Annotated in this window: 382 protein-coding genes, 4 tRNA genes, 4 pseudogenes, 1 CRISPR repeat array and 1 riboswitch (2 of these 392 cut by a window edge); of the genes and pseudogenes, 151 read left to right on the top strand and 239 right to left on the bottom strand. The window is 74.8% G+C overall.

All coding sequences use genetic code 11. The annotated features are described in order from the left end of the window. From KSE_RS33185 to KSE_RS33160, 6 genes are all read left to right on the top strand, one after another. On the top strand, positions 1–38 hold the final stretch of the coding sequence (locus KSE_RS33185; protein ID WP_014139767.1) for a winged helix-turn-helix domain-containing protein. The gene continues 571 nt to the left of window position 1, outside the view; 38 of the gene's 609 nt are visible here — the last part of the coding sequence; the start codon falls outside the window, past its left edge; it ends in the stop codon at positions 36–38. Beyond that, positions 35–1363, top strand: coding sequence for an MFS transporter (locus KSE_RS33180; RefSeq protein WP_014139766.1), 1329 nt, complete (start codon positions 35–37; stop codon positions 1361–1363). Before KSE_RS33185 ends, KSE_RS33180 begins: the two co-directional genes overlap by 4 nt. Positions 1364–1568: 205 nt before the next feature. Further along, positions 1569–1952, top strand: coding sequence for a hypothetical protein (locus tag KSE_RS33175; RefSeq protein WP_014139765.1), 384 nt, complete (start codon positions 1569–1571; stop codon positions 1950–1952). Then, positions 1952–3037, top strand: coding sequence for a hypothetical protein (locus tag KSE_RS33170; protein WP_014139764.1), 1086 nt, complete (start codon positions 1952–1954; stop codon positions 3035–3037). Before KSE_RS33175 ends, KSE_RS33170 begins: the two co-directional genes overlap by 1 nt. A gap of 79 nt (positions 3038–3116) precedes the next feature. Further along, positions 3117–3506 (top strand): roadblock/LC7 domain-containing protein, encoded by a 390-nt coding sequence (locus KSE_RS33165; protein ID WP_014139763.1) that lies wholly within the window; start codon positions 3117–3119, stop codon positions 3504–3506. Positions 3507–3640: 134 nt separating this feature from the next. Further along, a complete protein-coding gene (locus tag KSE_RS33160) occupies positions 3641–4015 on the top strand; it encodes a hypothetical protein (protein ID WP_014139762.1) in 375 nt (124 codons plus the stop codon). 35 nt (positions 4016–4050) lie between these two features. Here the strand turns inward: KSE_RS33160 and KSE_RS33155 are convergent, their stop codons facing one another. The 7 genes from KSE_RS33155 to KSE_RS33125 form a co-directional block, all read right to left on the bottom strand. Continuing rightward, positions 4051–5850: a glycoside hydrolase family 36 protein gene (locus KSE_RS33155; protein ID WP_014139761.1), complete on the bottom strand. Its 1800-nt coding sequence runs from the start codon at positions 5848–5850 to the stop codon at positions 4051–4053. Between the two features lie 100 nt (positions 5851–5950). Further along, positions 5951–8311 (bottom strand): collagenase, encoded by a 2361-nt coding sequence (locus KSE_RS33150; RefSeq protein WP_014139760.1) that lies wholly within the window; start codon positions 8309–8311, stop codon positions 5951–5953. 309 nt (positions 8312–8620) lie between these two features. After that, positions 8621–9646, bottom strand: coding sequence for an ABC transporter ATP-binding protein (locus tag KSE_RS33145; protein ID WP_014139759.1), 1026 nt, complete (start codon positions 9644–9646; stop codon positions 8621–8623). After that, on the bottom strand, positions 9643–10629 hold the full coding sequence (locus KSE_RS33140; RefSeq protein ID WP_014139758.1) for an ABC transporter ATP-binding protein: 987 nt from the start codon (positions 10627–10629) through the stop codon (positions 9643–9645). The genes KSE_RS33145 and KSE_RS33140 overlap by 4 nt, the downstream gene beginning before the upstream one ends. Continuing rightward, entirely contained in the window at positions 10626–11615 is a 990-nt protein-coding gene (locus KSE_RS33135; protein ID WP_014139757.1) for an ABC transporter permease, read from the bottom strand. Before KSE_RS33135 ends, KSE_RS33140 begins: the two co-directional genes overlap by 4 nt. Next, positions 11612–12580 carry an ABC transporter permease gene (locus tag KSE_RS33130; RefSeq protein WP_014139756.1) on the bottom strand — a complete coding sequence of 323 codons (969 nt, stop codon included), beginning with the start codon at positions 12578–12580 and terminating at the stop codon, positions 11612–11614. The genes KSE_RS33135 and KSE_RS33130 overlap by 4 nt, the downstream gene beginning before the upstream one ends. Positions 12581–12596: 16 nt before the next feature. Then, a complete protein-coding gene (locus tag KSE_RS33125) occupies positions 12597–14336 on the bottom strand; it encodes an ABC transporter substrate-binding protein (RefSeq protein ID WP_014139755.1) in 1740 nt (579 codons plus the stop codon). 235 nt (positions 14337–14571) lie between these two features. Here KSE_RS33125 and KSE_RS33120 point away from each other — a divergent pair, with 235 nt between their 5' ends. Beyond that, entirely contained in the window at positions 14572–16017 is a 1446-nt protein-coding gene (locus KSE_RS33120; protein ID WP_014139754.1) for an aminopeptidase P family protein, read from the top strand. An 80-nt stretch (positions 16018–16097) separates the two neighbouring features. Here KSE_RS33120 and KSE_RS33115 read toward each other — a convergent pair whose 3' ends face one another. Beyond that, positions 16098–17114 carry a nitronate monooxygenase gene (locus tag KSE_RS33115; protein ID WP_014139753.1) on the bottom strand — a complete coding sequence of 339 codons (1017 nt, stop codon included), beginning with the start codon at positions 17112–17114 and terminating at the stop codon, positions 16098–16100. A gap of 101 nt (positions 17115–17215) precedes the next feature. Between KSE_RS33115 and KSE_RS33110 the strand changes: the two genes are divergently transcribed. Then, on the top strand, positions 17216–17506 hold the full coding sequence (locus KSE_RS33110) for a hypothetical protein (RefSeq protein ID WP_014139752.1): 291 nt from the start codon (positions 17216–17218) through the stop codon (positions 17504–17506). A gap of 139 nt (positions 17507–17645) precedes the next feature. Continuing rightward, positions 17646–18119 carry a carboxymuconolactone decarboxylase family protein gene (locus KSE_RS33105; protein WP_014139751.1) on the top strand — a complete coding sequence of 158 codons (474 nt, stop codon included), beginning with the start codon at positions 17646–17648 and terminating at the stop codon, positions 18117–18119. Between the two features lie 156 nt (positions 18120–18275). Here the strand turns inward: KSE_RS33105 and KSE_RS33100 are convergent, their stop codons facing one another. Beyond that, the gene (locus tag KSE_RS33100; protein ID WP_014139750.1) at positions 18276–18983 is read right to left on the bottom strand and encodes a TetR/AcrR family transcriptional regulator; all 708 of its coding nucleotides are present in this window, start codon (positions 18981–18983) and stop codon (positions 18276–18278) included. Positions 18984–19064: 81 nt separating this feature from the next. Here KSE_RS33100 and KSE_RS33095 point away from each other — a divergent pair, with 81 nt between their 5' ends. After that, positions 19065–19505 carry a hypothetical protein gene (locus tag KSE_RS33095; protein ID WP_033259139.1) on the top strand — a complete coding sequence of 147 codons (441 nt, stop codon included), beginning with the start codon at positions 19065–19067 and terminating at the stop codon, positions 19503–19505. Here the strand turns inward: KSE_RS33095 and KSE_RS33090 are convergent. The 8 genes from KSE_RS33090 to KSE_RS46040 form a co-directional block, all read right to left on the bottom strand. After that, on the bottom strand, positions 19484–19981 hold the full coding sequence (locus tag KSE_RS33090) for a hypothetical protein (protein WP_014139748.1): 498 nt from the start codon (positions 19979–19981) through the stop codon (positions 19484–19486). The genes KSE_RS33095 and KSE_RS33090 overlap by 22 nt on opposite strands. After that, positions 19978–21072 carry a hypothetical protein gene (locus KSE_RS33085; protein WP_014139747.1) on the bottom strand — a complete coding sequence of 365 codons (1095 nt, stop codon included), beginning with the start codon at positions 21070–21072 and terminating at the stop codon, positions 19978–19980. Before KSE_RS33085 ends, KSE_RS33090 begins: the two co-directional genes overlap by 4 nt. A gap of 284 nt (positions 21073–21356) precedes the next feature. Continuing rightward, positions 21357–22265: an AraC family transcriptional regulator gene (locus KSE_RS33080; RefSeq protein ID WP_014139746.1), complete on the bottom strand. Its 909-nt coding sequence runs from the start codon at positions 22263–22265 to the stop codon at positions 21357–21359. A 101-nt stretch (positions 22266–22366) separates the two neighbouring features. Continuing rightward, positions 22367–23509, bottom strand: a complete 1143-nt coding sequence (locus KSE_RS33075) for a hypothetical protein (RefSeq protein ID WP_148283198.1) — start codon at positions 23507–23509, stop codon at positions 22367–22369. Next, positions 23509–25668 carry a DUF6571 family protein gene (locus tag KSE_RS33070; RefSeq protein WP_014139744.1) on the bottom strand — a complete coding sequence of 720 codons (2160 nt, stop codon included), beginning with the start codon at positions 25666–25668 and terminating at the stop codon, positions 23509–23511. The genes KSE_RS33075 and KSE_RS33070 overlap by 1 nt, the downstream gene beginning before the upstream one ends. Before the next feature lie 3 nt (positions 25669–25671). After that, positions 25672–26016, bottom strand: a complete 345-nt coding sequence (locus KSE_RS33065; RefSeq protein WP_255519025.1) for a WXG100 family type VII secretion target — start codon at positions 26014–26016, stop codon at positions 25672–25674. A 180-nt stretch (positions 26017–26196) separates the two neighbouring features. Then, complete coding sequence (locus tag KSE_RS33060) at positions 26197–26841, bottom strand: response regulator (RefSeq protein ID WP_014139742.1); 645 nt, start codon at positions 26839–26841, stop codon at positions 26197–26199. Next, entirely contained in the window at positions 26838–28196 is a 1359-nt protein-coding gene (locus tag KSE_RS46040; RefSeq protein WP_014139741.1) for a sensor histidine kinase, read from the bottom strand. Before KSE_RS46040 ends, KSE_RS33060 begins: the two co-directional genes overlap by 4 nt. Before the next feature lie 178 nt (positions 28197–28374). Between KSE_RS46040 and KSE_RS33050 the strand changes: the two genes are divergently transcribed. Beyond that, a complete protein-coding gene (locus KSE_RS33050; RefSeq protein ID WP_014139740.1) occupies positions 28375–29427 on the top strand; it encodes an FtsX-like permease family protein in 1053 nt (350 codons plus the stop codon). Positions 29428–29511: 84 nt separating this feature from the next. Further along, on the top strand, positions 29512–30222 hold the full coding sequence (locus KSE_RS33045) for an ABC transporter ATP-binding protein (RefSeq protein WP_014139739.1): 711 nt from the start codon (positions 29512–29514) through the stop codon (positions 30220–30222). A 186-nt stretch (positions 30223–30408) separates the two neighbouring features. Here the strand turns inward: KSE_RS33045 and KSE_RS33040 are convergent, their stop codons facing one another. The 25 genes from KSE_RS33040 to arc form a co-directional block, all read right to left on the bottom strand. Continuing rightward, a complete protein-coding gene (locus tag KSE_RS33040) occupies positions 30409–31134 on the bottom strand; it encodes a GntR family transcriptional regulator (protein ID WP_014139738.1) in 726 nt (241 codons plus the stop codon). Between the two features lie 119 nt (positions 31135–31253). Next, the gene (locus KSE_RS33035; RefSeq protein WP_014139737.1) at positions 31254–32183 is read right to left on the bottom strand and encodes an ornithine cyclodeaminase family protein; all 930 of its coding nucleotides are present in this window, start codon (positions 32181–32183) and stop codon (positions 31254–31256) included. After that, positions 32180–33193, bottom strand: coding sequence for a proline racemase family protein (locus KSE_RS33030; RefSeq protein ID WP_014139736.1), 1014 nt, complete (start codon positions 33191–33193; stop codon positions 32180–32182). Before KSE_RS33030 ends, KSE_RS33035 begins: the two co-directional genes overlap by 4 nt. Beyond that, positions 33193–34572 carry an aldehyde dehydrogenase family protein gene (locus tag KSE_RS33025; protein ID WP_014139735.1) on the bottom strand — a complete coding sequence of 460 codons (1380 nt, stop codon included), beginning with the start codon at positions 34570–34572 and terminating at the stop codon, positions 33193–33195. The genes KSE_RS33030 and KSE_RS33025 overlap by 1 nt, the downstream gene beginning before the upstream one ends. Positions 34573–34739: 167 nt before the next feature. After that, positions 34740–35744, bottom strand: coding sequence for a proline racemase family protein (locus tag KSE_RS33020; protein ID WP_014139734.1), 1005 nt, complete (start codon positions 35742–35744; stop codon positions 34740–34742). Positions 35745–35846: 102 nt separating this feature from the next. Continuing rightward, the gene (locus KSE_RS33015; RefSeq protein ID WP_014139733.1) at positions 35847–36755 is read right to left on the bottom strand and encodes a dihydrodipicolinate synthase family protein; all 909 of its coding nucleotides are present in this window, start codon (positions 36753–36755) and stop codon (positions 35847–35849) included. Positions 36756–36955: 200 nt separating this feature from the next. After that, positions 36956–38377, bottom strand: a complete 1422-nt coding sequence (locus KSE_RS33010) for an FAD/NAD(P)-dependent oxidoreductase (protein WP_014139732.1) — start codon at positions 38375–38377, stop codon at positions 36956–36958. Further along, on the bottom strand, positions 38358–38666 hold the full coding sequence (locus KSE_RS33005) for a (2Fe-2S)-binding protein (RefSeq protein ID WP_014139731.1): 309 nt from the start codon (positions 38664–38666) through the stop codon (positions 38358–38360). Before KSE_RS33005 ends, KSE_RS33010 begins: the two co-directional genes overlap by 20 nt. 4 nt (positions 38667–38670) lie before the next feature. After that, the gene (locus tag KSE_RS43125; RefSeq protein ID WP_157850061.1) at positions 38671–38817 is read right to left on the bottom strand and encodes a hypothetical protein; all 147 of its coding nucleotides are present in this window, start codon (positions 38815–38817) and stop codon (positions 38671–38673) included. After that, positions 38814–39980, bottom strand: coding sequence for an NAD(P)/FAD-dependent oxidoreductase (locus KSE_RS33000; RefSeq protein ID WP_014139730.1), 1167 nt, complete (start codon positions 39978–39980; stop codon positions 38814–38816). The genes KSE_RS43125 and KSE_RS33000 overlap by 4 nt, the downstream gene beginning before the upstream one ends. Positions 39981–40125: 145 nt before the next feature. Next, the gene (gene tatC / locus KSE_RS32995) at positions 40126–41061 is read right to left on the bottom strand and encodes a twin-arginine translocase subunit TatC (RefSeq protein WP_014139729.1); all 936 of its coding nucleotides are present in this window, start codon (positions 41059–41061) and stop codon (positions 40126–40128) included. Positions 41062–41133: 72 nt separating this feature from the next. Further along, positions 41134–41403 (bottom strand): twin-arginine translocase TatA/TatE family subunit, encoded by a 270-nt coding sequence (locus tag KSE_RS32990; RefSeq protein ID WP_014139728.1) that lies wholly within the window; start codon positions 41401–41403, stop codon positions 41134–41136. A 144-nt stretch (positions 41404–41547) separates the two neighbouring features. Next, positions 41548–41703 carry a hypothetical protein gene (locus KSE_RS43120; protein WP_014139727.1) on the bottom strand — a complete coding sequence of 52 codons (156 nt, stop codon included), beginning with the start codon at positions 41701–41703 and terminating at the stop codon, positions 41548–41550. A gap of 12 nt (positions 41704–41715) precedes the next feature. Beyond that, complete coding sequence (locus KSE_RS32985) at positions 41716–41946, bottom strand: hypothetical protein (protein ID WP_014139726.1); 231 nt, start codon at positions 41944–41946, stop codon at positions 41716–41718. Continuing rightward, positions 41943–42878 (bottom strand): helix-turn-helix transcriptional regulator, encoded by a 936-nt coding sequence (locus tag KSE_RS32980; protein WP_063747431.1) that lies wholly within the window; start codon positions 42876–42878, stop codon positions 41943–41945. The genes KSE_RS32985 and KSE_RS32980 overlap by 4 nt, the downstream gene beginning before the upstream one ends. Before the next feature lie 26 nt (positions 42879–42904). Then, a complete protein-coding gene (locus KSE_RS32975; protein WP_014139724.1) occupies positions 42905–43879 on the bottom strand; it encodes a helix-turn-helix transcriptional regulator in 975 nt (324 codons plus the stop codon). Between the two features lie 119 nt (positions 43880–43998). Next, a complete protein-coding gene (locus tag KSE_RS32970) occupies positions 43999–44370 on the bottom strand; it encodes an FKBP-type peptidyl-prolyl cis-trans isomerase (protein ID WP_014139723.1) in 372 nt (123 codons plus the stop codon). A 58-nt stretch (positions 44371–44428) separates the two neighbouring features. Beyond that, positions 44429–45721 carry an FKBP-type peptidyl-prolyl cis-trans isomerase gene (locus KSE_RS32965; protein ID WP_014139722.1) on the bottom strand — a complete coding sequence of 431 codons (1293 nt, stop codon included), beginning with the start codon at positions 45719–45721 and terminating at the stop codon, positions 44429–44431. Positions 45722–45834: 113 nt separating this feature from the next. Continuing rightward, a complete protein-coding gene (locus KSE_RS32960) occupies positions 45835–46830 on the bottom strand; it encodes an FKBP-type peptidyl-prolyl cis-trans isomerase (RefSeq protein ID WP_014139721.1) in 996 nt (331 codons plus the stop codon). A 79-nt stretch (positions 46831–46909) separates the two neighbouring features. After that, a complete protein-coding gene (pafA, locus tag KSE_RS32955) occupies positions 46910–48271 on the bottom strand; it encodes a Pup--protein ligase (RefSeq protein ID WP_014139720.1) in 1362 nt (453 codons plus the stop codon). Positions 48272–48368: 97 nt separating this feature from the next. Further along, positions 48369–49121: a proteasome subunit alpha gene (gene prcA / locus KSE_RS32950; RefSeq protein ID WP_014139719.1), complete on the bottom strand. Its 753-nt coding sequence runs from the start codon at positions 49119–49121 to the stop codon at positions 48369–48371. A gap of 31 nt (positions 49122–49152) precedes the next feature. Then, on the bottom strand, positions 49153–49998 hold the full coding sequence (gene prcB, locus KSE_RS32945) for a proteasome subunit beta (protein ID WP_014139718.1): 846 nt from the start codon (positions 49996–49998) through the stop codon (positions 49153–49155). A gap of 179 nt (positions 49999–50177) precedes the next feature. Further along, positions 50178–50396 carry a ubiquitin-like protein Pup gene (locus KSE_RS32940; RefSeq protein WP_014139717.1) on the bottom strand — a complete coding sequence of 73 codons (219 nt, stop codon included), beginning with the start codon at positions 50394–50396 and terminating at the stop codon, positions 50178–50180. Positions 50397–50493: 97 nt separating this feature from the next. Continuing rightward, complete coding sequence (dop, locus tag KSE_RS32935; protein ID WP_014139716.1) at positions 50494–52005, bottom strand: depupylase/deamidase Dop; 1512 nt, start codon at positions 52003–52005, stop codon at positions 50494–50496. A 103-nt stretch (positions 52006–52108) separates the two neighbouring features. Beyond that, positions 52109–53875 (bottom strand): proteasome ATPase, encoded by a 1767-nt coding sequence (arc, locus tag KSE_RS32930; RefSeq protein ID WP_014139715.1) that lies wholly within the window; start codon positions 53873–53875, stop codon positions 52109–52111. 232 nt (positions 53876–54107) lie between these two features. Here arc and KSE_RS32925 point away from each other — a divergent pair, with 232 nt between their 5' ends. Then, the gene (locus tag KSE_RS32925; protein ID WP_014139714.1) at positions 54108–54395 is read left to right on the top strand and encodes a ferredoxin; all 288 of its coding nucleotides are present in this window, start codon (positions 54108–54110) and stop codon (positions 54393–54395) included. Between the two features lie 38 nt (positions 54396–54433). On the opposite strand, the gene KSE_RS32920 is transcribed toward KSE_RS32925, so the two are convergent. The 3 genes from KSE_RS32920 to KSE_RS32910 all read right to left on the bottom strand — a co-directional run bounded on the left by KSE_RS32920 (position 54434) and on the right by KSE_RS32910 (position 57383). Further along, the gene (locus KSE_RS32920; RefSeq protein WP_051738426.1) at positions 54434–55012 is read right to left on the bottom strand and encodes a hypothetical protein; all 579 of its coding nucleotides are present in this window, start codon (positions 55010–55012) and stop codon (positions 54434–54436) included. A gap of 160 nt (positions 55013–55172) precedes the next feature. Then, on the bottom strand, positions 55173–56141 hold the full coding sequence (locus KSE_RS32915; RefSeq protein WP_014139712.1) for a tRNA (adenine-N1)-methyltransferase: 969 nt from the start codon (positions 56139–56141) through the stop codon (positions 55173–55175). 45 nt (positions 56142–56186) lie between these two features. Then, positions 56187–57383: a site-2 protease family protein gene (locus KSE_RS32910; RefSeq protein ID WP_014139711.1), complete on the bottom strand. Its 1197-nt coding sequence runs from the start codon at positions 57381–57383 to the stop codon at positions 56187–56189. Between the two features lie 161 nt (positions 57384–57544). On the opposite strand from KSE_RS32910, the gene KSE_RS32905 reads away from it, so the two are divergent. Further along, positions 57545–58411: a RecB family exonuclease gene (locus KSE_RS32905; protein ID WP_014139710.1), complete on the top strand. Its 867-nt coding sequence runs from the start codon at positions 57545–57547 to the stop codon at positions 58409–58411. Beyond that, positions 58412–59083 carry a response regulator gene (locus KSE_RS32900; RefSeq protein WP_014139709.1) on the top strand — a complete coding sequence of 224 codons (672 nt, stop codon included), beginning with the start codon at positions 58412–58414 and terminating at the stop codon, positions 59081–59083. 84 nt (positions 59084–59167) lie between these two features. On the opposite strand, the gene KSE_RS32895 is transcribed toward KSE_RS32900, so the two are convergent. From KSE_RS32895 to metH, 3 genes are all read right to left on the bottom strand, one after another. Next, on the bottom strand, positions 59168–60760 hold the full coding sequence (locus tag KSE_RS32895) for an ABC transporter substrate-binding protein (protein WP_014139708.1): 1593 nt from the start codon (positions 60758–60760) through the stop codon (positions 59168–59170). A gap of 345 nt (positions 60761–61105) precedes the next feature. Then, positions 61106–61810, bottom strand: coding sequence for an HAD family hydrolase (locus KSE_RS32890; RefSeq protein ID WP_014139707.1), 705 nt, complete (start codon positions 61808–61810; stop codon positions 61106–61108). A gap of 171 nt (positions 61811–61981) precedes the next feature. Continuing rightward, positions 61982–65485: a methionine synthase gene (metH, locus tag KSE_RS32885; protein ID WP_014139706.1), complete on the bottom strand. Its 3504-nt coding sequence runs from the start codon at positions 65483–65485 to the stop codon at positions 61982–61984. A 145-nt stretch (positions 65486–65630) separates the two neighbouring features. Here metH and KSE_RS32880 point away from each other — a divergent pair, with 145 nt between their 5' ends. Beyond that, the gene (locus tag KSE_RS32880; protein WP_014139705.1) at positions 65631–66761 is read left to right on the top strand and encodes a glycoside hydrolase family 18 protein; all 1131 of its coding nucleotides are present in this window, start codon (positions 65631–65633) and stop codon (positions 66759–66761) included. 45 nt (positions 66762–66806) lie between these two features. On the opposite strand, the gene KSE_RS32875 is transcribed toward KSE_RS32880, so the two are convergent. From KSE_RS32875 to KSE_RS32860, 4 genes are all read right to left on the bottom strand, one after another. Next, positions 66807–68381, bottom strand: coding sequence for a glycoside hydrolase family 13 protein (locus KSE_RS32875; protein ID WP_014139704.1), 1575 nt, complete (start codon positions 68379–68381; stop codon positions 66807–66809). Between the two features lie 35 nt (positions 68382–68416). Then, a complete protein-coding gene (locus KSE_RS32870) occupies positions 68417–69304 on the bottom strand; it encodes a carbohydrate ABC transporter permease (RefSeq protein ID WP_033258609.1) in 888 nt (295 codons plus the stop codon). Between the two features lie 2 nt (positions 69305–69306). Beyond that, positions 69307–70251 (bottom strand): carbohydrate ABC transporter permease, encoded by a 945-nt coding sequence (locus KSE_RS32865; protein WP_014139702.1) that lies wholly within the window; start codon positions 70249–70251, stop codon positions 69307–69309. Positions 70252–70326: 75 nt separating this feature from the next. Further along, on the bottom strand, positions 70327–71754 hold the full coding sequence (locus KSE_RS32860) for an ABC transporter substrate-binding protein (protein ID WP_014139701.1): 1428 nt from the start codon (positions 71752–71754) through the stop codon (positions 70327–70329). A gap of 234 nt (positions 71755–71988) precedes the next feature. On the opposite strand from KSE_RS32860, the gene KSE_RS32855 reads away from it, so the two are divergent. Continuing rightward, on the top strand, positions 71989–72996 hold the full coding sequence (locus KSE_RS32855) for a LacI family DNA-binding transcriptional regulator (RefSeq protein ID WP_014139700.1): 1008 nt from the start codon (positions 71989–71991) through the stop codon (positions 72994–72996). Positions 72997–73087: 91 nt separating this feature from the next. Here KSE_RS32855 and KSE_RS32850 read toward each other — a convergent pair whose 3' ends face one another. The 3 genes from KSE_RS32850 to adhP form a co-directional block, all read right to left on the bottom strand. After that, on the bottom strand, positions 73088–77389 hold the full coding sequence (locus tag KSE_RS32850) for a discoidin domain-containing protein (RefSeq protein ID WP_014139699.1): 4302 nt from the start codon (positions 77387–77389) through the stop codon (positions 73088–73090). 199 nt (positions 77390–77588) lie between these two features. Next, a complete protein-coding gene (locus tag KSE_RS32845) occupies positions 77589–78614 on the bottom strand; it encodes a LacI family DNA-binding transcriptional regulator (RefSeq protein WP_014139698.1) in 1026 nt (341 codons plus the stop codon). A 102-nt stretch (positions 78615–78716) separates the two neighbouring features. Beyond that, positions 78717–79730: an alcohol dehydrogenase AdhP gene (gene adhP / locus KSE_RS32840; protein ID WP_014139697.1), complete on the bottom strand. Its 1014-nt coding sequence runs from the start codon at positions 79728–79730 to the stop codon at positions 78717–78719. 223 nt (positions 79731–79953) lie between these two features. Here adhP and KSE_RS43115 point away from each other — a divergent pair, with 223 nt between their 5' ends. Further along, positions 79954–80829: a hypothetical protein gene (locus KSE_RS43115; protein WP_014139696.1), complete on the top strand. Its 876-nt coding sequence runs from the start codon at positions 79954–79956 to the stop codon at positions 80827–80829. A 116-nt stretch (positions 80830–80945) separates the two neighbouring features. Next, positions 80946–81857 carry a PAC2 family protein gene (locus KSE_RS32830; protein WP_014139695.1) on the top strand — a complete coding sequence of 304 codons (912 nt, stop codon included), beginning with the start codon at positions 80946–80948 and terminating at the stop codon, positions 81855–81857. Between the two features lie 91 nt (positions 81858–81948). Here KSE_RS32830 and mshC read toward each other — a convergent pair whose 3' ends face one another. The 4 genes from mshC to KSE_RS32810 all read right to left on the bottom strand — a co-directional run bounded on the left by mshC (position 81949) and on the right by KSE_RS32810 (position 85565). Further along, positions 81949–83178 (bottom strand): cysteine--1-D-myo-inosityl 2-amino-2-deoxy-alpha-D-glucopyranoside ligase, encoded by a 1230-nt coding sequence (mshC, locus tag KSE_RS32825; RefSeq protein ID WP_014139694.1) that lies wholly within the window; start codon positions 83176–83178, stop codon positions 81949–81951. Between the two features lie 89 nt (positions 83179–83267). After that, positions 83268–84179, bottom strand: a complete 912-nt coding sequence (locus KSE_RS32820) for an SCO1664 family protein (protein ID WP_014139693.1) — start codon at positions 84177–84179, stop codon at positions 83268–83270. Next, positions 84149–84712: a DUF3090 domain-containing protein gene (locus tag KSE_RS32815; protein ID WP_014139692.1), complete on the bottom strand. Its 564-nt coding sequence runs from the start codon at positions 84710–84712 to the stop codon at positions 84149–84151. Before KSE_RS32815 ends, KSE_RS32820 begins: the two co-directional genes overlap by 31 nt. A 139-nt stretch (positions 84713–84851) precedes the next feature. Next, complete coding sequence (locus tag KSE_RS32810) at positions 84852–85565, bottom strand: histidine phosphatase family protein (RefSeq protein ID WP_014139691.1); 714 nt, start codon at positions 85563–85565, stop codon at positions 84852–84854. A gap of 63 nt (positions 85566–85628) precedes the next feature. Between KSE_RS32810 and corA the strand changes: the two genes are divergently transcribed. Then, entirely contained in the window at positions 85629–86618 is a 990-nt protein-coding gene (gene corA, locus KSE_RS32805) for a magnesium/cobalt transporter CorA (RefSeq protein WP_033258628.1), read from the top strand. A 75-nt stretch (positions 86619–86693) separates the two neighbouring features. Here the strand turns inward: corA and KSE_RS32800 are convergent, their stop codons facing one another. From KSE_RS32800 to KSE_RS32760, 9 genes are all read right to left on the bottom strand, one after another. Then, positions 86694–87965: an ALF repeat-containing protein gene (locus KSE_RS32800; protein ID WP_148283197.1), complete on the bottom strand. Its 1272-nt coding sequence runs from the start codon at positions 87963–87965 to the stop codon at positions 86694–86696. A 270-nt stretch (positions 87966–88235) separates the two neighbouring features. Beyond that, a complete protein-coding gene (locus tag KSE_RS46035; RefSeq protein ID WP_014139688.1) occupies positions 88236–89507 on the bottom strand; it encodes an ALF repeat-containing protein in 1272 nt (423 codons plus the stop codon). A 210-nt stretch (positions 89508–89717) separates the two neighbouring features. Beyond that, on the bottom strand, positions 89718–91316 hold the full coding sequence (mdlC, locus tag KSE_RS32790; protein ID WP_014139687.1) for a benzoylformate decarboxylase: 1599 nt from the start codon (positions 91314–91316) through the stop codon (positions 89718–89720). A 62-nt stretch (positions 91317–91378) separates the two neighbouring features. Beyond that, a complete protein-coding gene (locus KSE_RS32785; RefSeq protein ID WP_014139686.1) occupies positions 91379–92419 on the bottom strand; it encodes a zinc-binding dehydrogenase in 1041 nt (346 codons plus the stop codon). Positions 92420–92588: 169 nt separating this feature from the next. Further along, positions 92589–93527: a hotdog family protein gene (locus KSE_RS32780; RefSeq protein WP_014139685.1), complete on the bottom strand. Its 939-nt coding sequence runs from the start codon at positions 93525–93527 to the stop codon at positions 92589–92591. Positions 93528–93802: 275 nt separating this feature from the next. Next, positions 93803–94819 (bottom strand): glutamate ABC transporter substrate-binding protein, encoded by a 1017-nt coding sequence (locus tag KSE_RS32775; RefSeq protein ID WP_014139684.1) that lies wholly within the window; start codon positions 94817–94819, stop codon positions 93803–93805. Between the two features lie 14 nt (positions 94820–94833). Continuing rightward, positions 94834–95256: a hypothetical protein gene (locus KSE_RS43110; RefSeq protein WP_014139683.1), complete on the bottom strand. Its 423-nt coding sequence runs from the start codon at positions 95254–95256 to the stop codon at positions 94834–94836. 53 nt (positions 95257–95309) lie between these two features. Next, complete coding sequence (locus KSE_RS32765; protein WP_014139682.1) at positions 95310–95705, bottom strand: hypothetical protein; 396 nt, start codon at positions 95703–95705, stop codon at positions 95310–95312. 190 nt (positions 95706–95895) lie between these two features. Beyond that, a complete protein-coding gene (locus KSE_RS32760; RefSeq protein WP_014139681.1) occupies positions 95896–96942 on the bottom strand; it encodes an LLM class F420-dependent oxidoreductase in 1047 nt (348 codons plus the stop codon). A gap of 230 nt (positions 96943–97172) precedes the next feature. Here KSE_RS32760 and KSE_RS32755 point away from each other — a divergent pair, with 230 nt between their 5' ends. Beyond that, the gene (locus KSE_RS32755; protein WP_014139680.1) at positions 97173–98150 is read left to right on the top strand and encodes an aldo/keto reductase; all 978 of its coding nucleotides are present in this window, start codon (positions 97173–97175) and stop codon (positions 98148–98150) included. 30 nt (positions 98151–98180) lie between these two features. Then, the gene (locus KSE_RS32750) at positions 98181–100448 is read left to right on the top strand and encodes a helix-hairpin-helix domain-containing protein (protein WP_014139679.1); all 2268 of its coding nucleotides are present in this window, start codon (positions 98181–98183) and stop codon (positions 100446–100448) included. A 613-nt stretch (positions 100449–101061) separates the two neighbouring features. Here KSE_RS32750 and KSE_RS46030 read toward each other — a convergent pair. After that, positions 101062–104061, bottom strand: coding sequence for an AfsR/SARP family transcriptional regulator (locus tag KSE_RS46030; RefSeq protein WP_014139678.1), 3000 nt, complete (start codon positions 104059–104061; stop codon positions 101062–101064). A gap of 171 nt (positions 104062–104232) precedes the next feature. Next, a complete protein-coding gene (locus tag KSE_RS32740; protein ID WP_014139677.1) occupies positions 104233–104838 on the bottom strand; it encodes a hypothetical protein in 606 nt (201 codons plus the stop codon). Between the two features lie 453 nt (positions 104839–105291). Between KSE_RS32740 and KSE_RS32735 the strand changes: the two genes are divergently transcribed. After that, positions 105292–105501 carry a DUF5703 family protein gene (locus KSE_RS32735; protein WP_033258625.1) on the top strand — a complete coding sequence of 70 codons (210 nt, stop codon included), beginning with the start codon at positions 105292–105294 and terminating at the stop codon, positions 105499–105501. Positions 105502–105594: 93 nt separating this feature from the next. Here the strand turns inward: KSE_RS32735 and KSE_RS32730 are convergent, their stop codons facing one another. From KSE_RS32730 to KSE_RS32720, 3 genes are all read right to left on the bottom strand, one after another. After that, positions 105595–106455 carry a chaplin gene (locus tag KSE_RS32730; protein WP_051055487.1) on the bottom strand — a complete coding sequence of 287 codons (861 nt, stop codon included), beginning with the start codon at positions 106453–106455 and terminating at the stop codon, positions 105595–105597. Positions 106456–106813: 358 nt separating this feature from the next. Beyond that, positions 106814–107056: a chaplin gene (locus KSE_RS32725; RefSeq protein WP_014139674.1), complete on the bottom strand. Its 243-nt coding sequence runs from the start codon at positions 107054–107056 to the stop codon at positions 106814–106816. Between the two features lie 221 nt (positions 107057–107277). Continuing rightward, positions 107278–108594, bottom strand: coding sequence for a M20/M25/M40 family metallo-hydrolase (locus KSE_RS32720; RefSeq protein ID WP_014139673.1), 1317 nt, complete (start codon positions 108592–108594; stop codon positions 107278–107280). A gap of 279 nt (positions 108595–108873) precedes the next feature. On the opposite strand from KSE_RS32720, the gene KSE_RS32715 reads away from it, so the two are divergent. After that, positions 108874–108961 (top strand) — tRNA-Leu (locus KSE_RS32715). Positions 108962–109055: 94 nt separating this feature from the next. Here KSE_RS32715 and KSE_RS32710 read toward each other — a convergent pair. Both KSE_RS32710 and KSE_RS32705 read right to left on the bottom strand, forming a co-directional pair. Beyond that, positions 109056–110351, bottom strand: a complete 1296-nt coding sequence (locus tag KSE_RS32710) for a tyrosine-type recombinase/integrase (RefSeq protein WP_157850060.1) — start codon at positions 110349–110351, stop codon at positions 109056–109058. A 5-nt stretch (positions 110352–110356) separates the two neighbouring features. Further along, positions 110357–110950 carry a bacteriophage CI repressor gene (locus KSE_RS32705; protein ID WP_148283196.1) on the bottom strand — a complete coding sequence of 198 codons (594 nt, stop codon included), beginning with the start codon at positions 110948–110950 and terminating at the stop codon, positions 110357–110359. Between the two features lie 68 nt (positions 110951–111018). Here KSE_RS32705 and KSE_RS39475 point away from each other — a divergent pair, with 68 nt between their 5' ends. From KSE_RS39475 to KSE_RS32680, 7 genes are all read left to right on the top strand, one after another. Beyond that, positions 111019–111258 carry a helix-turn-helix domain-containing protein gene (locus KSE_RS39475; protein ID WP_014139670.1) on the top strand — a complete coding sequence of 80 codons (240 nt, stop codon included), beginning with the start codon at positions 111019–111021 and terminating at the stop codon, positions 111256–111258. A 71-nt stretch (positions 111259–111329) separates the two neighbouring features. Then, positions 111330–111902, top strand: a complete 573-nt coding sequence (locus tag KSE_RS39020) for a hypothetical protein (protein ID WP_051055486.1) — start codon at positions 111330–111332, stop codon at positions 111900–111902. 320 nt (positions 111903–112222) lie between these two features. Beyond that, positions 112223–112591: a hypothetical protein gene (locus KSE_RS32695; RefSeq protein ID WP_051055483.1), complete on the top strand. Its 369-nt coding sequence runs from the start codon at positions 112223–112225 to the stop codon at positions 112589–112591. Positions 112592–112604: 13 nt separating this feature from the next. Further along, positions 112605–112934: a hypothetical protein gene (locus tag KSE_RS42445; RefSeq protein WP_148283195.1), complete on the top strand. Its 330-nt coding sequence runs from the start codon at positions 112605–112607 to the stop codon at positions 112932–112934. A gap of 23 nt (positions 112935–112957) precedes the next feature. Beyond that, positions 112958–113872, top strand: coding sequence for a phage major capsid protein (locus KSE_RS32690; RefSeq protein WP_014139667.1), 915 nt, complete (start codon positions 112958–112960; stop codon positions 113870–113872). Positions 113873–114268: 396 nt separating this feature from the next. Next, positions 114269–115006, top strand: a complete 738-nt coding sequence (locus KSE_RS32685; protein WP_014139666.1) for an Lsr2 family DNA-binding protein — start codon at positions 114269–114271, stop codon at positions 115004–115006. 83 nt (positions 115007–115089) lie between these two features. Further along, positions 115090–116430 (top strand): DUF3987 domain-containing protein, encoded by a 1341-nt coding sequence (locus KSE_RS32680; RefSeq protein ID WP_014139665.1) that lies wholly within the window; start codon positions 115090–115092, stop codon positions 116428–116430. Positions 116431–116507: 77 nt separating this feature from the next. Here KSE_RS32680 and KSE_RS32675 read toward each other — a convergent pair whose 3' ends face one another. The 25 genes from KSE_RS32675 to KSE_RS32555 all read right to left on the bottom strand — a co-directional run bounded on the left by KSE_RS32675 (position 116508) and on the right by KSE_RS32555 (position 139999). Then, positions 116508–116879, bottom strand: a complete 372-nt coding sequence (locus KSE_RS32675; protein WP_014139664.1) for a hypothetical protein — start codon at positions 116877–116879, stop codon at positions 116508–116510. Next, positions 116876–117091 carry a hypothetical protein gene (locus KSE_RS45215; protein WP_041293914.1) on the bottom strand — a complete coding sequence of 72 codons (216 nt, stop codon included), beginning with the start codon at positions 117089–117091 and terminating at the stop codon, positions 116876–116878. Before KSE_RS45215 ends, KSE_RS32675 begins: the two co-directional genes overlap by 4 nt. Positions 117092–117176: 85 nt before the next feature. Beyond that, a complete protein-coding gene (locus tag KSE_RS32665) occupies positions 117177–117503 on the bottom strand; it encodes a hypothetical protein (RefSeq protein ID WP_014139662.1) in 327 nt (108 codons plus the stop codon). An 89-nt stretch (positions 117504–117592) separates the two neighbouring features. Continuing rightward, positions 117593–118432: a helix-turn-helix domain-containing protein gene (locus tag KSE_RS32660; protein WP_014139661.1), complete on the bottom strand. Its 840-nt coding sequence runs from the start codon at positions 118430–118432 to the stop codon at positions 117593–117595. Continuing rightward, positions 118429–118947, bottom strand: coding sequence for a DUF6879 family protein (locus KSE_RS32655; protein ID WP_033258603.1), 519 nt, complete (start codon positions 118945–118947; stop codon positions 118429–118431). Before KSE_RS32655 ends, KSE_RS32660 begins: the two co-directional genes overlap by 4 nt. Continuing rightward, positions 118928–119152: a hypothetical protein gene (locus KSE_RS32650; RefSeq protein ID WP_014139659.1), complete on the bottom strand. Its 225-nt coding sequence runs from the start codon at positions 119150–119152 to the stop codon at positions 118928–118930. The genes KSE_RS32655 and KSE_RS32650 overlap by 20 nt, the downstream gene beginning before the upstream one ends. A gap of 452 nt (positions 119153–119604) precedes the next feature. Next, on the bottom strand, positions 119605–120960 hold the full coding sequence (locus KSE_RS32645) for a condensation domain-containing protein (protein WP_014139658.1): 1356 nt from the start codon (positions 120958–120960) through the stop codon (positions 119605–119607). A 39-nt stretch (positions 120961–120999) separates the two neighbouring features. Continuing rightward, a complete protein-coding gene (locus KSE_RS39015) occupies positions 121000–122643 on the bottom strand; it encodes a hypothetical protein (RefSeq protein ID WP_014139657.1) in 1644 nt (547 codons plus the stop codon). A gap of 14 nt (positions 122644–122657) precedes the next feature. After that, the gene (locus KSE_RS32635) at positions 122658–124436 is read right to left on the bottom strand and encodes a phytoene desaturase family protein (RefSeq protein ID WP_014139656.1); all 1779 of its coding nucleotides are present in this window, start codon (positions 124434–124436) and stop codon (positions 122658–122660) included. 3 nt (positions 124437–124439) lie between these two features. Further along, the gene (locus tag KSE_RS32630; protein WP_014139655.1) at positions 124440–126026 is read right to left on the bottom strand and encodes an AMP-binding protein; all 1587 of its coding nucleotides are present in this window, start codon (positions 126024–126026) and stop codon (positions 124440–124442) included. After that, the gene (locus KSE_RS39010) at positions 126023–127063 is read right to left on the bottom strand and encodes a beta-ketoacyl synthase N-terminal-like domain-containing protein (RefSeq protein WP_014139654.1); all 1041 of its coding nucleotides are present in this window, start codon (positions 127061–127063) and stop codon (positions 126023–126025) included. Before KSE_RS39010 ends, KSE_RS32630 begins: the two co-directional genes overlap by 4 nt. Further along, positions 127060–128262, bottom strand: a complete 1203-nt coding sequence (locus KSE_RS32620) for a beta-ketoacyl-[acyl-carrier-protein] synthase family protein (protein ID WP_014139653.1) — start codon at positions 128260–128262, stop codon at positions 127060–127062. Before KSE_RS32620 ends, KSE_RS39010 begins: the two co-directional genes overlap by 4 nt. Positions 128263–128266: 4 nt before the next feature. Further along, positions 128267–128536: an acyl carrier protein gene (locus KSE_RS32615; RefSeq protein ID WP_014139652.1), complete on the bottom strand. Its 270-nt coding sequence runs from the start codon at positions 128534–128536 to the stop codon at positions 128267–128269. A gap of 125 nt (positions 128537–128661) precedes the next feature. Next, positions 128662–129432, bottom strand: coding sequence for a 3-oxoacyl-ACP reductase FabG (gene fabG, locus KSE_RS32610; protein ID WP_231873256.1), 771 nt, complete (start codon positions 129430–129432; stop codon positions 128662–128664). Beyond that, on the bottom strand, positions 129429–129818 hold the full coding sequence (gene acpS, locus KSE_RS32605) for a holo-ACP synthase (RefSeq protein ID WP_014139650.1): 390 nt from the start codon (positions 129816–129818) through the stop codon (positions 129429–129431). Before acpS ends, fabG (KSE_RS32610) begins: the two co-directional genes overlap by 4 nt. Further along, positions 129815–131194 (bottom strand): MATE family efflux transporter, encoded by a 1380-nt coding sequence (locus tag KSE_RS32600; RefSeq protein WP_014139649.1) that lies wholly within the window; start codon positions 131192–131194, stop codon positions 129815–129817. Before KSE_RS32600 ends, acpS begins: the two co-directional genes overlap by 4 nt. After that, positions 131191–131958, bottom strand: coding sequence for a hypothetical protein (locus tag KSE_RS32595; RefSeq protein ID WP_014139648.1), 768 nt, complete (start codon positions 131956–131958; stop codon positions 131191–131193). Before KSE_RS32595 ends, KSE_RS32600 begins: the two co-directional genes overlap by 4 nt. Next, a complete protein-coding gene (locus tag KSE_RS32590) occupies positions 131951–133180 on the bottom strand; it encodes an acyl-CoA dehydrogenase family protein (protein ID WP_014139647.1) in 1230 nt (409 codons plus the stop codon). The genes KSE_RS32595 and KSE_RS32590 overlap by 8 nt, the downstream gene beginning before the upstream one ends. Continuing rightward, complete coding sequence (locus KSE_RS32585) at positions 133177–133863, bottom strand: acyl-CoA dehydrogenase family protein (RefSeq protein ID WP_051738424.1); 687 nt, start codon at positions 133861–133863, stop codon at positions 133177–133179. The genes KSE_RS32590 and KSE_RS32585 overlap by 4 nt, the downstream gene beginning before the upstream one ends. Positions 133864–133871: 8 nt before the next feature. Then, positions 133872–134825, bottom strand: a complete 954-nt coding sequence (locus tag KSE_RS32580; RefSeq protein WP_014139645.1) for a 3-oxoacyl-[acyl-carrier-protein] synthase III C-terminal domain-containing protein — start codon at positions 134823–134825, stop codon at positions 133872–133874. Further along, positions 134822–135598: a beta-ketoacyl-[acyl-carrier-protein] synthase family protein gene (locus KSE_RS39005; RefSeq protein WP_014139644.1), complete on the bottom strand. Its 777-nt coding sequence runs from the start codon at positions 135596–135598 to the stop codon at positions 134822–134824. Before KSE_RS39005 ends, KSE_RS32580 begins: the two co-directional genes overlap by 4 nt. Before the next feature lie 5 nt (positions 135599–135603). Further along, on the bottom strand, positions 135604–135876 hold the full coding sequence (locus tag KSE_RS32570; RefSeq protein ID WP_014139643.1) for an acyl carrier protein: 273 nt from the start codon (positions 135874–135876) through the stop codon (positions 135604–135606). A gap of 99 nt (positions 135877–135975) precedes the next feature. After that, positions 135976–137238, bottom strand: a complete 1263-nt coding sequence (locus KSE_RS32565; protein WP_014139642.1) for a type III PLP-dependent enzyme — start codon at positions 137236–137238, stop codon at positions 135976–135978. 73 nt (positions 137239–137311) lie between these two features. Further along, positions 137312–138709, bottom strand: coding sequence for a preATP grasp domain-containing protein (locus KSE_RS32560; protein ID WP_014139641.1), 1398 nt, complete (start codon positions 138707–138709; stop codon positions 137312–137314). A gap of 348 nt (positions 138710–139057) precedes the next feature. Further along, entirely contained in the window at positions 139058–139999 is a 942-nt protein-coding gene (locus KSE_RS32555; RefSeq protein WP_014139640.1) for a 3-oxoacyl-[acyl-carrier-protein] synthase III C-terminal domain-containing protein, read from the bottom strand. Positions 140000–140333: 334 nt separating this feature from the next. Here KSE_RS32555 and KSE_RS32550 point away from each other — a divergent pair, with 334 nt between their 5' ends. After that, complete coding sequence (locus tag KSE_RS32550; RefSeq protein WP_197540723.1) at positions 140334–140696, top strand: hypothetical protein; 363 nt, start codon at positions 140334–140336, stop codon at positions 140694–140696. A 196-nt stretch (positions 140697–140892) separates the two neighbouring features. Here the strand turns inward: KSE_RS32550 and KSE_RS32545 are convergent, their stop codons facing one another. After that, on the bottom strand, positions 140893–141426 hold the full coding sequence (locus tag KSE_RS32545; RefSeq protein ID WP_014139638.1) for a patatin-like phospholipase family protein: 534 nt from the start codon (positions 141424–141426) through the stop codon (positions 140893–140895). Positions 141427–141461: 35 nt separating this feature from the next. On the opposite strand from KSE_RS32545, the gene KSE_RS43105 reads away from it, so the two are divergent. The 5 genes from KSE_RS43105 to KSE_RS43715 all read left to right on the top strand — a co-directional run bounded on the left by KSE_RS43105 (position 141462) and on the right by KSE_RS43715 (position 148575). Further along, on the top strand, positions 141462–141701 hold the full coding sequence (locus tag KSE_RS43105) for a hypothetical protein (RefSeq protein WP_014139637.1): 240 nt from the start codon (positions 141462–141464) through the stop codon (positions 141699–141701). Between the two features lie 335 nt (positions 141702–142036). Continuing rightward, on the top strand, positions 142037–142399 hold the full coding sequence (locus tag KSE_RS32535) for an SseB family protein (RefSeq protein WP_033258612.1): 363 nt from the start codon (positions 142037–142039) through the stop codon (positions 142397–142399). Continuing rightward, positions 142399–143148: a hypothetical protein gene (locus KSE_RS32530; protein WP_014139635.1), complete on the top strand. Its 750-nt coding sequence runs from the start codon at positions 142399–142401 to the stop codon at positions 143146–143148. The genes KSE_RS32535 and KSE_RS32530 overlap by 1 nt, the downstream gene beginning before the upstream one ends. A 46-nt stretch (positions 143149–143194) precedes the next feature. Further along, a complete protein-coding gene (locus KSE_RS32525) occupies positions 143195–145678 on the top strand; it encodes a putative T7SS-secreted protein (protein ID WP_014139634.1) in 2484 nt (827 codons plus the stop codon). Then, positions 145675–148575, top strand: coding sequence for a hypothetical protein (locus KSE_RS43715; RefSeq protein ID WP_033258601.1), 2901 nt, complete (start codon positions 145675–145677; stop codon positions 148573–148575). The genes KSE_RS32525 and KSE_RS43715 overlap by 4 nt, the downstream gene beginning before the upstream one ends. Before the next feature lie 327 nt (positions 148576–148902). On the opposite strand, the gene KSE_RS32515 is transcribed toward KSE_RS43715, so the two are convergent. Further along, a complete protein-coding gene (locus KSE_RS32515; protein WP_014139632.1) occupies positions 148903–149982 on the bottom strand; it encodes an ADP-ribosylglycohydrolase family protein in 1080 nt (359 codons plus the stop codon). A gap of 191 nt (positions 149983–150173) precedes the next feature. On the opposite strand from KSE_RS32515, the gene KSE_RS32510 reads away from it, so the two are divergent. Both KSE_RS32510 and KSE_RS46025 read left to right on the top strand, forming a co-directional pair. Further along, entirely contained in the window at positions 150174–151820 is a 1647-nt protein-coding gene (locus KSE_RS32510; RefSeq protein WP_014139631.1) for a hypothetical protein, read from the top strand. A gap of 186 nt (positions 151821–152006) precedes the next feature. Then, entirely contained in the window at positions 152007–155819 is a 3813-nt protein-coding gene (locus KSE_RS46025; protein ID WP_014139630.1) for a DUF4132 domain-containing protein, read from the top strand. On the opposite strand, the gene KSE_RS32500 is transcribed toward KSE_RS46025, so the two are convergent. Beyond that, positions 155806–157107, bottom strand: a complete 1302-nt coding sequence (locus KSE_RS32500; protein ID WP_014139629.1) for an MFS transporter — start codon at positions 157105–157107, stop codon at positions 155806–155808. The genes KSE_RS46025 and KSE_RS32500 overlap by 14 nt on opposite strands. Before the next feature lie 572 nt (positions 157108–157679). Here KSE_RS32500 and KSE_RS32495 point away from each other — a divergent pair. Then, positions 157680–159554, top strand: coding sequence for a flavin monoamine oxidase family protein (locus KSE_RS32495; protein ID WP_148283192.1), 1875 nt, complete (start codon positions 157680–157682; stop codon positions 159552–159554). Positions 159555–159617: 63 nt separating this feature from the next. Here the strand turns inward: KSE_RS32495 and KSE_RS32490 are convergent, their stop codons facing one another. Continuing rightward, positions 159618–160349 carry a response regulator gene (locus KSE_RS32490; RefSeq protein WP_014139627.1) on the bottom strand — a complete coding sequence of 244 codons (732 nt, stop codon included), beginning with the start codon at positions 160347–160349 and terminating at the stop codon, positions 159618–159620. Continuing rightward, entirely contained in the window at positions 160346–161506 is a 1161-nt protein-coding gene (locus tag KSE_RS32485) for a sensor histidine kinase (protein WP_106437771.1), read from the bottom strand. Before KSE_RS32485 ends, KSE_RS32490 begins: the two co-directional genes overlap by 4 nt. A gap of 220 nt (positions 161507–161726) precedes the next feature. Here KSE_RS32485 and KSE_RS32480 point away from each other — a divergent pair, with 220 nt between their 5' ends. Next, positions 161727–162941 (top strand): alpha/beta hydrolase family protein, encoded by a 1215-nt coding sequence (locus tag KSE_RS32480; RefSeq protein ID WP_014139625.1) that lies wholly within the window; start codon positions 161727–161729, stop codon positions 162939–162941. Between the two features lie 64 nt (positions 162942–163005). Here KSE_RS32480 and KSE_RS32475 read toward each other — a convergent pair whose 3' ends face one another. After that, positions 163006–164127 (bottom strand): hypothetical protein, encoded by a 1122-nt coding sequence (locus KSE_RS32475; protein WP_014139624.1) that lies wholly within the window; start codon positions 164125–164127, stop codon positions 163006–163008. 86 nt (positions 164128–164213) lie between these two features. Further along, positions 164214–164732, bottom strand: coding sequence for a SigE family RNA polymerase sigma factor (locus tag KSE_RS32470; protein WP_014139623.1), 519 nt, complete (start codon positions 164730–164732; stop codon positions 164214–164216). 237 nt (positions 164733–164969) lie between these two features. Here KSE_RS32470 and KSE_RS43100 point away from each other — a divergent pair, with 237 nt between their 5' ends. Together KSE_RS43100 and KSE_RS32465 are read left to right on the top strand one after the other, a co-directional pair. Beyond that, positions 164970–165116 (top strand): hypothetical protein, encoded by a 147-nt coding sequence (locus KSE_RS43100; protein WP_157850078.1) that lies wholly within the window; start codon positions 164970–164972, stop codon positions 165114–165116. 153 nt (positions 165117–165269) lie between these two features. Beyond that, entirely contained in the window at positions 165270–166511 is a 1242-nt protein-coding gene (locus KSE_RS32465; protein WP_014139622.1) for an acyl-CoA dehydrogenase family protein, read from the top strand. Between the two features lie 35 nt (positions 166512–166546). Here the strand turns inward: KSE_RS32465 and KSE_RS32460 are convergent, their stop codons facing one another. Further along, positions 166547–167404 carry a LysR family transcriptional regulator gene (locus KSE_RS32460; RefSeq protein ID WP_014139621.1) on the bottom strand — a complete coding sequence of 286 codons (858 nt, stop codon included), beginning with the start codon at positions 167402–167404 and terminating at the stop codon, positions 166547–166549. 303 nt (positions 167405–167707) lie between these two features. On the opposite strand from KSE_RS32460, the gene KSE_RS32455 reads away from it, so the two are divergent. From KSE_RS32455 to KSE_RS32430, 6 genes are all read left to right on the top strand, one after another. Then, positions 167708–169363: an ABC transporter substrate-binding protein gene (locus tag KSE_RS32455; RefSeq protein WP_014139620.1), complete on the top strand. Its 1656-nt coding sequence runs from the start codon at positions 167708–167710 to the stop codon at positions 169361–169363. Then, complete coding sequence (locus KSE_RS32450; RefSeq protein ID WP_231873255.1) at positions 169360–170373, top strand: ABC transporter permease; 1014 nt, start codon at positions 169360–169362, stop codon at positions 170371–170373. Before KSE_RS32455 ends, KSE_RS32450 begins: the two co-directional genes overlap by 4 nt. Before the next feature lie 106 nt (positions 170374–170479). Then, complete coding sequence (locus KSE_RS32445; protein WP_014139618.1) at positions 170480–171346, top strand: ABC transporter permease; 867 nt, start codon at positions 170480–170482, stop codon at positions 171344–171346. Then, positions 171343–173193: a dipeptide ABC transporter ATP-binding protein gene (locus tag KSE_RS32440; RefSeq protein ID WP_051055480.1), complete on the top strand. Its 1851-nt coding sequence runs from the start codon at positions 171343–171345 to the stop codon at positions 173191–173193. The genes KSE_RS32445 and KSE_RS32440 overlap by 4 nt, the downstream gene beginning before the upstream one ends. Positions 173194–173253: 60 nt before the next feature. Continuing rightward, positions 173254–174012, top strand: coding sequence for a thioesterase II family protein (locus KSE_RS32435; protein WP_014139616.1), 759 nt, complete (start codon positions 173254–173256; stop codon positions 174010–174012). Positions 174013–174182: 170 nt separating this feature from the next. Beyond that, complete coding sequence (locus KSE_RS32430; protein ID WP_014139615.1) at positions 174183–177275, top strand: helix-turn-helix transcriptional regulator; 3093 nt, start codon at positions 174183–174185, stop codon at positions 177273–177275. Here the strand turns inward: KSE_RS32430 and KSE_RS32425 are convergent. Next, on the bottom strand, positions 177227–178372 hold the full coding sequence (locus tag KSE_RS32425) for an LLM class flavin-dependent oxidoreductase (RefSeq protein ID WP_014139614.1): 1146 nt from the start codon (positions 178370–178372) through the stop codon (positions 177227–177229). The two genes, KSE_RS32430 and KSE_RS32425, sit on opposite strands and share 49 nt — an antisense overlap. Positions 178373–178442: 70 nt before the next feature. Further along, positions 178443–179915 carry an MFS transporter gene (locus KSE_RS32420; protein ID WP_014139613.1) on the bottom strand — a complete coding sequence of 491 codons (1473 nt, stop codon included), beginning with the start codon at positions 179913–179915 and terminating at the stop codon, positions 178443–178445. Between the two features lie 168 nt (positions 179916–180083). Between KSE_RS32420 and KSE_RS39000 the strand changes: the two genes are divergently transcribed. Then, positions 180084–180929 (top strand): TetR/AcrR family transcriptional regulator, encoded by an 846-nt coding sequence (locus KSE_RS39000; protein WP_158413065.1) that lies wholly within the window; start codon positions 180084–180086, stop codon positions 180927–180929. Between the two features lie 71 nt (positions 180930–181000). Here the strand turns inward: KSE_RS39000 and KSE_RS32410 are convergent. The 3 genes and pseudogenes from KSE_RS32410 to KSE_RS46020 form a co-directional block, all read right to left on the bottom strand. After that, positions 181001–185038 (bottom strand): annotated as a pseudogene (locus KSE_RS32410) (type I polyketide synthase); the annotation flags it as partial. Positions 185039–185045: 7 nt separating this feature from the next. Next, entirely contained in the window at positions 185046–194366 is a 9321-nt protein-coding gene (locus tag KSE_RS43095; protein WP_014139610.1) for a type I polyketide synthase, read from the bottom strand. 157 nt (positions 194367–194523) lie between these two features. Continuing rightward, a complete protein-coding gene (locus KSE_RS46020; protein ID WP_014139609.1) occupies positions 194524–202722 on the bottom strand; it encodes a type I polyketide synthase in 8199 nt (2732 codons plus the stop codon). A gap of 484 nt (positions 202723–203206) precedes the next feature. Between KSE_RS46020 and ccrA the strand changes: the two genes are divergently transcribed. From ccrA to KSE_RS32385, 3 genes are all read left to right on the top strand, one after another. After that, positions 203207–204556: a crotonyl-CoA carboxylase/reductase gene (gene ccrA, locus KSE_RS32395; protein WP_033259305.1), complete on the top strand. Its 1350-nt coding sequence runs from the start codon at positions 203207–203209 to the stop codon at positions 204554–204556. Between the two features lie 283 nt (positions 204557–204839). Further along, positions 204840–206807, top strand: a complete 1968-nt coding sequence (locus KSE_RS32390; protein ID WP_106437770.1) for a fatty acyl-AMP ligase — start codon at positions 204840–204842, stop codon at positions 206805–206807. Further along, positions 206804–207937: a beta-ketoacyl-ACP synthase III gene (locus KSE_RS32385; RefSeq protein ID WP_081539720.1), complete on the top strand. Its 1134-nt coding sequence runs from the start codon at positions 206804–206806 to the stop codon at positions 207935–207937. The genes KSE_RS32390 and KSE_RS32385 overlap by 4 nt, the downstream gene beginning before the upstream one ends. A 139-nt stretch (positions 207938–208076) precedes the next feature. Here the strand turns inward: KSE_RS32385 and KSE_RS40490 are convergent, their stop codons facing one another. Then, entirely contained in the window at positions 208077–209492 is a 1416-nt protein-coding gene (locus tag KSE_RS40490; RefSeq protein ID WP_014139605.1) for a glycoside hydrolase family 16 protein, read from the bottom strand. Between the two features lie 101 nt (positions 209493–209593). Then, on the bottom strand, positions 209594–210124 hold the full coding sequence (locus KSE_RS32375) for a hypothetical protein (protein WP_014139604.1): 531 nt from the start codon (positions 210122–210124) through the stop codon (positions 209594–209596). Positions 210125–210347: 223 nt separating this feature from the next. On the opposite strand from KSE_RS32375, the gene KSE_RS43090 reads away from it, so the two are divergent. Further along, entirely contained in the window at positions 210348–210521 is a 174-nt protein-coding gene (locus KSE_RS43090; RefSeq protein ID WP_014139603.1) for a hypothetical protein, read from the top strand. Between the two features lie 60 nt (positions 210522–210581). Here the strand turns inward: KSE_RS43090 and KSE_RS32370 are convergent, their stop codons facing one another. Next, positions 210582–211178, bottom strand: coding sequence for a TetR/AcrR family transcriptional regulator (locus KSE_RS32370; RefSeq protein ID WP_014139602.1), 597 nt, complete (start codon positions 211176–211178; stop codon positions 210582–210584). A gap of 190 nt (positions 211179–211368) precedes the next feature. On the opposite strand from KSE_RS32370, the gene KSE_RS32365 reads away from it, so the two are divergent. Together KSE_RS32365 and KSE_RS32360 are read left to right on the top strand one after the other, a co-directional pair. Next, entirely contained in the window at positions 211369–212511 is a 1143-nt protein-coding gene (locus KSE_RS32365) for an acyl-CoA dehydrogenase family protein (RefSeq protein ID WP_014139601.1), read from the top strand. A 77-nt stretch (positions 212512–212588) separates the two neighbouring features. Further along, entirely contained in the window at positions 212589–213350 is a 762-nt protein-coding gene (locus tag KSE_RS32360; RefSeq protein ID WP_014139600.1) for an SDR family NAD(P)-dependent oxidoreductase, read from the top strand. 1 nt (position 213351) lies between these two features. Here KSE_RS32360 and KSE_RS32355 read toward each other — a convergent pair whose 3' ends face one another. The 5 genes from KSE_RS32355 to KSE_RS42430 all read right to left on the bottom strand — a co-directional run bounded on the left by KSE_RS32355 (position 213352) and on the right by KSE_RS42430 (position 216421). Beyond that, the gene (locus KSE_RS32355; RefSeq protein ID WP_014139599.1) at positions 213352–214560 is read right to left on the bottom strand and encodes a leucine-rich repeat domain-containing protein; all 1209 of its coding nucleotides are present in this window, start codon (positions 214558–214560) and stop codon (positions 213352–213354) included. Positions 214561–214592: 32 nt separating this feature from the next. Then, positions 214593–214665 (bottom strand) — tRNA-Gly (locus KSE_RS32350). A gap of 22 nt (positions 214666–214687) precedes the next feature. Next, positions 214688–214760, bottom strand: a tRNA-Cys gene (locus tag KSE_RS32345). 25 nt (positions 214761–214785) lie between these two features. After that, positions 214786–216198 carry an SDR family NAD(P)-dependent oxidoreductase gene (locus KSE_RS32340; protein ID WP_014139598.1) on the bottom strand — a complete coding sequence of 471 codons (1413 nt, stop codon included), beginning with the start codon at positions 216196–216198 and terminating at the stop codon, positions 214786–214788. A gap of 147 nt (positions 216199–216345) precedes the next feature. Further along, positions 216346–216421: transfer RNA gene (locus KSE_RS42430), tRNA-Ala, on the bottom strand. A gap of 251 nt (positions 216422–216672) precedes the next feature. Here KSE_RS42430 and KSE_RS32335 point away from each other — a divergent pair. Then, the gene (locus tag KSE_RS32335; protein ID WP_014139597.1) at positions 216673–218448 is read left to right on the top strand and encodes an AMP-binding protein; all 1776 of its coding nucleotides are present in this window, start codon (positions 216673–216675) and stop codon (positions 218446–218448) included. A 66-nt stretch (positions 218449–218514) separates the two neighbouring features. Here KSE_RS32335 and KSE_RS32330 read toward each other — a convergent pair whose 3' ends face one another. The 4 genes from KSE_RS32330 to KSE_RS40485 all read right to left on the bottom strand — a co-directional run bounded on the left by KSE_RS32330 (position 218515) and on the right by KSE_RS40485 (position 224779). Next, on the bottom strand, positions 218515–220410 hold the full coding sequence (locus KSE_RS32330) for a hypothetical protein (RefSeq protein ID WP_148283191.1): 1896 nt from the start codon (positions 220408–220410) through the stop codon (positions 218515–218517). Between the two features lie 162 nt (positions 220411–220572). Beyond that, a complete protein-coding gene (locus KSE_RS32325) occupies positions 220573–221217 on the bottom strand; it encodes an NAD(P)-dependent oxidoreductase (RefSeq protein ID WP_014139595.1) in 645 nt (214 codons plus the stop codon). 148 nt (positions 221218–221365) lie between these two features. Next, the gene (locus tag KSE_RS32320) at positions 221366–221731 is read right to left on the bottom strand and encodes a winged helix-turn-helix transcriptional regulator (protein ID WP_014139594.1); all 366 of its coding nucleotides are present in this window, start codon (positions 221729–221731) and stop codon (positions 221366–221368) included. Positions 221732–221794: 63 nt separating this feature from the next. Next, a complete protein-coding gene (locus KSE_RS40485; RefSeq protein ID WP_014139593.1) occupies positions 221795–224779 on the bottom strand; it encodes an ABC transporter substrate-binding protein in 2985 nt (994 codons plus the stop codon). A gap of 244 nt (positions 224780–225023) precedes the next feature. Between KSE_RS40485 and KSE_RS32310 the strand changes: the two genes are divergently transcribed. Continuing rightward, the gene (locus KSE_RS32310) at positions 225024–227171 is read left to right on the top strand and encodes a SpoIIE family protein phosphatase (RefSeq protein WP_033259884.1); all 2148 of its coding nucleotides are present in this window, start codon (positions 225024–225026) and stop codon (positions 227169–227171) included. Positions 227172–227175: 4 nt separating this feature from the next. Here KSE_RS32310 and murQ read toward each other — a convergent pair whose 3' ends face one another. Together murQ and KSE_RS32300 are read right to left on the bottom strand one after the other, a co-directional pair. Then, positions 227176–228147: an N-acetylmuramic acid 6-phosphate etherase gene (gene murQ / locus KSE_RS32305; RefSeq protein ID WP_014139591.1), complete on the bottom strand. Its 972-nt coding sequence runs from the start codon at positions 228145–228147 to the stop codon at positions 227176–227178. Between the two features lie 35 nt (positions 228148–228182). Then, on the bottom strand, positions 228183–228989 hold the full coding sequence (locus KSE_RS32300; RefSeq protein WP_014139590.1) for a GNAT family N-acetyltransferase: 807 nt from the start codon (positions 228987–228989) through the stop codon (positions 228183–228185). A gap of 279 nt (positions 228990–229268) precedes the next feature. Between KSE_RS32300 and KSE_RS32295 the strand changes: the two genes are divergently transcribed. Beyond that, positions 229269–230264 carry a hypothetical protein gene (locus KSE_RS32295; protein WP_231873254.1) on the top strand — a complete coding sequence of 332 codons (996 nt, stop codon included), beginning with the start codon at positions 229269–229271 and terminating at the stop codon, positions 230262–230264. 164 nt (positions 230265–230428) lie between these two features. Beyond that, entirely contained in the window at positions 230429–231982 is a 1554-nt protein-coding gene (locus KSE_RS32290; RefSeq protein WP_014139588.1) for an ArnT family glycosyltransferase, read from the top strand. A gap of 94 nt (positions 231983–232076) precedes the next feature. On the opposite strand, the gene KSE_RS32285 is transcribed toward KSE_RS32290, so the two are convergent. From KSE_RS32285 to KSE_RS32245, 9 genes are all read right to left on the bottom strand, one after another. Next, a complete protein-coding gene (locus KSE_RS32285) occupies positions 232077–233018 on the bottom strand; it encodes a DUF5996 family protein (protein WP_014139587.1) in 942 nt (313 codons plus the stop codon). 182 nt (positions 233019–233200) lie between these two features. Next, positions 233201–233839, bottom strand: coding sequence for a DUF6193 family natural product biosynthesis protein (locus KSE_RS32280; RefSeq protein ID WP_014139586.1), 639 nt, complete (start codon positions 233837–233839; stop codon positions 233201–233203). Between the two features lie 204 nt (positions 233840–234043). Continuing rightward, positions 234044–235705 carry a condensation domain-containing protein gene (locus KSE_RS32275; RefSeq protein WP_014139585.1) on the bottom strand — a complete coding sequence of 554 codons (1662 nt, stop codon included), beginning with the start codon at positions 235703–235705 and terminating at the stop codon, positions 234044–234046. Positions 235706–235862: 157 nt separating this feature from the next. Further along, positions 235863–237527, bottom strand: a complete 1665-nt coding sequence (locus tag KSE_RS32270) for a condensation domain-containing protein (RefSeq protein WP_081539716.1) — start codon at positions 237525–237527, stop codon at positions 235863–235865. 4 nt (positions 237528–237531) lie between these two features. Then, positions 237532–238410, bottom strand: coding sequence for a class-II aminoacyl-tRNA synthetase family protein (locus tag KSE_RS32265; RefSeq protein WP_014139583.1), 879 nt, complete (start codon positions 238408–238410; stop codon positions 237532–237534). A gap of 148 nt (positions 238411–238558) precedes the next feature. After that, on the bottom strand, positions 238559–239266 hold the full coding sequence (locus KSE_RS46015) for a 4'-phosphopantetheinyl transferase family protein (protein ID WP_014139582.1): 708 nt from the start codon (positions 239264–239266) through the stop codon (positions 238559–238561). Beyond that, the gene (locus tag KSE_RS32255; protein ID WP_014139581.1) at positions 239263–240192 is read right to left on the bottom strand and encodes a hypothetical protein; all 930 of its coding nucleotides are present in this window, start codon (positions 240190–240192) and stop codon (positions 239263–239265) included. Before KSE_RS32255 ends, KSE_RS46015 begins: the two co-directional genes overlap by 4 nt. Positions 240193–240197: 5 nt before the next feature. Continuing rightward, entirely contained in the window at positions 240198–240530 is a 333-nt protein-coding gene (locus KSE_RS32250; RefSeq protein WP_014139580.1) for an acyl carrier protein, read from the bottom strand. A gap of 119 nt (positions 240531–240649) precedes the next feature. After that, positions 240650–241582, bottom strand: coding sequence for a 3-oxoacyl-[acyl-carrier-protein] synthase III C-terminal domain-containing protein (locus KSE_RS32245; protein ID WP_014139579.1), 933 nt, complete (start codon positions 241580–241582; stop codon positions 240650–240652). A 230-nt stretch (positions 241583–241812) separates the two neighbouring features. Here KSE_RS32245 and KSE_RS32240 point away from each other — a divergent pair, with 230 nt between their 5' ends. The 3 genes from KSE_RS32240 to KSE_RS32230 all read left to right on the top strand — a co-directional run bounded on the left by KSE_RS32240 (position 241813) and on the right by KSE_RS32230 (position 244942). After that, complete coding sequence (locus KSE_RS32240) at positions 241813–243015, top strand: glycosyltransferase (RefSeq protein ID WP_014139578.1); 1203 nt, start codon at positions 241813–241815, stop codon at positions 243013–243015. Positions 243016–243178: 163 nt separating this feature from the next. After that, positions 243179–244135 carry an ATP-binding cassette domain-containing protein gene (locus tag KSE_RS32235; RefSeq protein WP_014139577.1) on the top strand — a complete coding sequence of 319 codons (957 nt, stop codon included), beginning with the start codon at positions 243179–243181 and terminating at the stop codon, positions 244133–244135. A 42-nt stretch (positions 244136–244177) separates the two neighbouring features. Then, a complete protein-coding gene (locus tag KSE_RS32230) occupies positions 244178–244942 on the top strand; it encodes an ABC transporter permease (protein ID WP_014139576.1) in 765 nt (254 codons plus the stop codon). Positions 244943–245037: 95 nt separating this feature from the next. Here the strand turns inward: KSE_RS32230 and KSE_RS32225 are convergent, their stop codons facing one another. The 4 genes from KSE_RS32225 to KSE_RS32210 form a co-directional block, all read right to left on the bottom strand. Further along, positions 245038–246345 (bottom strand): aminotransferase-like domain-containing protein, encoded by a 1308-nt coding sequence (locus tag KSE_RS32225; protein WP_014139575.1) that lies wholly within the window; start codon positions 246343–246345, stop codon positions 245038–245040. Next, entirely contained in the window at positions 246342–247313 is a 972-nt protein-coding gene (locus tag KSE_RS32220; protein ID WP_014139574.1) for an alpha/beta hydrolase, read from the bottom strand. The genes KSE_RS32225 and KSE_RS32220 overlap by 4 nt, the downstream gene beginning before the upstream one ends. Beyond that, positions 247313–248212: a class I SAM-dependent methyltransferase gene (locus KSE_RS32215; RefSeq protein WP_014139573.1), complete on the bottom strand. Its 900-nt coding sequence runs from the start codon at positions 248210–248212 to the stop codon at positions 247313–247315. The genes KSE_RS32220 and KSE_RS32215 overlap by 1 nt, the downstream gene beginning before the upstream one ends. Positions 248213–248291: 79 nt before the next feature. Then, positions 248292–249398: an alpha-hydroxy acid oxidase gene (locus KSE_RS32210; RefSeq protein WP_014139572.1), complete on the bottom strand. Its 1107-nt coding sequence runs from the start codon at positions 249396–249398 to the stop codon at positions 248292–248294. Between the two features lie 188 nt (positions 249399–249586). On the opposite strand from KSE_RS32210, the gene KSE_RS32205 reads away from it, so the two are divergent. The 11 genes from KSE_RS32205 to KSE_RS32155 all read left to right on the top strand — a co-directional run bounded on the left by KSE_RS32205 (position 249587) and on the right by KSE_RS32155 (position 261220). Then, positions 249587–250996, top strand: coding sequence for a class I adenylate-forming enzyme family protein (locus KSE_RS32205; protein ID WP_014139571.1), 1410 nt, complete (start codon positions 249587–249589; stop codon positions 250994–250996). A 738-nt stretch (positions 250997–251734) separates the two neighbouring features. After that, positions 251735–252001, top strand: coding sequence for an acyl carrier protein (locus KSE_RS32200; protein WP_014139570.1), 267 nt, complete (start codon positions 251735–251737; stop codon positions 251999–252001). Next, positions 252001–252267 carry a hypothetical protein gene (locus KSE_RS32195; RefSeq protein WP_014139569.1) on the top strand — a complete coding sequence of 89 codons (267 nt, stop codon included), beginning with the start codon at positions 252001–252003 and terminating at the stop codon, positions 252265–252267. The genes KSE_RS32200 and KSE_RS32195 overlap by 1 nt, the downstream gene beginning before the upstream one ends. Then, positions 252264–253382 (top strand): beta-ketoacyl synthase N-terminal-like domain-containing protein, encoded by a 1119-nt coding sequence (locus KSE_RS32190; RefSeq protein WP_014139568.1) that lies wholly within the window; start codon positions 252264–252266, stop codon positions 253380–253382. The genes KSE_RS32195 and KSE_RS32190 overlap by 4 nt, the downstream gene beginning before the upstream one ends. A gap of 358 nt (positions 253383–253740) precedes the next feature. Continuing rightward, positions 253741–254193 carry a hypothetical protein gene (locus KSE_RS32185; protein ID WP_014139567.1) on the top strand — a complete coding sequence of 151 codons (453 nt, stop codon included), beginning with the start codon at positions 253741–253743 and terminating at the stop codon, positions 254191–254193. Positions 254194–254299: 106 nt separating this feature from the next. Continuing rightward, positions 254300–255982: a class I adenylate-forming enzyme family protein gene (locus tag KSE_RS32180; RefSeq protein ID WP_014139566.1), complete on the top strand. Its 1683-nt coding sequence runs from the start codon at positions 254300–254302 to the stop codon at positions 255980–255982. Continuing rightward, positions 255979–257292 carry a beta-ketoacyl-[acyl-carrier-protein] synthase family protein gene (locus KSE_RS32175; RefSeq protein ID WP_014139565.1) on the top strand — a complete coding sequence of 438 codons (1314 nt, stop codon included), beginning with the start codon at positions 255979–255981 and terminating at the stop codon, positions 257290–257292. The genes KSE_RS32180 and KSE_RS32175 overlap by 4 nt, the downstream gene beginning before the upstream one ends. Beyond that, positions 257289–258290: a VOC family protein gene (locus KSE_RS32170; protein WP_014139564.1), complete on the top strand. Its 1002-nt coding sequence runs from the start codon at positions 257289–257291 to the stop codon at positions 258288–258290. The genes KSE_RS32175 and KSE_RS32170 overlap by 4 nt, the downstream gene beginning before the upstream one ends. Before the next feature lie 37 nt (positions 258291–258327). Further along, positions 258328–259290: a phytanoyl-CoA dioxygenase family protein gene (locus KSE_RS32165; protein WP_014139563.1), complete on the top strand. Its 963-nt coding sequence runs from the start codon at positions 258328–258330 to the stop codon at positions 259288–259290. Continuing rightward, the gene (locus KSE_RS32160) at positions 259287–260261 is read left to right on the top strand and encodes a thiamine pyrophosphate-dependent dehydrogenase E1 component subunit alpha (protein ID WP_014139562.1); all 975 of its coding nucleotides are present in this window, start codon (positions 259287–259289) and stop codon (positions 260259–260261) included. The genes KSE_RS32165 and KSE_RS32160 overlap by 4 nt, the downstream gene beginning before the upstream one ends. Beyond that, positions 260258–261220 (top strand): alpha-ketoacid dehydrogenase subunit beta, encoded by a 963-nt coding sequence (locus KSE_RS32155; RefSeq protein WP_014139561.1) that lies wholly within the window; start codon positions 260258–260260, stop codon positions 261218–261220. Before KSE_RS32160 ends, KSE_RS32155 begins: the two co-directional genes overlap by 4 nt. A gap of 145 nt (positions 261221–261365) precedes the next feature. On the opposite strand, the gene KSE_RS32150 is transcribed toward KSE_RS32155, so the two are convergent. Further along, positions 261366–262547: a globin domain-containing protein gene (locus KSE_RS32150; protein WP_014139560.1), complete on the bottom strand. Its 1182-nt coding sequence runs from the start codon at positions 262545–262547 to the stop codon at positions 261366–261368. Between the two features lie 163 nt (positions 262548–262710). Next, complete coding sequence (locus KSE_RS32145; protein ID WP_014139559.1) at positions 262711–263214, bottom strand: RrF2 family transcriptional regulator; 504 nt, start codon at positions 263212–263214, stop codon at positions 262711–262713. Positions 263215–263469: 255 nt separating this feature from the next. Here KSE_RS32145 and KSE_RS32140 point away from each other — a divergent pair, with 255 nt between their 5' ends. Further along, on the top strand, positions 263470–264975 hold the full coding sequence (locus KSE_RS32140) for a carboxyl transferase domain-containing protein (RefSeq protein WP_014139558.1): 1506 nt from the start codon (positions 263470–263472) through the stop codon (positions 264973–264975). Positions 264976–265439: 464 nt separating this feature from the next. Then, positions 265440–266654: a DUF6183 family protein gene (locus KSE_RS38990; protein WP_014139557.1), complete on the top strand. Its 1215-nt coding sequence runs from the start codon at positions 265440–265442 to the stop codon at positions 266652–266654. A gap of 66 nt (positions 266655–266720) precedes the next feature. Here KSE_RS38990 and KSE_RS32130 read toward each other — a convergent pair whose 3' ends face one another. After that, entirely contained in the window at positions 266721–267257 is a 537-nt protein-coding gene (locus KSE_RS32130) for an HAD domain-containing protein (RefSeq protein WP_014139556.1), read from the bottom strand. Positions 267258–267355: 98 nt separating this feature from the next. Continuing rightward, positions 267356–267940 (bottom strand): hypothetical protein, encoded by a 585-nt coding sequence (locus KSE_RS32125; protein WP_148283189.1) that lies wholly within the window; start codon positions 267938–267940, stop codon positions 267356–267358. Between the two features lie 247 nt (positions 267941–268187). Here KSE_RS32125 and KSE_RS32120 point away from each other — a divergent pair, with 247 nt between their 5' ends. Then, a complete protein-coding gene (locus tag KSE_RS32120; RefSeq protein WP_014139554.1) occupies positions 268188–268655 on the top strand; it encodes a hypothetical protein in 468 nt (155 codons plus the stop codon). A gap of 107 nt (positions 268656–268762) precedes the next feature. Here KSE_RS32120 and KSE_RS41625 read toward each other — a convergent pair whose 3' ends face one another. Next, positions 268763–269944, bottom strand: a complete 1182-nt coding sequence (locus KSE_RS41625) for an alpha/beta hydrolase family protein (RefSeq protein WP_014139553.1) — start codon at positions 269942–269944, stop codon at positions 268763–268765. Positions 269945–270131: 187 nt separating this feature from the next. Between KSE_RS41625 and KSE_RS32110 the strand changes: the two genes are divergently transcribed. The 5 genes from KSE_RS32110 to KSE_RS32090 all read left to right on the top strand — a co-directional run bounded on the left by KSE_RS32110 (position 270132) and on the right by KSE_RS32090 (position 275406). Continuing rightward, a complete protein-coding gene (locus tag KSE_RS32110) occupies positions 270132–270578 on the top strand; it encodes a MarR family winged helix-turn-helix transcriptional regulator (protein WP_231873253.1) in 447 nt (148 codons plus the stop codon). A gap of 191 nt (positions 270579–270769) precedes the next feature. Continuing rightward, complete coding sequence (locus KSE_RS32105) at positions 270770–272131, top strand: bifunctional cobalt-precorrin-7 (C(5))-methyltransferase/cobalt-precorrin-6B (C(15))-methyltransferase (protein ID WP_014139551.1); 1362 nt, start codon at positions 270770–270772, stop codon at positions 272129–272131. Beyond that, positions 272128–272868: a precorrin-4 C(11)-methyltransferase gene (cobM, locus tag KSE_RS32100; protein WP_014139550.1), complete on the top strand. Its 741-nt coding sequence runs from the start codon at positions 272128–272130 to the stop codon at positions 272866–272868. Before KSE_RS32105 ends, cobM begins: the two co-directional genes overlap by 4 nt. Before the next feature lie 495 nt (positions 272869–273363). After that, entirely contained in the window at positions 273364–274593 is a 1230-nt protein-coding gene (locus KSE_RS38985; protein WP_158413064.1) for a DUF7927 domain-containing protein, read from the top strand. Positions 274594–274770: 177 nt separating this feature from the next. Then, positions 274771–275406: a hypothetical protein gene (locus tag KSE_RS32090; RefSeq protein WP_014139548.1), complete on the top strand. Its 636-nt coding sequence runs from the start codon at positions 274771–274773 to the stop codon at positions 275404–275406. A gap of 64 nt (positions 275407–275470) precedes the next feature. On the opposite strand, the gene KSE_RS32085 is transcribed toward KSE_RS32090, so the two are convergent. The 3 genes from KSE_RS32085 to KSE_RS32075 form a co-directional block, all read right to left on the bottom strand. Beyond that, positions 275471–276100, bottom strand: coding sequence for a bifunctional 4-hydroxy-2-oxoglutarate aldolase/2-dehydro-3-deoxy-phosphogluconate aldolase (locus tag KSE_RS32085; protein WP_014139547.1), 630 nt, complete (start codon positions 276098–276100; stop codon positions 275471–275473). 75 nt (positions 276101–276175) lie between these two features. Continuing rightward, a complete protein-coding gene (locus KSE_RS32080) occupies positions 276176–277801 on the bottom strand; it encodes an N-acyl-D-amino-acid deacylase family protein (protein ID WP_014139546.1) in 1626 nt (541 codons plus the stop codon). Beyond that, positions 277801–279246, bottom strand: a complete 1446-nt coding sequence (locus KSE_RS32075) for an alanine racemase (protein ID WP_014139545.1) — start codon at positions 279244–279246, stop codon at positions 277801–277803. Before KSE_RS32075 ends, KSE_RS32080 begins: the two co-directional genes overlap by 1 nt. A gap of 265 nt (positions 279247–279511) precedes the next feature. Between KSE_RS32075 and KSE_RS32070 the strand changes: the two genes are divergently transcribed. Genes KSE_RS32070 through KSE_RS32060 form a run of 3 tightly spaced genes read left to right on the top strand, consistent with a single transcriptional unit; the run spans position 279512 to position 281855 of the window. Next, on the top strand, positions 279512–280594 hold the full coding sequence (locus KSE_RS32070; protein ID WP_014139544.1) for a sugar kinase: 1083 nt from the start codon (positions 279512–279514) through the stop codon (positions 280592–280594). A gap of 50 nt (positions 280595–280644) precedes the next feature. Continuing rightward, complete coding sequence (locus KSE_RS32065) at positions 280645–281403, top strand: IclR family transcriptional regulator (RefSeq protein ID WP_014139543.1); 759 nt, start codon at positions 280645–280647, stop codon at positions 281401–281403. 41 nt (positions 281404–281444) lie between these two features. Next, complete coding sequence (locus KSE_RS32060) at positions 281445–281855, top strand: RidA family protein (protein WP_014139542.1); 411 nt, start codon at positions 281445–281447, stop codon at positions 281853–281855. A gap of 73 nt (positions 281856–281928) precedes the next feature. Here KSE_RS32060 and KSE_RS32055 read toward each other — a convergent pair whose 3' ends face one another. After that, positions 281929–283017 carry a cobalt-precorrin-5B (C(1))-methyltransferase gene (locus KSE_RS32055; protein WP_051055475.1) on the bottom strand — a complete coding sequence of 363 codons (1089 nt, stop codon included), beginning with the start codon at positions 283015–283017 and terminating at the stop codon, positions 281929–281931. A 268-nt stretch (positions 283018–283285) separates the two neighbouring features. On the opposite strand from KSE_RS32055, the gene KSE_RS32050 reads away from it, so the two are divergent. Further along, entirely contained in the window at positions 283286–284026 is a 741-nt protein-coding gene (locus KSE_RS32050) for a cobalt-precorrin-6A reductase (RefSeq protein WP_014139540.1), read from the top strand. Between the two features lie 19 nt (positions 284027–284045). Here KSE_RS32050 and KSE_RS32045 read toward each other — a convergent pair whose 3' ends face one another. The 3 genes from KSE_RS32045 to KSE_RS32035 are packed head-to-tail and all read right to left on the bottom strand — an operon-like array spanning position 284046 to position 287550. Continuing rightward, entirely contained in the window at positions 284046–285617 is a 1572-nt protein-coding gene (locus KSE_RS32045) for a precorrin-2 C(20)-methyltransferase (protein ID WP_014139539.1), read from the bottom strand. Beyond that, a complete protein-coding gene (locus KSE_RS32040) occupies positions 285614–286240 on the bottom strand; it encodes a precorrin-8X methylmutase (RefSeq protein WP_014139538.1) in 627 nt (208 codons plus the stop codon). Before KSE_RS32040 ends, KSE_RS32045 begins: the two co-directional genes overlap by 4 nt. Next, positions 286237–287550 (bottom strand): putative precorrin-3B synthase, encoded by a 1314-nt coding sequence (locus tag KSE_RS32035; protein WP_014139537.1) that lies wholly within the window; start codon positions 287548–287550, stop codon positions 286237–286239. The genes KSE_RS32040 and KSE_RS32035 overlap by 4 nt, the downstream gene beginning before the upstream one ends. 295 nt (positions 287551–287845) lie before the next feature. After that, a riboswitch (cobalamin riboswitch) is annotated at positions 287846–287972 on the top strand. A gap of 242 nt (positions 287973–288214) precedes the next feature. On the opposite strand from KSE_RS32035, the gene cobN reads away from it, so the two are divergent. Further along, positions 288215–291823, top strand: a complete 3609-nt coding sequence (cobN, locus tag KSE_RS32030; protein WP_014139536.1) for a cobaltochelatase subunit CobN — start codon at positions 288215–288217, stop codon at positions 291821–291823. A gap of 174 nt (positions 291824–291997) precedes the next feature. Continuing rightward, positions 291998–293563, top strand: coding sequence for an apolipoprotein N-acyltransferase (gene lnt, locus KSE_RS32025; protein ID WP_014139535.1), 1566 nt, complete (start codon positions 291998–292000; stop codon positions 293561–293563). A gap of 31 nt (positions 293564–293594) precedes the next feature. Here lnt and KSE_RS32020 read toward each other — a convergent pair whose 3' ends face one another. Both KSE_RS32020 and KSE_RS32015 read right to left on the bottom strand, forming a co-directional pair. Next, positions 293595–294371 carry a VOC family protein gene (locus KSE_RS32020; protein WP_014139534.1) on the bottom strand — a complete coding sequence of 259 codons (777 nt, stop codon included), beginning with the start codon at positions 294369–294371 and terminating at the stop codon, positions 293595–293597. Beyond that, positions 294368–295291 carry an NADP-dependent oxidoreductase gene (locus tag KSE_RS32015; RefSeq protein ID WP_014139533.1) on the bottom strand — a complete coding sequence of 308 codons (924 nt, stop codon included), beginning with the start codon at positions 295289–295291 and terminating at the stop codon, positions 294368–294370. The genes KSE_RS32020 and KSE_RS32015 overlap by 4 nt, the downstream gene beginning before the upstream one ends. 291 nt (positions 295292–295582) lie before the next feature. Between KSE_RS32015 and KSE_RS41620 the strand changes: the two are divergent. Next, positions 295583–295702 (top strand): annotated as a pseudogene (locus KSE_RS41620) (GTP cyclohydrolase); the annotation flags it as partial. Positions 295703–296047: 345 nt separating this feature from the next. After that, a CRISPR array of direct repeats spans positions 296048–297062; the repeat unit is 29 nt; unit sequence CGGTAGACCCCCGCTCGCGCGGGGAGGAC. A gap of 21 nt (positions 297063–297083) precedes the next feature. Here the strand turns inward: KSE_RS41620 and cas2e are convergent. The 6 genes from cas2e to casB form a co-directional block, all read right to left on the bottom strand. Further along, positions 297084–297404, bottom strand: coding sequence for a type I-E CRISPR-associated endoribonuclease Cas2e (gene cas2e, locus KSE_RS32010; protein WP_014139532.1), 321 nt, complete (start codon positions 297402–297404; stop codon positions 297084–297086). Positions 297405–297441: 37 nt separating this feature from the next. Then, a complete protein-coding gene (cas1e, locus tag KSE_RS32005) occupies positions 297442–298443 on the bottom strand; it encodes a type I-E CRISPR-associated endonuclease Cas1e (RefSeq protein WP_014139531.1) in 1002 nt (333 codons plus the stop codon). Beyond that, positions 298440–299096 carry a type I-E CRISPR-associated protein Cas6/Cse3/CasE gene (gene cas6e / locus KSE_RS32000; protein ID WP_014139530.1) on the bottom strand — a complete coding sequence of 219 codons (657 nt, stop codon included), beginning with the start codon at positions 299094–299096 and terminating at the stop codon, positions 298440–298442. Before cas6e ends, cas1e begins: the two co-directional genes overlap by 4 nt. After that, positions 299093–299905, bottom strand: a complete 813-nt coding sequence (gene cas5e / locus KSE_RS31995) for a type I-E CRISPR-associated protein Cas5/CasD (protein ID WP_014139529.1) — start codon at positions 299903–299905, stop codon at positions 299093–299095. Before cas5e ends, cas6e begins: the two co-directional genes overlap by 4 nt. After that, the gene (gene cas7e, locus KSE_RS31990; RefSeq protein WP_014139528.1) at positions 299902–301068 is read right to left on the bottom strand and encodes a type I-E CRISPR-associated protein Cas7/Cse4/CasC; all 1167 of its coding nucleotides are present in this window, start codon (positions 301066–301068) and stop codon (positions 299902–299904) included. Before cas7e ends, cas5e begins: the two co-directional genes overlap by 4 nt. A 74-nt stretch (positions 301069–301142) precedes the next feature. Further along, positions 301143–301424 carry a type I-E CRISPR-associated protein Cse2/CasB gene (gene casB / locus KSE_RS31985; RefSeq protein ID WP_014139527.1) on the bottom strand — a complete coding sequence of 94 codons (282 nt, stop codon included), beginning with the start codon at positions 301422–301424 and terminating at the stop codon, positions 301143–301145. Between casB and KSE_RS31980 the strand changes: the two genes are divergently transcribed. The 4 genes from KSE_RS31980 to KSE_RS31960 all read left to right on the top strand — a co-directional run bounded on the left by KSE_RS31980 (position 301313) and on the right by KSE_RS31960 (position 308727). Beyond that, entirely contained in the window at positions 301313–303265 is a 1953-nt protein-coding gene (locus tag KSE_RS31980) for a CHAT domain-containing protein (protein WP_014139526.1), read from the top strand. The genes casB and KSE_RS31980 overlap by 112 nt on opposite strands. A gap of 523 nt (positions 303266–303788) precedes the next feature. Beyond that, positions 303789–304433 carry a GTP cyclohydrolase II gene (locus KSE_RS31970; RefSeq protein WP_014139524.1) on the top strand — a complete coding sequence of 215 codons (645 nt, stop codon included), beginning with the start codon at positions 303789–303791 and terminating at the stop codon, positions 304431–304433. A 410-nt stretch (positions 304434–304843) separates the two neighbouring features. Further along, positions 304844–307663, top strand: a complete 2820-nt coding sequence (locus KSE_RS38980; RefSeq protein ID WP_051055470.1) for an HAD family hydrolase — start codon at positions 304844–304846, stop codon at positions 307661–307663. After that, entirely contained in the window at positions 307660–308727 is a 1068-nt protein-coding gene (locus KSE_RS31960) for a phosphotransferase (protein WP_014139522.1), read from the top strand. Before KSE_RS38980 ends, KSE_RS31960 begins: the two co-directional genes overlap by 4 nt. A 427-nt stretch (positions 308728–309154) precedes the next feature. Here the strand turns inward: KSE_RS31960 and KSE_RS31955 are convergent, their stop codons facing one another. The 3 genes from KSE_RS31955 to KSE_RS31945 form a co-directional block, all read right to left on the bottom strand. Further along, entirely contained in the window at positions 309155–311335 is a 2181-nt protein-coding gene (locus tag KSE_RS31955; protein WP_014139521.1) for a putative bifunctional diguanylate cyclase/phosphodiesterase, read from the bottom strand. Between the two features lie 47 nt (positions 311336–311382). Continuing rightward, positions 311383–312189 carry an SAM-dependent methyltransferase gene (locus tag KSE_RS31950; protein ID WP_014139520.1) on the bottom strand — a complete coding sequence of 269 codons (807 nt, stop codon included), beginning with the start codon at positions 312187–312189 and terminating at the stop codon, positions 311383–311385. A gap of 277 nt (positions 312190–312466) precedes the next feature. Then, positions 312467–314626, bottom strand: a complete 2160-nt coding sequence (locus tag KSE_RS31945) for a glycoside hydrolase family 6 protein (protein ID WP_231873251.1) — start codon at positions 314624–314626, stop codon at positions 312467–312469. 684 nt (positions 314627–315310) lie between these two features. Between KSE_RS31945 and KSE_RS31940 the strand changes: the two genes are divergently transcribed. Together KSE_RS31940 and KSE_RS31935 are read left to right on the top strand one after the other, a co-directional pair. Beyond that, on the top strand, positions 315311–316519 hold the full coding sequence (locus KSE_RS31940) for a DNA glycosylase AlkZ-like family protein (protein WP_014139518.1): 1209 nt from the start codon (positions 315311–315313) through the stop codon (positions 316517–316519). Between the two features lie 74 nt (positions 316520–316593). Next, positions 316594–317157 (top strand): SMI1/KNR4 family protein, encoded by a 564-nt coding sequence (locus KSE_RS31935; protein ID WP_014139517.1) that lies wholly within the window; start codon positions 316594–316596, stop codon positions 317155–317157. Positions 317158–317213: 56 nt separating this feature from the next. On the opposite strand, the gene KSE_RS31930 is transcribed toward KSE_RS31935, so the two are convergent. Then, positions 317214–318125 carry a hypothetical protein gene (locus tag KSE_RS31930; RefSeq protein WP_231873250.1) on the bottom strand — a complete coding sequence of 304 codons (912 nt, stop codon included), beginning with the start codon at positions 318123–318125 and terminating at the stop codon, positions 317214–317216. A gap of 394 nt (positions 318126–318519) precedes the next feature. Continuing rightward, complete coding sequence (locus KSE_RS31925; RefSeq protein WP_014139515.1) at positions 318520–318993, bottom strand: DIP1984 family protein; 474 nt, start codon at positions 318991–318993, stop codon at positions 318520–318522. A 457-nt stretch (positions 318994–319450) separates the two neighbouring features. Here KSE_RS31925 and KSE_RS46010 point away from each other — a divergent pair, with 457 nt between their 5' ends. The 6 genes from KSE_RS46010 to egtD all read left to right on the top strand — a co-directional run bounded on the left by KSE_RS46010 (position 319451) and on the right by egtD (position 327096). Beyond that, positions 319451–321214, top strand: coding sequence for a methyltransferase (locus KSE_RS46010; RefSeq protein ID WP_014139514.1), 1764 nt, complete (start codon positions 319451–319453; stop codon positions 321212–321214). Between the two features lie 115 nt (positions 321215–321329). Continuing rightward, positions 321330–322436, top strand: a complete 1107-nt coding sequence (locus KSE_RS31915; protein ID WP_014139513.1) for an aminotransferase class I/II-fold pyridoxal phosphate-dependent enzyme — start codon at positions 321330–321332, stop codon at positions 322434–322436. A 143-nt stretch (positions 322437–322579) separates the two neighbouring features. Next, a complete protein-coding gene (gene egtA / locus KSE_RS31910; RefSeq protein WP_051055467.1) occupies positions 322580–323881 on the top strand; it encodes an ergothioneine biosynthesis glutamate--cysteine ligase EgtA in 1302 nt (433 codons plus the stop codon). Between the two features lie 61 nt (positions 323882–323942). Then, positions 323943–325280, top strand: a complete 1338-nt coding sequence (gene egtB, locus KSE_RS31905) for an ergothioneine biosynthesis protein EgtB (RefSeq protein WP_014139511.1) — start codon at positions 323943–323945, stop codon at positions 325278–325280. Further along, positions 325280–326113, top strand: coding sequence for an ergothioneine biosynthesis protein EgtC (gene egtC / locus KSE_RS31900; RefSeq protein WP_014139510.1), 834 nt, complete (start codon positions 325280–325282; stop codon positions 326111–326113). Before egtB ends, egtC begins: the two co-directional genes overlap by 1 nt. Continuing rightward, on the top strand, positions 326110–327096 hold the full coding sequence (egtD, locus tag KSE_RS31895; RefSeq protein ID WP_014139509.1) for an L-histidine N(alpha)-methyltransferase: 987 nt from the start codon (positions 326110–326112) through the stop codon (positions 327094–327096). The genes egtC and egtD overlap by 4 nt, the downstream gene beginning before the upstream one ends. A 46-nt stretch (positions 327097–327142) precedes the next feature. On the opposite strand, the gene KSE_RS31890 is transcribed toward egtD, so the two are convergent. Further along, positions 327143–328807, bottom strand: a complete 1665-nt coding sequence (locus KSE_RS31890; RefSeq protein WP_158413063.1) for a phytoene desaturase family protein — start codon at positions 328805–328807, stop codon at positions 327143–327145. 223 nt (positions 328808–329030) lie between these two features. Here KSE_RS31890 and KSE_RS39420 point away from each other — a divergent pair, with 223 nt between their 5' ends. Then, positions 329031–331124 carry an aminoglycoside phosphotransferase family protein gene (locus KSE_RS39420; protein WP_014139507.1) on the top strand — a complete coding sequence of 698 codons (2094 nt, stop codon included), beginning with the start codon at positions 329031–329033 and terminating at the stop codon, positions 331122–331124. Between the two features lie 7 nt (positions 331125–331131). Here KSE_RS39420 and KSE_RS31880 read toward each other — a convergent pair whose 3' ends face one another. Beyond that, positions 331132–331767 carry a TetR/AcrR family transcriptional regulator gene (locus tag KSE_RS31880; RefSeq protein ID WP_033259217.1) on the bottom strand — a complete coding sequence of 212 codons (636 nt, stop codon included), beginning with the start codon at positions 331765–331767 and terminating at the stop codon, positions 331132–331134. A gap of 209 nt (positions 331768–331976) precedes the next feature. On the opposite strand from KSE_RS31880, the gene KSE_RS31875 reads away from it, so the two are divergent. The 4 genes from KSE_RS31875 (at position 331977) to KSE_RS31860 (ending at position 336001) form a co-directional block, all read left to right on the top strand. After that, positions 331977–333125: an acyl-CoA dehydrogenase family protein gene (locus tag KSE_RS31875; protein ID WP_014139505.1), complete on the top strand. Its 1149-nt coding sequence runs from the start codon at positions 331977–331979 to the stop codon at positions 333123–333125. Between the two features lie 60 nt (positions 333126–333185). Then, entirely contained in the window at positions 333186–334373 is a 1188-nt protein-coding gene (locus KSE_RS31870) for a thiolase family protein (protein WP_014139504.1), read from the top strand. Between the two features lie 52 nt (positions 334374–334425). Beyond that, positions 334426–335184, top strand: coding sequence for a 3-oxoacyl-ACP reductase FabG (fabG, locus tag KSE_RS31865; protein ID WP_014139503.1), 759 nt, complete (start codon positions 334426–334428; stop codon positions 335182–335184). A gap of 157 nt (positions 335185–335341) precedes the next feature. Then, positions 335342–336001: a Type 1 glutamine amidotransferase-like domain-containing protein gene (locus KSE_RS31860; protein WP_014139502.1), complete on the top strand. Its 660-nt coding sequence runs from the start codon at positions 335342–335344 to the stop codon at positions 335999–336001. Between the two features lie 135 nt (positions 336002–336136). Here the strand turns inward: KSE_RS31860 and KSE_RS38975 are convergent, their stop codons facing one another. Beyond that, positions 336137–338380: a hypothetical protein gene (locus KSE_RS38975; RefSeq protein ID WP_148283187.1), complete on the bottom strand. Its 2244-nt coding sequence runs from the start codon at positions 338378–338380 to the stop codon at positions 336137–336139. Between the two features lie 565 nt (positions 338381–338945). On the opposite strand from KSE_RS38975, the gene KSE_RS31850 reads away from it, so the two are divergent. Next, positions 338946–339413, top strand: a complete 468-nt coding sequence (locus KSE_RS31850) for a DUF3592 domain-containing protein (protein ID WP_014139500.1) — start codon at positions 338946–338948, stop codon at positions 339411–339413. A gap of 6 nt (positions 339414–339419) precedes the next feature. Here the strand turns inward: KSE_RS31850 and KSE_RS43085 are convergent, their stop codons facing one another. Together KSE_RS43085 and KSE_RS31845 are read right to left on the bottom strand one after the other, a co-directional pair. After that, positions 339420–339578, bottom strand: a complete 159-nt coding sequence (locus KSE_RS43085; protein WP_014139499.1) for a hypothetical protein — start codon at positions 339576–339578, stop codon at positions 339420–339422. Between the two features lie 22 nt (positions 339579–339600). Next, entirely contained in the window at positions 339601–340614 is a 1014-nt protein-coding gene (locus tag KSE_RS31845) for an ArsR/SmtB family transcription factor (protein ID WP_014139498.1), read from the bottom strand. Between the two features lie 56 nt (positions 340615–340670). Between KSE_RS31845 and KSE_RS31840 the strand changes: the two genes are divergently transcribed. Further along, positions 340671–341948 carry an MFS transporter gene (locus KSE_RS31840; protein WP_014139497.1) on the top strand — a complete coding sequence of 426 codons (1278 nt, stop codon included), beginning with the start codon at positions 340671–340673 and terminating at the stop codon, positions 341946–341948. On the opposite strand, the gene KSE_RS31835 is transcribed toward KSE_RS31840, so the two are convergent. Continuing rightward, positions 341942–343045 carry a S66 family peptidase gene (locus KSE_RS31835; RefSeq protein WP_014139496.1) on the bottom strand — a complete coding sequence of 368 codons (1104 nt, stop codon included), beginning with the start codon at positions 343043–343045 and terminating at the stop codon, positions 341942–341944. The genes KSE_RS31840 and KSE_RS31835 overlap by 7 nt on opposite strands. Positions 343046–343136: 91 nt before the next feature. Beyond that, a complete protein-coding gene (locus tag KSE_RS31830; protein WP_014139495.1) occupies positions 343137–344084 on the bottom strand; it encodes a zinc-binding dehydrogenase in 948 nt (315 codons plus the stop codon). Positions 344085–344711: 627 nt separating this feature from the next. Between KSE_RS31830 and KSE_RS31825 the strand changes: the two genes are divergently transcribed. Beyond that, positions 344712–345275, top strand: a complete 564-nt coding sequence (locus tag KSE_RS31825) for a DUF4240 domain-containing protein (protein ID WP_014139494.1) — start codon at positions 344712–344714, stop codon at positions 345273–345275. A gap of 70 nt (positions 345276–345345) precedes the next feature. Here the strand turns inward: KSE_RS31825 and KSE_RS31820 are convergent, their stop codons facing one another. Further along, positions 345346–346146, bottom strand: a complete 801-nt coding sequence (locus KSE_RS31820; protein ID WP_081539700.1) for a nucleotidyltransferase domain-containing protein — start codon at positions 346144–346146, stop codon at positions 345346–345348. A 167-nt stretch (positions 346147–346313) separates the two neighbouring features. On the opposite strand from KSE_RS31820, the gene KSE_RS31815 reads away from it, so the two are divergent. The 4 genes from KSE_RS31815 (at position 346314) to KSE_RS31800 (ending at position 348995) form a co-directional block, all read left to right on the top strand. Then, positions 346314–346808, top strand: coding sequence for a VOC family protein (locus KSE_RS31815; protein WP_014139492.1), 495 nt, complete (start codon positions 346314–346316; stop codon positions 346806–346808). Between the two features lie 369 nt (positions 346809–347177). Beyond that, positions 347178–347954, top strand: a complete 777-nt coding sequence (locus tag KSE_RS31810; protein ID WP_331457854.1) for a hypothetical protein — start codon at positions 347178–347180, stop codon at positions 347952–347954. Between the two features lie 74 nt (positions 347955–348028). Continuing rightward, on the top strand, positions 348029–348460 hold the full coding sequence (locus KSE_RS31805) for a hypothetical protein (RefSeq protein ID WP_014139490.1): 432 nt from the start codon (positions 348029–348031) through the stop codon (positions 348458–348460). A 127-nt stretch (positions 348461–348587) separates the two neighbouring features. Further along, entirely contained in the window at positions 348588–348995 is a 408-nt protein-coding gene (locus tag KSE_RS31800; protein ID WP_014139489.1) for a hypothetical protein, read from the top strand. Between the two features lie 42 nt (positions 348996–349037). Here KSE_RS31800 and KSE_RS31795 read toward each other — a convergent pair whose 3' ends face one another. Then, the gene (locus KSE_RS31795; protein WP_148283185.1) at positions 349038–350069 is read right to left on the bottom strand and encodes a hypothetical protein; all 1032 of its coding nucleotides are present in this window, start codon (positions 350067–350069) and stop codon (positions 349038–349040) included. Positions 350070–350347: 278 nt separating this feature from the next. On the opposite strand from KSE_RS31795, the gene KSE_RS41605 reads away from it, so the two are divergent. Further along, the gene (locus tag KSE_RS41605) at positions 350348–350659 is read left to right on the top strand and encodes a hypothetical protein (protein WP_033260137.1); all 312 of its coding nucleotides are present in this window, start codon (positions 350348–350350) and stop codon (positions 350657–350659) included. Between the two features lie 116 nt (positions 350660–350775). On the opposite strand, the gene KSE_RS38970 is transcribed toward KSE_RS41605, so the two are convergent. The 13 genes from KSE_RS38970 to KSE_RS46005 form a co-directional block, all read right to left on the bottom strand. Continuing rightward, positions 350776–355125, bottom strand: a complete 4350-nt coding sequence (locus KSE_RS38970; protein WP_014139486.1) for a LysM peptidoglycan-binding domain-containing protein — start codon at positions 355123–355125, stop codon at positions 350776–350778. Then, complete coding sequence (locus tag KSE_RS31780; RefSeq protein ID WP_033260136.1) at positions 355125–355553, bottom strand: TadE/TadG family type IV pilus assembly protein; 429 nt, start codon at positions 355551–355553, stop codon at positions 355125–355127. The genes KSE_RS38970 and KSE_RS31780 overlap by 1 nt, the downstream gene beginning before the upstream one ends. Before the next feature lie 68 nt (positions 355554–355621). Continuing rightward, on the bottom strand, positions 355622–356068 hold the full coding sequence (locus KSE_RS31775) for a TadE/TadG family type IV pilus assembly protein (RefSeq protein WP_014139484.1): 447 nt from the start codon (positions 356066–356068) through the stop codon (positions 355622–355624). A 41-nt stretch (positions 356069–356109) separates the two neighbouring features. Beyond that, a complete protein-coding gene (locus KSE_RS31770; protein WP_014139483.1) occupies positions 356110–356472 on the bottom strand; it encodes a TadE/TadG family type IV pilus assembly protein in 363 nt (120 codons plus the stop codon). Between the two features lie 140 nt (positions 356473–356612). Beyond that, a complete protein-coding gene (locus KSE_RS31765) occupies positions 356613–356867 on the bottom strand; it encodes a hypothetical protein (protein ID WP_014139482.1) in 255 nt (84 codons plus the stop codon). Between the two features lie 171 nt (positions 356868–357038). After that, positions 357039–357926, bottom strand: coding sequence for a hypothetical protein (locus KSE_RS31760; protein ID WP_014139481.1), 888 nt, complete (start codon positions 357924–357926; stop codon positions 357039–357041). After that, on the bottom strand, positions 357923–358894 hold the full coding sequence (locus tag KSE_RS31755; RefSeq protein ID WP_014139480.1) for a type II secretion system F family protein: 972 nt from the start codon (positions 358892–358894) through the stop codon (positions 357923–357925). Before KSE_RS31755 ends, KSE_RS31760 begins: the two co-directional genes overlap by 4 nt. Continuing rightward, positions 358894–360507 carry a CpaF family protein gene (locus tag KSE_RS31750; RefSeq protein ID WP_106437766.1) on the bottom strand — a complete coding sequence of 538 codons (1614 nt, stop codon included), beginning with the start codon at positions 360505–360507 and terminating at the stop codon, positions 358894–358896. Before KSE_RS31750 ends, KSE_RS31755 begins: the two co-directional genes overlap by 1 nt. Beyond that, positions 360497–361909, bottom strand: coding sequence for a hypothetical protein (locus KSE_RS43710; RefSeq protein WP_014139478.1), 1413 nt, complete (start codon positions 361907–361909; stop codon positions 360497–360499). The genes KSE_RS31750 and KSE_RS43710 overlap by 11 nt, the downstream gene beginning before the upstream one ends. Next, a complete protein-coding gene (locus KSE_RS31740; protein ID WP_051055461.1) occupies positions 361909–362547 on the bottom strand; it encodes an SAF domain-containing protein in 639 nt (212 codons plus the stop codon). Before KSE_RS31740 ends, KSE_RS43710 begins: the two co-directional genes overlap by 1 nt. A gap of 94 nt (positions 362548–362641) precedes the next feature. Further along, on the bottom strand, positions 362642–363595 hold the full coding sequence (locus KSE_RS31735; RefSeq protein ID WP_014139476.1) for a hypothetical protein: 954 nt from the start codon (positions 363593–363595) through the stop codon (positions 362642–362644). Continuing rightward, complete coding sequence (locus KSE_RS38965; RefSeq protein ID WP_051055460.1) at positions 363589–364209, bottom strand: hypothetical protein; 621 nt, start codon at positions 364207–364209, stop codon at positions 363589–363591. The genes KSE_RS31735 and KSE_RS38965 overlap by 7 nt, the downstream gene beginning before the upstream one ends. A 141-nt stretch (positions 364210–364350) precedes the next feature. Beyond that, positions 364351–365187: a hypothetical protein gene (locus KSE_RS46005; protein WP_014139474.1), complete on the bottom strand. Its 837-nt coding sequence runs from the start codon at positions 365185–365187 to the stop codon at positions 364351–364353. Between the two features lie 204 nt (positions 365188–365391). Between KSE_RS46005 and KSE_RS31720 the strand changes: the two genes are divergently transcribed. From KSE_RS31720 to KSE_RS31710, 3 genes are all read left to right on the top strand, one after another. Continuing rightward, the gene (locus tag KSE_RS31720) at positions 365392–365850 is read left to right on the top strand and encodes a pyridoxamine 5'-phosphate oxidase family protein (protein ID WP_014139473.1); all 459 of its coding nucleotides are present in this window, start codon (positions 365392–365394) and stop codon (positions 365848–365850) included. Positions 365851–366031: 181 nt separating this feature from the next. After that, positions 366032–366493, top strand: coding sequence for a MaoC family dehydratase (locus KSE_RS31715; RefSeq protein WP_106437765.1), 462 nt, complete (start codon positions 366032–366034; stop codon positions 366491–366493). A gap of 464 nt (positions 366494–366957) precedes the next feature. Then, positions 366958–368238 carry an MBL fold metallo-hydrolase gene (locus KSE_RS31710; protein WP_081539931.1) on the top strand — a complete coding sequence of 427 codons (1281 nt, stop codon included), beginning with the start codon at positions 366958–366960 and terminating at the stop codon, positions 368236–368238. Between the two features lie 38 nt (positions 368239–368276). Here the strand turns inward: KSE_RS31710 and KSE_RS31705 are convergent, their stop codons facing one another. Genes KSE_RS31705 through KSE_RS31695 form a run of 3 tightly spaced genes read right to left on the bottom strand, consistent with a single transcriptional unit; the run spans position 368277 to position 375044 of the window. Continuing rightward, the gene (locus tag KSE_RS31705; protein WP_014139470.1) at positions 368277–370850 is read right to left on the bottom strand and encodes a DUF7824 domain-containing protein; all 2574 of its coding nucleotides are present in this window, start codon (positions 370848–370850) and stop codon (positions 368277–368279) included. Between the two features lie 46 nt (positions 370851–370896). After that, positions 370897–373632, bottom strand: coding sequence for a DUF6493 family protein (locus KSE_RS31700; protein WP_014139469.1), 2736 nt, complete (start codon positions 373630–373632; stop codon positions 370897–370899). After that, on the bottom strand, positions 373629–375044 hold the full coding sequence (locus tag KSE_RS31695; RefSeq protein WP_014139468.1) for an SWIM zinc finger family protein: 1416 nt from the start codon (positions 375042–375044) through the stop codon (positions 373629–373631). Before KSE_RS31695 ends, KSE_RS31700 begins: the two co-directional genes overlap by 4 nt. A 144-nt stretch (positions 375045–375188) precedes the next feature. Here KSE_RS31695 and KSE_RS31690 point away from each other — a divergent pair, with 144 nt between their 5' ends. The 5 genes from KSE_RS31690 (at position 375189) to KSE_RS31670 (ending at position 379414) form a co-directional block, all read left to right on the top strand. Further along, positions 375189–376118 (top strand): acyl-CoA thioesterase, encoded by a 930-nt coding sequence (locus KSE_RS31690; RefSeq protein ID WP_014139467.1) that lies wholly within the window; start codon positions 375189–375191, stop codon positions 376116–376118. Positions 376119–376220: 102 nt separating this feature from the next. Beyond that, a complete protein-coding gene (locus KSE_RS31685; RefSeq protein WP_033259179.1) occupies positions 376221–376850 on the top strand; it encodes a TetR/AcrR family transcriptional regulator in 630 nt (209 codons plus the stop codon). A gap of 57 nt (positions 376851–376907) precedes the next feature. Further along, positions 376908–378551 (top strand): BCCT family transporter, encoded by a 1644-nt coding sequence (locus KSE_RS31680; RefSeq protein WP_014139465.1) that lies wholly within the window; start codon positions 376908–376910, stop codon positions 378549–378551. Between the two features lie 324 nt (positions 378552–378875). Continuing rightward, positions 378876–379067 (top strand): hypothetical protein, encoded by a 192-nt coding sequence (locus tag KSE_RS31675; RefSeq protein WP_014139464.1) that lies wholly within the window; start codon positions 378876–378878, stop codon positions 379065–379067. 131 nt (positions 379068–379198) lie between these two features. Further along, entirely contained in the window at positions 379199–379414 is a 216-nt protein-coding gene (locus tag KSE_RS31670; RefSeq protein WP_014139463.1) for a cold-shock protein, read from the top strand. Here KSE_RS31670 and KSE_RS38960 read toward each other — a convergent pair. Beyond that, positions 379404–380705 carry a DUF2398 family protein gene (locus tag KSE_RS38960; RefSeq protein WP_051055458.1) on the bottom strand — a complete coding sequence of 434 codons (1302 nt, stop codon included), beginning with the start codon at positions 380703–380705 and terminating at the stop codon, positions 379404–379406. The genes KSE_RS31670 and KSE_RS38960 overlap by 11 nt on opposite strands. A gap of 227 nt (positions 380706–380932) precedes the next feature. Here KSE_RS38960 and KSE_RS31660 point away from each other — a divergent pair. Both KSE_RS31660 and KSE_RS41600 read left to right on the top strand, forming a co-directional pair. Then, positions 380933–381817: pseudogene (locus tag KSE_RS31660) on the top strand (sterol desaturase family protein). Beyond that, a complete protein-coding gene (locus tag KSE_RS41600; RefSeq protein ID WP_014139459.1) occupies positions 381814–382560 on the top strand; it encodes a lysoplasmalogenase in 747 nt (248 codons plus the stop codon). The pseudogene KSE_RS31660 and the gene KSE_RS41600 overlap by 4 nt, the downstream one beginning before the upstream one ends. Positions 382561–382670: 110 nt before the next feature. Here the strand turns inward: KSE_RS41600 and KSE_RS41595 are convergent, their stop codons facing one another. The 6 genes from KSE_RS41595 to ggt all read right to left on the bottom strand — a co-directional run bounded on the left by KSE_RS41595 (position 382671) and on the right by ggt (position 389877). Further along, complete coding sequence (locus KSE_RS41595) at positions 382671–383258, bottom strand: hypothetical protein (protein WP_014139458.1); 588 nt, start codon at positions 383256–383258, stop codon at positions 382671–382673. A gap of 223 nt (positions 383259–383481) precedes the next feature. Next, entirely contained in the window at positions 383482–385785 is a 2304-nt protein-coding gene (locus KSE_RS31645; RefSeq protein ID WP_014139457.1) for an FtsX-like permease family protein, read from the bottom strand. Then, entirely contained in the window at positions 385782–386468 is a 687-nt protein-coding gene (locus tag KSE_RS31640; protein ID WP_014139456.1) for an ABC transporter ATP-binding protein, read from the bottom strand. Before KSE_RS31640 ends, KSE_RS31645 begins: the two co-directional genes overlap by 4 nt. Then, positions 386465–386992: a PadR family transcriptional regulator gene (locus KSE_RS31635; protein WP_014139455.1), complete on the bottom strand. Its 528-nt coding sequence runs from the start codon at positions 386990–386992 to the stop codon at positions 386465–386467. Before KSE_RS31635 ends, KSE_RS31640 begins: the two co-directional genes overlap by 4 nt. Before the next feature lie 167 nt (positions 386993–387159). Next, positions 387160–387972 carry an exodeoxyribonuclease III gene (locus KSE_RS31630; RefSeq protein ID WP_014139454.1) on the bottom strand — a complete coding sequence of 271 codons (813 nt, stop codon included), beginning with the start codon at positions 387970–387972 and terminating at the stop codon, positions 387160–387162. Positions 387973–388080: 108 nt separating this feature from the next. Then, a complete protein-coding gene (gene ggt, locus KSE_RS31625; protein ID WP_014139453.1) occupies positions 388081–389877 on the bottom strand; it encodes a gamma-glutamyltransferase in 1797 nt (598 codons plus the stop codon). A gap of 356 nt (positions 389878–390233) precedes the next feature. On the opposite strand from ggt, the gene KSE_RS31620 reads away from it, so the two are divergent. After that, positions 390234–391469, top strand: a complete 1236-nt coding sequence (locus KSE_RS31620) for an MFS transporter (RefSeq protein WP_014139452.1) — start codon at positions 390234–390236, stop codon at positions 391467–391469. Positions 391470–391498: 29 nt separating this feature from the next. On the opposite strand, the gene KSE_RS31615 is transcribed toward KSE_RS31620, so the two are convergent. Beyond that, complete coding sequence (locus tag KSE_RS31615) at positions 391499–392557, bottom strand: ROK family glucokinase (RefSeq protein ID WP_051056012.1); 1059 nt, start codon at positions 392555–392557, stop codon at positions 391499–391501. Between the two features lie 288 nt (positions 392558–392845). Here KSE_RS31615 and KSE_RS31610 point away from each other — a divergent pair, with 288 nt between their 5' ends. Then, entirely contained in the window at positions 392846–394000 is a 1155-nt protein-coding gene (locus KSE_RS31610) for an alpha/beta hydrolase (protein WP_014139450.1), read from the top strand. Positions 394001–394060: 60 nt separating this feature from the next. On the opposite strand, the gene KSE_RS31605 is transcribed toward KSE_RS31610, so the two are convergent. Beyond that, positions 394061–395671 carry a PucR family transcriptional regulator gene (locus KSE_RS31605; RefSeq protein ID WP_014139449.1) on the bottom strand — a complete coding sequence of 537 codons (1611 nt, stop codon included), beginning with the start codon at positions 395669–395671 and terminating at the stop codon, positions 394061–394063. Positions 395672–395954: 283 nt separating this feature from the next. On the opposite strand from KSE_RS31605, the gene KSE_RS31600 reads away from it, so the two are divergent. The 5 genes from KSE_RS31600 (at position 395955) to KSE_RS31580 (ending at position 402536) form a co-directional block, all read left to right on the top strand. After that, positions 395955–396842 carry an FAD binding domain-containing protein gene (locus KSE_RS31600; RefSeq protein ID WP_014139448.1) on the top strand — a complete coding sequence of 296 codons (888 nt, stop codon included), beginning with the start codon at positions 395955–395957 and terminating at the stop codon, positions 396840–396842. Beyond that, positions 396839–397324 (top strand): (2Fe-2S)-binding protein, encoded by a 486-nt coding sequence (locus KSE_RS31595; protein ID WP_014139447.1) that lies wholly within the window; start codon positions 396839–396841, stop codon positions 397322–397324. Before KSE_RS31600 ends, KSE_RS31595 begins: the two co-directional genes overlap by 4 nt. An 11-nt stretch (positions 397325–397335) precedes the next feature. Further along, a complete protein-coding gene (gene pucD / locus KSE_RS31590; RefSeq protein WP_051056010.1) occupies positions 397336–399681 on the top strand; it encodes a xanthine dehydrogenase subunit D in 2346 nt (781 codons plus the stop codon). Between the two features lie 191 nt (positions 399682–399872). Then, complete coding sequence (locus KSE_RS31585) at positions 399873–401336, top strand: NCS2 family permease (protein WP_033259170.1); 1464 nt, start codon at positions 399873–399875, stop codon at positions 401334–401336. A gap of 63 nt (positions 401337–401399) precedes the next feature. Continuing rightward, complete coding sequence (locus tag KSE_RS31580) at positions 401400–402536, top strand: XdhC family protein (protein WP_014139444.1); 1137 nt, start codon at positions 401400–401402, stop codon at positions 402534–402536. Between the two features lie 13 nt (positions 402537–402549). Here the strand turns inward: KSE_RS31580 and KSE_RS31575 are convergent, their stop codons facing one another. Genes KSE_RS31575 through KSE_RS31565 form a run of 4 tightly spaced genes read right to left on the bottom strand, consistent with a single transcriptional unit; the run spans position 402550 to position 404536 of the window. Beyond that, a complete protein-coding gene (locus tag KSE_RS31575) occupies positions 402550–402825 on the bottom strand; it encodes a hypothetical protein (protein ID WP_014139443.1) in 276 nt (91 codons plus the stop codon). A gap of 44 nt (positions 402826–402869) precedes the next feature. Beyond that, positions 402870–403169, bottom strand: coding sequence for a hypothetical protein (locus tag KSE_RS31570; RefSeq protein ID WP_148283184.1), 300 nt, complete (start codon positions 403167–403169; stop codon positions 402870–402872). 60 nt (positions 403170–403229) lie between these two features. Further along, the gene (locus KSE_RS43075; protein ID WP_157850076.1) at positions 403230–403385 is read right to left on the bottom strand and encodes a hypothetical protein; all 156 of its coding nucleotides are present in this window, start codon (positions 403383–403385) and stop codon (positions 403230–403232) included. Then, a complete protein-coding gene (locus tag KSE_RS31565) occupies positions 403382–404536 on the bottom strand; it encodes a Dyp-type peroxidase (RefSeq protein ID WP_063747460.1) in 1155 nt (384 codons plus the stop codon). The genes KSE_RS43075 and KSE_RS31565 overlap by 4 nt, the downstream gene beginning before the upstream one ends. A 61-nt stretch (positions 404537–404597) precedes the next feature. On the opposite strand from KSE_RS31565, the gene KSE_RS31560 reads away from it, so the two are divergent. Beyond that, positions 404598–405905 (top strand): right-handed parallel beta-helix repeat-containing protein, encoded by a 1308-nt coding sequence (locus KSE_RS31560; protein ID WP_051055456.1) that lies wholly within the window; start codon positions 404598–404600, stop codon positions 405903–405905. A 7-nt stretch (positions 405906–405912) separates the two neighbouring features. Here KSE_RS31560 and KSE_RS31555 read toward each other — a convergent pair whose 3' ends face one another. The 5 genes from KSE_RS31555 to KSE_RS31535 all read right to left on the bottom strand — a co-directional run bounded on the left by KSE_RS31555 (position 405913) and on the right by KSE_RS31535 (position 412119). Next, on the bottom strand, positions 405913–406761 hold the full coding sequence (locus tag KSE_RS31555) for a hypothetical protein (RefSeq protein WP_014139438.1): 849 nt from the start codon (positions 406759–406761) through the stop codon (positions 405913–405915). 96 nt (positions 406762–406857) lie between these two features. Beyond that, positions 406858–409572, bottom strand: coding sequence for an SdrD B-like domain-containing protein (locus KSE_RS31550; RefSeq protein WP_014139437.1), 2715 nt, complete (start codon positions 409570–409572; stop codon positions 406858–406860). Positions 409573–409818: 246 nt separating this feature from the next. Beyond that, positions 409819–410907 (bottom strand): radical SAM protein, encoded by a 1089-nt coding sequence (locus KSE_RS31545; RefSeq protein ID WP_014139436.1) that lies wholly within the window; start codon positions 410905–410907, stop codon positions 409819–409821. 44 nt (positions 410908–410951) lie between these two features. Further along, positions 410952–411491 (bottom strand): class IV adenylate cyclase, encoded by a 540-nt coding sequence (locus tag KSE_RS31540; protein WP_014139435.1) that lies wholly within the window; start codon positions 411489–411491, stop codon positions 410952–410954. Further along, positions 411478–412119 (bottom strand): AAA family ATPase, encoded by a 642-nt coding sequence (locus tag KSE_RS31535; protein WP_014139434.1) that lies wholly within the window; start codon positions 412117–412119, stop codon positions 411478–411480. The genes KSE_RS31540 and KSE_RS31535 overlap by 14 nt, the downstream gene beginning before the upstream one ends. 116 nt (positions 412120–412235) lie before the next feature. On the opposite strand from KSE_RS31535, the gene KSE_RS31530 reads away from it, so the two are divergent. From KSE_RS31530 to KSE_RS31520, 3 genes are all read left to right on the top strand, one after another. Next, positions 412236–413084 (top strand): helix-turn-helix domain-containing protein, encoded by an 849-nt coding sequence (locus KSE_RS31530; protein ID WP_014139433.1) that lies wholly within the window; start codon positions 412236–412238, stop codon positions 413082–413084. Continuing rightward, positions 413062–413268: a DUF397 domain-containing protein gene (locus KSE_RS31525; RefSeq protein ID WP_014139432.1), complete on the top strand. Its 207-nt coding sequence runs from the start codon at positions 413062–413064 to the stop codon at positions 413266–413268. Before KSE_RS31530 ends, KSE_RS31525 begins: the two co-directional genes overlap by 23 nt. A gap of 121 nt (positions 413269–413389) precedes the next feature. Further along, positions 413390–413683, top strand: a complete 294-nt coding sequence (locus KSE_RS31520) for a hypothetical protein (protein WP_014139431.1) — start codon at positions 413390–413392, stop codon at positions 413681–413683. Between the two features lie 61 nt (positions 413684–413744). Here KSE_RS31520 and KSE_RS43070 read toward each other — a convergent pair whose 3' ends face one another. The 7 genes from KSE_RS43070 to KSE_RS31485 all read right to left on the bottom strand — a co-directional run bounded on the left by KSE_RS43070 (position 413745) and on the right by KSE_RS31485 (position 420774). Further along, the gene (locus KSE_RS43070) at positions 413745–414125 is read right to left on the bottom strand and encodes a hypothetical protein (protein WP_014139430.1); all 381 of its coding nucleotides are present in this window, start codon (positions 414123–414125) and stop codon (positions 413745–413747) included. Between the two features lie 185 nt (positions 414126–414310). Continuing rightward, positions 414311–414940, bottom strand: a complete 630-nt coding sequence (locus KSE_RS31510) for a LysE family translocator (protein ID WP_014139429.1) — start codon at positions 414938–414940, stop codon at positions 414311–414313. A gap of 149 nt (positions 414941–415089) precedes the next feature. Continuing rightward, a complete protein-coding gene (locus KSE_RS31505) occupies positions 415090–416841 on the bottom strand; it encodes an SDR family oxidoreductase (RefSeq protein WP_014139428.1) in 1752 nt (583 codons plus the stop codon). After that, on the bottom strand, positions 416838–417710 hold the full coding sequence (locus KSE_RS31500; protein ID WP_014139427.1) for a M24 family metallopeptidase: 873 nt from the start codon (positions 417708–417710) through the stop codon (positions 416838–416840). Before KSE_RS31500 ends, KSE_RS31505 begins: the two co-directional genes overlap by 4 nt. 1 nt (position 417711) lies before the next feature. Then, positions 417712–418791 carry a PDR/VanB family oxidoreductase gene (locus KSE_RS31495; RefSeq protein ID WP_014139426.1) on the bottom strand — a complete coding sequence of 360 codons (1080 nt, stop codon included), beginning with the start codon at positions 418789–418791 and terminating at the stop codon, positions 417712–417714. Positions 418792–418889: 98 nt separating this feature from the next. Continuing rightward, positions 418890–419783: a metal-dependent hydrolase gene (locus KSE_RS31490; protein WP_014139425.1), complete on the bottom strand. Its 894-nt coding sequence runs from the start codon at positions 419781–419783 to the stop codon at positions 418890–418892. Between the two features lie 244 nt (positions 419784–420027). After that, positions 420028–420774 (bottom strand): HAD family hydrolase, encoded by a 747-nt coding sequence (locus KSE_RS31485; RefSeq protein ID WP_014139424.1) that lies wholly within the window; start codon positions 420772–420774, stop codon positions 420028–420030. A gap of 75 nt (positions 420775–420849) precedes the next feature. On the opposite strand from KSE_RS31485, the gene KSE_RS42420 reads away from it, so the two are divergent. Further along, positions 420850–421167, top strand: coding sequence for a hypothetical protein (locus tag KSE_RS42420; RefSeq protein ID WP_014139423.1), 318 nt, complete (start codon positions 420850–420852; stop codon positions 421165–421167). After that, positions 421164–421706 (top strand): pyridoxamine 5'-phosphate oxidase family protein, encoded by a 543-nt coding sequence (locus tag KSE_RS31475; protein WP_014139422.1) that lies wholly within the window; start codon positions 421164–421166, stop codon positions 421704–421706. The genes KSE_RS42420 and KSE_RS31475 overlap by 4 nt, the downstream gene beginning before the upstream one ends. Positions 421707–421713: 7 nt before the next feature. On the opposite strand, the gene KSE_RS31470 is transcribed toward KSE_RS31475, so the two are convergent. Beyond that, positions 421714–422283, bottom strand: coding sequence for a Uma2 family endonuclease (locus KSE_RS31470; protein WP_014139421.1), 570 nt, complete (start codon positions 422281–422283; stop codon positions 421714–421716). Positions 422284–422287: 4 nt separating this feature from the next. Beyond that, on the bottom strand, positions 422288–423286 hold the full coding sequence (locus tag KSE_RS31465; RefSeq protein ID WP_014139420.1) for an alpha/beta hydrolase: 999 nt from the start codon (positions 423284–423286) through the stop codon (positions 422288–422290). Between the two features lie 110 nt (positions 423287–423396). Between KSE_RS31465 and KSE_RS31460 the strand changes: the two genes are divergently transcribed. Continuing rightward, positions 423397–424233 carry an SHOCT domain-containing protein gene (locus tag KSE_RS31460; protein ID WP_014139419.1) on the top strand — a complete coding sequence of 279 codons (837 nt, stop codon included), beginning with the start codon at positions 423397–423399 and terminating at the stop codon, positions 424231–424233. A gap of 174 nt (positions 424234–424407) precedes the next feature. Beyond that, complete coding sequence (locus tag KSE_RS31455) at positions 424408–425994, top strand: Na+/H+ antiporter (RefSeq protein ID WP_014139418.1); 1587 nt, start codon at positions 424408–424410, stop codon at positions 425992–425994. An 18-nt stretch (positions 425995–426012) separates the two neighbouring features. Here the strand turns inward: KSE_RS31455 and helR are convergent, their stop codons facing one another. Next, a complete protein-coding gene (helR, locus tag KSE_RS31450; protein ID WP_014139417.1) occupies positions 426013–428172 on the bottom strand; it encodes an RNA polymerase recycling motor ATPase HelR in 2160 nt (719 codons plus the stop codon). A gap of 331 nt (positions 428173–428503) precedes the next feature. Between helR and KSE_RS31445 the strand changes: the two genes are divergently transcribed. After that, complete coding sequence (locus KSE_RS31445) at positions 428504–428776, top strand: hypothetical protein (RefSeq protein ID WP_014139416.1); 273 nt, start codon at positions 428504–428506, stop codon at positions 428774–428776. A gap of 33 nt (positions 428777–428809) precedes the next feature. Here KSE_RS31445 and KSE_RS31440 read toward each other — a convergent pair whose 3' ends face one another. Genes KSE_RS31440 through KSE_RS31400 form a run of 9 tightly spaced genes read right to left on the bottom strand, consistent with a single transcriptional unit; the run spans position 428810 to position 436845 of the window. Next, entirely contained in the window at positions 428810–430162 is a 1353-nt protein-coding gene (locus KSE_RS31440) for an ammonium transporter (RefSeq protein WP_033259001.1), read from the bottom strand. A gap of 30 nt (positions 430163–430192) precedes the next feature. After that, positions 430193–431158, bottom strand: a complete 966-nt coding sequence (locus KSE_RS31435) for an urease accessory protein UreD (RefSeq protein WP_014139414.1) — start codon at positions 431156–431158, stop codon at positions 430193–430195. 1 nt (position 431159) lies between these two features. Beyond that, positions 431160–431780 (bottom strand): urease accessory protein UreG, encoded by a 621-nt coding sequence (gene ureG / locus KSE_RS31430; RefSeq protein ID WP_014139413.1) that lies wholly within the window; start codon positions 431778–431780, stop codon positions 431160–431162. 26 nt (positions 431781–431806) lie between these two features. Next, positions 431807–432547, bottom strand: coding sequence for an urease accessory protein UreF (locus KSE_RS31425; protein WP_014139412.1), 741 nt, complete (start codon positions 432545–432547; stop codon positions 431807–431809). A gap of 3 nt (positions 432548–432550) precedes the next feature. Then, the gene (ureC, locus tag KSE_RS31420; RefSeq protein ID WP_014139411.1) at positions 432551–434275 is read right to left on the bottom strand and encodes an urease subunit alpha; all 1725 of its coding nucleotides are present in this window, start codon (positions 434273–434275) and stop codon (positions 432551–432553) included. Position 434276: 1 nt separating this feature from the next. Next, positions 434277–434720 carry an urease subunit beta gene (locus tag KSE_RS31415; protein WP_014139410.1) on the bottom strand — a complete coding sequence of 148 codons (444 nt, stop codon included), beginning with the start codon at positions 434718–434720 and terminating at the stop codon, positions 434277–434279. After that, a complete protein-coding gene (locus KSE_RS46000; RefSeq protein WP_014139409.1) occupies positions 434717–435541 on the bottom strand; it encodes a hypothetical protein in 825 nt (274 codons plus the stop codon). The genes KSE_RS31415 and KSE_RS46000 overlap by 4 nt, the downstream gene beginning before the upstream one ends. 2 nt (positions 435542–435543) lie before the next feature. Continuing rightward, entirely contained in the window at positions 435544–435849 is a 306-nt protein-coding gene (locus KSE_RS31405) for an urease subunit gamma (RefSeq protein ID WP_014139408.1), read from the bottom strand. A gap of 24 nt (positions 435850–435873) precedes the next feature. Next, positions 435874–436845: an urea transporter gene (locus KSE_RS31400; protein ID WP_033259000.1), complete on the bottom strand. Its 972-nt coding sequence runs from the start codon at positions 436843–436845 to the stop codon at positions 435874–435876. 170 nt (positions 436846–437015) lie between these two features. Here KSE_RS31400 and KSE_RS31395 point away from each other — a divergent pair, with 170 nt between their 5' ends. Next, complete coding sequence (locus KSE_RS31395; protein ID WP_014139406.1) at positions 437016–437513, top strand: fluoride efflux transporter FluC; 498 nt, start codon at positions 437016–437018, stop codon at positions 437511–437513. Next, positions 437503–437880 carry a fluoride efflux transporter FluC gene (locus tag KSE_RS31390; protein ID WP_014139405.1) on the top strand — a complete coding sequence of 126 codons (378 nt, stop codon included), beginning with the start codon at positions 437503–437505 and terminating at the stop codon, positions 437878–437880. The genes KSE_RS31395 and KSE_RS31390 overlap by 11 nt, the downstream gene beginning before the upstream one ends. A 28-nt stretch (positions 437881–437908) precedes the next feature. Here the strand turns inward: KSE_RS31390 and KSE_RS31385 are convergent, their stop codons facing one another. From KSE_RS31385 to KSE_RS31345, 8 genes are all read right to left on the bottom strand, one after another. Further along, positions 437909–439186 (bottom strand): DUF3533 domain-containing protein, encoded by a 1278-nt coding sequence (locus KSE_RS31385; protein ID WP_014139404.1) that lies wholly within the window; start codon positions 439184–439186, stop codon positions 437909–437911. A 1500-nt stretch (positions 439187–440686) separates the two neighbouring features. Then, positions 440687–441478 (bottom strand): IclR family transcriptional regulator, encoded by a 792-nt coding sequence (locus KSE_RS31375; protein WP_014139402.1) that lies wholly within the window; start codon positions 441476–441478, stop codon positions 440687–440689. Positions 441479–441681: 203 nt separating this feature from the next. Continuing rightward, positions 441682–443142 carry a catalase gene (locus KSE_RS31370; RefSeq protein ID WP_014139401.1) on the bottom strand — a complete coding sequence of 487 codons (1461 nt, stop codon included), beginning with the start codon at positions 443140–443142 and terminating at the stop codon, positions 441682–441684. Between the two features lie 63 nt (positions 443143–443205). Continuing rightward, on the bottom strand, positions 443206–444354 hold the full coding sequence (gene alc / locus KSE_RS31365) for an allantoicase (RefSeq protein WP_014139400.1): 1149 nt from the start codon (positions 444352–444354) through the stop codon (positions 443206–443208). Between the two features lie 170 nt (positions 444355–444524). Then, entirely contained in the window at positions 444525–445892 is a 1368-nt protein-coding gene (allB, locus tag KSE_RS31360; protein WP_014139399.1) for an allantoinase AllB, read from the bottom strand. Between the two features lie 157 nt (positions 445893–446049). Further along, entirely contained in the window at positions 446050–447174 is a 1125-nt protein-coding gene (locus tag KSE_RS31355) for a glycerate kinase (RefSeq protein ID WP_014139398.1), read from the bottom strand. Between the two features lie 244 nt (positions 447175–447418). Further along, on the bottom strand, positions 447419–448315 hold the full coding sequence (locus tag KSE_RS31350) for a 2-hydroxy-3-oxopropionate reductase (protein ID WP_014139397.1): 897 nt from the start codon (positions 448313–448315) through the stop codon (positions 447419–447421). Positions 448316–448405: 90 nt separating this feature from the next. Further along, a complete protein-coding gene (locus KSE_RS31345) occupies positions 448406–449278 on the bottom strand; it encodes a TIM barrel protein (protein ID WP_051055453.1) in 873 nt (290 codons plus the stop codon). Positions 449279–449456: 178 nt separating this feature from the next. Between KSE_RS31345 and KSE_RS31340 the strand changes: the two genes are divergently transcribed. The 8 genes from KSE_RS31340 to KSE_RS31305 all read left to right on the top strand — a co-directional run bounded on the left by KSE_RS31340 (position 449457) and on the right by KSE_RS31305 (position 455763). After that, entirely contained in the window at positions 449457–449744 is a 288-nt protein-coding gene (locus tag KSE_RS31340; RefSeq protein ID WP_014139395.1) for a thiamine-binding protein, read from the top strand. After that, complete coding sequence (locus KSE_RS31335) at positions 449741–450112, top strand: helix-turn-helix domain-containing protein (RefSeq protein WP_014139394.1); 372 nt, start codon at positions 449741–449743, stop codon at positions 450110–450112. The genes KSE_RS31340 and KSE_RS31335 overlap by 4 nt, the downstream gene beginning before the upstream one ends. Positions 450113–450266: 154 nt before the next feature. Further along, a complete protein-coding gene (uraD, locus tag KSE_RS31330) occupies positions 450267–450836 on the top strand; it encodes a 2-oxo-4-hydroxy-4-carboxy-5-ureidoimidazoline decarboxylase (RefSeq protein WP_014139393.1) in 570 nt (189 codons plus the stop codon). A gap of 29 nt (positions 450837–450865) precedes the next feature. Beyond that, complete coding sequence (gene uraH, locus KSE_RS31325) at positions 450866–451213, top strand: hydroxyisourate hydrolase (protein ID WP_014139392.1); 348 nt, start codon at positions 450866–450868, stop codon at positions 451211–451213. A 29-nt stretch (positions 451214–451242) separates the two neighbouring features. Next, positions 451243–452163: a factor-independent urate hydroxylase gene (pucL, locus tag KSE_RS31320; protein WP_014139391.1), complete on the top strand. Its 921-nt coding sequence runs from the start codon at positions 451243–451245 to the stop codon at positions 452161–452163. A 230-nt stretch (positions 452164–452393) separates the two neighbouring features. After that, on the top strand, positions 452394–453800 hold the full coding sequence (locus tag KSE_RS31315; protein WP_014139390.1) for a nucleobase:cation symporter-2 family protein: 1407 nt from the start codon (positions 452394–452396) through the stop codon (positions 453798–453800). Beyond that, entirely contained in the window at positions 453761–455143 is a 1383-nt protein-coding gene (locus KSE_RS31310; protein ID WP_014139389.1) for an 8-oxoguanine deaminase, read from the top strand. The genes KSE_RS31315 and KSE_RS31310 overlap by 40 nt, the downstream gene beginning before the upstream one ends. A gap of 194 nt (positions 455144–455337) precedes the next feature. Beyond that, entirely contained in the window at positions 455338–455763 is a 426-nt protein-coding gene (locus tag KSE_RS31305; protein ID WP_014139388.1) for a hypothetical protein, read from the top strand. Here the strand turns inward: KSE_RS31305 and KSE_RS31300 are convergent. Next, positions 455709–456983 (bottom strand): MFS transporter, encoded by a 1275-nt coding sequence (locus KSE_RS31300; RefSeq protein WP_014139387.1) that lies wholly within the window; start codon positions 456981–456983, stop codon positions 455709–455711. The two genes, KSE_RS31305 and KSE_RS31300, sit on opposite strands and share 55 nt — an antisense overlap. 56 nt (positions 456984–457039) lie before the next feature. On the opposite strand from KSE_RS31300, the gene KSE_RS45995 reads away from it, so the two are divergent. Next, positions 457040–458038 (top strand): ArsR/SmtB family transcription factor, encoded by a 999-nt coding sequence (locus KSE_RS45995; RefSeq protein WP_014139386.1) that lies wholly within the window; start codon positions 457040–457042, stop codon positions 458036–458038. Positions 458039–458079: 41 nt separating this feature from the next. Here KSE_RS45995 and KSE_RS40455 read toward each other — a convergent pair. The 3 genes and pseudogenes from KSE_RS40455 to aceB all read right to left on the bottom strand — a co-directional run. Then, positions 458080–459319: pseudogene (locus KSE_RS40455) on the bottom strand (TROVE domain-containing protein); the annotation flags it as partial. 186 nt (positions 459320–459505) lie between these two features. After that, positions 459506–459892: an allophanate hydrolase-related protein gene (locus tag KSE_RS31285; RefSeq protein WP_014139384.1), complete on the bottom strand. Its 387-nt coding sequence runs from the start codon at positions 459890–459892 to the stop codon at positions 459506–459508. A 102-nt stretch (positions 459893–459994) separates the two neighbouring features. Continuing rightward, positions 459995–461373 carry the 3' portion of a malate synthase A gene (gene aceB, locus KSE_RS31280; protein WP_014139383.1) on the bottom strand. Its footprint extends 268 nt past the window's final position, so the window shows 1379 of its 1647 coding nt (coding positions 269–1647); the start codon falls outside the window, past its right edge; it ends in the stop codon at positions 459995–459997.

Genomic DNA, 461373 nt, shown 5'->3' with positions numbered 1-461373 from the left:
GTCCGGCGACCGACCGCCCGGCCGGGGAAGCGCCGTGACCGCCACCGCGACCGCCCCGGACGCCGACGCCGACGTCCGCCCGGCCGGCGCCCGCCCGGCCGGCGCCCTCCGCCGCCGGATACCCGAGCTGCTGCGCGACCCGGCGTTCCGCCGCTACTGGACCGGGCAGACCGTCTCCTCGCTCGGCGACCAGATCACCCTGCTGGTGATCCCGCTGATCGCGGTCTCGGTGCTGCACGCCGACGCCGCCCGGATGGGCTACCTCTCCGCCGCCGGCTACCTCCCCTACCTGCTGCTCTCGCTGCACGCGGGCGGCTGGGCCGACCGCTACGGGCGCCGCCGCCGGGTGATGATCGCCACCGACCTGGGCCGCGCCGCCGCCCTGCTGACCGTCCCGCTGGCGTACGCCGCCGGGGTGCTGACGCTGGTCCAGCTGTACGCGGTGGTGCTGGCCGTCGGCGTGCTGTCGGTGTTCTTCAACGTCTGCAACCCGCCGCTGTTCGTCGCCCTGGTGCCCGCCGAGCACTACCTGCGCGGCAACGCGCTGATCAACGGCAGCCGGGCCGCGACCTACGTGGCCGGGCCCGGGCTCGGCGGCCTGCTGGTCCAACTGCTGGCCGCGCCGCTGGCGCTGGTCGTCGACGCGTTCTCGTTCCTGGTCTCCGCCGTCTTCCTGCGGCGGATCGACCCGGTCGAGCCGCCGCCCGCCGAGCGGGGGCACGGCGGCGCCGCCGAGGGCCTGCGCTGGATCCGGCGGTCCCCGGTGATCCGGGCCACGCTGCTCGGCACCGCCACCGTCAACCTGTTCACCTTCGTCATCGGCGCGTTGTTCGTCCTCTACGCCACCACCGAACTGCGCTTCGGCGCGGGCCTGCTGGGCGCCGTGATGGCCGCCGCCGCGGTCGGCACGCTGCTCGGCGCCGCCGTCACCGGTCGGCTCTCCGACCGGATCGGCGTCGGCCCGGCGCTGCTCTTCGGCCTGGTGCTGTTCCCCGCCCCGCTGCTGCTGTTCCCGCTGGCCGGCGGCTCGGTCGCGGCCTCCGCCGCGCTGCTGTTCGGCGCCGAGTTCCTCTCCGGCGTCGGCGTGATGATCCTCGACATCACGGCCGGCGCGGTCTTCGCCGCCTGCATCCCGGACGCCCTGCGCTCCCGCGTCTCCGGCGCCTACCAGGCCGTCAACTACGGCGTCCGCCCGCTCGGTTCGCTGCTCGGCGGCCTGCTCGGCAGCACCCTGGGCCTGCGCCCCGCCCTCTGGATCGCCGCCGTCGGCGCCACCGCCTCCGGCCTGTGGGTGCTCTTCTCCCCGATCCCCCGGATGCGCGAACTCCCCGTCCAGGACACGGCGGAGAGCCCGGCGGACTGAGCCGCCCGCGCCGCGCCGCCTTCACCACGACACCTCAAAAGCTGCGCACCATAGCGCATTCGTGCATATGCCCGAGGGATATGGCGGAAAGTCTCGCCCTCCCGTGGCAGCGCCGGTAGCGTAGCGTCCTGGTCAGACTACCGCAGGTGAAGGCGGTGAAGGCGGCGCACCGTGCCCTCCGCACGGTGGGGAGGGAACGCGGTACGTGCCCGGGATCGAGGAGTGCCTTGCGGAAGCCATGGGGATCGGCGGTGCCCTGGGGGTCAGCCTGGTCGACTGGACCAACGGCCTGGCCATAGGCACCGCCGGCCTCGGCCCCGACGGCGACCACGAGACCGGGGCCGCCGACGCCACCGAGCTCGCCCGGGCGGTCACCCAGACCCCCTCGTTCGCCGACCCGGACAGCGGGGCGCCGCCCGCCGAGGACGTCATCGTCACCTCCGGCGGCACCTACCACCTGCTGCGCTTCGTCCCCGCGTCCTTCGACGCCAACGTCTTCCTCTACCTGCGGCTGGACCGGAACACCGCCAACCTGGCGATGGCCCGGCTGCGCCTGGCCGCCATCGCCGACCGGCTGGTGCTCTCCTGATGTGGCCCACCGACACCCTCGCCCCGACGGCACCGGCCCCGCCGCTCCCCCCGGCACCGCCCGTCCCGCCGTCGCTGCCGCCGCTGCTGGTCGCCTCCCCGGTCGCCGTCCAACGGCTGGCCCCGGCCGGGCAGTTCGGCAGCCCCGTCCCCGGCCCGTACCTGACCTCGGACGAACCGGCCCCGACGCCACTCCCCCCCGGAACCCCCGCGCCCGCCGCGCCGCCCCGGGCCCGGACGCACGCCGCCCCGCTGCCGCGCCGCCGGCGCTCCAGCTGCGCGCCCGCGACCACCTTCGAGGCGGCGCTGACCGACCTCGCCGCCGACGGCTCGACCGGCGCGCTGCACGGCCCGGACGGTGCGGTGCACCTGGCCGGCGGCCTGGTCGTGCACGCCGAGGCGCCGGACGCCGCGACCGTCGGCCGACTGCTGACCGGCGCCGGGCGGATCACCGCCCGCGCCTGGGAGGACAGCCTGCTGCCGGGCGCCGGCCGGCTCGCCGAGTACCTGCTGGACAGCGGCCTGCTCGGCGCGGGCGAGCTCGAACTCGCCCGGCTGGCGGCCACCCTGGACGGCGCCCAGCCGGCGCTGGCCCAGCACGACGGGGAACTGCGCTTCGACCCGGACGTCCGCCCGGTGTTCCGGCTGGCCCGCCCGCTCTCGGTGCTGGAGCTGCGCGGCGCGATCGGCCGCCGCCGCTCGCTGCTGGACGGCTGCTGGCCGTCCGCCGAGCTGGACCGGGCGCCGCTGCTGGCCACCGGCGCCGAGCCGCGCGGCCGCACCGCGGTGCCGCGCCGCCGCCGGCAGGCGCTGCTGGCCGCGGCCGACGGCACCCGCACCGCGCCCGAGCTGGCCCGGCTGCTGGGGCGCTCCACCTACGGCACGCTGCTGGACGTCCGGCAGTTGGCCGCCGCGGGGCTGCTCGCCGCCCCCCGGCCGGCCGCCGTCCCCGACCCGCCGCCGGCCGCCGTGCCGCAAGCCGCGCCGCCGGACGTGCTGTTGCCGCCCGGTCCGCGCTCCTACGACTCCTCGGACCCGGAGGTGGGCCTGCTGCTCCGACTACGCGCTGCCCTGGAGGCCCTGTGACCGCCCCGCTCGCCCGCCCCGTCCCGCCGACCGAGTCATGAAGCGGACCTTTCGACAACTGACCACGAGGAGGGTCCCCGTGCTGCCGGAGGCGGAGGTGCAGGCCGAACTGCAAGGTCTGCGGGCGCGGATCCCGCACCTGACCGGCTCGCTGGTGGCGACCATCGACGGCCTGGTGGTGGCGCACGACGCGTCCGCGCTGGAGGCGGAGAGCGTCGCGGCGCTGACCGCGGCCGCGCTGGGCGTCGGGTCGCGGCTGACCGAGGCGACCGGACAGGGCGCCTTCCGGGAGCTGATCACCCGCGGCGAGCGCGGCTACACCGCGACGTACGCGGCGGGCGCGTACACCGTGCTGACCCTGCTGGCCGGTTCGCAGGCCAACGTGGGCCGGCTGCACCTGGAGGCCCGCCGGGCCGGGGCCCGGATAGCGGCCCTGGCCGACGCCGACCTCGACCGGGCGCCCCTCTGACCGCCGGCCCGACCCCCGGCCCGGCCCCGGCCCCCGCCGCACCCCCCGACGCTCGTCTCATCCCGCACCAAACCCGTCGCGCAAAAGACCTGACGGGTCGTCAATTCCTTTCACGGAAGAGGTACTTGGAAAAAATGGCTGCTGTGGAAACCGCCCTCAAGGACATCATGAGCGCGATCGAGGGCACCATCGGCGTCGCCCTGGTCGACTACAACAGCGGGATGGCGCTGGGCACCATCGGCGGCGGGTCCGACCTGGACCTGAACGTGGCCGCCGCGGGCAACACCGACGTGGTGCGGGCCAAACTGCGCGCGATGGAGCTGCTGAACCTGAACGAGGCGATCGAGGACATCCTGATCAGCCTCTCCACCCAGTACCACCTGATCCGGCCGCTGACCTCGCGCACCGGCAAGGGCCTGTTCCTGTACCTGGCGCTGGACCGGAACCGGGCCAACCTGGCGATGGCCCGGCACCAGCTGAAGAAGGTCGAGGCCGACCTGGAGGTGTGATCCTCCGGGGCCGGCCCCGACCGGTGGCGCGCCCGTCAGGCGCGCAGGGTGAGCAGACCCCCGGTGGGGACGCGGACGGAGAGCTCCGTCCCGCCGACCGGGGTCTGCGCCCGGGCGACGGTGCCGCCGAGGCTGTCCTGCACCAGCAGGTCGACGGTGCCGGGGGCGCGGTCGAACTCGATCCGGACCAGGGTGTCCTGGTCGGCGTTGGCGACCAGCAACAGCTCCCACTCGCCGTGGGCCCGCAGCGGCAGCGGCGCGTAGCGGCCGAAGGCCAGTCGGGCGCCGTCCCGGGCCTCGATCACGGGGTAGGCCAACTCGGGCCGGTGCGGGCGCAGTTCGGAGCGCTGGAGCAGGTCGCGGTGCTCCTTCATGACGCTCAGCCAGAACGCCAGCGCGGTCAGCTGGTCGGCGTTCTGGGCGGCCAGGTCGACGGAGACCTGGGCGGTGGCGAAGAGCACCGACTGGAGCAGGACGGCGATCTGCTCCGGGCTCTCCTCGGGGTGCCAGGTCAGCGGGTCGGCGTGCACGGCGAGCGGGCCGGCGGTGAGCCGCAGGTCGGCGGTGCGGACGCGGTTCTCGACCGCGTTGTGCGGGCAGTCGGTGGCCCGGACCATGGTGGCGTAGGGCCACAGGCCGGGGCCCATGTAGTCCTGGCGGTGCTCGACCAGGACGTCGGGCCGGGTGGCCCGCAGCCGGGTGTCGAGTTCGGCGAGCAGCTTCTGCACGCCCTCGGCGACGGTCTCGCAGTCCGCTTCCGGGGAGGCGGTGTTGGGCGCGGCGCCGGGCGCGGGCTTGCGGGCGAAGGTGTCGACGAAGTCGACCTTGAGGCCGTCGACGCCGTGCTGTTCGACGGCGGCGGCGAGCCGCTCGACCTGGTGGGCGCGGACGCCGGGGCTGCGCGGGTCGAGCAGGAAGGTCTCCAGCAGCGGCAGGTGGGTGAGGGTGTGGCCCTCCAGCCGCTTGGCGGCGCCGCTGCGGTCGCCGACGAACGGGATCGCGTGCCAGAGCAGGTAGTTGAGGCCGAGGGCCTGGATCCGGCGGACGTGCCCGGCGAAGTCGGGGAAGTCGTGCGGGGCGGGCTGCCAGTCGCCGGTGGTGGCGTAGGAGCGGGTGCGCTCGTCGGTCTGCCAGCCGTCGTCGACGATCAGCGAGCGGAAGCCGAGCGGGGCGGCGAGTTCGGCGAGCCGCTCGACGTCGGCGGAGGTCATCGCCAGGTGCAGGGCGTACCAGGTGCAGAAGATCGGGTCGAACGCGGCGTCGGGGACGTCGCGGACCGGGGCGAGGGTGCCCCACCAGGCGGCCGACTCCCGTACGGTGTCGGCGAAGTGGCGTCCGCTCAGGTCGAGGCGGAGGGCGATCCGCGGGCCGTCCTGCTCGACCCACCAGCTGTAGCGGCCGGTCTCCTCGACGGCGCCCTCGCCGATGGTGACGGGGCGGACGAGTTCGCCGACCGCGAAGGTGCACAGGGCGGCGTCGCCGGCGCCGACCAGGCTGCCGACGGGGGCGCCCTTGGGCAGCGAGGCTTCCCGGGGCAGGGCCCAGCTCGGGGGCAGCCAGCGGGAGTTGGTGTGGGGCGTCCAGTAGCCGGTGGCGCCGGTGCAGGGCAGCTGCCACTCGATCCGCAGCCGGGCGTCCGGGGTGGCGGTGGCGGCCTCGATCACCAGCACGCCGGGGGTGCCGTCGGACTCGGTGACGGTGACGGCCGGTTCGGCGTCGCTGCCGATGGCGGTGACCCGCAGGGCGAGCGGCCCGGCGTCGACGGTGCGGGAGGTCTCGGTGCGGCCGGACGGCGGTGCGGAGCCGTCCCAGGACAGCGCGGCGTTGACTACCACGGAGCGGTGGTTCCTTTCAGGGGGTGGTCCCGCCCCGACCGGCCGCGGAAGCGGTCGTAAGGCCGGTCGGGGCGGGGGTTCTGGGTGCGGCGGCCCCCGCTCAGCGGCGGAGCGGGCCCTCGCAGGTGTAGTCGGCGGTGCCGGCCTGGCCGCCGGGCCAGACGTCGACCTTGCCGAAGTAGCAGTTCATGTCGTCGAGGTTGTTGGCGACGCCCTTGGTGCGCTGCAGCAGGAAGTAGTCGACGGTGCCGGACATGTCCTTGATGACCTGGTCCGGGTTGGTGGAGTTCACCAGGTTGGCGGTGATCCGGCCGGTGCAGACGAAGCGCATCGGCTTGTTGTCCCAGTCGCCGTTGTCCTTGCACTCGGGGGTGTTGGAGGTGGCCTTGGCGAAGGCGTCCCGGACCTCGGAGGGGTAGGCGTACTTCAGGTAGCCGTTGGCGGTGAACGCGGTCTTGGGGACGTAGAGGGCCTTGGCGGCGCCCTGCTTGATCTGCTCGTCGAGGAACGCCCAGTACTCGCGGTTCAGGTTCTGGTCGGCGCTCAGCCGGGTGCGCCAGGCGTCGTAGCCGGCCGGGTCGTCGGCCCGCTGGTAGGCGTACATCTCGCGGAGCAGCGCGGGGTGGGCGTTCCAGAGGAACTCGAAGAAGGTGCCGGCGTAGTTGTAGAAGTGGAACGCCGGGGTGTCGTCGTAGCTGGCGTGCAGCACCTCGCCGACGCTGAGCCGGGGGATGCCGTTGGCCTCGTCGCGGGTGAGCGCGGCGACCAGCGACTGGCGGACCTTGACGCCCTGGTCGCGGGTGGCGCCGTCGAAGAACTCGGCGGTGCCCTCGTCCATCGCGGTGGTCTTGGAACCGGCGTACCAGCGCGGGTCGTTGAAGTAGCCGGGGGTCGCCCAGCGGCCGTTGAGGTAGTGCACGTACTCGTGCCGGAACAGTTCCTCCAGCGTGAGGTACGACTCGGCGGTGGTGCGCTGGTAGGTGTAGAAGGTGGCGCCGCGCTCGATGTAGACGCCGCCGTTCTCGGTGCCCATGCCGGTGAGCAGCGGGTGGTAGATCTCGTAGGCGGCGCGGGTCGGGTAGAGCTGGATGCGCAGCGTGTCGTTGGGGTCGCCGGCCAGCGGGGTGTCGGTGCCCAGGACGCGGAAGAACTGGCTCTTGACCTGCTTGCTGGCGTAGTACATCTGGTCGACGGTGGCCTTGTCGAGGGCGGTGTGCACCTCGATCGCGCCGTTGTCGTACTTGTAGGTGTACGGGAAGAGGATCGCCTCGTACTTCGAGGTGCAGACGTCGAACTGCTGGCAGACCTTGAGGGTGTTGGCCCAGCCGACCACCTTGATCCACTGCGGGGAGGTCTCGCCGAAGGTCTTCCCGGTGTCGGCGAGCAGGCTGCCGATCTCGGCGGTGATCGGCGCGGTGAGGGTGCTGATCTCGCTGAAGCGGCCGTACTCGTTCATCGCGTCGCGGGCGACCCAGCTGTTCTGGGTGCCCTTGAGCTGGGCGGCGGTGGCGAAGGCGCGGAAGGCGGCGCGGTAGTCGGCGTCGGCGGCGACGTTGGCGCGGAACGCCTGGTCGCGGTTGTAGATGCCGAGGTAGCTGATGTTCAGGGCGGAGAACGCGGCGCCGCCCCACTCCCAGGAGTCGGCGACCTTGGTGCCGGGCCCGAACTGGCCGAGGATCCGCTTGACCAGCGGCAGGTTGTGCTCGCGGATGCCGGGGGCGGTGGCGGTGTTGGCGAGTTCGCGCATCACCAGGCCGGCGGCGGCGGTCGGTTCGAAGGCGCGGCCGGCGGCGAGGTAGGCGTCGATGGCGCGCTGGACCGGTGCGGTGGTGGCGGGGGTGGTGAGGTCGATCTCGTCGCGGGTGAAGTCGTGGTAGACGGCGGCGTGCAGGAAGTACCAGAGCTGGTACAGGTTCGGGTCGTTGCCGGCGGCCAGCTGCTCGGCCTTGGCGGCGACGGCCTGCACGTGCGCGGCGTCCATGGTGGTGGCGAACCGGGCGTCCCAGCGCCACAGCAGGGTCTGCAGACAGGACTCGGTGACGGCCGGGTCGGCCAGGAAGTCGGCGAGGGCCCGCGGGCCGAGGCCGGTCAGGCCGTTCAGGTCGCAGCGGACGCCGGCCGCGGTGGTCCCGGTGCCGGCGACCGTCGCGCCCGCCGTCTCCCCGGCGGTGGGCGCGGGGCGGCCGGCGGTGTCCGGGAGTCCGGGCACGTGGGCGTCCTGGGTGAAGGCGCCGCCCGCGGGTGCGGGGGCGGACGTCGCGGGCGCGGCGGCCAGGTGGTCGACCTCGTCGTAGGCGGTCCGCCCGGTGGGCGCGGCGGTGGCCGCGGCTGCGGTGGCGGTGGCCGCGGGGGTGCTCGCGGTCGCCGGGTCGGCGGCGACGGCGTGCGCGTTCTGCAGCAGCGGCAGGGCCAGGGACGCGGCGATGGCCGCGGCCAGCAGCGTCTTGCGGGGTGAACGCATCGTGGGGGGCTCCATGTCTCATGGACGCGTCGCGTCGTGTGGGGGTCGTGCGTTCCGCGCCCCGCCGGGGGCGCGGCTCCGTGCCCCGCGCTCCGCGGGGGGCGCGGTCCGTACGGCGCCGCGCGCTGTGGGAGGGCGCGGCGTCCGTGTCCGCGTCCCCTGGCGGGGGGCGGTGTCCGTGGCCCCGCGCCCCGTCAGGGGGGCGCGGGGAGAGCCGTTCGGGCGGCCGGGGCCTGAGGCGGCGGGGGCGCGGACGACCCACCGGTCGCGCGGGCGGGCGGCGGTGGCGGGCCGCCGCCCCGCGCGGGGTTACGCCTCGGGGAAGTGGCAGGCGACCTGCCGGTCCGCGGTGGCCGAGCGGCCGATGGTGAGCAGCGGCGCCTCGGTCTTGCAGATGTCCTGCGCCTTGGGGCAGCGCGGGTGGAAGGTGCAGCCGCTGGGCGGGTTGGCCGGGCTGGGCGGGTCGCCGAGCAGGACGATGCGCTCGCGGGTGCGTTCCGCGATCGGGTCGGGCAGCGGGACGGCGGACAGCAGCGCCTTGGTGTAGGGGTGCGCCGGGTTGTCGTAGACCTGCTGCTTCTCGCCGATCTCGACGATCCGGCCGAGGTACATCACGGCGACCCGGTGGCTGATGTGCTTGACCACGGCGAGGTCGTGCGCGATGAACACGTAGGCGACGCCGAGTTCGCGCTGGAGGCGTTCCATCAGGCCGACGATCTGGGCCTGGATGGAGACGTCGAGCGCGGAGACGGGTTCGTCGGCGATGACGAGTTCGGGGCGGGTGGCGAGGGCGCGGGCGATGCCGATGCGCTGGGCCTGGCCGCCGGAGAACTGGTGCGGGTAGCGCTCCAGGTGTTCGGGGGCGAGGCCGACCAGCTGGACCAGGTCGCGGACCTCGGACTGGATCTTCGCCTTGGACTCGCCCTGGGCGCGCAGCGGCGCGGAGATGATCTGCTGGACGGTCTGCCGCGGGTTCAGCGAGGCGAACGGGTCCTGGAAGATCATCTGGAACCGGCTGCGGAGCGGCCGCAGTTCGTGCTGCGAGCTCCTGGTGATGTCCTTGCCGCGGAAGCTGACCTGGCCGGCGGTCGGGTCGAGCAGCCGGACCAGCATCCGTCCGGTGGTGGACTTGCCGCAGCCGGACTCGCCGACCAGGCCGAGGGTCTCGCCGGGGCGGACGTCGAAGGTGACGCCGTCGACGGCCCGGACGCCGGCCTTGCGGCGCAGGGTGCCGCGCGGTCCGGGGAAGGTCATCCCGAGGTCGCGGACGCTGAGCAGGGCTTCGGGGGTGCCGGAGCCGGCGGGGTCCGCGGTGGTCAGGGTCTCGGTGGTCATGCGGTCACCTCGTCGAGGACGCACGCGCTGCGGTGGCCGTCGGCGACGAGGCGCAGCAGCGGGCGGTCGCCGGTGCAGCGGGCGTCGGGCTTGGCCGCGTAGACGGCGCAGCGCGGGTGGAAGGCGCAGCCGGCGGGCGGGGCGAGCAGGGAGGGCGGGCTGCCGGGGATGGAGACGAGTTCGGCGCCCTCTTCGGCGTCGAGGCGGGGCAGCGAGTCGAGCAGGCCGCGGGTGTACGGGTGCCGGGGGGTGGTGAAGAGGGTGTCGGCGTGGGCCTGTTCGGCGGCGGATCCGCCGTACATGACGAGGACGTCGTCGGCGACCCGGGCGATGACGCCGAGGTCGTGGGTGATCATGACGATGCCGAGTCCGCGTTCCTGCTGGAGGCGCATCAGGAGTTCCAGCACCTGGGCCTGGACGGTGACGTCGAGGGCGGTGGTGGGTTCGTCGGCGATGATCAGGTCGGGTTCGCAGGACAGCGCGAGGGCGATCATGGCGCGCTGGCGCATGCCGCCGGAGAACTGGTGGGGGTACTCGTCGGCCCGGCGGGCGGGCTCGGGGATGCCGACGTCGCCGAGGACGTCGACGGCGCGGGCCAGGGCGGCCTTGCGGGTGCCGCCGAAGTGCGCGCGGTAGGCCTCGGCGATCTGGTCGCCGACGGTGAAGTAGGGGTGGAGGGCGGTGAGGGCGTCCTGGAACACCATCGCCATCTTGCGGCCGCGGAGCTTGCGCAGTTCGTCGTCGGGGGCGCCGATCAGCTCGGTGCCGTCGAGCTTGGCGGAGCCGGTGACCTTGGCGCCGCGGTGCAGGCCCATGACGGCGAGCGAGGTGACGGACTTGCCGGAGCCGGATTCGCCGACGATGCCGAGCGTCTTGCCGCGTTCGACGGTGAAGTCGACGCCCTTGACGGCCCGTACGGTGCCTTCCTCGGTCTTGAACTCGACCGCGAGGTCGCGCACTTCGAGCAGCGGGTGGGAGGTCATGACAGCCTCGCCCTCGGGTCGATCCAGGCGTAGACGAGGTCCACGACCAGGTTGGAGCTGATGATGAAGAAGGAGGCGAGCAGCGTGATGCCCATGATCACCGGCTGGTCGGCCTTGTTGAGCGAGTCGGCGAAGAGCTTGCCGATGCCGGGGAGGCTGAACAGCGATTCGGTGATGAGCGCGCCGGCCAGCAGTCCGCCGAGGTCCATGCCGAGCATGGTGGCGACGGGGGTGAGGGCGGGGCGCAGGCCGTGCCGGCCGACGACGCGGGTCTCGCGCAGGCCCTTGGCGCGGGCGGTGCGGACGTACGGCTCGGCCATCGTCTCGATGACGGAGTTGCGGGTCATCCGGGCGTAGATGGCGGCGTTGAGCAGGGCCAGGGTGATCCAGGGGAGGATCAGGTTGGTGATCCAGCCGGCCGGGTCCTCGCCGAAGGCGATGTACCGGGGGTAGGGCAGCAGGCCGGCGACCGAGACGACGAGGTAGAGCAGGATCATCGCGGTGAAGTAGACCGGCAGGGCGGCGATGCCGATGGTGCCGATCATCAGGGTGCGGTCGAGCCAGGTGTTGCGGCGCAGCGCGGAGACGACGCCGGCGCCGACGCCGAGCACCAGCCAGAGGACGGCCGCGCCGAGGGCCAGCGAGACGCTGGTGGGCAGGCGGTCCATCATCAGGTCCCAGACGGGCTGGGCGGACTGGAAGGAGTAGCCGAAGCAGGGGAAGCCGCACTGGACCGCGTACTGGCCGGTGCCGTAGGAGCGGCCGGCGAAGATCGCGGTGATGTAGTGCCAGAACTGGACGATCAGGGGGTCGGCCAGTCCGAGCTGCTGCCGGACGAGTTCGATCCGGTCGGCGGAGCAGTCCTTGCCGCAGAACTGGGCGGCGGGGTCGCTCGGCAGGAGGTAGAAGACGGCGAAGGTGAGCGCGCAGACGGCGAGCAGGGTGGCGGCCATCGCGAGGACGCGCCGCAGCAGGAATCCGATCACGTCCGGCTGCCCTTCGGGTCGAGGGCGTCCCGCAGGGCGTCGCCGACCAGGGTGAAGGCCAGGACCACCAGGAACAGGCAGGCGCTGGGCAGGATGAAGAACATCGGGTCGACCTTGTAGTAGAGCACCGCGTCGGAGATCATCTGGCCCCACGAGGGCGTGGGCGGCCGGATGCCGACGCCGAGGAAGGAGAGGGCCGCCTCGGTGCCGATCAGGCCGGGGATGGCGAGGGTGATGTAGACGATGATGGTGCCGGTGAGGTTGGGCAGGATCTCGCCGAACAGGATGCGGCGGTTGGTGGTGCCGCTGGCGCGGGCGGCCTCGACGTACTCGCGGTGCTTGAGCGAGAGGGTCTGGCCGCGGACGACGCGGGCGATGTAGGGCCAGGAGAACAGCGACATCACGCCGATGAGCAGGACCACGCGGTTGACGTCCCGGGCCACCGAGAGCAGCGCGATCATGAAGATCAGGCTGGGGAAGGACATCATGATGTCCATGAACCTGCTGATCACGGCGTCGACGCGGCCGCCGAAGTAGCCGGCGGTGATGCCGAGGACGGTGCCGATCAGGGTGATCAGCAGGGCCGAGACGAAGGCGACCAGGAGGCTGATCTGGGCTCCGTAGAGGAGCCGGGCGAAGATGTCGCGGCCGAGCATCGGTTCGACGCCGAGCCAGTGTTCGGGGCTGATGCCGCCGAGGGTGCCGCGGGGCAGGCCGCCCAGGTAGGGGTCGACGGCCTTCTTGTCGATGGCGTCCGGCGAGGTGCCGCTGATCGCGGTGAGCACCGGCGCCAGGACGGCCGCCAGGATGAAGAAGGCGATGATGCCGGCGCCGACCAGGGCGGTCTTCTGCCGGCGGACGCGGTGCAGGGCGAGGGCCCAGGGGGAGGCGGGGGCGACGGAGGTCTTGGGGGTCTCCGGGGCCCCCGCTCCCCCGGCCGGAGCCGGGGCGAGCGGGGTGGTCATGTGGGGAACTCCCGCTTTACTTGACGGACTTGAGGCCGATGTTGGCGTAGTCGATCTGGGCGGACCAGATCGGCGAGCCGAAGGCGCCGGCCACGTTGGAGCCGACCAGCAGCGGCTTCTTCTGCCACACCAGCGGGACGGCGGGCGAGGCGTCCATGATCTTGGCGTCCAGGTCGAGCCAGGCGGCGTTGGCCTTCTGCAGGTCGTCCATGGCGGCGATCCGGTCGAGCTCGGCGTTGACGGCCGGGTCGTTGAACCGGGTCATGTTGCCGTTGTTGCCCTTGTCGCGGATCTGGCGGCCGTCGTAGATCATCGGCAGGAAGGTGGCCGCCGACGGGTAGTCAGGACACCAGCCGAGCTGGGCCAGGCCGGGCTGCTTGTCCTTGTCGCCGACGATGGAGTTGACGGCGGTCGGGTCGACGGTGGTGATGGTGACGTTGACGCCGACCCGCTTGAGGGCGGCCTGGATCGACTCGGCCTGCTGCTTGCCACCGGTGGAGGTGACCATCTCGGTGTCGAAGCCGTTCGGGAAGCCGGCCTCGGCGAGGAGCTTCTTCGCCTTGTCCGGGTCGCCGGCCGGCTTGGTCAGGAAGTGGTCGACGGCCGCGCCGTTGGTGAGGGCCGGCGGCAGGTAGGTGGTGGCGATGTCGTTGAACGCCGGACCGCCCATGGCGGCGGCGAAGGACTCCTTGTCCACCGCGAACTGCATGGCCTGGCGGACCTTGGGGTTGTCGAACGGCGCCTTGGTGGTGTTCATGTCGAGCATGGTGGTGCAGCCACCGTTCTCGCTGACCAGGCGGTTCTTGACGTCCGGGTTGGTGAGGACCTCGGACATCTTGGCCGGCGTCAGGTCGACGTACGAGATGGCGTTCTTGTCGTCGCCCTGGTCGGCGATCAGGCGGTCGGCGATGCCGGTGCCCTTGAGGGTCTGGTCGACGACGATCTTGTCCGGGTACGCCTTGCGGACGCCGTCGGAGGCCGCGTCCCAGTTGGTGTTGCGGACCAGCACCATGCGCTTGCCGCGGTCGTAGGACTCGATCTTGTACGGGCCGGAGGAGACCGGGTGGTTGGAGTAGTTGGCACCGGCCTCCTTCGCGACCGGGACCGGCGAGAAGGTCGGCAGGGTGACGGTCTGGCTGAACTCGGCGACCGGGCGCTTGAGGTGGAAGACGATGGTCTTCGCGTCCGGGACCTCGATGGAGTCCTTGCCGAGGTGCTCGCCGGCCAGCGGGCCCTTGTAGCCGTCGACGCCGGCCAGGTAGCGGGCCGCGTAGTCCGGGCCGCCGGCCAGCTCGGCGGAGAACGAGCGCTCGACGTTGTACTTGATGTCCTCGGCGACGATCGGGGTGCCGTCCTCGTACTTGAGGCCGTCCTTCAGGTGGAAGGTCCAGGTCTTGGCGCCGTCGCTGGGGGTGCCGAGGTCGGTGGCCAGGTCGGGCTCGACCTTGAGGCCCTCGGCGCCGGGGGCCGCCTTGAAGGTGGTGAGGGTGCGGTAGAGCATGCGGACGCCGACGTCCATGACCGGCATGGTCCAGTTGCGGGCCGGGTCGAGCTGGTCGAAGTCCTGGTTGGACAGGATGGTGAGGGTGCCGCCCTTGACCGGGGTGCCGCCGACGATGCCGTTGCCGGCGGTGGTCACGCCCTTGCTGTCGCCGTTGTCGCCGCTGCCGCCGCCGGTGCTGCTGCACGCGCCGAGGCCGAGGGTGAGGGATGCCGTGATGGCTGCCGCGAGAGCGACGTGGGAACGCCTGTTCATGTGCAACTCCGGAAATGGGGGCCGGTCTGCCGTTCAACGGGAGGGAACTGTGCCGCCCGGGGTATGGCCCGCGCTGAGGTGTGACCCGTAACATAGTAATGTGAAATTGCACTGCGCAATGAGGGAGCGGGACTGTTATCGACCCGTGTCATTGCAGGACCCGCCCGCATGGTGCAAGTTGATTTCCCGCCAAGCACGTTGCCCCAGCTCAACCAGGTCAGAGGAGCCCCCGACGATGGCCGACCAGCCCACCCTGAACACCGGCAGCCACGACCTCCCGGTCACCCCCGCACTGGAGGCCTTCATGGCCGGCCAGTGGGCCGCCACCCCGCTGCCCGCCGACGAGCGCGTCCCCGGCTACGCGTACTTCCCGGCCCGCCGCACCAAGCTCGCCGCCGCTTTCCCCGGCGAGCGCCTGCTCGTCCCGGCCGGCCAGCTGAAGGTCCGCAGCAACGACTGCGACTACCGCTTCCGCCCCAACAGCGCCTACGCCCACCTCACCGGCCTGACCGGCGAGGAGCAGGTCGGCCACGTCCTGGTGATCGAGCCGGACGGCGAGCCGGTCCTCTACCTGCGCCCCCGCTCGGACCGCTCCGGCGGCTCCGCCGAGTTCTACCGCGACCGCCGCTACGGCGAGTTCTGGGTCGGCCGGCGCGCCGACCTGGCCGAGGCCGCCCAGCTCACCGGCCTGCGCACCGCCCACCTCGACGACCTGCCGAAGCTCTTCACCGGCTCCGTCCGCACCCGCGTGCTGGCCGGCGTCGACCCGGTGCTGGACGCGCTGGCCGGCCGCCCGGCCGAACAGCACACCCTGCTCGACGGCCAGTTCGCCGCCGCCGTCTCCGAACTGCGCCTGATCAAGGACGCCTGGGAGGTCGAGCAGCTCCAGCTCTCCGTCGACCACACCACCGCCGGCTTCGAGGACGTCGTCCGCGCGCTGCCCGCCGCGCTGCGCCACCACCGCGGCGAGCGCTGGCTGGAGGGCGCCTTCAACCACCGCGCCCGCGCCGAGGGCAACGGCACCGGCTACGAGACCATCGTCGCCTCCGGCGCGCACGCCTGCGTGCTGCACTGGATCCGCAACGACGGGCCGCTCGACCCCAGCAAGCTGCTGCTGCTCGACGCCGGCGTGGAGACCGACACCCTCTACACCGCCGACATCACCCGCACCCTGCCGCTCTCCGGCACCTTCACCTCCGCCCAGCGCGACGTCTACGAGCTGGTGCTGGCCGCCCAGAGCGCCGGCATCGACACCCTCCGCCCCGGCGCCTCCTTCCGCGAGTTCCACCGGGCCGGCATGCGCGTCATCGCCGAGGGCCTCGCCGAGTGGGGTCTGCTCCCGGTCTCCGCCGAGGAGGCGCTGCGCGACGACTCCGGCCTCTACCGCCGCTACACCCTGTGCGGCAGCGGCCACATGCTCGGCCTCGACGTCCACGACTGCGCCAAGGCCCGCGCCGAGACGTACCTGGACGGCGTCCTGGAGGAGGGCATGGTCCTCACCGTCGAGCCCGGCCTCTACCTCCAGCCCGACGACCTCACCCTCCCGCCGGAGCTGCGCGGCATCGGCGTCCGGATCGAGGACGACCTGGTCATCACCGCCGACGGCGCCCGCCTGATGTCCAGCGCCCTCCCCCGCGAGGTCGACGCCATCGAGTCCTGGATGGGCGACCTGCTGGGCTGAGCCCCCGCGACCGGCTCCCTCCGCGACCCCGTCCGCCCGTACCCCGGCGGGCGGGGTCGCGCCGCTCGGACCGGCCCCGCTCAGGCCCGGCCGGTCTCCCGCCACAGCGCGCGCGTCACGTCCGCCGCCCCGCCCGCCCGGGCCAGCCGGTGCGCCGTGCCCGCCCACAGGTGCATCGCGTCCAGGTCCTCCCGGCACCCCGCCGCGGCCCGCAGCGGCTGGGTCAGGTGGTGCACCTCCGGGTAGGCGGCCGGCGCGTGCCCCTCGTGGCGCTCGACGAACGCGTTGCGCAACCCGCGCGCCGGGCGCCCGGTGAAGGCCCGGGTGACGGCGGTGGCGTCGAACGCGAGCAGCGCCCGGCGGTGCGCGGCCGACGCCCCGGACTCGTCGGTGCGCAGGTACGCGGTGCCGAGCTGCGCGCCCGCCGCGCCCGCGTCGAGGGCGGCGGCGATCGCCGCGCCGTCCCCGAGCCCGCCCGCGGCGATCAGCGGCAGATCGGTCACCGCCCGTACGGCGGCCAGCAGTTCGGGCAGCGGCAGGGTGCCGGGGACGTCCTCGGCGCGGTGGGTGGCCCGGTGCCCGCCGGCGTCCGGGCCCTGCACGACGAGCGCGTCGAGACCCAGCGCGCTCGCCGCGCGGGCCTCCTCCGGGCTGGTGACGGTGCCGAGTTGGCGGATCCCGGCGGCCCGGACGGCGGCCGCCTCGGCGGCCTCCGGCAGGCCGAAGGTGTACGAGAGCCACTCGACCGGCTCGCGCAGCAGCGCCTCCAGCTTGGCGTCCCAGCCGTCCCGGTCGGGCGGGATCACGGCGGGCAGCTCGACCCCCCACCGCCGGGCCTCCGGCAGCAGCCGCTCCCGGTAGCCGTCGACCGCTCCGGGCGCGGCGGGCGGCCCGGGCACGAACAGGTTCATCCCGATCGGACGGCTGGTCGACTCCCGTGCCGCGCGCAGCTGCCGGAGCATCCCGTCGACGTCCCGGTAGCCCGCCGCGAGGAACCCGAGGGCGCCCGCGCCGTTGACCGCGGCGACCAGCTCGGGGGTGCTCGCCCCGCCCGCCATCGGCGCGGCGACCAGCGGCACCGTCCAGTCGAAGTCCATCGTGTCCTCCCTCTCCCACCCTGCTCTCCGGCCCGTCCACCCTATGCCGCGCGCGCCCTGCCACAATGACGCGACCAGCAGGACCGACCAGGGGGCGCACGGTGCGGATCGACACGGCGGGACCCGCCCCGCGGGCGGCCCTGGCGGGAGCCGCCCTGGGCGTGCTCGCCACCCTGGAGGCCGGAACCGCGGTCGTCGCCGAGCACGGCTGCGCCACCCCGTACTGCCTGCCCGACGTCGAGCTGCTGATCATCCTGACCGCACTGCCGGTGTTCGTACTGCTCGGCTGGGCACTGCTGCACCGCGCCGGAGTGGAGCGGGGCCTGCGCACCGCCTTCGGCGCGGGCGCGCTGGCCACACCCCTGCTGCTCTCCGTCGCCCTCTCGAAGTGACCGCCCCCGCCTACCGCCACGCCGGCCCGCCGACACTGTGACTGGCGTCACTTCCGCGCCCTGTCACACCGGTGGCGGCAGCGGGGTCAACCCTTCAGAAGCCCGGAACACACCGCACACAGCAAGAGGAGCCACCACCGTGGACGCGCGTCTCAACTTCTTCGGCAACCCGCTCGGCGCCAAGTTCCTGAAGCACATCAACTCCGCCGGTCACGCCCTGGGCCTGTCCGCCCTGCCGATGACCACCCAGGAACTGGTGAAGATCCGCGCCAGCCAGATCAACGGCTGCGGGTTCTGCACCGACATGCACACCAAGGACGCCGCGCACGCCGGGGAGACCCAGCTGCGGCTGAACCTGATCGCCGCCTGGCGGGAGGCCAACGTCTTCACCGAGGCCGAGCGGGCCGCCCTGGAGCTCACCGAGGAGGCCACCCGGATCGCGGACGCGGCCGGCGGGGTCAGCGACGAGGTCTGGGCCCGGGCCGCCAAGCACTACGACGAGGAGCAGATCACCGCCCTGATCGGCCTGATCGCGGTGATCAACGCCTACAACCGGATCAACGTGATCGTCCGGCAGCCCGCCGGCGACTACGTCCCCGGCCAGTTCGCCTGACCCACCCCCGCGGCCTGGAGGGCCGCCGGCTCCCACCCGGCACCCTCCGGCCGGCCGCCGCACGGTCGACACCGGCACCGGCCCCGGGAAGTTCCGCACCTGCGCGCGCCGCGCGCCACCCACCGCTCGCCGGGACGGCGCGTCAGCGCCCGCCCGTCAGAGCAGCTCGCGGGCGGCCCGGGCGGCGGCCTCCCGCCGGGCCCGGTCGCAGCCGGCCAGCCGCAGTGCGGCGTCGGCGACCGCCGGTCCGACCCGCTCGGTCTCGAACTCGCCGTCCCCGCCGCCGTCCGCACCGCCGCGTTCGCGTTCGCGGTCGCGGACCACCGCGACGCCGCCCTCGACCAGGCCCAGCAGCAGGTCGCAGCGCAGCTCGCGGCCGGGCTCGCCGGGGGCGATCAGCTCCAGCAATGCGCCGTAGGCGGAACGGAGTTCGGCGCGGGCGCCGCGGAAGCGGGCGAACCGCTCGCCGCGCACCTCGGGCAGTTGGTAGAGCGCGCCGAGGTTGTACAGGCCGCGGTGCAGCAGCGCGGCGTCGGCGGCGGCCAGGGTCCACAGCCGGGCGGCCGGGTCGAGTCCGGGCCGGGCGAGCAGCGTGCCGGCGAGCAGCAGCGAGGGCTCGACGGTGGACTCCAGCAGGGTGGCGAGGATGTCCTCCTTGCGCGCGAAGTAGTGGTACATCGACGCCTGCCGCAGTCCGGCCTTCTCGGCGACCGCCCGGGTGGTGGTGGCGGCGTACCCGTTCTCCGTGAACAGCTCCGCGGCGGCCGCCAACACCTCTTCCCGGGGCGAGAGTTCACTCTCCGATGGCCCCGCCGCACGGGGCCGCCCGACCCGCGCGGGCGGGCGGGAACGCTGGATGGCCATGCCCCGAATCCTTCCACACCCTCCCCCGCCCGCCCGTGCCCGCCCCGCCGCCTGTCGGTGCCCGCTGCCAGGATCTCCGGCATGCCCCTGTGCGACTACTTCTCCGCCGCGGACGACTCCGCCGCCCTCGCCGTCCTCGACGCCCCGGGCGGTCCGGCCGAAGGCGGGCTCGACACGCTGCCGCTCAAGGACGTCGACCCGGTGGTGGTGCTCGCCCGACTGGAGGCGGTGCTCACCGGCTGCCGGTACGAGGAGGCGCGGGCCCGGCCGCGGGCCGGCCTGCTGCTCTCCGAGCCGGAGGCCGAGGAGGCGTTCGTGGTCGCGGTGTCCGACACGCTGGCCGCGGCCCTCGCCGCCCTCCCGGCCGCCGAGCTGCCGGGGCGCGCCGCGGCCTGGTCCGGGTCCGGGGACCTCCAGGACGTCACGCCCGCCGAGGCCGCGGCCGCGCTGGACGCCCTGTCGGGGCTCGCCCGCCGGGCCCGCGCCGCCCACCACCGCCTCTACTGCTGGTGGGCGCTCTGACGTTCCGCCGGTCGGCCGGCCGCGACCAGGTCGGCGGCGGCGTCCCGCACTCTCGCCTCCCAGTCGCGCTGCGCGGCCGGTTCGGTCTGCGCCGCGCAGGAGGAGCAGCAGCACTCGACCGCCACCTCCAGGAACCGCAGCTCCGGTCCGGTCGCCTCGTCCACCCTCTCGTGCCACACCCCAGCCCGCGCCTCGACCGGGTCGATCAGCCCGCCGTGCAGCCGCCCGGCGAGGTCGGACAGCAGCCTGTTCTCCGCCTCGCCCGCCCCCAGGGCCGGTTCGCCGAGTTCGGCCAGCGCCCGCGCGAACAGCTCCGCCAACTCGACGGCCCGCTCCCGCCCCGAGCATCCGGCCAACTCGCCGAGCGCGGGCGCGTCGTGGCCCGCGACGAGCAGCCAGGCCGCCGCCAACGGCAGTTCCTCGGGCGGCAGTTGCCCCGAAGCGAGGCGCAGCGCAACCAGTCGTACGACGTTCATCCGGCCATCCTCCCAGCCGCTTCCCCGCCGCCACCAGCCGTTTTCCCACTGCCACCAGCCGTTTCCCGGCCGCCACCAGCCGTTTCCCGCTCCGTCCCGGCGCAGACCGGCCGGGTGCGGGCGGCGTAGGAGCGGGCGGCGAGCAGCAGGCCGCGGCCGAGGCCGGTGAAGGCGAGGCCGCCGAACTCGGTCATCCAGAGCAGGCCGGCGGTGCTGGTGAACGGCGGGGTGACGGACGGCGCGGGGAGGGCTCCGGTGGCGAGCAGCGGGGCGAGCGCGGTCAGGACGAGGCCGTACATGGCCAGGGGCGCGCCGGTCAGCCAGGCCGGGACGAGCGGGAGCAGCCGGGGGACGCGGCGGCCGCCGAGCAGCGGGAGCGGGCGCGGGAAGGTCTGGCCCCAGCGTTGGAGCAGTCCGAGCAGCAGCAGGACGCCGACGGCCGCCGCGAACACCGTGACGTCGACACCGAGTTCGGCGAGCGCCCGGGTGACGCCCGACGTTCCGTCGGCGGCGCTGGCGGCCCAGGCTTCGGCGGTGATGCCGAGCGCGTCGCCGCCGAGCGTCCAGACGGTCTTGACGCCGGCCCAGGGCAGCAGTCCGAGCAGCAGCAGGTAGGCGGCGGTGCGGGTGCGCCGGCCGGGCGGGGTGGGCGCGGGGTGGCGCAGTTCGCCGCCGGCGGGGCCGGGGTGGGGTTGTCCGCAGCGCGGGCAGCGGCCGGTGTGGCGGCGCCGGCGGGTGAGCGCGGTGAGGATCAGCAGGGTGGCGCCGGCCGTGTCGAGCAGGACCTGGGCCAGGCCGGTGGCGCTCTCCAGGCCGCTGAGGGTGGCGAGTTGGACGAAGTGGACCGGCAGTCCGCTGCTGCCCGCCGCGTACAGCGGGACGGTCACCAGCAGGACGGCCGTCACCGCGTGGCGCCGGTACCGGCCGCCGCGCTCCTCCCAGCCGGTGCCGGCGGCGACGGCCGCCGCCCCGGCGAGCAGGGCCGCCAGGGCCAGCGGGAGGAGCGCGGCGCGCGGGTACGCGGTGTGCGCGGTCCAGGGCACGGTGGTGCCGGCGGCGGCCCAGCCGAGTTGGGTGGCGGCGTCCGCCACGGCCCACAATCCGCTTGCAGCGGGCAGCAGTTGGAGCCACCCGCCGCCTCGCAGCACCCACCGCGTCCACCGCGTCCACCGCACCTGCCGCACCATGACTCTCCCCGACGTCCGTCCGCTGTCTGTCGGTTCGAGCCTCCCGCCCGCCGCCGCCGGGCGCCTCCTCCGTCCGGCCCGTCCGCCCTCCCCCGCCCGGACGAGGCCGCCGGGGCGGGGGCGGGCCCGCCGTATGAGTCCGGTTCCGCCTCAGGCAGGACCCGAACCCCCCTCCCCCGTAACGGACTTCAGCCGATCCGGGCGACCGGGACCCACAGCTGGGCGTGCGACTGCCCGGGGTCGTCCGGCAGCGGGCGGACCCGCAGGATCTCGGGGCCCGGCCGGTACTCGTACGGGTTGGACGGGATCCACTGCGCGGCCACGTCCGCCCACATCCGCTGCAGCGCCTGCGGGAACGGGCCGGTGTTCTCGAACACCGCCCAGGTGCCCGCCGGGCACTCCAACACGTCCAGGTCGGCGGGGAGTTCGGGGGATCCGCTGACCGTCGCGTGGTAGTAGTCGAGCAGACTGCCCTCGGCGAACCCGTCCGGCCCGTCCGGCCCGTCCGGCCCGTCGGGGCTCTCTCCGGGGAGCCGGAGGGTGACCGAGAGCAGGCCCTCGGGCTCCTGGTCGGAGAGCGCGGCGATCCGCCGGCTGGTCTCCGGCGGGATGCCCCGGACGTGTTCGAGGATGTGCGGGTTGACGCCCTCGTGGATCAGCGGGACGCGGGCCCGCCGGCCGACCACCCGGAACGCGTCCTTCTCGACGATGCGGTACTTCATGGTGCCACTCCCTTCGACGACGAGCCGGAAGGACAGCCGGGGCTGCGCGTTCAGCACCGCGCCACCGCGCCGCGCCTCCCCGGGGCCGACGCCGTGCAGCGCCCGGAACGCCCGGGCGAACGCCTCCCCGGAGCCGTACCCGTAGCGCACCGCGACGTCCAGCAGCGACGGTTCGCCGGCCAGCACCTCGGCCGCGGCGACGGTCAGCCGCCGGCGCCGGACGTACTCCGACAGCGGCATCCCCGCCAACGACGAGAACAGCCGCCGGAAGTGGTACTCCGACGTCCCGGTGATCCGTGCCAGTTCGGCCACGTCCACCCGCCCGTCGAGCTCCGCCTCCACCCGGTCCATCGCCTGGTTCAGCCGCTCCAGCACCCCGGCTCCCTTCCGTGCTCTTTCCTGTCACCGACCCTAGGGACCAGCCCCTCCCCCGCACCCGACATTCCCTGCCCGCTCCGATCGGGCCCCGGCCCCGCTCACGGCAGCACCGGCGCCGCACACCCGTGCCGCGCGGCCGAGGCCCGGGCGAACCCGGCGAGCGCGTCGCGCGCCGTGACGGCCGTCTGCTCGTCCTGGTACGACAGGAACACCGCCTCGCCGCCGGGGCAGGACGCGAAGGCCCAGCTCTTGGCCCCCTCCCGGCCTGCCCTTCCTCTCAGACCGGTGCTGGAAACACCGGCAGTGGACAGGCCGGCCCCGGCGAAGGGCGGGTAGTAGGCGAGCAGGCGGAGCGCCCTGCTCTTCCCGTCGGGCAGCAGGACGGTGCAGTCCTCGATCGGCGCGGTCGGGTCGGTCGGGGCCTCGCGCACCGGTCCGGGAATCCCGACGCAGGTGCCCTCGGTGCTGCCTCGTGGTACGACCTTGACGTCCGCCCGACCCGGCAGGTGCTCGATCCGGCCGCCGAGCGGGGCCCCGCACTTCCAGATCCGGTCGGCTCGGGCCGCGATGCGGCCGGCGATCCGGCCGAGCCGGGCCCGCTGCTCGGCGGAGGCGAAGTCGTCCTGCGGACCGTCGTGCGCCGCAGTCGGGTTGGCGGTCAGTTCGACGACCAGCCGATCGGGGTACTGCGTCCCGGTGCAGGCCAGCGCGAGCACGATCAGGCCCTCGTCCTCGCTGGTGGGCCCAGCCGACAGCACGCCGGCCCAGCCGGCTCCGACCGGTACGACCGGGGTCCCCTCCCGCTCCCCCAGGTAGTCGCGGCGGAGCGCCTGCAGGGATTCGACCGCCGACAGCGGAGCCCGCCCGATGCGGATCATCAGGGTGCCGTGCCGGTCCGGTGCCCGCACCAGGCACACGCTGCGATCCGACCGCCGCTCGAAGTCCTCCCCGTTCAACCGCCCGGCCCCGTCGAGCAGTTCCCGCACCTCGGCGGTGTCCACCGCCCCTCGGCACAGTCCCCGCAGCGCACGGCCGTCCTGCCACCGCTCGTACCCGCCGCCGAAGTACCACCCGGTCGGCGCGCCCACCAGCAGCAGGAACACCCCGAACCACGCCCAGCCCCGCCGACGCCGCCCCGCCCCGGGGGCCGCCGACGGAACCGGCGGCACGGGCGACGCGGTCGGCATCGGTGGCACGGACGGCCTGGGCGGGGGCGTCGGCTCGAACCGTCCCGTCGTCATCAGGGCCTCCTCAGTGCGCCCAGCGCGTTGTCGTAGGAGGTCCGGCCGGTGTTGTCGACCTGGAACAGCAGCACGCTGACCGCCGAACTGCTCGAACTGCCCTTCTCCCGCTGTTCCGCCCACTGCCTGATCTGCTCCTTGAGCTGGCCGCGCGATTCCAGGTCCTCCCGGCTGATCGCGTCCAGCGTCCTGTTCTCGTTGGCCTCCTTGGTGTCGTTCACCACCGAGGTGAGCCAGACGTCCATCAGCGGGTCGATGATGTCCTTGGCCGGACCGGTCGGGATGTCGGCCACGGACGCGATGCTCTGAATGACCTTGGTGTCCCACTCGACCTTGTCGTTGGCGTCATCGCGCATGTCGAGCCGGACGTCGTCCCGGATCGCGTCGTACACCATCAGGGCGGCGGCGCTCTGCTGGATCTGGGCGCTGCGCTGGTTCTCGCTCGCGCCGGGCGGGATGTCGGCCAGCGTCTCGGAGACCTTCCGGGTCTCGGCCAGGTGCATCACCGCGTACGCGTCGGGGTCGTCGGCCGCGCCGCGCATCACCCTGATCAGGGTGTTCTGGTTGACCGCGATGTGCGCCGAGCCGTCCGGCGTGGTGTACGGGGTGCCGTCGGCCGCGCCGGACGGCTGGCGGGCGTCGACGCCGCCGAACGCCGCGTGGGTGTCGTCCACGTAGTCGGCGAGCAGGTTGGCCACCGACACCTCCATGCCCTTCGGCACCCGCTCCTCCCCCGCCTCCGGCTTGAGCCCGACCAGGATCGCCTGCGCCGTCCGGGCCTGCGCCTCGGTGTGCCGCCGGTCGCCGTCGGCCTGCCCGGCCGGGTCGCCGGTGGCGGCCGCTTCGAGGGCGGGGCCGAGCGGGCCGGGGTCGCCCGGGAAGCTCGGGGACCTCCCGTCGTAGTACCAGACGCGTTCCTTGAGCAGGTAGTCGAGGTGTTTGTTGGATCCGTCCGGTCCGGGGTCGAGGAAGGCGGTGGCGGCCTGCGGGTTGTTGCCGAGGGCGACGGAGAAGGCCCCCATCGGGTCGCCGGTGGCCCCCTTCGCCGCCAGGTGGTCCCAGCTCGCCCCGGCGTCTTCCAGGCGCCACGTGTACGACAGGGTGGCGCCCTTGCCGCCGGCCTGTTCGGCGTCGACCAGCGCGCTGCCGTACTCGTTCAGGAACGCGCTGTCGTACCTGCCGGTGCGCATCAGGCTGCTCATCAGCTGGAAGCCGTTGGGCGAGTAGCCGGGGCCTTCGAAGCGCTCGGTGCCGAGGGCGGTCATGTCCTTCTTCCAGCCGGCCATCGCCTCGCCGTGGCCGTGGGAGGCGGTGGCGAGCGTCCCGCCGAGGGAGGTCTGGAGCCTGGTGAGCGCCTCGGCCCGTTCCGGCGGGAGGACGCCCGTCGGGTTGTGCAGCGGGTCCGGGTTGTTGACGCGGCGCCAGAACTCCATGGTGCCGCGCGCGCCGAGGCCGGTGGCGAAGGACTCGGCGAACGCCGGGTCGCCCTGGTGGGCCTCCAGCAGGGCGTTGAGCCGGTCGAGTTCGGCGGGGCCGAGCTGTTCCCGGCGGGCCAGGTCGAGTGCTTCGCCGAGGTCGCGGCGGGCGGCGTCGGCCTGGTCGAGGTCGGTGAAGGAGCCGGGGTTGAAGCCGCGGTCGTCCTCGCCGTTCGGGTCCTGGGCGAGGGCCCAGCTGAGGGCCTGGTCGGCCTGGGTGGCCCGGTTCAGGACTTCCTGGATCCGGGCGGCCATCGCGGTGGTGCGCAGTTGCCGGGTGAGGGCTTCGCCGAGGTCGAGGCCCTGCGGGCCGGCGTCCTCCTGGACGAGGTCGACGACGTCGCCCTGCGGGGTGATCCGCATCCGTTGGGCGGGGGCGTCGACCTCGGCGAGGCGGCGCAGCTCGCTCTGTGCCTGCCGGAACTCGCCGACCGCGTCGCCCAGCAGGGTGGCGATGTCGTGGGCTTCCTCGGCGGCGGCGTCGAGCTGTTCGGCGGCCCGGCGGACCTGTTCGCGGGCCCGGAGGGCGGCGCTGCCCTCCCAGCCGGCCGTCATCGGTTGTTCGACCCGCTGGGCGAGTTGGTCGCGCAGGCCGAGGAAGCGGCCGCGCAGGCCGCCCCAGTCCTCGGCGGCGGTGGTGACCCGGTCGAGCCGGGCCTGGGTCACGCCTTCGTAGGTGACCATCCGTCACCACACCTGTCGGGCGCCGGTGACCTGCCGGTGGGCGCTCTCGTCGGCGGCGCGGTAGTTGTCGGCGGTGCGGCGGAACCGTTCGGCGACGTCGGTGAGCCGGTTGCCGAGCGTGCTGATCTGGTCGCCCCAGCGGATCCAGCGCTCGCGCAGGGCCGGTCCGCTGTCCCACTGGCCGAGGGCGACGTAGCCGTCGGTGACCTCGCCCTCGACGGAGCGGCCGGTGGCGGTGAACGTTCGCGCGATGTCCAGGGTGTCGGCGGACCAGGCGCGCATGCGGTCCGGATCGACCCGGAGCGTTCCCGGTGGCAGGTCGGGATTGTTCCCGGTGATTTCCCCCATGATATCCCCCCAATAGGACGTCATATCGAGCCGTCGCCCCATCCTCCCCCGTGACGACTCGTTCACGACCCTACCAATGGGTGGTCAACCATCGGCAAAGAATGCACCGAAAAGCCCGCCACCAGCCATTTTCCCGCCCCCGCCGACCGGACGTTTCCGGGCGAACGAGCTGAAACCGGCTCAGCGCTCGACCGCCCGGATCAGCCCGGCCGCCAGGCCCGCCGCGATCGCCGACGTACGGGAATCGACGCCGAGTTTGTCGTAGATGTGCACGAGGTGCGTTTTGACGGTCGCCTCGCTGATGAACAGGCGCTTGGAGATCTGCCGGTTGGGCAGCCCCTCGGCGAGCAGTTGCAGGATCTCCGCCTCGCGCGGCGAGAGCGAGGGCCGGCCGGCCCGGACGCGGCCGAGCAGGCGGGCGGCGACCGGCGGGGCGAGGACGGTCTCGCCGCGGGCGGTGGCGTGGATGGCGGCGGCGAGGTCCTCGGGCGGGGCGTCCTTGAGCAGGTAGCCGGTGGCGCCGGCCTCGACGGCGGCGAGGATGTCGGCGTCGGTGGAGTAGGTGGTGAGGACGAGGACGGCGGGCGGGTCGGGCAGCGCGGTGATCCGGCGGGTCGCTTCGACGCCGTGCATGCCGGTGCCCATCTGGAGGTCCATCAGGACGACGTCGGGACGCCGGTCGGCGGGCAGTTCGGCGAGCAGGGCGAGCGCGGCGGCGCCGTCGGCGGCCTCGCCGACGGCGGTGACGTCGGGCAGGTCCTCGACCAGGGCGCGCAGGCCGCGCCGGACCACGGGGTGGTCGTCCACCACCAGCACCCGGATCACCGCCGCACCCCCGCACCCGCACCCGCACCCGCGAACGCGCCCACGAACGCGCCCGCGGCCCGCAGCGCCCCGCCCGCCGGCCGCCGCCCCGGCGCGGGCGGCTCGTCGATCCCGACAACGCCGCCCGACGGCTCACCGCCGCCCGACGGCTCGGCGGCGCCGACGACCGCCCGCAGCGGCAGCACCGCGGCGACGGCGGTGCCCTCGCCGGGCGCGGACTCGACGGTGAGGGTGCCGCCGAGCGCGGCGATCCGCTCGTGCATGCCGTGCAGGCCGAAGGAGTCGGGGGCGGGCGCGGTGGCGGGGTCGAAGCCGGTGCCGTCGTCGTAGACGTCGAGGGTGACGGCGTCGTCGAGGTAGCCGAGGGTGACGGCGATGTGCGCGGCGGCGGCGTGCCGGACGGCGTTGGCGAGGGCTTCCTGGGTGAGGCGCAGCAGCGCGACCTCGGCTTCGACGGGCAGCGGGTAGGGCTCGCCGTCGCGGTGGAAGGCGGCGTCGGCGCCGTCGGCGAGGCGGCGCAGCGCGTCGGCGAGGGTGGTGCCGTCGAGCGCGGGCGGGGTGAGGGCGTGGACGAAGCGGCGGGCTTCGGCGAGGTTCGCGGAGGCGGTCCGCTCGATCTCGTCCAGGAGCGGCGCGGCGGTGGCGGTGCTGTCGGTGCCGGCGGCCTCGCGGGCGAGCAGCACGATGCCGGCCAGGCCCTGGGCGAGGGTGTCGTGGATCTCGCGGGCGAGGCGTTGGCGTTCGGCGAGGCGGCCGGCTTCGCGCTGGCTGGCGGCGAGTTCGTCGCGGGTGCGGACGAGGTCGTCGATGAGCCGCTGGCGGGCCCGGTTCTCCCGGTAGAGGGCGGCGTAGCCGTACGCGGTGAGCAGGGCGACGGCGGCGCCGGCCAGCGGGCCGATGACCTTGGCGGTGGTGAGGCCGCCGGGGGTGGTGGTCTGGGCGGCGATGACGGCGGCGGTGAGCGCGACGACGGCGGGCAGGCCGAGGCGGGGCGGGAGGGCGTGCAGGCAGACGAAGTACAGCGGGAACGCGAGGTAGCTGAACTCGGGGTGTTCCAGGGTGAGTCCGATCCACAGCGCGGCGACGGCGAGCAGCCAGCAGGCGCCGAGCGTCCGCGACTCGCGGATCCGCCGCAGCGCGCCGCCGGCGGCGTACACGGCGGCGAGCGCTCCGGCGGTGGCCCAGCCGCCGGGCCCGAGCGCCCCGTCGGCGGCGGCGCGGGCCAGCAGCACGGCGAGCAGGGTGAAGAACAGGCCGTGCACGGCGAGGTTGGCCAGCCGCAGCGCGGGCGTCGGCCCGGCCGGGGAGGCGTGGGTGTCGTTCGAAGCGGCGGGCGGTGGTTCGGTACGGGGCACGCTGTCCGAGGGTACGGGGCGCGCGCACGCGCGGACGCCGCCGCGGCATCAACCGTTCGATGGATTTCCGGGTGCACCGCTCGACGGGTGCGCGTTCCCTCCCTCTCCCCGATGTCGCCGGCGCCCGCGCGGGCCAGGGTGGAAGCGTCCCGTCCCCGGTCCGTTCGAGAGGTCTCCCGTGTTCGTCGCTTTGCGTGACATCCGTTTCGCCCGTGGGCGGTTCGCCCTGATGGGCGCGGTGGTCACCCTGATCACGACCCTGGTGGTGTTCCTGTACGGCCTGACCGGCGGGCTGGCCTCGGCGGCGTCCTCGACGATCGCCGAACTCCCGGCGGACGGTGTGGTGTTCGGCGCCCCGGCGGGCGCGGAGGCGGAGGTGTCGTTCGCCTCCAGCACGGTCTCGCCGGAGCAGCGGGACGCGGTCGCGGCGGCGGGCGCGGCCGAGACGCACCCGCTGGGGGTGGCGATGTCGCGACTGACGACCGGGAGCGGCGCGGCCTCGGTGAGCGTGCTGGGCACCGACGCGGCGCTGCTGCCGCCGCTGTCCCGGGGCGCGGCCCCGCAGGACGGCCAGCTCGCGGTCGGCGCGGACACCGCGGCCGCGTACCACCTCTCCGTTGGCAGCCAAGTGACGCTGGGATCAAGGGAGTTGACCGTCTCGGCGGTGACCGCGGAGCGCTCGCTCTCGCACGCGCCGAGCGTCTGGACCACCCCGGGGACCTGGCAGCAGGTCTCCGGCCAGCACCAGCCCACCGCGCTGGCGGTGCGCGGCACGCCGCACGGCCTGCCCGCCGACCTGAAGGCGGTGCCGCTGGACGACGCGCTGGCGGGCATCAACGGGTACGCGGCCGAGCAGGGCAGCCTGCAGCTGATCCAGGGCTTCCTGTTCGCGGTGAGCGCCCTGGTGGTGGGGGCGTTCTTCACGGTGTGGACGGTGCAGCGCCGGCCGGACATCGCGGTGCTGAAGGCGGTGGGCGCGTCCAGCGGCTACCTGGTGCGCGACGCGCTGGCCCAGGCGGCGGCGGTCCTGCTGGGCGGGGCGCTGCTGGGCGGGGCGCTGGGCGCGGCCGGCGGGGCGTTCGCCTCCGCGGCGGTGCCGTTCGACGTGGGTCCGGCGACGGTCGCCGTGCCGGTGGCCGCGATGGTGCTGCTGGGCCTGCTGGGTGCGGCCCTCGCGGTGCGCCGGATCACCGCCGTCGACCCGCTGGCCGCCCTGGGCGCCAACCGCTGACCACCCGGACCGCCCGGACCGCCCGGACCACCTCGCCCGACCACCCACCCCGCCCGACCACCCACCCGCCCGGAAGGCCCCGCCATGACCACCTCCGCCCCCACCACCGCCGTCCGCACCGGCCTCGCGCTGCGCGGCGTGACCCTCACCTACCCGGACGGCGAGCACCGGCTGACCGCCCTGGAGGACGTCGAACTGGCCGTCGCGCCGGGCGAGTTCGCGGCCGTCGCGGGCCCGTCCGGCTCCGGCAAGTCCAGCCTGCTGGCGGTCGCGGCGACGCTGCTGCGCCCGGACCGCGGCGAGGTGCTGGTCGACGGCGTGGACGCGGGCGCGCTGGGCGAGCGCGACCGCACCGCGCTGCGCCGCGAGCGTCTGGGCATCGTCTTCCAGCAGTCGAACCTGCTGGCGTCGCTGACCGCCGTCGAGCAGCTGCTGGTCCTGGAGTCGGTGCGCGGCCGCCGCCCGGCCCGGGCCCGGGCCCGCGCCGAGGAGCTGCTGGAGTCGGTCGGCCTGGCCGGCGCCAAGCAGCGCCGCCGCCCGCACCAGCTGTCGGGCGGCGAGCGCCAGCGGGTGAACATCGCCCGCGCCCTGTTCGGCAGCCCGTCCGTCCTGCTGGTGGACGAGCCGACCTCGGCCCTGGACCACGAGCGCGGCGCCCAGGTGGTCGAGCTGCTCGCCGAGGTGACCCGCGCGCACCGCACCGCGACCGTGATGGTCACCCACGACCGCGACCTGCTGGGCCGCGCCGACCGGGTCCTCACCATGCAGGACGGCCGCCTCACCACCGCCGCCTGAAACCCGGAAGCCCCCTCCCGCCCGCAAACGCCCCCCGCCACGGAAAAGCCGCACCCGTCCCGGAAAAACCTTCGGCCCCGGCATCCCGCGTCAGCGGAACACCGGGGCCGAAAAACCCGGAACACCCGGGAACGCCCAACCGGTCAACCGGTCACCCGGTCACCCGACCGGCGCGCCCCGGAACCCTCAGCGGGCCGGCAGCCGCAGCGCGGTCTCCGGCTCGGCGGCCTGCTGCCCGGCGGCGGCCTTGTCGCCGACCGCCCACAGGTGGCGGATGTGGCCGAGGTGCCGGGTCATGCACTCCTGCGCGGCGTCGGCGTCGCCGGTGAGCAGCACGTCGAGCAGTTCGAGGTGCTCCTCGGCGGAGGCGACGAGTTCGCCCTGCTGGTCGAGCCGGTTGAGGCCGTAGAGCCGGGAGCGCTTGCGCAGGTCGTTGACGGTCTCGACGAGCCGGGCGTTGCCGGCCAGCGCGAGCAGGTCGAGGTGGAACTGCCGGTCGGCTTCCAGGTAGCCGATCAGGTCGCGCTTGCGGGCGGCCTCGACGATCGCCTGGGCCTGGGGGCGCAGGGCCTCCAGTTGTTCGGCGGTGGCGATCCGGGCGACCTGGCCGACGGTGGGGATCTCGATCAGGGCGCGGATCTCGGTGAACTCGTCGAGGTCGCGGTCGGAGAGTTCGGTGACCCGGAACCCCTTGTTGCGGACGGCCTCGACCAGGCCCTCGCGGGCCAGGTCGAGCATCGCCTCGCGGACGGGGGTGGCGGAGACCCCGAAGTCGGCGGCCAGCGTCGGGGCGGAGTAGACCACCCCGGGACGCAGTTCACCGGAGATGAGTGCCGCACGCAGGGCGTGGGCGACCTGGTCGCGCAGCCGCTCCTGCACGGAGATGAGGTTGCGGGGCTTGAGGTCGGCCATGGTGTTCCTCCGGAGGTCCAATCAGGGCCTCATTGTACAATGTCACGTTGCGGAGAGTGAATGCCCTACGTGCGGTTATCGCTGTACGTGTCCCGCCGGTCCCCCCGAACCGTACCGCCCTACTGCCCTTCGGCCGCCGCCCGGTCCACGTTCTGGCGCTCGGCCAGGTACTGCGCCGCCGCCACCGCCAGATCCTGCCAGGCCATGCCGACGCTCTTGAAGAACCTGGGTCGATCATGGCGGACTTCGGCCTTCCCGGTGACCAGTTCGGCCAGATTGGCGAGCCGGTCGGCCCCCACTCCGGCCATCAGCAGGTCCCCGGCCTCGCGCAGCGCGACCTGCCGGGCCTCGACGAACAGGTCGGCGCGGCCGACCAGTTCGGCGTCCACCTCGCGGGCCTCCGGCTCGTGCGAGCCGACCGCGGCGACGACCGCCCGGTCGGGCACCAGCCGGCCGTCGAACAGCGGGGTGCGGGCGGTGGTGCAGCACACCACCAGGTCCGCGTCGGCGACCGCCTCGGGGCCGCCGGCCCGGGCCGCCAGGCCCAGCGCGGCGGCGCGTTCGACGAGTTCCGCGGCGGGTCCGGGGCGGCGGGCCACCACGGTGACCTCGGCCAGCCCGGGCAGCACGGCCTTGAGCGCCTCGACGTGGCCGAGCGCCTGCGGCCCGGCGCCGAACACCACCAGGTGGCGGGCGTCCGGCCCGGCCAGCGCCCGCAGCGCGAGCGCGGTGACGGCGGGGGTGCGCAGCGAGGTGAGCGCCACTCCGTCGAGCAGCGCGGCGGGCTGCAGGGTGGGGCCGTCGAGCAGCAGGTACGAGCCGGTGATCCGGGGCAGTCCGACCGCCGGGTTGGCGGGTGCCACTCCGGCGATCTTCACGCCGGTGAACTCGGCGGTCGCGGCGGGCATCAGCAGCAGCTCGCCGGCCGGCACCCGGATGTTGGCGCGGGCCGGGCAGCCCTCCACGTCCAGCCCGTCGAGCAGGGTGCGCTCCAGGGCGTCCACCGCGTCGGCGTACCCCAGGGTCAGGGCGATCTCGGGCAGGGTCACAGCAGGAACCCCGCGCCCAGGCTGTCCTCGTGGTCGAGGACGAAGCGGTGCTCGCCGGTGCGGTGCGCGGTGCCGGTGACCTCGGTGATCACGCCGCCGTCCTGCGGCTCGCGGACCCGGCCGGTGAAGACGGTGCCGATGATCGAGTCGTGGCGCAGCACCCGGTCGCCGGTGAGGGCGCCCTCGTCGGCGAGCAGGGCGAGCCGGGCGGAGGTGCCGGAGCCGCACGGGGAGCGGTCGATCTGGCCGTCGGCGAAGACGGTGACGTTGCGCTGGTGCGGGCCGGTCGGCGTGTCGGGCAGCTCGTCGTACAGGATGACGCCGTAGACGCCGTCGCGGTACGCGGCGAGCGCCTCGTGGCCCTCCAGCGCGGCCCGGATCTCCCGTCCGGCGGCGGTCAGTTCGGACAGCCGGTCGGGGACGACGGACAGGCCGAGCGCGGCGGCGGGCAGCGAGGCGTAGACCGCGCCGGAGTGCGCCAGGTCGACCTGGACCGTCCCGAGCGAGGTGGTCAGCTCGACCTTGCGGGCCAGCACCCGGGTCGGGATGTTGCGGAAGGTCACCGCGGTGGTGCGGCCGCCGCTGCGGTGCACGGTGGCGCTGACCCGGCCGGACGGGACGTCGATCCGGACCAGCGCGGTGCCGTCCTCGGGGGCGGGCACCAGGCCGGTGTCGACGGCCCAGGCGCCGAGCGCCATGGTGCCGTGGCCGCAGGCGGTCGAGTAACCGTCCTTGTGCCAGAACAGGACGCCGAAGTGCGCCTCGCTGTCGTCCGCGGGCACGATGAACCCGCCGTACATGCCGGCGTGTCCGCGCGGTTCGCGGGTCAGCAGGCGGCGCACGTCGTCCAGCGCGCTGGGGCGCGGCGAGGTGGCGCTGCCGCCGGAGCCGATCGCGATCGAGCGGCGCTCGGCGACGGTGTCGCCGGGGATCGGCGGCAGGCCCGCGATGACGATCCGGAACGGCTCGCCGGCGGTGTGGTAGTCGGTGGTCGAGACCTGCTGGTTCATCAGTACTCCCCGGCGGGCAGCACGCTGACGGTGCGCGACGCGGTGTAGAAGTCGAGCACGGCCTGGCCCTGCTCGCGCGAGCCGTACGAGGCGCCCTTGGCGCCGCCGAACGGCAGGTGGAAGTCGACGCCGCTGGAGGGGGCGTTGATCCGGATCATGCCGGCGTCCAGGCGGTCCGCGGCGGCCAGCGCCACGTCCAGGCTGCGCGAGTGGACGGAGGTGGAGAGGCTGTGCCGGGTGTTGTTGGCGATGGCGATCGCCTCGTCCAGGTCGGCGGCGGGCACCAGCACGGCGACCGGGCCGAAGAACTCCTCCTCCAGCAGCGGGTGTCCGGCCGGGACGGCCTCGACCAGGGTGGGCTCCAGGAACCAGCCGGCCCGGTCGGCCTTGGCGCCGCCGGCCAGCACGGTCGCGCCGCCCTCGCGGGCGGTGTCGATGGCGTCGGTCAGCCGCTCCAGCGACTCCCGGTTGATCACCGGGCCGCACGAGGTGGTGGGCGCGGACGGGTCGGCGGCCGGGGTCTGGGCGAGCGCCTTGGCGAGCGCCTCGGCCAGCGGCTCGTACGCGTCGCCGACGGCGATCACCCGGCTGGTGGCGGTGCACTTCTGGCCCGCGTAGCCGGCGATGGCGTTGGCCAGGTGCGCGGCGGCCTGCGCGATGTCGGCGTCCGGCAGCACCAGCGCGGCGTTCAGGCCGCCCATCTCGGACTGCACCGGGATGCCGCGCTCGGTCGCCCCCGCGATCACCGAGCGGCCCACCCAGGTCGAGCCGGTGAAGGAGATGACGTCGGCGCCGCCGATCAGTGCCGTCCCCGCCGCGGCACCGCCCGGGACGATCGTCAGCACGCCCTCGGGCAGGCCCGCGAGCTCGGCCAGCCGCAGCGCCACCGCGACCGCCTCGGAGGACGGCTTGAGCACCACGGCGTTGCCGACGGCCAGCGCCGGGGCGGCCTTCCAGGTCGGGATCGCCAGCGGGAAGTTCCACGGCGTGATCAGGCCGGCCACGCCGTACGGGCGGCGGCGGGTCAGCAGCAGGCCCTGCCCGGCGGCGGGCTCGTGCACCTCGCCGGAGGCGGCGAACGGCGCCTGCGCGTAGTAGCGCCAGATCGCCACGGTGCGGGCGACCTCGCCGCGGGCCTCGGCGATCGGCTTGCCGACCTCGCGGACGACCAGCTCGGCCAGCTCGTCGGCGGCCCCCTCGATCGCGGCGGCGGCCCGGGTCAGCGCCAGCGAGCGCCCGGCCGCGCCCAGCGCCCACCAGCCGCGCTGCGCCTCGCGCGCGCCCGCGATCGCCTCGGCGACGCCGGCGGCGTCCGTCGCCGGCACCGAGATGACCAGGTCGTCGGGGTCGGCGGGGTTGTACGAGTCGATCGTGGTCATGTTCTCAGGAACCTTTCGCGAAGGGGGAGTTGGCGGTTGCCTGCGCAACGGGAAAACACGGGCGGGCGTGGTCCGGGCACGGGCGGCGGGCGGTGCGCCCGGTTCCGCCGAACCGGGCGGGCCCCCCTGCTCCACCCGTACCCCGAACACGCCCACCCGCTCCCCCGCTACAGCAGGAAGCCCGCCGGGAACGGGTCGGTCGGGTCGAGGAAGTACTGCGCGGTGCCGGTCACCCAGGCCCGGCCGGTGACGGTCGGGACGACGGCGGGCAGGCCGGCCACGGTGGTCTCCTCGACCAGGCGGCCGGTGAAGGTCGTCCCGATGAAGGAGTCGTTGCGGAACTCGTCGCCGATCGCCAGCTCGCCGCGGGCGTGCAGCTGCGCCATCCGCGCGGAGGTGCCCGTCCCGCAGGGCGAGCGGTCGAACCAGCCGGGGTGGATCGCCATCGCGTGCCGGGAGTGCTTCGCGTCCGACCCGGGCGCGAGCAGCTGGACGTGGTGGCAGCTGTGGATGGACGGGTTCTCGGGGTGGACCGGCCGGTCGTCCGAGGCGTTGATCGCGTCCATCATGGCGAGGCCGGCGGCCAGGATGTCGTCCTTGCGCTCCCGCTCGAACGGCAGCCCGAACTGCTCCAGCGGCAGGATCGCGTAGTAGTTGCCGCCGTACGCCAGGTCGTAGGTGACCGTGCCGTAGCCGGGCACCTCGATCCGGCGGTCCAGCGCGACCGAGTACGAGGGCACGTTGCGGAGGGTGACGCCGACCGCGGCGCCGTTCTCCACCTTGACGTCGACGACGACCAGCCCGGCCGGGGTGTCCAGCCGGATGGTGGTGACCGGCTCGACGACCGGGACCATGCCGGTCTCGACCAGCACGGTGGCGACGCCGATGGTGCCGTGCCCGCACATCGGCAGCAGCCCGGAGACCTCGATGTAGAGCACGCCGAAGTCGGCGTCCGGCCGGGTCGGCGGCTGCAGGATCGCGCCGCTCATCGCCGCGTGGCCGCGGGGTTCGTACATCAGCAGCGTGCGGAACTCGTCGAGGTGCTGCTGGAAGTGGACGCGCCGTTCGGCCATGGTGGCGCCGGGGATGGTGCCGAAGCCACCGGTGATCACCCGGGTGGGCATTCCCTCGGTGTGCGAGTCGACGGCGTGGAAGACGTGACGGGTCCGCATCGCGGTGCTCTCTTCGATCAACTGCTGACGGGGCGGGAGCGGGAGCGGCGGCGGTCCGGACCGGTTCCCCCCGGGACCGGTCCGGACCCCGCCGCGGTGTGCCTACTTGTGGCCGTCGGCCAGCGCCTTCTCGGTCGCGGCGCGCACCGCGGCCTCGATCTCCGGGACGAGCGGCAGGCGCGGGGCGCGGGTCGGACCGCCCGGGCGGCCGGCGATGTCCATGGAGAGCTTGATGGACTGGACGAACTCGGTCTTGGAGTCCCAGCGCAGCAGCGAGTGCAGCGACTTGTAGAGCGGGACGGCGGTGGCCAGGTCGCCGGAGACGGCGGCGTGGTACAGCTCCGAGCTGGCGGCGGGCAGCGCGTTCGGGTAGCCGGCGATCCAGCCGACGGCGCCGGCGATGGCCAGCTCCAGCAGCACGTCGTCGGCGCCGATCAGCAGGTCCAGCTCGGGGGCCAGCTCGGCGATCTCGTAGGCGCGGCGGACGTCGCCGGAGAACTCCTTGACGGCGACGATCGAGCCGTCGGCGTGCAGCTGGGCGAGCAGCGACGGGACGAGGTCGACCTTGGTGTCGATCGGGTTGTTGTAGGCCACGATCGGGACGCCGGCCTTGGCGACCTCGGAGTAGTGGGCGCGCACCGCGGCGTGGTCGGCGCGGTAGGCGTTCGGCGGGAGCAGCAGCACGGAGCCGGCGCCGGCCTCGGCGGCCTGCTCGGCCCAGCGGCGGGACTCGGCGCTGCCGTAGGCGGCGACGCCGGGCATCACGCGGGAGCCGTCGCCGGCCGCCTCGACGGCGGTGGTGACGACCTTGGCCCGCTCCTCGGCGGTGAGGGTCTGGTACTCGCCCAGGGAGCCGTTGGGGACGACGCCGTCGCAGCCGTTGTCGATCAGCCAGCGGACGTGCTCGGCGTAGGCGTCGTAGTCCACCGAGAGGTCGTCACGGAAGGGCAGCGTGGTGGCGACCATGATGCCGCGCCAGGGACGGGCGGCGTCGTGGGGGGTGCGGGTCATGGGGGGTCTCCCTCGATATGATGTGTGACATTTTATAAGTGGTCGCGGTGAGCCACAAGGGGGCGCACCGACCGAATCGGTCCGGGGTCCGGGCCGATCGGCACTGCCGCGCGCCCGACGCGCGGCACCGCCGGCCGGGCCCGGCCCCGGGGCCGGTGGGAACCGGCAGGGCCCGGGAGGGCGCGGGACGGCCCGGGGGCCTACTCCTCGCGCGGCGCGGCCAGCTGCGCCAGCGGGACGGGGCAGGACAGCGGACGGCTGTCGGGCCGCCCGGTGCCGCCGCCGGACAGGCAGGCCACCGCGGGCCCGCACATCCGGCCCTGGCACCAGCCCATCCCGGCCCGGGTGAGCAGCTTGACCGTCCGGGCGTCGCCGGCGCCGAGCTCCGTCACGGCCGCGCGGATCTCCCCGGCGGGGACCTCCTCGCACCGGCAGACGTCGGTGTCGTCGGTGACCCAGCCGGTCCAGTCCGGTCCGGGGGCGTGCGCGGCGGCCATCAGCGCGGCGAACGAGCGCCGCCGCCGCCGGGTGGCCAGCTCCCGGGCGGGGGCCGGACGGCCGGCCACCGCGTGGGCGGCCAGCACGCCCTCGGCGAGCGCCAGGTCGGCGCCGCCGACCCCGCAGGTCTCCCCCGCCGCCCACAGCCCGGGCACGCTGGTGCGCTGCTGCGCGTCCACCTTGAGGGCGGCCGCGCCGTCCGGCCCGGTGACCGTCTCGGCGCCGAGCTCGACGGCCAGCTCGATCTGCGGGACGAGCCCGTGACCGATCGCCAGCGCGTCGCACTCGATCCGCCGCTCGGTCCCCGGGACCGGCTTCCAGCGGGCGTCCAGCCGGGCCACCGTGACGGCGGTGACCCGGTCGGTGCCGTGCGCCTCGACCACGGCACTGCCGCGGCGCAGCCGCACACCGCGCCGCAGCAGCACGGCGCCGTGCGAGGCGCCCTCGGCGAGCTTCGCGGGGTTGCCGGCCAGCACCGGCAGTCCGCGGGCGTAGCCGAGGTAGGAGGTGGCCTCCACGATCGCGGGGACCTTCGCGCCGGCCGAGACCAGCGAGGAGGCGGCGGCCAGCAGCAGAGGGCCGCTGCCGGACACCACGATCCGGTGGCCGGGCAGCACCAGCCCGGACTTGAGCATCGCCTGCGCGCCGCCCGCGGTCACCACCCCGGGCAGCGTCCACCCGGGGAAGGGCAGGTGCCGCTCGTAGGCGCCGGTGGCCAGCAGGACGGCGCGGGCCAGGACGGTGGCCCGGTCGCCGGCCCCGGGGCCGCGGGTGGCGTGCAGGCGCCAGGGGGCGGCGTCGTCGCCGGGCAGGCCCGCCTCGGCCGCCCACACGTGGTGGCCGGCCAGGTGGTCGACCAGCGGTGCGGCCGCCAGCCGGTCGCGCAGCCGGGCGAAGACCGCCCAGCCGTGGTGCAGCTTCTCGGGGCGCGCGGCGCCCAGTTCGGGGGCCGGGTGCCGGTAGTACTGGCCGCCGAGCCGGCTGCCGGCGTCCACCAGGGCGACCCGCAGGCCGAGCCCGGCGGCGGCGTCGGCCGCGGCCAGCCCGGCGGGGCCGGCGCCGATCACCGCGAGGTCGTACACGCCCCCGCGGCCGGCGCCCGGCTCAGACTTCGAGGTCGGCATGGCCGTGGCCCTCCTGGGTGGTGACGGTGTCGCCGTGCTCGGCGGGCAGCAGGCACAGGCGCTGGTTGGGGCGGCCGTTGACGGTGGCCAGGCAGTCGAAGCACTGGCCGATGCCGCAGAACGCGCCGCGCGGGCGGCCGCCGGAGCGGGTGGTGCGCCAGGCGAGCACGCCGTCGGCCCAGAGCGCGGCGGCCAGCGTCTGGCCGGGCAGCGCGGGCACCGGGCGGCCGTCGAACAGGATGGTGCGGGCGGGGCCGGGTTCGGCGCCCACCAGGTCGAGCGGGTCCATCGGGCTACTCCTCGCCTTCACGTGCTTCGTACCGCGCGGGCCGCTGCCCGGCCTCGCTCCCGCCGCCCGCGGCGGAACGGCCGCCCACCGGGCAGGAGATCGCCACGCAGTCGCCGCCGAGCAGCGCGAACGGGTCGCGCGCCGCGCTCACCGCCCGTCCTCCTCGTCCCGGTAGCCCTCGAACCGCTCCGGCCGGAACGGCGCCAGGTCCAGCTCGGGCCGCTCGCCGGTGAGCTGGCGGCTGATCAGCAGCCCGGTGGCGGGCGCCAGGCCGATGCCCGCGCCCTCGTGCCCGCAGGCGTGGTACAGGCCGGGTACCCGGGCGTCCTGCCCGATCGCCGGCAGGTGGTCCGGCAGGTACGGGCGGAAGCCCCGGTACGAGCGCTGGACCAGCACGTCGCGCAGCACCGGGAACAGCGCGGCGGCCTGGGCGGCCAGCCGGTGCAGCACCTCGGGGTTGAGCGTGCGGTCGAAGCCGACCCGCTCGCGGCTGGCGCCGATCAGCACCGGCCCGGCGGGGGTGCCCTCGACCACGGCGGAGGACTGCAGGTCGGCCGAGCCGGAGGCGACGTCGGCGACGTAGTCGGCGGCGTAGACCTTGCGCCGGACGATCCGCGGCAGCGGTTCGGTGACCAGCACGAAGCCGCGCCGGGGCAGCACCGGCAGCCGGACGCCGGCCAGCGCGGCGAGTTCGCCGCCCCAGGTGCCGGCGGCGTTGACCACGGCGGGCGCGGCGAGTTCGCGGCGCTCGGTGACCACGCCGGTGACGGCGCCGCCGGGGCCGCGCAGCAGGCCGGTGACGGCCTCGCCGAGGTAGCGGTCGGCGCCGGAGGCGCGCAGCAGGTGGGCGGCGGCCAGCGCGGGCTGCACCTGGGCGTCCTGCGGGTACAGGTAGCCGCCGGGCAGGTCCTCGGCCAGGTGGGGTTCGAGGGCGCGCAGCTCGTCGGCGGCGACCGGGACGGCCTCCACGCCGACGGCGCGCTGCTTGGCGGCGAAGCCCTGCAGCAGTTCCAGGCCGGCCGGCTTGGTGGCGACCACCAGGCCGCCCTTGGGCTCGTACTCGACCTGCTCGCCGAACTCGGCGGCGAGGTCGCGCCACAGGCCGGTGGAGAGCAGGGCGAGGTCGAGCTCCGGACCGGGCTCCTTGTCGGAGACCAGCAGGTTGCCTTCGCCCGCACCGGTGGTGCCGCCGGCCACCGGGCCGCGGTCGACGACCGCGACCTTCAGGCCGGAGCGGGCGGCGTAGTAGGCGCAGGCGGCGCCGACGACGCCGGCGCCGACCACCACGACGTCGTAGGGGTTTCGCTTGAGCACGTCAGTAATATGTCACATGGCTTGAGCGGCGGGCAAGCCCCCCACCAGCGCCGATCCGGTGGTCCCGCCCGCCCCGGAAACGCCGAGCGGCCCCGGACCGCAGGGGTCCGGGGCCGCTCACCGACACGCGGTGTTCATCCGCTCATCAGGTGATGTCGTCGATCTGGTCACGCCGCGCGGCCGGGATCGGCGCCGGGGCCTCCACCGTCTCGACCCCGCCGACCGCCTCCGCGTCGCCGACCGCCTCGACCGACAGGTCGACCGCGGAGGCTTCCTCGTCGCTCAGCCCGGCGTCCGGGTTGCGGGCCGCCTTGCGCTTGTCGTTCATCAGCGAGATGCCGACCGCCAGGAAGTACAGCGCCCAGATCGGCGCGGCCAGCGCCAGCATCGACAGCGGGTCGGCGGACGGGGTGGCGAAGGCCGCGAACACCGTGATGCCCATGACCATCGCGCGCCACCAGCCGAGCAGCCGCTTGCCGGTGAGCACCCCGACCAGGTTCAGCATCACCAGGAACAGCGGCAGTTCGAAGCCCGCGCCGAACACCAGCACCATGCGGGTGATCAGGTCCAGGTAGTCCTCGACCGGCACGATCGAGGTGACGCCGTCCGCGATGAAGCTGATCAGCATCTGCGCGGTGACCGGCATGACCACGTACGCGAGCACCGCGCCCGCCAGGAACAGCGGGGTGCCGACCGTCAGGAAGGTCACCGAGTAGCGGCGCTCGTGCTGGTGCAGGCCGGGGGCCACGAACTTCCACAGCTGGTACAGCCAGACCGGGGTGGCGGCGACCACACCGGCCGTGAGGCTGACCTTCAGCATGACCGTGAACGGCGTGGTCAGGCCGATGTTGGAGATCTGGGCGCAGTGGTCCAGACCGCTGGGGGGCTTGCCGTCCGGGCCGCAGGCGGGCAGCGGCGCGATCAGGAAGTCGAGCAGCCGCTTGTGGTAGAACATCGCGACGATCGTGAAGAGGATGATCGCCAGCAGTGCCTTGACAATCCGGTTGCGCAGTTCGCGGAGATGGTCGGCGAGCGCCATCCGCCCCTCAGGGTCCTTGGCCGCCTTGGTCGTCTTGCTCAACCCGGTCCTCGAATCGTGCGCTCGTCGTAGTCGGAGTGGTGCGGGAGCCCGACGGGGGTGCTCGGCGGGTGCTCAGCCGGCCCGGTCGGTGCGGGACGCGCCGGGGGCGGCCTTGACCACCCGGTCCGGCTCGGCGGCGGGCCGCTCGGCCGGGGCCGGAGCGGGGGCGGCGGACGCCGCGCGCCCGGAGTCGAACTCCTTGCGCAGCGCCTTGCCCTCGCTCTTGAGGATCCGCAGCGACCGGCCGAGCGCCCGCGCCGCGTCCGGCAGCCGCTTGCCGCCGAACAGCAGCACCGCGCAGACCGTGATCAACAGCAGCGAGCCGGGCGAGAAGAGCCGCATCTCGGAGCACCGCCTTCCTTGTCCGGGAGGCAGGGCTCCCCCTCTGCGGGCGATGGTAGCCGCTCGGGGTGTCGCCGCGGGAACCCGGTCCCCAACGATCGGGTACCGGTCCCCGCCCGGGTCACCCCGCCGCGTCCGACCGGCTCACTCCGTCCCGGCGGCCCGCCGCAGCGCGCTCACCGCGCCGTCCACCTCGCGGGCCAGCGCCCGGGCGTCCAGCCACAGCCGCAGCGCGAGCGCGCCGAGCACCAGCAGGCCCGCGGTGGACAGCAGGACGGCCCCGACCAGGGTCCAGTTCACGTGCGCGCCTCCCTATCCCTCGACCGGCAGCAGCCGCATGGTGCGCACCCCGGCCTCGGTGAGCGCGGCGACGATCTTCTCCCCGGCCACCTTGCGGACGGCGGCCCCGCAGGCCGGGCAGCCGAAGCTGTAGAACGTCCGCTCCTTGCTGGCGCCGAGGGCCAGCCGGAACTCGGCGGCCGGGAGCTCGACCTTCTCCCGGCACTGCGAGCAGTAGACCTTGAATCTGGTGCCGTCGGTCACGTGGCTGAGACCCGTCCGTCCCGGTAGTGCTCCAGCGCGGCCAGCGCGGCGGTGCGGGCCTGTTCGGCGAGCTTGGCGGGGGCGGTGATCCGGCCGTCCCGGCCCAGGCGCAGCGCGAGGGTGCGCAGCCCGGCGGGCTCGGCGGAGCGCAGGGTGATCCGCAGGCCGCCGTCGGGCAGTTCCTCGGCGCTGTCGTGGGTGTAGTACTCGGCGACCCAGCGGCCGCCGGGGCCGACCTCGACCACCACCTGCGGGTCGTCCGCGGTGGGGGCGACCAGTCCGGCGGAGAGGTCGCGGGGCTGCAGCCGGGGCGGGTTGGCGGGCTCGTCGAGGACCTTGATCTCGGCGATCCGGTCCAGCCGGAAGGTGCGCCGGTCCTCGGAGGTGCGGCACCAGCCCTCCAGGTAGGTGTGCCCCTCGGTGACCAGCCGGATCGGGTCGACCTCGCGCTCGGTCAGCTCGCCGCGGCCGTGCGACCAGTAGCGCAGCCAGATCAGCCGGCCCTCGCTGAGCGCGCGGTCGATGTCGGCGAAGACGGTGCCCTCGGCCTCGAAGGTGACGCCGATCCGGGCGGCCGACTCGGCGCTCTCGCCGGCCGCGTCCTCGATCTTGGCGACGGCCCGGGTGAGCGCCTGCCGGTCCCGCTCGCGCAGGCCGGGCAGCCCGGCGACGGCGCGGGCGGCGACCAGCAGCGCGGTCGCCTCGTCGGCGGCCAGCCGCAGCGGCTGGGCGACGTCGTCGACGTTGTGCCACCAGATCCGCTCGCCGTCGGTGTCGATGTCGAGCAGGTCGCCGCCGCGGAAGGACGTGCCGCACATCGGCAGCACGTTCAGGTCGCCGATCAGCTCGCGCTCGGTGATCCCGAACGCCCGGGCCACCTCGGCGACCTCGGCGCCGGGGCGCTCGCGCAGGTAGGTGACCAGCGACAGCATCCGCCGGGTCTGGTCGATGGCGTTGCTCACTGTCCCACCTCCGCGAGACCGGCGACGGCGCGCAGCCGGTCGATGACGTCGGCCCGCAGGTCCTCGGGGCCGATCACGATGACGTCGGGGCCGTACTCGGCCAGGTCGGCGCCCAGGCCGTTGCCGTGCGGGATGTCCAGCTCGTCCCAGTCGGCGTCCAGCGGACGGGTCTCCAGGGCGCGCTGGCGCAGCGGGTAGGCGGCGCCGGAGCGCACCCTGACCACCGCGACCGAGGTCGCGCCCTCGCCGGCGAACCGGGCCACCACGGCCCGGACGTCCACGTGCTCGGGCACCTCGCCGGTGAACGCGCCGGCCCGGGAGCGGACCTTGCCGGTGATCCGGGAGAGCCGGAACACCCGGGCCGAGCCGCGGTCGCGGTCGTACCCGGCCAGGTACCAGTGGCCGCGCCAGCACTCCAGCGCCCAGGGCTCGACCGAGCGCGGCTCGGCGGTGGCGGCGCCGGCCTTGCGGTAGTCGAAGGTGACCGGACGCCGGTCGCGGGCGGCGGTGAGCAGCGGCTCGAACGCGGCCTCCCGGCCGGGGATCCGCGGTTCCAGCGCGCCGTGCTCGCGGTCCTCGACGAACGGGACGCCGGCGGCGCGCAGCTTCTGCAGGGCGCCGCTGGCCGCGCCGGACATCTTGGCCTGCTGCCAGACCCGGGCGGCCAGCGCCAGCGCGGCGGCCTCCTCGGCGTCCAGGGCGATCTCCGGGAGGCGGTTGCGGTCCCGGCGGGCCAGGTAGCCGACCTCGCCGTCGAGCGCGTTCTCGTCCACGTCGATGACCAGGCCGAGTTCGCGCAGGTCGTCCTTGTCGCGCTCGAACATCCGGTTGAAGGCGTCCTCGGAGCCCTGTTGCCAGGCCTCCCGGTACGCCTCGACGGACTCGCGCAGCTCTTTCTTGGAGAGCGGACGCCGGGTGTTCATCAGGCACAGGGCGAGGTTCATCAGCCGCTCTGCCTTGGCGATCGCCATCGAGGACCCTTCCTCCGATCGGGGGGTGACCCGCCTGACCGTACCGGTACGGGCACGTCCAGAGAAAGCCGAACCCCCGGCTCCTGGCGGAACCGGGGGTGTCGGTGGTGCGTCCGGGATCAGACGCCCAGCAGGTCCACCACGAAGATCAGGGTGGAGCCGGCCGGGATGAGCGGGCTCGGCGACTGGTTGCCGTAGGCCAGGTGCGGCGGGATGACCAGCTCGCGGCGGCCGCCGACGCGCATGCCCTCGACGCCCTGGTCCCAGCCCTTGATGACCCGGCCGCCGCCCAGCGGGAAGCGGAAGGTCTGGCCGCGGTTCCAGGAGGCGTCGAACTCCTCGCCGGAGGCGAAGGTGACACCGACGTAGTGGACCTCGACGGTCGCGCCGGCCTTGGCCTCGGCGCCGTCGCCGACCACGATGTCGCGGATCTGGAGCTCGGTCGGGGCGTCGCCGCCCGGGAAGTCGATCTCCGGCTTGGTCAGGCTCACGATTGCTCTTCTCGCTCGGTTGCTTGAACGGGACTCATCCTAGGCGTACCGGGGGTGGTCAGCCGTCACTGCCGCCGACGCCGGCGTCCAGGATGTCCACCACGAAGACCAGGGTGGAGTTGGCCGGGATGCTGTCGCTGGCCTGGTCCTTGTAGCCGAGCGAGGCGGGGATGACCAGCTCGACCCGGCTGCCGATGGCCTGGCCGGTGATGCCCTTGTCCCAGCCCTCGATGACCTTGCCGGCGCCGGCGGTGAAGGTGAACGCCTGGCCGCGGTCGAGCGAGGAGTCGAACTTCTTGCCGTCCTTGTAGAGCACGCCGGTGTACTGCACCAGCACGTTCTCGCCGGCCTCGACCTTGCGGCCCTTGCCCTGGATCAGCACGTGGGTCTTCAGCTCGGTCGGGTCCGCGACGCCCTTCGGCGGGGTGATCTCGGCCGGCTTGGTGCCGTTGTCCTTGACCTGCGGGAAGTCCGCGGGCGGCGGGGTCACGTCACCGGAGAGCACCGCGCCGGGCGCGTTGGCCTGCCGGATGTCCAGCACGAAGACCAGGCTGTCGCCGGCGCCGATGCCCAGCTGGCTGTTGCCCTGGGGGCCGAACGCGGCGGCCGGCGGCGCGACCACGACGAGCCGGGAGCCGGCCTTGTGGCCCTCGACCGCGTTGTCCAGCGCGGGGATCAGCGACCCGCCGCCGGCCTGGTACAGCTGCGGCTTGCCGTTCTGCTCGCCGTACGAGCCGGGGATCTCCTTGCCGGTCTGCCAGTCCATCGCCGTGTAGTCGACGGAGACCCAGTTGCCCTTCTCGACCTTCGGGCCGGTGCCCGCGGAGAGCTCCTTGACCACGAACGTCCCGTCGGGGGCGTCCTTGGGCAGCGTGATGGTCGCCTTGGTGCCGAAGTCGCCGGCCACCGTCGGCATCACCTTGGCGCTGTCCTTGATCGGCGGCACCGGCGCCTGGGTCGGCGCGTCCGAGGCGCCCGCGCTGGGGCTGGCCTTCGCCGAGTCGGACTTCGCGGCGGCCTTGTCGCCGCCGTCCCTGTTGACGACGTAGTACATCGTCACCGCGGAGGCGACCAGCAGCACCGCGACCACCGAGCCCAGGATGACGCCGAGCCGGCCCACCCCGCCCGGGTCCTGGTCGTAGCCGGCCTCGGACAGCGGCACCTTGCGCTGGTTGGACGCGAAGACCTGCGGCGCCTGCTCGGTCCTGGCGTCGGCGGTGGCCGGGGCGGTGGGCGGCGCCCAGCCGGCCTGGGTCAGGATCTCGGCCGGGACGACGATCGACTCGCGGTCCACGGGCGGCTGGTTCCCGGTGTTGTCGGCCTCGTCCGGGCTCGACGCTTTCTCAGACATGACTCCCCATTCGACTCGCCCGACGACGCGTGTACCACTGGTGCGGGGCAGCAGTATGTCAGGTCGGCATGAGAGCGGGTCGGACCGGCCCTGGCCCCGCTGTCAGGCGGTTCTCAGACGGCGTCCAGGATGTCGATCTCGAAGACCAGGGTGGAGTTCGCCGGGATGGACCCGCTGGCCTGGTCGCCGTAGCCCAGCGCGGGCGGCACCACCAGCAGCACCCGGCTGCCGACCGGCTTGCCGACCAGCCCCTGGTCCCAGCCCTTGATCAGGCTGCCGGCGCCGACCTGCAGGGCCTGCGCGCCGCCGTGGTTCCACGAGGAGTCGAACTGCTTGCCGTCCGCCCAGGTCACGCCGGTGTACTGGACGAGCAGCGTCTGCCCGCTCTGCACCTCCGGGCCGCCGCCCTTCACCAGCACGTACTGCTGCAGGTCGGCGGGCGGCTGCTGGCCGGCCGGGATGGTGATGGTCGGCGCGGCCTTGCCGTTGTCCTTCACCTGCGGGGCGGTGGCGGGCGGCTGGACGAGGTCGCCGGGGATGGTGGCGTCCGGCGGCGTGGACTTCATCACGTCCAGCACGAACACCACGGTGTCGTCCTTGCCGACGCCCAGCGCGCTGGAGCCCTGGCCGCCGAACCCGGCGGCCGGCGGGGCGACCACCAGCACCCGGGAGCCGGCCTTCTTGCCGAGCACGCTCTGGTCGAAGGCGGGCACCAGCTGCCCGGTGCCGGCCTGGTAGAGCTGCGGCTTGCCCTTGTCGTCGTAGGAGCTGGACAGGTCCTTGCCGCTGGTCCAGTCCTTGACCGTGTAGTTGACGGTCACCCAGTCGTTCTTGCTGACCACCGCCCCGGAGCCCTCGCTCACGGTGCTCACCACGAACTGCCCGGACGGCGGCTCCGACGGCAGGGTGATGGTCGCCTTCGAGCCGAACTCGCCGCTGACCACCGGCATCGGCGAGGCGGACGCCACCGGGCTGGGCACCGCGACGGCGGAGGCCGAGGAGGACGCCGGCGTCGTCGCGGCGGACTTCCCGGAGCCGTCCGAACTACTGCATCCGGCGAGCAGCGCGGCGGTCAGGGGCAGGGTGAGCAGGCAGGCGATTCGACGCATGGCGTCAGCCTATGACCCGATTCGTCCGGCCCGTCGGAGGCGCTCGGCGCGCCCCGACGGGCCGTGGCGACCCGGCGGGTCACATCCCGGCGATCAGCTTCTCCACCCGCTCGTCGACCGAGCGGAACGGGTCCTTGCACAGCACGGTGCGCTGCGCCTGGTCGTTCAGCTTGAGGTGCACCCAGTCGACGGTGAAGTCGCGGCGCTGCTCCTGGGCGCGGCGGATGAAGTCGCCGCGCAGCCGGGCCCGGGTGGTCTGCGGGGGCACCGACTTGCCCTGGAAGGTCAGCAGGTCGGTGGTGACCCGCTTGGCCTGGCCGTTCTTCTGCAGCAGGTAGAACAGGCCGCGGCGGCGGTGGATGTCGTGGTAGGCGAGGTCGATCTGGGCGACCCGCGGGTTGGACATGGTCATCTGGTGCTTGGCCCGGTACTTCTCGATCAGCTGGTACTTCATGATCCAGTCGATCTCGGTGCCGACCTTGGCCAGGTCCTCGGTGCGGATCGCCTCCAGGGTGCGGCCCCACAGCTCCAGCACCCGGGCCACGGTGCCCTCGTTGAGGCCCTTGCGGTCGGCGAACTCCAGCGCCTTGGTGTAGTACTCCTCCTGGATCTCCAGGGCGGAGGCCTCCCGGCCGTTGGCGAGCCGGACCTGGTGGGTGCCGGTCAGGTCGTGGCTGACCTCGCGGATCGCCCGGATCGGGTTCTCCAGCGTCAGGTCGCGCATCACCACGCCGGCCTCGATCAGCCGCAGCACCAGGTCGGTGGCGCCGACCTTGAGCAGCGTGGTGGTCTCCGACATGTTGGAGTCGCCGACGATGACGTGCAGCCGCCGGTAGCGCTCGGCGTCGGCGTGCGGCTCGTCCCGGGTGTTGATGATCGGCCGGGAGCGGGTGGTCGCCGAGCTGACGCCCTCCCAGATGTGCTCGGCCCGCTGGCTGACGCAGTAGACCGCGCCGCGCGGGGTCTGCAGCACCTTGCCGGCCCCGCAGATCAGCTGCCGGGTGACCAGGAACGGGATCAGCACGTCCGCCAGCCGGGAGAACTCGCCGTGCCGGGCCACCAGGTAGTTCTCGTGGCAGCCGTAGGAGTTGCCGGCCGAGTCGGTGTTGTTCTTGAACAGGTAGACGTCGCCGGCGATGCCCTCCTCGTGCAGCCGCCGCTCGGCGTCCACCAGCAGCCCCTCGAGGATCCGCTCGCCGGACTTGTCGTGGGTGACCAGCTCGGTCACGTCGTCGCACTCGGGGGTCGCGTACTCGGGGTGGGAGCCGACGTCCAGGTAGAGCCGGGCGCCGTTCTTCAGGAACACGTTGCTGCTGCGGCCCCAGGAGACCACCCGGCGGAAGAGGTAGCGGGCGACCTCGTCCGGCGACAGCCGGCGCTGGCCCCGGAAGGTGCAGGTGACGCCGTACTCGTTCTCGATCCCGAAAATTCGACGGTCCATGGGCGACTCTTCTCTGTTCGAAGCTCGGTGGAACCCCTCGGTGGCGGTCGGTGGACCGTCGGGCGGCCCGCCCCTCTCGGCGGGCCGCCCGGGCCGGTCATTCGGTGTCGGCGCTCGCGTCGCTGTCGTCCTCGGCGGCGGCCGACTCGTCGCCGCTGAGCAGTCGGGCCAGCTGGCCGCCCAGGATCCGCTTGAACTTGCGCTGCTGGGGGCGCTGGCGGTCCAGCACGGCGACCTCCAGCTGCTCCGGGGTCAGGGCGCGGGGGGTGCCGCCGTTGGGGTCGCGGGCCAGCCCGTCGACCGCCAGCTTGAGCGCCTCCGCGAGGCCCAGCCCGGCGCGGTGGCGCTGGCCGAGGTAGTTGCCGATGGAGTCGGCGTTGCCGCCGACCACGACGGCGTTCTTCTCGTCCACCACCGAGCCGTCGGGGGTGAGCCGGTAGATCTGGTCGTCGGCGTCGGTGCGGCCGACCTCGGCCACGATCAGCTCGACCTCGTAGGGCTTCTCGCCGACCGAGGAGAAGATCGTGCCGAGGGTCTGGGCGTAGACGTTGGCCAGGCCGCGGGCGGTGACGTCGGCCCGGTCGTAGGAGTAGCCGCGCAGGTCGGCGTAGCGGACGCCGCCGATCCGCAGGTTCTCGAACTCGTTGTAGCGGCCGACCGCGGCGAAGGCGATCTTGTCGTAGATCTCGGAGACCTTGTGCAGGGCCCGGGAGGTGTTCTCCGCGACGAAGAGGATGCCGTCGGCGTAGGTGAGCACGACCACGCTGCGGCCGCGGGCGATGCCCTTGCGGGCGTACTCCGCGCGGTCCGCCATGGCCTGCTGGGGTGAGACGTAGAACGGCGTGGACACCGCCGGTCTCCCTTCGGTGGTGGGGGCGGACTCAGAGGAGCGGGGCCTGCGGGCCGTTCGGGTGCTCGCGGCGCTGGTCGGTGATCGAGACCGCGATCTCGGCGACCTCGTCCTCGGTGAGCCGGCGGAAGCCGTCCTCGGTGATCAGCGAGACGATCGGGAAGATCTTGCGGGCCAGGTCGGGGCCGCCGGTCGCGGAGTCGTCGTCGTCGGCGTCGTAGAGCGCCTGGACGGCGAGGGTCGCGGCCTGGTCGCCGTTCAGCCCGTCCCGGTAGAGCTTCTTCATCGAGCCGCGGGCGAACACCGAGCCGGAGCCGGTGGCGGCGAAGCCGGCCCGCTCCTCGGAGCGGCCGCCGGTCACGTCGTAGGTGAAGATCCGGCCCCGGCCGAGGTCGAGGTCGTAGCCGGCGAAGACCGGGACGACCGCGAGGCCCTGCATGGCCATCGCCAGGTTGGAGCGGATCATCGTGGTGAGCCGGTTGGCCTTGCCCTCCAGCGAGAGGACGGTGCCCTCGATCTTCTCGTAGTGCTCCAGTTCCAGCTGGAACAGCCGGACCATCTCGACCGCGAGGCCGGCCGTGCCGGCGATGCCGACGGCGCTGTACTCGTCGGCCGGGAAGACCTTCTCGATGTCCCGCTGGGCGATGACGTTGCCCATGGTGGCGCGGCGGTCGCCGGCCAGCACCACGCCGCCGTCGAAGACCGCGGCGACGATGGTGGTGCCGTGCGGCGCCTCGATGGTCATCCCCTCGGGGAGGGCGCGCCGGCCGGGCAGCAGCTGGGGCGCGTGGCTGTCGAGGAAGTCGAGGAACGAGGAGGAGCCGGGGGTGAGGAAGGCGGCCGGCAGACGCCCGGTGCCACTGAGGTTGGCTTCCACACGTGTCCTTCCGGATCGAAGATCGAAAGTTGCTTGGTGCCCCGGACCCTACCCGCTTCCGGGGCCGGTTCCACGTGCCCCGTGGAGGAGTTCGCGGGAACGCGAGGCCGCAGGCGCGCTCAGGGCACACCTGCGGCGCTCGTGGTGCTGTTCTCGGTGGAGGAGGGGGTTTCCCCCTCTCACTCGCCGCCCTTCTGCACGAATCCGCGCACGAAGTCCTCGGCGTTGGATTCCAGGACCTCGTCGATTTCGTCGAGTACCGAGTCGACGTCGTCGCTGAGCTTTTCCTGGCGCTCCTTGAGCTCGTCCGAGGTCTGAGTTTCCGCGGCCTGCTCCTCCACCTCCTCGGAGGAGCGGTTGGCCCGCTGCTGACCGCCGCCGGTGTCCTTCTCCGCCATTTCCCTCACCCCGCTCGTTCGGTGTTCCCGTTCAACGCTGACTGCTCACCGGAATGATTCCCCGTCCGGGAAATGTTCACCCCCGGTGATCGAAAAGTTACCCGCCGGACAGCACCCGCACCAGGTCCTCCGCGGTGCGGCAGCGGTCGAGCAGCTCCTTGACGTGCGCCCGGGTGCCGCGCAGCGGCTCCATGGTCGGGACGCGCTGGAGGCTGTCGTGCCCGGGCAGGTCGAAGATGACGGAGTCCCAGGAGGCCGCGGCCACGTGGTCGGCGTACTGCTCCAGGCAGCGGCCGCGGAAGTACGCCCGGGTGTCGTCGGGGGGCTGGGTGACGGCGCGGCGGACCTCCTCCTCGGTGAAGAGCCGCTCGAACCGCCCGCGCGCCTCCAGCCGGTTGTAGAGGCCCTTCTCGGCCCGCACGTCGCTGTACTGGAGGTCGACCAGCTGCAGCCGGGGGCTGTCCCAGCCGAGCGCGTCGCGCTGCCGGTAGCCCTCCAGGATCTCCTTCTTGGCGATCCAGTCGAGCTGCCGGGACAGGCTCATCGGGTCGCGCTCCAGCCGGCCCAGCACGTCCTCCCAGCGGGCCAGCACGTCCATGGTCTGGTCGTCGGCGTCCTGCCCGTAGCGGTCCTCGACGTACTTCCGGGCCAGCTCGCAGTACTCCATCTGGAGCTGGACGGCGGTCAGCCTGCGGCCGCTGCGCAGCTGGACGAGCTGCTTGAGCCCGGGGTCGTGGGAGACCCGGTGCAGGGTGCGGACCGGCTGGTCGACGGCGAGGTCGACGGCGATGAAGCCGTCCTCGATCATCGACAGGACCAGCGCGGTGGTGCCCAGCTTGAGGTAGGTGGAGATCTCGGAGAGGTTGGCGTCGCCGATGATGACGTGCAGCCGGCGGTACTTCTCGGCGTCGGCGTGCGGTTCGTCGCGGGTGTTGATGATCGGCCGCTTGAGCGTGGTCTCCAGGCCGACCTCGACCTCGAAGTAGTCGGCGCGCTGGCTGATCTGGAAGCCGTGCCCGCCGCCCTCCTGCCCGATGCCCACCCGGCCGGCCCCGCACACCACCTGGCGGGAGACGAAGAACGGGGTGAGGTGCCGGACGATGTCGGCGAACGGGGTGGCCCGCTGCATCAGGTAGTTCTCGTGGGTGCCGTAGGAGGCGCCCTTGTTGTCGGTGTTGTTCTTGTACAGCAGGATCCGCTGGCCGTTGGGCAGTTCGAGGGCGCGCTCGGCGGCCTCCGCCATGATCCGCTCGCCCGCCTTGTCCCAGAGCACCGCGTCCCGCGGGTTGGTGACCTCGGGCGAGGAGTACTCGGGGTGCGCGTGGTCGACGTAGAACCGGGCGCCGTTGGTGAGGATGACGTTGGCCAGGCCGATGTCCTCGTCGGTGAGCTGGCTGGCGTCCGCCACGTCCCGGGCCAGGTCGAAGCCCCGGGCGTCGCGCAGCGGGTTCTCCTCCTCGAAGTCCCAGCGGGCGCGGCGCGCCCGGTGCATCGCCGCCGCGTAGGCGTTGACGATCTGGGACGAGGTGAGCATGGCGTTCGCGTTGGGGTGCCCGGGCACGGAGATGCCGTACTCGGTCTCGATACCCATCACGCGCCGTACGGTCATGCGGCCCTCCTGACCTGTGGGTACTGCCGGTACTGCCGGCGCGGACGCGCCGTCCGGCCGCGGGGCCTGCCGGGCGCCGCGGCCGGACGGGGTGCTGCGCGTGCTACAGGTACTGCCCCGTGTTGGCGACGGTGTCGATGGAGCGGCCGGACTCGGCGCCCTGCTTGCCGGTGACGAGGGTGCGGATGAAGACGATCCGCTCGCCCTTCTTGCCGGAGATGCGGGCCCAGTCGTCCGGGTTGGTGGTGTTGGGCAGGTCCTCGTTCTCCTTGAACTCGTCCACGCAGGCGGCGAGCAGGTGGGAGACGCGCAGACCGCGCTGGCCGTGGTCGAGGTAGTCCTTGATGGCCATCTTCTTCGCCCGGTCGACGATGTTCTGGATCATCGCGCCGGAGTTGAAGTCCTTGAAGAACAGCACTTCCTTGTCACCGTTGGCGTAGGTGACCTCCAGGAAGCGGTTCTCCTCGGTCTCCGAGTACATCCGCTCGACCACCGACTGGATCATGGCGGCGACGGTGACCGACACCGAGCCGTCGTGCTCCTTGAGGTCGTCCGGGTGGAACGGCAGGGTGTCCTTGAGGTACTTGGAGAAGATGTCCTTGGCCGCCTCGGCGTCCGGCCGCTCGATCTTGATCTTGACGTCCAGCCGGCCGGGCCGCAGGATCGCCGGGTCGATCATGTCCTCGCGGTTGGAGGCGCCGATCACGATGACGTTCTCCAGGCCCTCCACGCCGTCGATCTCCGCCAGCAGCTGCGGGACGATGGTGTTCTCCACGTCCGAGCTGACACCGGAGCCGCGGGTGCGGAACAGCGACTCCATCTCGTCGAAGAAGACGATGACGGGCGTGCCCTCGCTCGCCTTCTCCCGGGCCCGCTGGAAGACCAGCCGGATCTGCCGCTCGGTCTCGCCGACGTACTTGTTGAGCAGCTCGGGGCCCTTGATGTTCAGGAAGTAGCTCTTGCCCTGCGGCCGGCCGGTCACCTCGGCGACCTTCTTGGCCAGCGAGTTGGCCACCGCCTTGGCGATCAGCGTCTTGCCGCAGCCGGGCGGGCCGTAGAGCAGGACGCCCTTGGGCGGCCGCAGCTCGTACTCCCGGAACAGCTCGGCGTGTAGGTACGGGAGCTCGACGGCGTCCCGGATCTGCTCGATCTGGCCGGAGAGGCCGCCGATCTGCCGGTAGTCGATGTCCGGGACCTCCTCGAGGACCAGCTCCTCGACCTCGGACTTCGGCACCACCTCGTAGACGTAGCCGGAACGGGGCTCCAGCAGCAGCGCGTCGCCCGGTCGGAGCGTCACGCCGTGCAGGGGCTCGGCGAGCCGGACCACCCGCTCCTCGTCGGTGTGGCCGGTGACCAGCGCGCGGTCGCCGCCCTCCAGCACCTCCTTGAGCGAGACGATCTCGCCGATCCGCTCGAACTCCATCGCCTCGACGACGTTGAGCGCCTCGTTGAGCATCACCTCCTGGCCGCGGCGCAGCTCGTCCAGCTCGACGCTGGGGCTGACGTTGACCCGGAGCTTGCGGCCGCCGGTGAAGATGTCGGCGGTGCCGTCCTCGTTCTTCTCGAGGAAGGTGCCGAACCCGGCCGGGGGCTGGGCGAGGCGGTCGACCTCCTCCTTGAGGGCCACGATCTGGTCGCGGGCCTCGCGCAGGGTGGAGACGAGCCTCTCGTTCTGGGCGGTCACACCCGCCAGGTTGGTCTGGAGCTCGGTGATCCGCTCCTCGAGGATCCTCGATCCGCGCGGGGAATCCGCGAGCCTGCGCCGAAGGACAGCGATCTCCTGCTCGAGGTAGGAAACCTGCGCGGCCTCGTCGGACCCCCGTGCGGGCCTGCCGGCGCTGCGGTCGTACTCGTCATCGTGGGCTGCCACGGTCCTCACCTCCTCCTGGGGGAGCTGGACGACCCAAACCTACCTGGGACCAGGGCGATGTAAACCCCTTAGTGATCAGAAAGGCGGGTCGGGCGTGTCCGGTTGTTCGCCCTGCGTGCTTCCCCTCTTGGTAGAGGAGATGCCCACCGCTCAACGGTTCAAAGCAGCGCGGATGTATCGTGACAGGAATGTCCCCGAATACGGGGCGACGAGCGCAGAAACGGCAGGGGCAATGGCGGGGACGGGCGAGGCACTCGAAGTCTGGATCGACCAGGATCTGTGCACCGGCGACGGCATCTGCGCGCAGTACGCGCCCGAGGTCTTCGAGCTCGACATCGACGGGCTCGCCTACGTGAAGGGCGAGGACGACGAGCTGCGCCAGCAGCCGGGCCAGAGCGTGCCCGTGCCGCTGACGCTGCTTCAGGACGTGGTCGACTCGGCCAAGGACTGCCCCGGCGACTGCATCCACGTCCGCCGCGCGGCGGACGGCGTCGAGGTCTACGGGCCGGACGCCGAGTAGGCCGACCGGGGGGCGCCGAGGGCCGTGCCGAGGGGCCGTCAGGTGCCCTGGACGGGGGTCCTGGTCTCGGTGGCCTTCCAGGTCCCGGAGACCCGCTGCCAGACCAGCTCGACCTGGAGGTCGGGCGAGAAGCGCGGCACGTCGGGGGACGAGTAGCCGCGGGCCCTGCCGCGGATCGAGCCGTCGCTGCGGATCGCCAGTTCGGTGACGGTCAGGCCCTCGCTGTCGGGCAGCAGGACGACCGGGCGGCCGTCCGCGCCGACCAGGAACACGCCGTCCGGCGGGGTGCCCATGTCGGCCTGGCAGTGCGCGGCGGCGACCGTCAGCGGCTGCCCGGCGGACAGCGCCGAGGTCCGCAGGCTCACCGCGACCGGGAACGGCCCGCACTCCAGCGGGAACGGCACCTTCGCCAGGTCGGCCTCGGCCGGCGGCGCCGACCGCGCCTCCGGGGACGCGGGTGCGGGCAGGGGTCCGGCGGCCGGCTGGCCCGCCGTCACCGCCCCGGTCGCCGAGGTCGCCCCCAGCGCCCCGCCCACCACGGCCGCGCAGCCGGCCGCGACCAGCACCCAGTGCTTCAGGCCCGACCGCGCGTGCCCGGGTATCCGACGCTCCGTCACCACGAGACTCCCCTTTCCGGTCCGCGCATCCTCGCACACCGGCCGCCGTCCGCCCCCACCAGGGCCGCACGGGCCGGCGGACGCCGACGGCCGGGGCGCGGGACGGGCAGTCGCCTGCCGTTCCCGCGCCCCGGCCGTGGGCGGGTGCGCGCGTCCGCCGCTACTGCGGCAGGTCGCGCGCGTCGTGCGAGGCGGCCTCGCGCTGGGCCTTGCGGATCGCGGCGCGCTCGGCGAGCGTCAGCTCGGTGTCGGGGCCGGTCTCGTAGTCCTCGCCGTAGGAGCCCTTGGCGGGGCGGCGGCGGCGCAGCGGGGGCTCGACGCCGTCGGCGAGGCGGCGGGCGGTGAGCAGGAAGCCGGTGTGGCCGATCATCCGGTGGTCCGGGCGGACGGCGAGGCCCTCCAGGTGCCAGGTGCGGACCATGGTCTCCCAGGCCTGCGGCTCGGTGAAGGTGCCGTGCTCGCGCAGCGCCTCGACGGTGCGCGACATCTGGGTGGTGGTGGCCACGTAGCAGCAGATCAGGCCGCCGGGGACGAGCGCCTTGGAGGCGACGTCCAGGCACTCCCAGGGGGCGAGCATGTCGAGGATGACGCGGTCGACGTCGGTCTCCACCAGGTTGTCCTGGAGGTCGCCGACGGTGAGCTTCCAGGCCGGGTGCGGTCCGCCGAAGTAGCGCTCGACGTTGCCCTTGGCGATGTCGGCGAAGTCCTGCCGGCGCTCGTAGGAGGCCAGCGAGCCGGTGTCGCCGACGGCGCGCAGCAGGTAGGTGGAGAGGGCGCCGGAGCCGACGCCCGCCTCGACCACCTTCGCGCCGGCGAAGATGTCGGCCATGGCCAGGATCTGCCCCGCGTCCTTGGGGTAGATCACGGCCGCGCCGCGCGGCATGGACAGGACGTAGTCGGGGAGCAGGGGGCGCAGCGCGAGGTACGGGACGTTGCCCGTCGTGCGGACGACCGTGCCCTCGGGAGCGCCGATCAGCTCGTCGTGCGGGAACATACCCTTGTGGGTGTGGAACTGGTTCCCGGCCTGGAGCGTGAACGTGTAGTGGCGGCCCTTGGGGTCGGTCAGCTGGACCTGGTCCCCGACCTGGAAGGGCCCGCGTCGGCGGGTGGCACCGGTCGGTTCGGACATGGGGGCCATCCTACGGGAGCCGGAGGGCTGCCCCCGACCACATGATCAGTTCGCGCCGGCGGCCCGCCCCTGGAGGGCGGCGCTGAGGCGTCGTTCGAGGTCGGTGAGGGAGAGCACGCCGTAGACCGAGCCGTCGGGGCGGACCACCAGGTACTCGGTGGCGGGGGCGCGGCGGAGCACGTCGAGGAGCTGTTCGCCGTCCAGGTCGACGGGGACGGTGAGGCCGGGTTCGAGGTCGCGGGCGACGGCGGTGACGGCGATCCAGGGGCGGCGGTGCTCGGGGACGGCGCCGACCGCGGACTCCTTGACCACGGCGACGGGTTCGCCGCGCCCGTCGACCACCACGATCGCGCCGGCGTGCGCCTCGCGGGCGCGGCGCATGGCCTCGCCGAGCGGGGTGTCGGCGGGGACGTCGATGCTGCGGCGGGCGAGTTCGCGGACCTTGAGCCGGGGCAGGACGGCCTTGAGGCGGGCGTTGCGCAGCGAGTTGCCGGCGCCCTGCCAGATGATGAAGCCGAGGATCGCGGCGAGCACGCCGTCGACCATGGCCTCGGTGGTGGAGCGTTCGACGTCCTGGGCGGAGCCGAGCATCGGCAGGCCGAGGACGACGGCGACGGCGAGGGCGCGGCCGACCCAGACGGCGGCCAGGGTGCCCTTCATCGGGTCGCCGGTGAGCGCCCAGACGACGGCGCGCAGCATCCGGCCGCCGTCCAGCGGGAGGCCGGGGAGCAGGTTGAAGGCGGCGACGACCAGGTTGGAGACCATCAGGCCGGCCAGCAGCACGCCGGGCACGGTGGCGGGTTCGACGGCGCGCAGGCCGAGCCAGAAGGCGCCGCCGAGCAGGAGCGAGAGCAGCGGGCCGACGAAGGCGAGCCAGAACTCGCGCCAGGGGCGGTCGGCCTCCTTCTCGATCTCGGAGACGCCGCCGAGGAACTGCAGCTGGATCCGGCGGACGCCGAGCTTGTAGCGCAGGCCGACCACGGTGTGGGCGAGTTCGTGGATCAGGACGGAGCCGTAGAAGGCGACGGCGAAGGAGAAGGCGAGCAGGTAGCGGGCGCCGCCGAGGTCGGGCAGCACGTCGGCGAGCCGGCTGCCGAAGATCCAGGTGATCAGCGCGGCGACCAGGAACCAGGACGGGGTGACGTAGACGGGCACGCCGAACGGACGGCCCATCAGGATGCCGCCGCGCGGCTGGTCGTCGGGCTTCGGCTTCTCCGGTGCCCGCCCCTCGGTGTCGTTCACCGTGCTCCTCCCGTTCCGCCGTCCACAGCTGCTGGTGCCCCGTACGCTACGTGATCTCTCCCCGGGAACGGGGGCGCACCCCGCCCGCCCTCCCCTTTCCTTGTACCCAGCTCTTCGACCCGTTCGCCCCTGGTGTCCGTTCGGTGCAATAGGGTCGTGGCATGCAGCAGACCGACCCTCCGCCCGCTCCCCGTCCGGCCGCCCGGCCGACCGGGCTGTCGCCGTCCCGGGCGGGTGACTTCATGACCTGCCCGCTGCTGTACCGGCTGCGGGTGATCGACCGGCTGCCGGAGCCGCCGTCGCAGGCGGCGACCCGGGGCACGCTGGTGCACGCGGTGCTGGAGCGGCTGTTCGACCACCCGCCGGCCGAGCGCACGCCGGAGCGGGCGCGCGGGCTGCTGGAACCGCAGTGGGAGCGGCTGCTGGGGGAACGGCCGGAGCTGGCCGAACTGTTCCCGGGCGAGCCGGGCGAGTTGGCCGGCTGGCTGGCCGACGCGGGCAAGCTGGTCGACAGGTGGTTCCGGCTGGAGGACCCGACCCGGCTGCACCCGGTGGAGCGGGAGCTGTACGTGGAGACCGCGCTGGCCTCGGGGCTGCCGCTGCGCGGGTACATCGACCGGGTGGACGTCGCGCCGTCCGGCGAGGTCCGGCTGGTGGACTACAAGACCGGCCGGGCGCCCTCGCGGGACTTCGAGGGCAAGGCGATGTTCCAGATGAAGTTCTACGCGCTGGTGGTGTGGCGGTGGAAGGGCGTGGTCCCCAAGCGCCTGCAGCTGGTCTACCTGGGCGGCGGCGGGGACGTGGTGACGTACGACCCGGACGAGGCCGACCTGCTCTCGGTGGAGCGGAAGCTGGAGGCGCTGTGGGAGGCGATCTCGGCGGCGGTGGCCACCGGTGACTTCCCGGCGACCCGCAACCGGCTGTGCGACTGGTGCGACCACCAGGCGTCCTGCCCGGAGTTCGGCGGCACTCCCCCGCCGTACCCGCTGCCCCTGGCAACAGAAAACCTTCCCGGCAAGGAGTCGTAGGTGACGATCCGTGTGCTGCTGGTGGACGACCAGCCGCTGCTGCGTACCGGTTTCCGGATGATCCTGGAGGCGGAGTCCGACCTGGTGGTGGTCGGCGAGGCGGGCGACGGGCAGCAGGCGCTGGACCAGGTCCGCGCCCTGCAGCCGGACGTGGTGCTGATGGACATCCGGATGCCGCGGATGGACGGCGTGGAGGCGACCCGGCGGATCGCCGGGCCGGACCGGGACGGGCCGGCCAAGGTGCTGGTGCTGACCACCTTCGACCTGGACGAGTACGTGGTGGAGGCGCTGCGCGCGGGGGCCAGCGGCTTCCTGCTGAAGGACGTGCCGGCCGAGGAGCTGGTGCAGGCGATCCGGGTGGTGGCGGACGGCGCGGCGATGCTGGCCCCGTCGGTGACCCGCCGGCTGCTGGACATGTACGCCACCAAGCTGCCCTCCGGCGACGAGGCGCCGCCGCAGGCGCTGACGGTGCTGACCGAGCGCGAGGTGGAGGTGCTGCGGCTGGTGGCGCGCGGGCTGTCGAACGCGGAGATCGCCGCCGAGCTGTTCGTCTCGGAGACCACGGTGAAGACGCACGTCGGCCACGTGCTGACCAAGCTGCAGCTGCGCGACCGGGTGCAGGCGGCGGTGTACGCGTACGAGAGCGGCCTGGTCCGCCCCGGCGCGCTGTAGCGGCCGCCGCGCCCCGCACGCCGAACGGCCCGCCACCCCCCGCGGGGGGGGTGGCGGGCCGTTGCGCGTCGAGCCGGCGGAACGTTACTTCGAGGTGCGGCCGATCTCCCAGAACCGGAACACGCCGGTGTTGTCCACCGTCGCGTCCACGCCGGTGATGCCGGGGTGGTAGACGTAGAAGGACTTGTTCTGGAACAGCGGGATCATCGGGACCGCGTCGGCCAGGATCTTCTGGATCTGGTCGTAGGCGCCGCCGCCGGAGCGGTCGGTGAGCTTGATCGAGTCCGGCACCAGCCTGTCGCTGATCTGGGTGCTGTTCCAGCCGTTGTGGAAGGCGCCGCCGTCGACCACCAGCGGGCTGATGTAGTCGTCGGCGTCGGCGTAGTCGGGGATCCAGCCGACGGGGTACGCCTGGTAGCTGCCGTTCTTCCAGCCGGCCTGGTAGGCGGTCCAGTCGGGCTCCTCCTGGACGTTGACCTGGAACAGGCCGCCGTTCTCCAGCTGCTCCTTGACGGCGTTCATCTCGCCGGCGCCGGCCCGGGCGCGGGACCAGGTCAGGTTGAGCTTGACCGGGGTGGTGACGTGCGCGTTGTTCAGGATCTTCTTGGCCTTGGCCGGGTCGGGCTCGCCGTACTTGTCGAAGAAGGCGGTGTTGTGGCCGGCCAGGCCCGCCGGGACGACGGAGTAGAGCGGCTGCACGGTGCCCGCGTACACGTCGTGGGAGAGCGCCTTGCGGTCGATCAGCTGGGCGGCGGCCTGCCGGACGGCCTGGTTGCCGCCGGTCTCGTCCTTGGTGTTGAAGACCAGGTAGCGGGTCTCGCCGGAGGCGCCCTCGGCGACCCGGAGCTTGCCGGTGCCGGCCATGTCCTCGTCCTTGATCCTGGCCGAGGTGGCGGGGTCGAGGCTGCTGTCGGTGACGTCGACGGCGCCGCTCTCGATGGCGGACTTCAGCTCGTCCGGCTTGTCGAAGTAGCGGACCGCGAACTTGTCGTTCTGCAGCTTGGCGATGCCGTGGTAGCCCGGGTTGGCGCTGAGCCGGACGGTGCCGGGGGCCTTGCCCTTGGCCTCGATCGAGTCGATCTTGTAGGGGCCGGAGCCGACCAGCCTGCCGTTCTCCAGCAGCTTGTCGGCGGGGAAGACCTGGTGGTCGACGATCGCGCCGGCCGCGGAGGCGAGCTTCGCCGGGAGCACCGCGTCCGGGCTCTCCAGCCGGAAGGTGACGTCCCGGTCGCCGGAGACCTCCACCGACTTGATGGTGGAGAGCAGCGGGCCGGGGCCGGACGGGTCGTCGATCTTCTTGACCCGGTCGATGGAGAACTTGACGTCCTGGGCGGTCAGCGGGTGGCCGTTGGTGAACTTCAGGCCGGAGCGCAGCGTGCAGGTGTAGGTGAGCGCGTCGCTGCCGGTGAACTGGCAGGACTCGGCGGCGTCGGGCTGCGGGACGGTCGCGCCGGAGGGGAAGCTGAGCAGCGACTGGAAGGAGTTGTTGAGGACCAGCCAGGAGCCCGCGTCGTAGGCGCCGGCCGGGTCGAGCACGCTGGTCACGTTGGTGGTGCCCATCGTGATGGTGCCGTCGCCACCGCCACCGGCGGCCTTCTCGACGGAGGCGCAGCCGGCCGCCGTGGTGGCGACCAGGGCGGCGCAGCTGAGGGCGGCCAGGCGGTTGGGCGTCGTCATGCGGGGTGGTCTTCCTCACTGCGTGCGGCCGGCTTGTCGCCGGCGGCCCGCCGTCCGGCGCCGGGGTGGGGCGGCGGCCGCGGGTCTGCTGCGGCCGTGCGCGCGCTCCTCCGGGTTTCCGGGGTGCGGGCGGGCACGGCACGGGACTGAACGCGCCTTAGCGTGCCACATCGCCTCCGGGCGGTCACCGAGGGTCCGGAGGGCGGTCGCACGGGGTTCGGACGATCTTGTCCCGGCAGCCGACGAGTTGTCAGCCAATGCCCGTTTTCGGCCGCGGCGCCGGACACGTTCCGCATAGCACCGGAAGCGGAACGGAACCGGGAAAGCGCGCGGAAGAGACCAAGCTCACACCCGGGCGGCGGCCAGGGAGCGCAGCAGGGCGAGGTCGACGTGTTCGAGCGAGGGCAGCACCAGGCGGCCGGGGGCGGGTTCGATCGCGGCGATGGAGGGGACGGCGACGACCGGGCAGCCGGCCGCCTCGGCGGCGGCGACGCCGGTCGGGGTGTCCTCGACGACCACGCAGCGGGCCGGGGCGGCGCCGAGCCGGGCGGCCGCCGCCAGGTAGGGGTCGGGGTGCGGCTTGGTGCGCGGCACCTCGTCGCCGGCCACCGTGAAGGCGAAGTGCCGGGCGCCCAGGCTGCGCAGCACGATGTCGATGATGTGCCGGTGCGAGGCGGACACCAGGGCGGCCGGGACGCCGTGCGCGGCCAGCGTGTTGAGCAGCCGTTCGGCGCCGGGCATCAGCGGGACGCCGCCGGCCAGCCGCTCGACGAAGCGCTGGTTGATCAGCACGGTCAGTTCGGCGGGGGTGAGGGTGACGCCGGTGCGGCCGATCAGGTAGTCGATGACCCGGGTCATCGGGCCGCCGACCACGTGGGTGCGGTCCTCGGCGGTGAGCCGGTGGCCGAGTTCGGCGAACAGCTCGACCTCGGCCTGCCACCAGAAGTCCTCGGTGTCGACCAGGGTGCCGTCCATGTCGAGCAGGACGGCGTGCAGGCCGCCGTCCTCGCCGTCGCCGTCGATGTGGACCGGGGTCGAGACCGTCGTCATGCGCGCCGTCCTTCCGGGTGGGCGTGCGGGCGCGCGGGGGGCGCCCGGGGATGGCACGGGCCGGCCCGCTGGTCTGCGGACCGGCCCGTTTCAGGATCATCAAGAGTACGCCCGCCCGGTGGGATTGCACCGGGCGGGCGCGCGGCGAACGGATGGTCTCCGGTTGAAGACCTACCGGGCGTTGAAGTACTTGGCCTCGGGGTGGTGCAGCACGATGGCGTCGGTGGACTGCTCCGGGTGCAGCTGGTACTCCTCGGAGAGGACGACGCCGACCCGTTCGGGCTTCAGCAGCTCGGCGATCTTGGCCCGGTCCTCCAGGTTGGGGCAGGCGCCGTAGCCGAGCGAGAAGCGGGCGCCGCGGTACTTGAGGGCGAACATGTCGCGGACGTCCTGCGGGTCCTCGTCGCCGAAGCCGAGCTCGTAGCGGACCCGGGCGTGCCAGAACTCGGCCAGCGCCTCGGCCAACTGGACGGACAGGCCGTGCAGTTCGAGGTAGTCGCGGTAGGAGTCGGTGGCGAACAGCTCGTTGGCGGCCTCGGAGATCCGGTTGCCCATGGTGACCACCTGGAGGCCGACCACGTCGCGCTCGCCGGACTCCTCCGGGCGGAAGAAGTCGGCCAGGCAGAGGCGGCGGCCGCGGCGCTGGCGGGGGAAGGTGAACCGGGTCAGCTCGGAGCCGTCCTCGCGGTAGAGGATCAGGTCGTCGCCCTTGGAGTTGGCCGGGTAGTAGCCGTAGACCACGGCGGGCTCCAGCCAGCCCTCGGTCTGCAGCCGGTCCAGCCAGCCGCGCAGCCGGGGCCGGCCCTCGGTCTCCACCAGCTCCTCGTACGAGGGGCCGCCGGAGCGGCCGCCCTTGAGGCCCCACTGGCCCTTGAACAGGGCGTCCTCGTCCAGCCAGGACGCGTAGTCCTGGAACGGGACGCCCTTGATGATCCGGTCGCCCCAGAACGGCGGGGTCGGGACGCGGTTGTCGACGGCCACGTCGGAGCGGATCTGGCCGAGGTTGACCTCCTCCGGCTCCTCGACCTCGACCCGGGCGTGCCGGCGCTTGCGCAGCTCGGGCAGGGCGGCGCCGGGGACGCCGCGCTTGACGCCGATCAGGGCGTCCATCAGGCGCAGGCCCTCGAAGGCGTCCCGGGCGTAGCGGACCTCGCCCTGGTAGATCTCGTGCAGGTCCTGCTCGACGTAGGCGCGGGTCAGGGCGGCGCCGCCGAGGATCACCGGGAAGTCGGCGGCCAGGCCGCGCTGGTTGAGCTCCTCCAGGTTCTCCTTCATGATCACGGTGGACTTGACCAGCAGGCCGGACATGCCGATGACGTCGGCCTGGTGCTCCTGGGCGGCCTCCAGGATCGCCGAGACCGGCTGCTTGATGCCGATGTTGACGACGTTGTAGCCGTTGTTGGACAGGATGATGTCGACCAGGTTCTTGCCGATGTCGTGGACGTCGCCCTTGACGGTGGCCAGCACGATGGTGCCCTTGCCCGCGCTGTCGGACTTCTCCATGTGCGGCTCGAGGTGGGCCACCGCGGCCTTCATCACCTCGGCGGACTGCAGCACGAACGGCAGCTGCATCTCGCCGGAGCCGAACAGTTCGCCGACCGTCTTCATGCCGGACAGCAGCGTGCCGTTGATGATCTCCAGCGCCGGGCGCTCCAGCAGGGCCGCGTCCAGGTCGGCCTCCAGGCCGTTGCGCTCGCCGTCGATGATGCGGCGCTGGAGGCGCTCCTCCAGCGGGAGGGCGGCGAGCTCCTCGGCGCGGGAGGCGGCGGAGGAGGCGGCGGAGACGCCCTCGAAGAGCTGGAGGAGCTTCTGGAGCGGGTCGTAGCCCTCGGAGCGGCGGTCGTAGACCAGGTCGAGGGCGGTCTGGCGGCGGTCCTCGGGGATCCGGTTCATCGGGAGGATCTTGGCGGCGTGCACGATCGCCGAGTCCAGGCCCGCCTCGACGCACTCGTGCAGGAACACCGAGTTGACGACCTGGCGGGCGGCCGGGTTGAGGCCGAAGGAGATGTTCGACAGGCCCAGCGTGGTCTGCACGTTCGGGTGGCGGCGCTTGAGCTCGCGGATCGCCTCGATCGTCTCGATGCCGTCGCGGCGGGACTCCTCCTGCCCGGTGGCCAGCGTGAAGGCCAGGCAGTCGACCAGGATCGAGCTCTCCTCGATGCCGTACTCGCGGCCGAGCTGCTCGATCAGCCGCTCGGCGATGGCGACCTTGTGCTCGGCGGTGCGGGCCTGGCCCTGCTCGTCGATGGTCAGCGCGATCAGGCCGGCGCCGTGCTCGCGGGCCAGGGAGGCGATCTTCCCGAACCGGGTGTCCGGGCCGTCGCCGTCCTCGTAGTTGACCGAGTTCAGCACCGCCCGGCCGCCCAGCATCTCCAGGCCCGCCTTCAGCACCGGCGGCTCGGTGGAGTCCAGCACGATCGGCAGGGTGGAGGCGGTGGCGAGCCGGCCGGCGATCTCCCGCATGTCCGCGACGCCGTCCCGGCCGACGTAGTCGACGCACAGGTCGAGCAGGTGCGCGCCCTCGCGGATCTGCTCGCGGGCGATCTCCACGCACGCCTGCCAGTCGCCCGCGATCATCGACTCGCGGAACTTCTTCGACCCGTTGGCGTTGGTCCGCTCGCCGATCGCCAGGTAGGAGGTGTCCTGCCGGAACGGCACCGACTGGTAGAGGGAGGCGGCCGACGCCTCAGGCCGCGGGTCGCGCGGGGTCAGCGGGCGGCCCTGGACCCGCTCCACCAGGTGGCGCAGGTGCTCGGGGGTGGTGCCGCAGCAGCCGCCGACCAGCGCCAGGCCGTAGTCGCGGACGAACGACTCCTGGGCGTCGGCGAGTTCGACCGGGCTGAGCGGGTAGTGCGAGCCGTCCTTGGTGAGGATCGGCAGGCCGGCGTTCGGCATCGCGGAGAGGCCGATCCGCGCGTTCTTCGCCAGGTAGCGCAGGTGCTCGCTGTACTGCTCGGGGCCGGTGGCGCAGTTCAGGCCGATGAAGTCGATGCCGAGCGGCTCCAGGGCGGTCAGCGCCGCGCCGGTCTCGGAGCCCAGCAGCATGGTGCCGGTGGTCTCGACGGTGATCTGGGCCAGGATCGGCAGCTCCACCCCGGCCTCGGCCAGCGCGGCCTTGCAGCCCAGCACCGACGCCTTGGTCTGCAGCAGGTCCTGGCTGGTCTCGATCAGCAGCGCGTCGACGCCGCCCGCGATCAGGCCCGCCGCGTTCTGCCGGAAGCCCTCGCGGACCACCTCGAAGGTGGTGTGGCCGAGCGTCGGCAGCTTCGTCCCCGGGCCCATCGAGCCCAGCACCCAGCGGGTCCGGCCGTCCCCGGCGGTGAACTCGTCGGCCACCTCGCGGGCGATCCGGGCACCGGCCTCGGACAGCTCGAAGATCCGCTCGGAGATCTCGTACTCCCCCAGCGCCCAGTGGTTGGCGCCGAAGGTGTTGGTCTCCACGCAGTCCACGCCGACCCCGAAGTACGCCTCGTGGACCGAGCGGACGATGTCGGGGCGGGTCACGTTCAGGACCTCGTTACAGCCCTCGAGCTGCTGGAAGTCCTCCATCGACGGGTCCTGCGCCTGCAGCATCGTGCCCATCGCCCCGTCCGCCACCACCACCCGGGTGGCGAGGGCCTCGCGCAGGGCGTCGGCACGGACTTGCTGGGCGGACGGGGGGACAACGGTGGCCATGGGGCGACTCCCTGGTTGCGACGGCTGTCGGCTATGCGGCCCACCCGTACGGGGGCGCACCCCGCCAGGGTATCGGTCCCCCGGGGGTCGGAGGGAACCCGTTTCGCATCGTGGGCGTCCTTGTCCACCGGAAGGGAGCACGATCATGCCCACTTCGGGGGAACGGCGTAGTTGGCGGAAGGTCACGGGCGCGCTCCGCGCGTCCGGATCGCGGACGCTGCGGTCACTGCGGACGCTGCCCGGCCGGGCGTGGCGCCGGCGGCGCGAGCGGCCCCGGTGGAGCCGGCGCCGGCGCGTCCTGACCGCGCTCGCCGCGGTGGCGGCGCTGCTGGTCCTGCCGGTGGTCGGCGCGGCCGCCGCGCTGCGCTGGGAGTACGCGGGCGATCCGGCGGTCGACGCCCGCACCCGCGGCAAGGACGCGCTCTGGCTCGGCCACGCCTGGGTGGACGGGCGGCGCTCCCCCGCCGAACTGACCGCGCTGGCGCAGCGGGTGCGCGGCACCGGCATCCACGACCTGTACGTGCACACCGGGCCGCTGGAGCACGACGGCTCGCTCGACCCGGGGCTGGCGCCGGGCGCGGCGGACTTCGTGGCCCGGGCGCGGGCCGCGATGCCCGGGGTGCGGATCCAGTCCTGGCTGGGCGACGTGGTCGCGCCGGAGAAGGACGGCCTGCACCTGGACCGGGCCGACGTCCGCGACCGGGTCACCGCCTCCGCGCGGCAGGTCCTCGACCTGGGCTTCGACGGCGTCCACCTCGACCTGGAGCCGGTGCACTCCGGCTCGCCCGGCTTCCTGGCGCTGCTCGACCAGGTGCACGCGCTGACCGCCGCCCGCGCGGTGCCGCTGTCGGTCGCCGCCCCGCAGATCGACCCCGTCCCCGGGCTCGGCCGGGTGACCTTCGCGCTCAGCGACCACGGCAAGTACTGGTCCGCCGGGTACTTCGCGGCCGCGGCCCGCCGGGTCGACCAGGTCGCGGTGATGTCGTACGACACCGCGATGCCGGTCGAGGCGCTGTACGGCGGCTACGTCGCCCGGCAGACCGAGCTGGCGCTGGCCAACACCCCGGCCGGCGTCGACCTGTTGATGGGCCTGCCCGCCTACTGGGCCGACACCTCCGCGCACCGGGGCGACGCCGAGACCGTCCGGGCGGCGGTCCGCGGCGCCCGGCTGGGCCTCGGGCCGGGCGGGCGGCGGAACTTCGGGCTCGCGCTGTACGTCGACTTCGCGGCCACGCCGGACCACTGGGCGGCGTACCGGGACGGCTGGTGCAACTGACGGCGGGACCGCGCCGGCCCGTGCGGCGGCGCGGTCCCGGCGGCCCTACCGGAGCCAGACGGCGGTGTCGGCGGGGAGCAGGCCGTCGGTGAGGGGGCCGGAGGCGAGCAGGACCTCGCCGTCGAGCGGGAGCGGCGGGGCGGAGAGGTTGACCAGGCAGCGGGTGTCGCCGCGGCGGAAGGCGAGCACGCCGTCGGGGGCGTCGGGGAGCCAGCCGAACTCGCCGCGCAGTTCGCGGCGGAGCCGGATGCCGGTGCGGTAGAGGGCGAGGATGGACTCCGGGTCGGCGGACTGGGCGGCGACGGTGAGGTGCGACCAGTCGGCGGGCTGCGGGAGCCAGGGCTCCTTGGCGCCGTCCGGGGAGAAGCCGAAGGGCTGCTCCTGGCCGGACCAGGGCAGCGGGACGCGGCAGCCGTCGCGGCCGGGGTCGGTGCCGCCGGAGCGGAAGTGCATCGGGTCCTGGAGGCGGTCCAGCGGCAGGTCCTCGACCTCGGGGAGGCCGAGCTCCTCGCCCTGGTAGAGGTAGAGCGAGCCGGGCAGGGCCAGCGTGAGCAGGGCGGCGGCGCGGGCCCGGCGCAGGCCGAGGGCGAGGTCGGTGGGGGTGCCGAAGGTCTTGGCGGAGAAGTCGAAGCGGGTGTCGGCGCGGCCGTAGCGGGTGACGGTGCGGGTGACGTCGTGGTTGCAGAGCACCCAGGTGGCGGGGGCGCCGACGGGGGCGTGCGCGGCGAGGGTGGCGTCGATCGAGGCGCGCAGCTGGGCGGCGTCCCAGGGGCGGGCCAGGAAGTCGAAGTTGAACGCGGTGTGCATCTCGTCCGGGCGCAGGTAGCGGGCGAAGCGCTCGGTGTCGGGGACCCAGATCTCGCCGATCAGGACCCGCGGGTGCTCGTAGGAGTCGGCGATGGCCCGCCAGGAGCGGTAGATGTCGTGCAGGTCGTCGCGGTCGAGGTAGGGGTGCGGGTCGGCGCCGTCGACCAGGTCGGGGAGGGCGGGGTCCTTGGCGAGCAGGCCGGCCGAGTCGATCCGGACGCCGGCGGCGCCGCGGTCGAACCAGAAGCGGAGGATCTCCTCGTGCTCGCGACGGACCAGCGGGTGGTCCCAGTTGAGGTCGGGCTGGGCGGCGGCGAACAGGTGGAGGTACCACTGGCCGTCCTCGACCCGGGTCCAGGGGCAGCCGCCGAACTCGGACTTCCAGTTGTTGGGCGGGAGTTCGCCGTGTGCGCCGCGGCCCTCGCGGAAGTGGAACAGCTCACGTTCGGGGCTGCCGGGGGCGGCGGCGAGGGCGGCCCGGAACCACGGGTGCCGGTCGGAGACGTGGTTGGGCACGACGTCGACGACGGTGCGGATGCCGTGCCCGGCGGCCTCGGCGATCAGTTTCTCGGCGTCCTGGAGGGTGCCGAACAGCGGGTCGACGTCCCGGTAGTCGGCGACGTCGTAGCCGCCGTCGGCCATCGGGGAGGGGTACCAGGGGTTGAACCACACGGCGTCGACGCCGAGTTCGGCGAGGTAGGAGAGTCTTGCGCGCACTCCGGCGAGGTCCCCGATGCCGTCGCCGTTGGCGTCGGCGAAACTGCGCGGGTACACCTGGTAGATCGCCGCGTTCCGCCACCACTGCTCTGACACGGTCCGGGTTTCCTTTCAGAAGGGGGAGGGCGGGCTCAGCCCTTGAGGCTGCCCGCGGTGAGGCCGGCCATGATGTTGCGCTGGAAGACCAGGAACAGGGCGATGGTCGGGATCGAGGCCAGGAACAGGCCGGCGATCAGGGTGTTCTGCGGCATCGAGGTGGCCGCGGTGTTGACGCCGACGTTGAGGGTCTCGTGCTCGGGGACGGTGATCAGCGGCCAGAGGAAGTCCTTCCAGACCGCGACCAGGCCGAAGATCGAGACCACGCCGAGGATCGGCCGGGACAGCGGCAGGATCACCGACCGGAGCGTGCGCAGCGGGCCGGCGCCGTCGATGGCGGCGGCGTCGAGCAGCTCGTTCGGGATCGAGTCGAAGAACCGCTTGAGCAGGAAGACGTTGAACGCGTTGGCGACGGTGGGCAGCCAGATCACCCAGGGGGTGTTCATCAGGTTGACGTGGATCAGCGGCAGGTCGAGCACCGTCAGGTACTGCGGGATGACCAGGGCGGCGGCCGGGATCATCATCGAGGCCAGCATCATGCCGAGGATGACGTTGCCGAAGATCGGGCGCAGCTTGGAGAGCGAGTACGCGGCGGCGACGCAGAAGGTCAGCTGGAGGAGCAGCGCGCCGCCCGCGTAGACGACGGTGTTGAGCAGCAGCTGGCCCATGTCGAGCCGGTTCCACGCCTCGGTGAAGGCGTGCGTGCTGGGGTGCTCGGGGACGAGCGTGGGCGGGGTCTGGATCAGTTCCCGGGAGGACTTGAAGCCGCCGGTGGCCATCCAGTAGAGCGGGCCGATGAAGACGAGGGTCGCGACGGCCAGGGTGAGGGCCAGGACGGCCCGGTAGATCCGCCGGCCGGCCGGCTGGTTGAGCCGGACCGGGGAGATCAGGGTGCGGGTTCCGCTGTGGACGGGCTTGCTCATCGTCACTCCTCCCCGCCCCGGCGATCCAGCCACAGGTAGAGGGCGGAGAAGGCGCCGAGTACCAGCAGCAGGACGACGCCCAGTGCGGCCGCGGTGTTGAACTTGTCGAAGTTGAACGCGTAGTTGTAGAGCATGTAGACGACGGTGGTGGTCGATCCCTGGGGTCCGCCGCCGGTGAGGACGAAGGACTCGGTGAACATCTGCATGGTGGCGACCACCTGCAGCATCAGCATCAGGGAGAGGATCAGCCGGGTCTGCGGCACGGTGACGTGCCAGATCCGGCGGAGCAGGCCGGCGCCGTCGAGTTCGGCGGCCTCGTAGAGCTCGCCGGGGATGCTCTGCAGGGCGGCCAGGTAGACCAGGGTGGCGCTGCCCATGTTGGCCCAGGTGGAGACGATGACCAGGGAGAACATCGCGGTGTCCTGGGAGGCGAGCCAGGACGAGGTGGGCAGGTGCAGGAACTCCAGGATCTGGTTGAACAGGCCGTAGCCGGGGTCCATGAAGTACTTGAACAGCAGGATGCCCGCGACCGGGGGCAGCATCACGGGCAGGTAGACCAGGATCCGCAGGTAGCTCTGGGCGTGCCGGAACTCGTTGATGACGATGGCGGTGACGAACGGGGCGACGAAGCCGAAGACCAGGGCGATGCCGGTGTACTCGAGGGTGTGCCGCCAGGCGGGCCAGAACTCGGGGTCGGCGAAGATCTGCCGGAAGTTGTCGAGTCCGACCCAGTGGGTCTCGCCGTAGCGGACCTTCTGGAAGGACATGACGATCTCACGGACCATCGGGTACCAGGTGAACAGCGCGAAGCAGAGCAGCGCGCCGATCAGGAAGGCGTGGGCGCGCAGGTTCCGGGCGAGGGCGCGGCGCAGGGCGCCGCCGCGGCTCCGGTCGGGGGTGCGGGCCGGGTCGGTTCCGGGCCGCCCGCGGGTCAGTGTGGTGGTCATGGGTGGTGACTCCTCGTCAGGGGACCGGCCGCCGGCCGGACCGCGGGGTGGGCGCGGTCCGGCCGGCGGCGCGGGTCACTGGTTGGCCAGGATCTGGTTGGCCTGGGTCTCGGCGGTGGCGAGCACGCTGTCGAGGTTCGCGTTGGGGTCGGTCAGGGCGGCCGACATCGCGGTGTCGAGGATCTTGTAGAGCTGCTGGGCGGCCGGCGGCTCGGTGATCGACTTGGTGGGGTTCTTGACGTACGGGTCGTAGTTGGACAGCGGCAGGTTGCCGTTGGTCTTCAGCGACTCGGTGATGGCCTTGATCTGCGGCGACTCGGCGGACCAGAAGTACGGCTGCGGGACGGCGATCGCGACCGGGTCCTTGCTGCTGCCGGCCAGCGTCTTGGAGCGGGCGAAGTTGAACTGGCCGGCGTCCGGGGTCTGGTACTGGAAGTTGATCCAGGCGATCTCGGCCTTGATCTGGTTCGGGGTCTGGCCCTTCTTGATGTAGTACAGGTCGCCGCCGCCGAGGCTGTTGCCGGGGCCGGTGGCGCCGGGCATCGGGCCGATGCCGTACGCCTTGGCGTCGGCGCCGAGCACCTCGATCAGGTGCTTGACGACGTCGGGGGCGCCCAGGAACATGCCGACCTTGCCGGTGGCCAGCGGCGGGAAGGCGTCGGCCCACTGGGTGACCGGGGTGGCGCTGATGCTCTGGTCGGTGAAGCGCATGTCGTGCAGGCGCTTGAGGACCTGCTTGCCCTCGGCGGAGTTGAAGGCGGCCTTCTTGCCGTCCTCGCTGACCATCTTGCCGCCGAGGCTGTAGAGCTCGGAGGTGAAGTGCCAGCCGCCGGTGTTGCCGCCGGAGTAGTCCTCGTAGCCGCTGACGCCGTTGCCGAGCGCGGCGATCTTCTTGGCGGCGGCCTGCACCTCGTCCCAGGTGGTCGGCGGCTTGTCGGGGTCGAGGCCGGCCTGCTTGAAGAGGTCGCGGTTGTAGATCAGGCCGGTGGTGTAGTAGTTGATCGGCAGCGCGTAGACCTTGCCGTCGACCGTCATGTTCTCCTTGACGGACGGCAGCATGGAGGAGAAGCCGGGCAGCGTCTCGTCGTTGACGTACTTGGTGATGTCCTGCGCGTCGCCGGAGTTGAGGGTGGCGTCGCGGTCGGTGAAGTACGCGTGGAAGGCGCCGGTCTCGTCGTGCGCCTTGTACTGCGCGGTCTGCTGGGCCGGCACCTCGCACTGGCCGACGTACGGCTTCGCGTTGATGGTGACGTTCGGGTACTTGGTCTTGAACAGTGCCAGGTCGTCGGCGTAGTTGGCCTTGCCCGCCGCCTGGTCGGCACCCGGGGCGCAGTCGATGGAGATGGTGACGGTCGCGTTCGGGTCGAGCGGCTTGCCGTCCGCGACGCCGGCGGCGGCGTCGCCGCTGCCGGTGGAGGAGTCGCTGCTGCAGGCGGCGGTGCTCAGCAGCACACCCGCGGCCAGGGCGAGGGCGGCCATCCTGCTCGATCTGTTCAGCTTCATGCGTACCCCATGGGTGGGAGAGGTTTCGGGAGAGGCCGGTCGAAAGCCGACGTGTGAGGAACGTAGATCCTTGAACCACGTCACGCAAGAGGTTGACGAGAAAGTGAAAAGTTACGACTGCGCATCGACGGTGACTCGGCGCCGTTAAACCTGGCCCCGCCGGGTTACCAGGGGCCTCACCGGCCTTGCGGGCATCCTTGCAGATTCTTGCGTGACTCTGCTCTACTTTTGCGCATGAAGAGCAAGCTTTCCGTGGTCGCGAAGCACGTCGGAGTCAGTGAGGCCACGGTCAGCCGGGTCCTGAACGGCAGACCGGGCGTCGGCAGCGCCACCCGGACCGCCGTCCTCACCGCGCTGGACGTGCTGGGCTACGAACGGCCGTCCCGGCTGCGCGGCGAGCGCGCCCGGCTGATCGGCCTGGTGCTGCCCGAGCTGCAGAACCCGATCTTCCCGGCGCTGGCCGAGGTGGTCGGCGGCGCGCTCGCCCAGGGCGGCTTCACCCCGCTGCTGTGCACCCGCACCGCGGGCCTGGGCGAGGCCAGCCACGTCGGCATGCTGCTCGACCAGCAGGTCTCCGGGGTGGTCTTCGCCGGCGGGCACTGCGCCCAGGCGGACGCCTCGCACGAGCACTTCGCCCAGTTGCGCGAGCGCGGCGTCCCGGTGGTGCTGCTGAACGCCTCGGTGGAGGAGCTGGGCTTCCCGCAGGTCTCCACCGACGACGCGGTCGCGGTGGCGCAGGCGTTCGCGCACCTGGCCGCGCTCGGGCACGAGCGGATCGGGCTGCTCGCCGGGCCGGAGGACCACGTGCCGTCCCGCCGCAAGCTGGCGTCCTTCACCGAGCAGTACGCGCTGCGCGGGCGCGAGCCGCACCCCGGCTGGGTCGCGCACACCATGTTCGGCCTGGAGGGCGGCCAGGCGGCCGCCGGGCGGCTGCTGGAGCACGGGGTGACCGGCGTCATCTGCGCCAGCGACCCGCTCGCCCTGGGGGTCGTCCGGGCCGCCCGGCGGGCCGGGCTGGACGTGCCGGGCGACCTGTCGGTGATCGGCTTCGACGACTCGCTGTTCATCAACTGCACCCGGCCGCCGCTGACCACCGTCCGGCAGCCGATCGAGGCGATCGGACGGGCCGCGGTCTCGCTGCTGGTCGGCCGGATCGACGGCGCCCCGACCGCCCCCGGCGAGCTGCTGTTCGAACCGGAGCTGGTCGTCCGGGCGTCCACCGGGCCGGCCCCGCGGCGCTGAGCCGCCGGGGGCGGCGGGGCGCGGCTGGGCACGGCTGGGCACGGCGAAGAGGGCGGGCGCCCGGGGCGCCCGCCCTCTCGGTGCGGGGGTGTTACGGGTTGACGGTGATCTTCAGCGTCGAGGTGGTGTTCTGGATGTCCTTGTAGTTGTTGCTGAGCGTCAGGTGGTTGAAGGTGACGCTGCCGACCGCCGGGCCCTGGCCCGCCTCCGGCATCTCGTTGGCCCAGACGCCGAACCCGGACTTGGCGTCGTAGGCGTCACCGCTCTTCTGCGCGCCGCTGATCGACACGTTGGTGAAGACGGTGTCGGTGATCGGGTTCTGCGGCTGGCCGCCCGAGTAGTTGGTCTGGAACATGATGCCGCTGTAGGTCGGGTCGACGATGTCCACGTCGCTCACCCGGATGCCCTGGAACACCTTGGAGGCGGAGAACACCCAGATGCCGGGGAAGGTCTGCCCGCCCCAGAAGTGGCCGCCGGCCCGCACGAGCGAGATGTTCTGCAGGTCGGTGGTGGGCGAGGCCCCGAAGCCGTTCATCGGGTAGCCGAAGTCCAGCGAGGAGATGGTGATGCCCGAGTAGCAGAGGGTGTCCGCGATGTAGATGTTGCGGAAGGTGTTGGCGTAGCCGCCGTACACCGCCACGCCCGCCGCGCGCCAGGTCAGGATCGAGGTGAGGTTCTGGAAGACGTTGTTCTTCTCGTCCGCGCCGCCCGCGTCGATCGCGGAGAACAGCGCGAAGGAGTCGTCGCCGGTGGCCCGGGCCTCGTTGTTGGAGACCAGGTTGTCGGTGGAGCCGTTGGTCATGTTGATGCCGTCGGCGAAGGTGTCCCGGATCCGCGAGTTGGTGATCGTCATGAAGTCCGTGTTGGCACCCCAGTACATGCAGACCATGTGCTCGGTCCAGATGTTGTCGATCGTGATGTTCGCGACGTTGGAGAAGTCGAACACCTTGCCGGGGCCGTCGATCCGCGAGGTGTAGTTGCCGAAGTAGGCGAACCCGCTGAAGGTCGAGCCGTTGGCAGTGGCCTCGGCCCGGAAGCCGACGTCGGTGTTGGACTGGCTGGTCGGGGCGTAGAACCGGGTGAACCACGGGCCGGCGCCGATCACCTTCACCGGCTTGCCGTAGACCTGGAACTTGCTCGCGGTCTGGTAGTCGCCGGCCGGCAGGTAGACGCCGACCAGGGTGCCGGTGGTGTCCATCCGGACCTTGTCCAGGGCGGCCTGCACGTCCTGGTGCGCGAAGCCGGTCGGGACGACGTACTTCGCCGGGTCCGGGTTCGGGAGCTGGGTGGCCTGCTCCAGGCTGACGAAGTCGATCGCGTACTGCGAGGTGTTCGCCGAGTCCTTCTGCAGCTTGATCTTGTGCCCGGCCGGGACGGTGGTGCCCAGCAGGACGTTCGCCTCGTCGTAGACGTGCCGCGGGCTGCCGGCGCTCGGGCCGTTGCCGGGGCTGGTCTCCGAGCCGTACAGCCAGGCGTACTTGGAGGTCAGGTCGATCGCCTTGAGGAAGGTGCCGTCGACGTAGACGTTCAGGGTGGCGCTGGTGCCGTCGCCGCCCGCCGCGTCCGGGATGGAGAACCGGGTGACCAGGGTGTTGGTCGCCGCCTTGGTGGTGAACTCCACCGAGGCGCCGGTCGAGTTGAGGGTGACGGCCTTGCGGCCGGACGCCTCGCCCGCCAGGTCGCCGATGGTCCGGTTCGGGCCGACCAGCTGGGCGCCGCCGGCCAGCACGCCGTCCTCGGCCTCGTAGGTGTCGAACGGCATGTTGGCGCCGCGGCCGACGTACAGCGACTGGCTGCTGGTGTTGTTGGCCTGCTTGACCGGCAGCTCGTTGGCGTCGTTGGCGATCACCGTCCTGACGGTGTAGCGGCCGTTGGCGGCGGTCCAACTGCCCAGCGAGACCGGGCTGCTGGTGGCGCCGGGGGCGAGCGTGCCGCTGTACGCGCCGGTCAGGGTCTTCAGCACGGTGCCGGTGGTGGCGTCCGCGACGGTGACCGTGATGCCGTGGCTGCCGGCGGCGCTGGCCACCGTGCCCTGGTTCTTGACCGCCACGGTGAAGTTCACCGGGCTGCCGTCGGCCGGGTTGGAGGGCGACCAGGTGGACGGGGCGGCGACCAGGTCGGAGGAGGCGACCTGGCTGACCGTCAGGGCGCCGGCGGCGGTGAACGCGTTGTTGGTCTCGTCCTGCTCGATGACCTTGTTGTCCTCGTCGACCTTCGCGGTCAGCTGGTAGCTGCCCGCGTTCTGCGCCGGGATCTGCGCGGAGACGGTGGCGGAGGCACCGGCCGCGAGCGCGCCGACGGCGGCCGAGCCGACCTTGGTGGCGCCCAGGTAGAAGTTGACCGAGGTGGCACCGGAGGGGTTGGTGCCGGAGTTCTTCACCACGGCCGACAGGGTCGGGGTGTCGGTCTCCACCGGGGCGGCCGGGTTGCTGCTCACCGAGGTGACGGTCAGGTCCGGGTTGGGGGCCGGGACGCCGATCACCTGGAACTCGGCGGCCTGGCCGCCGCTGGAGCCGGAGTTGGTGGTGAACTTCAGCTGGACGTCGGCGACGGTCGCGGACACCGGGATGGTGACGGTGTTGCCGCTCGCCGGGTCGAAGCCGTAGCTCTGCGCCGGGACGAGGGTGCTGAAGCCGCTCGCGCTCTGCTCGCGGCCGTCCACCTCGATGGTCTGGGTGCGGGCGCCCCACGCCGAGGCCGGGTTCAGCTTGACGACCACCGCGCTGGTGGTCGCGTTCGCGCCGAGCTTCACCGCGAGGGTGCTCGGGTAGCTGCCCGCCGCGCTCTCCCAGTAGGTGGAGGTGTCGTTGTCGTTGGCGTTGGTCGCCACGAAGGTGAAGGTCGAGGAGGAGGCCGAGATCGGCTTGCCCGCCGCCAGGTTGGTGCCGGTGCCGCCGCCGGAGCCGGTGCGCACCACGGTGTTGGAGGCGGCCGAGACGTTGCCCGCCGCGTCCTTCGCCTTCACGTAGTACGAGACCGTCGCGGTGTCCGGCTGGCTGTCGGTGTACGTCAGGGTGCTGCCGTTCACGCTGCCGCGCAGCGCGCCGTTGGCGTACACGTCGTAGCCGGTCACGCCCACGTTGTCGCTCGCCGCGCCCCAGGTCAGCTTGACCTGGCCGGCCGCGGGCGAGCTGTAGGCCAGGCCGCTCGGCGCGCTGGGCGCCTGGGTGTCGCCGGACTGGCCGGTGCGGGTGACGGTGTTGGAGGCCGCGGACTGGTTGCCCGCCGCGTCCTTCGCCTTGACGTAGTACGACACCGTCTCGCTGTCGGAGCGGCTGTCGGTGTAGGTCAGGGTGCTGCCGGAGACCGAGGTGAGCAGCGCGCCGTTGGCGTACACGTCGTAGCCGGTCACGCCCACGTTGTCGCTCGCCGCGCCCCAGGTCAGCTTGACCTGGCCGGCGGCGGGCGAGGTGTAGGCGAGGTTGGCCGGGGCGGTGGGGGCCTGGGTGTCGCCGGAGGTCGGGCCGTACGCCTCGAACTCGGAGAGCTGGCCGGCCGGCCAGGCGGTGTTGGCGGTGAAGGTCAGCCGCAGGTACCGGGTGGTGGCGGTGGCCAGGTTGACGGTCACCGCGTTGCCGGCCGCCGGGTCGAACACGTAGCCGGTCGAGGCGACCAGGTCGGTGAAGTTGGTGCCGTCGGTGGAGCCCTGGACCTTGAGGGTCTCGGTGCGCTTGTCCCAGCCGGCCGGCAGCTTCAGCACCAGCTTGTTGACCGGGACGGCGGAGCCCAGGTCGCCCTGGATCCACTGCGGGAAGGCGTTGTTGGCGCTCTCCCAGTAGGTGGCCTGGTTGCCGTCGCCGACGTTGCCCGGCCCGTAGCTCTGCGAGGTGCCGCTGGCGGTGAAGCTCCGGCCGGCCAGCAGGTTGGCGGAGGCGGAGGTGGCGCCGTAGACCTCCAGTTCGGAGACCTGGGCGGCCTGCCAGCCGGTGTTGGCGGTGATGCTGACCCGGACGTACCGGGCGGTGGTGGCCCCGAAGGAGATCGTCGCCTTGTCGCCGGTGGCCGGGTCGAAGGTGTAGTTCGCCGCGGAGGTGAGGGTGGAGAAGGTGGTGCCGTCGGTGGAGCCGAGCACGCTGAGCGTCTCGGTCCGGGCGCCCCAGGCGGAGGGCACCTTGAGCACCACGGTGTCGATGGCCGCCGGGGAGCCCAGGTCGACCTGGACCCACTGCGCGGAGGCGATGCCGTTGGACTCCCAGTAGCTGTCCTGGTTGCCGTCGTTGACGTTGCCGGCCGCGAAGGCGCCGTTGGTGCTGGAGGCGGTGACGGTCTTGCCGAGGGCCAGGTTCGGCCCGCCCGCCGCCTGTGCCGCCGGGAGGAGGGGCCCGGCGAGCAGGAGCATTCCCAGCGTGGCCGACGACGCCGTCAGCCGCGCGGTTATGCGCTTCGATCTCATGACGTCCCTTCATAAGGTCGAGAAGATGACAATCTTCTGTCCATCTTTTGCGTGATGGCAGCCAAGAGTTACAGCGGGGCTACGAACATGTCAACGGATCGGGACGAGCGTGCGCATACGAAAAGCGGGCGGGCACCGAAGTGCCCGCCCGCTCGGCGGTCCTGCCACCGGGCCCCCGCGGGGGCCCGCCTACACCTGCCTACTCCCCCGGCCGGCTCCGCTCGCGGGCCGGCGCGGTCGACCCGCGCACCACCAGCTCGGGCTCGAACAGCAGCTCGTCGTGGGTGACCCGGACCCCGGCGATCTCGCCGACCAGCAGGTCCACCACCGCGCGGCCCATCGCCTCGATCGGCTGCCGGACGGTGGTCAGCGGCGGGTCGGTGCACATCATGAACGAGGAGTCGTCGTAGCCGACCACCGAGACGTCGTCCGGCACCGCGAGCCCGGCCCGGCGCACCGCGCGGACCGCGCCCAGCGCCAGCGGGTCGCTCGCGCAGACCACGCCGGTGACGCCCTGGCGCAGCAGCCGGGTGGTGGCCGCCTGGCCGCCCTCCAGACTGAACAGCGCCCGCTCGACGTGCTCGTCCGGCAGGTCGAGGCCCAGCTTGGCGACCACCGCGCGGGCGGCGGCCAGCTTGCGCTGCGAGGGCATGTGGTCGAGCGGGCCGAGCACCAGGCCGATCCTGGTGTGCCCGAGCTGGCGCAGGTGGCCGAAGGCCTGCTCGACCGCCACCGCGTCGTCGCAGGACACCCGGGGGAAGTCCAGGTCGTCGATGGCCGCGTTCAGCAGCACGGTCGGCAGGCTGCGCTCGGCCAGCCGCTGGTAGTGGTCGTGCGGGGCGTCGCCCTGCGCGTACAGGCCGCCGAAGAAGACCACGCCGGAGACGTGCTGCTCCAGCAGCAGGTCGACGTAGTCCGCCTCGGAGACGCCGCCCGCGGTCTGGGTGCACAGCACCGGCGTGAACCCCTGCCCGGCCAGCGCGCCGCCCACCGCCTCGGCGAACGCCGGGAAGATCGGGTTGCCCAGCTCCGGCAGCACCAGCCCGATCAGCCGGGCCCGCTCGCCGCGCAGCTGGGTGGGGCGCTCGTAGCCGAGCACGTCGAGGGCGGTGAGCACGGCCGCCCTGGTCGCTTCGGAGACACCGGGCTTCTCGTTCAGCACCCGGCTGACCGTCGCCTCGCTGACTCCGACCTTCTTCGCCACCTCGGCGAGTCGTCGTGTCATGGGGCGAGTGTACGACAGAAAACGCAAGCCGCTTGCGTGAATTTGCAGAAGAGGACGGACCCGGTCGGGTCCGTCCTCCGCGCTGCGCAGGTGCTTGCGGCGTCAGCGCATGTCGAACACCAGTCGGGCCGAGACCTTGCCGCCCAGCACCTCGTCGAAGCAGGTGTTGACGTCCTCCAGCTTGCGGGTCTCCCGGATCACCTTCGTCCGGCCCAGCTGGTGCAGCCGGAACACCTCGGCCAGGTCCTGCCGGGTGCCGACGATCGAGCCGATCACCTTCGTCCCGTTCAGCACCGTGTCGAACACCGGCAGGGTCAGCTCGCCCTCGGCGGGCAGGGCGACCAGGACGAGCGTGCCGCCGCGGCGCAGCGAGTCGTAGGCGGCCCGGAACGACGCGTTGGAGACGGCCAGCGAGACCGCCGCGTCCGCGCCGCCGAGCTTCTGCACCTCGTGCGCGACGTCCTGGGTGCGGGCGTCGATGACGTGGTCGGCGCCGAGTTCCTCGGCCAGCTTGAGCTTCTCGTCGGTGATGTCGACGGCGACCGTCTCGGCGCCGAAGATCCGGGCGTACTGCAGCGCCAGGTGGCCGAGGCCGCCGATGCCGGAGATCAGCACCCGGGTGCCCGGCCGGGCGCCGGCGAGCTTGACCGCCTTGTAGGTGGTGACGCCCGCGCAGGACAGCGGGGCGGCGTCCATCGGGTCGACGCCGTCCGGCACCGGGACGACGTAGTCGCCGTGCGCCAGCGCGTACTGGGCGTACGCGCCGTCCACCGAGTAGCCGGAGTTGTGCTGGCTGAGGCAGAGCGTCTCCCAGCCGGTCACGCAGAAGTCGCACCGGCCGCAGGCGTCGGCCAGCCACGGGATCGCCACCCGCTCGCCGACCTTGACGTGCCGGACCTGGTCGCCGGCCGCCTCCACGATGCCCACGCCCTCGTGGCCGGGCACGAACGGCGGGGACGGCTTGACCGGCCAGTCGCCGTGCGCGGCGTGGATGTCGGTGTGGCACAGGCCGGAGCACTCGATCCGCACCAGCACCTGGTGCGGCTCCGGGGACGGCACCTCGCGCTCCTCGATCTCCAGCGGCTTGGTGAAGTCCCGGACGACGGCTGCCTTCATGTCCTTACTCTCCTCGCGATGCCGAGCAATTCCGACAAAAGGGGCAGATGCTCCCCGCACCAGCCTGCTGGTTCCGCGTGCGAATCGCGAACGGGCGCGCCACCGGAGCGCCGCTCCCGCGTGCTCCGGCCGGGCGGCCGGTTTGACGAAAACCCGTCACGCCAGGGCGGGTTGGGCGGTTAGCCTGCCCACGGACCCCCTCACGGAAAGGGCCGGAAGACCTATGACGCGCACCCTCGGCCGCCCCCGCGCGGCGCGCACCCGCATCCGCGCCCGCGCCCGCCACCGCACCCGCCACCGCCGCGCGGGCGGCGCGCTCGCGCTGCTCGCCGCCGGGCTGCTGCTGGCCGGCTGCTCCTCCGCCGGCCGGCCGGCCGCGGCGCCGCCCCCGTCCTCCACCGCGCCCGCGTCCTCCACCGCGCCCGCCGGCGCCGGCATCAGCGCCGCGCCCGCGACCGCGTCCCCGAGCGCGGCGTACCGCGCGCCGACCGCGAGCCCCGCCCCGGGCTCCGGCGCCGACCCGCAGGCCGGGGAGCTCACCGACGCCTACTTCGCCGAAGGCTCCTGCGCCCGGGCGCTGGCGGGCACCGCCGGGGGCGCGACGCACTACGAGGCCGTCCCGTGCGACTCGCCGCGGGCCGAGGCGAAGGTGGTCAGGCGCGGCGGCACCCAGTCCGGCATCGCCGCCGTCCTCCCGCAGGGCGCGGACTGCCCGGAGGGCACCGACGTCGCCCTGGACCTGACGCAGAACGCCGTCGTCCCCCAGCTCGGCAAGATCCGCTCCGCCTGGGCCTGCCTGCGCAACCTGCGCGACCCGCACCCCGGCGACCCGGGCGGGGGCGGCGGCACCGGCATCGTGGTCGGCGACTGCGTGTACGCCGACGACCGCGGCGGCACCCAGGAGACGCGCTGCGACGGCGGGGGCGAGCACCCGCCGCAGTACCAGGTCGACAAGGTGTACGTCTCGAAGGCCCTGATCGGCACCAAGGAGAAGAAGCCGGACTGCCCGGACGCGGCCACCGTGACCTTCGAGCTGCCGGCCGTGCCCGGCGCGCTCGCCGCGAACGTGGTCGTCGCCTGCGCCGAACCCGTCGACTGACACCACTACGCTTGGGCACCTCACCCGGCCCGCGGGGGCATTCAATGCCCGTAGGCTGGGCAGTAAGGGACCACGGGGGCGGCAGAGCCCCCGTCACTGACGGAGGGAGATGCCGGGTGATCGAGCTGGAAGACCTTCCCGAGTTGATCGACCCGGTGATGATCTGCGCCTTCGAAGGCTGGAACGACGCCGGCGACGCGGCCTCCGCCGCGCTCGGGCACCTCGACGAGACCTGGGGCGGCAAGGTGTTCGCCGCGCTCGACGCCGAGGACTACTACGACTTCCAGGTCAATCGGCCCACCATCTGGCTCGACGGCGGGGTCCGCCGGATCACCTGGCCGACCACCCGGCTGTCGGTGGTCCGGGTGACCGACCCCAAGCCGCGCGACCTGGTGCTCGTCCGGGGCATCGAGCCCAGCATGCGCTGGCGCTCCTACTGCAACGAACTGCTGGGCTTCGCGCACGAGTTGGGCGTGGAGCTGGTCGTCATCCTGGGCGCCCTGCTGGGCGACACCCCGCACACCCGGCCCGTCCCGGTCTCGGGCGTCACCTCGGACCCGACGGTGGCCCGCTCGCTCGACCTGGAGGAGAGCCGGTACGAGGGCCCCACCGGCATCGTGGGCGTCCTCCAGGAGGCCTGCGCGCACGCCGGGGTGCCCGCGGTGACCTTCTGGGCCGCCGTCCCGCACTACGTCTCGCAGCCGCCCAACCCGAAGGCCACCCTCGCCCTGATCAACAAGGTCGAGGACCTGCTGGACCTGCGCATCCCGCCGGGCGAGCTCGCCGACGACGCCCGGGCCTGGCAGGTCGGGGTCGACCAGCTCGCCGCGGAGGACTCCGAAGTCGCGGAGTACGTCCAGCAGTTGGAGGAGGCGCAGGACACCGCGGAGCTGCCGGAGGCCTCCGGCGACGCGATCGCCCGGGAGTTCGAGCGGTACCTGCGGCGGCGCGACAACCAGGGGCCGAAGGGCGAGAAGCCGATCACCGGGCACGCCACCGAGCGGCCGAAGGACGACGACGAGGAGTAGCCGCGCGGTCCGGCGCGCGCGACGGGACCGGCCCGGGGAGCGAACGACGCTCCCCGGGCCGGTCCCGTTTCTCAGGCCCGCCGCCGCCGGTTCAGAGGGCGACGCCGAGCAGGGCGTCGACCGTCCGGGAGACCAGGCCGGGGGCGCCGGTGTCCTCGCCGCCGTCCGCCCGGGCGGCGGCCGCCCAGCGGTCGACGGCGGCCAGGGCGGCCGGGGCGTCGAGGTCGTCGGCGAGGGCCGCGCGGACCTCCGCCAGCAGGGCCTGGGCGGAGGGGCCGTCCGGGCGGGAGACCGCGTCCCGCCAGGCGGCGAGGCGGGTCAGCGCGGTGTCGAGGTCGGCGGGGGTCCACTCCCAGTCGCTGCGGTAGTGGTGGGCGAGCAGGGCGAGCCGGATCGCGGCGGGGTCGACGCCGTCACGGCGCAGCGCCGAGACGAAGACCAGGTTGCCGCGGGACTTGGACATCTTGTGCCCGTCCAGGCCGACCATGCCGGCGTGCACGTACGCGCGGGCGTAGGGGTGCTCGCCGAGGGCGACCTGGGCGTGCGCGGCGCCCATCTCGTGGTGCGGGAAGGACAGGTCGCTGCCGCCGCCCTGGATGTCGAAGTCCATGCCCAGGAACTGGAGGGCGATGGCGACGCACTCGATGTGCCAGCCGGGGCGGCCGTGGCCGAGCTCGGTCTCCCAGGCGGGTTCGCCGGGCCGGGCGGCGAGCCAGAGCAGCGCGTCCAGCGGGTTCTTCTTGCCGGGGCGCTCGGGGTCGCCGCCGCGCTCGGCGAAGACCGGGAGCATCTGCTCGCGGGTGAGGCCGGAGACCTCGCCGAAGCGGGGGTCGGACTCGACGGAGAAGTAGACGTCGCCGTCGACCTCGTAGGCGGCGCCGGAGGCGAGCAGGCGCTGCACCAGCGGGACGATCCACGGGATCGACTCGACGGCGCCGATGTAGTGCGCGGGCGGGAGCATCCGCAGCGCGGTCATGTCCTCGCGGAACAGGGCGGTCTCGCGCTCGGCGAGCACCGTCCAGTCCTGGCCGGTGGCGACGGCCCGCTCCAGCAGCGGGTCGTCGACGTCGGTCACGTTCTGGACGTACAGGACGTCGTGGCCGGCGTCCTTCCAGACCCGCTGGACGAGGTCGAAGGTGGTGTAGGTGGCTGCGTGGCCCAGGTGGGTCGCGTCGTAGGGGGTGATGCCGCAGACGTAGAGCCGGGCGGTCGGCCCGGTGGGCACGACCTCTCGGACACTGCTCGTGGCGGTGTCGTAAATGCGCAGGGGAAGCCCCTGACCGGGCAGGGCGGGAACCTCGGAGGCGGGCCAGGCATGCATGGGACCGACTCTAACCTCGCGATCATTTGAAAGACCAACCTCTGGACGCAATCGACCTGAATCGATTCGTCCTCGGTTTCGGATCGGTATCAGACCGGCGGCCAGGGAATAGAAGGCCACTCCGGTGACGGCACGGGATGCCGTCCGGCGGCCAGCAGCCCGGCCGTCCGGGCCCGCAGCGCGGCCAGTTCGGCGGCGGTCAGGTGCGGGCGCAGCCGGTCGGCGAGCGGGCCGCCGTCCAGGTCGGCGGCGAGCCGGGCCAGGACGTCGAGCGCCTCGGCGGTGAGCGGCTGTCCGGCCCAGCCCCAGAGCAGGGTGCGCAGCTTCGGGTCGGTGTGGAAGGTGACGCCGTGGTCGATGCCGTAGACCCGGCCGTCGGCGGCGGGCAGCCAGTGGCCGCCCTTGCGGTCGGCGTTGTTGAGGACGGCGTCCAGCACGGCGAGGCGGCGCAGCCGCTCGTCGTCGCGGTGCACCAGCCAGGCGAGCCGGCCGCCGTCCAGTTCGGCCTTCAGGATCGGCAGCCAGCCCGGCCGGGGGCCGCCGTCCAGCGGCTGGAGGTCGAGCAGGTCGGGCGCGGCCGGGTCGGGCTCGATCCAGAGCTGGACCATGCCGGGGCCGGCCGGGCCCTCGCGCAGCAGGGTCGGCGGGACGAGGTGCCAGCCGGTGGCGGCGGCGACCTCGTGCGCGGCGGTCTCCCGGCCGGCCAGCGTGCCGTCCGGGAAGTCCCACAGCGGGCGCTCCCCCGAGACCGGCTTGTAGACGCAGGGCGCGGTCAGGCCGTCCAGGGTGGCCGTGCAGTAGAGGACGGCGTTGGAGGCGTCGGTGACCCGGCCGTGCACGGCCAGCGCGCCCTCGCGCAGCAGGGTCAGCGCGGTGGCCGGGTCGGCGGCGAGCGCGGCGCTGGTGGCGGGGTCGGTGCCGGGGGCGTCGACCGGCTGCTCCCGCTCCCGTTCTTCCGCCCGGTCGGAGTTCAGCGCCGGTAGCCGTTCGCGCGCGGGCACAGGTGGCCCTCCGGGTCGAGCGGGAGGTTGCAGAACGGGCAGGGCTTGCGGCCGGACGCGACCAGGTCCAGGGCGCGCTTGGCGAACACCCGGGCCATCGCGCCGCTGAGCCGGACCCGCAGCAGGTCGGGGCCGTTGTCGTCGTCGAAGACCTCGACCTCCTCGCCGTCCTCGGCCTCCTCGACGTACGCCTGCGCCTCGACCACCAGGCACTCGTCCCGGGCGTCCCAGGCGAGCGCCATCGTGCCGACCCGGAACTCCTGCTCCAGCGGCAGGTCGAGCGGGGCGGTGTCGAGCAGTTCGGCGGGGGCGACCGCCGGGATCGGGGCCTCGCCGCCGCTGCGCCGCAGCGCCTCGTCGAGGACCTCCTCGATGCGCTCGGCGAGCGCGGCGACCTGGGTCTTCTCCAGCAGGACGCTGGTGATCCGGCCGCGCGAGGAGGCCTGCAGGTAGAACGCGCGGGCGCCGGGCTGGCCGACGGTGCCGGCCACGAAGCGCTCGGGCTGGTCGAAGAAGTGGACCTGACGGGACACGCTGCTCGCTCCGGAGGGGGGTTGCGGTCTTCTCGATCTCACCCTACGGCCAAACGGGCCCGGAGCGGCACACGGGACGCTCGGTTCCCGTGCGTACTCGGAGAGTTGGCGGTGCCGTTGGCGGTGGCGTCGGCGGGGCTCAGGCGGTGCCGGTGCCGGCGTCGGCGCCCGTGTCGCCGCCGACCACCGCGTCGTCGCCCGCCGAGTGCCCGTGCGGGCGCGGGGCGAGCGCGGAGAGCGCGCCGGTGTCGCCCAGCCGGAGCAGGTAGGGGCGGTGCGGGGTGTAGCGGATCGCGGTGACCGAGCAGGGCTCGACCGAGATCCGCTGGAAGTGGTCGAGGTGCAGGCCGAGCGCGTCGGCGACGATCGCCTTGATCACGTCGCCGTGGGTGGCGGCGACCCAGAGCGCGTCCGGCCCGTGGTCGACGGCGATCTTGTCGTTCCACTCGCGGACCGCGTCGACGGTGCGGTGGCTGAGCGCGCGCAGCGACTCGCCACCGGGGAAGGCGGCGGCCGAGGCGTGGTCCTGGACGGTGCGCCAGAGCGGCTCCTCGGCGAGCTCGCTCAGCGGGCGGCCGGTCCAGTCGCCGTAGTGGCACTCCCCCAGCCGCTCGTCCAGCTCGGGCGCGGCGAGCTCGGGGCGGGCGGCGGCCAGCGGCTCCAGGGTCTGCCGGCAGCGCTCCAGCGGGCTGCTGACCAGGCGGGCGATCGGCAGGCCGGCCAGCCGCTCGGGCAGGCCGGCGGCCTGGGCCCGTCCGGTGTCGTCCAGGTCGATTCCGGGGGTCCAGCCGGCCAGGATGCCGGCGGAGTTGGCGGTGGACCGGCCGTGGCGGACGAGCAGCAGGGTGGGCATACCGGAAAGGGTACGTGGTCCGGACCTCCCCGCGGGGCGCCGGTTGGGGCCACAATGGCGGGCATGATCGTGGATTGCGGCATCTACCGGGACGGGAAGCGCGTGCCGGGCCCCGAGGACTTCTCGGACGCCCTGGCGGAGGTCCGCGCGGCCGGGAACGGCTTCCTGTGGATCGGCCTGGCGGACCCCACCACGGAGGAGTTCGACCACGTCTCCGACGAGTTCGGCCTGCACCCGCTGGCCGTGGAGGACGCGGTCACCGCGCACCAGCGCCCGAAGGTCGACATCTACCAGGACTCGGTGTTCACCGTCCTGAAGACCGCCGCGTACCACCAGGACCACGAGACCGTCTCCATCGGCGAGCTGATGATCTTCCTGGGCGACTCGTACGTGATGACCGTCCGGCACGGCCCGGAGAGCCCGCTCAAGGACCTGCGGGCCGAGCTGGAGGCCCAGCCCGAACTGCTCGCGCACGGGCCCGCCGCGGTGCTGTACGCGGTCTGCGACCTGGTCGTCGACCAGTACCTGGACGTGGCCACCGAACTGCAGACCGACCTGGACGAGCTGGAGGCGGAGATCTTCTCCCCCGGGCGCTCGCGCGGCGCGGCCGAGCGGATCTACGGCTTCAAGCGGCAGGTGGTGGGCTTCCGCAAGGCGACCTTCCCGCTGATGGAGCCCGCGCTGCGGCTGACCCGGGCCGGCGACGAGGTGCGGGTGCCGTTCGTGGCCGGCGCGCTGCGCCCGTACTTCCGGGACGTGGCGGACCACCTGGCGAAGGTCAACGAGGTGGTGGAGAGCCTGGACCGGCTGCTGTCCGACATCCTCTCCGCCAACCTGGCGCAGGTCAGCGTCCAGCAGAACGACGACATGCGGAAGATCTCCGCCTGGGCCGCGCTGGCCGCCGTGCCGACCATGATCGCCGGTATCTACGGGATGAACTTCGAGCACATGCCGGAGCTTCGGCAGGCGTGGGGCTACCCCGCCGTGCTGCTGGTGATGGCGGGCGTCTGCGTGGGCCTGCACCGGCTGTTCAAGCGCGCGGGGTGGCTGTAGGGCCAGGCGCGGCGCGGCCCGCCTGGAGCCCCGGTCGGGGCTCCAGGCGGGCCGCGGCGTCAGGGCGTCAGCGCGTCAGGACTCCTGGCGACGGCGGCGGGTGAGCACCAGGGTGCCCGCGCCGAGCGCGATCGCGGTGGCGCCGCCGACCAGCAGGGAGCCGATCGGGGCGTCGGTGCCGGTGGCCGCCAGGTCGGTGGCGTCCGCGGTGGTGTTGCCGTCGGCCGTGGTGGTCGTGGTGGTGCCCGTGCTGCCCGTGGTGTCCAGCGAGACGTCGGTCAGGCTGCCCGCCCCGGTCGAGCCGGTGGACGGCAGCTGCGGGATGCTCGGGTCGCCCAGGCCGTCGTCCTTGCCCTGGCCGGCCGCCTCGTCCCGGGCCCGGGCCGCCTGGAGGCCGGAGGTCAGGAACGCGTACATGGTGTCCGGGTCGCCGGAGTCCTTGGCGATCTGCGCGGCCTTCCGGACCTCCGGCCCGCCCTGCGCGATGGCCTGCTCGATCTGCGCCTGCAGGTCGGCCAGCAGGTAGTCGCGGAACTTCGCCCGGAAGTCCCTCATCTCGGCCAGGCCGCCGGCCAGCGCCGCCGTCGCGGCGCTCTTCACGTTCGGGCCGATGCCGGGGGTGGCCAGCAGCTGCTGGATCGCCGCCCGCTCGGTGTCCTCCAGGATCGCCGGGTACTCGACGTCGATGAAGTGGTTCAGCGCCGCCAGGTCACCGTCGAGCGCCTTCTGGCCGGCCGTGCGGACCGCGGGCAGACCGCTCTCGTCGATGATCTTCCGGACCTTGGCCCGGGCCTGGTCGAGCTCCTTCTGCGCCGCCTCGGCCGCGACGATCCGCGGCAGCTCGACGTCCAGGACGTTCTTGATCTGCTCCTTGGTGCCGTCCTTCACCGCCTCGCCCGCCGCGTAGTACTCGGGGGTGTGGCCCTGCTCCTCCAGCGCCGCCGTCAGCCGGGCGCGCAGCGCCTCCAACTCCGGGTCCGGGGTCTCGGTGCCGCCGCTGGGCGTCGGGTCCGGGGTCGGCGTCGGGTCCGGGGAGGGGGACGGGTCGGGCGAGGACGAGCCGGAGCCGGACGCGGCGGACGAGGGCGAGTCGGCGGCGCGCGCGGCGGGTTCGGCGGCGGGCGCGGGCGCGGCAGGCGCGGGTGCGGCCTCGGCGGGCGCGGCCTCGGCGGGTGCGGCCTCGGCGGGCGCGGGCGCGGGCGCGGCCTCGGCGGGTGCGGCGTCCGGCTGGGACTGGCCGACCGGGTCGGCGCCGGTCTCGGCCATCGCGGTGCCCGCACCGAGCACGGTGGGCGCGGCGACCGCGGCCACGAAGACGGCGGCGGCTATCGAACGACGAATGCTCAAGATTCCCCCATGGAAAGCAAATCGTACGAAAACGACCCGGACGGGACGGGCCCGGACGGGGTCGAACCGGGCGATCGTATCGGAACCTTCCCGGGTCGCACAGGGAGATGATTTCCCGCCAGCCCGCCGATCCGAGAAGCGCTGGTCGACGCGGTGACGCCGATGCCCCGGCGTCAGTTCCGTTGGCGCGCAACGCGATCCGGCCGCCCTCGCGGGTGCGCGAGGGCGGCCGGATCGACTCGTTCCGCCGTCAACGGAACTGACGGTGGGTCAGGATTCCCGGCGGCGGCGGGTGACCACCAGGGCGCCGGCGCCGAGCGCGATCGCGGCGGCGCCGCCGAACGCGAGCGAGCCGACCGGGGCGTCCGTGCCGGTGGACGCGAGCTGCGCGGCGGTGCTGCCGGCGCCGGTCGTGGCGGTGGTGGTGGTCGTGGCCGTGGTGCCGGTGCTGCCGGTGGCCACCCGGGTGTCGGAGGCCGGGGTGACGGTGGTGCCGCCCTGCTGGCCCTGACCCTGACCCTGGTTCTGGTTCTGCTGCTCCTGGTTCTGCTGCTCCTGGGCCGCCTTGTCCTTGGCCCGGGCCTCGGCGAGACCGGTGGTGATGAAGGCGCGCAGCGCCTGGGGGGTGCCCGCGTCGAGCGCGGCGCCCGCCGCCTTGCGGACCTCCGGGCCGCCGTCCGACATCGCCTTCGACGCGCGCAGCAGGTCGTCGGCGAAGCGGAGCTGCGGCAGGTTCGCCATGAAGGCGGTGACCACCGCGGGCCGACCGTCCTCCAGCGCCTTCAGGGCGGCCTCGCGCAGCTTGGCGCCGATGCCCGGCTCGTCGATCAGCCGCGAGATCTGGACCCGCTGGTCGGAGACGATCAACGCCGGGAGGGTGACGTTCAGGAAGTGCTCGATCGCCTCCGGGCTGCCGTCGTCGAGCGCCTTGCTGCCCGCCTTCGCGATGTCGCTGCCCTGCCCGGCGCGGTAGATGGCCTGGGCCACCTCGACCCGCCGGTCCTCCAGGAAGATCCTGGGCGCCTCGACGTCGAGGAAGTGCCGGATGCCCTCGGCGTCGCGGCCCCTGGCCTCCTCGGCGTGCTCGTAGAAGTACCGGGAGTGCCCCGGCTCGGCGATCAGCGCCTCCAGCCGGGCCAGCAGCGCGGCCTCGTCGGACGCGGACGGCTGGGCGGGCGCGGCCGGAGCGGCGGGCTGGGCCGGCGCGGCGGGGGCGGCCGGGGCGGCCTCCGCCGGAGCGGGCGCGGCCGGGCTCGGGGCCGGGGACTCCGCGGCCGGGCTCGGGGACTCGGCGGTCGGGCTCGGGGCCGGGGACTCCGCGGCCGGGCTCGGGGACTCGGCGGTCGGGCTCGGGGCCGGGGACTCCGCGACCGGGGACTCCGGGGCCGGGGCCGGGGCCGGCTCGGTGTCGGGGAGGACGGCGTCCGGGACGGACTGGCCGGTCGGGTTGGTCTCGGCCATCGCCTGTGCGGTGCCGAAGACGGTGGGTGCGGAGACGGCCGCGACGAAGACGGCGGCGGCTATCGACCGACGGATGCTCAAAACTCCCCCAGGGGACGTGGCGTGCGCAGGATCAGCCGCCGCGGCCGTGGTGATCACGGCGGCGGCGGGCGGGGAGATCGTATCGGAACCTTTCACTTCGTCATAACAGTTTCTTTTATGACTCTTTACTCGTGAAAGGCCGTCCCGATCACCCCGCCGCTTCCCTGACGCGGCGGCCCCGACGAAGGGTTGTCACGGGTTCGAACTGTTTCAGCGGGCGGGGACGACGACCTCGATCAGCCGCGGGCCGGGCGGGAGGGGGGTGCGCAGGGCGGCGGCGATCCGGGCGGGGTCGGCGGGGACGCGGAGGGCGGGGACCTGGTAGCCGCGGGCCAGGGCGGTCAGGTCGATGTGCGGGAGGTCGAGGGCGGGGACGGCGGACAGCCGGCCGCGGTCGGCGAAGTCCTTGAGGATGCCGTAGCCGCCGTTGTTGACCACCAGGACGGTGATCGGGAGGCGTTCGAGGACGGCCGTCCACAGCGCCTGCAGGTTGTACTGGACCGCGCCGTCGCCGACCAGGGCGACCACCGGCCGTTCGGGTTCGGCGAGTTGGATGCCGACGGCGGCCCCGAGGGCGAAGCCGAGTCCGCAGGCGGCGGCGAAGTAGAGCGAGCCGGGGCGGGTGCGGGGCAGCGCGCGCAGCAGGTACTCGTAGGACTGCGGGGGTTCGACGACGAGCACCGCCTCGGGCGGCATCACCTGGTGCAGCGCGAGCGCGGCCTGCGCGTAGCCGGGGGTGGCCTCGGCGGGCGGCCGGGCGGGCGGCGGGCCGGGCGGGCGTTCGGAGCCGCGGTCGGCCAGCGCCCGGCAGAGGGCGCGGACGGTGCCGGGCACGTCGCAGAGCACGGTCTCGCCGGCCAGGTTGCGGGCCGCCTGCCCGGGGTCGTCGGTCAGCGCGACGAGTTCGGTGCCGGGGGCGAGCGCGGGCCACTGCTCGGCGAACATGTAGCGGAACACCGGGCCGCCGAGCACCAGCACCAGGTCGTGCGGTTCCAGCGCGGCGGCGGCCGGGCCGGAGTCGAGCGGGAGCTGGCCGACGAAGCCGGGGTGGTCGGTGGGGAAGCCGAGGCGGTGGGCCCAGGGGGTGACCCAGACCGGGGCGGCGAGCCGGTCGGCGAGTTCGGCGACCGCCCAGTAGCCGCGCCGGTCGTCGGTGCCGGGCCCGACCACCAGGGCCGGGGAGCGGGCGGCGGCGAGCCGGTCGGCCAGTTCCTCCAGCACGTCGGCGGGGGCGGTGGCGCCGCCGGTGACCCGGGTGGTGATCGCGGTGGTGGCGGGGGCGGGCCGCAGCGGCCGGTCCCAGTCGTCCATCGGCACCGACACCGCGACGGGCCCGGTGGGCGGCAGCCCGGCCAGGTGGAAGGCGCGGGCGAGCGCCGCCGGGACGTCCTGCGCGCCGGCCGGCTCCTCGGCGTGCTTGACCGCGCCGAGCGGCAGCAGCACCGGGTTCCGGTTGGTCAGGATGGCGTCGGCGCCGATCAGGTCGCGCCGCTGCTGCCCGGTCAGCACGACCAGCGGGCTGCCCGCCGCGTACGCGTTGACCAGCGAGCCCATCGCGTTGCCGAGGCCGGGCGCGGTGTGCAGGTTGACCAGGACGGGGCGCCCGGTGGCCTGGGCGTAGCCGTCGGCGATGGCGGTGACGGAGGACTCGTTCAGCCCGGCGACGTAGCGCAGGTCGGGCGGCAGGTCGGCGAGGAACGGGAGTTCGGTGGTACCGGGGTTGCCGAACAGGACGTGCGCGCGGTGGTGGCGCAGGACGTCGACGACGGCGTCCCGGACGGTTCCCGGCGGGCGGGCGGCGGCGGGCATGGGGCACCTCCAGGCGGGCCTTCTCAGCGGGCGGGTTCAGCGGACGGCTTCAGGGGACGGCTTCAGGGGCGGATCAGGGCCTTGAGCACGGTGCGGCCGGACATCGCGTCGTACGCGGCGGGCACGTCGGCCAGGGTGCCGGTGAAGTCGAACAGCGCCCCGGCGTCCAGGCTCCCGGCGCACACCTCGGGCAGCAGCTCGGGCAGGTAGCGGCGGACCGGGGCGATGCCGCCGCGCAGGGCCACGTTGTGGAAGAACGCGGGGCCGAGGTCGGGCGCGGTGTCGTGGTGCGGGAGGCCGACGAAGCCGACGGTGCCGCCCGGGCGGGTGGCCCGGATCGCGGTCTCCAGCGCGGGGGTGGTGCCGACCGCCTCGACGGCGGCGTCCACGCCGTGGCCGTCGGTGAGTTCGGCGAGCCGCCGGTCGGCGTCGGCGCCGCGGGCGGCGAGGGTGTCGGTGGCGCCGAAGCGGAGGGCCAGCCGCAGCCGGCCGGGGTGGCTGCCGACGGCGATGATCCGCTCGGCACCGGCCCGGGCGGCGGCGAGGACGGCGCACAGGCCGACCGCGCCGTCCCCGACCACGGCGACGGTCGAGCCGGGCCGGACGCCGGCCGCGACCACCGCGTGATGGCCGGTGGGCAGCACGTCGGCGAGGGCGAGCACGGCCGGGGCGAGCCGCCGGTCGGTGAGCGCCTCCGCCGGCAGCCGGACCAGGGTCGCGTCGGCGTGCGGCACCCGGACGGCCTCGCCCTGGCCCCCGTCGGACCCCTCGCCGAGACCCCACACCCCGCCGTCCGCGCAGGAGGTGAGCAGGCCGGCCAGGCAGTGCCGGCAGTCGCCGTCCGCCCAGCAGAACGGCGCGAGCACCGCGTCGCCGACCCGCAGCGCGGTGACCGCCCGGCCGGTCTCCTCGACCACGCCGAGGAACTCGTGCCCGCACCGCTGCCCCGCCTGGTAGAGGCCGCGGCCGACGAAGATCAGGTCGCTCCCGCAGACCCCGGCCGCGGCGACCCGGACCACCGCGTCGCCCGGCCGTTCGATCCGGGCGTCGGGCACCGTCCGCAACGCCACCCGCCCCGGCCGCTCGTACACCACTGCCCGCATCTCCGGCACCCCGCTTCCGTCCGCCGTGCTCCGGACTCCAGCTTCGGGCTCCGCCGGAGCGGCGTTAAGTGCCTTCTGCCGGTGATCAGTTGAAACTCCCGACCGGCTGAAAACGGAACCCGTCCGAACCGGGCGCGGGCGCCCGGTGGCGGGGTGGCGGGGTGGTGGTTCAGGCGGCGTCTCGGCGGACGTCGCGGTTGGCCCGGAAGCCGGTGCGCGTCCGGGGGCGGAGGATCCTGGCGGTGTAGGCCAGGGTGCCGAGCGGTCGGCTTCCGGCGCCGTCGCGGGTGATCAGGTCGTAGCGGTACTCGGTGCGGTGCGCGGAGATCGGCGCCGGCCGTCGGCGCAGTGCCAGCGGGAGGGTGTCGGGCAGCCCGTACGGCAGGTCGATCGTCAGGCCGTGGGGCAGCAGCCGGGCGTCCGGCGGCCAGTCGGTGGTCCGGTGGGCCAGCCAGGCGGAGAGTTGCCGGCCGGACTCGATGATCGCCTCGGTGCGGCGCGTGCCGGGGCGCCGGCCGCCGAGCGGGTGGCCGGCGGGCGGGGACAGCACGGCGGCGGTGACCACGCCGCCCGGTTCGGACGGGTCGCCGATCAGCACGTTCTCCGGACGTCCCCGGTGCGCCGACCGGACCGGCACGGGCACCGGCACCGGCACGGGCGCGGACACGGGCATCGGCGCGGAGGCGGTCCGGCCCGGGGCGGTGGCCGCCGGGGAGAACTCGGCCCAGCCGTCGGCGATCAGCGTGGCCGGCTGGAAGACCTGCACGGCGCGCCGCCGCCCGTCCTCGAACGAGTCGGCGCGCAGTTCCGTCGGCGTCCCGAGTGCGGCCGTCGTGTGGAACGCGATCGCCGCCTCGACCCGGCCCGCGGCGGGCACCGCGTCGCCCGCGGCCACCAGGTCCGCCATCGCGCAGACCAGCAGCATGCCGGGGACGTGGTCGACCGGGCGGTCGAAGAAGAACGGGTCGCGCCGGTCGACGACCAGGTCGGCCAGCCACCCCTCCCCGTGCTCCGGCCGCCGGAGCGGGCTGATCAGCCGGCTCCCGTGCACGTCCGGGATCCGGGACGGCAGCGGTGACAGCGGTGACGGCGGGGTGGTGTGCGTCATGGTTCCGGTGCCTCGACTTCCTCGCGTTCCGGGCCGGCGGGCCGGTCCGACTCCGCTGCCGCGGTGTGCTCCTGACGCCGCGTCGGATTCGACCGGCGGGCCCGCCGGGACGGGCGGACGATCCGATCGTGCGCCACGCCACCGCATACGAGGTATGCACCAGGAGCCCCTCTGCGCGTGCGGGCAGAAGGGCTGCTCCTAGGGGCAGAGCGGGCGCACCGTCAGCGCACCCCGCGTGCCCGGCCGTACCGATCCGGCCAGCCGCCCGCTCGGCCCTACGGGGTGGCGGCGGCGGTCGGCTCCGGGTCCGCGCTCGGGCTCGGGCTCGGGCTCGCGGAGGCGGAGGCGGAGGCGGACGGACTCGCGGACGGGGACGGGGACACCGGGCTCTGGTGGGGCAGTTCCCTGCACGACTGCTCGTCGAAGTCGGTCGGCTTCGGGAGGTACTCGTCGGGGGGACCCGCGTTCGGCAGCTCGGCCGTGAAGTCCTGGATCCAGGCGCTGCTGAGCACGTAGTCCTTCAGGTAGTCGCGGATCCGGAGGCAGTCCTCGATCCGCTCCTTCTTGATCCCGATGCCGTAGAAGTTGGGCACCCCGATCTTCACCTCGGGCACGACCTTCAGGCCGGGGTCGTTCCTCGCCAGGCCGTAGAGGATCAGCTGGTCGGTGGAGACGGCGTCGACGCGCTTCTCCCTGAGCTCGGTGAGGCAGGCCTGCGCGTCGGTCGCGGAGGCCACGGTGTAGCCCTTGACCGTGGCCTGGAACCGCAGTTCGGTGTCCGAGGTGGTGCCGCCCCAGCTGCACACGGTGCGGCCCCTGAGGGCGTCCAGGCTGCCCAGCCAGGTCTCGTCGGCGCGCACCATGAAGCCCTGGGAGGTCTTGGCGTACGGGCCGGCGAAGAACACCTTCTCGGTCCGCTCGGGGGTGATGGAGTAGGTCGCCACCACCAGGTCCTCCGCGTCGGTGGTGAGCTTCGCCTCGCGCTCGCCGGAGATCACGTCGCTGAAGGCGGCGTCGGCGCTGGACCTGCCCAGGTTCCGGACGACGCTCCGGCCGACCAGCACGTCGAACCCGGACCAGACGTGCTCCTTGTTCTGCGTGCTGGTGCCGGGCTGGTTGTTCTTCGTGCCGATCCGCACCGACTTCTGCAGGAAGATCGACGGGGGCCCGCTCGCGGAGACCGTCGGGGTGCTGGGGAGCGGCGGGGGCGGGGTGTCGCCGGTGCAGCCGGTGAGCAGCAGGAGCGCCCCGGCCAGGGCGCCGGCCAGCAGGGTTCGGTGTGCGCCCGGCACGGGGGCTCCTTCGTTCAGCGGGTGCCGCTGGGGTCGTTGTCGGTGAGGACCGCGTCGTTGACGAAGACGTCGATCAGGCAGTTGTCGTAGTCGGCCAGGGTCAGCCGGAACTCCCGGGGCAGGGTCGCGGGGAGGGCGATGACCACCGGCCGCCCGTCCTTGGCGACCACCGGCGCGATCGTCCCGGACGTCGCGGCGACGGTCAGCTCCGCGCCGGGCCGGCAGGCCGCGTCACCGGCCCGCTCGCTGAGCACGCCCAGGGTGAGCACCAGGTACGCGCGCGACTCGGTGCTGTCGAAGCCGAAGGTCCGCTGGTCGCCGGGCCGCACGCCCCTGTTGCCGCCGCCGCCCCACCTGCCCTCGCCCAGCCGGACGTCGGCGCGGCCCTGCGGCGTCCGGGACGGGTGCTGCGACGGGAGCGCCCGGACACCGATCACGACGACCAGGCCGAGCGCCCCCAGGACCGCGACGGACAGGACGGCCCGACGGGCTAGCCGCCGTCCCCCCGGTGGAGGTGCTGGTGGAAATTTCCCGCGCCCGGCCCGTTCAGCGTGATGGGCCCGTGGTTGTCACCGCCGATGACCACACCGCTGGAACTGGTGACGCTCGTCCGGTTCTTGGGGCCCGGCGCGAGCAGTCCCGCCAGCTCCTCCCGCAGCGCCGGGTCCTCGTCCAGCGCCGCCAGCAGCAGCGCCCGCACCTGCTCCTGCCGCTCCGGCGGGGCCTGCTGCTCCGGCTCGGCGCTCCCCCGCGCCCGCCAGCGGCGCACCAGCTCGCGCACCCGGGCGACGGAGCTCTCGGCGGCCCCCCGGCCGACCTCGGTGGCCGCGCCGCCGGCGACCGAGGCGAGCAGCGGGACGATCTCGTTCAGTAGTTGCGGATCCATCGGGTTCCCCCCTGACCGATCATCACACTTGAGTGTTCAAGCCACTACCTACCACCTTCGGCCAGCGGGCAATCACGGCCGCCGCGATCAGTCGGACCCCGCCGGGGGGAAGCCCGTCGGGGCCCTCGACCGAGGCACCAGCGGGGCCCACCAACGGGTCCGTCGCCGGGCCCGGCGACGGGCCCGGCCGCTACGCCAGCCCGGCGCGTTCCAGTGCCTCGACGCCGGTGCGCAGGCCGGCGATGCGCTCGTCGAGGGTCCAGCCGGCCGGGGCGAGGGTCAGGGTGGTGACGCCGGCGGCGGCGTAGGCCTGCATGCGGTCGGCGATCCGGGCGGTGTCGCCGAGGAGCGAGGTGGCGTCGATGAACTCGTGCGGGACGGCGGCCGCGGCGGCGGCCTTGTCGCGGGCCAGGTAGTGGGTCTGGACCTGGTCGGCGGCCTGCTCGAAGCCCATCCGGCGGGCGAGTTGGCTGTAGAAGTTCTTCTCCTTGCTGCCCATGCCGCCGAGGTAGAGGGCGGTGTAGTCGCGCAGGGTGTCGGCGGCGGCCCGGACGTCCTCGCCGACGGCGATGTTGACGGTGGGGCAGAGGTCGAAGCCGTCGAGGGTGCGCCCGGCCTTGGCGCGGCCGGCGGCGAGGGCGTCGGTGGAGAGGGCGGCGTGCTCGGGGGCGAAGAAGAGGCCGAGCCAGCCGTCGGCGATCTCGCCGGTGAGTTCGAGGTTCTTCGGGCCCATCGAGGCGATGTACAGCGGGAGGTGCTCGCGGACCGGGTGGACGGTGAGCTTGAGCGGCTTGCCGGGGCCGCCGGGCAGCGGGAGCGTCCAGTTGGCGCCCTCGTGCACCAGGCGCTCGCGGGACATCGCCTTGCGGATGATCTCCACGTACTCGCGGGTGCGGGCCAGCGGCTTGTCGAAGCGGACGCCGTACCAGCCCTCGGAGACCTGCGGCCCGGAGACGCCGAGGCCGAGCCGGAAGCGGCCGCCGGAGAGGGTGTCCAGGGTGGCGGCGGTCATCGCGGTCATCGCCGGGGTGCGGGCCGGGATCTGGAAGATGGCGGAGCCGACGTCGATCCGCTCGGTCTTCGCGGCGACGTAGGAGAGGACGGTGGCGGCGTCCGAGCCGTACGCCTCGGCGGCCCAGCAGACCGCGTAGCCGAGGCGGTCGGCCTCCTGGGCGACCGCGATGTTGTCGGCGTCCAGGCCGAGTCCCCAGTAGCCGAGGTTGATCCCGAGTCGCATGTGCCCAAGCCTTCCAGTCGGGTGCTGCCGGTGAGCGTAGCCGCCCGGCCGGAGGTCATGCTACTGAGCGGTAGGGGTGGTGCCGGTCACACCGGGACGCGCGCGGCGGCGCGGCGCGCGGGTGATCCCGGGCCCCGGCGGGTTTCGCCGCTACCCTCACAGCACGTGGGGGGAGACCGCCCCCCACCTGCGCCATCACGGTTGGCACAGCGGGCGTGACGGAGGGCGCGATGGAACAGCGACTGCTCGGCCGGACCGGCCTGCGGGTCTCCCGGCTGGCCCTGGGCACCCTCACCTGGGGCCGGGAGACCGACGAGCACGAGGCCGCCGAACAGCTGAAGGCGTTCGTGGACGCCGGCGGCTCCCTGGTCGACACCGCCGACGTGTACGCGGACGGCGGCGCCGAGTACCTGCTGTCCCGGCTGACGGACGGCCTGGTCCCGCGATCCGAACTGGTGATCGCCACCAAGGCGGGCGCACTGCCCGGCTCGCCCCGCCCCGACACCTCCCGCGGCCACCTGCTGGACGCGCTGGACGGCTCGCTGCGCCGGCTGAACACCGACCACGTCGACCTGTGGCAGGTGCACGCGCACGACCCGGCCACCCCCGCCGAGGAGACCCTGCACGCCCTCGACCTGGCGGTCTCCTCCGGCCGGGCCCGGTACGTCGGACTCTGCCAGTACAGCGGCTGGCAGCTGGCGAAGGCCGCCGCCCGGCAGCACGCGCTGCCCGGCGCCACCCCGCTGGCCTCCGTCCAGCTGGAGTACTCGCTGCTGCAGCGCGGCATCGAACGCGAGGCACTGCCCGCCGCGCTGGACGCCGGGATCGGCCTGCTGGCCCGCTCACCGCTCGGCCGGGGCGTGCTGACCGGCAAGTACCGGCACGGCGTGCCGCCCGAGTCGCGCGGCTCCTCCCCGCACCCCGCCGGACCGGTCCAGCCCTACCTGGGCGAGACCTCCCGGCGGATCGTGGACGCGCTCGCCACCGCCGCCGACGGCCTCGCCTCCACCCCGCTGAAGGTCGCGCTCGCCTGGGTCCGCGACCGCCCCGGCGTGTCGGCCACCCTGCTGGGCGCCCGCACCTCCGCCCAACTGCAGTCATCGCTGTCGGTCGAGGCCCTTACGCTTCCGGGTGAGATCCGCGCTGCACTGGACGACGTGTCGGCCCCGGTGCACCGCTACCCGGACCAGGGCTGGACGGAGCTGTGACCGCCCGCCCGTCGAAGGAGCCTTCCCGCGATGACCACCCCCGAGGAGAACCCGGCCGAGAGCCAGGCCGAGAGCCGCGCCGAGCGCCCGGCGGAGCCGACGGGCACCCCGGAGGGCCCCGCCGCCCCGCAGGGCCCGGCCGCCGCCCCGGACGGCGGCGCCGGACGGCCCGCTGACCCGCCGCTCACCGGCGAGCAGCGCGCCGCCGCGGTGGCCGCGCTCGCCAAGGCGATCGGCGCGATCAACGCGAACGACATCGTCGCCCCGCCCCGCCCGCCACGGGAGGTCGACCTGGCGACCCCTGACGAGCCGTCCGAGCGGTCCGAGCCGTCCGATGCGGCTGAAGGGGCTGCGGCGGTCGAAGAGCCCGCCTCGGAGGGCGGCGAGGCCGTCGGGACCGCTGCTGACGCATCGTCCGGGCCGGCCGAGCCGTCCGAGCGGCGCGTCGAGCGCCCGGTCCGTCGGCCGGCTGCCGCCGCCGCGCGCGCCGAGGTGCCGCTGGACGACGCGCAGCGGCGGGCCGCGCTGGCCGCCGTCGGCGAGGTGCTGGCGGCGGGCGGGGCGCCCGCCGAGCTGGCGGCCGAGGCGCTCGGGGTGTTCGGCGAGGGCGCGGCCGAGCAGCTGGGGGAGGACCCGTGGGCGGTGCTGTCACTGCCCGGGGTGCGTCCCGAGCACGCGGACGGCTTCGCCAAGGGCCTGCTCGGCCCCGCCGCCCGGCCGGACGACCCGCGCCGGGCCCAGGCGCTGGTCGGCTGGCTGCTGGAGCAAGCCGCGCTGCACGGGCACTCGGCACAGGAGCTCGGCGAGGTCGCCGACGCGCTGCGCGCCCGGCACGTGCCGGACCCGGAGGGCGCGCTGCAGGCGGTGCTGGAGGACGGGCGGGTGATGCCGTTCCAGGAGGAGCTGCCGCTGCCGCCCGGCAGCCACGACGAGGACGAGGAGCCGCCGGTCCGCACCATGCTGGCCCTGGAGCGGCTGGCGCTGGCGGAGGAGAGCCTGGGCGAGGGCCTGGTCCGGCTGCTCTCCACCTTCTCCCCCGGCGACGACGGCGAAGCCGGGGACGGCGGATCCGGGGACGGGGAAACCGGGGACGGCGGATCCGGGGACCGGGAGGGCGCGCCCGGTCCGGGCGCCTGGGCGGCGGCCGCGGCGGCCGTGCCGCGCGCGGCGCAGGAGCTGGTCCGGGCGGCGGCCGGGGCGGGCCTGGTGCTGCACACCGGCGGCGAGGCGGCCCGGGCCGAGCCGGCCGCGCTGCTGCACGCCGCCGCCGGTCTCGGCCTGCGGGCCTGGGCGGCGACCTGGACCGGCCAGGGGCGGGACGCGCTGGCGGCGCTGCTGCCCGCGGGCTCCCCGGCCGCCGGGCGGATCGGCACGCTGGCCGACCTGCTGTACGGCGCCGACGTGCCGCGCGCGGTGGACGGCACCCTCGAACTGGACGTGCTGGTGGTGCTGGACGCCCCGCTGCTGGACGTGGAGACCGCCGCGACGCTGCTGGAGGCCGTCCCGGACGGTGCCCGGCTGGTGCTGTCCGGCGACCCGGAGGGCCTGTGGTCGGCCGGTCCCGGCCGGTTCTTCGCCGACCTGCGGGCCGCCAGGGCCTGCCCGGCGGTGGCCTCCCGGACGCCCGACCCCGGGCCGATCGGCGAGCTGGTCTCCGGGGTCGGCGTCGGCGAGCTGCTGCCGGTGGACGCCCCGGACAAGGAGGTGGTGATCCTCACCGCGCAGGACGGCGGCGAGGCCGTGCACCGGGCCGTCCAGCTGCTGACCGACTCGATCCCGCGCGCGCTGTCCGTCCCGCCCGAGCAGACCGTGCTGCTGACCCCGGGCCACGCCGGCCCGGCCGGCACCCGGGCGCTGAACGCCGCCGCCAAGGCCCGGCTGAACCCCGGCCCCGGCCGGTTCGGCGGCTTCGACCCGGGCGACCGGGTGGTGCACTCCCCCGCGCTGGGCGTCAACCTGCCCGGCCGGGTGCTGGACGGCGACGCGAGCGGCCTGCACGTGGAGCTCGCCGACGGCGGCCGGATCACGCTCTCCCCCGCGCAGGCCCGGAAGCTGCGCCACGGCTGGGCGGTGACGGCCCACCAGGCGGTCGGGCGGCGCTGGCCGGCGGTGGTCGTGGTGCTGCCCCCGGAGGCGGCCGGGCAGCTGACCAGGCAGTGGGTGTACGCGGCGTTCGGCCGCGCCGAGCGGCACCTGTCGGTGGTGCACGCGGCCGGCCCGGCGCTCGCCCAGGCGGTCGCGGAGCGGCCCGCGACGGCCCGCACCACCCGGCTGCGGTCGGTCCTCAGCACGCAGTAGCGCGCCCGTCGGCGGCGGTCCCGTCAGTCGCGGGCCCGTCACTGGTCGGCCTGTCACTGACCGGCCCGTCCCGTGAAGGATCGAGGGCCCGGCGGTGGGAAAGCTCCCCACCGCCGGGCCCTCGGAACGGCGTACACGATGCTGCCGGACCAGCCGTTCGACGCGGTTCGGTGGGAGGAGAGCCGCCGCAATCCCCCCGGGCGGCTCGACTTCGAGCCGTCCTGTTCCGTCCCCCGCCGTGACCGACAGCACTCCCCCGTGCGACGACGTACGGCCGCAACGGCGACCGCGTTCCCGTGTTCCGCTCCCCCCGGACCGGAACACCGGAATGCGACTCCGTTGCTGCCCGAACGTTAGCCGAAATTCCACCCGGGCGGGCAAGGATTTCGCGAAGTGATCCCGCTCACCCCGAATTCGTGCTCGCCGGGGCCGCGACCCTTGTGGGACAGGGCCCGGAGGGCGAGTAGCGGATGAGGAGAATCCGAGTAGCGGGCCTTCTTAGACTGATTCTCGTGATCCGGTCGGAATGAAACGCTTTACGAGTCCGATGAGGATTCCGGTAATCCGGAAGCGGCCCGGCCGACCGCCCCGGCAACCCCGGCTTCCGCTCGGATCAGGAGAAGTGTTCGGCGAGTCTCCGGCGCACGGTCTCGGCCTCGACGCTGCCGATCCCGGTGAAGACCCGGATCGCCTCCTCCCAGTGCTCCCGGGCCTCCGCGGCCCGGCCCTGGGCGATCCGGGCCATGCCCATCTGGTCGACGGCCCGGCCGACCATCAGCAGGTCGCCGAAGCGGCGGGCGACGGCGAGCGAGCCCTCGCTGAGGTCGAACGCCCGCTGGTACTCGCCGAGACGCTGGAGCACCCAGGCGAGCTTCTCCCGGGTGTCGGCGACGGCGAGCTCGGTGCCGGTGCGCTCGCTGACGGCCAGCGCCTCGACCAGCAGGTCCCGGGCGTCCGCGTGCCGGCCCTGCTCGTTGCGGACCAGGGCGAGGTTCTGCAGGGACTGGTAGAGCAGCGCGTCGTCGCCGGTCGCGCGGGCCGCGGTGACCGCGCCCTCCTGGTAGTGCGCGGCCCGGTCCAGTTCGCGGAACTCGTAGTGCATGTTGCCCAGGTTGAGCCGGGCCCGGGCGGCGCCGCCGGGCTCGCCGAGCGCCTCGTAGCCGGCGATCGCCCGTTCCAGGTGCCCGGCGGCGGCCCGGTCGCGGCGGATCGCGTAGGCGATGCCCAGGTTGTTGGCCAGCGCGGCGGCGGCCGGGCGGTGGCCGATCGCCAGCGCCGCCTCCTCGCCGAGCCGCTGCGCCTCGGCCAGCAGGCCCAGCCGGTGCGACCGCATCAGGTGGGTGAAGTGCAGGATCGCCAGCTGCCAGACCAGCCGGTGCCGCCGGTGCGCGACGCCCAGCCGGGTCAGCGCCAGCAGGTTGTCGGACTCCTGGACGAACCACTGCTGGGCCTGGTCGGCGTCGGCGAACGGCGCGGGGCCGCGCCAGTCCAGCTCCAGCTCGGTGGGCGGGCGCAGCCGCTTGGGGTCGAGCAGCCGGTAGGCGGCGTCGGCGTGCGCGATGTACCACTCGGCGAGGCGGTCGAGGGCGGCGGCGGCCTCCGCCCCCTCGGCGGTGCGGCAGTCGGTGCCGACGGCGGCGACGAGCTGCCGGCCGTACAGCCGGACCAGGTCGTGCATGCCGTAGCCGCCGGGGGCGTCGGCGGGCCGCTCCAGCAGGTGGACGTCCTCCAGCGAGCGCAGCAGGCGGCGGGCCGGCGCGGGCGTGCCGGTGCTCAGCGGGGTGCCGGCGGGCTCCAGCAGGGTGGCGGCGGCCCCGGACGGGACGACGGCGCCGGGGTGCAGGCTGAACAGCCGGAACAGCCGGGCCTGGTCGGGGGTGAGGCGGCGGTAGCTGTGCGAGAGCGCCCCGGAGACGGTCAGGTCGTCGCCGAACAGGCCGAGGCCGGCCAACCGGTCCTGCTCGGGGGCGAGTTCGCCGGCCAGCTCGCCGATCGGCAGCTCGGGCTCCTCGATCAGCCGGACCGCCGAGATCCGCAGCGCCAGCGGCAGGCCGCCGCACAGGTCGGCCAGGTCCGCGGCGGCCGCGGGCGCGGCCCGGACGAGCTCCGGACCGGCCAGCCGGGCCAGCACCTCGACCGCCTCGTCCCGGGGCAGCACGCCCAGCCGCAGCGGCACCGCGCCGGTCTGCGCCACCAGCCGGCCGAGCCGGCCCCGGCTGGTGACCACGGTGAAGCAGCCGGGCGCGCCGGGCAGCAGCGGGCGGACCTGCTCGTAGTCCTGCGCGTTGTCGAGCACCACCAGCAGGCGGCGCCCGGCGACGGTCGAGCGGTACAGGTCCTCGCGCAGCACCGGGTCCTCGGGGATCCGGTGCCCGGGCACGCCGAGCGCCAGCAGGAAGCGCTCCAGCACCCGGGGGGCCGTCTCGCGCTCGTTCTCGTCGTAGCCGTGCAGGTCGACGAAGAGCTGCCCGTCCGGGAACCCGGCGGCGGCCGAGTGCGCCCAGCGGACCGTGAACGCGGTCTTCCCGACCCCGGCCGGCCCGACCACCACCGCGAGCCGCGGCCCGGCGGCGTCCGGGGTGCCGGGGATGCCGGGGGTGTCGGGAGTGTTCCGGGCGGACGGCGTCGGGGCGGCGGCCAGGCAGGTCAGCCGGTCCAGCTCCGCCCGGCGGCCGACGAAGCCGTGCGAGACCTGCGGGAGCTGGGCCGGGCGGAGCCGGGCGGGCGGCTCGGGGGCGGGCGGCGCTGCGGGTACGGCGGGCGCTGCGGGTACGGCCGGTGCTGCGGGCTCGACGGACTCGGCTTCGGGGGCGGCCGACTCTGCGGGCGCGGGCGTCGCGGGCGCGGGCGTCGGGAGCGTCGCGGCTGCCCGGACGGGCGGGTCGCCGCGCAGGACGGCGGCCTCGGCCTCCTGGAGGGCGCGGCCCGGGTCGAGGCCGTACTCGGCGGCCAGCAGCGCCCGGGTCTCGCGCAGCACGGTGAGCGCGTCGGCCGGGCGGCCGCTGCGGTGCAGGGCGGTGGCCAGCCGGGCGGCGATGCCCTCGCGGTCGGGGAACTCGCGCAGCAGGGCGGTCAGTTCCGGGACGAGGCCGTGGTGGCGGCCGGCGTCGAGTTCGGTGTCGGCGAGCAGTTCGAGGGCGGCGAACCGCTCCTCGGCGAGCCGGGTGCGGACCGGTCCGGCGAACGGGGCGTCGATGCCGGCCAGGGCCTCGCCGCGCCACAGGTCGAGGGCGCCGCGCAGCAGTCCGGCGGCCTCGGCGGGGCGGCGGTCGGCGGCCGCGGCCCGGGCGGCGGTGACGGCGCGGGCGAACCGTTCGACGTCGACGCTGTCCGGGTCGACGGCGAGCCGGTAGCCGGCCGGGTCGGAGCGGAGCAGTCCGGCGGCCTCCGGCGGCAGGGCCTGCCGGAGGCCGGAGACCACGGTGTGCACCTGGTTGCGGGCGGTGCGCGGCGGGCTCTCGCCCCAGAGGGCGTCGACCAGGCGTTCGGCGGTGACCGGCCGGTCGGCGTTCAGCAGCAGGAAGGCGAGCGCCGCCCGCAGCCGTGGGCGGGGCACGTCGAAGGGCGCGCCGTCCCGACTGGCCTCCAGTGCCCCGAGAAGTCGGAACCGCACCCGTCCCACCGCCTCCGTCTCCCTCTCCGTGGCCGTTCGTCGGCCCCCGGACGCGCAGGGGCCGGACCGGGCCGCGGGGCTGCGGCTCGATCCGGTCCCGGTCGCGTCAGCGTGCACCGGTCGGACGGGCTCCGTCCGACCGTCCCTCCGGTCCGTCGCCCGGTCCGCGGCTCAGAGCTCGTCGAGCTCGTCGTCGTAGACCTCGCTGACGTCGAAGCGGCAGATCAGCAGCTCCGGGTCGGCGCCGTCGAACGGCTCGGGCAGCCACTCGCCGGGGTCGGACGGTTCGGCGGCCGAGACCCAGAGCGTGGAGTCGCCCTCCTCCAGGCCGAACTCCTCGGCGCGGGCGGCGATCTCGTCCGGCTCGTACTCGCCGAACAGCACGCCGATCGCGGCCGTCACCTCGCCCTCGGCGCCCTCGGCGGGCGCGAGCGACTCGTCGACCCGCTCGGCCTGGGCGCGCAGCCGCTTCGGGTCGGCGATCAGGTAGTCGCGGCGGATCAGCACGCTGATCGCCTCGGGGTGCTCGGGGCCCTGGTAGCCGGACCCGGCGTCGTCGCCGGGGATCTCGAAGGGAGTGACCTCGTCGTAGACCTCGTACAGGATCTGGTCGTAGGCGATGGCCGCCGCCGCGAGCTCCTCGTAGGCGTGGACGACGACCGGATCGCCGGGCTCGGTGGAGCTGGAGACGGCCTGCAGGTGGCGGTCGATGGCGGCCTTGACCGCCTCTGCGGCGGCCCGTACCTCGGTGATGGTCAGCTGCGCGGCATCAGACATGGTGCAGACGCTATCCCCACCCGGCGACGACACGCACAGCGGTTGTCACCTACAGCCGCTAAAACCGGGCAAGTTCACCCCTGATGTCCGTTCCGCGTGCTTCTGTGACCGGCCCGGCGCGGCGTTTCCCGCCCCGCTCCGGGGCGGTTCCGGCCGGTCGGCCGGATTCCGCTTCCGGCGCGGGACGGTCCGGGGCCCCGGCGCCGGGTCCGCGACGGGTCCGCAGCGGGTCCGCAGCGGGTCCGCGCCGGGCGGGCACCGGCGTTCGTCGGGGGCGCGCATCGGGGCGGCCCGGGGCGGGTACTCCTCCGGGTGCGGGAAAACTGATTGACGATCAGCTCCCACCGGGGCGAGGCTCGGACCGTCCGCGCGGGCGGGGCGTACCCGAACCGGCGGCCCGTCGGCGACGCGCCGTAGGCTTGCAGGCAGCACAGCAGCGGAGGAGACGCCTTGATCCCTACCAAAACGGTCCGGCTCCCGGAGTACGAGTACCAGTCGCTTCGACTGCCCCGCGGCACCACCCGGAACGCCGCGCGCCAGCTCCTCACCGAGCACGCCGAGTACGGGAACTGGGAGCTGGACCGGCTCCGGCTGTTCCCGGACGGCAGCCGCACGGTCCGGCTGAAGCGGCGGATCATCCGGCAGGTCCGTTCCACCTGGTAGCGCGTCGGCGCCCGTCACCGCCACCACCGCCACGCACCCGCGCCCGGGCGCGGGCGTACGGGGCCGGGATCAGGGCCGGGGCCGAGGCCGGGGTCAGCGGCGGGCGAGGGCCCGCGAGCGGCGGTAGAGGACGCCGCCGCCGAGCAGCAGCGCGAAGCCGGCCGGGGCGATCACCTCCAGGCCGGACGCGCCGGTCGAGGCCAGCTGGGCCTGCTGGGTCTGCGCCGCGGGGGCGGCGGCCCGGGCCTGGACCTGGGTGCCCTGGCCGGCGGGGGCGGCCGGGGTGTCGACCTTGACCACGGGGGCGGCCGGGGTCGCCGGAGTGGCGGGCTGGTCGCCGTTGGGGCCGCCGGTGCGGTCGTTGCCGGGCGTGCCGGGCGTGGTGGTGCCGTGGTCGCCGCCGGTCTGCCCGGGCGGGCAGTCGTCGCCGGGGTGCTGGCCGGTCGGCGGGGTGGCCGGCGGCGGGGTGGTCGGGTGGTGGTGCTCGGTGGCGGTGTTCGAGCAGTCGTTGCCGAAGGCCGGGTTGCCGAGGCCGACCACGTTGACCGAGTTGCCGCAGGCGTCGACCGGCGCGGTGATCGGCACCTGGACGTTGTTGCCCGAGGCGACGCCGGGCGAGCCGGCCGCCGTCCCGCTCGCGGCGGAGCCCGACCAGGTGCCGCCGCCCTGGCCGCCGCCGCTGCGGTCGCCGCCGGTGTGGGTGCCGGTGCCGGGGTGGGAGCCGGGGGTGGTGGCGTGCCGGGGGGTGCTGACGTTGGAGCAGTCGTTGCCGTACGCCGGGTTGAGCAGACCGATCACGTCGATCGTGTTGCCGCAGGCGTTCACGGGGAGCTCCACGGGCACCTGCACCGCGTTCCCGGAGGCCACGCCGGGCGAGTTGGCCGCCACGCCGTGCGCGTCGGCGGTCGCGTGGGCGTAGCCCGCGGTCGAGGCCAGCACGCTGCCGGTGGCCATGGCCGTGAGGAGGCCTTTCCTGGCGCCCTGTCGCATTGACTCCCCTTGATTTCTCACTCGGTGATCTGGACTGTTCTTCCGACACATCGATCGGATAGTCGGAATTCCCCGCCGAAACGGCGGCAGCACTACTTCAACGACCCTTAACGGTGAAGGTTGGGCCGTCTGCAGTCAGTTCATCCGATCGGGTGAGTCGCGCCGCCGCCCGGGAACCGCGGCGTTCACCCGCCCGGGGCGCGAGACCCGGGCGGGTGTCCGGACAGGCGCCCGGACATGCGTCCGCCCCCGTTCGACGCAGGGGTCGCACGGGGGCGGGAACTCGGGGTCAAGCGGCCCGTCGGTCGTCGACGGGGCCGGCTCAGACGTTCTGGCAGGCGTTGCCGAACGCGGGGTTGAGCAGGCCGATCACGCTGATCGTGTTGCCGCAGACGTTCACCGGGACGTGCACCGGGACCTGGATCAGGTTGCCGGAGAGCACGCCCGGGGAGCCGACCGCGGAACCGTCCGCGTACGCGCCGCCGTGCGCCGAGGCGACGCCGGCGCCCGCGAGCACCAGGCCACCGGTGGCGGCGACGACGGCAGCGATCTTCTTGGCCTTCATGAACTGTTCCTCCTGGTCGTTTCCAGCCCGTTCCCCCGGGCTGCACACGGAAGAACGAAGCCGCCGCGACCGGGAAACGGGACCGGAACCGCATTCACCCGTTGAAGTGATCAAGCGAACAGGTGATCGCCATTTCGGATGCTCGAAAGCTCTGATGCTGGACCGACTAGTCGCACTTCCCCGAGTCCGGTGAGGACCCGGGCGCGGGCCCTCACCGGCGCTCAGGCCAGGTCGATGAACCGGTCCAGCACCCGCACGCCGAACTTCAGGCCGTCCACCGGCACCCGCTCGTCCACGCCGTGGAACATCCCGGCGAAGTCCAGGTCCGGCGGGAGCTGCAGCGGCGCGAAGCCGAAGCAGCGGATGCCCAGGTCCTGGAAGGACTTGGCGTCGGTGCCGCCGGAGAGGCAGTAGGGGACGGCCCGGGCGATCGGGTCCTCGGCGCGCAGCGCGGTCTGCATGGCCTCGACCAGGGCGCCGTCGAAGCTGGTCTCGATCGCCTTGTCGTGGTGCAGGCTCTCGCGCTTGACGCGCGGGCCGAGGACGCTGTCCAGCTCGGCCAGGAACTCCTCCTCGTAGCCGGGCAGGAAGCGGCCGTCGACGTGCGCGGTGGCCTGGCCGGGGATCACGTTGACCTTGTAGCCGGCGCCGAGCATGGTCGGCTGGGCGGTGTTGCGCAGGGTGGTGCCGATCATCTTGGCGATGCCGCCGAGCACCCGCAGCGTCTCGTCCATGTCCTCCGGGTCGAGGCGCACGCCGAGGGCGTCCGAGAGCTCGTCCAGGAAGGCCCGGACGGTCTTGGTGATCCGCAGCGGGAACTGGTGCCGGCCGAGCCGGGCGACCGCCTCGCACAGCTCGGTGATGGCGTTGTCGTCGTTCTCCATCGAGCCGTGCCCGGCCCGGCCCTCGACGGTCAGGCGCATCCAGTGCATGCCCTTCTCCGCCGTCTCCACCAGGTACAGCCGGGCCTGGTCGTTGACGGTGAAGGAGAAGCCGCCGACCTCGCCGATCGCCTCGGTGACGCCCTCGAACAGCTCGGGGTGCCGGTCCACCAGGAACCGGGCGCCGTACGTGCCGCCGGCCTCCTCGTCCGCGAGGAAGGCCAGCACCAGGTCGCGCGGGGGCTTGCGGCCGGTGCGCAGCCGGTCGCGGACCACCGCGAGGGTCATCGCGTCCATGTCCTTCATGTCGACGGCGCCGCGGCCCCACACGCAGCCGTCGGTGATCTCGCCGGAGAAGGGGTGCACCGTCCAGTCGTCGGCGTTGGCCGGCACCACGTCGGTGTGCCCGTGGATCAGCAGGCCCGGCCGCGACCGGTCCTCGCCCTCGATCCGGACCACCGTGGACGCCCGGCCCTTGGCCGACTCGAAGATCTGCGGCTCCAGGCCGAACTCGGCGAGCTGCTCGGCCACGTACTCGGCGGCCTTCCGCTCGCCCGGGCCGGACCCGTCGCCGTAGTTGCTGGTGTCGATCCGGATCAGGTCACGGCAGATCTCCGCCACCTCGGTCTCCGCCGTCACCACGCGCTCGCTGCCCACGCTCACCACTCCCACCTCAGTTGTCTGCCCGCCCCCGGCGCGGCTGCGGCCCGCGCCGCCCCGACCCCGGCCGGGGACCGCGGGCACCGTCCCCGCCATCCTCCCGCAGCACCCGTCCGGCCCCAAGGGCATATCCCCACGACACTCCTCACGGACGCCCCCGCTCCCCCGCTTTCGAAGCCCCGCCCTCCTCGCGCCCCCCGGTTTTGGGCCTGCCGGACGATCTTTGCTACTGTTGTCCATGTCAGCGCGGGGAACGCACCGCGAGGACGACACCCGGTCCGGGTGGCGGAATGGCAGACGCGCTAGCTTGAGGTGCTAGTGCCCTTTATCGGGCGTGGGGGTTCAAGTCCCCCCTCGGACACCAGCAGATACCCCAGTTGAACTGGGGTTTTTCTGTTTTTCGGGCTCCGTGCAGGGGTTGCATGACCCACCGCGTGACCCACAGAAATGATCTTGCTCTAGACCAGAGCCGCGAGACCCATTCGACTCGACGTGTTCGCCGCCAGACTCCGGGCCCCGTCCTTACGACTGTGCCCGTACCTGCTCATCGTGTAGCCGGGCGAGTGGTGCCTCACGTTGGCGGACACCTCCACCGGGTTCTCCCCAGCCTCCAGATCATTGGTCACCTTGCTGTGACGCCAGTCGTGGATCCGGAAGTCATCCGGCAGGTCCAGCCTTGTCCGAACCGTCCGCCAGCGGGCGGACACCTTCTCCGGATCTTGAGGCCCTCCGGCCGTACGGTTCTTCTGGAGCTTGAAGCCGTCCCTGGCGAAGACCAGATCATGATCGATCCAGCCGGGCCCGAGTCTGGCGCGTTCCTCGTCCTGGTGTTCCTTCTGGCGCTTGAGGACGTTCATGACGGCCTGGTCCACGTAGATGACGGCGTTGTGGTCGCCGTCCTTGGTGAGCCTGCGCAGGCGGAAGCTGCTGCCCTCCTCCACCACCACCCAGCCCAGTTCGATCGCACATTCGTCCCACTTCACCAGGGACCACTTCATCCCCAGCGCCTCGCTGCGCCGGACCCCGGTCGCGGCGATCACGGTCCACAACGGAGCGTCCCGAAGACAGTGGTGCAGCGGGCCGCACTTCCTGTTCCCACACGGTTCCCAGATGTGCCCAAGGAACCGAGCCGTCTGCGCGTCGTCCAGCGTCGGGTAGCGCTGCTCCTGGGCCTTGATCTGTCGCTGCGTCGGAGGGTTCGCCGTCGCCGCCGGGTTCGCCGGGATGTGCTTCGGCACCGCCGCACCCAGGGCTCCGGAGAGGATGTTGTGCACGTGCCGCACTGACTTCGCCCCGAGCGGCTTTCCCCTGTTCGTGGGACACGGCTCGGTCTCCAGCATCCGGTACAGCTCGTCCAGGAGATCGTCCGTGACCTGATCCAGCGCCACGTCACCTATGTGCGGCTTGATGTGCAACCGGATCTTCGTCTCGTACCCGGCCACCGTCGTCCCCTCCTTCCGACAGTGGGCCAGCCACTTGTCCAGGTGCTCGCCCAGAAGTGGCACGCTCGGCTGTTCCGGCTCGGCCGGCGCTTCGGGCGGATAGATCTCCCCCGCCTCGTAGTCGATGTGCCACTGCCGCAGCGCCTTCTCCGCTGCCGTCTTGGTCGGGTAGTCGCGGCCGATCCAGTACCGGTGCTCCTCCCCCGTGGTCGGGTTGATGTGCCGGGGCGTCCTCACGCCCCAGGTGTTCGGTCGGCCTCGCCGGGGGATCTCCACAGGGGTCCCGCCGAGGCCGTTACCGCGCTTTGCCACTGTTGCTACTGCTCCTCGTCTTCGCTCTGCCATTCGTGGAGCAACTCGGTTGCCCTGTCGGTCAGTTGCTTGCCATCCCACAGGCCCAGCTCCCTGGCGCGCCTGACACGCTCGGACATGGTGGCTTTACCGATGCCCAGGCGGGCCGCCAACTCCCCCTGGGGCGCGGTGGTGCCCGTGGCCCTCATGCGGACGAGTTCCGCCACCAAAAGCGCGTAGTCCTGGTCGGTGCGGCAGCGCTCGGGGACCGGCCACGGCCGGTCGGCGGCACGGCCGGTCTTCCACGCCAGCGCTGCACGAGCCTGGGCCTTGATCTCGGCGAAGGGGATCTGCCGCAACAGGCTCGCCGGGATGCCGTCCGTGGCCAGCGCCTCGGCCATGCCCTGGTCGATCTCTTCACTGCTGCCGCCGACGGCCAGCCAGACGGTCAGCTTCGACGGGCCGGTGAAGGGCGCACCGGAGGGACAGTGGGCTGCGACTCCCCAGGGCCCGTAGACGCCGCGCCACACCAGGTCATCGCCCTCGCGGTCCCATCCGGGCGGAAGGTCGGGTTCGTTTGTTCGTGAGGTCATGGCACGACCATAGATCATGCCGAACATCCTGCGCCAGGTTCGGATCAGTGACGCACGTCACCAAAAATGAACTTGCTGCCACTTGTTCGGAGGTGATGTGGTTTGGGCAGGCCGAACACCGGCCGACGGACAGTCCCCCGACCCGAACGCAGCAAGGAGTGCACTTGGGCAACAGCCTCATGACCGTGGACGAGGTAGCCAACCACCTGAGCCGACCGAAGAGTTGGGTCTATGCCAACTGGAGGGAGGCGGGCATCCCGTTCCGGAGGGTCGGGCAGGCACTCAGGTGCCGGCCGAAGGACCTCGAAGCCTGGGTGGACCAGCAGAACCCCTGAGCCCTCTTCCCCTTGCAGTCAGGCCCCCGGCCAACACCGGGGGCCTTCTCGTCCCCCGGAGCCATCACCCGATGAGAGACAAGCCGTGTTTCACCGATCGTCTGATTCCTTTGGAAGCTGAGCACCGGCAGCTGGAACAAGAAGCGGACCGCTACCTGACCATGGCGGAAGAACCCGCCACCGACTCCTACCCGAGCCGGTGGCCAGTCTGTGAACACGACTTCGCAACTGACGTTCTCTGCCCCGACATTGACCCCTTGGCGGAGTTCGACGCACTGATGCGGGAGGCCCCCGGGACGAGCGGCCCGGATCACCACCTGGGACTGCTCGGCCTGCCGGCCGGGGACACGTCCTCCGGCCTCGGCTACCTGATCGAACGTCGGCCCACACCGGTGGAGCACTGCCGCTGGCACGGCTGCCAGAAGTCCCTTCACGGCCCAGGAGCCGCCCGCAGGAACGGACGGCCTCAGCAGTACTGCACCAGCCACAGGAAGTCGCGCAGGGCCCGCGTGAAGGCCCTGGAGCGAAAGGGAATCCGCATCGGGCGACACCGAAACCTGACCTACGACTTTCCCGGCAACCATGGCCAGGACCTGGACGGCTACCGCGAACTGTGGGCGATCCAGAATCTCCCCAGGGTCTGACGTGTCGCATTAACCCGGAACCAGTGAAGGGCACAGCTACTCACTCCTGAGCGCCCTTCGGAGTCACACCCGCTGGGCGGCGGGTCACTGACGCGGAAGTGAGCCGGGCAGTTGCCAAGTCCAAGCATCCAAGCTGAATGGGACTCTGCGGATACCTCCCTGTGAGCCACAGAGATACAGCCTTCCCTTACCCACTCGAACCACGGGGGGGTAAGGGGGGCAGTGTCTTCTCTTACGTTGTCCTCTTGTGAGTGATAGCCGCCTCTTGAAGGCGGTCTACTGATTCACTTTTGATTTTTAGTTACATAGGAGGTGTCGCCTTGAGCGACATTGAAACCCCTTCCAGCGAGGCCCCGACCGACGTGTCGGCCGAGCCGGAGACCAGCCAGGCCGATCTGACTCAGGCCATTCGAGAGGAAGTCCACCGCGAGTTCGCCATCCGGCTTGTCCAGGCCGAGGTGAGGCTTCAGGCGGCCCAGGCGGGTATAGAGATTCCGGCCGACCTGATGGACCTCATCGACTCGTCGAAGCTCCTCGGGGAGGGCGGCCAGCCCTCCCAGGAGGCCATTGACGTTCTGCTGTCCGCCGTCCGTACGGAGCCGGTCTTCGCTCCGCTCGTGGGTGCCGGTCACCATCGTGGTGGCACCCCGACTGCCTCATCTTTCTCTCTCGACGCCCGTAGGCGCTGAAGGAATCCCCATCATGACCGATCTCACAAATTCCATTGCCAAGGCACGCGAGGATGCCCGACAGGAAGCGCAACGCGAGTTTGCCCCGATACTTGCCCGGGCAAAACTGAAGGCCCAGGCCGCCGAAGATGGGATTAATCTTCCCGAAGAGTTCCTTGACCTTCTCGACTATTCCAAGATGGTCGGGGAGGACAGCAATCCATCTGCCGAAATCATTACACTGGCGCTCACTCCGTTCCAGTCGACAAAGAATCCGGAGTATGCCCAAGGGCTTGGCCTTGGCCGCCAGGGTCCCTCTTTGGGCTTCGCGCCTCCGGCTCCTCTCGACGCACGCATGCGATAACCACCTACCCAGGAGATTAATTTATGGCTTATTCCTCTTTCTCTTACCAGAACCCTGGCAGCAGCAGCTTTGTCCCGGAGATATGGGACGGTGCGCTTCTGACCAAATTCGATCCACTGCTCGTGTGGGCTTCCAAGATCTGCACCAACCGGAAGTACGAGGGTGAGATCCGGAAGCAGGGCGACACCGTCCACATCAACAGCCTTTCGACCCCGACCGTGGGCGACTACACGCTGCCGGAAGGCATGACCGCCCAGAGGCCGGAGATGGTCGAGCAGAAGCTCGCCATCACCGAAGCGAAGTACCTCCAACTCCTGGTCGAGGACATCGAACGCGTGCAGGCGGCCGGAGCCATGGAGTCGCCGATCAACCAGCAGATGGTGCGCGCCCTGGCCCGGGAGGCCGACACCTTTATGGGCCGTGTGATCGCCTCCGCGGCAACTCCCATGCCCAGCGTCAAGGTCACTGCCGGGAACGCCCCTCAGGCGCTCTACAGCGCCGTTCTGGACATGATGCTGGCCCTGGACTCCCACGACATTCCCGACGGCCGCTACGTGGTCGTCTCACCCCGTGTGAAGCGGCACCTGGTCGAGCATCCGGCGATTGCGAACGCCGGGGCCTACGGCGAGGCCGGGGTGACCGCCAATGGCGTCGTGGCGCGCCTGGCGGGATTCACGGTGCTGTCCACCACGGCCATGCCCGAGGGATCGGACATCGTGGCCGGTCACTCCGAATTCGCCACCTTCGCTTCGCAGTTCAACGGATTCCGCGAGGGCCTGAGCGAGAAGTACCGGGCCAACTTCGTGGACACTCTCCACCTGTACGGCGGCAAGGTCGTCCGCTACCCCGGACTGGACACTCCTCTGGCTGACCGTACGTACGACGAGACCGTTCCCAGCAAGGGGATCGTCAAGGCCGCCGTCGAGTGGCCCGCCTGACAATAGGAACGAATAAGGGCCCCGCCATGCGGCGGGGCCCTTATATTTTTTTGCATCCTGGCAGTCTCAGACGCGACAGGTTCCAATCGGCCGGCAAGTAGGAGAAGGGGAGTCCTGCACGTCATGAGGTTGTGAAATTTGAAACCCGTACACGGTGCGATGAAGGCACCCCCGGTGGGTCCTCTCTCTTTCAAATCAAGCATTACCCCCATGTGATTTATCATGTAGTTACTTAGAAGAAATGCAGTCGTGATGACATTCGTGGATCTGTCCAGTGTTTCGAGTGGGAGAATCGTGGTGTTCGCCGGTCGGGCCGGTGGGCGCGAATCGCAGCCGTAAGTAGCAAGGCTCCGGCTGAAACACTGGAACTCACTCCGCAAAGGAACAAAGAAACCCATGCGCACGACTGTGATGGTGCCTGTTGAGCGTGTCTTCTGTGATGCCCACATTGCTCGCGACGGCAGCGAGGTTGAGGCAAAGGACTGCCTGACGCTCGCGGGGCACGCATGGGACCTCTGCCTCGAACACTCCATCGTGTTCTCCCGGTACCTGCGGGATGCCCTGGGCTCTCCGGCTGAGCCCGCCAGTGCCGCGCCGGTTGCTGCCGAGACGACCACACCGGAGGCCGAGCAAGAGGACCGCCAGGACGACACCGAAGAGGACATGGCCGAGGCTGAGCCGGAGGTCCGTCCGACGGTGCTGGTGTCCGGGGAGATCCCGGGCTACGAGTGGGACGACGCAAGGGAGGCCGTCCGCAACCTGGGCTACGAAGTGGTGGGCCGGGCCGACGCCAGCACGGTCCTGATCATCTGCGGTGAGGGTGCGGAACGGGCAACGAAGAAGATGCGAGACGCTGTTGAGTTCGGCATCCCGTGCTTCGACGCGACCCGGCCGGGGGCGTTCCGTGACGCCGTGTGCTCCGGGGAGTTCAAGGGTGGTGACCCGCTTCCCCGGCCGGTTCGCAAGGACGCTCAAGCTGTCCGGTCGGAGCGTTCCACGCTCAAGTCCGAGGCCCAGGCCATCCGGGAGTGGGCGACTGCTCAGGGCCTCGCCGTGAGCGCCAAAGGCCCCATCTCCGGGTCGGTCCGGCACGCCTACCGCGTGGCGACCAGGAACGACCAGCAGGCCGCCTGAAAGCCGCTCAAGACCTCGCACGTAACCAGGGTGGCCGCGATCAGGGCGGCCCCCTGTGTCAACCAAACCCAGGAGACAGGCAGTTGAACGAGATCACGTTGTACGGCCCCATCGGACAGGCCGTGCAGGAGGTCAGCCCGTACGTGGAGTGCGATCCGATCGGCGTCTACGTGGCGGCGCTCAGCATGTGGTCGGCGGCCATCGGCCAGAAGGTCACCGTGTCCAGCCGGGGCAACTCCCGCCCCGCCCTGGTGTGGTCGGCCCTGGTCGGCGGGACCGGCAAGGGCAAGGGCACCGCGCTACGGGCCGCCCAGCACATCGTGCGCCCGGCCATCGGCCGGTTCCTCGAAGTGAACACCACCTCCGGCATCACCTCCGGCGCGTCCCTGGTCAACTACCTCGCCGAGCAGGCCGAGGCCACCGAGGAGACGGAGGCCGGACGGGACGTCCGGGCCCTGGTCATCGAAGAGGAGTGGTCCGAAGTGCTGCGCCGGGTGAAGCGCGACCCGTCGTTCACAGCCAAGCTGCGGAGCGCCTGGGACGGTGCCCCGATCCGCAACACCACCAAGGAAGGCGCACAGGCCGTCGAGGACCCCGCCCTGGTACTGCACACCCACATCACCCCCTCCGACTGGACCAAGTACGTCGGCGACACGGAGGCCGCCGGAGGGTCCTACAACCGCATCATGCCCTTCAGCCTGCGGTCGGTCCCGATGCTGGACGACGACAACACCACCCTGCCCGAGGTGGACGGCTGGGACCTGGCCGACGCCTACGCCTGGGCCACCGCCCGCAACAGGGCGATCAGCCTCGCCGACGACGCCCGTCAGCTCTGGCACACCATCCGCCGCTACGCCCGCATCATCTCCGAGACCCTGCCCGAGACCCAGGCCGTCTACGTCGAGCGCACCGCCGAACAAACGATCCGGGTAGCGGCCTGCCTGGCAGCCTCCGAACAGTCCGAGACGATCACTCGCGCCCGACTGTCCGCCGCGTTCTCCCTCGTGCGCCACAGCGTCCGATGCGCAGTCGGCATCACCGGAGGGGCAGAGGCCGCCAAGCCCGCCCGCCGGGTACCCACGCTGGCGGAGAAGGTCCGGGCCCGGATCGAGATGCACGGCGGCCGGGCACGATCCTCCGACCTGCTGCCCTTCGTCGGGGCCTCCGCCGAACAGGTCAAGGCACTGCCCGGGATCAGGGTCACCCTCGACCGCTCCGGCCTCGGCCGACCCGCCACCGTCTACACCCTCACCGACGACGAACCCGGTCACTCTCCGCTCGGCCGGCCGGAAACCCGCCGTGACGACACCCCCGCCACAGTCGTCCGCATCGACGCCTACCGGCCCGCTCGAACCGCACCGGCCACACCCGCTCCCCTCCCCGGGACGGGACCGTCCACCAACCCCTTCCGCGCGCTGATCTGACCCGGAAACAGGGAAACGCCCCGACCGTCAGGCCGGGGCGTTCTTTCGTTCGCCCCGCGTGCGCGGTGGCCGGGAACCTACCGCCCGTCGGCGGCGAAGCGCCGGACCCGGCCAGTGCCAGCGCGCCACAGTCGGCGGTACCAGCGCCCCCAGGCACGCTTCGACGGCGACTCGAACCCCCGCTCCACAGTCGGTCGGCGCAGGCCCACCCGGCCCCCGGACATCAGGTGGTCGAACTCCCCGCCCACCAGGGCATCGCGCAGCCGGACGAGTTCGGCCGGGCGCAGGAACAGCACCGACCGCCGCTCCTCGATGTGTCCGAGCGCCACCCACCCGTCGTCGGCCTCCGCCAGCACGACACCGCGCACCTCGTCCCGCTCGTCCACCGCGCTCGCCTCCCAGTGCAGTCCGCACACGCCGTTGGGGTAGTACTCGACCAGGGCATTCATCGCCACTCCTCGTCAGTCACGGGCTCCCCGCCCACCTCCAGCCACACGTACTCCCGCTCCGCCGTCCTCCAGTGCCCGAACCGGTCGGCTTGAGCCAGCACCCCGAGCACCGCCGTCGCCAACTCCCCGCCGTCCAGCCCACGGACCCGCACCGCCACCCGCACCGCGCCACCAGCGGTCCACGTCACCGACGGCCGAGCGCCCAGCAACACACCGAGCTCCCCGGCGAGTTCACCCGCCCGCGTCCGCGCCGCCCGCAACTCCTCATCCGAACGCGGGTCATCTGGCACCACGCCCTCACCCACGGTCGCCCCGGGGCAAGTACAGGTCGAAGGCCAGCAACGGCACATCCTCGGCCCGCGGCTTCTCGCCGGCCTCTGCCCTGGTCCTGGTCACGCTCGCCGCGTACGCCCGACGCGTGTCCGCCCGCATCAGCCACAGGCGCGCGTCGTAGGCGGTCACGAACCGCAGCAGCGCCAAGCGGCCCGACTCGTCCGGCACGGCGCAGTACCCGTCCAGCAGAAGGTCCCTGAGGACGAACGAGCCGTCCACCTCCACCACCTCGTACCGCATCACGGTGCGCGACTTCGCGAGGTCCGGTTGGCTTTCCACTGCTACGAACATCCCTGGCTCCCCATCGCTCAGTATCCGTTGAGTGAGAAACCAGATTAGAGCTGCCAGCGAGTCGAAATCACAATTATTCTGGTAGTCGACTAAATATCTCTGCGATACATCTCCGACCATTCGTAGAGCTGCGTCCGAGCCTTCTCGTCGAAGACTGCTGCACCCTCATATGTCGAAAATACTTCGAGGTGCTCGGCTACGTCCCGGGGGTCCTGAAAGACCATCCGTCCAGTGAACGTCTCAACCGTTACCAGCCGATCATCGTAGACGGTAAAGGTATTCATAGGACCACGACTGAGTAGAGATCCGAACGGGATCACACCGATTCGAATGTTCGGAAGATGAGAGAGTGCCGCGAGTCGCTCGATCTGAACCGACATGGCCATTGGGCCAACTACGGCCCACTTCACAGCCTGCTCGGTGAGCATGAAGGTGAAAGTTTTCGAAGCGTCGTAGAGAACTGTCTGCCTTTCCAGCTTCCGCGCCACTGTCTTGGAAATATCACCCGGCGAGTAATCCAAGCTCGCCCTGACATATTCCGGCGTGGCCAGCAGGCCCGTAAGCATGGCCGGCAGGAAGAATCGCAGCTCACGGGCACCTGACTCCAGTGCTGCAAGCTCAGACTGCCGCTTCTCCAGTCCCAGCCGCCACGACGCCCTGACGTCCTGCCACTGCGTATTTGCACTTCGCGCCAGGGCCGATATTTCGGCAATAACGTCTTCCGGCGCATTCACAGCCCGCAGGATGAGCTCGACCTCGGTGAGCGTCGGAATCTTCTTGCCGGTCTCAATTTTACTGATCGTGCCTTGAGACATCGAACAAAGCCCAGCGAGCCGGACCCCAGTGAGGCCGGCTCGCTCGCGTAGTTCTCGCAATTCCTTGGCCAGGTCGGACTTCGACCGTCCAAGCTGCTCAGGATCTATTGTCACTCAATCGCACTCTTCATGTACTCTGCGAAAGGGACTGACTCGGCAATGGCCAGCCTCTTCCAATCAACATAAGTCCGGTGGTCGCCCTCGAACACCTCACGGCTGATCTGTGTCCCATCGGGGCGATAGTTCATGAGCACCACGCGGGAATCGTCGAACAGCCAGAAGTCTTGATCCGGAAGACCTGGATTCTCCCTGTCGGTCAGGTCGAGGATCCTGACGTCCTCGCCCGCTCCGACGTTGTGCCAGTAGTGGGCGAATTCGAACCGGAGATAGTCCGTCAGCGGGCGTGTCACCACATGCACGCGCCCGACGGTCCGCCCGGTACTGCGGTAGCCCTGGAGCCGTTCCGTCCACGCGGCGGTATCGGCAGCCGTGACGGGCCGCCCCTCCTGGAACCTTCGGATGGCTTCCGCCTCCTGCGGCATCGTGTAAACGGGGCGCGTCTCCAGACGCCACGCGCTCCGTTCCATGGCGTCGAAGTACTCCCGCCAGCTACTTCCATCCAAGAGCACTGAACGCCTCCCTCAAGATGTGTTCCGGGATCTCGACCAGGCCCTCGCCCTCCGGCGGGGTGAAGCCGTTGAAGAGGTCCCCCTGCACCACGAACGAGTTCCGGTCCGTCGCGTAGACATTGGGGCAGTCGTCGGCACCACACTCCCCCGACCCGTTGCCGTTCCCCGTGTTGGTCAGTCGCGTCAGCCCAGGCTTGTCAGCCATGTCAACCCCCTGATGATCGGCCCTGGTTGGGCCGTGCAGGTACGAAGGTAGGGAGCCTCCCCCACGGCTGTCTATGCCGACTCTGCGATATTCCCGTGTTGGCATAAAGATCTTGCTCCGACAGCCCCATGCAACGGATGGTCACGTGACCCACCCATGACCCACAGCGGTCCGGAATGGTCAGAAACGGTCAGGATGCACCGATAAGACGCCCCATCAACTCCGGGGCCCCAGCCCGACGTTTCCGCAGGTCAGAACTAACAAATGCCGGTGCCCGAGGCGAGAGTTCAAGTCCCCCCTCGGACACCAGCTAAGACCCCAGTTGAACTGGGGTCTTTCTGTTTTCCCGGCTACGGCGTGCCCCCCGTGTGACCGACAGCCGAGCGACCTTCCCGGCCGGACCCCGGATCTGATCACTCTCGAATCAGGGTCGAGGGTCGGTGGATCGGGGCTCAAGCCCCGGCTGCGGCTGCGGCTGCGGCCAGGACGGTGCGTTCGACGCCGTGCAGGATCTGTTCGATGTCGGCAGCGGCGAGCAGACGCCGGTCGGCGGTCATCGCGACCTCGATCGCGCCGCCGGGGACGTCGGCAGCGTGCAGCGCGTAGGCGACGCCGCCGCCGTGGTCGGTGGCGTCCTCCCAGTGCAGGGTGGAGGGGCGGGGAGCGGTGCCGGTGCCCGCGGCCGGGTCGGCGGGGGTGGAGGTGCGCTGGTCGTTGTACCAGCAGGAGCGTTCGAAGGCGACGCCCGGGTGGTCGGCGAACTCGGCGAGGTCCGCGGTCAGCGTCCGCTTGTCGTAGTAGGCGCTGCGGTAGGTCGTCATCGCGGCCCGCCAGGTGCGTTCGAGCAGGGCCGTGAAGTCTTCGGCGGGGTCGGTGCGCACCGCGAAGTAGCCTTCCATCGCGAGCGGGCCGGTGGCCTGGGCGTGGCCGGGCAGGAAGCGGTTGTTGACCATCAGTTGGAGCCCGCAGCGGCCGGTGCCCGCCCAGGCGGCGAGTTCCCGGGAGACCGCCGCCAGCAGGACGTTGGCCGAGGTCGTGCCGTGCGCGGCGCAGATCCGGGCGAGGGCGCCGGGCAGGGCGGGCGAGACCAGGTGGGCGCGGCGGTAGCGGGGGCCCTCGGCGAAGGCGTCGGCGGGGACGGGACGGTCCGGGACGGCGGCGTCGACGGCGGTGGCCCGCCAGTGTCGGCGGGCGGCGGTGTCGAGGCGGCGGCCGCGTTCGGAGTTCTGCCCGGCCGCCTGTTCCATCGGTTGGACGGCGCGGGCGGCGGTCCGGATCTCCGCCGGGGAGCGGCCTTCGGCGAGGGCGGCCAGGTCCGCGCGGATCCGGGGCAGGCCCCAGGCGTCGATCGCGGTGTGCGAGAACACCGCCACCACGTGCCGGACCCGGCCTTCCGCCAGGACGGCGCCGAACCTGACCGGCCACTGCGCGGCGTAGTCGAAGGACTGCCGCCAGAGTTCGGCGGCCAGGGCCTCGCCGGTGGCGGCCGTCTCCCGGGGGGAGCACTCGCGCAGGTGCAGTGTGGTCGTGCCGGAGCCGTCCAGGACCTGGCGGAGGGTGCCGTCCGGTCCGGGCAGCAGGCGGGTGCGCAGCGCGTCGTGGATCTCCAGGAGGCCGGACAGGGCCCGCTCGACCGCGTCCAGCGGCTGGGCCGGCTCGACCGGCCCGTCCAGCCGGATGTTGTAGGCGTGGTCTGCCGGGCGCAGTCGCTGGAGTGCTTCCCAGATCGCGAACTGGCCCCAGCTGGCAGGTCCTTCGCCGGTGGTGCCACCGGTGTGGGTGAGCTGCCGGTGGGTGGTGACGGGCACGTGGGGTCCTCTCGTTCGGGGCGGGGCGGTGGGCGGGGGTCAGAGGAGGGATCGGACCGCCGCCGTGCGCAGCTCCCGGTAGCGGGGGTCGTCGGCGAGGTCCGGCCGCGGGCAGTCGTGGAGGCGGCGCAGGGTGGCGGGCAGCGGGACCGGTGCGGCGGGGTGCGGGTCGGCCTCGGCGCGGTCCAGGGCGGACGGGCGTCCCGGGTGCGGGCCCGCGGCCCGGCTCACCAGGCGCGGCGGGCCGTCCGGCCAGGTGCGGGTGAGCAGCGGGAGCAGCGGCCTGGTGTCCGGGAGTTCGCAGTGCAGCAGGGCCAGTTCGGCCTCGTCAGGTCCGGGGTCCTCTCCGGGGCCGAGGAGCCGGAGGCGTTCCATCGGCAGTCGGGCGAGCGAGCGGGCGAGGTCGGCGGGGCCGGCCGGGCAGTGCGGGCAGGGCAGGCCGCGCACCGCGAGCGCGGGCGAGCGGTCGACGGCGACGGCGGTGAGCAGTTCGGCCTCCCGCCGGGCGAGCCGGGCCAGCGGATCGGCGGCGGTGCCCGGGGGCCGGGGGCGAGTCGGCGGCTCCAGGTGGGGGGACGGGGAGGCGTCCGGCGGCGGGGCGTCGGCGGCCGGTGCGGGGGGTGCGGCTTTCGCGCCGGATTCCAGGGCGTGTTCGGCGAACGTGGTGAGGGCGTCCAGCAGGGGTTCGTCGAGGCTTCGCAGGTCGGGTTCGTCGAGGCCGGCGCAGAGCCAGCTGCGGAGGGCGGCGCGGGTAGGGCCGGGGGACCCGGTGAGGGGCGCGGCGTCGAAGCCCAGCAGCCATCCGGCGGCCCAGACCTCGCGCGCGGTGTCGGCGGGGACGCCGGCGGGCGGGACCGTGCCGTCCAGGGCGGCGCGGAGTTCGCCGGGATCGGCTCCGACGAGTTGCGCCCAATCGGCCCAGGGCCAGGTGTAGGGGTGTCCGACGGGTTCGCCGGGGCGGGCGATGCGGATCACGCAGCGGGAGCGGACGAGTTCCACGGCGTACGCCCGGGCCGTGCCGGGGCGGTGGCGCCGGGGCGGGTCGGGGCGCCGCCAGTGGGCGGGACCGGGTCGGCGGCCGTTCATCGGAACGGCCGCGTGCCGGGCGCCGTGGGCGGAGTTGTCGGCGAGGCTGGGGCCTTCGCCGTGTTCCAGCAGATGGGGGACGGCGGCCAGGACGGGGAGGCCGGCGGCGGCGCAGAACTCCGCGATGAGTTCGTCGTCGTCCTTCAACTCGTCGGGGTAGCGGGCCAGGTGGCGGGCGAGGTCGCGGGCGGCGGGGGCGGGCAGGGCGAGGCCGAGCGCGGGCACCCACTCGCGCGGGTGCAGGGGGGCGAACGGGGCGCCGGAGGCGGCGGCACGGCGGGCCAGGTAGGAGTTGTAGGGGGTGTTCCAGTTGACGTACAGGGCGACGGCGTGATCGGGCCGGGCGGCCAGGACGTGGGCGAGTTGGGCGGCGAATCCGGGTTCGGGGGTGACGTCGTCCTGGAGCACCAGGTGGTGGGTGGCGCCGTCTCGGACGGCCGCCCAGGCGCGTTTGGCGGTGCGCAGCGGACTCGGCGGGCCTTGCGGCTGCGGGTCGGTGACGACCTGGACGGTCAGCGGCGCGCAGGCGGCGAGCAGCGCGGGCAGCGCCGCGGACCGCGCCGGGTGGTGCATCACGGCGAGGCTGATCTCGTGCACGGGGAATCGGTGCCTTACTCGTGCGGAGGACGGGGGTGCGGGGCGGGAGCGGTGGACAGCGCCGCCGGGCCGGTCCGGGCCGGGAGGGCCGTTGCCGCCGCTGCCGCGCGCGGGGCGGGAGCGGGCCGGGCGGGGTCGAGTCGGGCGAGGCCGCGGGCGGTGCGGCGGGCGGCGCCGCGGGAGACCGCGAGGGGGTCCCAGCCGGGGCCGCGGGCGGGGAGGCGGGGCGGGGCCGCGGGGAGGGCGCCGGCCTGGATCTCGGCGGCGAGGGGGCGTCCGAGCAGCTCGGCGGCGCAGGCCAGGCCGCTCATCGCGGCGCCGGTGATGCCGCTGCCGTAGCGGGCGTTGGCCCCGACGACGTGCAGGCCGGGCAGCGGGGTGCGGGCGGCGGGGCGGCCGCCGGTGCCGCCCCAGTCGGAGAAGCCGTAGGGGGTGCCGCCGCTGGCGCCGGTGTAGCGGCGATGGGTGTGCGGGGTGGAGAGTTCGAGGTGGGTGAGGTGGGGGCGGAGCGGGCCGAGGGCTTCCTCGGCGGCGTCCAGCATGGCTTCGGTCCAGCGTTCCTTGAGGCGCAGGTAGGCGGCGTCGCGCCGGTAGCCGCGGCCGTTCCCGGGCGGCTCGGGGAGTTCCGCGGGACAGACCGCGATGGCCTGGAAGTTGGTGTGCCCGGGCGGGCAGTTGGCGCCGGGGGCGTCCTTGCCGGAGGCGAAGGAGAACATCAGGGCCTCGGGGCGGAAGCGCTCGGGGTCGGGGTGCGGGCGGTAGGCGGCGTCGGGGTCGGCGGTGCGGTGCCACCACAGGTTGGCACCGGTGGCGCCGGGCAGTTCGGTGTCGAGGGCGACGAAGAGGGAGAGCAGCCCGCCGGCCATGGTGGCCCGGGCGGTGCGGCGGGTCAGCCAGGCGGGGAAGTGCTCGGCTCCGACCAGGTCGAGGACGGTGCGCCGGTAGTCGGCGTTGGAGACCACCAGCGGGGTCCGGACGGTGCTGCCGTCCGACAGTTCGACGCCGCTCACCCTGCCGTCGTCGACCAGGACCCGGGTGGCGGCGCAGCGGGTGCGCAGTTCGCCGCCGGCCGCTTCGAGTGCCTCGACCAGGGCGGCGACCAGGGACTGCCCGCCGCCCTGCGGGTAGGAGGCGCCGCGCAGGTAGTGGTCGAGGACGGCGGCATGGGTGGGGACGGCGGTGGCGGCGGGCGGGGTGCCGTAGTTGCTGGACTGGGCGGCGAGGACGGCCCGGGCGGGGACGGACAGGCCGCAGTGCTCGAACAGGTCGGCGAGGCTGCGCCGGCCCCAGCGGGCCAGGGCCGGGCCGGGCCGGGCCGGCGGGGCGGCGGGGTCGTACCGCAGGAAGCCGGTGCGCAGTTCGCCGCCGATCTCCCGGCAGGTGGTCAGGAACTCGTCCAGGGCGGCCTGTTCACCGGGCAGCGCGGCCAGCAGCCGGGCCCGGTAGCCCTCCCAGGAGGCGGGGACGTCGAGGGAGAGGCCGGGCAGCCGGAGGCGGTCGAAGCCGTCGGGGTCGAGGGGGCGGTGGCGGACCCGGTCGGCGATGCCGAGGCCGCGCAGGACGAGCGGCAGGACGCCGTCCGGCCCGCAGTCGCCGAGGTAGTGCACGCCGACGTCGAACTCGTAGGCGCGGCGGCGGCGGAACACGTGCCCGCAGCCGCCGGCCACGTCGTGGGACTCGACCACCAGCACCCGGTACCCGGCGGACGCCAGGTAGCCGGCGCAGACCAGCCCGCCCAGGCCGGCGCCGATCACCACGGCGTCCCGGTCCGCTCCGCTCTCTCCGACCCGCATCGGTTAACGTCCCTCCGTCGCCAGCAGGGCCAGGGCCCGCCGGTCTACTTTGCCGTTGACATTGAGCGGCAGCTCGGACAGCCACCTGAGGTCCTGCGGGACGGCCGGGCCGGGCAGGAAGGCCCGTAGCCGCTGCCGGACCTCGGCCGCCGGGTCGGGTCCGCCGGGGCTCGGCGTGCAGAACGCGACCAGTCGGCCCGCCGCGTACACCACGGCGGCCTGCCGGACGGGCTCGATCTGCCGCAGCGCCCATTCCACCTCGGGCAGTTCCAGCCGGATGCCGCCGATCTGCACCTGCTGGTCGATCCGGCCGAGGTAGCACAGGCCGACGCCGGGCACCCGGCGCACCAGGTCACCGGTGCGGTACCAGCGGCGGCCGTCGTGCTCGACGAAGCGGCCGGTGTCGTCGGCCCGGTCGAGGTATCCGCGGAACAGTTGGGGGCCGGTGACGCACAGTTCGCCCTGCTCGGGCTGGTCGGCCGGGACGGGGCCCGGGCCGGGTGGCAGCAGCAGGGCGGACAGGCCGTCGTGCAGGTCGCCGATCGGCACCACGCCGTTCACGCAGCGTTCCGGGCGGGCGTCGCCGTCCCAGCCGAACACCGAGCAGGAGATGGTCAGTTCGGTGGGACCGTAGAGGTTCTCCACCCGCGAGCCGGGGGCGGCCCGCTGCCAGTCGGCGGCGTCCTCGGCGAGCAGCGCCTCGCCGCAGAACAGGCTCAGCCGCAGGCCCGGCAGGGTGTCCGGGGCGAGGCCGGGGCCGCGGCGGACCGCGCCGATGGCGCTGGGGGCGGAGAACCAGACGGTGAGGCCGGTCCGGGCCGCGAACCGGGGCAGGTTGACGAACGCGCCGGGCCGGACGGTGACCACCGAGGCGCCCGCGGACCAGGCCGCGAACAGGTCGAACACGGCCAGGTCGAAGGTCAGGTCGAAGGTCTGCGAGAACACGTCGCGGTGGTCGAAGGCGTAGCGGAGCTGCACCTGGTCCAGGTAGTGGCCGACGTTGCCGTGGCTGATCGGCACGCCCTTGGGGCGGCCGGTGGATCCGGAGGTGAACAGCACGTAGGCGGTGGTGTCGTCGCCGGGCTCCTTCCCCGCCGGAGGGGTCGGCGCGGCCGTGACCCCGGGCGCGTCGGGCGCGTCGGGCGCGTCGGGCGCGTCGGGCGCGTCGGGCGCGTCGCCGGCGGGTGTCCGGTCCAGGTGCAGCACCGTCACCCCGGTGAGCTCCCCGGCGAGTTCGGGCAGCAGCGCGGCTCCGGCCCGGTCGACCAGCAGTACCGACAGGCCGGCCTCCGCGACGGCTGCCGCGAGTGCGCCGCGGGTGCGGGCGGGCGGGTGCTCAGGGGCGAGGGGGACCATCGCCGCGCCCGCGAACAGCGTGCCCAGCAGTGCGGTGTACGCCTGGGCGCCGCGTTCGGCGAGCACGCCGACGGCCGCCGGGCCCGGGTGGGCCGCCCGTACGGCGGCGGCCACCCGGTCGGCGCGGGCGCCGAGTTCGCGGTAGGAGAGCACGGTGGGGCCGTCCTGCACGGCGGTCCGGTCCGGGTGCCGCCGCAGGGTGCGGCGGACCCGGGCCGACAGGGTCGGGCTCATGCCGCGGCCTCGGCGGCGGACCGGTCGTGGAGGCGCAGCAGCAGGACGCCGAGGGCCCCGTCCGCGTCGAGCGCGGTGAACAGCACGGTCCTGCCGGGGACGGCTGCTGCCAGTTCCCGGTCGATCTGGAGCGCGGTGTGGGCGGCCAGGCAGTCGCCGGTCAGGTCCTCGGTCCGGGTCGGTGCGGCGGTCAGTCCGGCCGCCGCGAGCCCGCGGAGGTGGGCCAGGTCGGCCTCGGGAACGCCGGTGGCCCGGATCAGGACCGCGTCGATCCGGTCGGCCGGCAGGCCGGCCCGGCCGAGGAGCCGGGACACCACCCTGGCGGTGTCGGCCGGGTCGGCGGCCTCGACGGCGTCGACCCGGCTGCCGAGGACGGTGGCCCGCGCGGTCCGGCCGGCGGCGGCGGCGGTGGCCGCCGTCTCCAGCACGAACATCGCGGCGCCCTCGCCGAGCGGGCCGGTGTCCCGGGCGCTGGCCGCCCAGCGGGCGGTCGGCTCGGTGAACTCCTCGGCGGCACCGACCAGCAGGGTGTCGGCGTGCCCGGCCGACAGCGCGAGCGCCGCCTGCCGGAAGGCCGAGACGGTGCCCAGCGCGGCGGTCGCCACGGTGCAGTTGGCACCCCGCAGACCGTGCCGGATGGCCAGTGCCCCGGCGCTGGTGTTGATCACCGCGCTGGGGAAGTCGGCGGGCTTGACCAGGTAGGGGCGGGCCTGCCGGAAGGTGTCGATGCCGAACTCGGCCATGCCGGTGACGCTGCCGGCCGTGGTCCCGAGCGTGACGCCGATCCGGTCCCGGTTGTCGTCGTCGATGGTCAGTCCGGCGTCCTCGACGGCCCGTTGGCAGGCCACCATCGCCAGGTGGGTGGTGCGGTGGTTGTACGTCACGGACTTGCGCCCGAGCAGCAGGACCGGGTCGAGCCCGAGCACCGGATGGCCGCCGGTGAGCGCCACCGGGTCCCCGGGGCGGGCCCATGCCGGGGCGCTCCCGGTGGCCGAGGGCCGGACCGACCCCCGGCCGCTGATCACGATCTCGGTCATCCGGCCTCTCCGAACAGGACGATGGCGTTGTTGCCGCCGAAGGCGAATCCGTTGTTCTGGGCGATCCGGACCCGGGTCGGCCGGGAGCTGTTCGGCACCGGGTCGATGCCCGCCAGTTCCGGATCGTGGTGCAGGTGGTTGACGGTCGGCGGCAGGAAGCCCTGGGCGATGCTCAGGGCGCAGGCCACCGCGCCGAAGCCGCTGGCCGCGCCCATGGTGTGGCCGAGCATCGACTTGATCGAGCTGACCGGCGGCGGCGTGGGGCCGAACACGTCGAACAGCGCGCCGCCCTCCACCAGGTCGTTGGTGCGGGTGCCCGTGCCGTGCGCGCAGATGTAGTCCACCTGGTCGGCCCGGACCCCGGCCCGCTGGTGGGCGACCCGGATGCCGCGCGCGATGCTCTCCGCGTCCGGCGCGACCGGGTGCTTGGCGTCGCAGGACATCCCGTAGCCGAGCACCTCGGCGTAGATCCTGGCGCCGCGGGCCAGTGCGGCGTCCCGGTCCTCCAGCACCAGGGCCACCCCGCCCTCCGCGGTCAGGATGCCGTCCCGGTCGCGGTCGAACGGGCGGCACTGTTCGGCGGCCAGCGCCCCCAGCCGGTGGAAGCCGGCGTGGGTGAACCGGGCCACCGAGTCCGCGCCGCCGGCCACCGCGACGTCCACCTCGCCCGAGCTGATCAGGTCGTAGGCGTAGCCGATCGTGTAGTTGCCGGCCGAGCAGGCGGTGGCCACGGTGACCGCCTCGCCGGTGGAGCCCAGCTCCCGGGCCGCGGCGACGGCGATCCTCGAGGCGGGCACCCGGCGGGCGAGTTCCGGGTCGGGCATCGACTGCCAGCCGTCCCGGTGCCAGCCCTCGGTCATGTCGACCACCGGCACCACCTCGCCGGAGGTGGTGCCCATCACCACCGCGACGTCCCGGCCCGCGGTCTCCACCCCGGCGTCCTCCACCGCGAGGCGGGCCGCCGCCGCCGCGAACAGCGAGGACCGGCCCCACTGCGCGCGGTCGAGCCGCCGCAGCAGCTCCTGCGGCCGGAAGGCCGGCACCTCGCCGGCCACCGTCCGCTCGAAGCCCGCGGTGTCGAAACTGCCGATCGGCCCGACCCCGCTCTTGCCGAGGCGCAGCGCCTCGGCGAACTCGGCCACGCCGATCCCGATGCCCGAGACCGGGCCGAGGCCCGTGATCACCACCCGGTGTGCCACCGGGTCACCAGCCCGCGCCGGCGGCGACCACCCGGTAGGTGGTGTTGAGGTCGACCAGCAGCGGGATGTCCTCGGGGTCGACCACCACGTCGTAGACCTGCTCCAGGCGCGACACCAGTTCGATCGCCAGCAGCGAGTCCGCACCCAGGTCGTCGACGAAGGACTCCGCGGCCTCGACCTCCTCGGGGGTGGCCGAGAAGATCTCGGCGGCCAGGTCCCGCAACTCGGCGAACCTGGCCCGGTCGACCACCACGCTGTTCCCGTCCTGCTGCATGTCCGTTCTCCTCCTGTACGGGGACTTCCCACCGGGAAATCCCGATCAATTTATTTCGACGGTCCCGCCGCGCAGGCGGCACCGCCCGACCCCCCGGAGCTTTCCGGGAATTCTTTCAGCGGATTTCAGATCCGCAGTCCGCCATCCACCTTGAGAATACTCCCGGTGACATAGGAGGCGCGGTCGGAAATCAGGAAGGACACCGCGTCCGCCACGTTTTCGACGGAGCCGAACCCTCCCATCGGGATGCTTTTCTCCGCGCGCTGCCTGGCAGCCGGCGGCATGGCCCCCACCATGTCGGAATCGATGTAGCCGGGAGCCACCACGTTGACCCGCACACCGGACCTGGCGGTCTCCGCGGCCAGCGTCAGCGCCAGCCCGTGCATGCCGGACTTGGCCGCCGCGTAGTTGGCCTGGCCGGCCTGACCGGAGATCCCGGAGACCGAGGAGACGAAGACCAAGGAGCCCCGCCGACGCCGGATCATGTTGTACGTGACGCTCCGGGCCAGGTGGAAGGCACCGTCGAGGTTGGTCCGCAGCACGGCGTCCCACTCTTCGGGGCGCATCAGCGCAAGTGCCCGGTCCCGGGTGATCCCGGCGTTGGCGACCGCCGCCACGACCGGGCCGAGCTCGCCCTCCGCGGCCTGCACGAAATCCTGCACGGCCGCGGCGTCCGCCACGTCCACTTTCGCCCGGAAAACTCGGCGGCCGAGCTCTTCGACACTGGCCGAAGTTTTTTCCGCCGCGGCGTCGTCACCACGATAGCAGAAAGCTATGTCGAATCCGTCCGAGGCCAGCCCGACGGCAATCGCCCGGCCTATTCCACGGGATCCTCCGGTGATCAGCGCACAGCCTTTTCCCTGCTCCGCGGTGCGCTCTTCGGAAATCGTTGTCACGCCGTTCCTCCCGTTCGTCGGACTGCCATCGCGAAACTGATGGCCCAGTCCTCCTGATGGGTCAGGGTCACCTCGACCCCGACGATTCCGGCGGCCTCTGCGATCCGCCGGGCCCCGCCGGTCAGCACGACCACCGGCGCCCCGTACTCGTCCTGCGCGATCTCGATGTCCTGCCAGAGCAGCCCCTGGCCGAGGCCCCGGCGCAGCGCCTTGGCCACGGCCTCCTTCGCGCAGAACCGGCCGGCCAGCCACTCCTCGGCCCGGCGGCCGGTGTACCGCCCGGCCCGGGCCAGCTCGTTGGCGGTGAACACCCGCCGCCGGGCCCGCTCGGAGGCCACCGCGCGAGTGAAGCGGGACACCCGCAGCAGGTCGACCCCGATGCTCATCCCGGCCCGCCCGCCGCCGCGACCGGGCCGGTGGCGGCGTCCGGCCCGCCGCTCGCGCCGACCAGCGCCGCGGACACCACCCGGCGGCGCAGCACCCGCAGACCGATCCCGCCGCCGCTGAGCATGCCCAGCACCGCGCCGACCGCGAGGACGCGGTACAGGCCCAGCGGATCGTGCCAGCGGGCGGTCAGCCAGGCCCCGAGGCCGAGCACCACCGCGAAGTAGACGGCGTTCAGCACCACCGTGACCGGGCCTCGGCCGGTCTGTTCCAGGACCGCGAACACCACCAGGGTGAGGGCGGTGCAGGAGAAGGTCGGTCCGACCTCGCCCATGAACCGCGCGGTCTCGGCGGCTGTCCGCGGGTCGCCGGTGAGCAGCGCCAGCCGGTCGCCGGCCGCCCACAGCAGCACCGCCAGCGCACCGTACCCGGCCACCGCGAGTTCCGTGCCGCGGCGCAGCGCGCCACGGGCCAGGTCCTCGCGTCCGGCCGAGGCGTGGCGGTTGACCAGGACCGCGACCGCGGATCCGAACGCCAGCGCGGGGACGATCACCACGCCCTGCAGGGTGTAGCCGAGGGTGAAGCCGGCCACCGTCTCCGGGCCGTAGGGGGCGAGCACCGCGAGCTGGGCCAGGTTGACCGCGAACAGCAGCAGGTAGGAGCCGCCCACCGGCAGCGCGACCCTGACGGCCAGGGGGCCGATCCCGGAGCGGAGGCGGCCCGCGCTGTGCCGGGTGAGCAGGCCGCGCCGGTGCAGCAGCGCCAGTCCGAGGCCGGCCTGCGCGAGGGCGGCCACGGCGAGCGACCAGATCAGGGCGGCCAGTCCGAGTCCGCCGAGGTTGCCGAGCCCGGCGACGCCGCCGATGCTCAGGCAGACCCAGACCAGGGTCAGCAGGGCGGCCCGGCCGGTCGCACCGGTGGCGCGGAGCACCGCCCCGCACAGGTCTCCGGTGAAGGCGACGGCGCTGACCAGCACCATGGCGAGCAGGAAGTGCAGGAAGGCGGTGCGGTGCTCGGCTCCGATCCCGGCCAGGGCCATCAGGCGGCCGCGGGCGGCGAGCAGGGCCGCGCCGAGCAGCAGGTAGAGGGAGCCGCCGATCAGGACGGTGCCGCCCATGGCCTCGGGGATGCGCCCGCGTTCACCGCGGCCGCTGTACCCGGCGGCGGCGACCTGGAGCGCGGTGGACAGTCCGGTGTTGACGGCCAGGAAGAGGAAGGCGATCGGCGCGTAGAGGGCGCGCAGGTAGAGCACCGGTCCGTGCAGGCGGCCGAGCAGGGCCATCACCGCGAACTCGGCGGCCAGCGCGACCACCGAGGCCAGCACCATGGGGGCGGCGAACCTCAGTACGGTCCGGTGGGTGGGCCGGTCCCCGGTCACGGCGCGCTCCGTTCGACGGTGACCGTCCGGGGGCGCAGCACACCGTCGGCCCGCAGCGCGAGCCGGGCCGTGCGGGCCGCGGTGGGAACGGCGAGTTCCGCGGTGCCGCCGGGCGGCAGGGCGCCGTCCGCGAGGGCCCGGGCGAGGGCCAGCCAGGCGACGGCGGCCGTGGGGGCGGCGCAGCGCAGGGCCGGGCCGTCGACCGGCCCGGGCAGCACGGTGAGCGTCCCGGGGCCGGCGGTGACCAGGAGGGCGAGCACCGTGCCGGTGGGCGGGGCGCCGTCCCGGCCGGCGAACTCGGGGCGGTCGGCGAGCACCAGCGCGGTCCGGCCGCCGGGCGGCAGCCACCAGCGCAGCAGGTCGAAGACGTCCAGGCCGCCGCTGTCCTCCGGGTGGCTGAGCGCCAGGTCCTCGCCGACCCGCCAGGGCGCGTCGTGCACCAGGCGCGGCAGCGGGAACGCGTCGTGGTCGGTGTCGTGGCCGGGCTGCACCAGGAGCAGGCCGGTGCCGTCCGGCACCGGGCCGAGGGCCGCGAGGGCGGCGGCGGCGAGGTCGGCCAGGTGGGCGCGGTCGGGGGCGGCCGCCAGGGGGGCGCCGGCGTCCGGGCCGCGCAGCCGGGCCGCGAGGGCGGCGAGCAGCCGGGTGTCGGGCCGGTGGCCGGTGAGCGGGCCCGTCGGCCGGTAGAGCGGGGCGGGGTCCGGGTCGGCGGCGACGGCGAGCGCGGTGAGCGACAGCTCGCCGGGCCGTCCGGTCGGTTCAGCCACGGCGCACCACCCGGTTGCGGTAGGCCTCGGCGACGTGGACGCGCTGGATGTTGCTGGTGCCCTCCATGAACTCGAAGGCGTGCACGTCCCGGTACCACTTCTCCAGCAGCGGATGGTCGAGCATGGAGGCGCGTCCGAGCGAGCGGACCGCCCAGCGGGCGGCCCCGGTGCCGAGGCGGACGGCGGTGAGCTTGGCGGCGGCGGCCAGGTCGCCCCGGTCCGGGTCGTGGTCGACCTGGGCGGCGGCGGCCAGCGTCCGGGCCCGGGCGGCGGCCAGCCGGGCCCGCAGGACGGCGGCGCCGGGTGCGTTCGGGCGTTCGGCGTCGACGGTTTCGGCGAGCGCGGCGGCGGCTCCGAGGGCCAGCGCGGCGATCTGCACCCGCATGCTGGTGAAGGCCCGCATCGCGCCCCACAGGCCCCGGCGGGAGGGCGGCAGGTGGGCACCCAGCAGGTCGCCCGCAGCGATCGGGACGTCCTCGAAGCGGATCTCGGCGAGCCGGGCGCCGCGCAGGCCGGTCATCTCCAGGGCCTGCGCGGTGGAGCCGGGCAGCGGCCGTTCGACCAGGGCGGCCCGGATCGACAGCGGGCCGGGACCGGTCCGGGCGAACACCACGCCGATGCCGCCTCGTTCGCCGCTGCCGATGTACCGCTTGGTGCCGGTGAGCAGGTACCCGTCGTCGCCCCGGCCGTCGTCGCCCCGGCCGGCTCCGGCGCGGTCGGCTCCGGCGCGGTCGGCTCCGGCGCGGTCGGCTCCGGCGCGGTCGGCTCCGGCGCGGTCGAGACGGGTGGCCAGTGCGGAGGCGTCGCTACCGCGTTCGGGTTCGGTGATGGCGAAGAACGACCAACTGGTGCCGTCGGCCAGTCGGCGGTGGAAGCGGGCCTGCTGCTCGGGGCTGCCGAGGTGGCTGACGGCGAGGCCGGCCAGGGCGGGGCCGGGGGCGGCCAGGACCGCGCCGCAGTCGCCCTTGGCGAGTTCGAGCAGGGCGGTGGTGTAGTCCAGGCAGGAGCCCGCCGGGTAGCTCCGGCTTCCGATCCGCAGCGGTTCGCCGCCGTACTCGGCGGGGGTCTGGCACCGGTGCATCAGCCGGTACGCCTCCAGGCCGTGGTACCGGCCCGCCCCGGCCGGGTCGCGGTCGATGTCGAGCGCCACGGCGCGCAGTTGCGGTGCGAGTTCGGCGCTCAGGCCGCGCAGGGCCGCGAGCCGCCGTTCCTGGTCGGTCATGCCGACGGCTCCGTTCCCCAGGTGTTCCAGATCAGTTCGCAGACGTAGACGCCGCGGGCCTCGTGGTCGGCGAGGTATCCCGCCCCGCCGAACAGCACCGCGGTCCGCCAGCCGAGGGCGTCGAGTTCGGCGCCCGCCCAGCGCGCGACGGCGGCCGGGTCGTCGGCCTGCTCCAGGGTCGCCGACAGTTCGGTCAGCGCGCTGTCCAGGTCCGCGAGTTCGGCGCGGACGACGGGCAGGGCGCTCAGCCGGGTGCCGCCGTAGGTGCGGCCGTCGAGGTGCCGCACGGCCCGTTCCAGCAGCTCGCGCAGGTACTCGGCCCGGACGGCGGCCAGCCGCAGCAGGTCCTCGGCGGGAAGTCGCGGGGCGGGAGCCCCGGACCGGGCGGCGGGGTCGGCGGCGCGGACCAGGGCGATCTGCTCGCGCTCCGCGAGGTGGTGCGGGCGCCGCTCCAGGTCCTGACCGGTCCGGTGCAGTTCGCCGGTCGGGACGGCGATCCACCCGCCGGTCGCGGCGGCCGCCAGGTCGGTTCCGGCGAGTACGGCGGCCAGGCCCCGGGCGAGGCCGCCGGCCCCCACCGGGCCGTCCGGTCCGGTGGGGGTGCTCGGGCCCGCGGGTCCGGCGGCGCCGGGCGGCGGTGCGGCGGTCAGGGCTGTCGCCGCGGTGGGTCCGGAGCGGGTCATCGGGTGCTTCACTCCTCTTCTCCGACCTGGAGCACCAGGGCGTGGAAGTACGCTCCTTGGCCGATCGCGGTGAGGACGCAGCGCTGTCCGGGGCGCAGGCGGCCGGTGCGGTCGGCGTGGTCGAGCGCGATCAGGGCGTCGTTGCCGTAGTTGTGGCCGAGTTCGCCGAGCAGGTCCAGGTGGACCCGGTCGCGGGGGTATCCGGTGGCGGTGCAGAAGGCGTTCCAGAACAGCTCGTTGTTCTGGTGCGGGAGCAGCAGGTCGGCCTGCTCCTGGCGGAGTCCGGCGTCGGCGAGCGCGGCGGCGACGACGGCGGTGAGCTGTTCGCCGCAGGCACGGCCGAAGGCGCGGGTCTCGTCGGGCGTCATCCGCAGGTTGGCGTGGAAGCGGGTGTCGCGGCCGCGGGCCTGGCCGAGCACCCGGTAGCGGCCGGGGCCCCGGCGGACGGTGAACGCGGTGGCGGAGTCCCCGGCGACGGTGACCAGCGGAATGACCCGGCTGCGGTCGGCGATGCTTCCCTGGTCGCCGCCGAGGACCAGGACGGTCTCGTCCGGGCGGGCCCCGGGGCGCTCCAGGTGGCGGGCCGCCAGTTCGACGCAGCGCAGGACGGCGGTGCAGGCCATCTGGGAGATCCCGTGGACCGGGACGGTGGCGGGCAGCGCGAGGGAGTCGCGCAGCCGGCCGGGGAAGCCGGTGCGCAGTGCCATGGGCTGGGTGAGCAGGGTGTGCCCGTAGAGCACCAGGGCGGGGTCGGCGGCGGGGCGGGCGCGTCCGGCGGTGGTCAGCAGGAGGTGTTCGTAGTCTTCGTCGGGGCCGACCACCGCGGTGGTGCGCAGCCCGTACAGCCGCTCGAACACCCGGAGGTGCGCGGGCGGGGTGCCGAGCCGGGTCAGCACGTCGGCGACCGGTTCGCGGGTCGCCGGCAGGCCGACCGCGACCCGGGAGAGGGTGGTGGCGGTCATGCGCGGGCACGTTCCTCGGGGTTCTGGGGGATGCGGTGGGGTGCGGGCTCGGGAGTGTGCGGGGCGAGCAGGACGTGGCAGTGGTAGCCGAGGTCGTGGTCGTCGTCGGCGATGAGCAGCGGCAGGTCCGGGTCGAGGGCGGGGAGTTCGCGGGCCAGCGCGGTCCAGGCCCCGATCCGGCTGCCGCCGCGGTCGGGGCGGACGGGGTGGGCCCCGGCCGGCGGGTCGAGGGGGGTCCGGCCCACGACGGGGGCGCCCAGTTCGCGGCCGGGGCCCGGGCCGAGCAGCAGGGCGACGGCGGCGTCGCGTTCGGGTCGGACGAATCCGGGTTCGGCGGGCAGCGTGCTCTGTTCGAGCAGGAGCACCAGGGCGCGCCGGGCGTCGCCCGCGCGGATCCGGCCGGCGGCGATCCGCAGGGCGGTGAACGGGCCCGCGGTGCCCTGCTCGGTGATGCCCAGGACGGTCGGGTGACCGCCGAGCAGGTGGCCGAGCAGGGCGCCGGGGAATCCGTCCGTCCGGCAGTCCGGGGTGGCGGCCGCCGTCAGCGCGAGGTCCACCTCGGGGAGCGGGCCGAGCGCCGTGCGGGCGGCCCGGACCAGGGTCGGGAAGGTGAGCCGGCTGCTGCGGTCCAGCCAGTCGCGGCCGGCGGCCGGGCCGTACACCGCTCGGGTTTCGCGCAGCGTTCGTTCGGCTTCGGGCGAGTCGGCCGCAAAAGCGGCCCGCTCGCCGTCGAGCGGAACGGAGAGGACCCGTTCCAGGCGTACGGCAGGCACGTCGCTCAGCCGTTCCGGAGGGTCGCCGCGACGAACTCGGTGAGCGAGCCGATGGTGGCGAGGTGGTCCTGTTCCAGGCTGTCGGGGTCGACCTCCATGCGGAGGCTGTCCTCCAGGTTCATCAGCAGGCCGAGGACGCTGGTGGAGTCGAGGTTGAGGTCGTCGAACAGGCGGATGTCGTCGCCGGTGTCGGCGAGCGGCTCGTCCAGGACGTCGGCGAGGGCGGCGACGACGACGGCCTTGATCCGGTCGTGGCTCAGGTCGGTGGAGGTGGTCATGGGGATGTCCTTCCGGTGGCCGGCCGACCGGCCGGCGGGTGGGTGACGCGGGTGGGTGACGCGGTGCGGTGTCCGCTCCGGTGGAGCTGCGGCGCGCCGTCAGCGCTGTCCGGTGAGGGCCCCGTGCAGGAGCTGGGGGCCGGTGAGGTGCTCGGTCTCGTCACGGCGGCGCACCAGCTGGGCGTCGCCGTCGACGACGAGGACCTCGGCGGGGTAACCGTGGCTGAGGAACAGCACCGGGGACGCGGTCGGCCCGTACGCGCCGGAGCGCTCGACGCCGATCAGGTCGCCCGGCCGGAGGTCGTCGGCGAGCTCGACGCCCTTGCCGAGGGTGTCGTTGGGGGTGCACAGCGGCCCGGTGACGTTCCACTTGGCGGCGGGCCCGCCGGCCCGGTTGAGCAGCCGCATCGGGAAGTTGCGCTTGGCGAAGGACCCGATGCCGACGGCCGCCATGTGGTGGTTGGTGCCGCCGTCGGTGATCGCGAAGCGCTCGCCCATGGACTCCTTGACGTAGCGCACGGCCGAGACGTAGACCCCGCCGGTGGCGACCAGGTACCGGCCGAGTTCCATCACGACGCGGGTGTCGGGGCGGCGCCGGTGGAACTCCTCGAAGATCGGGTTGACCAGGTCGGCGAGCCGGTCGACGTCCAGGTCCTGTTCCTGCGCGAAGTAGGCGACGCCGAGGCCGCCGCCGACGTCGACCAGGTCGAGCGGGAAGCCCTGGCGCTCGGCGAGCCGCTCGGCCATGTCGAGGATCCGGCGGGTGTTCTCGGCGACCGCCTCCTCGGACAGGATGCGGGTGCCCATGTAGGCCTGGACCCCGATCAGGTCCGTGCGGGCGTGCCGGCCGGGCAGGTCCTCGGCGTCGAACAGGGCCTGCTCGTCGATGCCGAACTGCCGCGGCTTGCCACCCATCGTCAGGCCGCTGCCCTTGACCGTGAACGAGGGGTTGACCCGGAGCACCACGCGGGCACGGGTGCCGAGGTCCGCGGCCAGCCGGTCGATCGCGGCGAGTTCGTCGATCGACTCGCAGATGATCGCCCGGATGTCCTCCTTGAGGCAGGCGGTGATCTCCTGCTCGCTCTTGCCGGGGCCGAGGAACATGATCTGGTCGGCGGGGACCCCCGCCTCCAGCGCGGTGACCAGCTCGGCCATCGAGGAGACCTCGGCGCGGGCACCGAGACGGTGCAGCAGCGCGCAGACACTGATGTTGGGGTTGGCCTTGAGCGAGTAGAAGATCTCCACCACCGGGTGCAGGCGGTCGCGCAGGCCCAGGTACTGGTCCCGGACGGCATCGCCGTCGTACAGGTAGAGCGGGGTGCCGAAGCGCTGGGCGAGTTCGCTGACGGGCAGGCCCTGCACGGTGTACTCGGGCTGTGCGGTGTGCTCGGGCTGTGCGGTGTGCTCGGGCTGTGCGGCCGTCTCGGGGGCGGCATCAGACATGGTGGAACCTCTCTGTGGTGAGGCGGTCGGTGACCGCGCGGTCGAGGTCGGCGAGCTCGGCCTCGGATCGGGCCACCAGCACCGCGTAGAGGCGGCCCGCGAAGGTGGGGGCGTCGTCCCCCGCGCCGTTCCCGGGCGCGGCGGCGTTGACGGTCGCGAAGTTGTTGACCAGCAGGCCGCGCCGCTCGGCGGGGGAGAACAGCAGCCCGGCCAGGGCGTCGTGGAGTTCGGCGAACGGCACGGGGGCGGCCAGGGTGAGCGGGTAGAGCCGGGCGGTGGCGAGCGCGTCGTGGTCCAGGAAGTGCTCCTGGAGGCGGGTCTGGTAGGTCGACATGTTGTTGCGGGCGTTGATCTCCAGCACCGGCAGCACCCGGCCGTCGCGCTCGACCAGGGCATCCACGCCGACCACTCCGTGGTAGCCGTCGGCGGCCAGGCGCGCGCCGATCAGGTCGGCGCCGTGCCGGACGGCGGCGAACTGGTCCGCGTCGAGCCGGGCCGGCATCCGGTGGCCCTTGTGGACGCCGTTCTCGGTGAGCGCCTCCTTGACGAAGTCGAAGCGGACCGAGCCGTCCTGACCGACCGTCAGGTGGTAGTTGAGGTCGGCGTGCTTGTCGGCCCACTCCTCGACGACGATCGACAGCCCCGGGTCGCCGGTGCGTTCGGCCCGCCGGACGAGCATCCGCACCAGCTGCTCCAGCCGCTTGACGTCGTCGATGACGGCGATGCCCTTGCCCGAGACGCCGTAGGCGTCCTTGACGCCGATCCTCCGTCCGGCCCGGACCGAGCGCGCCGCCTCCTTCGCCACCGCCTCGAACTCGCCGACGTTCTCGCAGGTCCAGCCGCGGGCCTGGCGCAGCCCCAGGTCGTCGGCGACCCGGCGGCTGTAGATCTTGCTGTTGACGGCCTTGGCGAGGGCCGCGCCGGGCAGCGCGGACGCGAGGCCGGTGGCGGCGCACAGCTCCTCCTCCACCGCGGACATGCCGTGCGGCAGCAGCCGGGCGCCGCTCCGCGCGCTGTCGGCGAGGCGTGCGAGCAGCGCGGGCGAGGCCAGCGCGTCCTCGCTGACGGTGCGGTCCGCGCGCTGTTCGTCGGCGACCAGGATCTCGGGCAGCGGGAGACCCAGTCCGACCAGGTGGGCCAGGTAGTCGTCGTCGGGACGGGACTTCAGCACCACCTGGTCACCGTCGCCGGCGAGCAGCAGCGCGAACTCGTCCATCCGGTTGACCAGGACGGTCGAGGTGCGGCTGGTCGTGGTCGGTACGCCGGACTCCCCCTTGGCCCACTCGTTCTCGACCTCGAAGTTGCCGAGGGCGACGAACCGGACGTCGGCCAGTCCGGTGCAGGCGCGTTTGACTCCCGTCCAGAAGTCCCCGGCCGTGGTGGTGTTCAATGCTTCGCTCCCGTCCCGGACCCGCCCCGCGGTGGAACGGGGGCAGGCCGCATCGGTCGACCGGCGGAAGCCGGCCGACAGCTCGGTTGGTGATCGGGCGAGGAACTGCCGGCTCGCCCGTCCGGGAGGGTTTTGATTTCATATCGGGGCACGCCGAAACATTCCGCCGGCGCACCAGGAAATCCGTGCGAAAAAATTGCCCGCAGCCCCCGGGAAGGAATCGCTTGACGATTGTCCAGGCTGTCGGACCGCACGCCGACAGCAATCTCCGAGGAGCAGGGAAAGATACCGGCGGGAAGACCCGGCGCCGGCTGGTGATTCAGTCAGGAAAAGCTCGATGGGCCCGTCTCAGTGCCGGAAAACCATGGCGGAGAACGTCGCCCCCAGGCCGACGGCGGCCATCAGGTAGAGGTCGCCGGAATTCAGTCGATTGCCCCGCACGGCATCGGCGTAATTGAGGAACGAGTCTGCACTGAAGCAGTGTCCGGTCTCCGGGATGTTCTCCAGGAACACCCGGTCGACCGGGAATCCGAGCAGTTTGCACACGCGGACCCAGGAGTTCCGGTTCACGTTGTGCGGGAGGATCAGGGCCAGGTCGGGAAGGGTCGCACCCGCGTCCGCCACAGCGGCCCGGACGACGCCGGCCAGCATCTCGGCGTACTCCTCCTGGAAGCGGGCGGCCAGCTCGGCCGTCATGTCGCCGGGCTGGAACTCGCCGCGGGTGTGGGCCGCGTAGCCGAGCAGCGCGCCGGGGCCCGGGTGGTCCCGGTACGTCGCGCGGACCAGGCAGGCGGCGGTGGCCTCCCCCATCACCGTGGTGCCCGGAATCAGCCGGGAAGCCTCGGTGTCGGCCTTCTCCCCGGTCAGGACCAGCGCCAGGGCGTCAGGGTCGCCGTCCTCGGCGAGCAGCCGGCCGGCCAGGTCGACCGCGGCGAGCCCGGAGGCGCACGCCTGCTGGGTCACGGTGAAGGCGATCGCGTGCCCCAGGCCGAGGTCGGCGCAGGTCTCGTGCAAGTGGTTGCGGGCCGCCGGTCCGGCGGTCGGCGCGGTCCGCGCCGCGATCACGTAGCGGACCCGGTGCTCGTTGCCGGGCAGGCCGGTCAGGCCCCTCGCGGCGGCGGTCAGGATCTCCCGCAGATCACGCCCGGGGGCGGTGAGGACGTGGCGCAGCCCCAGGAAGCGCTGGAACAGGCGGAGCTGGAACGCGTCGAGCCCCAACTCGTCCGCGATGTCGGCGATCGCCACCCGGCGTTCCGGGACATGGGCGGACACCTCGATGACGGCAGTCATGCCACCGCCCCGAGGACGACTGCCGGGAAACTCCCCCGGAGAATCGCCCGAGATAACGCCGCTCGGGCGCCCTCCGACGGGCCGGCCGAAAAACTGGATTCCTTACCCTGCACGAAAGCCCCCCCGTGGGATCCGCAGTGTCGCGATACTCAGCGGCTACGACAGGAAACTTATCTTCCTTTCGATCACCGATCAAGGTGATCTTGCCATCCGAGAGCACGGGTTCGAATATCGAACACGCCTGTCCCCCCCGGCGCCCGCGCACACGTCCGCCACGGGGCGAGGCACCGGAACCCGTTGGCCCGTGACAACGCGCCGCCGGTACGGTCGGTCCGTGTGCACCTACGCCTTCGTCCACTACAAGCTGCACTACGCGTGCGTGTCGTGCCGGATCAGCTTCAAACGGCATCCCGGCGGAGCCGGACCCGCGTGCCCGCGCTGCACCGGGCCGCTGCTGTGTGCCGGCCACGACTTCGCGGCACCCCGACGCGGCGATCGGAAGGCCTGGTCGGTCGTCGCCGTGGTCCTGAACGCCGGGCTGCGCTACGAGGGCTTCGAGCCGTGCGGTTGCGGGCGGGACCCGAAGTTCCGCCCGCGCACCCGGGCCCAGCTGCGCGCCCGCCGCAGGGTCGCCGCTCGCACCGGCGTCCCGCTCGCCGAGCTGCTCGGCCGGGCCGACCCGCTGGAGCCGTGCTGATCCCGGCAGGGTGAGCGCTGTTCACTCGGCCCGGCTCCTCGACGCGCGAACAGCCGCCGACTCCATCGGTGTCGGTCGCGGCGGGCACGGCCAGGGGGCGTCGACCGGGGAGAGCGCGGTCGGACCGAGCACGTCGGCCACGGCTCGGGCACGAGGTCACGCGCTCGGCCGGACACAGCCGGCGACCGGGCGGCGCTCAGTCCGCGGCGTCGGTGGTTTGGCGAAGACCCGCCCGGTAGGCCGGCTCCCAGGCCGTCCGGTCGTTCAGGTCCGGGCCGAACGCGCGTATGGATTCGGGGTCGGGCTCGATGGTCACCACCGTGTGCGCCTCGGCGGCCGCGAGTGCGGCGTTGGTCGCCGACCGCAGGGAGCCGTCCATGTACCGGCGGCCGTTGACGGTGATCGGTGGGCAGACGCCCGGGAAGGCGGTGCTCGCGGCCACGGCGCGGGGCAGTGGTGCGCCACTGGCACGGTCGAAGACCTGCTGCTCGCCGGTCTCGGTGTCGAGCGCGGTGACGAGCAGGTGCCGGTCGGGCCACTGGTCCGCACCGGCCATGGCGCGCATCCGGGCGATGTGCGCCCGCTCGGGGCCGGTCTCGGCGGCGAGCGCGATCCGGCCCACGCGGCGCCGCGCCTCGTCCGGGTTCGAGGCGGCACTGCCGAGCACCGCGAACGCCTCGCCCAGCCGGCGCCTGTCCGTCCGGGGAGGGGTGGCGTCGGCCGTGCGCACCCGAGCGCGCCCCGTACGTCCGCCTGGTCTTCGAGGTGCACGCCGACGGCCTGGCGCACCCCGAGAACTACCCGGACCGGGCGGAGACGATCACGAACTGGTTCGACGTCCTCGGCGCCAGGTTCCGCGACGTCGCCACCGCCCCCGACGACACCGTCACTCCCACGCTGGCCATGGCCGTCGTCCGGGGTCTGCTGTTCGATCTGACGACCACGGCCGACCGCCACCGCACCGACCGCGCCCTGGACCGCTTCTGTGCACTCCTGCGGCATTGAGGGAGGACCTCCGACCGGGCCGCCATCGACCTGCCCGACTCCGCCCCCGGCCACGGCCGTCTTCTGGCCCGCCGCAACCGCACCACCAGTGAACTCGCCCTGCCCGCTCACGCTTCGCGGATCCCTGCCACGGCCGGTGCGGGCTTTCCCGCCCGGACATTCCGCTGTTCGGGTCACAAACGGGACGGGGTCGAAGGACCGGTTGGGGCGGGGCTCTGATCAGCCACTATGGTGTCTCCGTCATACGGGCCGTGGCTGGGGGGCAGCGGGTGTCGAACGCGGGGTTGGCGCATCAGGTGCGCATGGTGCGGGCGGGAGCGGGGGATCCGCGGGCGATGGTGTCCGTGTTCCGGGGCAGTGCGGTCTACGTGCCGCAGGAGCCGGGCGGGGCGCTGTGGTGCGGGGAGCACGGCGGGGTGCGGTGGATCCTGGCGTTCACGTCGGAGGAGGAGCTGGGGGCCTTCGCGCGGGTGCGCGGGTTCGCGGGTTCCGAGCTGCCGTACGTGACGGTGCGCGGGGACCGGCTGCTGGACGTCGCGGTGCCGGCGGCCGGGGTGCCCTGCGGGGTGGCGCTGGACGCGGGCGGGGCGCAGCCGATGCTCTTCCCGCCGGTGCGCGGGATCGTCCCGGACGGGTGCGCGGTGGACGCGGGAACGGACCCGGGGACGGGCACGGAGACGGACGGGGTGCGGCGCTGATGGCCGACTTGCAGGTGGACCCGGCGGCGTTGGAGATGACCGCGAAGGGCATCAACGACGCGATCACGGAGCTGGAGGCGGTCGGGTTCGCGGAGGCCGCGGGCACCGGTCGCGGGTTCTCGTACCTGGAGATGACCGGGATGGAGATCGGCAGCCAGCGCTGCAAGGACGCGTTCGACGACTTCTGCGAGCGCTGGGCGCTGCGGGTCCGCGAGCTGGTGCAGGAGGGCAACGAGATCGCCGACCGGCTGAACCTGTCGGCGGGCCTGTACCACCAGCAGGAGGAGTACCTGAACAACGCGCTGAAGTACGCGGTCAACGCGGGCATGGGCAACCCGAACCTGACCGAGGACCAGGTCTCGGCGCAGTCCTGGGGCCAGACCTGGTCGGACAACGCGTACACCCAGTTCGCGAACGCCGACTACTCGGCGGACTCGATGCGGGCCGCGATGGTGCACAGCGAAGCCTCGATGAAGGGTCTCCAGGCGGACTTCGACCGCACCGTGCTGGAGGACGAGGACGCCGCGAAGGCCGCGGACGCCCGGGCGAACGCCCTCAACGAGCAGTACCGGCAGATGCCCGGGGCGACCCCCGCCCCGCCCGTCCCGGGCCAGGCCGAGGCCGCGCAGCCCGCGCAGTCGGCGGGGGCGGCGGGGGCCGCGCAATCGGCGGGGGCGGCGGGGGCCGCGCAATCGGCGGGGGCGGCGGGGGCCGCGCAGTCGGCGGGGGCGGCGGGGGGCCAGTGGTGAGACGGCGGCGGCAGCGGCGGACGGCTGAGCGGGCGGGGGTCGGACGATGGGCGTCCTAGACGGGATCGGGTCCTTCGTCGGCTCGGTGGTGGACGCGGGCACCGACCTCGTCGGCGGCACGCTGGACGCGATCGGCCTGGACGACTGGGGCCACGCCGTCGAGAAGTGGGGCGACGGGATCGCCGACGACCTGGGGGCCGCCGTCGGCGAGCGCAACCTCGGGGAGACCGACGACCCCGCGGAGCTGGTGCACGGCGACCTGAAGAAGCTCGGCGAGAACATCGGCCACCTGCGGAAGTTCGCGGCGGCGTTCGAGTCGACCGGCGAGGGCCTGGCCCGGATGGACTCCGCGCACTGGCAGGGCAAGGCCGCCGACGCCTTCCGCAGCCGGTTCGGCGACCACCCGCCGAAGTGGAGCGTCACCGGCCGGGCCTGCGCGGACGCCGCGAACGCGCTGGCCGGCCTGGCCGGCACCGTCGAGTGGGCGCAGGGCCAGGCCCGGCAGGCGATCGACCTGTACAAGCGGGCGCAGCAGGCCACCGAGGAGTCGAAGGACCAGTACAAGCGCCAGGTCGACTCGTACAACCAGGCCGTCCACGCGTACAACAGCGCGGTGCAGCACGGCGAGAGCCCCGCGCAGCCGGCGAAGCCGGGCGACTTCGCGGACGCCGGGGCGGACGGGCGGGCCGAGGCGGCGCGGACGCTGCTGGAGGCGCGGCGGCGGCGGGACGAGGCGGCGAACACGGCGGAGGCGGCGATCCGGGCCGCGACGCAGGCCGCGCCCAAGAAGGCCGGGTTCTGGCAGTCGCTCGGCAACGACCTGGCGGACGCGCCGCAGATCGCCGCCGTCTCGGCCGAGCACCTGGTGGTCGGCGCCGGCAAGGGCGCCGCCGACCTGCTCAAGTTCGCCCGCGGCGTCAACCCGATGGACCCGTACAACCTGAGCCACCCCGCGCAGTTCATGGACCACATGAACCAGGTCACCACCGGCCTGGCCCGCACCGCGATGCACCCCACCGAACTGCTGGGCGCGCTGGTCGGCACGGGCTGGGGCAGCGACCCCAGCGAGGCCGGCGGCAAGCTGCTCTTCAACATCCTGTCCGGCCTCGGCACCGGCGGCGCGGAGACCGCCGCGGTGGCCGCCGAACGGGTCGGCGTGGGCGCGGCGGAGAACGTCCTCAAGAGCGAGGTCGTGCACGCCGGGGAGTCCGCCGCCACCGGCGCCGGCCGGCGGGTCGCGAGCGGCGCCGCGGAGTGGAAGCCCGAACCGCAGCCGTTCACCATCCCGCCCGAGCGGGTGCCGTTCGAGGTCCGCAAGCCGTTCTACGAGACCCCGCCGGCCACCGCCGCCGACCCGGTCGCGGCCGTCCCGCGCGAACCGGCGGGATTCGCGCCGCACGAGCCGGGGGCCGGCGCGCCGCAGCCGCAGCCGCGGGTGCACGAGCCGGTGTCCGACGCGCCGCAGCCGCAGGTGCACGAGCCGGTGGGCGGCAGCGACCCGTTCGGCACCCGGGTGCACGACGGCGGGCAGCCGGCGGCGCCCGAGCCCGCGCCCGTCCAGCACGAGCCGGCGCCGGTGCGGGAGGAGCCCGTCCAGCAACAGCAGCACGAACCCGCGCAGCACGAGAGTGCCCAGCTTGAAGGCGCCCAGCATGAAGGCGCTCAGCACGAGGGGGCGCAGCACGACGCGGCGGACGGCGGTTCGGCGGACGGCGGTTCGGCCGATGGCGGGGCGTCGCACGACGGCGGCGGGGCGTCGCACGACGGCGGCGGGGCGTCGCACGACGGCGGCGGGGCGTCGCACGACGGCGGCGGGGCGTCGCACGACGGCGGCGGGGCCGATGCGGTGGCGGAGCCCGCGCCGGTGCAGCGGCCGAGTTCGCCGTACACGATGCGGTCGTTCGAGGACGTCCAGGCGGAGAACCTGCTGCGGGACGAGATGCGGGCGGCCGAGAAGGAGCTGTCGCAGGGGGCGGTGACGTTCAAGGACGGCAACGAGCTGAGCGACACGATGATCCGGGACTTCGGTGCGCAGTGGCGTGACGACGTCCGGAACTTCACCCCGGAGCAGGAGTCCGCCGTGCAGGCGTACACCCACGGGGAGACCGACGCGATCAACGGCTCGCTGCGCGGCCTCCAGCCGGACAGTCCGCAGATCGCGGAGCGGGTCCGGCAGTTGGACCAGGCGATCGCCGCGCACCCGGTGCCGCAGGACGTGATGGTGGCCCGCGGCATGGACCTGAAGCACCTGGACTTCAACGACCCGCAGGACCTGGTGGGCCGGGTCGTCAAGGAGGACGGCTACATGTCGACCTCGCCCGGCGACAAGGTGCCCGCCGCGTTCGACGGCAAGGAGGCGCTCGTGCACATGCGGGTGCCGGCCGGTACCGAGGGGCTCTGGGTCGGGGACGTCGGCGTCTTCTCGGACGCGGAGCGGGAGCTGCTGCTGCAGCGAGGTCTGAACTGGCGGATCGACAAGGTCGTCAAGGTCGACGGCAAGGTCCACATCTACGGCGAGGTCATACCGTGACGGAGAACCCCGAGGGCGTCCAGGGCAACGAGGGCGCCGGGAGCCGGCCGCGGCCGGTGCACGGCCCGGTGCCGAGCTACCCGGACTCGGCCGCCGGGCCGGTGCGGTACTGCCCGGTGGTCAGCGCGTACGGGACGCTGCAGGGCTACCTGTGGTTCGCGGAGGCGGAGAACGCCGCCGGGTTCGTGAAGATGCTGGTCCGGGAGGAGCTGAGCGGCGCCGGCCACTGGATCCTGCGGCTGCGCGACGCGTACGGGCGGGGGCTGACGGCCGCCGAGGCGGTGCACGAGCTCGCCACCGTGCCGCACGAGCGCGACTCCGGGCGGCCGGACCTCGCCGCGCTGGCCACCGCCGAGTCGCTGGCCGAGGTGGAGGAGTCGGGCCGGGCGGGCTGGGTCCCGCCGAAGGAGCCGGTCGCGCCGCGCGGTTACCGGCCGCTGCCGGACGGCCTGCGGCTGTCCTACGAGGACCGGCAGCGGCACGTCCGCTGGCTGTTCGAGACGGACGGGGGCGCGGCCGGGGACGGTCCGGTGCCGCCGGAGGCGGTGCTCGGCGGCTGGGAGTTCGACCGGGAGGGCCGGCCGGTGCGCTGGCGGCCCAACCCGCGGCACGGCGTGCCGGAGGCGGCGGGCGGCGAAGCGGGTGGCGGTACGAGCGGCGGGCCGGGCAGCGGGCCGGGCGGCGGTGCGGGGACGCTGCCGCCGTTGGGCGCCGGGCGGCGGCCCGCCGGGCGGGCGCTGCTGGGCTGGCTGGACGACCCGCGGGCGCCGCGGCTGTGCCGGGTCGCCGGGTCGAGCGGCAGCGGCCGCACCCACCTGCTGCACTGGTTGGCCGCGGCCTGCCCGGCGGACGGTCCGCGGCCCGGGCGGCGGGTGCGGGCGGTGCTGGCCGCCGACGGGCTGACCCCGGACTCCTTCGTGTGGCGGCTGTCCGCGCTGCTCGGCACCCCCGTCGCTGACACCACCGCGCTGATCGGGACGCTCACCGACGGCGCGCCCCTGGTGCTGGTGGTCACCGGCCTGGACCGGGCCGGCGGCGGCCTGCTGCCCGACGCGGCGCGGCGGATCGCCGAGGAGGTGCTGCGCCCGCTGCTCCGGGTGCCGTGGCTGCGGCTGGTGCTGGAGTGCGCGTCCGGCACCGCGGCGGCCGAGGCGCTGGACGTGCCGGCCGCCGTCCTCGACCTGGACGAGCCGCAGTGGACCGACCCCGACGCGTACGCCCGCTGGTGCGCCGCGCTGGCCGGACACCCGCTGCCCGCCGACGCGCTCTACCCCTCCCCCGGGCTGGCCGTGCTGGCCGCCCGGACCGCGCCCGGCGTGGCCTTCGAACCCGACGCCGGGCCCGCCCGGAAGGCCGAGGTGCTGGCCGAGGCGTGGTGGGCGTCGCTGCCGGAGGACGTCCGGGCGCCGGTCGCGGTGCTCGGCGCCGTCCGGGGCGGGATCGACACCGCACTGTGGGCCGAACTGCCCGGCGCGGGCGGGGCCGCGGCGGTCGACGAGGCGGCGGCGTTCCTGCCGCCCGACCCCGACGGGCGGCAGCGGGTCTGGCCGCACACCTTCGCCGACCGGCTCGCACTCTGGGCCGTCGACCACGCCGCGCTCCGGCAGGCCCTGCTGCCCGACCGGCCGGAGACGGCACCCGGCCCCGCCGACCGGCAGCGGCTCGGCCTGCTGCTGCGCCACGGCCTGCACACCGGCACACCGGTCCTCGACCTGCTCACCGACCCGGACGTGCTGGTGCACGCCGACCCGGACTCGGTCACCCTCGCGTTCGCCAGCTTCACCGAGGCGTTCGAGCAGGCCACCTCACCGACCCGGCTGCGCACCGGCCCGTTCTCCGGGACCCTCCCGGAACGGGACGGCGAGCCGCGGCGGTGGCTGATCGAATCCTGGTGGCTGGCCGGGCCGGTCGCCTCCCACACCGAGGAGCCGCGGCTGCGGGCCTCCGCGCTGCACGGCTGGCTGGCGGGCGGCGAGGAGCCGTGGTCCCGGGAGCTCGCCGAACGGCTGGCGGTGACGGCCGGCCACGACTGGCGGGTCCGCTGGTCGTTCGGCCGCCGGATCGAACCCGTCCGGCTGCTCGCCCCCGGCCACGGCGAACTGCGCACCGGCCGACTGCTGGTGGGCGTCGGCGACTCCGTCTACGTGATCGAACAGGCCGACGGGAAACCGGTCGCGCGGGACGCCCGGATCAAGCTCGGCCAGCCCTCCACGGTGGCCGTCGCCAGCAGCGCCGACGACGCCGCGCACGCCCTCTGGTGGGACGGCGCCACCGCCACCATCCGCCCCGACAACGGCTCGCGGACCTCCCACGACGCGCTGGTCCGGCTGCGCGAGTCGATGACGGGCGGGGCCACCGCGCTCACCGCGATCGGCGCCCCGCGCCCCGTCCTGGCGGGCGGCGACGACCACGGCGAGATCTACGCCATCCCCGAACTCGACCTGAGCGAAGCCCGCCGCTGCGAGAAGCGCCTGCACGACGGCCGGGTCACCGCCGTCGCCGTCGCCGGCTACGGCGACGAACACCTGATCCTCTCCGGCGGCGAGGACGGCCGCGTCTGGACCTGGCTCCCCGACCGCACCCCGCCCGAAGCCCCCACCCTCACCCGCGACCTGCCCGTCACCGCCCTCGCCGCACACGTCCTCCCGCAGGGCCTGATGTTCGCGGTCGGCTGGACCGACGGCCTGCTCCAGATCATGACCGTCTTCGGCACCCCCCTGCTCCGCGAGATCCGCTTCGGCACCCCCATCGTCGGCCTCGCCATCACCCCCACCGGCCTGCTCTGCGCGGCCACCGAGAGCGGCGTGCAGGCGATCGAACTCGCCGAACTGGCCTCGCCGGCCGGGCCGGGAACGGCGGGGACGGGGAGGGAAGGGAGAGAGGACGGGGACGGCTGACGGCAGGGGCGGCGGCGTGCAACCGGCCTCCGCCGCAAGGCGGTTGGACGGTCCAGGGCGACAACGGTGAGCGGCGCCCAACACGGCAGCGCCACCGCGCGACCAGCGAACCCGCCCCGCCCGCAGGGCGGTTCGCCCCGACCTGGAAACAGCGGACAGTCGCCGGGCAGGCAGAGCCGCCCACCGCAACGACGGGAACGGCAAGGGCCGAGGCGTCCAACCAGCCTCCACCTCAAGGTGGTTGGACGATCCAGGGCGGCAACGGGGAGCGGTACCCGGCTGCCGGACCGGCCTCGGCCGCGCGATGGTCGGCCGGATCGGAGGGGGTCAGAGGGCGGCGTCGGCGAGGGCGGTGATGGTGTCGCGGCCTTCGAGGACGGCGAGCCAGGTGGGGGGGAGGGCGGTGGCGCCGTGGAGGGCGCCGAGGAGGTTGCCGCAGACGGCGCCGGTGGAGTCGCTGTCGCCGGAGTGGTTGACGGAGAGCAGCAGGGCGGTCTGGAGGGGGGTGCGGTCGGGGCGGTCGGGGGTGGGGGCGAGGGCGGCGTAGAGGGCGATGGCGAGGGTCTCGTCGGCGGTCCAGCCGCCGCCGAGGCTCTCGACCCGGAGCGAGTCGGCGGGGCCCTCGGCGGCCAGGGCGAGGGCGCGTTCGAGGGCGGTGGTGGTCTCCTGGTGGTGGGGGTGGCGGGCGAGCAGGGCGAGGGCGTGGCGGGTGGCGTCGGCGAGCGGGCGGCCGGCCAGCAGGTGGCGGACGACGACGGCGAGGACGCCGGCCGGGTAGTAGCCGGTGGGGTGGCCGTGGGTGATGGTGGCGGCGTGCACGGCGAGCGCGAAGACCTGCTGGTCGTCGGCGCCGGCCGGCAGCAGGCCGGGGAAGCCGAACGGCGCGGAGCGCATCACCGCGCCGCAGCCCTTGGCGTCCGGGTTGACCGGGCCGGGGCGGCCGGTGACGGGGGTGCGGGGGTCGGGGGCGTGGCCGGCCAGGACGCCGTACTCGCAGGCGCGGCCGGGGGCGCGGCGGGCGTACAGCCAGGGTTCCTCGCGGAGGCGGCCGGTGCGGTGGGGGTGGCCGTCGGGGGGTGGCGGGGTGGCGTGGCGCTGGGTGTCGTGCCAGCGCAGGTAGGCGGCGAGGAGTTCGGGGCCGGGGCGGCCGGTGTGGCGGGCGTGCAGCAGGCCCTCGACGGTGAACAGGGTCATCTGGGTGTCGTCGGTGATCCGGCCGAGGACGCCGTGCCGGTCCGGTACCGGGCCGGTGATGCCGTCCGGGCCGTGTTCGGCCTCGACGGTGACCATGGAGCGCATCTCGATCGGGTTGCCGAGCATGTCGCCGAGCGCGCCGCCGAGCAGGCAGCCCCGCAGGCGGTCCGGTAGGCGGTCCCGCAGGCCGTCCGGTTGCTGCCGCGTCTCCATGTGCTCCCCCGTGGTCGGTCGTTCGCGTTCCCCGGCACCCTACGGCCGGGCCTGTCGGGGCCGGCGGCGAGGGTCGTGCGCGGGTCGTGCGCGGATCGGGGCGGGCCGTCCGTCGGGGCGGCCGGGTGACCCGGTGAGAGTGAGACGAGGCCGTGTCCGTGACGTGACACGGGTTCTTCACACTCGGCAGCATGAGGATTCACGGGGGGACGCGCGGGGGTCGGGTGCTGTGTTGGGCGGGGCATCCGGGGACGCTGCTGGCCGTGGCGGTGCTGGCGTTCAACGACCGGGTGGGCAAGCGGGCCTGGCCCGGCGCGCTGACCGGCAAGATCAGTGACGCGGCCTGGATGCTGGTCGTCCCGCCCGTCCTGGCCCTGGCCCTCTCCGCCCTGCCCCGCCTGCGCGGACGGCGGGCGGCACTGCTCGCCGTCGCCCTGACCGCGCTGACCTTCACCGCCGCGAAGTCGTCCACCGCCGGCGCCGAACTCACCTCCCGGGCCTGGTCGCTACTGACCGGCCTCCCCAGCCGGACGGTCGCCGACCGCACCGACCTGCTCACCCTGCCGGTGCTCGCCCTCTCCTGGTGGCTGTGGCGGCGCAGCGCCCGCCCCCGGCCCTGGCGCCGCACCCTCGCCCTGGCCACCGTCCCGCTCGCGGTCGCCGCCATGACCGCGACCTCGCCGGCGTACGAGCGGGCGCCGCGCCTGTGGGACGACCACGGCAGGCCGGTACTGGACAACGGCCGCCGCTGGACCACCGAGGACGGCGGCCTGACCTGGCACCTCGACACCAGGAGCAGTGCCGGGCCCGCCCCCTCCGCCTCCCCTTCCGAGCGGGAACCGCTCGCCGCCGAGGGCCGCTGCCTGCCCGAGGAACCGCAGGTCTGCTTCCGGCAGCGCGACTACGAGCTGCCCGTCGAGATCAGCCGGGACGGCGGGGCCGACTGGCAGGACGAGTACCTCCCGCCCGGCGTGCCGCGACCGCAGAAGAGCCTGCCGCCGCTGCCCTGGGAGACGGCGACGGCAGCGACGGCGACGGCGACGGCGACGGCAGCGGAGACCGGCACGGGGCCGACCGCGAGCACGGGTGCCGCCTTGGTCCCGTACCCGAAGCCGGCCGAGCTGGTGCTGGCGCCCGTGCCCGGCGGGCACACGGTGGTCGTGCACTACCCGTCCGTGGCGGATCTGCAGGTCCGTTCCCAGGATGGCCGGTGGAGCCAGGTCCCGCTGCCGCCCCGGCAGGAGCCGAAGGGGCTGGAGAGCGGGATCGGGCTGCTGCTCTCCTGTGCCCTGGCGTCCTTCGTCATCGGGCTGGCGGTGGCCTTCACCGGGCTGAACGCGCGCCGGCTGCGCGCGGGTCCGCAGCCCGGCGATCCGGACGGCCTGCGGTGGATGCTGGCGCTGCGTCAGGCGGCACCGTTCGGCTGGCTGGTGGGGGCGTCGGTGTTCCTCGGCCGGGACGGCGGGCCGTGGCTGTTCTGGCTGGCGTCGGCGCTGCTGATGCCGCTGCTGGCCCTGCTGTGGCAGCGTTCGCCGTACGCGTCGCCGGGGGACGGGAACACGGTGGCGATCATGGCGGTGTCGGTCACGGCGTCCTGCGTGTCGCTGTTCGGGGCGTTCCTGGGCACGGCGGGCCACTCCTGGACGGCCGCCTGCTGGACCGGGATCGGGTTCGCCGTGGCGGGCGGTGCGCTGGCCGGGCTGATCGGCTGGACGCCGCGTCCGGGGCTGCTGTACCCGGAGTACCCGGACTGGGAGCCGCCGTCCGAGCACGACCGGTCGGACGGCGGGGCGGACGACCGGTCGGACGGCGGGGCGGACCGGCGTTCGGGGGGTTGACGTCGGACGTTCATGGCGCGTGGTCGACCCCTGGCCTTCGCGCGCCACGGTCCCGGGCTCCCGCCCCGAGGGAGTGGATCCGTCCGTCCCGTGCACCGCGACGCCGGGGGTGTCCGGGCTGTCGGGGGCCGTCGCTAGGGTTCCCCGTGTCGATCATCGGATGGTCAGGGCGCGGAGGAGTGGGCTGTGCGGCGCTGGGAGCTCGTCGGGGACGGTTCAGCGAAGTTCTGGGAGGCGGCCGTCGAAGCCGCCGCGGTGCGGGTGCGCTACGGGCGGATCGGCACCGAGGGGCGCGAGCAGCTGAAGGAACTGCCCTCGGCGGACGCGGCGGCGGCGCACTTCGCCAAGCAGGTCGCGGAGAAGGAGCGCAAGGGCTACACCGAGGTCGCGGCCGTAGCGACCGGAGTGGCCGGAGCGACCGGAGTAGCCGGAGCGGCCGGCAGCGAGGGGACGGCTGCTGCGGACGCGGCTGTCACGGACCCGGACGTCGCGGCGGGCGAGCTGCCGGACGAGGAGCTGTTCGTGCTGCCCGCCGCCTGGCGGAGGGCGGTGCTGCCCCGGCGCGGGGGCCGGGTGCCGGAGGTGGTGCGGCCGGGGGCGGAGGCCCTGGAGCGGGAGCAGCGGCGGATCGCCGGCCGGCCGGGGTGGGTGCCGCAGGTGCTGGACGCCCCGGCCTCCGATCCGGAGCTGGTGCGGGCCGCCCGCGCCTACCTGGCCGGGGCGCCGGACGCGGCGGGTGCCGCGGCGGTGGCGGCCATGCTGCCGGCCGCCTGGCAGGCCGACGACGCGGAGCACGCGCTGTTCGTCGACGCCTGGACGGCCCGGCACGGGCTGCCGTTCGCGGTGCGGGCGCTGCTGGAGAGGGACGCCGTGGAGGTCCACTACCAGCAGTCCGGGCGCGAGGTCTCGGACCTCGCGCTGCGCCCCCGGACCGTCTTCCCGAGCCGCTACGGGCAGCAGGCGCTCCCGGCCGAGGGCCGGCTGCGCACCCTGCTCGCCGCCGCGCCGGAGGCGGAGTACCGGGAGGCCCTCGCCGTCCTCGCCGCGCACCGGGACACGCCCCGGCGCCGGGCGCTCGCCTCGTACCTCGCCCCGGGCGTGCCCGGCTGGCTGGACGAGTGCCTGGCGGACCTGACCGGCCGGCCCGACGACGAGGCGCAGCTGGCCCTGCTGCTGCTGCACTCGCTGGACGACCCGGCGCAGGTGGAGCCGTTCCTCGACGTCTTCCTCGGGCTCTGGCGCAAGGTGCCGGTGCAGCTGATCGCGACCGCCGTCGACGGCGTCGGCACGGCCGCCGCCCCGCTGGTCGGCGACTGGCTGGCGATGGCGCGCGGGACGGACGGGGTGAAGGGCCTCGCCGCCGCGCTGACGCACTTCCCGACCGACGAGGCGTTCCGGGCGCTGCTGGCCCGGCAGGACGACAAGCACGTCCGCCCGGCACTGCTGGAGGCGGCCCGGCGGTACCCGGTCCGGGCCCTGCGGCTGCTGGCCGAGGCGGCGGTACCGGACGGTCCGGACGGCCAGGACGGTCCGAACCGCCAGGCCGCGGCGGCGGCCCGGCAGTTGCTCGTCGTGCACCTCTCGGCGCACCGGGAACTGCTGCCGCGGGCCCTGCCGTCGGTGCTGCCGCTGCTCGGCCCGGCGGCGGCCGCGCTGCTCGCCGAGCTGGCCCCCGTCCGCCCGCAGGCGCCCGAGGCCGGGCCCGGGGCGCTGCCGCCGCTGCTGGTCGCGCCGCCGTGGACCCGGCCGCGGACCCGCCGGGCGCCGCGGGTGGTGGAGGGCCTGCCGCCGAACGGGCCGGAGGGGGACGGGCCGGAGACGGAACTGGTCTGGCGGGCCGGTGAGCGGGAGCGCTGGACCCAGGCCGACTTCTCCGGGTACCGGTACCCGGCGGACACCGACTGGGCCGCCGAGGCGGCGCGGCTGCTGACCGGGGCCTCCGGCCTCTGGTACTCGACCCGGCTGCTGGCCCAGGGCCCGGTCGAGGCGCTGGCCCCGGCCCTGGCCGACTGGCGGCCGGACGACCTGTGGGGCGGCTCGGAGTACCTGCCGTCGGTGGTCGCCAAGTACGGCCGGGCCGCGCTGCCGATGGCGCTGCACGCCGCCCGCTCCAAGCCGGGCGTCCTCTCCTCGCTGCTGCTGCCGTTCCTGGACGCGGGCGCGGCCCGGCTGCTGGCGGACGGCCTGCTGCGGCTCAAGTCGGTGCACGCGACGGCCCGTTCGTGGTTCGCCCGGCACGGGGTGGCGGGCGCGCTGCTGCTCGTCCCGGACGCGGTGGGCCCGGCCGGACGGGGACGGGACGCCGCCGAGAACGCCCTGCGGCTGGTCGCGGCCAAGACGGGCACGGCGGGCGCGGAGGGCACGGCGGGTGCGGCGGGCACGGCGGGTGCGGCGGGCACGGCGGGCACGGCGGGCACGGCGGGCACGGCGGGCACGGCGGGCACAGAGGGCACGGAGGCGCTGCTGGCCGCCGTGGCCGCCCGGTACGGCGAAGCGGCGGCGGAGGCCGTCGCCGAGGTGCTGGCCGCCGATCCGCTGGAGACCGCGCTGCCGGCCCGGATGCCGGTCCTGCCCGTCTGGGCGCGTCCCGGCGTGCTGCCGCAGCTGCTGCTGCGGGACGGCTCCGGCACGGCGCTGCCGGAGGCGGCGGCGGGGCACGTGCTGACGATGCTGGCGCTGTCGAGGCCCGGCGCCCCCTACCCGGGGCTCGCGGTGGCGGTCGAGGTGTGCGGGGCGGAGTCGGCGGCCGAGTTCGGCTGGGCCCTGTTCGAGCAGTGGCGGCAGGCCGGGGCGCCGGCGAAGGAGAGCTGGGCGCTGCACGCGCTCGGCGTCCTGGGCGACGACGGGACGGTGCGCCGGCTGACCCCGGTGATCCGGGACTGGCCCGGGCAGGGCGCCCACCAGCGGGCCGTCGAAGGGCTGGACGTGCTGGCCGCGATCGGCACCGACCTCGCCCTGCTGCACCTGCACGGCATCTCCCAGCGGGTGAAGTTCAAGGCGTTGAAGGCCCGCGCCCAGGAACGGATCACCGAGATCGCCGAGGGCCTCGGCCTGACCGCCGAGCAGCTCGCCGACCGCCTCGTCCCCGACTTCGGCCTCGACCCGGCCGGCACCACCGCCATCGACTACGGGACGCGGACCTTCACCGTCGGCTTCGACGAGCAGCTCCGCCCCTACGTCCTCGACCCGGACGGCAAGCGCCGCAAGGACCTGCCCGCCGTCGGCACCCGCGACGACCAGGTGCTCGCCCCCGCCGAGCGCAAGCGCTTCGCCGCGCTGAAGAAGGACGTCCGCACCACCGCGGCCGACCTGCTCCGCCGCCTGGAGGCCGCGATGGTCACCCAACGGACCTGGAGCGCCGAGGAGTTCACCGCGCTGTTCGTCGAGCACCCGCTGGTCTGGCACCTGGCCCGGCGGCTGGTCTGGCAGGCCGAGGGCGGCGGCCCGTTCCGGATCGCCGAGGACCGCTCCCTCGCCGACGCGGACGACACGCCCTGCACGCTGCCCGCCGACGCGGTCGTCCGGCTGGCGCACCCGCTGCTGCTGGGCGAGGCGGCGGTGGCGGCCTGGTCGGAGCTGTTCGCCGACTACGAGATCCTCCAGCCCTTCCCGCAACTCGGCCGCCCCGTCCACCACCTGACCCCCGAAGAAGCCGCCGCCAACCGGCTGCACCGCTTCGAGGGCCGCACCGTCCCGGTCGGCCGCCTGCTCGGCCTGACCAAGCGCGGCTGGGAACGCGGCGCACCCCAGGACGCCGGAGTGGAACGCTGGTTCTCCAAGCGCCTCGCCGACGGCTGCCACCTGGTCATCCAACTCGACGAGGGCATCGCGGTCGGCCTGCTCGACGAGTTCCCCGACCAGACCTTCGAGACGATCTGGCTGGACTCCTCCCCCGGCGACCACCACCCCCGCGTCGACTACCCGCTGCGCTACGGCGCGCTGGACCCGGTCGCCGCCTCCGAACTCCTCGCCGAACTGGAGGAGGTCACGGCCGGGTGACCCGGCCCGGCTGACGGGAACGGGTACCGGTGCGGGTCGCGGCGGTGGCGAGGACGGGGAGGAGGACGAGCGCCAGGACGCCGCCGCCGAGGGCCAGGGCGGGGTAGCCGGCCAGGCCGGCGACGGCGCCGGAGGCGAGGCCGCCGGTGGCGCCGGCGATGGCGATGGCGACGTCGACGGCGCCCTGGGTGCGGGCCCGGGTGGCGAGCGGGACGGCCTCGGTGAGGAGCGCGGTGCCGGAGACCAGGCCGAAGTTCCAGCCGGCTCCGAGCAGGACCAGGGCGACGGCGAGCAGCGCGACCGAGTCGGCGGGGGCGAGCGCCGCCAGCGCGCCCGCGGCCAGCAGGGTGAGCCCGGCGGCGGCGCCGACGGCGAGCGGGCCGTGCCGGTCGACCAGCCGCCCGGTGAGCGGGGAGGGCAGGTACATCGCGGCCACGTGCAGGGCGATGACCAGGCCGGACGCGGCGGTGCCGTGGCCGTGGTCGTGCATGTGGACGGGCGTCATCGTCATCACCGCGACCATCACCACCTGCGTGACCACCATGACCTGGGCGCCGAGCAGGACGCGCTGCCGGACCCGGGCAGCGGCCGCCGGACCGGTCGGGAGGTCGGCGGCGCCGGCCGGGTCGGGGGCGGCGGCGGCCAGCGTGCGGGCGAGCAGCAGCGGGTCGGGGCGCAGCCGGGTGGCGAGGACGAGCGCGGCGGCCGCGTAGGCGACGCCGGCCAGCAGGAACGGTCCGGCCAGCCGGGGCAGGCCGAGCGCGTGGGCGAGAGCCCCGGTGGGCGCGGCCAGGTTGGGGCCGAGGACGCCGCCGAGAGTGGTGGCGACCAGGACGGTGGAGACCGCGCGGGCCCGGTGACCGGGCGCGGCGAGATCGGCTCCGGCGTAGCGGGCCTGCAGGTTGGTGGCGGTGCCGGCGCCGTAGACGAAGAGCGCGGCGAACAGCAGGACCGGGCTGTGCAGGGCCGCGGCGGCGATCACGCCGACGCTGCCGACCGCTCCGGTCGCGTACCCCGCGGCGAGACCGGGACGACGGCCGCAGGCGGCGGATATCCGGCTGACCGCGATCGCGGCGCAGGCGCTGCCCGCGGTGAACAGGGCGCTGGGCAGCCCGGCGAGGCCGGTACTGCCGAGCATCTCCTGGGCGAGCAGCGCGCCGACGGTGATGCCGGCGGCGAGACCCGCGCCGCTGAGGACCTGCGAGACGACCAGCACCCGCAGGACGTGCCGCTGCGCGTCCGGGGCGACGGCGGCCGGGGCGGTCCCCGGGGTGGCGGTGCTGGTCACGAACTCTCCTCCATGGTCCAAATTTCCATGGAATAGGGTATCAAGCCAGGTCATCCGCCCGACAGCCCGCTGCGCGGGGCGGGGCGCGAGCGCCGCGCGGGCGAGGCATGGACGAGGTGCGGGCAGAACGTGCCCGCTGCGCGGGGCAGGGCGCGGGCGAAGGCGAAGGCGAGGCACGGACGCTGCGCGGGGCAGGGCGCGGGCGAGACATGGATGGGGTCGGGCCGGGCGCTGCGCGGGGCAGGGCGCGGGCGGAGGCGAGGCGCGGACGCTGCGCGGGCGAGACGCGGGGCCGGGCGCGGACGCTGCGCGAGCGAGGCACGGACGCTGCGCGGGCGAGACAGGGATGAGGTGCGGGCAGAGGGCGTGGGCGCTGCGCGGGGCAGGGCGCGGGTGAGGTGTGAGCGGGCGCTGGGCGGCTGCGCGGGTGGCTTCCGGGTGGGCCGGCTGGGAGGGGTGAGGGGTGTCGGAGCGCGCCGGGGTGTGCTTCGAGTGCCCCCCTGCGGGTGATGGCGGGGTGTTCACGGGCGGGGCGGCGAGGCGGGCGGCGAGGCGCTGCCAGGGTGGGGCGGGTGATCTCTCGACGCGGACTCTTCCTTGCCTCCGGCGGTGCGATGACCGCCGCCGCCCTGGCCGGCCCCGGGGCCGGCCTCTCCCGGGCCGCCGGCCCGGCGGCCCCGCCCCCTCCCGACCCGGCCCGGCAGGAGGCGGCCCTGACCATGGCGCGCCGGATCCTGCTCACCGACGCCGACCACCGTGACCTGACCCTCGACTACCTGAAGCTGCTGACCGGCCGTCAGCGCCTGCGTCCGGGTGCGGCGCGCGAGGTGCTGGTGGTCGGCGCGGGCGTGGCGGGCATGGTGTGCGCGCGGCTGCTGGTGGCCGCCGGGCACCGGGTGCGGGTGCTGGAGGCCAACCGGAGCCGGGTGGGCGGCCGGGTGAAGACCTTCCGCGGCGACCTGTGGCAGGACCCCCGGCTGCACGCCGAGGCGGGCGCGATGCGGATCCCGTCCAGCCACGTGCTGACCCTCGCGCTGGCCGACCACCTGAGCGTGCCGCGCCGCCCCTTCCACCTGGTGGACGTCCCGCCCAGCCCCGACCTGGCCTCCGGCGACGCCCGGGTGGTCTACCGGTCGTGGACCGGCGAGGAGTTCTCCACCGGCAGCGCCCCCGCGTACACCGCCCCGAAGGGTCTCGGCGGCCGGCTGGTGCACGTCAACGGGCAGACCGTCAGCAAGGCCGCGTACGCCGCCGACCCGCGCCCGGTGAACAAGAGCTTCGGCTGGGACAGCGGCCAGACCGCCGCCGCCGCGTTCGACCGGGCGCTGGACACCGCCCGCGCCTACACCATGGTGCGGAACGGCGACGGCAGTTGGAGCGACAAGCCGATCGACCAGCGCGTCACCGGCATGGCCCAGCTGCTGTACGACCTGGACGGCTACTCGCTGCTGCGCTACCTGCAGGAGAGCGAGGGCTGGAGCGACGCCCAGGTGCAGGCCGTCGGAACGCTGGAGAACCTGACCAGCCGGCTCTCGTACGGCTTCCTGCACTCGGTCTTCGACGCGTCCGACATCAACCCGGCCGTCACCTACTTCGAGTTCAGCGCGGGCACCGACGCGCTCACCGAGGCCCTCGCCAAGGACCTGCCGATCGAGCGTGGCCGGGTCGTCACCCGGGTCCGGTTCGACGACGGCGGGGTGACCGTGACCGCCGAGCCCGAGACCGGCCCCGAGGACGAGGGCTGCGAGGGCGCGATCGGCGGCGACCGCTGCGAGTACCGGGCCGACGCGGTCGTGCTCGCCGTCCCGTACGCGGCGCTGCGGCACGTCGACTTCGCGCCGCTGCTGCCCTACGGCAAGCGCCGGGCGATCGCCGAGATCAAGCACGACACCGCGCACAAGGTCCTCGTCGAGTTCACCGAACGCTGGTGGGAGTGGGACGAGTCCACCTGGCGGGCGAAGCTCGGCGCCGACTACCGGCCCGCCCCGCACGGCGACGCCGTCCCGGCGGTCGGCGGCGGCTGCGTCTCCGACGAGGCCAGCCGCTTCGTCTACTTCCCGTCCCACCCCAGCGACGACGGCGCCCCCGGCGGCATCGTCCTGGCCGCCTACAACTGGGCCGAGGACGCGCTGCGCTTCGACTCCCTCACCCCCGCCGACCGCCACACCGAGGCCCTCGACCACCTGGCCGGCCTGTTCGGCGAACGCATCCGCCGCTACGCCACCGACCGGCACGTCTCGCAGTCCTGGCTCCGCAACCGCTGGGCCCTCGGCGAAGCCGTCATCGAAACCCCCGGCCAACTCCTCAGCCTCGGCCCCCACGTCCCCGCCCCCGTCGCCGACCGCCTCTTCTTCGCCGGCGACCACTGCCAACCCCGCTACCACGCCTGGATCGCCGGCGCGATCGCCTCCGGCGTGGAGGCCGCCGTCCAACTCACCGGCGGCTGACGCCCCGCCGGGACGGGCCGCCGCCCCACGGGGCGGCGGCCCGTCCCGGCTGGTGGTGCCGGTCTACGAGTCGGGGCTGCTGGAGGTGGGCGGGTACGGCCCGTCCTGGGTGCGTCGCCGGTCGGTGGCGGCCGTGACCAGGCCGGTCTCGTAGGCGATGACGACGAGTTGGGCCCGGTCGTGGGCGTGCAGCTTGGCGAGCAGCCGCCGGACGTGGGTCTTGACGGTGGCGACGCTCAGTTCGAGGTGGTCGGCGACGGCGGGGTTGGGCAGGCCCCGGGCGACCAGGCGGAGGACCTCGCGTTCGCGCGGGGTGAGGCCCGCCAGTTCGCGGGCGAGGCGCGGGGGCGGTTCGTGCCGGCCGGCGAACTCGCCGATCAGCCGGCGGGTGACGGCGGGCGCGAGCAGGGCGTCGCCGGCGGCGACCACCCGCAGGGCGGTCAGCAGGTCGGCGGGCAGGATGTCCTTGAGGAGGAAGCCGCTGGCCCCGCCGCAGAGGGCCGCGTACACGTACTCGTCGAGGTCGAAGGTGGTGAGGACGAGCACCCGGGTGCCGGCGGCGGCCGGGTCCGCGCGGATCCGGCGGGTGGCTTCCAGGCCGTCCGTGCCGGGCATCCGGACGTCCATCAGCACGACGTCGGGCCGCAGCCGCCGGGCGAGTTCGACGGCCCGTTCGCCGTTGTCGGCCTCGCCCGCGACGGCGAGGTCCGGGGCGCTGTCGATGAGCAGGCGGAATCCCGCGCGCAGCAGCGCCTGGTCGTCGGCGATCAGGACCCGGACCGGCGGCCGGTTCACCGGGCCGTCTCCGCCGCGCGGGGCAGCCGGGCGTGCACCCGGTACCCGCCGGTCGGCAGCGGGCCCGCGGTGAGCGTCCCGCCGCACATCGCGGCCCGCTCCCGCATCCCGACGAGCCCGTGCCCGCCGCCGCCGATGCCGCTGCCACCGCCTCCACCGGAACGCCGGGGCGGCGCGTCGTTGACGACCTCGATCTCGACCGCCCCGGGGGCCGGCCGGGACAGGCGCACCCGGCAGTCGGCCGATCCCGCGTGCCGGACGACGTTGGTGAGGGCCTCCTGGACGATCCGGTAGGCCGCGAGTTCCACGCCCGGCGGGAGCGGTGGCCCCGGAACGGCGGACAGGTCGACGGACAGGTCGACGCGCGGACCCGCGCCGGCCGCGAGCGCGGGCAGGTCGGCCAAACCGGGGGCGGGCCCCGGTTCGGCGCCGTCGCCGGGGGCGCGCAGCACGCCGAGCATGCGGCGCATCTCGGTGAGCGCGGTCCGGCCGGCCGTCCCGACCAGGGCGAGGGTCCGCTCGGCCTCCGCCGGGTCGGTGGGGGCCACCGCGCGGGCCACCTCGGCCCGCACCGAGATGACGGTCAGGTGGTGGGCCACCACGTCGTGCAGCTCGCGGGCGATCCGCAGCCGCTCGTCCGTCACGGCCTGCCGGGCGGCGATCCGCGCGGACGAGCGCTGCTCGCGCAGCGCGGTGCCGACCAGCCAGGGCAGGGCCGTCATGGTGGCCGCGAAGACCGCGCCCCAGGCGGCCTCGGCGGCCGGGACCGGCACCGGGCGCGGCGCGAGGGCGACGGCCGCGGCGACGGCGGGCAGCGCGCAGCCGAGCGCCGTCGCGGAGCGGCGCCGGGGTTCGCGCGCCGCCACCGTGTACAGGGCGGTCCCGACCGGGAGCCAGGACGCCTCCCAGCCGGTGAGCACGAGGGCGAGGACCGCCCCGGCCAGTACCGCGCACAGCACCGGGACCGGCCGGCGCCGCCGCACCGCGACCGGCAGCCAGACCGCCGCCGCCACGGCCCCCGCGCCCCAGCCGCCGTTCAGCGCCTCGCTCGCGCCGAACGCCAGGGCGAGCAGCGCGGCGGCGGCCGCGTCGACGCCGCGCCAGTGGCCGTCCCGCAGCCGTCCCGCCACCAGCGGCCGTGACTCCCCGTCAGCCATGCCCGTCACCCGCCCCCGTCGCATCTCTCCGCCGCACCTCCCCGTCACCCCGCTCCGTCACGCTATCCGGCCGGGGGCCGGGGGCCGGTCAGCCCGGAGGACGTCATCCGGTGGGCGGAGTCATCCGCGCGGCCGATGCCCGCCGTACCCTCCTGGGCTGACGCCGGGTTCGTCCCCGGGGGCGAAGCCGCCGGGGGCGCCGGACGGGACAGTGGGAGGCATGAAACGGAGAACACTGCTGTCCTCAAGTGCCGTGCTGGCGACCGGACTTGCCACTGCCGCGCTGGCCGGTCCGCTCGCGCCCCCGGCTGCCGCCGAGGCGGGCGGGCCGGCTGGGTCGGCGGAGCCCGTGCGGTTCCGGCTGCCCGCCCCGGACGGGCCGTACCCGGTGGGGACGGTCGCGCTGCACCTGGTCGACGCCGGGCGGCCGGACCCCTGGGTGCCGTCCCGGCCCTGCCGGGAGCTGATGGTCAGCGTCTGGTACCCGGCCCGTGGCGGCGCGGGCCGGCCCGTCGCGCCCTGGATGCCCCGGGCGGCCGCCGACCGGTACCTGGAGCTGCTGGGCGCACCGCCGGACCGGGTGCGGCTGGGCGGCACGCACGGCCGGGCGGGCGCCCCGGTGGGCGGCCCGCCGGGTCCGCTGCCGGTCGTGCTGTACTCGCCCGGGGCCGACGCGTCGCGGTCGTTCGGCACCGGCGCGGTGGAGGACCTCGCCAGTCACGGCTTCCTGGTGGTCACCGTCGACCACACCTACGACGCGGCGGCGGTCGCCTTCCCCGGCGGGCGGGTCGAGACCGCCCCGCCGGGCGGGGTCGGCGACTACGCCAAGGCCCTGGAGGTCCGCACCGCCGACATCCGCTTCGTGCTGGACCGGCTCGCCGTCCTCGGCGCGGGCGGCCACCCCGGGGACCGCCGCACCCCGCTGCCGGCCGGCCTGCCCGGCGCGCCCGACCTGCGGCGGATCGGCATGTTCGGCCACTCGCTGGGCGGCGCCACCACCGCCGGGGCGATGCTCGCCGACCGGCGGATCACGGCCGGGGCCAGCCTGGACGGCGGCGCGGCGGGCCCGGTGGTGGACGCCGGGCTGGACCGCCCGTTCCTGGTCGTGGACACCCCGGGCAAGGGCGGCATGGCGAGCAACCCCGCCCTGCGCGCCTTCTGGTCGCACCTGCGCGGCTGGCGCCTGCACCTGACCGTGCGGGGCGCCGCGCACCACTCGTTCGGCGACGACGTGCTGCTGCTGCCGCTGCTCGCCCCGCTGCTCGGCATGTCGCCGGCCGACCTGGAGCAGGACGTCGGGACGATTCCGGCCGCCCGCGCCCAGGCGTTCCAACGCGCCTACCCCCGGGCCTTCTTCGACCTCCACCTGCGCGGCCGGGGGCGGCTGCTCGACGGGCCGTCCGCCGCCTTCCCGGAGGTCGACCACCAACGCTGAGCGCGGGCGGGCGCCGCCGCCCGGACCGTCCGGCCAGAGGCCGCGGGCGCGCGCCGCCGCCGGGTCAGCCCTTGGCGGGCAGCACGTAGCCGTCCCAGAGCGCGCTCTCGGTGATGCCGCGCCAGACGGTGAGGTCGAAGGGCGGCTTGTCGTGGGCGCCCGGGGGGACGCCGGGGTCCTCGCCGAGGGCGTCGAGGCTGCCGCAGTACTGGGTGAAGTCGAGGACGGTGCCGTCGGAGCGCCAGATCACCACCCGGTAGCCGTAGAGGCCGGTGGCCTGGGAGTCGTCCATCTCGATCATCTCCCAGCGGTCCCGGTCGAGGTAGCCGCCGAAGCAGGCGGTGGCGTGGTTGCCGCCGAGGCCGCTGTCGACGCCGCAGTGGAAGGGCACCTGGTCGGGGCGGGGCGAGAGGCCGTCGGCCGGGAAGGGGACGTCGGCGCGGCGGAGGGTCAGTTCGAGGCTGACCGGGCCGCTGCGGTCGTCGTAGTTCAGGAAGACGGTGGCGCCGCCCGGGGGCCGGTCGGCGCGGGCGGTCTGCCGGCTCGGGGTGTAGTTGCTCTTCAGTTCGGGCTGCATCGTCCGCATGGCGCCGAGCACCGTGTCGGGGCGGAACTCGACGGGGGCGCCCTTCGCCGGCGGTTTCTCGGCCGGGAGCGTCCGGGCCTGGGCGACCAGCAGCGGCTGCCAGTGCACCTGGCCGTCCGCGTCGACGGTGCGCTGGGGCAGCGCCCCGCCGGCCGACCCGCCGGGCGAGGAGGCCCCGGAGCCGTCGGGGGCGCCGGTGGTCGAGGACGGCGACGGGGATTCGGACGCCGGGACGGACGGCGTCTGGTACGGGGTCTGGTACGGCGTCTGGTACGGCGTCGCCGAGGGCCCGCCGGCGGACGGCGGGGCGGGGGTCAGCGGTTCGGCGGCGCCGGTCGGGCGGGCGGCCGGGGCGTAGCTGCCGCTGCCGCTCGGGGCGGCGGTGAGCAGCGGGAGCCCGGCGTTCGCGCCGGCCAGTGCGATGGCGGCGACGGCGATCGTCGTTCCGGCGACCCGCAGCCGCCGGGCGGTCTGCCGGCGGCGGCCGCGGCGGCCGCTCTCGGCGACGATCACCGCGACGGGCACGCTCAGGTTCCTGACGCTCGTCTCCATCAGGGTCGAGAGTTCCAGGTCCAGGTCCGGGTTCGGGTCCGGGTCCACGGTCGGGGCCTTCCGTACGGGCAGGTGGGTGTCGGGGGTGCGCGGGGGGCGTGCGGGGGTGCGGGGTGCGCGCGGGGCGTGCGGGGTCAGTCCTGGAGCAGCAGGGCGCGGTCGGGGCCGAGGATGGCGCGCAGGCGGGTCATCGAGCGGGAGTTGAGGCTCTTGACGGCGCTGACCGTGATGCCCATCGCCTCGGCGGTCTCCTCCAGGCTGTAGTCCTCCAGGTAGCGGAGCACCACGGCGGCCCGGTTGCGGGGCGGGAGTTGGCGCAGCGCCTCGATCAGGGTGAGCCGGAGGGCGGCGGCGCTGCCCTCGTGCGCGCCGATCGACGGCTCCTCGGGGAACTCGTCGACGGCGAGTTCGCTGGAGCGCCGCAGCCGCCGGTGCGAGAGGTAGCAGCGCAGCAGGACCTTGCGGGCGTACGCGTCGAGGCCCGCCTCGCCGTCGCCGCGGCGCAGCCGGCCCCAGACCGGGTAGAGCTTGGAGAGCGCCGTCTGCACCAGGTCCTGGGCCTGGTGCCAGTCCCCGCACATCAGGTACGCCAAGTGGAACAGGCGGCGCGCCCGGCTGGCCGCGAACTCGTCGAAGTCGAGCCCCTCGGTCATGTGGTCCCCCGGATGGAATGGTTGTCGTCGACGTGGGAGGACACGCCGCGGGCGGGTCGTCCGGTCGCGCCCCGGATGATCAAGATTGGGTAACGGGACGTCAGGCGGGTTCGACCGTACCGGCGCTGACGGCCCGCGCGGCACCGGGGCGGGCGGGTGACCGATAAGCGCTGGTGTTCGGTCCCGATCACAAGTCGGCGGTGGACGGGGGCGCGGGCGATCCAGCAGACTCGGGGCATGTCCGGGAACGTGTGTGCGGTGATCGGCGGCCGGTGTGCGGCCGCGGCGCTCGCCTGCCCGCGGCTGTCTCCCGCGCCGACGCCGCTGCTGACCAGCCGCCGCGCCGTCGACTTCGGGTTCGTCGGCTCCGCCTGTTGTCGCTGAGTCCGGCCGCCCGCGCCGTCCGCTCCGCCCTCCCTTCCCGCCCCTGATCGGGTCCGGCCGCCGTGCCGCCCGGCCGCCGCGGCCTGCCCGCCCGGTGCCGCCGGGCCGCGCCGTCGTCCGGTCACCCCCGCCCCGCCTGCCCGAGGATGCGCCATGACCAGCACCGCTCCGCCCTCCGCCGTGCCCGAAGCCGATCCCGCCGCGCCCGCCGCGCCCGCCGCGCCCGCCGGTGGCTTCCGGCTGCGGAAGCCCGACCTGTCCCGGCTGGACGAGATCACCGCAGCGCTCGCCGACACCGCGGGCGAGTACGACCGGACCGGCGAGTTCCCGCACGCGGCGATCGAGCTGCTGCACGAGGCGGGGCTGCTGACCGCGACGGTGGGCGAGGAGTGGGGCGGGCCGGGCGTCTCGTTCAGCGACCTGGCGCGGATCCTGCTGGCGCTGGGCCGGGGCGACACCTCGGTGGCGCTGATCGCCACCATGACGCTGGTGCCGCACGTGCTGGCGCCCGGCCGCCCGTGGCCGGAGGCGCTGTACCGGCGGATCCTGGCCGAGTCGGCCGAGCGGCCCACCCTGATCAACCACGCCCGGGCGGAGCCGGACACCGGCCCGGGCGGCGGCACGGTGGCCCGGCGGACCGCGAAGGGCTGGGCGATCACCGGCCGCAAGCGCTTCGTGACCGGCGCGGAGGGGCTGGCGTACTTCCTGCTGTGGGCGGTCACCGACGAGCCGCAGCCGCGGCTGGCGGTCTTCGTGGTGCCGGGCGACGCGCCGGGCGTCGAGATCCTGCCGACCTGGCGGCAGCTGGGCATGCGGGCGACGGTCAGCAACGAGGTGGTCTTCACCGACGTGGAGGTCGGCCCGGACGACCTGATCGAGTTCGACGGCTTCGACGCGCCGCGGCCGGCCGGCGGCGGCCCCGCGCCGGACCAGGAGCACGCCAACGCGATCCTGCTGATCTCGGCCTCGCTGTACCTGGGCGCGGCCCGGGCCGCGCAGGACCACGTGCACCACGTCGGCTACACCAAGGTGCCCCACCAGCTGGGGCGGCCGGTCGGCGTCACCGAGCGGTTCCGCCGGACGGCGGGCGAGATCGAGGTGCTGCTGTCGACGTCCGAGCAGCTGATCCTGGCGATCGCCGGGAAGCTGGACCGCGGCGAGGTGGTGTCGGGGGTGGAGGCGCTGGCGGCGAAGGTCGCGGTGATCCGCGACCTGACCCGGGCGGTGGAGCTGGCGGTGCGGCTGCTGGGCAGCGCCGCGCTGTCGCAGACCGGCCCGCTGGAGCGGATCTTCCGCGACGTGCAGGCCGCCGGGGTGCACGCCCCGCAGGAGGACGCGGCCCTGCTGGGGATCGGCACGTCGGCGCTGAACGACTACGGGCAGCGGTTCGCGTGAGCCGCCGGCCCGCCACCGCCGCCCCGCTCCCGGCCCTAGAGCCGGGGGGCCAGGTTGTCCAGCGCGCTGCGCAGCGCGCCGGTCAACTGCTCCGGCGCGCCGACCCGGTAGCGCAGGTAGAGGGGTTCGGGCGGGACGGCGGGCAGGTCGCGCAGCCGGACCAGTCCGGGCGGCGGCGGGCCGTGGTCGGCGAGCAGCGCGACGCCGAGGCCGCCGCGCACCGCGCCTATCACGCCCGCGAGTTGGGCGGCCTCGGCGATCACGGTGACCCGGCGGCCGCCGGCCCGCAGCGCGGTCAGCGCGCGGTCGCGCAGCACGCAGGGGCCGTCGATGGCGACCAGCGGGACGGGCATGGCCGGGTCGGGCGTGTCCCAGTCCGGGGCGGCGAACCAGGACAGCGGGACGCCGCCGGCCACCTCGCCGGACCGGCCGCCGCTGTCGCCGATGAACACGGCGGCGTCGAGCGCGCCCTCGTCCAGCGCCTCGTGCAGCCGGCCGCCCCGGTCGAGCCTGAACCGGACGGTCCGGCCCGGGAGTTGGCTGGTCACGGTGCGGGTGATGGCGGGCAGGACGCCCTCCGCGACGTGCTCGGTGGAGCCGATCAGGTAGCCGGCCTCGGCGGGCTCGGTGACGCCGAGCCGGACCAGCGCCTCGTCGTGGGCGGCGAGCACCCGGCGGGCCTCGGCGAGGGCGAGCTCCCCGGTGGCGGTGAACCGGATGCCGCGGCCGCTGCGCTCCACCAGGGCGTGCCCGAGGGTGCGTTCGAGGCGCCGGACGTGCTGGCTGACGGCGGACTGGGAGATGCCCAGCGCCGCCGCGGCGCGGTGGAACCCGCCGTGGTCGCCGATCGCGGCGAGGCTGCGCAGTGCGCCGATGTCCAGTGTTCTGGTCATTTGCCGAGGCTAACAGCGCGGAACCGGGCCGGGGCAGGGCCTTTCGGGCAACGCTTCGTCAATTCCTGTCGGTAGCAGTCTTCTTGGCGCGGCCCAGGTCGCAGCCATGTCATCAGAACGCAACACCCGGAAACAGCGGGCGCGTTCGCACCCGGCCCCGCCGCGTTCGGCGGCGCCGGAGCAGCAGGTCACCCACCCGGGTCACCCGACCCGGCACATCACCGGTACCTCACCGGTCCACCACCAGCACGTCGCGCAGCGCTCAGCACAGCACGTGTGTCCCCGTACGGAGGAAAGATTCCCATGCGCATTCCCAGACCCGGTCCGGCCCGGGTGCTCGTGCCCGCCGTCGCCGCCGCCCTGTTGCTGACCGGGTGCTCCGGCGCCAAGGGCGGCGGGACCTCGGCGGACGCGGGCAAGCCCGTGGCCGGCGGCACGCTGACCTACGCGGTGGACACCGAGCCGGTGTCCTGGGACCCGCACGTGTCGACCCAGGACCTCACCGCCGAGCTGCAGCGCCAGGTGTTCGACTCGCTGGTGTCGGAGGACGCCGACGGGAAGTTCCACCCGTGGCTGGCCACCTCCTGGGAGGTGGCGCCGGACCTGAAGAGCTTCACCTTCCACCTGCGCACCGACGTGAAGTTCCACGACGGGACGCCGTTCGACGCCGCCGCCGTGAAGGCCAACTTCGACCACATCGTGGCGAAGGACACCAAGTCGCAGTACGCGGCGAACCTGCTGGGCTCGTACACCGGCACCACGGTGGTCGACCCGGCCACCGTCCGGATCGACTTCGCCCAGCCGTCCGCGCCGTTCCTGCAGGCCGCGTCCACCACCTACCTGGGCTTCTACTCGCCGAAGGCGCTGGCCGACAGCGCGGCCAAGCTCGGCCAGGGCGGCACGGCGGACGTCGGCACCGGGCCGTTCAAGTTCGTGTCGTACAGCAAGGGCCAGGAGGCGGTGTTCGAGAAGAACCCGGCCTACAACTGGGCGCCGCCGACGGCCAAGCACAACGGCCCCGCGTACCTCGACAAGTTCGTGGTGCGGTTCCTCCCGGACGCCTCGGTCCGGGTCGGCGCGCTGAGCAGCGGGCAGGTGCAGGTCGCGAAGGCGGTGCCGCCGCAGAGCGTGGCGACGGTGAAGGCCGACTCGAAGCTGAAGCTGCTCACCCAGGCGCAGCCGGGCGGCAACTACAACCTGTGGCTGAACGGTTCGCTGGCGCCGCTGGACGACCAGAAGGTCCGGCAGGCGGTGCAGCGCGGCATCGACGTCGACCTCGACGTGAAGTCCGTGCAGTTCGGCCAGTTCCCGCGCGCCTGGAGCCCGATCTCGGCGACCACCCCGGGCTACGCCAAGGAGCTGGAGGGCTCCTGGCCGTTCGACCAGTCGCTCTCCAACAAGCTGCTGGACGAGGCGGGTTGGACCGGCCGGGACGGTGACGGCTACCGCACCAAGGACGGCAAGCGGCTGACCCTGGTGTGGCCGCAGCTGACCGCGACGGCCACCCAGCAGAGCCGCGACATCCTCGGCCAGGCGTTCCAGGCCGACCTGAAGAAGATCGGCGTCGAGGTGCAGCGCCCGGCGCTGGACGTCGGCGGCTACTCGACCCTGGTGTACGGCGGCAAGGCCAACATCGTCGACCTGGCCTGGGCCCGGTTCGAGCCGGACGTGCTCTGGCTGTTCCTCAACTCCGCCTCCGACCCGGCCAAGGGCGGCATCAACGCGACCTTCCTGCCGGACGCGCAGCTCGACGAGTGGACCAACGCCGCCCGGGCCACCCTGGACGCCGGCAAGCGCGCCGAGCTGTACGCGAAGGTGCAGAAGCGGGCGGTCGACCTGGCCACCGTCGTGCCGGTGTACACCCCGCACGCGCTGACCGGCAGCTCGGCGAAGGTCGGCGGGCTGAGCTTCGACTCGGACACCTGGCTGAGCTTCTACGACACCTGGCGCACGGCGTGACAGCCGTGCACCCCGCTCCCGGTCCCGGTTCCGCGACGGCGCAGCAGCCGTCGCGGGGCCGGGCCCCGGCCTCGCTGCTGCGCGGGCTGCTGCGGGCGCTGCCGCGCCGGCTGGCGGGGGCGTTCGCGGTGCTGTTCGGCGCGGCGACGCTGGCGTTCGGCGCGCTGCAGCTGATCCCGGGCGACCCGGTGGCGGTGCTGCTCGGCCCGGCGAACACCACCACGCCGGAGGTCCGCGAGCAGATCCGGCACCAACTGGGCTTCGACCAGCCGGTGTTCACCCAGTACCTGCACTTCCTGGGGCAGCTGCTGCGCGGCGACCTCGGCCAGTCCTACCAGTTGCAGCGCCCGGTGGCCGGGCTGGTCGCCGAACAGCTCGGCCCGACCCTGCAGTTGGTGGGTTCGGCGGTGCTGCTGGCGCTGCTGGTGGCGACCGTCTCGGCGGTCGCCACCGCCGGCCGGCGGCCCGGGCTGCGGTCGCTGACCGGGGCCTGGGAGCTGGTCGCGGTCTCCACCCCCTCGTACTGGCTGGGCCTGGTGCTGCTGACGGTGTTCTCCTTCCACCTGCGCTGGTTCCCGGTCGCCGGGGCGGACGGCTTCGGCTCGCTGGTGCTGCCCGCCGTGACACTGGCGCTGCCGCTCGCCGGGACGCTCGCGCAGGTGCTGCGCGAGGGCCTGGAGGCGGCGCTGGCCCAGCCGTTCGCGGTGACCGTGCGGGCCCGCGGGCGCGGACGCACCGCGCTGGTGGTGCGGCACGCGCTGCGGCACGCCGCAGTGCCGATGGTGACGCTGACCGGCTGGCTGACCGGCTCGCTGCTGGGCGGGACGGTGCTGGTGGAGGCGGTGTTCGGCCGGCCCGGGGTGGGCGCGCTGGTGCTCGGCGCGGTCAACAGCCGGGACGTGCCGGTGGTGATCGGCGTGGTGCTGTTCTCCGCGCTGGCGTTCGTGGTGATCTCCGCGGTGGTGGACGCGCTCTACACCGTGCTCGACCCCCGACTCGGGAACAGGTGATCCGGTGGCCTCCCCCGCTCAGTCCTCCTCCGCTCAGCCCTCCTCCGCACAGTCCTCCTCCGCACAGTCCTCCTCCGCACAGCCCTCCTCCGCTCAGTCCACAGATGTGAAGGATCCGGCCGCGGCCGCCCCGGTGGTGGCCGCTCCGGCCGCGCCGAAGGCCCGGCGGCGGCCGCCGTGGGCGGTGCTCACGGCCGGTCTGCTGCTGGCGCTGATCGTGCTGGCCGCGCTCGCGCCCGGCCTGTTCGCGTCGGCCTCGCCGACCGCCATCGACCCGGTGAACGCGCTCCAGGGCCCGGGCTCCGCCCACCTGTTGGGCACCGACCAGCTCGGCCGCGACCTGTGGTCCCGGCTGGTGCACGGCGCCGGTCCGGCGCTGTCGATCGGCTTCGGGTCGACGGTGATCGCGATGGCCGGCGGCGCCGTGCTCGGCCTGGCCGCCGCGCTCGGCGGGCGCTGGGCCGACCAGCTGCTGATGCGCGCCGCCGACGTGCTGCTGGCGCTGCCGGCCACCCTGCTGGCGCTGCTGGCGATCGCGGTGCTCGGCACCGGCACCGGGAACCTGGTGCTCGCGCTGGGCTTCGCCCTGGTGCCGGGCTACGGCCGGATGGTCCGCTCCGAGGCGCTGCTGGTGCGCCGCTCCGGGTACGTGGAGGCGGCGGTGGCGCTCGGCGTGCCGCGGCCGCTGCTGATCCTGCGGCACGTGCTGCCCAACTCGCTGGCCCCGCTGCTGACCCTGGCGACCGTCGGGTTCGGCACCGCGCTGATCGCGGCGTCCGCGCTCAGCTTCCTCGGCCTCGGCCCGCGCCCGCCGTCCCCGGAGTGGGGCGCGATGCTCGCCGAGGGCCGGGGCTTCCTGGAGACCGCCTGGTGGCTCGGGGTGTTCCCGGGCGCGGCGGTCACCGTGACCGTGGTCGCCGTCACCGTGGTCGGCCGCCACCTGCAGCAGCGCTTCACCCGGAGGTCCGCATGAGCACCCCGTCCACCCTGCCGGCCGCCGCCGCTCCGCCGGTGGCCGCTCCGCCGCTGCTGGCGGTCGACGACCTGCGGGTCGCCTTCGGCGGCGTGCCCGCGGTGCGCGGGGTGTCGCTGCGGCTGGAGCGCGGCGAGTGCCTGGCGCTGGTCGGCGAGTCCGGCTCCGGCAAGAGCGTCACCGCGCGGACCCTGGTCGGCCTGACCGGCCGGGAATCCTCGCTGGAGGCCGGGCGGTTGGAGTTCGACGGCACCGACCTGCGGGGCCTGGACGAGCGCGGCTGGCGCGGGGTCCGCGGACGCCGGATCGGCCTGGTCCTCCAGGACGCGCTGGTCTCGCTCGACCCGCTGCGCACCGTCGGCGCCGAGATCGGCGAGGTGCTCGGCCTGCACCGGCCCGCGCCGCGCGCCGAGACCCGCGAGCGGATCCTCGGCCTGCTCCGGGACGTCGGCGTGCCCGAGCCGGAGCGCCGCGCCGCGCAGTACCCGCACCAGCTCTCCGGCGGCCTGCGCCAGCGCGCGCTGATCGCCTCCGCGCTGGCCGGCGGCCCCGAGCTGCTGATCGCGGACGAGCCGACCACCGCGCTCGACGCCACCGTGCAGGCACAAGTACTCGACCTGCTGGGCGAGTTGGTCGCGGGCGGCACCTCGCTGCTGCTGATCAGCCACGACCTGGCGGTGGTCGGCCGGCTCGCCGACCGGGTCGCCGTGATGTACGCGGGCACCGTGGTCGAGCAGGGCCCGGCCGCGCAGGTCCTCGGCGATCCCCGGCACCCGTACACCCGGGCGCTGCTGGCCGCCGTGCCGCGCCGCGAGCGCAAGGGCGGCCCGCTCTCCGTCCGCCCCGCCCCCGCCCTGACCGGGACGGCCGGGCCGGACGGCTGCCCGTACGCGGCGCGCTGCGCGTTCGCCGAGGAGCGCTGCCTGGTCTCGCTGCCCGAGCCCGGGGCGGTCGGGGACGGGGCGGTCGAGGACGGGCACGGGGTGCGCTGCTGGCACCCGGGCGGTGAACTGCCGCTCGCCGAAACGGTGTTGCGCAAGCCCACTGCTGCTGCGGCGGCGGTCGCGGACCGGCCGGTGCTGCTGGTGGCGGAGGGCCTGGAGAAGTCCTACCGGGCCCCGGACGGCTCGGTGCAGCAGGTGGTGCGCGGCGTGTCGTTCGAGGTCGCGGCGGGCGAGACGCTCGGGCTGGTCGGCGAGTCCGGCTCCGGGAAGACCACCGTCGCCCGGATCGCCCTCGGCCTGCTGGAGCCGGACGCGGGCACCGTGCGGTTCGCCGGCGAGCCGTGGTCCGGCCTGCCCGAGCGGCGGCGGCGGGCGCGGCGGCGGCTGGTGCAGACCGTCCAGCAGGACCCGCTGGGCTCCTTCGACCCGCGCCACGACGTGCGCCGGATCGTCGGGGAGGCGCTGGCCGCGACCGGCCTGCCGCGCGCCGCCCGGGAGGCCCGCGCCCTGGAACTGCTCGACCAGGTCGGCCTGCCCGCCGCCGTGCTGCGGGCCCGCCCCGGCCGGCTGTCCGGCGGGCAGCGCCAACGGGTGGCGATCGCCCGGGCGTTGGCGGTCGAGCCGCGGCTGCTGGTCTGCGACGAGCCGGTGTCGGCGCTCGACGTCTCGGTGCAGGCCCAGGTGCTCGACCTGCTCACCGAACTCCAGCGGGAACTCGGCCTGGCGCTGCTTTTCATCTCGCACGACCTCGGTGTGGTGCACCATGTGAGTGACCGGTTGATCGTGATGAAGGACGGCGCCGCCGTGGAGAGCGGCGACGTCCACGACGTCTTCGACCGGCCGCAACACCCCTACACCGAACGGCTGTTGGCCGCCGTCTCGGGCTCCGCGCGGGTCGACTGACCCGCTGCCGGCCCGCGCCGGACGGCCAACCGCCCACTGATCGAAGGGAGTTCCCCCCGCATGACCGCGGAGGACGACTGGCTGCGCCGCTACCACCCGCAGCACCCCGACACGCCCCGGCTGGTGTGCTTCCCGCACGCCGGCGGCACGGCCGCCTTCTGGCACCCGCTGTCCGCCGCGCTGCGCGGCCGCGCCGAGGTGACCGCCCTGCAGTACCCCGGCCGGCAGGACCGGTACGCCGAGCCGCTGGTCGGCGACCTGCACGCACTCGCCGACCGGATCGCCGAGGTGCTGCTGCCGACCTGGCTGCCCGAGCCCCCCGCGCTGCTCGGCCACAGCATGGGCGCGCTGCTCGCGTACGAGACCGCCCGGCGGCTGACCGAGGCCACCGGGCGGGAGCCGCGGCTGCTGATCCTCTCCGGACGGCGCGCCCCGCACACCGTCCGCACCGGGGAACCGAGCCTGCACGACGCGTCCGACGAGCGGCTGCTCGCCCACCTCGCCAAGCTCGGCGGCACGGTCGGCGGTGTCCTGGAGGACCCGGAGCTGCGCGAGCTGTTCCTGCCGCCGCTGCGCGCCGACTACCGGGCGGTCGAGACCTACCGGTACCGGCCGGGACCGCCGCTGGAGTGTCCGGTGACCGTGCTGACCGGCGACGCGGACCCGCAGGTCACCGCGGACGAGGCAGTGGCCTGGGCCGGACACACCACCGGCCCGCTGGAGGTCCGCAGCTACCCCGGCGGCCACTTCTACCTGACCGCGCACCTGGAATCCGTCGCCGCCCTGATCGGCGACCGCCTCACCGTCGGCGTCGCCTGACGACCGACACCCCGTCCAGACCCGATCCGACCCGTCCGCCGCGGAGCCTGTGCCGCCCCGCGACGGACGGGCCCCTCTCCCCGGACAACGCGGTCCGGCGGGCCCGGCACACCCCCCAGCGACAGCACCGGGCGGCGACCCCGCCCCGACCTGACCCACCGGGAGCAGAAGTGACCCCTGCCGAACGCCGTCCGGACTCCCCCGCCGAGGCCACCGTCCTCGACGCGACGACACTCGGAGCGACCGCCGAGAGCGCGACCACCGAGAGCGCGACCGCCGCGCCGATCGAGCGCGGCCCGCACCTCGCGCGGTTCGCCCGCCTGCTGGACGACTGCCGGAACGGCACCGGCGGCGTCCTCGCGGTGACCGGCCCGGCCGGCTGCGGGAAGACCGAGCTGCTGCGCGCCCTGGCCGCGTACGCCGAACGGCACGGCGCCGCGGTGCTGACCGCCTCCGGGCGCTGCTCGGAGCGCTCGGCCCGGTACGGCGTGCTCCGGCAGTTGCTGCGGGCGCCGCGGCTGCCCGGACCGGTCCGGGCCGCGGCGTCGGCGCTGCTGAACCGGTCGGAGCGGGACGAGGCCCACCCGGCCGACCCGCTGGCTGCCGGCGGGGTGCCCTCGCAGGTCCACCAGGAGCTGTGGCAGTTGCTCGCGGCGGGCGCCCGGCGGGTACCGCTGGTGCTGGCCGTCGACGACCTGCGGCACGCCGACCCGGCCTCGCAGCAGGTCCTGGCGCAGCTGGCGGCCCGGACCCCGCAGGGCCGCGTGCTGCTGGTGGCGACCGAGCCCGACCCGCCGAGCGACCCCGCCGCCGACCGGGACTGGTGGACCGCCCTGCTGCGCCTGCCGCACCTGGCCCGGCTCCGGGTGGACCGGCTGTCGACCGCCGGCACCGGCCTGCTGCTGGCCCGGCTGCTGCCGCCGGCCCCCGCTGCCGGGGCGACCGGGGCCGCCTCGTCCGCCTCGCCAGCCTCGCCCGCCTCGTCCGCTTCCGGGTCCGTCGACCCCGGCCCGTGGCAGCGGCTCACCGGCGGCAACCCGCTGCTGCTGCGCGCGCTGGCCGAGGACGCCGCGCCCGGCGACCCGACGCCCCGCCCCGGCTCGGCCTTCGCCCTCGCCGTCCGGGACTGCCTGCACCGGGCCGGGCCCGCCGCCGCCGAACCGGCCCGCGCCCTCGCCGTACTGACCGCCTCCGGCTCCACGGCCCTGCTCCCCCACCTGCTGGACCGCCCCGCGCCCGGCCCGCACCCCGCCCTGGAGGCGCTGGCCGCCGCCGGACTGGCGGTCCACGACGGCGGCAGCGCCGGGGGCGACGGCGGTGCGGCGGACCGCGGGTGGCGGCTGCGCGGCCCGGCGGTGGCCCGGGCCGTCCTGGACTGCCTCCCCGACGCCGAGCGGACCGCCCGCGAACTGCGCGCCGCCCAGCTGGTGTACGAGTCGGGCGGGGCCGCCGAGGCGGTCTCCGGGCACCTGCTGGCGGCCCGGGACGGCTCGGCCGACTGGGCCGGGCCGGTGCTCAAGGAGGCCGCGCACGCGGCGCTGCGGCGCGACGACCCGGTCTTCGCCGAGTCCTGCCTGGCGCTGGCCGCCGCCGCGGCCCCGGCCGACGCCGAGGTGGTGCTGGCCCGCGCCCTGGTCCGCTTCCGCAGCGACCCGCGCTCGGCGTACCGGCACCTGCGCGCGCTGGCGCACCGGCCCGAGCAGCTGACCGACGGCCAGCGGATCGACACGCTGCGGTCGCTGCCCTGGCACGGCACCGAGGACGAGATCGTCCGGCTGGCGACCTGGCCGGAGCCCGCCGACGCGGCCGGCCGGGACAACCTGACCCGCGCGCTGGAGCAGATCCGGGCGATCTCCCCGCACCTGGTGCCGGCCGGCCGGCCCTCGCCGCCGCCCGGCCTGCCGGTCGGCGAGCCGCAGCAGCGCTCCGCCCTGGCGCTGCCCCGGGTGCTCCGCCAGGGCGCCGCGCCCGACGACCTGCGCACCGCCGAACTCGTGCTGCGCACCACGCCGTTGGAGGACAGCACGTTCGGCTCGCTGGTCTCCGCGCTGCACGTGCTGCTGTACGCGGACCGGGCCGCCAACGCCGAACCCTGGTGCGCGACGCTGCTGCGCGAGGCCACCGCGCGCCGGATCCCGGTCTGGCAGGCCCTGTTGGCGGGGGCGCTGGCCGAGATCCGCTGGCGCACCGGAGACCAGCGCTCCGCCGAGCGGCTCTCCGTCCGGGCCCTGGAGCTGCTCCCGCCGGACGGCTGGGGCATCTGGGTCGGCGCCCCGCTCTCCGCGCTGCTGCACTCCGCCGCCGCGCTGGGCGTCCGCCCCGACGCCGAACGCCGACTGCCGGTCCTGCCGGGCCGGTTGACCCGGTCCCGGTACGGCGCCCAGTTCCTGTACGCGCGCGGGCGGCACCGGCTGGCGGCCGGCCAACCGGACGCCGCGCTGGAGGACTTCGGCCGCTGCGGGCGACTGCTGATCGACTGGGGCTTCGACTCGCCCTCCTTCCTGCCCTGGCGGGGCGACGCCGCCCGCGCCCTGATGGCCCTCGAACGCCCGCAGGAGGCACGGCAGTTGGCGTCCGCGCAGCTGGCCCACCCGGCGGCCGGCGCGCCGCGCACGGCCGGCCTGTCGCTGCGGGCGATGGCCGCCGTCGAACCGGACGCCGCCGAACGGGTCACGCTGCTGACCTCGGCCGTGGACCGGCTCGACGGCGTCGACCTCACCGAACACGCGTGGGCGCTCGCCGAGTTGGGCGACGCCCAGAGTGCGGCGGGCGACTCCCGGGCCGGCCGGGAGGCACTGCGGCGGGCCCGCGAGCTGGCCGAGTCCGCCGGGCTGCGGCCGCTGCTGGAACGGCTGCGGGAGAACGCGGCGGACACCGACGAGTGGGGCCTGAGCGCCTCGGAGCGGCGGGTCGCGGCGCTGGCGGCGGCCGGGCACTCCAACCGGGAGATCGCCGAACGGCTGTTCATCACGGTCAGCACGGTCGAGCAGCACCTCACCCACACCTACCGGAAGCTGCGCGTCAAGGGCCGTGCGGAGCTGGCCCGTTCACTGCAACCGGGATCGGGGTCGGGAACAGGGACGGGCCCCGGGCCGAGCCCCGGCCCCGGGCCCGAGCGGGCGGGCGACCGGGGCGGCGGTGAGCGGGGCGGTGATCGGGGCGGCGGCGGTGACCGGCCCGCCGGGCGGCGGGCCGGGGTGCGGCCGACGGGGGCTCAGGGGGCGCCGAGGCCGAGCCGGTCGCGCAGGGTGCCCTCGGCGTAGGCGGTGCGGTAGAGGCCGCGGCGCTGGAGCTCGGGGACCAGGCCGGTGGCGATCGCGGGCAGGTCGTGGGCGGTGGTGGCGGGGCGCAGCCGGTAGCCGGTGAGGCCGGCGGCCTGCCACTCCTGGAGCAGGTCGGCGAGTTCGTCCGGCGTCCCGGCGAAGGTCAGGGCGTCCGAGGTGTGCTCGGTGCCGAGCGTCCCGTCGAGCCGCTCGCGCCGGTCGGCGGCCGCGCCGGGCTTCTCGTCGAGGTGCACCAGCAGGTCGGCGAAGACGTGCACGGTCCGGTCGGCCCGGCCGGCGGCGGCCTGCTCGGTGCGGATCTCGGCGACGGTGGTCCGGGCGTCCTCGGCGGTGTGCGGGGTGACCGCGACCACGTCGGCGGCGCGGGCGCCGTACCGCCACGGGATCAGGATGTGCGCGAGGGTGAACACCACCGGGTGGCCCTGCGGGGAGCGGGGCGCGGTGGACGGGGCGGGGTCGAGCCGCCACTCCGCGGCGGCGGCCGCCGCGTCGGCGTCCTCGGCGTCCGGGTCGGCGAACCGGCCGGGGGCCAGCGGGCGCAGCAGGGCCTCGTCCTCGGCGCCGTCCCACAGCGCCCGGACGACCGAGACCACGTCGGCGGCGCGGTCGAAGATCTGGGCGAGCAGGGCCTGCACCTCGGGGGTGAACAGGGTCTCCAGCGGGATCGGCTTGGCCGGGCTGAGCTGGGTGCGCACGCCGGCCCGGCCCGCGCTCAGGTGGTCGAGGCTGGCTATCGCCTTGGCGATCGGCGCGGGCTGCGCGGTGTTGAGGACGACGGTCGGGATGATGCCGAGGTGCCGGGTGCGGGCGGCCAGCGCGCCGGCCAGGGTGAGGGCGTCCAGGCGGCGCAGGGTGTGGCCGAGCCGCCGGTCGAGGTCGTCGCCGGGCCCGGGCAGCCGGGAGAGCGGGTCCTCGACGGTGACGAAGTCCAGCAGCGCGGCCTCCGCGGTGGCGGCCTGCCCGGCCCAGTGATCGAGGGTGAACTGCGGTGTGCCGTCCGGCTGGTGGCGGGCGGCCGGGTGCCAGCCGGCCCCGTCGAGGGCGGCGGACAGGTGCAGCTGCTGCGGTGTGCTCACGTGCGGTGCCTTTCGGGGTGGATGGCGGGACCGGGGTTCGCCCCGGAGCCGCCTGTGCGTTGACGCTTCGTCAGTTCTTGCTGATGGCGGCGCTCTTGGTGCTCTTGGTGCTCTTGGAGCGTTCGGCCGGTCCGGTGATGACGAACAGGCCGATCAGGACGGCCAGCGCGCTGAACGCGGCGGCGGCCGTCACGGCGGTGGCCAGGCCGTGCGCGAGGTCGGCCCGGGAGGGGGCGGCGGTGGCGTGCACGGCGCGGCCGTAGACGGTGACCAGCACGGCGACGCCCAGCGAGAGGCCGACCTGCTGGACGGCCTGGAGCAGCCCGGAGGCGGCGCCGGTCTCGCCCGGCGCGAGGCCGGACAGGATGGTCGTGTTGAGCGGGACGAAGCCGAGGCCGAGGCCCGCGCCGAGCAGCAGCAGCGGCCCGAACAGGCCGCCCCAGTAGCCGCTCCCGGGCCCGGTCGCGGCCAGCCAGAGGCCGGCCGCGAGCAGCAGGGCGGCGCCGGTGACGATCAGCGCCTTCGTCCCGTACCGGGGGATCAGCCGGGCCGCGTTCCGGGCGGTCAGGAACTGGGCCAGCGCCAGCGGCAGGAACGCCGGCCCGGCCACCAGCGGCCGCAGGCCCAGCCCGTCCTGGACGTACAGCGACAGCAGGACGTAGGTGCCGCTCATCGCCGCGAACAGCAGCAGGAAGACCGCGTACGCGCCGGAGCGGTCGCGCCGGGCGAACAGCGACAGCGGGACCAGCGGGGCGGCCGCCCTGGCCTGGCCGAACACGAAGCCGGCCAGCAGCGCGGCGCCGCCCAGCAGGGCGACCAGGCTGCCGGGCGAGCCCCAGCCCGCCGAGGAGGCGTGCACCAGGCCGTACACCACGGCGGCGGTGCCCGCGGTGGAGGTCAGCGCACCCGGCACGTCGAGGCGGCCCGGGTGCCGCTCGGTCTCCGGCAGGTGGCGGTACGCCAGCAGCACGGCGGCCAGGCCGATCGGCACGTTGACCAGGAACACCAGCCGCCAGGAGAGCGTGGTGAGCAGGCCGCCGAGGATCAGCCCCAGCGTGATGCCCAGGCCGGCCACGGTGGAGAACACGCCCAGCGCCCGGTGGCGTTCGGGCCCCTCGGCGAAGGTCACCGCGATCAGCGAGAGCGCGGCGGGCGCGGCGAACGCGAAGCCGACGCCCTGTAGGGCGCGGGCCGCGACCAGCAGCCACGCGTCGGGGGCCGCGCCGCCGAGCAGCGAGGCCGCCACCACCGTGAGCAGCCCCCAGACCAGCATCCGGCGCCGGCCCAGCACGTCGCTGACCCGGCCGCCGAGCAGCAGCAGGCCGCCGAACGCGAGCGAGTAGGCGCTGAACACCCAGGCCAGGCCGCCCGGGGAGAAACCCAGGTCGGACCGGATCCGGGGCAGCGCGATGTTCACGATGTTGCCGTCGATCGCGACCATCAACTGGCAGGTGACGAGCACCGCCAGGGCGAGCGCACCGGCCCGGCTCGGCACGGGCGCCGCCCGTTCGAGCACGGACGGCTGCGGGTCGTGGGTCGTCATGGCGTGCTCCTGGAGCGCGGGACGAGGGGGAAGCGCCGAAGGACCGAGGGCCTGCGGGCTCGGCAGCGGTCGACGCTTGTAGACTTTTTCATGGTAGGGACGCTCGGAAAATAGGTCAACGAGCGTTGAAACACGGCCGCAACAGTGGCCCGCCACCAGGAGGCCGACGTGCCCGCTCCCGAACCGCCCGCCGTGCCCCCGACCGCACCGGCGTCCGCACCGGCCGGGCCCGGTGGCCGGCCGGTCCGCAGCCAGGGCCGGCAGGCGATCCTGGCGGCGGCCCGCGGGCTGTTCTCGGAGCTCGGCTACGAGCAGGCCACCGTGCGCGCGGTGGCCCACCGGGCCGGGGTGGACCCGGCGTTGGTGATGAAGTACTTCGGCTCCAAGGAGGGCCTGTTCGACGCGGTCTCGGAGCTCGCCCTCTCCTTCGGCGGCGCGCTCTCCGGCCCGCCCGAGCAGCGCGGCGAGCGCCTGCTCGCGCACGTCCTGGCCGACCTCGACGGCCGCCCCGACCGCAGCATGCCGGTGCTGCGCTCGATGCTGACGCACCCGCAGGCCGCCGAGGCGGTGCGCTGCGCGGTCGCCGACCCCGGCAACAGCCCGGTCGCGGCCGCCCTGACCGGCGAGGACGCCGAACTGCGGGCCACCCTGGTGGGCACGGTCGTCCTCGGCCTGCTGGTCTCCCGCTACCTGCTGCGCGTCCCGGAGGTCGACGCCGCTCCCGCCGAGCGGCTGACCGCCCTGCTCGGGCCGTGCCTGAGCCCGCTGCTCGCCGCGACCGCCGACGGCGCCGACGGCACTGGCGGAGGGGGCGCCCCGCTGCGGGAGTTGGCCGCCGCCGAGGCCGAGCGGGTGGCCGCCGCCGCGCGGGTGGACCGGGCCGCGCGGGCGGCGCTGGCCGCCGGCGCGTCCTTCGCCGAGGTGGGGCAGGCGCTGGGCATCACCCGGCAGGCGGCCCGCAAGCGCTGGCCGCGCGAGGAGTCGGGGCCAGCGCCCCTCTCCACGACAACCTGAGTTGTCATTCATCTCCACCTCCCCTCTCGACAACTCTGGTTGTCATTGATCACCTGGGCGCTCGTCCCGGTTCAGCGGTCCGCCAGCCACCGGTGGACGGCGTCGGCGGTGGTGGCGGAGTGCTCCTCCAGCACCGTGAAGTGGTCCCCCGGGACGTCCAGCTCCTCGTGCGGCAGCCGCCAGAACGCCCGCCAGTCGGCGTCGCCGAGCCGCTCGGGCCCGGGGGTGCCGGGGAGCGGGTCGGCGGCGCGCAGCAGCAGGGTGGGCGTGGCGATCGGGGTGGGCTGCCAGGGGCCGAAGGTGCGCAGGTAGGAGCCCATGGCGGTGAGGCCGGTGTCGGTGAAGGTGAGGTCCTGGTCGCCGATCCGGTCGAGCATGCCACCGACCATGGCGGGCATCCACCAGTCCATGCCGGGCAGTCCGCCGGCGTCCATCGGGAAGCTGTCGACCAGGACCAGGCCGAGCGGCCGGACGCCGCGCCGTTCCAGTTCGGCGGTGACGGCGTGCGCGACGCAGCCGCCGAGCGAGCGGCCGAGGACCGCGAACGGCTGCTCCCCGTACAGCTGCTGGACGGCGTCGGCCTGGAGCGCGACGAACGCCTCGGCGGAGTCCGGCAGGGCGCTGCCGGGCCGGTAGCCGGGGGCGGGGACGGCCTGCGCGGCGCGCCGGCCGTCGAGGGCCCGGCCGAACCTGGCGTACTCGTGCGGCCCCGACAGCGCGGTCAGCGCGGGGAAGCAGACCAGGGCCGGACCGGGCCCGGCGGCGAGGGTGAGCGGCGGCAGGGCGTGTCCGGCCCGGTCGGCGGCGGTGAACTCGGCGCGCAGCTCGGACGCGGCCAGCAGCACGCTGGTCGCGGCGGGGATCCGGTCGGCCCGGCACAGCCGCAGGTACACCTCCGCCAGCGGCTCGGTCGTCGCGGCCCCCGCGCCCCTGGCCTTCAGCAGTTCGCCGCGCAGGTGCTCGGCGAGGTCGGCCGGGTCGGGGTGGTGGATGGTCAGCGCGCCGGACAGGCGCAGCCCGGTGGCGGCGGCGAGGCGCTCGGCCAGCTCGATGGAGGTGAGCGAGTCGAAGCCGAGCTCCACGAACGCGGCGTCGGCGGGCAGCCCGGCCGCGTCGGGGTGGCCGAGCACGGCGGCCGCCTCGGCGCGCACCACCGCGTGGACGGCGTCCAGCAGTTCGTCCCCGTCGAGGCCCTCGAACCGCCGGCCGGGCTCCGCCCCGGTCGTCGCCCCGGTCGTCGGTGCGGCCTGCGGTCCGGTCTGCGGTCCGGTCTGCGGCGCGGTTGTCGGCGCGGCCTGCGGCGTGGCTTCCGGTACGGCGTCCAGCCAGTACCGGCGCCGGTCGAACGGGTAGCCGGGCAGGGCGGCCGGGCGGGTGGCCGGGCCGCCGAGCGGGGCGGACCAGTCGACGGGGGCGCCGGCCGCGTGCAGGCGGCCGACGGACTCCAGCAGGGTCTCCGGTTCGGGGCGGTTGCGGCGCAGCGCGGGGGCGAGGACGGCGGGTCGGCGGCTGGCCGGTCCGGCGGCGAGGGCGTCCTTGGCGAGGGCTGTGAGGATGCCGTCCGGCCCCAACTCCAGGAAGCGGGTGGCCCCTTCGGCGCGCAGCGCGTGGACGGCGGCCAGGAAGCGGACGGGTCGGCGGGCGTGCTCGGCCCAGTGGTCGGGGTCGGCGAGTTCGGCACCGGTCGCGGGGCGGCCGGTGAGGTCGGAGACCAGCGTGACGTTCGGCTGCCGGAAGGCCAATCCCTTCGCGGTCGAGCGGAGTTCGTCCAGTACGGGGTCCATCAGGTGCGAGTGGAAGGCGTGGCTGACCCGCAGCCGGGTGGCTCGCCGGCCGCGGGACCGGAAGGCTTCCGCGACCTGTTCGACGGCCGCCTCGGTGCCCGAGACCACCGCCGAGCGCGGGCCGTTGACGGCCGCCAGGTCCACCGCCCCTTCGTGCCGGGCGAGTTCGGCCAGCGCCTCGTCCTCGGTCGCCTCCAGCGCGGCCATCGCGCCGCCGGGCGGGAGTTGCTGCATCAGGGTGGCGCGGGTGGCCACCAGGGTCGTGGCGTCGGCGAGTTCGAGCAGTCCGGCGGCGTGGGCGGCGGCCAGCGAGCCGATCGAGTGCCCGGCCACCAGGTCGGGGCGGACGCCCCAGGACTCCACCAGCCGCAGCAGCGCGGTCTGCAGGGTGAACAGCGCGGGCTGGGTGTACAGGGTGCGGTTCAGCCGCTCGGCGTCGGCGGTGCGCAGCACGGCCTCGGCCACGGAGTACGGCAGGTGCGGTTCGAAGGCGGCCGCGGCCTGGTCGAAGGCTTCCGCGAAGACCGGGTAGGTCCGGTACAACTCGGCTCCCATGCCCGGGCGCTGGGCGCCCTGGCCGGTGAACAGGAACGCGGTCCGCCCGCCCGCCCCGACCGGGCGCGGCTCCTCGCCCGAGCCGCCGCCGGCGGCGAACGCCGCCAGCCGCTCGGCGGCCTCCTCCGGCCGGGCCGCCAGGACGGCCCGCAGCGGCTGCCGGGGCAACCGGGCCACGGCCCGGGCGAGTTCGCCGGCCGCCGCCCGGTCCACCCCGGCCGCGTCGTCTACCTCGTCCGCGCCGGCCACCCTGTCTGCCTCGTCCGCCCCGCCCGTCCGGAGCAGTTCGGCGATCTGGCCGGCCCGGGCCCGCAGCGCGTTCTCGGTGCGGGCGCTGAGCACCCACGGCAGCGGGCCGTCCGGCACCGGGGCGGCTGCCGCCGCCTCCTCCTGCGCCGCTTCCTCGGTCCACTGCTCCAGGATCACGTGCGCGTTGGTGCCGCTGACGCCGAACGCCGAGACGCCGGCCCGGCGCGGGCGGCCGGTCTCCGGCCAGGGGCGGGCCTCGGTGAGGAGGGCGACGCCGCCGTCCGCCCAGTCGACGTGCGGGGTCGGGGCGTCGACGTGCAGGGTGCGCGGCAGGACGCCGTGGCGCAGTGCCTGGACGGTCTTGATCACGCCGGCCACTCCGGCCGCGGCGGCGGTGTGGCCCAGGTTGGACTTCAACGAGCCGAGCAGCAGCGGCTGTCGGGGGTCGCGTCCGGCGCCGAGGACGGCCTGCAGGGCCTGCGCTTCGATCGGGTCGCCGAGCGTCGTCCCGGTGCCGTGGCCCTCGACGGCGTCGATCTCGCCGGGGGTGAGCCCGGCGTCGGCGAGGGCCTGCCGGATGACCCGCTGCTGGGCGGGGCCGGACGGGGCGGCGAGGCCGTTGGAGGCGCCGTCCTGGTTGACGGCGCTGCCGCGGACGACGGCCAGCACGGGGTGGCCGTTGCGGCGGGCGTCGGAGAGGCGTTCCAGCACCAGGACGCCCGCGCCCTCCGCCCAGCCGGTGCCGTCGGCGGCGGCCGCGTAGGAGCGGCAGCGGCCGTCCGGGGCGAGGCCGCGCTGGCGGGAGAACTCGATGAAGCCGGTGGGCGAGGACATCACGGCGGCGCCGCCGGCGAGAGCGAGGTCGCTCTCGCCGGAGCGCAGCCCGCGGACGGCCAGGTGCAGGGCCACCAGCGAGGAGGAGCAGGCGGTGTCGACCGTCACCGCCGGGCCCTCGAAACCGAAGGTGTAGGAGATCCGGCCGGAGGCGACCGAGGAGAGGTTGCCGATGCCCAGGTATCCCTCCAGTTCGGGCCGGGCCGTGCCGGGGCGGGTGTGGTAGTCCTGCGCGGTGAGGCCCGCGTAGACCGCGGTCCGGCTGCCGCGCAGCTGCTCGGGGTCGAGTCCGGCGTCCTCCAGGGCGTGCCAGCTGGTCTCCAGCAGCAGGCGCTGCTGCGGGTCGGTGGCCAGCGCCTCGCGCGGCGAGAGGCCGAAGAACGCGGCGTCGAACTCGGCGGCGTCGTACAGGAATCCGCCCCGGACGGCGTAGCTGGTGCCGGGGACGGCCGGGTCGGGGTCGAACAGCGCCTCGGTGTCCCAGCCGCGGTCGGTGGGCCAGTCGCCGGTGGCGTCGCGCTCGTCGACCAGCAGGCGCCACAGCTGCTCGGGCGAGTCGGCGCCGCCGGGGAGGCGGCAGGCCATGCCGATCACGGCGATCGGCTCGGTCCGCTCGAACTCCGCCTGTTCCAGCTGGTCCTGGGCTTCCCGCAGGTCGCTCAGCGCGCGGCGCAGGTACTGCCGCAGCTTCTCCTCATCGGCCACCGTCGCGGCTCCTTCCGGTACGGGCGCCGGCCGGGCGGGCGCGGTCGAGTGCGGCGAACAGCTCGTCGTCGCTGGCGAGTTCGAGGTCGGCGGGGTCTTCGGCGGGGCCGTCGGCCGGGTCGCCGGCCGGGTCACCGGCCGGTGACCCGGCCGTCCGGGCCGCCGTGTCCGGGTCGAGGCTGGCGGCGAGGGCGGCCAGCCGGGCGGCGAGTTCCCGCCGGTCGTCCGCCGTGCCCGGCAGCGCGGCCTGCTCCAACTGCTCGACCAGTCCGTGCAGTCGACCGTCCACACCGCGCTGGCCGGCGCCCTGGCCGCTGCTCTCGCCGGCCAGCCGGGTGGCGAGTTCGGCGGCGACGGCGGCCGGGGTCGGGTGGTCGAAGACCAGCGTGGCGGGCAGTCGCAGGCCGGTCGCGGTGGCCAGGCGGTTGCGCAGGTCGACGGCGGTCAGCGACTCGAACCCCAGCTCGCGGAAGGCCCGTTCGGTCGCGACCTCCTCCTCGTCGGGGTGGCCGAGCGCGGCGGCGGCCTGCCGGCGCACCAGGTCGAGCAGCGCGGCCTCCCGCTCGGCGGCGGGCAGCGCGGCCAGCTCGGCGGCGAGCCCGCCGTCGGCGTTCTCGCCGGCGTCCGGGTCCTGGCCGTCCAGCGTGGTGGTGAGCGGGCCGAGGTCGGCGTCCAGCCAGTAGCGGCGGCGCTGGAACGCGTACGTGGGCAGCGCGCCGGGCACCGGGCGGGCGCCGCCGAGCAGCGGGCCGAAGTCGACCGGCACGCCCTGGACGTACGCCCCGCCGAGCGCCAGCACGAACCGCTCGGGGCCGCCGTGGTCGCGGCGCAGCGTCTCGACGGCGGCGCTGCCGCCGTCGCCCGCCTCCAGGGTGCCCTGGATCGCGCCGGTGAGCACCGGGTGCGGGCTGACCTCGATGAACAGGGTCCGTCCGGCGTCCGCGAGTTGCTCGATGACGGGGGCGAAGCGGACGGTCTCGCGCAGGTTCCGGTACCAGTGCGCGGCGTCGAGCTCGGCGCCGTCGACGGGCGCGGCGGTGACGGTCGACCAGATCGGCACCCGCTCCGGGCCGGGCCGGACGGGGGCGAGCGCGGCCAGCACCTCGTCGCGGACCTGGTCGATCACCGGGGAGTGCCCGGCCAGGGTCGCGTTGCGCAGCCGCTTCGCCCGGACGCCGTCGGCCTCGCACTGGGCGACCAGCGCGTCCAGGGCGTCCTCGTGCCCGGCGACCACCACCTGCCCGGGACCGTTGACGGTGGCCACGGACAGCTGCCCCGGCCACGCCTCGATCCGGCGCCGCGCCTCGTCGGCGGAGAGCGCGACGGAGGCCATCGACCCCTGCCCGACCAGCCGGGCCAGGATCCGGCTGCGGGCCGCGACCACCAGCGCCGCGTCGGCCAGGCTGAGCGCGCCCGCCACGGTCGCGGCGGCCACCTCCCCCTGGCTGTGCCCGACCACCGCGTCGGGGCGCACCCCGTACGACTCCCACAGCGCGGCGAGGCCCACCAGCACGGCCCACAGCGCGGGCTGCGCGACCTCGACCCGGGCCAGGTCGGGCGCCCCCGGCCGCTGCCACAGCACGTCCAGCAGGTCGAACCCGCCGCTCGCGCCCTCGCTACCCTCGCCGGCCTCGCTACCCTCGCCGGCCTGGCCACCCTGGCCGCCGTCGAACCGCAGGTGCGGAGCGAGCGCCCGCGCGCACTCCGCCACCCGCTCGGCGAACACCGGCTCGGCCGCCAGCAGCTCGCGCGCCATCCCGGGCCACTGCGACCCGTGCCCGGGGAAGACGAACACCACGCTCGGCGCCCCGTCCCCCCGGCCCTGCACCAGCCCGTCCGCCGGTTCCCCGGCCGCGAGCGCCCGCAGGCCCTCCGCCGCTCGCGCGGCATCGGCGGCGACCACCACGGCCCGGTGCTCGAAGCCGGCGCGACCGGTCAGCAGCGTGTGCGCGAGGTCCGCGGCCGCGTGCCCGGTGCCGTCCAGCCGCTCGGCGACCCGTCCGGCCTGCACGGCCAGCGCGGCAGCCGTCCGGGCGCTGAGCACCCAGGGCAGGGGGCGGACGGGGGGTGCGAGGGGGGTGCGGGGCGCGGAGATCGGTGACACGTCATCTTGTGTCGCGTCACCATGTGTCGCGTCATCTTGTGCCGCAGCATTAAATGACGTGTCACTTGATGTCGTGTCATCAGTTGACGCGACATCTTGTGCTGCGACATTCGATGACGTGACACCAGTTGACACGTCACTTGTTGTCGCGACATCAGATGACGCGACATTCGATGACGCGACATCCGATGACACGGCACGGGTCGCCTCACCGAAGCCGCCGACACCCCCGGCAGCACCCGGCTCCCCCGCCGGCGGCTGCTCGATGATGACGTGCGCGTTGGTGCCGCTGACGCCGAACGAGGAGACGGCGGCCCGGCGCGGGCGGCCGGTCTCCGGCCAGGGGCGGGCCTCGGTGAGGAGGGCGACGCCGCCGGCCTCCCAGTCGACCTCGGTGGCGGGCTGGTCGACGTGCAGGGTGGCGGGCAGGATGCCGTGCTGGAGGGCGCCGAGCAGCTTGATCAGGCCGGCGGCTCCGGCGGCGGCCTGGGTGTGGCCGATGTTGGACTTGAGCGAGCCGAGCCAGAGCGGCCGGTCGGCGGGGCGGTCCTGGCCGTAGGTGGCGAGCAGCGCCTGGGCCTCGATCGGGTCGCCCAGGGTCGTCCCGGTGCCGTGCGCCTCGACGGCGTCGACGTCCTGCGGGCTGAGGCGGGCCGCCGCCAGGGCCTGCCGGATGACGCGCTGCTGGGCGGGGCCGGACGGGGCGGTGAGGCCGTTGGAGGCGCCGTCCTGGTTGACGGCGCTGCCGCGGACGACGGCCAGCACGGGGTGGCCGTTGCGGCGGGCGTCGGAGAGGCGTTCGAGCAGCAGCAGTCCGACGCCTTCGGCCCAGGAGGTGCCGTCGGCGGCGGCCGCGAAGGCCTTGACCCGGCCGTCGGGGGCGAACGCCCGGTGGCGGGAGGTGGCGACCATGCCGGCCGGGGAGGCCATCACGGCGACGCCGCCCGCGAGGGCGAGGTCGGTCTCGCCGGAGCGCAGCGACTGGGCGGCGAGGTGCAGGGCCACCAGCGAGGAGGAGCAGGCGGTGTCGACCGTCACCGCCGGGCCCTCGAAGCCGAAGGCGTAGGAGATCCGGCCGGAGGCGACCGAGGCGGCGCTGCCGTTGTGCAGGTAGCCCTCCAACTCCTCGGGCAGGGCGCGGAGTCGGCCCGCGTAGTCGTTGTACATGACGCCGAGGTGGACGGCGGTCCGGCTGCCGCGCAGGGTGTGCGGGTCGATGCCGGCCCGCTCGAAGGTCTCCCAGCTGGTCTCCAGCAGCAGGCGCTGCTGCGGGTCGGTGGCCAGTGCCTCGCGCGGCGAGATGCCGAAGAAGCCGGCGTCGAACTCGGCGACGTCGTGCAGGAATCCGCCGTACTGGGTGTAGGTGCGGCCGGGGCGGTCGGGGTCGGGGTCGTAGAGGGCGTCGTTGTCCCAGCCCCGGTCGGTCGGCCAGGGGGTGATGGCGTCCCGGCCCTCGGCGACCAACTCCCAGAGCTGCTCGGGGGTTTTGACGTCGCCGGGGAAGCGGCAGCCGGCCGCGACGATCACCACGGGGTCGTCCTGGTCGACTGCGGGGAGCGCGTCCGCCGCGCCTGCCGCGCCCGCCGTGCCCCGGGTGGCGGCGTCGTCGGTGCCCGTCCGGCCGCCGGGCAGCAGGCTGTCGAGGCGGGTGGCGAGGGCCTGTGCGGTGGGGTGGTCGAAGGCCAGGGTGGCGGGCAGCCGCAGGCCGGTCGCGGCGGCGAGGCGGTTGCGCAGTTCGACGGCGGTCAGCGAGTCGAACCCGAGCTCCTTGAAGGCCCGTTCGCTTTCGACCCCGTCGGATCCGGTGCGACCGAGGACGGCCGCGGCCTCCTTCCGGACCAGCCGCAGCAGGGTCGCGGCGCGGCGGGCCGGGTCGAGGGTGCGCAGCCGGGCGGCGAGGTCCTGGCCCGCGGCCCCGCCGCCCGCACGGCGCCGGGTGACGGTGGTCCCGGCGCCGCCGGGCAGCACGTCCGCCAACACCGCCGGTACGGCGGCCGGTTGGGCGGCCGGGCGGAGGGCGAGCGGGACGGGGCGGGGGTGGCCGGCGGTGAGGGCGGCGCTGAGCAGGGCGCGGCCCTCGTCGCCGGTGAGCGGGCGCAGGCCCTGGCGGGCGAGCCGGGCCAGGTCGGCGGCGGTGAGGTGGCCGGTCAGGGCGCTGCTGTCGGCCCACAGGCCCCAGGCGAGGGAGCTCGCGGGCAGGCCGCGGGCGTGCCGGTGGGCGGCGAGGGCGTCCAGGAAGGCGTTGGCGGCGGCGTACCCGGCCTGGCCCTGGGTACCGAGGACGCCGGCCGCCGAGGAGTACAACAGGAAGGCGGTGAGCGGGAGTTCGGCGGTGAGCTCGTGCAGGTGCCAGGCCGCGTCGACCTTGGGGCGCAGCACGGTCTCCAACCGGTCGGCGTCCAGCGCGGTCAGCACGCCGTCGTCGAGCGCGCCGGCCGCGTGCACGACGGCGGTGAGCGGGTGCGCGGCGGGGAGGTCGGCGAGGACGGCCGCGAGCGCGTCCCGGTCGGTGGCGTCGGCGGCGACGGCGCGCGCTTCGGCGCCGAGGGCGGCGAGTTCGGCCAGCAGTTGGGCGGCGCCGGGCGTGTCGGGCCCCTGCCGGCCGAGCAGCACCAGGTGCCGGACGCCGTGCTCGACCACCAGGTGCCGGGCGGTCAGCGCACCGAGCAACCCCAGGCCGCCGGTGATCAGCACGCTGCCCTCGGGGTCGAGCCGCGACTCCGACGCGGACGCGGTGGCGGCGGACGCGGTGGCGACGGACGCGGTGGCAGCGGGGACGGGGGCGGCGGCGGAGACGGGGGCGGCAGCGCCGGCGGTCTCGGCGAGGACGAGTCGCGGCAGGTGCGCCCGGCCCGCGCGCAGGGCGAGTTGGGTCTCACCGGCGGCGAGGGCGGCGCCCAGGGCGGCGGGCAGGGCCTGCCGGGTGGGGGTGCCGGTGCCGGCGTCGTCGAGGTCGACCAGGAGCAGCCGGTCGGGGTGCTCGGCCTGGGCGGTGCGCAGCAGGCCCCAGACGGCGGCGGTGGCCAGGTCGGGCTGCTCGCCGTCGAGGGTGGCGGCGTACCGGGTGGCGACGGCGAGTCGGACGCCCGCCAACTCCTCGTGCGCCAGCCACTTCTGGACGGTGGCCAGCAGGTCGGCCAGCACGGCGCGGGCCTGCTCGGGCGGCGTCCCGACGGCGGGCGCGTCGGCCCCACCGGCCCCGCCGGGCGCGTCGGCCCCGCCGAGCGCGTCGAACGCGCCGGGCGCGCCGGCCGCGACGGGCAGCCAGGCAAGGGCGGGCGGGGTCTCGCCGGCCCGGAGGGCGGTGGCGAGGGCGGCGGGGCCGGCGTACCGGCGCGGCAGGTCGAGGCCGAACGGGTCTGCGGTGGCGGGGAGTTCGAGCAGTGCCCAGCCCGTTTCGTCCGAGACGTCCGTTCCGAGCGCGAGTTCGCGCCAGCCCGCGACGTACAGCGGTGTGCCGGTGCTGAGTTGGGTGGCGGTGATCGGGCGCAGGGCGAGTGCGCCGACGCTGAGGATGGGGGTGCCGTCGGGGTCGACGGCGTCCACGGCGAGGGTGTGGTCGGGGGCGGTGCGCAGCCGGACCCGGAGGGTGTGGGCGCCGGTGGCGTGCAGGCGGATCGCGTTCCAGGCGAACGGGAGCCCGACGGTGCCGTCGGCGGCCGGCGGGGCGGCCAGGTCGGCGAGGTGGAAGGCGGCGTCGAGCAGCGCGGGGTGGACGCCCCAGCGGGTGGCGTCGGCGTGGCCCTCGGCGGGGAGTTCGAGGTGGCCGTAGTAGTCGTCCCCGTGCCGCCAGGCGGCGCGCAGGCCCTGGAAGTGCGGGCCGTAGGCGCGGCCGGTGGCGGCGATGCGCGCGTACAGCTCGTCGACGGGGACGGGTGCGGCGCCCTCCGGCGGCCAGTCGCCCTCCACGGCGGGGGTGTTGCTCTCGGGGGCGAGCAGGCCGTGGGCGTGGCGCTGCCAGGGGCCGGGGTCGGCGTGCTGCGGGCGGGCGTGCACCTCGACGGTGCGGCGGCCGGACTGGTCCGCGGTGCCGGCGGGGCTGACGGTGACCTGGACTTCGACGGCTTCTCCGGCGGGCACCAACAGCGGTGCCTCGATGACGAGTTCCTCCAGGACGGGCAGTCCGGTCTCGTCGCCGGCCCGGATCGCGAGTTCGACGAGCGCGGTGCCGGGGACGACCGTCCGGCCGTGCACGGTGTGGTCGGTGAGCCAGGGGTGGGTGTGCGCGGCGAGGCGTCCGGTGAGCGTGGTGGTGCCGTCGGCGGCGGTGAGGACGGCGCCGAGCACGGGGTGTGCGGCGGGGCGCAGGCCGAGGCCGAGCGGGTCGCCGGCCCGGCCGGCCGGGCGGTCGATCCAGTGCCGGGTGCGCTGGAACGCGTAGGTGGGCAAGTCGACGCGGACGGACGGGCGTTGGCCGAGGACGGCCTCGGCGTCGTAGGGGGCTCCGGCGGTGACGACGGCGGCCAGCGAGGTGAGGAAGCGGTCGAGGCCGCCCTCGTCGCGGCGCAGCGAGCCGGTGGCGGTGACGGGCTGTCCGGCGTCCTCGGCGGTGGCCTGGACGGCGGCGGTGAGGACGGGGTGCGGGGACGCCTCGACGAAGATCCGGTGGCCGCCGGCCAGCAGGGCGCGGGTGGCGTCCTCGAAGCGGACGGTCTCGCGCAGGTTGGTGTACCAGTAGGCGCCGTCGAGCAGCCGGGTGTCGATCCAGTCGCCGGTGACGGCGGACAGCAGCGGCAGGCGTCCGGTGCGCGGGGCGATCGGGGCGAGGGCGGTGGCGAGTTCGGCGCGCAGCCGCTCGACCTGCGGGGAGTGCGAGGCGTAGTCGACCGGGACGCGGCGCACCCGCAGCTCCACGGCCTCGCCGTGGGCGACGAGTTCGTCGAGGGCGGCGGCCTCACCGGCCACCACGACGGCCTCGGGGCTGTTGACCACGGCGACCGACAGCCGGCCGTCCCAGCGGGCGATCAGCGCTTCGGCCTCGGCCCGGGGCAGCGGGACGGAGGCCATCCCACCGGTGCCGGCCAGCGCGGTGATGGCGCGGCTGCGCAGGGCCACCACCCGTGCGGCGTCGTCGAGTTCGAGCGCGCCGGCCACGGTGGCGGCGGCGATCTCGCCCTGGCTGTGGCCGACCACGGCGTCGGGGCGCAGCCCGTACGACTCCCAGAGCGCGGCGAGGGCCACCATGACGGCCCACAGGGCGGGTTGGACGACGTCGACCCGGTCGTAGCCGGGGGCGCCCGGGCGGCCGCGCAGCACGTCCTCCAGCGACCAGTCGACGTAGGCGGCGAGGGCCTTCTCGCAGGCGGCGATGCGTTCGGCGAACACCGGTGCGGTGTCGATGAGTTCGGTGGCCATGCCGAGCCACTGGGCGCCCTGGCCGGGGAAGACCAGGACGGTCTTCGGGTCGTCGGTGGCGCGGCCGCGCACGACGGCGGGCGAGGGTTCGCCGGTGGCGAGCGCGTCGAGGGCGGCGAGCAGCGCGGGGCGGTCGCGGCCGACGACGGCGGCGCGCTCCTCGAAGGCGGTGCGTTCGGCGTGCAGGGCGTGGCCGATCGCGGCGAGCGCGTGCGCGTGGTCGGCGGTGGCGGCGGCGGTGGTGCGCAGGTGGTCGGCGAGCCGGGCGGCCTGGGCGCGCAGCGCGGGTTCGGTGCGGCCGGAGAGCGTCCAGAGCACGGGGGTCGGCGCGGCTGCGGGCACCGCCGGCTCGGCGTCCGGCCGCTCGGCGTCCGGCCGCTCGGCGTCCGGCCGCTCGGCGTCCGTCGGCTCGGCGTCCGTCGGCTCGGCGTCCGTCGGCTCGGCGGGGAGGAGGGCGGCCGGCTCCTCGTCCGGCGCCTCCTCCAGGATGATGTGGGTGTTGGTGCCGCTGACGCCGAACGCGGAGACGCCGGCCCGGCGCGGGGTGCCGGTGCGCGGCCAGGGCTGTTCGTCGGTGAGCAGCCGGACCGCGCCGGCCGTCCAGTCGACGTGCGGGGTGGGCGAGTCGACGTGCAGGGTGCGCGGCAGGACGCCGTGGCGCAGCGCCTGGACGGTCTTGATCAGGCCGGCGGCTCCGGCGGCGGCCTGGGTGTGGCCGAGGTTGGACTTCACCGAGCCGAGCCACAACGGCCGGTCGGCGGAGCGTTCCTGGCCGTAGGTGGCGAGCAGGGCCTGCGCCTCGATCGGGTCGCCCAGGGTCGTCCCGGTGCCGTGCGCCTCGACGGCGTCGACGTCCTGCGGGGTGAGTCCGGCGTCGGTGAGGGCCTGCCGGATGACGCGCTGCTGGGCGGGGCCGGACGGGGCGGTGAGGCCGTTGGAGGCGCCGTCCTGGTTGACGGCGCTGCCCCGGATGACGGCCAGCACGCGGTGGCCGTTGCGGCGGGCGTCGGAGAGCCGTTCGACGACCAGCAGGGCGGCGCCCTCGGACCAGCCGGTGCCGTCGGCGGCGGAGGCGAACGCCTTGCAGCGGCCGTCCGGGGCGAGGCCGTGCTGGCGGGAGAACTCGACGTACAGCTGCGGGGTGGTCATCACGCTGACGCCGCCGGCGAGGGCGAGGTCGGCCTCGCCGGAGCGCAGGGCGCGGACGGCCAGGTGCAGGGCGACGGAGGAGGCGGAGCAGGCGGTGTCGACGCTGACGGCGGGGCCTTCGAGGCCGAGCGTGTAGGAGATCCGGCCGCTGGCGACGGACGCCGCGTTGCCGACGGTGAGGTAGCCCTCCAGCTCCTCGGGGGCGGTGCCGAACGGCGGGACGTAGTCGTTGCCGTTGCCGCCGACGTACACGCCGGTACGGGTACCGCGCAGGTCGGCGGGGCGGATCCCGGCCCGCTCCAGCGCCTCCCAGGCGGTCTCCAGCAGCAGCCGGTGCTGCGGGTCGGCGGCCAGCGCCTCGCGCGGCGAGATGCCGAAGAAGTCGGCGTCGAACGCGCCCGGTTCGGCGAGGAACGCCCCCTGCCGGGTCGAGGAGGTGCGGGGGCGGTCCGGGTCCGCGTCGAACAGCGTGGACAGGTCCCAGCCGCGGTTGCCGGGGAACTCCCCCACCACGTCCCGGCCTTCGGTGACCAGCTGCCACAGGTCCTCGGGCGAGTCGACGCCGCCGGGGAAGTGGCAGGCCATGCCGACGATCGCGACCGGCTCTGCGGCCCGTTCCTTGGTGTCGTTCAACTCGCGGCGGGTCTGCTGCAGTTCAGCAGTGACCCGTTCCAGGAGGTACCGAATCCGGCCGTCGTTCAAGGTTCCGCCCTTCGCGCTTGTCACGGCTGGTGACAGGGATCAGCTGGTGCTCGGGTTGTTCAGGTGCACGGACTGCACGGAGTGCACGGACTACACGAATTGCTCGGGCTGCGCGGAGTACTCCGACCACTCGGAGTGCTCCGGGTGCCCGGACCGGTCAGGAGATGCCGAACTCGCGTCCGATGAAGGCGATCAGGTCGTCCTCGGGGGCGGCGGCCAGTTCGGCCGCCAGGTCGTACTCGGCGGCCTGCTCCGTGTCGGAGGTCGCTTCGGAGGCTCCGCCGGTGAGCGCGCCCAGGCGGCGCAGCAGGTGCGGGCGGTCGGGGTCGTCGGCGGGCAACTCGGCGAGCAGGGCTTCCAGTTCGCCGAGCCGGGCCAGCGCGCGGGCCCCGGGGCCACCCGTCTCCGGCTGCCCGTTCCCGGCGCTCGCCGTGTCCGCGGGGGCGGACAGCGGCAGCAGGGTGAGCAGTTCGTCGGCGAGGGCCTGCGCGGTCGGGTGGTCGTAGACCAGGGTGGTGGGGAGCCGCAGGCCGGTGAGCCGGCCGAGCCGGTTGCGCAGTTCGACGGCGGCGATCGAGTCGAACCCCTGGTCGCGCAGGCCGCGTTGCGGGTCGACGGCATCGGCGCCGGAGCGGCCGAGCACGGCGGCGGACTCGGTCCGGACGGCGCGCAGCAGGGTGCGGCGGCGCTCGGCCGGTTCCTGGGCGGCGAGTTCGGCGCGCAGGCCGCCGACCGGTTCGGCGGCGGCACCCGCGCCACCGCCGGCCCCGGTGGGGGCCGACTCCGCTGCCGGCGGCAGCAGTTCGGCGAGCAGGGGGTGCGGGCGGGCGGCGGCCAGCGCGGGCCAGTCCCCGTCGGCGATCAGCCGGTGGGCGACCCCCTCGGCCAGCGCCTCGTCCAGGGCGGCGAGCGCGGTGGCGGCATCGAGCAGGCGGTGCCCGTGCCGGAGCGCCAGGCGGGACGCGGTCGGGTCGGCGATGCCCTCGCCCGCCCACAGGCCCCAGGAGATCGCGGTGCCGGGCAGTCCGTCGGCCCGCCGCCGGGCGGCGAGGGCGTCCAGGATCGCGTTGCCCGGCGCGTAGTTGGCCTGGCCGGGGAGGGTCACGATGGAGGCGACCGAGGAGTACAGGACGAAGGCGTCCAGCGGGAGTTCGCGGGTCAGCTCGTCCAGGTGCCGGGCCGCCAGCGCCTTCGCGCCGAGGGCCCGTTCCAGCTGCTCGTCGGTGAGTTCGGTCAGGGTGGCGTCGTCGAGCACGGCGGCGGTGTGCACCACGGCGGTGAGCGGCAGGCTGTCGGGCAGGTCGGCGAGCAGGTCGGCGAGCGCGGACCGGTCGGTGACGTCGACGGCGGCGAAGGTGACCTTGCGGGCGCCGGCCACGGCCAGCTCGTCGGCGAGTTCGGCCGCCCCGGGGGCGTTGTGGCCGCGCCGGCTGACCAGCAGCAGGTGTTCGGCCCCGCGCCCGGCGAGGACCCGCGCGATGTGCCCGGCGAGCGCGCCCGTCCCGCCGGTGATCAGCACCGTACCGCGCGGTTCGGCCAGCGGAACCGGGCCGGACGCGACGCCATCGGACGCGACGCCATCCGCCCCGGCGCCATCGGACGCGACGCCATCGGACGCGGCGCTCGCGGATTCGGTGCTCGCGAATTCGACGGCGACCAGTCGGCGGGCGTACAACCCCTCGCGGCGGACCGCGAGTTCGGCCTCCGGCGCGGCCCCGAGCAGGGCGGCGGCGGCCAGTGCGGCGGGGCGGCCGCCGGGTTCGGCGGGGAGGTCCAGCAGGCCGCCCCAGCGCGGGCTCTCGGTGGCGGCGGCCGCGCCGAGGCCCCAGACGGCGGCGGCCTGCGGGTCGGTCGGCGGGTCGGCGGGGCCGGTGCCGACCGCGCCGCTGGTGGCCGCCCACACCGGGGCGTCCAGTCCGAGGGCCTCGGCGGCCTGCAGCAGGTGCAGGGTGTCGGCGAGGGCGGCGGGCACGGCCGGGCGGTCGGCGAGCGCGCCGGTGGCCAGCGACAGCAGCGACAGCACCCCGGCGAGCGGCCCGGCGGCCGGCCCGTCCGTGTTCCCGGCGCCCTGGGCGGTGGCCTGCCGGAGCAGGGCCTCCAGTCCCGCCCGGTCGGTGCCGGCCGGTACCTCCAGCGGCTGCGTCTCCCGTCCGGTCTGCCGCAGGGCCCGCTCCAGGACGTCCCGCCACAGGCCGATCCGTTCCGCCTCCCCGGCGGGCCGACCGTCGGGAGCGGGCAGCAGGATCAGCCAACGGCCGTCCCCCGCAGCGGTCTTGGGCTCGGGCAGCGGGCGCCAGGCGATCCGGTGGCGCAGCAGGTCGACGGCCCGGCGGCGTTCCCGTCCGGCCCGCCAGTCGGCGAGGGTGGGCAGCAGCGCGTCGAGGGCCGACGTGTCCTCCCCCTCGGGCAGGTTGAGCAGGGCGGCCAGTCGGCTCCGGTCGCGTTGCTCGACGGCGGCCCAGAAGCCGTCCTCCCCGGCGACCGTGCCCGCGCCCGTGGCCGCGCCGCGCTCGGCGGGGAGGTCGAACCAGTACCGCTCGCGCTGGAAGGCGTAGGTGGGCAGGGCGGCCGGACGGGCGGGCGGGCCGCCGAGGACGGTCGGCCAGTCCACCTCGGTGCCCCGGGTGTGGACGGTGGCGAGCGCGGTCAGCAGGGTCTCCGCCTCGGGGCGGCCGCGGCGCAGGGCGGCGGCCAGCGCGGGTTCGGCGCCCTGAGCGTCGCCCTCGCCCTCGCCCTCGGCGAGGATCGCGCGGGTGAGCGCGGTGAGGACGGCGTCGGGGCCGAGCTCCAGGTAGGCGGTGACGCCGTCCTCGGCCAGGCCGCGCACCGCGTCCAGGTAGCGGACCTCGCGCCAGACGTGGCCGACCCAGTGCTCGGGCGCCAACGGCCGCACCTCGTCGTAGAGTTCGCCGTCGACGGCGGAGCGGATCGGGATCCTCGGCGGATGGTGCGGCAGGCTCGCCGCGATCCGGCCGAACTCGTCGGTGATCGGGTCCATCAGCGGCGAGTGGAAGGCGTGGCTGGTGCGCAGCCGGGAGACCCGGTGGCCGAGCGCGCGGAACCGCTGCTCGACGGCGGCGACGGCCGCGCTCTCGCCGGAGACCACGGTCGCGGCCGGTCCGTTGACCGCCGCGACGGCCACCAGGCCCTCGACGGAGTCGAGTTCGGCCCGCACCTGGTCCTCGCCGGCCTCGACGGCGAGCATCGAGCCGCCCTCGGGCAGCGCGTCCATCAGGCGGGCCCGGGCGGCGACCAGGGTCGCGGCGTCGGCGAGGGTGAGGACGCCCGCCAGGTGGGCGGCGGTGAGTTCGCCGATCGAGTGGCCGGCCAGCCGGTCCGGGGCGACGCCCCAGTGCTCGACCAGCCGGTACAGCGCGACCCCGAGCGCGAACAGCGCGGGCTGGGCGTAGCCGGTCCGGTCGAGCAGGGCGGTGTCGGGGCCGTCCTCGGTCAGCAGCAGCGGCAGCAGCGGACGTTCGAGCAGCCCGTCGAAGGCGGCGGTCGCCTCGTCCAGCGCGGCCGCGAACACCGGGAACGCCTCGTACAACTCCCGTCCCGCGCCCGGACGCTGGCTCCCCTGCCCGGTGAACAGGACGGCCGTCGTGCCGCCGGCCGGTGCGGCGCCCACCGGTACGCCGGCGGTCGACCGGCCGGCCGCCAGCGCGGCCAGGCCGGTCCGCAGCGCCTCGGGGTCGGCGCCCAGCACCACCGCGCGGTGCTCGAACGAGGTCCGCACCGACGCCAATCCCCTTGCCACCTGGGCGGTTTCGTCGTCCCGGAGGGTTTCCAGCAGTCGGCCCGCCTGGGCGCGGAGCGCCTGCGGCGAGCGGCCGGAGACCAGCAGCGGCACCACCGGCAGCGTCAACTCGCCTTCCGGCGTGTCGGTCTCCTCCTCCGGTACCTGCTCCAGGATGAGGTGGGCGTTGGTTCCGCTGATCCCGAACGAGGAGACGCCCGCCCGGCGCGGCCGGCCGGTCTCCGGCCAGGCGCGCTGCTCGGTCAGCAGCGCGATGCCCCCGTCCCAGTCCACCAGCGGTGAAGGCGCCTCCGCGTGCAGCGACTTGGGCAGGACGCCGGCCCGCAGCGCGGCCACCGTCTTGATCACCGCGCCCACGCCGGCGGCGGCCTGCATGTGGCCCACGTTGGACTTCAGCGAGCCGACCCACAGCGGTTCGGCGCCCTCGGCGCGGCCGCGCCCGTACACGTCGAGCAGCGCCCCGGCCTCGACCGGGTCGCCGAGCACCGTTCCGGTGCCGTGCGCCTCCACGGCGTCGACCTCGGCCGCAGACAGGCCCGAGCGGCGCAACGCCTCGGTGATGACCCGCTGTTGGGCGAGGCCGTTGGGGGCGGTCAGGCCGTTGGAGGCGCCGTCGGAGTTGATGGCGCTGCCGCGGATCACGGCCAGCACGGGGTGGCCGTTGCGGCGGGCGTCGGAGAGCCGCTCCAGCACCAGGACGCCCGCGCCCTCCGCCCAGCCGGTGCCGTCCGCCCCGGCGGCGAACGAGCGGCAGCGGCCGTCGGCGGACAGGCCGCGCTGGCGGCTGAACTCGGTGAACATGCCGGGCGTCGACATCACGGTGACGCCGCCGGCCAGCGCGAGGGTGGCCTCGCCGGTGCGCAGGGCCTGGGCGGCCAGGTGGATCGCCACCAGCGAGGACGAGCAGGCGGTGTCGACCGTCACCGCCGGGCCCTCCAGGCCCAGCACGTAGGCGATCCGGCCGGACGCGACGCTGACGGCGCTGCCGGTCAGCAGGTGGCCCTCGTGTCCTGCGGCGGGCTCGTGCAGGCGCGGGCCGTAGTCGAGCTGGGTGAGCCCGGCGTACACGCCGGTCCGGCTGCCGCGCAGGTCGGCCGGGCGGATCCCGGCCCGCTCCAGCGACTCCCAGGCCACCTCCAGCAGCAGGCGCTGCTGCGGGTCCATCACGGTCGCCTCGCGCGGCGAGATGCCGAAGAAGTCGGCGTCGAACTCGCCCGCGCCGTACAGGAATCCGCCGCCGGTGGCGTACGCGTGTCCGGGCCGGCCCGGCTCCGGGTGGTACAGGCCGTCGGGCCAGCCGCGGTCGGCCGGGAACGGGCCGATCGCGTCGCCGCCGTCCAGCACCAGCTCCCACAGCGCCTCCGGCGTGTCCAGCCCGCCGGGGAAGCGGCCGGCCGCCGAGACGATCGCCACCGGCTCGTCGGGGGCGAACTCCGCTGCCGGCAGCGGGTCGTGGGAGGCGGGGCCGCCCGCGAGGTGCGCGGCCACGGCGCGCGGGGACGGGTGGTCGTAGGCGAGGGTGGCGGGCAGTTCGGTGCCGCCGCGCTCGCCGAGCCGCTCGGCGAACTCCACCGCGCCCAGCGAGTCCAGGCCCAGCTCGCGGAACGACCGCTCCGGGTCGAGGCGTTCGGCACTGCGGTGGCCGAGCACGGCGGCCAGGACGTCGAGCACCTGCGGCAGCCCGAGCTTCCGCGCGCCCGCCACCGGAGCAGACCGCTCGGGTCGGGCCGACTGGGCCGACTGGGTCGAATGGGTCGGCTGGGCCTGCCGGGCCTGCCGGTCCGACTGGGGCTCGCGCGGGTCCGACACGCCCTCCGGGCGATCGGCGAACCGGTCTTTCCCGTCGGCGAGTTCGCCGAACCAGTGCGGCTCGCGCTGGAACGGGTAGCCGGGCAGCGGCAGCCTGACCCGGCCGCCGTGCACCCGCTCCCAGGCCAACTCGACGCCGCTCACGTGCAGTTCGCCGACCGCCCGGAGGAAGCCGAGCGGCTCGGGCCGGTCGCCGCCGCGCAGCACCGGCACCACCGCCGGCTTCGCGCCGGCCCGGTCGGCCAGGTTCTGCTTGGCGAGCGAGGCCAGCACCTGGCCGGGGCCGAGTTCGGCCCAGGCGGTGGCACCGAGTTCGGCCAGTGTGCGGACGCCCTGCCGGAACCGGACGGGTCGGCGCAGGTGGGCGGCCCAGTAGTCGGCCGAGGCCAGTTCCTCGGCGGTGGCGACCGCGCCGGTGAGGTCGGAGACCACGGTGAGCCGGGGGGCGCGGTAGCGCAGTCCGGCGGCGATCCGCCGGAACTCGTCGACGGCGCTGTCCATGTGCGCGGAGTGGAAGGCGTGGCTGACGGTCAACGTCCGGGTGCGGCAGCCGAGTTCGGTGAACCGGGCGGCCAGTTCGGCGACCGGTCCGGCGTCGCCGGAGAGCACCACCGCGTCGGGGCCGTTGTCGGCGGCCAGCGCGACCCGGTCGCCGTACTCGGCGAGCAGCGGGGCGACCTCGTCGGCGGTGGCCTGGACGGCGACCATCAGGCCGCCGGTCCGGGCGGTCTGCATGAGCCGGCCGCGGGCGGCGACCAGGCGGGCGGCGTCGGGCAGGGTGAGGACGTCGGCGGCGTGCGCGGCGGCGAGCGCGCCGACGGAGTGGCCGAGGACGAACTCGGCTTCCGCGCCGTGCTGTCGCAGCGTCCGGTGCAGGGCGGTGGACCAGGCGAACAGCGCGGGCTGGGTGTACTCGGTGCGGTCGAGCAGGGTGGCTTCGGGGCTGCCCGGGGCGGCGAACAGCAGGTCGCGCAGCGGCCGGTCGAGGTGCGGGTCCAGTGCGGCGAGGGTGTCGTCCAGCGCGGCGGCGAACTCCGGCAGCGCGGCGTACAGTTCGCGCCCGGCGCCGGCCCGCTGGCTGCCCTGGCCGGAGAACAGCAGGGCGAGCCGTCCGGGCTCCGCCGCGCGGCCGGTCACGGTGTCGGCACCGGGCGCTCCGTCCGCCAGCTTGCGCAGTTCGGCGACCAGGTCGTCCCGCCGGTCCGTTCCCGTGACGGGCAGCGCGGCCCGGTGGCGGAAGTGGGTGCGGGTGGTGGCGAGGGCGGCCGCGACGGCCGGTCCGGTGAGGCCGGGGTGGGCGTCGAGGTGGTCGGCGAGCCGCCCGGCCTGGTCGCGCAGCGCCTCGGGGGTGCGGGCCGAGAGGGTGAGCACGGTGTGCGCGGCCGCCGTTCCCCCGGTCTCGCCCGTGGCCGGGGCCGTTCCCGCGGTCTCGCCCGCTGCCGGGGTCGTTCCCCCGGCTTCCGCCTCCGCCGGGAACGGCACCTCGTCGGCTCCGGCCAGCAGGACGTGGCAGTTGGCGCCGCCCATGCCGAAGGAGCTGACGGAGGCCAGCAGTTCGCGGTCGGGGGCGGGCCAGGGGCGCAGGGTGTCCGGGACGCGCAGGCCGAGGCGGGCGAAGTCGATGGCGGGGTTGGGCTGTTCGTGGTGCGGGGTGGCCGGGATCTGCCGGTGGGCGAGGGCGAGGACGGCCTTCAGGAAGCCGACGATGCCGGCCGCGCCTTCCAGGTGGCCGGTGTTGGCCTTGGCCGAGCCGACCAGCAGCGGCGCGTCGGCGGGCCGGTGGCCGTGCACGGCGCCGAGGGCGGCGGCCTCGACCGGGTCGCCGACGGGGGTGCCGGTGCCGTGCAGTTCGGCGTACTGGACCTGCTCGGGGCGGCGCCCGGCGCGCTCCAGCGTCCGCTCCAGCAGCGCCCGTTGGGCGTCGGCGTCGGGGACGGTGAGGCCGGCGGCGGCGCCGCCGTGGTTGGCCTCGCTGGCGAGGATCACGGCGAGCACCCGGTCGCCGTCGGCGCGGGCCCGGTCGAGCCGCTTGAGCACCACCAGTCCGGCGCCCTCGCCACGGGCGTAGCCGTTGGCGCGGGCGTCCAGCGGGCGGATCCGGCCGTCGGGCGAGAGGCCGCCGAACTGCCGTGCCTCGTCGGTGCTGCGGCTGCTGAGGATCAGGTTGACGCCGCCGGCCAGGGCGAGTTCGCAGTCGCCGTCGCGGACGGCGCGGTGGGCCAGGTGCAGGGCGGTCAGCGCGGAGGACTGGGCGGTGTCGAGGGTGAGGCTGGGGCCGTGCAGGCCGAGGGTGTAGGAGATCCGGTTGGCGAGCAGGCCGTGGTTGAGCCCGGTGAGGGTGTGCCGACCGAGCGGCGGCGCCTCGGCGGCGTGCCGCAGCAGCCGGTAGTCGTGGGCCATCGCGCCGACGTACACGCCGGTGCGGGTGCCGTGCAGGGCGGCGGGGACGATCCCGGCGTGCTCCAGGGCCTCCCAGCCGAGTTCGAGCAGCAGCCGCTGCTGCGGGTCGGCCTCGGCGGCCTCGCGCGGCGAGAGGCCGAAGAACTCGGCGTCGAGGCCGTCGACCCGCTCCAGGTAGCCGGCCGGGGGCAGCTCCGGGTCCAGTCCGCGGTGCGCGGGCGGCTGCCCGATCGCGGTGCGGCCCTCGGCCAGCAGCGCCCAGAACGCCTCGGGGTCGGGCGCTCCGGGCAGCCGGCAGGCCAGTCCGACCACGGCGACCGCGCCGGCCGGCACCTCGGCCGCCGGGTCGTGGGGGTGCGCGTCGGCGGCGGACTGTCCCTGGCTCGTCATGGTGGCGGTGACACCCTTTCGAAAGCGGCGCGGAAGCGACCCCGAAGCGGTCGCGGAAGCGGCTGCGGAAGCGGCTGCGAAGGCAGTTGCGGATGGGACTGCCGGGGCGGTTGCCGAGCAGTCGGACAGCGGTGGGCCGGCGCCCCGGAGGGCGACGGAACGGCAATTCGCCGCCCCTCCGCGCCGGTTCACCGACACCTGACGTGAATTCCGCTTCCGAGTCGTCCGGGGCGGTGCACGTCCTGTGAAGTATCCGCAGCTCGGACAATTCCGGTCCACCCCTATTTCCGCACCCCGGCGAACCCCGGAACCCGCCCCCAGTCCGCTGTCATGACCCCGATTCCACCGCTCCCACCTGCGGCTTTGCCGCACATCGCACCCCCTGGAGCGTTAGGGGTTCTCAGCCGCCAGGGCGCTCACGTAGCGTCGATGACGGCCTTTCCGACCTGCCTGATTGCCGCCCCCGGCGGCGGAGGGAATGCAGATGGACGAGTTGACCGAGGCAGTACTGCGAGACGCTCCGCCCGAGGAGTTGTCGCGTCTTCCATTGCCGAAAGATTACACCGCAGCACATTTGCTTCGGCAAGATGTCGAAATGTTTCACGGTGTTGCGGACAAGGACGTCCGCCGCTCCCTCCACGTGGGCCGGGTGCCGTTGCCCGAACTCGCCCCGGACGAGGTCCTGGTGGCCGTGATGGCCAGTTCGGTGAACTACAACACCGTGTGGTCGGCGACCTTCGAGCCGGTGTCGACGTTCGACGCGCTGCGCCGGTACGCCCGCTCCGGCGGCTGGCAGGCCCGGCACGACCAGCCGCACCAGGTGATCGGTTCGGACGCGGCGGGCGTGATCGTGCGCACCGGCGCGGGAGTGCGGCGCTGGCAGGTCGGCGACCACGTCGCGGTGAGCACCGCGGTGGTGGACGACCAGGACCCGGTGACCCACACGGACGGCATGCTGGGCGCCGACCAGAAAGCCTGGGGGTACGAGACGAACTTCGGCGGCCTGGCCCACTACACGGTGGTGCGGGCCAGCCAACTGATCGCCAAGCCGCCGCACTTGACCTGGGAGGAGACCGCCAGCATCCCGCTCTGCGGCGGCACCGCCTACCGGATGCTGGTCAGCGAGAAGGGCGCCAGGATCAAGCAGGGCGACATCGTGCTGATCTGGGGCGCCAGCGGCGGACTGGGCGCGTTCGCCGTGCAGTTGGTGAAGAACGGCGGCGGCATCCCGGTCGGGGTGGTCAACTCCGAGCGGAAGGCCGAGCTGGTCCGCCGGCTGGGCTGCGACGTGGTGATCAACCGGGAGGAGATCGGCATCGGCAAGGCGCCCGAATCCCCCCAGGAGACGGTGGAGTTGGCCAAGCGCCTGGGCCGGGCGATCCGCTCGCAGGTCGGCGAGGACCCGCACATCGTGTTCGACCACGTCGGGAAGGCCACCTTCGGCATCTCGGTGATCGTGGCCCGGCGCGGCGGCACCGTGGTGACCTGCGGTTCCAGCACCGGCTACCAACACACCTTCGACAACCGGTACTTCTGGATGAACCTGAAGCGGATCGTCGGCAGCCACGGCATGAACCTGGGCGAGGCCGCCGAGATGATGCGGCTGTACAAGCTGGGGCTGCTCGCCCCGGTGGTGTCCCGGACGTACCCGCTGGCGGAGGTCGGCGAGGCCGCCCGGCTCGTCCAGAACAACCAGCACACCGGCAAGATCGGCGTGCTCTGCCTGGCCGACCAGCCCGGGCTCGGCGTCACCGACCCGGCCACCCGGGCCCGGCTCGGCGAGGACTGGCTGCGCCCGCTGGCCGAGGACCGCGTCCCCGCCCTGGCCGGCTGACCAGGCGCCCGACGCGCCCGACCCACCCGCCCCCTCCGACGCGCCCGCCACGCCGCCGCGCCCGCCGCACCCGGCCCACCGGCCGCCGGACGGTGACCCGGCGGGCGCGTCGCGACGACCGCGCTCCCCCAGCCCCACGGCCCGGCCCAGCCCGACCCCATGGCCGGTCCGGCCCCACGGCCCGGCCCAGCTCCCCGGCCCGACCCGTCTCCCGGCGCACCTGACCGCGGCCCGACCCAGGCCGTCGGACCCGCCCGGCCCACAGCGAACGAGGATGCCTGCCATGACCGATCGCGTTCCCGGCACCGCGCCGCACGCACTGCCGAACGCCCTGCCGGACGGCCCATTCGACGCGACGCCCGACACGGCGCCCGACACGACGCCCGCCGCAGCGTCCGACGGAACGCCCGCCACGACATCCGCCACGACATCCGCGACGACACCCGCCGCGACACCCGCCGCAGCGTCCGACGGACGGCCCGGCGCGCTGCCGAGCCTGCCGGACGTGCTGGCCCGGCGCGCCGTCGAGCAGCCCGACGAGCTGGCGTACGCCTTCCTGCACAACGGCGAGGAGGTCGCCGAGACCCTGACCTACCGCCAACTGGACGCCAGGGCGCGGGCGGTGGCGGCACGGCTGACGGCCCTGCGGCTGGCCGGGCGCAGCGTGCTGCTGCTGCACCCGTCCGGGCTGGGGTTCGTCTCGGACCTGCTGGGCTGCATGTACGCGGGAGTTGCCGCGGCCCCGGTGCAAGTACCGTCCCGGGCTCGCGGGTTGGCGCGACTGCGGGCGATCGCGGACGACGCCGGCACCACCGTGGTGCTGACCACCCCGGAGGTGCGGCGGGACCTGCTGGAGCGGTTCGGCGCGCTGCCCGAGCTGGCGGGGCTGACCCTGCACGACCCCGAGACGCTGGCGGCCGAGGCCGAGCTCACCGACCCGGCGGCGGTGGCGGGTTGGCGGCCGCGGCCGATCGGGTCCGAGGAGCTGGCGCTGCTGCAGTACACCTCCGGGTCGACGGGGACGCCGAAGGGCGTGCGGGTCACGCACGCCAACTTCGGTGCCAACGTGGACGAGACGGACCGGCTGTGGCCGTGCCGGGGCGACGCCCGGGTGGTGAACTGGCTGCCGCTCTTCCACGACATGGGGATGCTGTTCGGCGTCGTGCTGCCGCTGTGGGCGGGCATCCCGTCGTACCTGATGGCGCCGGACGCGTTCATCCGGCGGCCGGCCCGCTGGCTGGAGGCGGTCTCCCGGTTCGGCGGGACGCACGCGGCGGCGCCCAGCTTCGCGTACGAGCTGTGCGTGCGGGCGGTCGGCGAGGAGGGGCTGCCGTCCGGGCTCGACCTGTCGTCCTGGCGGGTGGCGGCGAACGGCGCGGAGCCGGTGCGCTGGCAGACGGTGCGGGCGTTCACCGAGGCGCTGGCCCCGGCGGGGTTCCGGCCGGAGGCGATGTGCCCGGGGTACGGGCTGGCGGAGAACACCCTGAAGGCGACCGGCAGTCCGGAGGACCGGGTGCCGACGGTGCTCTGGCTGTCCGCGGAGGAGCTGCGGGCGGGCCGGGCGGTGCGGGTGCCGCGCTCCGACGCCCCCGGGGTGCTGCCGGCGGTGGGCTGCGGCGCGGTGGTCGGCGACAGCCTGGTGCGGATCGTCGACCCGGTGGAGCGCACCACCCGGCCGGAGGGGCGGGTCGGCGAGATCTGGGTGAGCGGCCCGTGCGTCGCGTCCGGCTACCACGGCCGCCCGGAGGAGTCCGAGGAGACCTTCCGGGCCCGCCGCAGCGACCGTACCGAGCAGCGGAGCTGGCTGCGCACGGGTGACCTGGGCTTCCTGGCCGACGGCGAGCTGTTCGTCACCGGCCGGATCAAGGACGTGGTGATCCGGCAGGGCCGCAACTTCTACCCGCAGGACATCGAACTCTCCGCGGAGAGCGCCGACCCGGGCCTGCACCCGAACTGCGCGGCGGCGTTCTCCGCCGACGACGGCACCAGCGAACGCCTGGTCCTGGTGGTCGAGGCGGACGGGCGGACCCTGCGCGGCGGCGGCGAGCTGCTGCGCGAGCGGATCCGCCGGGCCGTGCACGAGAACCAGCGGCTGGAGGCGGACGAGATCCTGCTGGTCCGCCGGGGCTCGCTGCCGAAGACCTCCAGCGGCAAGGTGCAGCGCCGGGAGACCCTGCGGCGCTACCTGGACGGCGAGTTCGGCTCGGCCCAGGCGGTCGCGCCGCGCGAACGGGTGGAGGCGGGACGATGAGCACGGCCGCCGACGTGACGACGACAACGGAACCGGTGGGGGCCCCCGGTACGGCGAACGACCTCGCGAACGACCTGGCGGACGACCCCGCGGACGGCCCGGCGGACGATCCCGGCACGCTGCGGGCTCCCGGCGTGCTGCGCGCGGCCGCGCCGGTCGCGGGGGCGCGGATCCTGGGGGTGGGCGGCTACCGGCCCACCCGGGTGGTCGGGAACGAGGAGGTGGCGGGGCCGATCGACTCCAGCGACGAGTGGATCCGGCGCCGCTCGGGCATCGCCGCCCGCCGTTTCGCCGGCCCGGACGAGTCCCTGGTGACGATGGCCGCGGCGGCGGCCGTGAAGGCACTCGCCCACGCGGGGGTGGCCCCGGAGAACGTGGACACCCTCCTGCTGGCCACCATGTCGCACCTGGAGCAGTCCCCGCCCGCCGCACCCCGGGTCGCCCACCTGGTGGGCGCGACGCACGCGGGCGCGGTCGACCTGGGCGCGGCCTGCGCGGGGTTCTGCCACGCACTGGCCCTGGCCGACGGCCTGGTCCGCTCGGGGCACAGCCGGTACGTGGTGGTGGTCGGCGCGGAGCGGATGAGCGACCTGATCGACCCGGCCGACCGGGGCACCGCCTTCCTGTTCGGCGACGGCGCGGGCGCGGTGGTCGTCGGCCCGGCCGCCCGGCCGGGCATCGGCCCGGTGGTGTGGGGCGCGGACGGCTCCCGCCCGGGGGCGATCGCCCACGCCCACGGCTGGCGCGACCTGCGCTCGGCCGACCCGCCCCCGTGGCCGACGCTGCGGATGGAGGGCCCGGCGGTGTTCCGCTGGGCGGTGGAGACCGTCCCCCGGGTCGGCCGGGAGGCACTGGCCGCGGCCGGGGTGGCCCCGGAGGACCTGGCGGCGTTCGTCCCGCACCAGGCGAACCTGCGCATCGTCGACGCTGCGGCGGACGCGCTCAAGCTCCCGGCCTCCGTCGCGGTCGCCCGGGACGTGGTCGACACCGGCAACACCTCCGCCGCCTCGGTCCCGCTCGCGCTGGAACGCCTGCTCAGCGAGGGCGCGGCCGGCCCCGGCGGGCTGGCCCTGCTGGTGGGCTTCGGCGCGGGCCTGAGCTTCGCCGGGCAGGTGGTGGAACTGCCCTGACCCGCCGGCGCTCCGGCCCCGTGACACGCCGGCGGGGCGGCACCGAAGGGCCAGAGCCCGGGTGCCGCCCCGCCGGGAGCTGCGTGCCTGCGTGCCTGCGCGCTTACGTGCTTGCGCGCTTACGTGCTTACGTGCGCGATCAGGCCTGGGGCCGCCACACCCGCAGGTAGTCCGCGGCCGCGGTGATCGCGTCGTCGTTGACCGGCGACGGGTGCCAGTAGCCCGCGCAGACGGACAGGTTGAGGATCAGGTAGGCGCTCCAGTTCGGGCCGGTGCCGGTGTGGTCGGAGAAGACCAGCTTGTGGTTGATGTACCAGTCGTTGTTGTAGGCCCCGTAGTGGACGCCGATGCTGACCCAGGCGCCGGGGTAGATCGCGTCCGCGTCGGTGTAGTAGGTGCCGGCGCTGTTGATGCGGTTGGAGAGTTCCAGCAGGTTCGGGTTGTCGGGGTGGTACTCGAAGGAGTCGATCTCGTTGCCGCCGTCCTTCCAGGTCCACAGCGCGGGCCAGGCGCCGTAGCCGCTGGGCAGCTGGAGCCGGACCTCCGCGTAGTCGCCGGGGCGGACCTGGAAGCCCTGCTGGGTGTACTCGGTGGTGAGCAGGCCGGTGTCCCAGGACTGCTTGCCGTTCTCCAGCCGGTTGGCCCCGGGCGTGGCGGTGAAGGTGTTGGCGCCGTTCGCGGTGCTCAGCGCGCCGGGCTGGAGCCAGTCCAGCTTGTCGTCGTCCGGGTTGTGGTTGCCGTACCGGTACGCGCTGGTGCGGTCGTCCTCCCACGTGGTGCCCAGCAGCGGCGGGTTGCTGAAGTTCTCGTCGAAGACCAGCTGCCCGGCGGGGATCGGCGGGATCGGCGGGGTGACGGCCTTGGTGACGGTCAGGGTCTTGCTGGGCAGGTTGTGGTACTCGCTGCCGATCCGGTACCAGCCGAACTCGGTGTAGCTGCCCTCGGGGAAGCTCCGGGCGCCGGTGGTCAGCACGTAACCCTGCGGGCAGAGTTGGACGTTGGACGCGGTGCCGGGGAAGTCCAGGTTCTGCTGGTCGGCGTCCCGGACGCCGATGCCGACCTCGTCGACGGCCAGGCAGGAGGTGGCGCTGAGCGCGAGGGTGCCGGTCACCTCGGTCTCGGCGACGGCCTTGGTCGGCACCAGGGCGAGCTGGCGGACGGTGGGCGCGGCGACGGTCAGGGTCTTGCTCGGCAGGTTGTAGTACGTCGAGCCGATCCGGTAGAAGCCGAACTCGGTGTACGTCCCGGCCGGGAAGCTGCGGGTGGCGGTGGTCAGGGTGTAGCCGCCGGGGCAGATCCGGGTGCGCCCGGCCGAGCCGGGGAAGTCCAGGTTCTGCTGGTTGGCGTCCCGGACGCCGACGCCGAGTTCGTCGACGGTGACGCAGGTCGTCAGCGAGCCGACCGAGAGCGTCGCCGCGACGGGCGTGTCCGGCAGGGCGCTGGTCGGGGTGAGGCTGCGCTGCTGGATCTGCGGCGCGGCGGCGGCCGGCACCGCCGGCAGCAGTGGTGCGACGAGCAGCAGCGACAGCAGCGCTAGGCGGCGGGGCAGGGACACGGAGCTCCGATCGGCCGGCGAGGAGGGGGCGGGGGAATCGGCAGGGGCGTCGATCGGACGGCGCAACTGCCCGGTCTGCGAAGGTGGTTGCCGCTCATCGGCTACTGGACGTCGATGGTGTAGGCCCGGGTCGGGGCGCTCCGGGTGGGGTGGTCCGGGTCCTGTAGCGAGACCGTGCCGGCGAGCCGCTGCCCGGGGCGCACGTCGTCGGCGACCCGCAGCGGGACGAGTACCGTCGCCGTGCGGCGCAGCCCCAGGCCCTTGCGGAACCGGCAGGTCAATTCACGTCCGCGGTCGTCCAGTCGGCAGTCGTCCGGGAAGATCCGCCCTTCCACCGTGACGCCCTTGGGCAGTCGCACGGTGGCGGTGAAGCGGTCGGTGACCGGGTTCGGGCCGAGGTTGGCGAGCAGGGCCCGCACCACGGTGAGGCCGCGGACCTTGGTGCGGTCCACCGAGACGCTCACCACTTGCAGGCCGTCCTCGCTGTTCGGGGCGCGCTGCTCGTCCGCGCTGACCGCCGGGCGCACGCCCGCCGGTGCCTCGCCGGACGCCACCGCCGCCGTTCCGGTCCCGGCCACGCACAACGCTGCCGCGATGCCGATGCGCCACCAACCGCGCCGACCGATACTCACCGTTCAGCCACCTCCCGCCGCCGTCGTCGTCAACTCCCGGCAGGATCGACCGCCCTGGCGGGTGACCGCGCCCCGGCGCACCGCCGCGACCGACCAAGAACCCGTGCGGCCGACATAGGTCGGACTAGGCGTAGGTCGGACTATCGGAAAGGCGGATCCGTCGGTCGAACGACCGGACGGCTCCCCTGTCGAACCGGCACCCCGGCGCGGCACACTGGACGCCATGGAACCCACCGAACCCGCGGGCGGCGAGCCGGCCTGCTTCCTGCACCTGCTCTGCGCGGAGTGCGGCAAGGTCCGCGAGAACGGCCGCTGCCCCCTCTGCGGCAGCACCGCAAGCACCGGCACCGACGCCGAGCGGGGCGAACCGGAGGCCGCCCCCACTTCGGAGCACTGACGCGGAGGCCCCCCGAGGACCGAACGACCGACGCCGCCGCACGGGCCGCGCCTCGGCACCTCAGCGCAGCAGGCCGTGCAGCAGCAGCTCCGCCAGGTGCCCGTACGCCTCGGCGTCGGCGAGGCCGGTGGCCTCGGCGACCTGGCGCTGCTGGATGCGCACCATCACCGAGCTGATCACGTCCGCCGCGAAGGCCACGTGGGTCTCGCGGAAGGCGCCCGCCGCCACCCCGTCGTCGATCAGCAGCTGGATCTGGCGGGCGGCGGCCCGGGTGTTGCGGCCGTAGACCTCGGCGGCGGGTTCGAACGCCGCCAGGTCGTCGAAGAACCGGGGCGAGCCGGGGGCGAGTTCGGCGGAGACGGCGCGCAGGTAGGCCGCCAGCCGGGCGGCCGGGTCGGTCTCGGCGGCCAGCGCCGCGCCGACCCGGGCGGTCGCCTCGCGGAAGAAGTGCACCACGGCCGCGCGGACCAGCTGTTCCTTGGAGCCGGCCAGCCCGTACAGCGTGCGCTTGGAGCAGTGCAGCCGGGCGGCCAGGTCGTCCAGGGTGAAGTGGGCGAAGCCCTCCGCCACGAACAGCGCCACCAGTTCCTCGAAGAGCGCGCTGCGACGGGCGGCGCCCCGTCCGGTGGGCCGGTTCTCGGCTGCGCTGTCGATCACCCGGCCAGTATGACAGTCGCCCCCGCCGCGTCCGCCCCGCGTCCGCGCCTGCGCCGCGCTGCCCCGGCCGCCCCCGGTGGCGAACGTCCGCCACCGAAAGGTTGTCCGAGGACGACCGCCCTGCGCTACGCTCAACGGTACTGACGTACCGCTTTGCGTACCGCTTTGCGTACCGCTTTGGAGCCGGAACATGGCCGTGGATCGCTTGCTGCCCACCGAGGAAGCCGCCGACCTGATCGCGTTGACCCGCGATCTCGCCGACCGGGAGCTCGCGACCAGGGTCGCCTCCCACGAGAAGGAGGAGCGCTACCCGGACGGGCTGTTCGCGCTGCTCGGGCAGGCGGGGCTGCTGGGCCTGCCGTACCCGGAGGAGTTCGGCGGCGGCGGGCAGCCGTACGAGGTGTACCTGCAGGTGCTGGAGGAGCTGGCGTCCCGCTGGGCGGCCGTCGCGGTGGCCACCAGCGTGCACACGCTGGCCTGCCACCCGCTGACCGCGTACGGGACGCCGGAGCAGCGGGAGCGCTGGCTGCCCCGGATGCTGGCGGGGGAGCTGGTCGGCGGCTACAGCCTGTCCGAGCCGCAGGCGGGGTCGGACGCGGCGGCGCTGAACTGCAAGGCCGAGCCGGTCGACGGGGGCTACCGGATCACCGGCACCAAGGCGTGGATCACGCACGGCGGCAAGGCCGACTTCTACGCGCTGTTCGCCCGGACGGCGCCCGGCCCGCACGGCGTGTCGTGCTTCCTGGCGCCGGGGCGGGTCGAGGGCCTGACCTTCGGACCACCGGAGGAGAAGATGGGGCTGAACGCGGTGCCGACCACCGCCGCGTACTGGGACGGCGCGCTGCTGGAGCGCGACCGGCTGATCGGCGCGGAGGGCCAGGGCCTGCCGATCGCGTTCTCCGCGCTCGACTCGGGCCGGCTCGGCATCGCGGCCTGCGCCACCGGCCTGGCCCAGGCCGCGCTCGACCACGCCGTCGCGTACGCCAACGAGCGCACCACCTTCGGCCGCCGGATCGTCGACCACCAGGGCCTGGGCTTCCTGCTCGCCGACATGGCCGCCGCCGTCGACTCGTCCCGCGCCACCTACCTGGACGCGGCGCGCCGCCGCGACCTGGGCCGCCCGTTCAGCCGGCAGGCCAGCGTGGCGAAGCTGGTCGCCACCGACGCCGCGATGAAGGTCACCACGGACGCGGTGCAGGTGCTCGGCGGCTACGGCTACACCCGGGACTTCCCGGTCGAGCGGTACATGCGCGAGGCAAAAATTATGCAGATCTTCGAGGGCACCAACCAGATCCAACGCCTGGTGATCAGCCGTCAGTTCGCCACCCGCTGACGCCGACTCGCCTCCCGCCCAGCCGGGTTCACCACCCAGCGACGCCAACTCACCCTCTCGGAAAGGACGTTCCCCCCATGCAGCTGTCCGGCACCGCCGCCCTGGTCACCGGCGCCGCCTCCGGCCTCGGCGCGGCCACCGCCGCCCACCTGGCCTCGCTCGGCGCCACCGTCTACGGCCTCGACCTGCCCAAGGCCGTGGAGTCCGCCCCCGCGCGGCCCGACGGCGTCACCCTGCTCGGGGCGGACGTCACCGAGGAGCAGCCGGTCCGCGACGCGCTGGCCCGGATCGCCGCCGACGGCCGCCCGCTGCGGCTGGCGGTCAGCTGCGCGGGCATCGCCCCGTCCGCCCGGGTGGTCGGCCGGCGCGGCGCGCACGACCTGGAGCTGTTCCGCGGCGTGCTGAACGTCAACCTGGTCGGCACCTTCAACGTGATGCGGCTGGCCGCCGAAGCGATGTCCGCGCAGGAGCCGGACGAGGCCGGGCAGCGCGGGCTGGTCGTCAACACCGCGTCCATCGCGGCCTTCGAGGGCCAGGTCGGGCAGATCGCGTACGCGGCGTCCAAGGCGGGCGTGGCGGGCATGACCATCACGGCGGCGCGCGACCTGGCGCAGTACGGCATCCGGGTCGTCACCATCGCCCCGGGCATCGTCGACACCCCGATGATGGCGGGCTTCTCCGAGGAGGTCCGCTCCGGCCTCGCCGCGACCGTCACCTTCCCGCAGCGGCTGGCCCGCCCGGAGGAGTACGCCAAGCTGGTCGCCCTGATCGCCGACCACGACTACCTGAACGGCGAGACCATCCGGATGGACGGCGCGCTGCGGATGGCCGCCCGCTGACCTACTCCGGCAGGCCGGGGGCGGTGCGGTGCACGCTGCGCACCGCCGCCACGTCGGACCCGGGCACGGGCGGCGGGACGGCGGCGCTGAGCTCGTTCAGCCGCCGCCGGACGGTGGTCGCGACGCCCTTGCCCAGCAGGTAGCGGGTCGGGGTCGGCGCTCCGGCGGCGTGGTCGAGCAGCCGGTGCGCCTCGCGGCTGCGCGTGCCGGTGTGGGCCAGCACCAGGTGGTCGAGGCGGTGCGGGGCGGCGGCCAGTGCGGCGCCGATCCGGTCGGCGGCGGCCAGGTCGATCCGGTTGTCGTCGGCGCCCAGCACCCGGGCGGCCGGGACGCGTCCCAGGTCGAGCAGCTCCACCCCGGCGGCGGCCGCCACGACGGTCAACTCCGCTGCCGCGCAAGGCCCGAGGCCCGAGCTGGCCAGCGAGAGCCGGCGCAGCCGTCCGTACGGGGCGGTGCGCAGCGCGGCGGCGAGGACGGTCGCCCCGGTGTCGCCGAGGCCGGCGGCGGAGGCGTACAGCTCGTCGGTGGCGCCGGCCGCGATCAGCCGGGCCAGCGGTTCGGCGCCGGCCGGGCCGAGCGGGTTGCCGCTGAGGTACAGCCGCTCGAACCGGCGGCCGCCGGCCAACAGGGCGTCGACGAGTTCGGTCAGCCCGGCGGCGTCCAGGCCGGTCTGCACCAGGTCGAGGGTACGCAACTGCTCGGCGGAGGAGATCAGTTCGGCGGCGGCCTGGCCGGCCCGGCGGCCGAGCGGGTTGCGCTTGAGCCACAGCGCGCGGACGGTCTGCGGCGAGGCGCGCAGCCGGTCGGCGATCCGGCAGGCGCCCGCGGCGGTGATCCCGTTGCAGCCCAAGTAGAGCGTGCGGACCGGGGTTTCGGCGGCGCGGGCGGCGAACGCGTCGGCCCCGTCGTCACCGAGCCCGTCGGTCCCGAGCAGCAGGTGCCGGACGGGCGCCCCGCCGTCACCATCGCCGTCGCCGTCGCCGGGGTCGTGCTGGGCGGCTTCGGCGAGCGCGTCGGCGACCAGCTCGGCTCCCCGCGGCCCGAGTTGCTGCTTGCACAGGTCGAGCCGGCCGCCCGGGAGCGCGGCGCCGGCCGGGAAGTCGATCCGCCGGTCGGCGCCGGTGCCGGTGCGCAACCAGGCCAGCAGCGGGGCGAGTTCGTCGACCGGGCGGGGCATCACGGACGGGACTCCGGCGAACTCCTCTGGCATGCGGGCTCCTTGGCTGCTTCTCTCCCGGGGGGTGGGGCCGACCGGATTCGAACCGGCGTCCTCCGGCTAGGCCGGCCGGTGCATCTGCCGCTGTGCTACAGCCCCGAACCCGACCCGGGGGGGGTGACGGGGCCGGTCGGATTCGAACCGACGTCCTCCGCATGTGCAGTGCGGCGCATCTGCCGCTGTGCTACGGCCCCGTCGCGGCGATGGTAGACCGCGTGCTCACCACTCCGCCACCCGGTAATCCTTCAGGAAGACGCCCGCGAGCGGTTCGCCGGCCTCGCCGCGGACGATCGGGTCGTAGATGCGGGCGGCGCCGTCGACGATGTCCAGCGGGGTGCGGAAACCGCGGTCGGCCAGCCGGGACTTCTTCGGGGCCGGGTTCTCGTCGGTGATCCAGCCGGTGTCCACCGCGCACATGTAGACGCCGCGCTCGGCGAGTTCGGCGGCGCTGGTGCGGGTGAGCATGTTGAGCGCGGCCTTGGCCATGTTGGTGTGCGGGTGGCCGGGCATCTTGTTGCGGACGGCGAACCGGCCTTCCACCGCCGTGACGTTGACGATGTAGCGGGCGGGGTGCGGGGAGGACTCCAGCAGCGGGAGCAGCCGGTCGCAGAGCAGCGCGGGGGCGAGCGCGTTGACCAGCTGGGTCTCCAGCACCTCGGCCGGGTCGAGTGCGCCGAGCGTCGCCGACCAGGAGTTGCGCGGCGCGGTGTCGGGCAGCAGCCCGGCCTCGTCGACCGCGCCGCCGTCGACCTCGGCGAGCGTCAACGATCCCTCCCCGGTGGCGAGTTCGGCGGCGGGCCAGGCGGCGGTGAGCGCGGGCATCGGGCGGAAGCCGGGCGCGTGCCCGACCTGCGCGGGGACGGCGCCGTGCTCCCCGGCGGCCAGCAGCGCGTACGACTCGGGCGGGCGGCGCAGGGTCTGCGCGGCGTTGTTCACCAGGATGTCCAACGGCCGCCCCTCCGCGCGCAGTTGCTCGCACAGGCCGAGGACCTGGCGCGGGTCGCGCAGGTCGATGCCGACGATCCGGAGCCGGTCCAGCCAGCCGGCGCTGCCCTCGGCGGCGCGGAAGCGGCGCAGGGTGTCGTGCGGGAAGCGGCTGGTGACGATCAGCTCGGCGCCGTCGCGGAGCATCATCAGGGCCAGCTGGAAGCCGATCTTGACCCGGCCGCCGGTGAGCAGCACCCGCCGCCCGGCCAGGTCGGTGCTGAGCGCCCGGCGGGCGGTGTTGTCGCCCGCGCAGCCGGGGCAGAGCCGGTGGTAGAAGCCGTCGAGCTGCCGGTACGACCGCTTGCAGACGTAGCAGCGCTGCGGGCGGGCGAGTTCGCCGAGCGGCGCGGGCCGCTCGGCTGCGGGCAGCGGGGCGTCCTCCCGGCGGTCGGTGCCACCGGTGGCGGTGGCCGCGACCAGCGCGGCATCGGCCCTGGCCGCCTCCGCGCGGCGCCCGCGCCGACGGGCGTGCCGACCGTCCCGGACGAACGACTCGGCCCCGCGCTCGGCCCGCAACCGCAGCGGATGGTCGACGGGCAGCTGCCACAGCCGGCCCAGCGTCCGCTCGAAGGCCGCGAACTCGGCCTCGTCCGGAACGCCCTGGTCCGGCGACGGTCCGGCGACGCCGGACGGGGTCGTGCTCATCGGACGGTCCTCCCGGAGGGGTTCGCGGAACGGGAACGGGAACGGGGACGGGAACGGGCCTGGCCGGATTCGACCGCCGCGCTCCGGGGCCCGCGCTCCGGGGCTCGGGCTGTGGGGCCTGGGCCGTGGGGCCTGGGCCGTGGGGCCTCCCGGGGGCCGGATTCGAACCGGCGTGCTCCGTTTTGCCAAAACGGCGGCGGCGGCCTCTGCGCCCACGCCCGGGAGGTGCCAGCGATCCTAACCGCAGGCCCGACCCGCCCGGTACCGGGTTTGCGCGCGCTCACCCGCCCCGTCTCGTCGCGGCTTCCCCGGCCGCTTCCGCGTCCGTCTCGGCCCACCTCCGCGACCGCCCCGGCCAGGTCAGCTGCCATGTCACTCTTGACCGATGATCAGCCGAATGGCAGCGTGCCGGTATGCCCGCGGCCGGGCAACGAGGCGGCGGCCGGGGTCGACCAGGCAGGGACGGACACACGGATGGCACCGGACACGGCCGCTCGGCGGAACACCGACTCCGCCGCGCACCACGACTTCCGCGCCGCGCGGGACCACCTGCTCGCGGCACGCGGCGACCTCGACGCCGCGCACGCCTTCCCCCGTCCGACGGGCGAGCACTTCAACTGGGCGCTGGACTGGTTCGACACCGAGGCCGCCGGCAACGACGCGACCGCCCTGCGCGTCGTCGACCTGGACGCGGACGGCACCCTGCTGGGCGAGAGCGCGCTGAGCTTCGCCGAGCTGAGCGCCCGCTCGGACCGCACCGCCGGCTGGCTGCGCGAACGGGGTGTGGCGCGCGGTGACCGGATCCTGCTGCTGCTCGGCAACCAGGTCGCCCTGTGGGAGGTGATGCTCGCCGCGATCAAGCTCGGCGCGGTCGTCATCCCCGCCAGTACCCTGCTGACCCCCGACGACCTCGCCGACCGGCTCACCCGCGGCCGGGTCCGGCACGTGATCGCCGAATCCGCCCTGACCGCCAACTTCGCCCAGCTGGACGGCGACTGGACCAGGACCGCCGTCGGCGCACCCGTCCCCGGCTGGACGGACTACGCCGACGCCGCCGCCCACACCGGCGGCTTCACCCCCGACGGGCCGACCCGCGCCGACGACCCGCTGCTGCTGTACTTCACCTCCGGCACCACCAGCAGCCCCAAACTCGTCCAGCACACCCACCGTTCCTACCCCGTCGGCCACCTCTCCACCATGTACTGGATCGGCCTGCGCCCCGGCGACGTCCACCTCAACGTCTCCTCCCCCGGCTGGGCCAAGCACGCCTGGAGCAACTTCTTCGCCCCGTGGAACGCCGGCGCCGAGATCCTCATCGTCAACCAGCCCCGTTTCTCCGCCCGCCCCCTCCTGGACGCCCTGGTGCGCCACCGCGTCACCTCGTTCTGCGCACCCCCCACCGTCTGGCGGATGCTCCTGCTCGAGGACCTCGAACAGTGGCGCCCCCCGCTGCGCGAACTCGTCGGCGCGGGCGAGCCGTTGAACCCCGAGGTCGTCGAACGGATCGAACGCGCCTGGGGCGTCGCCCTGCGCGACGGCTACGGCCAGACCGAGACCACCGCCCAGATCGGCAACACCCCCGGCCAGCCCGTCAAACCCGGCTCGATGGGCCGCCCGCTGCCCGGCTACCAGGTCACCCTCGTCGACCCGGTCACCGGCGAGGAGATCACCGGAACCGGCGTCGACGGCGAACTCTGCCTGCCCCTGGTCTCCGCCCCCCTCGGCCTGATGACCGGCTACCAGGACGACCCCGAACGCCACGCCGAGTCGATGGCCGGCGGCCGCTACCACACCGGCGACGTCGCCCAGCGCGACGCCGACGGCTACTACACCTTCGTCGGCCGCGCCGACGACGTGTTCAAGAGCAGCGACTACCGGCTCTCCCCGTTCGAGCTGGAGAGCGTGCTGATCGAGCACCCGGCGGTGGCCGAGGCCGCCGTCGTCCCCTCCCCGGACCCGCTGCGGCTCTCCGTGCCCAAGGCGTACGTCATCCTCGCCCCCGGCCACGAGCCGGACGCCGCGACCGCGCGGTCCATCCTGGCCTTCACCCGCAAGCGGCTCGCCCCGTACAAGCGGATCCGCCGCCTGGAGTTCGCCGACCTGCCGAAGACCATCTCCGGCAAGATCCGCCGCATCGAGCTGCGCGGCCGGGAGCGGGAACGCCACGGCGAGGCGGAGCCGCTCGCCGCACGCCCGCGCGGCGAGCGCGAGTTCTGGGAGGAGGACTTCCCCGGCCTCAAGGACGCCTGATGCCGGGCCACGGCGAGGGGGGCACGCGTTCGCGTGCCCCCCTCGCCTCACTCCGCTGTCGCGGCGTCAGTTCACGGTGAAGTAGTAGTAGTACGTCTCGTACGTCCGCCCGTCCCGGTCGGTCGAGTACACGTAGACGGTGTGCGACCCGCTGCTGTCCGGGGCCCAGGAGATCTGCGCCGTGCCGTCCGCCGCCGCGGCGACGGTCGTCTCGGGGCCGAAGTCGAGGGAGTAGGTGTAGGACGCGGTGTTCCGCACCTTCGGGGCGAAGGTGAAGGTGCCGGCGATCCCGGGCCCGCCGCCGGTGGCGCCGGATCCGGTGTCCTCCGGGTAGGTCTCGGAGCTGACGGTGGGGCTGGTGTCGACGTAGGCGAACAGCCGGTTGGAGGAGCTGACCCAGCCGTTGGGGCTGTGGCTGCGCACGGTGATGAGGCTGCCGCCGGCGCGGGCGAGGGCGAGCGTCACCGAGGCGGTGCCGTCGGCGGCGGCCGGCACGGTCTGGGGCGGGTCGTAGTTGACCTGCACGGTGTAGCTGTCGACCGCGGCGAGGCTCGCGTTGGGCGCCAGTCGCAGGGTGAAGGGGGTGTCCAGCAGCACGGGGTTCGGCAGACCGGTCACCGTGGGCATGGTGCTGGGGACGTAGAACCGGTAGCTGGTGGTGGGCGAGGGGTTGCCCGCCCGGTCGAGGCTGCGGACGAAGAGCGTGGCCGGGCCGGCGTCCGGCGGCGGCAGCGTCAGGTCGACCGCGCCGCCGAGCCGGTCCGCCCGGACGTGGCCCGGCCGGGTGTACGGGTCGGTCCACTGCGGGAGCCCGTCCGGGCCGGTGGTCCAGCCGTCGACGGACAGGTCCTGGCTCCAGCCGTACTGGTAGCCCTCGACGTCGGCGGTCCCGTTCGAGGTGATCGTGAACTCGGCGGGGACGCCGCCCGGGCCGACCTGGCCCTCCGGGAAGTTCGCCGAGGTCACCACGGGCGCGGCGGCGGGACTGGTGACGTCGACGTGGAAGGTGCAGGGCTTGGACCAGGCGGACAGCTCGGTGCCGTCGCCGCCCCGGACCTGCCAGCTGTACGTGCCGCCGTCGGCGAGCACACCGGGCGGCACGGTCGCCGGCCGGCCGCAGTCCTTGACGGTGTTGGCGGCGGTGAACTCGGTGCGCTGCTCCGGGTGACCGGAGGGCCAGATCGCGAAGGTGCCCGTGAGGTACTCGTCGTTCGGGTCGGCGTCGTGCAGCACCGCCGTCAGCGGTGGCGTCAGGGTGCCCAGGTAGGGGCGGTTCTTGTCCGCGCAGGCGTACTGCTGGCTGTACAGGTCGGTGGGCGTGCCGGGCGCGGTGTCGGACGTCGCGTACAGGAACATGCGCGGGTTCAGCCGGCGCCCCAGCGCGGGGTTTGCCTCGTCCGCGTCGGAGAGCCGCAGTTCGAGGGAGAGCGTGCGGCTGCCGGACGCGGCGGCGCTCGCGGCCGCGTCGTCCAGGTCCAGCCGCAGGTAGGAGGCGGGGCCGGCGGCGGTGGCGGTCACCGTGCCCAGCTTCTTCTTCTCGGCGGGCGCCCGGCGCCAGGTGACCGGGGCGGTGGGCGTCGCGGTCTGCCAGACCTCGACGGTCCGCGGGACGTAGCTCGCGGCCGAGGTCTCGCCGAAGACGAGCCAGCCGGCCACCACGTGCTTCCCGGTGTCCTTGGCGGCGAAGCCCGTCAGGTCGAAGGAGGCGTACACCCGCGACGTGTGCGCGGCGCCCTGCTCGTCGCGCCAACTGCCCAGCGGCAGTTCGCCGGTCGGCTGCGGGTGGCTCGTCGTCGGCGCGGCCTCGTCGGTGTACGCCAGCGAGACCTGCGGCGCCTGCTGGATCGGCGGCGCGGCAGCGGCCGGCGCGGCGGACAGCACCATCCCCGCCAGCACGACCGCGGCCGTGGTGAACAGGGCGGCGGGACGCCTGCCCCGCCACCGCCCCGTCTGTCTTGGCATGGTTGGAAAACCCCTCCCCCGACGCCCCGGAGGGGGCGTCCTCTGGCGGGCACTCTAGCGGCGGGATCCCGCCTGCCGTAAGGGATTTCCGGCCCCGCTCCGACCGGTGCGCCGGGTACGGACGGCGGGGCCCCGCCGACCCGGCGACCCGGCGCCCCGGCGTCAGCCGACGGCGACGACCGCGCGGTGGTGGGCGGGCCGGGTGGCCTCGTCGACCAGGGCGACGGCCAGGTCGGCGTAGGAGAAGGCGGGGGCGTCCGGCTCGGTCGGCAGGACGGCCGGGCCGCCGGTGCGGTAGCGGCCGGTGCGCACGGCCTCGGCGTCCAGGACGGTGGGGGGCGGGGTGACGACGACCCAGTCGAGCCCGCTGGCGCGGTAGACGTCGTTCTCGACCGAGTGGCCGATCGAGAACTGCCGGTACGCCGCCGGGAATTCGGGCGCGTCGTGCACGGCCACGCCCGGCTCCGCCTCCAGCGCGGTGCCCACGCCGACCGCGACCAGGCGGCTGACGCCGGCTCCGGTCAGGCCCTCGACCAGGGCGGCGGCGGCCGCGGCGTAGAAGTCGGCGGGGGCGACGTCGGCCCGGAAGACCGTGGAGATCACGGCGTCGTGGCCGACCGCGACGGCGGCGACGCTGTCCGCCGCGGTGACGTCGCCCCCGACCAGGGTCACGCCCTCGCGCTCCAGCTCCCGGTACTTCGCCGGGTCCCGCACCACCGCGGTGACCCGGTGCCCGCGGGTCACGGCCTCGGTGACGGCACGGCGTCCGGCGTTGCCACCCGCTCCGAACACGACGATCCTGCTCATCGCTCAGCTTCCCTCCGTAGCGCTCCGCCGGTTCCCCCGGCCTGCTCGGGAAAGCTATCCGCCGCCCCCTCGGTTACCGCAACGATAGGAAGGCGGCGGCCGGCGGACTCAAGGGCTCAAGGGCTCAAGGGCTCAAGGGCTCAAGGGCTCAGGAGGCGTCGTCGTAGGCCGCGCGGGCGTCGACGAGTTCGGCCAGGTGCTGCTCGGCCCAGGCGCACCAGGCTTCCATCGGTTCGAGCGTCGAGCGCCCCAGCTCGGTCAGCTCGTACTCGACGCGCGGCGGCACCCCGGGGTAGGAGGTGCGGGTGAGGAACCCGTCCCGCTCCATCGCGCGCAGGGACTCGGAGAGGACCTTGGGCGTGATGCCCTTGAGCGGGACCTGGAGTTCCGAGAAGCGCCGCTTCCCGTCCTTCAGGCAGGTGATGATCTTCGGGCCCCACTTGTTGTTCATCCGCATGGGGAGGGGCGGCCCCTGGCAGGCGGAGAACATGTCGGGGTCAAGCGGCTCGCTCATGCCCCGGGATTCTACGGGGGCCCGCACCCCGCCACCCCCTCGTCCCGCCCCGGAGATCCGCCGTCACGCGCCGTCGGAGACCCCCAGCGCCTGCACGTCGACGCCGCCGTACGCGTCGGTGACGTAGACGTTGGTCAGCCGCGGGTTGCGGTAGTTCAGGACATGGGTGGCGTTGTAGGGCAGGTAGTAGGCGCCGTCGGTGACCTTGTGGTTGATCTTCCGGTAGAGGTCGGCGGCCTTGGCGCGGTCGCCCTGGGCGGTGGCCTGGTCGAACCAGGCGTTGATCTCGGGGTCGTTGACGCCGGCGTAGTTGAGGTTGCCGGTCGGCCGGATCCGCCGGCCGTCGACCATGTCCTGCAGGAAGGCCCGGCCCGACGGGTAGTCGGCGAGCCAGCCGTCGACGATCAGCCCGTAGCCCTTGGACTTGACGTTGTCGGGCGAGCCGACCGTGCCGGCCATCTGGGTGACGTCGTAGCCCTCGATGGTGACGCTGATCCCGACGGTCCTGAGCGAGCTCTGCAGGGCCTGCGCGGCCGCCTGCTCCTTCGGGTTGCTGGCGCGGGCGGCCAGGGTGACGGCGAAGCCTTCGGGCTTGCCGCAGGCGGCGAGTTCGGCCTTGGCCTTGGCGGTGTCGGGCTTGCCGTCGGTGAGGCCGTACGGGTCGTAGTCGTCCCAGCCGCTCACGGTCGGCGGCAGCATCGAGCCGGCGAGCGCGCCGGCCTCGGGGCCGCCGCGCGCGGTCTGCAGGGCGGTGGTGTCGGCGGCGTACAGCACGGCGTTGCGGCAGTGCCGGTCGTCGAGCGGCGCGACGGCCGGGACGATCGCGACGTAGCGCAGGGTGCCGGTGGCGGGGTCGTCGGCCCGGGCCTTGAGCTCGGGGTCGGCGAGGACCTTGGCCCGGGTGGTGGGCTGGAGTCCGCCCTGGGCGAGGTCGAGGTCGAGGTCGCCGGAGAGCAGTTTGGCGTCGACCTCGTCGCCGCCGGTCGCGACGGTCAGCCGGATCCGGTCCGGCAGCGCCTTGCGCAGCGGGTCGGTGGACCGGTCCCAGGCAGGGTTGCGCTCCAGCTCGTAGCTCTTGCCGAGCTGCACGGTGCGGAACTTGTACGGCCCGGAGGAGACCGGCTTCTCGGTGTACTTGTCGCGGGTGTCGGCGGCCTGCGGGACGGGCGAGGTGGTGCCCAGGGTCAGCAGGTAGGGGAAGTCGCCGTTGGGCTTGGCGAGGCTGAACACCAGGGTGCGGTCGTCCGGCGTACGCACCGAGTTCAGGCCCAGCTTCCCGGGGTCGGTGTCGGTGTACGGCCCCTTGTAGCCCTGGCCCTGGTCGAGTTCGTCGGCCAGCAGCGTCGGGCCGCCGTACAGCTTCTCCTGGTCGAAGGACCGCTCGATGGCGTACTTGACGTCCTTGGCGGTGATCGGCGTGCCGTCCTCGAACTTCAGGCCGTCGCGCAGCCGCACCGTGTACGTCCGGCCGTCGGCGGAGACCTCGGGCGCGGCGCTCGCCAGGTCCGGCACCACGGCGGTCCCGGCCTGGCCGGGCTTGCCGTCGTACGCGTACAGGGTGCGGGCGTAGAAGCGCTGGAAGTTCCAGGTGGAGTTGTAGTAGGAGCGCGCCGGGTCCAGCGAGTCCAGGTCGCCGGACAGGCCCAGCTTGAGGGTGCCGCCCTTCTGGTCGGACGGGTTCAGCACCCGGCCGATCGCCGCGCCGTACGCCGCGGTGGTCGTGCTGCCGCCACCGCCGTCCGCACTGCGCGAGGCCGACGCGGACGCCGAGGAACCGCCGCCACCGCCGGCGGGGTCCTCCTTCTTCCCCAGCAGGTTCGTCGCCAGGATGCTCCCCGGCACCACGGCCGCGAGCACCCCGAGCGCGCCGAACAGCAGCACCTTCCGCCGCCGCCCCGCCCCGCCGGGCCCGCCGCCGCCCGCCCCCACCGGCGGCGCCGTCGTCCCGACCGGCGGCAACGGCAGCGGCGCCGCGTACGGGTTCGGGAACGGCAGCGGCGAGGCGTACGGGTTCGGCGCCGCGTACGGGTTCGGGCTGTCCGCGGGTACCGGGCCCGGGCCCGGTGTCGGTGCCGGGGACGGCGCGGGCGTCGACGTCGGGACGGGTGGCGGCGGGGTCGCGGGGAGCGGCGGCGGGGTGGTCGGGGCGGGCGGCACCGGGACGGGCGCCGGGGCGGCGTCGCGGACCGTCTGCTGGTGCGGCAGCGGCACCGGCGGGGCCGCGGGCGCGGACTGGGCGGCCGCGGCGAGGGCGCGGACGGCCTGCTCGGCGGTCAGCCGCAGTCCCGGGTCCTTGACCAGCAGGCCGAGCAGCGCGGGGGTGAGCGGTCCGGCGTGCCGGGACGGGCGCGGGGGCTGGGTGAGGATCGCGACGTACAGGGCGGTCAGCGTGGTCGCGGCGAACGGCGCCTCGCCCTCGACCGCGGTGTGCAGCGTGGCGCCCAGCGACCACAGGTCGGAGGCCGGGGTGGCGGGCTTGCCGTCGAGCTGCTCGGGGGCCATGTAGGCGGGGGTGCCGAGCAGCGTGCCGGTGTTGGTGAGCGACATGGTGGCGTCGGTGATGCTGGCGATGCCGAAGTCGGTGAGCACCACCCGGTTGCCGCTGAGCAGGATGTTGTCGGGCTTCAGGTCGCGGTGCACGACGCCCGCGGCGTGCGCGGCGGTCAGCGCGTCCAGTACGGCCAGGCCGATCCCGGCGACCCGGGCGGCGGGCAGGCGGCCGTGGTCGCGGACGGTGGCGGCCAGCGAGGTGCCGACCACGAACTCCATCACGATCACCGGGGCGCCCTCGTGCTCGACCACGTCGAACACCGTGATGATCCCCGGGTGGTTGAGCCCGGCCGCGACCCGGGCCTCCCGCATCACCCGCTGGAGCAGCAACTCCCGCTGCTCGTCTTCGAGTCCGGCGGGGAACAGGATCTCCTTGACCGCGACCTCGCGGTGCAGGGTCTCGTCCCTCCCCCGCCAGACCCGGCCCATCCCGCCCCGCCCGACCGGCTCGATCAGCCGGTAGCGTCCACCGATCAGCGTCCCGTCCCCGTCTGTCACGGCCCACACGATATCGCTCCCCGGCGGGCTCCCGGGCGGCCATGATCTGTTCGTGACCACCGGCCGCGGCGGCCGGCGTCCGGCACGCCCCGCCCCCGTGCGCGTCCCGGCGCCGTGCGCGTCCCGGACCCGCCCGAGCCTGGTCCCGGGTTTCCCGGCGTGGCGGTTTGAGGCGGTCAGGTCGGACGGCGATGCTGGGAAGTGATGGCCTGGATCTTGCTGCTCCGAAGGGGGTTGGACGGACATGGCGACTCGGGTGACGGGCCAGGCGGCGACCGCGACGGTCGAGGCCGGCGGGGCGGTCACCGGCTGGTCGGTGGCGGCGGAGCGGCTGACCGGGTTCGGCGCGGGCCGGACGCTGGGGCGGCCGGCCGTCGAACTGCTGGCCGGGGAGGTGCCGACCGCCTTGCTGCGCGCGGTGGTTCGGCACGAACCGTTCACCGGGATGGTCCGGCTGTGCCGCTCCGAGGACGACCCGGTGGCGGTCGAGCTGGGCGCGGTGCCGGTCCGGACGGCGCGCGGCGAGCCCGGCTGGGTGCTCTCCGCGCAGCCGCTGCGGCCGCTGACCGCCGAGGCCGTCGGGGCCGTCGGGGCCGTCGGGCTGACCGAGCCGTCGCCGGTGCCGGCCGGCCCCACGACCGGGCCCGGGCCCGAGGTCGAGGCCGCAGCCGCTGCCGCCACCGCGCCGCTCAGCGCCGAGGAGCGGGCCCGGCGTCGGCTGGCGCTGCTCGGCGAGGCCGGGCTGCGGATCGGTTCGACCCTCGAAGTGGAGCGCACCGCCGAGGAGTTGGCGGACGTCGCGGCCGAGGGCTTCGCCGACTTCACCGGCGTCGACCTGCTCGACTCGGTGTTCGGCGGCGGCCTGCCGTCCAGTGCCGGCCTGGTGTTCTACCGGGTCGCCCAGCGCTCGGTGCTGCCGGGCTGCCCGGAGTCCGTGGTCGCCACCGGCGCCGGGGACGTCATCGCGCCGGACTCGCCGATGGCCCGGGTGCTCGCCTCCGGCCGTCCGCTGCGCACCGACTACCACGATCCGGAGATCCGCGCCTGGCTGGCCCGGGAGCCCGAACGGGAGCGGCTGGCCAAGGAGTTCGGCATCCACTCCTCGCTGCTGGTGCCGCTGACCGCCCGTGGCACCACGCTCGGCGTGGCGATCTTCCTGCGGCACCGCACCCCGGAGCCGTTCGACGACGACGACCTGCTGCTGGCCACCGAACTGACCGCGCGCGCCTCGCTGTCGATCGACAACGCCCGCCAGTACACCCAGCAGCGCGACACCGCGCTCGCCCTCCAGCGCTCCCTGCTGCCGACCCGGACGCCCCGGCAGGCCGCCGTCGAGGTGGCCTTCCGCTACCTCCCGGCGGGCGGCCGGGAGGGCGTCGGCGGCGACTGGTTCGACGTGATCCCGCTCTCCGGCGCCCGGGTCGCCCTGGTGGTCGGCGACGTGGTCGGCCACGGCGTGCCCGCCTCCGCCGCGATGGGCCGGCTCCGGACGGCGGTCCGCACCCTCGCCGACATCGACATGCCGCCGGACGAACTCCTCACCCACCTCGACGACCTGGTGCTCCGGGTCGACCTCGACGAGCTGCCCGAGGGCGGCACCGCCTGGGCCGGCAGCAGCGTCGGCGCGGCCTGCCTGTACGCGGTCTACGACCCGGTCACCCGCACCTGTTCGCTGGCCCGGGCCGGCCACCCGGGCCCGGCCCTGGTCGGCCCGGACAACACCGTGGCCTTCCCCGAGCTCCCGGCCGGACCGCCGCTCGGGCTCGGCGGACTCCCGTTCGAGTCAGTCGAGTTGGAGGTCCCCGAGGGCAGCGTGCTGGCGCTGTACACCGACGGCCTGCTGCGCGCCTCCGAACTCCGCGGCGACCCCGAACTCGGCCTGGGCCGGCTCGGATCGGCCCTCGCCGCCCCCGCCGACTCGCTGGAGGACCTGTGCGACCAGGTGCTCTCCGCGACCCTCGGCCCGGACGCCCCGACCGACGACGTCGTCCTGCTGCTGGCCCGCACCCGGGCCCTGCACACCCAGGACGTCGCCGACTGGTCGCTGCGCCACGACCCGTCCGAGGTGGCCCGGGCCCGCCGGCTGGCGGCCGCGAAGCTCACCGAGTGGGGCATCGAAGAGGCCGCCTTCGTCACCGAGTTGGTGGTCAGCGAGCTGATCACCAACGCCGTCCGCTACGGCCTGCCGCCGATCGGGTTCCGGCTGATCCGCGACGGCGGCCTGCTGATCTGCGAGGTCTCCGACGGCAGCAGCACCGCCCCGCACCTGCGCCGCGCCCACAACGACGACGAGGGCGGCCGCGGGCTGCTGCTGGTGGCGCAGCTCTGCCGCAACTGGGGCACCCGGCACACGCCGCGCGGCAAGACCATCTGGGCCGAGCAGGAGCTCTGACCGCTCAACTCCCGTTTTCCGCGAGGGCGTTGCGCAGTCGGCCGCCGTTGCGGGCCAGCGCCTCGGCCGCCCCGGCCGGGTCCGTGCCGGTGAGCAGCAGCAGGATCGCGTCCTTGACCCGTCCGCCGGTGGCCGCCAACGCGGCGTCCACGTCCGGGAGTTCGGCGTCGGTGGCGAGGGCGGTGATCCGGCGGGCCCGGGCGCGCAGCTTGTCGTTGCCGGCGCGCAGGTCGACCATCAGGTCGCCGTAGGTCCGGCCGAGCCGGACCATGGTGAGGGTCGAGATCATGTTGAGCACCAGTTTCTGCGCCGTCCCGGCCTTCAACCTGGTGGAGCCGGCCAGCAGTTCGGGCCCGGTGGCGACCTCGATCCGGTGCTCGGCGGCGTCCCCGAGCGGCGAGCCCGGGTTGCCCGCCAGGGCCACGGTGAGCGCCCCGAGCGCGCGGGCGTGCTCGACGGCGGCCAGCGCGTACGGGGTGCGGCCGGAGGCGGAGACGCCCACCACGGTGTCGGCCTCGGTCAGCCCCAGCGCGTCCAACTCGGCGACGGCGGCGGCCCGGTCGTCCTCGGCGCCCTCGACGGCGGCGGTGACCGCGCCGGGCCCGCCCGCGATCAGTCCGACCACCCGCCCGGGCGCGGTGCCGAACGTCGGCGGGCACTCGCCGGCGTCCAGCACCCCGAGCCGTCCGGCCGTCCCCGCCCCCGCGTACACCAGCCGACCGCCGCGCTCCATCCGGGCCGCGATGGCGTCCACGGCCGCCGCGACGGCCGGCAGCACGGCCGCGACCGCGTCCGGCACCGTCCGGTCCTCGGCGTTCATCAGCCGGGCGAGCTCCAGCGTCCCCAGCAGGTCGATCCCCGCCCCACCGGGCCGCCGCCCCTCGGTCGCCAGGGCGGCCAGGTCGCGGCCGGGCTCCGCCGGCCGCTCCTGCCCCGCCGCGTCTCGGCCCTCGTTCGGGGTGTCGGTGTCCGTCACGGATCGGTCCTCCTCGGGTCGCGGGGCCGGGCGGTTCAGGGGCTGAGGGCGTGTTCGGCGAACCGGCCGCAGGCGCGGAACCCGAGGCGGCGGTAGACCGGTTCGCCGTCGGCCGACGCCTGGAGGACCGCGACCCGGTCGCCCCGCTCGCGGGCCGCGTGGAGGGCGGCGAGCGTGACGGCGCCGCCGTAGCCGCGCCGGCGGTGGGCGGCCAGGGTGGAGACGTTGTAGAGGCCGGCGACTCCCGCGTGCCGGAACACCTCCGCCGAGCAGACCGGCCGGTCCTCGACGTAGCCGACCAGGTACCGGGCCGGGCCGTCCGGGGCGAGCGCCCGCGGGGCGGCCCGGGCGTAGAAGTCGCGGACGGTCCCGGCGGGCGGGTCCCAGTTCGCGGCGAGCACCGCCGCGTAGTCGGCGAGCTGCCCGGGCGTGGCCACCGTCCGGATCTCCAGCCCCGGGACGGCGGGCGGCGGCGGGGTGCCGTCCAGCGCGGCCCACATCGCCGTCTCGTGCCCGGACGCGGGCAGCCCGGCCGCCGCCAGCCGGGCGCCGAGGTCCGGCGGGGTCGAGGCCGGGCCCACCCACCAGGAGAACGGGCGGCCGGTGGCGGTCAGCGCCGCGACGGTCCCGGCGATCCGGTCGGCGGCGCCGGCGGCGGTGAAGCGGGCCGCGGCGACGATGTTGAACGTGTCGTCGTCCAGCCCGCTGTCCGCGACCAGCAGGTCGCCGGCCTCCGCGACGGTCGCGCCGGGCAGGCCCCGGTGCAGGTGGCAGGCGTGCTCCGCCAGGTTCCGTTCGGTCCGCTCCGCCAGCTCGACTCCGTCGAAGGGCTGCTCGTCCACGACTCCCGCTCTCCCCGCTGCGCCGACCGGCCTGTCCGACCCCACTCTAGGGCGCGGCGGGACCGGCCGGCCGGGGACGCGGCGCGGGCGGCGGGAGCGGCCGGGACCAGGGCCGAAGTGCGGTGGGGCGGGCAGGTGTTCGTCCGGTGTTGACCTGGGGTGGTGGCAGCGGTGCCGCCGGGGCCGGTACGCTGCGCGCGTCGGCGCGGAGTGGGTTCGGTGGGGCCGTGCCTTTCGACTCGGGGGTTCTCCATGGCGCGGCGCGTCATTCGGGCGACGGTGCTGCCTGCCGTGGCCCTGCTGTTGTCGGTGGTGTGCGGGGTGCTGCTGGCCGTCGTCCCGGTGTCGACGGCGTCGGCCGCGACGGGCGGCGGGACGGTGGGGACGGTCGTCGGCGGCGTGCCGGCGCGGGTGTCGGCGGGGGACGGGTTCACGGCGGTCTTCACCGTGCGGTCGACCTCCCGGTACCGGATCCTGGTGGACTCGCTACAGCTGCGGGTGTCGGCGGCGGACGACCCGTCCGAACCGTCGGACGGCGTCTCCGTGCTCTGGCAGGACCCGGGCACCGGCGGCTGGCGGAGCTCCGACGCGCGGGCCGGGACCTCCTGGGGGCTGACGCTCTCCCCGGCGCTGGCCGTGGAGCCGCGCGGGTCGCTGACCTTCCGGGCCCGGATCACCCTGTCGTCCGAACTGCCGGGCGGCGCCTACGCGGTGGAGAGCGACGGGGTGGCCGACTACCGGCTGGTCGACGAGGCGGGGCACGACGCCGGGCGGTTGGACGCGCGGCAGCGGGCCCGCGCGGTGTTCCGCTACGGCGTGGAGGCGGGTCCGTCCGCGTCGGCCTCGGTCCCGAACTCGCCCTCGTCCTCGCCCTCGGCGTCCGGTGCGCCGTCCGGCGGCCCGTCGCCGTCGCCGTCCGCCCCGGTCGGCGCGACGGTGCCGCCGGGCGGCGCGGCGCTGCCGTCCGATCCGCCGTCCGTCTCCGGTACGCCGTCCGCCGCGACGCCGTCCGCGTCCCGTTCGCGCTCCGGGTCGCCGTCGCCGTCGCCGAGCGACGATGACGCGGCCGCGGTGGGCGACCCGGACTCCTCGGCGCCCGTCGCGCTGTCCGCCGCCGGACCCGCGCTGGATTCGGCGGCCGGCCCGGGGGCGGGCGCCGGGGCCGGGGCGGCACGGTCCGCGAGCGCCACCCTGCTGGCGATCGGCCTGCTCTCGATCCTGGCCGGCCTGCTGCTGGGCGCCTCGCTGCTGGTCCAGCGCCACGCCCGGCTCTGACCCGCACCGGGCTCTGACCCGCGCCGGGCGGCCTCCCCGCCCGGGTCCTGACCGGCCCGGTCCGCCGTTCCCCCCGAGGCGCGCCTGACGGTTCCTCGACGCTTTCCTGATCCTTGGCGATCCGCAGGGTGGGCGCGGGCGCCCCGCGCTGCCACACTCGCCGCATGGACACACGGGGGAACGCGTCCACGGCCGCCGACGGCTCCGGTCCGCCCGCCCGGCCGGACCGCTTCGCGGCCGGGCCGGTGCTCGGGGTCGCGGCCGCGGTCGGGGCACTGCAACTGGCCCTGGCGGGGCGGTACGGGTTCCACCGGGACGAGCTCTACTTCCTGGCCGCCGGAAGGCACTTGGCCTGGGGGTACGTCGACCAGCCGCCGCTGACACCGCTGTTGGCGCGCCTCTCCACGGCGGCGTTCGGCGACAGCCCGACCGGGCTGCGGGCCGTCGCGGTGCTGCTGGGCATGGCGACGATCGTGCTGACCGCCCTGGCCGCACGGGAGTTGGGGGCGCGCCGGGCCGGCCAGGCACTGGCGGCGGCGGGGGCGGCGGTCTCCGCGCTGGTGCTGGCGGTCGGGCACATGCTGAGCACGGCGAGCTTCGACCTGTTCGCCTGGACGGCGATCGGCGTGCTGCTGCTGCGCCTGCTGCGGACCGGCGACCGCCGCTGGTGGCCGGCGGTCGGCGCGGCCACCGGCGTCGCCCTGCTCAACAAGGACCTGGTGCTGCTGCCGGCCGCCGCCGTCCTCCCGTCGATCGCCTTCGCCGGAGCGAAGTCCCGTGCCGTGCTGCGTGGTTGGTGGCTTCCGGGCGGGGCGCTGGTGGCACTGCTGGTGGCGGCGCCGAACCTGTACTGGCAGGCGGCCCACGGCTGGCCGCAGCTCACCGTCGCCTCGGGCATCAGCGGCCGGGACGGCCTGGCCGACCGGCTGACCTTCGTCCCGATGCAGCTGGTCTACCTCTCCCCCGTGCTGGTCCCGGTCTGGCTGGCCGGGTTCCGCCGCCTGCGCGATGACGAACGGGTGTGCTGGGCCCGCCCGTTGGGGTACGCGTACCCGCTGCTGTGCGCGCTGGTGCTGCTGCTCGGCGGCAAACCGTACTACGCGCTGCCGCCGCTGCTGCTGGTGCTGGCGGCCGGGTGCGAGCCGGTCGCGCGGCGGGTGTGGGCGCCGGCGCCGGACGGGACGGGGACGCGGCGCGGCCGGGTCCGGCTGGTGGCGGTGCTGCTGGTCGCGGCGCTGGTCAACGCGGTGATCACGCTGCCGGTGCTGCCGCCGCCGCGGCTCGCCCTCGTCTCGGCACTGTATCCGGAGTCGGCCGAGCAGGTGGGCTGGCCGGAGCTGACGGCGGCGGTCGCGGCCGGCTGGGCGGCGGTGCCGCCGGAGCAGCGCGGGCGGGCGGTGCTGTTCGCGACCGACTACGGCGAGGCCGGCGCGCTGGTGCGCTACGGCTCCCGGTACGGCCTGCCGAGCGTCTACTCGGGCCACATGTCCTTCCACGACTGGGGCCGGCCGCCGGATTCGGCGACGGGTCCGGTCGTCCTGGTCCGCCCGAAGCCGTACCCGGCGGTCGAGCGGGCCTTCACCGGCTGCCGGCAGGTCGCCGAGGTGGACACCGGCCGGGGCGTGGCGAACGAGGAGCAGCACGCGCCGGTACTGCTGTGCGCGGGGACGGTGGCTCCGTGGTCGCAACTGTGGCCCCGGCTGCGGCACTTCTACTGACCGACCGGCCGACCGAACGCCCGGATGGCCGGATGGCCGGATGGCCGGATGGCCGGATGGCCGGATGGATGGCGACTCCCGCCACGAACTCCCGTCACACGCCCGGGAGTCGGCGAAGCTCCGGGTCGGTGATGCCGCCGGGGCACTCGCGTTCGCGGCCCCAGCCGGCCAGGTCGGCGCCGGCCCGGTAGGCGGATTCGAGGAATTCGAGGACGGTGTTCCAGGGGTCGGCGGCGGCGCGGGCCTCGTCGTACATCAGCAGGGCGAGGTGGCTGCCCCGGCTGGGGGACCAGCGGGCGGCGTCCGGGTGCAGGGGGCGGGCGTCGAGGCCGGCGGGTTCGGGGGCGGTGTAGGAGTAGAAGGCGGGGGCGGGGACGTTGTCGTCGCCGAACCAGAAGCCGGCGCTGATGACTTCGCGCGAGTAGGCCTCGCGGGTGACCAGGTCGGCGGCGGGCTGGTCGATCCGGCGGTCGGAGAAGCGGGTGACGGCGAGGTCGAAGGTGTGCCAGAAGTGGTGGACGGGGCTGGTCTTGCCGGAGTACCCGGCGGCGTACTCCTCCAGTAGCAGGGCGACTTGGCTGAGGATGTGCCAGTAGGTGGTGACGGCGGCCGGGTCGTAGCTGTGGTGTTCGCGGTCGTCGGCGAACGGGCGGTGCGCGTCGGGCAGGTCGTAGGGGTAGGGGTGGTCGGGGAGCACGTCGATGTCGAGGTGGATGAGGGTGCGCAGGGTGTCGCGGTAGAAGTCGGCGACGGAGCGCCCGGCGAGCGGGAAGGAGTCCTCGGCGCCGGCCAGGGTGCGGACGTACAGGCGGTGGTCGGTGAAGTCGAAGTCGATGGTGAAGGCGTCGCCGCCACGGGTCGGGCCGGTGGGGCGGGTGGTGATGCCGCGGCCGGTGAGGTGGAAGGGGACGTTCCACCAGTGGTTGCGGCGGGCGCTGCCGGCCAGCCGGATCTTGCCGATGACCTGGGCGAAGCGGTGCAGTGTCTCCTTGGTGTCCCGCCAGGACTCCAGGGGTAGGGGCGGGAACAGTTCCATGGCGGGCTCCGGCGTGGCGAGGGGTCGGGGGCTGCTGCCCATCCTCACCGGAGCCGGTGTCCCCGCCCTGCCGCGACTCGCCCGGACGGGGCCGCGGCTGCTCCGCCCGGGCGAGTCGTGGCACGACCGTTCGGCACGACCGTTCGGCGCCACCGTTCGGCACCACCGGTATGGGCGGCCGGTCAGGGCGCCTGCGGGGGCAGTGCGGCGACGGCGACGGCGACCGCCTCGGCGGCGGTGGCGACGGCGACCGGTTCGGGGAGGGCCTCGGCGACCGCGCTGCTCCCCCGGTGGTAGCGGACCTCGTAGGTCCCGTCGGAGTGCGGCACGATGAGCAGGCCGACGCTCTCGTACGGGGGGCCGAGCCCGGTGGAGAACCACAGGTTGTGGTGGCTGCTGATCGGGTACAGGCGGCGCAGCCGGGGTTCGGCGAACGCCGCCCGCCACAGCTCCAGGACGCGGTCGGGTCCCGGGTGGCGGCCGTGGCCGAGGCCCTGGAGGCGTAGCCGCCAGTGCAGTTCGGGCTGCCCGAGCGGGGCGCGCTCGTGCTCGAACGCCCAGCCCTGGACGTGCAGGAACGGGGCGGCGCGCCGGATCGCCGCCAGGTCGGCCCCGTCCAGCCATTCGGCGGCGGCCCGGACGGCCGCGGCCAGGTCCGGCGGGCGGCCGAGGGCGAGGGCGACCCCGCCGCGGTACAGGTCCAGGTACGGGGGGGGTCGCCGTCGTCGTACCAGCGGATGACCGCCCGGTCGGGGACCGGTTCGCCGGCCGGGTTCCGGGTGTTCGACGCGTCCGACCGCCCCTCGAACGCGGCCCTGCACCAGACCAGTTCCTTCGGCCCGGGCAGCCGGACGCCTTCCGCGGCGGCGATCCGCTCCAGCGCGGCGCCCAACTCGGCGGCGGCGGCTTCCTGTTCGTCCTGGGTGCGGGGCGTCGGGGCAACGGTCATGGGGCGGAGTGTAGTTCGCGATCCCGCTCCGGGCAGGACGAGCGGGCAGGAAAGGCGGGACGGGTGTCCGGCGGGTTCAGGGGCGGCCGGTGCCGGTGCCGGTCGGCAGGACGTAGCGCTGCGGGGCCATCGCGGTGTCGTGGCCGGGGAGGGCCGCCATCACGGCGGCGTGTGCCTGCTCGGGGGTGAGCGGGTCCGTTCCGGTGGCCAGCACGGCGGTCAACTCTCCTCCCTCGAAGGTGACTTCGATGTCCCGGGCGGCGGGCAGGGCGGTCCGCAGCAGGTCCGCGACGGCATCCAGGTCGACCCAGTTGCTGCCGACCCGCTGCCAGCGGCCCTTCTCCCGGCGGCCGACGGGCAGGCCGCTGAGGGCGGCGATCTCCCCGGCGGGGCCGAGGGTGACGGTGCGGGTGCCGGCCAGGTCGAGCAGCCGGAGCAGGGCGAGGGCGAAGAGTTCGGTCTCCTCCCGGTCGAGGACGTCGGGGTGGGTGTGCAGGGTGAATTCGAGGCAGCCGGCGGTGCGCCAGATGTTGAGCATCAGCCGGGTGGGGGTGGGTTCGACGGGGTACCAGGCGAGGTCGGGCTCGGCGGGCGGCAGCGGGCGGGCGGCCGCGACGTCCGGGGGGACGGTGCCGCTGAGGTCGTTGACGACGACGTGCCGGGCGAACCGGGCGCCGCGCCGGACGGCGACGTCCTCGATGAGCTGCCAGATCCGTTCGGCGTCGAAGGTGGCGTGCCAGTAGCCGGAGAGGGCCTGGGCCTGGGCGCGGCCGATCAGGGTGTCGAGGTCGGGGCAGTCGGTGTCCAGGACGAGCAGGGCGTCCTGGGCCAGGGTGCCGACGTGTTCGGCGAGGCCGGGGCGGTGCCGGTTGGCGGAGAGCGCGGCCATCACCACGGTCGGGTGTCCGGCCCGGTGGGCGGTGAGGACGGCGTAGCAGGCCAGCAGGACGGCGGAGGTGGAGACGCCGGTGCGGGCGGCGGCGCGTTCCAGGGCGGCGGCCCCGGCGGTGGAGCGGACGCCGAGGGTGGGCAGCCGGGTGTCATTGGGGCCGATCCGGTCGTCGGCGAACACCGAGGTGGGCCGGTCGGCCAGGATGTGCTCCCAGTGCCGCAGCGCGGCCTTGGTGCGGCGCTGTCCGGAGGAGGACTGTTCCTGTTCGGCGACCTCGACGGGGGTGGGTGCGGCGGGCGCGGGCAGGGTGCCGCCGACCGCCAGGGTCAGCCACTCCTGGAACAGCAGGCCCGTTGCCACGCCGTCGAGTTGGGCGTGGCAGATGACCACGGCGAGCAGCACGGGCGCGCCGTCGCGGGTGAGCAGGGCGAAGCGGAGCGGGAACTCCTCGGCCAGGTCGAACGCCCGCCGCCGCCCCTCCCAGCAGTACGCTTCGGCGCGGGCGGCCGGGTCCTCGCCGGCCGCGAGGGGGAGCACCCGGACGGTGAACTCGCCTTCGGCGCGGACCCGTTGGCGTTCGGGCTGGCGGTCGGCGGGGCCGGGGAAGACGGTCCGCAGGGCGGGGTGGCGTTCGGCGAGGGTGCGCAACGCGTGCAGGCAGGCCGGGAGTTCGGCCCCGGGCGGGACCGTCCAGGTGGCCTGCTTGTTCATGTGCGAGGGTTCGTCGTGGCGGAGGCAGCGGATCATGTTGTCCTGGCCGAGGGTCAGCGGACCCTCGGCCTCGGGCGCCTCGGAGCGGTAGCGCAGGGTGAGGGCGATGCCCTCCGGACCGCCTCCGACCGGCACGGCCGAAGCGGCTGCTACGGCTGCTACGGCTTCTGCCACTGCTGCGACTGCTGTGGCCGAAGCGGCCGATGCGACTGACATGGCGTCAGACTCCGTTCGTCGTGGTGCTGTCGTACTCGTGCCGGTCGGCGGCCCGGGGACCGCTCCGGCGGGGCCGCTACTCGCGTCCGGTGCCGGTGCCGTTCGGGAGGAGGTAGCGCTGCGGGGCCATCACGGTGTCGCGCCAGGAGAGCGCGTCGACCACGGCGGTGTGCGCCTCGGTCGGGGTGAGGGGGCAGCCGGCGCCGATCTCGGCCGTCAACTCCTCGTTCTGCCAGCTGACTTCGACGTCCTTGACGGCCAGGACGGTGCGCAGCCGGTCGGCGACGGCGTCCAGGTCGACCCAGTTGCTGCCGACCCGCTGCCAGCGGCCCTTCTCCCGGCGGCCGACGGGCAGGTTGCTGAGGGCGGCGAGTTCGCCGTCGGGGCCGAGGGTGACATTGCGCTGTCCGGCGAGGTCGATCAGGCGGAGCAGGGCGCGGGCGAAGTGCTCGGTCTCCTCGCGGTCGAGGACGTCGGGGTGGGCGTGCAGGCTGATCTCCAGGCAGCCGCTGGTCCGCCAGATGTTGATCATCAGGCGGGTGGGGAGCGGTTCGGTGGGGTACCAGCTCAGCTCGGGGTCGGCGGCGGGGTCGGGGCGCAGGGCGGCGATCTCCTCGGGGACGGTGCCGCTGACGTCGTTGAGCACGACGTCCCGGACGAAGCGGGCGCCGCGGCCGAGCGAGGAGTCGTCGAGGATCTTCCAGAGCCGTTCGGTCTCGAAGGTGGCGTGCCAGTAGCCGGAGAGGGCCTGGGCCTGGGTGCGGCCGATCAGGGTGTCGAGGTCGGGGCAGTCGGTGTCCAGGACGAGCAGGGCGTCCTGGGCGAGGGTGCCGATGTGTTCGGCGAGGACGGAGCGGTGGCGGTTGGCGGAGAGCGCGGCCATCACCACGGTGGAGCGGGCGGCCCGGTGGGCCGCGAGGGCGGCGTAACAGGCGGTCAGGACGGCGGACTTGGAGCTTCCGGTGCGCTGGACGGCACGGTCCAGGGCGGCGGCGCCGGCCGGGGTGCGGATGGCGAGGGTGTGCAGCAGGTTGTCGGCGGAGTGGACCCGGTCGTCGGCGAAGACGGCGGAGGGCTCCTCGTCCAGGATGCGCTGCCAGTGGCGGAGGGCGGCGCGGCCGCGGCGCTGTCCGCTCGCGGAGCGCTCCTGGGTGGCGACCTCGATCGGGGTGGGGCCGGCCGGCGGGGGGAGTTCGCCGCCGGAGGTCAGGACCATCCAGTCCTTGAAGAGCAACCCGGTTGCCACGCCGTCGAGTTGGGCGTGGCTGACGACCACGCCGAGTGCGACCGGGCGGTCGTCGCGGGTGATCAGGCCGAGGCGGAGCGGGAAGTCGGCGGCGAGGTCGAACGGGTGGCAGCGCTCGTCCCAGCCGAACGCCTCGGAGCGGGCGGTGGCGTCCTCGTCCGGGCCGAGGGCGATCAGCTGGACGGTGAACTCGCCTTCCTGGCGCTGCCGCTGGACCTTGGGCAGGTCGGCGCCGCCGGCTCCGGGGAAGACCGTGCGCAGGGCGGCGTGCCGTTCGGCGAGGGTGCGCAGGGCGTCGAGGCAGCGGGCCGTGTCGGCGGTCTCGGGGATGATCCAGGTCACCTGCTTGTTCAGCGAGGAGGGTTCGTTCTTCTCCCGCGAGGGCTGCTCGTTGCGCAGGCAGCGGAGCATGTTGTCCTGGCCGAGGGTGACCGGCCCCTCGGCCTCGGGCGCCTCGGAGCGGAATCCCAGCACGATGGTTCGCACACCTGACATGGCGTCAGTTTCCCTTCAGGGCGGTGCTGATGTGCTCGGGCCAGTCGGCGGGCCGGGTGCCGTGGGCGTGCAGCAGGGCGAGGGCGATCCGGTCGAGTCCGAAGGCGGTGCAGGCGGTCTGGCCGATGGCGCCGTCGGCGGTGAAGTCGAAGACCTCGCCGAAGTGGTCCTTGTGGATGTTGGCGGAGGCGATCGCCTGGACCAGTCCGTCGGCGACCGGGACGCGCAGTTCGAACTTCAGCTCCTGGGCGCGCTGGGCGGCCTGGTAGAGCTTGCGGCCGCCGCCGAAGAACGGGTCGTCGGCGAGCTCGATCGAGGGCTTGAGGCCGAGGCCGTCGAGCCAGTCGGCGACCCGGCGCAGCCAGTGCTCGCGCCACTCCTGGCAGTGCTCGGCGGTGCCGGCGGTGACGAGTTCGGCCATCCGGAAGCTCCGCAGCCGGCCGGTCTCGGCGGTGGCCTCCTGCCGGAAGCACTGCGCCTCGACGCTGTAGCGGACGGGCTGCCGGAGGTCCTGGCCGGCGAGTCCGGCGTACACGGGGTAGCAGGCGGCGGGCAGCAGGACCAGGTCGGAGATCTCCTGCCGGGCGTGCCAGGGGCCGTCCTCGGCGATCAGCGGGGAGAGCCGGCGCCAGTCGGCGGCGCTGCCGGTGTAGCTGTGCACGGTGCCGAGCAACTGCGGGAAGGACGCCGCGAAGCCGGCCCGCTCGATGGTGGCGCGGGCGATCACGGGCGGGACGACGAGCCGTTCGAAGGGCTCGTCGGCGGCCAGCCGGGCGATCGAGTCGCTCAGCGCGCGCAGCAGCTTCTCGTAGGCGGCGGGCTGGAGTTGGACACCGGGCGCGGCGGTGGGCAGCGGGGTGGCGTCCTCGGGGTGGCGGGTCATGGTCGGTCTGCCTCAGGGGTCGGGGACGGCGGGAGGTGTGTGTCGCGTCCGGATTCGAGTCCGTTGCGGGGCCTGTCGCGCGGGCGGGTCGGCGCGGCGACCGGCCCCGGCGCCGGGCCCGGTGCTGGTGCTGGTGTAGGCGTCGGGCTCAGGCCCGTTGCGGCGACAAGTCCGTTACCGGACAGGGGTGCAGGCGCGGCCGGTACGGGCGGGTGCCGTCTCCGGTTTCGTCACCGGTTTCGTCGCCGGTGCCGGTGCGGGCGGCGGCGGCCCGGTACCCGGGGGGCGCGGGCAGGTCGTGGACGGTGCACGGTCCGAGCGGTCCGTCCAGCCGGTGCGGGCCGGGGGCGGGCGGGCCGGCGTGGGTGCGCAGTCCGTCGGCGAGGCGTCCGCCGTGGGCTTTGGTGTACGCCTCCTTGCGGGTCCAGCGGCGGGTGAACTCCTCGGCGTCGTGGGCGGTTTCGCCGTCCGGGTAGTAGCGGGCGGCGAGCCGGGCGGCGGCCGGGGCGCTCGGGACGGGCTCCAGGTCGACGCCGACGCCGAGGCGCTCCCCTGCCGCGAGGTGGTGCACGGCGAACAGCGCCCACGGTCCGGCGGTGCTCAGGTTGACGCTCAACTCGCCTTGCAGCCCCTCGGGTTCGGGCCGTCCGTGCGGGCCGCGGCGCCAGCGGATCCGGTCCGGCGGCAGGTCGGCGGCGCGAGCGGTGAGCAGTCGGGCGGCGGCGTGCGCGGTGACGAAGCGGTGGCGCCCGGGCCCGTCGGGGTGGCGGGCGGCGCGGGCGCGTTCGTCCTCGTCGAGCAGCTGCCAGGCGCCGGGGAGGTCCGCGTCGGTGCGGATCAGCCAGACGTCGGTCATCGGTCCGGCTCCGCAACCGCCCGGTGCCGAGCGGGATCGGCGGCCGTCAGGTGCCGGCCGGGCTCGGCGGCCGCCCAGTGGGCGAGGTCGATCCGGCCGGTCTCGGGTTCGCGGTCGACCAGCGCGAGCGGCCGTCCGGCGAGGGCGGGGTCGGTGAGGGCGGCGCCGAGCGCGGCCCAGCCGCCGGTGTACGGGCTGGTGGCGCGGGCGGTCCGGGTCTCCTGGCCGCCGGGCGGTTCGGTGCCGGCCAGGCCGGGGCCGAGCAGCAGCAGCGTCCGCTCGGGCAGGTCGGCGGTCAGCTCCTTGAGGGTGTCCGCGACGTGGCCGTCCTGGATGTTGCTGCGGCTGTCCGCTGCCAGCAGTGCGCGGCCCGTTCCGTCCGCCGACTCCCAGAGCAGGGCGGCGACCGAGTGCCGGCCGGGCAGCCGGGCGGGCCGGTGCGGGCGGTGGTGCAGGTCGGCCTGCTCGACCGCGATCAGCAGCGCGCGCCGGGCCCCGCCGGTGCGGGCGTACGCGTCGGCGATCCGCAGCGCGCTGAACGCGGCGCCGGCGCCCTCGTCGCAGATCGCGAAGGCCAGCGGCTCGCCCGGGCACGACTCGGCGAGGTGCAGCGCCACGGCCTGTCCGGGGCGGACGTCGGGCGTGGCGTACACCATCAGCAGCAGGTCGACCGGGCGGGTCGGGCCGGTCAGCGCGTCGATGGCGTGCCGGGCCAGCGTGGCGTACGACTGCCCGCGGGCCCCGGTCAGCGCGTCCTCGTCGAGCCGCACCCCGTACGGGCGGGACAGGTCGGCGGTGAAGGTGCGCAGGTCGGGGTCGGCGGCGAGCGGGGAGTGGCCGGGCAGGTCGAGGGCGTGGGCGGCGGTCAGGCGCAGCGGGGAGGCGGCGCGCGAGGTGGTGGCGGGGAGCGGCCCGTGGACGCGCACGGTCGTCAGTCCTCGGCGATCACGTGTCCGGCGACGAAGCCCGCGAGGGTGCCGACCGAGCGGAGGTCGTCCTGTTCGATGCCCTCGACGTCGATCTGCACGTCGAGGTGGTCCTCCAGTTCGAGGATGAGCTCCAGGGTGGAGGCGGAGGTGAGGCCGACCTCGTCGAACAGGCAGGCGTTCTCGCTGATCTCGGGGAGTTCGCGCTTGAGGACCTGGGGCAGCAGCAGCAGGATCCCGTCGAGGGCACGGCCGCGCAGCTCGGGGTCGACGGCGTCGGCGATGGCGTCGGCGGCGTCAGCGGTGGCGGTGTTTTCGGGCAGGGCGGAGTCGGTCATGGCGATCCCCTGGGTGTCTGGCCGGCGCCCCGGCGGCGGGGCCGGGGCGCGGGCGGGTGGACTTGGGTGCGTGGGCGGGCGGCCGCGCGGGCGCCCCGGGCGGGGCGGGTGCGGGCGGCTCAGTGCTGGAGCACCATGGCGGCGAAGGTCGCGCCGATCCCGGACGCGGCGAGCAGGTAGCGGTCGCCGCGGCGGAGTCGGCCGCTGGTGGTGGCGGTGTGGTGGTTGAGCAGGACGTCGGCGGCGAAGCTGTGCCCCACCGCGGGGACGTTGTCCAGCACCACGCGGTCGAGCGGGAACCCGGTCGCGCGGCAGATCCGTTGCCAGGAGATCCGGTTGACGTTGTGCGGGAGCAGCAGCCGGATCGAGTCCCAGCTCTCGCCGGCCTCCTCCAGTGCCGCTTCCATCACGGCCACCATCAACTCCGGGTAGCCGCGCTGGTAGCGCTGCATCAGCTCCGGATCGTCGGCGAGTCGCCCGTCGAACTCGCCGCGCTGGTCGACCGCGTAGGACAGCACGCGGTCGCGTTCGCCTTCGGCCCGCACCAGGCAGGCGGCCGCCCCTTCGCCGAAGAGGGCGGTCTCCGGGACGATGCGGGCGTCCCGGGTGAAGGTCTTCTCGCCCGCCAGGATCAGCGCCATCGCCTCGGGGTCGGGATCTGCCGCCAGCAGCCGACCGGCCACGTCCAGGGCCAGCAGGGAGCCGGCACAGGCGTGGTGGGTGATGGTGAAGGCACGGGCGTGCGTCAGCCCCAGACGGCCGAGCGCGTCGTGCAGCGGGTTGTGCGGGTAGGGTGCCGCGATCGGCAGGCTGCGCGCGTGCAGCACGTACTTCACGCGGTGTTCGTTTCCGCGCAGCGGGGCCAGGGCCTTCGCTGCGGCGATGAGCAGGTCGGACAGGTCTCCGTCGGGGTCCACCCTGACCTGGTCCAGGCCGTGGAAGCGGCGGAACAGTCTGATCTGACGGTCCGTCAGCCCCAGTCTCCCGCCGATCACTTCGACCGGTTCGGCGACGGGGGGAAGGTGGACGGCGACTGCCTCCAGAGCGGTCACGCGGGCTAGTATTCCGTCGCCCCACCGGCCCGCACAAGAGATCGCCGACGCTTCCTTCCCGGCATCCCCCCGTGGTCTGTACCACTTCCCCCTCGTTTGCACACGACTCGTACTCGGCTCGTTCCCGTACTCGTGCGCGACCGCCGCCGGTGCCCCCGAATCCCGGCCACCCGCCCCCTCCCCCTCACCCTTCCCCCTTCCCCCTTCCCCCTTCCGCGAGGAGAGCCGTCATGCCCGCCACCCCCGTGCCCCGCACGCCCGACACGCCCGACACGCCCGGCAAGCGCCTGCTGATCGTGGTGCCGCCGCTGTCGGGGCACCTGCTGCCGGCCCGGGCGCTGGCGCTGGCCTGGGCCGCGCGCGGGCACCTGGTCTCCTGGGTGGGGCCGGAGGCGGCGCTGCGGCCGCTGCTCGGGCCGGACGCGGAGGTGCACCCGACCGGTGCCCGGCTGTTCCGCGAGCAGGCGGCGGGCGGGGCGGCGGCGGTGCGCTCGCTGTGGGAGGGCTTCGTGGTGCCGCACACCCGGTTCACCCTGGGCGCGGTGCGGCGGGCGGTCGCGCGGTGGCGGCCGGACGTGGTGCTGGTCGACCAGCACAGCCCGGCGGGCGCGCTGGCCGCGCACGCCGCGGGCGTGCCGTGGGCGAGCTTCGCGCCGTCCTCGCTGGAGATCGGCGATCCGCTGGGCGGCGACGGCGAGTTGACCGGGTGGCGGGACGGCGTGCTGCGCGGCCTGTGGGAGCGGGCCGGCCTGCCCGCCGCCGAGTACGCCGACCCGCGGTTCTCTCCCGGTCTGGTGGTCGCCCCGAGCAGCGCGGCGCTGCTCGGCCTGGAGCCGTCCGCCGTTCCCGCCGAGTACGCCCTGGTCGGGCCGCTGCTCGCGGACCGGCCCGACGTGCCGTTCCCCTGGGACGCGTTGGCGCCCGACCGGCGCCGGGTGCTGGTCACGATGGGCACGCTGTCCGCCGAGGTGGCGGGCGACTTCCTCGGTCGCACGGCCGCCGCGCTGGCCGAACTCCCGGACGTGCAGGCGGTGGTGGCGGCCCCCGGGGAGGTGGCGCTGCCGCCGGGCGCGATCGGCCGGGCGCACGTCCCGGTGCTGGAACTGCTTGAGCGCGGGGCGGTCGACGCCGTACTGTGCCACGGCGGGATGAACACCGTCGGCGAATCCCTCGTCCACGGAAGGCCGTTGGTGCTCGCTCCGATCCGCCACGACCAGCCGGTGACCGCCGGCCGGCTCGCCGCGCTGGGCGCGGCCGTCCACGTCGACTTCGCCACCGCCTCGCCCGAGCGGCTGCGGGCGGCGCTGCGCGCCGTCCTCGACCGGCCCGGTTTCCGTTCCGCCGCCGAGCTGCTGGGGCGTCAACTCCGGGAGGGTGGCGGTGCGGTGGCCGCCGCCGAGCGACTGGAGCGGTTCGCCTGCGCACCGCGCTGACCGCGCCCCGGCGCCTGGTCCAGACCATTGTCGGCAGGCGGGGTCGGGCCCTAGGGTCTGCTCCGGCGTCCCCCGCCTCCCCGTTTCGCACACTCCCCCGTTTCCTCCCTCCCACTTCATCCTCCCCATCAGCACCAACCGACCACAGGAGTCCGGGTTGATCGTGACCAAGGGGCTGCGCAAGTCCTTCCAGCCCCGCCGCGGCGCCGCCGCCGTCGACGCGGTGCGCGGCATCGACCTGAACGTCGCGGAGGGCGAGATCTACGGCCTCCTCGGCCCGAACGGCGCAGGCAAGACCACCACGCTGCGCATGCTCGCCACCCTGCTCGTCCCCGACGGCGGCGCGGCCACCGTGGCCGGCGCCGACCTGCGCGCCGAGCCCGGCGAGGTCCGCCGCCGGATCGGCTACGTCGCCCAGGGCGGCGGCACCACCGACCAGGCCACCGCCCGCGAGGAACTCGTCCTGCAGGCCCGGATGTACGGGGTCCGCAAGGCCGAGGCGGTCCAGCGCGCCGAGCAGGGCCTGGCCGCGTTCGACCTGACCGAGTTCGGCGACCGGGTCTGCAAGACGTACTCGGGCGGCCAGCGCCGCCGCCTCGACCTGGCGCTCGGCGTCGTCCACCGCCCCAAGGTGCTGTTCCTGGACGAGCCCACCGTCGGGCTCGACCCGCGCAGCCGCTCCCAGGTCTGGTCCGAGGTCCGCCGCCTGCGCGAGCAGGGCATGACGGTGCTGCTGACCACGCACTACCTGGACGAGGCCGACGCCCTGTGCGACCGGATCGGCATCGTCGACAACGGCGGCATCGTCACCGAGGGCACCCCCGAGGAGCTCAAGCAGAAGATCGCCGGCGACTCCGTCACCATCGGCCTGCCGGACGCCGAGACCACCACCGGCGCCGAGCGCGCCCTCGCCGAACTCCCTTGCGTCCAGCGCCTGGAGGCTCTGCCCGACGGCGACGGGCTGCGCCTGCACGTGGACTCGGCGGCCACCGCGATCCCGCAGCTGCTGCGCGCCCTGGCCGCCGCCGGCATCGAGCCCGAGCACGTCCAGCTGCAACGCCCCAGCCTGGACGACGTGTTCCTGGCCCTGACCGGCCGCGCGCTGGTCCACAGCGGCTGACCCACCTGCCCCTTTTCCGGTACCGAAGCACCCGAGGTCCCCGTGAAGCTCGCCCGCGACACCTGGCTGGTCTACCAGCGCCAACTGCTCCTGATGGCCCGCTCCCCCGTGTGGATCGCCGTCGGACTGCTCCAACCCCTGTGCTACCTGCTGCTGTTCGCCCCGCTGCTGACCTCCGCGCTGGCCGCGTCCGGCGCGCACAGCACCGCCGACGCCTACCGGATCTACGTGCCGGGCCTGCTGTCCGCCCTGGCCCTGATGGGCGGCCTGTTCACCGGGTTCACGCTGCTCGGCGAACTGCACACCGGCGTCATCGAACGCTCCCGGGTCACCCCGGTCAGCCGGGTCGCCCTGCTGCTCGGCCGGGCGCTGCGGGAGACCACCGCGCTGCTCATCCAGTCGGTGCTGATCGCCGTGCTGGCCATCCCGTTCGGCCTGACCGTGGGCCTGACCGACCTGCTGCTGGCGCTGGCGATGCTGTCGCTGATGGCGCTGATGGCCTCCTCGGTCTCCTACGGCCTGGCCCTGCTGGTGCCCACCGACGCCGCGCTCGGCCCGGTGCTCAACACCATCGCGCAGCCGCTGGCGCTGATCTCCGGCACCCTGCTGCCGATCGCGCTGGCCCCGGCCTGGCTGCGCACCGCCGCGTCCTGGAACCCCTGCTACTGGGCGGTGGAGGGCATGCGCGCGCTGTTCGCCGGCCACCTGGACGCCCCCGAGGTGTGGCGCGGCCTGCTGCTGACCGCGCTGCTGATGGCTGTCGCGGTGGCCTGGTCGGCCCGGCTGTTCGCCCAGCGGATCCGCTGACCCGCGGACGTCGCGTCACGTCACGTCACGCCACGAGCGCAGCACCGAGCGGGGCCCGGCACTCCATCGCCGCCGGGCCCCGCTCGGTGCTGCGCTCAACTGCCTTCCGGCGTCCGCTCCTTGACGAAGTCGGCCAACCGCCGTACCCCGTCGGTGATCTGTTCGGGCGTCAGGTACGAGCAGGAGAGCCGCAGTTGCCGTTCGCCGCCGCCTCCCGGGTAGAAGCCGTCCATCGGCGTCCAGAGCACGCCGTGCTTGCGGGCGCAGTCGTCCAGGGCCTGCGCGTCGGCCCGGAACGGCACTGTGACGACGGCGAAGTAGCCGCCGTCGGGGTGGTTCCAGGAGACGCCGGGAACGCCCTGGAAGGCCGTCTGGAGCGCTTCCAGCAGGGTGTCCATGTTCCGGGCGTAGAAGCGCCGGGCGGGCTCGTTGGCGTCCCGCAGGCGCAGTCCGGCGCCGATCAGCATGCCGCCGATGACGGCCTGGCTGAGCGCCGAGGTGTTCACCGTGGTCATGCTCTTCAGCTTGGCGAGCTCGTCGGCGAGCAGCGCCGTCCGGCCGTCCGGCCCGGCGACCCGCTGGTCGGCGAGCAGGTAGCCGACCCGGGCGCCGGGGAAGCAGGTCTTGGCGAACGAGCCGAGGTAGACCACGTTGCCGCGGTCCCCGTCCAGCGCCTTCAGGGTGGGGCGGGCGGCGGCGGTGCGGCCGAAGAAGCCGTACGGGTTGTCCTCGATCAGCAGGACACCGGTCTCCTCGGCGACCTCCAGCAGCCGGCGGCGGGACGGTTCGTCCATGCTGGCGCCGCTCGGGTTGGCGAAGTCGGGGACGACGTAGCAGGCCCGGGGGCGCTTCCCGGCGGCGCGCAGCTCGCGGACGGCCGCGCGCAGCGCCCCGGGGTCGAGGCCGCCGTCGCGGCCGGCCTCCGGCACGGGGTGCACCGTCAGGTCGAGCAGCCGGGCGGCGCCGGTCACGCCGACGTAGCAGGGCGCGGAGACCAGCAGCACGTCGTCCGGGCCGGCGCACAGCGCGCGCAGCACCAGCAGCATGCCCTCCTGGGCGCCGACGGTGACCACCAGCGCCTCGGGGTCGGCCTCGATGCCCTCGTCGGCGGCCAGCGCCCGGGCGATCAGCGGGGCGATGACGCCCTTGGTCCGCCCGTACTGGAACACCTCCTGGCGGACCCGGCTCCCGCTCAGGCCGCGCTCCTCGCGCAGGTGGCGCAGGTAGGTGTCCAGGTGGGTGTGGATCTCCGCCGGGTCGAAGAACTCCTCGTACGGGCGGCCGGGGGCGAAGGAGACCGCGTCCGGGTAGCGGCCGGTGACCTCGTTGAGGAAGGTCATCGCGTCCAGCAGCGGGTCGGCCAACGATCCGTGCAGGTCGGCGAGGTGCAGCACCCGGGTCACCGGCCGGCCTCCGCTTCGGTCCGCCGGTAGGCGGCCACCAGTCGTTCGGCGGCGAAGAGTTGGGCCGCGCGGCCGTCGTCGAGCACGGCGGGCATCGCGAAGAAGCCGTGCGGCATGCCCGGGTAGCGGCGCAGTTCGACCGGGACGCCGGCCGCGCGCAGGGCCTGCGCGTACGCCTCGCCCTCGTCGCGCAGCGGGTCGTACTCGGCGGTGATCACGGTCGCGGGCGGCAGGCCGGCCAGCGAGGCGGCGCGCAGCGGGGAGGCCAGCGGGTTCGCGCCGTCGGCCGGGTCGGCGAGGTAGTGCGACCAGTACCAGGCCACCGAGTGCCGGTTGAACAGCGCCGGGTCCTGTTCCGGGCCGCCGTCCCGCCCGGTCGGGGGGCGGTGGTCGGTGTTGGGGTAGACCAGCAGTTGGTGCCGGATCGCGGGGCCGCCGCGTTCGCGGGCGAGCAGGGTGAGGGCGGCGGCCAGGTTGCCGCCGGCGCTGTCGCCGCCGACCGCGATCCGGTCCGGGTCGAGGCCCAGCTCGGCGGCGTGGCGGGCGATCCAGTCGAGGGCGGCCCAGCAGTCGTGGACGGCGGCGGGGAACCGGTGCTCGGGGGCGTGCCGGTAGCCGACGGCGAGGACGTCCGCGCCGGTGGCGTTGGCCAGCGCCCGGCAGACCGCGTCGCCGGTCTCCAGCGAGCCGAGCGCCCAGCCGCCGCCGTACAGGTAGAGCAGCGCGGGGCCGGGCTCGGCGTCCGCGGGGCGGGGCTTCGGCCGGTAGTGCCGCAGGGTGAGCGGGCCGCCGGGGCCGTCGACGGTGAACTCGCCGACGTGGTGGACCTCTTCGCCGCCGCCGGTGGCGGCCCGCAGGTCGGCGAGGTCGGCGGCGCGGGCCTCGGCGAGGGTGCGGGTGTAGAGCGGCGGGGTGCCCGCGGCGGCGCGGCGGGCGCGCATCGCCTCGGCCTGGGGGTGCAGCGGCATCAGCGCGGTCCTTCGGCGGCGGCGTCGGGGGCGACGGCCTCCAGGTAGATCGACTCGTCCTTGCGGAAGGCGGTGTCGAGGGCGGCGACGTCCGGCCGGGCGCCGGTCTGGAACTCCCGTCGGGTGACGGCGAATCCACCGTACCCGGCGCTGTCCAGGACGTACCGCAGCTCGGCCTCGTCGTAGATCCAGCGGTGGCCGAAGTGGTAGAAGATCTGGTTCAGCATGAAGGCGCGCCGCTCCGGCATCGGCGGGCCGACCCGCATGGTGCGCAGGCGGCGGCGGTGGCGGCGGAAGAACTGCTCGCGGTCGTCGAGGTAGCCGGCGATGTACTTCGCCAGGTCGGGCGTGGTGATCCGGAGCAGTCCGCCGGGGCGCAGCACCCGGCGCACCTCGCCCAGCCAGTACACGGCGGTGCCGAGCGGGACGTGCTCGATCAGGTGCTCGGCGTACACCCAGTCGACGCTGTGGTCGTCGAACGGGAGCGGCCGGGTGATGTCCAGGCTGGTGTACAGGCTGCTGCCGTCGATCCGGTAGACCGGGCCGGGACGGGTGGCGTCGGCGTCGTTGTGCAGGCCGACCAGGTCGGTGCCGAGGCCCTCCGGGTGGCGGGTGCGGAACGCGGCGAACTCGATGCCGGTGACGCCGAGTGCCCGGAACTCCTCGTGCGTACGCGGTACTTCGGGGCTGACCTGCTCGATCGTGGTGCACCGGGCGAGGTCGTCGGTGAACGCGTCGGTGCGGGCCGCGAGGCCGTCGGGGTCCTCCCAGTCCCAGTCGGCGAACAGCGCCGCGACGGGGTCGGCGGCGGGGGCCGGCGCGGGTTCGACGGGGGCTTGCACGGTGGGTTCGGCGCCGGGCGTGCCGGGCTCCGCGGCGGGGATGTCGGTGTGCGTCACGGGGGGGTCTTCCGTTCTCTTTCGCTTGCTTTGTCGATGCTCCGTCACGTCCCCTATATATAAGGGGAGCGGAGCGCACTCAGCGGTACGTCCGCGGCGCCGGCGGCCAGGGCGCGAGCGCGCCGCGGTCGAGGTCCGCGAGGGTGGGCCGGCCGGCCAGCACCATGGTGTCGAGCAGCTCCTCGCGCAGCAGGTCGAGCACCGCCCGGGCGCCGTCCGCACCGCCGTGCGCCAGGCCCCACAGCACGGGCCGGCCGACCAGCGCGGCGCGGGCGCCGAGGGCCAGCGCCTTGGCGAGGTCGCCGCCGTGCCGCAGGCCGCCGTCGACCAGCACGGGGTACTCGGCGGGGACGGCGTCCACCACCTCGGCCAGGGCGTCGAGCGCGGGCGGGGTGCCGTCGAGCTGGCGGCCGCCGTGGTTGGAGACGACCAGGCCGTCCACGCCGTGCTCGACGGCCCGCCGCGCGTCCTCGGCGGTGAGCACGCCCTTGAGCACCAGCGGCAGCGTGGTGTGCCGCCGCAACCAGGCCAGGTCGGCCCAGGTGATCGACGGGTCGAACTGCCGCCGGGAGTGCTCCTCGATGCCGGAGCGGCCGGGCGCGGACCGGCCGGCCTCGCTGCTCAGCCGGGCGGCCAGGTTGGCGGCGGTCATCCCGGGCGGCAGCGCGAAGGCGTTGCGCAGGTCACGCAGCCGGCGGCCGACCCTGGGCGCGTCGACGGTGAGCACCAGCGCCCGGTAGTCGGCCTGTTCGGCGCGCCGGACGAGCCCGGCGAGCGCCTCGCGGTCGCGCAGCCAGTACAGCTGGAGCCAGCGCGGCGCGCCGGGCGCGGCGGCGGCGATCTGCTCCAGCGTGCGGCCGGCGAAGATGCTCACCACCAGCAGCGCGCCCGCCTCGGCGGCGGCCCGGGCGGTGGCGCACTCGGCGTCGGGGTGGGCCAGGCCGTGGTAAGCCATCGGGGCGACGCCGTACGGGGCGGCCAGCCGGGTGCCGAACAGCTCGGTGCCGGTGTCGGGGGCCGAGACGTCGACCAGGACCCGCGGGCGCAGCACGTAGCGGTGCCAGGCTTCCGAATTGGCCCTCGCGGTCCACTCGTCCCCGGCCGCTCCGTCGAAGAAATCCCAGATCACGGCGGGCAGTCGGGCCTTGGCCAACGCGCCGTGATCCGCCAGTGTGAGCGGAACCATCGCGTCCGAACCTCCTGATGAACCGTCAACTCGTCCGAAAACGAGGGACAGCGTAGGGGGCAGCCCGCCACTGGTATAGACCTTGACCCTTGATGCGCTCCCGTGCAAAGGTCGGCACCGACGGGGGATCCACACTGAAGCATCACAACTTCCGAACCTTGCTTCCCACACGAGCGCGTGGAGTTGCGTTGACGCTTACCCCAACCCCGGTACGCGGCGGCACGGTCGCCGCGGACTGGGTGGACGAGCAGTTACTCGCCGGACCGGACGGCGAACCGTGCCTGCGCTTCGGCGCTCCGGTGGCCAGAGGGACCTTGCGGGCCCTGGTGGCCGAACGGCAGCGGCAGCTGGCCGCCGCCGGCCTCGGCGAACACGGGACGGTGGCATTGCGGATGCCGCCGTCGGCGGAGTTCGTCGCGGTGCTGTTGGCCGCTTGGCGCTCCGGCGCCCAGGCGGTCCTGCTCGACCACCGGCTGACCACCGTCGAGGTGGACCGCGCGGTGGACCGGCTGCATCCCCGGGTGCTGGTCGAACTCGCCGACGGGCGACCGAAGTTCCGGTCGCTCCCGGACGGCGTGGCGGCCGCCTCCGAGCATGCCCTGGTACAGCTCAGCTCGGGGTCGACCGGCCCGTCCAAGGTGATCGCCCGGACGGCCGCCGACCTGCTGCGCGAACTCGACTGCTACGCACGGCTGCCGGAGTTCCCGACCCGCGGCGAGCGGACCGTGCTGCTGTCCTCGACAGTGCACGTGCTCGGCCTGGTCGGCGGACTCCTGCACGCCCTGCACGCGGGCGTGGAGCTGGTGGTGCCGCAACGGATGACCCCCGCGGGCATCCTGGCCGCCATCGCCGACGGCACCGCCCCGACCACCGTGATCGGGGTGCCGTTCCACGCCGAACTGCTGGCCGCGGCCGCGGCGCCGCCCGAACTTCCGCACCTGCGGCGGATGATCGTGGCCGGCGAACTCGTCCGCCCACAGCTGCCCGCGGCGTTCCGCGAACGCTTCGGGGTACCGCTCGGCACCATGTACGGGATGACCGAGACCGGCGTGATCGCGACCGACCTGACCGGGCGCACCCACCCGGCGGTGGCACCCGTCCACGGCATGGAGCTCACCGTCTCCGGCGGCGAACTCCACATCGCCCGGACGGAGTCCCCCTACCTGGGCCTGACCGACCCCACCCGCTGGTCGGACGGCCTGCTGCACACCCGCGACGCCGCACGGATCGAGGCCGCCACCGGCCTGGTCACCGTGCTCGGCCGGCGCGACTCACAGATTTCCATCGGCGGTCTCAAGGTCGACCTGAACGAGGTCGAACAGGCCCTCACCGGGCTCCCCGGTGTGGTCGAGGCCGTGGTGCTGTTCGCCGACGGCGCGATCGAGGCCTACGCCGCGACCGCCGACGGCGTCACCTCCTCGCCGTCCGAACGGGACGGCGCCGCCGAGCAGCTGCGCGAACTGCTCGGCAAGGAACTGGCGGGCTACAAGCTCCCCCGCCGACTGCACCTGATGCCGCAGCTCCCCCGGACCGCCACCGGAAAGCTGCTGCGGGACGCCGCCGCCCTGCGCCGACAGGTCGCCGACACCCCCCGCTGACCCACCCCGCTCCACCCCCGCCCCACCCCGTTCCCCGCCCGCCCCTTCCGGCGCGGTGCGCTCGGACCGGCGGCCGGCTCCAGACACCGTCCGCACGTCCGTCCGCGCTTCCGCCCGGAACCGACCTGCTCGTACGTACTGCGGCACCGTCGTCGTGGCGCTGGTGCCGTGGCATCGGTGGCACGTGACCCGTGCCGCGACATCGGTGACGCGACATCGGTGACGCGACATTCGTGCCATGACATCAGTGCCGCGACATTCATGTTGCGACATTGATGACACATCATCGATGTCTCGGCATCGATGATCCGACATCCGTGCCGCGACATCGGTGACCCCTCACCGATGCGTCGGCATCAATGCCTCGACATTCATGTCGAGACAACCATGTCGCGACATCGACGTCCTGGCCCCGCCGCCTCAGCGGCCGCGTCCTGGCGTCATGCCCCGCCGCCGATGCCCCGGCATCGATGTCCGGACATCCGTGTCGCAACACCCGTGTCGCAACACCCGTGTCGCAGCATTCATGCCTCAGCACCGATGCTCCGTCATCGATGTCTCGACATCGATGATCGGACATCCGTGCCGCAACACCTGTGCGACCACACCCGCGCGCCCGCTCCCGTGCCGCGACATCGATGCCTCGGCATCCATGTCCCAGCACCCATGCCCCAACACCGATGCGCCGACATTCGTGTCTCGACATCCGTATCCCGACGCCCCGGAAAGAGTCAGCTCATGCAGGAACAGATCCGCTCGTTCATCCTCACCTCCCTGGCGTCGATGAACTACGACGTCTCGCAGGTCACCTCGGAGACCGACCTCGGCCCGGCCGGCCTCGACCTGGAGTCGCTGGCGCTGGCGGACCTCGCGGTGCAGGTCGAGGAGGAGTTCGGCATCCGCTTCGAGCTGGACGACATGGAGTCCACCGCGCTGATGACCATCGACGAGTTCAGCGCCGAGGTCGCCGCCCGGATCGCCAAGACCTCGGTGGGTACCGCCTGATGGGCGCCGCCGACGTGCGCTTCGGCCGGACCGAGGCGCTGGCCATGCTCGCCCGGTACGGCGACCGCTCGCCCGAGCAGGTCGACGAGCACCTGGGCTCGCTGGAGCTGACCTGGCTGATCGCCGAGGCCGAGAACGCCTACGGCGTGCAGATCGACCTGGACGACGAGCGCCTCGACGCCATCCGCACGGTGGACGACGCGGTCACCGCGCTCGGCGCGCAGATCGCCGCCGCCGGGGCGACGACGGGGTCCGCCGCGTCATGACCGCGACCGCTCTCCGGAACGGCCCGCCGCGGCGCGCCGTCCTGGTCGGCGGGATCGGTGTGCGCTCGGCGTTCGGCGCGGGGCTCGCGGCGCTGACCGACGGGGTGCTCGCCGGGCGGCCCGCGTTCACCCGGGTGGAGCGCTTCGGCACCTCCGCCCAGCGCACCGACCGGGCCGCCACCGGGCCGGGCTCGCCCCGGCTGGCCGACCAACTGGTGGCGGTGCTCGCCGAGGCGGGCGCGCTCTCCGGCTCGGCCGATCCCGAAGTCCCTTACCGGAACGAAGAGTTGCTGATCGCCCTGCACGGTGACCGGCGGGCCGGACCAGTCGCCGCCGAGGTCGCCGAGCGCACCGGCCTGCGGCCCCGGGTGTACACCGGCGCGTGCGTCGCGGCGGCCACCGCGGTCGCCGACGCCGCCGCGCTGATCGCCTCCGGCCGCCGCGAGCGGGTACTGGTCGCGGCCGGATACCTGGTCGAGCCGGACACCTTCGCGGTGTTCGACGCCGGCCGGGCGCTGTCCGGGGACGGCGCCGTCCGCCCGTTCAGCCTGGGGCGGCAGGGGATGCTGCTCGGGGACGCGGCGGTGGCGGTGGTCCTGGAGTCCGAGCCGGCCCTGCGCCGGCGCGGCGGCCGGGCGCTCGCCAGGATCGCCGGCTGGGCCCGGACCGGGGACGCCTACCACGTCTGCCGGCCGCACCCGGACGGCACCGGTCTGGCCCGGGCGGTGCACGGGGCGCTGGCCCGGGCGGGGGCCGAGCCGGCCGCGGTCGGCTACGTCAACGCCAACGGCGCGGGCTCCAAGCTCGGCGACCTCGCCGAGGCCGCCGCCCTGCGCGCGGTCTTCCCGGCCGGCACCCCGCCGGTCAGCTCCACCAAGTCCGTGCACGGCCACGCCCTGGAGGCTTCCGCCCTGCTCGAACTGGCCGTCACCGTGGGCGTGTTGCGCGCCGGGTCGCTGCCGGTGAACGCCGGCTGGCAGGCGCCCGACCCTGGCTGCCCGCTCGACCTGGTCCTCGACCGCCCCCGGCCGGCCGCTCCGGCGCCGGCCCTCGCCCTGACCCTGAACGCCGCGTTCGGCGGCGCCGACACCGCACTCCTGGTGGCAGCCGAATGACCGTCCCGCCTCCTCTCCCCGCCACCGACCCGCCCGCGCCCCCGGCGGCACCCCCGCCGCCGGGACCGACGCGCCCACCACTCGACCCCCGCCCCGGACCGGCCGCCGTCCCGTACGCCCCGGACACCACGTACACCCCGTGCGCCATGTACCGCGGCGGCCGCCTCCCCTGCTGAGGCCCGCACCCCGCCCGTTCCCCGTACCCGCCGTCCCCGGCCCGTCCTCCTGGTGGCTCCCGCATGACCGCCCCGACCGCCCCGACCACCTCGCCCGCCCCGTACGCCACGCCCCCCGTACCCGCGCCCGCCTCGGCGCCCCGGCTGCTCGCCGGGCCGTTGCGGGTGCTGGCCGCCGCCCGGTGGCCGGACGGGCCGGCGGACGAACTGCCCGCCATCGCGGGGTTCGTGGAGTCCGCGTTCAGTCCGCTGGTGGCGGAACCGCCGAGCGCTGCCTGCGCGCCCGTTACGGGGCGCCGCCGGCCGCCGGGGCGCCGCGCACGGCGCTGCTGCTGGCCAGTCCGACCGGCGACACCGGCACGGCGGACGCGCTGGCCCGGGCCACCGCCGCCGGGCTGCGGGTTCCGCCGCTGCTGTTCTTCCAGTCCAATCCGAACGCCGTCCTCGGACACGTCGCCGCCCGCTGGCAGTTGGACGGTCCGGTCGTCGCGCTCGGTCCCGGCTTCGAGGACGAGCGCGAACTGCACGACCGGGCGGCCCTGTTGATCGAGGACGGGGATGCCGAGCAGGTGCTCGTGATCACCGCCGTCCAGGGCCCGCCCGACCACGCCACCGCCGTCCTGCTCGCCCCCTGAGCGACCGGGCGCCCCCGCCGGTACCACCCCCTCGCCCTCCTCCCTCGCGCGGCGCGGCCCCGCCCGAGGGATTCCCCCCTCCCGCACCACGACCAGAACGGGAACGATGAGCCTCCGAACCCTTCGCGCCACGCTGTCCGCGGACAGCTCCGTCGGCGCGGGCAACGTCCTGACCACCCGGGTCGAGCAGGGCCTCGGCCTGGACTCGCCGACCCTGACCTTCGACACCCCCGTCGACTCCCACCCGGCGAACGAAGCCCTGACGCTCCGTCAACTCGACGTCGCGGTAAGGGCCAGGGCCGCCGCGCTGCACGCCCTGGGGGTGCGTCGACGCGACCCGGTCGCCGTGCAGGCGTCCGCCGCCGCCGACCAGGTGCTGTCCTTCCTGGCGCTGAGCCGCCTCGGCGCGATCCCGGCCCTGCTCAACCCGGCACTGGACGCGGACACTTCGGCCCGCTACCTGCGCCGGTTGAACGCGGTCGGGCTGCTCGCCGACACCGCGCACGCCAAGGCCCTCGCGGACGTCGACTTCGGCGCCCCGGTCCTCGCCGACACCGCCGAACTCGCCGACGGCGACCCGGAGTCGGCGCCAGCCCCGTACCGGCACTGGCCGACCGACCCGGTGGCGATCACCCACTCCTCGGGCACCACCGGCCTGCCGAAGGCGGTGCTGCACTCGCACCAGAGCCTGTACGCGGCGATCCGGCACCGCCTGCTGCTGCCCCGCCCGCAGGGCATCGACCGGGTGCTCAGCGCGCTGCCGGCCGCGCACGCGGCGACACTGATCGCGGTCAACCTGGCGCTCAGCTTCGACGCCCAACTGCACCTGATCTCCCAGCAGTCGGGCCCGGCGGTGCTGGACGCGATCGAGCGCTGGCAGCCGGTCGGCGTCTACGGGTTCGCCACCACCTGGGCCGACCTGGCCCGGCGCGACCTGGACGCGCGCGACCTGTCCTCGGTCGGCCTGTGGTGGAACACCGGCGACTGCGCGCACGAGGCGCACATCCGCCGCCTGGTCGCCCAGGGTTCGCGCGAGACCGCCACCCGCCAGGGCCGGGTGCGCGCCGCCGGATCGGTGTTCATCGACGGCCTCGGCTCGTCCGAGATGGGCCACTCGCACTTCCACATCAGCCACACCGCCGACTCCGACCGCTACGGCCGCTGCGTGGGCCGCCCGCACGCCTTCGTCGACTGCGCGGTCCTCGACCCGGACGGAAACGAGCTCGGCCCGGGTGAGGTGGGCGAGTTGGGCACCCGCTCACCCACCCTGTCGCCCGGCTACTGGAACGACTCGGTCACCACCCACCGCACCCGGGTGCGCGACTACTTCCTCACCGGCGACCTGATGTACCGCGACGAGGACGGCTACTACTACCACGTGGACCGCGCCGTCGACACCGTCGACCTCGGCGACGGCCGGCGCCTGCACACCGCTGCCAGCGAGGAGCGCGTACTGGCCTCCTGCCCGGACGTGCACGACTGCACCGTGGTCGCCTTCCGCGACGGCGAGCGGACGATCGCCGACGTGCTGCTGCAACTCGACCCGGCCGCCGACCAGGACGCCGACCGCACTGCCGAGGTGCTCGCCGCGCTGGAGCCGCACGTCGCGGCCGTGGTCCGCGCGGTGCTGCCCGTCCCGGACGGCCGGATCCCGCTCGGCCCGACCGGCAAGGTCCGCAAGGTGCTGCTGCGCCAGCGCCACCTGGCCGAGAGCACCGCGACGGCGGCCGCGACCGCCGGAACCGAGAGCGCGACCGCGACCGCGACCGCCGGAACCGAGGCGCCGTGAGCCAGGCCGGACCCATCGCCGGACCCATCGCCGCGCAGGTCACCGCGCAGGTCGCCGCGCAGGTCACCGGCATCGGCTGGGTGACGCCGCTGGGCCGGGCCGTGCCCGAGTCGTTCCGCGCCCTCGCGGCCGGCCGCTCCGGCCTGGTCGCGCCGCCCGCCGACCACTCGGCGGCGGGCTGGCTGCGGGTCGCGGGCATCGCCCCGCACGTCCCGGCCACCGAGGTGCTGCCGCCGACCGAGACCCGGGTCGCCGACCGCTACCTGCTGCTCGCCCTGGCCGCCGCCGAGGACGCCCTCACGGACGCGAAACTGACGATCCGTCAGGACACCGATCCGGAGCGGGTGGCGGTGGTGCTGGGCACCGGCGGCGGCGGGCTGGAGAGCTACGAGCTGCAGGCCGTCGGACGGCGCGCGCGCGGCCGGGCCGCGGTCAGCCCGTACCTGCTGCCGGGCATGCTGTCGAACATGGCGGCCGCCCGGATCGCCATCACGCACGGCATCCGCGGCTACAGCTCGGCGGTGATCACGGCCTGCGCGGCCGGCGCGCAGGCGATCGCCGAGGGCCTGCGGCTGATCCGCGGCGGCGAGGCGGACGTGGTGGTGTGCGGCGGCGCGGAGGCCCCGCTGCACCCGACGATCGCCGCCGCCTTCGACAACTCGCGTGCGCTGGCCGCCGGTTGGGATGACCCGACGCAGGCGTCCCGGCCGTTCGACGCCCGCCGCAACGGCTTCGTGCTGGGCGAGGGCAGCGCCGTCCTGGTCCTGGAGAGCACCGAGCACGCGGCTTCCCGTGGGGCCAACGCCTATGCGGGGCTGGCTGGTTGGGGTGCGGCCACCGACGCCCACCACCCGACCATGCCGCGCCCGGACGGCGCGGGCGCGATCTCCGCGATGCGGGCCGCGCTGCGCTCGGCGGGCCTGCCGCCGACGGCCGTCGACTACGTCAACGCCCATGGCACCGGGACCAAGCTGGGCGACCGGGCGGAGGCGGCGGCCCTGCGCGAGGTGTTCGGCGACCACGACCCGTGGGTGAGCTCGACCAAGGGCGCGACCGGCCACCTGCTGGGCGCCTCGGGGGCGGTGGAGGCGGCGGTGTCGGCGCTGACCGTCGCCGAGGGCCTGATCCCGCCCACCCTGAACCTCGAACAGCCGGACGAGGCCTGCGCGTTGCGGCACGTCCGCGGCGCGGCCGAGCACAGTGTCGTGCGCCACGCCCTGTCCAACTCGATCGCGTTCGGCGGCCACAACCTGAGCCTGCTGTTCGGGCCGCCGAGCATCACGGCCAAGCACCTCGGAGGGGACTCATGACCGTGCCCGGCATCGCGTACACCGAACTGTACGTGGAAGACGCCCACAAGTACGCCGCCCAACTGCGCGACGACTGGGGGTTCACGCTGAGCGAGCCGGCCCAGGACGCGCCGGGGACCAGCCAGGTGCTGGCGCACCAGGGTTCGATCCGGGTGCTGCTGACCTCGGCGGTGGAGACCGAGCACCCGGTCGCGGCATGGGTGCGGCGGCACGGCGACGGCGTCGCGGTGATCGCGCTGCGGCACGCCGACGGGGTGGCGGCGGCCTCGGCCGCCGAGCGGGCGCTGGAGGCGGGCGGCGGCTGCCTGGACGGGGCGGGCACGGTCTCCGGCTTCGGCGACCTGGCGCTGCGTTTCGTCGGCCCGGAGGACCTGCTGCCGGGCGGTGAACTGCCGGGCGAGGGAGCGCTGTTGTCGCTGGACCACGTGGCGATCGTGGTGCCGGGAGGGCAGTTGGCCCCCTCGGTGGACTGGGCGGTGCGCGGGCTGGGCTTCCGGGAGATCTTCCGGGAGTACGTGGAGGTCGGTGACCAGGCGATGGACTCCCGGGTGGTGCAGAGCCCGTGCGGGACGGTCACCTTCACCCTGCTGGAGCCGGACACCTCGCGGGCGTCCGGCCAGATCGACGGCTTCCTGGAGGCGCACGGCGGCGCGGGCGTCCAGCACGTGGCGTACGCGACGGAGTCGATCACCGCCGCGGTGCGGGAGTTGGCCGGGCGCGGGGTGGCGTTCCTGAGCACCCCGGGCGCGTACTACGAGGCGCTGGAGTCGCGGCTCGGCCCGACGGCCATCCCGGTGCCCGAACTCCGGGACACCAACGTGCTGGTGGACCGGGACCACGGCGGCCAGCTGTTCCAGATCTTCGCCCGCTCGACCCACCCGCGCCGGACCTTCTTCCTGGAGCTGGTGGAGCGGCGCGGCGCCGGCACCTTCGGCACCGCCAACATCAAGGCCCTGTACGAGGCGGTGGAGCGCGAGCGCGCCACCGCGGACAGCTGACCGGTCAAGGCCCGGACGGACGAGAGAGGAGCGCGAAATGACCACCGTTGCGGAGCAGTTCGAGTTGACCGAGGAGGAGTCGGCGCTGCTGCCGACCGTCGAGGAGGTACTGGAGTACGCGGAGCGCGGCTGGTACCTGTCCCGGCGGCTGTTCTCCGACGCCGAGCTGGACGCGCTGCAGGACGCCACCGAGCGCTACTACGGGGGCGAGCGGGACCGCGAACTCCCGGCCCGGCCACCGCACCTGGCGTCCTGGAAGCCGTCGGACGGGCCGGTCCAGCGGCACAACGACTACGTGCACTACGAGCACGGGGAGATCGGCCGGATCCTGCGCAAGCCGCTGCTGGGCGCGGTCGCGGCCCGGCTCGCGCAGGCGGAGGAGATCCGGCTGTTCCAGTCGACGCTGATCTTCAAGCCGCCGGTGCCGGGCGAGCCGAGCAACGTGGTGCCGTGGCACTTCGACAAGCACTACTGGCAGACGTCCACCTCGCAGCGGATGCTGACGGCGTTCCTGCCGTTCCACGACTGCACGGAGGAGATGGGCACCATCACCATGGTGGACGGCAGCCACCGCTGGGAGGAACGGCCGGGCGGCGACGACTCGACCCGGCACTTCGCGGCCCGGGACCGCTCCGAACTGGAGCAACTGCTGCGGGAGAACGCCGAGTTCAACGGTACCGAGGTACGGACCGTGCCGATCGAGATCCCGCACGGGCACGTGTCCTTCCACCACTGCCGCACCTACCACGGCTCGGGCCCGAACCGGTCGGCGCAGCCGCGCCGGGCGGTGTCGCTGCACCTGCAGGACGGGGCGAACCGGTACCGCTCGTTCCTGAAGCCGGACGGCTCGCCGGTGGTGTACAACCACGACGCGGTGGTGCGGCGGGACGCGGACGGCCGGCCGGACTACGCGGACCCGGAGTTCTGCCCGGTGCTGTGGCGGTCGGAGTCGCGGCAGTCGGAGCCGCAGCGGTCGGAGCCGCGGCGGTCGGGCCGGTGAGCCTGCCGCACCTGGCGGACCCGGCGGGCCGGTACCGGACGATGCGGCTGATCCGCTCGTTCGAGGAGCTGGCCCTGGAGTGGGTGCGGTCGGGGCTGGTGGTCGGCGGCACCCACCCGTACATCGGGCAGGAGGCGGTGGCGGTCGGCGTGTGCGCCGCGCTGGATCCGGCCGACCAGTTGACCTCGACCCACCGCGGGCACGGGCACGTGCTGGCCAAGGGCGCGGACCCCGGTCGGCTGCTGGCCGAACTGCTGGGCCGGGTCGGCGGGTTGAACGGCGGTCGGGGCGGTTCGATGCACGCCGCGGACTTCTCGTTGGGCATCCTGGGCGCGAACGGCATCGTCGGCGCGGGCGCGCCGATCGCGGTCGGCTCGGCCTGGGCGGCCCGGCGGCGCGGTGAACCGACCGTGGTGGCCTCGTTCTTCGGCGACGGCGCGCTCAACCAGGGCGTCCTGCTGGAGGCGTTGAACCTGGCGTCGATCTGGCGGGCGCCGGCGGTGTTCGTCTGTGAGAACAACGGCTACGCGACGACGCTGCCGGCCGCCTCGGCGGTGGGCGGTTCGGCCTGCGGCCGGGCGGCGGCCTTCGGCATCCCGGCCGAGACGGTGGACGGGATGGACGTGGAGGCGGTCCGGGCGGCGGCCGGGCGGGCGGTGGAGCGGGCGCGCGCGGGGGGCGGTCCGTCGTTCCTGGAGTGCCTGACGTACCGGTTCGAGGCACACCACACGATGGAACGACGCTTCCGGCTGTCGTACCGGACGGCCGAGGAGGTGGCGTCCTGGCGGGAGCGCGATCCGCTGGCGACCGGCCTGCCGACCGGGCGGATGGCGGAGATCGACCGCGAGGTGGCCGAACTGCTCTCCGCCGCCGCCGAGTTCGCGCTGGCCTCGGCGGAGCCCGATCCGGCGACGGCCAATGACCACCTGTACGCGAGCGGGCTGCGGCCCCGGTCGGGAGCGGCACTGTGACGCTGTTGTCGTACGCCAAGGCGATGAACCGGGCGCTGGCGGACGCGCTGGAGGCCGACCCGGCGGTGTGCGTGTTCGGCGAGGACGTCGGCGCGGGGCTGGCCGGCCTGACCCTGGGCCTGCAGCAACGCTTCGGCGCCGAAAGGGTGGTGGACGTCCCGCTGTCGGAGCAGGCGTTCACCTCGGCGGGCATCGGGGCCGCACTGAACGGGATGCGCCCGGTGATCGAACTGCAGATCCCGTCGCTGCTGTTCCTGGTGTTCGAGCAACTCGCCAACCAGGCGCACAAGTTCTCGCTGATGACGGGCGGCCAGGCCCGGGTGCCGCTGACCGTGGTGGTGCCGGGTTCGGGCTCCCGCAGCGGCTGGGCGGGCCAGCACTCGGACCACCCGTACGGCCTGTTCGCACACGTCGGCATCAAGACGCTGGCACCCGCGACGCCCACCGACGCGTACGGGCTGCTGAGTTCGGCGATCCTGGACGACGACCCGGTGGTGCTGTTCGCCCCGGCGGGCGCGCTGGGGGTGCGGGAGGACGTGACCGCGCCGCTGGTGCCGATCCCGCTCGGCACCGCCCGGACGGTGCGGCCCGGCAGCGACGTGACGGTGGTCGCGGTCGGCCACCTGGTGCACCAGGCCGTCGCGGTGGCCGAGGAGTTGGCGGGCGAGGTCTCGGTGGAGGTGCTCGACCCGCGCACCCTGTACCCGCTGGACCGGGCGGCCCTGGTGGAGTCGCTGAACCGCACCGGTCGGCTGGTGGTGGCCGACGACTCCAACCGCTTCGCCGGCTTCGCCGCCGAGGTGCTGGCCGTCGCCGCCGAGGAGTGCCGCCTGCTCGCCCCGCCCCGCCGGGTCACCCGCCCGGACGGTGCGGTCCTCCCGTTCGCGCTCGCCCTGGACCGGGCCCTGCAGCCGAGGGAGGACCAACTGCGGGACGCGATCCGGGCCGTCCTGAAGTAGCCGCGGCGGAAGGACTGGCCCCGGAGCGGTTCGCACCGCTCCGGGGCCGGGCGTTTCTCTCGTCATCCACCGCTTCCCGCAGGGCAGTTGACGCCACTGGGGGCTGCGCCCAGGCCGGCCGGCGGACCCGGGGACGGACCGGCCGTCAGTCCTGGCCGAGCCACAGGTCGGGACCGAAGACCTCGTAGTGGATGTCGGCGGCGGGCACACCGGCGGCGAGCAGCTGGGTGCGGACGGCGCGCATGAACGGGAGCGGGCCGCACAGGTAGGCGACGGTGTCGGCGGGGACGCCCAGCGCGGCCAGGTCGACCAGGCCGGTGCGGGCGGCCGGCCACTCGCCCTCGGGGCGCTCGTACCAGACGTGCGCCTCGCCGTTCGGGAGCTTGTCGACCAACTGCGCGTACTCGGCGCGGAAGGCGTGCGCGGACTCCTGCCGGTCGCCGTGCACGGCGATCACCCGACGGGTGGCACCGGTCTCGGCGAGGTGGGTGAGCATGCCGACGATCGGGGTGCAGCCGATGCCGGCCGAGGCGAGCAGCACCGGGCGGTCGCCGTCGGCCAGTCGCACGTCGCCGAACGGGGCGCTGACCAGCAGCGTGGCACCCTCGTCGACGTGCTGGTGCAGGTGGTTGGAGACCTCGCCGGCCGGGTCGCCGGCGACCTTCTTGACGGTGATCCGCAGGCCACCGTCGGGCTGCCCGGAGAGGCTGTACTGGCGGATCTGCCGCGCGCCGTCGGGGAGTTCGACCTGCACCGAGACGTACTGGCCGGGCTGGTGCGCGGGCACGGGACCGCCGTCGGCGGGGCGCAGCAGGAAGGTCGCGACGTCGGCGGTCTCGGCGGTGCGGGCGGCCACCGCGTACGGGCGGCGCTCGCCCCGGGTGCCGCTCTCCTCGTACAGGCGGGCCTCGACGGCGATCAGGGCGTTGGCCATCAGCCAGTAGACCTCGTCCCAGGCGGCGGCGACCTCAGGGGTGACGGCGTCGCCGAGCACCTCGACGATGGCGGCGAACAGGTGGGTGTGGACCACCTGGTACTGGTCGGGGGTGACGCCGAGCGAGGCGTGCTTGTGCGCGATGCGGGCGAGCATGGCGTCCGGACGCCGGTCGGGGTGCTCGACCAGGGCGGTGGCGAAGGCGGCTATCGAGCCGGCCAGCGCCTGGCGCTGGCTGCCGTCGGCCTGGTTGCCCCGGTTGAACAGGTCGCGCAGCAGCTCGGGGTGGGCCTCGAACAGCCGGCCGTAGAACGATCCGGTGATCTCCCCGATCGCCGCGCCCACCACGGGCAGGGTGGCGCGTACGGTCTGCGCGGACTTGTCGGACAGCATCCGGAACTCCAAACTCGCATCTGAGATGCGTATTTAACAGTGTGGAAAATCTGCTACTTGACTACTGATTGTCACTACTTACCGGTACTGACCGTCACCGACTAGCGCCGGAGACCGCGAGAGCCCCGCCCCGTGCCCGTCTCGATGCTCGTCCGGCCGAGAGCTAGACGGAAGGGCCGAACGGCCCCACCACCGGCAGCCCCAGCAGGACCGGGCCGATACCGGCGCCGCCGGCCTCGCCGCCGCCAGCCTGGCCACCGTCGGCGACCAGGTCGGCGACCAGGTCGTCGACGGTCAGCGGATCGAGGGTCGCGAAGAACGCCTCCTGCGCACGGCGCAGCGCCCCGCGCAGCCGGCAGGAGTGGCGCAGCGGGCAGGGCGGATCGTCCTCGCAGCCGACCACGTCGCCGACGCCCTCCAGCTCCCGGACGATCCGGCCGAGCGAGCCGGTGCGCCCGGCGGCGGTCAGGGCGAGCCCGCCGCCCCGGCCGCGCCGGGCCTCGACCACGCCCAGGTGCTGCAACCGGCTGACCACCTTCGCCGCGTGGTTGTACGGGACGCCGACCACCTCGGCCACCTCGCGGGTGGTCGGGGTCTGGTCCTCGTCCAGCACCGCCAGGCGCATCGCGATGCGCAAGGCGATGTCGGTGCTCTTGGTCAGCCTCACGGGCCCGACTCTAGCCAATTACGCATCTTGGATACCAATTAGGCCGGTGTCTGCTGCGTCACGTTCCGCCACGACCCGCTGCCACTGCGACCGCGCCACCTCGCACCGCGCCAGACCCACCGCCGGGGGCACGGACCGGTGATCTCGCTCACCACCGTGCGGCGTGCCCGCCAAGCACCCCGTCGCCCCGCTAGCCTCGGCCGCACGCCCCTCCCCTTTCTCCCCTTCCCCTTCTGCCGTACGACGGAGGCCCCGGTGACCGCGCGTCAACTCCTCGACCTGCTGGTCGACCCCGGCACCTTCCACAGCTGGGACGAGCCGGTCACCACCGCGTACGCCGACCCCGGCTACCGGGACGCGCTGGCCCGGGCCAGGGCCCGCACCGGCCTGGACGAGGCCGTGCTGACCGGGCGCGCCCTGCTGGACGGCCGGCCGATCGCGCTGGTCGCCTGCGAGTTCGCCTTCCTCGGCGGCTCGATCGGCGTGGCCACCGCCGAGCGGATCACCCGGGCCGTGGAGCGCGCCACCGCCGAACGCCTGCCGCTGCTCGCCCTGCCGGTCTCCGGCGGCACCCGGATGCAGGAGGGCTCGGCCGCGTTCCTGTGCATGGTCCGGGTCACCGCCGCCGTCCACGCCCACCGCACCGCCGGACTCCCCTACCTGACCTACCTGCGCAACCCGACCATGGGCGGGGTGTTCGCCTCCTGGGGCACCCTCGGTCACCTGGTGCTGGCCGAACCCGGCGCCAGGCTCGGCTTCCTCGGCCCCCGGGTGTACGAGGAGCTTCGCGGCGAGCCGCTGCCGCCGACCGTCCAGCGCGCCGAGACGCTGGCCGCGCACGGCCGACTGGACGCGATCGTCCCGCCCGAACGGCTGCGCGCCTTCCTGGCCCGAGCCCTCACCGTCCTCACCGCCCGCCCTGCGGCCACGCCCGCGCCCGCGTCCACACCGACGCCGGTACCCGCGCCCCTACCCGTGCCCGAACCCACGCCCGTCCCGTCGGACGCCTGGGAGTCGGTGCTGCTCAGCCGCCGCCCGGACCGCCTGACCGCGCTCGAACTCCTCTACCACGCCGCCGAGTCCTTCCTCCCGTTGGACGGCGACAGCGCGCTCGTCCGCGGGCTCGCGCTGATCGGCGGACACCCGGTCATGGTCGTCGCCCAGCAGCGGCAAGGGCCCGACCAGCCTCAACTCCCCGTCACGGCAGCCGATCTGCGGGCCGTCCGGCGCCAGGCGCAGATCGCCGAGGAGTTGGGGATGCCGCTGCTCACGGTGGTCGACACCACCGGCGCGGAACTCTCCATCGAGGCCGAACTCGACGGTGTGGCACTGGAGATCGCGCACTGCCTGACGACGCTGGTCGGACTGCGCACCCCCGTGCTGGCCGTCCTGCTCGGCCAGGGCAGTGGCGGCGGGGCACTCGCCCTGCTGCCCGCGGACCGGGTGCTCGCCGCCCAGCATGCCTGGCTGGCCCCGCTGCCGCCCGAGGGCGCCTCCGCGATCGTCCACCGCGACGGCGACCACGCGCCCCAACTCGCCCGCTCGCAGGGCATCACCGCCACCGACCTGACCGCCACCGGCCTGGTCGACCAGGTCGTCCCGGAGGGTGCCGACCCGGCCGAACTGCGCGACTGCCTCGCCGCCGCCGTCACCACCGCGCTCGCCGAACTCACCCGACTCCCGGACGCCGAACGCCTCGCCGCCCGAGCCGCCCGCAACCGCCGCCTCGGCGGCCCCAGTTCACCGGGAGATCCGCGCTGAACACCACCGCCCCACCGGTCCCCGCCCTGGCCGGGGCCCTCGCCGACCTGCTGCGTTTCCTCGACGCGTGCGCACGATCCGGGTGAGCCGGCCGGCCGTCCGGGGGCCGGGCAGCGCCGGGGCAGGCCCGCATGCGGGCGCAGGTGACCGCTGTCGGAGTGGTACCGGGTTCGGCGGCGGTCCCGGCCACCGACTCGGCGATCCCCGAGTTGCGGGCCCCGACCCCTGCCCCGACCTCTGCCCCAGCCTCCGCCGCACCCCGTCCCTCGCATCACCACTCGCCCTGGTGGCCGCGATGTTCCTGGCCACCGACCGCCGCCGATGGGAGCCGACGGCTCGGGGCCGGTCCCGCGCGATCCTGTCCAACGGCTTCCGCCCCCGCACCTGAACCGCCAGCCCTCCTGCAAGGCGCACGGATCCGGGAACCGCTGGGGCCAGGAGTCGCCGCGCTTAGGATCTGGCGCATGACCGCTCGCGTCCAGTCGCTGCTCGCTCAGCTCCCCCACCGTCCGGACGCCGCGCCGGTGCTGGTGGCGGCCGGTGCCGCGCTGGCGGCAGGCGACGGCGCGTTCGTGGGCGGGCTGGGTTCGGCGCTGGCGGCCCGTTCGGCGGGGCCGGGCGGGGCGGCGTACCTGGGCGCCTTCCGGGAGTTGTTCGACCTGGTGGCGGCCGGGCCCGGGCCAGGGGCCGTCGGCTTGGCGGTGGAGTTGTTGGCGATGCTGCCGCCGGGGGCCTGGCGGGACTTCCGGGGGCAGGCCGCGGCGCTGGCGGCCGACCGTCCGGCCGCGGACCTCGCCGCGGTGTTCAGCGGGCCGGCCTCCGATCACCTGCGGATCCGCCTGTTCCGACTGCTGGAGCTGCGCGGCGCCGACCCGGCGGGTGTTCCGGCGATCGCCGCGTGGCGCACGTACCGGGAGCGCGAGTACCCTCCGCTGCACCTGGCGACGCACCTGCCGGAGCTCACACTGCCCCGGTACGGCGGGAACGGCCGCGCGAGCGAGGCATGGTGGCCCGCCCCCGGCCCCGACTCCCGCTCCGGCTCCGACTCCCGCTCCGGCTCGGACTCCAACTGCCTTTCCCGGCTGCCCGCGACGGCGACGGCGCCAGCGGCGAAACCGGCCGTAGCGCTGCCGCCCTTCGCCGATGTCACCGAGAACTCCCTTGCCACCGCGCTGGGTTCGGCCACCGCCGCCTGGTCCGAGTACTCCAACGGCCGCACGGAAGCCCGGGTCTTCCACTTCCGCTCGCCACTCGCCCCCGCCGCCACCGAGCCGTCAGTACTGCGAACTCTCCTGCCGTCCATGGGACTCGACTGCCTCACCGCCGACGCCTCACCCCGTCGGCGCTCCCGCCTGAGCCCCGCTCCGGCGGTGGAGGCGCGGGACGCCGAGCGGGTGTGGCTGCTGCTGCACTGGGCAGCGACGAACGGCGGCGCGTACGGCGGCGCCCTCGGCGAGGCGCCCGGACGGGCCGCGGCCTGGCGGTCGTTGGCCGCGCTGGCGGGCTGCCCTGACCCGGTGACGACCGACGAGGTCGAACTGGCGGCGGACGAGTACTCCTGGTTCGCCTTCGCCGGCGGCAGCAGCTGGTTCGACCAAGTCGCCTGGGACCTGGGCGTGCTGGCCCTCTCCCCCGACCGGAGCCGACTGGCCGTCCTGGCCGCGACCGACACCGACTGAACGGACTGAACGGACCGAGCGGGCCGAGCGGGCCGAGCGGCCGGAGTCGGCGAACGCCCTGCGCGGTCAGTACGGTTCGCGCAGCCACTCCTCCAGGACGGTGAAGTCGTCCTCGGTCAGACCGACTTGGGGATCGACTCGGAGCAGCAGGGCGGGCCCGGTGTGGTGGGCGGCCACCCAGTTCCGGTCGGCGGCGCCGATCTCGTCGTCCAGCCAGGCGAACGCGCCGCCCGCCGCGTGCCCGACCAGTAGCGGCGTCTTCCAGTGCAGGCCCGGCGGAAGAGCGTCCAACGGGTTCAACGGATCCGCGTCGGCCGGCTCCTCCAGGACGGGCAGTCGGGGGAGTCCGAGCAGCGGGGCGACGCAGATGTTGGCCTCGTGCTGCCAGGTGGTGGCCCACACCGGGCGGCAGGCCAGCCCGGCGATCCGCGCCCCGCGCCGGGGGTCGAGCCGGGCCAGCAGCGGGTTGCCGGCGGCTTCCGGCCCCAGCACCTCGCGGATCCGGCGCGGCGTGAGGTACTCCGGTTGCCGCCCGGCCGGGCCGCCGAACGGGATCAGCGGACCGTCGACGTCGAGGTACAGCAGTGGCGGGGGTGACTCCATCCCCGCATCCTGCCAGTCCCGTTGGCACCCCGCCGTCCCGCCATTCCGCCGCTACACCACTCCACCGACCCGCCGCCCTCCTGCCTCCGCACGCCTCGTCACCGTCGTAGCCGGTAGCCGCCCTCGATCACGTACAGGTCGGGGGTGGGGGCCTCGCACTTCGCGATCACCGGCGGGGCGGTCGGATCGCTGCTGTCCGGGACGCCCGACCAGCCGACCCTCCCCTGCCGGGTCCGGTCGAGCGAGAAGCTGAAACCGACTTCCGGGTGCCAACCGTCCGGCGGGCCGAGCGGTTCGGCCGTGCCGGGCGGGACGGTGTAGGCCAGCGACCGCACCGTTCCGGTGACCGCCGCGATGTCGCCGTCCGCGACCAGGCAGTCGACGTCGACCTCGACCCGTACCGTTCCTTCCCAACCGCCTTGCGGGGTGGAGAACTTGTGCTGGATGACCGCTCGCCCCGTACCGCCGCTCCGCCCCTGCGCGTGGGCGTCGACGCTCAGGGTGAGGTCGCCGTACCCGGGCAGCGGCGCGCTCTGCGGGCTGAGGCCGACCCATCCGTACAGCGCGGCGGCGCCTCTCGACGCGGGTGCGGGTGCGGCTTCGGCGGCCTGTGCGGACGGCACCACCAAGCAGGACACCGCCACCCCGGCCACGAGGCCGAAAATTGTCCGACGCATCGTCATATCTTCACTCTCCCATGCAAGTTGAACTGATCCTTCGTCCGCCTTCGCCGCACTCCACGGCCGCGCTCGGGGACGAATCCAAGATCCCAGCCACCGCCGCCGACCCGCGTCCGTCACCGGGAGGAGCCGCGTCATCCGTGCGGACGAAGGCCGCCCACCCCGCTCTCCACCCGGATGATGGTGGGCCCGGCAGCGCGCGGTGGCCTACGGTGTGCGGCAACGTGCTTGGCGGGGAAGGATGGTGGCGGTGGGCTGGGAGCTGACCTTCGAACGGCCGGACGGCGCCGGCGATCCCGCGTACCGGTTCGACTCGGCCGGGATGCGGCCGGTCCGCCGGACGATGGAGCGTCTCGGGATGCTGTCGTACGACGAGCCGCCGCCCTGGCCCTCGCCCACCGAACACGGCCTGACCCCGGCCGACTTCGCGGCCGCCCTCGACGGCAGGACGTCGGAGCGCATGCGGGCGTTCCGGTCCGCCTGCCGGGTCGTGACCGACTGGGCGGCCGAACGGCCCACTGGCATACCCGCGTACAAGTTCGGTGGCACCAACGACGGTTGGCTGGTGACGCCCGCCGAGATCCGCTCCGCGCTGGCCACCCTCGCGGCCCACCCCGCGTGGGCCAGGACCGTGGTCCTGCGGGGGCAGCCGTCCTGGACGGAGTGGATCGATTACCTCGAACGCGCCACCGCACACGGCGGGTTCCGGGTGGAGTGACCCCCGCACACCGGCCGCGCTCCACCGGATCCGCTCACGCCGACCCGCTCACCCTCGCCCCAGCGCGTCCGCCCCACCCACCACCGGCCCACCCACCACCGGCCCACTCACCCGAGACCCAGCGCGTCAGCGAGCCAGTCGGCGGTGTCGGGGAGCCAGTCCGGCAGGGCGTTGCCGAGCAGGTGGTTGCCGTGCGGGACGTGCAGCAGCTCGGCGTGCGGCAGGTCTGCGGTGAGGGCGGCGGCGTTGGTGACGCCCGGGATGCGGTCCCGGCCTCCCTCCACCAGCAGCAGCGGCCGGTCGCGCAGGCGCGGCGCCAGGGCGGCCAGGTCGAGCTGCCCGGCGAAGGCACGGGCGGCGTCCTCACCGCCGCAGCGCCGGGCCAGCGTCGCGGTGACGAACGGCACCAGCGCGTCCCACTCCAGCCGGTACGGTCCGCTGACCAGCGCCGCCGCCCGCACCCGCGGGTCGTGCGCGGCCAGGTCGGCGGCGAGATAGCCCCCGAGACTGAGCCCGAGCACCGCGACCCGCCCCGGATCGACCACGCCACCGGCCGCCCCGCCCACCGACACGGACACCGCCGACTCCGACCGCTGCCTCCCCTCACGGCTCGGATCGCGGCTGGGGTCGCGGCCGGGGTCGCGGCTCGGGTCGTCACCGAGGACGTGGTCCAGAGCCCGGCCGAGCGCGGTGCGGTGTTCCGGGCCGAGCGCCGGACCGGCTGCCAGGACGCCCTGCCCCGGACCGTCCACCGCCAGAACGGCCAGGCCCCGGGCCAACAGCGCGTCGGCCGGCCGGTGGAACTCCTCCTTCGACGAGTCCATCCCGGGAACCAGCACCACCAACGGGCTTCCCGCCCCGCCCGGTTCCGCCGTCTCCGGCAGGCGCAACCACCCCGCGTAGCCCGTGCCGGAGATCCGCCGGGCCCGGGGTTCGAGCAGCGCGAGGCTGTCGCCCATCGACCGGTCGGCCGCCGCGGCGACCTCGGCCGCCCGCTCCCGGTCCGGATCGGGCAGCAGGGCGGCGAGGTGGAACCAGCGGGCCGCCAGGCGGTGGTGCCGGCCGGCGGTCCGGACCCGGCCGCGCCCGGCGGCCTCCTCCGCCCGGGCCCGGTGTGCGAGCGCGGCCGCTCGGCACGCTTCCGGCCAGTGCACCAGCGAGTCGACCGGCGCGGTGACGCGGTCGTACTCGTACAGGTCGATGCCCGCGCCGTGGGCCCGCGGGCGGGTCTCCGCGATGAAGCCGGCTGCCAGGCCGGGGGCGCTGAGGAAGGAGAGGTCGTCGGTCACGGTGCTGCGGTCCTCCGGGGCTTGGCGGTCCTGGTGGGCTGATAGATCGACAAATCGATGTGGGGGGCCGACCGGCCCCCATCCCGATCGGACTCGGGCCTCGATCGTCAAGGAAAACCATCCTCATCAATCAATTGACGACTGTCAACGCCATGAATTGACATCGCGGACCCTGTAACATCCCCCCATGGGAATGCCTGCCAACGAGCGTCTCGGCGTCGACCTGCACCGCGCCGGCCAGGAGTTGCTGACCGCGAAGCGTCTCGCGGTCGAGCCCGCGGGGTTGACCGTCCCGCAGTACGCGGCCTTGTACGTGCTCGCCGACAGCCCGGGGATCAGTGGGGCAGGGCTGGCTCGGGCGTGCCAGGTCACTCCGCAGGCGATGGCGGTGCTACTCAGGCACCTGACCGAGCGCGGGCTGGTGGAGCGGGCGCCGCACCGCTGGCACCGGAACGTCCTGGAGACCCGGTTGACCGACCGGGGGCGGGCGGCGATGGAGTTGGCGGACGAGCGGGCGAGCGAGGTCGAGCAGTGCCTCGCCGATGAGTTCACCGAGGACGAGCAGGAGCGGTTCCGCGACTTCATGGTCCGCGCCGCCCGGGCCCTGCAGCGCTCCGCCGCCGAGCTCGGCTGACCCCGTACCGTACGGCGCCCCTGTCGTCCCCCGGCATCCCCTGCCATCGCCGCCCACCGCAGGCCGCGCTGCCCACGCCGGCCCCGGTGTGGCCAATGTCGCACGGTGGATCTCCGCAGCTCGTGGGGGGTACGGCGGGCGGCTGCGGGTAGGCTGCGGCTGCCCCGTACCCGAGCCGTGAGGAGTTGCGCGTGTCTGCGATCACCGTCGTGGGGGTGGGGGCGGACGGCTGGCCGGGGCTCTCGGGTGCGGCGCGGGAGGCGCTGGAGGCGGCGGAGGTGGTGCTCGGCGGGGGGCGCCAGTTGGGCTTGCTGCCGGTGGGGGTGACGGCGGATCGGGTGCCGTGGCCGTCGCCGCTGCGGCCGTCGGTGCCGGGGCTGCTGGAGCGGTTCGCGGGGCGGCGGCTGGCGGTGTTGGCGAGTGGCGATCCGATGTTCCACGGGATCGGCCGGACGCTGCTGGAGTGCGGGGTGCCGGCGGAGTCGCTGCGGGTGCTGCCGCATCCGTCCTCGGTGTCGCTGGCGTGCGCCCGGCTGGGCTGGCCGGTGGAGGAGACCGAGGTGGTGACGCTGGTGGGCCGGCCGGTCGAGTCGCTGCACGCGGCACTGTACCCGGGGCGACGGCTGCTGGTGCTGAGCGCGGACGCGTCGACGCCGGCCCGGGTCGCGGAGCTGCTGGCCGGTCGTGGCTACGGGCCCAGCCGGTTGCGGGTGCTGGAGCAGTTGGGCGGTCCGGCGGAGGCGGTGCGCGAGGGGGTGGCGGCGGACTGGCCGGTTCCGGGTGGGCCGCCGGTCGACCCGTTGAACGTCGTGGCGGTCGACTGCGTCCTCGACTCCGAGGCTGTCGCGCCGAACTCCCCCCGGCCGCAGCTGGTTCCGGGACTGCGGGACGAACTCTTCGAGTCGGACGGCCAGTTGACGAAGCGTCATGTCCGGGCGGCGACGCTGGCGGCGCTCGGTCCGGCGCCGGGCGAGCTGCTGTGGGACGTGGGCGGCGGTTCGGGTTCGATCGGCATCGAGTGGCTTCGGGCGCACCGCAGTTGCCGGGCGGTGAGCGTGGAGCGCGATCCGGTGCGGGTGGAGCGGATCGTCCGGAACGCGGCCGCGCTGGGGGTCCCCCGGTTGCGGGTGGTGCGGGGCGCGGCGCCGGCCGCGCTGGCGGAGCTGGTCGCGTCGGGGCCCGAACTGGGGTGTCCGGACGCGGTGTTCGTCGGTGGCGGGTTGACGGTGCCCGGGGTGCTGGAGGCGTGCTGGGCGGCGCTCGGGCCGGGTGGGCGGCTGGTGGCGAACACGGTGACGCTGGAGTCGGAGGCGCTGTTGACGCAGTGGTACCGGCGCCACGGCGGCGAGTTGGTGAAGCTGTCGGTCGCGCGCGCGGTGCCGGTGGGCGGGTTCACGGGGTGGCGGCAGGCGATGCCGGTGACCCAGTGGAGCGTGGTCAAGGGCGCGGCGGCGGAAGCACCTGCGGAAGGACTCGCCGAAGGACCCCTGAGAGCGCCCGCGGAAACACCCGCGGAAGCAGGCGGGGCAGTGGCAGGAGGAGGAGCGAAGTGACGGTCTATTTCATCGGCGCCGGTCCGGGTGCGGCGGATCTGATCACGGTGCGCGGCCAGCGCACCCTGGGCCGCTGCGGGGTGTGCCTGTACGCGGGGAGCCTGGTGCCGCCGGAGTTGCTGGCGGACTGCCCGCCGGACGCCCGGCTGGTCGACACGGCGAACCTGGACCTGGACCAGATCCTGGCGGAGATCGTCCGCGCGCACGGCGAGGGCCAGGACGTGGCGCGGTTGCACTCTGGCGATCCGTCGGTGTTCTCGGCGATGGCCGAGCAGATGCGGCGGCTGGACGCGGCGGACATCCCGTACGAGGTGGTGCCGGGCGTGCCCGCGTTCGCGGCGGCCGCGGCGGCGCTGAAGCGGGAGTTGACGGTGCCGACGGTCGGGCAGACGGTGATCCTGACCCGGGTGGCCCGGCAGGCGACGCCGATGCCGCCCGGCGAGGAGCTGGACGTGCTCGGCAAGAGCGGGGCGCTGCTGGTGCTGCACCTGGCGGCGCGCTACGTGGACAGCGTGGTGGAGGAGTTGCTGCCGCACTACGGCCCGGACTGCCCGGCGGCGGTGGTCGCGATGGCCAGCCGCCCGGACGAGTTGGTGCTGCGCGGCACGCTCGGGGACATCGCCGTGCAGGTGAAGGCGGCGGGCGTGCTACGGACGGCCGTGATCATCGTCGGGCAGACCCTGGCCGCGACGGAGTTCCGCGACAGCCACCTGTACTCGACGGCCCGGGCCCGCTGACGGCCGTCCGGCCCGCGTCTCCCCGCACACCACCGCAACGCGGCGCGGGCCGGCGCCCCGACCGTCCGCCCCGGGAGCCCCACGGCACCGGGGCGGTGCCGGATACTGGGGGACACGGAGGGGTGCGGGCGGGGATGCCCTGCGGAAAGTTCAAGTAGCTTGCAGGCAAAGGCTTTTGGCTGTTCGTCAAGTTGACTTGTTACAAAGGGTTTTGAAGAAATGCGTGTTTATTTGTGAACGTCGTGCGACGATCGCTGCTGGCGCCGTACTCCACGGATCGGCTCCCGGCGTGAACCGCCACGCGGCCGCCGGAAGTCGGGTGTGGGCTGGCCTACTTCATCAATTGGCCTTCAGCATAGGCATGTTGCTCCTGTTGCTTCCGCTGCTCCGCGCCCGATCGGGATGGTCCGCCGGGACGCGGCCCGATCCCCGCGAAGGGCGTCCACGCCCAGTTCCGTTTCCGTCGCGCCTCCGGTCCGTCGTCGCGCTGCGGCCTTGTTCACCGTATCGGCCGCCTCTTTCGGCCTGCTGGCCCTGGCCACCCCCGCACATGCCCTCGGTGCGGGCATGACCGGCCCGGCAGCTCCTGTGCCGGCGGACGCCCCCTACACCGTCCTCGTCCACATCCCCAACAACGAGCCTTCCCAGCTCTCCCACGTCGGCCGGGTGGAGATCACGCTGTCCGGTGCCGCGGCCACCGTGACGTCCGCGCAGTCCTCGTCCCCGTTCTGGACGTGCGACTTCTCGGCGGGCACGTCCGGCTCCTGCCAGGACAAGGAGAAGTCGGCTCATGACACCGTGCTCACTCTCACCGTCCTGCCGACCACGGGTGGCACCGTCACCATCAACACCACGAGCTTCCACCCCGTCGGCCACCGGGTGGGGCCCGACGACATCCTGAAGACCACAGTTCTGACCCCGCCTCCCGCACCGACCGGTCTGGCGCCCGACCACGGGCCGTCGGCCGGTGGCGGCAGGGTGACCATCACCGGCCGCCACCTGACGGGGGCCACCGCGGTGGACTTCGGCGGGGTCGCCGCGACCGCGTTCACCGTCGACAGCGACACCCGGATCACCGCCACCGTCCCCGCCGGGAAGGCCACCGGGAAGGCCGAGGTCACCGTCACCACGGCCGGCGGCACCGGTAGCCCGGGCCAGTACACCTACGATGTGCCGACGCCCGGCGGCTACACCTTCGCGAAGAGCGCCGCCCCGGCGTCCGGCTCCACCGTACGGGTGGGCGACCGGGTCACCTACACCGTGACCGTCCGCCAGCACGGGGACGGCGCGGTCACCGGCGCCCGGGTCGTCGACGACCTGTCCGGGGTGCTGGACGACGCGGTCCTGGGGGCGGATGTCGCGGCCGGGTCCGGCACCGTCGCGGTCAGGAACGGGAAGCTGACCTGGAACGGTGACCTACCGGTCGGCGGCAGCACGACGATCACGTACTCGGTGACCGTCAAGAACGGCGGCGACCGCCGGCTGTCCGGTGCCGTCAGCGCGCCGGACGACGCGCGCGGCACCTGCGACGACGGGAAGAGCTGCGCGACCGAGCACACCGTGCGGGGGGCGAGCGCCCCCTCGGAGGTACCGCGGCCCTCGGACGAGCTCGCCGACACTGGCGCCACCGTGCTCGGCACGACGGCGGCCGGCGGTGCGCTGCTGGCGCTCGGCGGCCTGAGCCTGGCCCTTGGCCGGCGCCTGGGCCAGCGGCCCCGCGCCTGAACCGGGTAGTCCCCGCAGGGTGGTCACGGCCCCGGCCGCGGCCACCCTGTCGCACGCTCGGGAGCCGGCCGTCCGGGCGTCCGGCTGTTGTCGCAACGGGCTGACAGGATGGGCAGGTTGGCGCTCTGCCCCACCCTTTGCCGCCCAGTCCAGCGCCGCCGGTGAGAGGTTTCCCCGATGTCCGAACCGTACTCCGCGATGGCCCGGCTGCACCTCGAACCGGCCGCGCTGCGAAGCTACTTGGCCGCGCCGTCCCGGCCGTGGACGGGGTGGGGTGAGCTGACCGGCCGGTACGACCGGTCCGGTGAGGCCGGCGGGCTGCCGTGGTCGATGCACCCGGGGCCTGACAGCGCCTCCGTGGAGCGGTGGTTGACGGACGGCGACGACCACCGGGCCCAACTGCGCGCGTTCCTGCGGACGGCGGAGGAACCGGGGCTCGCCGCGGTGGAGTACGACGAGGCCGCGCGGACCTTGACGGTGGTGAACCTGACCGTGCACCGTGAGTCGTTCCGCGACCCGCTGTGGTTCCTTTCGGTGATCGGTGGTGCGGCCGAACACGTCGGTGCGCAGGGCGGATTCGCGGTGGTCCGCGACCACATCTGGCCGGGCCCGGACGACCGCTACACCCTCGGCGTACTCACCGTGGCCCCGTCCGGAGCGCGCGCCCTGCACCCGGTGCGGGACTCCGAGGCGTACCGCGCGGCGGTGCGGACGGCCGACGCGGTGTTCGACACGACGGGCCTGCCGGTGGGCGGAGATGACCCGGAGGAATGGGCCGGTTTGGACCCGGTGGAGTGCCTGGACGCGCTCTGAGCGCGCCGCGCGGTGCGGCCGGGAGGGCGGGCCCGGCCTGGCCGCGCGGCGCGCCCGTGCGGGCTCAGCCGAGCGAGGCGACGAACTCCTTGGCGCGGCGGGTGATGTCGGCCCAGTCGCCGTCCGCGACGGCCTGCGGGGGGACGACGTCGGTGCCGGCGCAGACGGCGAGGGCGCCGTGGTCGAGGAAGGCCCTGGCGTTGCCGGCGTTGACGCCGCCGGAGGCGACCAGCGGGACGTCCGGGTAGGGGCCGCGGAGGTCCTTGAAGTAGCCGGGGCCGAAGGCCTTCGCGGGGAAGATCTTGACGGCGGCGGCGCCGAGGTCGACGGCGTCGGCGACCTCGCTGGGGGTCAACGCGCCCATGACGACCGGGATTCCGGCTTCGCGGGCAATGTCGGCGACGGCGGGGCGCAGGCCGGGGGTGACCAGGAAGCGGGCTCCGGCGGCGATGCCGGCCCGGGCCTGGTCGGGGGTGAGCACGGTGCCGACGCCGATCCGGCAGCCGGCTTCGGCGGCGCGGGCGAGGTGGCGGGTGACGTCCGGTGTGGTGAAGGTGAGTTCGGTCCAGGCGATGCCGCCTTCGGCGAGTGCTTCGCAGAGCGCGACCGCGTCGGGGATCACGGGGGCCCGTACCACGGCGATCACCGGCTGCCGGGTCAGTGCCGCGCGCAGGTCCGTCGTTTCCGTTCCCATCCTGACAACTCCTGTTCGAAATGCGGGTGTTCGTGGTGTCGGGGCGGATGTCCAGGGCCCCAGGCCGTCGGCCGTTCAGCCGAGGGCCCGGACCTTCCGGTCGGCGCCGCGGCGCAGGGCGCGGCCGGCCAGGTCGCCGGTGGGTTTGCCGTCGGTGAGGGCGGCGACGCCGTTGACCAGGACGTGCCGGATGCCGTCGGCGGCCTGCCGGGGCTGGTCGAAGGTGGCGGTGTCGCGGACGGTGTCCGGGTCGAGGAGGACCAGGTCGGCGTGGTAGCCGGGGCGGATCAGGCCGCGCCGGTCGAGGCCGAGGCGGCGGGCGGGCCGGCCGGTCATCCGGGCGATGGCCTGTTCGAGGGTGAGGACGCCCAACTCGCGGCTGTAGCGGGCGAGGTAGCGGGGGAAGGTGCCCCAGGCGCGGGGGTGCGGGCGGGCGCCGACCAGTAGTCCGTCGCTGCCGACGGTGTGCACGGGGTGCCGCATGATGGCGCGGACGTTCTCCTCGTGGCCGACGTGCTGGAGGATGGTGGTGCCCAACTGGTCGGCGCGCAGCAGGCCGAAGAAGACCTCGGTGCCGGTGCGGCCTTGTTCGGCCGCGAGTTCGGAGACCTTCCGGCCGACCACGGCGGCGAGTGAGCTGTTGCGGACGCCGGAGATCTGGATGGTGTCCCAGTCGGTGACGACGCCGTGGCAGCCGTCGCTGCCGCGTTCCTCGACGTCGGCGCGGATGCGTTCGCGGGCGGCGGGGTCGGCGAGCCGGGCCAGGGTGGCCTCGGGGCCGCCCTCGGTGGACCAACTGGGCAGCAGGGCGGCCAGGGTGGTGGATCCGGGCAGGTAGGGGTAGCTGTCGAGGGTGATGTCGATGCCGTCGGCGAGGGCGTCGTCGACCAGGGCGAGGAACTGTCCGGCGCGGCCCTCGTTGACGCCGAAGTTCATGGTGGCGTGGGTGAGGTGGAGCGGGCAGCGGGAGCGCCGGGAGATCTCGACCATCTCCGCGTAGCCTTCCAACGCGCCCGCGCCGTAGGAGCGTTGGTGGGGCGCGTGGAAGCCGCCGCGGGCGGCGACGAGGGTGCACAGTTCGACGAGTTCGGCGGTGTCGGCGTACATGCCGGGGGTGTAGGTGAGGCCGGTGGACATGCCGACCGCGCCGTCGGTCAGCGCCTCGTCCAACAGGCTTTTCATCCGGTCGAGTTCGGCGTCGGTGGGCGGGCGGTTGTCCCAGCCCATGGCGAGCATCCGCAGGGTGCCGTGCGGGGCGAGGTAGCAGGTGTTGACGGCGACGCCCGCGCCGGCGCCGGTGTCGAGGCGGTCGAGGTACTGGGCGACGGTGCGCCAGTTCCAGTCGAACGCGTGGTCGGCGGGGTCGCCGTTCCAGCCGGCGAGTTGGCGGCGCAGGGCGGCGAGGGTGGTGTCGTCGGCGGGGGCGTAGGAGAGGCCGTCCTGGCCGAGGACTTCGAGGGTGACGCCCTGGGTGATCCGGGAGGGGTGGTCGGGTTCGAGGAGGATCCGCAGGTCGGAGTGGGCGTGCATGTCGATGAAGCCGGGGGCGAGGACGAGCCCTTCGACGTCGATGACCTGACGGCCCGTCAGGTGGTGTCCGATCTCGTCGATCCGGCCGTCGGTGACGGTGACGTCGGCGTGGCGGCGGTCGGTGCCGGTGCCGTCGATGACGGTGGCGCCGCGCAGGAGCAGGTCGGCCATCAGAAGTACGTCCGGATCAGGTCGACGACGCGGGGGTGGTCGGTGTCGGCGTGGTCGAGGACGGGGATGAGGCTCCACTTGTCGAAGGCGGTGCAGGGGTGGGAGAGGCCGAGGCGCAGCACGGCGCCGATCGGGGCGGCGGGTCCGGCGTCGCGCAGGAAGGTGTGCTGGTCGTTGAGGGCGGTGACGGTGGCGCCGGTCAGCGGGCCTTGGCCGCGGACGAGTTGGGGTTCGGGGAGTCCTTCGTCGAACGGGAGGTCGCGCTTTCCGGCGTCGAGCAGGGCGAGTTGGGGTTCGGGGTGGGAGACGACGCGGGCCCAGCCGTGCATGGCGGAGCGCAGCGGGGTGGCGGTGGTGTCGCGGGCGAGCGGGGAGATGCCGCGGTAGAAGCCGTCGTCGTGGGCGAGGTAGGCGCCGGCCCGGACGATGACGGCGGTGCCGGGGACCTGCCGGGTGAGGGGGGTCAACTCCTGGGCGACGGTGTCGAAGTAGGCGCTGCCGCCGGCGGTGACGATCGGGGTGGGGGTGGGGTAGTCGGCGGCGAGGCGGCGGTGCAGGTCGGCGAGGTCGGCGAGGTAGCCGCGGATGGTGGCGAGGGCGGTGTCGGAGGCGTCGTGGGCGAGGGCGCCCTCGTAGCCGCCGACGCCGGCCAGTCGGAGGGTGGGGGCGGCGAGGACGGCGGCGGCGACTTCGAGGGCGGCGGGGACGCCGCGGGCGCCGGTGCGGCCGCCGGGGCCGCCGAGTTCGACGATGACCTCGACGGGGCGGGTGGCGCCGGCGGCGCGCAGGGCGGCGTCCATCCGGCGGACGCTGTCGGTGGAGTCGACCCAGGAGGCGAAGGCGAAGTCGGGGTCGCGGTCGAGTTCGCCGGCGATCCAGGCGAGTCCGGCGGGGTCGAGCAGGGTGTTGGCGAGCAGCAGGCGCTGGACGCCGTGGGCGCGGGCGACGCGCAGTTGGGGGAGGTTGGCGAGGGTGATGGCGTGGGCGCCGGCGGCGAGTTGGGCCTGCCAGAGGGCGGGGGCCATGGTGGTCTTGCCGTGCGGGGCGAGGCGGACGCCGGCGGCGCGGCACCAGGCGGCCATGGTGTGCAGGTTGTGGCGGAGGGCGGCGGCGTCGAGGGTGAGCAGGGGGGTGCCGAGGTCGTCGAGGGTGGGGCGGGTGGCGAGCCAGTCGCGGACGGTGCGGCCGTGGGCGTCGGCGGGGAGGGCCTTGAAGCGGAAGTCGATGGTCTCGTCGGCGAGGGCGGCGACGGCGGCGGTGTCGATGCCGGGGCCGTGGACGGGGTCGGCGAAGTAGCGCTGCGGCCGCTGCCCCGGGGCCGCGTCCGCCGCGCCCGTGCCCGCTGCGCCCGCCGCCGGACCCGTCCCCGCGCCCGCCGCCGGACCCGTCCCCGCGCCCGCCGCCGAGCCCGTTCCCGCGCCCGCCCGTGCTGCCGTCTCGTCCATCGCCGCGCCTCCGTTCGAATCCCTGCCCACTCGCGAGCTGGGAAGTTGCAACATGCGCAACCTGTATTGCGCATGTTGGTGCTACGGTTCTAGCATTCACGCCGGACGGCGGTCAACGGACCGCGACGCGGCCCGTCCACCCCTCCCACCAGGCACGCAGCACCGGGGCTCACCGCCGAGCGCCGGGCCGCGCGGGCTGTCGACGCGGGCCGTCGAGCGGTGGGGGCGGGAGGGGCAGGGGCCCGAGGGTGAGGGAGCGGGTTTGATGGCGGATCACGGCGGCGCGGGCCAAAACGGTGCCCGGGCGGTGTGCCTGGGCGAGTCGATGGCGGTGCTGCTGCCGGACCGGCCGGGGCCGTTCGAGGCCGTCGGCACGTTCTCCCCGTCGGTGGGGGGCGCCGAGTCGAACGTGGCGGCGGCGCTGGCCGGGCTGGGCGTGCCGACAGCGTGGATCAGCCGGGTCGGCGCGGACGGGTTCGGCCGTCGGCTGACCGGCGACCTGGCGGCGGCGGGGGTGGACGTGTCGGCCGTCGCGGTCGACCCGCACCGGCCGACCGGCGTGTACCTGAAGGAGACCGGCGGTTCCGGCCTGCCGCACGACCTGGGCCCGGGCCGCTCCCGCCTGCACTACTACCGGACGGGTTCGGCGGCGTCCGCGCTCTCCCCCGCGCTGCTGGACGACCCGGCGGCCGCGGCGCTGCTGGACGCGGCGCCGCTGCTGCACCTGACCGGCATCACGCCCGCGCTGTCGGACGACTGCCTGGCGCTGGTGCGGGCGCTGCTGGCCCGCCGCCGGCCGGGCCGGCTGGTCTCCTTCGACCTGAACTGGCGCCCGGCGCTGTGGCGGCTGCGCGACCCGGCGGTGCTGCCGGAGCTGCTGGACGCGGCGGACGTGCTGCTGCTCGGCGCGGACGAGGCGCAGGACGCGTTCGGCACCGGCGACCCGGGCGAGCTGCGCCGGCGCTTCCCCTCGCCGGCGACGCTGGTGGTGAAGGACTCCGGCCACCTGGTGACCGCGCTCGACCGGGACGGGGGCGCGGTGACCGAGCCGGCGCTGCGCGTCGAGGTGGTGGAGCCGACCGGCGCGGGCGACGCCTTCGCGGCCGGCTACCTGGCGGGCACCCTGCGCGGCCTGGACCAGCGCTCGCGGCTGCGGCTGGGCCACCTGTCGGCGGCGGGCGCGCTGACCGCGCACACCGACCACGGCACCCTGCCGGACGCCCGGACGGTGGCCGCGCTGCTGGCCGCCGACGGGCGGGACTGGGCGGCCACCCGGGTCTCGGCGGCCGGCTTCGACTCCCCCGTGCTGCCCGCGCCCGTCCTGCCCGCGCCCGTGCACGCCCCCTGAAGCCGCCGCACCACCTCCCCGAACTCCCTCGAACTACCCTCGGGACTCCCATGAGCCAGACCGTCACCCGCGCCCTGCGCCTGCTCGCCGAACTCGGCGAGGGCGAGCGCTCCCTGGACCAGTTGGCCGAGCTGATCGGCGTGCACAAGACGACCGTGCTGCGGCTGCTGCAGAGCCTGGAGGAGGAGCGCTTCGTCCACCGCGACGCCCAGTACCGCTACCACCTGGGCGCGGGGCTGTTCGCGCTGTCCAGCCTCGCCCTGGAGCAGCGGTCGATCCGCCGCACCGCCGCCCCGCACCTCGCCGAGCTGAACGCGGCGACCGGCCAGACCGTGCACCTGGCCGCGTACGAGGGCGGCGAGGCGGTGTACATCGACAAGTACGACTCGCGGCACCCGGTGCGGATGTACTCGCGGATCGGGCTGCGGGCGGCGCTGCACAACACGGCGGTGGCGAAGGTGCTGCTGGCGGACCTGCCGCCGGGCGAGCGGCGCCGGGTGGTGGACCGGATCGAGTTCACCGTGCACACCCCGAACACCCTGACCAGTCCGCAGGCGCTGCTGGCCGAGTTGGAGCAGGTCGCGGCACAGGGCTGGGCGCAGGACCACGCCGAGCACGAGTCGTTCATCAACTGCGTGGCCGCGCCGATCCGGGACGCCTCGGGCCGGGTGGTGGCCGCGGCGTCGATATCGGTGCCGGACGTGGTCCTGCCGTACGAGCAGGTGCTCGACCTGCTTCCGCAACTGCTCGCCTGCACCCGGGCGATCTCCACCGACGCGGGCCTTCCGGTGCGCGGCGGTCTCCACTGACCTATCTGATTTGTCGTCAACCCCATTGAGGAGCACCGAAGATGAGTGACAAGATCGAGGTTCGTACCGACGGCGCGCCCGCTCCGGCGTGGGTGTTCTCGCAGGGGGTGCGCAAGGGCCCGATCCTGCAGGTGTCCGGCCAGGGCCCGCAGGACCCGGCGACCGGCGAGTACCTGTACCACGGTGACGTGAAGGCGCAGACCCGGCGGACGCTGGAGAACGTCAAGGCGATCGTGGAGGCCGGCGGGGCGAGCATCGAGGACGTGGTGATGTTCCGCGTCTACCTGACCAAGCGCGCCGACTTCCCGCTGATGAACGAGGTGTACGCGCAGTTCATCGAGGAGAACATCGCCCCGGGCGGCGTGAAGCCCTGCCGGACCACCATCTTCGTCGAACTCCCGCAGGAGCCGATGCTGGTGGAGATCGACGCGCAGGCCGTCGTCACCGGCTGACCGGCCCCAGGCGCCACGCCGTAACCCCCAACGCGCCCCCGCCGCGCCCCCGCCACGCCCGGGGCCCCGGACTTCAGGGGCCCTCGGGGGCGGCGCGGCCGACGACGGTGCCCGCGCGGTCGATGCAGATGACGTCGACCGTGACGGGGGCGCCGAGCAGGACGCCGAGGGCGGTGGCGCGGGCCCGTTCGGCGACCAGGTCGCCGAGCGGGACGCCCGCCGCCGCGCACGACTGGACGGCTTCCAGAGCGGTGTTGGCGGCGGCGACCCGGGCGGTGAGCTCCTCGTCGGCGCCGCCTTCCCGTGCCAGGGCGGCGAGTTGGGCCTTGTCGACCTGGGAGCGGCCGGAGTGCAGGTCGAGGTGGCCGGCCGCCAGCTTGGAGAGCTTGGCGAAGCCGCCGCAGACGGTCAGCCGCGGAACGGGGTGCCGGCGCAGGTACTTGAGGACGGCGCCGGCGAAGTCGCCCATGTCGAGCAGCGCGTCCTCGGGCAGTCCGTACTCGGCGACGACGACCTTCTCGGAGGTGGAGCCGGTGGCTCCGGCGACGTGGGTGCGGCCGGCGGCGCGGGCCACGTCGATGCCGCGGCGGATCGAGTCGATCCAGGCCGAGCAGGAGTACGGGACGACCACGCCGGTGGTGCCGAGGATGGACAGGCCGCCGAGGATGCCCAGCCGCGGGTTCCAGGTGTGCCGGGCGATCTCCTCGCCGTGGTCGACCGAGAGTTCGACCTCCACGTCGCCGGATCCGCCGTACGCGCGGGCGACTTCGGCGATCACCTCGCGCATCAGCTGTCGGGGCACCGGGTTGACGGCCGGCTCGCCGACCGGCAGTGGCAGGCCCGGCTTGGTGACCGTGCCGACACCGGGGCCGGCCCGGAAGACCACGCCGCTGCCCGGCGGTCCCGGGCGGACGGTGGAGCGGACGAGCGCGCCGTGCGTCACGTCGGGGTCGTCGCCCGCGTCCTTGACCACCCCGGCGCTGGCCCACCCCTCGCCCAGCTCCTCCACGGCCAGCGCGAACGCGGGCCGCTCGCCCTTCGGCAGCGTGATCACCACCGGGTCGGGGAAGCCGCCGCCGAGCAGCGCCGTGTACGCCGCCTTGGTGGCGGCCGTCGCGCACGCCCCGGTGGTCCAGCCGGGGCGCAGCCCGCTGCTGCGCAACTGCCCCTTCCGCCCGCCGCTCGGCGCCTGCGCGGGCGTCTGCCCGCGCTCGTGCCCCTGCCCCTGCTCCTGCTCCTGCTCCTGCTCCTGCTCCTGCCCATGCCCCTGCTGCTCGCCCTGTGCCTCGTCACTCACCGCTGGCCATCCCGCCGCTTCCGTTCCGTCCTCGCCGTTCCGCTGACACCACCCTCCCACCGTCCCACGCCGGGGCCGCCGGCCGCCCGGTTAGGGTGGTGTGTCCTGATCGCACCGGCCCCGGGAGTCCCGCATGCACGTCCTGATCCTCGGCGGCACCAGTGAGGCCCGCCGGCTGGCGGACGTGCTGGCGGCCGATCCGGCGCTGCGGGTGACCAGTTCGCTGGCGGGGCGGGTGGCGCAGCCGCGGCTGCCCGCCGGGGAGGTGCGGATCGGCGGTTTCGGCGGTCCGGAGGGGTTGGCGGCGTGGCTGCGCGCGCACGCGGTGGACGCGCTGCTGGACGCCACCCACCCGTTCGCCGAGCGGATCAGCCGCAACGCGGCGCTGGCCGCGGCGGGCACCGGTACGCCGCTGCTGGCGCTGCGCCGGCCGAGCTGGGAGGCCCGGGAGGGCGACCGCTGGCACCCGGTGCCGAGCCTGGCCGCCGCGGCGGAGGCGCTGCCGGGGCTCGGCACCCGGGTGTTCCTGACCACCGGGCGGCAGGGCATCGCGGCGTTCGCGCACCTGGACGGGCTGGTGTTCCTGGCGCGTTCGGTGGAGCCGCCGGTGGCGCCGATGCCGGCCGTGACCGAAGTCCTGTTGGAGCGGGGCCCGTTCACCCTGGACGGGGAGCGCGAGCTGTTGCGCGCGCACCGGATCGAGGTGCTGGTGACGAAGGACAGCGGCAGCGCGGCGACCGCGCCGAAGCTGACCGCCGCCCGCGAACTCGGCCTGCCGGTCGTCGTGGTGGAGCGCCCGCCGGCCCCGGCGGGGGTGCGGACCGCCCCGGACGTGGCCGGGGCGGCCGACTGGGTCAGGCGGCTGGCGGGCTGACGGCCGGTCAACTCGCCTGCTACTGCTCGGGGTAGCGGCGCGGCGTCCAGACCACTTCGCTGTCGGCGCCGCGCCGCACCCACTGGGTCTGGGTGGAGCCGACCAGCAGCAGGGTCCGCATGTCGACCTCGGCCGGGTCGAGTTCGGCGAGGGCGACGGTGCGGATCCGCTCGGTGGGGCCGCCGACGTCCCGGGCCATCACCACGGGGGTCTGCGGGTCGCGGTACTCCAGCAGCAGATCGCGAGCCGAACCGACCTGGGTGGTACGGGACTTGGAGCCGGGGTTGTAGAGCGCCAGGACGAGGTCGGCCTCGGCGGCGGCACGCAGCCGGCGGGCGATCACCTCCCAGGGCTTGAGCCGGTCGGAGAGCGAGACGACGGCGTAGTCGTGGCCGAGCGGGGCGCCGGCCCGGGAGGCGGCGGCGTGCGCGGCGGTCATGCCGGGCAGCACCCGGACGGGCACCTCGCGGTAGGGGTCGGCGCAGGCGGCCTCCAGGACGGCGGTGGCCATCGCGAAGACGCCGGGGTCGCCGGAGGAGACCACGGCGACCCGGCGGCCGCGGCGGGCCAGCTCCAGGGCGAACTCGGCGCGGACGCCCTCGACCTTGTTGTCGGAGCCGTGCCGGACCTGCCCGGCGCGGACCGGCACCCGGTCCAGGTAGGTGGTGTAGCCGACCAGGTCGGTGGCGTTCGCGAGGGCGCCGCGCGCCTCGGGGGTGAGCCAGAGCGGCCCGGCCGGCCCGGTGCCGACCACGACGACCTCGCCGGGGGCCTGTCCCGCGTCCCCCACCGCGCCCCCCACCGCAGGCTCCGCGGAGTCGTCCGGGGCCTCGAAGGGCCGTCCTGCGGAGTCGAGCGCGGCGACCCGGCTCGGCAGCACGGCGACGGCGAAGTACGGGACGCCGTCGGGGTCGACGTCGGCCAGCCGTCCGGTGCGCTCGCCGTCCATGGTGGCGCGTTCGACGTACCGGGCCTCGTCCAGCCGGCCGGCCCGCTCCAGGGCGCGGCGGACGGCCGGGAAGGTGCGGCCGAGCTTCATCACGACGGCGGAGTCGGTGGCGGCGAGGCGGGCGGTGAGCTCCTCCTCGGGGAGGGTGCCGGGGATGACGGTGAGGACTTCCTCGGCTTCGACCAGGGGGGTGCCGAGGCGGGCGGCGGCGGCGCTGATCGAGGTGACGCCGGGGACGACCTCGGTGGGGTAGCGGTGCGCGAGGCGCTTGTGCATGTGCTGGTAGGAGCCGTAGAAGAACGGGTCGCCCTCGGCGAGGACGACGACGTCGCGTCCGGCGTCGAGGTGGGCGGCGAGCCGGGCAGCGGCCTCCTGGTAGAAGTCGTCGAGCGCGCCGCGGTAGCCGCCGGGGTGGTCGGTGGTCTCCACGGTGACGGGGTACATCAGCCGCTCTTCGATCTGACGGCCCGTCAGGTACCGTTCGGCGATGGCCCGGGCGTGCGAACGGCCGTGCCGGGCGCAGTGGTAGGCGATCACGTCGGCCTTGCCGATGAGTTCGGCGGCGCGGACGGTGAGCAGGGACGGGTCGCCCGGTCCGACGCCCACGCCGTACAGCTTGCCGGTGTGCTGACTGTCCGTCATTCTTCTTCGCTCGCAATCGCGTTGATGGCGGCGGCGGCTATGGCACTGCCGCCTCGGCGGCCGCGGACGACCAGGTGTTCCAGGGCGGCGGGGTGCTCGGCGAGGGCCTGTTTGGACTCGGCGGCGCCGATGAATCCGACCGGGACGCCGATGACGGCGGCGGGGCGGGGGGCGCCGGCCTCGATCATCTCCAGCAGGCGGAACAGCGAGGTGGGGGCGTTGCCGACGGCGACGACGGCGCCTTCGAGGCGGGGCAGCCAGAGTTCCATCGCGGCGGCGCTGCGGGTGGTGCCCATCGCGCGGGCGAGTTCGGGCACGGCGGGGTCGGTGAGGGTGCAGAGCACCTCGTTGTCGGCGGGCAGCCGCTTGCGGGTCACGCCGCTGGCGACCATGTTGACGTCGCACAGGATCGGCGCGCCGGCCAGCAGGGCGCGGCGGGCGTCGGCGACGGCGTTCGGCGACCAGAGCAGGTCGTCGACCAGGTCGGTCATGCCGCAGGCGTGGATCATCCGGACGGCGACCCGGGCCACGTCGGCGGGCAGGTGGGCGAGGTTCGCCTCGGCCCGGATGGTGGCGAAGGACTGGCGGTAGATGGCCGCGCCGTCCTTCTCGTACTCGATCATGCGGGCCTCCGGCGTGGGGCGGTGGGACTCTGGACGGTGGTCGGGCTCTGGGCGGTCGAAGTCTGGACGGTCGGGCTCTCGGTACTGGCGCCCTGGGTGGCGCGGGCCGCGGCGACGGCCCCGGCGGTCTCGTCCGGCGCGGTGTCGCGGGTGGCGCCGTCGAGCGTGACGCGGTGTCCGGTCGGGGTGGCCAGGACGTCGACCCAGCGGCCGGCGGGGTGTCCGCAGCGGCGTTCGCAGCCGGACCAGTGGACGGGGAGTCCGGTGGCGGGTGCGGCGGCGACGGCCCGCGCGGCCTGGGCGCGGACGTCGGCGCGGGACTTCGCGCAGCCGGGCAGGCCGGTGCAGGCGGTGACGCCCTCCCAGGGGCCGCCGGGGGCGGTGCGGAACCCGGCGGCGGCCAGCCGCGGCAGCCAGTCGGGGTCGGCGTGCGGCAGGACGACGCCGCGCCAGGGGGTGAGCCGGGCCCGGTCGGGGGCGGCGGGGCCGAGGGCTTCGGCGAGCAGCCGCCACTGGGCGCTGCTCGCCCGGCCGAGGCGGGGGGCGACGGAGAGGGCGCCGGGGAGCCGGCCCAGCGCGGTCCGTCCGCCGCCGAGGGGCGGGGGCAGCGGGGTGTCGCCCGCGGGGAGTGCGTGCTGGATCTCGCGGGCGTGCCAGGCGCGTCCGGCGGCGAGGTCGAGGATGCGGCGGGCGGCGTCGAGGGCGGCGGCCACGGGGGTGCCGGCGGTGGTGTCGACGGCGGTGGCGCGGGGGGCGCGGCCGTAGCGGAGCAGGGCGCGGCCGTCGCCGACTGCGATCAAGGTCACATCGGCGTCGAGGGCGGCGACGTCGCCGCGGCCGTCGTCGAGGGCGAACAGGAACTTGCCGGAGAGCGCGGCGGCCCACGGCGCGGCGCACAGGGCGAGGTCCAACTCCCTTACCCAGTCGGTGATCTGTTCTCCGCCGGTGCCGTGGCCGTCGAGGCCGGCCAGTGGGGAGGCGACGATGTTGCGGACGCGTTCGTGCGTGTCGGAGGGCAACAGGCCGACGGCGCGCAGGCGTTCGGCGAGGTCGGCGGCGCAGTGGGCGGTCAGGCCGCGGAGCTGGGCGTTGCCGCGGGAGGTGATCTCGATGTCGCCGTTGCCGAGGGCGTCGGCGGCGTCGGCGACGGCGTTCATCTGACGGTGCGTCAACTGACCGCCGGGCAGCCGGAGTCGGGCGAGGTGTCCGTCCTCGGCGGCGTGCAGGCGGAGCGCGCCGGGGCAGGCGTCGGCGCGACCTCGGTCGGGCCCGACGGAGGGTGCCTGGGTGGCGTCGGGTGTGGGTGGCATGGCGGCGAGCATACCCATCGCCCGCGCCCGCGCCACCGCCTCGTCCGACACGTCCGGCCGCCGCTCCCGCCGGGCCTGTCGCGGGGTGATTGCGCAGCTCAGCGCGGTGTGGGCGCGGTGCGGACGCCGTCCGGGGGCGGCGCGGGCCGGATTTCGCGCGGTGCGGACGCGGCGCGGGCAGGGCCCGGACACGACCCGGACGCGGCCCGGGCGGGGCGCCGGTGGTCGGGTTTCGGTCAGCGTCACAGGTCACACTCCCCCGTGGGCCGATCACCCCGTACGATGCTGGCGGGCGCCTCTCGGGGCGTCCGCTGCCAGCGACGGCACAGCGGAGGAAGTCCGGTGCGAATCCGGTGCGGTCCCGCCACTGTGACCGCGGCTCACTGAGCCGTGGGAGCCAGGAACTCCGGCCGTCCTCCACTGCCCGGGGCGAGGACCCCGAGGAAGGCTGTTCCATGCGCTGCCGCATGCCCGTGCCCCGGCGGGCGCCCGCCGTCGCCGGGTCGTCCCGTGCCGTTCGCCCCGCGCCGTCCGCCCGCCTCGCGCCGCTGGTCAGCCCCGGGCCGCTGGTCTGCCACGCACCGTTCGTCTGCCCGGCGTCGCCGGTCCGCCCCGCGCCGTCCACCCGCCCCGTGCCGTCCGAGACGCCCGGGAGGGCTTCCGCATGATCCTGCTGCTGTCGACGTCCGACACCGACCTGCTGAGTGCCCGCGCGGCGGACGGCCCGGTGCCGTTCCGCTGGGCGAACCCGTCCCGGTTGTCGCCGGAGGAGCTGCCCGCGCTGCTGGACGGCGTGGAGCTGGTGGTGGTGCGGCTGCTGGGTGGTCGCCGGGCCTGGCAGGAGGGGTTGGACGCGCTGTTGGCGGGTCCGCGTCCGGTGGTGGTGCTGACGGGCGAGCAGGCGCCGGACGCGCAGTTGATGGAGTTGTCGACCGTTCCGGCGGGCATCGCGGCGGAGGCGCACGCGTACCTGGCGCACGGCGGTCCGGCGAACCTGGCGGAGCTGGGCGCGTTCCTGTCGGACACGGTGCTGCTGACCGGGCACGGTTTCGCGTCGCCGGCGTCGGCGCCGTCCTGGGGCCCGCTGGAGCGCGAGGCGCGGGACGCCGGGGGGCCGGTCGTCGCGGTGCTGTACTACCGGGCGCACCACATGAGCGGGAACACGGCGTTCGTCGAGACGCTGTGCCGGGCGGTCGAGGACCAGGGCGCCCGGGCGCGGGCGTACTTCTGCGCGTCGCTGCGCGGGGCCGAGCCGGAGCTGCTGGCGGAGCTGGGCGCGGCGGACGTGATCGTGACGACGGTGCTGGCGGCGGGCGGTACCCGGCCGGCCGACGCGCAGGCGGGCGGGGACGAAGAGGCATGGGACGCGGGGGCGTTGGCGGCGTTGGACCGTCCGATCCTGCAGGCGCTGTGCCTGACCTGGTCGCGGGAGCAGTGGGAGGGCAGTGACGACGGCCTGTCGCCGCTGGACACGGCGACGCAGGTCGCGGTGCCGGAGTTCGACGGCCGGCTGATCACGGTGCCGTTCTCGTTCAAGGAGGTCGACGAGGACGGGCTGACGGTGTACGCGGCGGACCCGGAGCGGGCGGCGCGGGTGGCGGGCATCGCGGTGCGGCACGCCCGGCTGCGGCACACTCCGGCGGCCGAGCGGCGCCTCGCGCTGGTGCTCTCCGCCTACCCGACCAAGCACGCGCGGGTGGGCAACGCGGTGGGTCTGGACACGCCGGCGTCGGCGATCCGGCTGCTGGAGCGGCTGCGCGCGGAGGGCATGGACCTGGGCGACAGCCTGCCCGGTTTCCACACCGACGCCGGGGGCGGCCACGAGGGCGACGCGCTGATCCACGCGCTGATCGACGCGGGCGGCTACGACCAGGCGTGGCTGACCGAGGAGCAGTTGGCCCGCAACCCGGTGCGCATCCCGGCGGCCGACTACCGCCGCTGGTACGCGACGCTGCCGGCGGCGCTGCGCGAGCGGGTGGAGGAGCACTGGGGGCCGGCGCCGGGCGAGCTGTACGTGGACCGGTCGCGCAACCCGGACGGCGACCTGGTGCTGGCGGGCATCCGCTCCGGCAACCTGCTGGTGCTGGTGCAGCCGCCGCGCGGGTTCGGCGAGAACCCGGTGGCGATCTACCACGACCCCGATCTGCCGCCCAGCCACCACTACTTGGCGGCGTACCGGTGGATCGCGGCGGACCGGGCGGACGGCGGTTTCGGCGCGCACGCGGTGGTGCACCTGGGCAAGCACGGCAACCTGGAGTGGCTGCCGGGCAAGACCGCCGCGCTGTCGGCGGAGTGCGGCCCGGACGCGGCCCTCGGCGACCTCCCCCTCGTCTACCCGTTCCTGGTGAACGACCCGGGCGAGGGCACCCAGGCCAAGCGCCGGGCGCACGCCACGCTGGTCGACCACCTGGTGCCGCCGATGGCGCGCGCCGACTCGTACGGCGACATCGCCCGGCTGGAGCAACTCCTCGACGAGCACTCGAACATCGCGGCGATGGACCCGGCGAAGCTGCCGGCGATCCGGGCGCAGATCTGGACGCTGATCCAGGCGGCGAAGCTGGACCACGACCTGGGGTTGGCGGAGCGGCCGGAGGACGACGGGTTCGACGACTTCCTGCTGCACGTCGACGGCTGGCTGTGTGAGGTGAAGGACGCGCAGATCCGTGACGGGCTGCACGTGCTGGGGCAGGCGCCGACGGGCACCGACCGGGTGAACATCGTGCTGTCGATCCTGCGGGCGCGGCAGATCTGGGGCGGCGTGAGCGCGCTGCCGGGCCTGCGCGAGGCGCTGGGCCTGGACGAGGCGGCGCTGACGCTGGGGGCGACGGACGCGGCGGAGGCGAAGGCCCGTTCGCTGGTCGAGGCGATGGAGGCGGAGGACTGGAACCCGGCGGCGGTGGCGAAGGTCGCCGAGGGGCTGCCCGCCGCGGTCGCCGAGGTGCTGTCTTTCGCCGCCACCCAGCTGGTGCCCCGACTGGCCGCCACCACCGACGAGTTGGACGCGGTGCTGCACGCCCTGCGAGGCGGTTTCGTCCCGGCCGGGCCGTCGGGTTCGCCGCTGCGCGGGCTGGTGAACGTGCTGCCGACCGGCCGCAACTTCTACTCGGTGGACCCGAAGGCCGTCCCGTCCCGGCTGGCCTGGGAGACCGGCCAGGCGCTGGCCGCGTCGCTGATCGAGCGCTACCGGGCCGACAACGACGGGCAGTTCCCGCCGTCGGTGGGCCTGTCGCTGTGGGGCACGTCGGCGATGCGCACGGCGGGCGACGACATCGCGGAGGCGTTCGCGCTGCTCGGCGTGCGCCCGGTGTGGGACGACGCCTCGCGCCGGGTGACCGGCCTGGAGGCCGTCCCCGCTGAGGAGTTGGGCCGGCCGCGGATCGACGTGACACTGCGCATCTCGGGTTTCTTCCGGGACGCCTTCCCGCACGTGGTGGCGCTGCTGGACGACGCGGTGCGGCTGGCGGCCCGGCAGGAGGAGCCGGCCGAGCAGAACTTCGTCCGGGCCCACGTGCAGGCCGACCTGGCCGAGCACGGCGACGAACGCCGGGCCACGGTACGGGTGTTCGGCTCCCGCCCGGGCACCTACGGCGCGGGCCTGCTGCAGCTGATCGACAGCCGGGACTGGCGCACCGACGCCGACCTGGCCGAGGTGTACACGGTGTGGGGCGGCTACGCGTACGGGCGGGGCCTGGACGGGCGGCCCGCGCGCGAGGAGATGGAGAGCGCGTACCGGCGGATCACCGTGGCGGCGAAGAACACCGACACCCGTGAGCACGACATCGCCGACTCGGACGACTACTTCCAGTACCACGGCGGCATGGTGGCGACCGTGCGGGCGCTGACCGGTGCCAGTCCGGCCGCGTACATCGGCGACTCGACCCGGCCGGAGACCGTGCGGACCCGCACCCTGACCGAGGAGGCCGCCCGGGTCTTCCGGGCCCGGGTGGTGAACCCGCGCTGGCTGGAGGCGATGCGGCGGCACGGCTACAAGGGCGCCTTCGAGATGGCCGCGACCGTCGACTACCTGTTCGGCTACGACGCGACCACCGGGGTGGTCGCGGACTGGATGTACGAGAAGCTGACCCAGGAGTACGTGCTCGACCCGGTCAACCGGGAGTTCTTCGCCGACGCCAACCCGTGGGCCCTGCACGGCATCGCCGAACGCCTGCTGGAGGCCGCCGGGCGCGGCCTGTGGGCGGAGCCGGACGCGGCGCTGCTGGACGAGCTGCGGCAGGTGCTGCTGGAGACGGAGGGCGAGCTCGAAGGCGAGTGAGTGCGGCGGCATCCGGCAAGACCATCCCTACACGAACGGCTTCCGCGGCATTGCGCGAGTACACGAACCGATTGTCCGAACCCGCGCGTAACCCGGTTCAAACCTTCGGTGACCGTGACATGCCGATGATCGTATAGGGGTGCCTTCCGGCCCGGCCGGGCGGACAATCTCCGCATGAGCCTGCGAACCGCCCTGACCCGACCGGCCCGCTACGGCGCGCTGGCCTCGGGGGTGCTGCCCGTGCTGACCTTCCCCGGCGCCGGCCTGGCCTGGCTGGCCTGGGCGGCGCTGGTGCCGGGGCTGCTGCTGATGCGGGCGGCCGGCGGGGCGCGCGAGGCGGTGGTGCGCGGCTGGTGGTTCGGCGCCGGGTTCATCCTCACCGGGATGTACTGGCTGATCCCGTCGATCGGCCCGGGCCTGCCGGTGCTGGCGGTGCTGTTCGGCGTCCTGCAGGCGCCGTTCGGCCTGGCCGCGTGGTGGCTGCTGCACGGCGAACCGACGCTGCGCCGCGCGGCGGCGGCGCTGGCGGTGCTGCCCGCGGTGTGGGTGTGCGCCGAGTACGCCCGCTCCTGGAACGCGCTGGGCGGGCCGTGGGCGCTGTTCGGCGCGACCCAGTGGGAGCACCCGGCGGTGCTCGGCCTGGCGTCGATCGGCGGCGTGTGGCTGGTGAGTTGGGCGCTGGTCGCGGCGAACACCGCGCTGGCGGTGCTGCTCTGCGCCCACGGGTCGCGGGTGCGCGCGCTGGCGGGGGCGACCGCGCTGTCCTCCGTCCTGGCGGGGCCGCTGGTGTTCGCCGCGCAGGCCGCCCCGGCGACCTCGGGCAGCGCGTCGGTGACGCTGGTGCAGGCCGGTTCGACGCCGGACGAGCAGGCCCGGCTGGAGGCGAACGCGCGGATCACCCGTTCGCTGGCGGGCCGTCCGACGGACCTGATCGTCTGGGGCGAGAGCTCCACCACCGAGGACCTGGACCGCCGCCCGGAGACGGTGGCCCGGCTGGCCGCGCTCTCCCGGCTGACCGGGGCGCAGCTGCTGGTCGGCGAGGACGCCCGGAAGGCGGACGGCCGGATCTCCAAGGACGCGGTGCTGGTGGACGGTTCGGGCGTGCTGGCGCGCTACCGGAAGATCCGGCTGGTGCCGTTCGGCGAGTACATCCCGCTGCGCCCGCTGCTGGGCTGGATCGCGGGGGTGAGCGCGGCGGCGGGCGAGAACCGGGCGCCGGGCAGCTCGGTGCACCTGCTGCCGGTGGCCGACCGGGACGGGCGGGCGCTGCCGGTGGGGGCGCTGGTCTGCTTCGAGTCGGCGTTCCCCGACATGTCGCGCACCATGGCCCGGCAGGGCGCCGCGCTGATCGTCTACCAGTCGGCGACCTCGACGTTCCAGTCCACCTGGGCGCCCGCCCAGCACGCCTCGCTGGGCGCGCTGCGGGCGGCGGAGACCGGCCGCCCGGTGGTGCAGGCGGCGCTGACCGGCGAGTCGGTGGCGTACGACGCGCAGGGGCGGCGGCTGGTCCGGCTGGGCACCGACGGGTCGGGGGCGGTGACGGCCGACCTGGCGCTGGCCGACCCGGCGGCGCGGACGTGGTACGTGCGGCTGGGCGACTGGGTGCCGATGCTCTCGCTGGCGGCGGTGCTGGCGGCGGCCGCGACGGCGGCCGGGCCCGCGCTGCGCGAGCGCCGCCGCCGCCGCCCGGGCCCGCCGGCCGCCTCGGCACCGACCGACGTCCCGCCGGCCCGGGTCTGACCCCCGCCCCCGCCCCTCCCCTTCCCCCCTCCTACTCCTCCCTCTCCTCCCTCTCCTCCGGCACGTGGAGGCCGAACAGGGCGCCCTGCGGGTCGCGCAGCACGGCCAGCCGGGGGCCGTCGGGAACGTCGGTGGGCGGGAGGGTGACGGTGGCGCCGAGCAGGGCGGCGCGTTCGGCGCCGAGGTCGGTGTCGGCGACCACGAAGTACGGCATCCAGTAGGGGGAGGTGCCGGCCGGGAACTGGTCGGACATGTCGGTCATCCCGCCGAAGTCGCTTCCGCCCAGGCCGAATCGGGTGTACATGTCGCCGGAGTTGACGCTCCAGCCGAACACCCGCTGGTAGAACTCGGCGGCGGTTCCCGGTTCGTGGGTGGCGAGTTCGACCCAGCCGAGGGCGCCGGGCTCGTCGCGCAGGTCGACGCCGCGCAGGGTGTCGGGCTGCCAGGTGGAGAAGACCGCGCCGGTGGGATCGGCGGCGACGGCGAACCGGCCCCAGTCCAGGGCGTCGGTCGGCGGGACGATCAACTTGCCGTCGGCATCGGCGATTTCGTCGGCGGTGATGTCGGTGTCGGGAGTGTGGAAGCCGATCGTCCAGGCGGTCGGCTGCTCGGGGTGCATCAAGGCGCTGAGTCCCGCGACGAGTTGCTCGCCGAGGTAGAGCCTGGTGTAGCCCATGGCCTTCTCGTCGGGGACCACTTCGGCGCGCCAGCCGAAGAGTTCGTGGTAGAACGCCTTGGCGGCGGCGGGGTCCTTGGTGGCGAGTTCGACCCAGCAGGGCGCGCCGGGGCTGGGGTTGGTGGTCTTCACGGTCGGCTCATCTCCAGGATCAGTTTCCCTCGGGCGTGTCCGGTCTCCACTTCGGCCATCGCCTCGGCGGCCCGTTCCAGCGGGTAGCGGCCGCTGATGTGCGGGTCGAGCGTTCCGGCGGCGACGAGTTCGGCGAGGGCCGCGAGCGGCGCGGCAGTACCGTCGCGCCGGACGTAGGCGCCGCCGAGTTCGGCGGCGGTGGCCGGGTCGGCGGTGGAGACCAGACGGCCGGGGGCGCGCAGGGCTCCGGCGACCTCGCGGACGGCGTCGCCGCCGACCAGGTCGAGCACGGCGTCCACACCGTCGGGGGCGACGGCGCGCAGCCGGTCGGCGACGCCCGGGCCGTACCGGACGGGGGTGGCGCCGAGGGCCCGGACGTGCGCGGCGCTGCCCTCGCCGGCGGTGCCGAGGACGGTCAGGCCGCGGCCGCGGGCGATCTGCGCGGCGGCGGTGCCGACGCCGCCGGCCACGCCGACCACCAGCAGGGTCTGGCCGGCCCGCAGGCCGAGAGCAGCAAGCTGGTCGAGCGCGTCGTAGGCGGTGGCGGCGGCGACCGGCAGGGCCGCCGCCTCGGCGAAGCCGACGGTGCGCGGTTTGTGCGCGGTGGCGCGGGCCGGGAGCAGCGCCTCCTCGGCGAACGCGCCGCCGATCGTGGTGCCGAACACCTCGTCGCCCTCCCGGAAGCCCCGGACGCCTTCGCCGAGGGCGGTCACCACGCCGGCCGCCTCGCTGCCCATCACCTGCGGCGGGGCGTCGTCGGTGCCGAACAGGCCCTGCCGCTTCTTCCAGTCGGCGGGGTTGACCCCGGCCGCGACCACCCTGATCCGCAACGCGCCGGGGCCCGGGGCGGGCGTGGGCCGGTCCAGGAACTCCTGCTGCTCCGGCCCGCCGTACGCGACGAACCCGAATGCCTTCGCCATCCGCTCTCTTCCTCCCTCGCCGAGCCCTGCCGTCTCTCCCCCCGCCTCCCCCTCCCCACCATGCCGGGGTACCGGCGGGTAGCGGCGAACTGGTGGGCCGAACGGGAGGGCCCGGGGGCCGGCGGCGGTGGAACAGACGGGGCGGGCAGGGTTCCCGGGACGCCGGTTGTTCGCATGGGAACGACGGTGCAGCGCCCGGGGGGCACAGCCCGGTTCGCATGTGAACAACCCGGCTGGGCCCCTCGCACCAAACCGCAGACCACGCCCACCGCGGACGCCCCGACCACCGCCCCGCCGCCGCGCGAGGCCGTCCAGCGGATCGCCGAGACCGGCGGCCACCTGCTCCACCTGTGCCAGGAGGGCCGCGGCATCGGCCTCCACAACAAGCTCGACGCCTACGCCCTCCAGCCCTCGCAGACCGCGATCACAATCAAACGGTTCAGGAACGCAATTGCCACCAGTTGCACTGAAACCTCGGGTGCGGGCCGGCCGGCCATTCCCCAGGCCCACCAGCACCCCTTCGGGCATGGGCACCATCAAGGATCCTCCCGGCCTCCGGGATCAGACACCTGCCGCTGCGGTGATGCTCGGAGCGACATTCGTCGCCCCGGCAGAAGCATGATGAGACCGAAGTCCGACAGTAACTCGCCCCCTTGGGAAAGACCCGCCCTCCGCACCACACACCCTCACGCACCAACGCAGCCCCCGCTAACGCGGGGAGGACGCGGACCAGCTCCTCCTGGGCGCGGTCGGCGTCGGTAGACCCCCACTCGCGCGGGGAGGACCTCTCCGAGTGGCTGCCGTACTGGCTGGAGCACGGTAGACCCCCGCTCGCGCGGGGAGGACCTGTACGTCGAGTGCGCCAGCGTCCGGACGTGCGGTAGACCCCCGCTCGCGCGGGGAGGACCGGAGCTGGGCGGCGACGGTGCGGTAGGCGTCCGGTAGACCCCCGCTCGCGCGGGGAGGACTACGTCGCGGTGATCCGGACCCGCGGCGTCGCCGGTAGACCCCCGCTCGCGCGGGGAGGACCTGTGGTGCATACCGGGGGGCGCACCCAATCCCGGTAGACCCCCGCTCACGCGGGGAGGACATGGGCTCCTGCTCCATCGCGCCGCCGATGCCCGGTAGACCCCCGCTCGCGCGGGGAGGACGGCCCAGGGCCTCGGCGGCGACCGCAGCATGCGCTGGATCGCCGGTAGACCCCCGCTCGCGCGGGGAGGACATGACCACCTGGCTCGGCCTCGTGATCACTACCGGTAGACCCCCGCTCGCGCGGGGAGGACAAGACCTGGATAGACGGCCTCCCGCAGATCCCCGGTAGACCCCCGCTCGCGCGGGGAGGACTCGCGCCCGGCACCGCGGACCGCCTGCTGCACTGGTAGACCCCCGCTCGCGCGGGGAGGACTGACAACATGCTGGGCGGAAGTCGCCCGCTGACGGTAGACCCCCGCTCGCGCGGGGAGGACGGGCGTGGGTGCGGTGGCCCGCTTGGTAGTTGCGGTAGACCCCCGCTCGCGCGGGGAGGACCGGCGCGCGCAGACCGACGGCGTGTTCGACCGCGGTAGACCCCCGCTCGCGCGGGGAGGACCCGTTGGACGGTATGCACGTTCTGACGACAGGCGGTAGACCCCCGCTCGCGCGGGGAGGACGGGGCCGGTAGCCGCCGGCCCCTCTCTTGTGCCGGTAGACCCCCGCTCGCGCGGGGAGGACGCAGACCTGACCATGATTTTCGGATCGGCACGCGGTAGACCCCCGCTCGCGCGGGGAGGACCCTTTTTGACCTGCGCCTTCTCTAGGGCTTTGCGATTTCTTGACCTTCTGGTGTGGTCGCTCGGGTTTGGGCGATGAGCAGCAGGCCGTCGAAGTCGATGGGTTGGCGTCGTTGGGTTCCTGCTGTCCGCAGCGCGAATCCCTGTTCGTTCGCGGCGGGGTGGACGAGTACGGCGACTCCGTCGGCGATGCAGTTGCTGACGGAGGACCAGAGTTCTTCGCGGACCTTGGCGGAGACGGTGCCGACGTACAGCTGGGGTGTGACTTCCAGGAGCCAGCGGGTCAGGGCGCCGCGCAGGTGGTCGGGGACGGCGGTCATCGACAGGACGGTCAGGGATGCCATGGGGGTTCCTTGGCGGCGGTTGCCGAAGGGCGGCGGTTCACTGTGCTTCTCCGGTGGAGTAGTTGACGCCGCCGGGGACGGCTCCGAGGACCGGGTCCCAGAGGTCGACGAGTTGCTCGTCGGGGTCGGGGGTGGCGATGTCGGTGCCGGGTGCGAGCAGGCGCTGGATGTCGGTGACGATCCTGGGGAGGAGTTTGAAGAGGCGCAGTCCTTCGCGGAAGCCGCGGCGGGCTTCGGCTTCGGGTTCGCTGGAGGAGTGGAGGGAGAAGGCCAGGGGGATGGTGAGTTCGGCTTTGTAGAGGTCGGCGATGTCGTAGACGAAGGCCTGCTGGTTGCCGTTGTGGACGAAGCCGAGGGCCGGGGAGCAGCCGAGGGCGAGGATCGCGGCGTGGACGATGCCGTAGAGGCAGGTGTTCGCGGCGGACAGGGCGAGGTTGACGGGGTCTTGGGTGTCCCAGGAGTCGGGGTCGTAGGTGCGGCGGAAGCGTCCGATGCGGTGTTGTTGGGCGAGGAGGCGGTAGTGGGCTTTGACGCGTTGGCCTTCCTTGCCGCGGAGTGTGTCGAGGTTGACGTCGGTGGGCAGGTCGGTGTCGCCGAAGCGGCGGCGGTACATGGCGATGGCGACGGCCATGCGTCGCTGGTCGTCGGCCCAGGCCCGTGCTTGGTGTTCGAGCCAGGTGGTGCTGAGGGATTCGGGGAGGGTGGCGGCGTAGCAGCGTACGCCGCCGGAGCCGGCGATGAGGACGGTGGTGCCGTGGCGGGCGAGGGTGGCCAGGGCGCGGGCGGTGATGGAGGTGCCGGGGCCGAGCAGGACGCAGCTGAGGGCGGCGGTGGGGAGGTGGACGGTTTCGGTGCCGCGCTGGGTGGTGTTGATCTCGGCGCGGACGCCGGTGTCGTCCTGGACGACGCGGACGAGGTCGAGGTAGAGGAAGGAGAGGGAGTCGGCGATGCGGGGAAGCATGGCGACGGTGGGTGCGGCGAGTTTGCGGCGGGCGCCGGCGGGGTTGTCGTTGCCGCGGCGTGGGCGTGGGGGTGTCATGAGGGTTCCCGGCGGGGGGCGATGCTGAGCAGGCCGCAGCCGTAGGCCTTGCCGCGGCCGATGCCTTCGCGGATGCGGGTGCGCAGGAGGTCGGGGTCGGTGATGTGGGCGGTGCCTTCGAAGAGGGTGCGGGCGTGGTGGACGCGCTGCTGGTGCTGGCGACGGTGGCCGGTGGCGGCGTCCAGGGGGGTGGAGTGCAGGGTGGTGAGGGTGAGGCCGGAGGTTTCGGCTTGGCGGGTCCACCATTCGTCGGCGTGCGGGCCGTTGAGGGGGACGACTTCGGGGAGGCGGTAGAGGGCGCGGGTGGTGGCGCCGGGTTTGCGGACGGCGTTGGCCGCGATGCGGTAGCGCACGGGCAAGCCCTTGCGCAGGGCGTCGAGGAGCGGGGTGAGGGGTTTGGTGGCGGCGCTGCCGTAGCCGGCGGGGAGTTGGGCGAGGTCGGGTTCGCGGTTGCTCTGCAGCAGGATCTGGTCGCCGTCGCGGCCGGTCTCGGTGCGGAAGAGGATGCCGAGGTGGCGCCGCGGTTCGGTGCTGGGGACGTCGTCGGGGAACAGCGACATGATGCGGTGGTGGAGGTTGACGGCGTCGTCGCCGTCGCAGTGGACGTCGCGGTGGCGCTGGTCGGGGATGATGCGGGTCAGCCACAGGGTCATGCCGGCGAGCTTTCGGGACGGGGCGTGTGGGGGGCGAGGTAGGCGGCGAGGGCGTGGAGGTAGTCGGTGCCCAGGCCGTGGCAGCGTTCGGCGGGCAGGTGCAGGGTGCGCTGGTAGCGGGGGCGGCTCTGGTGGGCGCGGCGCTGGGGGTGGAAGGTGAGGGGTTGGTCGTTGACCTGGCCGGCTGCCTCATTGCCGTCAGGGGCGCCCGTCTCGGCGGGGGCGAGGCCGCCGAGGGGTCGGTCGCCGTGGAAGACCACCGGGACGGTGTCCGCCGTCCCGCGGCGGGTGCGGGCCAGCGGCAGCTCCACCAGCCGGCGGTGGATGTCGTCGAACTCGCCCAGCAGCAGCGGCCCTTCGGGCGGACAGGAGCGCCGGCCCAGGTACGGCGGCCAGAACGGCTCGCGCAGCGCCGCGGCGCAGGTCCGCAGGGTGTCGGCGGGGCCGGTGAGCGCCGCGGTGAACACCGCGTCCGCGAGGTAGTAGCGGTGGGAGAGCAGTGTCGCCGCGGCGGCGGGGCGTTTCTTGCCCTCGGCGGTGGTCACCGTGTGCCGGGCGGGCAGGCCGCCGCCGACGGTGTGCAGGTCGCGCAGCAGCACCCCGGGGCGGTCGGCGCGCACGGTCAGCGACAGGCGGGCCAGGTCGTCGATGTCCTCGCCGCGCCGGCGGCCGAGCGCGCAGGCGAGCAGGCCGATCACCCCGGAGCGGGTGGGGAAGGGGGCGGTGTCGCGTTCGTTGAACTTGCTGCGCTCGCCCCAGGACTGCAGCGGGCCGGCCAGGTGCAGCAGCAGGCCCGCCTCGGCGCTCACTGGCCGACCTGGGGGTAGGCGGCGGCGATGGCGGTGTCGATCAGCGCGGGGAAGGAGACGGCCCGCTCGCCCAGCTCCTTCGGGTTCTTCTCGTCGGTGCCGGCCCAGCCGGCCGCCACGACGCCGCGGTTGCCGAGCAGGGTGTTCGCGGCCGTCGCGTACTTGGCCAGCGCGTCGCGCGAGGGTTCGGAGTAGCCGCCTTCCCGGCCGGGGCGCACCGGCTTCTCGAACGCGGCGGCGAACGACAGCGGCCGGTCCGAGCGGACCGCGATGTGGACGAGGTCGGGGATGGTGTGCGGCGCGGTCGCGGTCTTCTTCGCCTGCGGCAGCGACAGGACGAACGCCTCCGTGAAGCCGGCCGCCAGCTCGCGGGCGGCGGCCAGGTCGCCGCCGAGGTTGTCCGCCAGCTCCTTCAGGTCGATCGTCGCGAAGCGGTAGAACACGCCGGCGGAGAACTCGGCGTGCCCCATGTGCGCGCTGCCGGTGGTGTCGCCCCAGAAATCGGTCACGTCGTCGACGGCCGAGAAGTAGTCCAGCTCGATGTCGGTGCCGTGCGTGGTCAGCGCGTGCGCGACCTGCACCGCCCCGTCCACGCCCGCGTCGTCGACCTCCGCCAGCATCCGCCCGAACAGGTTGATCACCCCGTTGCGCGAGCGCAGCACCGCGTCGATCCGGTCCTTGGGCAGCGCGCTCTTGTCGCTGGGCTTCCTGACGTCCTTCGCCGCCTCCAGGACGCCCCGGAACTCCTCGGCCAGGTCCGCGAGTTCGGCGACCGCGCTGCCCGGTACGTACACCATGGCGTTGGTGGTCACCGCGGCGCTGTCGCCGTCGACCTCGAACTTGATGCTGCTGCCCGCCGCCACGTGCTGACCCGCCCGCGCCGCCAGCGTGGCCGGCCAGTCGCGCTCCTCCTCCAGCAGCCGCGCCACCCGCTCGCCGATGCGCCGGGTGCGCAGCGCCGCCTCGCCCATCCGCTCCTGGAAGTAGGTGCGGGCCGCGCGCTTCCACGACTGGCTGCTGACCCGGGTCCGCTCGGCCCCGCCGTAGGAGACGGTCTTCACCGAGTTGTTGTCGTCCCGGTTCAGGTTCGCGAACGGCACGCTCTGCACCACGTGCACGTCCACGAACCGCGCGACCGCTCCCGTGCCCGACTTCGCCGCCATGCTCTTCTCCCTTAAGTTATTGTCATGGACCTGATTTGATTGGGTGCCGTCCGGCGGACGGCACCCGCAACCGCTTACTTGCCGACGTCGGCACCGACGCCCTCCGCGTCGTCCACCTCCAGCGCCGCCCGCACACCCGACCGGTAGCGCTCCCGGTAGAAGTCCTGCAGCCAGCGCCGCTTGATCTCGCCCCCGTACCGGCGCCAGCGGGCCAGATCCACCAGCAGCTGCGCCCAGTCCACCGGTGCCCCGGCCTCCCGCAGCTGCCGCACCGCGCCCGGAAGGTGCCGGTGCAGACCGTCCACGCTCTGCCGCGACAGCAGGTTCAGCCGCGTCTCCGCCGAGCTCTCCCGCACTGCGCGAGCGGGGCGGCCCCGGGGACCTCGACGCCTCGGTCGACCTCCTGCGCGGGACGGTCGACGACCTGAACGGCCGCCACGGCGACCCGAACATCGCCCACGCGCGCTCGGAACTCGGCTACGCGCTGGTACGCCGCTTCCAGGCCCAGGGCCGGCCCGAGGACGGCTACGAGGCCGAGCAGGCGTTCCGGCAGTCCGCCGGGACCGAGGCCGCCTCGATCAGGACCCGGCTGTTCTCCGCCTTCCACTGGGGCGGCCTGGGCATGGAACGCGGTGACGCCCCGGCGGCCCTCACGGGCTACCGGACGGCCGTCGACGTCTTGCTGCCCCGGTTGGCGGACCGCGGCCTGCCCCGGGCCTCACGACTCGCCCAGATCGCCCAGGTCCCTCGGCTCGCGAGCGACGCCGCCGCGGCCGCCACGGCGGTCGGCGACCTGCCCGGCGCGGTCCGCCTGCTGGAGCAGGGCCGCTCGGTGATCTGGTCCCAACTGCTGCAGACCCGCACCGACCGGACCGTCCTGCGGGAACGCCACTCGGCGCTGGCAGCGGAATTCGACGCGATCTGCGCCGCCCTGGAAACCGGCGGCCCCGGACCCGGCGGCCCCGGACCCGTCGGCCGACCCGGCCCGGGCCCCGAACAGGGCGAACAGCCCTGGCAGCTCAGCGAGCGGTTCGACGACGTCCTGACCCGGATCCGCCGCCTCGACGACTTCGAGCACTTCCTCGAACCGCCGACCTTCGGCGAACTCCGCCGCGTCGCGGACGACGGGCCGGTCGCCGTCATCAACATCAGCGCCCACCGCTGCGACGCCCTGATACTCCGCTCCGTACCCGGTGTCCCGCCGGTGGCGCTGGTCCCGCTGGCCGGCGTCACCGCCGCCGAGGTCGACCAGCGCGCCACCGAGTTCCTCGCCGCCGTCGAACGGCTCTCCCGGGTCAGTCCCGAACCCGGACCCGCCGAGAAGGTCCGCCTGACGAAGCGGATCGACGACACGCTGGCCTGGCTCTGGACCGAGATCACCCGGCCCGTCCTGGCCGCCCTGGGCCTCGACCGCCCCGGAGCGACCACCCCCCGGCTGTGGTGGTGCCCCACCGGCGCGCTCGCCCAACTGCCCCTGCACGCCGCCGGACCCAAGGACGGCCCGCGCGTCATCGACCTGGTGGTCTCCTCCTACACGCCGACCCTGAACTCCCTCATCCGGGCCAGGGCCCGGCCCGCGACCCCGCGACCGCACCTGCTCGGCGTCGGCGTGCGGCAGTCGGCGCCCGGCGACGGCAGCACCGGGGCCCAGCCGGAACTACCGGGCGTGAGCGTCGAACTGGCCATGCTGGCCGACCTGTTCGGCGACCGGTACAGCGGCAGGGCCGACCGGGACGCCGTCCTGTCCGGGGTGCTGGCCGACCTCCCCGCCCACCCCTGGGTGCACTTCGCCTGCCACGGCGTCCACTCCGCCACCGACCCCGCCGCCAGCCACCTGGCCCTGTACGACGGGCCGCTGCCCGTCGCCGGCGTCGCCGAGCAGGACCTCTCCGGGGCGGAACTCGCCTTCCTGTCCGCCTGCCACACCGCCCTCGGCAACCGCAGGCTCGCCGACGAGGCCGTCCACCTCGCCGCCGCCTTCCAACTCGCCGGCTACCAGCACGTCGTCGGGACCCTCTGGGCCCTCGACGACGGCCCGGCCCCGCACGTCGCCCGCGACTTCTACCGCTCCCTGGAGACGGCCGGCAGCGCGGCCGACAGCGCCCGCGCGCTGCACGACGCCGTGCAGCGCCTCCGCCGCGAGCCCGACCACCGCGCACCGCTGCACTGGGCCAGCTACGTCCACCTCGGTCCCTGACCCTCCCCGGCGGGTGGTCTCCCGTACCTGTGCCCGGCCCAGGAACGGCCACCCGGGGTGACCACCACCCTCGACGAGGAGACGGAGGCGGCCGAACTCGCCACCGCGGCCGTGCGGGAGCCACCGCGGCCGTGCGGGAGCCACCGCGGCGGGCCGGAGACCCCCGCCGTTCCGGTCGTGGCCGACGGCCTCTCCCACCCGGAGCGGATCACCACCGAAACGACCGACCTGCCCGAGCGGTCGGTCCGGGCCGCGGTGACGGGGCCCGGCCGGCGACGGGACACGGCCGGCGACGGGACACGGCCGTCTGCACCCGACCAGCCACGGTGCGGAAGACCGGCCTCGGTCAGGTCGGGGATCGCGGACGCGGGGCATGCAGGCGGATCCGCCCCGGTGGCCGCCGCGTCCAGGGCCCCGGCGGGCATCCACACGATTGTTGTTCAAATTCGAATCAGTGTGTAGGGTCGCCGCAGGGCGTAGTTCAAATTGGAACTACAGCTAGATCGAACGAGTGGAGCAGCCGATGACCGCGACCGTGATCCCCGAGGCGACGGTCCGCACCCGCGTACGCGTCCCGCTGCACTTCGGCGACGGCTACTCCGTCGACTCCGAACTGGTCACCTTCCACGGCCTCGCCGACGGCCTGGAACACCTCGCCGTGGTCCTCGGCAACCCCTCCGCCACCCCGGTCCCGCTGGTCCGCCTGCACTCCGAGTGCCTCACCGGCGACGTCTTCGGCTCCGCCCGCTGCGACTGCGGCCCCCAGCTGCGCGAGGCCGTCGAGAAGATCACGGAACACGGCGGCTACCTGCTCTACCTGCGCCAGGAGGGCCGCGGCATCGGCCTCTACAACAAGCTGGACGCCTACCGCCTGCAAGACCTCGGGCACGACACGTACGCCGCGAACACCGCCCTCGGCCTCCCCGAGGACGCCCGCGACTACACCGCCGCCGCCCAGATGCTCACCGCCCTCGACGCCACCGCGGTCGACCTGCTCTCCAACAACCCGGACAAGTCAGGCCAGCTCCAGGCACTCGGGATCCAGGTGCACAACCGCGTCCCCACCGGCGCCCACACCACCCCGCACAACCTCACCTACCTGCGCACCAAAGTCCGCGGCACCACCGACCTCCCCGCCCACGACCTCCTCGCCAGCCGCATCGCCTGACGGGCCCGGCACACCAAGGGACACCACCTCGATCGCGAGCTCCTCAGCGACAACCCCAGCCCACCTCGCCCCTGCGGCAATGCCGGCTCTTCGGCCCGGACCCTTCCCCCCCCCCGCGGAGCGGGCCGTCGTCGGCGAGGCAGGAGCGTGGCGCGGCCGCCATCAGGTCCTCGCCGTCGATCCTGAGCCGCAGCTCGGTGGGGCGGCAGCTCAGCGGTACGGCAGTGCGGCGGGGCGGCGGTCGGGGGCCGGTCTTCGATCTCCGGCCGGTTGGGCACCGGCCCGGCCACCGGGCGTGGTCGGGCGGGTACGGGGCGGGGTCCGCGTTGCGCGGGGGGCGGGACGGGCGGACGGTGGGGGTAGTCCCCGTTCGGCAGTCCGCCCTTCCCCTCCGCTTCCCGGAGCGCGCCATGTCCCCCAGGCCAGCCAGCGCCGCGGGCCCCGGCGAGCCGCCGCCGCAGGCTCGCGCCGGCCCGGTCCGGCCGGCGGATCCGCGCGCGACGGTCGCCGAGCTGGCCGGGGAGCTGGGCACGACGGCGCGGGCGGGCGATCCGCTGGACGCGTTCCTGGCCGCGGCGGGCATGCTGCAGGCCGCCGAGGACCGGCTCGCGGGCGGTCGGACGGTGCCCGGGCGGCTCGTCCGGCACCTGCGGGAGGGCGGCGGCAGTGGCGGCGGCCCGGTCGGCGCCGCGTTCGACCGGACGGCGGCCGCGCTCGCCGCCCGCGCTCCCGCGCTGCGCCCGGCGGCCCTCTGGACGCGCCTGGTCGCCGACGCCGTCGACGACCTGGCCGCCCTGGTGCTGCGCCCCGCGCCGCTCCCCTCCGCCCTGTACCGGCGCCTGGACCGGCTGGCCGCGCGGCTGACGGGCACCCCGGTGCTGCGCCGGGTGCTCGGGTCGGCGGTGCGCCGACCGCCGTCCTGCTTCTGCGGGTTCGACCAGTACCCGGACGACCTGGCCGAGTTGGCCCGCCGCTTCGACGCGGCCCGGCCGCTGCCCGCCGACCTGCCGCTGCTGGTGGTCGGGGTGCGGACCTCCGGCAGCTACCTGGGCCCGCTGCTGGCGGCCGCGCTGCGGCAGGCCGGGCACCGGGCCGTGACGGCCGCCACCGTACGCCCCGGGCAGGCCGTACTGGCGGGCCGGGAACGGGAGTTGGCATGGTTGCTGGCGGCCGGCGGGCAGGCCCTGGTGGTGGACGAGCCGCCGGTGACGGGAGGTTCGCCGGCCCGGGTCGCGACCGGCCTGTGTGCCCGGGGCTTCCCGGCCGGCGCGGTGAGCGTGCTGGTCGCGGTCGCGCGCGAAGCCCCGGCGCTGCCCCCGCACCTGGTCGTCGCGCTGCCCGAACCCGACTGGCGGGTGCGGCGGTTGACCGCGCCGGACGCGTTGGAGGCGCTGGTCCGCCGGAGCGTCCCGGGCGCCGCCGACTGGCCGCGCGTCGAGGTCGGCCCGGTCCGTTCCCCCGGGCGCGGCCTGCACCGCTCGGCCCCGGTGACCGGCCATCCGGCGGGCGGGCCGCCCGTCCCGCTGCGGGTGGAGACCGTCGGCCTGGGGGCGTTGGGCCGCCGGGCCGCCGACTACGCTGCCCTGCTGCCCGGCCTGGTGCCCGAAGTCCTGGCCATCGAGGGCGGGTTGATGATCCGCCGGGAACTGCCCACCGGTGTACCGGCGTTGACGGAGGCAGACCCCGCCGAAGCCGCCGAGACCGTTCCGGCGGAGGCTGCGGCCCGCTATGTGGCCGCCCGGCAACGGGTGTTGGCCGTCGGCGTGGACCGCAGCGGGCGGCCGGCCGGACGCGGGGCGGTCCGGGAGGAGGCCGGGCGGCTGTTCGCGCCGCTGTTCGGCCGCGCCGCGACCGTGCTGCGCCCGCTGCTCGCCGACCCGGTCGCCCGCCGGCTCACCCGCGCCGCCCGGCCGTACCTGGTGGACGGCCGCACCTCGGCCGGGCGCTGGACCGGGCGGGACGGGCGGTGGGTGAAGACCGACTGGGCGGAGGGCGCGTTCGGCCCCCTGGACCTGGCGAGCTACGACGCGGCGTGGGACCTGGCGGGCCTGGCCGGTTCGCCGGCCGCGCTGGAACCGCCCGAGCGGGCCGACCGGGCCGACCGGGCCGCCGAGGTCCGCCCCGCGTACGAGCGGCTCACCGGGGAGCGGATCGGCGCGGCCCGCTGGTGCCTGGCCCGGCTGGTGCGGGCCGGGCACGGCGGGGCCGACGGCCCGGCCGAACGGAACGCCCGCAGACGGGAGTTGTCGCAGGCGGTGCAGGAGTTCCTGGCCGAGGAGTACCTGGCCGGCCTGCCGGCGGCCGGGCCCCGGGACGGGCCGGGCGCGGGGTGGTGCGTGCTGGAGGTGGACGGCGTGCTGGAGACCGATCCGCTGGGCTTCCCGGCCGGTTCGCCGCTCGGGATGCTCGCGCTGCGGGCGCTGCGGGCGCACGGGTTCCGCCCGCTGCTGGCGACCGGCCGCTCGCTGCCCGAACTCCGGGACCGCTGCCGCGCCTACGGGTTGGCGGGCGGCGCGGCCGAGTACGGGGCGGTGGCGCACCTGCCGGGCCGGGAGCCGCTGCCGGTCGCCGACCGCGACGGGGCCGAAGTGCGGGCACTGGTGGGCCAGTCGGCGGACCTGGCGGTCGATCCACTGGCCCGCTGGACCACCCGGGTGTCCCGGCGGCAGCCGGACGGGCGGTACACCGGGCTGGACGGGCGGACGGCCGGGCGGATCGCCGCCGCGACTGGCACCATGCCGATCGCGGGCGAGCAGCAGAGCGACTTCCTGCCGCCGGGGGCCGGAAAGGTCGCCGGAGTGCGGGCGCTGCTGGCCGAGTTGGGCGATCCGGGAGCGGTCCCGGTGTTCGCGGTGGGCGGCGGCCCGGCCGACCTGGAGCTGCTCCAGTGGGCCCGGCACGGCGCGGCGCCCGCCCAGGCGCCGGCCGAACTCCGCGCCGTGGCACGGTTCTCCGCCTCCCCCTACCAGGCCGGCCTCGCCCAGGCGGTCGCCGGACTGCTGGGCCACCGCCCGGGCGGCTGCGCCCGCTGCCGCCCGCCCCGGCCGTCACCGGCCGGCCGGGCGCTGCTGGCACTGCTGGCCGTACCGGAGGCGGGGCGGGCCGGCCGGCCCGCCCGACTGGCCGAACTCGCCTACCGGGCAGCCTGGTTGGCGTCCGCTGGGGAACAACGGGGGGCCGGGGAGCGGGAGGCCGGGGAACGGGGGGCCGGGGAGCGGGGCGGCGGATGACCGGCCGGGTGCCCGTGCGCGAGCTGCTGGGGGTGCGGGAGGTCGCGGGCGGGCTGCTGCTGGTGCCGCCGGGGGTGGCGGGCCGGGCGGCGGACGAGCTGCGACTGCGCTGGGCGGGGCGGGAGTTGGGGCGCGGCCGGTGGGAGGCGGTGGCGCGGGGCTGCTCGGACGTGCTGGTGGCGCGCCGGCGGTCGGCCGGCGGTGGGCCGCCGGTGCTGGTGAAGTGCCCGCGCACCGGGGAGGCGGTGCGGGCGCTGGTCCGCGAGCGGGACGCGGTGGCGGTGCTCGGCGCGCAGCTGGCCCCGTCGGGGCTCCGGGAGTTGCTGCCGCAGACCCTCGACTCGCGCCTCGGCGCCCGCCCGCCGGTACTGGTGCAGGGCGTGCTGCCGGGCCTGCCGGGCGACGTGCTGCTGGCCCGCCGGCCCGGACTGTCGGCCGCGCTGACCGCGTCCGCGTTCGCCGTGCTGGACGAAGTGCGCGGCGCCACCGGCGGTTCGAGCCGGGACGGGCGGCTGGTGGACGGCTGGCTGGGCCACCGGCTGGCGGTGCTCTCGGACCGGGTCCGCTGGTGCCGGGGCGCGGAGGGCACCGCCGGACTGCTGGCCCTGCGGGCGCTGCTGCGCAGCGAGTTGACCGGCCGCCCGGTCGAAGTGGCGTGGACGCACGGGGACTTCACCCCGGGCAACCTGCTGGTCCGCGAGCCCGGCCCGCACCCGCTCGCCGACCCGTCCCGAACCACCGGCTCGCCGGAGATCACCGGTGTGGTCGACTGGGCGGACGCGCTGGCCGACGGCCCGGCGGTGGTCGACCGGGCGAGCTTCGCGCTGGCGCTGGGCCGGCTGCTGGACGGCCGCTCCTGGGGCGCGCAGACCGTCCAGGCCCTGCGCGCGGGCGTGCTGCACCGCCCGGAGACCGGCGGGATCCCGCTGTCCGGCGCCCTGTTGGCGTGGCTCTGGCACGTCTCGGGCAACCTGGAGAAGTCCCGCCGGCTCGCCCGCAACCGGCACTGGCTGCGCGAGGTCCTCGTCCCGGTCCTGCGCGAGCTGGCCGGCACGGCGGGGTGAAGGGGGCCGGAGCGCCACGCGTCCGGGCGGCCGGGGGCGGCGGTCGGGTGGCGCGTTCGCGGGTGCGGGTGGCGCGTTCGCGGGTGCGGGTGCGGGTCTGCTGCGGGAGGGTGTGGCCGGCGGTGTGCGGGGCGCGGTCGCAGGTGTCCGGGGCACGCCGGGCGGGCGCCGGCAGCAAGACCGACCTGGCCGGCTACGACGCGTCGGTGCCCGAGCGGCGCTGGAAGCTGGACGCAGAACGACAGCGGCACGCTGACCTTCACCTGCCAGGCGACCGGGCGCGTCCTCGGCGCCGACAAGACCCAGCGCTGGGCCGTCCTGCCGTAGGCGGATGCCGCCCGCCGCGGGCCGTCCCGGCGAGCGGCGGCGGCCAGCGAGCGGCGGCGACGGGCGCCCGTTTCGTCCCGTTCCGTGGTGGAGAAAGGTTTCAGCTCTCGTCGTCGAAGCCGGGTTCGGACGCGGCCTCCGGGTCGGTCTCGACGATCCGGCGGGCGATCTCGGCGGGGCGGACGGGACGGCCGAAGTGCCAGCCCTGGGCGAGGTCGCAGCCCATCAGGCGGAGGCGTTCGGCGTCGGCGCGGCTCTCCACGCCCTCGGCGGTGACGGTCAGGCCCAGGGTGTGGGCGAGCGAGACCAGGCCGCTGACGATCCGCCAGCCGAGGTGGGTGTCCTTGGCGGGGTCGTGCAGGTCGCCGACGAAGGAGCCGGCGATCTTGAGGTTGGAGACGGGCAGGTCGCGCAGGTAGGCCAGGTTGGACCAGCCGGTGCCGAAGTCGTCGACGGCCAGCGAGACGCCGAGGTCGACCAGGGCGTGCAGGGCCTTGAGCGACTCGTCCTCGGGGCCGACCACGGTCGACTCGGTGATCTCCAGTTGCAGCATGGACGGGTCGAGGCCGGTGCTGCGCAGGGTGCGTTCGACGTCACCGACCAGGCCGGCGCTGCGGGCCTGCCGGACGGCCAGGTTGACGCTCAGCCGGGGCGCCCGCTCGCCGAACCGGGCGACCCAGTCGGCGGCCTGCTCGCAGGCCTGCTCCAGCACCCAGCGGCCGAGCGGCATGATCAGCCCGGTCTCCTCGGCGACGCCGACGAACTCCTCCGGGCCGAGCACCCCGAGCTGCGGGTGCCGCCAGCGCACCAGCGCCTCGACGCCGGTCATCGTGCCGGAGGAGAGGTCGACCATCGGCTGGTAGTCGATGAAGAACTCGCCGCGGTCGAGCGCGGCGGGCATCCGCACCGAGACGGCGTACCGGCTGACGGCGCGCGCGTTCTCCTTCGGGTCGAACAGCGTCCAGCGGCCGCGCCCGGCCTCCTTGGCGCGGTACAGCGTGAGGTCGGCGGCCCGGACGGCGGCGCCGGGCGTGGTGCTGGCGATCCGCCGCTCCAGCACGCCGACGCTGGCGCCGACGGCGAGCCGGTGGTCGCCGATCACCACGGGCTTGGTGAGCGCGGCGAGGACGGTCTTGGCGGCGGCCACCGCCTCCTGCTCGCCGCGGCAGTTCTCCAGCAGCACCACGAACTCGTCGCCGCCGAGCCGGGCCACCATGTGGCCGAGCGGGCTGAGCGCGTTCTCCAGCCGGCGGGCGACGATGGTCAGCAGCTGGTCGCCCATGTCGTGGCCGAGGCTGTCGTTGACGACCTTGAAGCCGTCCAGGTCGACGTAGCACAGGCCGAAGCGGGTGTCCGGCTCCGGCTCCTCGAAGATCTTCTCCAGCCGCTCGAAGAACGCGGCCCGGTTGGGCAGGCCGGTCAGCGGGTCGTGGGTGGCCTGGTGGCGCAGCCGCTCCTGGAGGCGGTAGCGCTCGGTGACGTCCTCCAGCATGGCGACCTGGTAGAGCGGGGCGCCGTCGTCGTCGCGGATCAGCGAGACGGTCAGGTGGGTCCAGACCACCTCGCCGTCGCGCCGGTAGTACGGCTTGTCGAACTGGAAGTACTCGCGCTTGCCGCTGATCAGCTCCTCGTACGCCTCCCAGACGCCGGGGGTGTCCTCGGGGTGGACCAGGTCGTCGACGCGCACGCCGGTCATGTCCTCGGGGCCGCCGCCGAAGATGTCGCCGAGGGCCCGGTTGACGGCCAGGATGTTGCCGTCGGTGTCGCCGAGGCCGATGCCGATCGCCGCGGACTCGAACAGGGCGCGGAACCGGGCCTCGGAGACCCGCAGCGCCTTCTCGACCTCCTGCCGGGCGGTGTCGGCGGCGAGCCGGATCGCCTCCTGCTCGCGCAGCGTGCGCTCGCGCAGGGCGGCCGCCCAGCCGGCCGCGAAGGCGCCGCTGAGGGCCGGGCCGCGGTCGTCGGGGACCGCCTGACGCTGGATCAACTGCACGGCGTCGGCCAGCAGTTGGGGGTCGGTGAACTGGTTGTCGATGAGCAGCGCGCCGACCTGTCCGGCCAGCTCGGGGCGGAACGGGTGCTCGGCAGCGGCCCGGCGCAGCAGTTCGGCGGTGCGGGCGATCAGCGGGTTCAGCACCCCGGGGCGGACCGCGGCGCCGTGCCCGGTGCGCAGCATCGCGGACCACGCGGCCCGGAAGCCGGCGGCGGCGGTGTCCGCGTCCGTCGTGCCCGCGTCCGCCACGCCCGCGCCCGTCACGCTCGGCAGCGCGGTGGCGTCCACGCCCGTGCCGCTCCCGTCGGGCGGTCCGACCGGGCCGGCTGACCCGGTCACGACAGGCGCCCGACTCCGGCCATGCCGGTCATCCGCTCGGGGTTCGGGCCGACCGATTCGGCGTCGTCGGGGCGCCACTGCGGCAGGTAGACGACGCCGGGCTCGACCAGCTCGTAGCCGTCGAAGAAGGCGGTGATCTGCTCGCGGCCGCGCATGGTGAGCGGGGTCGGGGTGGCGCGGTAGAGGCTCTGGTGGGAGCCGGCCTGGTCGGGGCGGCCCTCCAGGGAGGCGTGCGAGAGGATCAGCATGCTGCCGCTGGGCAGGGCCTCGCGGAGCTTGGCGAGGATCTTGGCGGGTTCGTCGGCGTCGGTGACGAAGTGCAGGACGGCGTTGAGGATGACGGCGACGGGTTCGCCGGGGGCGAGCAGCGCCTCGACCTCGGGGCGGGCGAGCAGGTCGTCGATGTTGCGCAGGTCCGCGTCGACGACCTGGCTGAGCGGGTCGTCGGCGAGGATCAGGCGGCTGTGCGCGACCGCGACGGGGTCCAGGTCGACGTAGACGACGCGCGCGTCGCCCTGGTACTCGCGGGCCACTTCGTGGACGGCGCCGAAGGTGGGGATGCCGGAGCCGATGTCCAGGTAGCGGGCGATGCCCTCCCCGGCGGCGAACTGGGTGGCGCGGCGCAGGAAGGCCCGGTTGGCGCGCATGATCATCGGGAGGTCGGGCCAGAGCTCGATCGCCTTGCGCGCCATCTGGCGGTCGACCTCGAAGTTGTGCGATCCGCCGAGGTAGTAGTCGTAGACCCGGGCGGCGTTCGGCTTGTCGAGGTCGGTCCCTGCGGGCACCCAGTTCGGACTCGCCATGACGGCACTCCCTCCGACGTGGCATTCGAAAATGGCAATAGTACACAAAGATCTTCCTACACTTCCGATCCCCCTTGCAAGCCACGGCGTCCGAACGGCGGCGTGGCGGGTCCCGGCCGGGCGGTTGGGCCCTCCCGCCGGAAAAGGGCGACCGCCCCCCTGCGGACTCTGCAGGGGGGCGGTGCCTCCGGGGGTGTTGCGCGGTGCGGATCCGGCCCGCGTCAGTCGGGCCGGGGCCGCGGCCGGTTTCCCGCGGCCGTGCCGACTCGGTTCCGGGTCAGCTGGTGGCGGTGCAGGTCAGGGTCGGGACGGCGTTGCTGCCGGAGTAGCTGCCGCCGAAGCCGAAGCTGGTGGTGCCGTTGGCGGCGACGGCGCCGTTGTAGCCGGCGTTGTTGACCGTCACGGACTGGCCGGACTGGCTGACGGTGCCGTTCCACAGGTTGGTGACCTGCTGGTTGCCCGCGAAGCTCCAGGTGACCTTCCAGGACTTGATCGCGGTGTTGCCCGCAGTCACGGTGACGTCGGCGTTGAAGCCCGCGCCCCAGTCGCTGCTGACCTTGTAGGTGGCGGTGCAGCCGGCGCCGCCGGTGCCGGTGCCGGCCTGGGTGGTGGCGGTGACGGCGGCGGCGGCGGAGAGGTTGCCGGCCGCGTCCTTGGCCTTGACGGTGTAGGCGTACGCGGTGGAGGCGGTCAGGCCGGTGTCGGTGTACGAGGTGCCGGTGACGGTGGCCACCAGGGTGCCGCCGCGGTACACGTTGTAGCCGGTCACGCCGACGTTGTCGGTGGAGGCCGACCAGGTCAGCGAGGCGCTGCTGGCGGTGGTGGTCGCCGCCAGGTTGCCCGGGGTGCTCGGCGGGGTGGTGTCACCGGTGGTGCCGCCGCTGGTGGTGACGCTGAGCGCCGCGGAGGCCGCCGAGACGTTGCCGGCCGCGTCCTTGGCCTTCACGGTGTACGAGTACGCGGTGGAGGCGGTCAGGCCGGTGTCGGTGAACGAGGTGTTGTTGGTGGACCCGATCAGGGTGCCGCCGCGGTACACGTCGTAGCCGGAGACGCCGACGTTGTCGGTGGAGGCGGTCCAGGTCAGCGCGACGCTGCTGGCGGTGGCGGTGCCCGCGAGGCCGGTCGGGGCGGTCGGGGCGGTGGTGTCCGCGGTGCCGGTGCCGAGCGCCGGGTAGGCGTTCTGCATCAGCTGCTGGAACTGGGCCGAGAACCAGTGACCCGCGAGCGGGGAGTTCGGCAGGGCGCCGGACATGTTGTTGTTGTTGCGCGCGTTGCCGGTGTAGGCCGGGTCGCACATCCCGTCCTGGCCCTTGCCCTCGTCGTTCGGGATGTACTGGCTCGCGCCGTCCGACTCACCCGGGGGCTTCACCCACACGTACGCGGCGATGCCGTCTTCGGGGGCCGCCTTCGGACGCTCGCCGAGACCCGCGCCGGACTGGTTGCACCAGTTGCCGGTCTGGAAGCGGCGGTCGATCCGGCCGCCGTCGACGTACGCGTCGACGGTGGTCTTCGGGCCCGGGCCGGCCGGGCGGGCGGCGCCGCCCCAGCCGTTGCGGGAGGTGTCGATCAGCATGCCGATGTTCGAGTTGAAGCCGGAGGCGATCGCCTTGGCGCGCCAGCCCTTGGCGAAGGACGCCTCGTCGACGTACTGGTTCCAGTCGACCCACTTGGACTGGCGGACCGTGGTGCCGTTCACCGAGTCACCGACGGTGAAGTTGGGCTCGTGCAGCGCGCCGTAGTTGGCGGTGTTGACGACGAAGCCCTGGACGTTGGCGAGCGTCGAACCGGACGCCTGCGCGGCCTGCTTGATGGTGTCGATGGCCGGCTGGAGGTTGGAGTCCCAGCCGAGCCAGCCGTGGTGGCCGGCGTCCACGTAGTTGTAGACGTTGGAGATCGCGCCGAGCTTGGCGAGCGCGTAACCGACGCCGTTGATGTAGTTGCCGTTGGCCTTCATGGTGTCGCACGCGGGAGTGGAGGTGGCGGTGCCGCCCGCGTTGGTGACCAGGTTCGGCAGCGAGTCGAGCTCGATCGTGGTGACGATCCGCAGGCTCGCGTAGGCCGGGTCGGCCAGGATCGCGGCGATCGGGTCGATGAACTCGCTCTTGTAGCGCGGCAGGTCGGTGGGGCCGAGCTCGCCGTTCGAGGAGAGGGCGGCGCAGTCGCGGCCCGGCAGGTCGTAGATGACGACCTGGAACACGTACGGCTTGCCGGCGGCCTGCTGCACCGCGGCGTTCAGGTGGGCGCGCAGGCCCATGCCGCCGTTGACGCCGTTGATGGCGGCGATGCGGTCCAGCCAGACGAAGGTCGGCTGGTTGGAGACCGCCGAACCGCCCGGCTCGGCGGCGGCGTTGGCGGACCACTCGGGGTTCACGTAGACCCCGGCGCCGACGAAGGGGTTGTCCACGCGGGTCGCCGCGTGGGCGGCGGTGGTCGACATCGCAAGGGGGGCGATCGTGGCGGCGCTGAGCACCACGGCCGCAGCCGCCGTCCGGAGACGGCGCGTCAGGTTCGACGACACGGTAAGGGAGTCCTTTCGGGTGGGGGACGGACTCGATGGAGGCGCTCCTGGCAATGGGAGCGCTCCCATACTTGGCCCGCTCTGAGTTCAACTCAGCTCGGGGACAACCGATATGAAGCCATGACCTCGAACTCCCGTCAAGGAGTTCGACAGAAACCGTGGGAGCGCTCCCGCAGACTCGGATGGACGCCGCCCGTAGACGGGCGGCCGCCCGGTCCGGGGCCACTGCGGGCGCATCGCGGGCGCCCCGCGCGCGCCTCGCGGGTGCGCGCGGTAGGCCGCCACCGGCCCACCACCGACCGGCCGCCGACCGGCTGGGCGCTGGTACCGGCAGCGCCCGGCCGCCTCGTCCCGTCGATCCGACGTCACATCAACCGACCTTCTAGACAGGTGAGTTGGAGCAGCCTCCGCAGACCCCGGGCCTCGTCCGCCATCCGCCCGGCCGCCCAGCCGCGCACCCCGGCCATCGCCCCGGACCGGCGGCCGCCGTTCCGCGAAACTTTCACGGACCGCCGCGCCACGAGGCGTCCGGAACCCGGAACGGGCCCGCCGGGGCGGGCCGCGTGGCAGGCTGGCCCGGCCCCGACCCCTTGGAGGAACCGCGTGTCCGCCCGCCCCGCCTTCGACGACGACCAGCGCCGCGCCCGGCTCGCCCACCGGCACCTGCTCGCCCCCGGCGGCGGTGCCGACCGGGCGGAGCAGGTGGTGGACGCCCTGGTCGCCGTGCACGCCACCGACCCCGCCACGGTCTTCCTCGCCGTCGCGGCCCGGCTCACCGCCCCCGGCATCGCCGACACCGAGCGCGCCCTGTACGCCGACGGCACCGTGCTGCGCCGGCACGGCATGCGCAAGACCCTGTTCACCGTCCCGGCCGGCCTCGCCCCGGCGCTGTACGCCTCGACCACCGCGAAGACCGTCGCCGCCGAACGCACCCGCCTGCTCCGGGACTTCGCCGCCACCGGCCGGGACGCCGCCTGGACCGCCCGCGCCCAGGCCGACGTCATCGCCGCGCTGGACGCCGCGCTCGCCGGCTCCCCTGGCTCCCCCGGCTCTTCCGGCTCTTCCGACGGCCTGACTGGAAGCCAACTCGGGGAGCTGGTACCGCAGTTGCGCGAGACCCTCGACTACGGCAACGGCGTCACCCAGCCGGTGGGCATGCGGCTGCTGCGGCTGCTCGGCATGGAGGGCGCGCTGGTGCGCCGCCGCCCGCTCGGCGGCTGGACCAGCAGCCGACACCGCTGGGCGCCGGGGCCGCCCGTCCCGGCCGCCCCTTCCGCCGCCGAACGGGCGGCCGCCCAGGCCGAGTTGGCGCGGCACTGGCTGGCCTCCTACGGGCCCGCCACCGAGGACGACCTGGCCTGGTGGACCGGCTGGGGCGTCCGCGAGGTGCGCGCCGCGCTGGCCGCGCTGGCCGCCGTCGAGGTCGAACTCGACGGCGGCGCAGCCGGTTTCGTCCTCCCGGACGACCTCGAACCGGCGACCGCACCGGCACCCTGGGCGGCCCTGCTCCCGGCCCTCGACCCCAGCACGATGGGCTGGAAGCACCGCGACTGGTACCTCGCCCCCGAGCACCGCCCCGAGCTCACCGACCGCTCCGGCAACCTCGGCCCGACCGTCTGGTGGAACGGCCGCGTGATCGGTGGCTGGGCCCAACTCCCGGACGGCGAGCTGGCCTTCGAGCTGTTCACCGACCCCGGCCGGGCGGCCCGCGACGCCGTCACCGCCCGGGCCGCCGCCCTGCGCGCCGTCCTCGCCGACACCCGGGTCACCCCCCGCTTCCGCACCCCGCTCGAACGCCGCCTCACCGCGTGAGCGCCCGGGCCCGGAACCGGCGCCCGGAGCCGACGCCCGGAACCGGGCCCGGAGCCGGCCGGTACGGTTCGGGCATGAACACCGACACTCCCGCCCGGTACCAGCGCTGGGACGGCCCCGCCGTCCGTTCGCGCGTCGCCGCACTGGCCCTGGCGGACCCCGGGCACCGCCGGTTCGGCGCCGCCGGCCACGGCTACCGGCTGCACCCGCCGCTGCCGGAGGAGGCGATCCGCCGCTTCGAACGGGCGCACGGCATCGTCCTGCCCGCCGCCTACCGGGACTTCCTGGGCGCGGTCGCCGGCGGCGGAGCGGGGCCGGACCACGGGCTGCTGGGCCCGGCGGAGCAGGTCGACGAGGAGGAGGCCCTGTACGACCTGCGGGCCGAGTGCCTGCGCGACGGCTTCCTGGCCGCCCCGTTCCCGCACACCACCGCCCGGCCGGGGCCGGGCCTGGGCGGCGACGCCGACTACTCCGTCACGGGGTCGCTGGTGATCGGCGAGCAGGGCTGCGGCGCCTTCAGCCGCCTGGTGGTCACCGGCAGCGGCGCCGGGCAGGTCTGGACCGACGACCGCGTCTGGGGCGGCCTCACCCCCGGGCCGGACTTCGGCGCCTGGTACACCGCCTGGCTGGCCTCCTGACCGGCCCCGGACGGCGGAGGCGCCCGGGCCGGACGGCACGAACGGCGCGGGCCGGTTCACACCTCCAGGACGAACCACTGCCGGGCCGTCGGGCCGTGCAGGTAGAGCCGCCCGCCCCGGCCGACCGGCTTGGCGTAGCGCGTCAGGGGCGCGCCGTTGGGGAAGGTCAGCCGGGCCTCCTCGACCGGCACGGCCTCGTCCGCCGTCAGCCGCAGCCGGTGCAGCCGGTCGGCGCGCGCGGCGGCGCCCCGACTGCCGCCGCCGAGCAGGACGGCCTCGTCGCCGTGCACCGCGAGGCCGCGCGGCGCCCGGACCGGTGACCTGCGCAGCGTGGTCCGGCCGTCGGTGCGGGCCTCCAGCAGTGGGAAGGCCGGGTAGGAGCAGGCCCAGGCGGTGCCGTCCTCGACGTTGAGGGCGTAGACCGTGTCGATGTGCTGGACGCCGGGCGGGGGCGAGTAGCCCCACCGGTGGTTGCCGCCGCCGTCCCGGAGCACCAGGCCGTCGCTGCTGAGCGGGTCGCCGTAGACGCCCTCGTCGCCGTAGGCGAACCACAGGTGGTGGCGCCGGTCGGCCATCGCGAACTCGACGCAGCGGCCCGGCTCGAACCCGTGCCGCCGCCGCCCGCCCCGGCCGTGGACCTGTGCGTCCGGCTGCCCCGGCGCGCCGGGGCCGAGCAGCAGGAGGCGGCCGCCGGGCAGCGCCTCCAGTCGGGAGACCCGCAGGCCGAGCCCGTACAGGTGCTGCTCGCGGACCGCGCCGCCCGCGCCGTCGACGCTGACCAGCAGGGCGTCGTACGGGTGCCGCCGGGGTCGGGCGGCGAACCGCTCGTACCGGCCCGGGTCGGGTGCCGCCTCGGGGCCGATCAGCCAGAGCGCCCGCCCCCAGGCGTCCACGGTGGTGGCCAGCAGCCTCCGGTGGTCGTACTGCGCGGGCAGCAGCGCGTACGGGCGCAGTGCCACCTTCCTCACGGGATCACCTCGCGGGCGGACGGACGGGATCCGGCCATGGTCGCAGAGCGGCCGCGACCGGCCCGGGGAGGGTACGGGGACCGGGGAAGGCCCGGGCGGCGGGGTACGTGTCGGGAGCGGGGCGGACGTGCGCGAGGGCCGTGCCGGTGGTGGCACGGCCCTCGCGTCGGGTGTGGGGCGCCCCGTTCCCGCCCTCGTCGTCCGGATCTGCACATGGTGGTGAGGTGTGCGGTGTGCACCGTCACTTGTGCGCGGTGCTGGGCTGCACGGTGAGTGGGGAATCGAACCCCGGCGTTGCCCTTCACGCGCCAGTGGCCGGATGAACCGCCGGCCGCGGTCTGTGCACGCCTCCGTGGCGACTACCTGCTGTCCCACACCCGGCTGGTGGGGGAGGTCAGTCCTCGATCAGGTCGATCTCCCAGTTGGTGCGCTGGATCAGGGTGTCCACCTCGCGGATCTCCTTGGCCAGCTGGTCGGCCCGGGCGCGCAGTTCGGCGACCGGCAGGGCGGAGAGGATGCGGAGCTCGGACCTCAGCTGCCGGACGGCTCCGCCCTGGCCCCGGCCGGAGGCGGCGTCGGCGGCCGAGGTGAGCACCGAGTGGCGCAGCCGCAGGACGTCGCGGCGGGCGAGGGCGTCGGTGAGGGTGCCGCCGCCGTCGACCCGCGCGGTGGAGTTGGTCAGGTTGATCCGGCGGATCAGCAGTTCCAGCTGGTCCAAGGTCCGGTCGGCCTCGGCCAGGACCTCGGCGGCGTTCTCGGCGGGCTCCTCGCCCTCCTGGTGGCGGGCGCTGCCGACGACGCGCGCCCGCAGCTGCTCGACCTGCCGCGTCGCCGCGGCCCGCTCCGCGAGCGCTTCGGCCAGTTTCACCGTGCCGCCACCTCCACTGCTTCCACTGCTTCGGGTACTGCTGATCGTCGGGCCAGTATGCCGGGCGGGGCGGCCGGGCCGCTCCGGGTTTTCGTCCCGACCGCCGGCGCGCGGGCCGACCCCGTCCGACCCCGTCCGACAGCGGCGCCGGCGGCAGCGCGGCAAGGCGAACTCCGTGCTGCGGGACGGGCAGATATTCCCGGCCAAACGGGTGAATTCGGATGAATCCGCGCTCCGGCGGTGGCTAAGATCAACACGCCTGACCATCCGTCAGGTTTCTCCGGGGGAACGGTGCCCGTCGCATCCGCCTCCTCCGCGCCGTCGGGCTGCGCCCTTCCCCCATGCGGGCGCAGCACCGTCCCGTGACGCGTGCTCTCCCCTCCAGAAACGTTTCGCCCACGCATAACCCCCTGCTGCCCCCTCCCCCCGGTTCCCGCATCCCCGAGGACGCCCCACCATGACCACCACCGCCACCACCGCGCCCGCAACCGCCCCCGCCCCCGCACCCGCACCCGCACCCGGCGGCCTGACCGACGCGGAGCTGCTGCGGGCCGCCGCCGACCACGCCCGCCGCCACGACACCGCCGCCCTGTTACGGGCGCTGCTGCCGGGGTTGGACGGCGTGGAGCTGCGGGCGCTGACCGACCGCTGCCGGTTCGCGCACACCGCGCTGCTGGTCTTCCCGTCGGACGGCGCGGCGCTGGCGGGGATGCTGGCGGGGGCGGGGTTGGCGGTACGGGAGGCGCCGCGGCCGAGCACGGTGGTGCGGGAGCGGCTGGCGGCGCGGTACGGGCGGGACGCGGCGGGGCTGCCGGTCGGCATCCTGCGGCCGGCGGTGACGGGCGCGGACGGGGAGCCGCGGGTGGTGGAGGTGTTCGCGCTGACCGTCCCGCCGGGGTCGGGGCTGGCCGGGCTCGCCGCGCGCGAGCGGGTCGCGCAGCACGAGGCGCACCTGGGCTTCGAGGTGGTGCGGCCGGATCCGCTGGTGCTGCGCGGGCTGTGCGCGCTGCTGGACCGGCACGGCGCGCGGCCGGACGGCGGCGGCTACAACCCGCACGAGGACGGCACGGTGCTGTACTTCACGGTGCCCGCCGACTCGAAGGCGGGGTATCCGCGGATCGAGCTGTACGCGCCGGGCGACCACCGCGAGTTGCTGGCCGAGCACCTGGCGCGGCACCGGGCGGGTGAGCCGGCCGAGGTGCTGCTGCGGCAGTTGACGGGGGCGTGGACGACCCAGGCGCTGGCGGTGTTCGCCGAGTTGGGCCTGCCGGACGCGATGGATCCGCGGGTTCCGTGCGGGGTCGGGGAGTTGGCGGCCGCGGTGGGCGCGGACGAGGAGGCGCTGCGTTCGCTGCTGCGCTACCTGGCGATGCTGGGCGCGGTGCTGCCGGACGGCGGGGGCTACCGGCTGGCGCCGACCGGGGAGTTGCTGCGGGCGGGGGCGGCGGGTTCGCTGCGGCCGCTGGCGCTCCTGTACGCGGGGCCGTTCTACCGTTCGTTCGGGGAGTTGGCGGGGACGGTGCGGACCGGGCGGGTGGCCTTCGACGGGCTGTTCGGCGAGAACCACTTCGACCACTTCGCCCGCGATCCGGAGTTGGCGGAGCTGTTCGACCGTTCGATGGCGGCGAGTGCCCGGATGTTCGACCCGCTGCCCGCGCACCCGGCGGTCCGGGCGGCGGCGGCCGGGTCGACGCCGGCGGCGCCGCGGACGGTGGTCGATCTGGCGGGCGGGACGGGCGAGTTGCTGTCCCGGCTGCTGGCCGCGCACCCGGGGCTGCGCGGTGTCCTGCTGGAGCGGCCCCACGTGGCGGAGGCGGCACGGGTGTTCCTGGACGGTGCGGGCTGCGGCGAGCGGGTGGAGTGCCGGGCGGGCGGGTTCGCGGACGTGCCGGCGGGCGGCGACGTGTACCTGCTGTCGCGGGTGCTGCACGACTGGGACGACGAGCGCTGCCGGGAGATCCTCGGCCACCTCGCGGCCGTGATGCCCGCGCACGCCGAACTGCTGGTGGTGGAGCGCCTGTTGCCGGAGGACGGCACCCCGTCCCTGGCCACCGCCTGGGACCTGCACATGCGCTGCAACGTGGGCGGCCGGGAGCGCACCGCCGGGCACTACGCGCGCCTGTTCGCGGACGCGGGGCTGGAGTTGACCGGCCACGACCCGCTGCCGCTGGACGCGTACGTGCTGCGGGTGCGCAAGGCGGGTGCCGCAGCGGCCGGTTGAGGGCACCGGGGCCGGCCGGGGCCGGCGGGCCGTCGCGTCCGCCGGGCGGGGCGGCCCGTCGCGTCCTACCGTGGGGGGCGGTGCACGGCGGCGACGGCGGCGGAGGGAGCACGGGGTGTTCGAGCGGTTCTCGCGGGCGGGGACGGGCAGCGCGAAGTGGGCGCGGGCCGGGGCGGGGCGGATCGCGATGGGGGTGGCGGACATGGACCTGCCGGGGCCGCCGGCGGTGGGGGCGGCGCTGCGGGTGCGGGCGGGGCACCCGGCGTTCGGGTACCCGGTGGCGGAGGCGGCGGACCGGGCGCTGGTGGCCGACTGGTACCGGCGGCGGCACGGGGTGGAGGTGGACCCGGGCTGGGTGATGCTGCTGCCGTTCGCGCCGGGCACGGCGGTGCGGCTGCTGGTGGAGGCGGCGCGGCCGCTGCCGGGTCCGGCGGTGTTCGTGACGCCGGAGTGGGGCGGGTTCGCCCGGGTCTGCGGGGCGGCGGGGGTGGCCGTCCGGGAGCTGCCGCTGCTGGAGACCGGCGATCCGGCCGACCCGTACCGGCTGCCGCTGGCGGAGGTCGCGGCGGCCCGGCCGGGGCTGGTGCTGCTGAGCAGTCCGCACAATCCGAGCGGCCGGATCTGGTCGGCCGCGGAGGTCCGGGCGCTGGCGGCGGCGGCCGGGGCGGGGCTGCTGGTCTCGGACGAGGTGCACGGCGACCTGCGGCACCCGGACGCGGGGGCGGCGCATCCGGTGGCGGTGGCGGTGACCGGCGGGGCGGCGAACGTGGTGACGCTGAACTCGGTCGGCAAGACGTTCAACGTGTCGGGGCTGCCGAGCTGCTTCGCGCTGGTGCCGGACCCGGGGCTGCGGGAGCGGCTGACGGCGGTGATGGCGGGTTTCGGGCTGTGGGAAGGCGGACTGCTGGGGGCGGTGGCGCAGCGGGCGGCGCTGGCGGAGGGCGGGCCGTGGCTGGACGGCCTGCTGGCGCACCTGGTGCGGGCCCGGGAGCTGGCGGTGGCGGCGCTGGGCGGGGCGGTGCTGGCCCGGCCGCAGGCGTCGTACCTGCTCTGGCTGGACGGGTCGGGGCTCGGCAGCCGGGCGGAGGTGATCACCCGGTGTGACGTCGAGCTGGCGGACGGGGCGGATTTCGGAGTGGCCGGTTCCGGGCGCCTCCGGCTGAATTTCGCCCTGCCGCTGGACCGGCTGCGCACCGCGCTCACCCGCCTGACCTGCGAATAGGCGTTCGAGTCGGCATCGAGGTTTGCCCCGGAGCAGACTGAGCAGGAACAACCGGGCTCAAGTCGCGTACCGAGGGATGGTGAAACCCGGTGACATCCGTACGTCCGCAAGCGGCCGCTCCGGTCGAGGATCCGATACACAGCGTGACCGGTCGGGCGGAGTTGACCGAGGCGTCGGCCGAACGTCGGCTGGGCGCCATCTGCTTCAAGATCGGGCCGCCCGCGCTGGTCGGGGTGGAGACGGAGTGGTTCGTCCACGACGTCCGATGTCCGGGCGAACCGGTGGACCCAGGCCGGGTGGCGGCCGCGCTGGCGGCGCTTCCCGGCACGATCGATCCGGCCGATCCGGCCGGCGGCCCGGTGCTCCCGTCCGGGTCGAGACTGACGCGTGAACCCGGTGGGCAGGTCGAGCTCAGCTCCCCGCCCGCCGCCGACCCGGCCGACTGCGCGGCCGGACTGAGCGCCGACCAGGCGCTGCTGCGGGCGGCGCTGGCCGCCGAGGGCCTGCGGCTGACCGGCAGCGGCACCGACCCGCTGGACCGCGAGCGCCGGATGCTCGCCACCCACCCGCGCTACCGGGCGATGGAGCGGTACTTCGACCGCGGCGGCCCGTGGGGCCGGATCATGATGACGGGCACCGCCTCCGTCCAGGTCTGCGTGGACGCGGGCGGCGCGGGCGGCGCGGACGACTACGGGCGGCGCTGGCGGCTGACCCACGACCTGGGGCCGGTGCTGGTCGGCGCGTTCGCCAACTCGCCGCTGCTGGAGGGGCGTCCGACCGGCTGGAAGTCGACCCGGCAGCTGGTCTGGTCCCGGATGGACCCCTCCCGCACGCTGGCCCCGCCGCCCACCGCCGACCCGCGCACCGCCTGGACGGACTACGTGCTGGACGCGGCGCTGCTGTGCGTGCGCCGCCCGGACGGGCTGCCCTGGGACGCGCCGGCCGGGCTGACCTTCCGCGACTGGCTGCGCGGCGCGGGCGAGCGGCCGCCCACCGTCGCCGACCTGGACTACCACCGCACCACGCTGTTCCCGCCGGTGCGCCCGCGCGGCCACCTGGAACTGCGGATGATCGACGCCCAGCCCGGCGAGGGCTGGCGGGTGCCGCTGGCGCTGGTCAGCGCGCTGCTGGACGACCCGCGGGCCGCCGACGAGGCCCGGGAGGCGCTGGAGCGGCTCGGCCACGCGGGCAGCCGCGCCCCGCGCTCGGGCCTGTGGCGGCGGGCCGCCGCGCTCGGGATGGCCGACCCTGACCTGCGCCGGGCCGCCCTGCTCTGCTTCGCGGCCGCCGAGCGGGCGCTGGCCCGCCGGGGCAGCGGGCTGCGGGCCGGCCTGGTCGAGTTCGCCGAGCGCTACCCGGCGCGCGGCCGCTGCCCGGCCGACGACCAACTGGCCGCGCTGCGCGGCGGCGGCGCCCCGGCCCTCCAGGAGGACGCCCCGTGCTGACCGCCGCCGCTCCCCCCTTCCCGCCCTTCCCCGTCCAGCCCGCCGCGCCGGAGGAGACCCCGTGCTGAACGCCGACCGGACCGACCCCGCGCTGCTGCGCGAGCTGATCGCCGCCGAGCTGATCGCCGCCCGGGAGCGCACCGCGCAGCTCACCGAGGCCGTCGACGACGCCGAACTGGTCGCCCAGCACTCGCCGTTGATGTCGCCGCTGGTCTGGGACCTGGCACACATCGGCAACCAGGAGGAGCTGTGGCTGCTGCGCAACATCGGCGGCCGCGACCCGATGCGCCCGGAGATCGACCCGCTGTACGACGCGTTCGAGCACCCGCGCTCCGAGCGGCCCCGGCTGCCGCTGCTGCCGCCCGCCGAGGCCCGCGCCTACGCGCACGAGGTGCGCGGCCGGGTGCTGGACCTGCTGGCCGCGTCCCCGCTGGAGGGCGCGCCGCTGCTGGACGCCGGGTTCGGGTTCGGCATGGTCGCCCAGCACGAGCAGCAGCACGACGAGACGATGCTGATCACCCACCAGCTGCGCAGCGGCCCGGCCGTGCTGGACGCGCCGCCGCCGCCCGCCGCGGCCGGCGGCCCGCTGCCGGCCGAAGTGCTGGTCCCGGCCGGGCCGTTCACCATGGGCACCGACACCGAGCCGTGGGCGCTGGACAACGAGCGCCCGGCCCACCGGGTCGACCTGCCGGCCTACTGGCTGGACAGCGCGCCGGTCTCCAACGGCGCCTACCAGCGCTTCATCGCCGACGGCGGCTACGACGACCCGCGCTGGTGGACGCCGGAGGGCTGGGCGCACCGGATGTCCGCGGGCCTGGTCGCGCCGCTGTTCTGGCGGCGCGAGGGCGCCCAGTGGCTGCGCCGCCGCTTCGGGCACCTGGAGCCGGTGCCGGAGGACGAGCCGGTGCTGCACGTGAGCTGGTACGAGGCCGACGCGTACGCCCGGTGGGCGGGGCGGCGGCTGCCGACCGAGGCCGAGTGGGAGAAGGCGGCCCGGCACGACCCGGCCGCCGACCGCTCCCGGCGCTTCCCGTGGGGCGACGCCCCGCCCGGCCCGGAGCACGCCAACCTCGGCCAGCGGCACCTGCGCCCGGCTCCGGTCGGCGCCTACCCGGAGGGCGAATCTCCTTACGGGGCACGGCAGTTGATCGGCGACGTGTGGGAGTGGACGTCCAGCGACTTCACCGGCTACCCGGGCTTCTCGGCCTGGCCGTACAAGGAGTACTCGGAGGTGTTCTTCGGCCCGGAGTACAAGGTGCTGCGCGGCGGCTCGTTCGCGGTCGCGCCGGTCGCCTGCCGGGGCACCTTCCGCAACTGGGACTACCCGGTCCGGCGGCAGATCTTCTCCGGCTTCCGGACCGCGCGCGACGCGGAACCCCGGACCGGGGGTGGTAGCTGATGTGCCGTCACTTCGCCTACCTGGGGCGGCCGGTGCCGATCCGCTCGGTGCTGCTCGACCCGCCGCACGGGCTGCTGCGGCAGTCCTGGGCGCCCCGGCTGCAGCGCTACGGCACGGTCAACGCGGACGGGTACGGGGTCGGCTGGTACGCGGCCGGCGACGAGCGTCCGGCCCGCTACCGGCGGGAGGGGCCGATCTGGGCCGACACCGACCTGGCCGACCTGGCCCGGGTGGTGAGCTCGCACGCGGTGCTCGGCGCCGTCCGCTCGGCGACCGCGGGCTGCGCGGCCGGGGCGCAGGCGGCCGCCCCGTTCGCGGCCGGGCGCTGGCTGTTCAGCCACAACGGCGCGCTGCCGGGCTGGCCGGGCGCGTTCGCCCCGCTGGCCGAACTGCTGCCCGCCGCCGAGCTGTTGGAGCTGGAGGCGCGCACCGACTCGGCGCTGCTGTGGGCGCTGGCGCTGAACCGGCTGCGGGCCGGGGCGCAACTCGGCGAGGCGCTCGCCGAAGTCTGCCTGCTGGCGGCCGAGGTGGCCGACGCCCGGATCAACCTGCTGGCCACTGACGGCACTTCGGTCGCGGCCACGGCCTGGGGCGACACGCTGTTCCAGCACCGGGACGCGGACGGCTCCGTCCTGGTCGCCTCCGAGCCCTTCGACGACGGGCCGGGCTGGTCCGAAGTCCCCGACCGCACCCTGCTGGTGGCCGACGAGACCGGCAGCTCACTGACCCCGCTGACCCCGCTGGCGCCGACGCCGCCTGCCCCGCCGACCCAGACCGCGCTGACCACGCCGGCCCCCGTCGGCCCGCGCACCCGAGAGGACGCTCCCCGATGACCGGACACCAGCTCACCCGCCTGCTGCCGCCCGACCACCTGCACCACGCGCTGCGCGCGGACGTGCTGGCCGGGCTGACCTCGCATCCCAAGCGGCTGCCCCCGAAGTGGTTCTACGACGCCCGCGGCTCCGAGCTGTTCGAGGAGATCACCCGGCTGCCGGAGTACTACCCGACCCGGGCCGAGCGCGAGATCCTGGCCGACCGCGCCGCCGACATCGCCGCCGCCACCGGGGCCCGCACCCTGGTCGAACTCGGCTCCGGCTCCTCGGAGAAGACCCGCCTGCTGCTGGACGCGCTGCGCGCCGCCGGCACCCTGGAGCGGTACGTGCCGGTGGACGTCAGCGAGAGCGCCCTCGAAGCGGCCGCGCAGGCGCTGACCGCCGACTACCCGGGGCTCGAAGTCGCCGCCGTGCTCTCCGACTTCACCAAGAGCCTGGGCCTGCCCGAGGGCGGCGGCCCGCGCCTGGTGGTGTTCCTCGGCGGCACCCTCGGCAACCTGCTGCCCACCGAGCGGGCCGGCTTCCTGACCGGACTGCGGGCCCAACTCCTGCCCGGCGACTGGCTGCTGCTCGGAACGGACCTGGTCAAGGAGTCCGCGGTGCTGGTCGCCGCGTACGACGACGCGGCCGGCGTCACGGCCGCGTTCAACCGCAACCTGCTGTCGGTGCTGAACCGGGAGCTGAACGCCGACTTCGACCCGGAGCAGTTCGAGCACGTGGCGCTCTGGGACCCCGAGCACGAGTGGATCGAGATGCGGCTGCGCTCGCGCCGCGCGCAGACCGTGAAGGTCGCCGAACTCGGCCTGCCGGTGCACTTCGAGGCCGGCGAGGAGCTGTACACCGAGGTCTCCGCGAAGTTCCGCCGCGAGCGGGTCGAGCGCGAGCTGTTCGCGGCCGGCCTGCGCCTGACCGACTGGTGGACCGACGGCGAGGGGCGCTTCGGCCTGTCCCTGGCCCGCCCGTTCGAGGACGGCTCCGACTGATCCGTCGCCCGGGCGGGGCCCTGCCGCCACCCGGCCCGGGCCACTGTCAGGGGCCCGGTGCGGGCGGGGCGTCCCGCTGCGGGCGGATGCCGTGCCGCAGCAGGCCCGCCCACAGCCGGGCGCGGCCGCCGCGGTCGAGCGCTTCGTGCGCGGCGAGCAGCCCGCCGGTGGCCGCACCGAGGAAGCCTCCGGCCAGGCAGTCCTGGCCGGAGAGGTAGAGGCCGTCGACCGCGGTGCGCGGGCGCAGCCAGTCCGCCCGGCCGGGGTGGCGGCCGTCACCGAAGGCCGTGACGTCCTTGGCGAGCCCGTAGAGGCTGCCGCCGGGCCAGCCGGTGAAGTGCTCGGCGGTCAGCGGGGTGCCGAGCTCGTGGTGGGCGACCCGGCCGCGGGTGCCGGGCAGTTCGCGGTGCAGGACGCCGAGCAGGTGGGCGGTGAGCTCGGCCTTCAGCTCCAGGTAGGCCGGGTCGCGGTGGCGCGGGCGCGAGCCGCGGAAGGGCGCGAACAGCTCCGGGCGGACGTAGGCGAGGATCTCGCCGGTCGAGCGGCCGGGGCTGCGTTCGGTCCAGGTCGGGTCCTTGGCGCAGGAGAAGGAGAGGAAGCAGCCGCTGACGGGTCCGCCGGTGCCGTCGAAGAAGGCGTCGCAGTCCCCGTCGGTGACCATGAGGTTGTGCCGGGGGAGGCCGATCTCGGCGGGGTCGCCGTCGAGTCCGACGAAGAGCACCACGAACGGGAAGCCGCGCCGCATGCCGTCCAGCCGGTCCACGGCGGGGTGCGGCCGACCGGTTCCGGCTCCGGGGAGCAGGGTGCGGTAGGTGTGGTGCGCGCCCGCCGCGCTGACCACCACGGGGGCGCGCACCCGGGTGCCGTCCGCGAGGAGGACGCCGGCGGCCCGGGTCCCGTCGAGTTCGATCCGGGCGACCGGGGCCCGGACGAAGACCTCGCCGCCGGCGGCGCGGACCGGGTCGAGCATGGCGCGGGCGATCGCGGCGCTGCCGCCCACGGGGTACCAGGCCCCGGTGCGGAAGTGCTCGAACATCACGGCGAGCAGGAAGAACGGCAGGTTGGCGGTGGAGTCGGCGAGCAGCAGGGCGCTGCGGGTGAGGACGGCCTGCCGCAGGCGCTCGTCGCCGATCAGCCGGCGCACCACTTCCCGGGCAGGGCGCATCGCCTCGGGCGGGACGGCCGCCGCGCGCAGCAGGCGGGCCAGCCGGCGGGCGACCGGGCCGGAGAGACGGCCCAGCGCCAGCGCGGGGAGGACCGCCCGGCAGCGTGCGACCAGGGCGAACAGGGCGTCGATGCCGGGCCGCTCGGCGGGGAAGCGGGCGGCCAGTTCGGCCCGGTGGGCGGCGAAGCCGACCGGGCCCCGGTGGACTTCGCCGGCCAGCCGGTACTCGTCGCACGGATCTCCGACGGGGGCCCAGCGCAGGGTGCCGCCGGTCAGGTAGTCGGAGAGCATCCGGACCGGTTCGCGGGGGGCGAGTTGGCCGACGTAGTGGATGCCGACGTCCCACTCCCAGTCGCGGCGCCGGTAGGCGTGGGTGTAGCCGCCCGCGGTGTAGTGCTGTTCGAACACGGCGACCCGGCGTCCCTGGCGGGCCAGGCAGACGGCGGTGGTGAGCCCGCCGGCGCCGGAGCCGACCACCACCGCGTCGTAGCGGTCCGCGACCGCGCCCGGCGTCAGCGGCCTGCCCACCCGTACGCGTCCCGCCACGTCCGTCACCTCCGCCGCCGACGGCCGGGGCCGGGGCCGGGCGTTCTCCGGGCAGTGCCGCTGCCCACGGAGGTGGAGGGGGTCCACCGCCCGGTGGAACTCCCCGGGGGGCTCCGTGGTCACGGCCGGGCCCCCGGACGGGCGAACGGGCGGTGGGGTGCGGCGGGCCGTCCGATATTCGGTGGCGGGCCCCCTGCCCGGTCCGGAGAATGCCCCGGTGCAGATGACTGAACAGCGGACGGCGACCGTCGTGGTCGAGTGGCGGGGCGAGCGCGTCGGGGCGGTGGGGCCGATCGCGGCCGAGTCGCCGTACTGGGCGCAGATCGGGGAGGTGGCCGCGGCGGCCTCCCGGCTGGCGGGGGTGCCACTGGCGGTGCTGCGGCTGCTGTCGGTGGCGGGCGGCGAGGGCGGCCGGGGCGGCGAGGTGGTGTACCTGGCGGTGGCGTCCGAGCGTCCGACCGGCGTATTGGCGCCGGTCGGACGCTCGGACGACGCCGGGCACCCGCTGCGGCTGGACTGGGCGCGGGCGGACGGTCTGGCGGGCGAATGGGCTTGGGCGGACGGCGAGTTGGCGAAGCTCGGCCGCCCGAGGACCGGCCCGGTGGAGCAGGTGCGGAGCTGGAACCTGTCGGCGCTGTCGCGGTTCCCGACCGCCGACGGCCCGGTCTGGCTGAAGAGCACGCCGCCGTTCGCGGTGCCGGAGGCGGCGGTGATCACCCGGGTCGAGGCGGTCCAACCGGGTCTTACGCCAAGGGTATTGGCCTCGGACGGGCGGCGCGCGCTGCTCGCGGACGTGCCGGGCGCGGACTGCTGGGGCGTGCCGGAGGACGGCATGCTGAGCGCCGTCGACCGCTGGGCGGCCGCGCAGGCGGCGTCGGCGGTGGACGGCCCGGACGGGCTGGCGGACTGCTCGCCGGCCGCGCTGGCGGCGCGCTTCCCGGCGCTGCTGGAGCGGCTGCGCCCGGAGCTGTCGGCGGCGGAGTACGCGCAGGCCCGGCGGCTGGCCGATCACCTGCCCGAGCTGGCGGAGCAACTCGACGGCTGCGGGCTGCCGTTGACGGTGGTGCACGGCGACTTCCACCCGGGCAACTGGCGGTTCGACGGCGGGCGGGCGACCGTCCTGGACTTCTCGGACGCGGCCTGGGGCCACCCGGCCCTGGACGGGCTGCGGCCGCAGCCGTTCCTCTCCCCCGAGCGCTGGGCGGACGTCCGGGCCCGCTGGGCGGCGGCCTGGCGCGAACTCGCCCCGGACAGCCGCCCCGAACAGGCCCTGGAGATCGCCGCACCACTGGTGCACGTGCACTTCGCGCTGCGCTACCAGGAGTTCCTGGACGGCATCGAGCCCAGCGAGCACCCGTACCACGCGGGCGACCCGGCCGCCGAGCTGCGGCGGGCGCTGCGCAAGGCGCTGTTCCCGACCTCCGGGTCCGAACCGCTGGGCGCGGGACGGGAGTTGTACGAGGCGCTGATGTGGATGGGCGGCGAGGGCACGACGGCGGCGGTACTGGACGGCTGGGCCGCACAGGCGCTGCCCGGCTATCCGGAGCGGCTGGCGGCGGCGGCCGCGTACGACACGTTCACCGCTCAGCCCGAGGACGAGCGGCGGACGCTGGCGGAGGAGCTGTACGCGCTCAGCCGGACCGCGGACGCGCTCGCCACGGAGTTCCAGCCGCCGTACGGCGACGGACCGGCCCGGGACGGGACCCGGCTGGGCCTGGACCTGGCGGGGTACCGGGCGTTCTTCACCCGGCTCGGGATGACCGGGACCGGCGCGAAGGGCGGCTTCGACCCGTTCCTGCACGAGATCGCCGAACTGGTGCCCGCCGAGGACCCGGACGCGCCGATCGAGCTGCTGGACGTGCTCTGGCCGGGGTTCACCTTCGGGGAGCTGCTGTTCGTCCGGGCGGGCGTGCGGGTCCGGGCGGGCGCCCGGGTGGCCGAGCCGGGCTGGGCGGACGCCTCACCGATGTACTGGGCGTTCCGACGGCGCGGGCGGCCGCCGGTCGACCTGTCGCACGGCTGGGGGTCGAACTCGCAGTGGGGCACCAACCTCCGGATGGACTTCCGGACGGCGGACGGCGACCGGCTGAACGTGGTGCGCGACCCCGACCGGCTGTCGAACCACCACCGGGTGGAGGGGCTGACCCGGGCCGAGGCCGAGGAACTGCTGCGCCACCGCTGTCTGCTGCGCCGCCCGGCGGGCCTGCCGGAGCTGGTCGCGGACTCGCAGGCGGCGATGGACTTCCTGCCGTTCGACTGGACGCTGCCGGAGCCCGCGGCATGCGTCGGGGGCTGCCGCGACCACGAGGAGGCGTGAGCCGGGCTCAGCCCGGCAGGCGGCGGTAGCGCAGTTCCAGGCCGTCGAGGAGGGCGTCGAGACCGGTCTCGAAGGCGCCCTCGTCGACGGCCCGGCGGTGTTCGGCGAGGCGGTGGGCGTCGCCGAGGTGGGGGTAGTCGGCGGCGTCGTAGAGCGCGGCGTCGTCGGGGAACCCGGCGGCGAAGGAGCCGAGCGCGGAGCCGGTGACGAAGTAGCGCATCAGGGCGCCGATCCGGGTGGCCTGGCCGCGCGGCCAGCCGGCCTCGACCAGGCAGCCGAAGACGGCGTCGGCGAGGCGCAGCGCGTGCGGGCGGCGGCCGGGGCCCTGGGCGAGGACGGGCACCAGGTGGGGGTGGGCGGCCAGGGCGGCGCGGTAGGAGCGGGCCCAGGCGCGCAGGGCGGTGCGCCAGTCGTCCGGCGCGTCGAAGACGGTGAGGTCGACCTCGCCCATCACACTGTCGACGACGGCGTCGAGCAGGTCGTCCTTGGTGGCGAAGTGGTTGTACAGCGAGGGTCCGCTGACCGAGAGTTCGGCGGCCAGCCGGCGGGTGGAGAGGGCGGGCAGCCCTTCGGCGTCGATCAGGGCGAGCGCGGCGGTGATGATGCGGTCGCGGCTGAGCAGGGGGGTGCGGGGCCGGGCGATCTCCGCCTCCTGGGGCGCGCGGGCTGGCTGGGTCCGGGTCATTGTCGCAGGCGGTCGGGGGTGGTCCGGCGGGTGCTCTTCCGTGTCCGGCCCGGGCGGGTTACAGTCACCGTAAAACTTGCACTGCTAGTTTAACGACTGGTTTAACGGCTGGTTCATCGGCGGCGCCGGATCGCCGAGTGGGTACCGAGTGTTCGGGGTGTCGCCGCGTGGATCTGGAACTGACCGAGGAGCAGGCCGCCGTACGGGAGTTGGCGGCCGCGTTCACCGACCGCGAGATCGCGCCGTTCGCGGCGCAGTGGGACCGGGCCGAGTCGATCGACCTGGGCGTCGTCGGGAAGCTCGGCGACCTGGGCTTCCTCGGTCTGACCCTGCCCGAGGAGTACGGCGGCAGCGGCGGCGACCACCTGGCGTACTGCCTGGTGCTGGAGGAGCTGGGACGCGGCGACTCCTCGGTGCGCGGCGTGGTGTCGGTCTCGCTGGGGCTGGTCGCCAAGTCGGTGAACGCGTTCGGCACCGAGGCGCAGAAGCGCGCCTGGCTGCCCCGGCTGTGCGCGGGCGAGGCGCTGGGCTGCTTCGCGCTGACCGAGCCCGGCACCGGGTCGGACGCGGCGAACCTGACCACCCGGGCCGAGCGGGACGGCGACGGCTGGCTGCTCTCCGGCACGAAGATGTTCATCACCAACGGGACGTGGGCGGACGTCGCCCTGGTCTTCGCCCGCACCGGCGGCCCGGGGCACCGCGGGGTGACCGCCTTCCTGGTGCCCACCGACGCGCCCGGCTTCGAACGGCGGCTGGTGCACGGCAAGTTGGGGCTGCGCGGGCAGGCCACCGCCGAGCTGGTGCTGGACCGGGTCCGGGTGCCGGACGGCGCCCGGCTGGGCGCGGAGGGCGGGGGCTTCGCGGTCGCGATGGCCGCCCTCGCCAAGGGCCGGATGTCGGTCGCGGCGGGCTGCGTGGGCATCGCGCAGGCGTCGCTGGACGCGGCGGTGCGCTACGCCGGGGAGCGCGAGCAGTTCGGAAAGCCCATCGCCGCCCACCAGTTGGTACAGGAACTGCTCGCCGACATCGCCGTCGACGTGGACGCGGCCCGGCTGCTGACCTGGCGGGTCGCCGACCTGATCGACCGGGGGCTGCCGTTCGCCGCCGAGTCGTCCGTCGCCAAGCTGTTCGCCTCGGAGGCGGCGGTGCGCTGCGCCAACAACGCGCTGCAGGTGTTCGGCGGCTACGGATTCATCGACGAGTACCCGGTCGGCAAGTACCTGCGCGACGCCCGGGTGATGACCCTGTACGAGGGCACCAGCCAGATCCACAAACTGCTGATCGGGCGGGCGCTGACCGGCGTCAACGCCTTCTGACCCACCCCCACCCGCCCCCGCCTCCCCTCCCTCCACCCTCACGACAAGGAGCCCGCCGAAGTGCTTCCGGTCTTCATCGCCGCCGCCCGCCGCACCCCGATCGGGCGGCTGCGCGGCGCGCTGTCCGCCGTCCGGCCCGACGACCTGTCGGCGGCCGTGCTGCGCGGGCTGCTCGCCGGGGTCCCCGCGCTGGACCCGGCGCGGATCGACGACGTGTACTGGGGCGCCGCCAACCAGGCCGGCGAGGACAACCGCAACCCGGCCCGGATGGCCGTCCTGCTGGCCGGGCTGCCGGACAGCGTGCCGGGCGCGACCGTCAACCGGCTCTGCGCGTCCGGGATGGAGGCCGTCACCACGGCCGCCCGGGCGATCGGCTCCGGCGAGGCGGACGTCGTCGTCGCGGGCGGCTGCGAGTCGATGAGCCGCGCCCCGTTCGTGCTGCCCCGCCCGGACGAGGCGCTGCCGCACCGGATGGAGACCTTCGACACCCGGCTCGGCTGGCGGATGACCAACCCGCGGATGCGCGAGCTGCACGGCGTCCTGTCGATGGGCGAGACCGCCGAGGAGGTCGCCGCCCGCTACGGCGTCGACCGCGCCGCCCAGGACGAGTTCGCCCTGCGCAGCCACCGACTGGCCGCCGCCGCAAGGGAGTCGGGGCACTTCGACGCCGAACTTCTGCCCGTGGCAAGGCCGGACGGAGTGGTGGTCGACCGCGACGAGTCGATCCGGCCCGACACCACCGCCGAGAAGCTGGCCGCCCTGAAGCCGGTGTTCCGGCCCGGCGGGACGGTCACCGCGGGCAACGCCTCGCCGATGAACGACGGCGCGGCCGCGCTGCTGCTGGTCAGCGAACGGGCGCTGGCCGAGCTGGAGTTGGAGCCGCTCGGCCGGTACGTCGCGGGCGCCTCGGCGGGCGTCCACCCGGACGTGATGGGCATCGGCCCGGTGCCGGCCACCCGGCGGGTGCTGGAGCGCTCCGGCTGGAAGCTCGCCGACCTGGAGAGCGCCGAGTTCAACGAGGCGTTCGCCGCCCAGGCGCTGGCCTCCGTCCGCGAGTTGGGCCTCGACCCGGAGCTGGTCAACCCCTCCGGCGGGGCGATCGCGCTCGGCCACCCGCTGGGCTGCTCCGGCGCCCGGATCCTCACCACCCTGCTGCACCGGATGCGCCGCACCGGCGCCCGCCGCGGCCTGGCCACCATGTGCGTCGGCGTCGGCCAGGGCTCCGCCGTCCTGGTCGAGCGTGACTGAACTCCCTTCTCCACCCATTGACATGACGGATCATCAGAACAGGAGTGCGACGATGGGCAGGTTCGACGGCAAGGTGGCGGTGGTGACCGGGGCCGCGCAGGGCATCGGCGCGGCGACGGCCCGGCTGCTGGCCGCGGAGGGCGCGGCGGTCGCCGTGGTCGACCTCACGGCGGAGCGCGCCGAGGGCACCGTCAAGGAGATCACGGCGGCCGGCGGCCGAGCGCGCGGGTTCGGCTGCGACGTGGCGGACTACGACGCGGTGGAGGCCGTGTTCGCCGCCGTGGCCGAGGAGTTGGGCGGGGTGCACATCCTGGTCAACAACGCCGGGATCACCCGCGACAACCTGTTCTTCAAGATGCCCAAGCAGGACTGGGACACCGTCCTCGCGGTCAATCTGACCAGCGCCTACAACTGCGCGCACGTCGCCCAGCGGTACTTCGTCGCCCAGAAGTACGGCAAGATCGTCTCGCTCAGCTCGCGCTCCGCGCTCGGCAACCGCGGCCAGGCCAACTACGCGGCGGCCAAGGCCGGCATCCAGGGCCTCACCGCCACCCTGGCCATCGAACTCGGCCCCTACAACGTCAACGTGAACGCCGTCGCGCCCGGCTACATCGCCACCTCGATGACCGCCGCGACCGCCGAACGCGTCGGCGCCACCCCCGAGGACCACCAGGCCGAGGTCGCCGCCCGCACCCCGCTGCGCCGCGTCGGCCGCCCCGAGGAGGTCGCCGCCGTGGTCGCCTTCCTGGCCAGCGAGGAGGCCTCGTACGTCAGCGGCCAGACGCTGTACGTCAACGGCGGCGCGCGCTAGGCAACCTGACGGCCCCGCCGCGCTGTCGGTGCGGGGAGCTAGCGTGGCGGTCCGGCATTCCCACCGGGCCGCCAGGCCGTCGCGGCCGACGCAGCTTCCACGGCTTCCACGGTCTTCACGGCCTTCGCAGCCTTCGCAGCCTTCGCGAAAGGGCACCATGAAGCTCCTCCTCACCTCCGCGGGCGTCACCAACGAGAGCATCCGCGGCGCGCTGGTCGACCTCCTCGGCAGGCCGCTCTCCGAGGCGAACGCGCTCGTCGTCCCCACCGCGGTGCACCCGATGGGCGGGCCGGCCGCGGCGTGGCGGGTGGCCTCCGGGCGGAGCAGGACGCCGCTGGCCGAGTTGGGCTGGAAGTCCCTGGGCGTGCTGGAGCTCACCGCACTGCCCAGCGTCGGGCGCGAACGCTGGCTCCCCTGGGTCGAGGAGGCCGACGCCCTGCTGCTGAGCGGCGGCGACTCGCTCTACCTCGCTCACTGGATGCGCGAGTCCGGGCTGGCGGAGCTGCTGCCCTCGCTGGAAGCGGTCGTCGTCGGCGTCAGCGCGGGCAGCATGGTGATGGCTCCCTGGGTCGGCGAGGAGTTCGTCGACTGGACGCCGCCGACGGGCGGCGACACGGCCCTGGGCGTGGTCGACTTCGCGGTCTTCCCGCACCTCGACCACCCGGACTGCCCGGAGAACAGCACGGCCGACGCGATCGCCTGGGCCGCCCGGCTCCCCTGCCCGGGCTACGCGATCGACGACGAGACGGCCCTCAGGGTCGTCGACGGCACCGTCGAGGTCGTCTCCGAGGGGGCCTGGCGGCTGCTCACCCCCTGAACACACCCGGAGCACGCACCCGGAGCACGCCCCCGGGCAGCCCCGGGAACGGCCGACACCGCAGAGGGGAACCTCCCGCGAGCGCACACCCCGCCGAACGCCGGCCCCGCCGCCCGGCCGGGCGCGCGCCCCGGGTTACGCCCGGGCCTCCGCGAGCTGGCGCAAGTAGCGTTCGGCGGCCCGGAGTTTGCGGTTGTCGGGGCCGGGCAGGTGGGCGCGCAGCTCGATGATGTCGGGGGCGATCCGGATCGCCTCCGCGGTGTCCTTGACGGCGCGCCAGCAGGCTTCGGCGTTGGTGACGGCGCGCTGGGTCTCGGGGTGCTCGGGACCGTCGGTGCGCAGCAGCGCCGCGGCGACCTCGCGGTAGAGCTCGGCGGCGACGGCGGGACGCCCGCCGACCCGGCTGACGTGCGCGCGGACCTGGCGGACCTGTAGCACGACGGTCGCCTGCTCCCCGTACGCGCCGACGGCCTTCTCTTCGAGCGCGAGGGCGAGCGCCGACGCGGTGCCGTGGTCGCCCGCCTCGGCGCTGCGGACGATCTCCCCGATCGCCTCCAGGTACTCCTGCGGCGGCACCTGGTCGACCGCCGACCCGGCGGGCGCGGCGGGCGCGGCCTCCGCCGCCGGGGCCTGCGCCGCCGGCTTGCCGAGCGGGACGCTGCCGGGCTTGCCGAGCCGTACGGCGGCGGGCTTGCCGAGCGGGACGGTCGCCGCGACGGCGTCCGGGCCAGGCAGCGGGGCGGTGGCGGCGAGCGGGTCGTGCCGGGGGGCCGGCTCCGGCTCGGGGGCGCGTTCGAGCAGCGACGCGGCAACGGCGGCGGGAGCAGCGGGAGCGGTCGGCTTGTCGAGCGGGACGGTCGCGGCGAGCGGATCGGCCACCGCGCTCCCGCCCTTGCCGAGCTCGACCCGGGGCGGCGGGGCGTCCGTCCCCGGCTTCTCCAACGGCACCCGCACGGCGGCAGCGGCGGCGCCGGAGACGGCGGGGGCGGCGGACGAGCCGGGCTGGACCAGCGGGATGGTGCCGGTGGCGGCGAGCGCGTCCGCGGGGACCATCGGCTCGCCCTTGACCAGCGAGACGATCATCTTCCGGCGCGGCGGGGTGGCCGGGACGCCGGCCTTGCGCAGCGAGACCAGGCCGCGCGGCGTCCAGCCGGGGGCGAGCCGGGGCCGGGTGGGCTCGGGCGCGGCGGCGGCCGGCGGCGGGCCGTTCTCGGCGCGCGCCGGGGCGGCGGCCAGGGGGGCGGCCAGGGCCGCCGGTTCGCCGGTGCCGATCTGCCGGGCGGTGTTGCGGAAGTAGGGCCGGTCGGCGGGGTGGGCGGCGATCGCGACGGTGTCGGGGCGCAGCACCGAATGGACCTGCTGGCGGACGAGTTCGGGGGTGAGGAACTGCTCGGCGCCGGGGCGGCCGCGGTGCAGGGTCTCGATCAACGCCCGGGTGAAGGTGCCGAGTTGGTCGGGGTCGTGGTTGACGATCGCCCAGAGCGGTACGCCGTCGGAGAGTTGCTGTCCGGCGGTGGCGGCGAGCCCGGGCCAGACCACCTGGTCGGCGCTCAGGTCGCCGATCACCAGGGTGTCCAACTCGGTTCCGCGGTGCCGGAGTTCGTTGGCGACGGCGGACCAGGGCAGGCTCTCGGAGGGCTTGTTCTCGCGCAGCGAGAGGTAGAGCTGTTCGCCGCGCCGGTCGGTGATCAGGTGGCCGCCGAGGTGGATCAGCAGCGGGCCGGGATGGCGGGCGGCGGCGCGCAGGTGGGCCAGCACGGTCTGCGGGTCGCTGGCGCCGGGCAGGTGGACGGCGTCGACCTGGTCGGCGGAGAGCAGCACCTGGGGGGCGACGCCGGCCAGCGCGGCGGAGAGCACCGAGGGCTGCCCGACACCGCCGCGCCCCCAGCGGCGGCCGCCGCCGTAACCGCCCTCGATGACCAGGACGCGTCCGCGCAGGCCGCCGCCGATGCCGTGCGCGACGGGCGCGGCGTGCGCGCCGTGCGGCGCGGGCACCACCACCGGCGGAACGGCCGGCGGGACGGCGGGCGCGTGCCCGGTGCCGGGCCGGGGTTCGGCGGGCGCGATCTGGAAGGCGCCGGTCCAGCCGGTGGCCTGGGCGGGCGGGGCCGCGACGGGCGGGGCGGCGGGCGGCGGCAGCGGGGTGCCGCCGGCGGGGGTGGGCGTGGGCGTGGGCAGCGGGATGGTGCGGGTGGCGCCGAGCGCGGCGTCCGGGACCACCAGGTTGATGGAGGTGGCGAACGGGTCGGCTCCGGGCGGGATTTCGAGCGTCTTCTCCAGCACGGGGGGCGCCTGTTCCGGGGCGGACGCGCTCGGGGGGAGTTTGACCGTCTCCTCCGGGTCGGTGTCCACCGGGCCGCCGCCACTCGTCGATGCCACGTCAGCCACCGTTCGGTCACCGCCCCCGTCCGTCGCCCGCGCGACGTCGTGCCTGTACGCCGTGGTGTCCCCCACCACGCTCCGATCCCGGCCACGATACGTGGTCCCCGGGCGGGCGGGCCAGGCCGGGTCCCGGGAGGCGCGCGGGCGTCCGGGGCGCGGTTTCGGACGGCGCGGCGGCCGCGGGCGGGCCCGGGGTCGTCCGGCGGGTGCGTTCCTCGCCGGCGGCGGCCGTCCGGTGCCGGCGCCGGCTTCCCTGTCGCCCTGGGTATCGTCGTGAATGTCCTTGGCCGCGACGTGAGTTGTCGTGTGGGCATCCCGGTGCGGTCGGCCTCGGCACCGGCCGCGCTGCCGGTGCCGACGGTACTGCCGGTGCCGCGGTTCCCGGGCGTCGGAACCTGACCGCCCGAGCTCCCGGTGCCGCGCCGCCCGTCCCGGCGGAGTCACCGCCGTGTCACGGGCGCGTCCCGACCTCCCCCGGCCCCTCGTCCGCCGGCCTCCGGGGCCGCACACTTGGACGGCCCCGGTGGCCGGGGTACGGGTGGGAACGGGAGGGGCGGCATCGATGGCCTACACGGCGATGCTGGTGGCGGCGGGGGTCACGGGTACGGCCGGAACGGCCCTGCTGGCGGCGGGTGTTCCCGCCGTGCTGCGGCGGGGGCGGCGGTGGGCCGCCGAGGGGGTGACCGCGCGGGCGCGCTGCCTGCGGACGTTCGTGCGTCCCGCCCGCGACAACCGGCGGGCCCAGCGCCGGGCGATCGTCGAGTTCCACACCCCCGACGGCGCCGCGCACCGGGCCCAACTGGCCGCCCGCCACCTGGTCGAGGGCGACGTCGTGGCGATCCGCTACCGGCCGCGCCGTCCGAGCCGGGTCCTGCGCGCGGACGAGTCCGTCGGAACGACCGGGCTGCTGATCGTGACCGTGCTGCTGGCGGCGGGGCTGTTCACCGCCTTCGCCGTCACCCTGCACAAGGGCCTGGAGCCCGACCCGCCGCCGGCCGGCACCATCGGCTGGCACCTCCAGGGCCAGTGATCCCGCTCAACGCCCGCGCCGCCGAAGGCGGTTGCGCGCGAACAGCAGCGCCCCGCCGCCGACCGCCGGGCTCAGCCCCGCCCCGGCGGCGACCGGCCCGAGCCCGCCCGCCCCGGTCGCCGGCAGCCGCCCGCCGGGGTGGTCCGGCACTGGCTCCGGGGTCACCGGAGCTCCGGCGCCGGGGGCGTCAGGGGTGCGGTTCGCCGTGTCGCAGGGCGGCGCCGAGCGGGGTGGGGCGGTAGTGGACGTGCCGGCCGTGCCGGGTGCGTTCGAGCAGGGCGGCGGTGCGCAGCGCGGTGAGGTGGCGGCTGACGGCGGCGGGGGTGACGGCGAGGCGGTGGGCGAGTTCGGTGGTGGTGGCGGGGCCGTCGTCGGCGAGCAGCACCAGCAGGCGGGCGCGGGTGGCGCCGAGCAGGCCGGTGAGGGCCTGCGGGGCGGGTGGCGGGGGCCGTTCGGCGAGGGTGGCGAGGCCGCGGGTGGCGTAGACGATGTGCGGCGGGGCGTCGCGGTCGAGCATGGTGGAGACGCCGTCGGCGAAGCAGCTGGGGGTGAGCAGCAGGCGGCGGCCGTCGACGGGGATGTCGTCGGGGGTGGACGGCCAGGGGCCGCCGCGGCGGATGGTGAGGGTGTCGTCGGCCCAGGAGAGCCGTGCGCTGATGCCGTGGAACAGGGCGTCGGCGCCGCCTTCGGCGAGGGTGCGGGCGCGGTGGGCGAGGTCGGCGGTGAGGACGGTGCGGGCCCGGGGCCACCAGTGCGGGGCGAGGCAGGTGTGCCAGTAGGTCTCCAGGGCGTCGGCGAGGTCGGCGAGCAGCCGGTCGGGGTGGCGCAGGCCGGCGGCGAGGACGGGCGGGACGGGTTCGCCGAGCGGGTGGAAGGTCTGTTCGAGGCCGGGGCGCAGCCGGGCGGGGTCGGTGGCGCGCAGGGCGGCGAGTTCGTCGCGCAGGGCGGGGGCGGGGACGGCGGGGCGCGGGGTGAGCAGGTCGGGGACCCAGTAGCGGCGGCGGGCGACCAGCGCGGTCAGCAGGGGGTGCGCGTCGAGCCGTTCGAAGGCGGGGCGCAGGGCCGCGAAGGCGGGGCGCAGGGCGGGGAAGCGGTGGGCGTGGTGGGTCCACATGCGCAGGCTGAGCACCGCCTCCTGGAGCGGGGAGTACCCGAAGGAGGTGGCGGCGAGGTCGGCGAGGCGGAGCCGGAAGCGGATCATTGACCGCCAGGGTAAATCGGTTCCGGTCCGAACGGCCCGGGGGTGTGCTGTCCGGCATGAACGCAGTGACCACTTCCCCGCCGCTGTCCCCTTCTTCTCCCCCGCTGTCCCCTCCTCCCTCGCGCTCCCCGGTGGTCCGCCGGTTGGCCGCGTTGCTGCTGGTCAACGCGGTGGGCAACGGGTTGTTCCTGACGGTGGGGGCGCTCTGGTTCACCCGCGGGCTGGGGTTCTCGGCGGGGGTGGTGGGCGCGGCGCTGACGGCGGCGGGCCTGTGCGGGGTGCCGGCGGCGCTGCCGGTGGGGCGGCTGTGCGACCGGTGGGGGGCGAAGCCGGTGCTGGTGGTGGTGCACGTGGTGCAGGCGGCGGCGACGGCGGTGTTCGCGTGCGCGGGGTCGCTGTGGCTGTTCGTGGTGCTGGTGTGCGTGACGGGCACGGCGTCCCGGGCGAACGGGGTGGCCAGGTCGACGCTGTACGCGCACGCGCTGCCGGCCGGGTCGCGGACCCGGGCGCTGGCCGTGCTGCGGGCGCTGAACAACGTCGGGATCGGGGCGGGCGCCGCGCTCGGCGCGCTGGTGACGGCGCACGGCGGCCGGGTCGGGCTGCGGGCGGCGGTGTGCGCGAGCGCGGCGGCGTACCTGCTGGCGCTGCTGCCGCTGCGGGCGGTGCCGACGGGGGCGGCGCCGGCCGGGGGCGCGGCCGGTCCGGGGGCGGCGCGGCCGCTGCGGGACGTGCCGTTCCTGGGGGTGGCGGCGCTGAACGCGGTGGTGAACACGCTGTACGTGGTGCTGGAGGTGGGGCTGCCGCTGTGGACGCTCGGCCACACGGCGGCCGGTCCGGCGGTGACGGGCTGGCTGCTGCTGGCCAACACGGCGCTGGTCGCGCTGGCGCAGGTGGCGGCGGCCCGCCGGGTGGCGGGGCTGGCGGGGGCGGCCCGCTCGTTCCGGCGCGGCGGGCTGCTGGTGGGCGCGGCCTGCCTGGCCCTGGCGGGGGCGGCCGGGCGGACGCCGGGGGTGGCGGTCGCGGTGCTGGTCGGCGCGGTGGTGCTGCTGACGGCGGGCGAGGTGCTGTCGCAGGCGGGCAGCTGGGCCCTGTCGTACGGGCTGGCGCCCGAGCACGCGCACGGCGCGTACCAGGGCGTCCTGCACACTGGTGTCGCCCTCGGCCAGGCGCTCGCCCCGGCCGCCCTGACCGTCCTCGTCCTGCCGCACGGCACCGCGGGCTGGGCGTCGCTGGCCGCGGTGTTCGCGGCGGCGGCCCTGGCGCTGCCCCCGGTGGCCCGCCGGGCGGCGGTCGGCCGGGGTGAGCGTCCCCTCTTGGCCCTTTCCCCTCAGTAGGTGACGGTGATCCGGCGGGCCGGCCCGTCGACGCGGACCAGGCCGCCGTAGGGGATGACGAGCTGCGGTTCGGTGTGGCCGAAGTCGACGTCGAAGACGGCGGTCGCCTCGGGGGCGTAGGCCGCCAGGGCGCGGAGGACGGCGGCGCGCTGTTCGGCGCGGTAGTGGGCGCGGGCGGCGGCGTCGTGGGGGTGTTCGAAGCTCCAGGCCATGGCGCGGCCGACCAGGACGGCGGGGAACTGCCGGAGCAGGCCGCGCTCGCCGAGGTTGCGCAGGATCCGGAACACCTCGGTGCCGCTGGGCAGTTCCTCGGAGGTCTCGATCAGCAGCACGCCGCCGGCGTACGCCTCGGCCGGGCGCAGCCGGTCGGCGGCGGCCATCCAGTGCAGGATCTCCAGGTTGCCGCCCCAGCTGGGGCCTTCGACGACGCGGTCGGGGCGGTGCCAGTGCCAGCCGGTGGCGGGCTCGGTGGCGGGCTCGCGGGTGAAGGTCTCCGGGTCCTCCCAGCGGCCGTTGGCGGTGCTGGTGTCGGTGGCGGCGGTGAGCTCGTACGTGCCGCCGTCGAAGAGCGCGGCGCGCAGCGAGGCGGCGGTGAGCGGGTGGACGGCGACGGGCCGGCCGAGCTGGGTCATCAGGGCGGCGCCGTGGTAGGAGACGATGCCCTGGCGGTGCAGGAAGTCGAGCAGGTTGGTGTTGTCGCTGTAGCCGAAGTACGGCTTGGGGTGGGCCCGGAGCAGTTCGGCGTCGAGGTGCGGGACGACGGTGAGCTGGTCGTCGCCGCCGATGCTGGCCATCACGGCGGTGACCGTCGGATCGGCGAACGCGGCGTGCAGGTCGGCGGCGCGCTCGGCGGGGGTGGCGCCGAGCTTGCGGGTGGTCGGGTACTCGACGGGTTCGAGGCCGAACTCCTCGCGCAGGCGGCGCAGTCCGAGCTCGTACGGGAGCGGGAAGGCGCCCGGCCCGGCGAAGCCCGGCGAGACGATCGCGATCCGGTCGCCGGGCCGGGGCCTGGGCGGGTACGCGGGCGGGTACGCGGGCAAGTGCGCGGGTCGGGGCGGGAGCGGGCGTACGGGCTGGGACGTCGACTGGTCGGGCATGCCGGGATGCTAGCGGCGCGGACGCGCCGCACACGACCGGGTTTCGGCGCCCGGCCCGGCCGCCGCTCCCCCGTCCGCCCGGTCGCGGGCCTCAGCCGTCGACGTCCAGCAGGGTCTTGCCGAGGGTGTCGCGGGCCTCGATGGCGCGGTGCGCGTCGGCGGCGCGCTCCAGCGGGAAGCGGCGGCCGATGACGGGGCGCAGCCGGTGCGCGCGGGCTTCGGCGAGGACGTGCCCGGTGGCGGCGCGCGTGCTCGCGGGGGTGGGGCGCAGGGCGAGGACGGTGAGGCGGCGGGCGGCGGCCTCGTCGGCCGGGAGGTCGGTCCAGGCACCGCCGGCCAGACCGTGGTTGATCAGGCGCCCGCCGTCGCGGAGCAGGTCGACGGCGGCGCGGCCGAGCGCGCCGCCCACGCCGTCGAGGACGGCGTCGACGGGGGCGATCCGGTCGGCCCAGTCGGGCCGCAGGTAGTCGGCGGTCTCGGGGGCGCCGAGTTCGGCGGCGAGGGCGAGCTTGCGGGGGCCGCCGGCGGCGGCGACGACGTGGGCGCCGGCGGCGGTGGCGAGTTGGACCAGCAGCGTGCCGACCCCGCCCGCGGCGGCGGTCACCAGGACGCGTTCGCCGGGTGCGGGCGCGGCGGTCTCCAGCAGGAGCCGGGCGGTGCGGCCGTCGGCGAGCAGGGCGGTGGCGGCGTCCAGCGGGAGGCCGTCAGGAACGGGGTGGAGGCCCTCGGCCGGGACGGCGGCGAGTTCGGCGTACCCGCCGCTCCCGCCGGTCGCGGAGACCACCCGCCGCCCCAGCCAGCCGGGGTCGGCGCCGGGGCCGAGCGCGGTGACGGTGCCGCCGACCCCGTTCCCCGGGATCATCGGCAGGCGCCCGGCGAACGGCCCGCGCCCGGTGGCCCGGAACTGGGTCTCGACGAAGGTCAGGTTGGCGTGCGCGACGTCGATCAGCACCTGCCCCTCCCCCGGCACCGGATCGGGCGCGGCCCCCGGCACCAGCACCTCGGGCCCGCCGAACTCCCGCAACCACACCGCGCGCATCGTCTCTCCGCCCGTTCGCGGGCCGGTCGTTCCGGCCTGACGGCGATCCTGTGACATCAAGTCCGCTTGAGGTCAAGCCCGTGACGTGTCATCGTTTCCCCGCCCTATCGCCGACCCGAGCCGAGCTGAGCCGAGCCGCCCCGTGACATGTCACCTATCTGCTGGCCCTGATCCGTGACACGTCACCGACCCCGGCCGCGCCCGGCCGGGCGAGGCTCGCTCGGCCCGAAACCGTGACACGTCACCGACCCAGACCCGTGACATGTCACGGATGGCTGCCCCGACCGGCCCCAACCGGTGACGCGTCACCTATCCGCCACCCCGAACCGTGACACGTCACCGACTCGGACCCGTGACATATCACCGATGACCGCCCTACCCGACCCCGACCGATGATGCGTCACCCATCCGCGACCCCGAACCGTGACACGTCACCGACCCAGACCCGTGACATGTCACGGATGGCTGCCCCGACCGGCCCCAACCGGCCCCAACCGGTGACGCGTCACCTATCCGCCACCCCGAACCGTGACACGTCACCGACTCGGACTCGGCCCGGCCCGAAACCGTGACACGTCACCAACCCGAACCCATGACATGTCACCGATAGCTGCGAGGATCCCCACCATGGACACGGACGGTTTCTGGACCCTGGTGGAGTCGAGCGCGGCGGGCGACCTGCCCTGTACCCGCGCCGACCGGCTGACCGACCGGCTCGCCGGGCTGCCGCTGCCCGAGGTCCTCGACTTCCAGTTGCGCCTGGACGAGGCCCGCGCCCCGCTGGACACCCCGGCCACCCTGGCGGTGGCGAAGCTCGTCCTGCGCGGCCGGGTCAGCGACGACAGCCTCTGGTACTTCCACGCCTGGCTGATCGGTCTCGGCCAGGACGCCCACCACCTGGCCGTCCACGACCCGGACGCCCTGGCCGGTCACCCGGCCCTCCGCCGCCTGGCCGCCCTGCCCTACCGCCGCTGGGAGAACCACGACTTCCCGGACTGGGAGTCGGTGGACTACTGCGCCCAGGAGGCGTACGAGCGCCTCACCGGCGAGGAGGACGGCCTGGAGGAGGCGATGGAGGCGATCGGCCACGACAGCCCGTGCAACGCCGGGTTCGCCGACCCGGCCTGGACCTCCGAGGAGTCCGCCGCCCGGCTCCCCCGCCTCACCGCGCTGTTCGCCGACGCCGGATGAGGCCCGCCCGGCCCGACACCCACCGGCCCGACAACACCGCCCAGGCCGACACCGTCCAGGCCGACACCCCTCAGGCCAGTGCCCGTTCGATCAGCTCGCGGGTGAACAGCCGGGCCCGCTCGGCGCGTTCGTCCCGGGCCTCGGGGGTCAGGGCGGGCGGGACGCCGTAGCGGCGGGCGGCGATGTCCGCGGCGAGGCCGGCCGGGGCGCCCAGGGCGGGCAGGCGGCTGATCGCCTCGCGCTTGCTGATCAGCCGGCCCTCGCGCAGGGCGACGGTGGCGCGGACGGCGGTGACCGGGCCGTGGTCGACCCAGATGTCGCGCTGCCAGGGCTCGGGCCGCGCGGTGACGGGGTACCAGAACTCCCGCAGGTCGGTCCGGATGTGCGCGTGCAGTTCGGCGTCGTCGACCGGCGGCAGTAGCGCGCTCGGTGCCTCGCCCGCCAACACCCGTCCGCCGTCCAGCAGTTCGCGCCGGGTGACGGCCGTGACCGGGCGGTCCATCGGCTCCTCCTGGGCGAAGGCGAAGTGCGCGACGGCCGGGTCGGCCAGTCCGGTGCGCGGCACGTACGCGCAGTGCAGCCGCACCGCGTCGGGCCGGTCCGCGATCAACTCCCGGTGCAGCGCGGCCAGTCGTTCGCGCACCGGCTCGTCGGGGGCGGCCGGGAGGACGGCGACCAGGTCGAGGTCGCTGCGCCCGTGCCGGTAGTCGCCGTGTGCCAGCGAGCCGTGCGCCCACAGCGCGTCCACCGGCACGGCGGCCGACAGGCGGTCCGCGAAGAGCGCCAACAGCGGTGCGGCCAGGGCGTTCTGGGCGGCATCCTCGGCTTCCTGCGCCGCCGCGGAGGGGAGTGCCGACTCGGGGAGGGTCATGCCGTCCATCCTGACACGACCGGGCGGTCGACCATCCGCCCCGGCCACTCGGCCCCGGCCGCCCCGCGCCCGGACGCGCCTGCGCCGCGTTCCGCCGCGCGCGTCCTACCGTCGGAGGGGTCCGGCCGACCGGCCGGGTGACCGTGCGGGAACGGAGGAGCCTCCCGATGGCGCAGAAGATCACCACTTTCCTGTGGTTCGACGACCAGGCCGAGCAGGCCGCCGAGTTCTACACCTCGGTGTTCGAGTTCGGGCGGGTCACCGACGTGCAGCGTTACTCGGCGGCGGGGCCGGGCGAGCCGGGCAGCGTGATGCTGGTGTCGTTCGAGTTGTTCGGGCAGGAGTTCCTGGCGCTGAACGGCGGCCCGCAGTTCACCTTCAACGAGGCGGTCTCGCTGCAGGTGGACTGCGCCGACCAGGCCGAGGTGGACCGCTACTGGGAGCTGCTGACGGCGGACGGCGGCGCGCCGGGCCCGTGCGGCTGGCTGAAGGACCGCTACGGCCTGTCCTGGCAGATCGTGCCGCGCCGGATGACCGAACTGCTCAGCGACCCGGACCCGGAGCGCGCCCGCCGGGCCACCGCCGCGATGCTGCGGATGGGCCGGCTCGACATCGCTGCCCTGGAGGCCGCCGCCGACGGAGCCGACACCGACGGGGGCTGACACGGACGACGGGGCCGCCCCCGGCAGGACCCGGCCTCGCCAGAACCCGAGCCCGACACGCACCGGTCCCGCACGGCCCGTCCCCGCACGGCCCCGAGCCCGCCAGACCCCGGCCCCGGCCCCGGCGGAACCCGGTCCCGCACAGCCACCCGTGGCACCGCGCCCGCCCGGTCACGCGCGCCTCGGCTGCCCGCGAATGCCGTCGAAATAGGGTGGCACCAGGCGAAAAGGACTTTCGGCTGGGCCGCGCTGGCGGCAGCGATGGCGTGGTGGGTGCGGTGACGGGACCGGCCTGGCCGGCGGGCTCGTGGCGGCCGGTGCAGGGTCGGTCCGGGCCGTGGTGACGGGGGCGGAGACCGCCCGGATCGCCTGGGAACGACTGGGGCGCGCCCTGCCGGGCCACCGGCTACCTCGACGGGGCGGAGGAGTACGCCGGCGGCGGCGCCCGTCCGCGAACTGCCCACCGCCCGGGCGCCGTACCCCACCGTCTGCGCCGAACTCTCGCTCACCGAGCGGCCCGACCCGTCCTCCGGGCACCTGGTCGGCGACGAGATCTGCTGGACTCTCACCCCGCACAACGCGGGCCCGCGATCCGCCCCCGCCGGCTGGAGCATCACCCAACTGCTGCCGCCCGAGGTCGAGTTGGTCTCCCTCAGCGGCCCCGGCCACACCGTCTCCGGCTTGACCGCCACCGCCACCGCCACCACCGAGCTCCCGGCCGGCACCGACGGCCCCGCCCTGACCGCCACCGTCCGCGCCCGCAGCCCGCAGGACCTGCACAACGTCGCGTACGTCGCGCCGCTTCCCCCGTCCGCCGCCACCGACCTGGACGGCGACGGCTACCCCGACACCGTCTTCGAGCACCTCAACCCGCTGGTCGTGCCCACCCCGGACACCGACACCGACACCTCCCCCACCGACAACGACGCCCAGGGCCACTGGACCGTCACCGCCCCCACACCCGCACCCGCGCCCACGCCCACGCCCACGCCGGCTCCCGTGCCAACTCCCGCGCTCAGCGCGTCCGGTGGCGACGGCCGCCTCCCGGACACCGGCACCGAGCTCGGCACCCAGGCCGCCCTGTCCGCCTTCCTGCTGAGCGCGGGCGCCCTGGCCCACGGCCTCGGCCGCCGCCGGAAGCGCTGAGCTCGCGGAAAACCGGCGGACGGCCGGCGGGCGCTCTGCCAGCATGGGGTCCGTGACCGCTCCCCGAAAGGCCGATGGCGCGTAAGCCGCCCGGCGCCGTCCGCGCCCTGCTCGCCGTGCCGCGGCGCGCCCTGCACCGTCCCGTCCGCCCGCTGCGGGGGCTGCCCGCACGGACGGTCGCGGCCGTCCGCCGCTTCGAGGCCGCGCGCCTGTGGCCGGGCGCCGTCGCCGACGCCCTGCACGCGTACGAGGGGTTCCTCCGGCAGCCCGGCCAGTACCTGTACGTCCCCCTGTCCGACTGCCCCTGCTGCGACCCGCTCGAAGCCCGCGACACCCTCGAACTGGCACTGCGCCTGCTCCCCCGCCCCGCCGGGGCCCCGCTGCGCGCCGCCGTCGACCGGCTCGACACCGAGTTCCGCCGCCGCACCCTGCCCGACCCGCGAGCCGCCCCGGCGGGCGCCTGGCACGCGGCGGCCTGGTGGCGCCGGCGTCTCACGGGCAGCTGAACACCGCCCATGACGGGACGTCAGCCATGCGCCGCCGGTCGGTAGTGTGGTGGCTCCTGAGGGCTCCTGACGGTTCCTGATCGTTCTTGGGGGGGACGGCATGGATATCGGAGGATTCGCCCACTCGGTGGGACGTCGGAACGCACTGCGCTACCTGGGCGGGGAGCTCAAGGCACAGACCCTGGTGGCCTTCGCGAAGGACACCAGGACCTACGAGTCCGACCAGGACCACCGTGGCAGGCTCGTCGTTCGCGGCGACGGCAGCCGGCACACCACCCAGTGGGGCGGCATCGCCGGAGAGTGGCAGTACAACGGCGGCGTCGTCTCGCTCCTCGACGGGAGCCGGGAGTCGGACGCCCTCACCGTGGGCAAGGTCCCGGAGACGATTGCCGCCGGATTCAGCCGGACCCTGCCCCTGGCGTCCGGGTGGGCCGAGGTCGGCGGAGACGGGGACCTCGACGTGCAGGTGACGAAGGACACCATCCGGCTGACCTTCGGCGGCGGGCAGCGCGTCATCACCTGCACCCGGGCGTAGCGGACACGCCCCCGGGCCGCGACACCCGGACCCCGGAGCCACTCAGCCCCTGCGGGGCAGCTGCCCGGGCACGGCGGCGCGGCCCTCCAGGCTGAAGTGCGGGGAGTCGAGCAGGCCCGAGTCACCGACGGCCGGCGCAAGGCTTCCCGCGCCTTCCGGCAGCGCCGGACGCACACTGCCACCGATGCGGACGGTCTGCTGGTCCCCCGCCTGCACAGCCACCCCACCCACGCTGTCGCCACCGATACGGACGACCTGCTGATCCCCCGCCTGCACGGCCACCCCACCCACCAGGTGGCCGCTGATGCGGATGGTCTGCTGATCCCCGGCTTGTAGGACCGGCGCGTTCAGGACCGAGTTGCGCAGATCGATGATCTGCCCATCGCCCGCGGTCAGTTGGAGGCTGTAGATGACCGCTCCCCGGAGGTCGACCCGTGGCGGCTCTCCGGTGTCTTCTCGCGCCTCGGAGCGGACCTCCGCCTCGGGCTGCTCGAGGTCGTGCAGTTGACGTGCCCTCTCCTCCGCTCCGGTGGCGTCGTCGCCGCCGAGGGAAGCCAGTGCGCGCACGACGGACATGACGCTGTTCTGCTTCGCCCGAGCTCCGGCGACGACACGCCGGACGGTCTCGGGGCTGATGTCGCTGCTCTGGGAGTCGGCCAGGACGGCCGTGCTGATGGCGCTCAACGAGGGGCTGCCGGCCGCCTCGTACAGCCTCCTGACCTCGGCCCTTAGCGCCGACGGCACCGATGACGCCGATGACGCCGATGGATCGCCGACCGGCTGCGGCCGCTTCGAGGGCGCGGCCCTGCCCGTCGGCGTCGACCGATCGCCTTCGGACGCAGCGGGCTTGGCGGCACCGGCACTCGAACCACCCGCGGCCGAACGGCCGGTGGCGGACTCGTCCAGGCCGAGTGCCTCCTCGACCTCGCGCCTCCTGTCCATCCACCTCGCCATCGCCGCCTCGCCCTCCGGGTCCCAGGCCAGCACCATGGCGCGCAGCAGCGTCCGCGAGGGCAGGCGCCTCGCGCCGAGGGCGGCGTAGATGCTGGATCGACCGACCCCGTGCTTCGCCACGACGTGGTCGACCCCGAGGGGCTCCGGCCCGGTGGCCTTCGGCCTTCGGGGAGGGGCCGAGTCGCGCAACCTGCGCAGGTCGGCGGCGAAGGCCTCGAGTGGCTTGGCGGGATCCAGGGGACGTGCGCGACGCGCCAATATTACTCCACGGTAAGTCCGTTTTAGTCTCGCTTGGGACCATGCTAGCGGCCTCGGTTCCCCAGGGTGGTGGAGTTGGTGGTGTCCGCCGTCGCTTGGCACCAAGTCGACGGACTGACCAGCAGAGAAGAGGAGTTGACGTGTCCTTCGACGATCAGGACGACAGCCGCGAACGCACCACCGCCACCACCACCGCCGCCACCACCACAGCCGCCAGTGGCTGGCGGCGCATCGCCCTGCCGGTTCCCCCGTTGGGGAAGCTGGCACGGGGCAGCGGGATCGCGGACAGGCTGGGCACCTGCACCGGCTCCGGTCTCGCCGGCTGGGTCGCGACCGGCCACACGCACGGGGAGGCCACCTGGGCGACCGTGGTCCTCGCGGTCGCGATGATCGCGGCAGAGGCGGTGCGTGCGCGCAGGTGCGCCTGCCCCGCGCCACGGGGCCTGAGCTAGCCACCGGCACGGCGGAGGGCGGTGTTCGCGGGGGATCCCCCGCGAACACCGCCCTCCGCCGCGACTCCGCCGCCCCCGACCGGGCCCGGACCGGACTGGGCCACCGCCGGTCCGGCTCAGCTGCCGGTGAGCAGGTCGCGGAGCAGCGCGACGGTGTCCGGGTCGAGGTCGCGGCCGGTGCGGCGGCTGAGCGCGTCGAGGCGGTTGACCGAGCGGACGAGCTGGTCGCGGGCGCCGGCCGAGGCGTAGGCGTAGAACAGGTCGCGGTGCAGGAGTTCGACCTCCGGGGCGACCGCGAGGGCGCGGAAGATCGCGGCCTCGGCGGTGCGGTGGTCGCCGTACTGGAGGCGGCGGGCGGCGAGTTCGTGCGCGGTGTCGACGATCGCGGCCAGCATGTCCTGCCGTTCGGCCTCCGCCCAGCCGTAGGTGCCGGCCGGGGCCTCCGCGAACGGGGCGCCCCGGACCAGGGCGAGGGCGTGCGCGAGGGCCGCGTCGGCGGTGCTGGAGGTGGAGCGCATGCCGCGCCGGTACAGGCTGCGGAACTCGTCCCAGTCGCAACTGACCGTCGGCGCCAGCGCGTACGTGTCGGCGGGCACCGCGCCGAGGTAGCCGCGGCCCTCCGGGGAGATGCCCAACCAGCCTGCCAGCGCGGCGAGTTTGGCGGGCAGCGGGTCGGCCAGGCGCTCGGCGGTGGCCCGCGGGTCGAGGTGCGCGGCGCCCGGGTGGATGTCGCGGTCGATCGCGGTGTGCTCGGTGCCGGGCCGCAGTGCCAGGTACGCGGCGAGCTCGGTGAGCCGGGGGCGGCCCGCCGGGTCGGTGCGGCCGGCCGCACCGAGCACGTCGACCGGCCCGAGCACCCGGATCCGCGGCGCGGAACGCAGGTGGTGGGCCTCCGGGGAACGCAGGATCGCCAACAGGTCGTCGCTGTCGGTGCGGGCCGGACCGCTCCCGGGCCGGGCGGACGGCCGGGCCGGGGAACGCGGGTCGGGCGCGGCCGCCTGGTCGTGGACGGGCAGCGGCTCGGGCGCCGGCGGCGGCCCCGCCGGCGCGGCGGGCTGCTCGAACGGCTGCTCGACGGGCCACTCGACCGGCTGCTGCTCGACCGGCGCGGGGGCGGCCAGCTCGAAGGACCGGGTGCCGCCGTCCGCGACGGGCTCGGGCTCCCACCCGGGCTCGGGCTCCGCGATCGGCTCGACCACCGGCTCCGGCGTGGACCCGGCTGCGGGCTCGGGCGTGAACTCGGTTGCCAGCGGCGGGAGTACGTCCTGCGGCGGGTTCGGCGACTGCGCGGGAACAGCGGAGTCGGCGGGAACAGCGGGGTCGGCGGGCAGCGCGGCGGCGATCCGGGGATCGACCGGCGTGCCGTGCGGCGGGGTGGTGACCTTGCGGGCCTGCCCGTTCGCGGCGTGCCGCGGCTCGGCGGGGGCGTTCTCCACCGGCTCCACCGGGGCGGCGTCCTCGACGGCGGGGGCGCTCTCCGCGACAGGCGCGGACCCCGGCGCGGGCGCGGCGGGCTGCACGGGCAGCACCGGGACGACCGCGTACGGGTTGGTGGGCGCGGTCGGGACCAGTCCGGCGAACGGGCTGCTGCCGGTGGGCACCACCCGGGCCAGCAGCCGGGGCCCGGCCGCGTCGCCGCCGCCCGTCCCGTCCGCTCCCCCGTTCGTCCCCCCGGCCCCGGCCCCGGAGGAGCCTGTGCCCGGCTTGTCGAGGCTGGTCTTCGCGGGCGCCTCGGTGAGCGCGGCGAGCGCCGTGCCGATCGACGCACCGGACGCCGCTCCGGACGCCGCTCCGGCGGCCGTGGCCTCCGGCCCGGTCGGGCCGCCGAGCAGGGCGATCAGCCGGGCGTCCAGGGTGCCGTCGAACCGGGTCTCGGTGTCGCTCAGGCCGAGGCTCGGCGCGTCGGTGCCGAACGGTGCGGGGACGGCCCCGATCGCGGCGCCGACGGCGGCCAACGCAGGGACGGGCAGCGGGAGTTCCTCGTCCTCCTCGGGGCCGTTGTGCGGACCGTCGAGGGTCCATTCGGGGGCCGGGTGCTGGGTGAAGTCGCCGGAGGAGCGGACGAGTTCGCCGATCCGGTCGTACTGTTCCCGGTTCAGGCGCTGGAGTTCGACGCTGAGGTGCAGGCCGGGCAGCGCGGCGTGGCCGGTCGCGGGGAGGGTCCAGCGGGCGACCGGGCCGGCGCCGCGCTCGGGGGCGCGGGTGAGGACGGCCAGGCAGGTGCGCGGGCGGCCGTCGAGCAGGCGGCCGAGTTCGGCGGGCACGGTGCCGGCCGGGGGCTGCGCGGAGAGCACGATCTCGGGCAGCCACGCCTCGTTCGCGCTGCCCCGGCTGCGGGCCTCGCGCGGGCTGCCGACGTTGGCGCCGATCAGGGTGGCGCGGGCCTTGGCGGTGCGCGGGCCGAGGGCGGCCAACGCGGCTTCCAGGGTGGGGTGGTGGTGCACCCGGTCGGCGGCGGGTCCGGCGGTGGGCAGGTCGGTGGCGATGCCGACCAGGTGCAGGTGCAGGCGGTCGGCGAGCGGGCTGTGGGCCAGTTCGACGGCCAGGCTGCGCAGCACGTCCTCGGCGTCGTCGGGGTGCCCGGAGAGGTGCACCAGCCGGACGGTCTCCAGGTCGGCGAGGACGGTCGAGCCGTCCGGGGTGGCGCCGAGGGTGACCAGCGCCGGGTAGGGGGCGGCGTGCTTGGCGGCCTGCGCGGCCGAGAGCAGCTCGGTGGAGTCGGTCGGGCACCACCACACGTTGGGGGCGTGCGCGGCCCGGAACGGGGCGATCGGCACGGCCGGTGCGGCCAGGTGCAGTTCGACGGTGCCTACGGTGGTGACCCGGACGGCGACCAGCGCGGGCAGCCGCTTCTCGCCGCGGACGACGTTGCGGCTCAGGGTGCGCAGCGCCCGGTCGAGCAGCTCCAGGCCGTGCTCGTCCTGCCGGGCCTTCAGCTCGGACTCCATCCGGCCGGCCGCGGCCGGGGGCAGCGCGATCCGGTGCCGGGGGCGGCGGGCCCGCTGCTGGTCGGTGCGGCGGCGGGCGACCAGGGCGATCAGCGCGGCGGCCATCAGCACGCCGACGCCGGAGGCCGCCAGCGCGACCGTGTAGTCGCCGTTGCCGGTGGCGGCGGTGTGCTGCTCGCGGACGGCGGGCAGGTTGGCGGCGGACGCGGAGTCCTGCGGCGCGGGCGACTGGACGGCCGGCGACTGCGCGGCCGGCGACTGGGCGGCGGGGCTCTGCTCGGGCGCGGGGGTGGCGGCCGTCGGCGCGGGCGTCGGCGCGGCGGCCGGCGGCGGGGTCGGGGCCTCGACCGGCGGCGTCGGGGTAGCCGGGGCCGGGGTCGCCGGGGCCGGGCTCTCGGGTGCCGGGGCCTGGTTGGCGCCGGGCACGGTGAGCACCATGCCGGGGGCGAGCACGTCCGGGTCGGTGAGCTTCTCGCCGTCGGGGGCGGTGGCGCCCTTGTTGGCGTCGAAGAGTTCGGGCCAGCGGTCGCCGTCGCCCAACTCCCGCTGGGCGATGGAGGAGAGTGAGTCGCCGGAGTGCACGGTGACGCTGCCGTGCGCGGGCAGGCCGGCCTGCGCGGAGGTGCCGGCGGGCAGGGCGGGCGGCGCGGGCGGGGTGGCGGTGCCGGGCTGGGCGGCGGGGGCGTTCGCGTCGGGCTTGGCGTCGGCGGGCATCAGCAGCTGCCAGCCGGGCTGGATCGGCCGGTCGGCGTCGAAGCGGGTGCCCGAATCGTCCATCGGGCGGCCCGCGTTGAGCTTGGCGATCTCGGTCCACCGTTCGCCGGAGCCGAGTTGGCGTTCGGCGATGGACCACAGGCTGTCGGCGGGCCGGGCGTCGCGGACGGTGTAGACGGCCTGCTGCGGGTCGGCAGCGGGCGCGGCCGCGGGCGCGCCGGCGGGCAGCGCGGCGTAGGCCGGGGCGGCCTGCAACTGGGCGACGGCGGCCGGGCGCTGGGCGGTCTCGGGGGTGGCGGCGAAGGCCGATCCGGCGACCGGGAGCAGTGCGATCACCGAGCCGACCAGGCCGGCCGCGATCCGCTGGCTCCAGCCGAACGCGGGGATCCGGCGGGCGACCCGGCCGCGCAGTTGGGCCGGGATCTCGACCAGGACGGAGACCAGGAAGCACAGCCAGCCGATCCAGCCGAGGCCGACCAGCAGCCACAGGAACAGGCTGCCGTCGTCGGGGCTGGTGAGGGCGGCGATCAGGTCGCCGTGGACGGGGTCGCCCATCGCGGCGACGGCGAGGGTGCCGTAGCCGAGCAGCGCGGGCACCCCGGCCAGCAGCAGGACGAGGGCCAGCAGGGCGCCGAACGCGGCGAGCACCGAGCTCCCGGTGCCCCGCCGGCCGCCCCGCCCGGCGGCGGACGGCACCGGGCGCCGTCCGCCACGGCCGGTGCCGGTACCGGTGCCGGCGGTGGGCTCGGGGCGCCGCGCTCGGCGTCCCTTGCGGTGCTGGTCGTCGGCTCCGCGCGCGGCCATCAGCCGGTCTTCCCTTCCGTGATGCCGTGCAGCAGGGTGGCCTTGCCGTGGCCCTGCACGGAGAGTGAGGTGATGCCGACCGCGCCGAGCAGGGCGGTCGGGTAGGTGGTGTCGACGGTGACGCTGATCTCGCTCAGGTCGGGGTACCTGGGGAAGTCGACGCTCCCGGACACGTGTTGCGAGGCGAGGTAGGCCCGGCCGGCGGAGACCGCCTGCTTCGGGTCGACCTGGTAGCCGCCGCCGGCCCGCAGCTTGGTGATGTCGAGCTGCTGGCCGGCCACCCGGGCGGCCTCCTGGGCGAGCGCGTCGGCCCGTTCGGTGGAGCGCAGTTGGCCGCCGAAGTCGAGCACCAGGCCGACCACGGCGACCAGGCTGACGGCGGTGATGGCGACCATGACCGAGATGCTGCCCCGGTCCGGCCCGTTCACGCCTCGCGCGGGCGCCTCGGCGCCTCCTTCGTCCACGTCTCCTCCCCCCACGGTGTGTTGACGTCCTCTCAGTTTCCCCGATAACGGTCCAGCACAGAAGTGAACGTGCCGGTGATCGTCTTGCTGCCGGGCACGCCGTCCAGGCCGAGCAGGTCGGCCAGCGGCACCGTGCACGACACCTGGACGGTGACGGTCTGCAGCACCCCGCCGTCGGTCTCCAGGGTGCCGTACTCCGGCACCCCGGTCGGCTCGGTCGCGCACTCCACCTGGCGGAAGGCCAGCGCCTGCCGCACGGCGGCGGCGGCCTCCTTCTCCGCCCCGGCGGGGGTGCGGGCCAGCGAGGCGGCCCGGGCGCCGGCCCGGGCGGCGGCGTCGACCACCGCGCCGGTGGTCTGCACCCGTCCGGCGGCGACCGCCATCAGGGCGAAGCTCAGGATCACCGGCACCAGGATCGCCGCTTCGAGCGCGAACGAACCCCGGTCCCGGCGAAGGAAGTCGACCGCTCTCGCCGTCACGGTGCCCCCCGTCACGGCGCCCCCGGTCACGGCGCCCCCGTTCACGGTGCCCCCGGCGGGACGAACTTCTCCCGGGGCGCGCCGGCCGTCTTGGTGATCGTCGTGTCGACGAACGGGATCAGCGTGAGCGGCTTGACGGTGACGGACAGCTGGTACAGGTCGGGGTCGTTGCCGGTCTGCCGCGGCGGCTGCCGGAGCGTCGCCAACTGGCCGAGCCGGCCGACGAATTCACTGGCCCGCTGCTCGCCCGCACCGGTCGGCGCGCCGTTCACCCGGCCGGCTTCGACGCCCTCCCGGGCGGCGGCCAGCGCGGCCTGTTCGGCGTACCACCACAGGCCGGCCTGCACCACCAGCAGGATCATGAACAGCACGGCCGGGAAGACGATGGCGAGGCTGATCGTCATCGCCCCCCGGTCGGAGCCCCGCCCGAAGCCTCGAACGGAGCCCGGCCCGGAACTACGTCCGGCGATCCGTTCGAGGGTCCGGGCACGCCGGGGCCACCCGGCCGGTGCGGGCCGGGTGGCGGGCCGGTGCGGGCGGTGGGTCACGGGGCGGTGCCGCCGACGGGGGAGTCCTTCGGGATCTTCGCCTTGACGGTGTTGCCGAGCTGGGTGATCGCGTAGACCACCGCCCCGGCGATGCCGACCAGCAGGATCACGGCGAGCGCGAGTTCGATGCTGATCGCGCCGCGGTCGCCGCTGCCGCGCGCGATGCGCAGCTTGGCGAGGCGGTACTCGATCAGGGGCTTGAAGAGGTCGAGCGGCAGCAGGGCTGCCGCGACGGTGCGGATTCGGGCCATGGTGTGGTCTCCAGGACGTCGAGGGGAGGGGCTCGGTGCGGCGGGGTACCGGTTCGAGCGGGTGGCGCTGTTCGTTCGCTGCTCGGGCGGGATCGGTGCGGGGTCGGGGCGGGGTCGGGGCGGGGTCGGGGCGGGGTCGGGGCGGGGTCTCCGATTCGGGTCTCGGTCGGCTCAGTCGGTACTGAGCATCTGGTAGATCGCGGGGAAGGCGATCAGGACGGTCATCAGCAGGGTCAGGGCGGAGCCGGGGGCCACCATCCGTTCGCTGTCGGTGTTGGCCTTGGCGAGTTCCTCGGAGAGGAGTTCGCCGCGCAGGCTCTTGGCGCGGGCCCGCAGGGTGTCGTAGACGGCGGCGCCGTCGACGCCGGAGATCCGCATGATGTCGGCCACGTCCTGGAGCGGGGTGAGGCCCAACTCCTGGGCGAGGGCGTCGAGTCCGTCCCAGGGCGGGAGCCGGTCGGTGGCGGCCCGCTCCAGCGCGTCGCGGATCTTCCGGAACACCGTGCCGCGGCCGACCGAGGCGGCCCGGCGCAGCGCCTCGGCGGGCCCGCAGTCGGCGGCCCGTTCCAGCGCGACGAGTTCGAGGTAGGCGGCGATGCCGTGCAGGTACTCGGTGCGGGCCTCCTTGGCCTCGCCGGCCACGATGCCGTCCGGGATGAACCAGAACAGTCCGGCGAGCAGCGGTCCGACCAGGAGCGGGACGGCCAACGGCAGTCCGTCGCCGATCAGTTCGGCCAGCACGGTGAGGTAGCCGGGGAGGGCGAAGCCGAGGAAGGAGAACAGCAGTTTGTGCGCCATGAAGCGGGCCGGGCTGCGGCCGATCAGGGCGAGTTCCTGCTGCGGGATCCGGACGCCGGGCAGCCGGGTGGAGCGGTCGCCGACCCGGTCGTACCAGGGCAGCACGGCCTCGGCGTCCTCGGCCCGGCGGGGCTCGGGGACGCGGTGCAGCCGGTCCAGGGCCTGGCCCAGGTCCGGTGGGGCGGGCCGGAGTTCGGCGAACAGCAGGGCCACGCCGCCGGCCGCGGCGCCGCCGGCGAGGATCGCCCAGGGGGAGATCACCTGGCCTCCTTCACGAGTGGTTCGTCCTCGCTGCCGGCGCCCTCGGCGGCGGCCTGCTCGCGGCCGGGCAGCTTGCCGGTCTTGGAGCGGCGGTCGGGCTCCAGGACGCGCGGCAGCGGGGTGTGCCGGGCCAGCGAGCGCATCCAGGCGATCACCGCGACGAACGCCACCGCCACGATGCCGAGCACGAGTTGGCCGATCGTGGTGGTGTAGGGCGCGGTGTAGCCGGCGTTGAACGAGCCGACCACGACGACCAGCAGGATGATGCCGACCATCCAGCGGATGGTGGTGCGGTGCTTGGAGCGGTCGGCCTCGATGGCGCGCCGCTGCCGGACCTCCTCACGCACCGATTCGGCCATGTCGGCGAGCGCCCGGGCCAGTCCCGGCCCGCTGTCGCCGGCCCGCAGGACGAGCGCGGCGAGCACCTTGTCGGCGGTCGAGTCGGCGACCTGGTCGCCGAAGGCGCGCAGCGCGTCCTCCGGCCGCCAGCGGGACTGCAGCCGGGCCGCCAGGTCGGTGATCTCGGTCTCCAGCGCGGCGGGCGCGGTGCGCCGGCTGGTCATGATCGCCTGGTTCAGGCCGACGCCGAGCAGCAGCACGTCGGCGAGGCGCTGGGTCCACTCGGCGAGCGCCTCCAGCCGTTCGATCCGCCGGGTGTCGGAGCGGGTCGCGTCGAACAGCCAGGGCAGGCCGAACACGGCGGCCGGGACGAGCAGCGCGACCAGCGGGATCCGGGTGAACAGCCAGCCGCCGGGCGCGCCGATCAGCGCCAGCACCAGCTGGATCCGGCGCAGCCGGGCGACGCCGGGCGAGGCGGTGCCGGGCGCCCCGTACCAGAGGGTGTGCAGCCGGCCCTCCAACGGGTTGCGGGGCTGCTCCTCGCCCTCCGGCCGCCCGGTCAGGCCGACGGCGAGCGCCACCAGCCCGCCGGCCACGGCCAGTCCGCAGAGCACGTACAGCATCAGCATCAGCGCGTCCCCCCGATCCGCAGCGCCAGCGGGGCGCCCCAGGTGCCGTACGGGGAGGCGAGCAGCCCCGCGTCGAAGCCGGCCCGGCGCAGGTCGTCCAGGCAGTGCGGCGGGGTGACGGGCACCGCCCGCACCTCGCCGATCTCCGGGCGCGGCCCGAAGACGGTGTTCAGCGCGGGTCGGCCGGACTCGCCGAGGCCGGCCACCTCCAGCACGTGCGAGACGAAGCGGTGCCGGCGGCCGCCGACGGCGGTCTCGTCGACCATGGTGACGTGCACGATGAAGTCGACGGCGTTGGCGGTGAGCCGGTACGCGAGGGTGTCGGTCATGTGCGAGCCGTACTCCAGGCAGAGTTCGGCGATCCGGTCGACCACCATCTGCGGGCCGCGGGCGTGCAGGGTGCACATCGAGCCGCCCTCGCCGTTGGTCATGACCCGCAGCATCGGCACCACCTCGGCGGAGCGCACCTCGCCGACGATGATCCGCGACAGCGTCATCCGGAGCGCCGCCGGGATGAGCTCGCCGATCGTCAACTCGCCCGCCAGGCGCCCGTCGACGCGTTCGCCGTTGCCCTCGCGGGCCTCCATCGGGACGACCTGCCGCAGGTGACCGAGGGTGTGCAGCCAGAGCTCGAACTCCGACTCCAGGGTGCCGACCCGCTCGTCCGGCGGGATCTCGGCGGCCATCGCGCGCAGCAGGCTGGTCTTGCCGACGCCCTGGGTACCGGTGATCATCACGTTCTTCCGGGCCCGGATCGCGGACGCCAGGAACGCCGCCAGGGTGGTGTCCACCGTGCCGAGTTGGACCAGGTCGCTGAGCGTCGCGCTGGCCACCCGGTGGCGGCGGATCGCCACGTACGGGCGGGGCGTGACCTCGGTCATCGCCTGCAGGCGCATGCCGCCCTCCAGGCGCAGCGCCAGCATCGGGCTGGCGGTCGACAGGCTGCGCTCGCCGCCGCCGTGCTGGCGGGCCAGGTCCTGCAGCAGCTCGACCAGTTCCTCGTCGGTGTCGGCCACCGGCGGTACCTGGCGCAGTGGTTGGTGCACCCGCGAGATCCACACGTCGTCGCAGCCGTTGATCAGGATGTTCTCGATCTCCGGGTCGTCGAGGTAGGGCTGCAGCCGGCCGGCCCGGAACAGCAGGTCGTACACGGCCTCGGCGAGCAGCCGGTCCTGTTCCCGGGTCGGCGGGATGCCGTGCGTCTGCGCGTACGCGTCCGACCAGCGGGCCACCGCCTCCTCGATCAGCGCCCGTCCGCGCTGCCGCCGGGTCGCCCGGTCCGCCTCGCTGCCCGACGCCTGCGCCAGCCGCGACAGCTGCTGGTGCAGCTCGGCCGCGACCTGCCGCTTCAACTCCCTTGCCACCTGCGTGTCCACCACCGGCCGCGCCCCCGCCGCCGGGAGCGCCGGCACCGCCGCCGCGGCGGCCACCGGCCCGACCTGCGGCTGCGGTTGCGGCTGGTACGGCTGCTGCGGCTGCTGCGGCTGCTGGTACGGCTGCTCCAACGGCGGCTTGGCCCACGGCAGTCCGGCCGCGTCGGCCGAACCTCCCTGCGCCACCTGCCCGTTCACCGCCTGCTGCGGCAACGGCCCCTGGTACGGGTTAGCGCGCATGCCGTCCCTCCTCCCGACTGCCGTCCCCGCCCTCGCCGTCGACCACCGCACCACCTGCCCCGCCCTGCCCCGGGAAGGGCGCGGGCACCGGCGGCTGCGGCACCACGGGCGGCGCTATGTGCGGTGCGGCGTACGAGATCTGCGGCGGCTCGACCCGGATCGGCCACTCCCCCGTGAACTGCCCGCCCGCACCCGCCTCTTGCGACACCTGCTGCGGCGACTGCGGCTGCTGGTAAGGCTGTTGCTGCTGGTACGGCTGCGCCTGCTGGTACGGGGGCTGCGCCTGGTAGGGCTGCGACTGCGGGTACGACTGCGGCCCGCCCACCGGCCCCGCCACGAACGGCGGCACCTGCTGCGGCGGCACGGGCGCCTGCCGCAACGGCTGCTGGTACTGCGGGGGTTGGACGTACCCCCGCTGCGACGACTGCGGCGGCTGCGGCTGCGGCTGCGGCTGCGGCTGCGGCTGCGGCTGCGGCTGCGCGAACTGCGGTGCCACTGGCTGGGGTTGCACCGGCTGCGGCTGGTAGGGCTGCTGCAACTGCGGTTGCTGCTGCGGCGGTTGCTGCAACTGCGTTTGCTGCAACTGCGGTTGCGGCGGCGGCTGGCCCTGCGGGCCGCCGAGGCGGCGCCGGCGGGTGGTGACCAGGTCCTGGATCCGGTCGGCGGCGCTGCGCGCGGTGCGCATCAACTCGGAGCGGATGAAGCGCCGGTCGGTGGTGTCGCCGCCGTCGGAGAGCACCCGGGCGGTGCGCGGGGCGTGGGTGAGCGCGCCGAGCACGGGCAGCCGGAACTGCCGGGAGACCTCGCTCTCGGGGTAGGGGCCCTCGGTGACCAGCAGCAGGCCCAGGCCGTCCGAGCCGGTGCCGTTGGCGTCGAGGTCCTCGCGCAGTGCGGCGATCCGGGGCCGGGCGGCGGAGAGTCCGCGCAGCGTGGTGCGGACGGTCGCGGCGACCACGTCGGCCCGCCGGGGCAGCACCGCCATCGGCCCGCTCGCGCCGGAGCGCCCCAGGTCGAGCAGCACGTCGTAGCCCTGCGGTTCGAGCGCCCGCAGGGCTTCGACCAGGGGCTCCCAGGTGTAGGCGAGGCCGGGGGCCTGGGCGGGGTCGGTGAGTCCGGGCAGCAGCAGGCGTTCGCCGTTGCCCTGCGGGGAGACGTCGAGCAGCTGTTCCCAGAGTGTTTCGGCGAGCAGTCCGCGCCGGTCGGCGACGGCCAGGTTGCGCAGCCCGTAGACGGCCTCGACCCGCCCTTCCAGCGCGCCGGCCAGCACGGCGCCGCCGTCCGGGTCGCACTCGACGAGCAGTACCCGGCGGCCGGGGCGCAGCGGCCAGGACAGCAGCAGCGCGAGGGCGCTGCTGGTGGCCCCCGGCGCTCCCGGCCCGCCGAGCACGGCCACCACGGACATCAGGACCCCCCGCTGCTTCGGGGCGCCAGGATCACCTGGAACTTGCCGCCGGCCACCCAGAGCGCGAGCTTCGGCCCGTCGGAGGGGCCGACGGCGACGTCTATCACGGTGCTGCCGTCGGTGTCAGGGCGGCCGACGGCGGCGACCACGGCGGTCAGCGTGTCGGGGCTGCGGGTGGTGGCGCCGGCGCTGCCGCCGTCGCCGGCGGGCGCGTTGACGATCAGGATCTGCAGGCCGGGCTGCAGCTTGGTGGCGGGCAGCTGGGAGCGCTTGGCGTAGACGCCGACGATCTGCTGCCCGGCCTGGGTCGCCGGGTCGCTGGTGAGGTCGGACTTGACCAGCAGCGCCCCGCGCTTGAGGTCGGTGGTGGCCCGCAGCCCGATGGTGCCCTGCAGGTCCCGGGCGTCCAGCGGGCGCAGCGCGGGGTCGCCGGCGATGTGCGCGACCACCAGGTCGTCGGAGCTGATCACCTGCCCCATCGGGACGTCCCGGGCCAGCGCGACGACGGCGATCCGCTGCCCGCTGCTGTTGTACAGCACGGCGCCGCCCAGCCCGCCGGCCGCGATCAGCGCCACCGCCATCGCCAGCACGGCGGGTCGCCGCCGCCGGGCGCCGAGTCGGCGCGGCGGGGTCGGCATGCTTCGGTTCTCCACCGCTCTGCGGCCTCTCACTCGTGTTCGAACGTCAACTCTCGGGCCGCCGGGCCCGGTCCGGCTCCGGCGGCCGGGCCGGTCAGTTCAGCACCTGGACCTCGTTGACCGGAACCTGCAGCACCGCGTCGGTGTAGGTCGGCCACCAGTCGTAGGGGATCATGTTGATCGGGGTGCCGTCGTCCTTGTGCGCGCTGACGTGCCAGAGCATCCGCACGCCGAGCGTGAAGGCCTTCTCCTTCATCCCGGCCGAGCTCTTCTCGAAGACGTGGCTGCAACTGGGCGTCCCGGTGCTGCTGAACGGGTTGCCGCCGTCCTTGCAGCTGAAGTGACCGACCTGCTCGTCCCCGGCCGGGCCGTCGTCCACGCTCCACTCCACCTCGGCCAGCGTGATGGTGGTGGTGACCTTGAAGCCTTCGCCTTGCAGTTCGCTGCTCAGCGGCCCGACGGTGCGGGGGTTCGCGTCCATCCAGAGCCAGACCGGCGAGCCGACCACCGCGTCCTTGCCGGGGGCGGCGTGCAGGACGGGCGGGACGACGGTGATCTCCTGCAGGGCGTCGTAGGCGAGCTGGGCGGGCGTCTTGGGCGGCGTCTTGCCGGGGGCCTGGGCGAGGAAGGTCTGGCCGGCCGACTGGAAGTTGAGCAGGTCGCCGGTGAGGTCGCAGGCCTTCTGGTAGATCGCGCCGTCCTTGCTGGTGTGCCCTTCCCAGGACCGGTCCCCGGCCAGGGGCTGCGGGGTGACCAGCGAGTAGTAGCAGCCCTCCGAGAACCAGCCGAGGTCGTCCCGCCAGCACGGCACCTGCTTGTCCTTCCAGGTGCACATCTCGGTGCCGCCGCCGCTCCCGCCGGACGTCCCGCCGCCGCCGGCGGTCGGGGTGCTGCCCGGGTGGTGGGTGCCGGTGCAGATGGAGAGGTCCGCACAGGGGCCGATGACGACGCCGCCGCCGTCATCGGCACTGGCCGCCGGAACGGCGGTGGCCGCCAATCCGAGCCCGATCAGTACACAAATGGCTGTGCGCCAGGCGGAGTTCAGCATGTCTTGTCCACCTCACGGGTGAAGTCGGTGATCAGCCAGCGGTTTCCGTATTTCTTCATCACGGCGGTCGCCGGATAACGCGACAGCCGCTGCTGCGGATCCCTGATCTCCTTGGTCGTCGCGTCCACCTGGTGCCAGTCGGTCACGTCGAGGCAGTCCCCGATCGTGGCGGTGGGCGGATTCGCCTGCGGGTCAAGGCTTTTGAGGGTTGGTGAGGTGCGCGGCCGACCGGCCATGACGAGTTTGTTGTCGTGCAGCCGGGTGAGCGAGATCACGGTGTCGCTGAAGGCATTGCCGGTGGCGTACTGCCGGAGCGGAGTTCCGTCCGAATCCGATCGCCCGAGGACGTCGACCTGGACGTTCCACCAGCCTTGATAGGCCGTCACCGCCTCGTTCCCCTCCAGGCCCTGGACGCCTTGGTGGGGGACGGGGGTGCCGGTCGGTCCGTTGTCGGGAGTGGTCGTGGAGGTCGCCCGGGCGAGGCTCGCGTCGGGTGTTCCGAGTCGGTCCGCGGATCCCGTGCCGGCGGCCGAGCAGGCCGTCAGCAGGAATGGCAGAAGCAACCCGCTGATCCCAACCGCCCCAGGGCGCACCAGAATTGAGCGCTGCCGCATAGCCCCACCTTGTTGCGGCCGGACCTGTGGTGGATCCGGACCGCGGATGTCGTCTGCCGTCCCCGGTGTCGTTCTGAGGTCGCTCGGAGGTCGATTCTTCGCCACCCCACCCCGGCACGGCAACACCCGGGCCTCCTGACCTTACGCGGAAGGCGGATCCGTTGGGGCACTTTCTCGCCACAGAACCGCCAAAAGTTCATCGGAAAAGGGCAATCCGGCGAGCGCACCTCTCACTGCGGCCCGATTGCGCATCAGGAGTCTTCCCCCGTCACGCGGCACCAACAGCCTTGCCTCGCCCGCGTTGGCCGGTTCTCCCCACCCCAACTGGCCTTCCACGGCGGGCTGGAGGTCGAGCGGTCCGACGGCGGCGGGGGCGCCGGGCACGCCGTGTTCGAGGACCCGGCCGAGGGCCCAGCTGAACGAGCCGTCCGCGCCGGGGAGTACGCCGTCGCGGCCGCGCCGGCCGGTGTTCCAGCGGCCGATCCGGCCCCAGAGCGGGACGCGCGAGTGGCCGAGCAGTTCGCCGGCGCCGTCCTCGCGCTGCAGGGCGGTCCAGGTGTCGCGGTCGGCGACGGCGTCGACGATCAGCAGGGTCTCCTCCTGTTCGCCGTGCACCATGGCGCTGGTGATCCAGTCCCAGGCGAGGCCGCGCCGGTAGGCGTTGTCGGGGGTGGAGCCGGCGGTGACCAGGGCGACCCGGCGGCCGCGCGGGTCGGCGACGAGTTGGCCGACCAGGCAGACCACCAGCCAGCGGGCGGGGCGCTGGGCGGCCTGCCGGACGGCGGTGAGCAGGGTGTTGGCGTCGGCGTCGGCCGGGGGGTGGGTGACGGTGCTGCCCCGGGTGCCGGCGTCGAAGGTGCGGCCGGGGAGGGCGTCGGCCAGGGTGCGGGCGCCGTCCGCGGCGCGGGCCGACCCGCCGTGGGCGCGCTCGGGACCGCCGTCCGCGCCGATCATCACCAGTTCGATGCCACCGCTCACCCGTACCGCCCCCTCCGCCCGCCTGTACCGCCCGCGACCTGCCGCGCGGCCCGTTCGGGGGAGCCCGCGGCGGGCCGGGGGCGCCGCCGGAGGCCAAGGTATCGCCGAGGGGTGTCGCGCGGGGGCGGAATCGGTCCGATGAGCCCCAGCTCAGGGACCATGGGCCCTGTTCGGGGCGGTGCGGGCCGGGGCACCATCGACGGTATGGACCGTGACGACCGGGTGGAGACCCTCAGCGAGGCCGAGTGCCTGCGGCTGCTCGGCACCGTGCCGCTGGGGCGGGTGGTGTACACCGAGCACGCGCTTCCGGCGGTGCTCCCGGTGGCCTTCCGGGTGGCGGCGGACGGCCGGCTGATCCTGGCCCTGCGCGCCGGCACCCGGGTGGCCCGGGCGCTGGACGGCACGGTGGCCGCGTTCCAGGTCGACGACTTCGACCGGGCCGGCCGCTGCGGCTGGAGCGTGCTGGTGCACGGCCGCGCCGAGGTGGTCCGCGACGCGGGCGAGCGCGCCGCGCTGCGCTCCGGCGGCCTGCGCCCGTGGATCCCGGACCCGGGCCCGGAGTACGTGGCGATCACCCCGGAGCTGGTCTCCGGCCGCCGCATCCTCCCGGACGCCGGGGAGCCGGCCCCCGAGCCCGCCCTCCCGGGCCGCCGCCGGGCCTGACCCCGGGCCCGCTCCCCCGCCCAGCCCCTCCCCCGCCCGACCCCTCCACTGACATGTGACCGGCGAGTAGGCATACTCTGCGGGGCGGCCCGCCCAGGGCCGTCCCGCTTCGAGCCCCCGCTTCGAGCCCCCGCTCCGAGCCCCAGCTCCGAGCCCGCCCCGACCCACCGTGGAGCACACCGTGACGACCTTCGCCTCGCTCGCCGACCTGACCGCCGCGGTCGGCACCGAACTCGGCACCAGCGCGTGGCACACCATCGACCAGGACCGGGTGAACCTGTTCGCGGAGGCGACCGGCGACCACCAGTGGATCCACGTCGACCCGGAGCGCGCCAAGCTGACGCCGTTCGGCGGGACGATCGCGCACGGCTACCTCACGCTCTCCCTGCTGCCGGTGCTGGCCAAGGAGTGCTACGGGGTGGAGGGCGTCGCGATGGCCCTCAACTACGGCTCGGACAAGGTCCGCTTCCCGGCCCCGCTGCCGGTCGGCACGGCGGTGCGGGCGACCGCGGTCCTGGTGTCGGCGGACGAGGTGCCGGGCGGCGGCGTGCAGGTGCTGGTCCGGTTCACCATCGCCAGCGAGGCGAGCCCCAAGCCGCACTGCGTCGCGGAGACGATCACCCGCTTCTACCCGGCCGCCTGAGCCCCGCGCCCGCCGGGCCCGACTGACCCGCACCGGCCCACGGACCGTCCCGCACCGCGGGGCGGTCCGTCCGCGTTCCCGGCCCCGCCCCCGACCTCGCCCTCGCCCCCGTCTGCGCCCCTGCGCCACCCGGTCGACCCGCCCGGCGCGCCGTACGCCGATTGCCACGTTCCTCCGCTTTCCGCCGGTAATGTCCGGCTCCGAGGTGCGCCGTCCGGCGCCCGGGTATCCCCCCGTCGCCGCCCCGCCGCCCTCCGGCCCGCCGCCGACGCCGCGCGGGGCGCACCGCGTCCCGTCCCGTCCCGTGCCGGTGCGCCGCCGTTCGGGTGTTCGATCGTGGAGGTACCGTGTCCCGCCCCGTCTCCTGGCTGTTCCGTGCCGGCGAACTGGCCGCCGAAGCCGGGCTCGCGCTGCGCGACGCGAAGCGCTCGTACCGGACGCTGCCCCGGGAGACCTGGCAGCGGATGCGCACCGACGCGTTCGGTGCCGACCCGACGGGCTGGCGGCTGCACCGGGTCCGCAACTCGCCGCACTTCGTGGACGGGTCGTTCCGCAACCCGGTGGCGACCCGCCGCCTCGCGTACGCGCACACCCCGCTGGGCCTGCTGCGCACCAAGCTCGCGGCCGACCAGAACCGCCGGACGCCGGCCGCGGCCGTCCCGGTGCACCGCCTGCTGCCGATGGAGCTGGCCGCCGCGCCCGAATCCGGCCTGCGGCTGACCTGGCTGGGCCACGCCACCGTGCTGGCCGAGCTGGACGGCGTCCGGGTGCTGTTCGACCCGGTGTGGAGCGAGCGCTGCTCCCCGTTCGACTGGATCGGCCCCAAGCGGCTGCACCCGGTGCCGCTGCCGCTGAGCGAGCTCGGCCCGGTGGACGTGGTGGTGATCTCCCACGACCACTACGACCACCTCGACATGCCGACCATCCGGACGCTGGCCGCCGGGGACGCGGTCTTCGCGGTCCCGCTGGGCGTCGGCGCGCACCTGGAGCACTGGGGGGTGTCGCCGCGCCGGATCGTCGACCTCGACTGGTGGGAGTCCGCCGAGCTGGACGGCCTGCGGCTGACCGCGACCCCGGCCCGGCACTACTGCTCGCGCGGGCCGCGGCCGAGCGGCAAGTTCCTCTGGGCGTCCTGGGTGGTCGAGGGCAAGCGGCACAAGCTCTTCCACAGCGGCGACAGCGGCTACTTCCCGGGGTTCGCCGACATCGGCCGCCGCCTCGGCCCGTTCGACGCGACGATGATGCAGGTCGGCGCGTACTCCGAGCACTGGCCCGAGGTCCACCTGACGCCCGAGGAGGCCGTCCAGGCCCACCGCGACCTGGGCGGCCGCGTGCTGCTGCCGGTGCACTGGGGCACCTTCGACCTCGCCCCGCACCCGTGGGAGGAGCCCGCCGAGCGCACCGTCGCCGCCGCCCAGGCGGGCGGCGTCACCCTCGCCCTGCCCCGCCCCGGCCGCCCCTTCGAGCCGGCCGCCCCGCCGACCACCACCCTGTGGTGGCGGGCCGTCGCCGCGCCCCCCTCCGGCGCGGACCTGCTCCTCCCGGACGGCGTCACCACCGTCCCCGACAGCCCGGCCGCCCTCACCGCCGGCGCCCCGGCCCGCCCCGACGCCCCGCTCGCCGACGCCCGGCCGGGCGCGACGGCCGACGTCGGTCGCGCCGGGACGGCCGGCGTCGGTCCCGGTGCGGCGGCCGACGGGTCCCCGCAGTCCCCGGGCCAGGAGGGCGAGGTTCCGCAGTTCTGAGCCGCGGCGGCCGGGCGCTCTCCGGGGCCCGGCACCGCTCAGCCGAGCAGTTCCGCCAGCCTGCGCGCCTCCGTGACCGCCTTGCTCCGGCCGCCGCCGGTCGCGAGCCGGGTCACCGCCGCGATCGCGCCGCCCGCTGCCGTCTCCCGGGCCCGGTCGACCGCCGTGGCGAGGAGTTCCGCGGCGCCCCCGGGCAGCGGTTCGGCCAGCAGGACGGGCAGCAGGCCGGCCAGGGCGGCCCAGGCCAGGCGGGGGGCGCCCGCGGTGGCGAGGTCGGTCAGGACGGCGGCGAGGCGGTTGGGCCGGAGCGCGCCGTCCCGGACGAGGGCGCCCGCCTCCCGGCCGAGGGCGGCCGGGTCGAGGGCCCGCTGGGCGGCGAGCGAGAGCAGCGCGTCGACGGTGACGGCCCGGGCCGGGCCGGGGTCCGCGTCGCAGCAGCGGGCGAGCAGCAGGTGGACGGCGGGTCCGCAGGGGCCGGTGCTCTCGGCGAGCAGGAGCGCTGTCCGGTCGCCGCCGGGGCGGGGCAGGAGGCGGGCGGCGGTCTCCTCCCGGTGGTGGGGCAGGATCGCGGTGGCCCGGTCGTCGATCCGCCAGCCCCTGCCCCGGTACCGCTCCTCCCGTTCCGCGCGCGGCCCGAGCAGCAGCCGGACGGCCTCCGGCAGCTCCGCCCCGGGCGCGACCGCGAGCCGTCCGGTGTCCGGTGCGGGCTGCTCGCAGTACCGGTACCCGTTCTCCCCCTTCGGCACCACGACAGTGGCCTCCCGGGGCAGTCCGCCGTCGCGCAGCCAGGCCGCCAACTGCCGTCCGGCGTCGGAGGCGAGCCGCTCGGCACCCTCGCCACCGCCGTCGCCACTGCCCTCGCCACCGCCGCCGCCGTCGCCACCGCCCTCGCCGCCGCCGTCGGCCGCCGTGCGCAGCAGGGCCTGCGCGAAGTCCACCGGCCCGGGCTGGACGCCGAGTTCCTCGTAGCGCTCCAGGCGCGTCACCAACTCCCGGGCGTCCAGGGCGCCGTTGGCGTGGGTCGGGGTGGCCAGCAGGAACGGGACGCGGTGGGTCGCGGCCTCGTGCAGGCGGGCGGCGAGGACCGAGCCGAAGGCGTGGGCGTACTCGGGCCGGTGCTGGAGCAACTGCGCCAGGAGCCCGGGCGGTTCGGCACCGACGACGACCCGGGCCAGACCGTGCAGCGGTTCCCAGGACCGGCCGAGCGGGGCGAGGGCGGCGGCGAGGGCCGCCCGGTCCGTCCAGACCTGCCGGACCAGACCGTCCAGGACGCGCTCGAACCGCACGCTCTCGTCGTCGGCGGCCAGAGCCGCGGCCAGCTCCTCCGCGACCTCCGCCGGACTGCCGAGCGGCCCGGGCACCCGCACCGGGCGCGGCGGCTCGGGCAGCCGGTCGTCCTGTGCCGCCCCGACCGGCTCCGACCCGACCGAGGCGCCCAGCAGTTCGGCCGCCACCCCGGCGCGCACCGGATCCAACAGCAGCGCCGCCGCCCGCAACTGCACCGACAACTCCCCCTCCACCACACCCGCATGGCGCTTCAACACCTTCAACGCCAGCTCCTGCACCTGCCGGTCCGGATGCCCGAAGCACCCGGCGACCCCGCCCAGCGCCACCACCACCCGGCCACCCGCCGCCACCCGGTCCAACCAACCCAGCAACGCCCGCACCACCTTCTTCTCCGGCCGCACCGCCAACACCCCCGCCGCCTCCGCGACCTCCGCCTCCCCCAACAGCCCCGCACCGTCCAGCACCACCAACCACTCCAACGCAGACCCGGCCACCACCGAGTCCCCGTCCAGCAGGGCGAGCAACGCCCGCCGACTGCCGGCCAGTTCATCCACTCCGGGCGCCAACGCGCGCAACAGCTCCAGGTACGTCCGCAACTCGCCCACCGCACCACCGCGCACCAACCGGGCGAAGCCCCGCGCCAGGAAAGCCGACCGGTCGATCGTTCCGTCCGCGACGAGTTCGACCAGGGCGGGCACCCAGCGTTCGCTCTCCCGGCGGCGGGCGAAGTGGTCGAACCAGCGGGCGGTGGGGCCCTCGAAGACCAGCGGGGCGAGGACGGGGGTGAAGCTGTCGGCGCGCAGCCGGGTGCGGAGGTCGGTGTCGGGCGGGAGGACGGTGACGGCGCTGCGGAAGAGGGTGGAGCTGCGGTCGCGCATCCAGTCGACGACCAGGTTCGGTTCGCCGGGCGGCGGGGTGTCGCTGCGGCGCAGCAGGTGTTCGGCGAGGCGGAAGAGCAGGCCGGAGCCCCAGTCGTCGGTGCGGCCGGCCCGGCGGTTGGCCAGCCGGAGGCCCACTTCCCGCTGCCAGTGGGAGGGTTGGGCTTCCAGCAGGCCGAGCAGGGGCGGGCGGTCCCAGGCGGCGACGGTGTCGATCTCGCCGTGGGCGAGCCAGTCGGCGGCTTCGGCGGGGGTCGGCTGGCAGACCGCGCCGATCACCCACAGGGCGTCCCAGCCGGGCCCGAGGCCGTCCCGGCGGACGAGTTCACGGCGCAGTTCGCGCAGGGCGGGCAGGGCGTCCTTCCGGCGCGCCCCGTCCAGCTCCTCGACCAGCACGACCGCCCGCGCGTGATCGGCGTTCCGGACCGCCGTGACCAGGTCGTTCATGTTCCGCTCCGCTCCTCGCTGTTCGTCCCATCGAACCAGTCGGCCGTCAACCGCCCAGCAGCGCGGCCAGGGTGCGGGCCTCCGCGAGCAGCTTGGTGCCGCCCTTGCGGGCGGCGGTGCGGGTGACCGCCGCGATCGGGCCGCGGGCGCCGCTGCGGCGGGCGGTGTCGACCGCGACGGCGACCAGCTCGGCGGCTCCGCGCGGCGGCCGCCCGCCGGACGGGCCGCCGGACGGGCCGCCGGGCGCGCCCGGCGCACTGGACGGCCCGTCGAGCAGACCGGGGAGCAGGACGGCGAGCACCCGCCAGGCCGTCTGCGGTGCGGGGTCGGCGAGTTCGCGGAGCGTCGCGGCGAGGCGGTTGGGCTTGACCGCGCCGACGGCGAGCAGTTCGAGCGTCTCGCGGCCCAACGCGTCCGGGTCGAGCTGCTGTTGGGCGGCGAGGGCGAGCAGGGCGTCGACGGTGGCGGAGCGGTCCTCGGCGTGGCCGGCGCCGAGGCCGTAGGCGAGGGCCTGGTGGACGGCGAAGCCGCAGGGGCCGTCGGCTTCGGCGAGCAGCGGCAGCAGCCTGGCGTTGCCCCGGACGGGGGCGTCCCGGGCGGAGTCGGCGAGTTGGCCGACGAGCCGGAGGGCGAGTTCCTCGCGGTGGTGCGGGAGCAGGGCGGTCCAGCGGGCGCTGGGGGTGGTGTCGTCGACGGCCGAGCGGCGGTGGAAGGGCGCGGCGGGGCCGAGCAGGGCCCGGACGGCCTCGGGCGGGCCGGGGTCGGGGTCGACGCCGGGCACGTCGAGGGCGGGGATGGCGAGTCGGTCGAGCTGCTCCTCGTCGAGGCCGGGTTGGTCGGCGTAGCGACGGCCCTCCCAGTCCTGGACGCCCGGCCGCCGGGTGCCGGCCGGTACGGCGGTGGAGGTCTGGCGGGGCAGTCCGCCGCCGCGCAGCCAGGCCGCGAGCCGCCGTCCGGCGTCGGAGGTGAGCCGCTCGGCGCCCTCGCCTCCGCCGTCGGCCGCCGTGCGCAGCAGGGCCTGCGCGAAGTCCACCGGCCCGGGCTGGATGCCGAGTTCCTCGTAGCGCTCCAGGCGCGTCACCAACTCCCGGGCTTCCAGGGCCCCGTTGGCGCGGGTCGGGGTGGCCAGCAGGAACGGGACGGGGTCGGCGGCGAGGCGCCAGGCGGTCTCGTGCAGGCGGGCGGCGAGGAACTCGCCGAGGGGGCCGCGGAATTCCCAGTGCCCGAAGATCCGGCCGCGGCGGGACTGCAGGGCGCTCAGGACGCGTGGCGCGGGGGTGGCGCCGGTGGCGACGCGGGCGATCCGGCCGAGCGCCTGCCAGTCGTTGTCGGGCCGCAGGACGGGGGCGAGGGCGGCGGCGAGGGCCGCCCGGTCCGTCCAGACCTGCCGGACCAGGCCGTCCAGGACGCGTTCGAAGCGCACGCTCTCGTCGTCGGCGGCAAGGGCGGCGGCGAGTTCCTCGGCGACCTCCGCCGGGGTGCCGAGCGGTGCGGGTGCCGGTGCCGGGCGGGGCGGCTGCGGCAGCCGGTCCGGCTCGGGCAGCCGGTCCTGCTCCGCTCCGAGCGGCCCCGACTCGACCGGGAGGCCGAGCAGTTCGGCCGCCGCGGCGGCGTGCGCCGGGTCCAGCAGCAGTGCCGCCGCCCGCAGTTCCAGCAGCGACTCTCCTTCCACCGGGCCGATGTGGCGCTTCAGCACCTTCAGTGCCTGTGCCTGCAGCTGCCGGTCCGGGTGCCCGAAGCACCCGGCGATCCCGCTCAGTGCCACCGCCGTCCGGCCGTCGGCCGCCACCCGGTCCAGCCAGGCCAGCAGGGCCCGTACCAGCTTCTTCTCCGGCCGCGCGGCCAGCACCCCGGCCGCCTCGGCGACCTCGTCCGCCCCGAGCGGCGCTGCGGCGTCCAGTGCCGCCAGCCACTCCAGCGCGCTTCCGGCGACCACCGAGTCGCCGTCCAGCAGGGCGAGCAGCGCCCGCCGGTTGTCGGCCAGTTCGGCTGCCGCGGGGGCCAGCGCGCGCAGCAGTTCCAGGTACGTCCGCTGCTCGCCGGCCGCGCCGCCGCGCACCAGCCGGGCGAAGCCCCGGGCCAGGAAGGCGGGCCGGTCGATGACGCCCTCGGCGGCGAGCCGGGCCAGGACGGCGGGCCAGCGCTGGTCGGGGCCCTTGGCGGCCCAGGGGCCGGAGAGCTGCTGGACGGTGTCGGCGTCGAAGACCAGCGGGGCGAGGACGGGGGTGAAGCCGTCGGCGCGCAGCCGGGCGTACAGGTCGGGGCCGGGCGGCAGTGGGGCGCGCCAGCGGCGGGGTTCGGGGCTGCCCCGGTCGCGCATCCACTCCCGGACCAGGCCGGGTTCGGCGGGCGGCGGGGTGTCGCTGCGGCGCAGCAGGTACTCGGCGATCTCGTAGGGGACGGGGGTGTCCCAGCCGAACGGGTCGGCGGGGCGCAGCGAGAGGCCGTGGGCGAGCCGGAGCGCGACGTCCCGCTGCCAGGCGGCGGGGCGGGCGTCGAGCAGGGCGAGCAGCGGGCGCTGGGCCCAGCTCGGGACGTCGAAGTCGCGGCCGGCGATCCACTCGGCGGCGCCGGAGGGGGCGGTGTGGCAGACCGCGCCCGCGATCAGCAGGGCGGTGACGGCGCCGGCCCGGGCGTGCTCGCCGGTGCGCAGTTCGCGGCGGAGCTCCTTGAGCCGGGGCAGTGCGGCCCGGCGCTCGGCGTCCGTCATCGGCTCGATCAGGCGGGCCACCTCGAGGAAGACACCCTTCCGGATCGCCACCGGCAGGCTCTCGGCGCTCACTTCGGCCCCTCCCCTTCGAGACCCTCGGAACCCTCGGAACCCCCGGAGCCCCCGGAGCCCCCGGAGGTACCAGCGCCGCCCGCGAGCATCCGCACCGCGAGCACGTGGCTGCACGGCCCGCGGCCGCCCCGGTGCCGGGCCCACCAGCGGCAGGTGCAGCCGAGGGCGGTGCCGTCGGTGCCGACCCGGACGTGGTGGGCGTGGTCGCCGACCGCGACGACCCGGATGTCGCCGGCCACCGGGCCGACGGCGTCGGCGGCGAGCAGGGCACGGGCGGTGCGCAGCCGGGGGTTGCGGTGCTCGGTCCGGTCGGCGTCGTACGGGAGGCGGCGGTGGAAGTGGGCGGCTTCGGCGAGGTCGTAGCCGAGTTGGCCGGCGCCGGCGAGGTGGGCGAGGGCGGCCCGGACCCGTTCGGGGGTGAGGCCGGAGTCGGCGGCGAGGTCGGCGGGGTCGATCCGGGGGTCCCAGGCGAGCAGGCCGGCGAGCGCGTCGGCGTCCGCGGCGGGGGCGTCCTGGGCGAGCAGGTCGAGCAGGCCGCCTTCGCCGGAGAAGCCGCGGGAGCTGTCGGGTGACAGGGTGAGGGTCAACCGGCCGCCGGGGAAGGCGAGTTCCCAGGCGGAGGCGGTGGGCTCGGCGGGGGTGCCGGGCGGGGCGTAGACGCGCAGCGCGGTGGCGTGGCGCAGCAGCGGGCGGAGCGCGGCGAGGCGTTCCGGGCCGGGCAGGCAGACCGCGCCGGGGCCGGGGCGGGAGGCGGCGCGCAGGGCGGGCCCGGCGGGGACGACCCAGCGGACGGTGCCGCGGCCGGTGACGGGCAGGGCGCGCAGGAAGCGGACGGCCTCGGCGGCGGTGAGCCGGGCGCGCGGGTCGAAGCGGGCGGTGAGCAGCTGGGTCTCGGCGAAGCCCTTGAGCCAGCGCGGCGGCAGCGGGACCCGGCGTTCGACGGTGGTGCCGGCGGCGGTGCCGACGGTCATCTCCTCGGCACCGACGGCGAGCGTCAGGCGTTCGCCGGGGGCGCGCAGCCGCAGGGCCTCGCGCAGCGGGGCGTTGACGTCGACGTTGGTGGTGCCGTGGCCGGTGGGGGCGCCGTCGAGTCCTTCGGGCAGGACGTCGAGCCGGGCGTGCACGCCGCCGCAGCCGGAGAAGGACTCGAAGCGCAGCCGGTCGCCGTCGGCGGTGACCACGGGGTCGAGCGAGACGCCGCCGCCGGGGCGGTGGTAGCGGGTGGCGGCGACGTCGGCGACGGCGAGCAGGGCGGCGGCCGCGGCGTCGGGGTGGCGCAGCGCGCCGTCGAAGAACCGGGGGTGCCGGACCGCGCCGTGCGGGGTGGCGCCGCCGCTGGTGGCGAACTCCAGCCGGCCGGGTCGGAGCGCGGAGGAGCGCTGGTAGCGCAGGGCGTGGACGGTCGCGGTCATGGTCGGAACGCTAACCTCCGCCCCCGACAGCCCGCCCGAACGCCCGTTCCCCGCCCGGCACGCACACCACCCCGCACGCACACCGCCCCGCACACCGGGGCGTGACCGGCGCCACAGCCCCCGCCGACTGCAACGTGTTCTAGCATGTGCCGGGTGACCGCCCCCGCCGCCCCGACGCCCGGATCCGCCACTGAGCTGGGCTCCTTCGCCGAGTTGCTCGGCATCGAGGAGCTGGAGCAGAACCTGTTCCGGGGCCACTGCCACGCGGGCGCGCCGCTGCGCGCGTTCGGCGGGCAGGTCGCGGCGCAGGCGCTGACCTCGGCGGGGCGGACGGTGGAGCCGGAGCGCCGGGTGCACAGCCTGCACGGGTACTTCCTGCGGCCGGGCGACCCGCGCCGTCCGATCGTCTACCAGGTGGACCGGGCCCGGGACGGGCGCTCGTACGCGACCCGGCGGGTGTCGGCGGTGCAGCGCGGCGAGGTGATCTTCACCATGTCGGCGTCGTTCAAGCTGCCGGAGCCGGCGGGCGACCGGCAGCGCACGATGCCGCCGGTGCCGGGCCCGGAGGAGCTGCCGGACCCGTACCTGGCCTGGCAGCGGGACGCGCCGGAGGAGTTCGCGGGCGCGGCGGTGTTCCGGGCCCTGGAGATGCGTTTCGTCCCGTCCGGCGCGCCCGGTCTGCCGCCGGAACTGCCGGGCGTGCCGCAGCAGTTCGTCTGGCTGCGGACGGGCGGCGCGCTGCCGGCGGACGATCCGCTGCTGCAGGTCTGCGCGTTGACGTACCTGTCGGACCTGACGCTGGCCTCGACCACGGCGCTGCACCTGCAGCCGCACCGGGTGCACCGGGTGGCGGAGCCCCGGGTGGCGTTGGCCTCGCTGGACCACGCGATGTGGTTCCACCGGCCGTTCCGGGCCGACGAGTGGCTGCTGTTCGCGCAGCGCAGCCCGTCGGCGGCGGACGGGCGGGGGCTGGCGATGGGCGAGTTCTACGACCGGGGCGGGGTGCTGGTGGCCTCCGCGGTGCAGGAGACCCTGCTGCGCGAGCTGCGTCCGGGGCGGGCGCCGGGCCGCTGACCTGGGGCGGGGCGGCGGGTCCCGCCCGGTGGCGGGCCCGTCACCCACCGGTGACCTGTCGCGTCATACCGCGGCGAGGGGCCGCCCCGTATCATGGTCCGGGTGACCAAGGTTGACCTGTCACCTCGTCCGGTGGAGGCGATGTCCCCCCGTCAGCTCGAACGCCGCGGCTCCCTCCTGTCCGCCGCCCTGGCCCTGGTGTCCGAGATCGGCGTGGAGCGGCTCCAGATGAAGCAGGTGTCGGAGCGTTCTGGCGTGGCCCTCGGGACCGCCTACCGGTACTTCTCCTCGAAGGACCACCTGCTCGCCGCCGCGATAGCGGACTGGCACCGGCTGCTGCTCGCCGACCTGGTCGGCGAGGTGGGGGCGGGGCGCAGCGCCTCGCCGACCGAGCGGGCGGTGCGGTTCGTGCGGCGGGGGATGCGGGCGTACCAGCGGCAGCCGGAGCTGGCCCGGCTGCGGGTGGCGGTGGCGACGTCCACGGACCCGTTCGCCAGCGAGGCGTTGCAGGGCCTGGCCCGGGCCGACCGGGCGGCGCTGGGGACGGTGCTGCCGGAGGTCCCGCCGGCCCCCGGGGAGCTGGTGCGGCACATGGTGGGGCACGCCTGGCAGGGCGAGTTGACCGCCTGGGTGACCGGCCGGACGACGCTGGACGACGCCCGCACCCGGCTGGAGGAGATGGTCCGGCTGGTGCTGACGCCGTACGAGCCGCCACCGGTCCCGGGCGGCTGAGCGGGCGTCCGGCGTGCCGCGCCACCGGCGTGCCGGATCGTGGACATAGTGCCTGGTATGTCCACATCTGCCGAACCCCCGACGGACCGTCAGCCCCCCGCGCCGGACGCGGACGCCTTCCCGCTCGACCGGGTGGTGTTCGGGATCGGCGCGGCCGCCGTGCTGGGGGTGGTGGCCTGGGGGGTGTTCGCGGAGGACTCGCTGGGCCGGGTCTCGGACACCGCGCTGGCCTGGGTGCTGCACAACTTCGGCTGGCTGTTCGTGGTCGCCGCGGACGTGTTCCTGCTGCTCGCCGTGGTGATCGCGGTCAGCCGGTTCGGCCGGATCCCGCTGGGCCGGGACGGCGAGCAGCCGGAGTTCTCCACACTGGCCTGGATCGCGATGATGTTCTCCGCCGGCATGGGCATCGGCCTGCTGTTCTACGGCGTCGGCGAGCCGCTGCAGCTGTACGCGCAGCCGCAACCGGGCTCGGGCGTCGAGCCGCAGACCCCGGCGGCGGCGCAGCGGGCGCTGGAGTTCTCGCTGTTCCACTGGACGCTGCACCCGTGGGCGATCTACGCGGTGGGCGGCCTGGCGCTGGCGTACACCACCTTCCGCAAGGGCCGGGGCAACCGGATGTCGGCGGCGTTCGTGCCGCTGATCGGCGAGCGCGGGGCGAACGGCTGGCAGGGCCGGCTGATCGACCTGCTGTCGGTGTTCGCGACGGTGTTCGGTTCGGCGACCAGCCTGGGCCTGGGCGCGATCCAGGTGGCGGGCGGCCTGGGCTACGTGACCGACATCCGGGCGACCGAGGGCGTCGAGCTGGTGGTGATCGCGGCGCTGGGCAGCGCGTTCGTGCTGTCCGCGATGTCGGGCGTGCACCGGGGCGTGAAGTGGCTGTCGACCACCAGCGTGGTGCTGGCCTGCGTGCTGATGCTGTTCGTGTTCCTGGTCGGCCCGACGGTCTTCGTGCTGGACGCGCTGCCCTCGACGGTCGGCGGCTACCTGTCCGACCTGGCGGTGCTGGCCACCCAGACCGGGGCGTTCACGGACGAGGACTGGCTGGGCTCCTGGACGATCTTCTACTGGGCGTGGTGGCTGTCCTGGGCGCCGTTCGTCGGCACCTTCATCGCCCGGATCTCCCGGGGCCGGACGGTGCGCCAGTTCCTGGTGGGCGTGCTGCTGGTGCCGAGCGGGGCGACGGCGGTGTGGTTCGTGGTGATGGGCAGCTCGGCGATCCGGCTGCAGTCGACCGGCGCGGCCGACCTGGTGGCGACCATTCCGCGGGGCGCGGACGCCGGGCTGTTCGAGATGCTGGAGGCGCTGCCGCTGGGCGCGGTGACCAGCGTGGTCGCGGTGGTGCTGGTGATGCTGTACTTCATCACCTCGGCGGACTCGGCGTCCCTGGTGCTGGGCTCGCTCTCCTCCGGCGGCGCCCTGCACCCGCGGACCTGGCTGGTGGTGGCCTGGGGCGTGCTGATGGCGGGGGTGGCGGCCGCACTGCTGCTGGCGGGCGGGCTGACCGCGCTGCAGAACGCCACCATCCTGGTCGCCCTGCCGTTCGTGCTGGTGATGCTGGGCCTGTGCGTGGCGCTGGTGCGCGAGCTGCGCACCGACCCGGCGGCGGGCGGCCCCCGGCACCGGCCCGCGCACGGCCTGCGGGACGCGGTGGGCACCAGCGTCGGCCGGGAGTACCCCGAGCGGTCTCGCCCGCAGGAGTGAACCCGCCGCCGGTCCGCGGCCGGTCCGCCGCCCCGGCGGCGGTGGCAGGCTGGTCCGCGTCGGAGCCACGCCGAACGGCGGGCGCGGACGGCCGTCATCCGCCCGCGCCCGCCATCGCGCCCGCCACCGCGCCGCGACAGCCCCCGGCCCCGTTCGCCCGCAGCGCCCGCTCCCCCGCCCCCTCGCCGCTACGCCGCTACGCGCGTCGACGATCAGCCGTTCGACCTGCGCGGATGCGGTGGCGGCGGTTCCGACGCCGAGACCCCTTCCAGACTTCACCCGCGTTTCGCGACCGCGTAACACCCCCCTGGCAAGCTCGGTGACATGAACGCCCGTACTGTCCCGGCCGCCCAGGAACCGCGCTTCCCGCTGCCCCGGCGCCACCGCCGCCTGCTCGCCGTCGCCGCCGTCGCGGCCTCCGTGGCGCTGGGCGCGCTCGGCGTCGGCGCGACCGTGGAGACCGTCGCCCACCAGCTCCCGTCGACCCAGGCGGCGGGCCAGCAGAGCGGCCACTGAGCGGCCACTGAGCCCGGCCGCCGCGCCCACCCCTGCGCCCGGCCGCCGGGCGGCCGCCGCTGGGCCGGACGGGTGGTGGGGGCCGGGCCGCGGGACGATACTGGGGCGACCGGCCCGAAGGGAGTCCCGCCATGGAGACCGGCACCGTGAAGTGGTTCGACGTCCACCACGCCTACGGCTACATCACCCCGGACGGGGGCGGCCCGGACGTCGCCGTCTACTACGACTCGGTGCTCGCCGACACGGACGAGCACCGCTTCCTGCACCAGGGCCAGCGCGTCCGCTACGACGAGACCGTGCAGGAGTCCCGCCCGGTCGCCGAGCGGGTCCGCCCGGTCACCTACTGAGCACCCGCCCCTGCTGTCCCTGCGTCGGCACCACCGCCGGGCGGGAGTGCCGACCGCTGCCGGCCGGGGGCTCGGGGTCGGCGCGCGGCGCGTAGCGGGCGGCGGGGGCGCGCAGCAGCCAGGTGCGGCCGGCCGGGGCGGCGAGGCCCATCCGGTGGAGCAGGTCGAGCGCGTCGCGGCGGAAGGCGCCTAGGTCGGCGAGGTAGCCCGCGTCCCAGCCGGCGCTCATGCCGTGGTCGTCGGTGATGTCGCCGAGGGCGCCGTCGATCAGCGCGTCGGGGACCAGCACGGCGGGCGGCGCGCCGTCGGCGGCGGCCGGGCGGAGGTCCTCGACCAGGCGTTCGGCGAGCAGCAGGGCGGCCTGGGCGAGGGTGCCGGTGCCGGGCAGCGCGAGGTCGGTGAGTTCGTCGGCGGGGTCGAGCAGCGCGGCGCCCTCGGCGCGGAGCTCGGCGGTGAGGCCGAGGAAGTCGGCGATCAGCTCGGCCTCGGCGGGGGCGGCGGCGAGCAGGTGGGCGCGTTCGGCCGGGGCCAGGTCGTGGTGCAGGACGACGGGCGTCTCGGCGAGCAGTCGGCGGACGGTCACCTCGGGCCCGGCGGCGGGCAGCGGGGGCGCGGTGAGCAGGTCGGCGGCGAGGGCGGCGGGCGGGCGCCAGTCGTCCAGCAGGGCGCGGACCGGGGCGGGCACCGGGCCGGGGCGGCCGGCCAGCGCGCGGACCAGGGCGGCGCAGCCGGCCGGGTCGAGGCCGGGGAGCGGACGGCCGGGCAGCGGGGCCTTGTGCAGGCGGGCGTGGTCGGGGCCGAGGGTGAGCCGGTAGCCGAGCAGGGCCTGGAAGCGTTCGGCGAGCGCCTCGGCGTGCCGGCGGACCAGCGGGAGCCCGGCGGCGTGCGGCCCGTCGGCGGTGACCAGCGGGTGGGCCATCAGCAGCCGGGCGGCGGTGACCGGTTCGGTGGCGGGGCGTCCGGGTTTGCGGTGCCGGCCGCCGCCGGTGGGCCGGGCGCCGGCCTGGGCGGGCGCTTCGCGGCGTATCCGGCGGTAGCCGAGCGGCCGGAACAGCGGCGAGGTGCTGTGGTGCACGGTCGGGCCGTGCCACCAGCTGGTGCCGGGCGCGGGTTCGGCCTCCCGGGGTGCGCCACCCAGGTGCCGGGCCCCGTACGCGCCGAACACGGCGGCGGCCAGCAGGTCGGCCTCGGCGGGTTCGGCGGTCGCGAACCGGGCGGCCAACTCCTCGGCGACTGCGGCGAGTTCGGCTCCCGCGAGGCCGTCCGCCGGGCCGTCAGCCGGGTTGTCCACCAGGCGTGCGTCCGGACGCGCCCCCGGGCGTGCGTCCGGGCGTGGCAGGTCGGCGAGCCGTCCCGCCCCGCCCGCGCGCCCCGTCCCCGTTCCGCCGGTCGCCGCGACGGCGCCGGCGGCTGCTCGCTGCCGTTCCATGTCGCCCCCCACCCTAGACGCCGCACCGGCCGCTACGCGCCGGTAACAACCTCTTCCGCTGGTCGCCGCCGTCGCCTAGGGTTCCGGGCATGCCACACCTGCCCGATGTCGTGCTCTGGTCGATTCCGGCCTTCGTGCTGCTCACCGTCCTGGAGATCGTCTCGTACCGCTTCCACCCGGACGAGGACGAGCGGGGCTACGGCGCGAAGGACACCGCGACGAGTCTGACGATGGGTCTGGGCTCGCTGCTGTTCGACGCGGGGTGGAAGATCCCGATCCTGGCGGTCTACTCGTTCCTGTACGAGTAGACGCCGCTTCGGATACCGGTGCTGTGGTGGACGGTTCCGCTGATGCTGCTCGCCCAGGACTTCTTCTACTACTGGTCGCACCGCGGCCACCACGTGATCCGGGTGCTGTGGGCCTGCCACGTGGTGCACCACTCCAGTCGGCACTACAACCTGTCCACCGCGCTGCGCCAGCCCTGGACCTCGGCCACCAGCTGGGTGTTCTTCGTGCCGATGGTGCTGGCGGGCGTGCACCCGGCGGCGCTGGCGTTCTGCTCCTCGGCGAACCTGGTCTACCAGTTCTGGATCCACACCGAGCGGATCGGCCGGCTGCCCCGCCCGGTCGAGTACCTCTTCAACACCCCCTCGCACCACCGGGTGCACCACGCCTCGCAGGGCGGCTACCCGGACCGCAACTTCGGCGGCATCCTGATCGTCTTCGACCGGCTGTTCGGCTCGTTCGCGGCCGAGGCCGAACGCCCGGTGTACGGGCTGACCAAGAACATCGGCACCTTCAACCCGTTGCGGGTCGCCACCCACGAGTACGCGTCGATCGCCCGGGACATACGGGGAGCGACCACCTGGGGCGACCGGCTGCGCCACCTGGCGAAGGGGCCGGGCTGGCAGCCCGCGCCGCGCACCGCGACCCCCGCCACCGCCGCCAACGGACCGGAGAGTGCCGCCGCATGACCGCCCTTCGCGACCCGCGCACCGCGCGGGTCCTGCTGACCGCCTTCACCGTCGTCACGGCCGCGCACCTGCTGGCGATCGCCTTCGGGGTCAAGCCCCTGCAGTACGGCACCAAACCGCTGCTGATGCCGCTGCTGGCGGCCTGGGTGTGGGCCCTCGCGAAGCCCGGCACGCCGCGGCTGCTGGTGCCCGCGCTGCTGTGCGGCGCGGGCGGCGACATCCTGCTGGAGATCGGCGGGACGGTCGCCTTCCTGGCCGGGATGGGCTCGTTCGCGGCCGGCCACGTCTGCTACGTGACGATGTTCGTCAAGCTCGGCGCGCTCGCCGACCGGCGCCGGACGCTGCTGGTCGCGGGCTGCTACGCGGTGCTCTGGGCGGCACTGATCGTGCTGCTCTGGCCCGACCTGGACGCCGGGATGCGCGTCCCGGTGGCGCTCTACAGCCTGCTGCTGGCCTCCACCGCGGTGACCGCCTCGCAGGTCAACGTGCGGGCCGGGCTGGGCGGGGCGCTGTTCCTGTTCTCCGACACCCTGATCGCCACCGACCTGGCGGACTGGCGGCACCTGCCCGCGCACGGCTTCCTGATCATGGCCACCTACCTGGCCGGCCAGTACCTGCTGACGATCGGCACCCTGGAACGCACCGGCGGCGCGGGGCGCACCGGCAGCGCGGGGCACAGCAGCAGCGCGGGGCACAGCAGCAGCGCGGGGCGCACCGGCAGCGCGGAGCGCACCGCCTCCTGAGCGCACGGCGAAGGGCGGCACCCTTGCTCGGGTGCCGCCCTTCGCCGTGCCGTCGGCCGCGGCGGGACGCGCGGCCTGCCGGGTACGGTGGGCGCGTACCGGACGGCCGCTCAGGCGCCCTGGCCGGCGGCCGCGCCGCGACGGCGCAGCAGCCAGAAGCCGCCGACGCCGGACGCGACCAGCGCCGCGCCGAGCGCCAGCCGGGTGCCGTCGACGCCGACCGAGCCGCCCAGGCCGGTCTCCACCGCGCCGTGCGGCAGCCGGGCGCCCTCCCAGACGCCCGCCCCGGCGGCCGAGCCGCTCGCACCGGCGACCGCGATGGCCACCGCGCCGACGAAGCCGTCGCCGTTCGGGCACTTGCCGTCGACGCCCCAGGAGGAGTCGTTGGTGGTGCGCTTGGCGGCGGCCGCGGCCATCTCCTGCTCGGAGATGACGGTGGCGCTTCCCGAGTACTTCCCGTCCGGGCCCACGCGGAGCGTGGTGGACCCGCCGGCGAACGCCAGCGAGGTCGCGGTGACGGTCTTCTCCGTGCTGCTCGCGCACGTGACACTGACCGAGACCGACTGCCCGGGCTGTGCCTGCGCGGGAGAGACCCAGGCGGGTTCACTGCCCTTCGCGGACGCGGGGGCGGTGCCGGCCAGGCCGAGCAGGACGGTGGTGCCGAGCAGTGCGGCGGCGGCGGTGCGCGTCGGGCGCATGCCGTACCTCCAGGGGGTCGGGGTTGGGGCAGCGGACGCGTGTTCGACCCGCTACTCCCGGTTGCCGACCACGCTAGGCAGTACCCCCCGCCCCGGCGAACGCGCGAGGCCGTTCGGGGCCACCCGATCCTCCGACCCCGAACGACCGCCACCCCGACCACCCCCGCCCCGAACGGCCCCACGCGTACGGCCCCCGCCGGTCCGCCCCGCCCCCCCGGCGGGCCTACTCGTTGCGGGCGGCCTCCGGCCCGGTGATCCGGCGCAGCAGCGGCAGGGTGGCGCCGATGACGGCCAGCGCCCCGGCCAGCCCGCCCGCGACCGCCAGGTAGTAGCCGGTGCCGAGCGAGTGCAGCGTGTAGTGGAGCTGCGAGCGCAGGAACAGGTCGGCGGCCAGCAGGCCGGTGCCGATCGCCAGCGCCGAGACCGCCAGCAGCGGCACCGCGGACTCCATCAGCACCACCCGGCGCAGCATCGCCAGCGACACCCCGCTGAGCCGCAGCAGGCTGAACGGCCGCTTGCGCTCGCCGAGCGCGGCGGCGACGCTGACCGCCAGGCTGCAGCCCGCGATCGGGAAGGTCGCCAGGATCACCACCCGGGCCAGCTGCTGGAAGCCCTCCAGCTCGCTGCCGGACAGCTTCCGCCCCTCGGACAGGGTGTGTGCCTGCCGGACCGCCGGGTAGGCGGCGTCCACCATGGTCCGGGCCCGTTCGACGGCGGCCGGCGAGCCGTCGGTGGCGACCACCACGTTCACCACCGGCAGGGCCGCCAGCTGCTCGGCGGTGTGGGGCGCGGCGGGCCACGCGGTGCCGGAGTGGTCGCGGAAGCCCGCCAGCACGGAGGGCAGGTAGGCGGTGGCCGCGCCGGGCTCGCAGTGGCCGAACACCGCGACGGCGTCGAGCTCCGAACAGGCCACCACCTCGGATGCCGTGGTCTCCTCCCCGACCTGGACCGGCACCACGTGGTCGAGCGGGTGCACCAGCATGGTGGCGCGCACGCCGGGGACGGCGAGCAGGCCGGTGGTCAGCCCGGGCGGCGCGGGCGGGCCCGAGCCGCGGTCGAGTCCCTCGGGGGTGCGGCCGTCGCTGAGGTGGTTGAGCAGCACGTTGTCGAACTGGCTGCCGCCCTCGACCCGGCCGCGCTCGTCGGTCATGGTGGTGATGATCCCGATCGTCGCGGTCATCACCAGCAGGGCCAGCACCAGGCCGCTGACGGCCCGGAACCCGGCGGTGGGGTTGTCGGCGAGGCGGCGGACCGCGATCAGGGTGGCCGGGCGCTGGGTGCGCCGGGCCAGCAGGGCGGCGGCCCGGCCGGTCAGCCAGGGGCCGGCGAGCACGATGCCGATCATGATCAGGCCGAACGCGGAGAGGTACCCGCGCACCTGGCCCGGGACCGACTCCGGATGCCGGACCAGCAGGAACACCAGCTCGGCGAGCCCGGCCAGCAGCGGCGCCACCCGCCAGGCCCGGGGCGGCTTCGGCGTGACCCGGCGGCTGACCCCGAGCGGGGAGACCTGCACCCGGCGCAGCGCGATCCGGGCGGCGACGACGGCCGCCAGCGGCACGCCCAGCAGGAGGACCGCGATCTGCGGGAGCGTCAGGGTGAGGTCGGAGGCGTAGAAGCGCTCCGTGGTCAGCGACAGCCCGGCGACCCGGCCGCGCACCGCGAGGTAGGGCAGGAAGCCGAGCAGCGCGCCCGCCGCGGCGGAGACCGCCGCCTCGACGGCGGAGACCGCCGCCACCTGCCGGGGCGTGGCGCCGACCAGCCGCATCGCGGCGAAGCGGCGTTCGCGCTGGGTGGCGCTCAGCCGGGTCGCCGTGCCGATCAGGATCAGCAGCGGGAAGACCAGGGCCCCGGCGACGACGGTCAGGATCAGCGTGACGCCGTTGGACTGGATGCCGACCACGCAGTCGTCGCAGCGGTCGGGCGGGGTGGTGAGGATCCGGGCCACCCGCACCGCCCCGTGCACCTGCGACACCTCCTGCGGGGTGCCGCCGACCAGGGCGACCAGGCTGTCGGGGCCGGGCAGCGCCTCCTTGCCGAGGATGCCGATCCGGTGGCCGCCGAAGCGGTCGGCGAGCTGCTCGGGGGGCGCGGCGTCGGCGAGCTTCGCCAGCGCGGGCGACAGGTAGTACTCGCCGTCGGCGGGCAGCCGGTCCACGCCGGGCGGCAGGGCGCCGGTCGGACCGGTGGCGGCGACGTCGATCCGGCCGATCTCCCGGCCCTGGAAGGAGTCGCGCCGGGCCAGCCACCACAGCGGCGCGTTGCCGTCCGCGTCCGGTCCGGTCGCCGTCGGACCCGCCGCCCCCGGCTCCGCCGCCTCCCGATCGGCGGGGCCGGCCTGGGTGGCGGCCGAGAAGCCGCTGTTGGTCCAGGCGTAGCGGCTGTTCTGGGCGTGCACGGCGTTGACGGCCGCGAGGGTGGTGAAGAGCAGTCCGACGCCGATGGCGACGGCGGCGGCGGTGACCAGCAGCCGCAGCAGTGCTTCGCGGCCGCCGCTGACGGCGAGGCGCAGGCCGAGGCGGATCATCCGGCGATCCGTCCGCTCAGCGAGGTGGCGCGGCCGTCGCGGACGACGGCCTCGCGGTCGGCGTAGGCGGCGATCCGGGCCTCGTGGGTGACCAGGACGACGGTGGTGCCCTGGGCGCGGGCGGAGTCGACCAGCAGGTCCATCACGTGTTCGCCGGTGAGCGAGTCGAGCGCGCCGGTGGGTTCGTCGGCGAACAGGACGCGCGGCTCGGCGACCAGGCCGCGGGCGAGCGCGACGCGCTGCGCCTGGCCGCCGGAGAGTTCGCCGGAGCGGCGGCGCTCCAGGCCGTCCAGGCCGAGCCGGGGGAACCAGGCGCGGGCCCGGGCGAGCGCGTCGGCGCGCTTGGCGCCGCCGAGCAGCAGCGGCAGGGCGACGTTCTCCTCGGCGGTCAACTCCGGTACCAGCTGGCCGAACTGGAAGACGAAGCCGAAGCTGTCGCGGCGCAGCGCGCTGCGCTGCTGTTCGCCGAGGAGGTCGATCCGGCGGCCGTCGAAGTGGATCTCGCCGCCGTCGGGGGCGAGGATGCCGGCCAGGCAGTGCAGCAGGGTGGACTTGCCGGAGCCGGAGGGGCCCATCACGGCGAGGATCTCGCCGGCGTCGACGGCGAGGTCGGCGCCGCGCAGGGCGGGGGTCTCGCCGAAGGAGAGGGTGACGGCGCGGGCCTCGATCAGGGGTGCGGTCATCGGGCGTTCACCTCGGCGGCGAGGGCGTCCAGGCGGGCGGCGGTGAGGTCGATCCAGCGCAGGTCGGACTCCAGGTGGAACAGGCCGTGGTCGGCGAGCAGCGCGTCGACCAGGCTGCCGGAGCGCTTGACCTCGGTGAGTTCGCGCATCCGCTTCAGGTGGGCGGCGCGCTGGGTGTCGAGGTAGTGCTCGGCGTCGCGGCCGAGCATCAGGGCGAGCACGACCTTGCTGAACAGCACGGTCTGCAGGTGGGGTTCGGCGGCGACCGGTTCGCGCAGCCAGTCCTCGAACTCGGTGGCCCCCGCCTCGGTGATGACGTACCGCTTGCGGTCCGGGCCGTCGCCGGCCTCGGGGTCGCCGACCACCACCTTGCCGTCCCGGGCGAGCCGCCCGAGGGTCGCGTAGACCTGGCCGAAGGGGAGCGGTTTGCCGCGCCCGAAGAAGGCGTCGTAGTCGCGCTTGAGGTCGTAGCCGTGGCTGGGCTCGCGTTCGAGGAGCCCGAGCAGGGTGAGAGGAACGCTCATGAGCGGAGCGTACGCCGCGCGTACACTCCACGTCTATACACTCAGAGAATACCGGCGCGGAAATCTCCACCGACCGCCCGCCACCTGGGGTTTCACCGAGCCGGGAACGACGCCGACGGCCGGGGGCTTCCCGGCGGGGCTGACGCCGACCGGGAAGCCCCCGGGTCTCACAGGTCGAGGTCGACCACCACCGGCGCGTGGTCGGAGGTGCCCTTGCCCTTGCGGGCCTCGCGGTCGACGTAGGTGTCGGTGACGGCGTCCGCGAACGGCTCGTTCGCGTAGGTCAGGTCGATCCGCATGCCGCGGTTCTTCGGGAAGGCCAGCGCCCGGTAGTCCCAGAAGGTGTACGGCCGGTCGTACTTGAGCGGGCGGGGGACGACGTCCCGCAGGCCGAGCTCCCGGAGGGCGGCGAGGGTGGCGCGCTCGGGGGCGGTGACGTGGGTGAGGCCCGCGAAGGCGGCGAGGTCGTAGACGTCCTCGTCGGTGGGGGCGACGTTGAAGTCGCCGAGCACGGCGAACGGGCGGCCGCCCGCCGCGTCGTCGCGGACGGCGTCGCGCAGCGCGGCCATCCACTCCAGCTTGTAGCGGTAGTGGGCGTGGTCGACCTCGCGGCCGTTGGGCACGTACACCGACCAGACCCGGACCGGGCCGCAGGTCGCGGCGATCGCGCGCGGCTCGACCACCGGGGCCTCGGCCGGGTCGGCGTCGTCGGCCCGGTAGCCGGGCTGGGCGGGCAGGTCGCGGACGACGTCCGCCAGGCCGATCCGGGACAGCAGGGCGACGCCGTTCCACCGGCCGTCGCCGTGCGCGGCGGACTCGTAGCCCAGCTCGGCGACCGCCTCGGCGGGGAACGCGTCGGTGGCGCACTTGAGTTCCTGCAGGCAGAGCACGTCCGGCGCGGCGGACTCCAGCCACTCCAGCAGCTTGGGCAGCCGGGCGGTGACGGAGTTGATGTTCCAGGTGGCGATGCGGACGGTCACGGCGGCCTTCCCTCGGCGGTGCGGACGGACGGGGCCCCGGCGCACTGGCCGGGCACCCCGTCCGAACATACCGCCCGCCGCCGACGGCGACCGGCCGCTGACCCCGGATCAGCCGGTGGGCCGCACCACCCCGGCCGCGCCGCCGCCGCGCCGGACGGGTTCGGCGGCGGCCAGCCAGCGGCCGTCCGGCAGCCGCTCGACGCCGGTCGCGGCGCCGATCTCCGGCACCGACGCGAAGACGTGGCCGAGCTCCTTCAGCCGGGCCGCCTCGGGCGAGGCCAGGAAGGCCGGTTCGGCCTGGGTGGCGGCGGTGTTGCGCTGGCTGGCCCGGGGCGCGGCGATGGCCTGCTCCAGGCTCAGCCCGCGGTCGACCCGGCCGGTCAGCACCTGGAGGACGGTGGTGATGATGGTGGCGCCGCCGGGCGAGCCGAGCGCCAGGTAGGGCTTGCCGTCCTTGAGCACGACGGTCGGCGAGATCGACGAGCGCGGCCGCTTGCCGGGCCCGGGCAGGTTCGGGTCGGGGACGCCGGGGGTGAGCGGCGCGAAGTCGAAGTCGGTCAGCTCGTTGTTGAGCAGGAAGCCGCGGCCGGGCACGGTGATGCCGCTGCCGCCGGTCTGCTCGATGGTCAGCGTGTACGCCACCACGTTGCCCCAGCGGTCGGCGACGGTCAGGTGGGTGGTGCTCTGGCCCTCGTAGGGTTCGGCGACGGCCGGTCCGGCGGTGGCGCAGGGCGCCGGGTGGTACGGGTCGCCGGGGGCGAGCGGGCTGGTCAGCGCGTGGGCGGGGTCGATCAGGCAGGCCCGGGAGGCGGCGTAGGCCGGGTCGAGCAGCTGCCGGGTGGGGACCTGGACGGCGCTCGGGTCGCCGACCCAGCGGTTGCGGTCGGCGAACGCGATCCGGCTGGCCTCCAGGTACCGGTGGTCGTACTGGGCGGGGTCGGTCAGGTCGGCGGCGCGGCCGGCGGCCAGCACGTTCAGCGCCTCGCCGACCGTCGTCCCGCCGGAGGAGGACGGCGCGGGGCCGTACACGTCCAGGCCCCGGTAGGAGACGTGGGTGGGCTCCTGGAAGCGGACCCGGTAGGCGGCCAGGTCGGCGGCGTCCACCTTGCCGGGGCGGGCGGTGCGGCCGGAGGCGGGGTCGACCGGCGGGTGCTGCAGGGTGCGCACCACGTCGGCGCCGATCGGGCCGCGGTACAGCGCGTCGGTGCCGCGGCGGCCCAGCTCGCGGTAGGTGGCGGCGAGTTCGGGGTTGCGGAAGGCGGTGCCGACCACCGGCAGCTGGCCGCCCGGCAGGAACAGCGCGCGGCTGGCCGGGAAGTCCTGGAACCGGGACTGGTTGGCGGCGGTCTGGTCGCGGAAGGTCTGGTCGACGGTGAAGCCCCGGTCGGCGATCCGCTCGGCCGGCTTCAGCACCTCGTCCAGGCTGCGGCTGCCCCAGCGGCGCAGCGCCTGCTCCCAGGTGGCGGCGGTGCCGGGCACGCCGACGGACAGGCCGCTGGTGACGGCGTCGGCGAACGGGATCGGGGTGCCGTTCTCCTGGAACAGCGCGGCGTCGGCGGTGCGGGAGGCGGTCTCCCGGCCGTCGATCGTCTCGACCCTGCCGGTCCGGGCGTCGTAGTGGACGAAGTACCCGCCGCCGCCGATGCCCGCCGAGTACGGCTCGGTGACGCCGAGCGCGGCGGCCGTCGCGACCGCGGCGTCGACCGCGTTGCCGCCGCGGCGCAGCACCTCCAGGCCGGCGGCGGTGGCGTCCGCGTCCACGCTGGAGACCGCCCCGCCCCAGCCGGCCGCGACCGGCTGCTTCCCCGGCGGCGCCTGTCCGGCCTGGGCGGGCGCGGCGGCGCCGAGCAGACCGGTGGCGGTGACGAGCGCGAGGACGGGGACGAGACGGGCGCGGGTGCGCATGCGGCCTCCAGGGGACGGCGTCGGGCCTCCCGTTCTCCCACAGCCGCCGTGCTCCGGACAACGGCTCAACCGGCCATCCCGGGGCGGTTTCACGCGGTGTTGACGCGGCGTCAACCCGGCGCCACGGACCACCCCGCCGGAGCCCACCGGGGGGGGCCGCGCGGCGGTCCGGGAGGCGGTCCGGGAGATGGTCCGGGAGATGGTCCAGACCAAAGTTCTATCTATCAGGGTCCCTTCCTGATAGTTTCTGTGCCGGTCGCCCGGCCGGTCATCCGCCGGCCCCCGGGGCCGCCCCCTGCGGGCTGCCTCCGGCGACCCCTCGAAACGATCCGACCCGCGGGGAGCGTGCTGGGAACATGGACGGCTATCAGGAGGCCCGCCGGGCCAGGAGACGGTTCACCGTGGTCTTCGCGGTGCACGGGGCCGTCACCGGCAGCTTCGTCACCCGGATCCCGTGGATCCAGGAGCACCTGGGCCTGACCCCCGGCGAACTCGGACTGGCCCTGGTCGCCCCCGCGATCGGCGCCTCGCTGGCGATGCCGATGGCCGGCCGGGTCGCGCACCGGTACGGCTCGCGGGCGGCGGTGCGCGGGCTGATGGTGCTGTGGTGCCTCGTCCTGGCGCTGCCCGCGCTCGCGCCGAACCTGGCCGCGTTCTGGGCGGCCCTGCTGGCCTACGGCGCGACCTCCGGCATGGCGTCGGTGCAGCTCAACGCGCAGGGCGTGGAGGTGGAGCGGCGGGTCGGCCGGTCGATCATGGCCGGCCTGCACGGGATGTGGAGCGCGGGCGGCCTGCTCGCCTCCGGCCTCGGCGTGCTGGCGGCCCACCAGGACCTGGACGCCCGGCCGCAGTTGGCGCTGACCGCGGTGCTGCTCGCCGGGCTGGCCCTGCTCGCCTGCCGGGAGCTGGCCGACGTGCGCCCCGCCCCGGACGAGGACGCGCCGCCGCGCTTCGGCCTGCCGCCGCGGGCCGCGCTGGCGATCGGCGCGGTCGGGTTCTGCGGGGTCTTCGCGGAGGGCGCCAGCATGGACTGGGGCGGGGTCTACCTGCGGGACGTCACCGGCGCCTCGCCGAGCACCGCGGCCTTCGCGTTCACCGCCTTCGCCGCGACCATGTCCGCCGCCCGGCTGGCCGGCGACCTGGTGGTCCGGCGGCTGGGTCCGGTCCGCACCGTCCGGCTGGGCGGGTCGGTGGCCGCGCTCGGCGGCGCCCTGGTGGTCGCCGCCTCCTCCCCCGGGCTGGCCGTGCCGGGCTTCGGCCTGATCGGGATCGGGGTCGCCGTCGTCGTCCCGCTCGCCTTCGCCGCCGCCGGGCGGACCGCCGAACCGAGCCGGGCCATCGCCGGGGTCGCCACCCTCACCTACACCGCCGGGCTGCTCGCCCCCGCCGTCATCGGCGTGGTCGCCCAGGCCGCTTCGCTGACCGTCTCCTTCGTCCTGGTCACCGCGCTGGCCGCCGCCCTGGTCCTCACCGCGGGCGCGCTCGGCCTGCGGCCCCCCGCCCGGCCGGCGGCCCGGGGCCAGGCCCAGGCCCGGCCGACGAGCGCGACGACGACCGCGAGCGCCGACGCGACCACCGCCCGGGGCTCGTAGCGCCCCCGCGTCCTTCGGACGGCCCGCCGTCAGGCGTCGCGTCCGATCCGGCGGCGCTTGACGGTGCGGAAGCGGCGGGCGAGCTGGCGGGCCAGGTCCGCGGCGCCGACCAGGCCGGCCTCGTTGCCGAGGGCGGCGGGCACGAGGTCGGCCTCGGGGCGGAAGCCGCGGCCGGTGAGGGTGCGGCCGAAGGCGTCGCGGGCGGGGCCGATCAGCAGGTCGCCGGCCTCGCTGACGCCGCCTCCGATGACGAAGCGTCCGGGGTCGAGCGCGGCGGCGAGGTTGGCGATGCCGACGCCCAGCCAGCGGCCGACCTCGTAGAGCAGTTCGACGGCGACCGGGTCGCCGTCCCGGGCGGCCTCGGTGACCAGCGGCCCGGTGATGCCCAGCGGGGTGCCGCCGGCCCGGGCCAGCAGCGGCTGGACCACCGGGGACTCCTCGGCGGCCAGGCCGCGGGCCTCCCGGACCAGCGCGTTGCCGGACGAGTACTGCTCCCAGCAGCCCCGGTTGCCGCACGGGCAGCGGTGGCCGCCGGGCACCACCTGCATGTGGCCGAACTCGCCGGCCAGGCCGTGCTTGCCCCGGTCGACGCGGCCGTCCCGGACGACGGCGCCGCCGATCCCGGTGCCGAGGGTGATCATCACCATGTGGTCCTCGCCGCGCCCGGCGCCGAACCGCCACTCCGCCCAGGCGGCCGCGTTGGCGTCGTTCTCCACCACGACGGGGAACCGCAGCCGGGCGCTGAGCGCCTCCCGCAGCGGTTCGCCGCGCCAGTTCAGGTGCGGGGCGAACAGCACGGTGGAGCGCTCGGCGTCGACCCAGCCGGCCGCGCCGACGCCGACGGCGTGCACGTCGTGCTTGTCGGCGAGTTCCAGCACGAGGTCGACGATGACGTCCTCGACCACCCGGGGGCTCTTGCTCTTGTCGGGGGTCTCGGTGCGCAGCCGGTCCACCACGTTGCCGTCGCCGTCGACCACGCCCGCGACCACCTTGGTGCCGCCGATGTCGACCCCGACGGTGGGGAGCCGCAGCACTCCGGCGGGCAGCGTGCGGCGGCGGCGCTCGGCGCGCGGGCCGAGGCCCAGCAGGTTCGGCAGGGCGGGGCGGGGCGGGCGGGCGGGGCGGTCGGCGCGGGTCACGGAACGAATGCTCCTTGATTGGGTAAAGGTTGCGGTCCGGTGTCGGAGGGCTGTGGGCGAACTGGCAGACTGAGTGCACAGCACCCAGCGGATTCTCACGAAAACGTGATGTTCCTCTCAGGTTTCCGCTGGTGTCGACAGCAACTGATCGACTGTGTGACGCAGTCTGACAAGTGTGATGCGTGAACCGGGGGACCTTGCCCCGGACGGCCGGACGAACCGATTCGAGAGACCTCCATGCAGCTGACAGGCACCCCGTTCCTCCTCCTCACGATCGTCCTGGTGCCGATCTCGATCGTGGTGGCGCTGCTGTTGTGGGGGCGGGTGCGCGGGCCGAAGCCCGTCCAGGCGGTCTCCAGGATCGCGATGCTGCTGTTCTGCCAGCTCACCGCCGTCCTGACGGTGTTCGTGATGGTCAACAACGCCAACCTGATCTACGGCAGCTGGGACGACCTGCTGGGCACCGGCAACCACGTCCGGGCGGTGCCGAACGTGCAGGCGCAGACCGACGACGGCGGGGCCGGCGGGGCCGGCGCGGGCGCCACCGGGCAGCCCAACAACGACGCCCAACGGGCCAAGGTGATCCAGCAGTTCAAGCCGGTCGGCGACCCGAAGGTCCCGAACGACGTGCAGACCACCGACCTGAAGGGCGCGGTCTCCGGCGTGGACGGCGAGGTGCTGGTCTGGCTGCCGCCGCAGTACAACGACCCGGCGTTCAAGGACAAGACCTTCCCGGTGGTGGAGCTGCTGCCGGGCTGGCCGGGCTCCTCCAAGACCTGGTTCGGCACCCTGAAGGTGTCCGAGCAGTTGAAGCCGATGATGCAGAGCGGCCAGGTCGCCCCGTTCATCCTGGTCTCGCCGCGCACCAACCTGCTCGGCGACAGCACCGACACCGGCTGCGCGGACGTCCCCGGCAAGGTCAACGCGGACGCCTGGCTCTCCCGGGACGTCCCGCAGATGGTGCTCGACAACTTCCGGGTCGACGCCTCGCCCGACCGCTGGGCGGTGGCCGGCTACTCGGCGGGCGGGCACTGCGCCGCGAAGCTCGCCGTGGAGCACCCGAACCGGTACCGGGCCGGGGTCAGCCTCTCCGGCTACAACGACCCGGCCGTCGAGGACCGCTCGCTGACCGCGAAGGACCCGCAGCTGCGCGAGGCCGCCAACCCGCTGAACATCCTGAAGTCGGCCAAGACCCCGCCGAAGACCGCGCTGTACGTCAGCGGCAACAAGGGCGACGGCCTGGAGGCGGGCGAGGCGCTGAAGGCCGCCGCGAAGGCGCCGACCACCGTCACCGTGCAGGAGACCAGCGGGGCGCACAGCAGCGACGTCTGGAAGCCGATGGTGCCGGGGGTCTTCACCTGGCTGACCGGCGTGATCCCGGTCCAGCACTGACGGCACCCGGAGGGGGCCGGAGCGGTGACGCCGCTCCGGCCCCCTCCGCGTTCCCCGCTCTCAGGAGAGCTCCAGGGCGAGGTAGAAGTCGACCCGGTCCTCCAGCCGGGAGAGGTCGCGGCCGGTGAGCTCCTCGATCCGGCCGATCCGGTAGCGCAGCGTGTTGACGTGGACGTGCAACTGGGCGGCGCAGCGGGTCCAGGAGCCGTCGGAGCGGAGGAACGCCTCCAGGGTGCGGACCAGGTCGGCCTGGTGTTCGAGGTCGTAGGCGATGACCTTGTCGAGCAGCCGGCTGCGGAAGGCCCGGCGGACCTCGTCGGGGACGGCGGCCAGCAGCAGGACGTGCGAGGCGAGTTCCTCGGGCCCGGCGACGCAGACCCGGCCGACCCGGGCGGCGGCGATCCGGCGGGCGTGCCGGGCCTCCTCCAGGGCGCCGCGCAGGCCGCCGGACTCGGCGGCGGGGGCGCAGACGCCGACGGTGATCCGGCCCTCGGAGCCGAGGCCGGCCTCCAGCGGGGCGAGCAGGGCGCGGACGGCGTCGGCCGGGACGGGGGCGTCGAGGGCGGGCAGCACGGCGACGGCGCCGGTCGGGCCGAGGGTGGCGACCAGGGCCCGGTCGGTGGCGCCGGCCAGCGCTTCCTCCAGGATCGGGCGCAGCGCGCCGTCGGGCAGGCCGGTGGCGTCGGCGGAGAGCACCAGCCACTGGGGGCCGGGACCGGAGGTCTCGGTGGAGCCCTCGTAGCGGGCGGCCATGGTGGTGGACGCCCGGAGGGCGCGGCTGGTCTCGGCGGGGTCGGCGTCGCGCTGGAGCAGGGCGAGGACCTCGTCGGCGATCCGGCGGCGCAGTCGGCGGCCCTCGTCGCGGCGGGTGCGTTCGGCGGCGACCAGCCGGGCCAGGTTCTCGGCGAGCTGCTGGCGCTTGGGGGTCCACTCGGTGACGTCGCCGGCGACGGCGAGGATCCAGTCGGCGAGGGGGGTGTCGGCGTCCGCTCCGGCCGTTCCGGTGGGTTCGGCGGCGGCGGGCAGCAGCGAGTAGGTGCCGTCGGCGAGCCGGATCCGGTGCGGGGGGCGGCGGCGCTGGCGCTGGGCGGCGAGGTGGGCGCGGGCGAGCTGGTCGCGGTCGGCGGCGGGGAGCCGGTCGGCGGGGCCGGCGACGGTCCGGCCGGTGGGGGTGAGGACCCAGCAGTCGAGGTCGAGGTCGCCGCCGAGCAGGTCGAGGACGGCGTCGAGGCCGCCGGCGCCGGCGGCGGAGACCAGCAGGCGGTGCCGGTCGACCAGGGCGGAGAGGTCGGCGGCGCGGTCGGCGGAGACCTGGCGGCCGACGTACTCGGTGACGGCGCCGAAGGCGACGTCGTCGGGGACGGCGAGCAGCGGCAGCCGGTGCCGGCGGCAGGCCGCGGCGAGGTCGGCGGGGACGGGGCCGACCTCGGCCTCGCCGGCGCCGAGCGCGGCGGCGCCGCCCGCGACGACGGTACGGACGAAGCGCTCGGAGTCGGCGGGGTCGGTGCGCCAGAGCATGCCGGTGAGGACGAGTTCGCCGCCGTGCAGGTAGCGGCCGGGGTCCTGGAGGTCGGTGGTCATGACGCCGGTGACCTGCCGGTCGAGCTCGTCCTCGCCGGTGAGCAGGCGCAGTCGGGGGGCTCCGGGGGCGAGCAGGTCACGGACGCGCATGGGCAGCCCTTCTTGGTCTGTGAGGGTGGGACCGCGGGGTGGAACGGCCCAGTGTGCACGAGCTGAGCTGGAGGATCGTCCACCTTAGAGGAACGTACAGGACGGTGCGGTGGGCCACCGCCGGGCCTCATGCCATCGGTGACTGCCAGTGGCCCCGGTCACAGCGGTTCACTTGCCAACACGCCGCCGGGCTGCACCGCGGCGCCCGACCGGTCGCCGGTTCCGGGCGTCGGCAAGGGCGCAGTGCCCGCGTCCGTCGGCGACGACGTGAGGAGTTACCCGCATGGAGTTCCTTCGGCCCGCCAGCTGGGACGAGGCACTCGCGGCGAAGGCCGAGCACCCCACCGCGCTGCCCATCTCGGGCGGTACGGACGTCATGGTCGAGATGAACTTCGACGTGCACCGGCCATCCGCGATCCTCGACCTGAACCGCGTCACCGAGCTGACCGAGTGGTCGGACGACGGGGTAGCCGTCCGGTTGGGCGCGGCGGTGCCGTACGCCCGGATCATCGGGGAGCTGTCGGGGCCGCTGCCGGGCCTGGCGCTGGCCGCGCACACGGTCGGCTCGCCGCAGATCCGCAACCGCGGCAGCGTCGGCGGGAACCTGGGCGCGGCCTCGCCGGCCGGCGACTCGCACCCGGCGCTGCTGGCGGCGGGCCGGGACGTGCTGGTGGAGGCGCACTCGGTGCGCGGGGTGCGGCTGATCCCGATCGACGCGTTCTACCTCGGGGTGAAGCGCAACTGCCTGGAGCCGGACGAGCTGATCCGCGCGGTGCGGATCCCGGTCGCGGACGGGCCGCAGCAGTTCTCGAAGATCGGCACCCGCAACGCGATGGTGATCGCGGTCTGCGCGTTCGGCTTCGCGCTGCACCCGAAGGACGGCACGGTCGGCACCGGGATCGGCTCGGCCGCGCCGACGCCGCGCCGGGCCGTGGCGGCCGAGGAGTACCTGGGCGGGGTGCTGGCCGAGCGCGGCCTGTGGGAGTCCGGCGAGCTGCTGGGCCCGGAGGTGGTGCGGCGCTTCGGCGAGCTGGTGAAAGCCGCGGCCTCGCCGATCGACGACGTCCGGGGCACCGCCGCGTACCGGCGGCACGCGCTGGCCGTGATGGCCCGGCGCACCCTGACGTGGTGTTGGAACGACTATCGCAAGCAGATCAGGAGCGCGGCATGAGGGTCACGTTCAGCGCGAACGGCAAGCCGGTGGAGGCCGACGACGTGTGGGAGGGCGAGTCCCTGCTGTACGTCCTGCGCGAGCGGGTCGGCCTGCCCGGGTCGAAGAACGCCTGCGAGCAGGGCGAGTGCGGCTCGTGCACGGTCTACCTGGACGGGGTGCCGGTGTGCGCCTGCCTGGTGGCGGCGGGCCAGGTGCAGGGCCGCGAGGTGCGCACCGTGGAGGGCCTGGCCGGCCCGGACGGCGAACTGGGCGTGGTCCAGCAGGCGTTCGTGGACGCGGGGGCCGTGCAGTGCGGCTTCTGCACGCCCGGCCTGCTGGTGCAGACCGACGCGCTGCTGGCGGCGGACCCGCAGCCGTCCGACACGGACATCCGGGAGGCGCTGTCGGGCAACCTGTGCCGCTGCACCGGCTACGAGAAGATCATGGACGCGGTGCGGCTGGCCTCGGCCCGCACCTGTGCCCGGGGGGCCGAGAAGTGAGCGCGCGGACGATCCAGGGCCAGAAGAACCTGCAGAAGATCCACCAGGCGTCCAAGGACGGCGTCGGCGGCTCCCCGCTGCGCCCGGACGGCACGCTGAAGGTGAAGGGCGAGTTCGCCTACTCCTCCGACCTGTGGCACGAGGACATGCTGTGGGGCACCGCGCTGCGCTCCCCGCACCCGCGGGCGACCATCCTGTCGGTGGACGTCTCCGAGGCGCTGGCCGTTCCCGGCGTGTACGCGGTGCTCACCCACGAGGACATCCCGGGCGAGAAGTACTACGGCCTGGAGATCGCCGACCAGCCGGCCCTGGCGATCGACAAGGTCCGCTACCACGGCGAGGCGATCGCCCTGGTCGCCGCCGACCACCCGGAGACGGCCCGCCGCGCGGTGAAGAAGATCAGGGTCGAGTACGAGGTGCTGACCCCGATCACCACCGAGGAGCAGTGCCTGGACCCGGAGACGCACGGCTACGTGCACGAGCCGCACGAGTACAAGTCGCACGCGTACGGCAACGTCTGCCACGAGCAGAAGCTGGTCTCCGGCCTGGGCGTCACCGACGAGGTGCGGGCGCTGGCGGACGTGATCGTCACCGGCGAGTACGAGGTCGGCATGCAGGACCAGGCGTTCCTCGGCCCGGAGTCCGGCCTCGCGGTGCCCGCCGAGGACGGCGGCGTCGACCTGTACGTCGCCACCCAGTGGCTGCACGTGGACCGCCAGCAGATGGCGCCCGTCCTCGACCTGCCGCTGGAGAAGGTCCGCCTGACGCTGGCTGGCGTGGGCGGGGCGTTCGGCGGCCGCGAGGACCTGTCGATGCAGATCCACGCCTGCCTGCTGGCGCTGCGCACCGGCCGGCCCGTCAAGATCGTCTACGCCCGGGACGAGTCCTTCTTCGGGCACGTGCACCGCCACCCGGCGCGGATGCGCTACGAGCACGGCGCCACCCGGGACGGCAAGCTGGTGTTCGCCGACTGCCGGATCGTGCTGGACGGCGGCGCCTACGCCTCCGCCTCCCCCGCCGTGGTCGGCAACGCTGCCTCGCTCGGCCACGGCCCGTACGTCATCCCGAACGTCCGGATGCACGCGATCGCGCTGTACTCCAACAACCCGTCCTGCGGGGCGATGCGCGGCTTCGGCGCGGTGCAGGCCGCGTTCGGCTACGAGTCGCAGATGGACCGGCTGGCCGAGGCGCTCGGCATGGACCCGGTCGAGCTGCGGCAGCTGAACGCCGTCACCCAGGGCGACCGGATGCCGACCGGGCAGGAGATCGACGCGCCCGCGCCGGTCGCCGAACTGCTCCAGCGGGTCAAGGACATGCCGCTGCCGCCGCCGCTCGACCCGGAGCACCCGGACGTCCGCACCCTGCCGGGCGCGCTGTCCAACACCTCGCACGGCGAGGGCATCGTGCGCGGCGTCGGCTACTCGGTGGGCATCAAGAACGTCGGCTTCTCCGAGGGCTTCGACGACTACTCGACCGCCCGGGTCCGGCTGGAGGTGATCGGCGGCGAGCCGGTCGCCATGGTGCACACCGCGATGGCCGAGGTCGGCCAGGGCGGCGTCACCGTGCACGCCCAGATCGCCCGCACCGAGCTGGGCGTCGAGCAGGTCACCATCCACCCGGCCAACACCGAGGTCGGCTCGGCCGGTTCGACCTCCGCCTCCCGGCAGACGTACATGACCGGCGGCGCGGTGAAGCTGGCCGCCGAGGCGGTCCGGCACGAGCTGCTGGAGCGCGGGCGGCACCGCTACGGCTGGACCCGGGACGACCTGTCGCTGGCGGGCGGCAAGGTGGTGTCGGCCTCCGCCGGGGTGCTGATCGCGATCGTCGACCTGCTCGGGGACGACGCGATCGAGCAGACCCGCGAGCACCACCACCGCCCGACCGTCCCGTTCGACAAGGAGACCGGGCAGGGCTTCGGCCACGTCCAGTACACCTTCTGCGCGAACCGGGCCGTGGTCGACGTGGACGTCGAGCTGGGCCTGGTCAAGGTGGTCGAGCTGACCGCCGTGCAGGACGTCGGCAAGGCGCTCAACCCGCTCTCGGTGGTCGGCCAGATCCAGGGCGGCTGCACGCAGGCGCTCGGCCTCGCGGTGATGGAGGAGATCGTGGTCAAGGACGGCAAGGTGCGCAACGCCTCCTTCACCGACTACCTGATCCCGACCATCCTGGACACCCCGCCGATCCCGGTGCAGCTCCTCGAACTCCCGGACCCGCACGCCCCGTACGGGCTGCGCGGCGTCGGCGAGGCCCCCACCGTCTCGGCCACCCCGTCGATCGTCGCGGCGATCCGCCAGGCCACCGGCAAGGCGCTCACCCGCATCCCGGTGCGGCCGGAGCACCTGACCGACACGCTCTGACCGACCGTTCGAGAACGTCCCCGGGGGCGGCGTCCCGTTCTTCCCCGCCGCCCCCGGGGTCCCGCCGTCCCGCCACGCCGGGCCCGACGGCTCCCCCACCCGTGAGTCGAACCAGTCCCCCTGCGTACCCCCCTGACGGGCATTCAGGTCGGCTCGCCCACCCCAACCCCCTATGAACCTTGGGAGTGGACATGTCCCGGACCTCCACGGAGCCCGGCCCCACCGAAGCAGCGGCCCCCACCGCGAACGGCACACCCCCGCGGGGCGCCCTCGACGCCTACTTCAAGATCTCGGCGCGCGGCTCCACCCTGGGCAACGAGATCCGCGGTGGCCTGACCACCTTCATGGCGATGGCCTACATCGTCCTGCTCAACCCGATCATCCTGAGCGGCGCGGACGTCACCGGCGCCAAGCTGGACCACGCCCAACTGACCACCGCCACCGCGCTGGCCGCCGCCGTCACCACGATCCTGATGGGCCTGGTCGGCAACGTGCCGCTGGCGGTCGCGGCCGGCCTGTCCGTCTCCGGCGCGATATCCGCGCTGGTGGCGCCGCACACCACCTGGGCGCAGGCGATGGGCCTGTGCGTGATCTACGGCCTGCTGATCGTGCTGCTGGTGGTCTCCGGCCTGCGCGAGAAGATCATGAACGGGATCCCGCTGCCGCTCAAGCACGCGATCACCATCGGCATCGGCCTGTTCGTCGCGATCATCGGCTTCTACAAGGCCGGGTTCGTGCACACCGGCGGCCCCACCCCGCTCTCGCTCGGCCCGTTCGGCGAGCTCCAGGGCTGGCCGGTGCTGGTCTTCGCGCTCACCCTGCTCACCATCTTCGTGCTGCTGGCCCGGAACGTCCGGGGCGCGATCCTGATCGGCATCGCGGCCGGCACCGTCGTCGCGCTGGCCGTCGACAAGGCGGCCGGGCTGACCGCGCAGGACTGGGGCGGCTCGGCCCCGGCCTGGCCCGGATCGCCGGTCTCCGCACCCGACTTCGGCCTGTTCGGGCACGTCGACCTGTTCGGCGCGTTCGGCTCGCACGGACTGGGCGCGATCAGCGCCTCGGTCGCCGTCTTCACCCTCGTGCTGGCCGGGTTCTTCGACGCGATGGCCACCATCATCGGCGTCGGCACCGAGGCCGGGCTCGCCGACGCCGAGGGCCGGATGCCCGGCCTGTCCAAGGCGCTGCTGATCGACGGCGCGGGCGGCGCGATCGGCGGCCTGTCCGGCGCGTCCGGGCAGACCGTGTTCGTCGAGTCCGCGACCGGCGTCGGCGACGGCGCCCGCACCGGCCTGGCCTCCACCGTCACCGGCGGCGTCTTCGCGCTGATGCTGTTCTTCTCGCCGGTCGCCGCCGTGGTGCCGGTGCAGGTCGCCGCCGCCGCGCTGGTGGTGATCGGCTCGATGATGATGAGCCAGGCCCGGCACATCGACTGGTCCGACCGCGAGGTCGCCATCCCGGCGTTCCTCACCTGCGTGCTGATGCCGTTCACCTACAGCATCACCGCGGGCGTCGCGGCCGGCGTCGTCTCCTACACCGTCATCAAGGCCGGCACCGGCAAGTGGCGCGAGCCCGGCCCGCTGATGTGGATCCTGACCGGCGTGTTCACCGTGTACTTCGCGCTCGTCCCGATCAAGTCCTGGCTGGGCGTCCACTGACACCCCCGCCGCCCCGCCGGACCCTCCGGCGGGGCGGCACCGTCCCGCTGTGAGGAGCACCCCGTGCACGACATCGCCGCCCAGCTGCACCGCTGGCACGCCGCCGGACGCCCCTACGCCGCCGCCACCGTCGTCGGCGTCTCCGGCTCCGCCCCCCGCGAGCCCGGCGCCGCGCTCGCCGTCGACGCGGACGGCGAGGCGGTCGGCTCGGTCTCCGGCGGCTGCGTCGAGGGCGCCGTGTACGAGCTCTGCCGGGAGGCGCTGCGCACCGGCGCCCCCGTCCTGGAACGCTTCGGCTACAGCGACGAGGACGCCTTCGCCGTCGGCCTGACCTGCGGCGGCCTGCTCGACGTCTTCGTCCAGCCGGTCGTCCCCGGCGCCGACCCCGGCCTGGACGCCGCCGTCGCCCACCTCGCCTCCGGCACCCCCGTCGCCGTCGCCCGGATCGTCGACGGCCCGCCCGCGCTGCTCGGCGCCACCCTCGCCGTCACCGCCGACGCCCACCACGGCTCGTACCCCTCCTTCCCGCTGGAGCGCGCCGCCGTCGCCGAGACCCGCGCGCTGCTCACGGCCGGCCGCACCGGCCGCCTCGTCCTCGGCCTCGACGGGCGCCCCTGTGACCCGTCCGGCGACGGCACCGTCACCGTGTTCGTCGAGGCGTACGTGCCGCCGCCGCGGATGCTCGTCTTCGGCGCGATCGACTTCGCCGCCGCCGTCGTGCGGATCGGCAAGTTCCTCGGCTACCACGTCACCGTCTGCGACGCCCGGCCGGTCTTCGCCACCGCCCGCCGCTTCCCCGAGGCCGACGAACTCGTCGTCGACTGGCCGCACCGCTACCTCGACACCCAACTCGACCGCCTCGACGGCCGCACCGTGCTGTGCGTCCTCACCCACGACGCCAAGTTCGATGTCCCGCTGCTCGAACGCGCCCTGCGCCTGCCCGTCGCCTACGTCGGCGCGATGGGCTCCCGCCGCACCCACCGCGACCGCGACACCCGCCTGCGCGAAGTGGGCCTCACCGACAGCGAGTTGGCCCGCCTGCACTCCCCCATCGGCCTCGACCTCGGCGCCCGCACCCCCGAGGAGACCGCCGTCTCCATCGCTGCCCACCTCGTCGCCGAAGCCCGCGGCGGCTCCTGCCTCCCGCTCTCCACCACCACCGGCCCCCTCCACCACGACACCGCGCCCGCCGCGGCCTGACCGGACCCCCGCCCTACCGGCTGTCGCCGGCCCAGTCCCAACGACGCGGATCCGTCGGCCTCGGCTCGTAGCGCGAGGCGCCGGCCCCGCCGTACCGCCCCAGGTGCGTGGGCAGGTCGGCCCCGGCGGCGAGCGTGTCGGCCGCCCAGCCCGTCACGTCCAGCAGCAGCCCGTCCAGCGGCCCACCGACCAGCTCCCGGTAGTCACGGTTCGGGCGCGGCCCGGGGTCGTCGTGGTCGGCCCCGTAGACCCGGCCCCGCAGCAACTGCTCGCTGTCGCGTTCGTCCATGCGGCCAGGCTGGCACCCGCCACCGACAATCCGGGCCGCCCCCATCAGGGGAAGAGCGTCATCAGCACCAGGAAGGTGGCGGTGAAGAGGCCGCCCACCAGCATGAACACCCCGTAGGCGCGCGGGTAGTAGGCGTGCATCCGGGCCACCGACGGGACCGGGTTCCCGGTGAGCCGGGAGCGCTCGATCGCGGTGGCCGCCTGACCGCAGATCCGGGTCCGCAGACCGCGCGCGTCCAGGAGCCAGATCAGGCCGTAGGACACGAGCACGACCGCGACCAGCCCGCCCACCACGTACCCGGCCACGGGTATGCCGGGCTCCGGAACATCCTCAGCGAAGATCATGGCTGGTCATGATCGGGGAGCCCGCCGGTTCGTGTCAACACCCTTTCCCCACTGGCCGGTTCACAGCCCCTCCCCCAGCGCGCCGCCCTCCCGGGCGCCCGGGAGGACCCAGGCCACGGCGGAGGCGGTGTGGGTGAGGAAGGGGGTGAGCGCGTCGCGTTCGGCGAGACCCCCGACCACCCCCCACCAGCCCCCGCGGCCAGCGGCCCCTCTCACAGCCCCTCCCCCAACACCCCGCCCTCCCGCGCACCCGGAAGGACCCAGGCCACGGCGGAGGCGGTGTGGGCGAGGAAGGGGGTGAGCGCGTCGCGTTCGGCGAGGCGGGTCTGGACGCGGGTGAAGAGGGCGGGGTCGCGGAGGAAGGCGAGGAAGAGGAGGCCGCGGTCGGTGGGGGTGTCGTCGTAGGACCAGCCTCGGCGGAGCATCCGGGTGCCGCCGTCGAGGCGGGGGCTGCTGAGGCGGACGTGGGAGGTGGCGGGGATGACGTAGGAGCCGTCGGGGTGCTTGGCGTAGATGTCGGGGTCGTCGTGTTCGGCGGTGCCGGTGAGGGGGGCGCCGGTGTCGTGGCGGCGGCCCATGGCGAGTTCGCGGCTGTCGGTGGGGAGGGCGGCGAACGCGGCGGTGTCCATCCGGATGCGGCGGTAGACGAGGACGGTGCCGTCCTGGTGCCAGAGGTCGGGGTCGGCGGGGTCGGGGTTGGCGGTGCCGTCCTTGAAGCCGAAGAGGTTGCGGGGGGTCTGTCCGTCGGGGGTGGGGGGCAGGAAGCCGGTCTGCTGCCAGCGGAGGGTGGCGCCGGCGGCGGTGGTGGCGGTGAGGAGGTGTTCGGTGAGGATGCCGGTGGTCCAGGGCTGTTCGGTGCTGACCTGGAGCAGGAGGTCGCCGTCGCCGCGGGCGGGGTCGAGGCGGTCGCCGGGGAGGGCGGGGAGTTCGGCGAGGGTCTCGGGGGCGGGCAGTCGGAGGCGGGTGGCGAGGGCGGGGCCGATCGCGGCGAGTGAGGTGGTGGGCGGGGCGCCGGTGAGTCGCTGGTCGGCGAGGCGGCCGGCGGCGGCGCGGGCGAGGACGTCGCTCGCGGCGGCGAGCAGGGTGCGGAGTGCGGCGCGGTCGGTGTCGGCGGGGAGGTCGAGGGCGAGCAGCCGGGTGGCGGGGAGTTGGCGGTGCAGGACGCCGGACTGCCGGGCGCCGTGGAAGGGGACGGCGGCGGGCGGGGGCGGTGCGGCGGCGGCCGTGGGCCGGTCGTCGTGGGTGAGGAGGGTGGCGGCTCCCGCGCCGGCGGCGAGCGCGGCTCCTGCGGTGAGCAGGGTGCGGCGGTGGATCCGGGGGCGGTCCGGTGCGGTGTCGGGCTGCGGGTTCCCCGGTTCGGTGTGCATGGCCGCCATTGCAGACGATAGAACACGTTTCATGCAACTCCGCCTCTCTTCTTCTCGCTTGATGTCGGATCAGGTCGTTCTCGGTCGGCTGCTGGCCGTCGTGGCGCTGGTGCTGTTGCCGGCGGCGGCCGGCTGTTCCTCGGGCGGTGGCGGGGGTGGTTCGTCGGCGGACCGCCATCCGCCGGGGACGGTGCTACGGGTGCCGGAGGACTTCCCGACCGTGCAGCGGGCGGTGGACACCGCGAACCCGGGCGATCTGGTGCTGGTCGGCCCGGGGACGTACCGGGAGAGCGTGCGGGTCACCAAGCCGCGGGTGGTGCTGCGCGGGACGGACCGCAACGCGGTGGTGTTCGACGGCGGGTTGAAGCTGGTCAACGGGATCACCGCGACCGGCGCGGGCACCGTGGTGGAGAACCTGACCGTGCACGGCTACCTGGCGAACGGCGTGCTGTTCACGGGCGTGACGGACGAGAAGCTGCAGCGGCACGGCGCGGGCGGTTCGGCGTACGACCCGCTGGACACCACCCGGTTCCCGCCGGTGCTGGGCTTCCGGGCGACCCGGGTGACGGCGTACGGGAACGCGCTGTACGGGATCTACGCGTTCGACGCGCGCGGCGGGGTGATCGAGGAGTCGTACGCGTCGGGGCAGGCCGACTCGGGGATCTACGTCGGGCAGTGCAAGCCGTGCGACACCCTGGTGCGGGGCAACACGGTGGAGCGCAACGCGGTGGGGATCGAGATCACCAACGCGTCGGAGAACCTGACCGTGGTGGGCAACCGGGTGGTGGGCAACCGGGTCGGGGTGACGGTCAACTCGAACGACCTGGAGTCGCTGGCGCCGCAGCACGCCGCGGTGATCGCGGGCAACGTGGTGGCGGACAACAACGCGGCGGACTCGCCGGAGCAGGCGGACGGCGGCTTCGGGATCGGGATCGGGATCGGCGGCGGGACGGACAACCGGGTCGAGCGGAACCTGGTGCGCGGCAACCGGGCGGCGGGCGTGGTGGTGACCGACCCGCCGGGGCACCCGGCGTCCGGCAACCGGGTCACCGCGAACAAGGTCGCCGGCAACGGCGTGGACCTGGTCAGCTCGGCGGCCGACCCGGGCAACTGCTTCACCGGCAACGGGCCCTCGACCCAGAGCCCGGACGGGCTGGAGACGCTGGCGCCCTGCGGCGCGACCGGCGGCGGGCGCGTCCCGGCGGGCCGGGCGGCGGGCGTGCAGGCCCCGCCCGGGACGGCGTTCAACGCCGTGCCGGTGCCGCCCGCGCAGCCGACGCTGCCGGACCCGAACGCCCCGGCGGTGCCCGCCGTCGACCTGCCGGGCCCGGTCGACCCGGACTCCTACCCGCTGCCCGCCGGCGGGTGAGGCCACCTCAGCCGGCCGTCGCCGTCGCCCAGGGCGCCTCGGGGAGCTTGGCCCCGGCCCGCTGCCCGTGGAAGTCCAGGGCGGTGGGGGTGCCGATGCCGGGCATCCGCATGGTGACCCGGCGCAGGCCGCCCTCGCCGTCGATCCAGTAGGTGAGCGGCGAGGTGTCGCCGGGCGCGGCGGAGGCCGCCGCGTCGCGCGGGCGGGGGCCGGAGATCCGGTCGTGCTCGCGGCCGTCGATCCGGTCCCGGCCGAGCCAGCGCGGGCCGGCCTGGGCGAGCAGCAGCGGGTTGTCGGGCCGGTCGGCGCCGAGCTGGACGGCCAGGTCGAGCCCGGCGTCGAGCGGGTCGGTGCCGTACGGGCGGGAGGTCCAGCCGCTGCGCGGGACGTGCTCGGCCTGTTCCCAGGCGGGGGTGGCGGGGTCCGTCCCGGCGGGCGGCTTGGCCAGGCCGAGGCCGCCGGCGTCCCAGACCAGCAGGCCCTCGTCGAGGGTGCCCTGCCGTCCGCTGACCCGGTAGCTGCCGGCGGCGTGCCGGGTGCGGTAGTCGATGACGCCGTGCACCTGGACCACCGTGCCGTCGCCCTCCTGGACGGTCAGTTCGACCTCGGCGGGGCTGGTCCCGTAGAGGGTGAACCGGGACAGCGCCAGCCGGGAGGACTCCTCGGTGCTGAGCGGCCGGGCCTCGTCGCCGCCGCTGGTGAGCCGCCAGGCGGTCACCGCGCCGGCCGCGACCAGGACGGCGGCCAGCGCGGCGGCGACCGGCGCGTACCGGCGGCGGCCGCCGCCCTTCGGCGCGCTCTTCGCTGTCGTGCTCTCCGGCGCGCTCTTCGCTGTCGCCGCGTTCTTCGTTGCCACGGATTCCTCTGCTGTTGCCGGGGGTTGACGGGCCGGGGGCCCCGGGCGGAAGAACCCGGGGCCCCCAGTCTGACCGCTGATCAGGTGGTCGGACGATCAGCTCGCACGGCGCCTGCGCACCGCGATCAGCAGGCCGGTGCCGAGCACCAGCAGCAGCGCGCCGCCGGCCAGCGCGTACGGCACGGTGCCGTTCATGCCGGTGCTGGCGAGGCTGCCGCCCGGGGCCGGGCGGGCCTGCGGCGGGGCGGGGACCACCGGCATCGGGGTCGGCGTCGGGGTCGGCGTGGGCGTCGGGGTGGGCGTGGGCTCCGGCGGGATGACGGTGTTGACGGCGGTGGTGGTGATCCCGGCGTCGAGGTGCGCGTCGTCCAGCACGACCGGTCCGAGGACCGGCTGTTCGGGGGCCCGGTAGCCCTTGGGCGGGCTGACCTCCTGCCAGTAGTAGCCGCCGAGGTCGGCCTGGACGGCGCAGGTGCCGTCCTCGCCGGTGGTGCACGGGTCGCCGACCTTGCTGTCCGGCCGGTCCCCGTCGGCCTGGAGGCCGGCGGTGTCGTTGGACTCGCGCCACAGCTGGAAGACCGCGCCGGGCAGCGGCTTGCCGTCCTGGTCGTGCTTGACCAGGCGCAGCGCGCCCCGCTGCTTCTGGAAGCCGAAGTCGAAGCTGTGGTCGTTCTGGCCCGGGCCGCCGGTGGTGAGCGCCCGCTCGACGTAGCTGCCGCCCTTGGGGACGGTGCCGTCGGAGTCGGTCAGGCGGTTGTCGCCGACGTTGTCCTTGGTCGGGACCCAGTGGTACAGCGGGCCCGTCGCGGTGTAGTCGGCCGGGTTGTCGAGCCGGATGGTGTACGCGGTCTTCGGCTTCAGCCCGCCGGTGACGTTGCTGTCGTCGAAGTAGTACTCGCCGCGCGCGGTGGTCTTGGTGGTGCCGACCAGCTTCCCGTCCGCGTCGTACAGGTGCACGGTGGCGCCGGGGACGGGCTGCTGCTGCGGAAGTTGCTGCCCGGAGCGCTCGGGGTCGTACCAGACCCGGTTGCCGATCTGCAGCGGGGCGCGGTCGCAGAGCACTTCGAGGTCGGCCATCGCCGCGCCCTTGCCGAAGCGGGAGCGGCCGTCGGAGAGCTCGTTGCCGAAGCCCGGGTCGGGGCCGCCGCTGCGGAGGGTGAACATGGTGCCGGCGGTGACGATGTTGTTGGACACGTCGTAGCCGGAGGCGGCGATGGAGCTCTCGACCTTGGACAGCGCCAGGCCGGCGAACGCCGGGTACGGGTGGCCGTTCGGGTAGGGGCGGCTCTGGTCGAAGAAGCCCTTGTTCCGCACGGTCTGGCCGCAGCCGAGGTTGACGTCCAGCACGAAGGTGTCGCCGGACTTGCACGCCTTGTTGAGGTCGGCCGAGGCGAGCACGTAGACGAAGCCGTTCGGCAGCGGCTGCCCCTCCGGCGGGGCGGCGGCGGCCTGGTCGGCGTACCGGTCACGGAAGGCCAGCAGCATCGAGCCGTCGGTCTCGAAGCCGACCTCGCCGAGCTCGGGCTCCGGGTTGATCCCGCAGACCGCGCCGCCGGTCAGCGGCTGGGTGTCCTGCCACGGGTACCAGAAGTAGCCCGCGCAGGGGGTGGCCGGGGTGCCCCGGTGGTCGAGCGGCTGGTTCAGCACGGCCGCGCCGAAGACGCCGGTGGCCGGGTCGAAGGGCAGCACCACGGCCTTCAGGTCGGTGATCTTCCCGGTCGACTGGCCGGAGCAGACGCCGCCGACGTAGCCGGTGCCGTCCTGCATGCCGAGGCCGTACGGGCGCCAGTCGTCGGGCGACGGGCAGCCCGCGGCGGGGATGGCGTACACGGCCTTGGGCGCGGACGCGGTCGGCGCGGTGGCGTCGTACCGGTACAGCTTGCGGTCGTGCAGGTTGACCACGTACAGGTCGCGGTTGTCCTCGGTGAGCTTCAGCCCGCCGAGGCTCTCCTTGCCGACGGCGGGCAGGAACGCCGCGTCGTCGCCGCCGGCCGCGTGCGCGGTCGTCCCGGCGTCCGGGACGGTCGCGAACAGCGCGGTGGTCTTCTTCGCCGGGTCGGTGACGTAGATCGCCCCCGGCCCGCCGGGGCCGTACGCGGTGGCCCGCTTGGCCTGCGCCGAGCTGAACAGCCGCCGGTCGTCCCGGTTCCAGGCGATCCCGAAGACGTTCCCGGTCTCGCCGCTGGTGCCGACGTCGGTGACGTCCTTGTTCACGCCGCGCGACTCGTACGGGAAGGTCAGCAGGGTGCGCTGGGCCGCCGGGACGCCGGTCGGCGGCTGGCAGGCGGTGGCCAGCGGGGCGTTGCGCTGGCAGTAGTCGGCGGGGTTCCACAGGCCGGTGGTGAACGCGGCCTGCCTGCCCGCCGAGAGGTCGACGAACTCCTCGTTGCTGCTGAGCCTGTTCGGCGCCCCGGCCAGGCCCTCGCGGGCGGCGAACGCCGGGTAGAGCACGCCCGGCTTCGGGTTGACCACCTCGACCCGGTACCTGCCGGTGGGGGTCGACTTGGCCGGCGTCAGCGTCACGGTGCCGTCGGCCGCCGTGACGCCGGTACGGACCGCGCCGTCCTCCCCGGTCAGGGTGACGGTCACCCCGCCGATGCCCGGCTCCAGCACCGGCGTCCACGTCCCGCTCTCGTCGACGGCCCGGATCACCCGGACCGTCACCGAGCCGTCCGCCGTCGCCGGCGACGCCGACGGGGCGGCGACGGCGGTGGCCGCCGCGAAGGCCGCCACCACGGCGGCGACCCGCTCGACCCGGCGCCGCCGAGCGCCCGGTACGGGCGCCCTGGTCTGTTGCTCTGTCTGGGTCATGCCCTGCTCTCGTGGTAGCTCCGGCAGGCGCGCCGAACCGTAACCGGAAGATCATCCGAACGGCTCAGAACACACCTCTTTTGGCCGAATATTAAGCGGAATACGACCATCCGGGTGCCATTACAAGAAAATTGACGGTCCATCACGAAGCACACCGGTCACGCCCACGTGCGCCTCGTGCGCCCCCGCCCTGCAACCACCTGACGATCCGTCAGGTTTGCGCCACCCCCCGCCCGCCCGCCCCGCTCACCCGGCGCCGTAGCGGCGGGTCAGGCGGCGGACCTCGGACTCCTTGAACGTCCGAACCTCCGCCACGATCCCGCCCCCCGGCAACTCGGCCACCGGCACGCACAGGTCCATCCGCTGGATGCAGACGCCGACCGTGTACTCCTCCTCCTCGGTGAGGTAGAGCCGGATCCCGTAGTACCCCTCCTGGCAGTCCGTGCCGTTGTCGAACCGGCATGACGCGCAGGTGTCCGGGAGCCGCACCGGCAGCAGCCGCTTGACGTGCACGGCCCGGCCGCCGAGCGCCCGGTAGAGCGTCCGCTCGTCGGAGGTGCCGGCGGTGAAGGTCCGGAGCACCGGCTCCGCCCCGACCCTGGACAGCACCTCGGAGATCGCGTCGAGCGACCGCGCGCCGTCCTGGAGGCTGGTGAGCATCCGCACGTCGGCGAACTGGCCGTACGCCTCGACCAGGTTGACCACCCGGTCCACGTGCTCAGGCCCGGGAACGACGATGTTCACCGACGCCTTCACCCCGTGGGAGACCGCGGCCCGGACCGTCTGCGACGCCGCCCTGACCTTCGCCCCGGCCGGGCCTGCCGCAGCGAAGCGCCCGGGGTGCTGGACCGCCCGGAGCTCCTCGGCGGTCGTACCGAAGACGGAGACGTTGACCCGGTCGAGCCCGGCCGCCGAGCAGTCCGGCATCACCTGGCGGCCGCGCTCGCCGTTGCTGGTCATGCCGACGCACAGCCCCATCCCGGTGAGCGCGGCGACCAGCCCGGACACCTCCGGGTGCAGGGTGGGCTCCCCGCCCGTGAGGTGGACCTCGCCGGCGTCGAACGCCTTCGCGACCGTCCGCACCGCCCGCCGGAAAGCCCGGTCCGGCTCCATCCTCGCGGCGAGGAAGCGGACGCCGTTCGTCCCGCCGTAGATCGACACCCGTCCGCTCCGCCCCGGCCCCGCCGCGAACGGCAGGGCCGTGCGGCCCCGGTTGTCGGCGGTGACCGGTGTCCCCTCGCTGTGGCAGAACGTGCAGGCCAGCCCGCACTCGTCGATCACCTTGAGCCGGATGCTCCGGTCCCGGACGATCCGGACCGCCGGCTGCTGGGTCACTGACACGGTTCCCCCTCCCCCCTCCCCTCCCCTACCCGCCCCGCTCACCCGAAGGTGAGCCGGGCGATCCTCTCGATGTCGATCCCGTAGCGGTGGTAGACCCGCCTGGTGTTCTCGCTGGTCAGGTCGGACAACGGCAGCCCGAGCGCGGCGACCGTCGCGTAGACGTGCGCGGCGCTCTCCCCCTCGACCTCCAGGTACGGCGGGATCAGCGGCCACTCGTCGATCTCGACGGCCGCACCACCCAGCCTCCAGGAGGACCGGCGGTTCTCCTGGTACGCCTTCGGCCGGTAGCCGAGCTTCCCCAGCAGCGCGTCCGTCACGTCGAAGTCGCCGACGGCCGTCTCCGTCTCGCTCACCCCGTCGATCGCCTCGGAGCGGATCTCCTTGACGCAGAGCGTGACCTCGCTGCCGGTGTCCCGCAGCCGCACCCACGCCCCGGGGCGGCCCGGGATGTCGTAGACGTAGCGCCGCTGGAACCGCTCGGCCACGTGCTCGGCCCCGGCCCCGGCGAGCAGCGCCCGGATCCTCTCCGGTTCGATGTCGAGGATCTTCGCCTCGAACTCGGTCTCAGTGGTGCCCACGGCTGCTTGCCCCTTCCGGACGATTCCTGCGGACCCGCTCGTGGACGAGGGCGACGACCGCCTCGGCCACCTGCTCCGGCGTCCGGCCGGTCCCGTCCACCGGGACCAGGCCGAACGCGCGGTACACCCGGACGCTCTCCGCGACCCGGGGCTCCTCCCGCCGGTGCCAGTCGCTCAACGCCCCGCCCGCCGCCCGCACCCGCAGGCGCTCCCGGCGGACGGACTCGTCCACCTCCAGCAGGACCGCCGCGTCCGGCCGGAGCGCCCCGGCCGGGTACCCCACCGGCCAGTTCTGGCCCATCGCCCGGTGCGTGGCGACGGTCCGCGGGAAGTACGACTCCACCACCACCGGCCGCCCGCTCCCGACCAGGCCCCTGGCCCGCTCGGACTTGAGGTGGTTCGCCATCAACCACCAGTGCAGCCGCGCCGGCAGGACCCCGGCACCGTCCACCTCCGCCCGCATCCGGGCGAACCCCGGCAGGCCGTCGTCCTCCAGGTGGACGCCGCCGAGCCGGGCGGCGACCAGCGGGGCCACCGTGCTCTTCCCGCTCGCGCTGAGCCCGTCCAGGGTGACGAACACCCCGCGACCGGCGGCCCGCTGTCCCCGGGGATCCGATTCCCCTTCCATGCCGTCCTCCTGACGATCCGTCCGTCGACTGTTCCGGGTAACAGCATCGGCACGGAGCGCTACGCTCGCCAGAGCCCGCAGTCCAACTCCGCAGCTGTGAGACGGAGAGCCCCACCATGCCGAACCCGCGAGACCTCGACCCGGCCGCCTCGATGGCGGCGCTGTTCGGCTCGGAGCTGCGCCGCATCCGGGCCGAGGCGAACCTGAGCCAGGACGCCCTGGGCGAAGTCCTCGGCTACACCGGGTCGTTGGTGGGGCAGATCGAGACCGCGAAGCGCTCCCCCACGCAGGAGTTCGCCGAACGCCTCGACGGGGCGCTGGCGACGGGCGGGCTGTTCGGGCGGCTCTGGCCGCACGTCGGGCGGGGGCCGTACCCGGACTACTTCCGGACGTACGCGGATCTGGAGCCGCGGGCCTCGGAGATCATCGGGTACGGGGGTTTCCTGATCCCGGGTCTGGCTCAGACCGAGGGGTACATGCGGGCGGTGTTCCACGCGGCGCTGCCGCTGGCCCCGGAGGCGGACATCGAGGCCAAGGTGCAGGCGCGCCGGGCCCGGCAGGAGATCCTCTCCGGTCCAACCCGGCCGGTGTTGTGGTGGCTGATCGACGAGGCCGCGATCCGGCGGCCGGTCGGCGGGTACGCGGTGATGGCCGGTCAACTCCGCCACCTGGCCGCTCTGGTCCGCTCCAGGGTAGCGGTCGTGCAGGTGCTTGAGCAGCGTTGTGGAGCACATGCAGCCCTGGAGGGTGCGTTGACGCTGATGTCGTTTGCCGACAGCAGTCCGGACGTGGCATACATCGAGGGACCGCATGTAGGCATGCTGGTCGAGAGCATGGAGCAGGTCAGGAAGGTCCGTCTGACCTACGACCTCGCCCGGGCTGACGCCCTCAGCCCGGAGGCGTCACTGGCTCTCGTCGACAAGGTGGCAGAGGAGCATTCCCGTGAAGAAGACCGACGCGCTTGAGTGGCGCAAGTCCAGCTACAGCGGCGGCAACGGCGGCGAGTGCGTCGAGGTCGCCGCCGCCGGCTCCGCGACCACCGCCGTCCGCGACTCCAAGGACCCGCACGGTCCCCGGCTGCGCTTCTCGAACGACGCCTGGGCGGCCTTCGCCGCGGCGGCCTCGGCCGGCGCCTTCGACCGGGCCTGAGCCGACGGGCCGGCGGCGGCGCGGTCGCCGCCGGCCCCCGGACGTCCCACCGCGACCGGGGTGGGGCGGGGCGGGAGAATGGAACGGTTCGCGGGAGTCCTGACAGGCCCGGAGGCGTGCGATGCGAACCCTGATCGTCGCGGAGATCGACACCGAGAAGTCCAACGAGCTGATCAGCAGCGGGAAGATGCCCGAGCTGATGGGCGAGATGCTGGGGAAGCTGCGGCCCGAGGCCGCGTACTTCTACCCACTGAACGGCCACCGCGGGTTCACCCTGGTGGTGGACCTGGCGCGGGAGTCGTCGCTGGTGACCACCGTGGAGCCGCTGTGGCTGCGGATGGGCGCCAAGGTGATGGTGACGCCGTGCATGTCGGCGGACGAACTGCGTTCCGGCATCGAGGAGTTGCGCAGCTGACCCGAACCCCCGCAGGGGGTGCGGCACGGGCCGTGCCGCACCTCCCCGGAGGGCTGCCGGGTCAGAGGGTCTGGCCCGGGAGGCCGGGGTGGGTGTAGTCGCTGACCCGGTGGACGTACGGGGTGATGTAGGTGGTGCCGCCGTCGTAGGTGGCGAACGAGCCGCTGTAGATGTGGCCGATGCCGCGGAAGCCGTCGGAGGTGATCGCCCACGCCTCGCAGCCCTGGGCGTCGGTGCCGTGGTCGACGAGCTGGTACTGGACGTAGGTGCCGTCGGGGCCGGCGTAGAAGCTGACCTGGCTCTCGCAGGTGTGGGTGACGTCCCAGAACGAGTACGGGGTCTTGGTGGTGGCGTCGGCGGCCGAGGCGGTGGCGGTCCCGGCGAGGGCGAGCAGCGGCGCGGCCACTGTGACGGCGACGGTCTTCCAGGGTGAGCGGCGCATGGGTTCCCCTCCGTTGCGGCCCCACTGATCCGCTCAGTGGTTTAGACCAGTCGCCAGTATGCGACAGGTTCGGGGACGAACGCCAACCTCCCAGCACAGCAGCGGAACTGACGGATGGTCGGTCCGCTACGGTTCACCGCGCGGACCGCGCCGCTTCCCCCCGCCGCCACCGGATCACTCCCCCCTCACTCCCCCAGCGCGAGCTTCGCGCCGAAGCCGAGCACCGCGAGGCCGGTGATCCGGTCGAGCAGGCGGCGCACGGACGGGCGCCGCAGGCGGCCGCGCAGGGTGTGGGCGAAGGCAACCAGCACGGTCGACCAGAGCAGGCCCTCGGCCACGTGCACCGAGGTGAGCAGCACGCCGGCGGCGAGGTGCGGGGCACCGGCCGGGATGAACGGGGGCAGCACGGCGACGTAGAAGACCCCGACCTTCGGGTTGAGCAGGTTGGTGAGCAGGCCGCGCCGCCAACCGGCCCACCAGCCGCCGCCGTTGCCCGCTCCGGCTGGTGACTGCGACTCCTCCGGCGCGGGGGCGTGGCGGGCCCGGAGCATCCGCACGCCCATCCAGAGCAGGTAGCAGACGCCCGCCCAGCGCAGCGTCTCGTAGGCCAGCCGGGAGGCGGTGAGCAGCACAGTCAGCCCGGCGGCGGAGGCGGTGCCCCAGCTGAGGGTTCCGGCCTGGATGCCGAACACCACGCCCCAGGCCCGGCGCCGGTGGCCGAGCGCGGCGGTGCGCAGGATCAGCGCGGTGTCGAGTCCGGGGGTGAGCGTGAGCAGGCCCACCACCAGGGCGAACGAGGCGAGCGGGCCGGTCATCGTCGAGAGGTCCACGGGTGTCCGATCTGTCCGGCGGTCGGGCCGCCGTAGCGGGCGATCGCGGCGCCGAGCGCGGTGATCCGCGGGCCCCGGCAGGCAGCATACCGGGGCAGCGGAGGGCGGCCCGGTGCGCCGCCCGGCCGGGCGGTTCAGCCGGCGTCGATCCGGGCCGCCTTGTGGAGCAGGCCGGGGCTGAGCCGGGCGAGCAGGCGGGCGGCCTTGGCCTCGACGGTGACGGGGACGACGGGCTTGCGGGTGCGGACGGCGCGGACGATTTCGGCGGCGACCTTCTCCGGGGGGAAGCCGCGCCGGGCGTACAGCTTGGAGACCTTGGCCTGCTTGGCGGCGAGGGCGTCCTGGTCGAGGCCGGAGAAGGTGGTGGTGCGGGTGATGTTGGTGTGGACGATGCCGGGGCAGATGGTGGAGACGCCGATCCGGTGCGGGGCGAGTTCGGCGCGCAGGCAGTCGGAGAGCATGAAGACGGCGGACTTGGAGGTGGCGTAGGCGGCGAGCCGTTTGGCGGGGAGGTAGGCGGCGGCGGAGGCGAGGTTGACGAGGTGGCCGCCGGTGCCGCGGTCGACCATGAGTTGTCCGAAGGCGCGGCAGCCGTGGATGACGCCCCACAGGTTGACGTCCAGGACGCGGCGCCACTCGTCCTCGGTGGTCTGCAGGAAGGTGCCGGAGTGGCCGATGCCGGCGTTGTTGACGACGACGTCGGGGACGCCGTGGTCGGTGGCGACCTGCTGGGCGAAGGCGTCGACGGCGGCGCCGTCGCTGACGTCGACCCGGTAGGCGGCGGCCTTGACGCCGGAGAGTTCGCAGAGTTCGGCGGTGCGCAGGGCGGCGGGCAGGTCGCGGTCGCAGACCACGACGCGGGCGCCGGCGTCGGCGAAGGCGAGCGCGGTGGCCCGGCCGATGCCGCTGCCGCCGCCGGTGACGACGACGAGTTCGCCGGTGCCGGAGGGCTCCTGGCGGGGGGCGCCGTGGTCGCGGGCGGTGAACTCGCGGACCATCGCGGCGACGGTGGGGCCCTTCTCCAGCAGCGCGGACCAGTGGGTGGCGTTCAGGGTGCGCCGGGTGAGCCGGGGGGCCCAGCGTTCCAGGCCCTCGGAGAGGAAGTCGGCGACGTAGTGGTCGCGTTGCAGGGTGATCAGCTGCACCGGCACCTCGGTGTGCCGTTCGCGCGGGGCGCGGACCCGGGGCCGCATGTTGGCCCGGTACAGCTCGATGCCGTGCACGGCGTCCTTCGCGAGGGTGGCCTGCGGGTGGCCGGGCCGGGGCCGGACGGCCTCCAGGTCGCGCAGGACGCGGGGCCAGAGCCGGGCCAGGCCGAGCTTCCAGGCGGCGGGGGCGAGGACGGGCAGTTGGAACAGCGCGATGTACCAGGAGTGGGCGCCCTGGCGCAGCAGTTGGGACAGGTGCCGGGGGGTGGGCCGGCGCAGCCGGTGCCGGATCCAGTGGCCCATGTGGTCCAGGCAGGGGCCGGACATCGTGGTGTACGAGGCGATCCGCCGGTAGGCCCCGGGCGCGGTGACGGCCTCCCACGCCTGGACACTGCCCCAGTCGTGCGCGACGACGTGCACCGGCCGGTCGGGGCTGACCGCGTCGGCGACCGCGTACAGGTCCTGGCCGAGCAGTTCCAGCCGGTAGTCCGCGCGGACGGCGGGCACCCCGGACGCCCCGGAGCCGCGGGTGTCGTAGCGCACCACGTGGTGGTCGGCGGCGAGGTCGGCGGCGACGTCGTCCCAGACCGAGTGGTCGTCCGGGTAGCCGTGCACCAGGATCACCGTCGGGTCGGCGGGGTCGCCCTGCTCGTACACGGCGAGCGGGAGGCCGCCGGAGTCGACGGTGCGGCGGCGGGTCGCGCCGGTGCCGTGGGCCTCGTTGCTGGGGCCGGTCATGCGGTTGCCTCCTGGAGTGCTGTCCAGCGCCGCACGTGCGGCAGGTCGTCGTCGAGCCAGTACGCGTCCTCGTCGGTGACGACGAGGAGTTCCTCGAACTTGATGCCCACCTCGCGGAAGCCGATGTGCGGTTCGACCGCCCAGAGGCCGGGGGTGGGGGCGTGCCGGGAGGCGCGGCCGCCCGCCCAGAGCGGGGAGCGGCCCTCCAGGCGTTCCTTCACGAGTTCACGTCCGAGGGTCTGCAGCGTACGCACCCCGAAGCCGAAGAGGTTGACGCCGGCCGGGCCGCGGGCGGTGTTCCGGGTGACCTGGTGGCCGATCACCCGGCCGGGGTAGACCTGGTGGCGGTTGTCGTAGCCGTGGGCGGCGAGTTGGGCGTCGACGGCGGCGTACACCTCGGCGAGCGGCTTGCGGGCCCTGACCTCGCGCAGGATCAGCTCGCGGTAGACCCGGAGGTCCTTGGCGAGCAGGTCCCAGACCGGGTTCTCGCCAACCTTGCCGCCGTAGCCGATGTCGGCGGTGTAGCCGTCGACGACGGGCGCGCAGTCCAGCACGTACGGCATGCCCTCGGCGAGGACGCGGGAGCCGGCGAAGAACTGCAGCGGGGTGTGGAAGTGCCGGAACGCGGTGCGGTCGCCGAACCAGGCGAACGGCACGTGGAAGAAGTCCTGCACGCCGGCCCGGACCAGGCAGCGGCGCAGTTCGGCGGTGGTCTGGCGTTCGGTGACGCCGGGTTCGATCCAGGCGGCGACCTGTTCGGCGCAGTGGTAGGCCAGTTGCTGGACCTCCCGGAACTTCGCCAGGTCGCGCTCGCTGTAACGGAATCCGGGCATCGGGGCGGACTTCGGGCCGGACTTCGGGGCGGGCATCTCACACCTCCAGGACGAGGGTCTCGCCGGCGGCGGCCCGGGACACGCAGGGCAGCAGCAGGCCGGCGGCCCGCTGCTCGTCGGTGAGGCGGCGGTCGCGGTGCTCGGGGGTGCCGGCGGAGACCTTGAGCACGCAGGTGCCGCAGAAGCCCTGCCGGCACGAGTAGGGCAGGTCGGGGCGGAGTTCGCGGGCGACGTCGAGCGCGGAGCGGTCCGCCGGGACGGTCAGTGTCGTGTCACCGATCCGGAGGGCGAACGGGTGGCCGTCCCGGATCGGCGCGGCCCCGAACCGTTCGAAGTGCAGTGCGGCGGCGGGCGAGGCGGGCAGCGCGCGCTGGACGGCGAGCAGCATCGGCGCGGGCCCGCAGACGTAGACGGCGGCGCCGCGGGGCGCGTGCGCGAGCAGCTCGGCGGCGTCGGGGACGCCCTGCGCGTCGTCGGTGCGGACGGTCACCCGCGCCGGGTCGAGCGCCGTCAGCTCGGCGGTGTACGGGAGCGCGGCGGTGCTGCGGCCGGTGTGCACCAACCGCCAGTCGACGCCCGCGTGCTGGGCGGCCCGGGCCATCGGGAGCAGCGGCGTGACGCCGATCCCGCCGGCCAGGAACAGCACCTTCTCCTCCCCGCAGAACGCGAAGCCGTTGCGCGGCCGCAGCACCCGCAGCCGCACCCCCACGTGCAGCGCGTCGTGCACCTCCACCGACCCGCCGCCGCCGTCGGCGATCCGCCGCACCGCGATCCGGTAGGCGTGCCGGTCGGCCGGGTCCCCGCACAGCGAGTAGTGCCGCTCCCGGCCGGACGGCAGCGTCACCCGCACCCGCGCGCCCGGCTGCCAGGCCGGCAGCGTCCCGCCGGACGGGTCGGCCAGCCGCAGCTCCACCACGTCCTCGGCGACCACCCGGTGCGACACCACCACCAGGTACAGCGGCGGCACCCCCCGTGCCTCCCCCCGCCGCGGACTGCGCCGCAGCCCGGGCCGCCCCAGCGCGGGGCTGTACCAGTCCCCGAACGCGGTCAGCCGGGCGAAGAACCGGTCCGCCCGCGGGCGTCCGTACAGGTCGGGGGGCGACGTTTCGAGATCCATGGCGTGACGGCTCCGGGAGGGGAGGGGCGGGGCGGGGAACTGCGCGGAAGGAAACAGGACGGGACGGGACGTGCTCGGGCTCGGGCTCGGGCTCGGGATCAGCGGGCGGCGGCGGCGCTCGCGGCGGGCGACTTCGCCAGGTACGCGAGGGCCTGCGAGGAGCTGCCCTCGCGGGTGGGGTGGTAGCGGGGGCCGAAGTAGCGGGCGGCGGAGCGGAGGAAGCGTCCGGGTTCGGGCAGCAGGCCGCGGCGGGCGGCACGCCGGGCGTCGCGCCAGGTGGGGACGAGGCGGCCGTCGAGGGTGGGGTCGGCGGCGAGCATGAAGCGGGTGCCGCGGATCCACAGGTGGATCAGGAGCGGGCCGGAGACCGCCATGCCGCGGATCCGGCGCAGGTAGCCGGGGTCGAGGTGGCGCATCAGGTCGTAGGCGACGCTGCGGTGTTCGACCTCCTCGGCGCCGTGCCAGCGGAGCAGGTCGAGCATGGTGGGGTCGGCCCCGGCGCGGTCGAGGCCGGGCGAGTTGAGGGCCCAGTTGCCGAGGAACGCGGTGAAGTGCTCGATCGCGGCGACGAAGGCGACCCGTTCGATGACGTTCTCGCGGCGCTGGCGGGCGGTGAGTCCGGGCTTGTCGCCGAGGACGCGGTGGAACAGCCAGCTGATCTGCCGGACGTAGGGGCGGGGGTCGAGGCCCTGGCCGAGCAGGTGGTCGAGGACCTCCTGGTGCGCCTCGGCGTGGATCGCCTCCTGGCCGATGAAGCCGAGCACCTCCTCGCGGAGCTGCTCGTCGCGGATCATCGGCAGCGCGTCCTTGAACACCTTGACGAACCAGCGCTCGCCCTCGGGCAGCAGCAGGTGCAGGACGTTGATGGTGTGGGTGGCCATCGGCTCGTCGGGGATCCAGTGCAGCGGCAGCTCGGACCAGTCGAAGTGCACGTCGCGCGGTTCGAGCACCAGGCTGTCGTGCACGGTGACGGGCGGGGTGGGGCGGGGCATGGCAGTGCCTCCTGACGCGCGGCGGACGGGGAGCGGGAAGCGGCCCGGAGCGCCGGGGCGTCGGGGACGTCCGGGCGGGCACACCGGCAACCTACTCGCGGGTAGTGGACCCGACAAGGGTTTCGACGCGTCTTATCAACATCGCGTCTAATAAGCCGCCCGATCGGGCGACCCCACCCCGCGCACCCCTCGCACACCCGTACCCCTCCCCCGCAGCACCCGAACACCCCGACCGGTCACGGAGCTACCGAGCCGCCGGTTCCGTCAGCTCCGTCAGCTCCGTCAGCTCCGTCAGCGAGGCGACCACCCGGATCCCGGCGTCCACCGCCGCGCCGGCGGGCCTCCCGGCCCCCGGGCGGTCCAGCCAGTAGGCCCGCAGCCCCGCGTCCCGTGCCCCGAGCGCGTCCTTCTCGTAGTCGTCGCCGACGTAGGCGACCTCGGCGGGTGCCAGTCCGAGTACCGCGCAGCCCGCCAGGAAGATGCTCGCGGCCGGTTTGGCGGCGCCGTGTTCCTGGGAGCAGACGAGCGGTTCGGCGAGGGGGCCGAGCAGCCCGATCGCCGTCAGCTTGGCGCGCTGGTGCGCGGTCGCCGAGTTGGACACGACACCGAGCCGGAACCGGGCCGCCAGCGCGGTCAGCGTCGGCAGGGCGTCGCCGAACGCCCGCCGGCCCGCGTCCCTGCGGACCGCGTAGCTCGCGAACCAGGCCAGGGCCGCCCCGTCCGTCCAGCCGGGCGCGTCGGGCACTCCGGCCCGGTCGAGGAAGGCCCGTATCCGGGCGGCCTTCTGCGCCTCGATCGTCAACTCGCCGTCGAGGAAACGCGCGTACTCCCGTTCCCGGACTTCCCGCCACACCCGCAGCGCCTCCGCCGGCGAGGCGAACCGGTCGGCCAGCCGCTCGGCCGCCAGGTGGGCGCGCAGCCCGGCCTCCTCGGCCGTCTCGTAGTCGTACAGGGTCCCGTCGACGTCGAACAGCACTCCACGGATCGGCATACCGGCCATTCTGGCGAACGCCGGCACCTCGCGAACCCGGTTGCCCCGGCCGCCGCGAACCGTCAAGGTGGGCCCATGCCAGGGCAACGGAAGCGCAAGCGCCAGCAGGTCGAGGAGCACCGCCGCCGCGTCGACGCGCACGCGGGCTGGCAGTGGCACTCGGCCGGCTGGTTCGCCGACCCCGTGGCGCTGCGGGAGCGCGTCCGGCTGCTGTGCGACCACCACCCGCTCGACGAGGCCCAGTTGCGGATCGACAACCCGTGCACCCGCGTCCCCGGCCCCAGCAGCACCCACCTCCAGGTCCTGCTGCCGCCCGGCCAGGCCCTCGGACCCGACGGCACCACCGTGGTGCCCGCGCCCGCACCCGTCCCCGCCCCGGAGGAGGGCCGGTGAGCGACGACCGCCCGCCCCTGGTCCGGGCACTGATCGCCCACCCGGTGCTGGCCGCCCCGGCCTACCCGCCGCCGGACCACGCGCCGACCGGCCCGGCCGAGCTGTTCACCGCCTGGCTGCTGGACGCCCTCGCCGCCGGCGTCCCGGACGCCCAGGTGCTGACCCTCGCCACGGTCGACGCCGACGGCCGTCCGGACGCCCGGGTCCTCGTCCTGCGCGACGTCGAACTCCCGTCCGCCTCCTGGCACTTCTGGACCGACCCGGACGCCCCCAAGACCGCCCAGCTGGCCGCCCACCCGGCCGCCGCCCTCACCGTCTACTGGCCCGCGCACGGCCGCCAGGTCCGCCTCCGCGGCCCGGTCCGCCCGTCCCCCGCCTGCCCCACCCCCTCCCCCGCCCAGCGCTGCTACGCCCTGCACCCCGTCCAGGCCGAGTTCTGGCAGGCCGCCCCCGACCGCCACCACCTCCGCCGCCGCCACACCCGCACCCCGGACGGCTGGACCGACACCGGCTGGACCGACACCCGCCTGCCCGGCTAGCGCCGCGTCAGGCGGTGTAGCGGACCAGGCTCGCGGTGGCCAGCGTGAAGTCGAACGGCGCCGGGATCGGAACGGCGTCGCCGAACGCCCCGTCCCACCGCCTGCGGTACGACCCGCCGGAGGGCTCCGAGAACAGCACGACCGCGCCCTCGCGCGGGTCGATCACCAGGTAGAGCGGAATGCCCATCAGCGGATAGTCCCGGACCTTGCCGACCAGGTCGTTCTCGGGGTTCGACACCGAGACGACCTCCACGGCGATCTCGGCGAGCTCGGCCGGGACTTCGTTGCCGCCGAGCTCCACCACCGACACCGGGATGTACGTCAGGTCGGGGTTGCGGAGCTTGCCGACGTTCGGCGAGGCCAGGTCGGTGTTCTCACTGGGCATCAGCCCCGCCGGCCGATGGGCGTCGAACTGCTCCCGGACGACGAGCAGGTTCCGCTGGTGGATCACCGACGGCCCGGCCATCATGATGATCTCGTCTCCCGAGATCTCGACCTTCCAGCCCGCGGGGGGCGTCAGCCCCTGCGCGAACTCCAACAACTGCGCGTGGCGCTCGGGAACGCGGAACTCGGCCATGCCGTCATCCTCCCATCCCCGCGCCCGGCCGGCCGAGCAGCCGGCGCAGCCAGTCGCGGCGGGCCGCGGCCGCCGTGCGGCTGATCGCGGCGGTCGGGGCGAGGGTGTCGAAGCCGTGCGGGGCGCCGGGCCAGACGTGGAGTTCGGCGTGGCCGCCGGCCTGCCAGAGGGCGTGGGCGTAGGCGGTGGTCTCGTCGCGGAAGGTCTCGGCGGAGCCGACTTCCAGGTAGGCGGGGGGCAGGCCGGCGAGGTCGCGGGCGCGGGCGGGGGCGGCGTACGGGGGGAGGTCGGGGGCGCGGTGCAGCGGGCCGAGGGCGGCCTGCCAGGCGGTGGCGTTGGAGGTGGCGTCCCAGGTGTCGTGGCCGGCGGCCTGGCGGGCGGACGGGGTGGTGCCGCGGTCGTCGAGCATCGGGCTGAGCAGCAGTTGGCCGAGCGGTGCCGGGCCGCCCTCGTCGCGGAGCAGCAGGGCGAGGGCGGCGGCGAGGCCGCCGCCGGCGCTCTTGCCGGCGAGCACGATCCGCCGGGGGTCGATGCGCAGCGCGGCGGCCTCGCGGACGGCCCAGCGCAGCGCGGTGCGGCAGGCGTGCAGCGGGGCGGGGTAGCGGGCGGCGGGGGCGAGCGGGTAGTCGACGGAGAGCACGGCCAGTCCGAGCGGTTCGGCCGACTCACGCAGCACGCGCGGCAGTACGGCGTACGCGTTGCCGCCGATCAGTCCGCCGCCGTGCAGGTAGAGCAGGGCGGGCAGGGCGCCGTCCGCTCCGGCCGGGCGGGCGGTGACGACGGGGACGCCGTCGGCGTCGTGCGCGACGGCCTCGAACCGTCCGCCGTCGGCGAGTTGGCGCAGTGTGGGGCGCGGGCGCCGTTCGGCGTCCCGGCGCTGCCAGGCGGCCAGCCCGTCGGGCGTCAGCGGCGCGGGTACCCCGCCGCGGGCGGCGAGCGCGGCGGCCTGCTCGGGGTCGAGGTAGGGGGCGGTGTAGGGGGCGGTGTACGGCTCGGTCTCCATGCGGCCGAGTATCCGTGCCTGGCGGTGCGGGTCCGTGCGGCCCGTCCCGGCCGGGGAGTTGCGGCGGCCGTGGTCCGGACCATTCACCGGCGGCCGCTAGCATCGCGGCCATGGACGACATAGTGGTGCCGGACGAGCCGCGCTGGCCGGGCCTCTCGGGCCTGCGCTGGTTCGCCATCGGGTTCTTCGGGGTGCTGGTGGCGGCGGGCGGTTGGGGGGCGGCCCGGCTGCACGTGGGCTTTCCGGGCTCGGACGGGTACGTGTACGCGGGGGTGGTGCTGTTCCTGGCCTTCCTGATGTACCTGAGCGGCCAGGCGCTGGCCCGGGGCGGCGTCGAGGACGGCGGTTTCCCGGTGGTCGGCACCGGCCCCAGCCTGCTGGTGGCGGTGGCGCTGGCGGCGGGCGGTGCGGCGGCGGGCGGGTGGGGCGGCTGGATCGCGGCGGCGGTGGCGGCGGCCGCGGCGGCGGGGGCGGTGCCGGCGGTCGCGCACGCGCGCAGGTGGCGGCTGTGGTCGCTGGAGGACAAGCGGGAGCGGGCGCTGCTGGAGTGGCGGATCCGGCACGAGGGCGAGACCGTCCGGGCCGCCCTGGTGGAGGTCGCCCGGATCTCCGACTCCCCGGACTACGACGGCCGCTACCACGCGACCCTGACGCTGCGTTACCCGTTCGGGGGCACCGAGCACACCAAGGAGCTGCGGACGTCCTTCCCCGCGCACTCCCGTCCGCGCGCGGGCGACGGCGCCACGGTGCGCTTCCTGGCCGCCGACCCGACCGACGTCCGGCTGGAGCTGGACGAGCCGCGCGCCCCGCAGGACGCCCCGGCCGCCGCGCCGCAGGACGCCGACCTGCCCGCCCGGATCGAGCGGCTGCACGACCTGCACCGGCGCGGGGCACTGACCGCCGAGGAGTTCACGCTGGCCAAGCGGCGCCTGCTCACCGGGGAGTAGCGGCGCCGCCACCGGCCACCCGCACAGCCACCCGACCCGCCACCCGATCGGCCTCCGGGCGCGCCGCCGGGCGGCGCGCCCGGCCCGTGGCGGCGCCCGGCCCGCAGTAGCGTCCGAGGGCGCGCGGCCCCGCCGGGGAGGCCGCGGCGGTCGGTGCGGGGAGTGGCGGGGCGCGTGGTCGGGCTGGAGCTGGTGGTACTGCTGGGTGTCGCGCTGCTGGCCTGCCGGGTGGCGGCGGTGCGCTACCGGGTGGCGGCGCCGGTGCTGCAGTTGGGCGCGGGCGTGCTGCTGGGGTTCGTGCCGGCGCTGCGGGCGGTGGAGCTGCCGCCGGAGGTGGTGCTGCTGCTGTTCCTGCCGGTGCTGCTGTACTGGGAGGCGATGACCTCCTCGTTGCAGGAGATCCGGCGCAACCTGCGCGGCATCGTGCTGATGAGCACCGCGCTGGTGGTGCTGACGGCGGGCGCGGTCGCCGCGGCGGTGCACGCGATGGGCGTGCCGTGGGGTCCGGCGTGGGTGCTGGGCGGGGCGGTGGCGCCGACCGACGCGACGGCGGTGGGGGTGGTGGCGCGGCTGCTGCCGCGCCGGAACCTGATGGTGCTGAAGGCGGAGAGCCTGGTCAACGACGGTACGGCGCTGGTGGTCTACGGGCTGGCGGTGGGCGTGACGGTCGGCGAGGACCGTGTCGGGGTGCTGCACGTGTCCTGGCTGTTCGCGCTCTCGTACGCGGGCGGGGTGGCGGCGGGCGTGCTGACGGCCTGGCTGGGGGTGGTGGTGCGGCGGCGGGTCTCGGACCCGCTGGCGGCGAACCTGGTGTTCCTGCTGATCCCGTTCTCGGGCTACCTGCTGGCGGAGTCGGTGGGGGCCTCGGGGGTGCTGGCGGTGGTCGCCGCGGGGCTGATCATCAGTCAGACCTCGCCGACGGTGGGCAGCGCGGAGGCGCGGCGGCAGATCGTCGCGTCCTGGTCGCTGGGGACGTTCCTGCTGAACGGCGCGCTGTTCGTGCTGGTCGGCATCGAGGCGCAGGGCGCGGTGCGCGGGCTGACCGCGACCTCGGTGGCCCGGGCGCTGGCGATGGTGGTCGTGGTGGCGGTGGTGCTGTCCGGGACCAGGATCGCGTTCCTGTTCGCCTCGGCGTACCTGATCCGGGCGGTGGACCGGCGTCCGCAGCAGCGCGAGCGGCGGGTCAGCGGCCGGGCCCGGATCGTCAGCGGGCTGGCCGGGTTCCGCGGCGCGGTGTCGCTGGCCGCCGCGCTGGCCGTCCCGGCGACGCTGGACTCCGGCGAGCCGTTCCCGGACCGGGACCTGATCGTCTTCGTCACCTTCGGCGTGATCGTGGTGACGCTGCTGCACGGCCTGGTGCTGCCGGGCGTGGTCCGCTGGGCCCGGCTGCCGGACCCGGCGGCGGACGGCGCGGAGGAGCGGCTCGCGCACGAGACGCTGCTGCGCACCGCGCTGGCGGCGCTGCCGGAGGCGGCGGCCGAGGCGGGCGCGGACGGTGAGCTGGTCGACCGCTACCGGCGCGAGCTGGAGGGCGCGCTGGCCGACCTGGCCGCCGCCGACGGCGCCGACGGCGCCGCCCCGGGCGCCTTCGAGCGCGACCCCCGGGACACCGCGCTGCACCTGGCCCTGATCGCCCGCAAGCGGGCCGCGCTGGTCCGGCTGCGGGCCGAGCGCCGGATCGACGACACCGTGCTGGTCTCGCTGGAGACCCGGCTGGACATCGAGGAGTTGCGGCTCACCCACCCCGAGGCGGTGGACTGAGCCGCACCCCCCGACCGGTCAGCGCAGGATCGCGAGCTGCCCGGTGGCGCGGGTCATCGCCACGTACCGGTCGACGGCGCCCTCGACGCCGTCGCCGAAGGACTCCGGGTCGACGATCACCACCAGGTCGAACTCCAGGCCCTTGACCAGTTCGGGGCTGAGCGAGCGGACCCGGCCGCCGCCGAGGAAGGTCGGGTCGCCGATCACGCAGGCGGTGCCCTCGGGGTGCTCGGCCAGCCAGGCGTCCAGCAGCGCGTCCCGTTCGGCGCGGGCGCCGTGGTGGACGGGCAGGCCGCTGCGGCGGATCGAGGTCGGCACGTTGGCGTCGGGCAGCGCGGCCCGGATCACCGGCTCGGCCTCGGCCATCACCTCTTCGGGCGTGCGGTAGTTGACGGTCAGCGAGGTGATCGTGACGCGGTCCAGGCCGGCCCGCTCCAGGCGTTCGGTCCACGACTCGGTGAAGCCGTGCCTGGCCTGGGCGCGGTCGCCGACGATGGTGAAGGAGCGGGACGGGCAGCGGGCGATCAGCATCTGCCACTCGGCGTCGGTGAGTTCCTGCGCCTCGTCGACCACGATGTGCGCGAACGGGCCGGCCAGCAGGTCGGGGTGGACGGGTTCGGCCTCGGTGTGGTCGATCAGCGCGTCGCGCAGGTCGGCGCCGCGCAGCATGGCGACGGCGCCCTCGCCGTCGTCGTCGGACTTCAGCAGGTGGTCGACGACGCCGTCCATGAGTTCGCGTTCGGCGGCGATCCGGGCCCGGTGGGCGCGCTGGCGGCGGTCGGCGTCGGTGTCGCCGAGGCGGCGGCGGGCGGCGTCGAGCAGCGGCAGGTCGGCGAGCGTCCAGGCGGCGGGGTCGGTGCGCTGGAGGGCGCGGATCTCCTCGCGGTCCAGCCAGGGCGCGCACAGCCGCAGGTAGGCGGGGACGGTCCACAGGTCGCCGACCAGGTCGGTGTGCTCCAGGATCGGCCAGGCCCGGCGGAGCGCGCCGAGCAGTTCGGGGTCGCGGCGCAGTTCGCGGCGGAGCACCTCGGGCGAGATGCCGTCCTCGTCGTCGAAGGAGTCGGCGTTCTTGTCCAGCAGGATGGTGATCAGCTCGTCGAGGATCTGCTGCCGGGCCTCGTTGTGCGGGACGCCGGGGCCGGGGGCGGCGAACGCCTCGGCCCAGTCCTCCGGGTCGATCCACAGCTCGTACCACTCGGTGGAGAGCTTGCGGCCCTCGGCGGGCGGCTCCTCGTAGACGGCGACGGCCTTCTCGATCGCGTGCACCATCCCGGCGGCGGCCTTCAGCCGGGCCACCTCGGGGTCGGGCTCGGGCCCGACGCCGGGGCCCTCGGGCAGCAGGTCGCGCAGCGTGCAGGTCTGCACGCCCTCCTCGCCGAGGCTGGGCAGCACGTCGGAGACGTACGCCAGGTACGGCTGGTGCGGGCCGACGAACAGCACCCGGCCCTTGCGGTGGCCCAGCCGCGGGTCGGAGTACAGCAGGTGGGCGGTGCGGTGCAGGGCGACCACGGTCTTGCCGGTGCCGGGGCCGCCGTCGACCACCAGGGCGCCGCGCGAGCCGGCCCGGATGATCGCGTCCTGGTCGGCCTGGATGGTGGCCAGCACGTCGCGCATCCGCTCGGAGCGGGAGCTGCCGAGGCTGGCGATGAAGGCGGACTGGTCGTCGAGGGCGGCGTGCCCCTCCAGGCCGTCGGCGGTGAACACCTCGTCCCAGTAGTCGCCGACCTTGCCGCGCTGCCAGCGGTAGCGGCGGCGGCTGGCCAGGCCCATCGGGTTGGCGTGGGTGGCGGCGAAGAACGGCTCGGCGGCGGGCGAGCGCCAGTCGACCAGCAGCCGGCGGCCGTCGGCGTCGGCCAGGCCGAGGCGGCCGACGTAGATCGGCTCGGGGTCGTCGGCGCGGACGATCCGGCCCAGGCACAGGTCGTGGCCGAAGCGGTTCAGGGTGCGCAGCCGGGCGGAGAGCTGGTGCACCTCGTTGTCCCGGTCCATCGCCGCCTGCCCGGCCCCGCCGGGGCTGCGGCGGGCCTGGTCCAGGCGCGCGGTCAGCTCCGCGACGTCCCGTCGCAGGGTGTCGGCGATCTCGGCGAAGTGCCGGTCGTCGGCGGCGATCAGGGCCGGGTCCGCCTTGGCGGCGAGCCGCTCGGGCAGGTCGAAGGCGCCGGTCGTCGGCTGGTTCATGGTGTGGTGACTCCGATCCGCTGCCGGGTGGGCCGCGCTCCGTCCGCGTGCTGCTCGCGGTCTGCCCCGTCTGTGCTGTTTCGCGCGGGTTCCCCGGTCAGATCAGCGATTGTGCGGCATCGGGGGGGCCTTGCGGCAAGGCCCCCCGTGCGGTATAAGTTTGATAACGGCAGGAGAGCGCGCGCTCCCTGCCTTTCGTGTTCTCCGGGGCCCGTGCGCGCATCCTCCGCCGCCCGGCCGTCCGCTGTCCAGCGCCCGTCCGCGCCTTCCGTTCACGCCCCGGCCACCGGGTCGCGACCGGGCGGTCGTCCGGGGCGGTCACCATCCGGGGGTGACCTCCTCCCGGCTCGGCGTGCTGTGCTCCGGCGCGGCCCTGTTCACCGTCTCCGGCCTGCTGGCGGGCCTCGGCGCGGCCTGGCGCGGCCCGGACGAGTGGCTGGGCCCGCTCGGCTGGTCCGGGGTCGCGCTGGCCTACCTGGTGCTCTGGCCGGTGCTGTACGCGGCGCAGGGCCCGGGCGGCGGCCGCCGCCGGCTGCCGTTCGTCCCGGTGCTGGCGGGCGCGGCGGCCTGCGCGCTGCTGGGGCTGTGGCTGGCGGGCCGCTGACCGTCCCCGAGCGGGCGGCGGTAACCGGGCCGGTCAACTGCCGTCCGCGCGGCGCTCCCTGAGCAGTCCGGCGATCTTCCGGACGAGTTCCCCGTCGCCGTGCGCGGCGTCGGCGTCGACGAGGGCGCCGAGCCGGGCGGCGGTGAGGGTGTCGTAGGCGGTCTCCTCGGCGGCGCCGGGGACGTGCGCGTACGCGGCGGCGGCCCGGAAGCCGACCGTGGCGTGGACGAGCTTGGCGAGCAGCCAGGTCAGGGTGCAGGAGAACGCGGCGACGGCGAGCGCGGCGAGCGCCTGCTTGCCGAGCAGGCTCCAGCCGCCGCCGTAGAACAGGCCCTCGGTGCCGCTGATCCGGGCGGTGGCGAACAGGCCGACCATCAGCAGTCCGGTGAGGCCGCCGACGCCGTGCACGCCGACCACGTCGAGGGTGTCGTCCACGCCGAAGCGGTACTTGAGGGTGACGGCCCAGCCGCAGACCGCGCCGGCGACCAGGCCGGTGACGACGGCGCCGAGCGGGTCGATCTCGCCGCAGGCGGGGGTGATGGCGACCATGCCGGCCACGCCCGCGGAGACCACGCCGGTGGTGCTGACCCTGCCGGTGCGCCACTTCTCGACCAGCGGCCAGCTGACCATGGCGGCGGCGCCGCCGAGCTGGGTGTTGAGGAAGGCCGCGGCGGCGGTGCCCTGGTCGCTGAGCGCGGAGCCGGAGTTGAAGCCGAACCAGCCGAACCAGAGCAGGCCGACGCCGATCACCACCAGCGGGATGTTGTTGGGCCGCTCCTCGCGGCGGGCCCAGTCGCGGGGGCCGCGCAGGGCGAGCGCGACGGCGAGGCCGGCGGCGCCGGAGCTGAGTTCGACCGGCAGGCCGCCGGCGAAGTCGAGGGCGCCGAGCTTGTCGTGGATCCAGCCCCGGGAGTCGAACACCCAGTGCGCGGTGGGCGCGTAGACCAGCAGCAGCCAGAGCGGGACGAACACCAGCCAGCCGCGCATCCGGGCCCGGTCGGCGACCGAGCCGCTGATCAGGGCGACGGTGACGACGGCGAAGCCCATCTGGAAGGTGGCGAAGATGTAGGTGGGGATGGCGCCGGTGAGGGTGTCGATCTCGACGCCGCGCAGGAACGCCCGGTCGAGGTTGCCGATCACCCCGGCCCCGCCGGCGTCCGGCCCGAAGGCCAGCGTGTAGCCGAGCGCCCACCAGACCAGGCTGCCGAGGGCGAGCGCCGCGAAGCTCATCTTGATCATCATCAGGACGTGCTTGAGCCGGACCATCCCGCCGTAGAAGAACGCCAGTCCGGGCGTCATCAGCAGGACCATCGCGGTGGAGGCCAGCAGCCAGGCCGTGTCGCCGGCGTTGTAGGCCGGGGGCATCGGCGGGGGCGCGGAGAGCACGGGGGTACCTCTCGTGAGGGGGGCGGGGGGTCAGGTCTTGCGCGGGGCGGGCGCGGGCAGTCCGGTGAGCAGCAGCCGGACGGCCCGCCAGGCGGCGTCGAGGGCGGCGGCGGTGCGGACGGGGCTGTCCTCCAGCAGGCGCAGCCAGGCGCCGCTGTCCTCGGGCAGGGTGGAGACGCCGTAGCGCAGGCCGGTGCCGTCGAGGGCGCGGTACAGGGTGTCGGCGATCTCGGCGGCGGGGCGCAGGCCGCTGACGGCGTACAGGGTGGCGAGGTGGTCGTGGCCGGCGAGGACGGCGGGTCCGGTGACGGCGGCGCGGTCGGCGCCGGGGGTGAGCCGCAGGGTGTCGACGGCGAGCGGGGTGCCGTCGGGGCGGGTGATCTCCAGGTCGGTGGTGAGCACCCGGTAGTCGTGCCGTTCGCCGCGGGCGAGCCGTCCGGCGGTGAGGGTCTCGGCGAGCACGACGGTGGCGCCGGGCGCGGCGGTGACGGTGGTGCGCTGGTGGAACCGGGAGCCGGCGAACGGGATCAGCGGGTCGGGCAGGTACTCCAGGTAGGCGCCGTCGTCGGCGGTGAGGTGGACGAGCTGGCTGGCGTAGTCCTGTTCCATCCGGAACACCTTGGTGGCGGCCTGGGTGGTGAGGTGGACGCGGGTGCCGGGGCCGCAGCGGACGTCGATCCGGTAGCGGTCGGCCTGGGCGATGCCGCCGCCGGTGGCCATCAGGTAGACGTGGGCGGCGTCGGGCCGGAGGGGGTCGATCCAGAGCGGGCGCATGATCTGCAGCGGGGTCTTCTGGTAGCGCTCGACGAGTTCGGTGCGGCCGCCGCGGACGGCGAAGGCCAGGTCGAGGACGCCGACCTTGGCGGGCGAGCCGGGGGCGAGGGTGTCGGGGCGGGCGGCCAGGCCGGCCACCTCGGCGGGGAGGTGGCCGGCGGCCCAGTGCGCCGCGTCGAGCCGGTCGACGGTCGCGGCCGGGCGGGACGGGGTGGGGGTCACGTCAGATCAGCGCCTTGCGGCGGTTGTTGAGGAACGCGGCGAGTTCCTCGATGCCGGTGCCGTCGAGCGAGTTGGTGAGGATGACCGGCTTGCCGCCGCGGACCTTGTGCGCGTCGGACTCCATCACCGCGATGTCGGTGCGGACGTACCGGGCGATGTCGATCTTGTTGATGACGAGCAGGTCGGACTCGGTGATGCCGGGGCCGCGCTTGCGGGGCATCTTCTCGCCCTCGGCGGTGTCCAGGACGAAGACGAAGACGTCGGCCAGCACCGGGCTGAAGGTCAGCGTCAGGTTGTCGCCGCCGGACTCGTACAGCAGGGTGTCGATCTCCGGGAAGCGCTCGAGCAGTTCGGCGCCGGCCGCCAGGTTCATCGTCGGGTCGTCGCGGACGGCGGTGTGCGGGCAGGCGCCGGTCTCCACGCCGACCACCAGGTCGGGGTCGAGGACGCCGGCCAGGGTGCGGCGGACGTGCTGGGCGTCCTCCTGGGTGTAGATGTCGTTGGTGATCACGGCGGGGCGGTGGCCGCGGGCGATCAGCACCGGCACCAGCGCCTCGATCAGCGCGGTCTTGCCGGAGCCGACCGGGCCGCCGATGCCGATCCGCAGGACGTTGTCGTCCATGGGTCCTCTCCTTCTCTCTCGGGGTGTCAGGTGGCGAACAGCCGGGCGTCGGCGCGCTCGTGGCGGCCGGACATGATGTCGGCGGCGGGCGCGCCGGCGCCGAGGTCGGCCTCCGGGCGGACGAGGGCGGCCGCGACGGCCTCCTCGATGACGGGGGCGGCGCCGCGCAGCAGCACCTGGGCCCTGCGGTGGTCGGTGAGCCGCAGCCGCAGCGCGGCGCCGGCGAAGCTGGCGGCGAAGGCGTACAGGTCGGCGGCGACGGCCTGGTCGACCGGGACGCCGGCGGCGGCCTGGACGATCCCGGCGGCGACGGCCTGGCAGCCGGGGGCCCGGCGGTCGGTGACCAGCCGCAGGTAGTCGGCGATCGGCGGCCGGTCGAAGACCTCGGCGGCGAGGTCGAGCAGCTGCCGCCCGGTGCGGGTGGCGGCCTGCCGGGTCTCCCGGCTGAGCTTGGCCGCGTACAGCCGCCGGTCGACCCGGACGGCATGGGTCAACTCGCCTGCGGTGACGGCCCGGTGGGCGAGGACGAGGGCGGTGGCGTCGGACGGGCCGACGCCGTGCCGGAGCAGGTCGGCGAGCAGCGCGGGCAGCGTGTCGGGGGTGACGGCCCCGGCCTGGGCGTAGCCCTCCAGGCCGTGCGAGAGGGTGTAGAAGCCGCTGGGGAAGGCGGAGTCGGCGAGTTGCAGGCTGACCAGCAGGGCGGGCAGCCCCCCGGGCCGGGAGTCGGGGGGCCGGCGCTCCGGAAGGGCGTCCGGGCTGTGGAACATCCGCTACACCACGAAGTAGAGCTGGTTGAGCGGCAGCGACTGGGCGGGTTCGATGGTGGCGACCTCGCCGTCCAGGGTGACCTTGAAGGTCTCCGGGTCGACCTCGACCTTCGGCAGCGCGTTGTTGCGGACCATGTGGTGCTTGCCGATCACCCGGGTGCCGCGCACCGGCAGGACGCGCCGCCGCAGGCCGAGTTCCTCGGGGACGCCGGCGGCGATCCCGGCCTGCGACATGAAGGTGACGTGGGTGGCCTGCTGGGCGCGGCCGAACTGGCCGAACATCGGCCGGTAGAGCACCGGTTGGGGGGTGGGCAGGGAGGCGTTCGGGTCGCCCATCTGGGCCCAGGAGATGATCCCGCCCTTGATGATCATCTTGGGTTTGGCGGCGAACGAGTGGATCGGCCAGAGCACGATGTCGGCGAGCTTGCCGGCCTCCAGCGAGCCGACGTGGTCGGCGATGCCGGTGGCGATGGCCGGGTTGATGGTGACCTTGGCCAGGTAGCGCAGCACCCGCTGGTTGTCGTTGCGGGGGCTGTCGCCGTCCAGCGGGCCGCGCTTGTCCTTGCAGTGGTGGGCGATCTGGAAGCAGCGGGTGACGGACTCGCCGACCCGGCCCATCGCCTGCGAGTCGGACGAGACGATGCTGATCACGCCGAGGTCGTGCAGCACCGACTCGGCGGCGATGGTCTCGGCCCGGACCCGGGAGTCGGCGAACGAGACGTCCTCCGGGATGTCGGGGTTGAGGTGGTGGCAGACCATCACCATGTCGAGCAGTTCGTCGACCGAGTTGCGGGTGTACGGCAGCGTCGGGTTGGTGGACGAGGGCAGCACGTTGGGCTCGCCGGTGACCCGCAGGATGTCGGGGGCGTGGCCGCCGCCCGCGCCCTCGGAGTGGAAGGTGTGGATGGTGCGGCCGTCGATCGCCGAGCGGGTGTCCTCGAAGAACCCGGACTCGTTCAGGCTGTCGGTGTGGATCGCCACCTGGACGTCGTGCCGGTCGGCGGCGTTCAGCGCGTTGTCGATGACGGCGGGGGTGGCGCCCCAGTCCTCGTGCACCTTCAGCGCGCAGGCGCCGGCCGCGATCTGCTCGTCCAGCGCGGCGGGCAGGCTGCCGTTGCCCTTGCCCATGATGCCGATGTTGACCGGCACCTCCTCGGCGGCCTGCAGGAACCGGGCGATGTTGAACGGTCCCGGGGTGCAGGTGGTGCCGTTGGTGCCGTCGGACGGGCCGGTGCCGCCGCCGATCAGGGTGGTGATGCCGTTGGTCAGCGCGTGCTCGGCCTGCTGCGGGGAGATCAGGTGGACGTGGGTGTCGATCGCGCCGGCGGTGGCGATCAGGTGCTCGCCGGAGATCGCCTCGGTGCCGGGGCCGATCACCAGGCGCGGGTCGACGTCGTTCTGGGTCTGCGGGTTGCCGGACTTGCCGATGCCCGCGATGAGGCCGTCCTTGATCCCGATGTCGCACTTGACGACGCCGATCACCGGATCGATCACCACCACGTTGGTGATCACGGTGTCCAGCGCGCCCTGCGCGGCGGTGGCCTGCGGGTCGGCGCCCATGCCGTCGCGCATGGTCTTGCCGCCGCCGTAGACGATCTCGTCGCCGTACAGGCCCTCGCTGTAGTCCTTCTCGACCTCGACGACCAGGTTGGTGTCGGCGAGTTGGAACCGGTCGCCGACGGTCGGGCCGAACATGTCGGTGTACTGCCGGCGGGTCATGATCGGCATCTCAGTTGGCGCCCTTCTTCTTCCCGGAGTCCTGCCCGTCGTCGTTCCCGTCCTGCCCGGCGCCCCGGTCGTCGCCCTCCGCGCCCTGGAAGCCGTCCGCGTACGCCTTGCGGAACGCCTCGATCCGGGCCGGGTGCGAGACCGTGCTGCCGTTCAGCAGGCCGCTGAAGCCGACCAGCCGGCCGGTGCCGCCGTACTCGCACAGCTCGACCTCGCGGGTGCCGCCGGGCTCGATCCGCACCGAGGTGCCGGCCGGGATGTTCAGGTGGGTGCCGAGCGTCCGGTCGCGGTCGAACCGCAGCGCCGGGTTGACCTCGAAGAAGTGGTAGTGCGAGCCGACCTGGACCGCGCGGTCGCCGGTGTTGACCACCTCGACGGTCAGGGTGCGGCGGCCCGCGTTGATCTCGATGTCGCCATCGCCGTACAGGTACGTGCCGAAACTCACAGGTGGCTCCTTGCGGCCGTCAGCGGGGACGGGTGGACGTGGACGTGGTGGTGCGGGTGGTCGTGGTGGTGCCCGCCGGGGCCGTGGTCGTGGCCGTGGGCGGGCCCGTGGCCCTCGGCGGCGGCCAGCGCGGCGGCCAGGCCGTCGCCGCCGCCCGCGCGCCGCCGGCGGACGGCGGCGGTGGCCCGGGCGGCGAGCACGGCGGCGAGCGCGGCGGGGCCGAGCAGCGGTCCGGCGTCCAGCACGGTGGTGCGGGCTGGGGCGGGCGGCGGGTCGGGCGGCCGGAAGGACGCGGAGAGCACCGCGACCTGCCGGGCTCCGAGCAGCACGCAGCGCCGCAGGCCCTCGGCCGGGTCGGGGTCGCCGCCGAGCAGCGCGCACTCGACCAGCCGGTGCCGCCCGTACCGCCGCACCAGGTGGGCGATCCGGTACAGCTCGGCGTCCTGGTACGGGTCGCCGCCGGGGGCGGTGAGCAGCAGCGCGGCCTCGGCGGGGGCGGTCGAGGCGGCGGCCCGCAGCCAGCCGACCAGGTGGCCCGCGTCGCCGAAGGGCTCGGCGACGGCGACCGGGGCGTCCCGGAGCCCCTCGGGCGGCAGGGCGCGGACGGCGCGGGCGGCGTCGGCGGCCAGTTCGGGGTCGCGGCCGAGCGTCATCGGGACGACGGCGGTGTCCTGCCGGGCGGGCCGGGCGGCGAGTGCCCGGCAGAGTTCGCGGCCGGTGGCGACCACGGTGGTGTCCGGTCCGGCGAGGTGCCGCAGCGCGCTGCCGTGTCCGGCCTCGGGGCCGCAGACCGCGATGGTGTGGACCCGGGTGTCGGACACCGTCAGCCGCCGATGGGGTCGTGCACGGAGACCAGCTTGGTGCCGTCGACGAAGGACGCCTCGACCTGGAGCAGCGGCAGCATCCGCCGCACCCCGTCCATGCAGTCGTCGGCGCCGAGGACGTGCCGGCCGAGCTCCATGCAGTCGGCGACCGACCTGCCGTCCCGGGCGGCCTCCAGGATGGCCTCGGTGATCAGCGCGACCGCTTCGCTGTAGTTCAGCTTGAGGCCGCGGCCCTGGCGCTTGCGGGCCAGGTCGGCGACCACGTAGACGACCAGTTTGTCGATCTCGCGGGGCGCGAGGTTCATCGGCGGTGCCTTTCTCGGGACGGGTCAGCCGGTGGCGCCGGCGGCCCGCAGCCGGGGCAGTCGCGGGACGGCGGCCAGCAGGGCCCAGGTGGTGAGGATGAACGGCCAGGTGAAGGTGTGGCCGTCGAAGGGCTTGAAGAACGAGGTGATCGCGGCGGTCAGCCCGGTGGACAGCGCGGCGCCGAACAGCGCGTAGCCCGCGTTCCAGGGGGTGGCGGGCAGCAGGACGGCGCCGAGCGCGATGCCGACCAGGACGGCGTTGTAGCCGTAGATGCCGGAGGCGATCTGGGCGGTCGGCGCGCCGAGCGCCCAGGCCGCGACGATCCCGGCGACCGAGCCGAGCGCGGCGGCGAGCACCACCCGGGCGCCCGCGCAGGCCAGGCCGGCCAGCATGATCAGGCCGACGTACCAGCTGTCCACCAGGAAGACCTGCGAGACGTTGCCGAAGAAGGCGTGCCACAGGTCGGTGAAGGTGATCGCGGGGTCGCCGCCGGTGGGGTCGGCGACCGGCGCGGGGTCGCCGTGCCAGATCCGGGCGAAGGAGGGGGCACCGAGCACTATCACCCCGGAGACGACGCAGAACGGCGCGGTCAGCGCGCTCAGCCCGTACGGCGCGAGCAGGGTGCCGAGCGCGGCCGTCAGCACCGTGCACAGCACGCAGCCGACCACGGTGAGGACGTAGGTGGCGGGGTGGTGGCCGAGCGAGCCGACCAGGGCGATGCCGGTCAGGCAGCCCGAGAAGCCTTGCAGGCCCTGGGCGATGGAGTCGCGGTCGACGCCGAACGCGTAGGCGGCCGCGGTGGAGAGCAGCGTGCCGAGCGTCGCGAACAGGCCGACCCGCCAGCCGGCCGCCCAGAGCCCGGCCAGGATGAACGCGCCGGTGAGCAGCCGGGGTTGCAGGTCGACCTGGCCGACGCCGCGCAGCGCGGCGGTCAGGTAGCCGAGCGGTTCGCGGTCCAGGGCGCGACGCGGGCCGCGGTCGGTACCGTGTGTCACTTCTTCTCCCGAAATGTCCACGGACTGCCGGTGTGAGTCAAATACGCTGCTGCGTACCGAAGGTGACCGGCAGTCACTTCTATCCCGCCACGGCCGGACGGCCGGACGGACCAAGCGCGTGTTCGCGATTGTTCGCCTGTTCGGCCCACGGCATCCCCTGGAGGAGCCCGATGACCAGTCCGTACCTCGACCCGGCACGCCACCGGGCCCGCCCGCCGGGGCACGCGCACTCCGAGCACGCGCCGGGCCGGCAGCCGCCGGTGCTGGCGGCGGTGGCGGTGGGCGGGGCGCTCGGCGCGGGCGCCCGGTACGGGGTGGAGCGGCTGTGGCCGACCTCCGGGACGGAGTTCCCGTGGCCGATCCTGACCGTCAACGCGGTGGGCTGCCTGGCGATGGGCGCCCTGATGACGGTGCTGGCGGCGCGCTTCCCCCGGCAGAAGAAGCTGGCGGGCGCCCTGCTGGGCACCGGGTTCCTCGGCGGGTTCACCACCTTCTCCCACTACACGGACAACGTGCGGGAGTTGGTGCGCGGCGACGCCTACGGTACCGCCGCGGCCTACCTGCTGCTGACCGTGCTGGCGGCGCTGGCCGGGGTGGTGGCCGGCGTGTTCGCGGCGCGCGCCGCGGTGGGCGTCCCGGCGCACCAGGAGGCGTCCGGTGCTCGCTGACTGGCTGCTCGTCCTGGCCGGCGGCCTGCTGGGCGCGCCGACCCGCTACCTGACCGGGGTCGCGGTCAAGTCCCGTATGCACAGCCCGTTCCCGTACGGGACGCTGGCCGCCAACGCCGCGGCCTGCCTGCTGCTCGGGTTCCTCGCCGAGGCGGCGACCCGCGGACACCTGGGCGGCCACGGGCAGTTGCTGCTGGCGACCGGGTTCTGCGGGGCGCTGTCGACCTGGTCGACCTTCTCGTACGAGGTGTTCACGCTGGCGTCGACCCGGCGGGTCGCGCTGTCCGGGCTGTACCTGGCGGTGTCGGTGCTGGTCGGCACGGCGCTGTCGTTCGCCGGGGCGGGGGTCGCGGGGGCGGCGTGGTGACGCCGCGCCGGGCGCCCGGCGCGGCGGGTCAGGAGCGGTGGCCGGGTTCGAAGCGCATGCCGCGGCGGTCGTAGTAGCGGGTCATGCCGAACCCGAAGAGCAGCGCCACCACCACGCCCAGCGGCAGCATCAGCCAGCCGCGGACCAGTCCGGCGCCGGCCTGCGCGTCGAAGTAGAGGATCGACCGGACGGCGTCGACCATCTGCCGCATCGGCTCGAACACGGCGAGGAAGCGGTAGAAGCCGGGCGAGGCGCTGAGCGGGACGGTCGCGCCGGAGGCGGGCAGGTCGAAGGCGATGAACACGAACATCGCGACCAGCTGTCCGACGTTGCCGAACGCGGCGATGATCGCCAGCACGCCCAGCGAGACGGTGGTGACGGCGCAGTAGGAGTACAGCCACAACTGCCAGGCGTGCGGGGCGTCCATGCCGAGGATGGTGATGGCGGCGAGCATCACCAGGCTCGCGGAGACCAGCGAGACGCCCGCGGCCATGCCCATCTTGGCCAGCAGGACCTGGGTGCGGCTGATCCGCAGAGTGGGTTCGCGCAGGTGGAACGGGCCGATCTCGGCGTCCGCGAAGCCCATCGAGACGTCCAGCCCGGCGTGCACGATGTTGCCGGTCATGAAGCCGGCCAGGAGCAGCAGCAGGGTGAAGTAGAACGCGCCGAGGCCGTTGCCGCTCTTCTCGCCGATCGGGTGGCCGACCTCGACGGCCACCTCCACCGGGTCCGCGAGGAACACCTTGGCCGTCCCGGTGGGGGCGGCGGCGGTCAGCTGCCCGCCGATCGCCAGCGACGCCTTCTGCGCGGCGGCCTGGTTGATCTGGCTCGCGATGCCGGAACCGAGGCTGCCCGTGCCGGGGTTGGTGAGCACCTGGATCCTCGGCCGGGCGGGCGCGTCGGCGGTGGTCAGCGCGGCGACCGCGCGGGAGAAGTCCTCCGGCACCACCAGGGCGCCGTAGACCTTGCCGGAGGACAGCTGCCGCTGGGCCTCCGCGCGGCTGACCCGGTGCCAGTCGATCTCGCCGGGCGGGCTGCCGGCCACCACCTGCTCGGCCACCTCCGCGCCGAGCGGCCGGGTTTGGCCCGGCAGCGGCGGCCCGGCGTCCGAGTCGACCAGGGCGATCGGCATGTGGTCGAGGTGCTTCTGCGGCGTCAGGATGTTGCCCATGTAGAGCAGGGAGAGGCCCAGCGCGACCAGGGCGCTGAGCACCACCGGGGTGAGCCAGTTCTTCCAACGGCCCAGCACCCGGCCGGCGTCGGCCGTCCGGTCGGGGGGCTCAGGGGGTGTTCCGGTGCCGGCCATCGCGCTCCACGCACTCGCGTCCTGCGGCCGTCGGCCCGTTCCGGGCGCCGGCCGCGCGCCCCGATGAGGGCGCGAACCAGACGATATGCGCAAATCGGCACATCGGCGAGCAGCGACTGACCCTCCGTCAGCTCCGCGTGCGGCCACCTGTCATGCCCGCCCCGCCATCGGGGGCCGAGGGCCGGAACGGAAAAGGCGGGCGGAGACGACCGCGACGACGCGGCACGGACATCCGGCGGAGGACCGGGAGGCTTCCGAACAGCGCTTCGAGCGCCGGCCCGAGATGACCGCGCCGAGCAGGCAGTGCGAGGCCGGCACCCCCGCGCACACCGACCGCTTCGAGCGCCGGCCTGCGGCGGCTGGCGCTCGGCCCGGTGACCTTCCTCGGCTCGTCCTTCCCCTCGTCGCGGTTCCGGCGCTCCGAGGCCCGGGTGCGGCGCCCCGACCCGTCCGTCTTCCACCTGACGCCGGTGGCCTCCGGAGCGCTGACCCTGGCACGCCCGCACGAGCCGGTGCCGCACTTCCCGGCCGGGCACACGAGCCTGCTCGACAGCTCCCGTCCGTACGACCTGCGGGCGCGGCTACCGGCCGATGTCGGGACTGGCCGCGCTGATCCCGGACTTCCCGCTCAGCCCGGGCCGGCAGGCCGCGCACCTCGGGCCGAGCGGCGCGGAGCGGCTCGGGCCGGTCGCCGTCGACCTGGTGTCCGGCTGGCCGGCCGAGGGGGTCGAGGCGACGGCCGAACTCCCGCCGGCCGCCCGGTGGCGGGCCCTGGTCGAGAACGTCCGGGCGTTCGTCCGGCACGACCTGCGCGACCCGGCGCTGACGCCCGCGCTGACAGCCGAAGCCCAGCACATCTCGGTCAGCCCCCTGCACCGGATCTTCGGCGAGGAGAACGACGGCGAGAGCGTCGCCGCCTGGATCCGCCGCCGCCTCGAACAGGCCCACCGTGAGTTCGCCGACCCCGCGCCGCGCGGCACCCCCGTCGACGTCCCGGCCACCCGCTGCGGCCTCCCGCGCCCCGACGACTTCAGCCGGGCCTTCCGCACCGCGTACGGCCCCTCCCCTCACGACCACCGCCGGCCGGCGCCGGGCGGCGACCGCCCGTGGGCCCGCCGGATCGGCTCCCGGCTCCCGGGCCGGGGCGGCCCCGGTGCCAACAGGGCGTGGACGCACCGCCAACGCCCGGCGGCCCCGACTGGCCACCGTGGTCCGCGCGGAGGCTCCCCCCACGCCCTCTCGGTCGACGTGCCGACGCCGCCGGGAACCTTCCCCGGCGACCGGCGGGCCTGCCCCGTGCCCCCCGTCAGCCGGCCGGCGCGGCCAGTGCGGCGCGGGCGGCGGCGGTGCCGTGGTGGCCGGCCCCGAAGTACGCCTCCCAGTCGGCCAGCGCCGACTCCGACTCCCCGCTCCCCCGGCCCTGTTCGGCCTCGGCGCGGCCGGGGGCCGGTGCGGCGGGCCGGGGACGGGATGTGGAGGCCGAGGCGGGTGGACGGGTGCTCAGACCGCCATCGCGAGCATCAGTGGTGCCGCCCGCAGCGAGAGCAGGTCGGCGGCCTCGCGCAGCCGGTGGGCCTGGTCGACGGGCAGTGAGGTGGCCAGGCAGCCGACGGTGCCGCCGGCCACGATCGGGACGGCCGCGCAGACGGTGTCCATCGAGTACTCCTGGAGGTCCAGCACCGGGACGGTGGCGGGCTGCCGGTCGAGCCGGTGCAGCAGGCGGTCGGTGCCGGTGATGGTGCGGGCGGTGAGCCGGGCGGCGGGGTGCCGGGACAGGTGGTCGAGCCGGGCGTCGTGGTCGAGTTGGGCGAGCAGGCACTTGCCGATCGCGGAGGCGTGGGCGGTGGCCCGGAAGTCGGCCCACTCGTGCACGGCGGGGGCGTGCTCGTCGGCGCTGACGGCCTCGACCGAGAGTTCGCCGTCGTGGTAGCGGCTGAAGTAGACGGCGGCGCCGAGTTCGTCGCGCAGTTCCTCCAGCCGGTGGTGCAGCCGGGCCCGCACCATGGTCTCCCGGTGCTGGGTGCCGAGCAGGGTGAGGGCGCCGCCGAGCGCCCAGCGGCCGTCCTGCCGGGCCAGGTACCCTTCGGTCTCCAACTCCTCGGCCAGCAGCCGTAGTCGGGCTTCGGGCAGGGTCAGTTCGCGGGCCAGCTCGGTGAGCGTCGCGCCGTCGGGCCGGCGGTCGACCGCCTCCAGCAGGCGGAGCGCCCGCCGCAGCGTCCCGAACGGTCCCGATCCGCCGCCGCCGCCCGCTCCGAGCAGATCGTCGTGCCGTCCCCCGCGCACCACGGGCATCGTCGCCTCCCCCCAGCCGGTACCGACTTCGTCCAGCCTACGGGCCGTACCGGCCGCACACCGTCCCCGCACCGGATATTCGCCCGATCCGGCCACCGTCCCCTTGACAGGCATATGCCCGCGCGGGGCGGGGGGCGACGGTGTGGCGGGCCGGCGCGGGCCCCGGCGCGCCACACCCGCCGAGGACCGCGCCGGACGTTCCGTCAGTCCTCGTGGGCCGCGCGGAGGTCCGCGACGGCCGCGGCGAGGCGGGCGCCGTACTCGGGGTCGGCGGCGTGGAAGTGGGCGAGGTTGCGTTCGACCACGTCGTCGCGGCCGACCTGGGCCAGCGAGCCGGCCAGGTTGGCGATCAGCCGGGACTTCTCGTCGTCCGCCATCAGCCGGTAGAGCTCGCCGGCCTGGAGGTAGTCGTCGTCCTTGCTGTGCGCGGGGGTGGGGTAGCCGCCGGTGTGGCCGGTGACCGGCTGCGGGGCGTACGGGGCCTGGTCGGTCTGGGCCGGGCCGCCGTACGAGTTGGGCTCGTAGTTCTTGTTCCGGCCGTTGGGGTTGAGCGCGCCGAGGCCGTCCTGCCCGTAGTTGGCGGCCGCGGTGGCGCGCGGGGCGTTGACCGGCAGCTGGGTGTGGTTGACGCCGAGCCGGTAGCGCTGGGCGTCGGCGTAGGCGAACAGCCGGCCCTGGAGCATCTTGTCGGGCGACGGGCCGATGCCGGGGACGAAGTTGTTCGGCGAGAACGCGGCCTGCTCGACCTCGGCGAAGACGTTCTCCGGGTTGCGGTTGAGCACCAGCCGGCCGACCTTGACCAGCGGGTAGTCGGCGTGCGGCCAGACCTTGGTCAGGTCGAACGGGTTGAACCGGTAGTCGGCGGCGTCCTCGACCGGCATCAGCTGCACGTACAGCGTCCAGGACGGGAAGACACCGCGCTCGATCGCCTGGTGCAGGTCGCGCTGGTGGCTGTCGGCGTCGCCGCCGGCGGTCTCGGCGGCCTGGCCGGCGGCCAGCGAGCGGATGCCCTGGTTGGTCTTGAAGTGGTACTTCACCCAGTGCGCGCGGCCCTCGGCGTTGACCCACTGGTAGGTGTGCGAGCCGTAGCCGTTCATGTGCCGGTACGAGGCGGGGATGCCGCGGTCGCCGAACAGCCAGGTGATCTGGTGGGTGGAGGCGGGCGAGTGCGCCCAGAAGTCCCAGACGTTGTCGGCCTCCTGGACGCCGGTGTACGGGTCGCGCTTCTGCGAGTGGATGAAGTCGGGGAACTTCAGCGGGTCCTTGATGAAGAACACCGGGGTGTTGTTGCCGACCAGGTCGTAGTTGCCCTGCTCGGTGTAGAACTTCACCGCGAACCCGCGCGGGTCGCGCACCGCGTCGGTCGAGCCGAGCGCCCCGGCGACGGTCGAGAAGCGCAGGAACAGCTCGGTGCGCTTGCCGACCGCCGAGAGGAACGCGGCCGAGGTGTACGGCGCGACGTCGTCGGTCACCTCGAAGTACCCGTACGCGCCGGACCCGCGGGCGTGCACCACCCGCTCCGGGATCCGCTCCCGGTTGAACCGGGCCAGCTTCTCCAGCAGGTGCTGGTCCTGCACCAGCAGCGGGCCGTACTCGCCGGCCGAGGCGCTGTTCTGGTTGTCGGCGACGGGCGCGCCGGACTCGGTGGTGAGGGTCTTGGGCATGGGTGATCCTTATTCGGGCAGGTGGGAAGGGGTTCGGGGCCCCGGGGGCCCGCGTCCGCGGGCTCAGTTCGCGTAGAGCGGGCGGATCGCCGCCGCGTCGGCGAGCGGACGGGCCTCGGCGGGCCCGGTCGGGAGGCCGGCGGCGGCGAGCGCGGCGCGGGCCTCGGCGAGCGGCAGCGCGTTGAACCAGCGCAGCGCGAGGGCGTCCTGGCCGGCGGCGGTGAGGCGGCCGGTGAGGCGCAGCCGGGCGAGGCCGCCGTCGGGGTAGACGTTGATCCGGACGTGGGTGACGGGGGTGCCCGCCGGGAGCCGGAAGCGGTGGCGGGTGTCGGGCTGGAGGCGGGTGCGCGGCAGCAGGACGGTCTCGTCCTCGCCGTCGCTGCCGACGAGTTCGGCCCAGCCGGGGGCGTTGGCGACGAAGCAGGAGGTGTCCACCTCCGCCGCCAGCACCTCGCCGCCCCCGGCCAGGGCCACTCGCACCCAGTCGTTGGCCTTGTCGCGCCGACGCCGGGTCTCCCAGCCGTCGCCCATGACGGTGGCGCGGCCGGGAGCGTTCAGGTTGTGCGGGGAGGAGAAGTAGCGGTCGGAGGCGGCCTCGGCGACGCCGCCGTGCTCCTGGGCGGCCAGGTCGAAGGTCAGGCCGGCCAGGTCGCGCGGGTCGGGCAGCACCTCGCCGTGCACCCGCAGGCGGGCGACGCCGCCGTCCGGCCAGATGTTCAGCCGGACGTGGGTGTAGCGGGTCGGGTCGTCGACCGGGAACTCGTGCGCGGTGTCGCCCTTGAGCGCGCCGCGCGGGACGAGGTCGGTCCAGTCGGCGGCGGCCAGCTCCTCGGGCGAGGGGTGGCCGGGCACGGACGCGGCCTGCACGGACGCGCTCTCCGGGTAGTTGCCGGTGAAGTGCGCGGTGTCGACGATCACGCCGCGCACCCGGCCGGCCGCCCCGAGCCGGACCACCGCCCAGTCGTGGTCGTCGTCGGCGGGGTGCGGCTGCTCGGCGCTGGCGCCGCGGCGGCGGCGGGACTCCCAGCCGTCCATGATCTGGCCCTTGTGGCCGAAGGTGTGCGGGCGGAACTCGGCGGGCTTGGCGACCAGCAGGTTCTCGGCGTCCGCGAAGGTGTCCTCGTTGGTGGCGACCACACCCGCGCCCAGCAGCCGGGAGGCCAGGTCGACCAGCTCGGTGAACGGCGCGTTCGCGGTCGGGTCGGTTCGCAACTGGTGCTCCTTCTTCGCAGGGTTCGGTTTTCCGCGCGGCGCCCGGTGCCGAGGGGGTGGCACCGGGTGCGGCGCGGGCTTCAGCGCCGGTAGGGCCGGCAGTCGCGCCAGCGGTCGGGCTGGCGGCTGAGCCGTCGGTCGGGCCGGCGGTCGCGCTGGCGGTCGGGCCGTCAGCCGAGCTGGCGGGCGAGCCGGCGGCCGTGCGGGGCGCCGTCGGGGTCGACGGGCCGGCCGCGCAGCCAGGTGCGGTGGACCACCCCGGTGAGGGTGCGGCCCGCGTAGGGGGTGACCGGGTTCTTGTGGTGGAGGCGTTCGGCGCGGACGGCGAGTTCGCCGTCGGGGTCGAAGGCGACCAGGTCGGCGTCGTACCCGGGCGCGATGGCGCCCTTGGTGCCGGTCAGGCCGACCAGGGCGGCGGGTCCGGCGGACATCCAGCGGACCACGTCGGCGAGGGTGTGGCCGCGGCGGCGGGCCTCGGTCCAGACCGCCGGGAGGCCGAGCTGGAGCGAGGCGATGCCGCCCCAGGCGGCGGCGAAGTCGCCGCTGCCGCCGTGCCGCCGGAGCAGTTTGAGGTCGGGGGTGGAGGGTGAGTGGTCGGAGACCACGGCGGCGAACTCGCCGTCCGCGAGGGCCTGCCAGAGCAGGTCGCGGTTGGACTCGTCGCGGATCGGCGGGCAGCACTTGAAGGCGGTGTCCCCGTCGGGGACCTCCTCGGCGGCCAGCGTCAGGTAGTGCGGGCAGGTCTCGGCGGTGACGGCGACGCCGTCCGCCCTGGCCTGCCGGAGCAGCGGCAGCACGGCGGCCGAGGAGACGTGCAGGACGTGCACCCGGGCGCCGGTGCGGCGGGCGGCGGCCAGCAGCGCGGCGACGGCGGCGGCCTCGGCGTCGTCCGGGCGGGAGGCCAGGAAGTCGCGGTAGTGGGTGCCGGGCACCTGGGGGGCGGCGGCCAGCACGGCCGGGTCCTCGGCGTGGATGATCGCCAGGGCGCCGATCCGGGCCTGCTCGGCGAGCGCGGACTCCAGGTCGGCCGGGGTGGCCAGGTGCGGGAACTCGTCCACGCCGGACGGCGCGAGGAACGACTTGAAGCCGAACACGCCTTCCCGGTGCAGGAGTTCGAGCTGGTCGGTGTTGCCGGGGACGGCGCCGCCCCAGAAGCCCAGGTCGACCCAGAGCTGGCCGTCGGCGGTCTTCCGCTTGGCGTCGAGGCCCTCGACCGTGGTGGTCGGCGGGACCGAGTTCAGCGGCATGTCGACGACGGTGGTGACGCCGCCGGCCGCGGCGGCCCTGGTCGCGGAGGCGAAGCCCTCCCAGTCGGTCCGGCCGGGCTCGTTGACGTGCACGTGGGTGTCGACCAGGCCGGGCAGCAGCGCGGTGTCGCCGAGGTCGGTGATCCCGGCGGCCGGCCGGCCGTCGGCCGACAGGGCGCCGTACGGGGCGACCAGCTCGATCTTTCCGGCCCGCAGCAGCACGTCGGCGGGGCGTTCGCCGGCCGGCAGGACCACCCGCCGGGAGCGGATCACCGCGTCGTCGATGGGCATGAGGGGACCTCCGAGCGTCGTGGGGGCGAGGGTGGGTCGAAGGAGTGGTGGGAGCCTAGGCTCGCCTTCAACAAAACGTCAATGTGTGAACGCACGAGAATTCAACAGACTGTCAGCGGACTCCCGGGCGCCGCCGGGAGCGGCTCGGGGGCCGCTCTCAGGACAGCAGCGCGGCCGCCAGCCGCTCCCCCGCCAGCTCCGCCAGCTCACCCGCCCGGGCCATCGAATCGGCCGGATCGGCCGCCAGGTCGGCCAGCGCCACCGCCCGGACGAAACCCGCCGCCCGCCACTCCCGCTCGGCCAGCTCCAGCCGGCCCGCGACCGCCGCCACCGGCACCCCGGCCCGGGCCGCCGCCGCGGCCACCCCGGCCGGCGCCTTGCCGTGCAGGGTCTGCGCGTCCAGGCAGCCCTCGCCGGTCACCACCAGGCGCGCGCCGCGCACCGCCCGTTCGAAGCCCAGCAGCTCCAGCAGCAGCTCGATCCCGGGACGCATCGTCGCCCCCAGCAGCGCCAGCGCCGCGAAGCCCACCCCGCCGGCCGCGCCCGCGCCCGCCGCGCCCCGGACGTCACGGCCCGTCAGCCCGGCGACCGCGTCCGCCCAGCGGGTCAGCCCCTCCTCCAGCACCAGCAGGTCGGCGGCGTCCGCGCCCTTCTGCGGGCCGTACACGGCGGCCGCGCCGCGCGGGCCCAGCAGCGGGTTGTCCACGTCGCACGCCACCACCACCTCGACCCCGCGCAGCCGCTCCGCCAGCGCCCCCGGCTCCACCCGGGCCAGCCGCCGCAGCGCGGCCCCGCCGGGTGGCAGCGGCGCGCCGTCCGCGTCGTACAGTCCGACGCCCAGCGCCTGCGCCATGCCCGCCCCGCCGTCGGTGCAGGCGCTGCCGCCCAGGCCGAGCACCACCCGGGTCGCCCCGAGCGCGACCGCCTTCGCGACCAGCTGGCCCACCCCGTACGAGCCGGCCGCCAGCGGCGCCGTCCGGCCGCCCGGCAGCCGGGCCAGGCCCGACGCCTGCGCCAGCTCGACCACGGCGGTGTCGCCCCGCACGGCCAGCCCCGCGACCACCGGCAGCCCGGTCGGCCCGGCGACCTTCACCTCCACCCGGGAGAACCCGGCGGCGAGCGCCGCCGCCAGCGTTCCCTCGCCACCGTCGGCCACCGGCAGCTCCCGCACCTCCACCCCGGGCACCGCCCGCCGGATCCCCGCCGCGAGCCGCGCCGCGACCTCGGCGCCCTCCAGCGATCCCTTGAACTTGTCGGGGGCGACGACCACATGACCTCGCACGGCGGGGGCCTTTCTTGCTGGAGGATCCCGGAGGGGAACTGTCGGGCACACGAGCATGCACCACCAGGGGGCCCGGACCCCTGCCGTCGCGCCCCTCCCCGCCGACCTCCCGCCCCGCTTCCGACGTGCGGGAGGCTCCCCTCGGCGGGGAGGGAACCGGCCCCCCGGCGGCGCCGGCACGACCGGACAGGTACGCGCCGCCGGGGGGAGTCTGCTACCCGGCCTCGCTGGACCGGGGCCGGGCTCAGCCGGTCTGCTTGACCTCGCGGCCGGAGAGCCGCTCGACGCCGCGCAGCAGCGCGGAGTGGTCGAGCGAGCCGTCGCCGTTGGCGCGGGCGGAGGCGACCAGTTGGGCGGCGACCGCGCCGAGCGGCAGCGCGGCGCCGACCGCGCGGGCGGCGTCGGTGACGATGCCCATGTCCTTGTGGTGGAGGTCGATCCGGAAGCCGGGGGCGAACTCGCGGGCCAGCATGTTGCCCTTCTTGCGGTTCAGCACGGTGGAGCCGGCCAGCCCGCCGCCGAGCACGTCGAGCGCGGCGGCGAGGTCGACGCCCGCGTTCTCCAGGAAGACCACGGCCTCGGCCAGCACCTGGATGTTGACCGCGACGATCAGCTGGTTCGCGGCCTTGACGGTCTGGCCGGCGCCGGCCGGGCCGACGTGCACGACGGTGGTGCCGAGCGCGTCGAACAGCGGCTTGGCCTCGGCGAAGTCGGCGTCCGCGCCGCCGACCATGATGGAGAGCACCGCCTCGACGGCGCCGGCCTCGCCGCCGGAGACCGGGGCGTCCAGGCTGCGGAGGCCGGCGGCCTTCGCGGCGGCGTCGACCCTGATCGAGGTCTGCGGGGTGATGCTCGACATGTCGATGACCAGCGTGCCGGGCCGGGCGTGCGCCAGGACGCCGTCCTCGCCGAGGATCGCCTGCTCGACCTGCGGGTCGGCGGGGACCATCGTGATGACGACCTCGGCGTCGGCGACGGCCTCGGCGATCGAGCCGGCGCCGTGGCCGCCGGCCGCGACCAGGGCGTCGATCGGCTCCCGGGTGAGGTTGTAGCCGGTGACGTGGTGGCCGGCCCGGACCAGGTTGACGGCCATGGGCTTGCCCATGATGCCGAGGCCGATGAAAGCGATCTTGCGGCTCATCGCGTGCGGTTCCTTACGTGTGAGGGTCTGGGGAGTCGGCCGGCCCGGCGGGCTCGACGCTCAGCGGGCTCGGCGTCCGGCGCGCGGCGCTCAGCGGGCTCGGCGTCCGGCGCGCAGCTCGCGCGGCAGCCAGTCGAAGCTCTCGGCGCTGACGCCGCCGGCCGGGCGGTACTCGAGGCCGATCCGGCCCTGGTAGCCGGCGGCGGTGAGGCGGGCGAACAGGTCCTCGAAGTCGAGGTCGCCGGTGCCGGGTTCGTTGCGGCCGGGGGTGTCGGCGATCTGCACGTGGCCGATCCGGTCGGCGTACGCGTCGATCACGGCGGCCGGGTCCTCGCCGTTGCGGGCGAGGTGGTAGAGGTCGCAGAGGAACTTGGCGTTGCCGAGGCCGGTGGTGGCGTTGACCTTGTCGACGACGTCGACCGCGGCGGCGGCGGTGACCAGCGGGTAGTCCGGGGACTCGGCCGCGTTGAGGGTCTCGACCAGCAGGACGGCGCCGACGGAGTGGGCGGCCCGGGCGGCCAGCGCGAGGTTCTCCAGGGCGAGGGCGTCCTGTTCGGCCGGGTCGGCGTCGGGGACGCGGTTGCCGTAGAGGGCGTTCAGCGCGCCGGTGCCGAGGCGTTCGGCGAGTGCGGTGGCGACCGGGAGGTTCTCCCGGAAGCGCTCGCTCTCGGCGGGAACGGAGAGGGTGCCGCGGGCGCCGGCGGCCAGGTCGTCCAGCAGGTTGAGGCCGGTGAGCCGGACTCCGGCGGTCTCGAACGCCGTTGCCAGCGCGTCGAGTTCGTCGTTTCCGGGGGCGGGCTCGGTGCCGAAGGGCCACCAGAGTTCGGCCGCGTCGAAGCCGGCCGCCGCGGCGGCCGCGGGCCGCTCCAGCAGGGGCAGTTCGCCGAACAGGATGGACAGGTTGACCGTGAAGCGGTGCTGGGCGGCAGCGGTCACGTCGTTCACCTCTCGCTCTCTCGCCATGCAACTTCCACGATCCGGAAGCTGGATTCTGCTTGACGGAAGCTTCTCCGCCGCCCGCCCGGACTGTCAAGGACGTCGCAACAATTTGTTGAAGCAGCCGAACCCGGGGCCGCCCGCCCCGGCCGCACTGTCCGATCACCCAGAACGGCCGGGTGGATAAGCTGGGCGGGTGCGATTGATGGTGGAGTTCACGACAGAGCCGTTCGAACTGGACGGGTTCCCCGAGCACGCCAAGGCCGCGCGCCGCGCGGTGGACGAGGCGGGGCTCGCCGTCTCGGTGGGTCCGTTCGGCACCAGCGCCGAGGGCGACGCCGAACAGGCCCTGGCCGCCGTCACCCGCCTGCTGCGGGAGACCCTGGCGGCGGGGGCGAGCCGGATCTCGGTCCAGGTCAGCGTGCTGGACGGGGAGCCCGCAGGAGCCGGGACCGGAGGACCCGAAGGACCCGAAGGAGGGGATAAGCAGTGAGCGACGCCCTGGAGCACCCGCTCGCCGCCGCCCTGGAGCCGCTGCTGGCCGCGGTCGGCGCGACCGCGATCGCACCCGCCGAGGCCCGCACGGAGGACGTCGTGCTGGAGTGGGACGGCGCGCCGGCCGTCGCGGTGCGACTGCCGCACCTGAGCAGCGCGCTGGACCGGCTGCTGGCCGAGATGACCCGGCAGTTCGACGGCCGGCCGCTGGCCGAGCTGGACCGCGCCGAGAAGCAGCGGGTGGTCGCCCTGCTGGAGGAGCGCGGCGCGTTCACCGTCCGCCACGGGGTGGAGACGGTCGCGTCGGCGCTCGGGGTCAGCCGGTTCACGGTGTACAACTACCTGAACCGGCAGGAGAAGCCCTGACCCGCCCGGACTCCTCCTTGGCGGATCGCACACGGCGCCGGGCCGCACGCCCGGCGCCGTGTGCTGTCACCACAAACAGTTCAACAAAGTGTTGACGGCCTGTTGCGGCCGATCTAGCTTGTGCGGGTGGCACCAACCCTCAGGAGGTCCCTCCGTGACCCAGCCACCCCCTGCCCTCCCCGCACCCCCCGCGTCCGGCCGGTCCGGCGCGTCCTCCGCGCCCTCCGCGCCCCGCGTCCTGGCCGACCTGTCGGCCGCTGACCCGGCCGCGCTGCGGGAGGTGCTGCTGGAGGTCTGCTCCAGCCCCGCCTGGGCCGACGCCGTCGCGGCGTCCCGCCCCTGGCCCGACCGCGAGGAGCTGCTCACCGCCAACGCGAAGGCGATGGCGGGGCTCACCGCGGCCGACCTGCACGACGCGATGGCCGGCCACGCCCGGATCGGCACCCCCAAGGCGGGGGACGCCGTCTCCGAGCGCGAGCAGGCCGGCGTCCGGGGCGTCGACCCGTCCGTCCTGGACGAGTTGCGCGCCGCCAACGCCGCCTACGAGGCCAAGTTCGGCCACCTGTTCCTGATCTGCGCGACCGGCCGCACCGCGGCCGGCATGCTCGCCGCGCTGCGCGAGCGGTACCCGAACGACGCCGCCACCGAGGCGGAGGCCGTCCGGGGCGAGCTGCGGAAGATCAACGACATTCGCATCAATCAACTGCTTGACGCAACGCAGTGAATTGACGGACAGTCACTTCCTGCCATTCAGTGAGGTACCCACTCGTGACCGGCATCTCCACGCATGTGCTCGACACCAGCCTCGGCCGCCCGGCCGAGGGCGTTCCGGTCGAGCTGGCACTGCACACCGAGGGTGGCTGGAAGGTGATCGGCACCTCCGCCACGGACTCCGACGGCCGGGTCAAGGACCTGCCGGCCGCGGAGGCGGGCTCGGTCGTCCGGCTGCTGTTCGACACCGCGGCGTACTACGCGGGGTCGGCCGAGCGGCCGTTCTTCCCCGAGGTCTCGATCGTCTTCACGGTCGCGCCCGCGCAGCACCACTACCACGTGCCGTTGCTGCTCAACCCGTTCGGCTACTCGGTCTACCGCGGAAGCTAGGTAGACCGCCTGGACCCTAGGAGCCACCCATGGCCCACGTGCTCGGTCAGAACCAGTACGGCAAGGCGGAGAACCGGATCGTCCGGGTCTACCGCGACTCGACCCGCCACGAGATCAAGGACCTGAACGTCTCGGTGTCGCTGCGCGGCGATTTCGAGGACGTCCACCTCACCGGCTCGAACGCCAACTGCCTGCCCACCGACACCACCAAGAACACCGTGTACGCCTTCGCCAAGGAGCACGGCATCGACTCCGCCGAGGGCTTCGGCGTCCTGCTGGCCCGGCACTTCGTCGACTCCACCGAGCGCGGCGTGGTGCGCTCCGCCCGGATCCGGATCGAGGAGTACGGCTGGGAGCGGATCAAGACCCCCGACTCGTCCTCCCGGTTCATCGGCTCCGAGGAGGTCGGCCACTCCTTCGTCCGCAAGGGCCAGGAGGTGCGCACCACCGAGGTGGTGTACGACGGGGACCGGTTCCGGGTGGTCTCCGGCCTCAAGGACCTGGTGGTGATGAACACCACCAACTCCGAGTTCTGGGGCTACATCAAGGACCGGTACACCACCCTCCAGGAGGCGTACGACCGCATCCTGGCCACCCAGGTGACGGCCCGCTGGGCGTTCGGCTTCCACGGCCGCGACGGCGAGCCGGAGCCGAACTGGAACCGCTCGTACCAGCAGGTGCGCCGCCACCTGCTGGAGGCTTTCGCCGAGACCTACTCCTACTCGCTGCAGCAGACCCTGCACGCGATGGGCACCCGGGTGCTGAACAACCGCGCCGAGGTGGACGAGGTCCGGCTGGAGCTGCCGAACAAGCACCACTTCCTGGTCGACCTGGAGCCGTTCGGACTGAAGAACGACAACGAGGTCTACTTCGCCGCCGACCGGATGTACGGCCTGATCGAGGGCACCGTGCACCGCGAGGGCGTCACCCCGGTCATCCCGGTCGCCTGACGCCCGGCTGCCCGACTTCCTGATTATTCGTCATCTTTTGCCTGTAGTACCGCACTTGACTCTCCTCCCCCACACCGTTCGGAGACCGTGCCCGCCCTCACGGCGGCAGTCCCGGGGCCGGAGAGCAGGCCGGAGGGACCCTGTCCGTCGTCCCGCCCTCCGGCCGGTCCACACCACTCTCCAGCGCCCGGGTTGCGCCGAGAGCCTGGGGCAGCAAAGGGGCTACTTCCATGGCACTCCGCACCACCCCCACCACTGACGACGGTTCCACCCCCGTCCACCCGGTCGACGAGGTGCTCTCCCCGCCGAAGCTGTTCGGCACCGGGCTGCAGCACGTCGCCGCGATGTACGCCGGCGTGGTCGCTCCACCGCTGATCGTGGGCGCGGGCGTCGGGCTGAGCCCCGGCGAACTCGCCCTGCTGATCTCGGCCAGCCTGTTCACCGCCGGGCTGGCCACCCTGCTGCAGACGCTGGGCGTCTGGCGGATCGGGGCCCGGCTCCCGTTCGTCAACGGCGTCTCGTTCGCCGGCGTCGCGCCGATGCTGGCGATAGCCAAGGAGCACGGCCCGAAGGACGCCCTCCCGGTGGTCTTCGGCGCGGTGATCGTCGCGGGGGCCCTGTGCTTCCTCGCGGCGCCGTACTTCTCCCGGCTGGTCCGGTTCTTCCCGCCGGTCGTGCAGGGCACCGTGATCACCCTGATCGGGGTGTCCCTGCTGCCGGTCGCGGTGAACTGGGCGCGCGGCGGCTCGCCGGGCGCGCCCGGTTACGGCTCGGCGAAGGCGGTCGGCCTGGCCGCGCTCACGCTGGGCGCCGTGGTGCTGGGCAACCGGCTGCTGCGGGGCTTCTGGCAGCAGATGTCGCTGCTGATCGGCCTGGCGCTGGGCACCCTGGCGGCCTTCCCGCTCGGCCTGGCCGACTTCTCCGGGATCGGCGGCGCGCAGGTGTTCGCGCTGCCCTCGCCGTTCCACTTCGGCGGGCCGCGGTTCGACGTCGCGGCCATCGCGTCGATGTGCATCGTCATGGTGGTCTCGATGACCGAGTCCACCGCCGACATGCTGGCGCTGGGCCGGATCGTCGACCGCGAGGCCGACGAGCGGACGCTGGCGGCGGGCCTGCGCGCGGACGGCCTGGCCACCGCGGTCAGCCCGGTGTTCAACGGCTTCGCGTGCAGCGCGTTCGCCCAGAACATCGGACTGGTGGCGCTCACCAGGGTGCGCAGCCGGTTCGTGGTCGCGGCCGGCGGCGGCATCCTGGTGCTGCTGGGCCTGTTCCCGGTGCTCGGCGCGCTGGTGTCGCTGGTGCCGCAGCCGGTGCTGGGCGGCGCGGGGATCGTGCTGTTCGGGACGGTCGCGGCGTCCGGCATCCGCACCCTGGCGGAGGCCGGGATGGAGTCGACCTCGCACACCGTCCTGGTGTCGGTCGCGCTCGGGGTGGGGATCGTCCCGATCGCCGCGCCGACCTTCTACGACGGGTTCCCGGAGGCCGTCCGCACCCTGCTGCACTCCGGCATCTCGGCCGGCTGCCTGGCCGCGGTGCTGCTCAACCTGCTGTTCCACCACGTCGGCTCCGCCGGCCGTTCCCTGCAAGGAGTACCCCCATGGCAGTCCAGCCCCCAGCCGCCGACCGGCGGATCGTGATCGAGAACGTCGCGATCGCCACCGTCGACGCCCGGGACACCGAGTACGCCCGCGGCCACGTGGTCCTGCTCGGCAACACCATCGAGTCGGTCGGCGACGGGCCCGCGCCCGCCTGGCTGGACAACGTGGCGCGACGGATCAACGGCGAGGGGCACCTGCTCACCCCCGGGCTGGTCAACACGCACCACCACTTCTACCAGTGGATCACCCGCGGCCTGGCCCAGGACCACATCCTGTTCGACTGGCTGGTGGCGCTGTACCCGACCTGGGCGCGGATCGACGAGGACCTGGTGCACGCCGCCACTCAGGGCTCCGCCGCGGCGCTGCTCAAGTCGGGCTGCACCACCGCCTCCGACCACCACTACGTGTTCCCGCGCGGCGGCGGCGACGTGCTCGGCTCCTCGGTGGCCGGCGTCCAGGAGCTCGGCCTGCGGTTCACCGCGCTGCGCGGCTCGATGGACCGCAGCCGGAAGGACGGCGGCCTGCCGCCGGACCACGCGGTCGAGGACACCGACGAGATCCTCGCCGCGTCCGAGAGCGCCGTCGACAAGTGGCACGACGCCTCGTTCGGCTCGATGCTGCAGGTCGCCATCGCGCCCTGCTCCCCGTTCTCGGTCTCCACCGAACTGATGCGCCAGTCGGCCGAGTTGGCCCGGCGCAAGGGCGTGCGGCTGCACACCCACGGCTCGGAGACCGCCGAGGAGGAGGAGTTCTGCAAGCAGCTGTTCGGGATGGGCCCCACCGACTACTTCGAGTCGACGGGCTGGCTCGGCGAGGACGTGTGGATGGCGCACTGCGTCCACATGAACGACTCCGACATCGCGAAGTTCGCCGAGACCGGCACCGGCGTCGCGCACTGCCCGTCCTCCAACGCCCGGCTCGCGGCCGGCATCGCCCGGGTCCCCGACATGCTGCGGGCCGGCGTCCCGGTCGGCCTCGGCGTGGACGGCACCGCCTCCAACGAGTCCGGCGAGCTGGGCACCGAGCTGCGCAACGCCCTGCTGATCAACCGGCTGCACGGCCGCCCGGACGCGCTGACCGTCCGCCAGGCGCTGCGGCTGGGCACCATGGGCGGCGCCCGGGTGCTGGGCCGGCAGGCCGAGATCGGCTCGATCGAGGCCGGCAAGCTCGCCGACCTCGCCCTGTGGAAGATCGACGGCGTGCTGCACTCCTCGATCGCCGACCCGGTCGCCGCCCTCGTCCTGGGCGCGCTCCCGCCGCTGGCCGCGCTCTTCGTGAACGGCAACGCGGTGGTCGAGCACGGCCGCCTCACCACCGTCGACGAGGACCGGATCGCCCTCGCCGCCGCCCGCGCCGCCCGCGACCTCGCCGCCCGCGGCTGACACCCCCGCTCCCCCGCCCCCACCGCCCCGGGGGCCCGCCGCCAGGGACGACGGCGCGCCCCCGGCCCCACGGCCCCGGACCCACGGCGAAGGGTCCGGGGCCGACCCCTTCTCCGCCCCGCCCGTCGGTTCCACCGTGTAGCCTCCGGACGTTCGACCTGACGGGGTGTCGACGGAGATCGAGGAGCACAGGCATGGGCGCGAGCGGCTGGGACTACCTGACCCCCTACCGGGGCACGCCGCAGGGCACGCTCGACGCGCTGCACCGGGAGGTGTTCGCCGGGTCGGAGTGGAACGGCGCCGGCGAGTACGAGTCGCTCGAGGAGCTGTGGGAGGACGGCGAGTTCATGGGGACGGAGGGCACCCACTCGATCCTGGACGTCCCCCGCAGCGCGCTGGCCGCCGAGCCCGCCCGCGACGGCTTCGTCCAACCGCTGCCCGCCGCACGGCTGTCGCACCACTTCGGCACCGAGCGGCCGACCGTCCCGCAGTACCTCCGGGCGATGGAGGGCGACGCGCTGCGGCGGGAGGCCGACCTGCGCTGGAGCGGCCGGTACGTGCTGCTCTACACCGACGGCGAGCCCACCCACTGGGGCGTCTTCGGCTTCTCCGGCGACTGACGGGCCGCCGCCGGCACGATCGCCAGCCCGGCCGCGACCAGCAGCCCGCCGAGCACCGCCCAGCCCGCCACGCCGTGCGCGAGCACGGTCGCGGTGACGATCAGCGGGCCGATCACGTGCGAGCCGGCCTGGCCGCTCATGAACACGCCCTGGTACTCGCCGTGCCGCTCCGGATCGGCCAGGTCCAGGCTGAGCGTCCAGCCGCCGGCCGAGGTGAGCAGTTCGGCCAGGCTGTGCAGCAGCACGCCCGCCAGCACCAGCACCACCGCGAGCACCGCGCCCCGGCCGGCCGCCGCCGCGTACACCAGGCAGGCCGCGCCGAGCAGCACCCCGCCCCGGGCGCAGGCCCGGGCCGCCGAGCGGAGGTCGACCACGCCCCGGCTGGCGCGGACCTGGAACAGCACCACGGCAAGGCAGTTGACGATGCCCACCACCGCGACCAGCGGGCGCGGCGCGCTGGTGCGGGTGGCGATCCACAGCGGGATGCCGATCTCCAGCATGGCGAACTGCAGTTCCAGCACGGCGTGCAGGAACGCCACCAGCAGGTAGCGCCGGTCGGCAAGGGCGGTGCGCCGGCGTTTCCCGTCCCGGTCGGCCCGCTGCGGCCGCCCGTCCACCGGTGCGGCGTTCGGCAGCCCGGTCAGCAGCAGCGAGGTCGCGGCGAAGGTGGCGGCGTCCACGGCCAGCGCGGCGGTGTACCCCCAGTAGCTGTCCGCGTGCAGGACGAACGCGGCGCCCGTCGCGCCGACCACCAGCCCGGCGTTCATCACCGAGCGCAGCAGCGCCCGGGAGCGGACCTGGTCCTCGACGGGCAGCAGGTGCGCGATCAGCGCGCTGCGGACCACGACCGCGCCGCGCTCCAGCACGGTGGCGGCCACGACGGCGGCGACGAACGCCGCGAACCCGTCGACGACGGCGTACGCGAGCACCGCGAGCCCCTGCAACGGGCCCAGCAGGTAGAGCAGTCGGCGGTGGCCGACCCGGTCGGCGAGCCGTCCGAAGGGCACTCCGGCGAGCATGCCGGCCACCCCGGCGCAGGCCAGGCCGGTGGCCAACTGGGCCGCGCTGAGGCCGACTTGGCGGGTGAAGTAGAGGGCGCTGACGGAGTAGTAGAGCCCGTTTCCGACGGTGTTGACGGCGGTCAGCACGGCGAGCCGGCGCAGGACCGGGTCGGCGGGCAGCAGGGAGCGGCGCCCGGCGGGCGCGGCGGCGGCGGTCATGCGGGACAGGACACCAGGGTTCCCAACCGCCGTGAATCCTTTTACCGTTGGGGTCAATGTTCGAGTTCGCCTTCGGCGTGGACGACCTCGCCACCACCCGGCTCACCTACTCGCCCCTCCAGGAGGCGGTGTTCAGTCTGCGGGCCCGCCGCCGCCCGGCGGCGTACCCGCACTACCGGCGCTGGACGGCCTCCTGGGAGGCCGCGTACCGCGAACTGGACGCCGAACTGCTGGACGCGCTGGTGACGCCCCGGGTCTGGGTGCCGGACTTCCTGACGCCCCGGCCGGCGGGCCGGCGCCCGTCCTTCGAGAGCGAGTTGGCGGTCCTCGCGGCCACTGATCCGGCCGTCGTCGCCAAGGACTTCGCGGCCGCGTACCGGGGCGACGGCGCGCCGCTGCCGCCCGCGCTGGCCGCCCGACTGGAGGATCCGGCCGGGCTGCTGGCGCACTGCGTCGAGCAGGTGCGCGGCTACTGGGAGCGCTGCCTGCTGCCGCGCTGGTGGCCGCGGGCACGGGCGGTCCTGGAGGCCGACCTGGCCCACCGGGGGCGGATGTTCGCCGAGCACGGCGCGGAGGGCCTGTTCGCCGGCCTCTCTCCCCAACTCTCCTGGAATTCCGGGGTGTTGCGGCTCGACGACCCCGACTCCCGGGTCCGGGCGCTGGGCGGCCGGTACACCCCGGTGGCGGGCCGCGGGCTGATCCTGCTGCCCACCCTGTGCGGCCGCGGGGCCCACACCGTGATCGACCCGGACGAGCCGCCGGTGATCAGCTACCCGGCCCGCGGCACCGCCCTGCTCGGCGAACACCCCGCCCCGCAACCCCCGGACGCCCTCGCCGAGTTGATCGGCCCCGCCCGAACCCGCCTGCTCCTCCTGCTCGAACACCCCGCCACCACCACCGCCCTGGCGCACCGCCTCGCCGTCACCCCGGGCGCCGTCTCGCGCCACCTCACCGCCCTCACCGCCGCCGGCCTCCTCACCCGCACCCGCACCGGCCGCAGCGTCCTCTACGCCCGCTCCCCGCTCGGCACCGCCCTCGCCTCCGGCCGGCTCTGACCTCCGCCCGCCCCACCCACCGGAGGTGTGCGGCCCCGTCTTCAGCCGCGCGCCTTCGGGTGCTTCTTCGCGCTCCGCTGGTCCTCCTCCCACGGCCACGCGGCGTCCTGCCCGGCCTCCAGCAGCGGGATCAGCCGGAACGCGGCGTCGGTCAGGCCGCCGAAGGTGTGGCGGTGGCCGGTGCCGGAGGGGGCGTGGCCGGGGCGGTAGCCGGCCAGGTTCCAGGTGTAGCAGGGGATGCCGGCGGGGACGGGTGCGAGCGGGTCGTGGACGAAGCCGCCCTGGGTCTGCTCGTCGGTGACGATCACCACCCGGTCGTGGTCGCGGTAGTGGTCGCGGACGGCCGACGCCGTGTCGGTGCCGCCGCGGTTGCCGAAGCGTTCGATCGCCTGGAGCAGCGAGTCGCCGCGCCGGAGGTCGATCCTCCGGTTGGTGGTGCCGAATTCGACCAGGTCGGCGTCGGCGGCCCGCAGGGCGATCGCGGTGCCGAAGACGGCGGCGGTGTCGGCCCGGTTGAGTTCGCTCCGCGCGCTGGGCCGGTCGAACATCGAGCCGGAGCGGTCGACCAGCACGAGGGTGCGGCCGGGCAGTTCCGGCACGTTCTGCAGCGAGTGCCGCAGCGCCTGCTCCAGGGGGCGGCCCCAGCGCGGCGAGGGCGCGTGCCGGTACGCGGCGAGGTAGCGGAACGGGAACTGGCGCGAGCGGCGGACTTCGCCGCGGTCGGCCAGCGCGCGGCGTTCGGTGACGGGCAGCGCGGCGAGTGCGCGGTGGGCGGTCAGCACGGTGTCCCCGGCGGGCGGGAGGGCCTGGTCGGGGCGGTGGCGGCGGTCGAGCGCGTAGCGGAACAGCTCGCCCTGCCAGGGCTTGTCGCGGTGCGGGGCGGAGGGCCCCTCCTGCCCGATGGCGGGCAGGAGGGCGGGTGAGTTCCAGGACGTCGCCGAAGCGGTAGCCCTTGCTCGCGGTGTCGTACTTGAGCAGGGCGCGGCTGTCGTAGAGCCGGGCGACGGCGTCGGCGATGCCGCGCTTGAGCGGTTTGGGCAGGGCGCGGCCGTAGCGGGAGGTCCAGTAGCCGAGGAGTTCGCCGGGTTCGTCGGGTCGTTGCAGCACCGCGTCGACGACCTGCCGGGAGTGGCCGGGCAGCCGGGCGTCGAGCCGGGCGCGGGTGAACTCGGCGGCGCCGACCAGTGCGGCGGTGCGCATCGCGGCGCCGTAGCGCAGCCAGCGCAGCAGGTCGAGGGTCCATTCGGGGTCGCGGACGGCGAGTTCGCGGACGAGGGCGGCGGGGGTGGACAGTTCGGCGCTCTACCTGCTTGAGCTACCGCCCGTGCTGGGCGCGGGCGCCCGGGACTCGAACCCGGAACCGCCGAATCCGGAAGTAACCCCCGCCCGCGCACCCGGACGTGCACCACCCTAGCCTGCGGGGGCACCCCGTCCGCACCTGCTTTTCCGCCGTCCGGGCCCCGCCGGTCAGGCTTCGCGGCCGAGGGTGGCCAGGTAGGCGCGCCAGCCGCCGTGTTCGGTGATCTCGCGGTGCACGCCGCGTTCGAGCTGGCCGCGGGCGAGCACCATCGACAGCGCGGGGGTGCCGTCGGCCAACTCGATGACGCCCAGCTCCAGTTCGAGGGGTTCGCCGGGGAGGACGGCGTCCCGCAGGTGTTCCAGCGGGAGGTCGTACAGTTCGCCCTCGATGGCGGTGCCGGCGGTCGGGTCGGCGAGCAGCGCGGGGCATTCGTCGCGGATGGAGAAGAAGCGGTAGCCGGGGGCGGTGCCGGCCGGGCCGACCAGGTGGCCGTGGACCTTGGCGTGGAACGGGCCGCCGGTCATCGCCTGGCCGTTGAAGAAGACGCGTGCCATGGTGCTCCTTTCGTTGGGCCGCCCCGTACCGCGGCCGATGTGAGGGTGCGGCGGTACGGGGCGGGGTACGGGGGAGGTGCGAGACGGTGCGGGGGCGCTCGGTCAGTCGATCAGGGCGAGCGCGGGGAGGGTGAGGAAGTCGGGGAAGTCCTCGGCGAGGGCGACCTGCTCGAACAGCGCGGCGGCCTCGGTCCAACGTCCGGCGGCGTACGCCTGCGGGCCCGACTCGGCTTCCAGCTGGGCGAGTTCCTCGGCGACCAGGCGGCGGACGAGTTCGGCGGTGGCCTTCTCGCCGGTGTCGGCGAGCAGCACGCCGTTGTGGATCCACTGCCAGATCTGCGAGCGGGAGATCTCGGCGGTGGCGGCGTCCTCCATCATGTGGAAGATGGCGACGGCGCCGAGTCCGCGCAGCCAGGCCTCGATGTAGCGGATGCCGACCTGGACGGCGTTGTGCAGTCCGGCGCGGGTGCAGCTGCCGCCGGCGCCGGCCACGTCGAGGAGGTGGGCGGGGGTGACCGGTTCGGGCGAGCCGGGGTTCTCCTTCTGGTGCGGGCGCTCGCCGAGGACGGCGTCGAAGCAGGCGCGGGCGACCGGCACCAGGTCGGGGTGGGCGACCCAGGAGCCGTCGAAGCCGCCGCCGGCCTCCCGTTCCTTGTCGGCCCGGACCTTGACCAGCGCGGCGGCGTTGACCTCGGGGTCCTTGCGGGAGGGGATGAACGCGGCCATGCCGCCGATGGCGTGCGCGCCGCGCCGGTGGCAGGTCCGCACCAGCAGCCGGGTGTAGGCGGCCATGAACGGGGAGGCCATGGTGACGGTGTTGCGGTCGGGCAGCACGTACCGCTCGCCGCCGTCCCGGAAGTTCTTCACCAGGGAGAACAGGTAGTCCCACCGGCCGGCGTTCAACCCGGCGGCGTGGTCGCGCAGTTCGTAGAGGATCTCGTCCATCTCGAAGGCGGCGGTGATGGTCTCGATCAGCACGGTGGCGCGGATCGTGCCGTGCGGGATGCCGAGGGCGGCCTGGGCGTGGGTGAAGACCTCGTTCCAGAGCCGGGCCTCCAGGTGGCTCTCGGTCTTCGGGAGGTAGAAGTACGGGCCGGAGTTGGGGTCCTGCTCGCCCTTGGCGATGAGCCGGGCCGCGTTGTGGAAGAAGTACAGGCCGAAGTCGACGAACGCGCCGGCCACGGGGGCGCCGTCGACGATCAGGTGCCGCTCGTCGAGGTGCCAGCCGCGCGGGCGGACCACGACGGTGGCGAGCTCGGCGGCGGGCTTGAGGGTGTACGTCTTGCCCTGGGCGCTGGTGAAGTCGATCCGGCCCTCGAAGGCGTCGGTCAGGTTGACCTGGCCGGAGACGACGTTCTCCCAGGTGGGGGCGGTGGCGTCCTCGAAGTCGGCGAGCCAGACCTTCGCGCCGGAGTTGAGCGCGTTGACGACCATCTTGCGGTCGGTGGGGCCGGTGATCTCGACCCGGCGGTCGGTGAGCG

It is taken from the genome of Kitasatospora setae KM-6054, from assembly GCF_000269985.1.
Taxonomy (GTDB): domain Bacteria; phylum Actinomycetota; class Actinomycetes; order Streptomycetales; family Streptomycetaceae; genus Kitasatospora; species Kitasatospora setae.
This window is presented reverse-complemented; position numbering and strand designations above follow the sequence as displayed.

Coding starts and splice junctions, on each gene's coding strand:
- KSE_RS31510 (WP_014139429.1), bottom strand. CDS start 414,940: ATGACCGGCCCGCTCGCCTCGTTCGCCCTGGTGGTGGGCCTGCTCACG.
- KSE_RS39475 (WP_014139670.1), top strand. CDS start 111,019: ATGTGGTTTGGGCAGGCCGAACACCGGCCGACGGACAGTCCCCCGACC.
- KSE_RS32290 (WP_014139588.1), top strand. CDS start 230,429: ATGGACACACGGGGGAACGCGTCCACGGCCGCCGACGGCTCCGGTCCG.
- KSE_RS32240 (WP_014139578.1), top strand. CDS start 241,813: ATGCCCGCCACCCCCGTGCCCCGCACGCCCGACACGCCCGACACGCCC.
- lnt (WP_014139535.1), top strand. CDS start 291,998: ATGAGCCTGCGAACCGCCCTGACCCGACCGGCCCGCTACGGCGCGCTG.
- KSE_RS32065 (WP_014139543.1), top strand. CDS start 280,645: ATGAGCCAGACCGTCACCCGCGCCCTGCGCCTGCTCGCCGAACTCGGC.
- KSE_RS31770 (WP_014139483.1), bottom strand. CDS start 356,472: ATGACGATCAGCCTCGCCATCGTCTTCCCGGCCGTGCTGTTCATGATC.
- KSE_RS32035 (WP_014139537.1), bottom strand. CDS start 287,550: ATGCCACCCACACCCGACGCCACCCAGGCACCCTCCGTCGGGCCCGAC.
- KSE_RS32960 (WP_014139721.1), bottom strand. CDS start 46,830: ATGCGTCGAATCGCCTGCCTGCTCACCCTGCCCCTGACCGCCGCGCTG.
- cas2e (WP_014139532.1), bottom strand. CDS start 297,404: ATGGCATCCCTGACCGTCCTGTCGATGACCGCCGTCCCCGACCACCTG.
- KSE_RS31935 (WP_014139517.1), top strand. CDS start 316,594: ATGAACACCGACACTCCCGCCCGGTACCAGCGCTGGGACGGCCCCGCC.
- KSE_RS31755 (WP_014139480.1), bottom strand. CDS start 358,894: ATGCTGATGCTGTACGTGCTCTGCGGACTGGCCGTGGCCGGCGGGCTG.
- KSE_RS31645 (WP_014139457.1), bottom strand. CDS start 385,785: ATGATCCGCCTCGGCCTGCGCCTCGCCGTCAGCGGCGGCCGCGAAGCA.
- KSE_RS32250 (WP_014139580.1), bottom strand. CDS start 240,530: ATGACCGACTCCGCCCTGCCCGAAAACACCGCCACCGCTGACGCCGCC.
- KSE_RS32530 (WP_014139635.1), top strand. CDS start 142,399: ATGGCCGACTTGCAGGTGGACCCGGCGGCGTTGGAGATGACCGCGAAG.
- KSE_RS32485 (WP_106437771.1), bottom strand. CDS start 161,506: ATGGCTGACGGGGAGTCACGGCCGCTGGTGGCGGGACGGCTGCGGGAC.
- KSE_RS32990 (WP_014139728.1), bottom strand. CDS start 41,403: ATGCGGCTCTTCTCGCCCGGCTCGCTGCTGTTGATCACGGTCTGCGCG.
- KSE_RS33095 (WP_033259139.1), top strand. CDS start 19,065: ATGCCCCTGTGCGACTACTTCTCCGCCGCGGACGACTCCGCCGCCCTC.
- KSE_RS31675 (WP_014139464.1), top strand. CDS start 378,876: ATGAACGCCCGTACTGTCCCGGCCGCCCAGGAACCGCGCTTCCCGCTG.
- KSE_RS32420 (WP_014139613.1), bottom strand. CDS start 179,915: ATGACGACCCACGACCCGCAGCCGTCCGTGCTCGAACGGGCGGCGCCC.
- KSE_RS31610 (WP_014139450.1), top strand. CDS start 392,846: ATGCAGCTGACAGGCACCCCGTTCCTCCTCCTCACGATCGTCCTGGTG.
- KSE_RS32925 (WP_014139714.1), top strand. CDS start 54,108: ATGGCGGGGACGGGCGAGGCACTCGAAGTCTGGATCGACCAGGATCTG.
- KSE_RS31560 (WP_051055456.1), top strand. CDS start 404,598: ATGTCGGATCAGGTCGTTCTCGGTCGGCTGCTGGCCGTCGTGGCGCTG.
- KSE_RS31850 (WP_014139500.1), top strand. CDS start 338,946: ATGGCCTACACGGCGATGCTGGTGGCGGCGGGGGTCACGGGTACGGCC.
- KSE_RS38980 (WP_051055470.1), top strand. CDS start 304,844: ATGTCCCCCAGGCCAGCCAGCGCCGCGGGCCCCGGCGAGCCGCCGCCG.
- ggt (WP_014139453.1), bottom strand. CDS start 389,877: ATGCGCACCCGCGCCCGTCTCGTCCCCGTCCTCGCGCTCGTCACCGCC.
- KSE_RS31285 (WP_014139384.1), bottom strand. CDS start 459,892: ATGGCACGCGTCTTCTTCAACGGCCAGGCGATGACCGGCGGCCCGTTC.
- pafA (WP_014139720.1), bottom strand. CDS start 48,271: ATGGACCGTCGAATTTTCGGGATCGAGAACGAGTACGGCGTCACCTGC.
- KSE_RS31605 (WP_014139449.1), bottom strand. CDS start 395,671: ATGCGCGTCCGTGACCTGCTCGCCCCCGGAGCCCCCCGACTGCGCCTG.
- KSE_RS32880 (WP_014139705.1), top strand. CDS start 65,631: ATGCCCACTTCGGGGGAACGGCGTAGTTGGCGGAAGGTCACGGGCGCG.
- KSE_RS32895 (WP_014139708.1), bottom strand. CDS start 60,760: ATGACGACGCCCAACCGCCTGGCCGCCCTCAGCTGCGCCGCCCTGGTC.
- KSE_RS46020 (WP_014139609.1), bottom strand. CDS start 202,722: ATGACGAGCCAGGGACAGTCCGCCGCCGACGCGCACCCCCACGACCCG.
- dop (WP_014139716.1), bottom strand. CDS start 52,005: ATGACCGTACGGCGCGTGATGGGTATCGAGACCGAGTACGGCATCTCC.
- KSE_RS32580 (WP_014139645.1), bottom strand. CDS start 134,825: ATGACCGCCACCACCCTCTCCCGGGTCGCGGTCGGCCTGCCGGCGACC.
- KSE_RS32070 (WP_014139544.1), top strand. CDS start 279,512: ATGGCGGATCACGGCGGCGCGGGCCAAAACGGTGCCCGGGCGGTGTGC.
- KSE_RS32340 (WP_014139598.1), bottom strand. CDS start 216,198: ATGAGCACGACCCCGTCCGGCGTCGCCGGACCGTCGCCGGACCAGGGC.
- KSE_RS33005 (WP_014139731.1), bottom strand. CDS start 38,666: ATGGACCCGCTCGACCTGGTGGGCGCCGAACCCGGCCCCGCCCGCACC.
- KSE_RS33130 (WP_014139756.1), bottom strand. CDS start 12,580: ATGACCACCCCGCTCGCCCCGGCTCCGGCCGGGGGAGCGGGGGCCCCG.
- KSE_RS33150 (WP_014139760.1), bottom strand. CDS start 8,311: ATGCGTTCACCCCGCAAGACGCTGCTGGCCGCGGCCATCGCCGCGTCC.
- KSE_RS31345 (WP_051055453.1), bottom strand. CDS start 449,278: ATGGCGAGAGAGCGAGAGGTGAACGACGTGACCGCTGCCGCCCAGCAC.
- KSE_RS31465 (WP_014139420.1), bottom strand. CDS start 423,286: ATGGAGACCGAGCCGTACACCGCCCCCTACACCGCCCCCTACCTCGAC.
- KSE_RS32855 (WP_014139700.1), top strand. CDS start 71,989: ATGAAGAGCAAGCTTTCCGTGGTCGCGAAGCACGTCGGAGTCAGTGAG.
- KSE_RS32080 (WP_014139546.1), bottom strand. CDS start 277,801: ATGGCCGACCTGCTCCTGCGCGGCGCCACCGTCATCGACGGCACCGGC.
- cas6e (WP_014139530.1), bottom strand. CDS start 299,096: ATGACCCTGTGGCTGACCCGCATCATCCCCGACCAGCGCCACCGCGAC.
- KSE_RS32555 (WP_014139640.1), bottom strand. CDS start 139,999: ATGACTGCCGTCATCGAGGTGTCCGCCCATGTCCCGGAACGCCGGGTG.
- KSE_RS31405 (WP_014139408.1), bottom strand. CDS start 435,849: ATGAACCTCGCGCCCCGCGAGATCGACAAACTGGTCGTCTACGTGGTC.
- KSE_RS32220 (WP_014139574.1), bottom strand. CDS start 247,313: ATGCCGCTGCACCCCCAGGCCGAGGCGATGCGCGCCCGCCGCGCCGCC.
- KSE_RS32325 (WP_014139595.1), bottom strand. CDS start 221,217: ATGAGCAGGATCGTCGTGTTCGGAGCGGGTGGCAACGCCGGACGCCGT.
- KSE_RS31595 (WP_014139447.1), top strand. CDS start 396,839: ATGAGGGTCACGTTCAGCGCGAACGGCAAGCCGGTGGAGGCCGACGAC.
- KSE_RS32980 (WP_063747431.1), bottom strand. CDS start 42,878: ATGCTGTCGCTGGTCACCTACCTGCGCGAGCGCCCCGGCGCCGAGGTC.
- KSE_RS31720 (WP_014139473.1), top strand. CDS start 365,392: ATGGACCGTGACGACCGGGTGGAGACCCTCAGCGAGGCCGAGTGCCTG.
- KSE_RS32845 (WP_014139698.1), bottom strand. CDS start 78,614: ATGACACGACGACTCGCCGAGGTGGCGAAGAAGGTCGGAGTCAGCGAG.
- KSE_RS32890 (WP_014139707.1), bottom strand. CDS start 61,810: ATGACGACGGTCTCGACCCCGGTCCACATCGACGGCGACGGCGAGGAC.
- KSE_RS32740 (WP_014139677.1), bottom strand. CDS start 104,838: ATGTCTGATGCCGCGCAGCTGACCATCACCGAGGTACGGGCCGCCGCA.
- KSE_RS32810 (WP_014139691.1), bottom strand. CDS start 85,565: ATGCCCACCCTGCTGCTCGTCCGCCACGGCCGGTCCACCGCCAACTCC.
- KSE_RS33025 (WP_014139735.1), bottom strand. CDS start 34,572: ATGACCACGATCGACTCGTACAACCCCGCCGACCCCGACGACCTGGTC.
- KSE_RS42420 (WP_014139423.1), top strand. CDS start 420,850: ATGCCAGGGCAACGGAAGCGCAAGCGCCAGCAGGTCGAGGAGCACCGC.
- KSE_RS31970 (WP_014139524.1), top strand. CDS start 303,789: ATGACCGCGACCGTGATCCCCGAGGCGACGGTCCGCACCCGCGTACGC.
- KSE_RS32455 (WP_014139620.1), top strand. CDS start 167,708: ATGCGCATTCCCAGACCCGGTCCGGCCCGGGTGCTCGTGCCCGCCGTC.
- KSE_RS39420 (WP_014139507.1), top strand. CDS start 329,031: ATGACTGAACAGCGGACGGCGACCGTCGTGGTCGAGTGGCGGGGCGAG.
- KSE_RS31570 (WP_148283184.1), bottom strand. CDS start 403,169: ATGATCTTCGCTGAGGATGTTCCGGAGCCCGGCATACCCGTGGCCGGG.
- KSE_RS32285 (WP_014139587.1), bottom strand. CDS start 233,018: ATGGAACTGTTCCCGCCCCTACCCCTGGAGTCCTGGCGGGACACCAAG.
- KSE_RS31830 (WP_014139495.1), bottom strand. CDS start 344,084: ATGCGCGCGGTGTGGTTGCGGGAGTTCGGCGGGCCCGAGGTGCTGGTG.
- KSE_RS32440 (WP_051055480.1), top strand. CDS start 171,343: ATGAGCACCCCGTCCACCCTGCCGGCCGCCGCCGCTCCGCCGGTGGCC.
- KSE_RS33120 (WP_014139754.1), top strand. CDS start 14,572: ATGGCCGACCAGCCCACCCTGAACACCGGCAGCCACGACCTCCCGGTC.
- egtD (WP_014139509.1), top strand. CDS start 326,110: ATGACCGGACACCAGCTCACCCGCCTGCTGCCGCCCGACCACCTGCAC.
- KSE_RS31470 (WP_014139421.1), bottom strand. CDS start 422,283: ATGGCCGAGTTCCGCGTTCCCGAGCGCCACGCGCAGTTGTTGGAGTTC.
- KSE_RS32590 (WP_014139647.1), bottom strand. CDS start 133,180: ATGACCGACCAGGAACGGCGGCTCGCGGCCCTGCGCGGCCTGAGCGCC.
- fabG (WP_014139503.1), top strand. CDS start 334,426: ATGGGCAGGTTCGACGGCAAGGTGGCGGTGGTGACCGGGGCCGCGCAG.
- KSE_RS43710 (WP_014139478.1), bottom strand. CDS start 361,909: ATGTCCGTGGTGGCCGTGCTCGGCGGGCCGGGAGCGCCGGGGGCCACC.
- KSE_RS43100 (WP_157850078.1), top strand. CDS start 164,970: ATGTCCGGGAACGTGTGTGCGGTGATCGGCGGCCGGTGTGCGGCCGCG.
- KSE_RS38970 (WP_014139486.1), bottom strand. CDS start 355,125: ATGGCCGCGCGCGGAGCCGACGACCAGCACCGCAAGGGACGCCGAGCG.
- KSE_RS31530 (WP_014139433.1), top strand. CDS start 412,236: ATGCCGAACCCGCGAGACCTCGACCCGGCCGCCTCGATGGCGGCGCTG.
- KSE_RS45995 (WP_014139386.1), top strand. CDS start 457,040: ATGTTCGAGTTCGCCTTCGGCGTGGACGACCTCGCCACCACCCGGCTC.
- ureC (WP_014139411.1), bottom strand. CDS start 434,275: ATGCCGATCATGACCCGCCGGCAGTACACCGACATGTTCGGCCCGACC.
- KSE_RS32060 (WP_014139542.1), top strand. CDS start 281,445: ATGAGTGACAAGATCGAGGTTCGTACCGACGGCGCGCCCGCTCCGGCG.
- KSE_RS31735 (WP_014139476.1), bottom strand. CDS start 363,595: ATGCTGAACTCCGCCTGGCGCACAGCCATTTGTGTACTGATCGGGCTC.
- KSE_RS32850 (WP_014139699.1), bottom strand. CDS start 77,389: ATGAGATCGAAGCGCATAACCGCGCGGCTGACGGCGTCGTCGGCCACG.
- KSE_RS31860 (WP_014139502.1), top strand. CDS start 335,342: ATGAAGCTCCTCCTCACCTCCGCGGGCGTCACCAACGAGAGCATCCGC.
- KSE_RS32510 (WP_014139631.1), top strand. CDS start 150,174: ATGAGGATTCACGGGGGGACGCGCGGGGGTCGGGTGCTGTGTTGGGCG.
- KSE_RS38990 (WP_014139557.1), top strand. CDS start 265,440: ATGACCGCTCGCGTCCAGTCGCTGCTCGCTCAGCTCCCCCACCGTCCG.
- KSE_RS42445 (WP_148283195.1), top strand. CDS start 112,605: ATGACCGATCTCACAAATTCCATTGCCAAGGCACGCGAGGATGCCCGA.
- KSE_RS31640 (WP_014139456.1), bottom strand. CDS start 386,468: ATGACCGCACCCCTGATCGAGGCCCGCGCCGTCACCCTCTCCTTCGGC.
- KSE_RS31340 (WP_014139395.1), top strand. CDS start 449,457: ATGGTGGAGTTCACGACAGAGCCGTTCGAACTGGACGGGTTCCCCGAG.
- KSE_RS43115 (WP_014139696.1), top strand. CDS start 79,954: ATGACGCGCACCCTCGGCCGCCCCCGCGCGGCGCGCACCCGCATCCGC.
- KSE_RS32310 (WP_033259884.1), top strand. CDS start 225,024: ATGGCGACTCGGGTGACGGGCCAGGCGGCGACCGCGACGGTCGAGGCC.
- KSE_RS31845 (WP_014139498.1), bottom strand. CDS start 340,614: ATGATCCGCTTCCGGCTCCGCCTCGCCGACCTCGCCGCCACCTCCTTC.
- ccrA (WP_033259305.1), top strand. CDS start 203,207: ATGGACGAGTTGACCGAGGCAGTACTGCGAGACGCTCCGCCCGAGGAG.
- KSE_RS32480 (WP_014139625.1), top strand. CDS start 161,727: ATGAAACGGAGAACACTGCTGTCCTCAAGTGCCGTGCTGGCGACCGGA.
- KSE_RS32760 (WP_014139681.1), bottom strand. CDS start 96,942: ATGCGACTCGGGATCAACCTCGGCTACTGGGGACTCGGCCTGGACGCC.
- KSE_RS32635 (WP_014139656.1), bottom strand. CDS start 124,436: ATGCGGGTCGGAGAGAGCGGAGCGGACCGGGACGCCGTGGTGATCGGC.
- KSE_RS32570 (WP_014139643.1), bottom strand. CDS start 135,876: ATGACCACCTCCACCGACCTGAGCCACGACCGGATCAAGGCCGTCGTC.
- KSE_RS32110 (WP_231873253.1), top strand. CDS start 270,132: ATGGGAATGCCTGCCAACGAGCGTCTCGGCGTCGACCTGCACCGCGCC.
- ureG (WP_014139413.1), bottom strand. CDS start 431,780: ATGGACGACAACGTCCTGCGGATCGGCATCGGCGGCCCGGTCGGCTCC.
- metH (WP_014139706.1), bottom strand. CDS start 65,485: ATGGCCACCGTTGTCCCCCCGTCCGCCCAGCAAGTCCGTGCCGACGCC.
- KSE_RS31705 (WP_014139470.1), bottom strand. CDS start 370,850: ATGAACGACCTGGTCACGGCGGTCCGGAACGCCGATCACGCGCGGGCG.
- KSE_RS31305 (WP_014139388.1), top strand. CDS start 455,338: ATGGGCGCGAGCGGCTGGGACTACCTGACCCCCTACCGGGGCACGCCG.
- KSE_RS32730 (WP_051055487.1), bottom strand. CDS start 106,455: ATGGCCACCGGCAGCGTGCTGGCCTCGACCGCGGGCTACGCCCACGCG.
- corA (WP_033258628.1), top strand. CDS start 85,629: ATGATCGTGGATTGCGGCATCTACCGGGACGGGAAGCGCGTGCCGGGC.
- KSE_RS32270 (WP_081539716.1), bottom strand. CDS start 237,527: ATGTCAGGTGTGCGAACCATCGTGCTGGGATTCCGCTCCGAGGCGCCC.
- KSE_RS33030 (WP_014139736.1), bottom strand. CDS start 33,193: ATGAACCAGCAGGTCTCGACCACCGACTACCACACCGCCGGCGAGCCG.
- KSE_RS39020 (WP_051055486.1), top strand. CDS start 111,330: ATGAGAGACAAGCCGTGTTTCACCGATCGTCTGATTCCTTTGGAAGCT.
- KSE_RS33065 (WP_255519025.1), bottom strand. CDS start 26,016: ATGGGGGAAATCACCGGGAACAATCCCGACCTGCCACCGGGAACGCTC.
- KSE_RS32615 (WP_014139652.1), bottom strand. CDS start 128,536: ATGCAGCAGGACGGGAACAGCGTGGTGGTCGACCGGGCCAGGTTCGCC.
- KSE_RS32320 (WP_014139594.1), bottom strand. CDS start 221,731: ATGAGCGAGCCGCTTGACCCCGACATGTTCTCCGCCTGCCAGGGGCCG.
- KSE_RS31350 (WP_014139397.1), bottom strand. CDS start 448,315: ATGAGCCGCAAGATCGCTTTCATCGGCCTCGGCATCATGGGCAAGCCC.
- KSE_RS31550 (WP_014139437.1), bottom strand. CDS start 409,572: ATGACCCAGACAGAGCAACAGACCAGGGCGCCCGTACCGGGCGCTCGG.
- KSE_RS32525 (WP_014139634.1), top strand. CDS start 143,195: ATGGGCGTCCTAGACGGGATCGGGTCCTTCGTCGGCTCGGTGGTGGAC.
- KSE_RS31670 (WP_014139463.1), top strand. CDS start 379,199: ATGGAGACCGGCACCGTGAAGTGGTTCGACGTCCACCACGCCTACGGC.
- KSE_RS32265 (WP_014139583.1), bottom strand. CDS start 238,410: ATGACCCGCCACCCCGAGGACGCCACCCCGCTGCCCACCGCCGCGCCC.
- KSE_RS32090 (WP_014139548.1), top strand. CDS start 274,771: ATGTCCGAACCGTACTCCGCGATGGCCCGGCTGCACCTCGAACCGGCC.
- KSE_RS32360 (WP_014139600.1), top strand. CDS start 212,589: ATGCAGCTGTCCGGCACCGCCGCCCTGGTCACCGGCGCCGCCTCCGGC.
- KSE_RS31945 (WP_231873251.1), bottom strand. CDS start 314,626: ATGTCGACCACCGCCGCCCACGCGGCGACCCGCGTGGACAACCCCTTC.
- KSE_RS33045 (WP_014139739.1), top strand. CDS start 29,512: ATGACCACCTCCGCCCCCACCACCGCCGTCCGCACCGGCCTCGCGCTG.
- KSE_RS32040 (WP_014139538.1), bottom strand. CDS start 286,240: ATGATCGAGTACGAGAAGGACGGCGCGGCCATCTACCGCCAGTCCTTC.
- KSE_RS32125 (WP_148283189.1), bottom strand. CDS start 267,940: ATGACGATGCGTCGGACAATTTTCGGCCTCGTGGCCGGGGTGGCGGTG.
- KSE_RS32750 (WP_014139679.1), top strand. CDS start 98,181: ATGACCACCCCCGAGGAGAACCCGGCCGAGAGCCAGGCCGAGAGCCGC.
- KSE_RS33145 (WP_014139759.1), bottom strand. CDS start 9,646: ATGACCACCGAGACCCTGACCACCGCGGACCCCGCCGGCTCCGGCACC.
- KSE_RS31740 (WP_051055461.1), bottom strand. CDS start 362,547: ATGCCGACCCCGCCGCGCCGACTCGGCGCCCGGCGGCGGCGACCCGCC.
- KSE_RS31425 (WP_014139412.1), bottom strand. CDS start 432,547: ATGTTCCACAGCCCGGACGCCCTTCCGGAGCGCCGGCCCCCCGACTCC.
- KSE_RS32585 (WP_051738424.1), bottom strand. CDS start 133,863: ATGACCCGCTCCGGACCCACCGCGGCGACAGCCCTGACCGCCGCACCG.
- KSE_RS33125 (WP_014139755.1), bottom strand. CDS start 14,336: ATGAACAGGCGTTCCCACGTCGCTCTCGCGGCAGCCATCACGGCATCC.
- helR (WP_014139417.1), bottom strand. CDS start 428,172: ATGAACCAGCCGACGACCGGCGCCTTCGACCTGCCCGAGCGGCTCGCC.
- KSE_RS33020 (WP_014139734.1), bottom strand. CDS start 35,744: ATGCGGACCCGTCACGTCTTCCACGCCGTCGACTCGCACACCGAGGGA.
- KSE_RS31620 (WP_014139452.1), top strand. CDS start 390,234: ATGGACGGCTATCAGGAGGCCCGCCGGGCCAGGAGACGGTTCACCGTG.
- KSE_RS31395 (WP_014139406.1), top strand. CDS start 437,016: ATGACCAGTCCGTACCTCGACCCGGCACGCCACCGGGCCCGCCCGCCG.
- KSE_RS32665 (WP_014139662.1), bottom strand. CDS start 117,503: ATGTTCGTAGCAGTGGAAAGCCAACCGGACCTCGCGAAGTCGCGCACC.
- KSE_RS32725 (WP_014139674.1), bottom strand. CDS start 107,056: ATGAAGGCCAAGAAGATCGCTGCCGTCGTCGCCGCCACCGGTGGCCTG.
- KSE_RS32180 (WP_014139566.1), top strand. CDS start 254,300: ATGAGCCTCCGAACCCTTCGCGCCACGCTGTCCGCGGACAGCTCCGTC.
- KSE_RS31825 (WP_014139494.1), top strand. CDS start 344,712: ATGGACACGGACGGTTTCTGGACCCTGGTGGAGTCGAGCGCGGCGGGC.
- KSE_RS31695 (WP_014139468.1), bottom strand. CDS start 375,044: ATGACCGCGACCGTCCACGCCCTGCGCTACCAGCGCTCCTCCGCGCTC.
- KSE_RS31950 (WP_014139520.1), bottom strand. CDS start 312,189: ATGGCGAGTCCGAACTGGGTGCCCGCAGGGACCGACCTCGACAAGCCG.
- KSE_RS31765 (WP_014139482.1), bottom strand. CDS start 356,867: ATGGCCCGAATCCGCACCGTCGCGGCAGCCCTGCTGCCGCTCGACCTC.
- KSE_RS32675 (WP_014139664.1), bottom strand. CDS start 116,879: ATGAATGCCCTGGTCGAGTACTACCCCAACGGCGTGTGCGGACTGCAC.
- KSE_RS32170 (WP_014139564.1), top strand. CDS start 257,289: ATGACCGTGCCCGGCATCGCGTACACCGAACTGTACGTGGAAGACGCC.
- KSE_RS33040 (WP_014139738.1), bottom strand. CDS start 31,134: ATGGCCGACCTCAAGCCCCGCAACCTCATCTCCGTGCAGGAGCGGCTG.
- KSE_RS31370 (WP_014139401.1), bottom strand. CDS start 443,142: ATGCCCAAGACCCTCACCACCGAGTCCGGCGCGCCCGTCGCCGACAAC.
- KSE_RS31310 (WP_014139389.1), top strand. CDS start 453,761: ATGGCAGTCCAGCCCCCAGCCGCCGACCGGCGGATCGTGATCGAGAAC.
- KSE_RS31500 (WP_014139427.1), bottom strand. CDS start 417,710: ATGCCCGCCCCGAAGTCCGGCCCGAAGTCCGCCCCGATGCCCGGATTC.
- KSE_RS32015 (WP_014139533.1), bottom strand. CDS start 295,291: ATGGCGAAGGCATTCGGGTTCGTCGCGTACGGCGGGCCGGAGCAGCAG.
- KSE_RS33140 (WP_014139758.1), bottom strand. CDS start 10,629: ATGACCTCCCACCCGCTGCTCGAAGTGCGCGACCTCGCGGTCGAGTTC.
- KSE_RS33160 (WP_014139762.1), top strand. CDS start 3,641: ATGGCTGCTGTGGAAACCGCCCTCAAGGACATCATGAGCGCGATCGAG.
- KSE_RS31680 (WP_014139465.1), top strand. CDS start 376,908: ATGTCCACATCTGCCGAACCCCCGACGGACCGTCAGCCCCCCGCGCCG.
- KSE_RS43090 (WP_014139603.1), top strand. CDS start 210,348: ATGGAACCCACCGAACCCGCGGGCGGCGAGCCGGCCTGCTTCCTGCAC.
- KSE_RS32465 (WP_014139622.1), top strand. CDS start 165,270: ATGACCAGCACCGCTCCGCCCTCCGCCGTGCCCGAAGCCGATCCCGCC.
- KSE_RS31490 (WP_014139425.1), bottom strand. CDS start 419,783: ATGCCCCGCCCCACCCCGCCCGTCACCGTGCACGACAGCCTGGTGCTC.
- KSE_RS31960 (WP_014139522.1), top strand. CDS start 307,660: ATGACCGGCCGGGTGCCCGTGCGCGAGCTGCTGGGGGTGCGGGAGGTC.
- KSE_RS33010 (WP_014139732.1), bottom strand. CDS start 38,377: ATGCCGACCTCGAAGTCTGAGCCGGGCGCCGGCCGCGGGGGCGTGTAC.
- KSE_RS32165 (WP_014139563.1), top strand. CDS start 258,328: ATGACCACCGTTGCGGAGCAGTTCGAGTTGACCGAGGAGGAGTCGGCG.
- KSE_RS32470 (WP_014139623.1), bottom strand. CDS start 164,732: ATGACCGAGGGGCTCGACTTCGACGAGTTCGCGGCCAGCCGGGCGCGC.
- KSE_RS31750 (WP_106437766.1), bottom strand. CDS start 360,507: ATGCGCGCTAACCCGTACCAGGGGCCGTTGCCGCAGCAGGCGGTGAAC.
- KSE_RS31600 (WP_014139448.1), top strand. CDS start 395,955: ATGGAGTTCCTTCGGCCCGCCAGCTGGGACGAGGCACTCGCGGCGAAG.
- KSE_RS32050 (WP_014139540.1), top strand. CDS start 283,286: ATGCACGTCCTGATCCTCGGCGGCACCAGTGAGGCCCGCCGGCTGGCG.
- KSE_RS31505 (WP_014139428.1), bottom strand. CDS start 416,841: ATGACCGGCCCCAGCAACGAGGCCCACGGCACCGGCGCGACCCGCCGC.
- KSE_RS31840 (WP_014139497.1), top strand. CDS start 340,671: ATGAACGCAGTGACCACTTCCCCGCCGCTGTCCCCTTCTTCTCCCCCG.
- allB (WP_014139399.1), bottom strand. CDS start 445,892: ATGCCCATCGACGACGCGGTGATCCGCTCCCGGCGGGTGGTCCTGCCG.
- mshC (WP_014139694.1), bottom strand. CDS start 83,178: ATGCATGCCTGGCCCGCCTCCGAGGTTCCCGCCCTGCCCGGTCAGGGG.
- KSE_RS39010 (WP_014139654.1), bottom strand. CDS start 127,063: ATGACCGAGATCGTGATCAGCGGCCGGGGGTCGGTCCGGCCCTCGGCC.
- KSE_RS31565 (WP_063747460.1), bottom strand. CDS start 404,536: ATGCACACCGAACCGGGGAACCCGCAGCCCGACACCGCACCGGACCGC.
- KSE_RS32650 (WP_014139659.1), bottom strand. CDS start 119,152: ATGGCTGACAAGCCTGGGCTGACGCGACTGACCAACACGGGGAACGGC.
- KSE_RS32690 (WP_014139667.1), top strand. CDS start 112,958: ATGGCTTATTCCTCTTTCTCTTACCAGAACCCTGGCAGCAGCAGCTTT.
- KSE_RS32200 (WP_014139570.1), top strand. CDS start 251,735: ATGCAGGAACAGATCCGCTCGTTCATCCTCACCTCCCTGGCGTCGATG.
- KSE_RS31485 (WP_014139424.1), bottom strand. CDS start 420,774: ATGCCGATCCGTGGAGTGCTGTTCGACGTCGACGGGACCCTGTACGAC.
- cas1e (WP_014139531.1), bottom strand. CDS start 298,443: ATGACACCCCCACGCCCACGCCGCGGCAACGACAACCCCGCCGGCGCC.
- KSE_RS33015 (WP_014139733.1), bottom strand. CDS start 36,755: ATGACCCGCACCCCCCACGACGCCGCCCGTCCCTGGCGCGGCATCATG.
- KSE_RS32515 (WP_014139632.1), bottom strand. CDS start 149,982: ATGGAGACGCGGCAGCAACCGGACGGCCTGCGGGACCGCCTACCGGAC.
- KSE_RS32870 (WP_033258609.1), bottom strand. CDS start 69,304: ATGAGCAAGCCCGTCCACAGCGGAACCCGCACCCTGATCTCCCCGGTC.
- KSE_RS32905 (WP_014139710.1), top strand. CDS start 57,545: ATGCAGCAGACCGACCCTCCGCCCGCTCCCCGTCCGGCCGCCCGGCCG.
- KSE_RS41595 (WP_014139458.1), bottom strand. CDS start 383,258: ATGCGCCCGACGCGCACCGCCGCCGCCGCACTGCTCGGCACCACCGTC.
- KSE_RS32785 (WP_014139686.1), bottom strand. CDS start 92,419: ATGCGGGCAGTGGTGTACGAGCGGCCGGGGCGGGTGGCGTTGCGGACG.
- KSE_RS33115 (WP_014139753.1), bottom strand. CDS start 17,114: ATGGACTTCGACTGGACGGTGCCGCTGGTCGCCGCGCCGATGGCGGGC.
- KSE_RS32940 (WP_014139717.1), bottom strand. CDS start 50,396: ATGGCGGAGAAGGACACCGGCGGCGGTCAGCAGCGGGCCAACCGCTCC.
- KSE_RS32085 (WP_014139547.1), bottom strand. CDS start 276,100: ATGGGAACGGAAACGACGGACCTGCGCGCGGCACTGACCCGGCAGCCG.
- KSE_RS33075 (WP_148283198.1), bottom strand. CDS start 23,509: ATGACGACGGGACGGTTCGAGCCGACGCCCCCGCCCAGGCCGTCCGTG.
- KSE_RS32335 (WP_014139597.1), top strand. CDS start 216,673: ATGGCACCGGACACGGCCGCTCGGCGGAACACCGACTCCGCCGCGCAC.
- KSE_RS32330 (WP_148283191.1), bottom strand. CDS start 220,410: ATGCCAAGACAGACGGGGCGGTGGCGGGGCAGGCGTCCCGCCGCCCTG.
- KSE_RS32755 (WP_014139680.1), top strand. CDS start 97,173: ATGGAACAGCGACTGCTCGGCCGGACCGGCCTGCGGGTCTCCCGGCTG.
- KSE_RS31585 (WP_033259170.1), top strand. CDS start 399,873: ATGTCCCGGACCTCCACGGAGCCCGGCCCCACCGAAGCAGCGGCCCCC.
- egtC (WP_014139510.1), top strand. CDS start 325,280: ATGTGCCGTCACTTCGCCTACCTGGGGCGGCCGGTGCCGATCCGCTCG.
- KSE_RS32045 (WP_014139539.1), bottom strand. CDS start 285,617: ATGACGGACAGTCAGCACACCGGCAAGCTGTACGGCGTGGGCGTCGGA.
- KSE_RS32705 (WP_148283196.1), bottom strand. CDS start 110,950: ATGTTCGGCATGATCTATGGTCGTGCCATGACCTCACGAACAAACGAA.
- cobN (WP_014139536.1), top strand. CDS start 288,215: ATGATCCTGCTGCTGTCGACGTCCGACACCGACCTGCTGAGTGCCCGC.
- KSE_RS31300 (WP_014139387.1), bottom strand. CDS start 456,983: ATGACCGCCGCCGCCGCGCCCGCCGGGCGCCGCTCCCTGCTGCCCGCC.
- KSE_RS32210 (WP_014139572.1), bottom strand. CDS start 249,398: ATGGTTCCGCTCACACTGGCGGATCACGGCGCGTTGGCCAAGGCCCGA.
- KSE_RS32965 (WP_014139722.1), bottom strand. CDS start 45,721: ATGTCTGAGAAAGCGTCGAGCCCGGACGAGGCCGACAACACCGGGAAC.
- KSE_RS33090 (WP_014139748.1), bottom strand. CDS start 19,981: ATGAACGTCGTACGACTGGTTGCGCTGCGCCTCGCTTCGGGGCAACTG.
- KSE_RS43070 (WP_014139430.1), bottom strand. CDS start 414,125: ATGCGCCGCTCACCCTGGAAGACCGTCGCCGTCACAGTGGCCGCGCCG.
- KSE_RS31815 (WP_014139492.1), top strand. CDS start 346,314: ATGGCGCAGAAGATCACCACTTTCCTGTGGTTCGACGACCAGGCCGAG.
- KSE_RS32365 (WP_014139601.1), top strand. CDS start 211,369: ATGGCCGTGGATCGCTTGCTGCCCACCGAGGAAGCCGCCGACCTGATC.
- KSE_RS32195 (WP_014139569.1), top strand. CDS start 252,001: ATGGGCGCCGCCGACGTGCGCTTCGGCCGGACCGAGGCGCTGGCCATG.
- KSE_RS32460 (WP_014139621.1), bottom strand. CDS start 167,404: ATGACCAGAACACTGGACATCGGCGCACTGCGCAGCCTCGCCGCGATC.
- KSE_RS32765 (WP_014139682.1), bottom strand. CDS start 95,705: ATGGATCCGCAACTACTGAACGAGATCGTCCCGCTGCTCGCCTCGGTC.
- adhP (WP_014139697.1), bottom strand. CDS start 79,730: ATGAAGGCAGCCGTCGTCCGGGACTTCACCAAGCCGCTGGAGATCGAG.
- KSE_RS32385 (WP_081539720.1), top strand. CDS start 206,804: ATGAGCACGGCCGCCGACGTGACGACGACAACGGAACCGGTGGGGGCC.
- KSE_RS32075 (WP_014139545.1), bottom strand. CDS start 279,246: ATGGACGAGACGGCAGCACGGGCGGGCGCGGGAACGGGCTCGGCGGCG.
- KSE_RS46015 (WP_014139582.1), bottom strand. CDS start 239,266: ATGACCGACGTCTGGCTGATCCGCACCGACGCGGACCTCCCCGGCGCC.
- pucL (WP_014139391.1), top strand. CDS start 451,243: ATGGCCCACGTGCTCGGTCAGAACCAGTACGGCAAGGCGGAGAACCGG.
- acpS (WP_014139650.1), bottom strand. CDS start 129,818: ATGAGCATCGGGGTCGACCTGCTGCGGGTGTCCCGCTTCACTCGCGCG.
- KSE_RS32150 (WP_014139560.1), bottom strand. CDS start 262,547: ATGCTGTCCGACAAGTCCGCGCAGACCGTACGCGCCACCCTGCCCGTG.
- KSE_RS32780 (WP_014139685.1), bottom strand. CDS start 93,527: ATGACGCACACCACCCCGCCGTCACCGCTGTCACCGCTGCCGTCCCGG.
- KSE_RS32535 (WP_033258612.1), top strand. CDS start 142,037: ATGGTGTCCGTGTTCCGGGGCAGTGCGGTCTACGTGCCGCAGGAGCCG.
- KSE_RS32915 (WP_014139712.1), bottom strand. CDS start 56,141: ATGTCCGAACCGACCGGTGCCACCCGCCGACGCGGGCCCTTCCAGGTC.
- KSE_RS32355 (WP_014139599.1), bottom strand. CDS start 214,560: ATGCCAGAGGAGTTCGCCGGAGTCCCGTCCGTGATGCCCCGCCCGGTC.
- KSE_RS31835 (WP_014139496.1), bottom strand. CDS start 343,045: ATGCCCGACCAGTCGACGTCCCAGCCCGTACGCCCGCTCCCGCCCCGA.
- KSE_RS31460 (WP_014139419.1), top strand. CDS start 423,397: ATGGACGACATAGTGGTGCCGGACGAGCCGCGCTGGCCGGGCCTCTCG.
- KSE_RS32865 (WP_014139702.1), bottom strand. CDS start 70,251: ATGACCACCACACTGACCCGCGGGCGGCCCGGAACCGACCCGGCCCGC.
- KSE_RS31805 (WP_014139490.1), top strand. CDS start 348,029: ATGGCGCGTAAGCCGCCCGGCGCCGTCCGCGCCCTGCTCGCCGTGCCG.
- KSE_RS31690 (WP_014139467.1), top strand. CDS start 375,189: ATGTGCCGGGTGACCGCCCCCGCCGCCCCGACGCCCGGATCCGCCACT.
- KSE_RS32630 (WP_014139655.1), bottom strand. CDS start 126,026: ATGAGCCCGACCCTGTCGGCCCGGGTCCGCCGCACCCTGCGGCGGCAC.
- KSE_RS31635 (WP_014139455.1), bottom strand. CDS start 386,992: ATGAGCGTTCCTCTCACCCTGCTCGGGCTCCTCGAACGCGAGCCCAGC.
- KSE_RS31575 (WP_014139443.1), bottom strand. CDS start 402,825: ATGGACGAACGCGACAGCGAGCAGTTGCTGCGGGGCCGGGTCTACGGG.
- KSE_RS31820 (WP_081539700.1), bottom strand. CDS start 346,146: ATGACCCTCCCCGAGTCGGCACTCCCCTCCGCGGCGGCGCAGGAAGCC.
- KSE_RS31535 (WP_014139434.1), bottom strand. CDS start 412,119: ATGGAAGGGGAATCGGATCCCCGGGGACAGCGGGCCGCCGGTCGCGGG.
- KSE_RS38965 (WP_051055460.1), bottom strand. CDS start 364,209: ATGCGGCAGCGCTCAATTCTGGTGCGCCCTGGGGCGGTTGGGATCAGC.
- KSE_RS32975 (WP_014139724.1), bottom strand. CDS start 43,879: ATGGCGATCGCCAAGGCAGAGCGGCTGATGAACCTCGCCCTGTGCCTG.
- KSE_RS32685 (WP_014139666.1), top strand. CDS start 114,269: ATGCGCACGACTGTGATGGTGCCTGTTGAGCGTGTCTTCTGTGATGCC.
- KSE_RS31495 (WP_014139426.1), bottom strand. CDS start 418,791: ATGGATCTCGAAACGTCGCCCCCCGACCTGTACGGACGCCCGCGGGCG.
- KSE_RS32435 (WP_014139616.1), top strand. CDS start 173,254: ATGACCGCGGAGGACGACTGGCTGCGCCGCTACCACCCGCAGCACCCC.
- cas7e (WP_014139528.1), bottom strand. CDS start 301,068: ATGGCGGCGAAGTCGGGCACGGGAGCGGTCGCGCGGTTCGTGGACGTG.
- KSE_RS46010 (WP_014139514.1), top strand. CDS start 319,451: ATGACCACCACCGCCACCACCGCGCCCGCAACCGCCCCCGCCCCCGCA.
- KSE_RS31375 (WP_014139402.1), bottom strand. CDS start 441,478: ATGCCCGTGGTGCGCGGGGGACGGCACGACGATCTGCTCGGAGCGGGC.
- mdlC (WP_014139687.1), bottom strand. CDS start 91,316: ATGCCCGCCGCCGCCCGCCCGCCGGGAACCGTCCGGGACGCCGTCGTC.
- KSE_RS31520 (WP_014139431.1), top strand. CDS start 413,390: ATGCGAACCCTGATCGTCGCGGAGATCGACACCGAGAAGTCCAACGAG.
- KSE_RS32390 (WP_106437770.1), top strand. CDS start 204,840: ATGACCGATCGCGTTCCCGGCACCGCGCCGCACGCACTGCCGAACGCC.
- KSE_RS33100 (WP_014139750.1), bottom strand. CDS start 18,983: ATGGCCATCCAGCGTTCCCGCCCGCCCGCGCGGGTCGGGCGGCCCCGT.
- KSE_RS41600 (WP_014139459.1), top strand. CDS start 381,814: ATGACCGCCCTTCGCGACCCGCGCACCGCGCGGGTCCTGCTGACCGCC.
- KSE_RS33170 (WP_014139764.1), top strand. CDS start 1,952: ATGTGGCCCACCGACACCCTCGCCCCGACGGCACCGGCCCCGCCGCTC.
- KSE_RS31315 (WP_014139390.1), top strand. CDS start 452,394: ATGGCACTCCGCACCACCCCCACCACTGACGACGGTTCCACCCCCGTC.
- KSE_RS32190 (WP_014139568.1), top strand. CDS start 252,264: ATGACCGCGACCGCTCTCCGGAACGGCCCGCCGCGGCGCGCCGTCCTG.
- KSE_RS32860 (WP_014139701.1), bottom strand. CDS start 71,754: ATGAAGCTGAACAGATCGAGCAGGATGGCCGCCCTCGCCCTGGCCGCG.
- KSE_RS31710 (WP_081539931.1), top strand. CDS start 366,958: ATGCGCACCGACGCGTTCGGTGCCGACCCGACGGGCTGGCGGCTGCAC.
- KSE_RS32130 (WP_014139556.1), bottom strand. CDS start 267,257: ATGGAGTCACCCCCGCCACTGCTGTACCTCGACGTCGACGGTCCGCTG.
- KSE_RS31385 (WP_014139404.1), bottom strand. CDS start 439,186: ATGGCCGGCACCGGAACACCCCCTGAGCCCCCCGACCGGACGGCCGAC.
- KSE_RS33070 (WP_014139744.1), bottom strand. CDS start 25,668: ATGGTCACCTACGAAGGCGTGACCCAGGCCCGGCTCGACCGGGTCACC.